At 69.0% G+C, this 461,373-nt stretch carries 387 protein-coding genes, 9 tRNA genes, 3 pseudogenes and 1 riboswitch (2 of these 400 only partly in view); of the genes and pseudogenes, 218 read left to right on the forward strand and 181 right to left on the reverse strand.

The genetic code is table 11. The annotated features are described in order from the left end of the window. The 4 genes in view from PG878_RS10705 to PG878_RS10720 are tightly spaced (at most 29 nt apart) and all read left to right on the forward strand, a layout consistent with a single transcriptional unit that may run on beyond the window. Positions 1-1,378: the 3' portion of a heme lyase CcmF/NrfE family subunit gene (locus PG878_RS10705; RefSeq protein ID WP_209029276.1), read on the forward strand. The gene continues 593 nt to the left of window position 1, outside the view; only the last 1,378 of its 1,971 coding nucleotides appear in the window; its start codon lies beyond the left edge, outside the window; its stop codon occupies positions 1,376-1,378. After that, positions 1,375-1,917 carry a DsbE family thiol:disulfide interchange protein gene (locus tag PG878_RS10710; protein ID WP_209029275.1) on the forward strand — a complete coding sequence of 181 codons (543 nt, stop codon included), beginning with the start codon at positions 1,375-1,377 and terminating at the stop codon, positions 1,915-1,917. Before PG878_RS10705 ends, PG878_RS10710 begins: the two co-directional genes overlap by 4 nt. After that, positions 1,914-2,390, forward strand: a complete 477-nt coding sequence (locus PG878_RS10715; RefSeq protein ID WP_209029274.1) for a cytochrome c-type biogenesis protein — start codon at positions 1,914-1,916, stop codon at positions 2,388-2,390. Before PG878_RS10710 ends, PG878_RS10715 begins: the two co-directional genes overlap by 4 nt. Positions 2,391-2,419: 29 nt before the next feature. Next, positions 2,420-3,037: a tetratricopeptide repeat protein gene (locus PG878_RS10720; protein ID WP_244672418.1), complete on the forward strand. Its 618-nt coding sequence runs from the start codon at positions 2,420-2,422 to the stop codon at positions 3,035-3,037. Between the two features lie 37 nt (positions 3,038-3,074). Here the strand turns inward: PG878_RS10720 and PG878_RS10725 are convergent, their stop codons facing one another. Continuing rightward, positions 3,075-3,434 (reverse strand): response regulator, encoded by a 360-nt coding sequence (locus PG878_RS10725; protein ID WP_209029272.1) that lies wholly within the window; start codon positions 3,432-3,434, stop codon positions 3,075-3,077. A 1,390-nt stretch (positions 3,435-4,824) separates the two neighbouring features. Here PG878_RS10725 and PG878_RS10730 point away from each other — a divergent pair. From PG878_RS10730 to PG878_RS10740, 3 genes are read left to right on the forward strand one after another with little or no spacing between them, the layout of a single operon-like run. Continuing rightward, on the forward strand, positions 4,825-5,163 hold the full coding sequence (locus PG878_RS10730) for a DUF3649 domain-containing protein (RefSeq protein ID WP_244672393.1): 339 nt from the start codon (positions 4,825-4,827) through the stop codon (positions 5,161-5,163). After that, the gene (locus PG878_RS10735; protein WP_209029271.1) at positions 5,160-6,776 is read left to right on the forward strand and encodes a PepSY-associated TM helix domain-containing protein; all 1,617 of its coding nucleotides are present in this window, start codon (positions 5,160-5,162) and stop codon (positions 6,774-6,776) included. Before PG878_RS10730 ends, PG878_RS10735 begins: the two co-directional genes overlap by 4 nt. Continuing rightward, entirely contained in the window at positions 6,773-7,105 is a 333-nt protein-coding gene (locus tag PG878_RS10740; protein WP_209029270.1) for a DUF3325 domain-containing protein, read from the forward strand. Before PG878_RS10735 ends, PG878_RS10740 begins: the two co-directional genes overlap by 4 nt. A 16-nt stretch (positions 7,106-7,121) precedes the next feature. On the opposite strand, the gene crcB is transcribed toward PG878_RS10740, so the two are convergent. Beyond that, positions 7,122-7,541 (reverse strand): fluoride efflux transporter CrcB, encoded by a 420-nt coding sequence (gene crcB / locus PG878_RS10745; RefSeq protein WP_209029269.1) that lies wholly within the window; start codon positions 7,539-7,541, stop codon positions 7,122-7,124. A gap of 110 nt (positions 7,542-7,651) precedes the next feature. Further along, positions 7,652-7,721, reverse strand: a riboswitch (Fluoride riboswitch). Between the two features lies 1 nt (position 7,722). Continuing rightward, the gene (locus PG878_RS10750) at positions 7,723-9,096 is read right to left on the reverse strand and encodes a replication-associated recombination protein A (RefSeq protein ID WP_209029268.1); all 1,374 of its coding nucleotides are present in this window, start codon (positions 9,094-9,096) and stop codon (positions 7,723-7,725) included. A gap of 104 nt (positions 9,097-9,200) precedes the next feature. Here PG878_RS10750 and dmeF point away from each other — a divergent pair, with 104 nt between their 5' ends. Next, positions 9,201-10,313 carry a CDF family Co(II)/Ni(II) efflux transporter DmeF gene (gene dmeF / locus PG878_RS10755; RefSeq protein ID WP_209029267.1) on the forward strand — a complete coding sequence of 371 codons (1,113 nt, stop codon included), beginning with the start codon at positions 9,201-9,203 and terminating at the stop codon, positions 10,311-10,313. A 45-nt stretch (positions 10,314-10,358) separates the two neighbouring features. Here the strand turns inward: dmeF and lolA are convergent, their stop codons facing one another. The 3 genes from lolA to PG878_RS10770 form a co-directional block, all read right to left on the reverse strand. Continuing rightward, positions 10,359-10,985: an outer membrane lipoprotein periplasmic chaperone LolA gene (lolA, locus tag PG878_RS10760; protein WP_209029266.1), complete on the reverse strand. Its 627-nt coding sequence runs from the start codon at positions 10,983-10,985 to the stop codon at positions 10,359-10,361. An 84-nt stretch (positions 10,986-11,069) separates the two neighbouring features. Further along, positions 11,070-12,974 (reverse strand): DUF3857 domain-containing transglutaminase family protein, encoded by a 1,905-nt coding sequence (locus PG878_RS10765; RefSeq protein ID WP_425611781.1) that lies wholly within the window; start codon positions 12,972-12,974, stop codon positions 11,070-11,072. 95 nt (positions 12,975-13,069) lie between these two features. Continuing rightward, positions 13,070-15,427 carry a DNA translocase FtsK gene (locus tag PG878_RS10770; protein WP_017909556.1) on the reverse strand — a complete coding sequence of 786 codons (2,358 nt, stop codon included), beginning with the start codon at positions 15,425-15,427 and terminating at the stop codon, positions 13,070-13,072. A gap of 286 nt (positions 15,428-15,713) precedes the next feature. Here PG878_RS10770 and trxB point away from each other — a divergent pair, with 286 nt between their 5' ends. The 4 genes from trxB (at position 15,714) to infA (ending at position 18,995) form a co-directional block, all read left to right on the forward strand. Next, the gene (trxB, locus tag PG878_RS10775; protein WP_010341722.1) at positions 15,714-16,682 is read left to right on the forward strand and encodes a thioredoxin-disulfide reductase; all 969 of its coding nucleotides are present in this window, start codon (positions 15,714-15,716) and stop codon (positions 16,680-16,682) included. A 117-nt stretch (positions 16,683-16,799) separates the two neighbouring features. Further along, positions 16,800-17,924, forward strand: coding sequence for a GNAT family N-acetyltransferase (locus PG878_RS10780; RefSeq protein ID WP_425611743.1), 1,125 nt, complete (start codon positions 16,800-16,802; stop codon positions 17,922-17,924). 22 nt (positions 17,925-17,946) lie between these two features. Further along, complete coding sequence (gene aat, locus PG878_RS10785) at positions 17,947-18,684, forward strand: leucyl/phenylalanyl-tRNA--protein transferase (protein WP_209029265.1); 738 nt, start codon at positions 17,947-17,949, stop codon at positions 18,682-18,684. 92 nt (positions 18,685-18,776) lie between these two features. Next, entirely contained in the window at positions 18,777-18,995 is a 219-nt protein-coding gene (gene infA / locus PG878_RS10790; RefSeq protein ID WP_004425677.1) for a translation initiation factor IF-1, read from the forward strand. Positions 18,996-19,130: 135 nt separating this feature from the next. Here the strand turns inward: infA and clpA are convergent, their stop codons facing one another. Together clpA and clpS are read right to left on the reverse strand one after the other, a co-directional pair. Further along, positions 19,131-21,413, reverse strand: coding sequence for an ATP-dependent Clp protease ATP-binding subunit ClpA (gene clpA, locus PG878_RS10795; protein WP_209029264.1), 2,283 nt, complete (start codon positions 21,411-21,413; stop codon positions 19,131-19,133). 123 nt (positions 21,414-21,536) lie between these two features. Then, a complete protein-coding gene (gene clpS / locus PG878_RS10800; protein ID WP_010341728.1) occupies positions 21,537-21,857 on the reverse strand; it encodes an ATP-dependent Clp protease adapter ClpS in 321 nt (106 codons plus the stop codon). Positions 21,858-21,933: 76 nt separating this feature from the next. On the opposite strand from clpS, the gene PG878_RS10805 reads away from it, so the two are divergent. The 6 genes from PG878_RS10805 (at position 21,934) to PG878_RS10830 (ending at position 26,415) form a co-directional block, all read left to right on the forward strand. After that, the gene (locus PG878_RS10805) at positions 21,934-22,437 is read left to right on the forward strand and encodes a hypothetical protein (protein WP_209029263.1); all 504 of its coding nucleotides are present in this window, start codon (positions 21,934-21,936) and stop codon (positions 22,435-22,437) included. Further along, positions 22,437-22,895: an NUDIX hydrolase gene (locus PG878_RS10810; RefSeq protein ID WP_209029262.1), complete on the forward strand. Its 459-nt coding sequence runs from the start codon at positions 22,437-22,439 to the stop codon at positions 22,893-22,895. The genes PG878_RS10805 and PG878_RS10810 overlap by 1 nt, the downstream gene beginning before the upstream one ends. Continuing rightward, positions 22,892-24,034: a tRNA 2-thiouridine(34) synthase MnmA gene (mnmA, locus tag PG878_RS10815; RefSeq protein ID WP_209029261.1), complete on the forward strand. Its 1,143-nt coding sequence runs from the start codon at positions 22,892-22,894 to the stop codon at positions 24,032-24,034. Before PG878_RS10810 ends, mnmA begins: the two co-directional genes overlap by 4 nt. Further along, positions 24,031-24,645 carry a high frequency lysogenization protein HflD gene (hflD, locus tag PG878_RS10820; RefSeq protein WP_209029260.1) on the forward strand — a complete coding sequence of 205 codons (615 nt, stop codon included), beginning with the start codon at positions 24,031-24,033 and terminating at the stop codon, positions 24,643-24,645. Before mnmA ends, hflD begins: the two co-directional genes overlap by 4 nt. Positions 24,646-24,794: 149 nt before the next feature. Beyond that, the gene (locus PG878_RS10825) at positions 24,795-25,985 is read left to right on the forward strand and encodes a methyl-accepting chemotaxis protein (RefSeq protein ID WP_010341735.1); all 1,191 of its coding nucleotides are present in this window, start codon (positions 24,795-24,797) and stop codon (positions 25,983-25,985) included. 130 nt (positions 25,986-26,115) lie between these two features. Next, entirely contained in the window at positions 26,116-26,415 is a 300-nt protein-coding gene (locus PG878_RS10830; RefSeq protein WP_209029259.1) for a hypothetical protein, read from the forward strand. A 740-nt stretch (positions 26,416-27,155) separates the two neighbouring features. On the opposite strand, the gene PG878_RS10835 is transcribed toward PG878_RS10830, so the two are convergent. The 3 genes from PG878_RS10835 to PG878_RS10845 form a co-directional block, all read right to left on the reverse strand. Further along, entirely contained in the window at positions 27,156-28,475 is a 1,320-nt protein-coding gene (locus PG878_RS10835; protein ID WP_010341738.1) for an ABC transporter ATP-binding protein, read from the reverse strand. Positions 28,476-28,491: 16 nt separating this feature from the next. Further along, entirely contained in the window at positions 28,492-30,249 is a 1,758-nt protein-coding gene (locus tag PG878_RS10840; protein ID WP_209029258.1) for an ABC transporter permease, read from the reverse strand. Between the two features lie 530 nt (positions 30,250-30,779). After that, positions 30,780-33,569 carry a sensor domain-containing protein gene (locus tag PG878_RS10845; protein WP_209029257.1) on the reverse strand — a complete coding sequence of 930 codons (2,790 nt, stop codon included), beginning with the start codon at positions 33,567-33,569 and terminating at the stop codon, positions 30,780-30,782. A 163-nt stretch (positions 33,570-33,732) separates the two neighbouring features. Between PG878_RS10845 and PG878_RS10850 the strand changes: the two genes are divergently transcribed. Together PG878_RS10850 and PG878_RS10855 are read left to right on the forward strand one after the other, a co-directional pair. Then, positions 33,733-35,835, forward strand: coding sequence for a PAS domain-containing sensor histidine kinase (locus PG878_RS10850; RefSeq protein ID WP_244672392.1), 2,103 nt, complete (start codon positions 33,733-33,735; stop codon positions 35,833-35,835). Positions 35,836-35,839: 4 nt separating this feature from the next. Beyond that, on the forward strand, positions 35,840-37,564 hold the full coding sequence (locus tag PG878_RS10855) for an EAL domain-containing protein (RefSeq protein WP_010341742.1): 1,725 nt from the start codon (positions 35,840-35,842) through the stop codon (positions 37,562-37,564). A gap of 160 nt (positions 37,565-37,724) precedes the next feature. On the opposite strand, the gene PG878_RS10860 is transcribed toward PG878_RS10855, so the two are convergent. The 4 genes from PG878_RS10860 to flgA all read right to left on the reverse strand — a co-directional run bounded on the left by PG878_RS10860 (position 37,725) and on the right by flgA (position 40,399). After that, positions 37,725-38,945, reverse strand: a complete 1,221-nt coding sequence (locus PG878_RS10860) for an ATP-binding protein (protein WP_209029256.1) — start codon at positions 38,943-38,945, stop codon at positions 37,725-37,727. An 84-nt stretch (positions 38,946-39,029) separates the two neighbouring features. Then, a complete protein-coding gene (locus PG878_RS10865; RefSeq protein ID WP_209029341.1) occupies positions 39,030-39,368 on the reverse strand; it encodes a flagellar protein FlgN in 339 nt (112 codons plus the stop codon). A gap of 2 nt (positions 39,369-39,370) precedes the next feature. Further along, positions 39,371-39,688: a flagellar biosynthesis anti-sigma factor FlgM gene (flgM, locus tag PG878_RS10870; protein ID WP_010341747.1), complete on the reverse strand. Its 318-nt coding sequence runs from the start codon at positions 39,686-39,688 to the stop codon at positions 39,371-39,373. A gap of 66 nt (positions 39,689-39,754) precedes the next feature. Then, complete coding sequence (gene flgA, locus PG878_RS10875) at positions 39,755-40,399, reverse strand: flagellar basal body P-ring formation chaperone FlgA (protein WP_209029339.1); 645 nt, start codon at positions 40,397-40,399, stop codon at positions 39,755-39,757. A 113-nt stretch (positions 40,400-40,512) separates the two neighbouring features. Between flgA and PG878_RS10880 the strand changes: the two genes are divergently transcribed. From PG878_RS10880 to PG878_RS11040, 33 genes and pseudogenes are all read left to right on the forward strand, one after another. After that, positions 40,513-41,463, forward strand: coding sequence for a chemotaxis protein (locus PG878_RS10880; RefSeq protein ID WP_209029255.1), 951 nt, complete (start codon positions 40,513-40,515; stop codon positions 41,461-41,463). A gap of 157 nt (positions 41,464-41,620) precedes the next feature. After that, entirely contained in the window at positions 41,621-42,019 is a 399-nt protein-coding gene (gene flgB / locus PG878_RS10885) for a flagellar basal body rod protein FlgB (RefSeq protein WP_019800421.1), read from the forward strand. A 2-nt stretch (positions 42,020-42,021) separates the two neighbouring features. Beyond that, positions 42,022-42,429, forward strand: coding sequence for a flagellar basal body rod protein FlgC (gene flgC, locus PG878_RS10890; RefSeq protein ID WP_019800422.1), 408 nt, complete (start codon positions 42,022-42,024; stop codon positions 42,427-42,429). A gap of 41 nt (positions 42,430-42,470) precedes the next feature. Then, positions 42,471-43,148: a flagellar hook capping FlgD N-terminal domain-containing protein gene (locus tag PG878_RS10895; RefSeq protein WP_209029254.1), complete on the forward strand. Its 678-nt coding sequence runs from the start codon at positions 42,471-42,473 to the stop codon at positions 43,146-43,148. 30 nt (positions 43,149-43,178) lie between these two features. After that, positions 43,179-44,402 (forward strand): flagellar hook protein FlgE, encoded by a 1,224-nt coding sequence (gene flgE, locus PG878_RS10900; protein WP_209029253.1) that lies wholly within the window; start codon positions 43,179-43,181, stop codon positions 44,400-44,402. Positions 44,403-44,551: 149 nt separating this feature from the next. Then, positions 44,552-45,307 (forward strand): flagellar basal body rod protein FlgF, encoded by a 756-nt coding sequence (locus PG878_RS10905; RefSeq protein WP_209029252.1) that lies wholly within the window; start codon positions 44,552-44,554, stop codon positions 45,305-45,307. Positions 45,308-45,409: 102 nt separating this feature from the next. Next, entirely contained in the window at positions 45,410-46,195 is a 786-nt protein-coding gene (flgG, locus tag PG878_RS10910; protein WP_209029251.1) for a flagellar basal-body rod protein FlgG, read from the forward strand. A gap of 23 nt (positions 46,196-46,218) precedes the next feature. Further along, the gene (gene flgH, locus PG878_RS10915; protein ID WP_010341760.1) at positions 46,219-46,920 is read left to right on the forward strand and encodes a flagellar basal body L-ring protein FlgH; all 702 of its coding nucleotides are present in this window, start codon (positions 46,219-46,221) and stop codon (positions 46,918-46,920) included. A gap of 8 nt (positions 46,921-46,928) precedes the next feature. Then, on the forward strand, positions 46,929-48,047 hold the full coding sequence (locus PG878_RS10920; protein ID WP_209029250.1) for a flagellar basal body P-ring protein FlgI: 1,119 nt from the start codon (positions 46,929-46,931) through the stop codon (positions 48,045-48,047). A 1-nt stretch (position 48,048) separates the two neighbouring features. Further along, on the forward strand, positions 48,049-49,257 hold the full coding sequence (gene flgJ / locus PG878_RS10925; protein ID WP_209029249.1) for a flagellar assembly peptidoglycan hydrolase FlgJ: 1,209 nt from the start codon (positions 48,049-48,051) through the stop codon (positions 49,255-49,257). Positions 49,258-49,268: 11 nt separating this feature from the next. Then, on the forward strand, positions 49,269-51,143 hold the full coding sequence (flgK, locus tag PG878_RS10930) for a flagellar hook-associated protein FlgK (protein WP_209029248.1): 1,875 nt from the start codon (positions 49,269-49,271) through the stop codon (positions 51,141-51,143). Then, the gene (gene flgL / locus PG878_RS10935) at positions 51,140-52,345 is read left to right on the forward strand and encodes a flagellar hook-associated protein FlgL (RefSeq protein WP_209029247.1); all 1,206 of its coding nucleotides are present in this window, start codon (positions 51,140-51,142) and stop codon (positions 52,343-52,345) included. Before flgK ends, flgL begins: the two co-directional genes overlap by 4 nt. A 334-nt stretch (positions 52,346-52,679) precedes the next feature. Continuing rightward, entirely contained in the window at positions 52,680-53,867 is a 1,188-nt protein-coding gene (locus PG878_RS10940; RefSeq protein WP_209029246.1) for a flagellin, read from the forward strand. Positions 53,868-54,700: 833 nt separating this feature from the next. After that, positions 54,701-55,888 (forward strand): flagellin, encoded by a 1,188-nt coding sequence (locus tag PG878_RS10945; protein WP_209029245.1) that lies wholly within the window; start codon positions 54,701-54,703, stop codon positions 55,886-55,888. Positions 55,889-56,084: 196 nt separating this feature from the next. Continuing rightward, complete coding sequence (fliD, locus tag PG878_RS10950) at positions 56,085-57,407, forward strand: flagellar filament capping protein FliD (RefSeq protein ID WP_209029244.1); 1,323 nt, start codon at positions 56,085-56,087, stop codon at positions 57,405-57,407. 151 nt (positions 57,408-57,558) lie between these two features. Next, entirely contained in the window at positions 57,559-57,978 is a 420-nt protein-coding gene (fliS, locus tag PG878_RS10955) for a flagellar export chaperone FliS (RefSeq protein WP_209029243.1), read from the forward strand. After that, positions 57,975-58,274: a hypothetical protein gene (locus tag PG878_RS10960; RefSeq protein ID WP_209029242.1), complete on the forward strand. Its 300-nt coding sequence runs from the start codon at positions 57,975-57,977 to the stop codon at positions 58,272-58,274. Before fliS ends, PG878_RS10960 begins: the two co-directional genes overlap by 4 nt. Next, positions 58,271-58,849: a PilZ domain-containing protein gene (locus PG878_RS10965; RefSeq protein WP_209029241.1), complete on the forward strand. Its 579-nt coding sequence runs from the start codon at positions 58,271-58,273 to the stop codon at positions 58,847-58,849. The genes PG878_RS10960 and PG878_RS10965 overlap by 4 nt, the downstream gene beginning before the upstream one ends. Positions 58,850-58,940: 91 nt before the next feature. Beyond that, complete coding sequence (locus PG878_RS10970) at positions 58,941-59,573, forward strand: response regulator (RefSeq protein WP_017908534.1); 633 nt, start codon at positions 58,941-58,943, stop codon at positions 59,571-59,573. A gap of 267 nt (positions 59,574-59,840) precedes the next feature. Beyond that, a complete protein-coding gene (rpoN, locus tag PG878_RS10975; protein ID WP_209029240.1) occupies positions 59,841-61,244 on the forward strand; it encodes an RNA polymerase factor sigma-54 in 1,404 nt (467 codons plus the stop codon). Positions 61,245-61,259: 15 nt separating this feature from the next. Continuing rightward, the gene (locus PG878_RS10980; RefSeq protein ID WP_010341669.1) at positions 61,260-61,643 is read left to right on the forward strand and encodes a response regulator; all 384 of its coding nucleotides are present in this window, start codon (positions 61,260-61,262) and stop codon (positions 61,641-61,643) included. Then, positions 61,640-63,127 carry a sigma-54 dependent transcriptional regulator gene (locus PG878_RS10985; protein WP_209029239.1) on the forward strand — a complete coding sequence of 496 codons (1,488 nt, stop codon included), beginning with the start codon at positions 61,640-61,642 and terminating at the stop codon, positions 63,125-63,127. Before PG878_RS10980 ends, PG878_RS10985 begins: the two co-directional genes overlap by 4 nt. A gap of 277 nt (positions 63,128-63,404) precedes the next feature. Next, positions 63,405-64,583: a DegT/DnrJ/EryC1/StrS family aminotransferase gene (locus PG878_RS10990; RefSeq protein WP_209029238.1), complete on the forward strand. Its 1,179-nt coding sequence runs from the start codon at positions 63,405-63,407 to the stop codon at positions 64,581-64,583. Continuing rightward, positions 64,580-64,804 (forward strand): acyl carrier protein, encoded by a 225-nt coding sequence (locus tag PG878_RS10995; protein WP_019801391.1) that lies wholly within the window; start codon positions 64,580-64,582, stop codon positions 64,802-64,804. The genes PG878_RS10990 and PG878_RS10995 overlap by 4 nt, the downstream gene beginning before the upstream one ends. 1 nt (position 64,805) lies before the next feature. After that, positions 64,806-65,846 carry a ketoacyl-ACP synthase III gene (locus tag PG878_RS11000; protein WP_209029237.1) on the forward strand — a complete coding sequence of 347 codons (1,041 nt, stop codon included), beginning with the start codon at positions 64,806-64,808 and terminating at the stop codon, positions 65,844-65,846. Next, positions 65,843-66,616, forward strand: coding sequence for an SDR family NAD(P)-dependent oxidoreductase (locus tag PG878_RS11005; protein WP_209029236.1), 774 nt, complete (start codon positions 65,843-65,845; stop codon positions 66,614-66,616). The genes PG878_RS11000 and PG878_RS11005 overlap by 4 nt, the downstream gene beginning before the upstream one ends. Continuing rightward, positions 66,613-67,365 (forward strand): SDR family NAD(P)-dependent oxidoreductase, encoded by a 753-nt coding sequence (locus tag PG878_RS11010; RefSeq protein WP_209029235.1) that lies wholly within the window; start codon positions 66,613-66,615, stop codon positions 67,363-67,365. The genes PG878_RS11005 and PG878_RS11010 overlap by 4 nt, the downstream gene beginning before the upstream one ends. Then, positions 67,365-68,006 carry an acetyltransferase gene (locus PG878_RS11015; RefSeq protein WP_209029234.1) on the forward strand — a complete coding sequence of 214 codons (642 nt, stop codon included), beginning with the start codon at positions 67,365-67,367 and terminating at the stop codon, positions 68,004-68,006. The genes PG878_RS11010 and PG878_RS11015 overlap by 1 nt, the downstream gene beginning before the upstream one ends. Positions 68,007-68,020: 14 nt before the next feature. Next, a complete protein-coding gene (locus PG878_RS11020) occupies positions 68,021-69,166 on the forward strand; it encodes an aromatic ring-hydroxylating oxygenase subunit alpha (RefSeq protein WP_209029233.1) in 1,146 nt (381 codons plus the stop codon). After that, entirely contained in the window at positions 69,156-69,779 is a 624-nt protein-coding gene (locus tag PG878_RS11025) for a UDP-3-O-(3-hydroxymyristoyl)glucosamine N-acyltransferase (protein WP_209029232.1), read from the forward strand. The genes PG878_RS11020 and PG878_RS11025 overlap by 11 nt, the downstream gene beginning before the upstream one ends. 18 nt (positions 69,780-69,797) lie before the next feature. Continuing rightward, on the forward strand, positions 69,798-70,457 hold the full coding sequence (locus PG878_RS11030) for a class I SAM-dependent methyltransferase (RefSeq protein ID WP_209029231.1): 660 nt from the start codon (positions 69,798-69,800) through the stop codon (positions 70,455-70,457). Continuing rightward, positions 70,457-71,410 (forward strand): hypothetical protein, encoded by a 954-nt coding sequence (locus tag PG878_RS11035; protein WP_209029230.1) that lies wholly within the window; start codon positions 70,457-70,459, stop codon positions 71,408-71,410. The genes PG878_RS11030 and PG878_RS11035 overlap by 1 nt, the downstream gene beginning before the upstream one ends. Before the next feature lie 347 nt (positions 71,411-71,757). Then, positions 71,758-72,242 (forward strand): annotated as a pseudogene (locus PG878_RS11040) (glycosyltransferase family A protein); the annotation flags it as partial. A 725-nt stretch (positions 72,243-72,967) separates the two neighbouring features. Here the strand turns inward: PG878_RS11040 and PG878_RS11045 are convergent. Beyond that, a complete protein-coding gene (locus tag PG878_RS11045; protein WP_209029229.1) occupies positions 72,968-73,408 on the reverse strand; it encodes a hypothetical protein in 441 nt (146 codons plus the stop codon). Positions 73,409-73,589: 181 nt separating this feature from the next. On the opposite strand from PG878_RS11045, the gene PG878_RS11050 reads away from it, so the two are divergent. The 55 genes and pseudogenes from PG878_RS11050 to PG878_RS11320 all read left to right on the forward strand — a co-directional run bounded on the left by PG878_RS11050 (position 73,590) and on the right by PG878_RS11320 (position 152,569). Then, positions 73,590-77,084, forward strand: coding sequence for a glycosyltransferase (locus PG878_RS11050; protein WP_209029228.1), 3,495 nt, complete (start codon positions 73,590-73,592; stop codon positions 77,082-77,084). 258 nt (positions 77,085-77,342) lie between these two features. Continuing rightward, entirely contained in the window at positions 77,343-77,705 is a 363-nt protein-coding gene (gene fliE / locus PG878_RS11055; RefSeq protein ID WP_010341655.1) for a flagellar hook-basal body complex protein FliE, read from the forward strand. 12 nt (positions 77,706-77,717) lie between these two features. Continuing rightward, a complete protein-coding gene (fliF, locus tag PG878_RS11060; protein WP_209029227.1) occupies positions 77,718-79,439 on the forward strand; it encodes a flagellar basal-body MS-ring/collar protein FliF in 1,722 nt (573 codons plus the stop codon). 10 nt (positions 79,440-79,449) lie between these two features. Beyond that, complete coding sequence (gene fliG / locus PG878_RS11065) at positions 79,450-80,439, forward strand: flagellar motor switch protein FliG (protein WP_209029226.1); 990 nt, start codon at positions 79,450-79,452, stop codon at positions 80,437-80,439. Then, positions 80,436-81,059, forward strand: coding sequence for a FliH/SctL family protein (locus tag PG878_RS11070; RefSeq protein ID WP_209029225.1), 624 nt, complete (start codon positions 80,436-80,438; stop codon positions 81,057-81,059). The genes fliG and PG878_RS11070 overlap by 4 nt, the downstream gene beginning before the upstream one ends. Next, the gene (locus tag PG878_RS11075) at positions 81,056-82,432 is read left to right on the forward strand and encodes a FliI/YscN family ATPase (RefSeq protein ID WP_209029224.1); all 1,377 of its coding nucleotides are present in this window, start codon (positions 81,056-81,058) and stop codon (positions 82,430-82,432) included. The genes PG878_RS11070 and PG878_RS11075 overlap by 4 nt, the downstream gene beginning before the upstream one ends. A gap of 3 nt (positions 82,433-82,435) precedes the next feature. Further along, entirely contained in the window at positions 82,436-82,897 is a 462-nt protein-coding gene (gene fliJ / locus PG878_RS11080) for a flagellar export protein FliJ (protein ID WP_010341649.1), read from the forward strand. Further along, positions 82,894-84,204 (forward strand): flagellar hook-length control protein FliK, encoded by a 1,311-nt coding sequence (locus PG878_RS11085; RefSeq protein ID WP_209029223.1) that lies wholly within the window; start codon positions 82,894-82,896, stop codon positions 84,202-84,204. Before fliJ ends, PG878_RS11085 begins: the two co-directional genes overlap by 4 nt. Before the next feature lie 248 nt (positions 84,205-84,452). Further along, the gene (locus PG878_RS11090) at positions 84,453-84,971 is read left to right on the forward strand and encodes a flagellar basal body-associated FliL family protein (RefSeq protein ID WP_019800353.1); all 519 of its coding nucleotides are present in this window, start codon (positions 84,453-84,455) and stop codon (positions 84,969-84,971) included. Between the two features lie 12 nt (positions 84,972-84,983). Next, positions 84,984-85,991 (forward strand): flagellar motor switch protein FliM, encoded by a 1,008-nt coding sequence (gene fliM, locus PG878_RS11095; protein WP_019796142.1) that lies wholly within the window; start codon positions 84,984-84,986, stop codon positions 85,989-85,991. Continuing rightward, positions 85,988-86,326, forward strand: a complete 339-nt coding sequence (gene fliN / locus PG878_RS11100; protein ID WP_209029222.1) for a flagellar motor switch protein FliN — start codon at positions 85,988-85,990, stop codon at positions 86,324-86,326. Before fliM ends, fliN begins: the two co-directional genes overlap by 4 nt. Further along, a complete protein-coding gene (gene fliO, locus PG878_RS11105; RefSeq protein ID WP_209029221.1) occupies positions 86,323-86,739 on the forward strand; it encodes a flagellar biosynthetic protein FliO in 417 nt (138 codons plus the stop codon). The genes fliN and fliO overlap by 4 nt, the downstream gene beginning before the upstream one ends. A gap of 2 nt (positions 86,740-86,741) precedes the next feature. After that, the gene (gene fliP, locus PG878_RS11110; RefSeq protein ID WP_209029220.1) at positions 86,742-87,572 is read left to right on the forward strand and encodes a flagellar type III secretion system pore protein FliP; all 831 of its coding nucleotides are present in this window, start codon (positions 86,742-86,744) and stop codon (positions 87,570-87,572) included. Between the two features lie 3 nt (positions 87,573-87,575). Continuing rightward, the gene (locus PG878_RS11115) at positions 87,576-87,845 is read left to right on the forward strand and encodes a flagellar biosynthetic protein FliQ (RefSeq protein ID WP_010343869.1); all 270 of its coding nucleotides are present in this window, start codon (positions 87,576-87,578) and stop codon (positions 87,843-87,845) included. Between the two features lie 5 nt (positions 87,846-87,850). Further along, positions 87,851-88,378 carry a hypothetical protein gene (locus PG878_RS11120; protein ID WP_209029219.1) on the forward strand — a complete coding sequence of 176 codons (528 nt, stop codon included), beginning with the start codon at positions 87,851-87,853 and terminating at the stop codon, positions 88,376-88,378. After that, complete coding sequence (gene fliR / locus PG878_RS11125; RefSeq protein WP_209029218.1) at positions 88,378-89,169, forward strand: flagellar biosynthetic protein FliR; 792 nt, start codon at positions 88,378-88,380, stop codon at positions 89,167-89,169. Before PG878_RS11120 ends, fliR begins: the two co-directional genes overlap by 1 nt. Positions 89,170-89,392: 223 nt before the next feature. Then, positions 89,393-92,314 carry a ligand-binding sensor domain-containing diguanylate cyclase gene (locus tag PG878_RS11130; protein WP_244672391.1) on the forward strand — a complete coding sequence of 974 codons (2,922 nt, stop codon included), beginning with the start codon at positions 89,393-89,395 and terminating at the stop codon, positions 92,312-92,314. Positions 92,315-92,414: 100 nt separating this feature from the next. Continuing rightward, positions 92,415-93,545: a flagellar biosynthesis protein FlhB gene (gene flhB, locus PG878_RS11135; protein ID WP_019800058.1), complete on the forward strand. Its 1,131-nt coding sequence runs from the start codon at positions 92,415-92,417 to the stop codon at positions 93,543-93,545. A gap of 17 nt (positions 93,546-93,562) precedes the next feature. Next, positions 93,563-95,623: a flagellar biosynthesis protein FlhA gene (gene flhA, locus PG878_RS11140; RefSeq protein ID WP_209029335.1), complete on the forward strand. Its 2,061-nt coding sequence runs from the start codon at positions 93,563-93,565 to the stop codon at positions 95,621-95,623. Positions 95,624-95,793: 170 nt separating this feature from the next. Then, the gene (flhF, locus tag PG878_RS11145; protein WP_209029217.1) at positions 95,794-97,419 is read left to right on the forward strand and encodes a flagellar biosynthesis GTPase FlhF; all 1,626 of its coding nucleotides are present in this window, start codon (positions 95,794-95,796) and stop codon (positions 97,417-97,419) included. Continuing rightward, a complete protein-coding gene (locus tag PG878_RS11150; protein WP_209029216.1) occupies positions 97,406-98,290 on the forward strand; it encodes a MinD/ParA family ATP-binding protein in 885 nt (294 codons plus the stop codon). The genes flhF and PG878_RS11150 overlap by 14 nt, the downstream gene beginning before the upstream one ends. Next, positions 98,287-99,036 carry an RNA polymerase sigma factor FliA gene (locus tag PG878_RS11155; RefSeq protein ID WP_017908923.1) on the forward strand — a complete coding sequence of 250 codons (750 nt, stop codon included), beginning with the start codon at positions 98,287-98,289 and terminating at the stop codon, positions 99,034-99,036. Before PG878_RS11150 ends, PG878_RS11155 begins: the two co-directional genes overlap by 4 nt. Before the next feature lie 19 nt (positions 99,037-99,055). Further along, entirely contained in the window at positions 99,056-99,448 is a 393-nt protein-coding gene (gene cheY, locus PG878_RS11160; protein ID WP_010341542.1) for a chemotaxis response regulator CheY, read from the forward strand. Then, on the forward strand, positions 99,449-100,060 hold the full coding sequence (locus tag PG878_RS11165; RefSeq protein WP_152239305.1) for a protein phosphatase CheZ: 612 nt from the start codon (positions 99,449-99,451) through the stop codon (positions 100,058-100,060). Between the two features lie 4 nt (positions 100,061-100,064). Then, on the forward strand, positions 100,065-101,822 hold the full coding sequence (locus tag PG878_RS11170) for a chemotaxis protein CheA (RefSeq protein WP_209029215.1): 1,758 nt from the start codon (positions 100,065-100,067) through the stop codon (positions 101,820-101,822). Positions 101,823-102,154: 332 nt separating this feature from the next. After that, the gene (locus PG878_RS11175) at positions 102,155-102,895 is read left to right on the forward strand and encodes a flagellar motor protein (RefSeq protein WP_160958704.1); all 741 of its coding nucleotides are present in this window, start codon (positions 102,155-102,157) and stop codon (positions 102,893-102,895) included. Between the two features lie 7 nt (positions 102,896-102,902). Next, positions 102,903-103,850 (forward strand): flagellar motor protein MotD, encoded by a 948-nt coding sequence (gene motD, locus PG878_RS11180; RefSeq protein ID WP_209029214.1) that lies wholly within the window; start codon positions 102,903-102,905, stop codon positions 103,848-103,850. Next, positions 103,850-104,632, forward strand: a complete 783-nt coding sequence (locus PG878_RS11185) for a ParA family protein (protein ID WP_209029213.1) — start codon at positions 103,850-103,852, stop codon at positions 104,630-104,632. Before motD ends, PG878_RS11185 begins: the two co-directional genes overlap by 1 nt. Further along, a complete protein-coding gene (locus tag PG878_RS11190; RefSeq protein WP_209029212.1) occupies positions 104,629-106,107 on the forward strand; it encodes a chemotaxis protein CheW in 1,479 nt (492 codons plus the stop codon). The genes PG878_RS11185 and PG878_RS11190 overlap by 4 nt, the downstream gene beginning before the upstream one ends. 108 nt (positions 106,108-106,215) lie before the next feature. Continuing rightward, positions 106,216-106,524 carry an STAS domain-containing protein gene (locus PG878_RS11195; RefSeq protein ID WP_160967807.1) on the forward strand — a complete coding sequence of 103 codons (309 nt, stop codon included), beginning with the start codon at positions 106,216-106,218 and terminating at the stop codon, positions 106,522-106,524. After that, on the forward strand, positions 106,521-106,886 hold the full coding sequence (locus PG878_RS11200) for a response regulator (RefSeq protein ID WP_010341778.1): 366 nt from the start codon (positions 106,521-106,523) through the stop codon (positions 106,884-106,886). Before PG878_RS11195 ends, PG878_RS11200 begins: the two co-directional genes overlap by 4 nt. 31 nt (positions 106,887-106,917) lie before the next feature. Further along, positions 106,918-108,921, forward strand: a complete 2,004-nt coding sequence (locus tag PG878_RS11205) for a chemotaxis protein CheA (RefSeq protein WP_209029211.1) — start codon at positions 106,918-106,920, stop codon at positions 108,919-108,921. 462 nt (positions 108,922-109,383) lie between these two features. Then, positions 109,384-111,639 carry a methyl-accepting chemotaxis protein gene (locus tag PG878_RS11210; protein ID WP_209029210.1) on the forward strand — a complete coding sequence of 752 codons (2,256 nt, stop codon included), beginning with the start codon at positions 109,384-109,386 and terminating at the stop codon, positions 111,637-111,639. Positions 111,640-112,220: 581 nt separating this feature from the next. Beyond that, entirely contained in the window at positions 112,221-114,386 is a 2,166-nt protein-coding gene (locus PG878_RS11215; RefSeq protein ID WP_209029209.1) for a methyl-accepting chemotaxis protein, read from the forward strand. Positions 114,387-115,036: 650 nt separating this feature from the next. Beyond that, a complete protein-coding gene (locus PG878_RS11220; RefSeq protein WP_209029208.1) occupies positions 115,037-115,300 on the forward strand; it encodes a hypothetical protein in 264 nt (87 codons plus the stop codon). Position 115,301: 1 nt separating this feature from the next. Next, entirely contained in the window at positions 115,302-117,563 is a 2,262-nt protein-coding gene (locus PG878_RS11225; protein WP_209029207.1) for a methyl-accepting chemotaxis protein, read from the forward strand. A 463-nt stretch (positions 117,564-118,026) separates the two neighbouring features. Then, entirely contained in the window at positions 118,027-120,270 is a 2,244-nt protein-coding gene (locus tag PG878_RS11230; RefSeq protein WP_209029206.1) for a methyl-accepting chemotaxis protein, read from the forward strand. A gap of 344 nt (positions 120,271-120,614) precedes the next feature. Further along, positions 120,615-123,248: a methyl-accepting chemotaxis protein gene (locus PG878_RS11235; RefSeq protein ID WP_209029205.1), complete on the forward strand. Its 2,634-nt coding sequence runs from the start codon at positions 120,615-120,617 to the stop codon at positions 123,246-123,248. 229 nt (positions 123,249-123,477) lie between these two features. Further along, positions 123,478-124,239, forward strand: a complete 762-nt coding sequence (locus PG878_RS11240) for a transporter (protein ID WP_209029204.1) — start codon at positions 123,478-123,480, stop codon at positions 124,237-124,239. 13 nt (positions 124,240-124,252) lie between these two features. After that, positions 124,253-126,622: a methyl-accepting chemotaxis protein gene (locus tag PG878_RS11245; protein ID WP_209029203.1), complete on the forward strand. Its 2,370-nt coding sequence runs from the start codon at positions 124,253-124,255 to the stop codon at positions 126,620-126,622. Positions 126,623-126,870: 248 nt separating this feature from the next. Then, positions 126,871-129,111 (forward strand): annotated as a pseudogene (locus tag PG878_RS11250) (methyl-accepting chemotaxis protein). Positions 129,112-129,460: 349 nt separating this feature from the next. After that, positions 129,461-131,700: pseudogene (locus PG878_RS11255) on the forward strand (methyl-accepting chemotaxis protein). Between the two features lie 625 nt (positions 131,701-132,325). Next, the gene (locus tag PG878_RS11260; RefSeq protein WP_209029201.1) at positions 132,326-134,824 is read left to right on the forward strand and encodes a methyl-accepting chemotaxis protein; all 2,499 of its coding nucleotides are present in this window, start codon (positions 132,326-132,328) and stop codon (positions 134,822-134,824) included. A gap of 321 nt (positions 134,825-135,145) precedes the next feature. Next, entirely contained in the window at positions 135,146-135,601 is a 456-nt protein-coding gene (locus tag PG878_RS11265) for a hypothetical protein (RefSeq protein WP_244672390.1), read from the forward strand. Beyond that, positions 135,598-137,805: a methyl-accepting chemotaxis protein gene (locus PG878_RS11270; protein ID WP_209029200.1), complete on the forward strand. Its 2,208-nt coding sequence runs from the start codon at positions 135,598-135,600 to the stop codon at positions 137,803-137,805. The genes PG878_RS11265 and PG878_RS11270 overlap by 4 nt, the downstream gene beginning before the upstream one ends. A 60-nt stretch (positions 137,806-137,865) precedes the next feature. Beyond that, the gene (locus PG878_RS11275; protein ID WP_209029199.1) at positions 137,866-138,648 is read left to right on the forward strand and encodes a flagellar brake protein; all 783 of its coding nucleotides are present in this window, start codon (positions 137,866-137,868) and stop codon (positions 138,646-138,648) included. Between the two features lie 122 nt (positions 138,649-138,770). Next, positions 138,771-139,265: a chemotaxis protein CheW gene (locus tag PG878_RS11280; protein ID WP_209029198.1), complete on the forward strand. Its 495-nt coding sequence runs from the start codon at positions 138,771-138,773 to the stop codon at positions 139,263-139,265. Positions 139,266-139,440: 175 nt separating this feature from the next. Beyond that, positions 139,441-139,821 carry a hypothetical protein gene (locus PG878_RS11285; protein WP_244667628.1) on the forward strand — a complete coding sequence of 127 codons (381 nt, stop codon included), beginning with the start codon at positions 139,441-139,443 and terminating at the stop codon, positions 139,819-139,821. A gap of 100 nt (positions 139,822-139,921) precedes the next feature. Beyond that, positions 139,922-142,303 carry a methyl-accepting chemotaxis protein gene (locus tag PG878_RS11290; RefSeq protein ID WP_209029197.1) on the forward strand — a complete coding sequence of 794 codons (2,382 nt, stop codon included), beginning with the start codon at positions 139,922-139,924 and terminating at the stop codon, positions 142,301-142,303. Between the two features lie 165 nt (positions 142,304-142,468). Next, positions 142,469-144,694, forward strand: a complete 2,226-nt coding sequence (locus PG878_RS11295) for a methyl-accepting chemotaxis protein (RefSeq protein ID WP_209029196.1) — start codon at positions 142,469-142,471, stop codon at positions 144,692-144,694. A 417-nt stretch (positions 144,695-145,111) separates the two neighbouring features. Beyond that, the gene (locus PG878_RS11300) at positions 145,112-147,334 is read left to right on the forward strand and encodes a methyl-accepting chemotaxis protein (RefSeq protein ID WP_209029195.1); all 2,223 of its coding nucleotides are present in this window, start codon (positions 145,112-145,114) and stop codon (positions 147,332-147,334) included. Between the two features lie 97 nt (positions 147,335-147,431). Then, a complete protein-coding gene (locus PG878_RS11305) occupies positions 147,432-148,298 on the forward strand; it encodes a CheR family methyltransferase (protein ID WP_017917563.1) in 867 nt (288 codons plus the stop codon). Further along, complete coding sequence (cheD, locus tag PG878_RS11310) at positions 148,295-148,897, forward strand: chemoreceptor glutamine deamidase CheD (RefSeq protein ID WP_425611744.1); 603 nt, start codon at positions 148,295-148,297, stop codon at positions 148,895-148,897. Before PG878_RS11305 ends, cheD begins: the two co-directional genes overlap by 4 nt. Further along, positions 148,894-149,967, forward strand: coding sequence for a protein-glutamate methylesterase/protein-glutamine glutaminase (locus tag PG878_RS11315; RefSeq protein ID WP_041500147.1), 1,074 nt, complete (start codon positions 148,894-148,896; stop codon positions 149,965-149,967). The genes cheD and PG878_RS11315 overlap by 4 nt, the downstream gene beginning before the upstream one ends. A gap of 4 nt (positions 149,968-149,971) precedes the next feature. Then, positions 149,972-152,569: a bifunctional diguanylate cyclase/phosphodiesterase gene (locus PG878_RS11320; protein ID WP_209029194.1), complete on the forward strand. Its 2,598-nt coding sequence runs from the start codon at positions 149,972-149,974 to the stop codon at positions 152,567-152,569. Positions 152,570-152,703: 134 nt separating this feature from the next. Here the strand turns inward: PG878_RS11320 and acnB are convergent, their stop codons facing one another. The 8 genes from acnB to PG878_RS11360 all read right to left on the reverse strand — a co-directional run bounded on the left by acnB (position 152,704) and on the right by PG878_RS11360 (position 161,635). Continuing rightward, positions 152,704-155,295, reverse strand: coding sequence for a bifunctional aconitate hydratase 2/2-methylisocitrate dehydratase (gene acnB / locus PG878_RS11325; RefSeq protein WP_209029193.1), 2,592 nt, complete (start codon positions 155,293-155,295; stop codon positions 152,704-152,706). Positions 155,296-155,347: 52 nt separating this feature from the next. Continuing rightward, complete coding sequence (locus PG878_RS11330) at positions 155,348-155,755, reverse strand: type II toxin-antitoxin system VapC family toxin (RefSeq protein WP_010343321.1); 408 nt, start codon at positions 155,753-155,755, stop codon at positions 155,348-155,350. Then, a complete protein-coding gene (locus PG878_RS11335; RefSeq protein WP_010343322.1) occupies positions 155,752-156,015 on the reverse strand; it encodes an AbrB/MazE/SpoVT family DNA-binding domain-containing protein in 264 nt (87 codons plus the stop codon). The genes PG878_RS11330 and PG878_RS11335 overlap by 4 nt, the downstream gene beginning before the upstream one ends. A 216-nt stretch (positions 156,016-156,231) precedes the next feature. Then, positions 156,232-157,671 (reverse strand): OprO/OprP family phosphate-selective porin, encoded by a 1,440-nt coding sequence (locus tag PG878_RS11340; protein WP_209029192.1) that lies wholly within the window; start codon positions 157,669-157,671, stop codon positions 156,232-156,234. Between the two features lie 115 nt (positions 157,672-157,786). Next, complete coding sequence (locus PG878_RS11345) at positions 157,787-158,563, reverse strand: ABC transporter permease (protein ID WP_209029191.1); 777 nt, start codon at positions 158,561-158,563, stop codon at positions 157,787-157,789. Next, positions 158,547-159,380 carry an ABC transporter ATP-binding protein gene (locus tag PG878_RS11350; protein ID WP_209029190.1) on the reverse strand — a complete coding sequence of 278 codons (834 nt, stop codon included), beginning with the start codon at positions 159,378-159,380 and terminating at the stop codon, positions 158,547-158,549. The genes PG878_RS11345 and PG878_RS11350 overlap by 17 nt, the downstream gene beginning before the upstream one ends. A gap of 11 nt (positions 159,381-159,391) precedes the next feature. Beyond that, positions 159,392-160,444: an ABC transporter substrate-binding protein gene (locus PG878_RS11355; RefSeq protein WP_209029189.1), complete on the reverse strand. Its 1,053-nt coding sequence runs from the start codon at positions 160,442-160,444 to the stop codon at positions 159,392-159,394. Positions 160,445-160,528: 84 nt separating this feature from the next. Continuing rightward, entirely contained in the window at positions 160,529-161,635 is a 1,107-nt protein-coding gene (locus tag PG878_RS11360) for a 4-oxalomesaconate tautomerase (protein ID WP_209029188.1), read from the reverse strand. Positions 161,636-161,739: 104 nt separating this feature from the next. Between PG878_RS11360 and PG878_RS11365 the strand changes: the two genes are divergently transcribed. The 4 genes from PG878_RS11365 to PG878_RS11380 all read left to right on the forward strand — a co-directional run bounded on the left by PG878_RS11365 (position 161,740) and on the right by PG878_RS11380 (position 169,218). Next, positions 161,740-162,642 (forward strand): LysR family transcriptional regulator, encoded by a 903-nt coding sequence (locus PG878_RS11365; protein ID WP_209029187.1) that lies wholly within the window; start codon positions 161,740-161,742, stop codon positions 162,640-162,642. A 169-nt stretch (positions 162,643-162,811) separates the two neighbouring features. Continuing rightward, a complete protein-coding gene (gene acnA, locus PG878_RS11370; RefSeq protein ID WP_209029186.1) occupies positions 162,812-165,571 on the forward strand; it encodes an aconitate hydratase AcnA in 2,760 nt (919 codons plus the stop codon). A gap of 939 nt (positions 165,572-166,510) precedes the next feature. Beyond that, positions 166,511-168,196, forward strand: coding sequence for a fatty acyl-CoA ligase RpfB (rpfB, locus tag PG878_RS11375; protein ID WP_209029185.1), 1,686 nt, complete (start codon positions 166,511-166,513; stop codon positions 168,194-168,196). A 149-nt stretch (positions 168,197-168,345) separates the two neighbouring features. Continuing rightward, entirely contained in the window at positions 168,346-169,218 is an 873-nt protein-coding gene (locus PG878_RS11380; protein ID WP_209029184.1) for a crotonase/enoyl-CoA hydratase family protein, read from the forward strand. A gap of 51 nt (positions 169,219-169,269) precedes the next feature. On the opposite strand, the gene PG878_RS11385 is transcribed toward PG878_RS11380, so the two are convergent. The 21 genes from PG878_RS11385 to PG878_RS11485 all read right to left on the reverse strand — a co-directional run bounded on the left by PG878_RS11385 (position 169,270) and on the right by PG878_RS11485 (position 201,893). After that, complete coding sequence (locus PG878_RS11385; RefSeq protein WP_209029183.1) at positions 169,270-171,450, reverse strand: ATP-binding protein; 2,181 nt, start codon at positions 171,448-171,450, stop codon at positions 169,270-169,272. 1 nt (position 171,451) lies between these two features. After that, entirely contained in the window at positions 171,452-172,588 is a 1,137-nt protein-coding gene (gene rpfG / locus PG878_RS11390; protein WP_209029182.1) for a cyclic di-GMP phosphodiesterase response regulator RpfG, read from the reverse strand. 146 nt (positions 172,589-172,734) lie between these two features. Then, complete coding sequence (gene lysS, locus PG878_RS11395) at positions 172,735-174,252, reverse strand: lysine--tRNA ligase (RefSeq protein WP_043091939.1); 1,518 nt, start codon at positions 174,250-174,252, stop codon at positions 172,735-172,737. A 95-nt stretch (positions 174,253-174,347) separates the two neighbouring features. Further along, positions 174,348-175,473, reverse strand: a protein-coding gene (gene prfB / locus PG878_RS11400; protein ID WP_160958641.1) for a peptide chain release factor 2 whose coding sequence is annotated in 2 segments (ribosomal slippage) — positions 174,348-175,397 and positions 175,399-175,473 — 1,125 coding nt in all. Because the reading frame shifts where the segments join, the coding sequence is not laid out codon by codon here. 68 nt (positions 175,474-175,541) lie between these two features. Continuing rightward, entirely contained in the window at positions 175,542-176,438 is an 897-nt protein-coding gene (locus tag PG878_RS11405) for a LytTR family DNA-binding domain-containing protein (RefSeq protein ID WP_209029181.1), read from the reverse strand. Positions 176,439-176,547: 109 nt separating this feature from the next. Next, positions 176,548-183,699 carry a Tle-like phospholipase domain-containing protein gene (locus PG878_RS11410; protein ID WP_280515082.1) on the reverse strand — a complete coding sequence of 2,384 codons (7,152 nt, stop codon included), beginning with the start codon at positions 183,697-183,699 and terminating at the stop codon, positions 176,548-176,550. A 28-nt stretch (positions 183,700-183,727) separates the two neighbouring features. After that, entirely contained in the window at positions 183,728-184,252 is a 525-nt protein-coding gene (locus PG878_RS11415) for a hypothetical protein (protein ID WP_244672389.1), read from the reverse strand. A 209-nt stretch (positions 184,253-184,461) separates the two neighbouring features. Then, on the reverse strand, positions 184,462-185,883 hold the full coding sequence (locus tag PG878_RS11420; protein ID WP_209029179.1) for an HlyD family type I secretion periplasmic adaptor subunit: 1,422 nt from the start codon (positions 185,881-185,883) through the stop codon (positions 184,462-184,464). Further along, the gene (locus PG878_RS11425; protein WP_425510424.1) at positions 185,880-188,042 is read right to left on the reverse strand and encodes a type I secretion system permease/ATPase; all 2,163 of its coding nucleotides are present in this window, start codon (positions 188,040-188,042) and stop codon (positions 185,880-185,882) included. Before PG878_RS11425 ends, PG878_RS11420 begins: the two co-directional genes overlap by 4 nt. 319 nt (positions 188,043-188,361) lie before the next feature. After that, positions 188,362-190,095, reverse strand: coding sequence for a single-stranded-DNA-specific exonuclease RecJ (recJ, locus tag PG878_RS11430; protein WP_209029178.1), 1,734 nt, complete (start codon positions 190,093-190,095; stop codon positions 188,362-188,364). Next, entirely contained in the window at positions 190,092-191,012 is a 921-nt protein-coding gene (locus tag PG878_RS11435; RefSeq protein WP_209029177.1) for a phosphoglycerate mutase, read from the reverse strand. The genes recJ and PG878_RS11435 overlap by 4 nt, the downstream gene beginning before the upstream one ends. A gap of 4 nt (positions 191,013-191,016) precedes the next feature. Continuing rightward, a complete protein-coding gene (gene greA, locus PG878_RS11440) occupies positions 191,017-191,481 on the reverse strand; it encodes a transcription elongation factor GreA (protein ID WP_026143501.1) in 465 nt (154 codons plus the stop codon). An 8-nt stretch (positions 191,482-191,489) separates the two neighbouring features. Continuing rightward, entirely contained in the window at positions 191,490-194,732 is a 3,243-nt protein-coding gene (gene carB / locus PG878_RS11445; protein WP_209029176.1) for a carbamoyl-phosphate synthase large subunit, read from the reverse strand. A gap of 9 nt (positions 194,733-194,741) precedes the next feature. Beyond that, on the reverse strand, positions 194,742-195,185 hold the full coding sequence (locus tag PG878_RS11450; protein ID WP_043091930.1) for a DUF6973 domain-containing protein: 444 nt from the start codon (positions 195,183-195,185) through the stop codon (positions 194,742-194,744). After that, a complete protein-coding gene (carA, locus tag PG878_RS11455; protein ID WP_209029175.1) occupies positions 195,185-196,309 on the reverse strand; it encodes a glutamine-hydrolyzing carbamoyl-phosphate synthase small subunit in 1,125 nt (374 codons plus the stop codon). Before carA ends, PG878_RS11450 begins: the two co-directional genes overlap by 1 nt. Before the next feature lie 162 nt (positions 196,310-196,471). Continuing rightward, on the reverse strand, positions 196,472-197,188 hold the full coding sequence (dapB, locus tag PG878_RS11460; protein WP_209029174.1) for a 4-hydroxy-tetrahydrodipicolinate reductase: 717 nt from the start codon (positions 197,186-197,188) through the stop codon (positions 196,472-196,474). Between the two features lie 327 nt (positions 197,189-197,515). Then, entirely contained in the window at positions 197,516-198,229 is a 714-nt protein-coding gene (locus PG878_RS11465) for an MOSC domain-containing protein (RefSeq protein WP_209029173.1), read from the reverse strand. A gap of 20 nt (positions 198,230-198,249) precedes the next feature. Then, positions 198,250-199,458 (reverse strand): aminotransferase-like domain-containing protein, encoded by a 1,209-nt coding sequence (locus PG878_RS11470; RefSeq protein WP_209029172.1) that lies wholly within the window; start codon positions 199,456-199,458, stop codon positions 198,250-198,252. A 71-nt stretch (positions 199,459-199,529) separates the two neighbouring features. After that, positions 199,530-199,784 (reverse strand): DUF6587 family protein, encoded by a 255-nt coding sequence (locus tag PG878_RS11475; protein WP_209029171.1) that lies wholly within the window; start codon positions 199,782-199,784, stop codon positions 199,530-199,532. A gap of 1 nt (position 199,785) precedes the next feature. After that, the gene (gene feoB / locus PG878_RS11480; protein WP_209029170.1) at positions 199,786-201,645 is read right to left on the reverse strand and encodes a ferrous iron transport protein B; all 1,860 of its coding nucleotides are present in this window, start codon (positions 201,643-201,645) and stop codon (positions 199,786-199,788) included. Continuing rightward, on the reverse strand, positions 201,642-201,893 hold the full coding sequence (locus PG878_RS11485) for a FeoA family protein (protein ID WP_209029169.1): 252 nt from the start codon (positions 201,891-201,893) through the stop codon (positions 201,642-201,644). The genes feoB and PG878_RS11485 overlap by 4 nt, the downstream gene beginning before the upstream one ends. Before the next feature lie 125 nt (positions 201,894-202,018). Here PG878_RS11485 and PG878_RS11490 point away from each other — a divergent pair, with 125 nt between their 5' ends. The 6 genes from PG878_RS11490 (at position 202,019) to PG878_RS11515 (ending at position 206,263) form a co-directional block, all read left to right on the forward strand. Beyond that, positions 202,019-202,807: an enoyl-CoA hydratase-related protein gene (locus PG878_RS11490; protein WP_209029168.1), complete on the forward strand. Its 789-nt coding sequence runs from the start codon at positions 202,019-202,021 to the stop codon at positions 202,805-202,807. After that, positions 202,804-203,208, forward strand: coding sequence for a VOC family protein (locus tag PG878_RS11495; RefSeq protein WP_209029167.1), 405 nt, complete (start codon positions 202,804-202,806; stop codon positions 203,206-203,208). The genes PG878_RS11490 and PG878_RS11495 overlap by 4 nt, the downstream gene beginning before the upstream one ends. A 166-nt stretch (positions 203,209-203,374) precedes the next feature. After that, on the forward strand, positions 203,375-204,271 hold the full coding sequence (locus tag PG878_RS11500; protein WP_209029166.1) for a hydroxymethylglutaryl-CoA lyase: 897 nt from the start codon (positions 203,375-203,377) through the stop codon (positions 204,269-204,271). A 111-nt stretch (positions 204,272-204,382) separates the two neighbouring features. Next, complete coding sequence (locus PG878_RS11505; protein ID WP_209029165.1) at positions 204,383-205,153, forward strand: SDR family oxidoreductase; 771 nt, start codon at positions 204,383-204,385, stop codon at positions 205,151-205,153. Positions 205,154-205,269: 116 nt separating this feature from the next. Continuing rightward, positions 205,270-205,836 carry an elongation factor P-like protein YeiP gene (gene yeiP / locus PG878_RS11510; protein WP_010343353.1) on the forward strand — a complete coding sequence of 189 codons (567 nt, stop codon included), beginning with the start codon at positions 205,270-205,272 and terminating at the stop codon, positions 205,834-205,836. A gap of 4 nt (positions 205,837-205,840) precedes the next feature. Continuing rightward, a complete protein-coding gene (locus PG878_RS11515) occupies positions 205,841-206,263 on the forward strand; it encodes a hypothetical protein (RefSeq protein WP_209029164.1) in 423 nt (140 codons plus the stop codon). Between the two features lie 510 nt (positions 206,264-206,773). Here PG878_RS11515 and PG878_RS11520 read toward each other — a convergent pair. The 3 genes from PG878_RS11520 to PG878_RS11530 form a co-directional block, all read right to left on the reverse strand. After that, positions 206,774-208,693 carry an Lnb N-terminal periplasmic domain-containing protein gene (locus PG878_RS11520; RefSeq protein WP_209029163.1) on the reverse strand — a complete coding sequence of 640 codons (1,920 nt, stop codon included), beginning with the start codon at positions 208,691-208,693 and terminating at the stop codon, positions 206,774-206,776. After that, positions 208,690-209,007 (reverse strand): DUF2388 domain-containing protein, encoded by a 318-nt coding sequence (locus PG878_RS11525; protein WP_209029162.1) that lies wholly within the window; start codon positions 209,005-209,007, stop codon positions 208,690-208,692. The genes PG878_RS11520 and PG878_RS11525 overlap by 4 nt, the downstream gene beginning before the upstream one ends. A gap of 116 nt (positions 209,008-209,123) precedes the next feature. Beyond that, positions 209,124-210,512, reverse strand: coding sequence for an FAD-binding oxidoreductase (locus PG878_RS11530; RefSeq protein WP_209029161.1), 1,389 nt, complete (start codon positions 210,510-210,512; stop codon positions 209,124-209,126). 258 nt (positions 210,513-210,770) lie between these two features. Between PG878_RS11530 and serA the strand changes: the two genes are divergently transcribed. Beyond that, positions 210,771-212,012: a phosphoglycerate dehydrogenase gene (serA, locus tag PG878_RS11535; RefSeq protein ID WP_010341823.1), complete on the forward strand. Its 1,242-nt coding sequence runs from the start codon at positions 210,771-210,773 to the stop codon at positions 212,010-212,012. 489 nt (positions 212,013-212,501) lie between these two features. On the opposite strand, the gene PG878_RS11540 is transcribed toward serA, so the two are convergent. After that, positions 212,502-213,050, reverse strand: a complete 549-nt coding sequence (locus PG878_RS11540) for an NUDIX hydrolase (protein ID WP_209029160.1) — start codon at positions 213,048-213,050, stop codon at positions 212,502-212,504. 169 nt (positions 213,051-213,219) lie between these two features. Between PG878_RS11540 and PG878_RS11545 the strand changes: the two genes are divergently transcribed. From PG878_RS11545 to PG878_RS11575, 7 genes are all read left to right on the forward strand, one after another. Beyond that, the gene (locus tag PG878_RS11545; RefSeq protein WP_209029159.1) at positions 213,220-214,692 is read left to right on the forward strand and encodes an amino acid permease; all 1,473 of its coding nucleotides are present in this window, start codon (positions 213,220-213,222) and stop codon (positions 214,690-214,692) included. An 84-nt stretch (positions 214,693-214,776) separates the two neighbouring features. Continuing rightward, complete coding sequence (locus PG878_RS11550; protein ID WP_209029158.1) at positions 214,777-216,210, forward strand: amino acid permease; 1,434 nt, start codon at positions 214,777-214,779, stop codon at positions 216,208-216,210. A gap of 587 nt (positions 216,211-216,797) precedes the next feature. Further along, the gene (locus PG878_RS11555) at positions 216,798-217,439 is read left to right on the forward strand and encodes a methylthioribulose 1-phosphate dehydratase (RefSeq protein WP_017912143.1); all 642 of its coding nucleotides are present in this window, start codon (positions 216,798-216,800) and stop codon (positions 217,437-217,439) included. Positions 217,440-217,533: 94 nt separating this feature from the next. Beyond that, the gene (locus PG878_RS11560; RefSeq protein WP_209029157.1) at positions 217,534-218,100 is read left to right on the forward strand and encodes a 1,2-dihydroxy-3-keto-5-methylthiopentene dioxygenase; all 567 of its coding nucleotides are present in this window, start codon (positions 217,534-217,536) and stop codon (positions 218,098-218,100) included. Between the two features lie 3 nt (positions 218,101-218,103). After that, on the forward strand, positions 218,104-218,802 hold the full coding sequence (mtnC, locus tag PG878_RS11565) for an acireductone synthase (protein ID WP_209029156.1): 699 nt from the start codon (positions 218,104-218,106) through the stop codon (positions 218,800-218,802). Between the two features lie 8 nt (positions 218,803-218,810). Next, entirely contained in the window at positions 218,811-219,929 is a 1,119-nt protein-coding gene (locus PG878_RS11570) for a C13 family peptidase (RefSeq protein WP_209029155.1), read from the forward strand. 518 nt (positions 219,930-220,447) lie between these two features. Next, entirely contained in the window at positions 220,448-220,903 is a 456-nt protein-coding gene (locus PG878_RS11575) for an STY0301 family protein (RefSeq protein WP_244672386.1), read from the forward strand. 240 nt (positions 220,904-221,143) lie between these two features. Here the strand turns inward: PG878_RS11575 and PG878_RS11580 are convergent, their stop codons facing one another. The 21 genes from PG878_RS11580 to PG878_RS11680 all read right to left on the reverse strand — a co-directional run bounded on the left by PG878_RS11580 (position 221,144) and on the right by PG878_RS11680 (position 240,421). Further along, positions 221,144-222,730, reverse strand: coding sequence for a calcineurin-like phosphoesterase C-terminal domain-containing protein (locus PG878_RS11580; protein WP_209029154.1), 1,587 nt, complete (start codon positions 222,728-222,730; stop codon positions 221,144-221,146). A gap of 275 nt (positions 222,731-223,005) precedes the next feature. Next, positions 223,006-223,851 (reverse strand): sulfotransferase family protein, encoded by an 846-nt coding sequence (locus PG878_RS11585; RefSeq protein ID WP_311185949.1) that lies wholly within the window; start codon positions 223,849-223,851, stop codon positions 223,006-223,008. After that, on the reverse strand, positions 223,848-224,552 hold the full coding sequence (locus tag PG878_RS11590; protein WP_209029152.1) for an SDR family NAD(P)-dependent oxidoreductase: 705 nt from the start codon (positions 224,550-224,552) through the stop codon (positions 223,848-223,850). The genes PG878_RS11585 and PG878_RS11590 overlap by 4 nt, the downstream gene beginning before the upstream one ends. Next, the gene (locus PG878_RS11595) at positions 224,549-225,304 is read right to left on the reverse strand and encodes a hypothetical protein (protein WP_209029151.1); all 756 of its coding nucleotides are present in this window, start codon (positions 225,302-225,304) and stop codon (positions 224,549-224,551) included. Before PG878_RS11595 ends, PG878_RS11590 begins: the two co-directional genes overlap by 4 nt. A gap of 5 nt (positions 225,305-225,309) precedes the next feature. Then, positions 225,310-226,656 (reverse strand): coproporphyrinogen-III oxidase family protein, encoded by a 1,347-nt coding sequence (locus PG878_RS11600; protein ID WP_209029150.1) that lies wholly within the window; start codon positions 226,654-226,656, stop codon positions 225,310-225,312. Next, on the reverse strand, positions 226,653-226,934 hold the full coding sequence (locus PG878_RS11605; RefSeq protein WP_209029149.1) for an acyl carrier protein: 282 nt from the start codon (positions 226,932-226,934) through the stop codon (positions 226,653-226,655). The genes PG878_RS11600 and PG878_RS11605 overlap by 4 nt, the downstream gene beginning before the upstream one ends. After that, positions 226,927-228,276, reverse strand: coding sequence for an AMP-binding protein (locus PG878_RS11610; RefSeq protein WP_209029148.1), 1,350 nt, complete (start codon positions 228,274-228,276; stop codon positions 226,927-226,929). Before PG878_RS11610 ends, PG878_RS11605 begins: the two co-directional genes overlap by 8 nt. After that, the gene (locus PG878_RS11615; protein ID WP_209029147.1) at positions 228,273-228,824 is read right to left on the reverse strand and encodes a hypothetical protein; all 552 of its coding nucleotides are present in this window, start codon (positions 228,822-228,824) and stop codon (positions 228,273-228,275) included. The genes PG878_RS11610 and PG878_RS11615 overlap by 4 nt, the downstream gene beginning before the upstream one ends. A gap of 200 nt (positions 228,825-229,024) precedes the next feature. Continuing rightward, positions 229,025-230,305 (reverse strand): hypothetical protein, encoded by a 1,281-nt coding sequence (locus tag PG878_RS11620; RefSeq protein WP_209029146.1) that lies wholly within the window; start codon positions 230,303-230,305, stop codon positions 229,025-229,027. Between the two features lie 9 nt (positions 230,306-230,314). Further along, positions 230,315-231,190, reverse strand: coding sequence for a nucleotidyltransferase family protein (locus PG878_RS11625; RefSeq protein WP_244672385.1), 876 nt, complete (start codon positions 231,188-231,190; stop codon positions 230,315-230,317). A gap of 2 nt (positions 231,191-231,192) precedes the next feature. Further along, positions 231,193-231,969 (reverse strand): ABC transporter permease, encoded by a 777-nt coding sequence (locus PG878_RS11630; protein ID WP_209029145.1) that lies wholly within the window; start codon positions 231,967-231,969, stop codon positions 231,193-231,195. Between the two features lie 60 nt (positions 231,970-232,029). Next, on the reverse strand, positions 232,030-232,704 hold the full coding sequence (locus PG878_RS11635; protein ID WP_209029144.1) for a GrpB family protein: 675 nt from the start codon (positions 232,702-232,704) through the stop codon (positions 232,030-232,032). Positions 232,705-232,966: 262 nt separating this feature from the next. Next, positions 232,967-233,590 carry a bifunctional phosphoribosyl-AMP cyclohydrolase/phosphoribosyl-ATP diphosphatase HisIE gene (gene hisIE, locus PG878_RS11640; protein ID WP_209029143.1) on the reverse strand — a complete coding sequence of 208 codons (624 nt, stop codon included), beginning with the start codon at positions 233,588-233,590 and terminating at the stop codon, positions 232,967-232,969. Next, entirely contained in the window at positions 233,580-234,356 is a 777-nt protein-coding gene (gene hisF / locus PG878_RS11645; protein ID WP_209029142.1) for an imidazole glycerol phosphate synthase subunit HisF, read from the reverse strand. Before hisF ends, hisIE begins: the two co-directional genes overlap by 11 nt. Then, positions 234,350-235,084, reverse strand: coding sequence for a 1-(5-phosphoribosyl)-5-[(5-phosphoribosylamino)methylideneamino]imidazole-4-carboxamide isomerase (gene hisA, locus PG878_RS11650; protein WP_209029141.1), 735 nt, complete (start codon positions 235,082-235,084; stop codon positions 234,350-234,352). The genes hisF and hisA overlap by 7 nt, the downstream gene beginning before the upstream one ends. Next, positions 235,081-235,683, reverse strand: coding sequence for an imidazole glycerol phosphate synthase subunit HisH (hisH, locus tag PG878_RS11655; protein WP_209029140.1), 603 nt, complete (start codon positions 235,681-235,683; stop codon positions 235,081-235,083). Before hisH ends, hisA begins: the two co-directional genes overlap by 4 nt. A gap of 28 nt (positions 235,684-235,711) precedes the next feature. Continuing rightward, positions 235,712-236,785: a bifunctional histidinol-phosphatase/imidazoleglycerol-phosphate dehydratase HisB gene (gene hisB / locus PG878_RS11660; RefSeq protein ID WP_209029139.1), complete on the reverse strand. Its 1,074-nt coding sequence runs from the start codon at positions 236,783-236,785 to the stop codon at positions 235,712-235,714. Next, a complete protein-coding gene (gene hisC, locus PG878_RS11665) occupies positions 236,782-237,882 on the reverse strand; it encodes a histidinol-phosphate transaminase (protein WP_209029138.1) in 1,101 nt (366 codons plus the stop codon). Before hisC ends, hisB begins: the two co-directional genes overlap by 4 nt. After that, positions 237,879-239,174: a histidinol dehydrogenase gene (gene hisD, locus PG878_RS11670; protein WP_209029137.1), complete on the reverse strand. Its 1,296-nt coding sequence runs from the start codon at positions 239,172-239,174 to the stop codon at positions 237,879-237,881. The genes hisC and hisD overlap by 4 nt, the downstream gene beginning before the upstream one ends. Next, entirely contained in the window at positions 239,171-240,085 is a 915-nt protein-coding gene (gene hisG, locus PG878_RS11675; protein ID WP_010340765.1) for an ATP phosphoribosyltransferase, read from the reverse strand. The genes hisD and hisG overlap by 4 nt, the downstream gene beginning before the upstream one ends. Positions 240,086-240,094: 9 nt before the next feature. After that, the gene (locus PG878_RS11680; protein WP_209029136.1) at positions 240,095-240,421 is read right to left on the reverse strand and encodes a YerC/YecD family TrpR-related protein; all 327 of its coding nucleotides are present in this window, start codon (positions 240,419-240,421) and stop codon (positions 240,095-240,097) included. 190 nt (positions 240,422-240,611) lie between these two features. On the opposite strand from PG878_RS11680, the gene PG878_RS11685 reads away from it, so the two are divergent. After that, positions 240,612-241,862, forward strand: coding sequence for a hypothetical protein (locus PG878_RS11685; protein ID WP_244672384.1), 1,251 nt, complete (start codon positions 240,612-240,614; stop codon positions 241,860-241,862). A gap of 119 nt (positions 241,863-241,981) precedes the next feature. Here the strand turns inward: PG878_RS11685 and hisS are convergent, their stop codons facing one another. Further along, entirely contained in the window at positions 241,982-243,382 is a 1,401-nt protein-coding gene (gene hisS / locus PG878_RS11690; protein ID WP_209029135.1) for a histidine--tRNA ligase, read from the reverse strand. 111 nt (positions 243,383-243,493) lie between these two features. Between hisS and PG878_RS11695 the strand changes: the two genes are divergently transcribed. Together PG878_RS11695 and PG878_RS11700 are read left to right on the forward strand one after the other, a co-directional pair. Next, positions 243,494-244,249 (forward strand): Crp/Fnr family transcriptional regulator, encoded by a 756-nt coding sequence (locus PG878_RS11695; RefSeq protein ID WP_209029134.1) that lies wholly within the window; start codon positions 243,494-243,496, stop codon positions 244,247-244,249. A 301-nt stretch (positions 244,250-244,550) separates the two neighbouring features. Then, on the forward strand, positions 244,551-244,865 hold the full coding sequence (locus PG878_RS11700; RefSeq protein WP_209029133.1) for a hypothetical protein: 315 nt from the start codon (positions 244,551-244,553) through the stop codon (positions 244,863-244,865). A gap of 29 nt (positions 244,866-244,894) precedes the next feature. Here the strand turns inward: PG878_RS11700 and thrC are convergent, their stop codons facing one another. The 4 genes from thrC to PG878_RS11720 form a co-directional block, all read right to left on the reverse strand. Next, positions 244,895-246,196 carry a threonine synthase gene (gene thrC / locus PG878_RS11705; RefSeq protein WP_209029132.1) on the reverse strand — a complete coding sequence of 434 codons (1,302 nt, stop codon included), beginning with the start codon at positions 246,194-246,196 and terminating at the stop codon, positions 244,895-244,897. A gap of 947 nt (positions 246,197-247,143) precedes the next feature. Beyond that, entirely contained in the window at positions 247,144-248,103 is a 960-nt protein-coding gene (locus PG878_RS11710; protein ID WP_209029131.1) for a homoserine kinase, read from the reverse strand. Positions 248,104-248,108: 5 nt separating this feature from the next. After that, positions 248,109-250,634 (reverse strand): bifunctional aspartate kinase/homoserine dehydrogenase I, encoded by a 2,526-nt coding sequence (gene thrA / locus PG878_RS11715; protein WP_209029130.1) that lies wholly within the window; start codon positions 250,632-250,634, stop codon positions 248,109-248,111. A gap of 462 nt (positions 250,635-251,096) precedes the next feature. Continuing rightward, positions 251,097-251,444 carry a hypothetical protein gene (locus PG878_RS11720; RefSeq protein ID WP_244663556.1) on the reverse strand — a complete coding sequence of 116 codons (348 nt, stop codon included), beginning with the start codon at positions 251,442-251,444 and terminating at the stop codon, positions 251,097-251,099. Positions 251,445-251,798: 354 nt separating this feature from the next. Between PG878_RS11720 and PG878_RS11725 the strand changes: the two genes are divergently transcribed. From PG878_RS11725 to PG878_RS11765, 9 genes are all read left to right on the forward strand, one after another. After that, positions 251,799-251,875, forward strand: a tRNA-Arg gene (locus PG878_RS11725). Between the two features lie 233 nt (positions 251,876-252,108). Further along, the gene (gene amaB / locus PG878_RS11730) at positions 252,109-253,641 is read left to right on the forward strand and encodes an L-piperidine-6-carboxylate dehydrogenase (protein WP_209029129.1); all 1,533 of its coding nucleotides are present in this window, start codon (positions 252,109-252,111) and stop codon (positions 253,639-253,641) included. Between the two features lie 66 nt (positions 253,642-253,707). Beyond that, the gene (locus PG878_RS11735) at positions 253,708-253,989 is read left to right on the forward strand and encodes a DUF4190 domain-containing protein (RefSeq protein ID WP_209029128.1); all 282 of its coding nucleotides are present in this window, start codon (positions 253,708-253,710) and stop codon (positions 253,987-253,989) included. After that, the gene (locus PG878_RS11740) at positions 253,986-254,759 is read left to right on the forward strand and encodes a class I SAM-dependent methyltransferase (RefSeq protein WP_209029127.1); all 774 of its coding nucleotides are present in this window, start codon (positions 253,986-253,988) and stop codon (positions 254,757-254,759) included. Before PG878_RS11735 ends, PG878_RS11740 begins: the two co-directional genes overlap by 4 nt. An 8-nt stretch (positions 254,760-254,767) precedes the next feature. Next, positions 254,768-255,823: a quinone-dependent dihydroorotate dehydrogenase gene (locus tag PG878_RS11745; protein WP_209029126.1), complete on the forward strand. Its 1,056-nt coding sequence runs from the start codon at positions 254,768-254,770 to the stop codon at positions 255,821-255,823. Continuing rightward, positions 255,820-256,863 (forward strand): UDP-N-acetylmuramate dehydrogenase, encoded by a 1,044-nt coding sequence (gene murB, locus PG878_RS11750; protein WP_209029125.1) that lies wholly within the window; start codon positions 255,820-255,822, stop codon positions 256,861-256,863. Before PG878_RS11745 ends, murB begins: the two co-directional genes overlap by 4 nt. A 32-nt stretch (positions 256,864-256,895) precedes the next feature. Next, entirely contained in the window at positions 256,896-257,765 is an 870-nt protein-coding gene (locus tag PG878_RS11755) for a DMT family transporter (RefSeq protein WP_209029323.1), read from the forward strand. Positions 257,766-257,794: 29 nt separating this feature from the next. Next, positions 257,795-258,532 (forward strand): aspartate/glutamate racemase family protein, encoded by a 738-nt coding sequence (locus tag PG878_RS11760; protein ID WP_425510427.1) that lies wholly within the window; start codon positions 257,795-257,797, stop codon positions 258,530-258,532. 2 nt (positions 258,533-258,534) lie between these two features. Further along, positions 258,535-259,707: a TPM domain-containing protein gene (locus PG878_RS11765; RefSeq protein ID WP_209029123.1), complete on the forward strand. Its 1,173-nt coding sequence runs from the start codon at positions 258,535-258,537 to the stop codon at positions 259,705-259,707. A gap of 4 nt (positions 259,708-259,711) precedes the next feature. Here the strand turns inward: PG878_RS11765 and PG878_RS11770 are convergent, their stop codons facing one another. The 5 genes from PG878_RS11770 to ispG all read right to left on the reverse strand — a co-directional run bounded on the left by PG878_RS11770 (position 259,712) and on the right by ispG (position 266,796). Continuing rightward, positions 259,712-261,271, reverse strand: a complete 1,560-nt coding sequence (locus PG878_RS11770) for a J domain-containing protein (RefSeq protein WP_209029122.1) — start codon at positions 261,269-261,271, stop codon at positions 259,712-259,714. Continuing rightward, complete coding sequence (locus tag PG878_RS11775) at positions 261,268-262,959, reverse strand: molecular chaperone HscC (protein WP_209029121.1); 1,692 nt, start codon at positions 262,957-262,959, stop codon at positions 261,268-261,270. The genes PG878_RS11770 and PG878_RS11775 overlap by 4 nt, the downstream gene beginning before the upstream one ends. 38 nt (positions 262,960-262,997) lie before the next feature. Continuing rightward, positions 262,998-264,692 (reverse strand): hypothetical protein, encoded by a 1,695-nt coding sequence (locus tag PG878_RS11780; RefSeq protein WP_209029120.1) that lies wholly within the window; start codon positions 264,690-264,692, stop codon positions 262,998-263,000. 147 nt (positions 264,693-264,839) lie between these two features. Then, positions 264,840-265,550 (reverse strand): phosphatase PAP2 family protein, encoded by a 711-nt coding sequence (locus PG878_RS11785; RefSeq protein WP_209029119.1) that lies wholly within the window; start codon positions 265,548-265,550, stop codon positions 264,840-264,842. After that, positions 265,531-266,796 carry a flavodoxin-dependent (E)-4-hydroxy-3-methylbut-2-enyl-diphosphate synthase gene (gene ispG / locus PG878_RS11790; protein WP_209029118.1) on the reverse strand — a complete coding sequence of 422 codons (1,266 nt, stop codon included), beginning with the start codon at positions 266,794-266,796 and terminating at the stop codon, positions 265,531-265,533. The genes PG878_RS11785 and ispG overlap by 20 nt, the downstream gene beginning before the upstream one ends. 124 nt (positions 266,797-266,920) lie before the next feature. On the opposite strand from ispG, the gene PG878_RS11795 reads away from it, so the two are divergent. The 3 genes from PG878_RS11795 to PG878_RS11805 all read left to right on the forward strand — a co-directional run bounded on the left by PG878_RS11795 (position 266,921) and on the right by PG878_RS11805 (position 270,585). Next, positions 266,921-268,144, forward strand: coding sequence for an ATP-binding protein (locus tag PG878_RS11795; RefSeq protein WP_209029117.1), 1,224 nt, complete (start codon positions 266,921-266,923; stop codon positions 268,142-268,144). After that, a complete protein-coding gene (locus PG878_RS11800; protein ID WP_209029116.1) occupies positions 268,141-268,707 on the forward strand; it encodes a response regulator transcription factor in 567 nt (188 codons plus the stop codon). The genes PG878_RS11795 and PG878_RS11800 overlap by 4 nt, the downstream gene beginning before the upstream one ends. Positions 268,708-268,791: 84 nt before the next feature. Next, entirely contained in the window at positions 268,792-270,585 is a 1,794-nt protein-coding gene (locus PG878_RS11805; protein WP_209029115.1) for a putative bifunctional diguanylate cyclase/phosphodiesterase, read from the forward strand. A 28-nt stretch (positions 270,586-270,613) separates the two neighbouring features. Here the strand turns inward: PG878_RS11805 and PG878_RS11810 are convergent, their stop codons facing one another. Then, positions 270,614-272,176 (reverse strand): sodium/sugar symporter, encoded by a 1,563-nt coding sequence (locus PG878_RS11810; protein WP_010340044.1) that lies wholly within the window; start codon positions 272,174-272,176, stop codon positions 270,614-270,616. 96 nt (positions 272,177-272,272) lie between these two features. Next, positions 272,273-274,891, reverse strand: coding sequence for a glycoside hydrolase family 3 protein (locus tag PG878_RS11815; RefSeq protein ID WP_209029114.1), 2,619 nt, complete (start codon positions 274,889-274,891; stop codon positions 272,273-272,275). Positions 274,892-275,283: 392 nt separating this feature from the next. Here PG878_RS11815 and PG878_RS11820 point away from each other — a divergent pair, with 392 nt between their 5' ends. Next, positions 275,284-277,248, forward strand: coding sequence for a PhoX family protein (locus PG878_RS11820; protein ID WP_209029113.1), 1,965 nt, complete (start codon positions 275,284-275,286; stop codon positions 277,246-277,248). A gap of 69 nt (positions 277,249-277,317) precedes the next feature. On the opposite strand, the gene pgi is transcribed toward PG878_RS11820, so the two are convergent. The 6 genes from pgi to pcnB all read right to left on the reverse strand — a co-directional run bounded on the left by pgi (position 277,318) and on the right by pcnB (position 282,996). Next, on the reverse strand, positions 277,318-278,832 hold the full coding sequence (gene pgi / locus PG878_RS11825; RefSeq protein WP_209029112.1) for a glucose-6-phosphate isomerase: 1,515 nt from the start codon (positions 278,830-278,832) through the stop codon (positions 277,318-277,320). After that, entirely contained in the window at positions 278,829-279,209 is a 381-nt protein-coding gene (gene panD, locus PG878_RS11830; protein WP_019798646.1) for an aspartate 1-decarboxylase, read from the reverse strand. Before panD ends, pgi begins: the two co-directional genes overlap by 4 nt. A 176-nt stretch (positions 279,210-279,385) precedes the next feature. Beyond that, complete coding sequence (panC, locus tag PG878_RS11835) at positions 279,386-280,225, reverse strand: pantoate--beta-alanine ligase (RefSeq protein WP_209029111.1); 840 nt, start codon at positions 280,223-280,225, stop codon at positions 279,386-279,388. Next, positions 280,222-281,040, reverse strand: a complete 819-nt coding sequence (gene panB, locus PG878_RS11840; RefSeq protein WP_209029110.1) for a 3-methyl-2-oxobutanoate hydroxymethyltransferase — start codon at positions 281,038-281,040, stop codon at positions 280,222-280,224. The genes panC and panB overlap by 4 nt, the downstream gene beginning before the upstream one ends. Before the next feature lie 31 nt (positions 281,041-281,071). Continuing rightward, a complete protein-coding gene (gene folK, locus PG878_RS11845; RefSeq protein ID WP_209029109.1) occupies positions 281,072-281,581 on the reverse strand; it encodes a 2-amino-4-hydroxy-6-hydroxymethyldihydropteridine diphosphokinase in 510 nt (169 codons plus the stop codon). Beyond that, the gene (gene pcnB / locus PG878_RS11850; protein ID WP_209029322.1) at positions 281,578-282,996 is read right to left on the reverse strand and encodes a polynucleotide adenylyltransferase PcnB; all 1,419 of its coding nucleotides are present in this window, start codon (positions 282,994-282,996) and stop codon (positions 281,578-281,580) included. The genes folK and pcnB overlap by 4 nt, the downstream gene beginning before the upstream one ends. Before the next feature lie 30 nt (positions 282,997-283,026). On the opposite strand from pcnB, the gene PG878_RS11855 reads away from it, so the two are divergent. Continuing rightward, a tRNA-Glu gene (locus PG878_RS11855) sits at positions 283,027-283,101 on the forward strand. Between the two features lie 244 nt (positions 283,102-283,345). Here the strand turns inward: PG878_RS11855 and folE2 are convergent. Then, positions 283,346-284,293 (reverse strand): GTP cyclohydrolase FolE2, encoded by a 948-nt coding sequence (gene folE2, locus PG878_RS11860; protein ID WP_209029108.1) that lies wholly within the window; start codon positions 284,291-284,293, stop codon positions 283,346-283,348. 216 nt (positions 284,294-284,509) lie between these two features. On the opposite strand from folE2, the gene PG878_RS11865 reads away from it, so the two are divergent. After that, positions 284,510-286,288 (forward strand): S53 family peptidase, encoded by a 1,779-nt coding sequence (locus PG878_RS11865; protein ID WP_244672382.1) that lies wholly within the window; start codon positions 284,510-284,512, stop codon positions 286,286-286,288. 68 nt (positions 286,289-286,356) lie between these two features. Here PG878_RS11865 and PG878_RS11870 read toward each other — a convergent pair whose 3' ends face one another. The 8 genes from PG878_RS11870 to PG878_RS11905 all read right to left on the reverse strand — a co-directional run bounded on the left by PG878_RS11870 (position 286,357) and on the right by PG878_RS11905 (position 302,040). Further along, entirely contained in the window at positions 286,357-287,784 is a 1,428-nt protein-coding gene (locus PG878_RS11870; RefSeq protein WP_209029107.1) for a sugar porter family MFS transporter, read from the reverse strand. Between the two features lie 91 nt (positions 287,785-287,875). Beyond that, entirely contained in the window at positions 287,876-289,216 is a 1,341-nt protein-coding gene (gene xylA / locus PG878_RS11875) for a xylose isomerase (protein WP_209029106.1), read from the reverse strand. Between the two features lie 34 nt (positions 289,217-289,250). Then, a complete protein-coding gene (gene xylB, locus PG878_RS11880) occupies positions 289,251-290,744 on the reverse strand; it encodes a xylulokinase (RefSeq protein ID WP_209029105.1) in 1,494 nt (497 codons plus the stop codon). A gap of 460 nt (positions 290,745-291,204) precedes the next feature. Beyond that, entirely contained in the window at positions 291,205-294,087 is a 2,883-nt protein-coding gene (locus PG878_RS11885; protein WP_209029104.1) for a TIM-barrel domain-containing protein, read from the reverse strand. Between the two features lie 52 nt (positions 294,088-294,139). Further along, entirely contained in the window at positions 294,140-295,825 is a 1,686-nt protein-coding gene (locus PG878_RS11890; RefSeq protein WP_209029103.1) for a DUF5597 domain-containing protein, read from the reverse strand. A 17-nt stretch (positions 295,826-295,842) separates the two neighbouring features. Beyond that, positions 295,843-297,777: a sialate O-acetylesterase gene (locus tag PG878_RS11895; RefSeq protein ID WP_209029102.1), complete on the reverse strand. Its 1,935-nt coding sequence runs from the start codon at positions 297,775-297,777 to the stop codon at positions 295,843-295,845. An 85-nt stretch (positions 297,778-297,862) separates the two neighbouring features. Beyond that, entirely contained in the window at positions 297,863-300,697 is a 2,835-nt protein-coding gene (locus tag PG878_RS11900; RefSeq protein WP_244672404.1) for a TonB-dependent receptor, read from the reverse strand. Between the two features lie 380 nt (positions 300,698-301,077). After that, positions 301,078-302,040, reverse strand: coding sequence for a LysR substrate-binding domain-containing protein (locus tag PG878_RS11905; protein WP_209029101.1), 963 nt, complete (start codon positions 302,038-302,040; stop codon positions 301,078-301,080). Between the two features lie 280 nt (positions 302,041-302,320). On the opposite strand from PG878_RS11905, the gene PG878_RS11910 reads away from it, so the two are divergent. From PG878_RS11910 to fdxA, 5 genes are all read left to right on the forward strand, one after another. Continuing rightward, positions 302,321-302,941, forward strand: a complete 621-nt coding sequence (locus PG878_RS11910) for a 2-dehydro-3-deoxy-6-phosphogalactonate aldolase (protein WP_041500105.1) — start codon at positions 302,321-302,323, stop codon at positions 302,939-302,941. Continuing rightward, positions 302,938-304,089, forward strand: a complete 1,152-nt coding sequence (gene dgoD / locus PG878_RS11915; protein ID WP_209029100.1) for a galactonate dehydratase — start codon at positions 302,938-302,940, stop codon at positions 304,087-304,089. The genes PG878_RS11910 and dgoD overlap by 4 nt, the downstream gene beginning before the upstream one ends. A 4-nt stretch (positions 304,090-304,093) precedes the next feature. Next, entirely contained in the window at positions 304,094-305,017 is a 924-nt protein-coding gene (locus tag PG878_RS11920) for an SMP-30/gluconolactonase/LRE family protein (protein WP_209029099.1), read from the forward strand. Then, positions 305,014-305,913 (forward strand): 2-dehydro-3-deoxygalactonokinase, encoded by a 900-nt coding sequence (locus PG878_RS11925; protein WP_209029098.1) that lies wholly within the window; start codon positions 305,014-305,016, stop codon positions 305,911-305,913. Before PG878_RS11920 ends, PG878_RS11925 begins: the two co-directional genes overlap by 4 nt. A 97-nt stretch (positions 305,914-306,010) precedes the next feature. Further along, positions 306,011-306,334, forward strand: a complete 324-nt coding sequence (fdxA, locus tag PG878_RS11930) for a ferredoxin FdxA (protein ID WP_017909525.1) — start codon at positions 306,011-306,013, stop codon at positions 306,332-306,334. 755 nt (positions 306,335-307,089) lie between these two features. Here fdxA and PG878_RS11935 read toward each other — a convergent pair. Further along, a complete protein-coding gene (locus PG878_RS11935) occupies positions 307,090-307,614 on the reverse strand; it encodes a hypothetical protein (RefSeq protein WP_209029097.1) in 525 nt (174 codons plus the stop codon). A 17-nt stretch (positions 307,615-307,631) separates the two neighbouring features. Continuing rightward, positions 307,632-308,540 carry a 4-hydroxy-tetrahydrodipicolinate synthase gene (dapA, locus tag PG878_RS11940; protein WP_209029096.1) on the reverse strand — a complete coding sequence of 303 codons (909 nt, stop codon included), beginning with the start codon at positions 308,538-308,540 and terminating at the stop codon, positions 307,632-307,634. 166 nt (positions 308,541-308,706) lie between these two features. On the opposite strand from dapA, the gene PG878_RS11945 reads away from it, so the two are divergent. From PG878_RS11945 to PG878_RS11990, 10 genes are all read left to right on the forward strand, one after another. Then, positions 308,707-309,282 carry a glycine cleavage system transcriptional repressor gene (locus tag PG878_RS11945; protein ID WP_087943489.1) on the forward strand — a complete coding sequence of 192 codons (576 nt, stop codon included), beginning with the start codon at positions 308,707-308,709 and terminating at the stop codon, positions 309,280-309,282. A 65-nt stretch (positions 309,283-309,347) separates the two neighbouring features. Next, positions 309,348-309,827 (forward strand): peroxiredoxin, encoded by a 480-nt coding sequence (locus PG878_RS11950; protein ID WP_209029095.1) that lies wholly within the window; start codon positions 309,348-309,350, stop codon positions 309,825-309,827. 82 nt (positions 309,828-309,909) lie between these two features. Next, the gene (locus PG878_RS11955; protein ID WP_209029094.1) at positions 309,910-311,310 is read left to right on the forward strand and encodes a PhoH family protein; all 1,401 of its coding nucleotides are present in this window, start codon (positions 309,910-309,912) and stop codon (positions 311,308-311,310) included. Further along, entirely contained in the window at positions 311,307-311,801 is a 495-nt protein-coding gene (locus tag PG878_RS11960) for a hypothetical protein (protein WP_311185951.1), read from the forward strand. The genes PG878_RS11955 and PG878_RS11960 overlap by 4 nt, the downstream gene beginning before the upstream one ends. A gap of 84 nt (positions 311,802-311,885) precedes the next feature. Next, the gene (locus PG878_RS11965) at positions 311,886-312,554 is read left to right on the forward strand and encodes a YoaK family protein (protein WP_209029093.1); all 669 of its coding nucleotides are present in this window, start codon (positions 311,886-311,888) and stop codon (positions 312,552-312,554) included. 47 nt (positions 312,555-312,601) lie between these two features. Next, positions 312,602-313,411, forward strand: coding sequence for a bifunctional hydroxymethylpyrimidine kinase/phosphomethylpyrimidine kinase (thiD, locus tag PG878_RS11970; RefSeq protein WP_209029092.1), 810 nt, complete (start codon positions 312,602-312,604; stop codon positions 313,409-313,411). Then, complete coding sequence (locus tag PG878_RS11975; RefSeq protein WP_209029091.1) at positions 313,408-314,277, forward strand: alpha/beta hydrolase family protein; 870 nt, start codon at positions 313,408-313,410, stop codon at positions 314,275-314,277. Before thiD ends, PG878_RS11975 begins: the two co-directional genes overlap by 4 nt. 62 nt (positions 314,278-314,339) lie before the next feature. Continuing rightward, positions 314,340-314,416 (forward strand) — tRNA-Arg (locus tag PG878_RS11980). A 5-nt stretch (positions 314,417-314,421) separates the two neighbouring features. Continuing rightward, positions 314,422-314,547: a hypothetical protein gene (locus PG878_RS11985; protein ID WP_311185952.1), complete on the forward strand. Its 126-nt coding sequence runs from the start codon at positions 314,422-314,424 to the stop codon at positions 314,545-314,547. Between the two features lie 41 nt (positions 314,548-314,588). Continuing rightward, positions 314,589-314,665 (forward strand) — tRNA-Arg (locus tag PG878_RS11990). Between the two features lie 131 nt (positions 314,666-314,796). On the opposite strand, the gene PG878_RS11995 is transcribed toward PG878_RS11990, so the two are convergent. The 3 genes from PG878_RS11995 to PG878_RS12005 form a co-directional block, all read right to left on the reverse strand. Beyond that, complete coding sequence (locus tag PG878_RS11995) at positions 314,797-315,591, reverse strand: SDR family NAD(P)-dependent oxidoreductase (protein ID WP_209029090.1); 795 nt, start codon at positions 315,589-315,591, stop codon at positions 314,797-314,799. Between the two features lie 361 nt (positions 315,592-315,952). Continuing rightward, on the reverse strand, positions 315,953-316,942 hold the full coding sequence (locus PG878_RS12000) for a DedA family protein/thiosulfate sulfurtransferase GlpE (protein WP_209029089.1): 990 nt from the start codon (positions 316,940-316,942) through the stop codon (positions 315,953-315,955). Positions 316,943-317,082: 140 nt separating this feature from the next. Further along, on the reverse strand, positions 317,083-318,018 hold the full coding sequence (locus PG878_RS12005; RefSeq protein WP_209029088.1) for a LysR substrate-binding domain-containing protein: 936 nt from the start codon (positions 318,016-318,018) through the stop codon (positions 317,083-317,085). A 149-nt stretch (positions 318,019-318,167) separates the two neighbouring features. Here PG878_RS12005 and PG878_RS12010 point away from each other — a divergent pair, with 149 nt between their 5' ends. The 5 genes from PG878_RS12010 to PG878_RS12030 all read left to right on the forward strand — a co-directional run bounded on the left by PG878_RS12010 (position 318,168) and on the right by PG878_RS12030 (position 323,683). After that, positions 318,168-318,869: a pirin family protein gene (locus tag PG878_RS12010; protein ID WP_209029087.1), complete on the forward strand. Its 702-nt coding sequence runs from the start codon at positions 318,168-318,170 to the stop codon at positions 318,867-318,869. A 197-nt stretch (positions 318,870-319,066) separates the two neighbouring features. Beyond that, positions 319,067-321,199 carry a glycogen debranching protein GlgX gene (glgX, locus tag PG878_RS12015; protein WP_209029086.1) on the forward strand — a complete coding sequence of 711 codons (2,133 nt, stop codon included), beginning with the start codon at positions 319,067-319,069 and terminating at the stop codon, positions 321,197-321,199. A gap of 342 nt (positions 321,200-321,541) precedes the next feature. Beyond that, a complete protein-coding gene (locus PG878_RS12020; RefSeq protein WP_209029318.1) occupies positions 321,542-322,093 on the forward strand; it encodes a CPBP family intramembrane glutamic endopeptidase in 552 nt (183 codons plus the stop codon). Positions 322,094-322,379: 286 nt separating this feature from the next. Then, a complete protein-coding gene (locus tag PG878_RS12025) occupies positions 322,380-322,550 on the forward strand; it encodes a CsbD family protein (RefSeq protein WP_082143334.1) in 171 nt (56 codons plus the stop codon). Positions 322,551-323,020: 470 nt separating this feature from the next. Next, positions 323,021-323,683 (forward strand): hypothetical protein, encoded by a 663-nt coding sequence (locus PG878_RS12030; RefSeq protein ID WP_244672381.1) that lies wholly within the window; start codon positions 323,021-323,023, stop codon positions 323,681-323,683. Between the two features lie 766 nt (positions 323,684-324,449). Here the strand turns inward: PG878_RS12030 and PG878_RS12035 are convergent. The 14 genes from PG878_RS12035 to rlmE form a co-directional block, all read right to left on the reverse strand. Beyond that, positions 324,450-324,542 (reverse strand) — tRNA-Ser (locus PG878_RS12035). A gap of 81 nt (positions 324,543-324,623) precedes the next feature. Then, the gene (csrA, locus tag PG878_RS12040; RefSeq protein WP_010341308.1) at positions 324,624-324,836 is read right to left on the reverse strand and encodes a carbon storage regulator CsrA; all 213 of its coding nucleotides are present in this window, start codon (positions 324,834-324,836) and stop codon (positions 324,624-324,626) included. A gap of 136 nt (positions 324,837-324,972) precedes the next feature. Then, complete coding sequence (gene alaS, locus PG878_RS12045) at positions 324,973-327,624, reverse strand: alanine--tRNA ligase (RefSeq protein WP_209029085.1); 2,652 nt, start codon at positions 327,622-327,624, stop codon at positions 324,973-324,975. Positions 327,625-327,730: 106 nt separating this feature from the next. Next, positions 327,731-328,225 (reverse strand): recombination regulator RecX, encoded by a 495-nt coding sequence (recX, locus tag PG878_RS12050; protein WP_209029084.1) that lies wholly within the window; start codon positions 328,223-328,225, stop codon positions 327,731-327,733. 117 nt (positions 328,226-328,342) lie between these two features. Further along, entirely contained in the window at positions 328,343-329,380 is a 1,038-nt protein-coding gene (gene recA, locus PG878_RS12055) for a recombinase RecA (protein ID WP_048489003.1), read from the reverse strand. A 196-nt stretch (positions 329,381-329,576) separates the two neighbouring features. Further along, entirely contained in the window at positions 329,577-330,212 is a 636-nt protein-coding gene (gene lexA / locus PG878_RS12060; protein WP_017910626.1) for a transcriptional repressor LexA, read from the reverse strand. Positions 330,213-330,509: 297 nt separating this feature from the next. Beyond that, on the reverse strand, positions 330,510-332,186 hold the full coding sequence (gene ubiB / locus PG878_RS12065; RefSeq protein WP_209029316.1) for a 2-polyprenylphenol 6-hydroxylase: 1,677 nt from the start codon (positions 332,184-332,186) through the stop codon (positions 330,510-330,512). Between the two features lie 34 nt (positions 332,187-332,220). Continuing rightward, a complete protein-coding gene (locus PG878_RS12070; RefSeq protein WP_209029083.1) occupies positions 332,221-332,715 on the reverse strand; it encodes a CinA family protein in 495 nt (164 codons plus the stop codon). Between the two features lie 163 nt (positions 332,716-332,878). Further along, positions 332,879-334,204 carry a ribosome rescue GTPase HflX gene (gene hflX / locus PG878_RS12075; RefSeq protein WP_209029082.1) on the reverse strand — a complete coding sequence of 442 codons (1,326 nt, stop codon included), beginning with the start codon at positions 334,202-334,204 and terminating at the stop codon, positions 332,879-332,881. 26 nt (positions 334,205-334,230) lie between these two features. Next, positions 334,231-334,506 carry an RNA chaperone Hfq gene (hfq, locus tag PG878_RS12080; RefSeq protein ID WP_010341316.1) on the reverse strand — a complete coding sequence of 92 codons (276 nt, stop codon included), beginning with the start codon at positions 334,504-334,506 and terminating at the stop codon, positions 334,231-334,233. 119 nt (positions 334,507-334,625) lie between these two features. Beyond that, positions 334,626-335,576 (reverse strand): tRNA (adenosine(37)-N6)-dimethylallyltransferase MiaA, encoded by a 951-nt coding sequence (miaA, locus tag PG878_RS12085; protein ID WP_209029081.1) that lies wholly within the window; start codon positions 335,574-335,576, stop codon positions 334,626-334,628. Beyond that, positions 335,576-336,478, reverse strand: coding sequence for a dihydropteroate synthase (folP, locus tag PG878_RS12090; RefSeq protein WP_209029080.1), 903 nt, complete (start codon positions 336,476-336,478; stop codon positions 335,576-335,578). The genes miaA and folP overlap by 1 nt, the downstream gene beginning before the upstream one ends. A gap of 270 nt (positions 336,479-336,748) precedes the next feature. After that, entirely contained in the window at positions 336,749-338,683 is a 1,935-nt protein-coding gene (gene ftsH, locus PG878_RS12095; protein WP_209029079.1) for an ATP-dependent zinc metalloprotease FtsH, read from the reverse strand. Between the two features lie 71 nt (positions 338,684-338,754). Then, positions 338,755-339,387 carry a 23S rRNA (uridine(2552)-2'-O)-methyltransferase RlmE gene (gene rlmE, locus PG878_RS12100; RefSeq protein ID WP_017910618.1) on the reverse strand — a complete coding sequence of 211 codons (633 nt, stop codon included), beginning with the start codon at positions 339,385-339,387 and terminating at the stop codon, positions 338,755-338,757. Between the two features lie 66 nt (positions 339,388-339,453). Between rlmE and yhbY the strand changes: the two genes are divergently transcribed. Further along, positions 339,454-339,759: a ribosome assembly RNA-binding protein YhbY gene (gene yhbY, locus PG878_RS12105; protein ID WP_010341321.1), complete on the forward strand. Its 306-nt coding sequence runs from the start codon at positions 339,454-339,456 to the stop codon at positions 339,757-339,759. Between the two features lie 19 nt (positions 339,760-339,778). After that, positions 339,779-340,153 (forward strand): Mth938-like domain-containing protein, encoded by a 375-nt coding sequence (locus PG878_RS12110; protein WP_209029078.1) that lies wholly within the window; start codon positions 339,779-339,781, stop codon positions 340,151-340,153. A gap of 298 nt (positions 340,154-340,451) precedes the next feature. Here the strand turns inward: PG878_RS12110 and PG878_RS12115 are convergent, their stop codons facing one another. From PG878_RS12115 to surE, 4 genes are read right to left on the reverse strand one after another with little or no spacing between them, the layout of a single operon-like run. Then, positions 340,452-341,270 carry a peptidoglycan DD-metalloendopeptidase family protein gene (locus PG878_RS12115; RefSeq protein WP_425611745.1) on the reverse strand — a complete coding sequence of 273 codons (819 nt, stop codon included), beginning with the start codon at positions 341,268-341,270 and terminating at the stop codon, positions 340,452-340,454. After that, entirely contained in the window at positions 341,249-341,863 is a 615-nt protein-coding gene (locus PG878_RS12120; protein ID WP_209029076.1) for a YqaA family protein, read from the reverse strand. Before PG878_RS12120 ends, PG878_RS12115 begins: the two co-directional genes overlap by 22 nt. A gap of 19 nt (positions 341,864-341,882) precedes the next feature. Next, a complete protein-coding gene (locus tag PG878_RS12125) occupies positions 341,883-342,560 on the reverse strand; it encodes a protein-L-isoaspartate(D-aspartate) O-methyltransferase (protein ID WP_010341528.1) in 678 nt (225 codons plus the stop codon). Then, positions 342,557-343,336 carry a 5'/3'-nucleotidase SurE gene (gene surE, locus PG878_RS12130; RefSeq protein ID WP_209029075.1) on the reverse strand — a complete coding sequence of 260 codons (780 nt, stop codon included), beginning with the start codon at positions 343,334-343,336 and terminating at the stop codon, positions 342,557-342,559. Before surE ends, PG878_RS12125 begins: the two co-directional genes overlap by 4 nt. 205 nt (positions 343,337-343,541) lie before the next feature. On the opposite strand from surE, the gene PG878_RS12135 reads away from it, so the two are divergent. The 5 genes from PG878_RS12135 (at position 343,542) to PG878_RS12155 (ending at position 349,573) form a co-directional block, all read left to right on the forward strand. Further along, positions 343,542-344,075, forward strand: coding sequence for a Smr/MutS family protein (locus PG878_RS12135; protein ID WP_209029074.1), 534 nt, complete (start codon positions 343,542-343,544; stop codon positions 344,073-344,075). 349 nt (positions 344,076-344,424) lie between these two features. After that, entirely contained in the window at positions 344,425-345,492 is a 1,068-nt protein-coding gene (locus PG878_RS12140; RefSeq protein ID WP_209029073.1) for a VirK/YbjX family protein, read from the forward strand. A 48-nt stretch (positions 345,493-345,540) separates the two neighbouring features. Beyond that, positions 345,541-346,089, forward strand: a complete 549-nt coding sequence (locus tag PG878_RS12145; RefSeq protein WP_209029071.1) for an RNA polymerase sigma factor — start codon at positions 345,541-345,543, stop codon at positions 346,087-346,089. Then, on the forward strand, positions 346,089-347,057 hold the full coding sequence (locus PG878_RS12150) for a FecR family protein (RefSeq protein ID WP_209029070.1): 969 nt from the start codon (positions 346,089-346,091) through the stop codon (positions 347,055-347,057). The genes PG878_RS12145 and PG878_RS12150 overlap by 1 nt, the downstream gene beginning before the upstream one ends. 146 nt (positions 347,058-347,203) lie before the next feature. Further along, a complete protein-coding gene (locus PG878_RS12155) occupies positions 347,204-349,573 on the forward strand; it encodes a TonB-dependent siderophore receptor (protein WP_209029069.1) in 2,370 nt (789 codons plus the stop codon). A 25-nt stretch (positions 349,574-349,598) separates the two neighbouring features. Here the strand turns inward: PG878_RS12155 and truD are convergent, their stop codons facing one another. From truD to PG878_RS12200, 9 genes are all read right to left on the reverse strand, one after another. Next, positions 349,599-350,600 carry a tRNA pseudouridine(13) synthase TruD gene (truD, locus tag PG878_RS12160; RefSeq protein ID WP_244672399.1) on the reverse strand — a complete coding sequence of 334 codons (1,002 nt, stop codon included), beginning with the start codon at positions 350,598-350,600 and terminating at the stop codon, positions 349,599-349,601. Positions 350,601-350,644: 44 nt separating this feature from the next. Continuing rightward, positions 350,645-351,136 carry a 2-C-methyl-D-erythritol 2,4-cyclodiphosphate synthase gene (gene ispF / locus PG878_RS12165; RefSeq protein WP_425611746.1) on the reverse strand — a complete coding sequence of 164 codons (492 nt, stop codon included), beginning with the start codon at positions 351,134-351,136 and terminating at the stop codon, positions 350,645-350,647. Between the two features lie 81 nt (positions 351,137-351,217). Next, the gene (ispD, locus tag PG878_RS12170; protein WP_425510432.1) at positions 351,218-351,919 is read right to left on the reverse strand and encodes a 2-C-methyl-D-erythritol 4-phosphate cytidylyltransferase; all 702 of its coding nucleotides are present in this window, start codon (positions 351,917-351,919) and stop codon (positions 351,218-351,220) included. Beyond that, the gene (gene ftsB, locus PG878_RS12175) at positions 351,919-352,275 is read right to left on the reverse strand and encodes a cell division protein FtsB (RefSeq protein WP_209029065.1); all 357 of its coding nucleotides are present in this window, start codon (positions 352,273-352,275) and stop codon (positions 351,919-351,921) included. The genes ispD and ftsB overlap by 1 nt, the downstream gene beginning before the upstream one ends. A 3-nt stretch (positions 352,276-352,278) precedes the next feature. Then, on the reverse strand, positions 352,279-353,571 hold the full coding sequence (gene eno, locus PG878_RS12180; protein ID WP_209029064.1) for a phosphopyruvate hydratase: 1,293 nt from the start codon (positions 353,569-353,571) through the stop codon (positions 352,279-352,281). Positions 353,572-353,659: 88 nt separating this feature from the next. Next, complete coding sequence (locus PG878_RS12185) at positions 353,660-354,007, reverse strand: hypothetical protein (protein WP_244672380.1); 348 nt, start codon at positions 354,005-354,007, stop codon at positions 353,660-353,662. Between the two features lie 85 nt (positions 354,008-354,092). Beyond that, entirely contained in the window at positions 354,093-354,923 is an 831-nt protein-coding gene (kdsA, locus tag PG878_RS12190) for a 3-deoxy-8-phosphooctulonate synthase (protein WP_209029063.1), read from the reverse strand. Between the two features lie 311 nt (positions 354,924-355,234). Beyond that, positions 355,235-356,899 (reverse strand): CTP synthase, encoded by a 1,665-nt coding sequence (gene pyrG, locus PG878_RS12195; RefSeq protein ID WP_019799956.1) that lies wholly within the window; start codon positions 356,897-356,899, stop codon positions 355,235-355,237. 138 nt (positions 356,900-357,037) lie between these two features. After that, entirely contained in the window at positions 357,038-357,292 is a 255-nt protein-coding gene (locus tag PG878_RS12200) for a hypothetical protein (RefSeq protein ID WP_209029061.1), read from the reverse strand. A 165-nt stretch (positions 357,293-357,457) separates the two neighbouring features. Between PG878_RS12200 and parE the strand changes: the two genes are divergently transcribed. After that, positions 357,458-359,347 (forward strand): DNA topoisomerase IV subunit B, encoded by a 1,890-nt coding sequence (parE, locus tag PG878_RS12205; protein WP_209029059.1) that lies wholly within the window; start codon positions 357,458-357,460, stop codon positions 359,345-359,347. Between the two features lie 180 nt (positions 359,348-359,527). On the opposite strand, the gene PG878_RS12210 is transcribed toward parE, so the two are convergent. Next, positions 359,528-360,340, reverse strand: a complete 813-nt coding sequence (locus PG878_RS12210; protein WP_244672379.1) for a CDP-diacylglycerol diphosphatase — start codon at positions 360,338-360,340, stop codon at positions 359,528-359,530. 207 nt (positions 360,341-360,547) lie between these two features. On the opposite strand from PG878_RS12210, the gene PG878_RS12215 reads away from it, so the two are divergent. Then, positions 360,548-361,999, forward strand: a complete 1,452-nt coding sequence (locus tag PG878_RS12215; protein WP_244672398.1) for a S10 family peptidase — start codon at positions 360,548-360,550, stop codon at positions 361,997-361,999. Positions 362,000-362,221: 222 nt separating this feature from the next. On the opposite strand, the gene PG878_RS12220 is transcribed toward PG878_RS12215, so the two are convergent. Further along, a complete protein-coding gene (locus PG878_RS12220) occupies positions 362,222-363,343 on the reverse strand; it encodes an inorganic phosphate transporter (protein WP_209029057.1) in 1,122 nt (373 codons plus the stop codon). Between the two features lie 85 nt (positions 363,344-363,428). Then, entirely contained in the window at positions 363,429-364,055 is a 627-nt protein-coding gene (locus PG878_RS12225) for a DUF47 domain-containing protein (protein WP_010343421.1), read from the reverse strand. Between the two features lie 259 nt (positions 364,056-364,314). On the opposite strand from PG878_RS12225, the gene PG878_RS12230 reads away from it, so the two are divergent. Together PG878_RS12230 and PG878_RS12235 are read left to right on the forward strand one after the other, a co-directional pair. Continuing rightward, positions 364,315-365,658, forward strand: a complete 1,344-nt coding sequence (locus tag PG878_RS12230) for a hemolysin family protein (protein WP_209029055.1) — start codon at positions 364,315-364,317, stop codon at positions 365,656-365,658. After that, complete coding sequence (locus PG878_RS12235; protein WP_209029054.1) at positions 365,642-366,304, forward strand: exopolysaccharide biosynthesis protein; 663 nt, start codon at positions 365,642-365,644, stop codon at positions 366,302-366,304. Before PG878_RS12230 ends, PG878_RS12235 begins: the two co-directional genes overlap by 17 nt. A gap of 33 nt (positions 366,305-366,337) precedes the next feature. Here the strand turns inward: PG878_RS12235 and PG878_RS12240 are convergent, their stop codons facing one another. Next, positions 366,338-366,526, reverse strand: a complete 189-nt coding sequence (locus tag PG878_RS12240; protein WP_209029052.1) for a hypothetical protein — start codon at positions 366,524-366,526, stop codon at positions 366,338-366,340. Positions 366,527-366,724: 198 nt separating this feature from the next. After that, positions 366,725-367,723, reverse strand: a complete 999-nt coding sequence (locus PG878_RS12245) for an LLM class flavin-dependent oxidoreductase (protein ID WP_209029051.1) — start codon at positions 367,721-367,723, stop codon at positions 366,725-366,727. A gap of 471 nt (positions 367,724-368,194) precedes the next feature. Between PG878_RS12245 and PG878_RS12250 the strand changes: the two genes are divergently transcribed. Then, positions 368,195-369,001 carry a glucose 1-dehydrogenase gene (locus PG878_RS12250; protein WP_311185953.1) on the forward strand — a complete coding sequence of 269 codons (807 nt, stop codon included), beginning with the start codon at positions 368,195-368,197 and terminating at the stop codon, positions 368,999-369,001. A 127-nt stretch (positions 369,002-369,128) separates the two neighbouring features. On the opposite strand, the gene PG878_RS12255 is transcribed toward PG878_RS12250, so the two are convergent. Both PG878_RS12255 and PG878_RS12260 read right to left on the reverse strand, forming a co-directional pair. Beyond that, the gene (locus PG878_RS12255) at positions 369,129-369,866 is read right to left on the reverse strand and encodes a sulfurtransferase (RefSeq protein ID WP_209230134.1); all 738 of its coding nucleotides are present in this window, start codon (positions 369,864-369,866) and stop codon (positions 369,129-369,131) included. Positions 369,867-369,931: 65 nt separating this feature from the next. Then, positions 369,932-370,297, reverse strand: coding sequence for a DUF6164 family protein (locus PG878_RS12260; RefSeq protein ID WP_209032660.1), 366 nt, complete (start codon positions 370,295-370,297; stop codon positions 369,932-369,934). A gap of 67 nt (positions 370,298-370,364) precedes the next feature. Here PG878_RS12260 and PG878_RS12265 point away from each other — a divergent pair, with 67 nt between their 5' ends. The 3 genes from PG878_RS12265 to PG878_RS12275 all read left to right on the forward strand — a co-directional run bounded on the left by PG878_RS12265 (position 370,365) and on the right by PG878_RS12275 (position 373,680). Continuing rightward, positions 370,365-370,808, forward strand: coding sequence for an FKBP-type peptidyl-prolyl cis-trans isomerase (locus PG878_RS12265; RefSeq protein ID WP_209230133.1), 444 nt, complete (start codon positions 370,365-370,367; stop codon positions 370,806-370,808). Between the two features lie 13 nt (positions 370,809-370,821). Then, positions 370,822-372,081, forward strand: coding sequence for a TIGR03862 family flavoprotein (locus PG878_RS12270; protein WP_311186051.1), 1,260 nt, complete (start codon positions 370,822-370,824; stop codon positions 372,079-372,081). A 141-nt stretch (positions 372,082-372,222) separates the two neighbouring features. After that, complete coding sequence (locus tag PG878_RS12275; protein ID WP_311185954.1) at positions 372,223-373,680, forward strand: serine hydrolase domain-containing protein; 1,458 nt, start codon at positions 372,223-372,225, stop codon at positions 373,678-373,680. A gap of 31 nt (positions 373,681-373,711) precedes the next feature. Here the strand turns inward: PG878_RS12275 and PG878_RS12280 are convergent, their stop codons facing one another. From PG878_RS12280 to PG878_RS12295, 4 genes are all read right to left on the reverse strand, one after another. Continuing rightward, complete coding sequence (locus PG878_RS12280) at positions 373,712-375,898, reverse strand: diguanylate cyclase domain-containing protein (RefSeq protein ID WP_311185955.1); 2,187 nt, start codon at positions 375,896-375,898, stop codon at positions 373,712-373,714. A 178-nt stretch (positions 375,899-376,076) separates the two neighbouring features. Then, positions 376,077-376,565 (reverse strand): GNAT family N-acetyltransferase, encoded by a 489-nt coding sequence (locus PG878_RS12285; protein ID WP_209032663.1) that lies wholly within the window; start codon positions 376,563-376,565, stop codon positions 376,077-376,079. Then, the gene (locus tag PG878_RS12290) at positions 376,562-378,184 is read right to left on the reverse strand and encodes an FMN-binding glutamate synthase family protein (RefSeq protein WP_311185956.1); all 1,623 of its coding nucleotides are present in this window, start codon (positions 378,182-378,184) and stop codon (positions 376,562-376,564) included. The genes PG878_RS12285 and PG878_RS12290 overlap by 4 nt, the downstream gene beginning before the upstream one ends. A gap of 147 nt (positions 378,185-378,331) precedes the next feature. Beyond that, positions 378,332-379,621 carry a nucleotide sugar dehydrogenase gene (locus PG878_RS12295; protein ID WP_311185957.1) on the reverse strand — a complete coding sequence of 430 codons (1,290 nt, stop codon included), beginning with the start codon at positions 379,619-379,621 and terminating at the stop codon, positions 378,332-378,334. 365 nt (positions 379,622-379,986) lie between these two features. On the opposite strand from PG878_RS12295, the gene PG878_RS12300 reads away from it, so the two are divergent. Both PG878_RS12300 and PG878_RS12305 read left to right on the forward strand, forming a co-directional pair. Further along, a complete protein-coding gene (locus PG878_RS12300) occupies positions 379,987-380,310 on the forward strand; it encodes a hypothetical protein (protein WP_017911090.1) in 324 nt (107 codons plus the stop codon). Positions 380,311-380,325: 15 nt separating this feature from the next. Further along, positions 380,326-380,502, forward strand: a complete 177-nt coding sequence (locus PG878_RS12305; RefSeq protein WP_209032652.1) for a hypothetical protein — start codon at positions 380,326-380,328, stop codon at positions 380,500-380,502. Between the two features lie 78 nt (positions 380,503-380,580). Here PG878_RS12305 and PG878_RS12310 read toward each other — a convergent pair whose 3' ends face one another. Then, the gene (locus PG878_RS12310) at positions 380,581-381,561 is read right to left on the reverse strand and encodes a LacI family DNA-binding transcriptional regulator (RefSeq protein ID WP_209032653.1); all 981 of its coding nucleotides are present in this window, start codon (positions 381,559-381,561) and stop codon (positions 380,581-380,583) included. 162 nt (positions 381,562-381,723) lie between these two features. Between PG878_RS12310 and ptsP the strand changes: the two genes are divergently transcribed. From ptsP to PG878_RS12380, 14 genes are all read left to right on the forward strand, one after another. Continuing rightward, positions 381,724-384,237: a phosphoenolpyruvate--protein phosphotransferase gene (gene ptsP, locus PG878_RS12315; RefSeq protein WP_311185958.1), complete on the forward strand. Its 2,514-nt coding sequence runs from the start codon at positions 381,724-381,726 to the stop codon at positions 384,235-384,237. Beyond that, the gene (pfkB, locus tag PG878_RS12320; protein ID WP_311185959.1) at positions 384,234-385,187 is read left to right on the forward strand and encodes a 1-phosphofructokinase; all 954 of its coding nucleotides are present in this window, start codon (positions 384,234-384,236) and stop codon (positions 385,185-385,187) included. The genes ptsP and pfkB overlap by 4 nt, the downstream gene beginning before the upstream one ends. A 55-nt stretch (positions 385,188-385,242) precedes the next feature. Continuing rightward, positions 385,243-386,967 carry a PTS fructose transporter subunit IIC gene (locus PG878_RS12325; RefSeq protein ID WP_311185960.1) on the forward strand — a complete coding sequence of 575 codons (1,725 nt, stop codon included), beginning with the start codon at positions 385,243-385,245 and terminating at the stop codon, positions 386,965-386,967. A 91-nt stretch (positions 386,968-387,058) separates the two neighbouring features. Continuing rightward, positions 387,059-388,327 carry a carbohydrate porin gene (locus tag PG878_RS12330; RefSeq protein ID WP_209032648.1) on the forward strand — a complete coding sequence of 423 codons (1,269 nt, stop codon included), beginning with the start codon at positions 387,059-387,061 and terminating at the stop codon, positions 388,325-388,327. 589 nt (positions 388,328-388,916) lie between these two features. Then, on the forward strand, positions 388,917-389,624 hold the full coding sequence (locus PG878_RS12335; RefSeq protein WP_019802458.1) for a response regulator: 708 nt from the start codon (positions 388,917-388,919) through the stop codon (positions 389,622-389,624). Next, positions 389,621-391,042 (forward strand): sensor histidine kinase, encoded by a 1,422-nt coding sequence (locus PG878_RS12340; RefSeq protein WP_311185961.1) that lies wholly within the window; start codon positions 389,621-389,623, stop codon positions 391,040-391,042. Before PG878_RS12335 ends, PG878_RS12340 begins: the two co-directional genes overlap by 4 nt. Further along, positions 391,039-392,475, forward strand: coding sequence for an efflux transporter outer membrane subunit (locus PG878_RS12345; protein WP_311185962.1), 1,437 nt, complete (start codon positions 391,039-391,041; stop codon positions 392,473-392,475). The genes PG878_RS12340 and PG878_RS12345 overlap by 4 nt, the downstream gene beginning before the upstream one ends. Then, entirely contained in the window at positions 392,475-393,608 is a 1,134-nt protein-coding gene (locus tag PG878_RS12350; protein ID WP_209230123.1) for an ABC transporter permease, read from the forward strand. The genes PG878_RS12345 and PG878_RS12350 overlap by 1 nt, the downstream gene beginning before the upstream one ends. Next, positions 393,605-394,369, forward strand: coding sequence for an ABC transporter ATP-binding protein (locus tag PG878_RS12355; protein ID WP_311185963.1), 765 nt, complete (start codon positions 393,605-393,607; stop codon positions 394,367-394,369). The genes PG878_RS12350 and PG878_RS12355 overlap by 4 nt, the downstream gene beginning before the upstream one ends. Continuing rightward, positions 394,366-395,268 carry an HlyD family secretion protein gene (locus tag PG878_RS12360; protein ID WP_311185964.1) on the forward strand — a complete coding sequence of 301 codons (903 nt, stop codon included), beginning with the start codon at positions 394,366-394,368 and terminating at the stop codon, positions 395,266-395,268. The genes PG878_RS12355 and PG878_RS12360 overlap by 4 nt, the downstream gene beginning before the upstream one ends. A gap of 92 nt (positions 395,269-395,360) precedes the next feature. Beyond that, on the forward strand, positions 395,361-396,188 hold the full coding sequence (locus PG878_RS12365) for an alpha/beta hydrolase (RefSeq protein WP_209230120.1): 828 nt from the start codon (positions 395,361-395,363) through the stop codon (positions 396,186-396,188). Further along, positions 396,188-396,550, forward strand: a complete 363-nt coding sequence (locus PG878_RS12370) for an EamA family transporter (RefSeq protein ID WP_209032670.1) — start codon at positions 396,188-396,190, stop codon at positions 396,548-396,550. The genes PG878_RS12365 and PG878_RS12370 overlap by 1 nt, the downstream gene beginning before the upstream one ends. Next, complete coding sequence (locus tag PG878_RS12375; RefSeq protein WP_152181106.1) at positions 396,547-396,945, forward strand: DMT family transporter; 399 nt, start codon at positions 396,547-396,549, stop codon at positions 396,943-396,945. Before PG878_RS12370 ends, PG878_RS12375 begins: the two co-directional genes overlap by 4 nt. After that, complete coding sequence (locus tag PG878_RS12380; protein WP_311185965.1) at positions 396,935-398,188, forward strand: DegT/DnrJ/EryC1/StrS family aminotransferase; 1,254 nt, start codon at positions 396,935-396,937, stop codon at positions 398,186-398,188. The genes PG878_RS12375 and PG878_RS12380 overlap by 11 nt, the downstream gene beginning before the upstream one ends. A 175-nt stretch (positions 398,189-398,363) precedes the next feature. Here the strand turns inward: PG878_RS12380 and PG878_RS12385 are convergent, their stop codons facing one another. Both PG878_RS12385 and PG878_RS12390 read right to left on the reverse strand, forming a co-directional pair. Next, entirely contained in the window at positions 398,364-399,242 is an 879-nt protein-coding gene (locus tag PG878_RS12385) for an arginase family protein (protein WP_209032526.1), read from the reverse strand. 1 nt (position 399,243) lies between these two features. Next, positions 399,244-400,311: a GNAT family N-acetyltransferase gene (locus PG878_RS12390; protein ID WP_209032527.1), complete on the reverse strand. Its 1,068-nt coding sequence runs from the start codon at positions 400,309-400,311 to the stop codon at positions 399,244-399,246. Positions 400,312-400,423: 112 nt separating this feature from the next. Between PG878_RS12390 and PG878_RS12395 the strand changes: the two genes are divergently transcribed. Together PG878_RS12395 and PG878_RS12400 are read left to right on the forward strand one after the other, a co-directional pair. Continuing rightward, the gene (locus PG878_RS12395; RefSeq protein WP_160947413.1) at positions 400,424-400,696 is read left to right on the forward strand and encodes an acyl carrier protein; all 273 of its coding nucleotides are present in this window, start codon (positions 400,424-400,426) and stop codon (positions 400,694-400,696) included. Between the two features lie 6 nt (positions 400,697-400,702). Further along, positions 400,703-401,941, forward strand: coding sequence for a beta-ketoacyl-[acyl-carrier-protein] synthase family protein (locus PG878_RS12400; RefSeq protein ID WP_209032528.1), 1,239 nt, complete (start codon positions 400,703-400,705; stop codon positions 401,939-401,941). Between the two features lie 65 nt (positions 401,942-402,006). Here the strand turns inward: PG878_RS12400 and PG878_RS12405 are convergent, their stop codons facing one another. The 8 genes from PG878_RS12405 to PG878_RS12440 form a co-directional block, all read right to left on the reverse strand. Further along, complete coding sequence (locus PG878_RS12405; protein ID WP_198526533.1) at positions 402,007-403,362, reverse strand: aspartate aminotransferase family protein; 1,356 nt, start codon at positions 403,360-403,362, stop codon at positions 402,007-402,009. A 122-nt stretch (positions 403,363-403,484) separates the two neighbouring features. Next, complete coding sequence (locus PG878_RS12410; protein ID WP_026143941.1) at positions 403,485-404,177, reverse strand: MtnX-like HAD-IB family phosphatase; 693 nt, start codon at positions 404,175-404,177, stop codon at positions 403,485-403,487. 414 nt (positions 404,178-404,591) lie between these two features. Beyond that, a complete protein-coding gene (locus PG878_RS12415; protein WP_311185966.1) occupies positions 404,592-405,047 on the reverse strand; it encodes a hypothetical protein in 456 nt (151 codons plus the stop codon). Between the two features lie 181 nt (positions 405,048-405,228). Beyond that, the gene (locus PG878_RS12420; RefSeq protein ID WP_209032530.1) at positions 405,229-405,642 is read right to left on the reverse strand and encodes a hypothetical protein; all 414 of its coding nucleotides are present in this window, start codon (positions 405,640-405,642) and stop codon (positions 405,229-405,231) included. A gap of 158 nt (positions 405,643-405,800) precedes the next feature. Beyond that, positions 405,801-406,109, reverse strand: coding sequence for a hypothetical protein (locus tag PG878_RS12425; protein WP_209032531.1), 309 nt, complete (start codon positions 406,107-406,109; stop codon positions 405,801-405,803). Between the two features lie 125 nt (positions 406,110-406,234). Beyond that, a tRNA-Leu gene (locus tag PG878_RS12430) sits at positions 406,235-406,321 on the reverse strand. 190 nt (positions 406,322-406,511) lie between these two features. Beyond that, positions 406,512-407,918 (reverse strand): oxygen-independent coproporphyrinogen III oxidase, encoded by a 1,407-nt coding sequence (gene hemN, locus PG878_RS12435; RefSeq protein ID WP_209032532.1) that lies wholly within the window; start codon positions 407,916-407,918, stop codon positions 406,512-406,514. A gap of 44 nt (positions 407,919-407,962) precedes the next feature. Further along, on the reverse strand, positions 407,963-408,406 hold the full coding sequence (locus PG878_RS12440) for a group III truncated hemoglobin (protein ID WP_244672749.1): 444 nt from the start codon (positions 408,404-408,406) through the stop codon (positions 407,963-407,965). Between the two features lie 227 nt (positions 408,407-408,633). On the opposite strand from PG878_RS12440, the gene PG878_RS12445 reads away from it, so the two are divergent. The 3 genes from PG878_RS12445 to PG878_RS12455 all read left to right on the forward strand — a co-directional run bounded on the left by PG878_RS12445 (position 408,634) and on the right by PG878_RS12455 (position 411,330). Continuing rightward, positions 408,634-408,939 carry a hypothetical protein gene (locus tag PG878_RS12445; RefSeq protein WP_209032606.1) on the forward strand — a complete coding sequence of 102 codons (306 nt, stop codon included), beginning with the start codon at positions 408,634-408,636 and terminating at the stop codon, positions 408,937-408,939. An 11-nt stretch (positions 408,940-408,950) separates the two neighbouring features. After that, the gene (locus PG878_RS12450) at positions 408,951-410,072 is read left to right on the forward strand and encodes a 4Fe-4S dicluster domain-containing protein (protein WP_244672750.1); all 1,122 of its coding nucleotides are present in this window, start codon (positions 408,951-408,953) and stop codon (positions 410,070-410,072) included. Positions 410,073-410,313: 241 nt separating this feature from the next. Continuing rightward, on the forward strand, positions 410,314-411,330 hold the full coding sequence (locus PG878_RS12455) for a DUF2268 domain-containing putative Zn-dependent protease (protein ID WP_209032534.1): 1,017 nt from the start codon (positions 410,314-410,316) through the stop codon (positions 411,328-411,330). A 133-nt stretch (positions 411,331-411,463) separates the two neighbouring features. Here PG878_RS12455 and PG878_RS12460 read toward each other — a convergent pair whose 3' ends face one another. The 3 genes from PG878_RS12460 to PG878_RS12470 form a co-directional block, all read right to left on the reverse strand. Continuing rightward, positions 411,464-411,778: a putative quinol monooxygenase gene (locus PG878_RS12460; RefSeq protein WP_209032535.1), complete on the reverse strand. Its 315-nt coding sequence runs from the start codon at positions 411,776-411,778 to the stop codon at positions 411,464-411,466. 69 nt (positions 411,779-411,847) lie between these two features. Beyond that, entirely contained in the window at positions 411,848-412,648 is an 801-nt protein-coding gene (locus PG878_RS12465; RefSeq protein WP_209032536.1) for an alpha/beta fold hydrolase, read from the reverse strand. Then, on the reverse strand, positions 412,645-413,007 hold the full coding sequence (locus tag PG878_RS12470; RefSeq protein ID WP_209032537.1) for a nuclear transport factor 2 family protein: 363 nt from the start codon (positions 413,005-413,007) through the stop codon (positions 412,645-412,647). The genes PG878_RS12465 and PG878_RS12470 overlap by 4 nt, the downstream gene beginning before the upstream one ends. 105 nt (positions 413,008-413,112) lie before the next feature. On the opposite strand from PG878_RS12470, the gene PG878_RS12475 reads away from it, so the two are divergent. Beyond that, the gene (locus PG878_RS12475; RefSeq protein WP_209032538.1) at positions 413,113-413,907 is read left to right on the forward strand and encodes a helix-turn-helix domain-containing protein; all 795 of its coding nucleotides are present in this window, start codon (positions 413,113-413,115) and stop codon (positions 413,905-413,907) included. Positions 413,908-414,045: 138 nt separating this feature from the next. Here PG878_RS12475 and PG878_RS12480 read toward each other — a convergent pair. The 3 genes from PG878_RS12480 to PG878_RS12490 form a co-directional block, all read right to left on the reverse strand. Next, positions 414,046-414,121: transfer RNA gene (locus PG878_RS12480), tRNA-Gly, on the reverse strand. A 434-nt stretch (positions 414,122-414,555) separates the two neighbouring features. Continuing rightward, positions 414,556-415,029, reverse strand: a complete 474-nt coding sequence (locus PG878_RS12485; RefSeq protein WP_244672751.1) for a DUF4087 domain-containing protein — start codon at positions 415,027-415,029, stop codon at positions 414,556-414,558. A 20-nt stretch (positions 415,030-415,049) separates the two neighbouring features. Further along, a complete protein-coding gene (locus tag PG878_RS12490; RefSeq protein ID WP_244672752.1) occupies positions 415,050-415,508 on the reverse strand; it encodes a hypothetical protein in 459 nt (152 codons plus the stop codon). A gap of 251 nt (positions 415,509-415,759) precedes the next feature. Between PG878_RS12490 and PG878_RS12495 the strand changes: the two genes are divergently transcribed. The 6 genes from PG878_RS12495 to PG878_RS12520 all read left to right on the forward strand — a co-directional run bounded on the left by PG878_RS12495 (position 415,760) and on the right by PG878_RS12520 (position 425,766). Next, complete coding sequence (locus tag PG878_RS12495; RefSeq protein WP_209032539.1) at positions 415,760-416,332, forward strand: RNA polymerase sigma factor; 573 nt, start codon at positions 415,760-415,762, stop codon at positions 416,330-416,332. Next, positions 416,313-417,374: a FecR family protein gene (locus tag PG878_RS12500; RefSeq protein ID WP_209032540.1), complete on the forward strand. Its 1,062-nt coding sequence runs from the start codon at positions 416,313-416,315 to the stop codon at positions 417,372-417,374. Before PG878_RS12495 ends, PG878_RS12500 begins: the two co-directional genes overlap by 20 nt. 67 nt (positions 417,375-417,441) lie before the next feature. Then, positions 417,442-420,465, forward strand: coding sequence for a TonB-dependent receptor (locus PG878_RS12505; RefSeq protein WP_244672753.1), 3,024 nt, complete (start codon positions 417,442-417,444; stop codon positions 420,463-420,465). A 128-nt stretch (positions 420,466-420,593) separates the two neighbouring features. Beyond that, positions 420,594-422,264 (forward strand): tetratricopeptide repeat protein, encoded by a 1,671-nt coding sequence (locus PG878_RS12510; RefSeq protein ID WP_209032541.1) that lies wholly within the window; start codon positions 420,594-420,596, stop codon positions 422,262-422,264. Positions 422,265-422,363: 99 nt separating this feature from the next. After that, positions 422,364-423,572: a DUF3142 domain-containing protein gene (locus tag PG878_RS12515; protein ID WP_209032542.1), complete on the forward strand. Its 1,209-nt coding sequence runs from the start codon at positions 422,364-422,366 to the stop codon at positions 423,570-423,572. Beyond that, a complete protein-coding gene (locus PG878_RS12520; protein WP_209032543.1) occupies positions 423,559-425,766 on the forward strand; it encodes a hypothetical protein in 2,208 nt (735 codons plus the stop codon). The genes PG878_RS12515 and PG878_RS12520 overlap by 14 nt, the downstream gene beginning before the upstream one ends. A 351-nt stretch (positions 425,767-426,117) precedes the next feature. On the opposite strand, the gene PG878_RS12525 is transcribed toward PG878_RS12520, so the two are convergent. Together PG878_RS12525 and PG878_RS12530 are read right to left on the reverse strand one after the other, a co-directional pair. Then, entirely contained in the window at positions 426,118-426,426 is a 309-nt protein-coding gene (locus PG878_RS12525; RefSeq protein ID WP_209032544.1) for a hypothetical protein, read from the reverse strand. A 9-nt stretch (positions 426,427-426,435) separates the two neighbouring features. Further along, a complete protein-coding gene (locus PG878_RS12530; protein ID WP_244672754.1) occupies positions 426,436-426,984 on the reverse strand; it encodes an STY0301 family protein in 549 nt (182 codons plus the stop codon). 104 nt (positions 426,985-427,088) lie between these two features. Here PG878_RS12530 and PG878_RS12535 point away from each other — a divergent pair, with 104 nt between their 5' ends. The 4 genes from PG878_RS12535 (at position 427,089) to PG878_RS12550 (ending at position 430,920) form a co-directional block, all read left to right on the forward strand. Next, positions 427,089-427,484 (forward strand): DUF2628 domain-containing protein, encoded by a 396-nt coding sequence (locus PG878_RS12535; protein WP_209032545.1) that lies wholly within the window; start codon positions 427,089-427,091, stop codon positions 427,482-427,484. Positions 427,485-427,640: 156 nt separating this feature from the next. Further along, entirely contained in the window at positions 427,641-429,803 is a 2,163-nt protein-coding gene (locus PG878_RS12540; protein WP_209032546.1) for a TonB-dependent siderophore receptor, read from the forward strand. Between the two features lie 42 nt (positions 429,804-429,845). Next, a complete protein-coding gene (locus PG878_RS12545) occupies positions 429,846-430,133 on the forward strand; it encodes a hypothetical protein (protein WP_311185967.1) in 288 nt (95 codons plus the stop codon). Positions 430,134-430,236: 103 nt separating this feature from the next. Next, positions 430,237-430,920, forward strand: a complete 684-nt coding sequence (locus tag PG878_RS12550) for a S1 family peptidase (protein ID WP_209032547.1) — start codon at positions 430,237-430,239, stop codon at positions 430,918-430,920. A gap of 391 nt (positions 430,921-431,311) precedes the next feature. Here the strand turns inward: PG878_RS12550 and PG878_RS12555 are convergent. Then, positions 431,312-431,385: transfer RNA gene (locus tag PG878_RS12555), tRNA-Cys, on the reverse strand. Positions 431,386-431,772: 387 nt separating this feature from the next. Between PG878_RS12555 and PG878_RS12560 the strand changes: the two genes are divergently transcribed. Continuing rightward, positions 431,773-432,957: a hypothetical protein gene (locus tag PG878_RS12560; RefSeq protein WP_209032548.1), complete on the forward strand. Its 1,185-nt coding sequence runs from the start codon at positions 431,773-431,775 to the stop codon at positions 432,955-432,957. Positions 432,958-433,282: 325 nt separating this feature from the next. Here the strand turns inward: PG878_RS12560 and PG878_RS12565 are convergent. The 6 genes from PG878_RS12565 to kdsB all read right to left on the reverse strand — a co-directional run bounded on the left by PG878_RS12565 (position 433,283) and on the right by kdsB (position 438,581). Beyond that, positions 433,283-433,358: transfer RNA gene (locus PG878_RS12565), tRNA-Gly, on the reverse strand. Between the two features lie 36 nt (positions 433,359-433,394). Beyond that, complete coding sequence (gene pgsA, locus PG878_RS12570) at positions 433,395-434,030, reverse strand: CDP-diacylglycerol--glycerol-3-phosphate 3-phosphatidyltransferase (RefSeq protein WP_209032549.1); 636 nt, start codon at positions 434,028-434,030, stop codon at positions 433,395-433,397. Positions 434,031-434,039: 9 nt separating this feature from the next. Continuing rightward, the gene (gene uvrC / locus PG878_RS12575) at positions 434,040-435,899 is read right to left on the reverse strand and encodes an excinuclease ABC subunit UvrC (RefSeq protein WP_017910970.1); all 1,860 of its coding nucleotides are present in this window, start codon (positions 435,897-435,899) and stop codon (positions 434,040-434,042) included. Next, positions 435,896-437,317 carry a hypothetical protein gene (locus PG878_RS12580; RefSeq protein WP_209032550.1) on the reverse strand — a complete coding sequence of 474 codons (1,422 nt, stop codon included), beginning with the start codon at positions 437,315-437,317 and terminating at the stop codon, positions 435,896-435,898. Before PG878_RS12580 ends, uvrC begins: the two co-directional genes overlap by 4 nt. Then, positions 437,314-437,802: a low molecular weight protein-tyrosine-phosphatase gene (locus PG878_RS12585; RefSeq protein ID WP_209032551.1), complete on the reverse strand. Its 489-nt coding sequence runs from the start codon at positions 437,800-437,802 to the stop codon at positions 437,314-437,316. The genes PG878_RS12580 and PG878_RS12585 overlap by 4 nt, the downstream gene beginning before the upstream one ends. Next, on the reverse strand, positions 437,799-438,581 hold the full coding sequence (gene kdsB / locus PG878_RS12590) for a 3-deoxy-manno-octulosonate cytidylyltransferase (RefSeq protein WP_209032552.1): 783 nt from the start codon (positions 438,579-438,581) through the stop codon (positions 437,799-437,801). The genes PG878_RS12585 and kdsB overlap by 4 nt, the downstream gene beginning before the upstream one ends. A gap of 214 nt (positions 438,582-438,795) precedes the next feature. On the opposite strand from kdsB, the gene PG878_RS12595 reads away from it, so the two are divergent. Further along, positions 438,796-440,997, forward strand: a complete 2,202-nt coding sequence (locus tag PG878_RS12595) for a TonB-dependent siderophore receptor (RefSeq protein WP_244672755.1) — start codon at positions 438,796-438,798, stop codon at positions 440,995-440,997. A gap of 242 nt (positions 440,998-441,239) precedes the next feature. Here the strand turns inward: PG878_RS12595 and lpxK are convergent, their stop codons facing one another. From lpxK to PG878_RS12620, 5 genes are read right to left on the reverse strand one after another with little or no spacing between them, the layout of a single operon-like run. Next, positions 441,240-442,274, reverse strand: coding sequence for a tetraacyldisaccharide 4'-kinase (lpxK, locus tag PG878_RS12600; protein WP_209032553.1), 1,035 nt, complete (start codon positions 442,272-442,274; stop codon positions 441,240-441,242). Beyond that, the gene (gene msbA, locus PG878_RS12605; RefSeq protein WP_209032554.1) at positions 442,271-444,043 is read right to left on the reverse strand and encodes a lipid A export permease/ATP-binding protein MsbA; all 1,773 of its coding nucleotides are present in this window, start codon (positions 444,041-444,043) and stop codon (positions 442,271-442,273) included. Before msbA ends, lpxK begins: the two co-directional genes overlap by 4 nt. Beyond that, positions 444,040-444,477, reverse strand: a complete 438-nt coding sequence (locus tag PG878_RS12610; RefSeq protein ID WP_209032555.1) for an ExbD/TolR family protein — start codon at positions 444,475-444,477, stop codon at positions 444,040-444,042. Before PG878_RS12610 ends, msbA begins: the two co-directional genes overlap by 4 nt. 4 nt (positions 444,478-444,481) lie before the next feature. Further along, positions 444,482-445,141, reverse strand: a complete 660-nt coding sequence (locus PG878_RS12615) for a MotA/TolQ/ExbB proton channel family protein (RefSeq protein ID WP_209032556.1) — start codon at positions 445,139-445,141, stop codon at positions 444,482-444,484. Beyond that, complete coding sequence (locus tag PG878_RS12620; RefSeq protein WP_209032557.1) at positions 445,035-447,581, reverse strand: DNA internalization-related competence protein ComEC/Rec2; 2,547 nt, start codon at positions 447,579-447,581, stop codon at positions 445,035-445,037. The genes PG878_RS12615 and PG878_RS12620 overlap by 107 nt, the downstream gene beginning before the upstream one ends. A gap of 257 nt (positions 447,582-447,838) precedes the next feature. Here PG878_RS12620 and PG878_RS12625 point away from each other — a divergent pair, with 257 nt between their 5' ends. After that, on the forward strand, positions 447,839-448,903 hold the full coding sequence (locus PG878_RS12625) for an SDR family oxidoreductase (RefSeq protein ID WP_209032558.1): 1,065 nt from the start codon (positions 447,839-447,841) through the stop codon (positions 448,901-448,903). Positions 448,904-449,564: 661 nt separating this feature from the next. On the opposite strand, the gene lolD is transcribed toward PG878_RS12625, so the two are convergent. From lolD to PG878_RS12670, 9 genes are all read right to left on the reverse strand, one after another. Continuing rightward, the gene (gene lolD / locus PG878_RS12630; protein WP_425510434.1) at positions 449,565-450,272 is read right to left on the reverse strand and encodes a lipoprotein-releasing ABC transporter ATP-binding protein LolD; all 708 of its coding nucleotides are present in this window, start codon (positions 450,270-450,272) and stop codon (positions 449,565-449,567) included. Between the two features lie 37 nt (positions 450,273-450,309). Next, a complete protein-coding gene (locus PG878_RS12635) occupies positions 450,310-451,554 on the reverse strand; it encodes a lipoprotein-releasing ABC transporter permease subunit (RefSeq protein WP_160965081.1) in 1,245 nt (414 codons plus the stop codon). Positions 451,555-451,577: 23 nt separating this feature from the next. After that, positions 451,578-452,030, reverse strand: coding sequence for a hypothetical protein (locus tag PG878_RS12640; RefSeq protein ID WP_209032560.1), 453 nt, complete (start codon positions 452,028-452,030; stop codon positions 451,578-451,580). Further along, complete coding sequence (locus PG878_RS12645) at positions 451,981-452,229, reverse strand: FAD assembly factor SdhE (protein ID WP_017912578.1); 249 nt, start codon at positions 452,227-452,229, stop codon at positions 451,981-451,983. The genes PG878_RS12640 and PG878_RS12645 overlap by 50 nt, the downstream gene beginning before the upstream one ends. Before the next feature lie 127 nt (positions 452,230-452,356). Beyond that, positions 452,357-453,139 carry a succinate dehydrogenase iron-sulfur subunit gene (locus PG878_RS12650; RefSeq protein ID WP_010342653.1) on the reverse strand — a complete coding sequence of 261 codons (783 nt, stop codon included), beginning with the start codon at positions 453,137-453,139 and terminating at the stop codon, positions 452,357-452,359. Between the two features lie 111 nt (positions 453,140-453,250). Further along, on the reverse strand, positions 453,251-455,041 hold the full coding sequence (gene sdhA, locus PG878_RS12655; RefSeq protein WP_010342654.1) for a succinate dehydrogenase flavoprotein subunit: 1,791 nt from the start codon (positions 455,039-455,041) through the stop codon (positions 453,251-453,253). A gap of 33 nt (positions 455,042-455,074) precedes the next feature. Beyond that, entirely contained in the window at positions 455,075-455,461 is a 387-nt protein-coding gene (gene sdhD / locus PG878_RS12660) for a succinate dehydrogenase, hydrophobic membrane anchor protein (RefSeq protein ID WP_010342655.1), read from the reverse strand. Further along, positions 455,458-455,850, reverse strand: a complete 393-nt coding sequence (gene sdhC, locus PG878_RS12665; protein WP_209032561.1) for a succinate dehydrogenase, cytochrome b556 subunit — start codon at positions 455,848-455,850, stop codon at positions 455,458-455,460. Before sdhC ends, sdhD begins: the two co-directional genes overlap by 4 nt. A gap of 60 nt (positions 455,851-455,910) precedes the next feature. Then, positions 455,911-456,219, reverse strand: a complete 309-nt coding sequence (locus PG878_RS12670; protein WP_311163249.1) for a DUF1674 domain-containing protein — start codon at positions 456,217-456,219, stop codon at positions 455,911-455,913. Here PG878_RS12670 and ygfZ point away from each other — a divergent pair. Beyond that, complete coding sequence (gene ygfZ / locus PG878_RS12675) at positions 456,121-456,993, forward strand: CAF17-like 4Fe-4S cluster assembly/insertion protein YgfZ (protein WP_209032562.1); 873 nt, start codon at positions 456,121-456,123, stop codon at positions 456,991-456,993. The two genes, PG878_RS12670 and ygfZ, sit on opposite strands and share 99 nt — an antisense overlap. Positions 456,994-457,023: 30 nt before the next feature. Here ygfZ and PG878_RS12680 read toward each other — a convergent pair whose 3' ends face one another. Continuing rightward, a complete protein-coding gene (locus PG878_RS12680) occupies positions 457,024-458,136 on the reverse strand; it encodes an ABC transporter ATP-binding protein (RefSeq protein ID WP_209032563.1) in 1,113 nt (370 codons plus the stop codon). Positions 458,137-458,560: 424 nt separating this feature from the next. Here PG878_RS12680 and zwf point away from each other — a divergent pair, with 424 nt between their 5' ends. The 3 genes in view from zwf to pgl are tightly spaced (each overlapping or abutting the next) and all read left to right on the forward strand, a layout consistent with a single transcriptional unit that may run on beyond the window. Then, positions 458,561-459,997 (forward strand): glucose-6-phosphate dehydrogenase, encoded by a 1,437-nt coding sequence (zwf, locus tag PG878_RS12685; protein WP_209032613.1) that lies wholly within the window; start codon positions 458,561-458,563, stop codon positions 459,995-459,997. Beyond that, complete coding sequence (glk, locus tag PG878_RS12690) at positions 459,994-461,001, forward strand: glucokinase (protein ID WP_209032564.1); 1,008 nt, start codon at positions 459,994-459,996, stop codon at positions 460,999-461,001. Before zwf ends, glk begins: the two co-directional genes overlap by 4 nt. After that, a protein-coding gene (pgl, locus tag PG878_RS12695; protein WP_010342663.1) for a 6-phosphogluconolactonase crosses the window boundary here: on the forward strand, positions 460,998-461,373 show its 5' portion. The gene runs 344 nt beyond the window's last position; the window shows 376 of its 720 coding nt (coding positions 1-376); it begins with the start codon at positions 460,998-461,000; its stop codon lies beyond the right edge, outside the window. Before glk ends, pgl begins: the two co-directional genes overlap by 4 nt.

A 461,373-nucleotide genomic window follows, 5' to 3' on the forward strand; every position in this document is an offset into this window, starting at 1 on the left:
ACAGCAGCAGGCCTGGGTGCGCTGGGCGCGGCCGTGGACCAACGTCGCCTGGGGCTTCCTCAGCGCCGGCATCGTCGCAGGCAGCTGGTGGGCCTACGCCGAGCTGGGCTGGGGCGGCTGGTGGTTCTGGGACCCGGTGGAGAACGCCAGCTTCATGCCGTGGCTGGTCGGCGCCGCACTGATCCACACCCAGGCGGTCACCGAGAAGCGCGGCGCGCTCGGCGCCTGGACCCTGCTGTTGTCGATCCTGGCGTTCTCGCTGTCGTTGCTGGGTACTTTTCTGGTGCGCTCGGGCGTGCTGACCTCGGTGCACGCCTTCGCCGCCGACCCGCGCCGCGGCCTGTACATCCTCGGCTTCCTGGTGCTGGTGGTCGGCGGTTCGCTGCTGCTGTACGCGCTGCGCGCGCCGCGCCTGGCCGCGGGCAAGCCGTTCGCCGCGCTGTCGCGGGAGACCGCGATCCTGGTCGGCAACCTGATGCTCAGCGTGTCCGCGGCGATGGTGCTGCTGGGCACGCTGTTCCCGCTGCTCGGCGATGCGCTGCGGCTGGGCAAGCTCTCGGTCGGGCCGCCCTACTTTGGCCTGCTGTTCCCGCTGCTGATGCTGCCGGTGGTGCTGCTGTTGCCGTTCGGCCCCTACCTGCGCTGGGGCCGCACCGACCCCGGCGCGCTGCGCGCGGTGGCCGCGCGTGCCGGGTTGGCCGCATTGGCCTGCGCGTTGCTGGCGTGGTTGCTGAGCGCGGGCACGCTGCGCGCGGTGGCCGGTGTCGCGGCCGCGGCCTGGGTCGGCGTCGGTACCGCGCTATATGCACTCACCCGCTGGCGCAGCGCCCCGCGCGGCCGCCGCTTCCCCGCCGAACTGGCCGGCATGCTGCTCGCGCATGCCGGGGTCGCGGTGTTCGTGGCCGGCGTGCTGCTGTCGGAAAGCCTGTCGGTGGAACGCGACGTGCGCCTGGATCCCGGCCAGAGCGCGCAGGTCGGCGCGCACCGCTTCCGCTTCGACGGCGTGCAGTTGATCGACGGCCCCAACTGGAAGGCCGAGCAAGGCACGGTGAGCGTGCTACGCGACGGCGCCGTCGTGGCGGTGCTGCATCCGCAGAAGCGTCTGTACAGCAGCGAGCGAATCCAGACCGAGGCGGCGATCGACGCCGGCGTGCTGCGTGACCTGTACGTCGCCCTGGGCGAACCGGTCGACGACCAGCACATCGAATACGGCTGGACCCTGCGCCTGTACGACAAGCCCTTCATCCGCTGGATCTGGGCCGGCGGCCTGCTGATGATGCTCGGCGGCTTCGTCAGCGCCGGTGCGCGCCGCTTGCGGGCGCAGCCCGCTGCGGCGAGCGCCCCCGCGCCGGCCGCGCTCGCCGGAGCCGCGCCATGAGCCGGCTGCTGCCGCTGGGCGCGTTCGTGCTGCTGGCCGCGCTGTTCGGGTTCGGCCTGTGGTGGAGCCGCAGCCACGACCCGCGCGCGGTGCCCTCGCCGCTGCTGGGCAAGCCGGTGCCCGCATTCGCGTTGCCGCACCTGGACCGCCCGGACCTGCGCAGCGGCAGCCAGGAACTGCGCGGCCGCCCCTATCTGCTCAACGTGTTCGGCAGCTGGTGCATGGCCTGCAGCGAGGAGCATCCGCTGCTGATGGCGCAGGCCCGGCAACTGGGCGTGACCCTGGTCGGCTACGCCTACCGCGACGATCCGCACGACACCGCCGCCTGGCTGGCGCAGCGCGGCAATCCGTATGCGCTGGTGCTGGTGGACGCCGATGGCCAGCGGGCGATCGACTTGGGCGTGTACGGCGCGCCGGAAACCTTCCTCATCGACGCCGACGGCGTGGTCCGCTACAAGCACGTCGGCGTGCTGACGCCGCAGGTGCTCGCCGACGAACTGCGCCCGGCGATTGCGGCGCTCGGCGGAGCGCGGCGATGAGCGCGACCGTCGCACAGACGTGCCGACGTACGCCGTGGTGGCGACTGCTGGTGCTGCTGTGGCTGCTGGGCGGTGCATTGCCGGCGTTTGCCCAGGCGGTGGACCCTCTGCCGTTCAAGGATCGCGCACAGGAACAGCGCTTCCAGCAACTGACCGCGCAGTTGCGCTGCCTGGTCTGCCAGAACGAGAACCTGGCCGATTCCGACGCGACCCTGGCGCGCGACCTGCGCCACCAGGTGTTCGCGCAACTGCAGGCCGGGCGTAGCGATGCGCAGATCAAGCAGTACATGGTCGATCGCTACTCGGCCTTCGTGCTGTACGACCCGCCGCTGGCGCCGGGCACCTGGCTGCTGTGGTTCGGGCCGGCGCTGTTGCTGCTGGGCGGCGCCGGCTTGGTCGTGGCGACGCTGCGGCAACGCCGCCGCGCAATCGGCGCCGCAACGGCGGAACCGGACGCGGAGGACGCCTGGTGACGCCCGGCTTTGTCCTGGCCGCCGCCGCGATGCTGGGCATTGCTCTGTTCGCGGTGCTGCGCCCGTTGCTCATGCACCGGAGCGGCGCGCGCGCGCAGCACGGTGTCGCGCTGCTGCTGGCGCTGCTCCTGCCGTCGCTCGGTGCCGGCCTCTACTGGCACATCGGCACACCGACGGCCCTGGCCGGTGTGCCGCTGCAGCCGCTGCCGCCGTCCGCCGCGGAACCGAACGACCGAGCGCTGCAGGACGTGTTGCAGCAGGCCTGGGACGCACAGCAGGCCAAGCACCCGCAGGATGCGCAGCGCGCCTACGCGCAGGCCCTGCGCCTGGACCCGGACAACGTCGAGGCATTGCTCGGTTGGGTGGAGACCGACATGGCACAGCACGCGGATCTGGCCGTCGGCCGCGCCGCCCGCGCCATGCTCGACCGGGTCCTGGCGCAGCAACCGGACAACCAGCGGGCGCTGTGGATGCGCGGGATCGCCGCCTTCCAGCAACAGCGCTACGCCGAGGCCGCCAGCGACTGGCGCCACTTGTCGACCCTGCTGCCCGCGGCCTCGCCGCTGCGCGGGGCGGTGACGCAGAAGATCGCCGCCGCCGAAGCGATGCTCGCCGCACCAAGCGCAGCGACCGCCACGCCACGCTGACGTTCCCTGCCGATCGCGCCAGCGCTCCGCGGTCCACTCAGAGCACGGACGCGAGCTTCCCCTTCAGCGTGTCCGCATTGAACGGCTTGACGATGTAACCGCTGACCCCGGCTTCGCGGATCGCGATCACGTTGTCGCTGCGCGACTCGGCGACCACCATCAGGAACGGCGTGTCTTTCAGCGTCGCGTCGCTCCGCACCGTCCGCAGCAACTCCAGGCCGGTCATCGGCTCCATGTTCAAGTCGGAAATGACCAGGCCGATCTTCTCTGCCCGCATCGCGGCCAGCGCCGCCTCGCCGTCGGCCGCTTCGACGACGTCGTCATGGCCGAGTTGGCCCAACAGCATGCGGATGACGCGCCGCATCGTGCGGTAGTCGTCGACGACCAGAATCTTCATGGCGTTCCCCTCCAGGCCCGTGACGTTGGCGGTGGTGCAGGACTGCGGCGGTCCCCGCTACCATTGAGAAACCGGGACAAGGCGGCAAAGAAAACGGGCCTTTTAGCCCGTTTTTCTTGGTCGCAGATTCCTTGTCGCAGATGTCGACGCTACGCTTAGCTCAAGCCCCTTCGGAGCCGCAGGCTTTCCTGGCGTACTTGTAGTCGACCAACACCCAAGTGCCTCCGTTCGAGCCAGAAACGAACTTGTAGCTCCACGACTGAGAGACGCCACCAGTGCAGTTCGAGACGGAATATGTGTCTCCGGGCTGTCCGGGCGGTAGCGGGCCCGGCGGGGCATCCCCAGGCGACTGCGGGCGTACACGACCGTCCGTTGTACGGGTGTATGTGACGGTAACGTCCTGCAGCTTATCGAACTCCCCGATCAGATGCCCGTTTACATACTGAGCATGCTGCCGAAGCCAAGCCACAACCGCCTGCTGCTCAGGAGACTTGTCGGCATAGGTTGCCGTGGTCGTGATGATGAATGGCGACGAGGGGGCAGCGCCGGCGAAAAGGGGGGCAACGAGAAGCTGAGCCGCGAATACAACTTTCAGCAGGTTCCTTGCGAGGTTCATGGTGATCTTCCATGGCTGATAGGCGCTTACACCAAAACGCTATTCCCATCCCTAACCAGCCACAAGACCGGGTGACATTTGTCTACCAGACAAGCCGTTCAGCTAGGCAAGAGCGAGGTCTCAGCCATGGAGATCGACGGCGATAGCATTAGCCGATGCTTCCGGACGACTTCCAGTGGGACCCCGAAAATCAGTGGCGCCAGCACTGGTTGAGGTGTGGCAGGGTGATCGTCGCTGGGGTGAGCACGACTGCATTTGGTGGGATATGGATTGGCAGCGTCAATCGGCACGAGGAGCGCTCAGCACACTACGCCTACGTCTACTTCGGAAAGCGGGAGGTGGCCCCCGCGGATTGGCGAGCGATGGGCGTGCGCATGCGCGGTCCGAATACGCCATGAGATCCTGACGGGCAGCCGCCGGCGGCCGCCTGAGAGGCCGGCCAGTCGGGCTGAGAAGCGGATGTAGCGCCGGCTAAGGGGATAGGCTCCCAGCCCACTAGGGCTGCACGGCTCGTTTTACTAATCGGAGGCTTCTCATTGATGGGTCTTCAAGGGGGCTTCAAACTGGCCTGCAGGACTTTGCAGACCATGTGTCCCGGCTTCGCAAACCATGTGTCCGCTTACACCGGGCGCAACCTGCAGGCGCCGCAGTGCCGACCCACCTGCACATTGCGCCGAAAATAGGAATGCGTATCATTAACTAACCGGTAGCTGTCGCTGCCATTCCGCTCCGCCTAGCCCTGTCGCCAAGCCGGTGCCTCTCCCGACGGGCCCCATGCATCCAGTTCCGCCAGCGCCGCCGCGCCTCTCCACTCCGCCCACCGCCGCCTCGCGCACCTTGCCGCCCTGGCTGGGCGTGCTGGCGCGCACCCTGGCCGCGATCGTCGGCGGCTACGCGCTGGCCGCGGCCACCGCCGCGCTGCTGCCGTTGCTATGGCCGTCGCTGCGCGCGCAGGCGGTGCTGAGCGGCATGATGCTGGGCATCCTGGTCTGCGCCTGCACCGCGCTGTGGGCGTTCGCCGCGCGCAGCGCCGGGCGCGCCTGGCTGGGCATCGCCGCGCTGCTGGCGCCGATGGCGCTGGCCATCGCCTGGCTGCAGCAGCACACGCCATGAAGCAGGGATTCCGCCAATCGATGGCCTGGCTGCACACCTGGAGCGGCCTGCTGGTGTCCTGGGTACTGCTGCTGATCTTCATGGCCGGCACCGCCAGCTATTTCCGCAACGAGATCAGCCGCTGGATGCGTCCGGAACTGCCGGCCGCACAGCCGAGCACCGATGTGGTCGCCGCCCGTGCGGTGGCGCTGTTGCAGCGCGAAGCGCCGCAGTCGCCGCAGTGGTTCGTGTCGCTGGCCAACCCGCGCGCGCCGTTCACCGACCTGTTCTGGCGCAATCCGCCGCCGGCCGACGGCACCCGCCCAAGCCGCAAGGAGATGTTCGGCAGCGCCCTGCTCGACCCGGTCAGCGGCGAGGCCAGCCAGACCCGCGAGACCCGCGGCGGCGACTTCTTCTACCGCCTGCACTTCGATCTGCACTACATGCCGGCGCTGTGGGCACGCTACATCGTCGGCTTCTGCGCGATGTTCATGCTGGTGGCGATCATCAGCGGCGTGATCACCCACAAGAAGATCTTCAAGGACTTCTTCACCTTCCGCCCGGCCAAGGGCCAGCGTTCGTGGCTGGACTTCCACAACGCCAGCGCGGTGCTCGCCCTGCCCTACCACGCGATGATCACCTACACCGGGCTGGTCACGCTGATGCTGATGTACCTGCCGTGGGGCATCAAAACCGCCTACCCGGACGCCGAGCAGGCCTTCTATGCCGAGGCCTTCCAGGAGCCGCAGAACCTGCGCGAGGCCAGCGGCACGCCCGGGCACATGCTGCCGATCGCGCAACTGCTGGACGTGGCGCGCCGCGAATGGGGCGCGCAGGTGCCGATCGCCGGCTTCACCGTGTACAACGCAGGCGACGCCGCCGCGGCCATCCAGATCCGCCAGGGCGACGGCCAGCGGCTGGGCTACACCACGCCCTCGCTGCTGCTGGACGCGGCCAGCGGGCAGATCCTCGGCCGCAGCGGCGAACTCGGCGCCGCTGCGGAAACCCGCAGCACCCTGTACGGCCTGCACTTGGCGCACTTCGCCGGGCCCTGGCTGCGCTGGCTGTTCTTCGGTTGCGGCCTGCTCGGCTGCCTGATGGTGGCCAGCGGCGCGATCCTGTGGGCGGTCAAGGAGCGGCCCAAGCACGCCAAGGCCGGCCGCATCGGCCTGGGTCTGCGCCTGGTCGACGCGCTCAACATCGGCACCGTGGCCGGGCTGCCGATCGCCTTCGCCGCGTATTTCTGGGGCAACCGGCTGCTGCCGCTGCACCTGGAGGCGCGCCCGGAGCGCGAAGCGGCGGTGTTCTTCCTGGCCTGGGCCGCAGCCCTGGTTGCGGCCCAGGTGTGGCCGAAGCGTGCGATGTGGGCCTGGCAGCTGTATGCGGGCGCGGCTTTGTTCGGCTTGCTGCCGTTGCTCAATGCCCTCACCACCGATGCGCACCTGGGCGTGAGCCTGCTGGCCGGCGACTGGGCGCTGGCCGGATTCGACCTGGTCTGTTTGTTCCTCGGCGTGGCCCTGGCACTGGCCGCGCGCCGCATGCAGCGCTGGCAACCGCCGCTGTCGGCGGCCGAACGCCGCGCCCGCGAACGCGGCGGATCGGCCAAGCCGGTGCTGGCCACGGAGGGCGCATGACCGTCCTCGGCCTGTGCCTGGCCTTCTCCGGCTTCGTCGCGCTGTGCCTGGGCATGGAAAAGCACCAGCTCGACCTATACGGCGCGCGCCGTGCCGCTGCGCCGCGCCTGCGGCAGCTGCAGACCGCCGGCTGGCTGCTGCTGGGCGCGGCGTTCGCCTGCTGTGTGGCCGCGCGCGGCTGGGGCATCGGCCCGGTGCTGTGGGTGGGCTCGCTCAGCGCCAGCGCGGCGCTGCTGACCCTGGGCCTGCTGCCGTACCGGCCGCGGCTGATCGTGCCGCTGGCGCTGCTGGCGCCGCCGTTGGGCGTGGGCGCCGCGTTGTTGGGATAAGCGCGCGCCCGGCCGTTCAGCGGTCGGCGGTCATCGTCGGCGCCCGCAGTTCGGCCGCGGTGCGCGCGCCAGCGAACACCAGCACCAGCCCCGCCGCCAGGGTGATCGCCAGGTACAGCGGCACCATGCCGAGGCGGCCGTTGCGCACGAACACCATGCTTTCCATCATCAGCGAGGAGAACGTGGTCAGCCCGCCGACCAGGCCGACGATCAGCAGCGCCCGCCAGTACGGCGCGCTGGCGCCGCGGCCCTCGATCCACACCAGCAGGAAGCCCCCGACGAAGGCGCCGGCCAGGTTCACCGCCAGCGTGCCCCACGGGAAGCCGGCGCCGTAGCGCTGCAGCAGCGCACTGCCCACCGCGAAACGCAGGCCGGAGCCGACCGCGCCGCCGGCCATCGCCAGCAGCAGTTGCTGCCACCACAGGGTCAGGTTCATGCGCGCCTCCGCGAGACGAACGTCGGAGCGGCAGCAGAAAAACGAGAAGGAACGGGCATCGGATTCTCCACAAGGACGATGCCGGGGCGCACGCCTGCCACCCCGGCGGGGGTTGGGCAGGCATCATCAGCGCGCAGTGCTGCGGGCGGTTCGAGGAGGAATGCCATCTCCTGTGTGCCGATTATGAAGCCGATCGCCCGGCCTTGTCAGCCCGCGCCTGCTCGCGCGCGGCGCGCAGGCGGTCGAGCTTGTCCTTGAGCTTGATCTCCAGGCCACGCTCCACCGGCCGGTAGTACACGCGCTCGCCCATCGCATCGGGGAAGCCGGTCTGGTCCAGGGCGATGCCGCCCTCGGCGTCGTGGTCGTACTGGTAGTCGGCGCCGTAGCCCAGGGTCTTCATCAGCTTGGTCGGCGCGTTGCGCAGGTGCAGCGGCACCTCCTGCGTGCCGGTCTCGCGCACCTCGGCCTTGGCCTGGTTGAACGCGGCATAGCCGGCGTTGGACTTGGCGGTGCTGGCCAGGTACAGCACCAGTTGCGCGAAGGCCAGTTCGCCTTCGGGGCTGCCCAGGCGCTCGTAGATGTCCCAGGCTTCCAGCGCCATCGACTGCGCGCGCGGATCGGCCAGGCCGATGTCTTCGATCGCCATGCGGGTCAGCCGCCGCGCCAGGTAGGACGGATCGCAGCCGCCGTCGAGCATGCGCGTGAGCCAGTACAGCGCCGCGTCCGGATTGGAGCTGCGCACCGACTTGTGCAGCGCCGAGATCTGGTCGTAGAACTGCTCGCCGCCCTTGTCGAAGCGGCGGGTACGGTCGGCCAGCACCTGCTGCAGGGTCTGCGCGGTGATCTCGCCGCCCTCGTCCTGGGCCAACTCGGCGGCGATCTCCAGCAGGGTCAGCGCGCGCCGCACGTCGCCGTCGGCGGCCCCGGCGATTTCCAGCAGCGCCGCATCGGAGACCTGCAACGGCTCGGCGCCGAGTCCGCGTTCGGGATCGTGCAGGGCCCGCTGCAGCGCCTCGGCGATGTCCTGCGGCGACACCGCCTCCAGCACGTGCACGCGGCAGCGCGACAGCAGCGCCGAATTCAGCTCGAACGAGGGATTCTCGGTGGTGGCGCCGACGAACAGGATGGTGCCGCGCTCGATGTGCGGCAGGAACGCGTCCTGCTGCGCCTTGTTGAAGCGATGCACCTCGTCGACGAACAGCACGGTGCGGCGCCCGTCGGCGAAACGCTGCGCGGCCTCGGCCAGCACCAGCCGCACCTCCGGCAGGCCGGACAGCACCGCCGAGATGGCCTTGAACTCGGCTTCGGCGTACTGCGCCAGCAGCAGCGCCAGGGTGGTCTTGCCGCAGCCCGGCGGTCCCCACAGGATCATCGAGTGCACCCGCCCGGACGCGACCGCGCGGCGCAGCGCACTGGTCGGCGCCAGCAGGCGCTTCTGCCCGACCATCTCGTCCAGCGTGCGCGGGCGCATGCGCTCGGCCAGCGGGCGCATGGCCTCGCGGTCGACGCTCAGCAGGTCGGGGGCATCGGAAGCGAAGGGTCTGCGTTTGGCCATGCGCCCATTCTATCGCCGCGGCCCGTGTACGCCTTGCCGCACGCCTGCGCGCCACCGACGCCAGGGCTAGAATCGTGGCGCCTCCCCTGCCCGGCCGCCCCGCCATGAGCCACCACGACACCCTGGACGCGTTCACCCATCCGCACGACTTCCTCGGCACGCGCCACGAGCGCAATGCGCGCCGCACCTGGTCGGTGGTGGCGCTGACCGCTGCGATGATGCTGGTGGAGATCGTCGCCGGCTGGTGGACCGGCTCGATGGCGCTGCTGGCCGACGGCCTGCACATGGCCACCCATGCCGGCGCGCTGTCGCTGGCCGGCTTCGCCTACTGGTTCGCGCGCCGGCACCGGCACAACCCGCGCTTCACCTTCGGCACCGGCAAGGTCGGCGACCTGGCGGGCTTTTCCAGCGCGCTGATCCTGGCGCTGATCGCCCTGGGCATCGGCGTGGAGTCGGCACTGCGCCTGGCGCAGCCGGTGCACATCGCCTACGACGAGGCCCTGTGGATCGCGGCGCTGGGCCTGCTGGTGAACCTGCTGAGCGCCTGGATGCTCGGCGCCGATCACCACCACGATCATGGGCATGGACATCGCCATGGGCACGGGCATCATCACGACCACGCCCATGCCGCGCATCGGCATGACGACCATGCGCACGCGCACCACGATGGGCATGACCACGATCACGCGCATGGTCACGGCCATCACCACGCTCACGATCACCACGCGCACCACGGGCATGCCCACGCCCACGCTGCACCCGCGCATGCGACCGGCCACGACCGCCACGCGCACGCCGACCACAACCTGCGCTCGGCCTACATGCACGTGCTGGCCGACGCGCTCACCTCGGTGATGGCGATCGTCGCCCTGCTGCTGGCCAAGTACCTGGGCTGGACCTGGACCGATGCGTTGATGGGCATCGTCGGCGCCATCGTCATCGCACGCTGGTCGCTGGCGCTGCTGCGCGACACCGGCGCGGTGCTGCTCGACGCCTCGGCGCCGGCGGCGCTGCAGGCGCAGATCCGCGACCGCCTGGAGCAGGACGACGAGCGCATCGCCGACCTGCACGTGTGGCGGGTCGGCCCCGGCCAGCACGCGGCGATCGTATCGTTGGTGACGCACAAACCGCGGCCGGCGGCGTTCTACCACGCGCGCCTGCAGGGCGTGGCCACGCTGGGCCACGTCAGCATCGAAGTGCAGACCTGCCCGGAGTGACCGGGCAAACCGCCGCGCACCGACAACGTGCGCGGCGGCACCGGCTCAGCGGTCGCCGACCACGTCCACGTCCTTGTCCGGGACGTAGCGGAAGGTGCCGCTGGCGAAGGCCGGGTTGCGCTTCCAGTCGCTGAAGCTGATCTCGGTGCGCTGGCCGACCGGGTCGACCACCTCCATGCGCGCCAGCCCATTGCGGTCGAAGCCGAGCTTGGCCATCTGGAAGCTGGCCTCGGTGTCCACCTTCGGGGTCATGGTCAGCCACTGCAGCCCGTCGCGGGCCACCGCCTCCTCGCTGACGTCGTACTGGCGGTCGAGCTTGCCCGGGTCGATCAGCGCGGTCAGCGGGCTGTTCTGTTCCTCGCTGCCCTGCGCGCGCACCGTGGCCTGCTTCAGGTCCGGGTCGTACACCCAGACCTTGCTGCCGTCGGCGACGATCAGCTGGGTATAGGGCTTGCGGTACTCCCAGCGGAACAGGCGCGGCGCCGACAGCGCGACGCGGCCGCTGGAGCTTTCCTTGAGCGTGCCCTTGCCGTCGTAGACCTTCTGCGCGAACTGGCCGTCCAGGCCCTTCAGCCCGCGGGTGAAGGCGGCGAGGTCCTCGCGGGCGCCGGCGAAGGCGGAGCCGGCCAGCAGCGCGGTGGCGAGGACGGTGTAGCGGAGTGTGCGAAGCATGCGGATGGATTTCCGGATGGAGTGTGGGAAGTGTGACGCGGCGCGCCTGAATAGGCGATCAGAGGGCGGCCGGCCGTGGCGCCGCTACGGCCCGGTCTGCATCCGGCCCAGGTCGCCGTACAGGATCTGCCCGCGGAAGCCGCGCCGCACCTGCTGGTACAGCTCGCGGAACGCGGCGTAGTCCTGCGGCTGGCACAGCGCCGCCGGGCCGTGGATCGCGCGCCGGTGCAGCGTATGCGTGGCGGTCACGGTCTGCCCGTCGCGCACCCAGGTGGCGGCGTACTCGCCGGCGGCGTTGCGGAAATGGGTGTCGGCCGGGATCGCGATGATCGGCACGCTGTCCGGGAAGGTCAGCCGGTAGGTCTCGCTGCGCGCGTTGTCGTTGCAGTAGAACGGGGTCAGATTGCGCTCGGCCGAGGCGGTGCTGTAGACGCCGCGCACCGAGTCGGCACCGGGCATCAGCGGCAGGCTCATGCCGCCGACCACGCCGAAGTCGACGTAGTCGTGGGCGCGGAAGCGGTAGGCGTAGCCGAACGGCCGGCTCAGGTCCTGCGGCGCGCCCTGCAGCAGCAGCTCGCCGCTGCCGTCGAAGCCGGAGGCGGCGACGATCGACTCCTCGATGCGGGTGCGGTTCTGCGCGTTGAGCTGCACGAACATTGTGCGCAGGCCGACCTCGCCGACGTCGCCGCTGTCCAGGCGGGTGATGCCGCTGACGCTGCCATCGGCGGCGAAACGGTAGTCGGTCTCGGCCAGGTAGCGGTTGACCTTGGCGTCGTCCGGCGGCGTGCGCGCCACGGTGCCGTCGGCGGTGTGCAGCACCGGCACGCCCAGGTCGCCGGCCGGCAGCTGGCCGAAGCGCGCGTACGGGCTGGTCGAGTCCACGTACAGCTTGAACTCGGGCAGGTAGGTGATGGCGTGGTTGAACCGGCCCAGCACCGGCACGTCCGGCAGGGTCGGCCCGCCCTGCGCACCGAGCAGCACCGGCGTGCTGGCGATGCCCTTGGCCGCCAGCAACGCTTCCAGCACCACGGTGTGGTCCTTGCAGTCGCCGTAGTGGTTGTCGAGGATGCTGTCGGCGCTGTTGGGCTGCAGCCCGCCGTTGCCCAGGTACACCGCCACGTAGCGGATGTTGCGCGCCACCCACGCGTACAGCGCCGCGGCCTGCGCGCGGCGGTCCGTGATGCCGGCGGTGATCTGCTCGGCGCGGGCGCGCACCTTGGGCGTGACCTGTGCGGCGGCGGCGCTGCTGTGCTGGTAGGCCTGGGCCATCTGCGACCAGCGGCGGAAGCTGCTGGCCATGATGGTCGGGCTGAACTCCCAGGTCGCCGCCGACCAGTTCTGGCTCTTCATCGGCTCGCGGCGGCTGTAGCGCCATTCCCAGCGGGCCTGCTCGCCGTCGATCGTCGGCGTCTCGCTGCCCTGCACGCCTCGCGTGTACAGGTGCATCTGCAGGCGCCGCGGCGCCACCAGGGTCACCGTGGCGTCGTCGTACTGGGAGAACACGCTGAAGGTCTCCCACAGGCTGAAGTAGCCGGGGAAGTACGGCACGTTCTGGGTGCGCCGCACCCGGTACACCAGGCGCGCGCCGGGCATCAGGTTGGGGAACACCACCACCTTGACCTTGCGGTCGGCATACATCGCCGCTGCCGCGCTGGAATAGCTTTCCTGGGTGTAGATCTTGTCGGCCGGCACGTCGTGGCGCAGCCCGTCCGGGGTCAGCGTGTAGGCGGCCAGCACCTCCAGCGTCTCCAGCTTCTCGCTGTAGCCCAGCCGCACCTGGCTGAACTGGTCGACGCCGGCCTTGGTCTTGAGCAGCAGTTCGTACTCGTCGGTCTCCACGCTGGTGGCGTCCTCGCGCACCTCGTAGTCGGCGCGGTAGCGCACGTAGCTGTAGTTGTTGCTGACCACCCGTGCGGCGGCGGTGGCCGCGGCCTGGTCGGTGTCAGCATGCGCGGCCGGCGCCGGTTGCGCGGCGGCGACCCCGGCCAGCGCCAGCAGCGCCACGCCAAGCAGCCAGCGCGCGGCGCGCAGCGGCGCCGGCCCGGACAGCAGCCGGCGATGGCCGGCGAACGGCGCGGTGGGCCTCACTTCGGCGGCGGCGGCGCCAGCACGCTGCGGTCGCCGTTGTGTTCGGGCGGGCTGACCACGCCGGCGGCTTCCATCGCCTCGATCAGCCGCGCGGCGCGGTTGTAGCCGATCTTCAGCCGCCGCTGCACGCCGGAGATCGAGGCGCGGCGGGTCTCGGTGACGATGCGCAGGGCCTCGTCGTACAGCGGATCGGATTCGTCGCCGCCACCGCCACCGGCCTCGGGCAGGCCGGTGGCGCCGATCACGGTGCCGTCGCCCATGGTCTGCACTTCGTCCAGCACGCCCTCGATGTAGTCGGCCGGGCCGCTGGCCTTGAGGTGCTCGACCACCCGGTGCACTTCCTCGTCGCTGACGAAGGCGCCGTGCACGCGGTCCGGCATCGCCGTGCCCGGCGGCAGGTACAGCATGTCGCCGTGGCCGAGCAGGGTCTCGGCGCCGGACTGGTCGAGGATGGTGCGCGAGTCGATCTTGGAGCTGACCTGGAAGGCGATGCGGGTCGGGATATTGGCCTTGATCAGGCCGGTGATCACGTCCACCGACGGGCGCTGGGTGGCCAGGATCAGGTGGATGCCGGCGGCGCGGGCCTTCTGCGCCAGGCGCGCGATCAGCTCTTCGACCTTCTTGCCGACGATCATCATCATGTCGGCGAATTCGTCGATGAAGATGACGATGAACGGCAGCGTGTCCAACGGCCGCGGCGCTTCGGCCAGGTCCGGGTTGGGCTTGAACAGCGGGTCCATCAGCGGCTGCCCGGCGTCCTGCGCGTCCTTGACCTTCTTGTTGAAGCCGGCCAGGTTGCGCACGCCGACCGCGCTCATCAGCTTGTAGCGGCGCTCCATCTCCGCCACGCACCAGCGCAGGCCGTTGGCGGCCTCCTTCATGTCGGTGACCACCGGCGCCAGCAGATGCGGGATGCCCTGGTAGACGCTCAGTTCGAGCATCTTCGGGTCGATCATCAGCATCCGCAGGTCCTTGGCCGAGGCCTTGTACAGCAGGCTCAGCACCATTGCGTTGACCGCCACCGACTTGCCCGAGCCGGTGGTGCCGGCGACCAGCAGGTGCGGCATGCGCGCCAGGTCGGCCACGGTCGGGCGCCCGGCGATGTCCTTGCCCAGGGCCAGGGTCAGCGGGCTGGCCGACTTGTCGTATTCCTTGGAGCGCAGCAGCTCGCTGAGATAGATCATCTCGCGGCTGACGTTGGGGATCTCCAGGCCGATCACCGACTTGCCCGGGATCACGTCGACCACGCGCACCGACTTCACCGACAGGCCGCGGGCGATGTCCTTGTCCAGCGAGCTGATCTGGCTGACCTTGATGCCCGGCGCCGGCTCGATCTCGAAGCGGGTGATGACCGGACCGGGATAGGCGCCGACCACCTGCGCTTCGATGCGGAAATCCTTGAGCTTGAACTCGATCTGCCGCGACAGGGTTTCCAGGGTCTCCTCGGAATAGCCCTTGGCCTGCGGCTTGGGATCGTCCAGCAACGCCAGCGGCGGCACCCCGGACGGGTCGCTGCCGGTGCCGTGGAACAGCGGGATCTGCTGCTCGCGCTTGGCGCGCTCGCTCTTCTCCACCACCGGCGCCGGCGGCGGCTCGATCTTGACCGGCTCGCGCTTGGCGCGCTGCACCGCGTCGACCTTGCGCACTTCCTCGCGTTCCTCGCGCATGGCGCGGGTCTGCTGCCACTCGTTGGCCTGCTGGGTGCCGCGCCGGGCCAGCGCCGGCAGGGTCATCACCGCCTTGCCGATGCGCTCCATCACCGCGAACCAGGACAGCCCGGTGGCCAGGGTCACCGACACCAGCAGCAGCACCAGCACGAACAGGTTGGCGCCGAGCGCGCCGAACCCGGCGCCGAGCGAGTTGCCGACCAGCTTGCCTAGGATGCCGCCGGCCCCGGCCACGTCGCCGGCGAACAGGCGCAGGTGCAGCAGCCCGGTGGCGGCGATCAGGAAGCCGACGATGCCGACCAGGCGCAGCGCCGGGCCGAGGTCCGCCTCGCCATCGCCGTCCTGATCCATGCCGAACAGCGCGATCCAGGAGATCGCGCCGATCACCACCGGCAGCAGGAAGGCCACGTAGCCGAACAGTTGCAGCAGCACGTCGGCGATCCAGGCGCCGAACTTGCCGCCCATGTTGTGCACCGGCGCGACCACGCTGCCGGTATGCGACCAGCCCGGATCGGTCGCCGAGTACGTGGCCAGGCTGGCCAGCAGGTACAGCAGCAGCGGCGCGATCGCGATCAGCGCCAGATCGCGCCACAGCTTCTGCCGGCGTGGGTTGGGCGCGGCGCCCTGCTTGCGTGCCGCCGCATTGGCGCCCTGGGATTTGCCGCGTTCCGGAACCTGCTTCGCCACGCTATGACCAGACCTTAGAAATGCATCGTTAGTGATTGATAATAAACGACTCGCCCTTGCATTTCAGCAGTCGGTACCTGAATCGTGCGGACTTGCGCAGACCGATGCTGGCAGCCCCGATCGCGGCGGGCAACGACGCGCGAAACCCGCTGTCTGTCGCAGCGGGCCGCAGCGTTTCCGCCACGCGGCTTGATTCGTTCCAGGCCGGCCGCCACTCTATGCGCCTTCGCCGGAACCCGCGCAATGCCGCGTTTCCGCCGCCATTTCACCCTGTTCGCGAGTATACATGAGCCCCTCTGCCGCCAATTCCGCCAAGCATTCCCGCCTGCTGATCCTGGGTTCCGGCCCGGCCGGCTGGACCGCCGCGGTCTACGCCGCGCGCGCCAACCTCAAGCCGGTGGTGATCACCGGCCTGCAGCAGGGCGGCCAGCTGATGACCACCACCGAGGTCGACAACTGGCCGGGCGACCCGCACGGCCTGATGGGCCCGGACCTGATGGCGCGCATGCAGGCGCATGCCGAGCGCTTCGAGACCGAGGTGATCTTCGATCACATCCACACCGCCGACCTGTCGCAGCGCCCGTTCCGGCTCAGCGGCGACAGCGGCGACTACACCTGCGACGCGCTGATCATCGCCACCGGCGCCACCGCCAAGTACCTGGGCATCCCCTCGGAAGAGGCGTTCAAGGGCCGCGGCGTGTCCGCCTGCGCCACCTGCGACGGCTTCTTCTACAAGGACCAGGACGTGGTCGTGGTCGGCGGCGGCAACACCGCCGTGGAAGAGGCGCTGTACCTGTCCAACATCGCCCGCAAGGTCTACCTGGTGCATCGCCGCGACACCCTGCGCGCGGAAAAGATCATGCAGGACAAGCTGTTCGCCAAGGTCGCCGCCGGCAAGATCGAGACCGTCTGGCACCACCAGGTGGACGAGGTGCTGGGCAACGAGGCCGGCGTCACCGGCGTGCGGGTCAAGTCGGTGCAGGACGGCAGCACCCGCGACCTGGAGGCGCACGGCTTCTTCGTCGCCATCGGCCACCACCCGAACACCCAGTTGTTCGACGGCCAGCTGGCGATGCACAACGGCTACCTGGAGATCCGCTCCGGCCTGGGCGGCGCTGCCACCGAGACCTCGGTGCCGGGCGTGTTCGCCGCCGGCGACGTCGCCGACCAGCACTACCGCCAGGCGATCACCTCGGCCGGCTTCGGCTGCATGGCCGCGCTGGATGCCGAGCGGTATCTGGACAAGGGTGCCTGAGTCCGCGCACGCGCTGAGCTGCCGGTGTTTACCCGGCAGCGGCCGTGCGCCTTTGTTGCGCGCGGCGGGCGATGTCGGCGACCGCCGCGCCGCCCTCCGCCGCGCGCCGTCCTGACGATGAGCCGGATCCGCTGGCTGCGCCAGCTCGACACCATCGCTGCCGCCGACTGGGACGCCCTGCACGACGGCCGCAATCCTTTCGTCGCCCACGCCTTCCTGGCCGGCCTGGAGCAGCACGGCTGCCTGCGCCCGGACTGGGGCTGGAGCCCGCTGCATCTCACCGTGTGGGACGGCGAGACGCTGGTCGCCGCGGCGCCCGGGTACGTCAAAAGCAACTCGCACGGCGAATTCGTGTTCGACCATGCCTGGGCGCATGCCTATGCGCGCTACGGCCAGGACTACTTTCCCAAATGGCTGTGTGCGGTGCCCTACTCGCCGGTGACCGGACCGCGGCTGCTGGCGCGCGACCTGGCAGCGCAGCAGGAACTGCTCGCGGCCGTGCAGGCGCTGACCGAGCGCACCGGCCTGTCCTCGGCCCACGTCAATTTCCACCGTGCCGACGAGGACGCCGCGTTCGGCGCCGACTGGCTGGAACGCAACGACGTGCAGTACCAGTGGCACAACGACGCCGGCTGGACCGGGTTCGACGACTACCTGGGCGCGATGGACCACAAGCATCGCAAGAACATCCGCCAGGAGCGGGCCAAGGTGCAGCGCGCCGGCATCGGCTTCCGCGTGCTGCACGGCGACGAGGCCAGCGCCGCCGACCTGCAGGCGATGTACGGGTTCTACCTGCGCACCTTCGACGACTACGGCAACTCGCCGGCGTTGACCCTGGATTTCTTCTCGCATCTTGCGCGAACGATGCCGCGCAACCTGCTGATCTTCCTCGCGATGCATGAGGACACGCCGGTGGCCGGGGCATTCTGCCTGCGCGGCGGCGACACGCTGTATGGCCGCTACTGGGGCGGCGATGCCCTGCCCGGCCTGCACTTCGAGACCTGCTACTACCAGGGCATCGAGTACTGCCTGCGCGAGGGCCTGACCCGTTTCGAGCCGGGCGCGCAGGGCCAGCACAAGATCGCCCGCGGCTTCCTGCCGCGGCTGGTGCGTAGCCGCCACTGGATCGCGGACCCGGGCTTCCGCGTGCCGCTGGCCGAGTGGTGCGCGCAGGAACGCGCCGAGGTGCGGCAGCACGCGGCGGCACTGCAGCGCCACTCGCCGTTCCGCCACGACGCCTGAGGCATCGGCTACGCTGCCGGCGATGCGTCGTCTCCCTGCCCTGCTCGCGGCCGATCCCGCCGCCCCGTTCCCGCCGCCGTCCAGTGCTCTGCGCGAGCCGGACGGCCTGCTCGCGATCGGCGGCGACCTGTCGCCGACCCGCCTGCTCGCCGCCTATGCGCAGGGCATCTTCCCCTGGTACTCCGACGGCGAGCCGATCCTGTGGTGGAGCCCTGACCCGCGCACCGTGTTCCGCAGCGACGGCGTGCGGCTGTCCTCGCGCTTCCGCCGCAGCCTGCGGCGCTCGCCGTGGACGGTGCGCGCCGACACCGCCTTCGCCGCCGTCATCGACGCCTGCGCGCAACTCCCGCGCCGCGGCCAGGACGGCACCTGGATCACCGCGCCGATGCGCGCCGCCTACCTGGCCCTGCACCAGGCCGGCCACGCGCATTCGGTGGAAGTGTTCGATGGCAGCGACCTGGTCGGCGGCATCTATGGGGTGGCGCGCGGCCGCATGTTCTTCGGCGAGAGCATGTTCAGCGCCCGCAGCGGCGGCTCCAAGGTGGCGCTGGCCGCACTGGCGCGGTGCCTGCACGGCTGGGGCTGGCCGCTGATCGACGCGCAGGTGGAGAACGACCACCTGTTGAGCCTGGGCGCCGAGCGCTGGCCACGCCCGCGCTTCCTGGAGGCCATCGCCCCGCTGGTGGCGGCGCCTGCCGAGATCGGGCCGTGGACGTCCCAGTTCGGCACCCTGGCGGCCGTGGAACTGGCCCAGGGCTGAGCGGGATTAACGCAAACTTTGCATGGCGCGGCGCAGGCGAGTAAAATCCTCGCTCTTCAGGCCTTTGGCCGCTCCGAATCGCACAGGATTACATGTCGAAAGACGACTCCATCGAATTCGAAGGCACCGTCAGCGAGACGTTGCCCAATACCACGTTCCGGGTCAAGCTGGAAAACGGGCACGAAATCATCGCCCACATCTCCGGTCGCATGCGCAAGAACTACATCCGCATCCTGACCGGCGACCGGGTGAAGGTCGAAATGACCCCGTACGACCTGACCAAGGGTCGCATCACCTACCGCATGAAGTAATCCGCCACGGGCGGACATGAAGAAGGCGGCCACTGGCCGCCTTTCGCGTCTGCAACGATGGAACGACGGTGACCTCGCCAGGCGGCTGCAGCCTCTGCAGCCGCCTTTCGTCGTGCCTGTGGCCCTGGCCCGGCCTCAGTCTACCGTGGCCGGCAGCAGGCGCTCCGGCTCGGCCTGGGTCTCCACCACCAGTTCGCCGTCGCGCACGTCGATGGTGACGCGGCCGCCGTTGACCAGCTTGCCGAACAGCAGCTCGTCGGCCAGCGGGCGCTTGACCTTGTCCTGGATCACCCGCGCCATCGGCCGCGCCCCCATCAGCGGGTCGAAGCCGTGCTGGGCCAGCCAGTCGCGCGCGGTCGGGGTCGCCGACAGCAACACGTGCTTCTCCTGCAGCAGCATCTCCAGCTCGATCACGAACTTGTCGACCACGCGCAGGATGTGGCTGAAGGCCAGCGGCTGGAACTGCACCACCGCATCCAGGCGGTTGCGAAACTCCGGGGTGAAGCTGCGGCGGATGATCTCCATCGCATCGGTGGAGTGGTCCTGCTGGGTGAAGCCGATCGAGCGTCGCGAAGCCTGGGTGGCGCCGGCGTTGGTGGTCATCACCAGGATCACGTTCTTGAAGTTCGCCTCGCGCCCGTTGGTGTCGGTGAGCACGCCGCGGTCCATGACCTGCAACAGGATGTTGAAGATGTCCGGATGCGCCTTCTCCACCTCGTCCAGCAGCAGCACGCAGTGCGGCGTCTTGACGATCTTCTCGGTCAACAGGCCGCCCTGGTCGAAGCCGACGTAGCCCGGGGGCGCACCGATCAGGCGGCTGATCGAATGCGGTTCCATGTACTCGGACATGTCGAAGCGCACCAGCTCGATGCCCAACTGCAGCGCCAACTGCTTGGTGACCTCGGTCTTGCCCACGCCGGTGGGACCGGCGAACAGGAAGTTGCCGATCGGTTTCTCCGGATTGCCCAGGCCCGAGCGCGCCAGCTTGATCGACGAGGACAGGGTCTCGATCGCCGGATCCTGGCCGAAGATCACCATCTTCAGGTTGCGCTCCAGGTGCTGCAGCACGTCCTTGTCGGTGGCGCTGACCTGCTTGGCCGGGATCCGCGCCATCTTGGCGACGATGGTCTCGATCTCCTCGATGTCGATCAGTTCCTTGCGCTGGCCTTCCGGCAGCAGCCGCTGGCGCGCGCCGGCCTCGTCGATCACGTCGATCGCCTTGTCCGGCAGCAGCCGGTCGCCGATGTGCTTGACCGACAGGTCCACCGCCGCCTGCAGCGCGTCGTCGGCGTAGGTCACGCCGTGGTGCGCCTCGTACTTGGGCTTGAGGCCCTGCAGGATCTCGAAGGTCTCGCCCACGGTCGGTTCGACGATGTCGATCTTCTGGAAGCGCCGCGCCAGGGCGCGGTCCTTCTCGAAGATGCCGCGGTATTCCTGGAACGTGGTCGAGCCGATGCAGCGCAGCTCGCCCGAGGACAGCGCCGGCTTGATCAGGTTGGACGCGTCCATGGTGCCGCCGGAGGCGGAACCGGCGCCGATGATGGTGTGGATCTCGTCGATGAACAGCACCGCGTTGGGCACCTTCTTCAGCGAGGTCAGCACGCCCTTCAGACGCTTCTCGAAGTCGCCGCGGTACTTGGTGCCGGCGACCAGCGCGCCCAGGTCGAGCGAGAAGATCACCGCGTCGGCCAGCACCTCGGGCACGCTGCCCTCGACGATGCGCTTGGCCAGGCCCTCGGCGATGGCGGTCTTGCCAACGCCGGCCTCGCCCACGTACAGCGGGTTGTTCTTGCGGCGGCGGCACAACACCTGGATGGTGCGCTCGATCTCGTCGGCGCGGCCGACCAGCGGGTCGATGCGACCGTTGCGGGCCTGTTCGTTCAGGTTGGTGGCGTACTCGGCCAGAGCATCGCCCTTCGGCTCGCCCTCGCCCGCCTCGCCCTTGGGTTCGCCGTCGCTCGGCGCGGCCTGCTCGCCGTCCTCGCCCATCTTGGCGATGCCATGGGACAGGTAATTGACGATGTCCAGGCGGGTGATGTCCTGCTGATTCAGGAAATACACCGCATGCGAGTCCTTCTCGCCGAAGATCGCCACCAGCACGTTGGCGCCGCTGACCTCCTTCTTGCCGGAGGACTGCACGTGGTAGACCGCCCGCTGCAGCACCCGCTGGAAGCCCAGGGTGGGCTGGGTGTCGCGGCCGTCGTCCTCGGCCAGGCGGGCCACCGAGGCTTCGATCGCCTGTTCCAGGTCGCTGCGCAGACGGTCGACGTCGGCGCCGCAGGCCTTGAGCACGGCCTGGGCGGAGGGATTGTCGAGCAACGCCAACAGCAGGTGCTCCACCGTCATGAACTCATGACGGGCTTCCCGGGCGCGCTTGTAGCACTGGCCGATGGTCTGCTCGAGATCTTTGCTGAACATGGTGTACTCCGACGTCTGTTGCCGACAATATGTGGCTTGAGTTGCGAATTTCCACAACCCTATCGGATCAGTGTGTTCACACCGCGTTAGTCCGGGCAAACCGGTGACCGACGCCTCCCACTATCAGGCTTTTTCCATCGTGCACAACAGGGGGTGCTGGTTCATCCGCGAGAACTCGTTCACCTGAGCCACCTTGGATTCAGCCACCTCGCGGGTATAGACCCCGCAGACCCCGCGGCCGCGGGTATGCACGTGCAGCATCACCTGGGTGGCGCGCTCCAGGTCCAGGGAGAAGAACTGCTGCAGCACGGTCACCACGAAGTCCATCGGGGTGTAGTCGTCATTCAGCAGCAGCACCTGATACATGGGCGGGCGGGCGACTTCCGGCTTGCCGGTCTCCACCATGACGCCATGATCGTGCTCGGGGGAATTCTTGCGGGGCATCCGCCCATTATATACGGGGGCCGCCGGCCAGGATTGGACGATCGCCGGCCCTGCCCGCACAATTCCCCTCCTTTCGATGGCGCTCCGCATGCATTCGACGATGTTCCCCAAGCTTCCGCTGCTCGCCGCGCTGCTCGTCGCCGCCCTGCCGGCCGCCGCCGAGCCGCCGGATACGGCGCTGGGCAAGCGGCTGCAGGCGCTGGGCTACGACGCGCAGGCCGACGAGGACGGCGACTACCAGGTGCTGTTCGGCCTGCGCGACAACGGCCGCGAGCGCAAGCAGCTCACCTACGTGCGCTCGCCGGTGGAGACCTTCGGCAGCTACCGCATCCGCGAGGTTTGGTCGCCGGCCTACCAGGCGCAGGGCGACAGCCTGCCCGCCAAGGTCGCCAACCGGCTGCTGGAAGACGCGCAGTCGGACATCCTCGGCGGCTGGGTGCGCCAGGGCGGCACCGCGGTGTTCGTGGTCAAGCTGCCCGCCGATGCCGACGATACGGCGCTGCGCGAGGCGCTGGAGGCCGCCGCGCGCGGCGCCGACGCGATGGACGCCGAGCTCAACGGCGGCAAGGACCTGTTCTGATGACCGCGGTCGCCGAGCCCTGGCAGCCGGATGTGACCGTGGCCACGGTGGTGGTGCGCGACGGCCGGCTGCTGCAGGTCGAGGAAGCCATCGCCGGTGCGCTGGTGCTGAACCAGCCCGCCGGTCACCTGGAACCGGACGAGAGCCTGATCGAGGCCGCAGTGCGCGAGACGCTGGAGGAAACCGGCTGGCAGGTGCAGCCGACCGCCTTCATCGGCGCCTACCAGTGGAAGGCCGACAACGGCCGCCACTACCTGCGCTTCGCCTTCGCCGCCGACCCGGTCGCGCACGATGCGCAGCGGCCGCTGGACACCGGCATCGTGCGCGCGCTGTGGATGACCCCGGCCGAACTGGAGGCCGCCGCGCCGCGCTGGCGCAGCCCGCTGGTGTGGCAGGTGGTGGCCGACTACCTGGCCGGGCGCCGCTACCCGCTGGACCTGTTGCGGCAGGTGGCATGAGCGGCGCAGCGGTCATGGTCGGGGTTTCCGGCGGCGTGGATTCGTCGGTGGCGGCCTGGCAACTGGTCCAGCAGGGTGCGGCGGTGTCCGGCCTGTTCATGCAGAACTGGGCCGACGACGGCAGTGGTGACTGCCGCGCCGACGACGACCGCCGCGACGCGGTGGCGGTGTGCGGGCGGCTCGGCATCCCGTTCCATTTCCGCGATTTCTCGCAGGAGTACTGGCAAGGGGTATTCGCGCACTTCCTAGCCGAGTACGCCGCCGGGCGCACGCCCAACCCGGACGTGCTGTGCAACCGCGAGGTCAAGTTCAAGCATTTCCTCGACGCGGCGCGGGAACTGGGCGCCGAGCGCATCGCCACCGGCCACTACGCACGGGTGGACTGCGTCGGCGGCCGCTGGCGGCTGCTGCGCGGGCTGGACCGCAACAAGGACCAGAGCTACTTCCTGCACCAACTGGGCCAGGCGCAACTGGCCGCGACCCTTTTCCCCGTCGGCGAACTGCCCAAGGAGCAGGTGCGCCGCATCGCCCGCGAGGCCGGCCTGCCGACCCACGCCAAGAAGGATTCCACCGGCATCTGCTTCATCGGCGAACGCGATTTCCGCGAGTTCTTGGGCCGCTACCTGCCGGCCCGGCGCGGCGAGATCCGCGACCCGCACGAGCAGGTCGTGGCCGAGCACCCGGGGGTGTTCTACTTCACCCTGGGCCAGCGCGAGGGCCTGAACATCGGCGGCGTGCGCGGGCGTGCCGCGGCACCGTGGTACGTGGTCGGCAAGGACGTCGCCCGCAACGTGCTGTACGTCGACCAGGACCGCGACAGTCCCTACCTGATGGCCAACTGGCTGCAATCCGAGACCGCCCACTGGATCGCCGGCGCGCCGCCGGCGCGACGCTTCGACTGCACCGCGCAGACCCGCTACCGCCAGGCCGACGAGCCGTGCACGGTCGAGGTCGGCGACGACGGCACCCTCTCGGTCCGTTTCGCACGCCCGCAGCGCGCCGTCACCCCCGGGCAGTCGCTGGTGCTGTACCAGGGCGAGCAATGCCTGGGCGGCGCCGTGATCGCCGCCACCGATGCCCCGCTGGAGCGCCGCCTGGCGCAGCAGGCTCCCGCCGTACACGAGGACTCCATTCGATGACCGATTCCATGGACGCGCGCATGCTGGCGCTGGCGGGCCTGGCCCAGGCCCTGCAGCAGGTGCGGCGCATCGCCGAGACCGGCCAGTCGGAGGCGTCGCTGGTGCGCACCCTGCTCGACAGCGTGTTCCGCATCGACGCGCCCAGCCCCGAAGCGGTCTACGGCCGCCGCGCCGACCTGGCGCCGGGCCTGCGCCTGCTGCACAACTACTTCCGCAACCAGGGCCAGGACGAGGTGCTGCCGCGGTTGGCGATGGCGGTGATCCAGCTGGAGCGACGCTTCGCCGGCGATGCCGAGACCGACGCCAAGGTCGATGCCGGCCTGGCCCGGATCGCGCCGCTGCTGGAGCGCCATGGCGACAGCACCCACCCGGAGGTGATCACCGCACTGGGCCAGCTCTATGCCGACACCATCAGCCATCTGCGCCCACGGGTGATGGTGCAAGGCAATCCGCATTACCTGGGCCAGGCCGGGGTGGTGGCGGAGATTCGCGCCCTGCTGCTGGCGGCGGTCCGCGCGGCGGTACTGTGGCGGCAGATGGGCGGCAGCCTGTGGGACTTCCTGCTGGCCAAGCGGCGCATGCGCGAGACCGTGGATCGCGCGCTGCGCTGAGCCGCAGAGGCGGAGGGCGCTGGTCGCCGCGCCCGTTCTGCGACGCCGATCCTACGAAAGGGCGCAGGTTTCGACGATCCGGCGATGACGCTGCTAAAGACCCGGGGGGGGCGGCCGATACAGCAATCGTGAATCTGCCGAGAACGTCCATGTACTCACGCCTCCTGATCCGTCTGGCCGCCCCGCTCGCCCTGACGCTGCTGTTCCCCATCGCCGCCGGTTTCGACTGGCCGGCCCCGGTCCGTTGGGCCATCCTCACCACCATGACGCTGAGCTGGCTCGGCTTCGCCGGCTGGACCGCGTACAGCCAGAGCCGGCGCTCGCCCGAGCAGGCCAAGGTCATGCGCGAGCAGGACCACCTGCTGACCGAGCTGCGCAGCTTCGTCGGCAACGAGATCGAGGGCTCCCGCTCCGAGATCGAACGTGCCCGCGAACTGATCCGCCAGGCGGTCAGCGGCCTGGGTGGCAGCTTCGAGGCGATGAACCGCAAGTCGCGGCAGCAGAGCGTGGCCCTGGCCCGCATCGTCGACCGCGCCGGCGAAGACGGCGGCGCCGGGGTGGACGTGGCCCGCTTCGCCCAGCATGCCAGCCAGCGCATGGAGCAGCTGGTGGAGGCGCTGGAACAGGTCAGCGGCCAGAGCAGCACCACGGTGCACTACATCGACGACATGTCCCAGCACCTGGACGGCATCTTCGCCCTGCTGGAGGACGTCAAGTCGATCGCCGACCAGACCAACCTGCTGGCGCTGAACGCGGCGATCGAAGCGGCGCGCGCCGGCGAGGCGGGCCGCGGCTTCGCGGTGGTGGCCGACGAGGTGCGCAACCTGTCCGAGCGCTCGACCACCTTCAACGAGCAGATCCGCAAGCTGGCGCACAGCTCCAAGGACGCCATCGCCAAGGTCCGCGAGACGGTCTCGAACATGGCCTCGCGCGACATGGACCGCTCCCGCGAGGCGCGGGCCGAGGCCGCGGCGATGCTGGACAACGTGGCCGCGATCAACCACTCGCTGGGCGACGGCATGCGCGAGATCTCCGAGTGCGGCCGCGCCATCGACAGCAGCGTCGCCGAAGCGGTGCGTGCCCTGCAGTTCGAGGACATCGCGACCCAGGCCCTGGGCGGCGTGCACACCCACCTGGACCGCCTGACCGCGATCAACCGCGAGGCCGTGGCGCTGCAGGAACTGCTGCATCGCAATGGCGGCGTGTTCGACCACGAACTGCTCGATGCCCTGCAGCGGGTCGGCAACCGCCTGCGCGACATGCGCGTGGAGTGGGAGCGTCCGCCGCACAAGCCGGTGGCGCAGCAGAGCATGGGTGCCGGCACGGTCGAGCTATTCTAAGTCCGCCTTGTCGCGCTCCGCGCCATGAACCGACGAGTCCCCGGCCCCTGCCGGGGCTTGTCGTCTCTGCCCTTCCCGTCCGGCCCCGTCGATGTCGATGCACCTCCAGTCCCTGTCCCGAGTTGCGGCCATGTCCTGCGATGAAAGCAGCAGTGCGCACGTGCCTGCGTCCGAGCCGGTAGCCGATCCCGGCATCCGGCCGGCGGCCGCACCGCGCCAGCCCGGCCACGCCCTGCGACGGCTGGAGACGCTGGCCCAGGCCGAACTGCGGCAATTGCTGATCGCGCGTGCGCCGGTACCGCAGGACGCACGCATCGCCGACCCGGTCTGGGCCGGCCTGGCCTGGGACATGGGCCTGAACGGCAGCGCGGTCGCTGCCGCCGGCACACCGGCGCCACTGGTGCACTTCCCGCTCTACGACGGCGACTGAGTCGATCGCGGCGGCGGCGATTGCGGGCGGCGCGCGGAACCTGATGCGGGCATCGCGTTCAAGGCACTGCCGAGAGCTACGCCCCGCCGCATCGCACTCGATTTTGCCTGGCGCACAAGGCCGAGCGGCCCATTCGCACTCTGCGGTTGTAGGAGCGGCTCAGCCGCGACGGGCGGTTTCGGTAATGTTTCGTCGCGGCTGAAGCCGCTCCTACGAGGCGATGGCTAATCTCGCTAAACCACAGCAAAAGGCAGCGATGCGCAATGCCGTTCGGTCGCGAAAAGCGCGTGACACGTGCTTGGCCGGCTGCATGCAGTCGGGACTGAAGTCCCTCCCACAAGTACTCCGATCAGATCGCGACATCGTTGCTGCAAAGACGGATTCGGCGAAAAGCGGATTCGGTGCAAGACGCGCCACATCAGCCGACCGACGTCGCATCCAGGCGCGCGTTTGAACCCGCCTCCCAATGTCCCGCGCCCGGTCGCGGGGAAGCGTCGCTGTGGGAGCGACTTCAATCGCGACGCATGACGTCATCAGACAACGCTGATGCGCCTGCTGTCGAGACTGAAGTCCTCCCACAACCAGCCTTGCAGGGGGGCTGGCGCTTTGTAACGTCATGCCATCCCTACGCGGCGCAGGCTGCGGCAGATGTCCGCTCGCGCCTGACGCAGCTCCTGCGATGCTTGGCGTCCGGTCGCGGCTGAAGCCGCTCCTACGCGACGCCGTACACCGCCCGCTGGTTAGCTCGGATTCTCCAGCGAGAACAGGTCCGCCTGCTTGTCGTAGGCGAAGTACTCAGCGTAGCGCGCCCAACTGGTGACCGCCTGCACCGTTTCCGCCGCGTAGGCCTCGGACATGTGGTCTTCCAGCTCGTCGCGGAAGCGGCGCGCCGGCGCGTGATGCGCCGGGCGTTCGTCGAGGACGCGGCGGATGTGCGCGGCCAGCGGCACGTAGGTGGCCAGGTGCTGGGCGAACAACTGCTTGCGCGCGTCGGTGCCCAGTTCGGCGAAGCGCTGCCCGGCCGGGGTCAGTTGCAGGTCGCCCTGCTCGAACACGGCGAAGCGCAGCAGTTGCAGGGTTTCGGCGATCGGGAACAGTTCGTCCACTTCCAGCTGCAGGCCGGCCGCCAGCGGCGGCAGGTCGGCGCGGCCATGGTAGGGTTCGGCCGCCACCGCCTCGATCAGGCCGGCCAGTAGGTTGCTCGACACGCGCGGCAACACCATGGCGATGCCGCTGCCCGGGAACACGCCCTCGCGGGTCTGCGGCCGCTGCGGGCTGGCGGTCATGCGCGCGTAGATGTCGTCGACCAGGGCGCGGAACGCCGGCGCCAGGCGGTTACGCGGCTGCGGCAGGGTCACCTCGATCTCGCCGATCACCCGCCCCGGGTTGGCGCCGAAGATCACGATGCGGTCGCACATCAGCACCGCCTCCTCGATGTTGTGGGTGACCATCAGGATCGATTCGATCGGCATGCGCCCTTCCGACCAAAGATCCAGCAGGTCGGTACGCAGGGTCTCGGCGGTCAGCACGTCCAGCGCCGAGAACGGCTCGTCCATCAGCAGCAGCTTCGGCCGCACCACCAGCGCCCGCGCCAGGCCCACGCGCTGGCGCATGCCGCCGGACAGTTCCTTCGGGTAGGCGCCCTCGTAGCCGTCCAGGCCGATCAGGTCGATCGCCGCCAGGGCGCGCCGGCGCCGTTCGTCGGCGGCCACGCCGCGCGCCTCCAGGCCCACTTCCACGTTCTGCAGCACGGTCAGCCACGGGAACAGGGCGAAGCTCTGGAACACCATGGCGATGTCGTCGGCGACCTGGCCGGGCGCGGCGTCGCGGAAGGCGATGCTGCCGGCGCTGGGCTGCAGCAGCCCGGCGATGGCACGCAGCAGGGTCGACTTGCCCGAGCCGGAGCGGCCGAGCAGGCCCACGATCTGCCCCGAGTGCAGGGTCAGGTCGACATCCTCCAGCACCACCAGCGGCGTCGCCCCACCCTTGTCGTAGGTCTTGCGCACGCCCTGCACGCGGACCAGCGGGGCGCGCTCGGGCACGCTTGCGGAATAGCTCATGGTCGGTCTCCAGGAATCAGTCGAAACGCAGGCGGCGTTCGGCGAACACGTACAGCCGTCGCCAGACCGCGCGGTTGAAGAGGGTCACGAACAGCGACATCACCGCCACCCCGAGCAGCACCCGCGGGCCGTCGCCGGCGGCGGTGGCGCGGGCGATGTAGGCGCCCAGGCCGTAGGCCTGCACCTGGGTGTGGCCCCAACTGGCCAGTTCGGCCACGATGCTGGCGTTCCAGGAGCCGCCCGACGCGGTCAGCGCGCCGGTGATGTAGTACGGGAAGATGCCGGGCAGGATCACCCGCCGCCACCAGGTCCACGAGCGCAGGTGGTAGATGGTCGCGGCTTCGCGCAGATCGGTGGGGAACGCGCTGGCGCCGGCGATCACGTTGAACAGGATGTACCACTGGGTGCCGAGGATCATCAGCGGCGACAGCCAGATGTTGGGATCGGCGCCGGTGCTGACGATGGCCAGCACCGCGAACGGGAACAGCACGTTGGCCGGGAACGCGGCCAGGAACTGCGCCAGCGGCTGCACCCGCTGCGCCACCTTCGGCCGCAGCCCGATCCACACCCCGATCGGCACCCACACCACGCTGGCCAGGGCGATCAGCACCACCACCCGCAGCAGCGTGGCCAGGCCGCCGCCGAAGGCCTCGGCCAGGTCGTGCAGGCCCAGGTGGCGGCGGCCGTAGTCGTAGGCGAACCAGGCCGCGGCCGCGCCGGCCAGCGCCAGCGCCGCGCTCCACAGCCGGTCGCCCCACACCCCGCTGCGGCCGGTTGCCGGCGGCGCGGCCAGCAGTTGCGGCTGGTGACGCGGCGTCCAGCGCACCAGCATGGCGCGCTGCCAGACCCAGGCCAGCGGCGCGACCAGGCGCTTGGCCAGGCGCGTGCGCCGCAGCAGGTCGTACAGCCACGACTGCGGCTTGTCCTGCGAGGCGGTGAGTTCGGCGCGGAACTTGTCCGACCAGGCCACGATCGGGCGGAACAGCAACTGGTCGTACAGCGCGATCAGCACCGCCATCGCCACCACCGCCCAGCCGACCGCGGCGAAGTTGCGCTGCGCGATCGCCAGCGCCAGGTACGAGCCGATACCGGGCAGCTCCAGGGTGTGGTCGCCGACGCTGATCGCCTCGGAAGCGACCACGAAGAACCAGCCGCCGGACATGGACATCATCATGTTCCAGATCAGCGAGGGCGTGGCATACGGCGCCTCCAGCCGCCAGAAGCGCTGCCAGGCGCTGAGCCCGAAACCGCGCGACACCTCGTCCAGGTCGCGCGGCACGTTGCGCAGCGACTGGTAGAACGAGAACGCCATGTTCCAGGCCTGGCTGGTGAAGATGGCGAAGATCGAGGCCAGCTCGGCGCCGATCTGGCGCCCGGGGAACAGGCCCAGGAAGAAGGTCACGGTGAAGGTGAGGAAGCCCAGCACCGGCACCGACTGCAGGATGTCCAGGGCCGGCACGATCACCCGCTCGGCGCGGCGGCTCTTGGCGGCCAGGGTCGCCACCACGAAGGTGAACACCAGCGAGGCGGCCATCGCCGCGAACATCCGCAAGGTGGTGCGCAGGCCGTATTCGGGCAACTGCCACAGGTCCAGCGACACCGCATCGGTGCCGGCCGGCGGCAACGGCGCGCGCATGTCGGCGGCGCCGTGCAGCAACAGCGCGCCCAGGCCCAGCAGCAGCGCGAACACCGCCAGGTCGTGCAGGTTGGGCAGCACGCCGGGGCGTGCGGCGAGCTGTCCGGGCGCGGTGCGGTCGCGAGCGAATGGCAGCATGGGAAGATCCGGCAGGAGCGGCAGCGGGCGCCGCAGGAAAAAGGACGCTGGCGCGGGTCGCGGAGCGGACCGCCCAGTGTGACCGGGGAAGATGTACGTCGTGCGTCAGCCGCTGCCGGCTGCGCGGGCGTCGCCAGGCAAGGCGGCGCAGGCAGGACGCCGCCACCGCGCGCGGCTGCGCAGCGACGTCGGGTGGATCGGGAACGATGGCAATGGCAGGCGCATGGGCGGCTCCGACGACGGGCAACGCCAGGGGCTACGCTCGGAGTCCTCGCGGATCGGGCTTGCGCACTCTCGGAATCAGGGCCAGCACCGCGCGGGGCTGGCGAACGATCCCGTCCTGAGCGGACGGGACCCATCTGGGACGACCCAGACCGTGGCGGTCCTGTCAGCTCTGTCGCTGCAGCGTCGGTCTAGGATGACTGTCCAAGGAAGGTGGCCTCTGGCCGGGAAACGATGGGCGCGCGCAGTATAGCCAGCCGCTGCGCCGCCGCAAGTCGGCACGGCGCACGCCGCGCCGCGCCGCGCATTCACTGCGCAGCCAGCACCAGCCGCGGATGCGTGGCCGGCGCCACCTGCTGGCGCGCGCGCAACCAGGCGGCCAGCTCACGCGGCGGCAACGGCCGCGCGTGCAGATAGCCCTGGATCTCGTCGCAGCCCTGTTCGCGCAGCAGTGCCTCTTCCTGCACCGTCTCCACGCCCTCGGCCACCACCTGCATGCCGAGTGCGTGGCCGAGCTGCACGATCGCCTGGGTGACCTTGGCGGTGCCGCTGTCGTGCAGCATGTCCTGCACGAAACTGCGGTCGATCTTCAGGCGCTGCACCGGGAAGCGGTTGAGATAATGCAGGTTGGAGAAGCCGGTGCCGAAATCGTCGACCGCCAGCAGCACGCCTTCCTGTTCGAACAGTTCGAAGCAACGGCGCAGCGACTCGCTGTCGCGGATCAGCGCCGATTCGGTCAGTTCCAGTTCCAGCCGCTTCGGCGACCAGCCGTTGCGCTGGCACAGCTCGATCACCCGCTCGGCGAAGCCGCGGTCGCGCAACTGCATCGCCGAGACGTTCACCGAGACCCGGTCGAAGCTCAGCCCCGCCGCGTCCCAGGCCGCGGCCTGGCGGCACGCCTCGCCGATCACCCAGTCGCCCAGGCGCACGATCTCGCCGCATTCCTCGGCGATGGGAATGAACTCGGCCGGGTTGCAGTGGCCGTGGCCGGGGCGGTGCCAGCGCAGCAGCGCTTCCACCGCCGGCGCGCGCTCGCCCGCCGCATGCACCAGCGGCTGGTACACCAGCGAGAATTCCTCGCGGTCCAGCGCGCCGTGCAGCGCATGCTCGATCTCCAGGCGCCGCTGCGCGCGCAGCAGCACGTCCTGGCTGTAGTAGTGGCAGGTGTTGCGGCCGGATTCCTTGGCCGCGTACATCGCCGCATCGGCCGCACGCAGCAGGCCATCGAAGTCCTGGCGCCCCTCCTCCATCAGCGCGATGCCGATGCTGGCGCCGATCTTGATCACGTTCTCGCCGCTGTGCAGCGGCTCGGCCAGCGCCGCGATCAGCTTGCGCGCCACATGCCCGGCGTCGCCCGGCTCGGCCAGGTCGCGCAGCACCACCACGAACTCGTCGCCGCTGAAACGGCCGAACAGATCGCTGGTGCGCAGTTGCTGGTGCATGCGGGTGGCCGCCAGCTTCAGCAGCGCGTCGCCGGTGGCATGGCCGAAGGAATCGTTGATGCTCTTGAAGCCGTCCAGGTCGACGAACAGCATCGCCAGCGTGGTGCCGCGCTCCACCGCCTCGTGCATCGCCTTCTCGGCCTGCTCGCGCAGCAGTTGCCGGTTCGGCAGGCCGGTCAGCAGGTCGTAGTGGGCCAGCAGCTCGATGCGCTCGCTGGCCTCGCGCTCGCGGGTGATGTCGCGGAACAGCACCACGAACCGCGGCGGCAGGCCGTCGCGCTCGTCCAACTCGATCAGCACCTGCACCCAGATGCGCTGCCCCGAGGGGCGGTGGAAGCACAGGTCCAGTTGCTCCGGCAGGCCGCCCTCGGCGATGCGCACCAGCGCCGACTCGAACGCATCGCGCGAGTCCTGGGTATACAGCGCCAGCGCGTGGTCCAGATCGATGGCCTCCTTGCGCAGGCCATGGATGCGGTAGCACTCCTCGGTCCACTGCATGCGCCGGGTGCCGACCTCGATCTCGCAGCCGCCGATCTTGCCCAGCGCCGAGACCCGGTTGAGCAGCTCGGTGCGCCAGCGGATCAGCGCGTCGGTCTGGCGCTGTTCGGTGATGTTCTGCACCTGGCCGAGCACGCGCTGGATGCGGCCGTCTGCCTCCACCTGCGGCTGCGCCCACACCCGCAGGTGCAACGGTGACTCGCCGCCGCGCACCAGCTCGACCTCGAAGTTGGCCGGCTTGGCCTCGCGGGCCATGCGCCGCCACACCGAGATCAGCTGCGCCATCGAATCGCGGCTGAGCAGGCGCAGCCAGCCGCGGCTGCTCGGCGCCTGCTGTTCGTCCAGGCCGGTGACGCGCAGGAACTCGCGCGAGCACCACACCCGGTCGCGCAGCGGGTCCCAGGACCAACTGCCCATGCGGGTCATGCGCTGCGCCTCGCGCAGCAGGGTCTGCTGGTCGCGCAGGCGCTGCTCGAGCAGTTTCTGCTCGTGGATGTCGGTGTGCGTACCGATCATGCGCAGCGGGCTGCCGTCGGCGGTGCGCGCCACGATCCGGCCGCGGTCCAGGATCCAGTGCCATTGCCCGTCCTGCCGGCGCAGGCGGAACTCGCACATGTAGGTTTCGGTGCGGCCCTCGAAATGCGCGCGGATCGCCTGGCGCAGGCGCTCCTGGTCGTCGCCGTGGACCAGCGGCAGCAATGCGTTCAGGCCGTCGGCCGGGGCATCGCCCGCGTAGCCGAGCATCCGCTTCCAGCGCTCGGAGCGGAAGATGGTGTCGCTGGGGATGTCCCAGTCCCACAGGCCGTGCTCGGCGCTGTCCAGGGCGATCTCCCAGCGGGTGGCGCCGTCGCTGCCGACCGGTTCGGGCACGCTGAGGGTATAGGCCAGCAGGCCGCCGCTGTCGTCGCGGACCGCGCGCAGCCAGCCATCCAGGCGTCGCCCGGCGGTGCCGGGCAAGGCGCAGGCCAGCATGGTCTCGCCGCCGAGCAGGCGCTCGCGGGCCGCACGCAACAGCTCGGCGTACGCCTCCACGGTGCGCGGCAACTCCAGTGCCTGCGCTGCCCGGTTCGCCGCCAGCGGCCTGCCATCGGCGTCCAACAGGACGAGCGCCGAGGTGAGCGGGTGCTGCAGCAAGCTTGCGATGACGCCTTGATCCACGCCGAGATACTCCGTTTCGCCGCCCTGAAGGCCAGCGGTCGAAGGTGATAACGGCATCCGGTGGCATTAATTGAGCGCCGGCAGCGCCCGGCGATGGGCCGCGGCGGCCGTCAGCGGCTAAGATGTCCGCCGGACACGGACCACCGCAGCAGGCTGCCGGGGCATGCAACCACAACGCGACAGTTCCCTGCCCCCCCAGGCGACCTCCGGCATGCGCCTGGCGCAGCGCCTGGACCGCGGCATCTGGCGGGTGGTGCTGCTGTATGTCCTGCTGGGACTGGCGCTGTCGATCGGTAGCGACCTGGTTCTGGCGCATTTCGTAGACGATCCCCGCACGTTGATCGTCCTGCAGCTGGCCAACGACGCCCTGTTCCTGGCCCTGACCGCGGTCGCCCTGTACTACCTGCTGCGCCCGCTGGTGCGCGCCGCGGTGCAGGCGCACACCCGGCTGGCGCTGTCGGAGGCCGGCTACCGGCAGATGTTCCACGCCAATCCCAGCCCGATGCTGGTCTACGACCTGGAAAGCCTGCGCATCCTCGACGTGAATCCCACCGCGGTCGCCTTCTTTGGCTGGTCGCACGACGAGTTCGTCGGCCTGGAGCTGGCGCGGCTGTGGCCGCCCAGCGCCAGCGCCCGCCTGGCCGAGGTGATCGAGACGATCCGCCAGACCCCGTCCAAGACCTGCGTGGTGGCCGAGCCGCTGCGCCTGCGCGACGGCAGCCAGTGCATGGCCGAGGCGCGCAGCACCAGCCTGGACTACCACGGCCGGCAGGCGCGGCTGGTGGTCATCAGTGACCGCAGCGCCGAATACGACGCGCAGCGCCGCCGCGACCAGGCCCTGCAGCATCTGCAGGAGGCACAGTCGATCGCGCGGTTGGGCTCGTGGCAACTGGACCGGACCAGCGGCCTGGGCAGCTATTCCGAGCAGGTCTACCGGATGCTCGGCCGGCGCGTGCCGGAACAGCCGCGCCAGCACCGCCTGGAAGAACTGCTGGTCCCGCCCGACGTGGCCTCGCAGGCACGCATCCAGCGGGTGATCGAGGACCTGTGCGGCAGCGCGCCGCTGCAGTTGGACATGCTGCTGCCGGTGCTGGCCGCCGATGGTCAGGCGCGCATGCTGCACCTGCGCGCCGAATCGTCCAGCGACGACGAAGGCGGCGCCTGCGTGCACGGCACCCTGCAGGACGTGACCGAGCACGAGCGCTCGCGGCGCCTGCTGCACGAGCGCGAGGAGCAGTTCCGCGAACTGGTGCGGGTGCTGCCGGACGGGGTGGCGATCCTGCACCAGGAACACGTGCTGTACGCCAACGCCGCCTGCGCCGGACAGTTCGGCTTCGAGGGCGAGAACCTGCTCGGCGAGCCGCTGCAGGGCCTGGTCGACAGCGCCGACCTGGCGCTGGTGCGGCAGCGGATGGGCGCGGCCGGGGCCAAGGGCGAACGCGGCGCCACCGCGCGCATGTGCCGTCGCGACGGCTCGCTGTTCCATGCCGGGCTGTCGTTCGGCAACGTCCGCTACAGCGGCCGCGACTGCAAGCTGATGATCGTGCGCGACCTCAGCGAACCGGAGCGCATGCGCGACGCGCTGGCGCAGAGCAACCGCGAACTGCAGGCGATGGCCCGGCGCCTGTTCTCGCTGCAGGAAGACGAGCGCCGGGCGATCTCGCGCGACCTGCACGACGACATCGGCCAGGCGATCACCGCAATGAAGCTGTCCGCGCACGCGGCGCTGGACGAGACCGACGCCGAGCGCCGCCGCGAGGACCTGAGCGAGATCGTGCAGCTGGCCGACAGCAGCATCACCAAGCTGCGCAACCTCTCCACCCTGCTGCGGCCGCCGCAACTGGACGCGCTGGGCCTGGAGGCGGCGCTGCGCTGGCAGGCCGGCATGCTGTTCCGCGCCTCGCCGGTGCACCTGCACCTGGACATCGCCGCCCTGCCCGAGCGCCCCAGCGGCGAGGTCGAACAGGCCTGTTTCCGCATCGCCCAGGAGAGCCTGACCAACGTGCTGCGCCATGCCAGCGCCGGCGAGGTGCGGATGACCCTCGGCGACGAGGAACGCCAGCGCCTGCGCCTGGAAGTGGTCGACGATGGCGACGGCTTCGATCCGGCCGGGCCGCGCGGCCTGGGCCTGATCGTGATGCGCGAGCGCGCGCAGAGCGCCGGCGGTACCCTGCAGATCGACACCGCCCCCGGCGCCGGCACCCGGGTGACGCTGTGCCTGCCCTACACCACCGCGGCACCACCGTCGCCCCCGCCTGGAACCTGAGCCGATGTGGAATCCCGCCAGCGCCGTACCCGTGGACGACGAACTGCCGTCGCGCCTGGGTGCGGGTCATCCCGCCCTGACCGGCATGATCGCCGAGGCGCTGGCCGGCGGGCCGGGGGTGATGTTGCTGCACATCGACATCGACCACTTCGCCTCGATCAACGAGAACATGAGCCCGGAGGTCGGCGACCAGGCGCTGGCGCTGCTGGCGCACCGGCTGCAGGCGCATCTGCGCGGCCGCGGCCTGCTGTGGCGCCACGGCAGCGACGAACTGGTGATGGCGGTACCGCGCACCGCCGACGTGCCGCCGCCGGAAGCCTTCGCCGAGGAGATCCGGCAGCAGATCGAACTGCCGCTGTCGGTGCTGCCGTACACCCTGTTCATGACCGGCAAGATCGGCGTGAGCCTGTGCCCGGAGCATTCCACGCGGCTGTCGACCCTGCTCGACTTCGCCGAGGACGCGGTCTACCAGGCCGCCCGCGAAGGCGGCAACCTGGTGCGCCTGTACGCCGCCGACGGCCCGCCCAGCGCGCACAGCGAGAGCATCATCTCGCGGCAGATCGTCGACGCCATTCCCAACGGCGAACTGCGCCTGCGCTACCAGCCGATGGTCAGCGCCCGCGACGGCCGCGTGGTCGGCATGGAATCGCTGCTGCGCTGGCAGTCGCCGACCCTGGGCATCCTGGTGCCGGAGCGTTTCATGCGCACTGCCGAGCGCCTGGGCGTGATCGTGCAGATCGGCACCTGGGTGATGGAAGGCGCGCTGCGCCAGGCGCGGCTGTGGCGCGACCAGGGCTTCGACGACTTCACCATCGCGGTCAACGTCTCCACCCTGCAGCTGCTGCGCCCGACCTTCTTCAACGAGGTGATGTCGGCGCTGCAGGCGGCCGGGGTGCCGCCGCAGATGGTGGTGCTGGAGATCAACGAGAGCGCGCTGACCAACAATGTCAACTTCGTCCACGAGACCCTGGCCAACCTGTGCCGCGAAGGCATCAGCCTGAGCCTGGACAACTTCGGCACCGGCGATTCCAGCCTCAGCGCGCTGGTGCGCTACCCGGTGGACAAGCTGAAGATCGACCGCAGCTTCATCAAGAGCGCGCCGGCCGGCAACCGCGAGGCGGCGATCGCCCGCGCGATCATCGCCATGGGCCACCAGCTGGGCATGGTGGTGATCGCCAACGGCGTGGAATCGCAGGCGCAGCTCGGCTTCCTGCGCCGCAACGACTGCGACATCTTCCAGGGCTACCTGTTCGGCGAACCGATGTCCGCCGAAGCGGCGGGCATGGCCCTGCGCCGGCGCTACCTGCGCCCGGAATCGTTCACCGAGACCCGCCCGGACCGCACCCTGCTGCTGCTCGACGACGAGGAGAACGTGCTGCGCTCGCTGGTGCGCCTGTTCCGCCGCGACGGCTACCGCATCCTCGCCGCCGGCAACGTCCGCGACGCCTTCGACCTGCTCGCCACCAACGACGTGCAGGTGATCCTGTCCGACCAGCGCATGTCCGACATGAGCGGCACAGAGTTCCTGGGCCGGGTGAAGATGCTCTACCCCGACACCATCCGCCTGGTCCTGTCCGGCTACACCGACCTGGCCACCGTCACCGACGCGATCAACCGCGGCGCGATCTACCGCTTCCTGACCAAGCCCTGGAACGACGACGAACTGCGCGAACACATCCGCCAGGCCTTCCGCACGCACGACGAACAGCGGCGGGATGCGGGGCCCTGAGAGGCCGGGAATCGGGAACGGGGAATCGGGAATGGGAAAAGCCGCATCGCGGCTTTTCTTTTTTCAGGTCAGGTCAATGTGCGACATCGGCGGCACGGAAAGCCAACAGCGGCAGCGCTCCCGCTTTTCCGATTCCCCATTCCCGATTCCCCATTCCCAGCTACTTAGGCTGCCTCACCGGAATCACGATCCGGAACGTGGACCCCTCGCCGACGACGCTGCTCACGTCGATGCGGCCGTGGTGCTTGTTGATGATGCCGTAGGAGATCGACAGGCCCAGGCCGGTGCCGCTGCCGACCGGCTTGGTGGTGAAGAACGGGTCGAAGATGCGCTGCAGCAGGTCCGCCGGAATGCCGGCGCCGGAGTCCTTGAACTCGATCCACACCTCTTCGCCGTCCTGGCCGGTGCTGACCACGATGGTGCCGCGCTCGCCGATCGCCTGGCCGGCGTTGAGCAGCAGGTTCATGTACACCTGGTTGAGCTCGGACGGCAGGCACTCCACCAGCGGCAGGTTGCCGTAGTGACGCTCCAGGGTGACCTTGTACTTGAGCTCGTTCCAGATGATGTTGATCGTCGATTCCAGGCCCGAGTGCAGGTCCACCAGCTTCCACGACTCCTCCCGGCCGGAATAGGAGAAGTCCTTGAGGTCGCGGACGATGCGGGTCACCCGCTCGATGCCTTCGCGCGACTCGGCCATCAGTTGCGGCAGGTCGCGGCTGATGAAGTCGATGTCGAAGCGGTTGCGGATGTCGTCGATTTCCGGGATCAGCGCCTTCGGATCCGGCGCGCGCAGGGCGCGCTCGTAGGCCTCGATCAGGGTGAACAGGCTGCGCAGGTATTCCTGCAGGCTGCCCAGGTTGGAATGGACGTAGCCGATCGGGTTGTTGATCTCGTGGGCGACGCCCGCGGCAAGCTGGCCGATCGAGGCCATCTTCTCCGACTGCAGCAGTTTTTCCTGGGCGCCGTTGAGGCGCAGGTAGGCCTGGCGCAGTTCGGCGTGGCGCTGCTGCAGTTCCTGTTCGTAGTCCTGCTGGCCTTCGATGCCCTGGATCAGCATCAGGTAATGGCCGCCGTCCGCGTCGGCATGGAAGTACAGATGCGCCAGCACCACGTGCTGTTCGGTCGGCAGGCTGCCGCTCCAGCGGCCGCTGCTGCGCGCCTGCGACAGCGCATCGCCCGGCAGCCACTGCGCCAGATGCGCGGCCAGGCCGCCGGTGTCGGCGCCGGACAGATGGCGGCGTGCGGCGCTGTTGGTCAGCAGCAACTGGCCGTCGGCGCGGAACAGCACCACACCTTCGTACAACAATTCGCTGAGGGCGAGCAGGCTCGCGCGCGCGGGCAGGACCAGCGGGGCGTTGGGATTGATTTCGGCGAAATTCACGACAGGCCGTGGGCGATCGATGGATGCCCAATATACGCCGTTGCCGTCGGCGGATGCGCGCCCCGCACTGGGACGCGCTGCGACTTACGCGATCGCCAGGGGACGCTGGGCGAGCGACGTGCTGGACTGGCCGTTGGCGTCGTAGGACGAGGCGCTCTCGCTGCGGCCGAGGTGGCGCAGCGCCCAGTTGACCTCGCGCCGACGCCGCGACAGCAGCGCGCCGTTGGCGCGGTTAGCGTCGGCCAGTTCGCGCAGCCGCAGTTCGGCTTCGGCACCGGCGGGCACGTCGGCCTCCAGTGCGCGCAGTGCCGCCAGCTTGGCGCTGGTCGCCTGCATCAGGCCTTCCACGTTGTGATCCAACAACGCCTGGCGCTCGCCGGCGAGCGCGTCGCTGAGCTGCTGCAGGGGGTTGGTCACGGACATGTTCATGCGCTGAGTTGCCGATCCATGTCGATCATGCGGCTGGCGATCGCGTCGGGATTGATCTTGTAGCTGCCGTTCTGCAGCGACGAGCGCACGGCCTCGACGCGGCTGCTGTCCACCGCCGGAGCGGCCGAGAGCTGGCGTTGCAGGGTCTGCAGGCCGGAGGCCTCGCCGGTCAGGCGCAGGCTGTCGGTCGCTGCGGCCGCACCGACCGCACGGTCCTTGCCTTCCTCGGACGCGCCGGAGGCGGCCTTGGTCGAGACGGACGAGGTGCGAAGGGTGGCCGGGCTCGGCAAATTCCCTTCAATTTTCTGTGTCATGGCGGAAATCCTGTTACGGGTTCGGTGTAGGTAACGGCACAGCGTCGGAGAACTTTAGCCGGATTCTTAGCGCGTCACTAAAACGTCGCCGTTTTGTGACACAGTTCCCTGAACGATGCGTTTGGACGACAGGTTTTCGACGGTCACCCGCTCGTTTTCGCCCGCATCGCCCAGTGCACGGCCGGACATGCGCACTTCCAGGCCACCGCTGCGTGCCACCAGCGCCACATTGTCGCCGCGCCGGACCAGCCGCGGCGCGACCAGGTCGGTGGCGGACAACAAGGTGCCGGCCGGCAGAGTTCGCCGCACCACCTTGCCGATCGCCGCCTCCGGCTCGGTCATCGCGGCGCCGACGATGCGCGCCGCGTCGCGCTTCTCGGGGACGATATCGGCCGCGCCGATGGTTTCTCCAGCGGACAGACCGCGCGCCAGTACCAATACGTGCTGCATGCGCCGTACCTTGACCGGCACGAACAACCGCCAGCCGGTGTCGCGCGGGCAACTCACTTCCACGGTCGTGGTCCCGGTCGGCTGGGCCTGCAGCGGCACCGGGCACAGCGGCACCCGGACCGACGGGTCCAGGGTCGCCTCGGCATCGGCGTCGGCCCCGGCCAGGGACAGCGCCGCGGCACGGATCGAATCCACCGACTGGAAGTCCGCGGCCCAGGCCGGCGTCGCCGCCAGCAGGACCAGCAATAGGATCGGGCGCATGGCCGTCTCTCTCGGAAAGGTCGCCGACACCATGCAAAGGCCGTGCCGCAAACCGCAGCCCCGATCCGCAGCACGCCCTCAAGTTCCACCGCGAAGGCGCCGATATGAACGCCATGAGTCATGACCTTCTCAACCGAATCGACCAGCGCACCCGCTTGGCGGGCCACAACCGGCTTGCCCTGCTGCTGTTCCGGCTGGGCGGTCGTCAGCTTTTTGGCGTGAACGTCTTCAAGGTGCAGGAAGTGCTGCGCCGGCCTGAGCTGTTCCAGGTGCCGGGGCTGCCGCTGCAATTCTCCGGCGTCGCCGACGTGCGCGGGCGCTCGGTGCCGGTGCTCGACCTGGGCCTGGCCATCGGCCACCCGGAGCGCGAGCCGAACGCGGACACCGCACCGGGCTATCTGGTGGTGACCGAGTTCAACCGCTCGGTGCAGGGCTTCCTGGTCAGCGGCGTGGAGCGCATCGTCAACATCGCGGTGGAAGACATCCATCCGCCGCCGGAACTGGGCGCCGAGTCCAGCTACCTGACCGCGGTGACCCGTTTCCAGGGCGAACTGATCCAGGTGATCGACGTGGAAAGCGTGCTGGCCGACATCGCTCAGACCCGAGTCGAGGCCAACCTGGATCCGTCGCTGGCGCTCACCGGCCCGCAGCTGCAGGTGCTGGTGGTCGACGACTCGCGGGTGGCGCGGCAGCAGATCCGCAGCGTGCTGGACCAGCTCGGCGTCGCCGCGACCCTGCTCTCGGACGGTCGCCAGGCGCTGGACCATCTCTTGCAGATCCACGCCGCCGGCGAGAATCCGGCCGAGCGCTACGCCATGGTGATCTCGGATATCGAGATGCCGGCGATGGACGGCTACACGCTGACGACGGAAATCCGCCGCCATGCCGGCCTGGCCGGCCTGTACGTGCTGTTGCACACCTCGCTGTCGGGCGTGTTCAACAACGCCATGGTCGAGCGCGTGGGCGCCAACGCCTTCGTCGCCAAGTACAGCCCCAACGAGCTGGCCGAGTACGTGCTGGCCCGGTTGCGGGTGGTCGCGGCGGCAGCGCAAGCGGCCGCCTGACCCGGGCGCCGCGCCTGGCCGCGCGGCCTGCCTGACGTTCTAATAGAGAGAGAGCGGGCGCTGCCCGCCTCCCGAGTCCCCTGATCTCACGGGCCTTGCGCCCGGCTTTGGCACGCGCCTTGCCTGTGGTTTCGGCAACGAACCGCGGGATCGTGCCATGTCCAATCCGATCACAGGCTATTTCGGCGTCCACGGCGACGCCCTGCCGCTGCGCGAGCAGCGCATGAAGCTGATCGCCAGCAACCTCAGCAATGTCGACACGCCCGGGTACAAGGCCCAGGACCTGGACTTCGATGCCGCGATGCGTGCGGCGCAGGGCCAGCGCGAGGGCACCCAGCTCGCGGTGGACGACAGCCGCCATATCGCCGTCGGCGGCGATGGCCTGAACCCGTTCCAGGTCACCCGTGCCGCCAGCCAGCCGAGCATGGACGGCAACACCGTCGATCCGGACGCCGAGCGTGCCGCCTACGGCCGCGCCGCGCTGGAGTACCGCGCCTCGCTGAGCTTCATCGAGTCCAAGGTGCGCACCATGCTCACCGCGATCACGGGCCAATAAGCATGAGCAACCTGCCGATCTTCGACGTCGCCGGCTCCGCGCTGCAGGCGCAGTCGGTGCGCATGAGCACCATCGCCAGCAACCTGTCCAATGCCGATTCGGTGGCCGGTTCGGCGGAGGCGGCCTACAAGCCGATCGAGCCGATCTTCCAGGCGGTGCGCAACCCGCACGACAGCAGCCTGACCTCGGTCAACGTCAAGGAAATCGCGACGACCAACGCACCGCCGATCAAGCGCTACGAACCCGGCCATCCGCTCGCCGATTCCGACGGCTACATCTATTCGCCCGATGTGGATCCGGTGTCGCAGATGGTCAACCTGATCTCCGCCTCGCGCAATTACCAGGCCGGCGTGGAGGTCCTCAACACCGCCAAGGAACTGGCGCTGGCCACTCTGACCATGGGCCGCTGATCCGCCCTCCCTCCGCCGCGTCACGTTCCAGGACCGCTTCCATGACCAGCGTCACCAGCTCCACCGACACCACCTATTCCAGTCTGGGCCTGAGCGCCTCGAGCAACACCAGCACCACCAGCGGCAAGGCGCTGCAGCAGGCCGACTTCCTCAAGCTGATGACCGAGCAGCTGCAGCACCAGGATCCGCTCAAGCCGATGGACAACAGCCAGATGGTCGCGCAGATGGCGCAGCTGTCCACCGTGCAGGGCATCGGCGACCTCAACAAGACCGTCACCGCGCTGTCCTCGTCGATGAGCACCGACCAGGTGCTGCGCGGCGCCAACCTGATCGGGCACAAGGTGCTGGTGCCGTCGGCCTCGCTGCCGCTGGCCGCCGAGGGCAGCACCGGCGGCCTGGTCGCGGCCAAGGCCGCGGGCGTGGTCGACGTCACCGTCAGCGATGCCAACGGCCAGCCGATCAAGAAGATCAGCCTGACCGCCGACAAGGCCGGCCAGCTCGACTTCGCCTGGGACGGCACCGACGCCAGCGGCAAGCGCATGCCGGCCGGCAGCTACAGCATCACCGCTGGGCAGACCGATGCCCAGGGCAACCAGTTGTCCCTGTCCACCTACGTCCAGGCGCCGGTCGAGAGCGCCATCATCGGATCGGACGGCATCTATCTCGACCTGACCGGGCTCGGCACCACGCCGCTGACCAACGTCCTCCGCGTCAGCTAGCCCCGCGCCGACCATCCACAGGAGTCCACCATGGGTTTCAACACATCGCTGTCCGGCCTCAGGGCGGCCAATACCGACCTCAACGTCACCGCCAACAACATCGCCAACGCCAACACCACCGGCTTCAAGGGCTCGCGCGCCGAGTTCGCCGACCAGTTCACGCTCAACGGCTACGGCCTGGCGCGCAACGCGGTAGGTTCCGGCGTGCGCGTCAGCAACGTCGCCCAGCAGTTCTCGCAGGGCACCATCGATCCGACCGGGCGCAGCCTGGACCTGGCCATCTCCGGCTCCGGCTTCTTCACCCTGTCCAACAACGGCGCACGCGTGTATTCGCGCGCCGGCAACTTCCAGACCGACGCCAACGGCTACGTGGTCAATCCGCAGGGCGCGCGGCTGCAGGTGTTCCCGCCGGCGAGCAACGGCAACGGCTTCGCCGCCGGCACCCTGACCGACCTGCAGCTGCTGACCACCGACAGCCCGCCCAAGCAGACCAGCACGGTCAACCTGACCTTCACCCTGCCCGGCAACACCCAGCCGCCGACGGTGGCCACGTTCGATCCGAACGACGCCAACAGCTACAACAACTCCAGCGGCGGCACCACGGTCTACGACTCGCTGGGCGTGGCCCACGTGCAGACCTCGTACTTCGTCAAGACCTCCACACCCAACCAGTGGACCGTCTACAACTACGTGGACGGCGTCGCCGCCGGCGGCGCCAGCACGCTGCAGTTCTCCAACAGCGGCGCGCTGGTCAGCCCGGCCGACGGCAAGATCGCGCTGGGCACCTTCACCCCCGCCACCGGCGCCGGTACCTTGTCGCTGAACCTGAATGTGTTCGGCTCGACCCAGTACGGCGAAACCTTCGCCCTGCGCGGCGCGACCCAGGACGGCTACGCCAGCGGCAAGCTCAACTCGATCAGCATCGACGAAAAGGGCATCGTCTACGCGCGCTACTCCAACAACGCCGACAAGGCGCTGGGCCAGATCGCGGTGACCAACTTCGTCAATCCGCAGGGCCTGAGTTCGCTCGGCGACAACGCCTGGGCGGAAAGCTCGGCCTCGGGCATCGCCCGCACCGGTTCGCCGGCGACCTCGGACTTCGGCAGCGTGCAGTCCGGCGCACTGGAATCGTCCACCGTCGACCTGACCGAGCAGTTGGTCAACATGATCGTCGCGCAGCGCAACTTCCAGGCGAACTCGCAGGTGATCTCGACCCAGGATCAGGTCACGCAGACGATCATCAATATGCGTTAAGGCTGGGATTGGTGATTCGGGATTGGTGATTCGTCACCGCTGGCGCCCCGTCGACCGGGCGCCAGCTTGAGCCACCACTTCCGATCGTCTGCGGCACTGCCGCTTCTTCGAATCCCGAATCCCTCCTCCCGAATCACGGCCCTACACCCATGGACAAAGCCCTCTACGTCGCCATGACCGGCGCCCGCGCATCGCTGCAGGCGCAGGCCACCGTGTCGCACAATCTGGCCAACGTCGAGACCTCCGGGTTCAAGGAGGCGCTGGCCAACACCGAGGCGTATCGGATTCCTGGCGCCGGTTATCCGTCGCGGATCGATGCGCTGCACATCGACCAGGGCTTCAACCGCGACGTCGGCGCGCAGCACCAGACCGGCAATCCGCTGGATCTGTCGCTGGATGCCGACCGCTGGCTGGCGGTGCAGTCTTCCGACGGCAAGGAGGCGTACACGCGCGGCGGCGAATTGGCGCTGACCCCGAACGGTCAGCTGGTCACCGCCAGCGGCCATGCGGTGCTCGACGACCAGGGCAATCCGGTCTCGATTCCGCCGCACCAGTCGCTGGAGATCGGCAACGACGGCACGGTGTCGATCGTGCCGCTGGGCGAAGCGCCCACCGCGATGAGCACCGTCGCCACCCTGAAGGTGGTGCAGGCGCCGGCGGACCAGCTCGCCCGCCGCCCCGACGGCCTCATGCGCAACGTCAGCGACGATCCGGCCAAGGCCTTTGTCCCCGCTACCGGCAATTCGCTGCGGACCGGCGTGCTCGAAGGCAGCAATGTCGATGCCGCCGGCGCGCTGGTGCAGATGATCCAGTTGCAGCGCCAGTTCGAAATGCAGGTCAAGGTCATCAAGAACGGCGACGAGAACGCGCAGTCGGCCAACACGCTGCTGCGTCTGAACGGCTAAGACGGGCCTCGGCGCCAGCGGCGCCGGTTTGGCACGGCACATGCATCACTCCCTGCGCCCCCGGCGCGTCGTGCCGGGGCCACCATCAGAGGAACTCGGGTCATGAATCAGGCTTTGTGGGTCGCCAAGACCGGACTGGATGCGCAGCAGACGCGCATGTCGGTCGTCTCCAACAACCTGGCCAACACCAACACCACCGGTTTCAAGCGCGACCGCGCCAACTTCGAGGACCTGCTGTACCAGCAGGTGCGGCAGCCCGGCGGCGCCAGCTCCTCGCAGACGCAGTTGCCCTCGGGCCTGCAGATCGGTACCGGCGTGCGCGTGGTCGCCACCGCCAAGGACTTCGAGCAGGGCAGCCAGCAGCAAACCGACCGCGCCCTGGACGTGATGGTCAACGGCCGCGGCTTCTTCGAAGTGCAGATGCCGGACGGCAGCTCGGCCTATACCCGCGACGGCAGCTTCCAGATCAATGCGCAGGGCGAGCTGGTCACCAACAGCGGCTACCCGATCCAGCCGGGCATCCAGATCCCGGAAGGCGCGCAGTCGGTGACCATCGGCTCCGACGGCACGGTGAGCGTGCAGGTCGCCGGCACCGCCGCGGCGCTACAGGTCGGCTCGCTGACCCTGACCGACTTCATCAATCCCTCCGGCCTGCAGGCCCAGGGCCAGAACCTGTACGTGGAAACCACCGCCTCCGGCCCGGCGACCAACGGCACGCCCGGCCTCAATGGCCTCGGCAAGATCGCGCAGGGCGCGCTGGAAGGCAGCAACGTCAATGTGGTGGAAGAGCTGGTGAGCATGATCGAGACCCAGCGCGCCTACGAGATGAACGCCAAGGCCATCTCCACCACCGACTCGATGCTCGGCTATCTGAACAACAACGTCTGATCCCCTCGCCTCCGGAATCCGCCATGTCGCGCCTGTCCTCTCTCTCCTTCTCCGCCGCGCTGCTGCTGCCGGTCCTGCTCGGCGGTTGCGCCGGCCTGGGCGTGGCTGCCGGCGACGTGCGTCCGTACGCGCCGATGGCGCCGATCACGCCGGTGATGGCGCCGCAGGCCCAGCCCACCGCCGGCGCGATCTACGCCGCCGGCCCCGGCCTGCAGCTGTATTCGGACCGCCGCGCCCGCGACGTCGGCGACCTGCTGACCATCACCCTGGTCGAAAGCACCAACGCCAGCAGCACCGCCAACACCAGCATCAGCAAGAAGGACGCGGTGACCATGGCCACGCCGACCCTGCTCGGCGCGCCGCTGACCGTCAACGGCACCAACATCCTCAACAACGCCACCAGCGGCGACCGCAGCTTCGCCGGCAAGGGCAACACCGCGCAGAGCAACACCATGCAGGGCAGCATCACCGTGACCGTGATGCAGCGCCTGCCCAACGGCAACCTGGTGATCCAGGGCCAGAAGAACCTGCGTCTGAACCAGGGCGACGAACTGGTGCAGGTGCAGGGCGTGGTCCGCGCCGCCGACATCGCCCCGGACAACACCATTCCCTCCAGCAAGGTGGCCGAGGCGCGCATCGCCTACGGCGGCCGCGGCGCGGTCGCGCAGTCCAACGCGATGGGCTGGCTGAGCCGCTTCTTCAACTCGCGCATCTCGCCGTACTGAGGCCCGCCATGACTCTCCTGTCCCTGCCCTGCCGCCTGCTCGCCGCCGTCGCCCTGTGCGCGGGCCTGGCCGCGCCGGCCGCGGCCGAACGCATCAAGGACCTGGCCCAGGTCGGCGGCGTGCGCAACAACGCGCTGGTCGGCTACGGCCTGGTGGTCGGCCTGGACGGCAGCGGCGACCGCACCAGCCAGGCGCCCTTCACCGTGCAGAGCCTGAAGAACATGCTCGGCGAGCTGGGCGTCAACGTGCCGTCCAACGTCAACCCGCAGCTGAAGAACGTGGCCGCGGTGGCGATCAGCGCGCAGTTGCCGGCGTTCGCCAAGCCGGGCCAGACCATCGACATCACCGTCTCCTCGATCGGCAACGCGATCTCGCTGCGCGGCGGCACCTTGCTGATGGCGCCGCTGAAGGGCGCCGACGGCCAGGTCTACGCGGTCGCCCAGGGCAACCTGGTGGTCGGCGGCTTCGGCGCGCAGGGCAAGGACGGTTCGCGGATCTCGGTGAACGTGCCCAGCGTCGGCCTCATTCCCAACGGCGCGACCGTGGAACGCGCGCTGCCGGACGTGTTCGGCAACACCGGCGAGATCACCCTGAACCTGCACCAGCCCGATTTCACCACCGTCTCGCGGATGGTCTCGGCGCTGGAGAGCACCTTCGGCCCCGGCAGCGCGCATGCGGTGGACGGGTCCACCGTGGCGGTGCGTTCGCCCACCGACCAGAGCGCACGCATCGGCCTGCTGGCACGCATCGAGAACGTCGAGCTGTCGCCGGGCGCGGCGCCGGCCAAGGTGGTGGTCAATGCCCGCACCGGCACGGTGGTGATCGGCTCGCAGGTGCGGGTCAGCCCGGCGGCGATCTCGCACGGCTCGCTGACGGTCACCATCAGCGAAGGCACCCAGGTCAGCCAGCCGAATGCGCTGAGCGGCGGCCAGACCGTGGCCACGCCCAAGTCCACCATCACCGCCACCAACGAAGGCAGCCGCATGTTCAAGTTCGAGGGCGGCACCTCGCTGGATCAGATCGTGCGGGCGGTCAACGAGGTCGGCGCCGCGCCTGGCGACCTGATCGCGATTCTGGAAGCGCTCAAGCAGGCCGGTGCCCTGAGCGCGGAGCTGGAGGTGATCTGACATGCGTATCTCGGCCGCTCCCTTCGACCTGCACGCCTCTACCCAGAACGATCCGGCCAAGATCGACAAGGTCTCGCGCCAGCTCGAAGGGCAGTTCGCCAACATGCTGGTCAAGAGCATGCGCCAGGCCAGCTTCGGCAATTCGCTGTTCCCGGGCGAGAACCAGACCTTCCGCGACATGTACGACCAGCAGCTGGCCAAGGGCCTGACCGACGGCAAGGGGCTGGGCCTGCGGGCGATGATCGCCAAGCAGCTCGGCGGCGGGCAGACGACCGAGACCGGCACGCCGAACACCGCGCTGGACGCCGCCAAGGCGGCCAAGGCCTACTCGCTGGTGTCCGGCCAATCGAGCAATGGCCCGATGCCGCTGCAGGGCGAGGCCGCGCTGGCCAGCGGCGCCGCGGCCGGCGCCGGCGTCGGCCCGTGGAGCGGCACCGACGCGGCCGCCTCCCCGCAGCAGCAGGTGCTGGACATGATCGCCGGCCGCGAGAGCAGCGCCATGCACCAGGCCATCGGCAGCAGCCCGGCCGATGGGAGCGCCGGCCTGTCCTGGGCCGGTGCCGACGACCGCTGGTCGAACGTGCAGGCGTCCGCCGACAGCAGCAATGCCATCGATCCCAGCGCCGCCGCGGCCGCCAACGCCGCCGCGGCCAGCCTCGGCGAGCGCACCCCGGAAGGCTTCGTCGCCAAGATCTGGAACCATGCGCAGAAGGCCGCGCAGGAACTGGGCGTGGATGCGCGCGCGCTGGTCGCGCAGGCCGCGCTGGAAACCGGCTGGGGCCGCCGCGGCATCTCCCGCGGCGACGGCGCCAGTTCCAACAACCTGTTCGGGATCAAGGCCACCGGCTGGGACGGCGATCGCGTGACCACCGGCACCCACGAGTACGTGGACGGGGTCAAGCAATCGCAGACCGCCGATTTCCGCGCCTATTCCTCGCCGGCGGAGAGCTTCGCCGACTACGTGCGCCTGCTGAAGACCAATCCGCGCTACCAGCAGGCGCTGAAGGCCGGCACCGACATCCGCGGCTTCGCCCAGGGCCTGCAGCGCGCCGGCTACGCCACCGATCCGGCCTACGCGGCCAAGATCGCCGCCATCGCCGGCGGCCCGACCATCGGCCGCGCGGTCGCCGCGATCGGCAGCGCCGCCGCCGGCGGCATCGAGCGCGTGCTGGCCAGCACCGTCGATTCGTCCGGCCTCGTGCGCCGTTGAGGTAGCCGCCCATGTCCATCCTCTCCACCGGTACCGGCGCCCTGCTCGCCTTCCAGCGGGCTCTGTCCACGGTCAGCCACAACGTCGCCAACATCAACACCGACGGCTACAGCCGGCAGCGGACGACGTTCGCGACCACGGTTCCCAGCCAGTACGGCAGCGAGTTCATCGGCAACGGCACCCAGATCACCGACGTCTCCCGCGTCGCCGACCAACTGGCGATCTCGCGCCTGTTCGACAGCACCGGCGAAGTCGCGCGGCTGAAGCAGCTCTCCAGCATGTCCAGCCGGGTCGACGGCCTGTTCTCGGACAAGGCCACCAGCATCGCCGGGCAGTGGTCGAATTTCTTCGACGCCACCAGCGGCCTGTCCTCCAACGCCTCGGCCAGCGCCAACCGGCAGAACCTGCTGGACGCCGGCACGTCGCTGGTGACCCGCTTCAAGCAGCTCAACGGCCAGCTCGACTCGCTCGGCAGCGAGGTCAACAATGGCCTGCTGGCCGGCACCGCCGAGGCCAACCGCCTCGCCACCGAGATCGCCAAGCTCAACGGCCAGATCGGCTCCAACGCCAACGCCGCCGCGCCGGACCTGCTCGACCGCCGCGACCAGATGATCAGCCAGCTGATCGGCTACACCGGCGGCAGCGTCATCCAGCAGGATGGCGGGATGATGAACGTCTACACCTCCGGCGGCCAGGCGATGGTGGTCGGCACCAATGCCTCGACCCTGGTCACCAGTCCCGATCCGTACCAGCCGGAAAAACTGCAGATCGCGCTGAAGACGCCCGGCGGTTCGACGCCGCTCGACAGCAAGGCGCTGGGCGGGCAGATCGGCGGCTTCCTGGAGTTCCGCAGCACCGTCCTGGATCCGACCAAGGCCGAACTCGGCCGCATCGCCACCGGCCTGGCCAGCAGCTACAACGCGCAGCACCACGCCGGCATGGACCTGTACGGGCAGATGGGCGGCGACTTCTTCAACCTGCCGCCGCCGACCGTGGACGGCAACAGCGCCAACACCGGCACGGCCGCCTTCACCGCCAACGTCAGCGACCTGAGCAAGCTCGACGGGCAGAACCTGCTGCTGACCTACAACGGCACCAGTTGGAACGCCAGCCGCGCCGACACCGGCGCCAGCGTCGCCATGACCGGTTCCGGCACCAGCGCCGACCCGTTCGTGGTCAACGGCGTGACCCTGCAGGTGTCCGGCACCGCCGCCAGCGGCGACAAGTTCCTGCTGCAGCCCACCGCCAACGCCATCAACAAGCTGTCCGTGGCCATCACCGACCCGTCGCGCATCGCCGCGGCGACGCCGATCCAGGCCAGCGCCACGCTGAGCAACCTGGGCACCGGCAAGGTCAGCAATGTCGCCGCGACCGACGCCAGCAACGCCAACCTGCTGACGCCGGCGAACATCGCCTTCATCGATTCCACCCACTACTCGATCAACGGCGGCGCGCCGCAGACCTACACCGCCGGGCAGACCATCAGCGCCAACGGCTGGAGCCTGACCATGGACGGCGTCCCGTCCGCCGGCGACAGCTTCGCGGTGGGGCCGACCGGGGTCGGCTCGAGCAACAACGGCAACGCCCTGCTGATGTCCAACCTGGACGATTCCAAGGCGTTCAACGGCGGCACCATCACCCTCAACGGCGCGGTGGCCGGCCTGACCACCACGGTCGGCTCGGCGGCGCGCCAGGCCAAGTACGCGGCCGACGCGCAGGACGTGATCCAGAGCAGCGCCCAGGACGCGCGTGACTCGCTTTCCGGCGTCAACCTCGACGAGGAAGCGGCGGACATGCTGCGGCTGCAGCAGGCCTACCAGGCGGCCTCGCGCCTGATCTCCACCGCCGACACCCTCTTCCAGTCCATCCTGAGCGCGGTCCGATGAGCAATCGCATCTCCAGCGGCATGATCTTCAATCAGTCGCTCAACACCATGCTCGGCAAGCAGGCGACGATCTCGCACCTGCAGCAGCAGCTCTCCACCGGCCAGCGCATCGTCAGCGCGGCCGACGACCCGGTCGCGGCGGGCACCGCGGTCAGCCTGGATCGCACGGTGGCGGCGCTGGCACGCTTCGGCGACAACGCCACCAACGTGCAGAACCGGCTCAACCTGCAGGAGAACTCGCTGTCGCAGGCCGGCGACCTGATGGCCCGGGTCAAGGATCTGACGGTGGAAGCCAATAGTTCGGCGCTGACCACCCCCGACCGCAAGGCCATCGCCGCGGAACTGAAGACCCTGCACGACAGCCTGCTCAGCCTGTCCAACGGCACCGACGGCTCCGGCCGCTACCTGTTCGGCGGCACCGCCGACGATGCGGCCCCCTTCGCCGTGGTGTCCGGCAACGTGGTCTACAGCGGCAACCAGACCCAGCGCAGCGTGGAGGTGGCCCCGGACACCAAGGTCTCCGACACCCTGCCCGGCAGCGAAATCTTCATGCGCGTGCCCACCGGCGACGGCACAGTGGACGCGCACGCGGCCGCCGGCAACACCGGTACCGGCCTGTTGCTGGACTTCAGCCGCGACGGCTCCGGCAGTGCCTGGAACGGCGGCAGCTACAGCGTCGTGTTCACCGCCGCCACCACCTACGAGGTGCGCGACAGCGGCGGCGCGGTGGTCAACACCGGCACCTATACCGCTGGCGAAAGCATCGGCCTGCCCGGCCTGAAGATGCGCGTGGACGGCGCCCCCGCCGCCGGCGACAGCTTCCAGATCGGCGCCTCGACCACCAAGGACGTGTTCTCCACCATCAGCAACCTGGTCAACCTGCTCAACACCGATCCCATCACCCCCACCGCCAAGGCCGCGCTGCAGAACGGACTGCAATCGTCGATGCGCGACATCACCCAGGCCTCGTCGAAGATGATCGACGCGCGCGCCGCCGGCGGCGCCCAGCTCGCGGCGATCGACAACGCCACCGACCTGCGTGCCGCCAACGACGTGACCCTGAAGACCACCCTGTCCTCGCTGCGCGACCTCGACTACGCCCAGGCGATTTCCCAGTACCAACTGGAACAGTCGGCGCTGAAAGCGGCACAGACCATCTTCACCCAGATGCAGAAGATGTCGCTGTTCGACCGGCTCGGCTAAACAGGCGATATACCGGATATACCAAAAGGCCCGGAGCGCGGCGACGCCTCCGGGCCTTTTCCGTTATACAAAAGACCGCCATTGCCGCTGGACAAGTAGACAACGCGCAGGCAGCCCTAAAGTTTGCCGAAGTGCGGCCGAGAAAGGCTCTCCGCGGTGTTCCTGGTGTTTTGCGGATCGCCGGAACGGCAAATTTTCTGCAGTAAACCGCTAAAGGTTGCGCGCCTGTCGCCGTTACTTATATCACCAGCCGCACTGGCCAAATTGATGGCCCCCTGCGGAGACTCCAGGCACCAACCGGTTGCCGGACAAATCGCTTAGAGGAGATATCAAAATGGCACAGGTCATCAATACCAACGTAATGTCGCTGAACGCTCAGCGCAACCTCAACACCACCAGCACCAGCCTGGCCACGACGATCCAGCGCCTGTCCTCGGGTCTGCGCATCAACAGCGCCAAGGACGATGCCGCCGGCCTGGCGATCTCCGAGCGCTTCACCACCCAGATCCGTGGTCTGGACGTGGCTTCGCGCAACGCCAACGACGGCATTTCGCTGGCGCAGACCGCCGAAGGCGCGATGGTCGAAATCGGCAACAACCTGCAGCGTATCCGCGAACTGGCGGTGCAGTCGGCCAATGCCACCAACTCCAGCACCGACCGCGGCGCGCTGAACTCGGAAGTCAAGCAGCTGGCCTCGGAAATCGACCGCGTCTCCAGCCAGACCAACTTCAACGGCACCAAGCTGCTGGACGGTTCGTTCTCCGGCGCGCTGTTCCAGGTCGGCGCCGACGCTGGCCAGACCATCGGCATCAACACCATCGTCAACGCCAGCGCCGCTTCGCTGGGCAAGGCCGGCTTCGCCGCCACCCAGACCGGCTCGGCCGCCCTGGCCTCCGGTACCGCCACCGCCAGCGGCAGCTTCTCCGGCATGGTCGTCAATGGCGTCAGCATCGCCTCGGTCTCGGTGGCCAACGGCGATGCCGGCGCGGACGTGGCCAAGAAGATCGCCTCGGCGATCAACGACAAGCTGGCGCAGACCGGCGTGTACGCCTCGATCGACCCGACCACCAGCGCGCTGAAGCTGGAATCGGTCAAGGGCGGCCAGGACTTCTCGTTCACCGCGGGCTCGGCCACCGGCGCCACCGGCATCACCTTCAGCAACGCCGGCATCGCCGCCAGCGCCGCTGCCACCGCCGGCACCACCAACTACCTGGCGGACGTGGACATCTCCACCTTCCAGGGCGCGCAGAAGGCGATGAGCATCATCGACAACGCGCTGACGGCGGTGAACTCCTCGCGTGCCGACATGGGTGCGATCCAGAACCGCTTCACCTCCACCATCGCCAACCTGAGCTCCACCTCGGAGAACCTGTCGGCCTCGCGCAGCCGCATCCGCGATACCGACTACGCCAAGGAAACCGCCGAGCTGACCCGTACGCAGATCCTGCAGCAGGCCGGCACCGCGATGCTGGCCCAGGCCAAGCAGGCCCCGCAGAGCGTGCTGAGCCTGCTCCAGGGCTAAGCGTCGCCAGCCGTCGCACCACCGAGGCCCCTCCGCAAGGAGGGGCCTTTTTTTGTTCCCTCTTCCCGCCACGGGCCGTCGCATCTCGGAGGAAGAGCCATCTTCGCGCGTCGCCACTGCTCGACGCCGAAGGCGAGCGCCGCCCTGCCTGGCAGGGCGGCGGCCAGCTGACGGCGTGGCCATGCCATTCGCGGTGATTCCGGTGCATGCGACCGTATGAGGGATCGACGGGAAACGGCCACGGCCACGGCCAACGACCGCCGGCGCTGTCGCGCGACTCCTGACCAATGGACTGGATTGGCGGTCAGCAGTTGGCGATGACCGTGGCCGCACTCCAGGATCGCCTGTAAAGCGTCGTCGACGCAGTGCACGGCCTGGAAGCGCGCCGGCATGCCCATATCGCCAGGCGACCGACGCTCCTTCTACTTCAGCGCCAACGACAGCCGGAACGCGATCAGACAGGTAGAGGGAGAGATGGCCAAGCAGTCGCGCCGCGATGCGCTGCGTACCGGCAGGTGAAGCGTTCGCGTCGTCGACGCGACACACGCTCGAGCGCATCGAGCGCATCGCCCTCGGCGCGATCCGTGCCGCCCTTTCCCCGACTTGGGCAAGACGCCTAAAGTTTGACGAAGCGCGGCCGAAACAAGCCTTTCGCCGCGTTTTTGCTGTCACGCAAATCGCCGAAACGCCAAATTTTCGGCAGTAAATCACTAAAGGTTGCGCACCGACTGCCGTTACTTATACCAGCAGCGGCACTGGCCAATTGATGGCCCCCTGCGGAGGCTCCAGGCACCAACGGGTTGCCGGACAAATCGCTTTGAGGAGATATCAAAATGGCACAGGTAATCAATACCAACGTAATGTCGCTGAACGCTCAGCGGAACCTCAACACCACCAGCGCCAGCCTGGCGACGACGATCCAGCGTCTGTCCTCGGGCCTGCGCATCAACAGCGCCAAGGACGACGCCGCCGGCCTGGCGATCTCCGAGCGCTTCACCACCCAGATCCGTGGTCTGGACGTGGCCTCGCGCAACGCCAACGACGGCATCTCGCTGGCGCAGACCGCCGAAGGTGCGATGGTCGAAATCGGCAACAACCTGCAGCGTATCCGCGAACTGGCGGTGCAGTCGGCCAATGCCACCAACTCCAGCACCGACCGCGGCGCGCTGAACTCGGAAGTCAAGCAGCTGGCCTCGGAAATCGACCGCGTCTCCAGCCAGACCAACTTCAACGGCACCAAGCTGCTGGACGGCTCCTTCTCCGGCGCCCTGTTCCAGGTCGGCGCCGATGCCGGCCAGACCATCGGCATCAACAGCATCGTCAACGCCAGCGCCGCCTCGCTGGGCAAGGCCGGCTTCGCCGCCACCCAGACCGGCTCGGCCGCCCTGGCCTCCGGTACCGCCACCGCCAGCGGCAGCTTCTCCGGCATGGTCGTCAACGGCGTCACCATCGCCTCGGTCTCGGTGGCCAACGGCGATGCCGGCGCGGACGTGGCCAAGAAGATCGCCTCGGCGATCAACGACAAGCTGGCGCAGACCGGTGTGTACGCCTCGATCGACCCGACCACCAGCGCGTTGAAGCTGGAATCGGTCAAGGGCGGCCAGGACTTCTCGTTCACCGCGGGTTCGGCCACCGGCGCCACCGGCATCACCTTCAGCAACGCCGGCATCGCCGCCAGCGCCGCTGCCACCGCCGGCACCACCAACTACCTGGCGGACGTGGACATCTCCACCTTCCAGGGTGCGCAGAAGGCGTTGAGCATCATCGACAACGCGCTGACCTCGGTGAACTCCTCGCGCGCCGACATGGGCGCGATCCAGAACCGCTTCACCTCCACCATCGCCAACCTGAGCTCCACCTCGGAGAACCTGTCGGCCTCGCGCAGCCGCATCCGCGACACCGACTACGCCAAGGAAACCGCCGAGCTGACCCGCACGCAGATCCTGCAGCAGGCCGGCACCGCGATGCTGGCCCAGGCCAAGCAGGCCCCGCAGAGCGTGCTGAGCCTGCTCCAGGGCTAGGCGCAACCGCACCGCAAGCACCGCCGGACCCCTCCGCAAGGAGGGGTCTTTTTTTTGACGCGCGGAGCGGCACAGGATTTGCATCGCATTGCGGGCCGCAACGACGCGCGGGTGGCGCTCAAGAAGCGTCCCCACGCGCCGATACTCCCCTCAGCCGCTGGCGCGTCGCGCGCCCGCCACCTCAAGGAACGCGATCATGTCCACCACGTCGATCGGCTCAGGCCTGGACATCCCCACCTTCGTCGCCAAACTGGTGGCGAAGGAACGCCAGCCGCAGGAAGACCGGATCAACCGCGACGGCACCGCATCCAGCGCGCAGCTGTCGTCCTTGAGCACGATCAAGAGCGCGCTGTCCAACCTGCAGACGGCGATGAGCACGGTGTCCGACAGCGCCGACAGCGGTGCCTACAAATCGAGCGTCGACGATGGCGCCGGCTACACCGCCACCGTGACCTCCAGCGCCAGCGCCGGCAGGTACGGCATCGAGGTGGTGAAGCTGGCGCAGTCGCAGAAGCTGACCTCGTCGGGCTACGCCAGCGGCGCCGTGGTCGGCAGCGGCACCCTGACCATCGCCTACGGCAGCACCACGCTCAACGTCAACATCGATACGGGCAGCAAGCTCAGCGACGTGGCCGCGCTCATCAACAAGGCCGCCAACGGCGCCGGCGTCACCGCCAGCGTGGTCAGCGCCGACGATGGCGACCATCTGGTGCTGAACGCGGTGGACTCCGGCACGAAGGGCGCCCTGACCATTACCGCCTCCGGCGGCGACGGCGGCCTGGCCAACCTCACCTACCCGGCCGGCAGCAGCGGCGGCCTGACCCAGACCATCGCCGCCGCCGACGCGGTGGTGAAGGTGGACGGCTTCACGCGCACCTCCAGCAGCAACACCATCGCCGACCTGGTGCCCGGCGTGGCGCTGAACCTGACCAAGGCCATCCCCGGCAGCACCTTCAACCTGAACATCACCAACGACAACACCCCGCTGAAGGCCAACCTGACCGCCCTGGTCAGCGCCTACAACTCCGCCAACAGCGTGCTCAAGTCGTCCAGCGCCTACGACGCCACCAATAAGAAAGCCTCGCCGATGACCGGCGATGCGATGGTGCGCGGCCTGCAGCAGTCGCTGCGCCGGCTGGTCAGCGACAACGTGAGCGGCCTGATGGCCATGGGTGTGACGATCGACAAGGACGGGGTGATGAGCTTCGACAGCGCCAAGTTCGATACTGCGGCAGCCAGCGATCCCTCCGCGGCCAAGACCCTGCTGGGCAACAATGGCAGCTTCGGCACCGGCATGAGCACGCTGTTGAAGAGCAACCTGGACAGCACCGACGGCACCCTGACCCAGCGCACCAACTCGCTCAACAAGCACATCTCCGACCTGACCGACCAGCTCAGCGATCTGGACGCACGCATGCAGACGCTGAGCGACCAGTACACCGCCCGCTTCACCGCGATGGAAACGCTGGTGACGCAGATGCAGGGCGTGAGCGACAGCCTGACCAAGCAGTTCAGCTGACGCGCGCGCGGCCGCGCGGCTCAAGTCGAGACGCGTCGCGGCCGATATGAAGAGTATCGACAGTCATTACGGATTGGCCGCAGCAACCGCCACAGCGTCGCCGCTCACCGGCACGGCGCGGAGGCCAGCCGATCCACCCGAGGAGTTTTCCATGTACGGTTCCAGCCGCCAGTACGCTGAGCAATATCGCAAGATGGGCATTTCCACCAGCGTCACCGATGCCGATCCGCACAAGCTGGTCGCCATGCTGTTCGCCGGCGCCTGCCAGCGCATCCGCCAGGCCCAGGCCTGCCTCGCGCAGGGCGACCAGGCGCGCAAGGGCAAGGCGATCGGCGAGGCCTGCGCGATCGTCGGCCATCTCAACGGTTCGCTCGACCACGAGGCCGGCGGCGAGATCGCCGGCAACCTGTCGGCGCTGTACGACTACGTGATGCACCGGCTGACCGAAGCCAACCTGCACAACGACGATGCCGCGCTGAACGAAGCACTGGAACTGCTCAGCGAGATCGACGCGGCCTGGGCCGCCATTCCCGCGCAGCAGCGCGAACTGGCCACGGCGAACGCATCGTGAGCATCCAGCTCGCCGACCTGCACAACGACCTGCACGAACTGCGCGAGATCCTGCGCGGCGAGGATTACGCGCTGGCCCAGGCCATGGTCACCGACCACGCGCGGCGCCTGCAGGCGTATCTGCAGCAGGACGGCGCCGACCGCTCGCGCGAGGCGCTGAAGCCTCTGCTCGCCTTGCAGCAGGCGGTGACCGCGCAGATGCGCATGGAACGCGACCATGCCGCGGCCTGGCTGCGCGCCAGCCGCCAGTCCAGCCATGCCGCGCGGCTCTATTCGCAGGCCGGACTGCTGGGATGAACGCCGGCCCGGAGGGCGCGGCGCAGCATCCGGCCGACGCCGAACTGTTCCACGACACGCTCAGCTGCGAGTTGGCGCTGCCGGCGGATTTCCGTCTCGGCAACGGTGCCGGCCGGCTGGCCGCGGGCGAGGCGCTGTTGCGCAGCCTGGCGCAGATCGAGGATCTGCGCGGCGAGGACGGCAGCGACGACCGCAGCGAGTCCACCGCGCAGACCCAGCGCATGGAGGCCAAGCTCGACCTGATGCTGGTGCTGCTGGGCCGGCTGGCTCGCCAGCACGAGGATGCCCTGCCGCTGCGGCCGCTGTGCTGGTCGCGCCGGGGCGTGCGGCTGGAGCTGGGCGCGCGCTCGGGCGCCACGGCCGGTGCCGCCGGCCTGCTGCGCCTGCAGCCCTCGGACTGGCTCCCTGACCACCTGGAATTGCCGGTACGGGTGCTGGCCGAGGCCACCACCGCAGGCGTCGTGCAACTTTGGCTACGGTTCGAGACACAGCCGCCGGGCCTGCAAGAGGCCCTGGAACGCCACCTGTTCCGGCTCCACCGCCGACAGATCGCCGACAGCCGGCGCGCGCGCTGAGCCGGCATACCGCCCCCCGGACCGCCACGGCGAGGTTGGCGGCGGCGGGCGGCTCGGCTAAGGTGCGGCTCTGAATAGAAGGACCTGCACCGTGCGAGTCATCATCGTCGACGATCACACCCTGGTACGCGCCGGCCTGAGCCGGCTGCTGCAGACGTTTGCGGACGTCGACGTGGTCGCCGAGGCCAGCAACGCCCAGCAGGCGGTGGACCTGGCCACCCTGCACCGTCCCGACCTGGTGCTGATGGACCTGTCCCTGCCGGGGCGCAGCGGCCTGGACGCGCTCACCGACGTGCTGCACAGCTCGCCCAAGACCCGGGTGGTGATGATGTCGATGCACGACGATCCGGTGCATGTGCGCGATGCGCTGGACCGCGGCGCCACCGGCTTCGTGGTCAAGGACGCCGCCCCGCTGGAGCTGGAGCTGGCGTTGCGCGCGGCCAGCGCCAACCAGGTGTTCCTGAGCCCGCAGATCTCCTCCAAGATGATCGCGCCGATGCTTGGCCGCGAGCGCCCGGTGGGCATTGCCGCCCTGTCGCCGCGGCAGCGCGAGATCCTGCGCCAGATCGGCCGGGGCCAAAGCAACAAGGAAATCGCCTCGGACCTGGGCATCAGCGTCAAGACCGTCGAGACCCATCGCGCGCGGATGATGGAATCGCTGGGCTGCCGCCGCGCCAACGATCTGGTCCTGCTGGCCGCACGCCACCAGGGCGAGCTGAGCTGAACTGGGGACGGCATCCCGACACGGAAGATTGGCATAGCGCTTGCCTTAACCGGTCAGCAGGCGTGACGATCCCGCCGAACCCCGCCGTATCAGTCATTGCGCCGTCGACTGTCCGGCGCCTGCCGCGCGTATGTCGGGAAATTCCTGACACCCTGTCGGGAATTTGACTACTCTGCTCAGGAACCCCCCGATTCTGTTACCGTCGGGCGACAAGCACTATGCGTTCCACGGGCGCCAGAGGGTTGGCGCCGAACCGAGGAAGTCCGCATGAAGCCGACCGTTTCCGCCCAACTGGGCCAGCAACTGCATCTGACGCCGCAACTGCTGCAGTCGATCCGACTGCTGCAGCTCGACGGCATGCAACTGGAACTGGAAATCCGCCGCGCACTGGAGACCAATCCATTGCTCGAGTTGGAAGAGGCCGAGGGCGTGATCGAGCCGGTGGTCAAGCACGAGGATGCGGCGCTGGAAACCGCGGCATTCGACGAACTTCCCGAATCCTCGATGTGGGACATCCCGGCCGCCGGCTGGAACGACGGCGAAGACGACCGCATGCAGCGCATCGCCGCGGGCGAGTCGACCGATCCGCACCTGCGCGTGCTGCAGCGGCTGGCCCTGGAACTGCCTGCAGCGGAACTGGCGGCGGCCGCGTTCTGGCTGGAACACTGCGACGATGCCGGCTACCTGGACGGCGCGCTGGACACCCTGCAGCAACTGGCCAGCGCCCGCCTGGGCCTGTCGGTGGCGCAGGCTGAGACGGTCCGCCAGCGCCTGCTGCACGGCGACCCGGGCGGCCTTGGCGCCTGCGACCTGCGCGAATGCCTGCAGGCGCAGCTGAGCGACCTGCCCGGCCGCGTGCCCGGCCGCCACCTGGCCGCGCGCATCCTCGCCGGCGACCTCGACCTGCTCGCCAGCCACGACTACGCCCTGCTCGGACGCCAGCTCGACGCCGAGACCGACGACGTGCGCGAAGCCGTGCGGCTGATCCTGTCGCTGCAGCCGCGGCCCGGCGACAGCCTGCAGCCGCAGGACCTGGGCCATGTGCTGCCGGACGTGGTTGCCTGGCACGCCGACGGCACCTGGCGTGTCGCGCTGAACCCGGCCACCACCCACCGCGTCACCGTCAACCCGATGCACGAGCGCGCCCTGGCCGAGGCCGGCGACGCCGCGCAACCGCTGCGCGAGATGCTGCAGGAAGCGCGCTGGCTGACCCGCGGCCTGTCGATGCGCTACGAGACCCTGCTGCGCACCACCCGCGCCATCGTCGAGCGCCAGTCGGCGTTCCTGGTCAAGGGCGAGGAAGCGATGGCGCCGCTGACCCTGAAGGAAGTGGCCGAGGCGATCGGCATGCACGAGTCGACCATCTCGCGCATCACCACCGGCAAGTACCTGCAGACCCCGCGCGGCACCTTCGAGCTGAAGCACTTCTTCGCCGTACGCCTGGAAGGCGCCGCGGTATCCGGCCAGGCGGTGCGCGCCATGGTCCGGCGCCTGATCGAATCCGAGCCGGCCGGGCGGCCGCTGGCCGACGAGGCCATCGCCGGGCTGCTGTCGCGACAGGGCGTAAACGTGGCACGGCGCACAGTCGCCAAGTATCGTGAACAATTGGACATCGCTCCCGCACGCGAACGCCGCCGCGGCAGCAAAACGCTGCTGGCCCGTGCGGGCTAAGGAAAAACGACGCTTATGAACAAACTGTCCGTGCTTCTGGTCGACGACCACGAAGGTTTCATCAACGCCGCCATGCGCCACTTCCGCAAGCTCGACTGGATGGAAGTGATCGGCAGCGCCGCCAATGGCCTGGAAGCCATCGAGCGCTCCGAGTCGCTGCGCCCGCAGGTGGTGCTGATGGACCTGGCCATGCCCGAGATGGGCGGCCTGCAGGCCACCCGCCTGATCAAGACCCAGGACCAGGCGCCCTACATCGTGATCGCCAGCCATTTCGACGACGCCGAACACCGCGAGCACGCCATGCGCGCCGGTGCCGACAACTTCGTCAGCAAGCTGTCCTACATCCAGGAGGTGATGCCGATCCTGGAGGGACTTCGCACGGAAGGAGTGCCGGCATGAGCGAATCGCGGATCCTGGTGATCGACGACGACGCGGTGCGCGCCGAGCGGACCGTGAGCCTGCTCGAATTCATGGACCTCAACCCGCGTTGGGTGACCGACGTGGCCGACGTCCAGCCCGGCCGGCATCGGCAGACCGAATGGATGGCGATCCTGGTCGGCGGACTCGACGACCAGGACCAGGCCGATGCCTTCTTCGGCTGGGTGGCGCGCAGTTCGCTGCCGCCGCCGGTGCTGCTGCTCAATGGCGATGCGCAGGCCTTCGCGCAGCGCCATGGCCTGCACGAAGCCAACGTCTGGCAGCTGGAAGCGCCACTGCGCCACGCCCAACTGGAAACCCTGCTGCGCCGCGCCAGCCTCAAGCGGCTGGACGCCGAGCACCAGGCCGGTGCCGCGCAGGACAACGGTCCGACCGGCACCAGCGCGGCGGTGACCCGCCTGCGCCGGCTGATCGATCAGGTCGCCGCCTTCGACACCACCGTGCTGGTGCTGGGCGAGTCCGGCACCGGCAAGGAAGTGGTGGCGCGCGCGATCCACCAGCAATCGCCGCGCCGCGATGGCCCGTTCGTGGCCATCAACTGCGGCGCGATCCCGCCGGACCTGCTGGAAAGCGAACTGTTCGGCCACGAGAAGGGTTCGTTCACCGGCGCGCTGAGCGCGCGCAAGGGCCGTTTCGAGATGGCCGAGGGCGGCACCCTGCTGCTCGACGAAATCGGCGACATGAGCCTGCCGATGCAGGTCAAGCTGCTGCGGGTGCTGCAGGAACGCAGCTTCGAGCGGGTCGGCGGCAACGTCACCATCCGCTGCAACGTGCGGGTGATCGCCGCCACCCACCGCAACCTGGAAGAACGCATCGCCGGCAACCAGTTCCGCGAGGACCTGTTCTACCGGCTCAATGTGTTCCCGATCGAGATGCCGGCGCTGCGCGAACGCAGCGACGACCTGCCGGCGCTGGTGCACACCATCGCCGCGCAGCTGGCGCGGACCGGGCGCGGCGAAGTGCGCTTCTCCGAAGAGGCCCTGCAGGCGCTGCGCAGCTACGAGTGGCCGGGCAACGTGCGCGAGCTGACCAATCTTGTCGAACGCCTGGCGGTGCTGCATCCGGGCGGCCTGGTACGGGTGCAGGACCTGCCGGCGCGCTATCGCGGCGACTTCGCTTCGTCCATCGACGTGTCGGCCCCACCAGCGCCGATTGCAACGGATCCGCGGCGGGTGCCCAACGTGGTGGATCTGCACGCCGGCAGCAAGCCCGGCGGCGCCGACGCCGATGCGGCGGCCCCGGCGGCGGCGACGCTGCCGGAAAGCGGCCTGGACCTGCGCGGGCACATGGCCAACATCGAGCTGGCGCTGATCAACGAGGCACTGGAACGCACCCAGGGCGTGGTCGCGCATGCGGCGCAGTTGCTGGGCCTGCGGCGCACCACCCTGGTCGAGAAGCTGCGCAAGTACGGCATCGACCGCGACCAGACCGAACTGGCGAGCTGAGCCGGCGCCCGGCGCCGGGTGCGACGGCACCCGGCGCGCCCGTTGTGCCGTCGGACGCCGTCTCCATCCTCCTGCCCGTCCTCGCGACCGGCCCCGCGCTGGGGCTGCTGCGCGCTGCGCGCTCGCGGCGATCACGCCACGTCTGGTCTGCATTGCATCCCGGTCGAACGCGCCGACAGTGGACAGGCACCTTTGGCATGTGGCTTGCTTCACGTTTCCACAGCACCGGGCGGGGCGTTCCGCACCGGGGACTTCCACCCGTCGCCAGGCAGGTCCCATGTCCATCCCCGTCACCAGTCCGCTGCTGCCGCCCCTGGAGGCGTTCGTCCCCTACCTGGAGCAGATCTGGCGCAGCCGCATCCTGACCAACGGCGGCGACATGCACCGTGCGCTGGAGAAGGCGCTGGCCGAGTACCTGGGGGTGAACCACCTGGCCCTGCTGACCAACGGCACCCTGGCGCTGCTGACCGCGCTGCAGGCGCTGCGCATCACCGGCGAGGTCATCACCACCCCGTACTCGTTCGTGGCCACTGCGCACTCGCTGCTGTGGCGCGGCATCAAGCCGGTGTTCGTGGACATCGATCCGCAGACCCTGAACCTGGATCCGCTGAAGATCGAGGCGGCGATCACCCCGCACACCACCGCGATCATGCCGGTGCACTGCTACGGCACGCCCTGCGACACCGCCGCGATCGAGCGCATCGCCGACACCTACAACCTCAAGGTCATCTACGACGCCGCACACGCCTTCGGGGTCAAGGACGAAGGCGGCTCGATCCTGCGCCATGGCGACCTCAGCGTCCTGAGCTTCCACGCCACCAAGGTGTTCAACACCTTCGAGGGCGGCGCCATCGTGTGCCCCGACGCCAAGACCTACCAGCGCATCAGCCGCCTGAAGAACTTCGGCTTCGTCGACGAGACCACGGTGGTGGCGACCGGCATCAACGGCAAGATGAGCGAGATCAACGCCGCCTTCGGGCTGCTGCAACTGCAGCACATCGATGCCGCGCTGGCGCAGCGCGGGGCGATCGACGCGCAGTACCGGCAACGCCTGGCGCAGGTGCCGGGGATCCGCTGCCTGGCGCCGCGGGAACCGGCACTGTCCAACTACGCCTCGTTCCCGATCCTGGTCGAGGACGCCTTCCCGCTGGCCCGCGACGACCTGCACCGGTTGCTGCGCAGCCACGACATCCTGGTGCGCCGCTATTTCTACCCGCTGATCAGCGATTTCCCGATGTACCGCGGCCTGCCCTCGTCCGCGCCGGCCGGCCTGCCGGTGGCCCGGCAGATGGCCGACCGCGTGCTGTGCCTGCCGATCTTTCCCGGACTGGCGGCCGAGCAGGTGGACGCCATCGTCGACCTGATCGCCGCGGCGGGCGGCGTCATGCCCGCGTCCGATTCCCGTCGCACCCTCGCCCCTCCCTCCTTCGCCCAACCCGTGGAACCCGCAGCATGAGCCAAGAGACGTTTATCGAGAATTTCCTGTCGGCCACGGATTTCCAGAATCCGGTCGAGGTGACCATGGACACCGTGTTGCGCGAACTGCCCGAGTGGGATTCGCTGGCCGCGCTGGGCGTGATCGTGATGTTCGACATGGAGTACGGCAAGACCATCACCGGCGAGCACCTGGCCGCGGTGGTGACCCTCGGCGATCTGTACAAACTGACCGGGGCGTAACATGCCGACCTCCACGTTGCACAACGTGCGCTTCGCCGGCATGGCGACCTGCGTGCCAAGGCGCATCGTCTCCAACCTCACCGATTGCCGGCCGCAGATCCGCTCCGAGCGCGAGCGGTTGGTGCGCAACATCGGCATCGAGACGCGGCGCATGGCGCAGGAGTGGCAGTGCTTTTCGGACCTGGCGTTCGACGCGGCGCAGGTATTGATCGAACGGCTGCAGTGGAAGCGCGAGGAAATCGATGCGCTGATCGTGGTCACCCAGTCGCCAGACTATCCGATCCCGGCCACCGCGATCATCCTGCAGGACCGGCTCGGCCTCTCCCACGCCACGGTCGCCTTCGACGTCAACCTGGGCTGCTCGGCCTATCCGTTCGGCATCAACCTGCTGGGTTCGATGATCGCCGCCGGCGGGGTCAAGAAGGGCCTTTTGCTGGTCGGCGACCGCAGCGCCAACCTGGAGGACCCGATCTTCTCCGACTCCGGCACCGCCACCGCACTTGAATTCTGCGGCGATGCCGCGCCGATGCATTTCGACCTGAACAGCGACGGCAGCGGCTACAAGGCGATCATCCTGCCGGTGGGCGGCCAGCGCGAGCCGGTCGACATCCAGCACCTGATCCCGTACCGCGCCGACGAGAACGACCACTGGCACCGCGGCGTGGACCTGCAGTTGGACGGCGTGGCGGTGCTGAGCTTCTCCACCCAGCGGGTGCCGCCGGCGGTGCAGAAGCTGCTCGACTACAGCGGCGTGTCCAAGGACGAGATCGACTACTTCGTGTTCCACCAGGCCAACCGGATGATCAACGAGACCATCCGCAAGAAGCTCGGCCTGCCGGCGGAGAAAGTGCCCTCGACCTTGCGCGATTTCGGCAACACCAGCGGCGCCTCGCTGCCGCTGACCATGACCGCGCGCATCAACAAGGAACTGGAATCGGGCCGCAAGCGCGTGCTGCTGTGCGGCTTCGGCATCGGACTGTCGTGGGGGACCTGCCTGATCGATATCGAGGGCGCGGTGTTTCCGGAGTTGATCGAGTCGTGAGTACCGACATCGATCCGAACGACCCGTTCACGCTTCAGGGCAAACGCATCCTGGTCACCGGTGCTTCGTCCGGCATCGGACGGCAGATCGCGCTGAGCTGCGCGGAGATGGGCGCGCAACTGGTCATCAGCGGTCGCAACGAGGCCCGCCTGGTCGAGACCTTCGCCGCACTGCAAGGCGAAGGGCACGCGCAGGTCATCGCGAACCTGGACCAGCAGGAAGACATCGACCGCTTGGTGGCCTCGGTCGGCGGCCTGGATGGCGTCGCGCACGCGGCCGGAATCGCCCGGCTGGCACCGTTTCGGCTGATGAACCGAGCGCACCTGGACGAAACCTTCGCCAGCAATGTTTATGCGCCACTGCTACTGACGCGCGGCCTGCTGGCGAAGAAACGCATCAATGCCAACGGCTCGATCCTATTCATCTCGGCGATAGGCTCGCACGTCGGTCCTGTCGCTACCGCCGCCTACTCTGCCAGCAAGGCGGCGCTGCTTGGCGCAATGCGCACCCTGGCGCTGGAGGTGGCCAAGCAGGGTATCCGCGCCAACTGCATTGCGCCCGGCTATGTGCGCACGCCGATGCTCGACGGGCTCAACCAGAGTGGCGGCAACATCGACGAGCACGCGAAGCTAACGCCGCTTGGACTGGGTGAGCCAGAAGACGTGGCTTATGCGGCGGTGTTCTACCTGTCCGACGCGAGTCGCTGGGTGACCCGCAACTACTTCGTCGTGGACGGCGGTCTGACCGTACCTATGGACGTCTACGCATGAGCAATCCCACCCGCAAAGCCTTTTCCCTAGAGGGCAAGACCATCCTGGTCACCGGCGCGTCATCCGGCCTTGGCCAGGAAATCGCACTGACCTGCGCACTGCGCGGCGCGCGCTTGGTCATCAGCGGTCGCGATCCCGAACGCCTCCAGCAAACGCATTCGCAACTAGCCGGCGATGGGCATGTGCAGGTGCAAGCCGATCTGACTTTTGCGGAGGACCGGGAGCGCTTGGTGCAAGCCAGCCAACGCATCGACGGTGTGGTGCACTGCTTCGGCGGGCAGATGCTGTCGCCGATCCGCCAGTTGAAGGAAGAGCTGATGACGCGCATCTACGAGGTTCATTTCCTTGCCCCGGTGATGCTGACCCAACGTCTGCTGCAGGCCAATGCCATCGCCACGCAGGGCTCCATCGTATTCATGCTGTCCACCTCTGCACATATTGGCACCCGGGGCGTGGGGCCATACTCAGCAATGAAGTCCGGCCTGCTGGGCATCATCCGCTGCTTGGCGCTGGAACAGGCGAGGCACCGCATGCGAGTCAACGGGATTTCGCCATCGGTCGTACCCACCCCGCGCCTTTGGGGCGAGGACAACGAATATAACGAACCACTGAAGCAGCAACGCGCGCGCCATCCATTGGGTTTGGGCACACCGCAAGATGTCGCCAACGCTGCGGTCTATTTACTGTCCGACGCCAGCCGTTGGGTCACCGGCACCAGTCTGGTCATGGACGGCGGAGCGGTACTCTGATGGACCGTGCACTCATCATCGGCGCCAGCGGCTGGGGCCGCGAAGTCCTGGAGCAAATGCGTGGCGATGTCGGGCATGGCAAAGATTGGCTGATCGGCGGGTTCCTGGACAGCCGCGCCGATATCCTAGACAGCTACGGTGTCGACACACCGATCATCGGCGATCCGATGAGCTATGTGCCACAGCCTGACGATGTATTCGTCTGTGCGATGGGCGACCCCTACGACCGCCACCGCTACGCGCTGCCGATCCTCGAGAAAGGCGGGCGCTTCATTCCCATCCTTACCGACGTCCGCCTGAGTCGGCGGGTGCGTTTTGGCCAGGGCTGCTTCTTCGGCCTGCTGGTCCAGTCCGGGCCGGACGTGCGCATCGGTGATTTCGTCACCATCCACGCCCAGAGCATGCTCGGGCACGACGTCAGTATCGGCGACTACGTGCACGTTGGAGCAATGACGTTCATGGGCGGCGGTGTCCAGATTGGCAAATTCGTCACCGTACATCCGCGCGCCACCTTGATGCCCGGCGTCAAGATCGGTGACGGTGCGGTCATCGGGGCCGGCGCGGTGGTCATGAAGGACGTACCAGCCGGCGCCAGCGTGTTCGGCAATCCTGCCCGCATCGTGTTTCAGAAAGATATTTGACAAGGCGGTGACCCATGCGCTCGCGAATGCACCCCAAGTACTACCTGTCACCGGAGATTTTCGCCCGTGAGCAGGAAAAGATCTTTCGTAAGGTTTGGCTTTTCGCCGGTCTGAAGACCCTGCTGACGGAAAATAACAACTTCATCACCCGCAAGATCGCCGGCATCCCGGTCGTCATCCAGAATTTCAACGGCCAGTTGCGCGCGTTCGAGAACGTGTGCCTGCACCGCAGCGCGCCGCTCCAGACCGCGCCGATCGGACGACGTCCACTGGTGTGTCCCTACCACGCTTGGAGCTACGACCAGGACGGCGCGATCAAGAACATCCCCGAATGTCGTGCCCTGTATCGCATAAGCCGGGCCGAACAGCAGAAGCTCCGGCTGCGGGAGTTCGCCCTGCACGCCATCGGTAACGTGCTGTTCGTCAACCTGGACAGTGACCCGATGCCGATCGAGGAACAGTTTCCCGCGCACTTCATCTCCATGTTGGAAAGCAGCTCCAACCTGTACGACGGCGAGGTGATGGTGACCACCTGGCACTGCAAGTTCAACTGGAAGCTTGCGTACGAGAACCTGCGCGACGCCAATCACCCGCGTTTTGTCCATCCCAAGAGCCTCGCCCGGGAAATCGATTTCACCCCCTACGTCGACACTGAACTGGCGGCGGAAAGCCTCCGCCCCTTGGCCGACACCAGCCCAACCGGGCTACGCGCGGAGATGCGCCGCTTCAGCTCGGCCGGCGCTGACGCGCAGATCATCGATCCCAAGCCCCTGCCGTTCCATGACATGGTCGAGCGCTGGGGCGAACAGAACGCCTATTTCAACTGGCTGGCGTTTCCCAACATGCATATCGCCTGCCCCAACGGCGGCTATTCCTTCACCCTGGAACATCACATTCCCGTGGCCCCGGACAGAACCGATCTGGAAATCTATTGGTTCACAACGCGCAAGAAAAGCCCTTACGCCTTTTCCAGCTGGAACTTGCTCTCGCACATGCATGGCAGCCGGCTGGTGACAGGCGAGGACGTGGAAATCATGGAACATGTGCAATCCGCGCTGCACATGGACGCACCGATGCCGACCCAAGGGGTTTACGAGTTCACCAACCGCTTGGTGGAACGCTGGTATGCAACTCTGATGGAGACAGAACATGGCCTCTAGATGCGTCATCGGAGCCGGCATCTGCCTGGAACTGGTCTTCAATGCCTGGAGGGAGGCCGAGCCGCAGGCCGACGTGCGCAGGATCGAGGTTTCGCTATGCCCCGACTTCAGCTTCGACCTGCAGGCACTGGATGGCCTGGATCCGGCTGCGGACAGGCTGTTCATCGCCTACGACGAAAGCTTCGGCAATTTCAAGCGCATGGAGCTGATGCAGCTGGCGATGGCGCGCGGCTTTAGTCTGGAACCTTTCGTCAGCACTTCGGCCGTGGTCGGTGCCGATGCCGTGATCGGCCGCAACTGCTTCATCGGCGACGGCGTGGTGGTCGGCGCGGGCAGCCGTATCGACTACAACACCGTGCTGCATAGCGGGGTCAAGGTCGGCGCTGGCGCGCATCTACGCCCCTCATGTTGGTGCGACGTCGGGGTAAGCATCGGCCACGGCACGGAGATCGGCGCGCACGCCATCCTTCGTATGGGAGCGGTGGTCGGCCCCAGCGTCCGGATCGGCCGCCACTGCGAACTGGGCTGGCCACGCCTGTATGACCGGGATGTACCCAGCCGCACGGTGTACGACACCCGCTATGACGAGCCGATCCATGTCTATGGTCATTAATTCCAAGGAAGCCGCACGATGAAAGACTACGCGCTAAAAAGCGGAGAGAGATATCCCACCCTCGACCAGAACCTGATCGGCAACGATCACTTGTGGCGATATCGCTACGCGGCCTCGCGCTTGCCCAACGATCATCCCCGGCTTTTCGGCGCGGACGTGTTCTGCGGTTCCGGATACGGAGCGGCACTGGTGGCGCGCGAAACCCACGCGTCGATCCTTGCAATCGACGGATCGGAGGAAAGCATCGCCCTGGCAAGCCGCAAAATCCCGGCTCCAAGTATCATTTGGGCCGCCAAGTTGTTTCCCTTCGACCTGCCCGAAGGCTGCTTCGACTTCGTCATGAGCATGGAGTCACTAGAACACGTCAAGGATCATGAAGCTCTTTTCTGGGTGCTGAGCAAGTCGCTGAAACGCGGCGGACAACTGTTCATTTCCTGTCCCAATGAGAGCGTCATGCCCTACGGCGGCTACAAATGGCATTACCGCCATTTTTTGCCGGAAGAAGTTCGTGCGCTTGCACGCGAAAACGGGCTTGAAGAAGTCGCCGCATTCGCCACGCTGTGTTGCGGACTTAAGGACGGAAAGACCGTGATCTCCTATCACCACCAGATCCGTAGCGACCAAGGTCTGAATATCGAGGCCGGCGATACCATGTTCTTTGAATTCAGGAAGCCATGATGCGAATTTATGCAGCCGGCTGGGCCTTGCAGAACCCAGCGCTCAACTTCTTCAAGCGGTTCCTAGCCCTGAATGCGATTCAACTCTCGGGCATCGTGTATCCGCGCAAAATCCCCGATGATCTGGACGGCATTCCCGTGCTGGACTTCGAAGCTGCCAGGAGCGAGCTGCGCGCGGGAGATATCGTGCTGGATTGCCTTCGTCCCGACGTAGAGCACCCGCGCCTGGGCATTGTGATCAGTGAATTCTTCGCAACGCTCGGTATCCAGATCGTGGGAGTACCAGCCTTCATTTCCGGTCTAATCGAACAGGACCGGGACGATCTCCTGCGCTTCCCGGTTGCCGGCGTCACTTCGACCCATTTGCGCGGCCTGCGCGATGAACCGATACCGCAGTTCATTGAAGACGGCTTCGCGGATCTGCGTTCTCATCAGGTTGCCACCAGGCTCGATGCAATCACCAGAAGCAACGATTGGGACCAGATGCTGGTCTTCGATCAGGACCAGACATCGGAAGACGAGTTGCATGCCGTCATGGCCGAGCTGCATGGTTACGGCGTACTCCAACGCGTCCATGTACTGGACACGCCGCTGCCCTTCCTGGAGGCGCTGCTGGCCCTGAAGATCCACGCACCCGAAAGCGAGGTCGTAGTGGAACTGGCCGCTGCTGCGGCACAGGCACTGGGGCCGCAACTGGAATTCTATCGGCGTAGCCTGGGCTGCCTTCAGGTCGCCGAGGCCTCGGATGGAGTCACCTATTTGTCCGGTTCAGCGGACGCGATCGCCAGCGTGCTGCGCCCAGGGCAGATGAGTGCGCGTGCGGTCTTCTTCATGCGGCGTTCGATCCTGGACATGGGTACGATACGGCGCGCGAGCGGTGCCCAGCCGTATCGCATCATGCTGCGCCAGCCGGACACCAGCCCCAGCAATTTGATCGCGGCGCTGCTGAACTGAAGGCCGAGAAATGCGGCACTGCTAAATAACTTCGGCGAAGGCACACTGAAGGCACTCAAGCCCCTTAACGCATGAGGCAAACAGCTTCGCACGCGCGGGAGCTATCTCTGCTGGCGTCTGAAAGCTCGTGCGACTCCATTTACCTGATGCCATGGAAGCGGCTCACCCCGCACGGCTTGCGCGCGCTGCTCTGGCGGCCCAAGAAAGCGAGCCGGTCGGCACATATATTGCGCAGGCGGGTAAAAGGTCGCATCGGTTTTTCCGGCCTTGGTCCAACAGTGCTGTATCTCCTTCCTTCTTCGAGACGGACGACCTCCATGAGTGGCAACACCTTGGTCAGCATCGTCATGCCTGCCTACAAGCTCCGCTATTTCGAGCAGACGCTCGACAGCGTGCTGGCCCAGACCTATCCGGCGCTGGAACTGGTCATCTGCGACGACAACCGGACCGAAGCCATCGCCGAGGTGGTGGAACGCCGCGCGGCATCGCCCTGGCCTAGGGCGAATACATCCTGCTGGAGATCGGCGACGAGCTGATGACGCTGGCCGGCAAGGTGATCAACTGGGTCGGCGACCTGGCGCTGTACGCCAAGCTGTTGCACCGCGGCTACTTGGCGCTGCTGGCGACGCCGCCGACCCTGTTCCGGGTGTCGGAGGAGCAGTACGGCCAGGCCGGCCGCGATCAGCCCGGCATCGGCGACCAGGGCCACGCCAACTTCAACCAGGGCGTGCGCACGATAGGCCGGTACCGCGGCGATGGCGACGTGCGCCAGGTCACGGTGAGGCCGCTGGCCGGCGGCCCAGGCGCGCCGGTGGACGTGTTGCAGGCGATCCAGGACGCCTACGCGCGCGCCTGCGTGCAAGCTGCTTTGCGCGACTGGCAGGCGCGGCGCACGCTGACGCCGGCGCAACGCGACCTGCTCAACATGCCTGTACTATCCAATCGGCGTCGTGCTCAACAAGGCTATATATAGCACCACCGCTTCCCCAGCCGCATGTCAACAAGGAGAACTGCCAAATAAAAAATTAAGATACCAAATCACATTCAAGATAAACCGCCATCGTATACATAAGCACTTAGTGAGGTGGTCTCAATGGAAATTTCCGGAAAAGGAAGTATCGCCCCCATTGGGGCTAAGTTCGCGAACATCGGAGTTTCAGCGAATGTAGTCACGCAAGTCGTATCACCTACTGACAACCAATATGGTCTTGTCGTTCGCACTTGCAGTTTAAGCGGCGCATCATCCGTCATAGGCCTGGCTGTCTATGCAGATATGTCGGCACCCTCGGGATATGGAGATGGAACCAAGAGAGTGATATTTCTAGGTGTCGCACCTCCATCGGACCACTTCCCTTATCAAGTTTATATCCCACCAGGAAATGGGATATGGCTAGTCACAAACGGAAACGGAAGTATAAATATCACTTATGATCTGCTAGACCGCCTGCCTACGGGCTTGTAGCTCATCCTGGCGTGCCGCCCTAAAGAGCGGCACGCTTTTTTCATCGACCGGATGCCGCCTTTGAGAGCGCATCAGCGGGACGCTCTTTACTCTCCTCAATCGACGTACCATTGCATGGCAAAAACATAAGCGGAACGTGAAACAAGTGTACCGCTCCCCATATCGATATTGGCCTGGACGTACTGACCAGAGGTGTTGAGCAAAAAATGCACGGACTGAGGCGGATTACTCACACCGCCGAATTGGCTCCCCATTGAAATATTCATGCCAAGACCCTGATTGCTCACGCAAACAACAGCCTGAGTTGCATCCAATTTAACCGAGGTATTGGTGCAAGGCACCGCCCAGACATGGTCGTTAGGAGCGGTAACGAGCACCTTCACATTTGCGCCGTTATTCAGTGCCGCACGGAGGGTCTGCAGAGAGCCAGACACGACATTGCCATTAGCGTCGGTTGCATAGACGAGTGTCGATGCCTGCGAACTGAATGAAAGCACCCCCAACACCACGACCGCGAAAATTTTCCTGAAAATCATTTTTCACCCCATTCGATATAGTGAAAGAATTCACACGTCCCAGTTGGTCATACATGGCCAGAAGTATCATGCTCGTGGACCAGAAGCCACCACACCTGCTGGCATGGCTATTGCATCCCAGAGATGCCCTTTTTTGGATGACGATGTCTCGATGATTGATCCCGCCTTAGTCAGCATCGTCATGCCTGCCTACAAGCTCCGCTACTTCGAGCAGGCGCTCGACAGCGTGCTGGCCCAGACCTATCCGGCGCTGGAACTGGTCATCTGCGACGACAACCCCACCGAGGCGATCGCCGAGGTGGTGGAACGCCGCGCCGCCGCTGCCCCGTTCCCGATCCGCTACCAGCGCAATCCCGAGCGTTACGGCGAACTCGGCAGCACCGCGCGCGCCATCGCCCTGGCCCAGGGCGAGTACGTCAAGTTCCTGCACGACGACGACGTGCTGGCGCCGGACTGCGTGGCCGCGCTGGTCGCGGCGATGCAGTCGGCGCCGGACGTGCTGCTGGCCTCCTCGCGCCGGCAGCGCATCGACAGCCATGGCACGCCGCTGGAGGACATTCACGCCACCGCCTTCCCGTTCGCCGGCGACGTGCTGCTGGACGGGCCGGAGCTGCTGTCGTTCCTGGCCGACCACACCATCAACTTCCTCGGCGAGCCCAGTTGCGTGCTGTGCCGGCGCAGCGACCTGCTGGAGATCGGCGACGAGCTGATGACGCTGGCCGGCAAGGTCATCAACTGGGTCGGCGACCTGGCGCTGTACGCCAAGCTGCTGCACCGCGGCCATTTGGCGCTGCTGGCGAAGCCGCTGACCCGCTTCCGCGTGTCGGAAGAGCAGTACAGTCAGGCCGGCCGCGACCAGCCCGGTATCGGCGACCAGGGCCACGCCAACTTCCGCCAGGGCGTGCGCGCGATGGGTTGGTACCGCGGCGATGGCGACGTCCGCCAGGTCACGGTGACGCCGCTGGGCGGCGGCCCCGGCACGCGGGTGGACCTGCTGCAGGCGATCCAGGACGCCTACGCGCGGGTCTGCGTGCAAGCCGCGCTGCGCGACTGGCAGGCGCGGCGGACGGTGACGCCGGCGCAACACGCGCTGCTCGACGCGCGCCTGGACGCCCTCGGTGGAGCGCCACAACTGGCCGTGCTGGTCGACGCGCGCGGCGCCGACCGCGCCGCACTGGCGGCGACCTTGGACAGCCTGCTGCTGGAGGGCGCGCCGTTCGTGCAGGTGCAGGCGCTGGTACTCGGCGATGCCCCCATCGCAACCTGGCCGGACCCGCGGGTGCGGATGCTGCCAGCGCTGCCGGCAGAGGCCGATGCCGCGGCGCTGTCCGCCGCGCTGGACGCCTCTCCGGCCAGCGACTGGTGCCTGCGCGTGGTCGCGGGCACCCGTTTCTACGCCGGCGGCCTGCTGCGGCTGTTGCTGGAACTGGCGCAGCAGCCGCAATGCAACGCGTTGTATACGGACGAATGGCTCGCCGTGGACGCGGACACCCTGGCACCGCTGCTGCGTCCCGACCCGGACCTGGACCTGTTGCTGGGCAATCCGCTGGCCATGGCTGGCCACTGGGTGTTCCGCCGCGCCGCGGTGCAGGCGCTGGGCGGCTTCGATCCGGCCTACGACGGCGCCAGCGAGCTGGACCTGATCCTGCGCCTGTTCCTGCGCGACGGGGGCGACGGCATCGTGCACCTGCCCGAGCCGCTGCTGGTCGCCACGCCGGCCAGCGCCGAGGCCGGCGGCCCGGCGCGCCAGCGCGCGATCGCCGCGCACCTGCAGGTCCGCGGCTATCCGCAGGCCACGGTCGAACCGCTGCCGGGCGGCCTGTTCCGCATCGACTACGGCCATGCCGCGCAGCCATCGGTCTCGATCGTGCTGTTGGCGCAGGACAACCTGCCGGCATTGCAGCGCGCGGTGGTCAGCCTGCTCGAGCAGACCGCCTACCCGGCCTACGAACTGCTGCTGGTGGACAACGCCAGCCAGGCGCCGGAGATCACCGCGTGGATGCAGGCGGTGGCCGAACTGGGCAACGGCCGCATCCGCGTGTTCGCGCTGGAACAGCGGGTCTCCCAGGCCGAGGCGCACAACCTCGCCGCCACCCAGGCGCAAGGCGAGTACCTGCTGTTCCTCGACGCAGAAAGCGCCGCGGTGCAGGACGGCTGGCTGCACGCGCTGATGAACCACGCGCAGCGGCCGGAGGTCGGCATCGTCGGCGCCAAGGGCGTGTCCGCCGACGGCCGGATCACCCATGCCGGCCTGCTGCCGGGCCTGCTGGCCGGCGCCGGCCACGCCTTTGCCGGCGAAGCGATGGCGCAGCCCGGCTACATGGGCCGCTTGCAGGTGGCGCACCGCTACAGCGCGGTGTCGGCGCATTGCCTGCTGGTGCGGCGGGCGCTGTTCGAACATTTGTCCGGCTTCGATGCGGCCGGCTTTGCCGCCGGCGGTGCCGACGTGGACATTTGCCTGCGCGCTGCCACGGCCGGCGCCTGGACCGTGTGGACGCCGCAGGCGCTGCTGCTGCAGCCGGCCCCGGCCACCCGCAGCGAGGCGGCCGACGACGCTCTGCTGCAACGCTGGTTGCCGGCGCTGGCGCAGGATCCGGCCTATTCGCCTAGCCTGGGCCTGGACCAGCCCGGCGGCTTCCAGCTGACCGAATCCGAATTCTCCTGGCAGCCGCTGGCGTGGAAGCCGCTGCCGCGGGTGCTCGCCCACCCGGGCGATACCTTTGGCAGCGGCCAGTACCGGGTGATCCAGCCATTCCAGGCGCTGGCCGAGGCGGGGCAGATCGACGGCCTGTACTACGCGCGCCTGCTCGATCCGGTGGAACTGCAGCGCATCGGCGCCGACGCGGTGGTGCTGCAGCGCCGGGTCGGCGATGCGGAACTGGCGCGGATGGAGCGCATGCGCCGGTTCGGCAATGCCTTCATGGTCTACGAACTGGACGACTACCTGCCCAATCTGCCGCTGAAGAGCGCGCATCGCGAGCAGATGCCCAAGGACGTGCTGCGTTCGCTGCGGCGTGCCGCCACGCTGGTGGACCGGGTCACCGTCTCCACGCCGGACCTGGCCGAGGCGCTGGCCGGCCTGCACGGCGACATCCGCGTGGTGCGCAACCGGCTGGAGCCGCGGCTGTGGGGCGCGCTGCCGGCACCGGCGGCGTGTGGCGCGGCCAAGCCGCGGGTCGGCTGGGCCGGCGGGCTCAGCCACACCGGCGACCTGGAACTGATCGCCGACGTGGTGCAGGCGCTGGCCGGCGAGGTGCACTGGGTGTTCATGGGGCTGTGCCCGGAGCGGCTGCGCCGGCACGTGCACGAGGTGCACGCCGGCGTGGACTTCGCCCGCTATCCGCAGGCGCTGGCCGCGCTGGGCCTGGACCTGGCGCTGGCGCCGCTGGAGGACAACCTGTTCAACCGCTGCAAGAGCAACCTGCGCCTGCTCGAGTACGGCGCCTGCGGCTATCCGGTGGTGGCCAGCGACCTGCCGCCCTACCGCGACGGCGGGCTGCCGGTGACACTGGTCAAGAACCGCTTCCGCGACTGGGTCAATGCGATCCGCGCGCACCTGGCCGATGCCGATGCACGGACCGCGGCCGGCACCGCGCTGCGCGCGGCGGTGCAGCGCGACTGGATGTTGCAGGGCGCCAACCTGCAGGCGTGGCGGGCCGCCTGGCTGCCGGACTGAGGCCGCCCTTCCCGCCCGAGCCGAGGTCGCTGCGCTGGCGCCAGCTCGCGACCGTGACGACGCGCACAGCGTCAACCCGCCGACACGTCGCCGGCGCTTGCCCCGCGTCGGCGCAGCGGCCGGCGCCGGGAACCCGTCACCGGCCATCCGACGCCCCCGCCCGCGCCCGTTTGGGCGCCGCGCGGCGCCTGCCGGCCGTTTCGGCACACCGCTTGCATTGCATACGGGCAAGCCGTTCCCCGGCAGGGACTTCACCGTATGAGCGACTCCATCAGCTCCATCCTTTCGCAGATCCGCAGCTACCAGGGCCAGGTCGGCCAGGCGGCGCAGACGCGGGTGGGCGATGTCGGCCGCAGCAATGCGATCGAAGGCCTGGGCGGCAGCCAGGGCGTGCAGGGTCCGAGCTTCACCGAGACCCTGCGCAACGCCATCGGCGGCGTGAACGAGGCCCAGCAGAAGTCCGGCGACCTCGCCAAGGCCTTCGAACTGGGCGACCCCAGCGCCGATCTGGCCAAGGTGATGCTGGCCGCACAACAGTCCCAGGTGGCGTTTCGCGCTACCGTGGAAGTCCGCAACCGACTCGTCCAGGCGTATCAGGACGTGATGAACATGCCGCTGTAAGGGTAGAAGACGATGGCGCTTGCGATCAGCAAAGAGACGTTCAGCAGCGAAAAGGCCGGCGCGTGGTTCGACCGCCTGCAGAGCCTGCAGCTCACCCGCCGCATCGGCCTGATGGCGATGATCGCGGTGGCGGTGGCGGCCGGCCTGTTCGTGTTCTTCTGGTCGCAGAAGCCGGCCTATACCCCGCTCTACACCGGTCTGGACGAGAAGGGCACGGCCGAGGCCACCGACCTGCTGCGCACCGCGCAGATCCCGTTCAAGCTCGACCAGGCCACCGGCGCCATCACCGTGCCGGAGGACAAGCTGTACGACGCGCGGCTGAAGCTGGCCGGCTCCGGCCTGACCGACAACGGCAACATGGGCTTCGAGGTGATGGAAAAGGATCCCGGCTTCGGGGTCAGCCAGTTCGTGGAGAACGCGCGCTACCAGCACGCCCTGGAAACCGAACTGGCGCGCACCATCGCCAGCCTGCGCCCGGTGCGCGAGGCGCGGGTGCACCTGGCCATCCCCAAGCCGAGCGCGTTCACCCGCCAGCGCGAGGCCGCCAGTGCCTCGGTGGTGCTGGAACTGCGCGGCGGCACCACCCTGGAACGCAACCAGGTCGATGCGATCGTCAACATGGTCGCCTCCAGCATCCCGGACCTGGCGCCGGACCGCGTCACCGTGGTCGACCAGAGCGGGCGCATGCTGACCATCGCCGACCCCAACAGCGACGCCGCGCTCAATGCCGCCCAGTTCGACCAGGTGCGGCGCCAGGAAAGCGCCTACAACCAGCGCATCCGCGAACTGCTGGAGCCGATGACCGGCCCGGGCCGGGTCAACCCGGAAGTGAACGTGGACATGGACTTCTCGGTGGTCGAGGAAGCGCGCGAGCTGTACAACGGCGACCCGCCGAAGCTGCGCAGCGAGCAGGTCAGCGACAGCAGCACCAGCACCAGCGGTCCGCAGGGCGCGCCCGGCGCGACCAGCAACTCGCCGGGCAGCGCGCCGGGCCAGCCGGGCGCCACCGGCGCCCCGCCCGCCGCGGGCACCACCGGCACCCAGCAGGCCGCCGCCGCGACCCCGACCGAAAGCGCCAAGAGCGCCACCCGCAACTACGAGCTGGACCGCACCCTGCAGCACACCCGGCAGCCGGCCGGGCGCATCAAGCGCGTCTCGGTGGCGGTGCTGGTGGACCACGTGATGCGGCCCGGCGCCAAGGGCAAGATGACCGAGCAGGCGCTCAGCGCCGCCGAACTGACCCGCATCGAAGGCCTGGTCAAGCAGGCGGTGGGTTTCAATGCCGAACGCGGCGACACCGTCTCGGTGATGAACGCCCCGTTCGTCCGCCAGGCCCCGGAAGCGGCCGACAAGCCCGGCTGGTGGGAAGATCCGCGAGTGATGAACGTCGCGCGCCTGGTGCTGGGTGCGGCGGTGGTGCTGGCGCTGCTGTTCGGCGTGCTGCGCCCGGCGCTGCGCCAGATCGCCGGTCCCGCGCCGGCCGCGGCGGTGGGCCACGACCGCGAGGGCGGCGAGCCGCGCGACGCCAAGCTGTCGATGCTCGACGACGACAACCCGCTGCTGCCGTCGCTGGGCGAGGACACCGCCAGCCTCAGCGGCGGCACTGGCGGCAACCCCGCCATCGCCCTGCCCGACGCCTACGAAGAACGGTTGCGTCAGGCCCGCGAAGCGGTCAAACAGGATTCCAAGCGCGTGGCGCAGGTCGTGAAGGGATGGGTCGCCAGTGAAGCCTGATGCGAATGCAATGAATGGCACCCAGCGCGCCGCCGTGCTGCTGCTGTCGCTCGGCGAGGCCGACGCGGCCGAGGTGCTCAAGCACATGGACCCCAAGGAGGTGCAGAAGATCGGCATCGCCATGGCGACGCTGAGCGGCATCTCGCGCGACCAGGTCGAGAAGGTCATGGAGGAATTCAACGCCGAGCTGGGCAGCAAGACCTCGCTGGGCGTGGGCGCCGACGACTACATCCGCAACGTACTGGTGCAGGCGCTGGGCGCCGACAAGGCCGGCAGCCTGATCGACCGCATCCTGCTGGGCCGCAACACCACCGGCCTGGACACCCTGAAGTGGATGGACCCGCGCTCCATCGCCGACCTGGTGCGCAACGAGCATCCGCAGATCATCGCCATCGTGATGGCGCACCTGGACAGCGACCAGGCCGCCGAGGCGCTGAAGCTGCTGCCCGAGCGCACCCGCGCCGACGTGCTGATGCGCATCGCCACGCTCGACGGCATCCCGCCGCACGCGCTCAACGAGCTCAACGAGATCATGGAGCGGCAGTTCTCCGGCAACCAGAACCTGAAGTCGTCCAACGTGGGCGGGGTCAAGGTCGCCGCCAACATCCTCAACTTCCTGGACGGCGGCTCGGACCAGGGCGTGCTGACGGCGATCAGCAAGATCGACGCCGACCTCGGCAGCCGCATCCAGGACCTGATGTTCGTGTTCGACAACCTGGTGGAGCTGGACGACCGCGGCCTGCAGACCATGCTGCGCGAAGTCAGCGGCGACCGTCTCGGCCTGGCCCTGCGCGGCGCGGACATCAAGGTGCGCGACAAGATCACCAAGAACATGTCCCAGCGCGCCGCCGAGATCCTGCTGGAAGACATGGAAGCGCGCGGCCCGGTGCGCCTGGCCGACGTGGAGGCCGCGCAGAAGGAGATCCTGGCGATCGTGCGACGCCTGGCCGATGAGGGCGTGATCAGCCTCGGCGGCAGCGGTGCGGAGGCCATGGTATGAACGGCAACGTGGTGCGCTGGCTGGCGCCGGAACTCGATGCCCCGCCCCCGATGGCGGCGCAGCCGTACGAGGATGTGCTGCCGGGCGAGCCGGTGCTGCGTCCGCCGAGCCTGGAGGAGATCCAGGCGATCGAGGCCGCGGCCCAGCACGAAGGCTTCGAACGCGGCCACGCCGAGGGCCTGGCCCAGGGCCAGGCCGAGATCCGCCGCCTGACCGCGCAGATCGAAGGCATCCTGGACAACTTCTCCCGCCCGCTGGCGCGGCTGGAGAACGAAGTGGTCGGCGCGCTCGGCGAACTGGCCGTGCGCATCGCCGGCAGCCTGGTCGGCCGCGCCTACCAGGCCGACCCGGTGCTGCTGTCGGAGCTGGTCGCCGAGGCGCTGGATGCGGTCGGCGGCGCGCGCCGCGACGTCGAGGTGCGCCTGCACCCGGACGACATCACCGCGCTGACCCCGCTGCTGACGCTGATGGACCAGGGCATCCGGCTGGTGCCGGACCTGAGCCTGAGCCGCGGCGACCTGCGCGTGCACGCCGAATCGGTGCGCATCGATGGCACCCTCGAGGCGCGCCTGCGCGCGGCGCTGGAGACGGTGATGCGCAAGTCCGGAGCGGGCCTGTGAGCGCCCTGTCCGGCACCCACCCCGGCGACTGGCTGGATGCGCGCAACCTGCGCCTGGCCGGCCGCCTGGGCAAGCTCGACCTGGACGCGGCCGCCGGCCGCGGCCTGATCCGCGAGGGCATCCTGCGCCGCGCGGTCGGCCTGACCCTGGAAGCGGTCGGCTGCGAGGCGCCGATGGGCGCCACCTGCAAGGTCGAGGTCGACGGCGGCTGGGTCGACGCCGAAGTGGTCGGCTTCTCCGGCGACCGCACTTCGCTGATGCCCAGCGCCGAAACCCACGGCCTGCTGCCCAACGCGCGGGTGGTGCCGCTGCACCGCCGCGGCGGTGTCGAAGTCGGCGAAGGCCTGCTCGGCCGGGTCATCGATTCGGACGGCGTGCCGCTGGACGGCAAGGGCCCGATCCGCGCCGAAGGTTCGGTGGGCATGGCCGGCGTGTCGATCAACCCGCTGGCGCGCGAACCGATCACCACGCCGCTGGACGTGGGCGTGCGCGCGATCAACGCGCTGCTGCCGATCGGCCGCGGCCAGCGCGTGGGCCTGTTCGCCGGCTCCGGCGTCGGCAAGTCCACCCTGCTGGGCATGATGACCCGCTACACCGCCGCCGACGTGATCGTGGTCGGGCTGATCGGCGAACGCGGCCGCGAAGTGCGCGATTTCGTCGAGACCACCCTGGGCGAGGAAGGCCTGCGCCGCGCCGTGGTCGTTGCCGCCCCGGCCGACCGCCCGCCGCTGGCGCGCCTGCACGGCGCCTACCGCGCCACCGCCATCGCCGAGTGGTTCCGCGACCAGGGCCTGAACGTGCTGCTGCTGATGGACTCGCTGACCCGCTTCGCCCAGGCCCAGCGCGAGATCGGCCTGTCGGTGGGCGAGCCGCCGACCACCCGCGGCTATCCGCCGTCGGTGTTCGCCAAGCTGCCGGCGCTGGTCGAACGCGCCGGCAACGGCGCCAAGGGCCGCGGCTCGATCACCGCCTTCTACACCGTGCTGACCGAAGGCGACGATCCGCAGGACCCGATCGCCGACGCCGCGCGCGCCATCCTCGACGGCCACATCCTGCTGTCGCGGCGTGTCGCCGACAGCGGCCTGTACCCGGCCATCGACGTCGAGTCCTCGGTCAGCCGCGTGGTCCAGGACATCGCCGACGAGCCGTGGCGCCTGCGCATCCGCTCGCTGAAGCGGCTGGTGTCGGCGTACTCGGCCAACCGCGACCTGATCACCATCGGCGCCTACCAGCGCGGCAACGATCCGGCCGTGGACGAAGCGCTGGAGCGCTGGCCGGAGATCATGGAATTCCTCGGACAGGACGTCGCCAAAGCCGCAGATCTGCCCCACAGCCAGGCCGCCCTCAAGCGCCTGGTCGACCGCGAGAACTAAGCCATGATGCAATCGCAACGTCTCGATCCCCTGCTCCGCCGCGCCCAGCAGCACGAAGACGAGGTCGCGCGCGATCTCGCCGAGCGCCAGCGCGCCCTGGCCACCCACGAGTCGCGGCTGGAAGAGCTGCGCCGCTACGCCGAGGAGTACGCCAACAGCCAGATGGCCGCGACCAGCCTGGCGCAACTGGCCAACCGCCGCGCCTTCCTGGACCGGCTGGAGAGCGCGGTGCAGCAGCAATGCCAGACCGTGGACCGCAACCGCGAGAAGGTGGAGATGGAACGCAGCCGGCTGCTGCTGGCCAGCCGCGACAAGCAGGTGCTGGAACAGCTCGCGGCCAGTTACCGCGCGCAGGAACGCAAGGTCGACGACCGCCGCAGCCAGCGCGAGATGGACGACCTGGGCGCGCGCCGCGCGCGCCTGGCGGCCACCGCCGACGAACACGATGACGGAGACGGACGATGAACAACGCGCTTTCCGCACTGGGCGGCAACGGCCGCGCCAGCCAGATCGGCGGCGGTAACGACACGCAGGGCACCGACCGCACCGGCGGCAAGGACTTCGCCAAGCTGCTCGGGGGCGGCGGCTCGGCGCGCACCACCGCGCCCAAGCCCGCTGCCCGCGAGACGGCCAAGCCGGCGCAGGGTGCCGACAAGGGCCAGGCGGACAAGCGCCCGGCCGCGGCGGACGACGCCGCCGGCGATCCCGCGCGGACCGCGCAGGCGGGCGACAAGGTCGCCCAGGACAACGAGAAGAGCAGCACCGAGACCAAGGCCACGGGCAAGGACAAGGCCAAGGCCGAGGACACGCGCGACGACGCCAAGCCAGACGACAGCGCCTGGCCGCCGGCCGGGCTGGCCGGCATCGGCCTGGGCCTGCTGCCGGCGATCGGCGCGGCGGTCCTGCCGGCCGCCACCGCGACCCCGCTGGGTGCGGCGGCCGGACTGGCGGTCGGCGTCGCCGGCGCCGTGGCCAACGGCGTGGGCGCCCTGCTCGGCGGCGACGCCGCGGCACAGACCGCGGCCGGCGCCACCGATCCCAATGCCGCCACTGCCGGTGGCGCTGCCGCGACGGCCGGCACCGCGCCCGCGTCCGCCGCCGGCGGCTTCGGCGCCATGCTGCTGGCGCAGGCCGGGTCGGCCGACAAGGCCGGTGGCGCCGACACCGCGGCCCCGCTGGCGGCGCTGGCCGCCATCGCCGCCGCAGCGGGTGGCAAGACCGGCGAGAGCGGCGACGCCGCGCCCGCCGCCGACCCCAGCGCCATCGTGCCGACCGCGGCGGCGGCGCCGCTGCACGCCGCGACGCGGCTGACCGATCCGCAGCCGTTCACCGGCTCGCCGACGCCGACCCCGAACCTGCACGGCAACCAGTTCGACGAGGAACTGGGCGCGCGCATCAGTTGGCTCGCCGACCAAAAGATCGGCCATGCCCACATCAAGCTGAATCCGGCCGAGCTGGGCCCGGTCGAGGTGCGCCTGCACATGACCGGCGACCAGGTCAACGCCAGCTTCAGCAGCGCCCAGGCCGACGTGCGCCAGGCCCTGGAGAACAGCCTGCCGCGCCTGCGCGACATGCTCGGCCAGCACGGCTTCCAGCTCGGCCAGGCCGATGTCGGCCAGCAGCAGCCGCAGCAACAGCAGGCCAATCCGCAGGGCACGTCGCAGGGCGGCAGCAGCCTCGGCGGCAGCGAGTTGGGCGACGACCTGTCCGGCAGCGTCGGGATTCCGTCGGTGGTCCTGCGCCAGCGCGGCCTGCTCGACGCCTACGCCTGATCCTGGCGGCGCGGCCGCCGCCCGGGCTGGGGCGATGTTTACCGTGTAGGGGGCTGCGGCTCCGGCGTGTCTCGGGGGAGCGCGTCGGGGCCGCAACGCTTCCCCTGCCGGAACCCCTTGTCCCGCAACGGTTTCGCCCGCGCCAGCCTGGCGCGCGGCGCCACCGTCAAACACCCGGCGCGCCAGGCGCCCGGTTTCGGCACGGCGATTGCATCCTCAAGGGCAGACCCCCTTCAGGAGCCCGCTCTGTGTCAGCCGCCGACAAATCCAAGAAAGACGCCAAGGACGCCCCGGAAGGCGGCAAGTCGAAGAAGAAGCTGCTGATCATCGTCGTTGCGGCGGTGCTGGTGCTGGGCGGCGGCGGTGCCGGTGCGTTCTTCTTCCTGAAGAAGCCCGAGGGCGGCCATGCCAAGGCCGAGGCGAAGACCGCCGAGATTCCCAAGCCGGCGCAGTACTTCCCGATGGAACCGGCGTTCGTGGTCAACCTCAACGGCGGCGCGGAAGACGGCCCGCACTATCTGCAGCTCGAAGTGCAGCTGATGACCCGCGACCCGGAAGAGCTGAAGCTGATCACCGAGAACGCCCCGGCGATCCGCGCCAACCTGCTGATGCTGTTCTCGCAGGTGCAGGCGACCGATATCGCCAACATCGACGGCCGCAAGAAGCTGCAGGCCGAGGCGCTGGCCACCGCGCAGAAGCTGATGACCGCCGAGACCGGCAAGAAGTGCGTGGAAGAACTGCTGTTCACCAGCTTCGTCACCCAGTAAGGCGCCGCCGCGATGACCGACCTGCTCTCCCAAGACGAGATCGATGCCCTGCTGCATGGCGTCGACGCCGGCGTGGTGGATACCGAGCCGGCGCCGGCCGAGCCGGGCGAGGCGCGCAACTACGACTTCTCCAGCCAGGACCGGATCATCCGTGGGCGCATGCCGACCCTGGAGATGGTCAACGAGCGCTTCGCCCGCCTGTGGCGGATCGGCCTGTTCAACCTGATCCGGCGCTCGGCCGACCTGTCGGTGCGCGGCATCGACCTGATCAAGTTCAACGACTACATGCACTCGCTGTACGTGCCGAGCAACCTGAACCTGATCAAGTTCAAGCCGCTGCGCGGCACCGGCCTGATCGTGTTCGAGCCGACCCTGGTGTTCACCGTGGTCGACAACTTCTTCGGCGGCGACGGCCGCTACCCCACCCGCATCGAGGGCCGCGAGTTCACCCCGACCGAGATGCGGGTGATCCAGCTGATGCTCAAGCAGACCTTCGCCGATCTGGCCGAAGCCTGGGCGCCGGTGATGGAGGTGGAGTTCGAGTACCTCAATTCCGAGGTCAACCCGCACTTCGCCAACATCGTCACCCCGCGCGAGTACGTGGTGGTCAGCCGTTTCCACGTGGAGCTGGAAGGCGGCGGCGGCGAGATCCATGTGACCCTGCCGTACTCGATGCTGGAGCCGATCCGCGAACTGCTCGACGCCGGCATCCAGAGCGACCGGGTGGACCGCGACGAGAGCTGGAACATCATGCTGCGCGAGCAGCTGTTCGGCTCGGAGGTGACCATTTCCAGCGTGCTGGCGCAGAAGCAGATGAGCCTGCGCGAGCTGACCCGGCTGAAGATCGGCGACGTGCTGCCGATCGACCTGCCCAAGCAGGTGCCGCTGTGCGTGGAGAACATCCCGGTGTTCACCGGCGAGTTCGGCATCTCGCACGGCCAGAACGCGGTGAAGATCACCGCCACCCATCCCCCCGGCGCGCTGCGCCGCCGCCCCGCTCTCCAGGAAGACCTGCCATGACCCAGACCGATCCCTCCCAGCCGGCGCCGGCCCAGTTCGACAGCCTGCAGCCGGACGCCATGGCCGAGTCCAACGACCTGAACCTGGACGTGATCCTGGACGTGCCGGTGACCCTGTCGCTGGAAGTGGGCCGCAGCCGCATCCCGATCCGCAACCTGCTGCAGCTCAACCAGGGCTCGGTGGTGGAACTGGAGCGCGGCGCCGGCGAACCGCTGGACGTGTACGTCAACGGCACCCTGATCGCGCATGGCGAGGTGGTGACCATCAACGACCGCTTCGGCGTGCGCCTGACCGATGTGGTCAGCCCCAGCGAGCGCATCCGGAGACTGCGGTGAGCCTGCTGCTCGCCGTCGCCGCGCAGACCGCCAAGCACGGCTCGGGCGTCGGCAGCGCGGCGCCGTCGGCGCCCAGCCTGGTCGGCGCGGTGTTCGCGCTGCTGCTGGTGCTGGGCCTGATCCTGGGCATGGCCTGGGTGCTCAAGCGCCTGCCCGGCAGCGGCTTCCGCCCGGCGCAGGGGCTGCGCGTGGTCGCCAGCCTGGCGGTGGGCGCCAAGGAGCGGGTGGTGGTGGTCGAGGTCAACGGCGAACAGCTGCTGCTCGGCGTCTCGCCCGGCGGGGTACGCACCTTGCATCAGTTGCCGGAGCCGCTGCCGCAGGCGCCCGCGCCGACCCTGCCCTCGATCAAGCCGTTCAAGCAGCTTCCCGATTTCGCCCAGCTTCTGGCGCAGAAGCTGCGCAAGGACAAATGACCATGCCGTTTTTCTGGAACCGCAACGCCCGCCGCCTGCGCCTGCTGCTGATCCTGCTGACGCTGAGCCTGCTGCCCGCGTTCGCCTGGGCGCAGGCCAAACCGGCGCCGGCCACCACGCCGACCGCGCAGAACCCGCAGAACGCCGCGCCCACCCTGCCCTCGCTGCCGGAGGTCAATGTCGGCAAGATCGGCGCGCAGCCGGTAAGCCTGCCGTTGCAGACGCTGCTGTTGATGACGGCCATCACCCTGCTGCCGTCGCTGCTACTGGTGCTGACCGCCTTCACCCGCATCACCATCGTGCTCGGCCTGCTGCGGCAGGCGCTGGGCACTGGCCAGACGCCGTCCAATCAGGTGCTGATGGGCCTGGCGCTGTTCCTGACCGCGCTGGTGATGATGCCGGTGTGGGAGAAGGCCTGGGGCCAGGGCATGAGCCCGTATCTCAACGGCCAGATCGATTTCCAGACCGCGTGGACGCTGACCACGCAGCCGCTGCGCGCATTCATGCTGGCGCAGGTGCGCGAGACCGACCTGATGACCTTCGCCGGCATGGCCGGCAACGGCACCTACAGCGGCCCGGACGCGGTGCCGTTCCAGGTGCTGGTGGCCTCGTTCGTGACCAGCGAGCTGAAGACGGCGTTCGAGATCGGTTTTCTGATCTTCATCCCGTTCGTGATCATCGATCTGGTCGTCGCCAGCGTGCTGATGTCGATGGGCATGATGATGATGTCGCCGATGCTGATCTCGGCGCCGTTCAAGATCCTGCTGTTCGTGCTGGTCGATGGCTGGGTGCTGACGGTCGGCACGCTGGCCGCCAGTTTCAACGGGGTCTGAGCCATGAGTCCGGAGCTGGCGTTGACCGAGTTGCGTGGCGGGCTGATCACGGTGTTGTGGGTGGCGGGGCCGTTGTTGCTGGCGATGTTGGCGGTGGGTGTGGTGATCGGTGTGTTCCAGGCGGCGACGCAGCTCAATGAGCCGACCATTGCGTTCATCGCGAAGGTGGTGGCGTTGACGGCGATGTTGTTTGCGACGGGGAGCATGTTGCTGGCGCATCTGGTGGAGTACACGACGATGCTGTTTCAGCGTATTCCGCATTTGATTGGGTAGCGGGGATGGCTGCTCTGAGCCACCTTCTCGCGAGGGGATCGCTTTTGCATGGGAAACAGCAAAAGCTTTCCTCTGGCGGCGAGCCGTTTGAACAGCAAAGGCTTTCGCCTGGCGGCGAGTTACTTTTCTTTGCTTGTGCAAAGAAAAGTAACCAAAAGAAAGCACACCCCGCCTTCGCGCCCGCTACGCGGGTCCGCTCCGCTGACGGGATTTTCGGACGGGGCATCCTGCCCCGGCCGAAAACGGCGCACATCCCTGTGCGCCGCCCCCCTGCGGGGGGTTTTGCCCGCCAGCTCCGCCGCTGCGGAGGGGACCCGGTGGATCAAGAGCAAAACAACAGCAAAAACAACGGCAACGGCAACGGCAACGGCAAAAGCGATAGCTGCGGCCATGAGGGCGTTGTCTTGGGTGCCGGTCGTGCGGTGCACGTTGTTGTTCGCGGACTCGCTGGTCCGTCTTCGGCTGCAAGCCGCTCGCGTTGCGCGATTGGTGCTGGCCCTTCCTTCGTGATGTCTGCCGGGGTCTCGGGCTGATGGATGCCGCCACGCAAATGGTCGTCGATGGGTCGCGGGCGTTCGCGATGATCGGGGCGGTGCTGTGGACGATGCTGCGGATCGGGGCGATGTTGACGGTGATGCCGATGGTGGGGAGCAAGGCAGTGCCGGGGCGGGTGCGGGTGATCCTGGCCGGGACGCTGGCCATCGCGCTGGCGCCGATCCTGCCGCCGGTGCCGGATTGGGATGGGTTCAATGCCGCGGTGGTGCTCAGCGTGGCGCGGGAGTTGGCGGTGGGGGCCAGCATGGGCTTCATGCTGCGGATGATCTTCGAGGCCGGGGCGATGGCCGGGGAACTGGTCTCGCAGAGCACCGGCCTGGGCTTCGCGCAGATGGCCGATCCGCTGCGCGGGGTCAACTCGCCGGTGATCGGCCAGTGGTTCTACCTGGCCTTCGGCATGATGTTCTTCACCGCCAACGGGCATCTGGCGGTGGTGTCGCTGCTGGTGGAAAGCTACAAGGCGCTGCCGATCGGCACCGCCCTGCCCGATGCGCAGGCCATGGCCTCGGTCGCGCCGAACTTCTTCATGAGCATCATGCGCGGCGCGGTGACCCTGGCGCTGCCGGTGATGGTGGCGATGATGGCGGTGAACCTGGCCTTCGGCGCGCTGGCCAAGGCGGCGCCGTCGCTGAACCCGATCCAGCTCGGCCTGCCGGTGGCGGTGGTGCTGGGCCTGGCGCTGCTGGCGGTGCTGGTCGGCGAGATGGGGCCGCCGGTGCAGCGCCTGTTCGATGCCGCCTTCAACGCCGCGCGCGCACTGACCGCATAGCCGGGACTCAAGCTGCGCCACAACGCGGCCGATACCGGCAGCAGGCTATCGTTGGCGCGCCAGGATGGGCGGCGGCACCGCCGACCGTCCCGGATACCGCCGATCGCCGCGGTCCGTCCCTTCGTCCATCGCCCACCGCACGCCATGCCCTATCGCTCGCCAGCGTCCGCCCGTGCCTGCCATCGCCGTGTCCCACGGCGGTGCGGCGGCGGCTGAGCGTCGTATGCGCACGGTCACGGATCGACCCCTGTGGTGGCCGCTCTGGCTGTTGCTGTCCACCCTGATCTGCATCGGGTCCACGCAGGCCCAGGTGATCCCGTTGCGGCACTACGCACAGGACCAGGGGCTGCTCGGCCTGGCCGGTACCTGCCTGCTGCAGCGGCGCGACGGCAGCCTGCTGGTCTGCAGCGAAAGCGGGCTGTACGCCTTCGACGGCGACCAGTTCCAGCAAGTGACGCTGCAGGGCCGCGGTGGCCATTACATCTCCGATGCCGCCGAGGATGCCGAGCGGCGGCTGTGGGTGGCCACCTTCGATGCGATCTACGTGGACGACGGCGCGCCGGCGCGGTGGATCCCACTGGAACAAAACAGCCTGCCGTCGCATCGAAAGCTCAATCGCCCGCGCCTGGCCACCCCGGCCTGGGGCACGGTGGTGCTGGACGACCGCCGCCTCCTGCGCGCGGTGCGCAAGGCCGATGCCAGCGGCTGGGAGCTGCGGCCCCTGTTCGATGCGGCGACGCTGGCGCAGCAACCGGAACTGGCCGACATCCACGACCAGTTCGTCGTCGACGACACGCTGTGGCTGGGCTGCGCCAGGGCCTTGTGCCGGATCGATGCCGACGGCCGCGCCACCCGCTACGACCAGGCCCACGGCCTTCCGCCCGACTTCTGGCGCAACGCGGTCCGCGACCGCGCCGGCAGCCTGTGGGTCGTCGGCAGCAGCAAGGTGATGCGGCTGCCGGCCGGCGCGACGCGCTTCCAGGAGCAGACGCCCCCCGGGCTGGACGGACCGGCCCTGGTGACCTGGCGCACGCCGATCCTGCTGGACCCGCAGGGCCGCGTGCTGGTGCGCACCAACCACGGCCTGGCGCGCTGGGAAGACGGGCGCTGGCGCACCTTCGACCGTCGCAACGGCCTGCCCGAGGGCAACCTCGTCGCCATGCGCTTCGACCAGGCCGGCGACCTGTGGCTGAGCATGGACGGCGAAGGCGTGCTGCGCTGGAACGGCTATGGCTGGATCGAGAACTGGGATGTGTCGCAGGGCATCAGCCGGGCGCCGACCTGGAGCATCCAGCGTACCCAGCACGGCGAGCTGTTGATCGGCAACGAGGGCGGCGTCGACCGGCTGCGCGAGGACGGCCGCTTCCAGCGCTGGGCCAACGACAACGGCACGCAGATGATCGGCCTGCGCCGCGCCGCGGACGGCACGCTGTGGAGCATCGGTTCGATCGGCATGCTGCGTCACTACGACGCGCAGGGCCGGCTGCTGCGGGCGTATCCGGCGCTGCGCAGCGTCGGCCGTCAGCGGATGGTCATCGCCAAGCAACTGTTCGTGGACGCGACCGACCGCGTCTGGATCCTCACCGACGACGGCGTGTACCTGCTGGCGCAGGCGACGGCGGACGCAGTCCCGCAACGGCTGTCGACGCTGCCCGGCGGCGAGTATTCGGATATCCAGCAGCGCCACGACGGCAGCCTGCTGGTGACCGGCGCCGCCGGGCTGTTCCGCCTGCGCGGCGACACCTGGACCCCGATCAGGCTGGTCGCCGACAGCGCGCCGGCGCAGCCGGCCCTCAGCAAGCTCCTGATCCTGGACGACGGCCAGGCCTGGGCCACCCTGTACGGCCCCGGTGCCTGGCAAGGGCGACTCGACGGCGACACCCTGCACCTGGCGCCGGCCGACGCGGAGTTGAGCGGCCTGTACATCTACAACCTGCGCCGCACCCGCAACGGCTGGATCTGGATCAGCCACAACCAGGGCGTGGACGTCTATGACGGACGCGCCTGGTCGCGGCTGACCCAGGCGCAGGGCCTGCTCTGGAACGACATGTCCGAGTCGGCCTTCCTGGAGGACCACGACGGGTCGGTGTGGCTGGGCAGCAGCCGTGGCGTCACTCACCTGCTGGATCCGACGCGGCTGTTCCCGGCACGGGCGCCGCGGCTGGTGCTCAAGGAGTTCAGCCGCGGCGGCGTGCCCGTCGGCGCCGGCACGCGCCTGCGCTGGAGCGAGGATCCCCTGCATATCGCGGTCGGCTCGCCGGACCTGTACGACGAACGCAACCGCATCAGCTTCCGTTATCGCTTCGAGGGCGCGCATACGCGCTGGCTGCACACGCCCAACTTCGAATTCGAGCAACCGCCGCTGGCGCCGGGCCACTACGTGCTGGAGGTGCAACTGCTGGACGCCTACCGGCGCAGCGCCTCGGCGCCGCTGCGGGTGGCGTTTTCGGTGGCGCCGGTGTGGTGGCGCAGCCAGCCGATGCTGGTGCTGTACCTGCTGCTGGGCGGCGGCCTGGTGGTGGCGCTGCTGCTGTGGCGCGAACGCCGCCTGCACCAGCGCCAGCGCGAACTGGCCGACCTGGTGGCGCGGCGCACCGAGGAACTGGAGCACGACAAGCGCGAACTGGAGATCGCCCGCGCCGCGCTGGCGGTGAAGGCCTCGCACGACGCTCTCACCGGCCTGCTCAACCGCGCCGGCATCCTCGAGGCGCTGGCCGCGCAGATGCGCCGCAGCGACGCCGAACAGACGTCGCTGGCCGTGGCGATGATCGACCTCGACCACTTCAAGCGGATCAACGACGAGCATGGCCATCTGGTCGGCGACGCGGTGCTGATCGAGGTGGCGCGGCGCCTGGGCGCCAACCTGCGCGACGCCGACCTGGTCGGGCGCTACGGCGGCGAGGAACTGCTGGCGGTGCTGCCCGGGTTGCCGACGAGCTGCGGCGACCGGCTGCAAACCCTGCGCACCATCATCGCCGGGCAGCCGCTGCGCATCGGCGAGCGGCAGTTGGCGATCACCGCCTCGATCGGCGTGGCCTGGTACCGGCCCGGCGAACCCCTGCAGCAGTTGCTGGCGCGCGCCGACGCCGCCCTCTACCAGGCCAAGCGCCTGGGCCGCGACCGGGTGGAGCTGCAGCCGGCCTAGCTGACGCGGAACGACGCGCCACGGCGCCGCCCGGCCTCGCTCCCGGGACCGGCACGGTCCTTGCAGTGTGCAGGGTCGATCCTGGCCGAGCGCACCCCCGATGTCCGAGAGCGAAGAAGGCGCAGAGCGCACAGAACAGCCAACAGACAAACGTCTGCGCGAAGCCCGCGAACAAGGCAACATCCCGCATTCGCGCGAACTGGCCACGGCCGCGGTGTTCAGCGCCGGCGTGTTCGCCCTGATGGGCCTGTCCACCTCCATGACCGCCGGGGCGGTGGCCTGGCTGAAACAGGCGCTGCGCCCGGACCTGTCGATGCGCGAGCATCCGGAGGCGATGTTCGGCCACTTTGGCGACTTGCTGCTGAACCTGCTCTGGGTGGTGCTGCCGCTGGTCGGCATCTGCCTGGCGGCCAGCTTCGCCGCGCCGGTGCTGATGGGCACCCTGCGCTTCTCCGGCCAGGCGCTGATCCCCAAGTTCGACCGGCTCAACCCGATGAACGGGCTGAGCCGCATGTACGGCGCCGAGACCATCGTCGAACTGCTGAAGTCGATCCTGCGCATGGGCTTCGTCGGCGGCGCCGCGATGCTGTGCCTGTGGGGCAGCACCGACTTCCTGCGCGGCCTGCTGCTGCAGCCGCTGGAACAGGCCATCGGCCACGGCCTGGGCTTCACCCTGCGGCTGCTGCTGTACACCGCCGGCGCGCTGGCGCTGCTGGCCGCGATCGATGCGCCCTATCAGAAGTGGAATTACATCCGCAAATTGAAGATGACCCGGGAAGAAGTGCGCCGGGAAATGAAGGAAAGCGACGGCAGCCCTGAGGTCAAGGGCCGCATCCGCCAGATGCAGATGCAGATGTCGCAGCGGCGGATGATGGAAGCCGTGCCCAAGGCCGACGTGGTGGTGGTCAACCCCACTCACTACGCGGTGGCGCTGAAGTACGAGAGCGGGCGCATGCGCGCCCCCACCGTGGTCGCCAAGGGCGTGGACGAGATCGCCTTCCGCATCCGCGAGGTCGGCGAGCAGCATCGCGTGGCGGTGATCTCGGCCCCGCCTTTGGCACGCGCCTTGTATAGGGAAGGCCAACTCGGCAAGGAAATTCCCGTGAGACTGTATTCCGCAGTGGCGCAGGTCCTCTCGTACGTCTACCAGCTGCGCGCCTGGCGCAGCGGGCCGATGCCGCCGTTGCCGCCGTTGGAAGTGGATGAATTCGCCCCGGGGAGCCAGCCATGAGCCAGCCTGCCGCGCAGATGAACACGCGCAAAGTGATGGACATGATCAAGCACGGGCTCGGCGCCCCGGTGATCGTGTTGCTGATGCTGGCGATGGTGGTGGTGCCGCTGGCCGCCCCGGTGCTGGACGCCCTGTTCACCTTCAACATCGCCATCTCGCTGATGGTGCTGCTGGCGGTGGTGTACGTGAAGCGGCCGCTGGAGTTCAGCATCTTCCCGATCGTGCTGCTGATGACCACGATGCTGCGCCTGGCGCTGAACGTGGCCTCCACCCGCGTGATCCTGATCAACGGCCAGGACGGCCACGGCGCCGCCGGCAAGGTGATCGAGGCCTTCGGCGAATTCGTGATCGGCGGCAACTATGCGGTCGGCATCGTGGTGTTCGCGATCCTGACCATCATCAACTTCGTGGTCATCACCAAGGGCGCCGGGCGCGTGTCGGAAGTGACCGCACGCTTCATCCTCGACGCCATGCCGGGCAAGCAGATGGCGATCGACGCCGACCTCAACGCCGGCCTGCTGACCCGCGAGGAGGCCAAGGCCCGCCGCGAGGAAGTGCGCGAGGAAGCGGACTTCTACGGCTCGATGGACGGCGCCAGCAAGTTCATCCGCGGCGACGCCATCGCCGGCATCCTGATCCTGTTCATCAACCTGATCGGCGGCATGGCGGTCGGCGTGCTGCAGCACGGCATGCCGGTGGGACAGGCGGCCTCGACCTACACCTTGCTGTCGATCGGCGATGGCCTGGTCGCGCAGCTGCCGGCGCTGCTGGTGTCCTCGGCGGTGGCGATGCTGGTCACCCGCGCCTCGCGCTCGCAGGACATGGGCGCCTCGATGATGGGCCAGGTGTTCGGCCAGCATAAGGCGCTGGCGGTGGCCGCGGCGATCCTGGGCCTGGTCGGCCTGATCCCGGGCATGCCCAACGTCGCTTTCTTGACGCTGGCGCTGATCCTGGGCCTGCTGGCCTGGAAGATGTGGAAACGCAGCCTGCAGCCGGCCCCGGCCGCCGCCGAGGCGGCGCCGCAGGCCGCGGCCGCTGCGCAGGCCAACGCCGAACTGGGCTGGGACGAACTGCGCCCGATCGACCCGCTGGGCCTGGAAGTGGGCTACCGGCTGATCCCGCTGGTGGACAAGACCCAGGGCGGCGAACTGATGGCGCGGATCAAGGGCGTGCGCCGCAAGCTGACCCAGGACATCGGCTTCCTGGTGCCGCCGGTGCACATCCGCGACAACCTGGAACTGCCGGCCAACGCCTACCGCCTGCTGGTGCACGGCGTGCCGGTGGCCACCGCCGACATCCACCCGGACCGCGAGTTGGCGCTGGACCCGGGCGGCGCGCTCGGCAAGATCGACGGCATTCCCGGCAAGGACCCGGCGTTCGGCCTGGATGCGATCTGGATCCAGCCGCACCTGCGCGCCCAGGCCGAGACCATGGGCTATACCGTGGTCGACCCGGCCACGGTGATCGCCACCCATCTCTCGCACCTGATCCGCGAGCACGCCCCGGAACTGCTCGGCCACGAGGAAGTGCAGCAGCTGCTGGCGACCCTGGCCAAGAGCGCGCCCAAGCTGGTCGAGGACCTCACCCCCAAGGCGCTGCCGCTGTCGGTGGTGGTGCGGGTGCTGCAGAACCTGCTCATCGAGAAGATCCCGGTGCGGCAACTGCGCAAGATCGTCGAGGCCCTGGTCGAGCACGCCCCGCAGAGTCAGGAACCCGGCGCGCTCACCGCCGCCGTGCGCAACGCCCTGGGCCGGTTCATCGTGCAGGAGATCGCCGGCATGGCCCCGGAACTGCCGGTGTTCACCCTGGCCCCGCAATTGGAACGCGTCTTGCAGGACTCTACCCAGGGCAACGGCGCGGCGCTGGAACCCGGACTGGCCGAACGCTTGCACCAGAGTCTGGCGGACTGCGTGAGCAAGCAGGAGGCGCGCAACGAACCGGCGGTGGTGCTGGTGCCGGCGCAGGTCCGCGCCGCCCTTGCCCGCCTGGTCCGCCACAGCGTCCCCGCGCTGTCGGTCCTGTCCTACAGCGAAGTGCCGGAGGACAAGCGGCTGAAGTTGGTGGGCACGATCAGCTGAAGTGCTGGGAATGGTGAATAGGGAATGGGGAATCGCAATAGCGTTCCCACAGCGGAGAGAGCAATGAGCAAGACCACGACAACCAAGACACGGCACCGCGGCCCAGGGGGCAGCGGCGCAGGCAGCGATTCCATTCCCCATTCCCGATTCACTATTCCCGGCGTCCACCCATGAAGATCAAACGCTTTGTCGCCCCCGACATGCGCACCGCCTTCCGGATGGTGCGCGACGAGCACGGGCCGGATGCGGTGATCCTGTCCAACCGGCGTACCGACGAGGGCATCGAGATCGTGGCCGCCAGCAACTACGACGAGGCCCTGGTGCAGCGGGCGCTGGATGCGGTGCGCCCGGACGAGGCGCCGCGCGCCGCCGCGGCGAGCCAGACACCGGCCGCGGCTGCCCCGCGTGCCGCACGCGGCGACGCCGCCGCCAGTCCGGCGATGGCGATGATGGCCGCGATCAGCGAGCGCCGCGGCGGTGCCGCGCCGGCCGCCCCGGCCGCTCCCGCGGCACGGCCGCTGACCCAGCCGGCGGCGCTGGCCGCCTCGGCCATGCCCGCCGCGGCCGCCCCGGCTGCCGCCGCACGCCAGGCCGCCCCGGCCAAGGCCGCAGCGCCGGTCACCGGCCGCGCCGAGTTCAGCATCCCCGAGGACGTGTTCCGCAACGCCCCGATCAGCGTGCCCATGCCCAGCCCGTTCGCCGCCGCCACGCCGGCACCGGCCGCCGAGGCCGCGCCGGCCTGGCGCGACGACGTGCCCGCGGTGGCGCTGACCCCGGTGGCGAGCCCGGCCCCGGCCGCGCCCGTCGCGACCGCCGATGCCCCGGCCGCTGCCGGAATCCCGGCGGCCGCGGCGCTGGCGGCGGTGCCGACCTTCCCCGCCCCGCAGAACGACGAACAATTGACGCAGCTGCGCGACGAACTGGCGCTGATGCGGCAGATGATCGAGCGCGAGATGAACCGCCTCACCGACGAGCGCCTGCGCGGCTCGCCGGTCCGCGCCCAGGCGCTGGAGCTGATGGACGACTACGGCTTCGACAGCGGCATCACCCGCGACGTGGTCATGCAGATCCCCGCCGACCTGGAGCTGCACCGTGGCCGCGGGCTGATGCTGGGCCTGCTGTCCAAGCGCCTGCCGATCGCCGCGCTGGACCCGCTCGAGGAAGGCGGCGTGATCGCCCTGATCGGCCCGACCGGCGCCGGCAAGACCACCACCATCGCCAAGCTGGCCTCGCGCTTCCTGGAGCGCCATGCCGCCCGCGACGTGGCCCTGGTCACCACCGACACCATCCGCGTCGGCGGCCGCGAACAGCTGCACAGCTACGGCCGCCAGCTCGGCATCGCCGTGCACGAGGCCGACAGCGACGCCGCGCTGCAGCAGCTGCTGGAGCGCCTGGCCGACTACAAGCTGGTGCTGATCGACACCGCCGGCATGGGCCAGCGCGACCGCGCCCTGGCCGCCCAGTTGCACTGGCTGCGCGCCTCGCGTGTGGTCCGGTCCTTGCTGGTACTCCCCGCCAACGCCCATTTCTCCGACCTGGACGAGGTGGTGCGCCGGTTCGCCGGCGCCGACCCACAGGGGGTCATCATGACCAAGTTGGACGAGACCGGGCGGTTCGGCAGTGCCTTGTCGGTGGTCGTGGACCACCGCCTCCCCATCACCTGGGTGACCGATGGACAGCGCGTGCCGGACGACCTGCACCGCGCCAACGCCGCCAGCCTGGTATTGCGCCTTGAAGATTTGCGGCGCGCTGCCGATAAGCCCTGTACTCCGGAGCAGACCCATGCCGTCGCGTGACTACGTCAATCTGACCAATGCCTTCCCCCTGTCGGCGACGCGCAGCGAACCGCTGGGTCCGGTGCGCACCATCGCCGTGACCGGCGGCAAGGGCGGCGTGGGCAAGACCAACATCTCGGTCAACCTGTCCATGGCGCTGGCCGACATGGGCAAGCGCACCCTGCTGCTGGACGCCGACCTGGGCCTGGCCAACGTCGACGTGCTGCTGGGGCTGACCCCCAAGTTCACCGTGGCCGACCTGGTCGCCGGGCGCTGCACCCTGGAAGAGGTGCTGATCGACATGCCCAACGGGCTGATGGTGGTGCCCGCCGCCTCCGGCCGCCGCTACATGGCCGAGCTGCCGCCGGCCCAGCACGTGGGCCTGGTCAACGTGTTCTCCGAGCTGCAGCGCGAGCTGGACATCATGATCGTCGACACCGCCGCCGGCATCACCGACAGCGTGCTGACCTTCTGCCAGGCCGCGCAGGACGCGGTGGTGGTGGTCTGCGACGAGCCGGCCTCGATCACCGACGCCTACGCCCTGATCAAGGTCCTCTCGCGCGAGCGCGGCGTGGACCGGGTGCAGATCGTCGCCAACATGGTCCGCGACCTCAACGAAGGCCGCCTGCTGTACGACAAGCTCAGCCGGGTCTGCGAGAAGTTCCTCGGCGACGTGTCGCTGAACTACCTGGGCTGCGTGCCGCAGGACGACTGGCTGCGCCTGTCGGTGCAGCGCCAGCAGCCGGTGGTCAAGGCCTACCCGTCCAGCCCGTCGGCGCAGGCGATCAGCGAGATCGCCCGGCGCACCGCACGCTGGCAGGCGCCGACCGCCCCGCGCGGCAACGTCGAGTTCTTCGTCGAACGCATCATCCAGCGCGGGGTGGCCGCATGAACGCCGCCGCCCACTACCGCGCCGTCCAGCGCAACAGCGCCAACGACTACATCGCCCAGCACTCGGACCTGGTCCGGCGCATCGCCCACCACCTGGCGGCGCGGCTGCCGGCCAGCGTCGAGATCGACGACCTGATCCAGGCCGGCATGATCGGCCTGATCGAGGCCTCGCGCAGCTACGACGCCGAACAGGGCGCCTCGTTCGAGACCTACGCCTCGATCCGCATCCGCGGCGCGATGATCGACGAGATCCGCCGCGGCGACTGGGTGCCGCGCTCGGTGCACCGCCGCGCCCGCGACGCCGCCTCGGCGATCCGCAAGATCGAACAGAGCACCGGCCGCGCCGCCGCCGCCAACGAAGTGGCCGCGGCGATGGACATGCCGCTTCCCGAATACCTGCGTTTGATGGAAGATGCCGCCCGCGGCCAGGTGCTGAGCCTGGAGTCGCGCATCGAGGACCATGGCGAGCTGGATACCATCGCCAAGGGCGGACCCAATCCGCAGCAGATGCTCGAGCGCAGCGAATTCGGCCGCGAGCTGGGCAAGGCCATCGCGCAGTTGCCCGAACGCGAGCAGTTGGTGCTGTCGCTGTACTACGAGCAGGAATTGAACCTCAAGGAAATCGGCGCGGTGCTCGGGGTCAGCGAGTCGCGCGTGTGTCAGATCCATGGCCAGGCCACGGTACGGTTGCGCGGACGCCTGAAGGCGTTCGAGGTCGCCGATGCCGGTCTGGAAGACGAAGAATAGGAACCCTTAGGAGTCAGTGGTGAACAAGAACATGCGGATTTTGATCGTGGACGATTTCTCGACGATGCGACGCATCGTCAAGAATCTGCTCGGCGATCTGGGCTTCACCAACACCGCCGAGGCCGAAGACGGCAACAGCGCCCTGGCCGCGCTGCGCTCGGCGCCGTTCGAGTTCGTGGTCACCGACTGGAACATGCCGGGCATGACCGGCATCGATCTGCTGCGCAACATCCGCGCCGACGACAAGCTCAAGCACCTGCCGGTGCTGATGGTCACCGCCGAGGCCAAGCGCGAGCAGATCATCGAGGCCGCGCAGTGCGGCGTGAACGGCTACATCATCAAGCCGTTCACCGCGCAGACGCTGCAGGAGAAGCTGGGCAAGATCTTCGAACGCCTGGGAGCGACCGCCTAAATGGAAGCCACCGCCGAACGTACCGCCCTGATCGAACGCCTGCAAGGCGCGCTGGACGCGCTGGAAAACGGCGACGAGGCCGGCTGGCGCAGGGAGATCGACACCCTCGCCGCCTGGCGCACGCGGCCGATGATGCAGGGCCTGAGCCGGCTCGCGCGCGATCTGGGGCAGGCGCTCGGCGAACTGCCGGTGGTGCCCAGCGAGGCCGGCGAGCTGGACGACGCCTGCTCGCGCCTGGACCACGTGGTGGAGATGACCGAACAGGCCAGCCACCGCACCCTGGACCTGGCCGAGGAATGCCGTGCGCTGGCCGACCAGCTCGCCGCCGGCGGCCTCAGCGGCGACCAGGGCGAGATCCTCGACAAGATCCGCCACAACCTCACCGAAATGGCCCTGGCGCAGAGCTTCCAGGACCTGACCGGGCAGATCATCCGCCGCGTCGCCGGCATCGTGCGCCGCGTGCACGAGGGCTTCGGCGCGCTGGGTCTGCCGCCGAAGGAAGAAAACAAGAAGGCCGACGGCAGCCTGGCCGGCCCGGCCCTGCCCGGCCTGGACCGCCACGGCGTGTCGCAGCACGACGCCGACGACCTGCTGTCCGGATTGGGACTGTAATGCCATGAGCGCCGTACCCGACGACATCGCTGCCGACTTCATCATCGAGGCCCAGGAAATCCTGGACCGGCTCGGCGAGCAGTTGGTGTCGCTGGAGCAGGCGCCCGAGGACAGCGGCCAGCTCAACGCCGTGTTCCGCGGCTTCCACACGCTCAAGGGCGGCGCCGGCTTCCTGGCGATCAACGCCATGGTCGAGCTGTGCCACGCCGCGGAGGAAACCCTGGGCATGGCCCGCGCCGGCCAGGCCACCCTGCAGGCGCGGCACTTCGACGCCGCGCAGCAGTCGCTGGACTACCTGCAGTCGATGCTCGACGCCTTCGGCAGCGGCCAGGAGCCGCCGCGCGCGCCGCCCGAGCTGATCGCGCAGTTCGACGCCCACGGCGACGCGGCGCCGGCAGCGGCCAAGAGCGCCGCGCCGGCGCCCGCCGCGGCACCCGCCGCCGTCCCGGCCACCGCCGCGGCCGCGGGGGACCTGATCAGCGACGACGAATTCGAGGCGCTGCTGGACCAGTTGCACGGCGATGCGCCGCCGACGGCCACGCCGCAGGCGCTGCAGCCGGCGCCGCGCGCGCCCAGCGCCGCGCCCAAGGCCGCGGCCGCCCCGGCCAAGGCCGCCGAACCCGAACACACCGTGCGCGTGGACACCAAGCGCCTGGACGCGATCGTCAACCTGATCGGCGAACTGGTGCTCTCGCGCAACCGCCTCAAGACCCTGCGCGTGCGTCTGCGCGACGAGGAACTGGACCGCGCGGTCAGCAGCCTGGACATCGCCACCGCGCGCCTGCAGTCGGCGGTGATGCGCACGCGCATGCAGCCGGTGGGCAAGGTGTTCTCGCGCTTCCCCAAGGTGGCGCGCGACGTCGCCCGCTCGCTCAACAAGGAAGTGGAGCTGGAACTGATCGGCGCCGACACCGAGCTGGACCGCAACCTGGTCGAGGCGCTGGCCGATCCGCTGGTGCACCTGGTGCGCAACGCGATCGACCACGGCATCGAGGCGCCGGCGCTGCGCGAGGCCACCGGCAAGCCGCGTGGCGGCCACGTGCGCCTGTCGGCGCAGCAGGAAGGCGACTACGTCAGCATCGAGGTGCAGGACGACGGCGCCGGCATCGACCCGGAGCGGCTGCGCGCCAAGGCCCGCGAGAAGGGCCTGATCGACCCCGAGGCCGCCGCCCGCCTGACCACCGAGGAATGCCTGCACCTGGTGTTCCTGCCGGGCTTCTCGACCAAGTCCGAGGTCACCGACATCTCCGGGCGCGGCGTCGGCATGGACGTGGTGCAGTCGCGCATCCGCGAACTCAGCGGGCAGATCCAGATCCAGTCGGAACTGGGCCGCGGCAGCCGCTTCCTGATCCGCGTGCCGCTGACCCTGGCGATCCTGCCGACCCTGCTGGTGCAGGCCGGCGACACCGTCTATGCGCTGCCGCTGGCGCGCGTGGTGGAAGTGCTGCACGCCCCGCGCCGCTCGCTGGGCTGGTTCGACGGCCGCGCCGTGCTCGACCGGCAATCGCACACCCTGCCGCTGGTGGACCTGCGCCAGTGGCTCAACATCGACGCCCCGCAACTGCCGCTGCTCACCGTGGTGGTGCTGCAGGCCGGCGAATCGCGCATGGGCCTGGTCGTGGACCAGGTCCGCGGCCGCGAGGAAGTGGTGATCAAGCCGCTGCCGCGCTCCCTGCGCGGCCTGCCCGGCTACGCCGGCGCCACCCTCATCGGCGACGGCCGCCTCGCGCTGATCCTGGATGTGGATGGCCTGAAGGCCTGAGAAGCCGGGATTGGGGAATGGGGATTGGGGAATCGTAAGAGCGGCTTCCCTGGCGCATCCTTGTCCTCCGTAGGAGCGGCTTCAGCCGCGACGCGGTGAGGCCGGGATTTGGGATTGGAGATAGCACGCGCAGAGCGCTGCTCCCTGCCGATACGATCCGAACGATTGTGCATAGGCAATGCGCCAAGGTACGCGCGTCGCGGCTGAAGCCGCTCCTACCACACAGCGACCAACCCTCCGCGCTCGCGCTTTTGCGATTCCCCATTCCCTGTTCCCCATTCCCAGCACCCAAGCCCCATCAAGTCCCCCGCCCCCTGGCCGATACCTCCTGCATGGACAAGCTCAGTCTCATCGGCCTGCTGTTGGCGATTCTCTCGCTCATCGGCGGCAGCATCCTCAAGGGCGCCGGCATTTCGGCGCTGTGGTCGCCGGCTGCGTTCGTGATCGTGATCGTCGGCACCGTCGCCGCGATCCTGGTGCACACCCCGCCGTCCGTGTTCCGCCGTGCGTTCCAGATCGCTAAGTGGCTGCTGTGGCCGCCGCCGAGCGACCGCCAGGCGCTGCTCAAGCAGATCGTGGAATGGAGCAACATCGCCCGCCGCCAGGGCCTGCTCGGCCTGGAGAACCAGGTGCCGCAGCAGCAGGATCCGTTCGTGCGCAAGGGCCTGCAGATGCTGGTGGACGGCGTGGAGCCGGAAGCCATCCGGCACATGCTGGAGATCGACCTGGAAGGCCAGGAACACTGCGACCTGGCCGCGGCCAAGGTGTTCGAGGGCATGGGCATCTACGCGCCGACCCTCGGCATCATCGGCGCGGTGCTGGGCCTGATCGCGGTGATGAAGAACCTGGCCGACCCGAGCAAGCTCGGCCACGGCATCGCCGCCGCGTTCACCGCCACCATCTACGGCATCGCCTCGGCCAACCTGCTGTTCCTGCCGATGGCCGCCAAGCTCAAGAGCGTCATCAAGCACAGCTGCGGCGAGCGCGAAATGATCATCGAAGGGTTGATCGCCATCGCCCAGGGCGAGAACCCGCGCAACATCGAATCGAAACTGGCCGGATTCTTGCATTGAGTTGCCAATGGCCCGCAAGCACTCCCACGACGAGCACGCCAACCACGAGGCATGGGCCATCCCCTATGCCGACCTGATGACGTTGCTGCTCGCCTTCTTCGTGGTGATGTACGCGTTGTCCACGATCAACGAAGCCAAGTACCGGGTCATGGCCGACGCCATGAGCGCCGCATTCGGCGGCACCCCGACGACCCTGCGCCCGGTGCAGGTCGGCGACCACGCGCTGCAGGGCCAGGGCGGCGACCGGCCGACCCCGATCAAGTCCAGCCCGGCGCTGACCCTGCCCGATCCCAACCGCCTGCCCTCCGGCACCGCGCAGCGCGGCGACGACCTGCGCGACGCGCAGCAGCTGCGCCGCGCGCAACGCCAGCTCGACAGCATCGCCGACCGCCTCGGCGCCGCGCTGGCGCCGCTGATCCAGAAGAAGCTGATCACCGTGCGCCGCGCCGGGTTGTGGATCGAAGTGGAGATCAACAGCGACATCCTGTTCGGCTCCGGCTCGGCCGCGCTCGACCAGAGCGCACGCGCCACCCTGGCGGAACTGGCGCAAGTGCTGTCCGGCGTGCCCAATGGGGTACGCGTGGAGGGCTATACCGACAACACCCCGATCGCCACCCTGCAGTTCCCGTCGAACTGGGAACTGTCGGCGGCGCGCGCGGCCAGCGTGGTTCATCTGTTCGCCGACCAGGGCCTGCAACCCTCGCGGCTGTCGATGATCGGCTACGGCCAGTTCCGCCCGCGTGCCAGCAACGACACCCCGGCCGGCCGCAACGCCAACCGCCGCGTCGTGCTGGTGATCCTGGCCGATTCCGGCGACAGCGGCGATCCGACGCCGTCGGCCTCCGACCGTCTCAGCGCCGGCGCCGCGCCGGCCACCCCGACACCCCCCGCCGCGGCGGCCCCCGGCAACGCCGGCGGCCCCCGCGCAGTACCTGCCATTGAAGGAGTCAACTGATGCGCATCTGGGCGATCGCCAACCAGAAAGGTGGCGTGGGCAAGACCACCACCACGCTGGCCCTGGGCCGTGGGCTGGCCATGCTCGGGCACCGCGTGCTGATGCTCGATCTCGATCCGCACGCCTCGCTGACCCGGGCCTTCGACGTGCCGCAGGAACCGCAGCCGCCGGGCGTGCTGGATCTGTTCGGGACGCCGCCGGGCGAACTCGCCGCGCTGGCCCGCGACACCGCGGTCGAGCGCCTGAGCTTCGTCTGCGGACAGACCGCGCTGGCCACGCTGGAACGCCGCAGCGCCAACCAGCCCGGCCTGGGCCTGGCGCTGCAGCAGGCCATGGCCCGCCACGCCGGCCAGCACGACTACATCCTGCTCGACTGCCCGCCGACCCTGGGCCTGCTGATGATCAACGCGCTGGCCGCGGCCGACCGCGTGATCATCCCGACCCAGGCCGAGCCGCTGGCCCTGCACGGCCTGGCCAGCATGGTCCGCACCGTGGACATGGTCGAGCGCTCGCGGCGCCGCCCCCTGCCCGCCTCGATCCTGCCGACCCTGTTCGACAAGCGCACCCGCGCCGGCAACGAGACCCTGCGGCAGATGCAGGACAGCTACGGCGAGCGCGTGTGGGAAGACGCCATCCCGGTCGACACCAAGATCTGCAACGTCAAGGCGCTGACGGTGGCCGGCGTGCCGGGCGACTACCCGGGCCGCGGCCTGGCCGCCTACCGCCGCGCGCTGGAATGGCTGGTGGCCAGCGATGCGACGCCGATGGAGCAAGCCGCATGAGCACTCCCGGCATCATCGACGATTATCTGGAAGGCCTGCTCCACGACGTGATCGCCGAGGAGCAGAAGGCCGTGCCGCCGAGCCCCGCGCCGGTCGCCGTGGCCGACGTGCAAGCGGAAACCGAGACGCCGGCGCCCGCCCCGGCCGCAGCCGGCCCGACTCCCGAGCAGATCGCGGCCGCGGTCCTGGCCGAAGCCGATGCCGATCCGGCTTTGGCCGGCATCATGTCGCAGCAAGCGCTTGCACCTGCCCCGGCCGGTCCGACGCCCGAAGAGATCGCTGCCGCGGTCCTGGCCGAAGCCGATTCGGACCCGGCCCTGGCCGGCATCATGTCGCAGCAGGCGCTCGCACCTGCCTCGGCTGGTCCGACGCCCGAACAGATCGCCGCCGCGGTCCTGGCCGAGGCCGATTCCGATCCGGCCCTGGCCGGCATCATGTCGCAGCAGGCGCTGGCACCCGCCCCTGCCGGACCGACGCCCGAAGAGATCGCCGCCGCCGTCCTGGCCGAAGCCGATTCCGATCCGGCTCTCGCCGGCATCATGTCGCAGCAGGCGCTCGCACCTGCCTCGGCTGGTCCGACGCCCGAACAGATCGCCGCCGCGGTCCTGGCCGAAGCCGATTCCGATCCGGCCCTGGCCGGCATCATGTCGCAGCAGGCGCTCGCGCCCGCTCCGGCTGGTCCGACGCCCGAACAGATCGCCGCCGCGGTCTTGGCCGAAGCCGATTCCGATCCGGCCCTGGCCGGCATCATGTCGCAGGACGCGCCCGCGCCTGTCGCGTTGACCCCGGCCCAGCAGGCCGAGCGCCAGGCCGACCTGGACGTGGTCGCGGCGATGGAGCGGCAGCGTGCCGCGGTGCCGCGCGACCTGGCAGCCGAAGACGATGCCGCCGCCGCCCGCGCGGTCAAGCGCCCGCCGATGGCGGTGCCGCCGGAACGCCGCGCCGAGGCCAGCCGCGCGCAGGCCGCCGGTGCCAAGCTGCCGCCGAACCTGCAGGCGTTCATGGCACCAGCCGTGCCGCACGGCTCGGCCATCGCCCCCGAACGCCTGGCCGAGCGCCGCACCCGCTGGCTGCGCCTGCGCTGCGGCGAGCAGGCCTACGCGCTGGAGCTGCTGAAGGTGCAGGAAGTGGTGTTGCCGGTGCCGCTGCTGGCCCTGCGCGGCACCCCGCCGGCGATGCTCGGCATCATGAACCTGCGTGGCCAGGTGGTGCCGGTGCTCGACCTTGGCGTGCACCTGGGCGCGGCCCCGATCGAGATGGACATGCTCACGCGCGTCGTGGTGCTGGAGGAGAACGGCGAGACCCTGGGCCTGCGCGTGTCGGCGGTGGAGGACGTGGCCAGCCTCAGCGACCAGCAGATCGAGCCGCCCGACAACGCCCGCATCTGCCGCATTTCCAACCATCTGTTCCGCGGCGTGGCGCGGCTGGCGCAACAGCCGATGATCCTGCTCGACGCCGAGCAACTGCTGCACTGACCCGTGCGGCGGGCGGCAACTGGGAACGGTGCCGCACTTTCCAACCGTCGCTAAAGCTTTTCAGGCCACGGCCGTTATCTGCCATAGAACCATTGGTGCGGAGCAATGATGAGCACAGTCCCTCTTGGCGAGGATCTCGGCATCGAGACCAGCGCCGACCTGAAACAACGCCTGACCGCGTTCCTTGCGGCGGACGACGTGCTGCGGCTGGACGCCGGTGAAGTCCGCCGCATCCATACCGCGTCCGTCCAGGTGCTGTGCGCATTCGTCGATGCCCGTCGCAAGGACGGCAAGCGCACCGAATTCGAGGCCTGCAACGCGACCTTTCGCGACGCGGCCCGCCTGCTAGGGGTCAGCGAATCGCTGGGCCTTCCTGCAACCCCTGACAATCTGAAATCTGTGGAGAACGCGGCATGAGCGCACGTATCTTGGTAGTGGACGATTCGGCGTCGATGCGCCAGATGGTCTCCTTTGCCCTTACCTCGGCCGGCTTCGCCGTCGAAGAAGCCGAAGACGGCGCGGTCGCGCTGGGCCGCGCCAAGGGCCAGCGCTTCAACGCGGTGGTCACCGACGTCAACATGCCGAACATGGACGGCATCACCCTGATCCGCGAGTTGCGGCAGCTGCCGGACTACAAGTTCACCCCGATGCTGATGCTGACCACCGAGTCGGCGGCGGAGAAGAAATCCGAGGGCAAGGCCGCCGGTGCCACCGGCTGGCTGGTCAAGCCGTTCAATCCCGAACAGCTGATCGCCACCGTCCAGAAAGTCCTGGGCTGATCCCTCTCCACCTTTTCCGGATTCCCGCCCCATGAGCATGGACCTGCAGCGTTTCCACGCCACCTTCTTCGAGGAAAGCCGCGAAGGGCTGGACGCGATGGAAGCCGGATTGCTGTCGTTGGAAGAAGGCAATCGCGACCCCGAGACCATCAACTCGGTGTTCCGCGCCGCGCACTCGATCAAGGGCGGCGCCGCCACCTTCGGCTTCGAGGCGATGGCCGGCCTCACCCACGTGCTGGAAACGCTGCTCGACGAGCTGCGCGCCGGCAAGCGCGAAGTCGAAGCGCACGCGATCGACGCCATCCTCGGCTCGGTGGACGTGCTGCGCGCCCTGCTGCGCGAAGCCGAGCACGGCGTCCCGGCCGATCCGGCCGCGGTCAAGGCCGTGCACGAGCGCCTGCAGCACGCATTGAACGGCGGCCCCGCCGCGCCGGCGGCCGCCACCCCGGCGGCGAACCAGCCGGCCGAACCGGAAGCCTGGCAGATCGGCTTCACCCCGGCCCCGTCGCTGTTCATGAGCGGCAACGACCCGCTGCGCATCATCCGCGAACTCGAACACCTCGGCCCGCTGCAGGTCGCCTGCCGCAACACGCGCCTGCCCGGCTTCGCCGAACTCGACCCGCTCGAGGCCTACCTGGCCTGGGACCTGGGCCTGGTCGGCAAGATCCCGCGCAGCGCGATCGAAGACACCTTCGCCTGGGTCATCGACGACTGCGAACTGGAGATCCGCCCGGTGCCGCCGCCGAGCCTGGCCACCGCGCCGGCGCCGGTGCTGACCGCGCCGCCGACCGCCGCCACCGCGGCGCCGGCCGCCGCCGTGGCCGCCAACGCGCCGGCCGGCAATGCCGCCGCCGCCCACGAAGCCGAAAGCTCGATCCGCGTCAGCGTCGACAAGGTCGACGCGCTGATCAACCTGGTCGGCGAACTGGTCATCACCCAGGCCATGCTCAAACAGGTCTCCACCGGCCTGGACCAGGCCGTAGCCGAACGCCTGTTCGCCGGCCTGGATCTGCTCGAACGCAACACCCGCGACCTGCAGGAAGCGGTGATCGGCGTGCGCATGCTGCCGGTGGACGCGGTGTTCCGCCGCTTCCCGCGCCTGGTCCGCGACCTGTCCACCCGCCTCGGCAAGCAGGTGCGCCTGCGCACGATCGGCGAGGGCACCGAGCTGGACAAGGGCCTGATCGAGAAGATCGCCGATCCGCTGGTGCACCTGGTGCGCAACTCGATCGACCACGGCCTGGAACTGCCGGAGGCGCGCCGCGCCGCCGGCAAGGACGAGACCGGCACCATCACCCTGGCCGCGTCGCACCAGGGCGGCCACATCGTCATCGAAGTCAGCGACGACGGCGCCGGCCTCAACCGCAACCGCATCCTGGCCAAGGCCGCCGAACGCGGCATCGCCGTGCCGGACAACCCGAGCGATGCGCAGGTCTGGGACCTGATCTTCGCCCCGGGCTTCTCCACCGCCGATGCGGTCACCGACCTGTCCGGCCGTGGCGTCGGCATGGACGTGGTCCGCCGCAACATCCAGGGCCTGGGCGGCGAAGTGCAGTTGGAAAGCGAATCCGGCCGCGGCACCCGCGTGCTGATCCGCCTGCCGCTGACCCTGGCCATCCTCGACGGCATGACCGTGGCGGTCGCCGGCGAGACCCTGATCCTGCCGCTGGCCTACGTCATCGAAGCGCTGCAGCCGAAGGCCGACGACATCCGCACCATGGCCGGCGAAGGCCGCGTGCTGCGGGTCCGCGGCGAATACCTGCCGATCCTCTCGCTCAGCGACTCCTACGGCTTCGGCCGCATCGAGCAGAGCGAGGAACCGCTGGTGGTGGTGGTCGAGGCCGACGGGCAGAAGCTGGCGCTGGAAGTGGACGAGTTGATCGGCCAGCAGCAGGTGGTGGTCAAGAACATCGAGAACAACTACCGGCGCATCAGCGGCATCTCCGGTGCCACCATCCTCGGCGACGGCCGCGTCGCCCTGATCGTGGACATCGGCGGCCTGGTCCGCTCGCTGCGGGTGCAGCAGGCGGCCTGACCGCCCCACCCTCCCGCGTCACGCGACACACCAGCCCCGGCAGCGATGCCGGGGCTTTTTTGTTGCGCGTGCGGCGTCGCATGCCGATGCCGCGCAGCGGATCGCGCCGCACGGAGCAGGCCTGCGGCCACGCCAAGAGAAACATATTAAAGAAGTCGGCGCCCCTGCCGATAGACAATCTAGTTCACATTTTTTGTCTACATTCGGCAGACTGGCGGCACCTGGGGAGGTGAACGCCGGCCCTTCAGCGGGATCGATCGGTGCTGCTGCCGATCGCTGAAACAAAGATCGAGAGCGGGAAGGAAAACGGATACGGATTGGCGTCGGCGGAGCCCGCGCTTCGTGGGCATTCAGCGATGGATCGGAAGATCGCCGCACCGCCCAACACCATCAGTCGCTTCCCCCTATCGCATCGGAGTGCGCTACAGCCGCTGCATCCATTCGCAAAAAGGGGGTTCAACCATGACGTCTTTCCTGCAACGCTACAATGTCGGCCGCCGCCTCGGCGGCGCGTTCGGCCTGTTGATCGCGCTGTCCTGCCTGCTGGTTGCGGCAGGACTCCTGTGCATGGCACGGGCGCGCCACGAACTGGACAGCATCGTCAAGGTCAATGTCGAGAAGACCCGCATCGGCAATGAAATGCTCGATGCCAGCTCCAGCATCATGATCGCCCTGGCCACCCTGACCATGGTGACCAATGAAGACCTCAACCTGAAAGCGCTGGAGCAGATCCAACAACAGCGGCAACGCTACATCGACCTGACCAAACAGTTGAACGCGTTTCCCCCGACCACCGCACGTGGAACCGCGTTGCGCAAGGCCATGGACGAGGCACGACGTGTCTCCCGTGACGCGAACGACCAGGTGATGGCCCTGGCCAAGGACAATCGCAACACCGAAGCGCAAGCCTTGCTTAACGAAAAGGCCAGGCCCATCAGCCTGGCCTGGCAAGCCGGGATCCGCAATTATGTTGCGCTCCAGGGAGAACTGATGCGGACGGCCCACGCCAATGCGACCCAGGCGATGGACAATGGCCGCAACATGCTCATTGCCGGCGGTCTCGCGGTGCTGTTGGTCAGCAGCCTGCTGGCCTGGACCATCACCCGCAGCCTCACCGGACCGCTCGGCCGCGCCACCCGCGCCGCCGAAGCCATCGCCGACGGCCGCCTGGACAACGACGTCGCCACCGACGCGCACGACGAACCCGGCCGATTGCTGCTGGCGATGGAGCGCATGCAGAGCCAGTTGCAGCGCTTCTCGGGCGAGACGGCGCAGATGATCGAACTGCACGCGGACAAGGACATCAGCCACCGCATGCCGCAGGACTTCCCCGGCGTCTACGGCGAGCTGAGCAAGGGCATCAACACCATGATGTTCGAACACCTGGATGCCATCGTCGACGCCATCGGTGTGCTCAACGAGTACGCCAACGGCGACCTGCGCCGCGATGCGCGCCGCCTGCCCGGCAGCCGCGCGGTGCTGCACGAATCGATGGACGCGGCCAAGGCCAGCCTGCTGGCGATCAATACCGAGATCAAGCGCCTGGCCGCCGCGGCCGCGGCCGGCGACTTCAGCACCCGCGGCGATGCCGAGCGTTTCCAGCACGACTTCCGGCGGATGGTGCAGGACCTCAACGCGATGATGGAGGTCAGCGACCGCAACCTGGGCAAGCTGTCGGCGCTGCTGCAGGCCATCGCCGCCGGCGACCTCACCGCACGGATGGAGGGCAACTTCCAAGGCGTGTTCGCCACCATGCGCGACGACGCCAACGCCACGGCCGACCAGTTGACCGGCATCGTCGGCCGCATCCAGACCGCGGCGGTCAGCATCAACGCTGCGGCCACCGAGATCGCCGCGGGCAACGACGACCTGTCGCGCCGTACCGAGCAGCAGGCCGCCAGCCTGGAAGAGACCGCCGCTTCCATGGAAGAACTGACCTCCACGGTCAAGCAGAACGCCGAACACGCCCGCCAGGCCAACCAGCTCGCCAGCGGCGCGGCGGCGGTCGCCTCGAAGGGCGGCAGCGTGGTCGGTCAGGTGGTCACCACCATGAACGGCATCGAGGCCTCGTCGAAGAAGATCGCCGACATCATCGGCGTGATCGACGGCATCGCCTTCCAGACCAACATCCTCGCGCTCAACGCCGCGGTGGAAGCCGCCCGTGCCGGCGAACAGGGCCGTGGGTTCGCCGTGGTCGCCAGCGAGGTGCGCACGCTGGCGCAGCGTTCGGCCAACGCCGCCAAGGAGATCAAGGACCTGATCGACGACTCGGTCGGGCGCGTCGCCGAAGGCTCGGCCCTGGTCGACCAGGCCGGCAAGACCATGACCGAGATCGTGACCTCGGTGCGACGCGTCACCGACATCATGGGCGAGATCGCCGCCGCCTCGCAGGAGCAATCCGCCGGCATCGAGCAGGTCAACCAGACCGTCACCCAGATGGACGAGGCAACCCAGCAGAACGCCGCCCTGGTGGAAGAGGCCACCGCCGCCGCACGTTCGATGGAAGACCAGGCCGTGCAACTGAGCCAGGCGGTGGCGCTGTTCAGGCTGGATGCGTCGGCCACAGTCTCTCCGGCACATACGCACGACAGGCCCACCGGTGCTGTGGGAAAGCGCAGCGTGCGCCCGTTGGCGGCAGTGGCGAAGGCACTGCCGGCGCGGCTTGCAGTGCAGCCAACCGCGGCGATTGCGCAGGACAATGACTGGAAGGAGTTCTGAGCCGAGCCCTGCGCCCAACTCCGGCCCGGCTGGACGGCCGCGTCGCGCCGATCATGGACATCGGCGGAATGGCCGCTCGCTGCGGGTGCAGCAGGCGGCCTGATTACAGCATCCCTCGCGTCGCGCCACACACCAGCCCCGGCAGCGATGCCGGGGCTTTTTGTTTGCGGTGTGTCCGGCCGATCCGCATCTTCGCGCCCGCAAGGCCAGCACGCGCTGCATACGCGATGCCTCCGCGCGACCACTCGCCCGAGATGCGAGACGCAAAAAGCGCCGCTAAAGAATGCAGCAACGCTGCCGATAGCAATGTAGCGCACACTTTTTGTCTACGTGTGCGCCTGGTGACACCTGGGGAGGTGGAACCGGCACTCCAGGGGGATCGATCGGAGCAGATGCCGATCGCTGAAGCCATGCTGCAGGAAAGGGGAAAACGCATCGTGTGTAGTGCTGGCGCCGTTTGAGCGCGTGTTCCGCACGCCCTCCGTTCGATTCGCGCATTCCATCACAGATGAAACCAGCACCACGACCGGTGTCCCCTCGTACGAACACGCAATGACTTGTCCATTCTCAGGGGGTTCAACATGACGTCGTTCTTGCAACGCTACAACGTGGGCCGCCGCCTCAGCGGCGGTTTCGGTCTGCTCATCGTGCTGTCCTGCCTGCTGGTCGCCGCCGGCCTGGTCTCCATCGCGCAAGCGCGCAGCGAGTTGCGGCACATCGTCGAGGTCAACGTCGAGAAAATCCGGATCAGCAACAGCATGCTCGACGCCAACACCCGCATCCTGCTCGCGTTGAGCGCGTTGAGCATGGTGTCCGACGAGGCGCTCAACCGGAAGGAGCTGGCCGAAATCCAGCAGGCGCGTCAGCGCTACACCGACTTGCGCAAGGAACTCGAGGGGTTCCCACCGTCCAGCGAAAGCGTCAAGAAGTTGCGTCTGGACATCGATACGCAGCGTGCCGCTGCTGGCAAGCTCAACGACCAAGTGATCGCATTGGGCAACGCCAACCGTAATGCCGAAGCGCAGGCGCTGCTGAACGAGAAGGCCAGGCCGGTGACGGCCGCCCTGCAGGCCAAGATCCGCGAGAACGTGGCCTTGCAGGAACGGGAGACGGCAGCCGCCTATGCCAACGCCAATCACGCCATGGCACAGGGCCGCAACATGCTGGTCGCCGGTGGCGTGGCCGTCCTGCTGGTCAGTGGCCTGCTGGCCTGGACCATCACCCGCAGCCTGACCGGCCCGCTGGGCCGCGCCACCCGCGCCGCCGAGGCCATCGCCGACGGCCGCCTGGACAACGACGTGAGTACCACCGCGCGCGACGAGCCCGGCCGCCTGCTGGGCGCGATGGATCGGATGCAGACCCAGTTGCGGCGCTTCTCCAGCGAAACCGCGTTGATGATCGAGCTGCATGCCGACAAGGACATCAGCCACCGCATGCCGCAGGACTTCCCCGGCGTGTACGGCGAGCTGAGCAAGGGCATCAACACCATGATGTTCGAGCACCTGGACGCCATCGTCGATGCCATCGGCGTGCTCAACGAATACGCCAACGGCGACCTGCGCCGCGATGCCCGGCGCCTGCCCGGCAGTCGCGCGGTGCTGCACGAATCGATGGATGCGGCCAAGGCCAGCCTGCTGGCGATCAACACCGAGATCAAGCGCCTGGCCGCCGCGGCCGCGGCCGGCGACTTCAGCACCCGCGGCGATGCCGAACGTTTCCAGCACGACTTCCGACGGATGGTGCAGGACCTCAACGCGATGATGGAGGTCAGCGACGTCAACCTGGGCAAGTTGTCGGCGCTGCTGCAAGCCATCGCCGCCGGCGACCTGACCGCACGCATGGAGGGCGACTTCCAGGGTGTGTTCGCCACCATGCGCGACGACGCCAACGCCACCACCGATCAACTGACCGGGATCGTCGGCCGCATCCAGACCGCGGCGGTCAGCATCAATGCCGCCGCCAGCGAGATCGCCACGGGCAACGACGACCTGTCGCGCCGCACCGAGCAGCAGGCCGCCAGCCTGGAAGAGACCGCCGCCTCGATGGAGGAGCTGACCTCCACGGTCAAGCAGAACGCCGAGCACGCACGCCAGGCCAACCAGCTCGCCAGCGGCGCGGCCGCGGTGGCCTCGCAAGGCGGCGACGTGGTCGGTCAGGTGGTCACCACCATGAACGGCATCGAGGCCTCGTCGAAGAAGATCGCCGACATCATCGGCGTGATCGACGGCATCGCCTTCCAGACCAACATCCTGGCGCTCAACGCCGCGGTGGAAGCCGCCCGTGCCGGCGAACAGGGCCGCGGGTTCGCCGTCGTCGCCAGCGAGGTCCGTACGTTGGCACAGCGTTCGGCCAACGCTGCCAAGGAGATCAAGGGCCTGATCGACGACTCGGTCGCGCGTGTCGCCGAAGGCTCGGCTCTGGTCGACCAGGCCGGCAAGACCATGCATGAGATCGTGACCTCGGTGCAGCGCGTCACCGACATCATGGGCGAGATCTCCGCCGCCTCGCAGGAGCAGTCCGCCGGCATCGAGCAGGTCAACCAGACCATCACCCAGATGGACGAAACCACCCAACAGAATGCCGCGCTGGTGGAGGAGGCCACCGCCGCCGCACGTTCGATGGAAGAGCAGGCAACGCAGTTGCAGGAGGCCGTGGCGGTGTTCAAGTTGGACGCGTTGCCCACGATCGCGTCGATCGCCATCGTGCCGGCAAGTCGCCCTGCCCTACGCAACGTGCGCTCCGCGTAGTCGCGCACGTCGGCACCGGCGCCGGTCGGTCCGTTGCGCTTGCCCAGGCTGGCAGGCGTTCTGCGCGCTCATGCCAGCCACACCAGCGAGCGGCCGCATCCGTGCGACCGCTCGACGTGCACGCCGCCGGTGCGGCGTGGCACGCGTGCCACCGTCATTACTCCCCTAGAACGGCATGCGGCACCGAATGCTGGAAACGCGCAGCGCCGGCGTCCTGCACTGCCCGTGCCAGGGCGAACACGCTGTCGTGCACCGCGTCGACCCTCACCCTGCGTGGCACGCTGCACTCCACGCGTGCCAGGCGCCGCGCTGGCGCCTGAGCGACCAGGCGCCATGCCGCGCTAAAGAATCCCGTGCTGCCGTCGATACAAGGTTGAGCGCACGCTTTTTGTCTACATCGGTGCGTGCCGGCACGGCCTGGGGAGGTCCGCCGGCGCTTCAGGGGGATCGACCGGCGTACATCGCCGGTCGCTGAAGTCGAACGACGGGGGAAGGACACAGCCCTGACAGCGGACTTTTCGCGCATGCCCGTGGCACGCGCGCAGGCCGGACTTGCGGTTTTTTGCCACACGTTTCGTCAGGTCGTCCCACCCCGGATTCCCGGCGCATCGCAACACGCGTCGTTCCTTCCTTCGTACACGGAGCCCATCATGCATGCGATCTCGCCACATCAGGACGCATCCACCGATACGACTCATGGACGCGATAGGCGATTCCAGGTGCGGATCGGGCATGCCAACGCCATGGCCACCGTCGCGATCGCCGTGCTTCCGCACGTCCTGCCCGCCACGTCGTCGGTCGTCACGCCATGCGACCGCCACCGTCGCCAGCGCAAGCCGCCCGCGTTTGCCCGCGTCAACCGCCGGCGCCGCATCCCTGCGCGTCGACCTGCCTTTCCGTTCCTTGGAGATTGAGATGACCCGCTTTCTGCAACGCTACAACGTCGGTGTCCGCCTGTCGGCGGCCTTCGGCGTGCTGATTCTTCTTTCGGTGATCCTGGTGATCATCGGGCTGTCCGGCATGGCCGAGGCGCGCAAGCACCTGGACATGATCGTGCTGGACCGCATGGCGAAGATCGAATACAGCAACCAGATGCTCGACGCCAATTCCTCGGTCCTGGTCGCGCTGAGCACTTACACCACCTCCACCAACGCGGCGATGCGGCAAGAGGCGCTTGAGACCTTCAATCGGCAACGTGAACGTTACGCCGCGGCCCGCGCCAAGATGGACAAGCTGTCCAGCACCGCCGCCGGCCGCGCGATCCGCGCCGACATGGACGCCAAGCGCGCCGCCGCCAAGACCATCAACGACGCCATCGTGGCGCTGGGACAGAAAGGCGACACCACCCAGGCGGTGGAGATGCTGAACCGGCAAGCGCTACCCGCGACCCTGGCATGGCAGGGCAAGATCCGCGAGTTCGCCGATCGGCAGAAGTCGCAGGCTGCCACGAGCTACCAGGCAGCGCTGGAGGCGATGCACCGTGGCCGCATGCTGCTGATGAGCGGTACCGTGCTTGCCCTGGTGCTCAGCGCGTTGCTGGCGCTGACCATCACCCGCAGCCTGACCACGCCGCTGCGCCTGGCCACGCGGACCGCCGAGGCGATCGCCAATGGCCGCATGGACAATGCCGTGCGCACCGAGGCCCGCGACGAAACCGGCCGCCTGTTGCACGCCATGGGACGCATGCAGCAACAGTTGCAGGCGGTGCTCGCCGCGCAGGCGGAAATGGCGCAGCGCCACGACGCCGGCCAGATCAGCTACCGCATGGACGAAAGCACCTTCCCCGGCGACTACGGGCGCATGGTCCGCGACAGCAACGCGCTGGCAGCGGCGCACATCGCGGTGACCGAGCGCCTGGCGCAGATCATGGGCCGCTATGCCATCGGCGACCTGTCAGAGGACATGGACCGCCTGCCGGGCGAAAAAGCGCGGCTGACCGAGACGATGGACACGGTCAAGCACAACCTGACCGCGATGAACAGCGAGATCAAGCACCTGGCTGGTGCCGCTGCAGCGGGTGACTTCAGCGTGCGCGGCGACGCCGCGCGCTTCCAGTACGACTTCCGGCTGATGGTCGACAGCCTCAACCAACTGATGGCCACTGCCGACGGCAACCTGCAGGCGCTTTCGTCCCTGCTGCGATCCATCGCCGCCGGCGACCTCACCGCACGCATGCACGGCGACTTCCAGGGCGTGTTCGCGCAGATGCGCGACGACGCCAACGCCACCACCGAGCAGTTGGCCGCCATCGTCGCGCGCATCCAGACCGCCGCGGTCAGCATCAACGCCGCCGCCAGCGAGATCGCCACCGGCAACGACGACCTGTCGCGTCGCACCGAGCAGCAGGCCGCCAGCCTGGAAGAGACCGCCGCCTCGATGGAGGAACTGACCTCCACGGTCAAGCAGAACGCCGAACACGCGCGGCAGGCCAATCAGCTCGCCACCGGTGCCGCCTCGGTCGCCTCGCAAGGCGGCGACGTGGTCGGCCAGGTGGTCGAGACCATGAGCGGCATCGAGGCGTCCTCGCGCAAGATCGCCGACATCATCTCGGTGATCGACGGCATCGCCTTCCAGACCAACATCCTGGCCTTGAACGCCGCGGTCGAAGCCGCGCGTGCCGGCGAACAGGGCCGCGGTTTCGCCGTGGTCGCCAGCGAAGTGCGGACGCTCGCCCAGCGCTCGTCGCATGCGGCCAAGGAGATCAAGGACCTGATCGACGACTCGGTCGACCGCGTCGCGCAGGGCTCGGCCCTGGTCGACCAGGCCGGCAAGACCATGCACGAGATCGTCGCCTCGGTGCAGCGCGTCACCGACATCATGGGCGAGATCTCCGCCGCCTCGCAGGAGCAGTCCGCCGGCATCGAGCAGGTCAACCAGACCGTGATGCAGATGGACGAAGCCACCCAGCAGAACGCCGCCCTTGTGGAGGAAGCCACCGCCGCCGCCCGTTCGATGGAGGATCAGGCCGGCCAGCTGAGCCAGGCCGTGGCCCTGTTCAAGATCGACCAGCAGGCGCCGGCGGCGGCCCACCGCGCGGCCGCCCCGAAGCCGGCGGTCGTCGCCAGCGCCGGCGCGCGGCCGGTCAGGACGCCGGCCCCGCGCGCGGCCGCCCACCGGCCGGCGGCCACGGGCAACGCCGCTGTTGCGGCCGGCGCTGCCGATTGGCAGGAGTTCTGATCGCGCTCCACCGACGCGTTCAGACACCCGCATGACATCGAGCCCGGGAGCGCCAGCTCCCGGGCTTTTTTCGATCGGCGCCGCAATGCGGCGTGGGAATCAGCGGCATCAGCCGGCCCAAAGCGTGAACCGCATCCACGCCCCGTGAAGCAAGCGTGAAAACAAGCTAAATACGCGCCCCGGGGACTTAAAGAACGCAGGTGCCACGCCGATACGGAGATTGCGCAGACAAATTGTCTACAAATTCGAACAAATTTTGCAGCAATCCGCTAAAGCAAGTCGCCTGCAATTGGAGCATCCGTTTCAATCTACAAGATCTATTGAATTTAGTAAAACTATCGATTGCATGATTTTCGATTCACAGCCGAAATAGATAAGGCAGCGCCCGACGCCTCCGCGGACATCGACTCAGGCAAGGGGTACGCCATCCCAACGTTTCACCCTTTCCACCAGGACTACGACGATGACGCTCAAGAATCTCAGTCTTTCCGCCAGGCTCGCGCTCAGCTTTACCGTCATCGTGTTGATCACGTTGATCATCGGCTCGATCAGCCTGAGCAGCCTGTCCTCGCTCAACACGGCCGCCGACATGAACGACCACACCTACAAGGTGCTGGCCACCGGCGACAGGATGGGGCTCGACGCCTTGAACGTCGAAACCGGCGCACGCGGCTACATGCTCTCTGGCGACAAGCAACACTTGCAGCCGTTCATCAATGGCCAAGCCAGTTTCGACAAGAACTTCGCCGAAGCAAAGCAGCTGACCGCGGACAATCCGCGGCAGCAGGCGCGGCTGGAGAAGCTGCATGCCGCGTTCGACGATCTGGTCGGCGTGGAAAAGCAGGTGACCGGCCTACGCGAGCAGTCCAACGATCCGGCGGAACTCGCCTCCGTGTTCCGCGAAGCGCGCGATCGCAAGGCCATGCAATCCATCCGCGGGCTGCTCGGCGAGTTCCACAACGAGGAAAGCGGGCTGCTGGCCAAGCGCAGCGAAACCCTGACCACCGTACGCGCGCAGAACAAGTGGGCCGTGCTGCTGGGCAACCTGCTGGTGATCGTGGCCGCGATCGGCATGGCGATCGTGATCCGCCGCCAGTTGCTCAAGCGCCTGGGCACTGCGATCGACGTGGCCGACGCCATCGCCCGCGGCAAGCTCGACAATGCGATCGACCTGCGCAGCAAGGACGAGGCCGGCGTGCTGCTGACGAGCATGGACAAGATGCAGAGCCAGTTGCAGTCGGTGCTTGCCGCGCAGGCCGAGATGGCGCAGCGCCACGATGCCGGCCAGATCAGCTACCGCATGGACGAAGCCATCTTCCCCGGCGACTACGGCCGCATGGTCCGCGACAGCAACGCCCTGGCCGCCTCGCACATCGCGGTGAAGCTGCGCCTGGCGCAGATCATGGGCCGCTACGCGATCGGCGACCTGTCCGAGGACATGGACCGGCTGCCCGGCGAAAAGGCCGTGCTCACCGAGACCATGGACAAGGTCAAGCTCAACCTGACCGCGATGAACAGCGAGATCAAGCACCTGGCCGGTGCCGCGGCGGCCGGCGACTTCAGCGTGCGCGGCGACGCCGAGCGCTTCCAGTACGACTTCCGCATGATGGTCGACAGCCTCAACCAGTTGATGGCCACCGCCGATGGCAACCTGCAGGCGCTGTCGTCCCTGCTGCAGTCCATCGCCGCCGGCGACCTCACCGCGCGCATGCATGGCGACTTCCAGGGCGTGTTCGCGACCATGCGCGACGACGCCAACGCCACCGCCGAGCAACTGGCCGCCATCGTCGCGCGCATCCAGACCGCGGCGGTCAGCATCAACGGTGCCGCCAGCGAGATTGCCGCCGGCAACGACGACCTGTCGCGCCGCACCGAGCAGCAAGCCGCCAGCCTGGAGGAAACCGCCGCCTCGATGGAGGAACTGACCTCCACCGTGAAGCAGAACGCCGAGCACGCCCGCCAGGCCAACCAACTGGCTGCCGGCGCCGCCTCGGTCGCCTCGCAGGGCGGCGATGTGGTCGGCCAGGTCGTCGAGACCATGAGCGGCATCCAAGCCTCCTCGAAGAAGATCGGCGACATCATCTCGGTCATCGACGGCATTGCGTTCCAGACCAACATCCTGGCGCTCAACGCCGCCGTCGAGGCGGCGCGTGCCGGCGACCAGGGCCGCGGCTTCGCCGTGGTGGCCAGCGAAGTGCGGACCCTGGCGCAGCGCTCGGCCGGCGCCGCCAAGGAGATCAAGACCCTGATCGACGACTCGGTCGGCCGCGTCGCGCAGGGCTCGGCGCTGGTCGACCAGGCCGGCAAGACCATGCAGGAGATCGTCGCCTCGGTGCAGCGCGTGACCGACATCATGGGCGAGATCTCCGCGGCCTCGCAGGAGCAATCGGCCGGTATCGAGCAGGTCAACCAGACCGTCACCCAGATGGACGAGACCACCCAGCAGAACGCCGCGCTGGTCGAAGAGGCCACCGCCGCCGCGCGCTCGATGGAAGAACAGGCCGGCCAGCTGAGCCAGGCCGTGGCCGTGTTCAAGATCGAGGCGAGCAGCAGCCACGCCACCCCGCCAGCGGTCGCCAGCGCACCGGCGCGCGCGATCGCCCGGCCGGCGGCCAAGCCGGTGACCAAGCCCGCCCCGCGCCCGGTGCGGCCATCGGCCCGTCCGGTCGCCGTCGCCGCCGGCGACGACACCTGGCAGGAGTTCTGAGCGCGCATCCCCTGCCGCCCGTCTGACGCCAACGGCCCCGGGAGCGATCGGCTCCCGGGGCTTTTTTATTGCCGCCATGCGCCGCCTTCGCGTCGCCCCACACTGCATCGTGCAGCAGCGCCCGCGCCGCCGCACGGCATGACGACACGTCCTGGCCGGTACCGGCAGCCACTCCGATGCCGACCCGACGGGCGAGGCTCACCACAAGCACCGGCTACATTTCTGGGACGCTGTGCCGATAACAGCACTATCGCGCATGCTCTCTGCCTGGCTTGTCCGACAGCAGGACGCTTTCTCGAGCCAGGACGCGCGATCTCTCCATTCCTCCCATCGAGACGAACGCGATGCCCACGACGTCCTCCACACGCCCGAGCAGTGTCGCCACCCGCCTGATGCTGGGCGTGGCCGCGATCGCCCTGCTGTGCTTCGGCATTACCGCCGCCATCATCTACGCCCGCAGCAGTTCCGCCCTGCTCGCCTCCGCCAAGGTCGGCATGACCGACACCGCGCGCCTGGAATCGGAGCGCATCGGCAACACCATCGGCACCTCCGCCGTCTCCAACCAGGCGCTGGCCAATGCGCTGCTCGCCCAGCGCGGCCAGGACAAGGCGCGCGAGCTGTTCAGCGACAGCCTGCGCCGCGAGCTGCAGCAGCACCCCGACTGGACCGGCATCGGCACGCTGTGGGAACCGCAGGCGCTGGACGGCAAGGACGCGGACTACGCCAACAGCGCCGGCCACGACGCCAGCGGCCGCTACATGGTGTACTGGTCCTGGCAGAACGGAAAACTCGTGCGCGATCCGCTGCGCGACTACGACGTGGCCGGCGCCGGCGACTGGTATCTGAATCCGCGCAAGCTGCTGCGGCCGACCGTCGCCGAACCCTACGATTACGAGATCGCCGGGCAGAAGGTGCTGATGACCACGGTCAGCACGCCGATCCTGGAAGACGGCAAGTTCCTCGGCGTGGTCACCACCGATTTCGGGCTGGCCGCGCTGCAGCAGCGCGTGGCCAAGCTGCGCCCGCTCGGTGCCGGCCACGTGCGCCTGCTCTCGCCCGGCGGCGCGATCATCGCCGATCGCGATGCCGCGCTGGTCGGCAAGACGCTGCAGGATCCGGCCACCCGCGCCTTGCTGGCCGACATCGCCCAGGGCAAGACCGTCAGCCGCGACAGCGTGGATCCGCAGACCGGCGCCACCGATGTGGAAGTGTACGTGCCGCTGCAGATCGGCCAGGCCCAGGAGCGCTTTGCGCTGGGCGTGGCGGTGCCGAAGGCGGTGCTGATGGCGCCCGCGCACAACCTGCTGTGGACCATCGCCGCCGTCGGCCTGTGCGCCGCGCTGCTGCTCAGCGGCGGGCTCTACCTGCTGCTGCGGCGGCTGGTGGTCAAGCCGTTGGCCAGTGCGGTGGAAGTGTCCAGTGCGGTCGCCGCCGGCCGCCTGGACAGCCGCATCCAGTACCCGCGCAACGACGAGCTGGGGCAGTTGCTGGGTTCGTTGCAGCGCATGCAGCAGCAGCTGCGCGCGGTGCTCGACGCGCAGAAGGAAATGGCCCAGCGCCACGATGCCGGCGAGATCAGCTACCGCATGGACGAGCGCGCCTTCCCCGGCGACTACGGGCGCATGGTCCACGACAGCAATGCGCTGGCCGCCTCGCACATCGCGGTCAAGATGCGCCTGGCGCAGATCATGGGCCGCTATGCCATCGGCGACCTGTCCGAGGACATGGATCGGCTGCCTGGCGAAAAGGCCGTGCTCACCGAAACCATGGACACGGTCAAGCGCAACCTGACCGCGATGAACTCGGAGATCAAGCATCTGGCGGGCGCCGCCGCGGCGGGCGATTTCAGCGTGCGTGGCGATGCCGAGCGCTTCCAGTACGACTTTCGGGTGATGGTCGAGAGCCTGAATCAATTGATGGCCACGGCAGATGGCAACCTGCATGCGCTGTCCACACTGTTGCAGGCGATCGCCGCCGGCGACCTGACCGCGCGCATGCACGGCCAGTTCCAGGGCGTGTTCGCGACCATGCGCGACGACGCCAATGCCACCGCCGAGCAGCTGGCCGCGATCGTCACGCGGATCCAGACCGCCGCGATGAGCATCAACGGCGCCGCGGCCGAGATCGCCGCCGGCAACGACGACCTGGCGCGCCGCACCGAGCAGCAGGCGGCCAGCCTGGAAGAGACCGCCGCCTCGATGGAAGAGCTGACCTCCACCGTCAAGCAGAACGCCGAGCACGCGCGCCAGGCCAACCAGTTGGCCGCCGGCGCCGCCGCGGTGGCCTCGCAGGGCGGCGCACTGGCCAGTCAGGTCTCGGACAAGATGAGCGGCATCGAGGCCTCGTCCCGGAAGATCGCCGACATCATCGGCGTCATCGACGGCATCGCCTTCCAGACCAACATCCTGGCGCTGAATGCCGCAGTGGAAGCGGCGCGCGCCGGCGAACAGGGCCGCGGCTTCGCCGTGGTCGCCAGCGAAGTGCGCACGCTCGCCCAGCGTTCGTCGAATGCGGCCAAGGAGATCAAGACCTTGATCGACGATTCGGTCGAACGCGTCGCCGAGGGTTCGGCGCTGGTCGAACAGGCCGGCACCACCATGCAGGACATCGTCGCCTCGGTGCAGCGCGTCACCGACATCATGGGCGAGATCGCCGCCGCCTCGCAGGAGCAGTCGGCCGGCATCGAACAGGTCAACCAGACCATCACCCAGATGGACGAAGCGACCCAGCAGAACGCCGCGCTGGTCGAGGAAGCCACCGCGGCCGCCCGCTCGATGGAAGACCAGGCCGGCCACCTCAACCAGGCCGTGGCGCTGTTCAAGCTGGAGACCGGCGCCAAGGCGGGGACGGTCGCGCCGGCGCCCGCACGCCGGCCTGCCGCGGCCGCGGCGACGCCACGGCGGCCCGCTGCGGCCCCGTTGCGCGCCGTCCCGCACGCGACCGCGCCGCCGGACGACGCGCAGTGGCAGGAATTCTGAGCCGCCCCGCCGCCCCTGTTCCGCGCGAGGCGCCCGAGCGCCTCGTGCCCTTCCCCGCCCCCTGGCGTCGGCTACCACAGAGCGCTTAGCACGTCACGTTCGTAAAGAAACGGTCTTCAGGGTCGATATAGAAAGCGGAACTGCCACGCCATGGGCACCGCACGCGCCTCGGCGCCGGACGCACTGCGCCCGGATCCCCGGTTCCGATCGAACCGCCACGGGAGGCGCCATGAAGCCAGTCGTTCTTGCCAGCTGTCTGACCCTGCTCGGCCTTGCCGGCGGGGTCCACGCCGAAGCCGAGCCGATCGCCACCGATCGCCCGGACTTCGTGGAATCCAGCCTCACCGTCGGCGACCGGCGCCTGCAGGTGGAAACCAGCGTGGCCTGGGAACGCGACGGCGCTGTCGATGGCTACGCCACGCCCACCCTGTTCCGCTACGGCATCGGCCCGACCTGGGAACTACGCCTGGAGACCGACGGCTGGCAGACCATCGACGTCCCCGTCGGCGACGACGTCTCCGGCTTCTCCGACATCTCGCTCGGGCTCAAGCACCACCTGGCCGGCGAGATCGGCGGCGCCTCGCTGGCCTGGCTGCTGCACGTGGACCTGCCCAGCGGCGCGCGCGACGTGCGCGGCAGCGGTGCACGCCCCTCGTTCCGCCTGGTGGCCGAATGGGAGCTCAGCGACAGCGTGTCGCTGGGCATGATGCCCGGGGTAATCCGCGACGAAGGCGACGGCGGACATCGCTATACCGCCGGCATCTTCGGCGTGGTGCTGGGCAAGGCCTGGAACGACCGCACCCGCTCGTTCGTGGAGCTGGCCCTGCCGCAGATCGCCCATGCCGACGACGGCGGCACCATCGCCCTGCTCGACGTCGGTTCGGCCTGGCTGCTCAGCCAGGACGTGCAACTGGACGTGGTGTACAGCCGCGGCCTCAACGACCGTTCGCCGGACCACGCGCTGGGCGCGGGCCTGTCCTTCCGTTTCTGATCGGGCCACACCGATGAAAATCATGCATATGCTCGGGATCCTGGTGCTGGTGGCGGTGCTCGCCCTGCTCGCGCTGGGCGGGGTCGGCTACACCGCCCAGCAAGGGCTGCTGCGCTCGGTCGCGGCGCAGGTGACGTCCTCGGACGCGCTGCGCAACCACATGCAGGCCGACATGATGCACGACGCCCTGCGCGGCGACGTCACCGCCGCGTTGCTGGCGGCGGCGCGGCAGGATGCGGACGGGGTCAAGGCGGCGCGCGCCTCGCTGGGCGAACACGCCGGCGAATTCCGCAAGGCGCTGGACGATAACCAGAAGCTTCCGCTGGACGGCACCCTGCGCGCGCAACTGGATGCGGCGGGGCCGGCACTGCAGCGCTACATCGCCGCCGCCGACAAGGTGGTGACGCTGGCAGAAACCCATGGCGACAGCGGCGCCGCCTATGCCGATTTCACTGCACAGTTCACGCGGCTGGAAACCGAGATGGACGCGATCAGCGACCGCATCCTGGCGCTGAACGCGCAGAGCCGCACAGCCGCCGAACAGCAGAGCCAGCGCGCCACCTGGCAGCAGGCCGGCGCGGTGCTGGTCGCCGTGCTGTGCCTGGCCGCCGCCGCGGCCTGGATCCTGCGCTCGGTCGCGCAGTTGCTCGGCGGCGAGCCGCGGGTGGCGATGGACGCCGCCCAGCACATCGCCGAAGGCCGCCTGGACCAGCCGATCCCAGTCGCGGCCAGGCACGGGCGCAGCCTGATGGCGGCGCTGGCGCGGATGCAGCGCGAGCTGCGCGAGCGCATCGAACGCGAACGCAGCGTCGCCGCGGAGAACCTGCGCATCCGCACCGCGCTGGACAATGCCTCCACCGGCATGTACATCGCCGATCCCGACCTGACCATCATCTACGCCAATACCGCGCTGCAGACCCTGCTGCAGACCCACGCCGAGGACATCCGCGCCTGCGCGCCGGCGTTCGACCGTTCCGCGCCGCTGCTGGGCCAGTCGGTGGCGCTGCTGGAAGTCGGCAATTCGCAGGACGCGGAAATCTACCAGCGGCTGGACCGGCAAGGCGCGGCGCAGCGCGAGGTGCGCTACCGCGAGGTCTGCATCGCCCAGGAGATCTCCGCCATCCGCAATGCCGAAGGCGTGCACCTGGGCTTCGTCTGCGAATGGCGCGACCGCACCGCCGAGACCCGCGTCGAAGCGGAAGTGGCCGCGGTGGTGCGCAGCGCCGCCGCCGGCGACCTGTCGCAGCGCATCGACCGCACCGGCAAGCAGGGCTTCTTCCTGATGCTGGCGCAGCAACTCAACGGCCTGCTCGACGCCAACGCGATCAGCATCGCCGAGGTCTCGCGGCTGCTCAGCGCGCTGGCCGACGGCGATCTCGGTGCGCGCATGCACGGCGAGTTCCACGGCATCTTCGCCACCATGCGCGACGACGCCAACGGCACCGCCGAGCGCCTGGCCGATATCGTCGGCCGCATCCAGCGCGCCGCCGGCGACATCCACAGCGCCGCCACCGAAATCGCCCAGGGCAACAGCGACCTGTCGCAGCGTACCGAACAACAGGCCGCCAGCCTGGAAGAGACCGCCGCGTCGATGGAAGAGCTGACCGCCACGGTCAAGCAGAACGCCGAGCATGCGCGCCAGGCCAACCAACTCGCCGCCGGCGCCGCCGCGGTCGCCTCGCAAGGCGGCGCGGTGGTCGGCCAGGTGGTGGACACCATGAGCGGCATTGAGACCTCCTCGAAGAAGATCGCCGACATCATCTCGGTCATCGACGGCATCGCCTTCCAGACCAACATCCTGGCGCTCAACGCCGCGGTCGAGGCTGCCCGTGCCGGCGAACAGGGCCGCGGCTTCGCCGTAGTCGCCAGCGAAGTGCGCACCCTCGCCCAGCGCTCGGCCAATGCCGCCAAGGAGATCAAGGGGCTGATCGACGACTCGGTCGGCCGCGTCGCCACTGGCGCCGAGCTGGTGCAGCGTGCCGGCCAGACCATGCAGGAGATCGTGGCCTCGGTGGGCCGCGTCACCGACATCATGGGCGAGATCTCCGCCGCCTCGCAGGAGCAGTCGGCCGGCATCGAGCAGGTCAACCGCACGGTGACGCAGATGGACGAGAGCACCCAGCAGAACGCCGCCCTGGTCGAGGAGGCCACCGCGGCAGCACGGTCGATGGAAGACCAGGCGGCGCAACTGAGCGACGCGGTGGCGGTGTTCCGGTTGGAACAGCACGCCACGCGTGCCACCCCTGCCCCGGCCGTCGTCGCCGCGGTGATGGCCGGCCAGTCGGCAGCCGCTGCAACGTCGCATGCCGCGCAGGCGTCCCAGCCGAACGCGCAGGCCATCGCCGACGCGATCGGCACCGACTGGCAGCCGCTGACCGCTTGAGGAACCACGTAGGGAAATGAATCAGACAGCGTCGGGAATCGTCTTACGACCAACGACGTATCGAGGATTGCGCCGTCACGCCGATATCACATCTGGGCGACGGCGGAACGCGCTGCACAGCTAGGCACTGGGTTTCCTTTCTTCACCTTCTGACCGCCACGCCCACTCCTCCGGTCGCGCACACGCCGCCGGAGCCGTCGGGACAAGCACCTGGACGTCCCAGGAACACCGTCAACGAAGAGGTCGACATGAATGCCTTTCTGCAACGCTACAACGTCGGACGCCGCCTCGCTGGCGCGTTCGGTCTATTGATCCTGCTCTCCTGCATGCTGGTCGTGGCCGGCATGGTCTCCATGTCGCGCGCCTAGACCGAACTGGACCAGATCGTCAAGAAGAACGTCGAGAAGACCCGCATCAGCAACGACATGCTCGACGCCAACAACAAGATTCTTGGCGCGCTGGGTACGCTGGCGATGGTGACCAGCGACGAACTCAACCAGCAGGCTGTGGCAGAGATCAAGAAGCAGCGTCAGCGTTACACCGAATTGCGTGCCGAGCTGGACAAGTTCCCGCCCTCCGCGAAAGGCAAGGTGGTGCGTGCAAAGATCGACGCGGCACGGGCGACCGCGCGCGCACTGAACGACCAGGTCATCGCGCTCTCTCTCGCCAATCGCAACGACGAAGCGCAGGCCTTCCTGATCAACCGCTCACGTCCTGCCACCCTGACCTGGAACGGCTACATCCGCGACAACGTGGACCTGCAGAACGAGCAGTTGCAGACCGCGTACGCCAACGCGACGCAGGCGATCGCCGACGGCCGCCACATGCTGATCGCCGGCGGCGTGATGGTGCTGCTGGTCAGCGGCCTGCTGGGGTGGGCCATCACTCGCAGCCTGACCCTGCCGCTGCACCGTGCCACCCGTGCCGCCGAAGCCATCGCGAGCGGGCGCCTGGACAACGACGTCGCCACCGACACGCGCGACGAACCGGGCCGGCTGCTGAATGCGATGCACACCATGCAGACGCAATTGCGCAACCTGATGCGCGCGCAGGATGAAATGGCGCGCCGCCACGAACTCGGCGAGATCAGCTACCGCATGGACGAGAGCGCGTTCACGGGCGACTACGCGCGCATGGTCCACGACGCGAACAAGATGGTCGGCGATCACATCGCCGTGAAAATGCAGACCGTGCATCTGATCGAACGCTACGCGATCGGCGACCTTTCCCAGGACATGCCGCAACTGCCCGGCGAGAAGGCCACGATCACCACGGCGATGGCCGCGGTGAAGGGCAATCTGATGCGCATGAGTGGCGAGATCAACCAGCTCGCCGCCGCCGCCCTGGCCGGCGATTTCGCCGCACGCGGTGACACCGTCTACTTCCAGTACGATTTCCGCGCCATCGTCGAGAGTCTCAACCAACTGATGGCCACTGCCGACGGCAACCTGCAGGCGCTGTCGCAGATGCTGCGATCCATCGCCGCCGGCGACCTCACCGCGCGCATGCACGGCGACTACCACGGCGTGTTTGCCAGGATGCGCGACGACGCCAACACCACCGTCGAGCAGTTGGCGGCGATCGTCGGCCGCATCCAGACCGCCGCGGTCAGCATCAACGCCGCGGCCACCGAGATCGCCGCCGGCAACGACGACCTGTCGCGCCGCACCGAGCAGCAGGCCGCCAGCCTGGAGGAGACCGCCGCGTCGATGGAAGAACTGACCTCCACCGTCAAGCAGAACGCCGAACACGCCCGCCAGGCCAATCAGTTGGCGGTGGGTGCTGCCTCGGTGGCTTCGCAAGGCGGCAGCGTGGTCGGACAGGTCGTCGAGACCATGAGCGGGATCGAGGCCTCGTCGAAGAAGATCGCCGACATCATCAGCGTCATCGACGGCATCGCGTTCCAGACCAACATCCTGGCGTTGAACGCGGCGGTGGAAGCCGCGCGAGCCGGCGACCAGGGCCGCGGTTTCGCGGTGGTGGCCAGCGAAGTTCGCACCCTGGCGCAACGCTCGGCGGGTGCTGCAAAGGAAATCAAGGGCCTGATCGACGACTCGGTCACCCGCGTGGCAAAAGGTTCGGTCCTGGTCGACCAGGCCGGCCGCACCATGAGCGAGATCGTGGCGTCGGTGCAGCGCGTCACCGACATCATGGGCGAGATCTCGGCCGCCTCGCAGGAGCAGTCGACCGGCATCGAACAGGTCAACCACACCGTGGTGCAGATGGACGAGACCACCCAGCAGAACGCGGCACTCGTGGAAGAGGCCACGGCGGCGGCGCGGGCGATGGAAGAACAGGCTGGTGCGCTCACCAGCACCGTGGCGCTGTTCAAGATCGACAGCGTCGGCGAAGCGGCCGGGGGCGTGCGCCCGGCGCCTGCACGCGGACCGTCCGTTGCGGCCAAAGCGCAGCGTGTGGCGGCGCGTTCGCACAAGCCGACCGCCAAGCGCGCCGCGGTCGCGGTCGGCGGCGACTGGCAGGAGTTCTGAGGCGCACGGTCGCCATGCCGCCGGCATGGCGACCGACTGCGGCGGCACCGCCACGCCTGCGCGGTGCACGCCAGGCCCGCCAACACAGACGAGCGAGACGCAGGGCGAAGACTGGTCTATTACACGCCAGCGCATGTCGGAACCGCGTCGGATTTTGCCCTTGCCGACCAACAGCAGTCTGACCGCAGACAGCTTCCTAACCGCCTGCCAACACGTCCGTGAGAATTGCTCAATTTCTCACCGCCATGTCGATATCGAGGGTGCGACACGGCATTGCCAGGTCGTGTCGCAATCGCTGATCGCCAGCGCTTACGGCCCGGTTCCCCCTCTGTCCCCCGAAAGGTCGGCTATGAACGCACTTCTGCAACGCTACAACGTCGGTCGGCGCCTGGGCATGGCGTTCGGCATCCTCATCCTGCTGTCCGCCGTGCTGGTCGCCATGGGCTTGCTGACCATGACCAGGGCGCATCGCGAACTGGACAGCATCGTCAACGGCAACATGGAAAAGGTGCGCCTCTCCAACGAGATGCTGGATGCCAACACCAACGTGCAGATCGGGCTGCTGTCCATCACCATCGTCGACGGCGATGCGGCCAACCAGAAGATGCTGAACATCGTGCAGACCAACCGGGCGCGCTACAAGGCTGCGCACGATGCGCTGTCGGCGATGCCGGCGAACCCGGCCGAACGCCAGGCCATGGCCGCGATCGAGAGCGCACTCGCCCAGTCGGTGCAGCTCAACAATCAGGTGCTGGCGCTGGGCGAGAAGAATCAAAACGTCCAGGCGCAGACATTGCTGCTGGGCGATGCCGCCGTGGCGATGGACAAGCAGCAGGCGGCGATCCGCGCCAATGCCGATCTGCAGCGGCGCTTGAGCCAGGAAGCTTATGCGGCGTCCTCGGCGGCGATGGCGCGTGGCCGCATCGTTCTGATCTCCGGCGGCCTCGCCGTCCTGCTGGTCAGCGGCCTGCTGGGCTGGACGATCACCCGTAGCCTGACCGGGCCGCTGGGCCGCGCCACCCGCGCCGCCGAGGCCATCGCCGACGGACGCCTGGACAACGACGTGAGCACCGACGCGCGCGACGAACCCGGCCGCCTGCTGGTCGCGATGGGCCGCATGCAGACCCAGTTGCAACGCTTCTCCCGCGAAACCGCGTTGATGATCGAGCTGCACGCCGACAAGGACATCAGCCACCGCATGCCGCAGGACTTCCCGGGCGTGTACGGCGAGTTGAGCAAGGGCATCAACACCATGATGTTCGAGCACCTGGATGCCATCGTCGATGCCATCGGCGTGCTCAACGAATACGCCAACGGCGACCTGCGCCGCGACGCGCGCCGCCTGCCCGGCAGTCGCGCCGTGCTGCACGAGTCGATGGACGCGGCCAAGGCCAGCCTGCTGGCGATCAACACCGAGATCAAGCGCCTGGCCGCCGCGGCCGCGGCCGGCGACTTCAGCGCCCGCGGCGATGCCGCGCACTTCCAGCACGACTTCCGGCTGATGGTGCAGGACCTCAACGCGATGATGGAGGTGAGCGATCGCAACCTGGGCAAGCTGTCGGCACTGTTGCAGTCCATCGCCGCAGGCGACCTGACCGCACGCATGGACGGCGAGTTCCACGGCGTGTTCGCCACCATGCGCGACGACGCCAACGCCACCGCCGACCAGTTGACCGGCATCGTCGGCCGCATCCAGACCGCGGCGGTCAGCATCAATGCCGCCGCCACCGAGATCGCCGCCGGCAACGACGACCTGTCGCGCCGTACCGAGCAGCAGGCCGCCAGCCTGGAGGAGACCGCGGCCTCGATGGAGGAGCTGACCTCCACCGTGAAGCAGAACGCCGAGCACGCCCGCCAGGCCAATCAGTTGGCGGTGGGCGCTGCCTCGGTGGCCTCGCAGGGCGGCGACGTGGTCGGACAGGTCGTCGAGACCATGAGCGGCATCCAGGCCTCCTCGAAGCGGATCGCCGACATCATCTCGGTGATCGACGGCATCGCCTTCCAGACCAACATCCTGGCGCTCAACGCGGCGGTGGAAGCTGCCCGTGCCGGCGAACAGGGCCGCGGCTTCGCCGTGGTCGCCAGCGAAGTGCGCACCCTCGCCCAGCGCTCGGCCAACGCCGCCAAGGAGATCAAGACGCTGATCGACGAGTCGGTCGGCCGTGTCGCCACCGGGTCGGCCCTGGTCGACCAGGCCGGCCGCACCATGAGCGAGATCGTCGCCTCGGTGCAGCGCGTCACCGACATCATGGGCGAGATCTCGGCGGCGTCGCAGGAGCAATCCGCCGGCATCGAGCAGGTCAACCAGACCGTCACCCAGATGGACGAGACCACCCAGCAGAACGCCGCCCTGGTCGAAGAAGCCACCGCCGCCGCCCGCTCGATGGAAGAGCAGGCCGGCCAGCTCAGCGATGCGGTCGCGCTGTTCAAGATCGACAGTGTCGCCAGCATCGCGCGACCGGCCGCGGGACGCGCGGCGCCGGCCAAGCCGGCGGCGCGGGTCGCGGGCAAGGCCGGCGCGCGCCGCAACCGGCGGCACGCCGTACCGTGGCCGCCGCCAGCAATGGCGACGCCTGGCAGGAGTTCTGAGGCCAAGGCACATAGGGCATGGCCGCCACGCCCCGGCACGCGGCACATCCTGTCATTGCTTCCGATGCCGGCTGCGCGGACACGTGCAGCCGGCGATCGTGTGTCCGCGCGTCCGGGCACACCACCGCGAAACTGCCGCGCGCGGCGTCCGCGTCGTCACGGCGAACGCCAGGTGCTGTCAGCCGGGTGCGACACCAGCGGCGCCCACGCGCAGCGCCCTTCGGACGACGTGACTCAACTGGGGCGTACCGGCACCTGCAGGCCGCGGCCATTCCGGCGGCATCCTCATTGGGTGTGCGATCCCCGGAACGTGCGGTGGTACGCAAATCGCGCCGATTCCGGTGTCGGGCTGCATCCGCGTGCGACCGGGCAGCGTAAGTGCTCCCATCCGACCATCACACCGATCCCACAACCCTGATGCCCGTCTAACCAGAACGGATCACAGATTCAATTTTTGTCTAACGCCGCCGCTAAAGAAATGCCCGAGTCGGACGAGCGCGCGCGATCCCGTCGCACGCGTCATCCTGCCTAGGCGACGTTCCCGGCTGCCACGTTCCCGCATTCCCCTGGCATGCGCTCCCCTGGAGCGCATGCCTTCTTTCGCTCTTCCTCCGAGACCCGCGCAATGACGTCGCACTCCGCGAACCACGCCGCTCCGCCCGCCTCCGAACGCCGCTCCCGTTTGCGGGTCTGGCACGACCTTCCCATCGCGCGCAAGCTCAGCCTGATCGGGGTCCTGGCCCTGATCGGCCTGGCCATTCCGCTGCTGCTGTACACCCGCACGCTCAACGACGGCGTGGAGGTCAGCCGCGCCGAGTTGCGCAGCTATGCGCCGCTACGGCAGATGCTGACGCTGCTGGCGGCCCTGCAGGAAGAACAGGTCGGCACCGCCGCCGAGGCGGCGCAGGCGCGCGTCACCGCGGACCGGGCGCTGGGCGAACTGCAACGGACCGTGCCGGCCCTGCCCGGCTTCGACCGCAGCACGGCGGCGCTGGCGCAGCTGCAGCAGACCTTGCAGACCAGGCGCACCGACTTCGCGGCGGTCGCAGACCACGCCGACGACGCCCTGGACGCCCTGCGCGACGACAGCCAACTGGTCTACACGCCCTACGTGGAGAGCTACCACCTGGTGGTCAGCAGCCTGATCTACGCCCCGGTGACCAGCCAGACCCTGACCCGACTGGACGCGATGCATGATCCGTCCCAAGCGGGCACGGAGACCCCGGTCCTGCGCGCCCAGATCGGTGAGTTGGCGCGCGATCAGGCGCGCCTGCGGCATGAACTGAAGAAGGCCCTTGGCCTGCTCGAGCAGCAGGATCCGGCGCTGACGCAGGCGGTGACCAGCGAAGCCGCCGTCGCCGACCGTGCCCTGCCGCAACTGGCGCAGGCCCTGGACAGCGGCGGCGCCGACGCCGACCAGCGCTGGAACGCGGCCCTGCACGGCTGGGACGAAGCCCTGCACGGGCTGAGCGCCACCGCCTTGCAGGCCCTGCAACGCCAGTCGCAACGGCACCTGGACGCGTCGCTGCAGGCGATGTGGTCCGCGGCGTCCGGACTCGGCGTGTTGACCCTGCTGATCGCGGCGATCTGTGCGCACACGCTGCTCACGCTGACCCGCAATGTACGTCGCGCTGCCAGCGTCGCCGCCGACATCGCCGAAGGCCGCCTCGACGCGCGGATCGTGGTGCCCAGCCGCGACGAAAGCGGCCGGCTGCTGGCCGACATGCAGCGCATGCAGCAACAGCTACGCGAGGTGCTGGCCGCCCAGACCGAGATGGCGCGGCGCCACGACGTGGGCCAGACCAGCTACCGCATGGACGAAAGCAGCTTCCCCGGCGACTACGGGCGCATGGTCCGCGACAGCAACGCGCTGGCCGCCGCGCACATCGCCGTGACCGAGCGCCTGGCGCAGATCATGGGCCGCTATGCCATCGGCGACCTGTCCGAGGACATGGATCGGCTGCCTGGCGAAAAGGCCCGCCTCACCGAGACGATGGATACGGTCAAGCACAACCTGACCGCGATGAACCGCGAGATCAAGCACCTGGCCGGCGCCGCGGCGGCCGGCGACTTCAGCGTGCGTGGTGACGCCGAGCGCTTCCAGTACGACTTCCGGCTGATGGTCGACAGCCTCAACCAGCTGATGGCCACCGCCGACGGCAACCTGCAGGCGCTGTCCGCCCTGCTGCAGTCGATCGCCGCCGGCGACCTCACCGCGCGCATGCACGGCGACTTCCAGGGCGTGTTCGCCACCATGCGCGACGACGCCAATGCCACCACCGCACAACTGGCGGCCATCGTCGCGCGCATCCAGACCGCCGCGGTCAGCATCAACGGCGCCGCCGCCGAAATCGCCACCGGCAACGACGACCTCTCGCGCCGCACCGAGCAGCAGGCCGCCAGCCTGGAGGAAACCGCTGCGTCGATGGAGGAACTGACCTCCACCGTCAAGCAGAACGCCGAGCGCGCGCGCGACGCCAACCGCCTCGCCGCCGGCGCGGCCGCGGTGGCGTCGCAGGGCGGCGCTGTGGTCGGCCAGGTGGTGCAGACCATGAGCGGCATCGAGACCTCCTCGAAGAAGATCGCCGACATCATCTCGGTCATCGACGGCATCGCCTTCCAGACCAACATCCTGGCGCTCAACGCCGCGGTGGAAGCCGCCCGTGCCGGCGAACAGGGCCGCGGTTTCGCCGTGGTCGCCAGCGAAGTGCGCACCCTCGCCCAGCGCTCGGCCAACGCCGCCAAGGAGATCAAGACGCTGATCGACGAGTCGGTCGGCCGTGTCGCCGAAGGCTCGGCCCTGGTCGAGCGCGCCGGCACCACCATGCAGGAGATCGTGACCTCGGTGCAGCACGTCACCGACATCATGAGCGAGATCGCCGCGGCCTCGCAGGAGCAATCGTCGGGCATCGAGCAGGTCAACCGCACCGTCACCCAGATGGACGAGAGCACCCAGCAGAACGCCGCCCTGGTCGAGGAAGCCACCGCCGCCGCCCGCTCGATGGAGGATCAGGCCGGGCTACTGCGCCAGGCGGTGGCGGTGTTCAAGGTGGAAGCGGCGACATCGCCGCTGCGCCCGTCGGCGGTGCCGGCCGCGCGCAGGCCGGCACACGCCTTCGCCTGAGTGCAGGCGCGCGGTAGCGCAACCAGAAGCGGGCATCTGTCGCGCCCGGGCCCCGGCGCCCTATACCGAGGCCTCACCCTACACACCATTCGGCCGCGGCCATTCCGCGGCCGAATGCGTTTCCGGCACTGCACATCGCGTTTTTTCGCAAGACGCGCACATCAGCATCGTTACCACCACGTGAATTGTGATGAATGACGCCTTAAGGAACCGTAGACGCTGTCGATAACGTGAGCAGCCGGTGAGTACCGGCGTCGCGCGGGCCGATTTCCCATGCAGGCACCCTCCGCCACGACGCACCGTTCGCGACGTTTCGCCCGCATGCCATGGGGACTGTTGCTGCTGGTGCTCTGGAGCATCTGGGCCGCCAGCCACTTGGTTGCGCTCGCCACTCCGCCACCGGCCGACAGTGCCGAGGCCATCCGCGCACGCCTGCTGGCGTTCGCCCCCGCGTCCATCGCCACCGGCCAGGCCGTGGCGTTTCGCCTGCGCGTGGCCGGCTGCGCCTGCGCCGCACCTGCGGCCCTCGCACTGCCTGGCATCCACAGCGTCGACCTGCGCGACCGTCCGGCGCCGCTGGCGCTGCCGTATGCGCTGATCGTGTTCGATGCGCACGCGCGCCTGATCTATGCCGGTCCGGCGCACCTGGCCGGATGCGGCACGTCCATCGCCGCCGCTGCGCTGATCCCACGCTTGCTGGCCGCCGGCGACACGTCGCCGCTGATCTCTCCCGCCCAATGTGGCTGTCCCACCGACTCCAAGGAACCCCTTGCATGAGCGCCTCGCCTACCCAAGGCCATTTTCTCGTCGGCAACGAGCGCTACGTCTACCTGCAGAAACTGGCGGCGCAGGCCGACCGGCTGTTCGTGACGGTGTCCGTCCTGGCCACGCTCGCCAGCCTGGTCGCCGCCTGGCATGAGGCCGCGTGGACACCATGGCTGGCGGTCAGCCTGCCGACCCTGGCCGTCGTTGCCCTGCAGGTGAAGCTGTACCCGGGCAGCCTGTTGAGCCGCTGCACCGTGGCGCTGGGCCTGATGGTGCAGGCCGCCGTGCTGATCCAGCAGTCCGGCGGCATGGTCGAGGTGCACTTCGGCGTGATCCTGCTGATCGCGCTACTGCTGTACTACCGCGACTGGCGGCCGATCGTGGTCGCCGCCGCGGCCATCGCCGTGCATCACGTGCTGTTCTTCTGGCTGCAGCACCGCGGCCTGCCGGTGCTGGCGTTCACCGCCGACGCGGGCATCGGCATCCTGGTCATCCATGCGCTGTACGTGGCCGTGGAAACCGCGATCCTGGTGCCGATGGCGGTGCAGATGCGCCGGCAGCTGCTGGACGTGGGCCACGATCCGCACGACCTGGCGCAGGCCGCGCGTGCGATGGCCCAGCAGCAGCCGCTGTCGGCGGCGATCCGCGCGCTGGACCTGCCGGAAGGATCCATTGCCCACACCCTGGTGGCGGCCAACGCGCAGTTGCTGCGCAGCCGCGAGCAGGACAGCGAGGCGCAGCGCGAGGCCCTGCGCATCCGCACTGCGCTGGACGACGTCACCACCAACGTGATGATCGCCGACGCCGAGCGCCGCATCGTCTACGTCAACCGGCCGCTGCTGCAGATGCTGAGCGACGTGCAGGACGACCTGCGCCGCGACCTGCCGCAGTTCGATGCCAGCGACCTGCTGGGCAAGACCATCGACGTGTTCCATCGCCATCCCGAGCACCAGGCGCGCATGCTCGCCGAGCTGAAGGGCACCCACCGCGCGCAGATCCGCGTCGGCGGCCACACCATGCGGCTGATCGTCAATCCGGTCACCGACGCTGCCGGCAACCGCCTGGGCTTCGTGGTGGAATGGGCCGACCGCACCGAGGAAGTGGCGGTGGAAGAGGAGATCGCCGGCATCGTGCGCGGTGCGGTCGCCGGCGACCTCGGCGGGCGCATCCGCCTGGACGACAAGCACGGCTTCCTGCTGCAGCTGGGCGAACAGATCAACGCCATGCTCGCCGCCGGCGCCTCCGGCCTGGGTCACATCCAGCAGATGCTGCGCGCGCTGGCCCAGGGCGACCTGTCGCGGCGCATCGATGCCGACCTGCAGGGCGTGTACGCGAACATGAAGGACGACGCCAACGCCACCGCCGAGCAACTGTCGGCGATCGTGCGGCAGATCCAGGGCGCCTCGGACGCGATCAACACCGCCGCCGGCGAGATCGCCGCCGGCAACGACGACCTGTCGCGCCGCACCGAGCAGCAGGCCGCCAGTCTGGAGGAAACCGCCGCCTCGATGGAGGAACTGACCTCCACCGTCAAGCAGAACGCCGAGCATGCGCACCAGGCCGACCAGTTGGCGGTCGGCGCGGCGGCCGTCGCCTCGCAAGGCGGCAGCGTGGTCGGCCAGGTGGTCACCACCATGAGCGGCATCGAAGCCTCCTCGAAGAAGATCGCCGACATCATCTCGGTGATCGACGGCATCGCCTTCCAGACCAATATCCTGGCACTCAACGCCGCGGTGGAAGCCGCCCGTGCCGGCGAACAGGGCCGCGGCTTCGCGGTGGTCGCCAGCGAGGTGCGCGTGCTGGCGCAGCGCTCGGCCAGCGCCGCCAAGGAGATCAAGGACCTGATCGACGACTCGGTGACCCGCGTGGCCGAAGGCTCGGCCCTGGTCGATCAGGCCGGCCGCACCATGCAGGAGATCGTCAGCTCGGTGCAGCGCGTCACCGACATCATGCGCGACATCGCCTCGGCCTCGCAGGAACAATCGGCCGGCATCGAGCAGGTCAACCAGACCATCGTGCAGATGGACGAGGCGACCCAGCAGAACGCCGCGCTGGTCGAGGAAGCCAGCGCCAGCGCCCGCTCGATGGAACAGGAGGCCGGCGCACTGGCGCGCGCCGTGGCATCCTTCACCCTGGAGCAGCGCCCGCCGCTGGGCGCCGTCGCCACCGCCGGCAACGTGCGTCCGGTCTACAAAAACGCCGTGCTCAGCCGATAGCATGCGTGGGGCGGCCCGACCCGGTGCCGCCCCACCCACCTCCAGTACCCACTCTCCACCATGGCCGAAGGCACTCCCAGCGACTCCCCTGTCCCGACTTCGCCGGAAGAAGAAGTGGAGGACGACCGTTTCCTGCTGACCAAGCCGCGACAGATCCGCCAGTTGCTGCAGTCGCTGATCCAGCAGCGTTCGCAGGTCAGCGCGCACGTGGGCGGTCGCGACCAGGCCTTCTCGACCGCGTTGCTGGACCTGGACGAGGACAGCCTGCTGCTGGACCTGAGCGTCAACGAGGCCTCCAACCGCGCCGCCGAGCAGGCCGAGTACCTGCTGTGCTTCGCCCAGTTGGACAAGGTGCGGGTGCGTTTCCGCATCGAAAGCCCGCAGCGCACCGACGACAACGGCCAACCGGGCCTGCGCGCCGCGCTGCCGGAATCGCTCTACTACCTGCAGCGGCGCGAGCATTTCCGCCTGGAGACCCCGATCACCGATTCGCCGTTGTGCGTGCTGCGCATCGACGACGATGCCGGCCAGGTCGACCTGAAGCTGCGCGTGGTCGACATCAGCGGCGGTGGTCTGGCGGTGGCGCTGGTACAGGGCCAGCCGATGCCGCAGCTGCAACAGAGCTACCCGAACTGCGTGCTGCAGCTGCCCGATGCCGACGCCATCCGGCTGACCCTGCAGGTCTGCAACATGTATGTCTCCAAGCTCGCCAACGGCCAGGACACCCTGCGCGTGGGCATGCGCTTCCAGGACCTGCCGCGCGGTGCCGACGCGGCGATCCAGCGCTACGTGTTCCGCATCGAGCGCCAGCGCAGCGCCCGCAAGAGCGGCGTACTTTCCTGAACGCCGCCGGCGGCCAGCCGATCCAGGTCTAAAGTTCGCCGTGGTCGCGCCGATCTAGCATCAGAGTCGCGCTTTCCCACCCACGCCACCACCCGCAATCCCGTGCGCACCAGGAGCACACGATGAACGACAAGACCACCTCCAACTCCGACGCCACCGGCGGCGAATTCCTCAGCTTCACCCTCGGCGAAGAACACTACGGCGTGGATATCCTCAAGGTGCAGGAAATCCGCGGCTACGATTCGGTCACCCGGGTCCCGGACGCCCCCGAGTACATCAAGGGCGTGATCAACCTGCGCGGCACCATCGTGCCGGTGATCGACCTGCGCCTGAAGCTGCGCCTGAAGGAAGCCCGCTACGACGCCTTCACCGTGATGATCGTGCTCAACGTCGAGAACCGCGTGGTCGGCATCGTGGTCGACAGCGTCTCCGACGTGATCCCGCTGAACCAGGAGCAGATCCGCCCGACCCCCGAGTTCGGCGCCGCAGTCGACACCCGCTTCATCTCGGGCATCGGCACCCAGGACGACAAGATGTTGATTCTGCTGGACATCGAGACCCTGCTCGACAGCGCCGAGTTCGGCCAGCAGCACGCCCACGTCGACGAAGCCGCCTGACGCGGCCTGTGCCGCCGGGCTGTAGACGAAACCCGCCGACCGGCGGGTTTTTTATTGAAATGCGAACTGTTTATCACTTGTGAGAATCAAGTTAACCGGTTTCAGGCCGATAGCTGAAGAGTGGCCGCTATCACACAGCCCTCACTTCATCCCCCCGCCCTCTAGGAGTCGTTCCATGAAACCGAGCTTTCCCATGCTGCTGGTCCTGCTGCTCGCCGCCAGCCCCAGCACCTTCGCCCAGTCCCAGCAGATGATCCCGCCGGAGATGGCGACCCGGTTCGTCGGCAAGGACGGCATGGTCTGCGGCAAGGTCGAGAAAGCCAAGTACGCGCAGAATTCCGAGGGCGAGCCGACCTTCCTGTACATGGGCGGCATGTTCCCGCGCCACACCTTCTCGGCCCGCATCGCCGGTGCCGACCGCAGCAAGTTCGGCTTCCCGCCGGAAACCCTGGAAGGCAAGGACGTGTGCGTGATCGGCAAGATCGAGCGGGACAGCTCGCGCGCCGAAATCCAGGTCAGCGCGCCGTCCAGCCTGAAGCTGGCCACCATCAAGTAAGTCCCCGCGCCGCCGTGCTGGACCCGTGCATGCGGTCCGGCGCGGCGGCGTTTGCCGTTCTTGCCCTTGTCGCCCCCTCCGAATTACGGGAAACGCGCTCATGCAGTGGATTAAAGATCTCAAGGTGATGCCCAAACTGATGCTGGCGTTCGGCGTCGTGCTGGCGTTGATGCTCATCCAGGGCGTGGCCGCCTACCGCGGTCTTAACTCGCTCGACGGCGTGACCAAGAATGTGTCGTCGCAGGTGGTGCCGAGCGTGCGCACCGGCGGCGAAATGCGCGGCATCCTCGGCGAGTACCGCAACGCGGCCTACCAGAGCCTGATCCGCAGCAGCGATGCGCTGAAGAAGGAATCGGCCGCGCGCAAGATTGCACTGAAGAAGCAGATGGACCAGATCCTGGCCAAGTATCCGCCCCGGATCGGCAGCCCGCAGGAAAAAACGCTCTATGACCGTTTGGTCGCGGACTGGAAGAAGGCCAGCGCCTCGTACCAGTCCGTCGACGAAATGCTGCAGCTGGACCTGCACGACGACGCCATCGACACCTTCACCGGCGAGACCCGCACCCTGCACAACAAGGTGATGGACGACGTCATCGCCCTGATCGCCGAGAACGACCGCCAGGCCAAGGCCGCGGCCGATGCCGCCAGCAGCACCTATAGCAAGGCCTCCGCGACGCTGTTGATCTGCCTGCTGATCGGCCTCGGCGCGGCGGTCGGCCTGGCCTTCCTGTTCGGACGGATGCTGGCCAACAGCGTGCGCGACGCGGTCAAGGTGGCCAGCGACGTCGCCGCCGGCAAGCTGGACGGACATATCGACGCCAACGGCAAGGACGAAATCGGCGAACTGATGCAGGCGCTCAAGCGCATGCAGCAGGACCTGCGCGGGCGCATCGAACGCGACGCCGCGGTCGCCTCGGAGAACCTGCGCATCCGCACCGCGCTGGACAACTCCTCGATCGGCATGTTCATCGTCGACCTGGACTACAACATCGTCTACGCCAACCCCTCGATGCAGGGCCTGACCGACAAGTACGCCGAGCAGATCCACTCGGTGGCGCCGGCCTTCGATTCGAGCCTGCCGCTGGTCGGCTCGCCGGTCACCGTGCTGGAGTACGGCAACCAGCACGATCCCAAGACCCTGTCGGAGCTGGAAAAGAAGGGGGTGATGGAGCGCGAGATGGCCTACGTCGACGCGCGCATCGCCCAGACCATCACCGCGATCCGCGACCAGCACGGCACCCACATCGGTTTCGTCTGCGAATCGCGCGACCGCACCCTGGAAGCGCAGGTCGAGCAGGAAGTGGCCAAGATCGTGCGCGAGGCCGCCGCCGGCGACCTGAGCGGGCGCGTCGGCCTGGACGGCAAGCACGGCTTCTTCCTGCAGCTGGCGCAGCAGCTCAACGGCCTGCTGCAGGCCAACGGCGACAGCATCGGCGAGGTGTCGAAGTTGCTGACCGCGCTGTCGCAGGGCGACCTCACCGCGCGCATGCACGGCGAGTTCCAGGGCGTGTTCGCGACCATGCGCGACGACGCCAATGCCACCGCCGAGCAGCTGGCGGCCATCGTCGGCCGCATCCAGCAGGCGGCGAACGCGATCAATGCCGCGGCCGGCGAGATCGCCGCCGGCAACGACGACCTGTCGCGCCGTACCGAGCAGCAGGCCGCCAACCTCGAAGAGACCGCCGCCTCGATGGAGGAACTGACCTCCACCGTGCGCCAGAACGCCGAGCACGCGCGCCAGGCCAACCAGCTGGCCGCGGGTGCGGCCTCGGTGGCCTCGCAGGGCGGCGACGTGGTCGGCCGGGTGGTCGAGACCATGAGCGGGATCGAAGCGTCCTCGAAGAAGATCGGCGACATCATCTCGGTCATCGACGGTATCGCCTTCCAGACCAACATCCTGGCGCTCAACGCCGCGGTGGAAGCCGCCCGTGCCGGCGAACAGGGCCGCGGCTTCGCCGTGGTCGCCAGCGAAGTGCGCACCCTCGCCCAGCGCTCGGCCAACGCCGCCAAGGAGATCAAGGGCCTGATCGACGCGTCGGTCGGCCAGGTGGCCAACGGCTCGACCCTGGTGCGTCAGGCCGGCCAGACCATGACCGAGATCGTCGCCTCGGTGCAGCGCGTCACCGACATCATGGGCGAGATCGCCGCCGCCTCGCAGGAGCAGTCGGCCGGCATCGAGCAGGTCAACCAGACCGTCACCCAGATGGACGAGACCACCCAGCAGAACGCGGCCCTGGTCGAAGAAGCCACCGCCGCCGCCCGCTCGATGGAAGAACAGGCCGGCCAGCTGACCGAAGCCGTGTCGATCTTCCGTGTCGAGCAGTCGGCCCAGGCCGTGGTCACGCATGCCCCGCACGCGGTGGCCGCGCCGAAGCCGGCACCGGTGGCGAAGAAGCCGGCGGCTGTCGCTCCCGCCAAACCCGCCGTGCGCGCCCGCAAGGCCGAACCGGCGCTGGCCGATTCGGACTGGCAGGAATTCTGAGACCGGCCCAGCCTGTCGCAGCGTTTCCCATCCCCGGCCTTCGCGCCGGGGATTTTTTTTGGCAGCGTGGACGCGAGGATTGTCTACACCGCACCGCACGGCGCACTCAATTTCTTCCCTGCCGCGGCCGTTAAAGGCTAGTGAACACCTCCAAGGACCACGTCCATGCCGTCTCGCTCACTGCTCACCCGTCTCTCGGATCTGCCGCTGCGCCGCAAGTTCCTGTGGCAGACCGTGTTGCTGGGTGCCGGCATCGTCCTGCTGGCGGTGATCGCTGCGCGGATGCAGTACCTGGACATCCGCAACACCCGCGAACAGGCGCTGAAGGGCCAGATCGAACTGGCGCTGGGCGTGGTACGCGCCTATGCCGCGGAAGTGGACAAGGGCAGCATGCCGCTGGAGGACGCGCAGCGCACCGCCCTGCGCACGCTGGAGTCGATGCGCGCCCGTGACGGCGTGGATTACTTCTACGTGCACGACATGCACCCGACCATGCTGATGCATCCCACCCGCAAGGATCTGATCGGCAAGGACATCGGCCAGGTGCTCAGCGCCGACGGCAAGCCGATCTTCCGCGAATTCGTGAAGGTGGCCGGAGCCGGCGGCGGCTACGTCGACTATCTGTGGCCCAAGCCCGGCAACGACACGCCGGTGGAGAAAGTGTCCTACAACGCCCCGTTCGCGCCCTGGCACTGGGTGATCGGCACCGGCGTGTACATGGACGACGTGCAGGCACAGGCGCTGATCTTCACCGGGGTGATGACCCTGGCCGGCGGCATCCTGGTGCTGCTCACCTTCGGCATCAACTGGCTGATCGGCAGCTCGGTGCTGCGCCCGGTGGCGCGCAGCCTGGAAGCGATCCGCGCGGTGTCGCGTGGCGACCTCAGCGTGCGCATCGACAATCCCGGCCGCGACGAGACCGGCCAGATGCTGGGCGCCACCGGCGAGATGATCCGGATGCTGGAGCGCTTCTCCAACGAGACCGCACAGATGGCGGTGCTGCACGCCGACAAGGACATGTCCCACCGCATGCCGGAGGATTTCCCCGGCGTGTACGGCGACCTTGCCGCGAGCATCAACCGCATGATGTTCGAGCACCTGGACGCCATCGTCGACGCCATCGCCGTCCTCAACGAATACGCCAACGGCGACCTGCGTCGTGACGCGCGCCGCCTGCCCGGCAGCCGCGCGGTGCTGCACGAATCGATGGATGCGGCCAAGGCCAGCCTGCTGGCGATCAACACCGAGATCAAGCGCCTGGCCGCCGCGGCCGCGGCCGGCGACTTCAGCGTGCGCGGCGACGCAGCGCGCTTCCAGCACGACTTCCGGCTGATGGTGCAGGACCTCAACGCGATGATGGAGGTCAGCGACCGCAACCTGGGCAAGCTGTCGGCGCTGCTGCAGGCCATCGCCGCCGGCGACCTGAGCGCGCGCATGCACGGCGACTTCCACGGCGTGTTCGCGCGGATGCGCGAGGATGCCAACACCACCGCCGACCAGCTTGCCGACATCGTCGGTCGCATCCAGGCCGCGGCGCGCAGCATCCACGGCGCCACCACCGAACTGGCCACCGGCAACGAGGACCTGTCGCGCCGCACCGAACAACAGGCCGCCAACCTCGAAGAGACCGCCGCATCGATGGAGGAGCTGACCTCCACGGTCAAGCAGAACGCCGAGCACGCGCGGCAGGCCAATCAACTGGCGGTCGGTGCGGCCTCGGTGGCCTCGCAAGGCGGCGACGTGGTCGGCCGGGTGGTCGAGACCATGAGCGGCATCGAAGCCTCGTCGAAGAAGATCGCCGACATCATCAGCGTCATCGACGGCATCGCCTTCCAGACCAACATCCTGGCGCTCAACGCCGCCGTGGAAGCGGCACGCGCCGGCGAACAGGGCCGCGGCTTCGCCGTGGTCGCCACCGAAGTGCGGACGCTGGCGCAGCGCTCGGCCAACGCCGCCAAGGAAATCAAGACGCTGATCGACGACTCGGTCGGTCGCGTCAGCGAGGGCTCGGTCCTGGTCGACCAGGCCGGCCGCACGATGAGCGAGATCGTGACCTCGGTCCAGCGCGTGACCGACATCATCGGCGAGATCGCCGCGGCCTCGCGCGAGCAGTCGATGGGCATCGAGCAGGTCAGCAGCACCGTGGCGCAGATGGACCAGGCGATCCAGCAGAACGTCGCCGTGGTCGAGGAAGCCGGCGCCTCGGCACGGGCGCTGGAAGAGCAAGGCCGCCGGCTCGGCGAGGCGGCGGCGGTGTTCCGGCTGGACGCGGCACCAGCCGGTGCCGACGGCGGCGCCGGCACCGCGCCCCCGGCAACGGCACGTACCGCCGCGCGACAGGCGCCGCTGCGACTGGTGCGCACGGCCGGCCCGACCGTCGAGGCCGATTGAGCGCCGATACCGCTGCGATAGGAACAATCACGTAACGCATCACGATTCGCGTGCCGGCGCGGTTCAAGCAATCGCCGCGCGAGTCGATATCAGGATCACGCTTCGTGATCCGCGCATGACACCGCCGGGTCACGACTGCGACCGTTCCAGGGAGCACGTGATGCCTAGCCTTCGCCGTCCACCATCGTCCAGCCTCCCGTGGCGATGCCGCGTCGCCGCATGCAGGCGCAGGCCTGGCACAGCGCATCTGCCAGCCGCTTCGCACCGCGGTCAGGCACTGCGGAGCCACTTGCGCACGGGCCTGGGTGGACGCGGCCACCTTCGCCCACGGTCACAGCCCGCGCCTCGCCTCGTCCTCGCCGGCTGACCCACCGGTTGCCTCGTCCTTTTCAATCCGCCGCTGCACATGGAATGCCCATGAACGTCCTCGCGCACCTGAAAATCCGCGACAAGCTGATCGTCGCCTTCGCCATGACCACGCTGCTGACCTTGGTGCTGGGGGCCCTCACCTACTCGCGCACCAATCTTTCCATCGCCGAGTTCAGGCGCATCCAGCACGACTGGGTCCCGGCGACCCAGGCCCTGGCCGAGGTACGCGCGCAGCTCGGCGAATTCCGCACCTACGAACTGGCGCAGTTGGCGCGGGCGGACGATCCCCAGGCCCAGGCCGACTATTTCAAGCGCATGCAGAAGGTGCGCACCGAGGTGGCGAAGAACCAGCAGGTCATCGCGGCGATGATGCGCGACCCCAAGCAGGTGCAGATGTACGCCGGCGTACAGGACACGCTGAAGGCCTATCTGCAGGCCAACACCGAGATGGGCACCGCCTTGCGCGCCGGCGACCTGGCCGGCGCGAAGAAGATCTCCGACACCCAGTCGCGGACGCTGCGCCGCACCCTGTTCGAACGCATCGTGGCGCTGACCGAGTACAACGTCGCCGAACTGAATCGGGAAATGGACCGCGCCGACAGCCAGCTGTCCAACACCAAGACCCTGATCCTGGCGCTGCTGGGACTGGCCGTGCTGTTCGCCGGCGTCACCGCCTGGCTGATCGCGCGCGGCATGGCGCGCCAACTGCACGCGGCCAAGCGCCTGTCGCAGGCGGTGGCACGTGGCGAACTGGACAGCGCCACCTATCCGCACGGCAAGGACGAGATCGGCGAGCTGATGGACGACATGCTGATCATGCGCTCGCGTATCCACGCGGTGATCCGCGCGCAGGACGAGATGGAGCGCCAGCACGCGAGCGGCACCATCAGCTATCGCATGGACGAGACCGCATTCCCGGGCGAGTACGGACGGATGGTCAAGGGCACCAACGAACTGGTGGCCTCGCACATCGCGGTGAAGATGCGCCTGCTGGACATCATCAAGCGCTACGCGATCGGCGACCTGTCCGAGGACATGGACCGTCTGCCCGGCGAAAAGGCCGTGCTTACCGACACCATGGACATGGTCAAGCAGAACCTGACCGCGATGAGCGAGCAGATCAAGCAGCTGGCGGAGGCGGCGGCGGCCGGTGCGTTCGGCACGCGCGGCGACCCGGAGCGGTTCCAGTACGGCTTCCGGACGATGGTGCAGGACCTCAACGCGATGATGGCGGTCAGCGACCGCAACCTGGGCGAGCTGTCGACGCTGCTGCAGGCCATCGCCGCCGGCGACCTCACCGCGCGCATGCACGGCGAGTACCACGGCGTGTTCGCCACGCTGCGCGACGACGCCAACGCCACCGCCGCGCAGTTGGCGGCCATCGTCGGCCGCATCCAGGCCGCCGCCGCCAACATCAATGTCGCCTCCACCGAGATCGCCAGCGGCAACGGCGACCTGTCGCGCCGCACCGAGCAGCAGGCCGCCAGCCTGGAGCGCACCGCCGCCTCGATGGAGGAACTGACCTCCACCGTGAAGCAGAATGCCGAGTACGCGCGCCAGGCCAACCAGCTCGCCGCCGGCGCGGCCGCCGTCGCCTCGCAGGGCGGCGACGTGGTCGGCCAGGTCGTCACCACCATGAACGGCATCGAGGCCTCGTCGAAGAAGATCGCCGACATCATCGGCGTGATCGATGGCATCGCGTTCCAGACCAACATCCTGGCGCTGAATGCCGCGGTGGAAGCGGCCCGCGCCGGCGAACAGGGCCGCGGCTTCGCCGTGGTCGCCACCGAAGTGCGCACCCTCGCCCAGCGCTCGGCCAACGCCGCCAAGGAGATCAAGGGCCTGATCGACGAATCGGTCGGCCGCGTCGCCGAAGGCTCGGCCCTGGTCGACCAGGCCGGCCGCACCATGCAGGAGATCGTGACCTCGGTGCAGCGCGTCACCGACATCATGAGCGAGATCGCCGCCGCCTCGCAGGAGCAGTCCGCCGGCATCGAGCAGGTCAACCAGACCGTGGTGCAGATGGACGAGAGCACCCAGCAGAACGCCGCACTGGTCGAGGAAGCCACCGCCGCGGCGCGCTCGATGGAGGACCAGGCCGGCCAGCTGGGCGCGGCCATCGCCGCCTTCAAGCTGGACACCTACCACGGCGTCGCCGCCAATGCGCCGACCACCCCGACCCCAGTCCGCGCCGGAACCCGGGCGACGGCGCGGCCGCGCCCGGCCATCGCGGCGGTCGCGGCCAGCGAGGCCCAATGGCAGGAGTTCTGAGCAGGCAAGCCACCGCCGGCGGTCGCCCCTGACCGCCGGCTGTCAATTTCGGCCGCCCCCGGCCGATAACCCGATTGACCGACCATCGCTGCGCACCATGGCCATCCAGACTCCCGCTTCGCCCTCCTCCGGTTCCGACAATCGCGATTTCGACTTCAGCGACCGCGATTTCAAGCGGGTCTGCGACCTCATCTACCAGAAGGCCGGCATCGCCCTGGCCCCGGCCAAGCGCGACATGGTCTACGGCCGGCTGTCGCGGCGCCTGCGCGTGCTGGGGCTGCGCTCGTTCCGCGACTACCTGGACTGGCTGGAGCGCGACGGCGGCGACGAATGGGAGGCGTTCACCAACGCGCTGACCACCAACCTGACCTCGTTCTTCCGCGAGCCGCACCATTTCGAGCGGCTGCGCGAGGAGCTGCAGAAGCATTCCGGCGCCGCGCCGCTGAAGATCTGGTCCTGCGCCTCGTCCACCGGCGAGGAGCCCTACTCGCTGGCGATCACCGCCTGCGAGGCGTTCGGCACGCTGACCCCGCCGGTGCGGATCCTGGCCACCGATGTCGACACCCAGGTGCTGGCCACCGCCTCGCGCGGTGTGTACGCGCTGGAGCGCGTCGCCAGCCTCGACCCCGCCCTCAAGCGCAAGTACTTCCAGCGCGGCAGCGGCGCCAACGAAGGCCAGTGCCGGGTGCTGCCGGCGCTGCGCGACCTGCTCGAGTTCCGCCAGCTCAACCTGCTGGAGCCGCGCTACGACGTGGCCGGCCCGTACCTGGCGCTGTTCTGCCGCAACGTGATGATCTATTTCGACAAGCCGACCCAGCGCGGCATCCTGTCGCGGCTGATTCCGCACCTGGACGACGACGGCATGCTCTACACCGGCCATTCGGAAAACTATCTGCATGCGGCCGACCTGATCCAGCCCTGTGGCCGCACGCTGTACCGCCGGGCGCAAAAGGATCGCGCATGAGCCCCGCCGCCATGGCTACAGACCAGGTGATGCGCTATCACGATACGCGCTTCCAGACGACGGCGGCCAAGCTGCTGCCGACCCAGTACCTGGTGGTGGACGACGACACCGCGCTGACCACGATCCTGGGGTCGTGCGTGGCCGCCTGCATCCGCGACCCGCTGCTGAAGATCGGCGGCATGAACCACTTCATGCTGCCCGACGGCCAGAGCGGCGACGGCGCGCCGGCGCGCTACGGCAGCTACGCGATGGAAGTGCTGATCAACGACCTGCTCAAGCGCGGCGCCGCCCGCAACCGCCTGGAAGCCAAGGTGTTCGGCGGCGGCAACGTGCTCAAGGGGTTCACCAACAACCCGGTCGGCACGCGCAATGCCGACTTCGTGCTGAACTACCTCAAGGCCGAGCAGATCCCGGTGGTGGCCGAGGACCTGCGCGGCATCCATCCGCGCAAGATCTGGTTCTTCCCCGGCACCGGCCGCGTGGTCGTGCAGCGCCTGCCGCATGCGCACGAGGAGGCCGAAATCGCCGCGGCCGAGTCGGCGGTGCGCGCCCGTCTCACCAAAGCCCCCGTCACCGGCGCCGTGGAGTTGTTCGAATGAGCCTGGAAGCCCCTTGCCGCGTGCTGATCGTCGACGACTCCGCAGTCGTGCGGCAGATCCTCACCGAGATCCTGTCCGGCGCCCCCGGCATCGAAGTGGTCGGCTCGGCTGCCGATCCGCTGCTGGCGCGCGAGAAGATCAAGCGCCTGAATCCGGACGTGATCACCCTGGACGTGGAAATGCCGCGCATGGACGGCCTGGCGTTCCTGGAAAACCTGATGCGGCTGCGGCCCACGCCGGTGGTGATGATCTCCTCGCTCACCGAGCGCGGCGCCGACACCACGCTGCAGGCGCTGTCGCTGGGCGCGGTCGATTTCGTCTCCAAGCCCAAGCTCGACGTGGCCCGCGGGCTGGAGGGCTACGCCGAAGAGATCGTCACCAAGGTCAAGAACGCGGCCAAGGCCAAGGTCCGCGCGCTGGACCGGCCGGCCGCGCCGAAACCGGCCGGCGCCACCGCCACGCCCGCCGCGGTGTCCTCGCTGAAGTTCCGCACCACCGACCGGCTGATCGCGATCGGCGCGTCCGCCGGCGGCACCGAGGCGCTGCGCGTGGTGCTGGAAGGCATGCCGGCCGACGCCCCGGCGGTGGTGATGACCCAGCACCTGCCGGCCGGCTTCAGTACCGCCTTCGCCGACCGCCTCAACCGGCACTCGGCGATGGCCGTGCGCGAGGCCACCGAGGGCGAAGCGATCCTGCCCGGCCACGCCTACCTGCCGCCGGGCGGCAAGCACCTGCAGGTGATCCGCGATGGCGCGCGCTGGCGCTGCAAGATCGACGACGGCCCGCCGGTCAACCGGCACAAGCCGGCGGTGGATGTGCTGTTCCAGTCGGTGGCGCGCAATGCCGGCGCCAACGCCATCGGCGCGATCCTGACCGGCATGGGCGACGACGGCGCGCGCGGCCTGCTGGAAATGCTGCAGGCCGGCGCCAGCACCCTGGTCCAGGACGAGGCCACCAGTGTGGTCTGGGGCATGCCCGGCACCGCCTTCCGCATGGGCGCGGCGCAGGAAGTGTTGCCGCTGGACAAGATCGCCGAGCGCCTGATCGCGCTGTCCGTGCAGGCCCGCTGAGACCATGCCGGGCCGCCGCCTCGTCACATCGAGCGTGCCCAGCGACCCCAGCGTGGAGGCGGCGCGGGTCGCCTCGGCCCGATCCGAACTGGATCTGCTGCTGTGCCTGCAATACGCGCCCGAAGGCGTGCTGATCGTCGATCCGCAGGGGCGCGTGGTCGCCTTCAACCACACCGCCGAAGCGCTGTGGAACCGTCCCCGCACGCAGGTGCTGGGACGGCCGCTGGGCGAACTGGCCGATGCCGAGGTGCGCGACGACTTCCTTGCGCATTGCCTGCACGACAGCGGCAGCGGCAGCTACGAACTGCTGACGCACGACTACGAGGGCGCGGCGCGCTGGCTGGCGGTGAGCGCAGCGCGAGCCCCGCAGCACTACAGCCAACTGCAGGTGCTGTTCGTCCGCGACATCAGCGCCCAGCGCGCGCGCGATGCGAGGATGCGGCTGCTGTCGCTGGCGCTGGACTCCAGCGACGCCGCCATCATCGTCTGCGATCCGCAGTTGAACATCCTCTACGTCAACGCGGGCTTCAGCCAGCTGTTCGGCTATGCCGAGAGCGAAGTGCTGGGACATCTGCCCAGCAGCGTACTGACCGGTCCCAGCACCGACATGCAGACCGTGCAGCACACCCGCGAGCGCGTGCGCGCCGGTGTCGGCCACCAGGCCGACATCCTGGCCTACCGCAAGGACGGCACCCCGCTGTGGGCCACCCTGGTCGCCACGCCCATCGCCGGCGAGGACGGCAGCCAACAGCACTACATCCTCTCGTTCACCGACATCACCCAGAGCAAGATGCACGAGGTGCTGCACAAGAACGTGCTGGAGGCGCTGGTCCGCGAACAGCCGCTGATCGAGGTCGCCACGCTGATCTGCAAGGAGGTCGAGCGCATCGCGCCAGAGCTGATGGCCGCGATCGTGAGTGTCGACGGCAGCGGCTGCCTGCAGCCGCTGGCGGCGCCGAGCATGCCGGCGCGGTTCGGCGAGACCATGAGCAACATGCACGCCGGGCCGCGCGCCGGCGCCCTCGCCACCTCGATCTGGCGCGGCAAGCAGGTGCTGGTGCTCGACCCGCGCACCGACCCGCTGTTCGCCAACTACATGGGGCTGGTGGAGCATGTGCAGTTGGGCACCTGCGTGGCCACCCCGATCAAGTCCAGCAGCGGCCGCGTCCTCGGCAGCTTCGCGCTGTGCTACCGGCAGGTGCGCGAGCCATTGGCCTGGCACCTGCGCCTGATCGAACTGTGCGTGCATCTGTGCGCGCTGGCGCTGGAACGCGAGCAGACCAGGGCACGCGTCCACCAACTCGCCTTCTACGATTCGCTCACCGGCCTGCCCAACCGGGTGATGTTCAGCGCCCGTGCCGAGCAGGCGCTGGCCGCCGCCGAGCACCAGGGCACACCGGTCGCGATCCTGTTCGTGGACATCGACCGCTTCAAGCGCGTCAACGAAACCCAGGGCCATGCCGCCGGCGACGGCCTGTTGCGCGACATCGCCCGGCGCATCTGCGACACCCTGGGCGTGACCGACCTGGTCGGCCGCCAGGCCGGCGACGAATTCGTGCTGATGCTGCCGCACTGCAGCGCCGAGCACGCCGCCGGCGTCGCCGAACGCCTGCTGCTGGCGCTGGCCGAACCGGTGGTGGTGGGCCAGATGACCCTGCATCCCAGCGCCAGCATCGGCGTGGCGATGTTCCCCGAGGACGGCACCGACATCGAGACCCTGCTGCGCCATGCCGATCTGGCCATGTTCCGGGCCAAGCACGAGGGCGGTCACAGCGTGTGCTATTTCAGTTCCGACATGAACCGCATGGCGCAGGAACGCGTGGCGATGGAGACCGCGCTGCGCGAGGCCCTGCATCGCGACAGGCTGCAACTGCACTACCAGCCGCAACTAGAGAGCCAGGCGCCGCATGCGCTGTACGGCGTGGAAGCGCTGCTGCGCTGGGACCATCCCAACCTCGGTGCGATCTCGCCGGCGCGGTTCGTGCCGATGGCCGAGGAATGCGGACTGATCGACGAACTCGGGCACTGGGTGCTGCGCGAGGCCTGCCGGCAGATGGCCGACTGGCGCCTGCGCGGCGTACCGGTGCCACGCGTGGCGGTGAACCTGTCGGCCAACAATTTCGCCGATCCGCAGCTGCCGGCACGGGTGGAGGGCCTGCTCGCCGCCTCCGGCCTGCAACCGGCCGACCTGGCCCTGGAGATGACCGAGAGCGTCATGCTCTCCAACCCCAACGCGGTGCTGGCCAACCTGCGCCAGTTGCAGGCTAGCGGCGTGCTGCTGTCGCTGGACGACTTCGGCACCGGCTACTCCAGCCTCAGCCATCTGCACCAGTTGCCGGTCAACGAGCTGAAGCTGGACATGAGCTTCGTCAGCGACCTGGCGCACTGCCAGACCTCGCGGACCCTGACCACCTCGGTGCTGCGCATCGGCGAGACCCTGGGCCTGCATACCGTCGCCGAGGGCGTGGAAACCGAAGCGCAACGCGCGTTCCTGGCGCGGCTGGGCTGCCGCGTGCTGCAAGGCTTCCTGTTCGCGCCGGCGCTGCCGGCCGCGGCGCTGGAACACTGGCTGCACGGGCGTGCGTCCGCGCCGCCGGCCTAGGCGCAAGCGAGCAGCGAACCCACCGTCCTGCGCATCGCAGGTACCACCCACGAAAAAGCCCGGCAATGCCGGGCTTCTTCGTTGCGACGGTGCCGCATGCGCGGCACCGTCGCGTCAGCGCATCGCCAGGGCGATCAGGCCGCGACCGTGGCGGCCACGTCCTGGTAGTCCTGGATCTGATCGAAGTTCATGTAGCGATAGATCTGCTCGCCACTGGTCTTGATCACGCCCACGTCGGCCATGTACTCCTCCTTGGTCGGGATCCGGCCCAGGCGCGAGCAGATCGCCGCCAGTTCCGCCGAGCCCAGGTACACGTTGGTGTTGCGGCCCAGGCGGTTGGGGAAGTTGCGGGTGGAGGTCGAGAACACCGTGGCGCCCTCGCGCGCCTGCGCCTGGTTGCCCATGCACAGCGAGCAGCCCGGCATTTCCATGCGCGCGCCGGCGGCGCCGAAGGTGCCGTAGTGGCCTTCCTTGGTCAGCTCCGAGGCGTCCATCTTGGTCGGCGGCGCGACCCACAGGCGGGTCGGGATGTCGCGCTTGCCTTCCAGCAGCTTGGCCGCGGCGCGGAAGTGGCCGATGTTGGTCATGCACGAACCGATGAACACTTCGTCGATCGCCGCGCCGGCCACGTCGGACAGGGTCTTCACGTCGTCCGGATCGTTCGGGCAGGCCACGATCGGCTCGTGGATGTCGGCCAGGTCGATCTCGATCACCGCCGCGTACTCGGCGTCGGCATCGGGCTCGAGCAGTTGCGGGTCGGCCAGCCACTCCTCCATCTTCTTGATCCGCCGCGCCAGCGAACGCGCGTCGGCATAGCCTTCGGCGATCATCCACTTCAGCAGGGTGATGTTGCTGGTCAGGTACTCGACGATCGGTTCCTTGTTCAGGCGCACCGTGCAGCCGGCGGCCGAACGCTCGGCGGACGCGTCGGACAGTTCGAACGCCTGCTCCACCTTCAGTTCCGGCAGGCCTTCGATTTCCAGGATGCGGCCGGAGAAGATGTTCTTCTTGCCCTGCTTGGCCACGGTCAGCAGGCCCTGCTTGATCGCGTACAGCGGGATCGCGTTGACCAGATCGCGCAGGGTCACGCCCGGCTGCATCTGCCCCTTGAAGCGCACCAGCACGCTCTCGGGCATATCCAGCGGCATGACGCCGGTGGCGGCGGCGAAGGCCACCAGGCCGGAACCGGCCGGGAACGAGATGCCGATCGGGAAGCGGGTGTGCGAGTCGCCGCCGGTGCCGACGGTATCGGGCAGCAGCATGCGGTTGAGCCAGCTGTGGATCACGCCGTCGCCCGGACGCAGCGACACGCCGCCGCGGGTGGAGATGAACTCCGGCAGGGTGTGGTGGGTCTTGACGTCCACCGGCTTCGGGTACGCCGCGGTGTGGCAGAACGACTGCATCACCAGGTCGGCGGAGAAGCCCAGGCAGGCCAGGTCCTTCAGTTCGTCGCGGGTCATCGGGCCGGTGGTGTCCTGCGAGCCCACCGAGGTCATCTTCGGCTCGCAGTAGGTGCCCGGGCGCATGCCCTGGCCTTCCGGCAGGCCGCAGGCGCGGCCGACCATCTTCTGCGCCAGCGAGAAGCCCTTGCCGGTGTCCGGCGGGTCCATCGGCAGGCGGAACAGGGTCGAGGCCGGCAGGCCCAGGAACTCGCGCGCCTTGGCGGTGAGGCCGCGGCCGACGATCAGCGGGATGCGGCCACCGGCGCGCACCTCGTCGAACAGCACGTCCGACTTCATCGCGAACTCGGCGATCACCTGCCCGTTCTTCAGCGCCTTGCCCTCGTACGGACGCAGCTCGACCACGTCGCCGTGCTCCATCTGCGACACGTCCAGCTCGATCGGCAGGGCGCCGGCATCTTCCATGGTGTTGTAGAAGATCGGGGCGATCTTCGAGCCCAGGCACACGCCGCCGAAGCGCTTGTTGGGGATGTACGGGATGTCCTCGCCGGTCCACCACAGCACCGAATTGGTCGCCGACTTGCGCGAGGAACCGGTGCCGACCACGTCGCCCACGTAGGCGACCAGATGGCCCTTGGCCTTGAGGTCGGCGATGGCCTGGATCGGGCCGCGCTTGCCGTCCTCTTCCGGCTCGAACGGGGCGCCGTCGCGCTTGTTCTTGAGCATCGCCAGCGCGTGCAGCGGGATGTCCGGGCGCGTGGTGGCGTCCGGCGCCGGCGACAGGTCGTCGGTGTTGGTCTCGCCCGGCACCTTGAACACGGTGATGGTCAGGCTCTGCGGCACTTCCGGCTTGCTGGTGAACCACTCGGCCTCGGCCCAGCTCTGCAGCACCGCCTTGGCGTGCGCGTTGCCGGCCTCGGCCTTCTCCTGCACGTCGTGGAAGGCGTCGAAGATCAGCAGGGTGTGCTTGAGGCCTTCGGCGGCGACCGCGCCCAGCTCGGCGTTGTCCAGCAGCTCGACCAGCGGATGGATGTTGTAGCCGCCGAGCATGGTGCCCAGCAGTTCGGTGGCGTGGGTGGGCGAGATCAGCGGAGTCTTCTCGCTGCCGAAGGCGACCGCGGCCAGGTACGAAGCCTTGACCTTGGCGGCATCGTCGACGCCGGCGGGTACGCGGTGGCTCAGCAGTTCGACCAGGAACTGCTCCTCGCCGGCCGGCGGATTCTTGAGCAGTTCGATGACCTGCGCGGTCTGCTGCGCGCTCAGCGGCAGCGGCGGGATTCCGAGCGCGGCGCGCTCTGCAACGTGGTGGCGGTAGGCTTCCAACATGCGGGTTCTCCGGGAAAAAACGGTGGGGATGAGCGGTAGCGGTTGCGCGGCGTCAGCCGGCGGGCTTGGGCACGATGATCTTCAGGCCCTTGAAGTAATCGCGGAAAAAACCGTCGTCGCGGGTGATCAGGCCATCGCATTGCAGCAGCGCATGCGCACCGATCAGGAAATCGGCCACCACCCGCTCGCGCTTGCCGCCGCGGGCGCGGAAGCGGCGCTGCATCTCGCCGGCGCGCAAGGCCGACTTGGCCTCCAGCGCGCTGAAGCGGATGCTCATGTCCTCCAGCACCGACAAGGCCTCGGCGCCGTCGCGCAGCGCGCTGCACACCTCGGCCAGGACGATGTCGCAGACCACCACCGGGCCGGTGCTCAGGCACTGGCGCAGGCAGGCTTCGGCGGCGTCGGCCTGCGGGCCATCGGCCAGCAGGTCCACCAGCACGGAGGAGTCGATGGCGATCATGCGCCAGCGTCGGGTTCGGGTTCGAACGGATCGCCCGGGGCGCGGCCGCGGATCGCGCGCATCGCCTCGTCGGTGCTGGCGAAGCCGTCGAGCTTGAAGCGGCCGCGGGCGCGCGAGATGGCATCGTCCACGCTCTTGCGCAGGATGATGCGGCCGCCGTCCAATTCCACTTTCAGGATGGTGCCCTTGCTCAGGCCCAGGGCATCGCGCACGGCCTTGGGCAGGGTGATCTGACCGCGTTCGGCGACAGTGGCTTCCATCGGTGTAGGCCCGGTTCGGTATGCACGGATTATACATACTTCGGCCGTCATACCGCCAGCGGCGGATGCCCTGCCGCGCAGGCCGCACAGCGCCCAGTCAGGCGCCGGCGTGCGTTCCCGCGTCCGAACGATGCTGCGACGCCTGTGGACCGTATGCGTTCGGTGCGGGCCGGGGGACCATGCGCATGCGCGGCCGCCCGGCCCTCAGTCAGTCGCTCAGAACGCCACCTGCAGGCGGGTATTGAACGTCGTGCCCTGGTCCCTGCCCTGCACCGCGCCGCTGCGGTTGTCGGTCTGCCAGCGGATCACGTCGAGCATCAGCCGGCTGACATCGTTGAGGTACCAGTTGGTCCCGAGCGTCCAGGCCTGGCCGCGGCCGCCGCCCGGCAACTCGGCGTAGTCCACGTCCTCGTAGCGCAGCTTGAGTTCCCAGGCGCCGGCGCCGCCGGCGGTGACCGGGTCGGCGACCTTGACCCGACCCCAGGTTCCGGTCTTGCTGGCGTACGCGGGCCGCGCGCCGGCCAGGAACCAGCCGGCCGACACGGCCCAGGCCTGGTGATCGAGATCGTAGCCGCCGGCCGCACCGCGCCCGCGCAGGTTGCGCGTGCCCCACTCGCCGCTAGCCCAGGCCGGGCCGAAGAGCCCCGCCAGTTCCGCGCCGTAGGCATCGCTGCGCTCCGCACCCAGCAGCGTTCCCGGCGCGATCCGGACCTGGTCGTTGAAGTGCCCGGCGATCGCCGAACTGCGCAGCACGCCGCTGGCACCGGCGGCGATCTCCTCGTGGAAGGCCCAGGCGCCCAGGTGCACGGTCGCGGCCTTGCCGACCAGCGGATTCCAGTGCGCGCGCGCCGCCCAGGTCAGGCTGTCGTTGTCGTCACCGGCGTTGTTGAGGTCGTTGCCCGCCACCGACAGGCTGGCGTGCCAGTCGCGTCCGTAGACGCGCTCGGTCAGGCCGACGCCGAACAGGCCGCGCTGCGGCAGGATCAGCGTGCCGACCACGTTGCGGTCCTGGAACGGGGTGTTGGAGGTGCTGCTGGCGCCGTCGATGCCGCGATCGTTCAGGCGATTGCCCACGCTCAATTCGGCCGGCAGGCCGAACAGGCGATGGTCGACGCTGGCGTATACCGATTTCCAGGCGACGGCGTTGTCGGCAAAGTCGCCCTCCACCACCCAGCCGAGCGCGCCGTAGCGGCCTTCGGCACCCAGCCGCACCGAGCGGATCTCGGTGCCGGACAGGTTGCGCTGGCTGGCGGCGGAGCCATCGGTGCTGGACGCATCGACGAACAGGCGGCCGCGCGGGCGGAACACGACATTGCCGTCGGCGCTGGCGAATTCCGGCGCGCCCTTCGACCACGACACCTTTGGCGCCCTGGCCTGGGCCGATTCGAGCGCGGCGACGCGGCCTTCCAGCGCCGGCGCGGCGGTTGCCGGCGCAGCGGCGGCTGGCGCTGGCGTCGGCACGACTGGAGCCTGCAGTGCGTCGAGCCGCGCCTGCAATTGCTGGATCTGCTGCGCCTGTTGCCGCACCAGTGCGGTCAGTTCGGCCTGGCTGAGTGTCGCTGGCGGGGTGGACATGGTCTGCGCGGCGGCGTCGCCCAGCAGCAGGCCGAGCGCGAGCGTCAGCGCTGCGCGGGGCAGCACGGGATGTGAATGCATTCGGGGTCTCTCCGGCCAGCCGGGCGCCTGGCCCGGCGCTGGCCCGTTGCAATGGTGCGAAGAAGGAAGCGTCCTCAGCGCGCCGCCGGCCAGACCGGCGGCGTGCCTGCGCCGGTCAGCTGGTCGCCTGGTTCTGCGCGTTCGGGCGCCAGGTGATCAGGCGGTTCTCGATCACGTCCAGCAGTGCATCGATGAGCAGCACGAAGGCGGCCAGGATGATGATGCCGGCGAACACGCCCACCGCATTGAAGTTGCCCTCGGCCTGCGCGATCAGGTAGCCCAGGCCGGCAGAAGCGCCGAGGTATTCGCCGATGATCGCGCCGACCACGGCAAAGCCGACCGAGGTGCGCAGCGACGACAGGATCCAGCTTGCCGCGGCCGGGAAGTACACATGGCGCAGCAGGTCGCGCCGGTTGGCGCCGAGGATGCGTGCATTCGCCAGCACCACCGGATTGACCTCGCGCACGCCCTGCATGGCATTGAAGAACGTGGTGAAGAACACCAGGGTCACCGCCAGCGCCACCTTCGACCACAGGCCCAGGCCCAGCCACAGCACGAAGATCGGCGCCAGCACCACGCGCGGGATCGCATTGAAGCCCTTGATGAAGGGATCCAGGATCCGCGCCGAGCGCCGGCTCAGGCCCAGCCACACGCCGCCGGCCACGCCAAGGGCGGTGCCGATGACGTAGCCGAGCGCGGTCTCGGTCAGGGTGATGTAGACGTGCTGGTAGAACCCGGTGTCCGACAGCCAGGTCCAGGCCTGTTGCACGATCGCGGTCGGCGCCGGGAAGAAGAACGGATCGATCAGGCCAAGGGCGATGCCACCTTCCCAGCCGCCGAACACGATCACGATCAGCGCGAGCTGGATGAGTTTGTCAGTCTTGGCGTGCATAGCTCTTCTCCACTTCGCCGCGCAGGCAGGCCCAGATGTCGCGGTACAGGTCGGTAAAATGCGTGTCGAGCTTGATCTCGGCGACGTTGCGCGGTCGCGGCAGGTCCACGTCGAAACTGCGCACCACGCGGCTGGCGGGGCCGGACGACAGCACCACCACGCGGTCGCCCAGCGCGATCGCCTCCTCCAGGTCGTGGGTGATCAGGATCACCGAGCGGCGCTGCTCCTGCCACAGTCGCAGCAGTTCGTTCTGCATCAGGTGGCGGGTATGGATGTCCAGCGCCGAGAACGGTTCGTCCATCAGGATCACCTTCGGCTCCACGATCAGCGCCTGCGCCATCTGCACGCGCTTGCGCTGGCCGCCGGAGAGCTGGTGCGGGTAGCGGTGCTCGAAGCCGGCCAGGCCGACCTTGGCCAGCCACGCATTGGCGCGCTGCTTGCGCTCGGCCTCGGCCACACCGCGGAAGCGCAGGCCCAGTTCCACGTTCTGGAAGGCGGTCTTCCACGGCAGCAGCGCATCCTGCTGGAACAGGTAGCCGACCGCTTCCTGCACGCCGGCCACAGGATGGCCGTCGATGACCACCTGGCCCACGGACGGCGACAGCAGGCCGGCCACCGAGTTGAGGATGGTGCTCTTGCCGCAGCCGGTGGGGCCGACGATGGCGAGGAATTCGCCATCGGCGACCTGGATGTCCACGTCGCGCACGGCGGTGAAGTCGCCGAAGGACATGGTGACGTTGTTGATCGCGACCATCGTCTGCGCCGGATCAAGGTGCGGCGCGCCGTTGAGGCGCTGTACGGTGGCGTTGCGTGCCATGGTTCCTCCGCTCACGGTTGGGCCGCCTTCCCCGCACCGCTGGCGCGGTCGACGAAAGCGTTGGTGTAGGTCTTGGACAGATCGATGTCCGCGCGCGCCACGTCCTTGTTGAACTCGCGCAGCACGGTCAACGGCGTTTCCAGGTCGGCGGCGACGAAGCGGCCGTCGCGGGTGAAGATGGCACGCGCGTTCTCCACCGCCCGCGCATAGGTGGCGCGGTCGCCGGAAACGTAGGCGTCGGGCAAGGCCGCGACGATCTCCTCGGCGGAGTGGTCGGCGATGAAGCGCAGCGCCATCTGCTCGGCGCGCACGATCTTCTCCGCATCCTGCGGCCGCTGCTCCAGGAAGCTGCGGTTGGCGTACATCACCGAGGTCGGGTACAGCCCGCCGTAGACCTGGCGCGCACCGGCATCGCTGCGCGCATCGATCAGGATCCTGCCGATCCTGCGCTCGCTGATCAGGGTCGCCGCCGGGTCGTAGTTGACCAGCAGGTCGATCTTGCCCTGCTCCAGCGCCGCCACCGCGGCCGCACCGGAGCCGACGCCGATCAGCGACACCGCGCTCTCGGCGATGCCGTTGCGCGAGAGGTAATGGCGCACGAAGAAGTCGGACGAGGACCCCGGTGCGGTGATGCCGACCTTCAGGCCCTTGATGGTCTGCGGCTTGGCCGGATCGAAGGCGGTGTCGTTGCGCCCGGCCAGCACCAGCCCGGAGTTGCGCGAGAGCAGCACGAAGGCGACCACGTCCTTGCGCTTGGACTGCATCTGGATGGTGTGGTCATAGAAGCCCACCGCCACGTCGGTGGAGTTGGCCACCAGCGCCTGCAGCACCTTGGAGCCGCCCTGGGCGAAGTTCTCGGTCTTGACCTTGACCCCGACCTGGTCGAAGTAACCGTTGGCGTCGGCGATGAAGAACGGCAGGTTGTTGAGATTGTAGGACCCGACGCTGATGCGCACGGGCGTGGCGTCGGCGGTCGCCGCATCGCCGCCGCCCTTGCCGCAGGCGGTGAGGAGCAGCAGGCCGGCCGCGGCGAGCGCCGCGGTGAAGAACGTTCTGGACAACATCGATCCCTCCCAGGATTGAAGCGTGTGCGTTGTCGGTCGCGGATGCCTTGCGTGCATGCAGGCGCCCGGCCGGTTCAGGTCATGTCATGCCGCGGAGATCCATTGGCGGGCCTCGGTGGACACGGGCGAGGTCGCGAAGACCCGCCCTTCGAACAGCCGGCGGGCGGTACGCACCACGCTGGCGACGATCGGCGCATCGGCCACGGTGCGGCTCAATCCCACCTCCAGGGCGCCGCTCGGATGTTCCAGGACGACGTGGCGCGGCAGCGCCGCATCGCCGACGAAGGCATTCGCCAGGGTGCCCGGCGTGGCCGCGGCGGTGGCAATGCCGACCGCGCCAGTGATGGCCAGCGCGGTGTGGCACTGCTGCGGCATGAAATAGCGCACCTGCAGGTCGCCACCGTGCTGCGGCGCCGACAGCAACACCGGCTTGGGAATCACCTTGCTGCCGGCATCGGCGATGCCCATGCGCGCGCCGGCCTCGATCCGCAGCGCCTCCAACCGCGCCAGCAGCGCGGCATCGGCATTCAGCTCGGCAGGCGAGGCATCGCCGCGCACGCCGAGATCGGCGGCGCGCAGCAACATCATCGGCATGGCGCAATCCACCAGACTCGTCACGACGCCGTCGATGGTGTCCTGCGCCTGCCCGCTCGGCAACAACTTGCCGGTGCGCGCACCGGCCGCGTCCAGGAACGACAGCCAGATCGGCGCCGCCGCGCCGGGCGCCCCGGCGATGCGCGTGTCGCCACGGTACACCACCCGGCCATGCGGCGTTTCCACCGTGGCCACGATCAGCTTGCCGGTGTTGACGTTGTGGATGCGCACCTGCGTGCGCGGATGCTGCGCCTGCACCAGACCGCGCTCGATCGCGTACGGCGCCACCGCCGCCAGCATGTTGCCGCAGTTGGGCGAGGTGTCCACCACCTGCTGCTCGACCCGCACCTGCGCGAACAGATAGTCCACGTCGGCGTCGGCGCGGCTGGAGCGGTCGACGATGGCGACCTTGCTGGTCAGCGCGTTGCCGCCGCCGATGCCGTCGATCTGCAGCGGATGACCAGCGCCCATCACCTCCAGCAGCAGGCGGTCGCGCCGGGCCGGATCGGCCGGCAGGTCCGGCGCGAAGAAGAACGGCCCCTTGGAGGTGCCGCCGCGCATGAGCACGCAGGGGATGCCGAGCAGATCGTTGGACATGGTGTAGATTGATGCGCCATGAAGATGAATATCTTCGTCTGATTCGATACTGGCATGACCCCGATTGATCTGTGAATTGCTAATTTTTCTATGATTGATTACCCATGAGCATCAATTGCGAAATCCTCGACCTGCGCGCGTTCCTGCTGGTGGCCGAGACGCGCAGCTTCCATCGCGCGGCCGAGGCGCTGCACATGTCGCAACCGGCGCTGAGCCGGCGCATCCAGAAGCTCGAGCAGGCCGTGGGATCGCCGCTGTTGGAGCGCACCACCCGCAGCGTCGCCACCACCGCGATCGGCGAGAACCTGCTGCCACTGGTGCGGCGCATGATCGAGGAGTTCGACGGCTCGCTGTTCTCGGTGCGCGGCCACGACGATGCGCGCGGCGCCACCGTCACCATCGCCTGCCTGCCGACCGCGGCGTTTTATTTCCTGCCCAGCGTGATGGCGCGCTTCCGCGAGGCGCACCCACACGTGCGCTTCCGCATCCTCGACATCCCGGCCACCGAGGGCCTGCAGGCGGTGGAGCGCGGCGAGGTCGAATTCGGCATCAACTTCATGGGCGCCAACGATCCCAACCTGGATTTCGACGTGCTCGCCGAAGATCCCTTCGTGCTGGCCTGCCGCCGCGACCATCCATTGGCCAAGAAACGCCGGATCGAATGGGCCGACCTCGCCCAGTACCAGTTGATCACCGTGCATCGCACCAGCGGCAACCGCACCCTGCTCGACGGCGCGCTGGCGCGCGAAAACCTGAAGCTGAGCTGGCACTACGAAGTGACCCACCTGTCCACCTCGCTGGGCATGGTCGAGGCCGGCATCGGCGTGTCGGTGCTGCCGAAAATGGCCACGCCCGACGGCGAGCACCCAATCCTGGTGACCCGGCCGATCGGCAATCCGGTGGTCTCGCGCACCATCGGCATCGTGCGCCGGCGCAGCGCGCTGCTCTCGCCCAGCGCCGAACGTTTCCTGCAGATGCTGATGAGCCAATGGCGCGGCAAACCGTGACACGGGCGCTACATCTGAACGTGTAAGCTTCCGCCCGACGCCTTGGGCCGCCGCGCCTTCCGGCCGCGCCGCCACGCGACGCAGCGCCGGCGACGCAACGGCCCGGCACACGCAAGCAGGCTCGCGACACGGGCCAGTGCAAGCCACCCGCAATCAGGAGTTCCCCCGCATGAACGACTCGTTCTCCACCCGCAGCCAGCTGCACGTCGGCGGCAAGACCTACGGTTACTTCAGCCTGCCCAAGCTCGGCCAGCGCTTCGACATCTCGCGCCTGCCCTACTCGCTGAAGATCCTGCTGGAGAATCTACTGCGCCACGAAGATGGCGGTGCGACCGTCGGCAAGGAGCACATCGAAGCGGTGGCGCAATGGCAGCCGACCGCCGAACCGGACACCGAGATCGCGTTCATGCCGGCGCGCGTGGTGCTGCAGGACTTCACCGGCGTGCCCTGCGTGGTCGACCTGGCGGCGATGCGCGATGCGGTGGTCAAGCTCGGCGGACGTCCGGAGCAGATCAACCCGCTGATCCCCTCGGAACTGGTGATCGACCACTCGGTGCAGGTGGACGTGTTCGGCAAGCCCGACGCGCTGGACCTCAACGGCAAGATCGAATTCCAGCGCAACAAGGAACGCTACGGCTTCCTGCGCTGGGGCCAGAAGGCCTTCGACAACTTCAAGGTGGTGCCGCCGAACACCGGCATCGTGCACCAGGTCAACCTGGAGCACCTGGCGCGGGTGGTGATGACCGGCGAGCGCGACGGCGAGGCGCTGGCCTACCCGGACACCGTGTTCGGCACCGACAGCCACACCACCATGATCAACGGCATCGGCGTGCTCGGCTGGGGCGTGGGCGGCATCGAGGCGGAAGCGGCGATGCTCGGCCAGCCCTCGTCGATGCTGATCCCGCAGGTGGTCGGCTTCAAGCTCACCGGCAAACTGCCCGAAGGCGCCACCGCCACCGACCTGGTGCTGACGGTGACGCAGATGCTGCGCAAGCACGGCGTGGTCGGCAAGTTCGTCGAGTTCTTCGGCGACGGCCTGCAGCACCTGCCGCTGGCCGACCGCGCCACCATCGGCAACATGGCGCCGGAATACGGCGCCACCTGCGGCATCTTCCCGATCGACGCCGAATCGCTGACCTATCTGCGCCTGTCCGGGCGCAGCGAGGAGCAGATCGCGCTGGTCGAGGCCTACGCCAAGGCGCAGGGCCTGTGGCACGACGCCGACAGCGCGCATGCCAGCTACAGCGCGACGCTGGAACTGGACATGGGCGAGGTCAAGCCGTCGCTGGCCGGCCCCAAGCGCCCGCAGGACCGCGTGCTGCTGGAAGACATGCAGCGCAACTTCCGCGACAGCCTGGTGCCGTTCGCCGACGCGCGCAGCAAGCGCCACGGCGATGCGAAACAGGAAGACCGGCTCAAGAACGAAGGCGGCGGCGGCACCGCGGTCGGTGCCCAGGCGGCGCAGGCGCAGCAGGCCGAGGCCAGCGGCGCCGGCTGGCGCCTGCGCGACGGCGCGGTGGTGATCGCGGCGATCACCTCCTGCACCAACACCTCGAACCCCGCGGTGATGCTCGGCGCCGGCCTGCTCGCGCGCAATGCCGTGGCCAAGGGCCTGAAGGCGCAGCCGTGGGTCAAGACCTCGCTCGGGCCGGGCTCGCTGGTGGTCACCGACTACCTGAAGAAGGCCGGGGTGATGGACGACCTGGAACGGCTCGGCTTCTACGTGGTCGGCTATGGCTGCACCACCTGCATCGGCAACTCCGGCCCGCTGCCCGAGGACGTCTCCGCGGCGATCGCCCAGGACGACCTGGTGGTGGCCTCGGTGCTGTCGGGCAACCGCAACTTCGAAGGCCGCGTGCATCCGGAGGTGAAGATGAACTACCTGGCCTCGCCGCCGCTGGTGGTCGCCTACGCCATCGCCGGCACCACCGACATCGACCTGACCCGCGACCCGCTCGGCACCGGCAGCGACGGCCAGCCGGTGTACCTGCGCGACATCTGGCCGAGCAACAAGGAAATCGGCGACACCATCGCCGCCACGGTCGGCCCGGAGATGTTCAAGCAGAACTACGCCGACGTGTTCAAGGGCGACAGCCGCTGGAACACCATCGCCTCGCCCGATGGCGAACTGTACGCCTGGGACGGCGCCTCCACCTACATCAAGAACCCGCCGTACTTCGACGGCATGACCATGCAGGTCGGCCGCATCGAGGACGTGCACGGCGCGCGCGTGCTGGGCCTGTTCGGCGACTCGATCACCACCGACCACATTTCCCCGGCCGGCAACATCAAGAAGGACTCGCCGGCGGGCCGCTTCCTGCAGGAACGCGGCGTGCAACCGGCCGACTTCAACAGCTACGGCAGCCGCCGCGGCAACGACGACGTGATGGTCCGCGGCACCTTCGCCAACATCCGCATCAAGAACCTCATGTTCGGCGGCGAGGAAGGCGGCAACACCCTGTATTACCCGGCTGGTGGCGGCCAGCCGGAAAAGCTGGCGATCTACGACGCGGCGATGAAGTACAAGGCCGACGGCGTGCCGCTGGTGGTGATCGGCGGCAAGGAGTACGGCACCGGCTCTTCGCGCGACTGGGCGGCCAAGGGCACCAACCTGCTCGGCGTCAAAGCGGTGATCGCCGAGAGCTTCGAACGCATCCACCGCTCCAACCTGGTCGGCATGGGCGTACTGCCGCTGCAGTTCCTCGACGGCCAGAACGCGCAGAGTCTGGGCCTGGACGGCTCGGAAGTCTTCGAGATCACCGGCCTGCAGGACGGCGCCAGCAAGCGCGCCAAGGTCGTCGCCAGCAAGGCCGACGGCAGTGCGCAATCCTTCGAGGTGGCGGTGATGCTGCTGACCCCGAAGGAAGTGGAGTATTTCCGCCACGGCGGCCTGCTGCAATACGTGCTGCGTCAGTTGGCTGCACGCTGACCGACCCTGCGCTTTCCGACAGCGGAAACCCGGCCCCCGCGCCAGCGCGGGGGCGCTGCGCCGGCACGCGAACCCGTGGTTCGCAAGCGCGCCGGCTCGCCCACCACGGCGGCCTGCTGCAGTACGTGCTGCGTCAGTTGGCCGCGCGCTGACCGACCCTGCGCTTTCCGACAGCGGAAACCCGGCCCCCGCGCCAGCGCGGGGGCGCTGCGCCGGCACGCGAACCTGTGGTTCGCAAGCGCGCCGGCTCGCCCACCACGGCGGCCTGCTGCAGTACGTGCTGCGTCAGTGGGCTGCACGCCGACCGACCCTGCGCTTTCCGACAGCGGAAACCCGGCCCCCGCGCCAGCGCGGGGGCGCCTTAAGGGCTTGAATCGGCGATTCGCGCGTTCGCATGCCCGCTCGGTGGGTGCACCCTCAGTGGCTGAGCACTGACAGGCCTCTGACTCTGCGCGAACCAGCGGTTGCATACGCTCGAAAGCAGAGGCTTTCGCCTGGCGGCGAGTTACTTTTCTTTGCTTGTGCAAAGAAAAGTAACCAAAAGAAAGCACACCCTGCCTCGCGCCCTCCGCGCTGCGCGCTCCGGGTCCGCGTCCATCACGGGGATCCGCGGAAGGGGCATCCTGCCCCTGCCGCGGACGGCGCACATCCATGTGCGCCGCCCTTCGGGTTTTTCCCCGCGATGGCCGCCGCTTCGGAAGGGAACCCGGTACGGCAACAGCAACAGCAAGTGCAACGGCAAAAGCAGCGTTGCTGGCGTCCAGGCGATCATCACTCTTGGGCATTCCTCGCAGAACTGTCACCAAAAAGCACCCGTCCACCAGGCATTCGGCACTCTCCCCTGTTCGCCTTTTCCCTACGGAACGGTATGCTGCCGTTGCCGGTTCTGACGGATACTGTCCGTTGTGAGCCAATCAACACGTTTCCTGGAGGGGGAATATGAGTCTGGATCGTCCGTGGTTGCAGAGTTATCCGGCCGGCGTTGGCGCCGACATCGATGTCGAGGAATACCGCTCCGTCGCCGCCGTCTTCGAAAGCTCCGTGGCCAAGTTCGGCGACCGCCCCGCCTACAGCAACTTCGGCAAGACCCTGACCTACCGCGAGGCCGGCGAACTGGCCCGGCAATTCGCCGGCTACCTGCTGGGCGAACTGCAGCTCAAGAAGGGCGACCGCGTCGCCCTGATGATGCCCAACTGCCTGCAATACCCCATCGCCACCTTCGGCGTGCTGCTGGCCGGCATGACCGTGGTCAACGTCAACCCGCTGTACACCCCGCGCGAGCTGCGCCACCAGTTGATCGACTCCGGTGCCAGCGCCCTGGTGGTGATCGACAACTTCGGCACCACGGTGCAGGACGTGCTCGCCGACACCCCGGTCAAGCAGGTCATCACCACCGGCCTGGGCGACATGCTCGGCTTCCCCAAGGGCCCGCTGGTCAACTTCGTCCTGAAGTACGTCAAGAAGCTGGTGCCGGACTACGACATTCCCAATGCGATCCGCTTCCGCGATGCGTTGACCCTCGGTCGCCTGCACACGCTGCCGCCGATCGACATCGCGCCGGACGACATCGCCTTCCTGCAGTACACCGGCGGCACCACCGGCGTGGCCAAGGGCGCCATGCTGACCCACCGCAACCTGGTCGCCAACATGCTGCAGGCCGGCGCCTGGATCTCGGCGACCGGCAAGCTGGAGGAAGGCAAGGAAGTCATCATCACCGCGCTGCCGCTGTACCACATCTTCGCGCTGACCGCGAACGGGCTGGTCTTCATGAAGCTCGGCGGGCTCAACCACCTGATCAGCAACCCGCGCGACATGCCGGGCTTCGTCAAGGAACTGCAGAAGACCCGCTTCACCGCCTTCACCGGCGTCAACACCCTGTTCAATGGCCTGCTCAACACCCCCGGCTTCGACAAGGTGGATTTCTCCTCGCTGAAGTTCACCCTCGGCGGCGGCATGGCAGTGCAACGCGCGGTGGCCGAACGCTGGAAGCAGGTCACCGGGGTCACCCTGGTCGAGGCCTACGGCCTGACCGAGACCTCGCCGGCGGCCTGCATCAATCCGCTGACCCTGACCGAATACAACGGCGCGATCGGCCTGCCGATCCCCTCCACCGACGCCTGCGTCAAGGACGACCAGGGCCAGATTCTCGCCCATGGCGAGGTCGGCGAACTGTGCATCCGCGGGCCGCAGGTGATGAAGGGCTACTGGCGCCGGCCGGAGGAAACCGCCAGCGCCATCGACGCCGACGGCTGGCTGCACACCGGCGACATGGCGCGGATGGATCCGCAGGGCTTCTTCTATATCGTCGACCGCAAGAAGGACATGATCCTGGTGTCCGGTTTCAACGTGTATCCGAACGAGGTCGAGGACGTCATCGCGATGATGCCCGGCGTGCTGGAAGTGGCCGCGGTCGGTGTGCCGGACGAGAAATCCGGCGAGGCGGTCAAGGTGGTGATCGTGAAGAAGGACCCCAACCTGACCGCCGACGAGGTCAAGGCCCACGCCCGCGCCAACCTCACCGGCTACAAGCATCCGCGCATCGTCGAATTCCGCAAGGAGCTGCCCAAGACCAACGTCGGCAAGATCCTGCGGCGCGAACTGCGCGACGCGCCGCCGCCGCAATAAGCAGGTCCGACGGGCGCCCACGCGGCGCCCATGCAGGCTCTGGCGGGGCGGGTTCCGACCGCGGCACCCGGGTGTAGCATCCGCCGGGTGGAAACGCACTCGCCCGCTGCGCCACGCCATCTCCGCGGGCGTCTTTCCGAGAGCCCGCCATGAGCACGATCGACCCGCTGCCCCGTACCCGCGCCTACTCCAGCATCCGCATCGATGCCGACGGCGACGACGATAGCCACTGGCTGTACATGCATGCAGGCGGCGCCGCGAAGCAGCGACCCTGCTTCCATCCCACCTTGATGCGCGAGATGCACGGCTACCTCGCCGCGATCAGCCAGCCCGGCACCCCGGCATCGGCGCGGCTGGGCAGCCTGGTGCTGGCCTCCGATGGCAGCGCGTTCAACCTGGGCGGGGACCTGGAACTGTTCGGCCATTACATCCGCCGCCGCGATCGTGCCGGCCTGATGGCCTACGCGACGAGCTGCATCGATGGCGTCCACCGCTTCCACACGGGGCTCGGCGGCAATTTCCGCACCATCGCCCTGCTGCAGGGCGACGCGCTCGGCGGCGGCCTGGAGATGGCGCTGTCGTGTCACCTGATCGTGGCCGAGGAAGACGTCGGCATGGGCCTGCCGGAAATCATGTTCGGCCTGTTTCCCGGCATGGGCGCGTATTCGTTCCTCAGCCGTCGCATCGCGCCGCATGCCGCGGAGAAGCTGATCCTGGGAGGCCACGTCTTCAGCAGCCAGGAGATGCACGCCATGGGCATCGTCGACGTGCTGGTCCCCAAGGGCCAGGGCAAGGAAGCGGTGCGCGACCTGATCCAGCAACAACGACGGGCGCCGCTGGCGCATCTGGCGATGAACGCGATGCGCAACGTGGTGCAGCCGGTCAGCCGCGAGGAACTGCTGACGGTGACCGAAATCTGGGTGGACGCCGCGCTGGCCCTGGGCGAGAAGTCGCTGCGGACGATGGATCGGCTGGTGCGGGCCCAGGTCCGGCGCGCGCAAGCCGGCGTCGTCGCCGCCTGAGCGGCATGCCGCCGGCTGCGAGGGATGACCCGGCCCCGCGCCGGGCTTTCCTCAGCGCAGTTCGCCGTCCTGCACGGCGCTGTGCCGGGCGCGCAATTCCAGGGCTTCGCGGCCCTCGGTCAGGCTGGCGTTGAGCGCCATCAAGCGCTGCCGCCACTCGCTGCGCACCTGCCATTCCGGCATCTGCATCAGCTCGCCGCCGAGGCTGGCGAGCCGTATCAGGCCGAGGTTGCTGGCGACGCCCTTGATCGCATGCGCGTGTTCGCGCAGGCGCTCCCAATGCTCGGCTTCGCCGGCGATCTGCATGCCGCCGAGGCAGCCCTCGGCATCGTTGAGACATTGCGAGATGAACTCGCGCTCGAAGCCATCGCCCATGCCGAGCCCGGCGAGTTCGTCCAGGACCGACGCATCCAGCACCCCTTCGCTCGACACCGGTATCTGCCGCACGGTCGTGTCGTTGCCGACACGCAAGCGCCCTTCCATCGCGATGTCCGAGAGCGTGTCCAGCAGGCGGTTGGCCACCACCGGCTTGGCCAGGAAGGTCCTGGCGCCGGCCTGCTCGCAGCGCTGGATCGATTCGGGGGTGACATCGGCGCTGAGCACCACCACCGGCGTGCGCGGTCCGCCGGCCTGCATCACCCGCAACTGCCGCAGCATGTCCAGGCCGCTCATGCCGGGCATGTGCAGGTCGACGATCACCGCGTCGAATTCGGTCTCGGCCAGCGCGTCCAGCACCGCCTCCGCGCCGTCGACGCAGATGGCGCGATGGCCGGCCTTCTGCAGCATGCGCTGCAGCACCATGCGGTTGGCGGCGTGATCGTCGGCGACCAGGATGCGCATGCCGCGCACCCGCGCGCGGTGGCGCAGGAACGGATCGGAGAAGGCGATGACGTTGCCGCTGGTATCGAACTCCTCGGCCGCGGCCGGTACGCTGGTCTGCTGCGCACCGAGGTCCGCCGACGCCGGCACCGCCGCGGCCACGAACGGCAGTTCGAACCAGAAATGGCTGCCGCGCGGCGCGTTCTCCTGGTAGCCGATGCTGCCTCCCATCGCCTCGACCAGGCCCTTGGCGATCGTGGTGCCGAGGCCGCTGCCTTCGTAGCGGCGCGACAGGCCGACGTCGGCCTGCTCGAACGCCTCGAACAGGCGCGGCCGCATGTCCGGCGTCACCCCGATGCCGGTATCGACGATGTCGAAACTCAGGCGCGTCGGCTGCCCCTGCTCGTTCTTGTGCAGGCGTACGCGGATGTCGACCCGGCCGGTCTCGGTGAACTTGATGGCATTGCCGGCCAGGTTCAGCAGTACCTGGCGCAGATGGCCCGGGTCGCCGGAGAGGTAGTCCGGCACGTCCGGGGCGACATCCACCTGGTAGGTCAGCAGCTTGGCGCGCGCCTGCGGCTGCAGGATCAGGCTGATCCCTTCCAGGGTTTCGCGCAGCGAGAAATCGCGCTTGTCGAGCCGCAGCTTGCCGGCCTCGATCGCGGAAATGTCCAGCACTTCCTCGACCAGCGACAGCAGGCTGCGCGCGGACGCCTGGATGGTGTTGACGCACTCGCGCTGCTCGGCGTCTAGGCGCGTGGTCGCCAGCACCTCGGTCATGCCGGACAGGCCGTTCAACGGGGTGCGGAACTCGTGGCTCATGTTGGCCAGGAAACGGCTCTTGGCCTCGCTGGCGCGGCGCGCCTCGGCGGTGGTGCTGGTCAGTTGCCGCAACAGTCCCGACAGGTACAGCGGGATGGCGGCCAGGCCGACCAGCAGGCCGATGCCCAGGCCACGATTGGCGATCCAGTAGTCGCTGGTCATCAGCGTGATGCTGAAACTGGCCACCGCCATCGCCACGGCCAGATACAGATAGCGGTTGCCGTAACGCAGGCCGTTGCCGATGGTGACCCACATGATGACCACGTAGATGCAGGCCATCGGTTCGCCGATCGCGCTCATCGCCATCGACATCAGCCCGTAGTCGGCCACCATGCCGATGATCCGGCGCACGTCCGAGCGCTGCGGCCGGAGCACGATCCAGGTCATCAGGGCCAGGGCCACCGCCTGCGAGATCAGGGTCAGGCCGATGACGTAGGCGCGCTGCCGCGGGGCGATGTCCCAGCCCTGCGAGAACGCCAGTTCGTAGGCCAGGATCAGCGCGACCATGCAGATGCGGACGAACGCCTGGCCGTGCTCGGTGTCCTTGCGCTCCGCGAACCGTTGCCGCACCCAGCTGATCGCCGAGATCATGTCAGACTCCCGGTCTCGCCGAGGCGGTGGAGAACTTTTCGCAGATCACCTGCAGCTGCTCGCGGCCGCGGAACAGCGCGTCCACGCAGCGCGGGTCGAACAGGCGGCCGCGCTGGGCGTAGAGATAGGCCAGGGTCGCATCCATGGTCCAGGCTTCCTTGTAGGGCCGCGGCGAGATCAGCGCGTCGAACACGTCGGCGACCGCCACGATCCGCGCTTCCAGCGGAATCGCTTCGCCGACCAGGCCGTCCGGGTAGCCGCTGCCGTCGTAGCGCTCATGGTGGCGCAGCGCGATCAGCGCGCCGACCTGGATGAAGCGGTTCTGGCTGCCGCTGAGCAGTTCGTAGCCGATGCGCGGGTGCATGCGCATCACCGCCATCTCGTCCTCGCTGAGCTTGCCCGGCTTGAGCAGCACCGCGTCGGGAATGGCGATCTTGCCCATGTCGTGCAGGCTCGCCGCCATCTCGATGACCCGCACCTCGTCCTCGGACAGGCCCAGTTGCTCGGCGATCAGCCCGGCCACGTGCGCCATCCGCTCCAGGTAGGCGCTGGTGCCGACGTCGCGGTACTCGATGGCCCGGGCCAGCCGCGACAGGGTCTCGCGCTCGCGTTCCTCGACCTCGCGCATGCTGGCCAGCAGGCGCTGCTCCAGCGACATCGCGCGCTGCTTGATGTTCTCGCTCTGCAACCGCAGCTGCAGCAGGTTGTGGCAGCGCGCGCGCAGCTCGCGCGGGCGGATCGGCTTGACCAGGAAGTCGATCACCCCCGCTTCCAGCGCGGCCTGGCGGATTGGCTCGTCGCCGACCACGGTGATCAGGATGATGGGGATGTCGCGGTGCTTGGGCAGCCGGCGCAGGCGCCGCGCGAACTCCAGCCCGTCCATGCCCGGCATGCGGTAGTCGAGCAACAGCAGATCGACCTTGCCCGCTTCGCACCAGGCCAGCGCGGCCTGCGAGTCGCCGAAGTCGCGTACGGTCAGTTCCGGGGCGATGTCCTCGATGACATGCCGCAGCATCGTGCGCGCGGAGGTCTGATCGTCGACGATGACGATGTTCAAACGATTGTCGCTTCCGTCCGCCCAGTGGAGACGGTCCCCGTTCGAGGACGCGCCGGAGAGGCTCATGCTGGCATCATGCATCTGCAATCCTCCGCCCGTCGCATCTGCGCGGGCTGCTGAGACGACAACGGGAACGCACCGGCGCGGGTTCACCCGGCGCGTCCACCTCACTTCCTTTTGCGTGCAACGCCTAGTGCAAGAACCGCACCACCTCGTCCGCGGCTAGGTTAAGCCTCCGGACGCATATACGGAAACAGCAGCACGTCACGGATCGAGCTGCTGCCGGTGAGCAACATTACCAGCCGGTCGATGCCGATGCCCAGGCCGCCGGTCGGCGGCAGCCCCACTTCCAGCGCCCGGATGTAGTCGGCGTCGAAATGCATGGCCTCGTCGTCGCCCCCCTCCTTCGCCGCCACCTGGGCCTGGAACCGCGCCGCCTGGTCTTCCGGGTCGTTGAGCTCGGAGAAGCCGTTGGCGATTTCCTTGCCGTTGATGAACAGCTCGAAGCGGTCGGTGTAGCCCGGCTCGGTGTCGCTGGAGCGGGCCAGCGGCGACACCTCGACCGGGTGGTCGGTGATGAAGGTGGGCTGGATCAGGGTGTGCTCGACCGTGGCCTCGAAGATCTCCAGCAGCAGCTTGCCCCAGCCGTAGGACGGCTTGGTGCGGATCTTCAGCCGCTCGCAGTGGCGCAGCAGGGCCTCGCGGTCGGTGCAGTCGGCGGCACTGATCTCCGGGTTGTGGTGGCGCACCGCCTCGTCCATGCGCCAGCGGCGGAACGCCGGCGCCAGGTCGATGTCGGCGCCGTCCCAGTGGACCTGGGTGGTGCCCAGCACCTCGCGGGCGACGTCGCGGATGACGTTCTCGGTCAGGTCCATCACCTCGTGGTACGTGGCGTAGGCCTCGTACAGCTCCATCATGGTGAATTCCGGATTGTGCCGGGTACTGACGCCTTCGTTGCGGAAATTGCGGTTGATTTCGTAGACCCGTTCCAGGCCGCCGACCACCAGGCGCTTCAGGTACAGTTCCGGGGCCACCCGCAGGTACAGGTCCAGGTCCAGCGCGTTGTGGTGGGTGGTGAACGGCTTGGCCGTGGCGCCGCCGGGGATGTAGTGCATCATCGGCGTCTCCACTTCCAGGAAGCGGCGCGCGTCCAGCCAGGCGCGCATGGCGCGGATGATCTTGGAGCGCTTGACGAACACCTCGCGCGCCTCCGGCGACACGATCAGGTCGACGTAGCGCTGGCGGTAGCGCTGCTCCACGTCGGACAGGCCGTGCCACTTGTCCGGCAGCGGCCGCAGCGCCTTGGTCAGCAGGCGCAGGCCGGTGGCCTTGACCGACAGCTCGCCGGTCTTGGTGCGGGTCAGCCCGCCTTCCACGCCGATGATGTCGCCGATGTCCCAGCCCTTGAAGGCGTCGTAGGCCTCGCCCAGGGCGTTGGCCTGCAGGAACAGCTGGATGCGCCCGGACTCGTCCTGCAGTTGCACGAAGCTGGCCTTGCCCATCACCCGCTTGGCCAGCAGGCGCCCGGCCAGGCGCAGGCTGCGGCCCTGGGCCTCCAGCGCCTCGGCGGTCCAGCGCTCGGTGTCGGCGAACTCGGCCTGCAGATCGCCGGCGAAGTCGCTGCGGCGGAAATCGTTCGGATAGGCCACGCCCTGCGCGCGCAGCGCGGCGAGTTTGGCGCGCCGTTCGGCGATGAGGCTGTTCTCGTCGACGGGAAGGGACGGCGCGGGGGTCTGCTCGGTCATGGGATGGGGGATGCGTGAGGAAGGGAAAGAATGCACCAGCCGACGCGGCCGTGTGCCGCCGCACGGCCTCCGTCGCCAGGACGGAGGCCGCCGGTTCAGGCGTCGCTGCGTTTGGAGCCGGCTTCCAGGCCGGACTTGAGGCTGGCCTCGACGAACTCGTCCAGGTCGCCGTCGAGCACCTTCTGGGTGTCCGAGCGCTCCACACCGGTGCGCAGGTCCTTGATCCGGCTCTGGTCGAGCACGTAGTTGCGGATCTGGCTGCCCCAGCCGATGTCGGACTTGGTCGCCTCCACCGCATCGCGCTCGGCGTTGCGCTTCTGGATCTCCAGCTCGTACAGCTTGGCGGCCAGCATCTTCATCGCGTTGTCGCGGTTCTGGTGCTGGCTGCGCCCGGTCTGGCAGGCCACCACGATGCCGGTGGGCACGTGGGTGATGCGCACCGCCGACTCGGTCTTGTTGACGTGCTGGCCGCCGGCGCCGGAGGACCGGTACACGTCGGTCTTCAGATCGGCCGGATTGATGTCGATGTCGATGTTGTCGTCCACTTCCGGCGACACGAACACCGAGGTGAAGCTGGTATGGCGGCGGTTGTCCGAATCGAACGGCGACTTGCGCACCAGCCGGTGCACGCCGGTCTCGGTCTTCAGCCAGCCATAGGCGAAGTCGCCTTCCACGCGCAGCGTGGCCGACTTGATCCCGGCCACTTCGCCGCCGGAGACTTCCATCAGCTCGGTCTTCCAGCCGCGCGATTCGCACCAGCGCAGGTACATGCGCAGCAGGATCTCGGCCCAGTCCTGGGCCTCGGTACCGCCGGCGCCGGCCTGGATGTCGACGAAGGCGTTGCTGGCATCCATCTGCCCGGAGAACATGCGCTGGAATTCCAGCTTCTCCACCTGCGCCTGGAAACGGTCGACATCGGCCAGCACCGCCTGCGCGGTGGCCTCGTCGTTCTCGCTTTCGGCCAGTTCCAGGAATTCCAGCGATTCGTTCAGGCCATCGAGCACGCTGGCGATGCCGCCGACGGTCTTCTCCAGGCTGGCGCGTTCGCGGCCCAGGCCCTGGGCGCGCTCGGGGTCGTTCCAGACATCGGGGCTTTCCAGCTCACGGGTGACTTCCTCTAGACGCTCCTTCTTGGCGTCGTAGTCAAAGAAACCCCCGTAGCGACAGCACCCGATCGGACAGATCGGCGATGCGGTGGCGAATCGGATTGAGTTCGATCATTGCGGCGTTTCCAGCAGACAAGAGCGCGATTCTAGCAATTCCGGCCGCCGCGCCACAGCGCCGCCGGCCTACTCGACGGTGGCCGCCTCGCCCTCCCCGGCCGCCACCCGCAGCGCGGCACGGTAGCGGCGGCTGCATGGGACCTGGCTGCCGTCGCGCAGGTGCACGCGCGCCTCGCCAGCCTCCAGCGGCTCGATCGAGACCACGCTGGCCAGGTTGACGATGTAGCTGCGGTGGATGCGCACGAAGCGCGCCGGGTCCAGCCGCGCCTCGATCGCGGCCATGGTGCTGCGCAGCGGGTAGTCGTGGCCGCGCACGCGCAGGTTGACGTAGTTGCCGGCCGCCTGCAGCCATTCGATGTCGGCCGCGGCGACCAGGAAGTCGCGGCCCAGCTTGCGCACCAGGAAGCGCTCCGGCCGCTCCAGCGAGCCCACCGGCGGGCCGGCGTCGGGCGCGCCGAGCAGCGCCGCTTCGCCCTGCCAGCGCCGCAGCAGGAACCGGTACATCTCCACGCACAGCGCGATCGAGGCCAGGCTGCGCACGTCCTTCAGATACTCGTAGGCCAGGCCCTGCGGCCACGGCCCGAAGTCGTACTGCTGGCCCTGCAGGCGGTAGACCAGGCTGCGCAGGGCCACCATCCCCACCACGTGCAGCACCGACAGCGCCACGCTGCCCAGCAGGTAGCCCGGCAGCCGGCGCCGCCAGGTATCCCAGTGCAGCGGGTAGCGCCGGGTCAGCAGCACGACCAGCGGCACGATCAGCAGAAACATCAGTTGGCTGGACCACTCCCACACCACCGGCTCCCATGAGGCGAAATGCAGCCCGGTGTTGCGGATGTCGATCAACACCGTAACGCTGTTGGCGATGGCGTTGACCAGGGTGAGCGCGACCCAGAAGCCGATTTCGAAGCTGCGGCGCCAGGGTTGGAAACGGGAATAGGCGCTGGCGCCGGACGGATCGGACATGGACAAAGTGTAGCGCGCAGACCCAGCAGGCCACATCTCCCACAAAAGAAAGGCGGGCGCTTGGCGCCCGCCTGAACAGCAAAATACACAGCACACAACAGAAAGCCGGCTACATCTCTATGTGACTCACGTGCGTTGCGTGGGCATGTGCGCTAGCGAGCAACGCAGAGCGCAAAGGGAACACCGCCGAATCCGCAAACGTCGCATCAGCGGAATGGGGGTTTGTCGCACCTGAAAACCCGCTCATCGCTTCGACAAGTGTCCGAATTTCACGGAAGTTGTCGATGTGGCTGATGGCGCCCACCCGCGCACCGCCATCGAATCGATGATAAAGCAAAGAATTAGAACGCCGTCCACTGACACCGGTACGCCTTGATTGCATGCTCTCCACATCATCGAATTCCGCCTCGTGGATTGCATTATTGTTTGCAGTCACAGCGTTCGCAGCGAACCTCTCGTTCGACGGCGTGGAATCGGATGGCGATAGAAGCCCCTCGAATTCGGACGCCGTGATCCTGTCGTCATAGCCGATACTCAGACCGGCCACTCCGGTTCCATCGCCCTTGAACTGATTGACTATACGAACCTGCCCTTCCTTGCCGTCGACACGAATGATCAAATCGTCATCCTGGCGATTGAAAATAAGATCATCGCGCGAAATATGGAAGTAATCAAAACGGACTTCGTCTTCCCCGCCACCAGAATTATCGATCACATCGCTTCCATGCAAACCATACTCAAAGATGTAACTATCATCTCCGGCCCCACCCACCAACTTATTATTACCCACACCAGCAAAAAGCATATTTGAGTAAGAATTTCCAACCAACTCCTGATCACTATTACTGGTGGATGCCTGAGTTGCGGAACTTCCCTCCTTCAGAACGATTCTTTCGACAAATTCAGTGCGGAGATAAGAATAGTTTTCGGAAATCTCGATGGTGTCAAAACCGCCGCCCGACAGTTCGACAATCTCTTCGTCACCAGTACGTAGCACGTAGACATCATCGCCATTTCCACCGACGAGGCGATCGTAGTATCCACCCTTACCATCCAGGCGATCGTTTCCTTCGAGCCCACGCAACTCTTCGGCAGCCGATGTCCCCTCCAATACGTCCGACTCCGAACTTCCCTGAATCAAATTACGGACATTCAACCGAACGCTATGAGTCGCGGCCCCCCCGGCACTATCGGTTGCCACAACATAGAACAAGGGCACTGTCGAACCGCCCACAGGCGCCACACCCGAGATGGAACCGGTGACACTGTCGATCGACAGCCAGTCCGGGAGGCCCCAACCGCTAGACTGAAGGGAATATGTCAGCGTATCGCTGGGATCGTCCGTAAACATCCCCTCGGGCAGTTCATAGCGCGCTTCCTCACCTCGAATCGCATTGATGGTCGCCTGGACTTGCGAATCGGCAACAGGCGGCTTGTTGAAGTAGGGCAATTGCGCAAGGTCACCTCGGTGGGTGCTCTGATCGTAATCGAAATAGAATTCGCCGACCGTGTTGCCGAAGGACTGCGCGCCAGTTCCGTCATCCTTCCAGTAGTCCTTCACCGTCACCGCATCGCCGGAGGACCCGATGGTGATGAGCAGATCGTTCCCGGCGCGCGACCAGAGTACATCCTCCGGGCGAACATCCGCCGAGAACTGAAGAACATCGGCACCGTTGTTGTTTTGAGATTCCGCGCGAATGACATCCTGCCCGTCGCCCAGCGAGTACATGATGCGCTCGTCGCCAGCTCCAGTCACGATTTCGTCCGCCCCTCGCCCACCGGTCAGGATGGCGCTCCTGGCAGACGACTGCAAAAGGTCATCGCCATCGCCGCCCTCAAGCCGATTCGAGACCCAACTCGTCGCATAGAGGTGGTCGTTGCCGTCGCCTCCGATCAACGCAGCACCCTCGACACTTGCGTAGAGGATATTGTCCTCCTCATTGCCTCGCAGCGTCGCGTTATAGCCTTCGACGAGGCGGTAGATCTCGATATTTGCGCCGGACGGAACATCGAAATCACCATAGACCAGCCTGGTATCCTGCCCACCACCGACCTCCTCGACGATGATATCGTTTTCGCCGGCGATGTAGGTATCGTCGCCAGCGCCCCCGATCAGAGTATTCGCTGCAGAAGACATCCTGCCATTCAGGACATTATTCAAACGATTGCCAATCGCGGTACTTTCCACCGAACCATCCGTCAATTCGATGTTCTCCAACTGCAGCTTGTCTGCGATGGAATATGAAAAACTAGCGCGCACCGTATCGATCGACTTGTACATCGAAGATTCGACAATGATGTCCCCCTCGCTATCGACGACGTAAGTATCGTCGCTTTCCCGACCGATCAGCGTATCGTCGCCAGCACCGCCATCCAGTAGATACTTCTTTCCCGAATAGCTACCGGCAGCACTGTCTTGCTCAATGCGAATCTCATTATTCAATTCGTTGCCGATCACCTGGCTCGGAACAGCGGTATACCAGAAGGACGCCGCCTTGACGACTGCATTCTCGATATTCGACGTCAAACGGACGATATAATAATTCGTGTAGAGGGTATCGACACCACCTCCAGCCTCCTCTTCGATCTCGCTCAAATCAGCGACCGGAGGCTGCCAGGAGCTGGTATAATTATGATACATATAATATGCATCATTTCCCTTGCCGCCGATGAACCGATCGACCTGGGAATCGCGTGTTATGTTGAATGTGTCGTCGCCATCTTCCCCGTAGAGGACGTCCCGTCCTTGACCATCGAAGAGGGAATCGTTGCCGATGCCGCCATACAGCGTGTCGTCGCCGTCATCGCCGCTGATGAGATCGTCCCCAGCGCCACCGGAAAGCACGTCATTGCCGGCACCACCGTATATCGAGTCCGGACCGAATCCACCGGAATAGGTATCAGCGCCGCTCGTCCCCCACCACGAGACACGATTGAAGTCCAGTGCCGTCAGCGTCTTCCCATCGCCCAGTTCGATCACGTGCCGTGGGGCGCCCGCAGCCAGGAATCCCTCCAGTCTCACGATTGCGCCAGGCCCGTTATCCGAGTAAGCGGCAATCAGCAGGTCGCTACCCGAAATCTGGTAATTCATGGCCGATTGAGAGTCGAACCGCGATAGCACGATCCGATCACTGCCCGCATTGGGCGCGCCCAGTTGGGCAATCGTATCCAAGCCGCTGAACGACCCAACGAAATAGGTGTCGTTACCGGTACCACCGACCAGGGTGTCGTTGCCCGCTCCGTCGTACAGGACGTCGTCGCCCGCCCCTCCGTCCAACAGGTCGTCGCCGGCGCCGCCATAGAGCGTGTCGTTGCCGGCCAAGCCATAGATGCGGTCGGCCGACTCGGTTCCCTCGATGGTATCGGCGCCCTCGGTCCCCTTCGTCGCGCGGCCCTGCAGCGCGCCATTGGCGAAGCTGGAGGCGGAATAACTGTACCCGTCCGACGTACGGATCACACCTTGATTGCCGGCGATGAAATACCCCATCAGGCTGACGGCATCTGTATCGTCCGCCATGCGAACGGTGAGGTCGTCCCCGTTACGCGTAAAGATGAGCTCATCGGACGTGATGTCTTCCCTGAAGACGATCTGATCCTTTGCGCCGGCAGTCAGGCGAATCACATCGTGCCCGAAGCCGCGATCGAAGAAGTAGCTGTTGTTGCCGCCACCGCCTGCCATCACATCGTCGCCCGCCTCGCCGATCAGGACGTCGTCGCCACCGCCACCGGAAAGCGTATCGTTTCCTGCGCCACCGAACAGCACGTCGTTGCCGTCCTCGCCATCCAGCACGTCGTCGCCTTCCTGACCATACAGGGAGTCCGCGCCGGCACCTCCGAGCAAGGTGTCGTTCCCAATGGCGCCGGTCAATTGGTCGTCGCCGTTGCCACCGCTGAGGTAGTCGTTGCCTTCGTTTCCGAACAGAAGATCGTTGCCGTCGCCTCCGTCCAACGCGTCGTCGCCGGCACCTCCGTTCAGCTCATCGTTCTGTTGGCCTCCGCGGAGGATATCGTCGCCGTCGCCACCCGAGAGATAGTCGATACCGCTTCCGCCATCGAGCGTATCGTTGCCGCTACCACCTTGAAGGGAATCGTCCCCTTCTCCACCACTCAGGACATCGTCGCCAGCCTGTCCGAAAAGAATGTCGGCGCCTGCGTCGCCATACAGCGCGTCGTTGCCGTCGCCGCCCTGCAATTCGTCATTGCCCTCACCGCCCTGCAGATAGTCGGTGCCCGCCTCGCCATAGAGACGATCATCGCCGGCACCGCCGTACAACATGTCGTCGCCGGCACCGCCCTGCAGCTCATCCTTTCCGTCTCCGCCGAACATGCGGTCATCGCCTTCACCGCCGCCAAGCACATCGTCGCCGGCTCCACCATAGATGAGATCGTTGCCGCCATTGCCCTGGACAATGTCGTCGCCCTCTCCGGCATCGATCACATCGTCGCCCTGCGCCCACAGCGGCAGACCGGCATAGTCGCCGGTGATGATGTCGTTGCCAGCTCCGCCCTTCAATGTATCGGCGCCACCGAATCCCCAGATGAGATCGTCACCGTCGCCGCCGTCGATGAAGTCGTTGCCATGCAATGCGACATCGACGAACTGATCGTCGCCAGACAGTTCATCCGCTCCGGTACCACCGTAGATGATGTCGTTGCCGCCACCACCTTCGATCTTGTCGTTACCCGCCCCACCATCCAGATAGTCGTTCTCCTGGCCGGCGACTTCCTGCGCGTCCGGATTGCCGAAACCTTTCAGGATGTCGTCGCCGTCGCCTCCGAACAGTTGGTCGCTGCCGCCATATCCGTACAGGCGGTCGTTGCCTTCTTCGCCGTTCAGAACGTCGTTGCCATTGGGATTCGCGCCACTTGCTGAAGGGCCAAGCAGCGCGTCCGCGCTTCGGCCGTCGCCGATAATGAAATCATCGTCCTTGCCGCCACTGAGGATGTCGTTGCCATCGCCACCTTCAATGGTGTCCTTGCCAGCGCCGCCAGTGACCACGTCGTCGCCTTCGCCAGCGAAGACATGATCATCGCCAGCCCCTGCATCGATGATGTCATCGCCTCCAGGCGATGTATTCGCGTCGACGTCCACCCACCCTGGCGCATTGACGACGATCTTGCCATCGGCGCCGCGATAGATGAACCAATTCTTGCCACTTGCGATGACAGACTGACCTGCAGCAGCCCACTGCTCCTTGAAGCGATCCAGTTCGGTCTTCCCGTCGGCATCGCGCCGCTGGTCGTCGAGCGCTCTCAAGCTCATTTGACGCGCGCCGTCAAAGATGTAGTCGTTGCCGTCGCCACCGACCAGGCGATCGTCGCCTGCGCCGCCTGCGATCAGGTCATCGCCATCTCCGCCATCGAGATAGTCGTCGCCGATACCACCACTCAGTCCGTCGTTGCCGCCCAGAGCGGCGACGGTATCGTCGCCGCCGTTGAGGGCAGGATCGCCAAAGGCGTCCGCCTCGTCGGTGATCGACGCGAGGTCGACCACTGCAATCTCACCGGCGAGGGTAATACCCAACTGGCCATTCGACCACTTGTCCACATAGATCGTACCGCCAGTGGCGATGTTCTTGACGACTAGGCCACCGAACGGCTCCGGAATCCACTTCAAGACCAACTTCCCACTGCCGTCCAACCAGGCCGAGTCGGAGATGCGCTCGCCCGCTACCACCTTTACATCGTCCATGTAAATGAAGCCATCGCCGCCACTGTCGTAGATGCGATCGACGGTGGCCAGCACGGAATCTTTACTGTAGAACCGGTAGATATCCATGCCGGCGCCACCATAGAGCTGATCGTTGCCCGATCCGCCGTTGATATCGTCGTCGCTACCCCCGCCCAGCACCAAGTCGTCCCCGCCGCCGGTGGCAATGATGTTGCTGTTGTGCAACGCAACGACTACGTCCGAACGCGTGTCGCTCTCCGAGGCGACGTAGTGCATGGGGCCGCCGTCCTGAATGCCCCAACGGGCGTGTGCCAAAGTGCTCGCACCGACAGGCATGCCTTGTGTTCTCAAGGCGACATATTGACTCAGCGACTGGATTCCAACCTCTCTTTGTTTACCAAGTGCCTCAGCATCGAAGGCCAGATAGCCATCTGCACGGGTCAGGACTCCCGTAATCTCGCTTAAAAAACCAGATTGTGGCGTTCTGCCATCGGCCTGTTGATAAATCCCGGCCAATACAACATCCACCATAGCAGCGGCCAGGTTTATTTTCTTAGACTGACCGTTCTCATCTATCGAGAAGAAGCCGTCACCGCCACGCAACTCCGTACCTTTTATCTTTGACAAATCAATCGCCAGTGCATCAAGCGCGCCCTCCTCTGCGAGCTGGCGCTGAACCAATAATTCCAGCAACGTACTTTTAATGAGGCTCGTCGGGGCGACATCTTGGTATACGCCTTGAAATAATCTTGGCAACAACTCCTTATAATTCTGAACAATCTCAAGAAACTGCTGAGAATTCATAAGACCGACCATAAGGGTCATCGAATGCAGATCAACTGCTTTATTAAAGTCAGCCAACATACTCCCACCCCAACCGAACATACTCTCAGCTTGAGGATCAATGGAAATCGGCTTTCCGTCGTTGACCTTGGCGAGACCGCCCGTTATGTAACTGAGCACCTCGCCATCCACTACGATTTGCTTGACATTCTTGTTGCGCCCATCCAAGTCGCCATGATCCATGTAATCATTGAACTCTTTTGGCAAATCATAGCCATCTGACTTCAACCTGACTCGATATTCCTCCATCCTCGGATATGAGCTCCCCTCCTCATATATCTGCAGCGTAGACGCTTCAAATGGAGCCTGATCAAAAACCGTCGCTTTCTTATCAAAATAAACAGCCATTAGGGAGGCGAGCCCTCCACCAAGCGAGTGCCCCGTAAAGCTGACCTTTGATTTGTCCACACCTGGCATTTTCAGAACGTCAAGATAAAATGCCGCAGCCTCATATACCTGAGCAGAATAAATTCCAGCTCCCGCTGGAATATTTCCGGTCGCCCAGTCAGACAGTTCCGCTCCCTCTTCTTTAGTAGTGCCGGCATAGGCGATGACTACTTCGCCAGTTTCTTCATTTTGATAGGCGCGCGCCATGAAACCCGAATCCAAAACCCTCTCAGGCATATCAAGCTGATGCCATTTTTCTGGAATCTGCAACGTATTCAGAGGACTCCTAACAGAAGCTTTCGCGCCATAAACATTTGCCGAAAGTCGCGCATAATCAAGCTGCAAATCTGTAAAATTCATAACAACATCCTTATTTAATTAATTAAAATTACTTGCAAACTGCACGATCATGTGTGTTATAGAACTCTGAGATCAACTCAGGAGGACCCTCACTTGGCTGTTTTGTTGCAAAAGCCACATCTTTCCAGGATAGATAGGTAACAGGCTTATCCGCATGACGAAGCCCCCAGTTACCTGTTCCTGACAGATTGACGCCCATCCTTGCGATGGGCGCTTCGCGTTGATCTATCTCTTGCATAGCGCCCTTGCGCCAACGATAGACACTTAGTAAATAGGTCCCTACAGGTTTTTCAGCACAAAACGCTTCCAAATTCCCACTCATGACGACAATCAGATATGCGTCGCCATCAATAATATCGAAGGAGAGCATTTCTGGAACCCCGCTTTTCCCGCTCTTGGCAGACCAATGCACGTCAAGAGGCAAATAATTTATTTCCTGATAAACAGGGGGGCCATCATTGGCATTAGGGAAACCACTTTTCAAAGCAGTAGAATAACGATCAACATCAATACGCCGACCGTCGCTCAGCCACACCTGTTCCTTCCATCGCATTTCCTGTTTGTTACTGCATGCCACAACGCTGGAGCAGGCGAGGAGAATCAGGAAAATTGGCAATCTGTGGCACTTCATACTGCCTCACTCAGAAAGAATTCATATCCACGTCAGCACCAGCAGCACCGGAGCGTTCAATTCGTCAGGCCCGAACCGCCATGCATCTCTGCTCTAGACGCTCAAGCGCAATACGCAAAACACAGCGCGCACTACCGCTCCTTCAACGCCTCATCGGTATGTTGCTGGAGTGGACTGAGCAGATAGTCGATAATGCGCCGCCTGCCCGTCTTGATCTCCGCGCTCAAGCTCATCCCCGGGGTCAGGCGAACCGGGACGCCCTCGATATTCAACGTCGCGCTATCCAGCTTGACGTGCGCCGGGAAGACCAGGCCGAGCTTATCGTCCTGCACGGCATCGTGGGAGACGGATAGAACACGGCCGGTCAAATGGCCGTATCGGGTGTAGGGGAAGCTTTCCACCTTGACCGTCACCGCCTGCGACGGGCGCACGAAGCCGACGTCCTTGTTCAACACACTCACCTCGACCTCCAACCCTTCCTTGGCCGGCACCACGACCAGCAAGGGCTGGGCGGGCGTCACGACCCCGCCTACGGTGTGGACAGCCAATTGCTGGACCGTGCCGTCCACGGGCGCGTGCAATGCCATCAGCCTGTTGCGCTGCTCGGTCTTGGCGACATCCTGGGTCAACTGCGCCACCTGCTCGTTGGCCTGGCGCAGCGCATCGAGCGCGTTCTGACGCGTCTCCGTCACCAGCATCCGCAACTCGCCCTGCGCGGCGCTGAGCGAGGAGCGGATCTCCTGGAGACGATTACGCTGGGTCGCCAGTTGGCTCTCGGCCGCGATGCGCTCCTGCTCGCGCAGCAGGTATTCGTGCCGCCCCACGTACTTGCCCTCGACCAGACGCGCGTAGTCCTGCGCACGCGCCGCGGAAATGCGCGCGGATTCGGCCAACGGACCAATGGCGTCCTGCGTCGTTCGCAGTTCCGCTTCACGCTGGGCGATGCTGGCCTCCAAATTGCGGCGATGCGCCTGAAAAGCGTCGTACTGACTGACCACCAACTGCTGCTCGGTCGCAACGCGCTCCGGGTTCAGACCATTCGCAGCGTCGAGCACCGGAAGTCGGCTCTCGGCGATTGCGCGTACCAGCGCCGCCTGTCTCAAAGCCGCCAGACGCGCGTTGACCAACGCATCGCCGGCCTGGGTGAAGTCGGCACCGGTGGCGGTGGCATCCAGTTCGACCAGCAATTGGCCGCGCTTCACTGCCTGCCCATCACGCACCATGATCCGGCGTACCACCGCTGTCTCAGCCGCTTGCACTACCTTGGTCCGCGAGTCGACCACCGTCTTGCCGGGCGCGACGGCAACGATGTCCACCTTCCCCAGGCACGCCCATAGCAACGCAGCACAGAAAAACGCGATCAGGATGCGCATCGTCCACCGGGCGGTGGGAGAGACGGGCGTCTCGGTCAGTTCCAGATGCGCGGGGAGAAAAGCGCGCTCGTCCGCGCTGCGGGTGGGCGTATCGAACTGCGCGCGAACGGACCATGCGGAACGCAGCACCGTCCAATACCGGCGCAGGAAATCCTGCCATCCCTGGAGCTTATGTCTCATGGCGCCGCCTGCTGCAGCCGGTGCAGCCGCGCATAGTGGCCATTCGGCACATCGACCAATTGGCCGTGCGAGCCGCTCTCGACGATGCGTCCCTTTTCCACGACCACGATGCGATCGGCGTGGCGCACGGTCGACAGGCGATGCGCGATGATCAAAACCGTGCGGTCCTTGCAGATCGCGCGCATGTTCTGCATCACTGCATGTTCCGACTCGTAATCCAGCGCGCTGGTCGCCTCGTCGAAGATCAAGATGCGTGGGTTACCGATCAGGGCACGGGCAATCGCAATGCGCTGGCGCTGCCCACCGGACAGGCCGGTGCCATGTTCGCCCACCTTGGTGTCGTAGCCTTCCGGAAGCGACACGATGAAATCGTGGGCTCCCGCAAGCTTGGCAGCCTGGATGACGCGCTCCAACGGCATCCCGGGATCGGACAATGCGATGTTGTCGCGCACACTGCGGTTGAACAGGAAGTTTTCCTGGAGCACGACCCCCAACTGCCGCCGCAGCCATGCCGGATCGGCCAATGCCAGATCCTGGCCGTCGATCAATACCCGGCCCTGCTCCGGCGTGTAGAGCCGCTGTACCAGCTTGGTCAAGGTGCTCTTGCCCGATCCGGATCGGCCGACAATGCCGATCACTTCGCCTGGACGGATCTCCAAGTCGATCGCGTTGAGCACCTCCGGCGCGTCCGGTCGATAGCGGAACGTCACGCGCTCGAACGTGACCTGGCCGCGTATCGGGGGAAGCGCAAGCCTGCTGCCGGGCACTTCGGTGCGCGAATTTAGAATATCGCCCAGTCGCTCGACCGAGATGCCGACCTGCTGAAAGTCCTGCCACAGCTGCGCCAGGCGAATGATCGGCGCGGTGACCTGGCCGGACAGCATGTTGAAGGCGATCAATTGACCGATGGAAAGCTTGCCCTCGATGACCAGTTTGGCGCCCCAGAACAGCACGGCGACCGCGGTTGCCTTCTGCACCAGTTGCACGCCCTGTTGGCCTAGCGTCGCCACGCGCGTCACCCCGAAGCCGGCGCTGACATAGCCAGCGAGCTGGTTGTCCCAGGTCCGCGTGACCCGAGGGTCCACCGCCATCGCCTTGACTGTCCCGATCCCGCTTACTGTCTCCACCAGGAACGACTGATTGTCCGCGCCGCGAGCGAACTTCTCGTTGAGGCGCGACCGTAACAAGGGGGTGATCAGCGTCGAAATCAAGGCGTACAACGGCAGCGACAGCACCACGATCAAGGTCAGCCAGCCGCTGTACCAGAACATCACCGCCAAAAACACGACAGTGAAGAGTAGGTCCAGCACGGACGTCAGTGCTTGCCCGGTCAGGAAGTTGCGGATGTTTTCCAGCTCCCGTATGCGCGCGATGGTGTCGCCCACCCTCCTGGACTCGAAGTACGCCAGCGGCAGCGCCAGTACATGACGGAACAGTCGCGCCCCCAGTTCCACATCGATCTTGCTGGTGGTATGGGCGAAGACGTAGGTGCGTAGCCCTGTCAGCAGCACCTCGAACAGCGCCATCGAAATCAGGCCGACGGCGATGACATCGAGAGTGGTCAAGCCATGATGGACAAGCACCTTGTCCATCACTACCTGGTAGAACAACGGCGTCACCAACGCGAACAGCTGAATGAAGAAAGAGACGACGAACACCTCCAGCATCAGCTTGCGATACTTGACGACCGCAGGAATGAACCAGCTGAAGTCGAATTTGGCCAGTCCACCCAGTACCGACGCACGCGAAGCCACCTGGAGTAGGCGGCCGGCGTAACGAGCGCCGAACTCTTCGATCGAGAGCGAAGCTGGGCGCTTCTTCTCAATGTCGTGAATCAGGATCTGCTCGGACCCGACCTTGGCGACGATGAAGGCGTCCCCGCCCGGCGCAAGCGCGAGTGCCGGGAGCGCGGCCATGGCGATGCGCGATACGGGTTGCGAAGTGACTTTTGCCTTGAGCCCTAGCTGCTTGGCAGCCAACAGCAGTGTCGTGTCATCGAATGGCTCGCCGGAACGCCCAAAGGCATGGGCAATCTGCGCCGCATCTGCGGCGATGCCGTGAAACTGAGCGAGCAGTACCAGGCCGTGCAACGCCAGTTGCGGGCAGCCCTCTCCTGGGCCGGCGCTCTCTTCCAACGAGAGCGGCACCATCTTCGACATGAGCGATCCTTGCTGCAACTAAACAAAGGCTTAATGACGACATAGAATCCACACTTTATGGCTCGCCGTCAATCTCGATTCACATCCCATTTATTTGCCATGGCTCCCCAATAAATTTCTTGACAATTTCGTTTTTCATAAATATGAATTAATTCAGCGATCTTCGGAGTCGCTGATCGGCGCCGTTTCCTTGCGTTCTGTCAGGCGCCGCGTGCCGCCATCTCCCGATGGGAGAAGGAACAGCCAAAGCCCCTCTCCCGCCGGGAGAGGGGTTGGGGTGAGGGTCCGGCACCGCCAGTCGCGTCAGACCGCCAGACGCTCAGCCATCCAACGGCAAACAGTGCTCCACCACCAGTTGCACCGCATCGCCGCCGCGGTAGTCGTCGGCGACTAGGCGATAGGCGATGTGCACACGGCGGCCGGGTTCGCGGCCGTGCCAGCCGTTGAAGTGGATCGCGTTCAAGGGTGCGGCGCGGCCATGACAGCGCAGGCTCAGCTTGAGATGGCGCTCCTTCAGCACGCGCCACTGCAGCACCTCGAATTCGCCATCGAACAGCGGCTCTGGGAAGCCCTGCCCCCATGGCCCGCCCTGGCGCAACGCCTCGGCGTGGCGGTGGTCGAGTTCGTGCGGATCCAGTGCGCCATCGCTGAGCAGTTCGGCCTGCAGCAGTTCCGCATCCAGGCTGGCCAGCGCATGCGCGCGGAACACCTCTTCGAACTCGGCCAGCGCGTCCTGCGGCAGGCTCAGGCCCGCGGCCATGGCATGGCCGCCGAACTTCTCCATCAGGCCCGGCCGCTGCGCCTCCACCGCCGCCATCGCGTCGCGGATGTGGAAGCCCGGAATCGAACGCGCCGAGCCGCGCAACTGGGTGCTGCCCGGTTCGGCCGGGGCGAAGGCGATCACCGGCCGGTGCAGGCGGTCCTTCATCTTCGAGGCGACCAGGCCGATCACGCCGGGATGCCACTGCGCATCGAACAGGCACACCGCCACCGGCGGCTGCTCGGGTGCGGCCAGCAACGCCCGCGCCACCACCGCCTCGGCCTCGTCGGTCATCTGCTGCTGCACCGCACGGCGCTCGGCGTTGATCTCTTCCAACGTCGCGGCGATCGCGCGCGCCTGCTGCGGGTCCTCGCACAACAGCAGTTCGATGCCCAGGGCCATGTCCTCGAGCCGGCCGGCGGCGTTGAGCCGCGGGGCAAGCGCAAAGCCGATGTCGCTGGCGCTGAGCCGTGCCGGGTCGCGGCCGCTGGCTTCGATCAATGCGCGCAGGCCGAGGCAGCCCTCGCCGCGCTGCAGGCGGCGCAGGCCGGCCGAGACCAGCGCGCGGTTGTTCGGATCCAGCGGCACCAGGTCGGCGACGGTGCCGACCGCGACCAGATCCAGCAGCACGCCCAGGTCCGGCGGCGCGGCGGCGAACGCGCCGTGCGCGCGCAGGTGCCGGCGCAGCGCCAGCAGCACGTAGAAGATCACCCCGACACCGGCCAGCATCTTGCTCGGGAAGGCGTCGCCCGCGAGGTTCGGATCGACGATGGCATCGGCCGGCGGCAAGGCCGGACCCGGCAGGTGGTGGTCGGTGACCAGGACCTTCCAGCCCAGCGCCTTGGCCGCGGCGACGCCGGCATGGCAGGCGATACCGTGGTCCACCGTCACCAGCAGGTCCGGCTGCAACGGCGCCAGTTCCGCCACCAGCGCCGGCGACAGTCCGTAGCCATGGACCATGCGGTTGGGCACCGCGTGCAGCACCTGCGCGGCACCGAGCAGGCGCAGCCCGCGCACCGCCACCGCGCAGGCAGTGGCGCCGTCGCAATCGAAATCGCCGACCACCAGGATGCGCTTGCCCGCCGCGATCGCCTCCGCCAGCAGCGCCACGGCGGCATCGATGCCGCTCAGCGCATCCGGCGGCAGCAGCTGCGCCAGCTTGGGCTGCGCCAGGCCGCTGTCGTGCGCGCCGCGCGCGGCGTAGATGCGCCGCAGCAGCGGCAAGGTGGCCTCATGCCACGGGCCGGCCGCGGCCGCCGCGGGCCGCCGCACGATGCGCGCGCTGGAACTCATGCGTCCAGGCGCGACAGCGGCCGCCGCCACAGGCGCCAGCGTTGCGCGGGGGCGATGCGGAAACAGGTGCCGTCCTCGAAATCCAGTTGCAGCTGCTGCAACTCGCCATCGTGCAGCGCCTGCAGCAATGGCTGCACCACCTCGCCGACGAACTGCTCGGGCGCGCGCAACTGGCGCAGGTCGACCAGGGCATCGACCCGGGGTGCCTGCGCGTCGGCGACGCCGGCGGCCTGGGCGAGCGCGCGCAACAGCGGATCGCGGCTGCGCACCTGCGCATGCGCTGTGCCGACCGTGGCCGGCAGGCGGCCACCGCCCCAGAACCACAGCGAATTGATCGCCGGCTGGCCGCGGGCGACGCGTTCGCGATTCCACGGATGCTGATGCAGCACGATCTGCGCCTCGGTCAGCAGCGCACGCCAGCGGCGCGCGTCCTCGCCCTGCGGCAGGTGGTCGAACAGATCCGCCCCGAGCACCTGCGCCGGCGCCGCGAACACCGGCAGCACGCTGTCGGCCGGCAGCCGCAGATACCAGCGGGTCGGATCGGGCGCGTCCAGGGTCAGCCCGCTCTCGGCGAACAGGGCCTGCACCGCCGGCAGCAGCGCGTCCAGGTCCACCGCGTCGAGCGGCAGCATGTCGCCATGCGCCATCAGCCGCGCGCCCTGCATGTCCGGCACCACATAGGCGGGATCGGCGCGCAGCCACAGGCCGTCGGCGGCATCGCCGGCGTCCAGTTGCCGGGTCAACGCCGCGGCGGGCAACGAGGCTTCCGCCAGCACGAAATGGCGGCGCAACTGCGCCTCGCCGCCCGGCACGGCCTGCGTGCGGTCGGCGCGGCCGAACGCGCGCGCCACCTCGCCGGCCAGCACGGCGCCGGCCAGGCGCACCCGCTCCGGCAACAGCAAGGTGGCGACCGCCATCGGATCAGCCGACGTAGGCGACGCTGACGATCTCGTACTCGCGGCGTCCGGCCGGGGCGTCGATGCTGACGCTGTCGCCTTCCATCTTGCCGATCAGCGCACGCGCCAGCGGCGAGGAGATCGCGATCAGGCCCAGCTTGATGTCCGCTTCCAGGTCGCCGACCAACTGGTAGCGCTTCTCTTCGTCGGTCTCGACGTCGGCCAGGGTCACGGTGGCGCCGAACACCACCTTGCTGCCGACCGCCAGCTTGCTGACGTCGATGACCTCGGCGTGCGACAGCTCGCTCTCCAGCTGCTTGATGCGGCCTTCGATGAAGCCCTGCTGCTCGCGCGCGGCGTGGTACTCGGCGTTCTCCTTGAGGTCGCCGTGCGCGCGCGCCTCGGCGATCGCAGTGATGACCTCGGGACGCTTGACCGACTTCAGGTGATCCAGTTCCTCGCGCAACCGCTGCGCGCCTTGCATGGTGATCGGGGCTCTCACGCTTCCAGCTCCTTGTGCAGTTCCTGCAGCGCCCAGACCGGACCGGTGCCGCGGAATTCCAGTGAATGCACCAGCGCACGCGCGCCGGCGACCGTGGTCGAATAGGTGACGCGATGCTGCAGGGCTTCGCGGCGGATCGAGAACGAGTCGGAGATCGCCGCCCGGCCCTCGGTGGTGTTGACGATATACACGATTTCGCCGTTCTTGATCAGATCGACGATGTGCGGGCGACCCTCGGCGACCTTGTTCACCTGCTCGCACTGCAGGCCGTGCTGCTGCAGCCAGGCGCAGGTGCCGCGGGTGGCGACCAGGGTGTAGCCGCGTTCGACCAGCGCCTGCGCCACCGGCAGCACGCGCTGCTTGTCCGGGTCGCGCACCGACACGAAGGCCTTGCCCAGCGGCGGCGCCTTGATGCCGCCGGCTTCCTGCGCACGCGCGAACGCCGCGCCGAAGCTGCGGCCCACGCCCATCACCTCGCCGGTGGAACGCATCTCCGGGCCGAGGATCGGATCGACGCCCTGGAACTTGGCGAACGGGAAGATCGCCTCCTTCACCGAGTAGTAGTCGGGCACGATCTCCTTCAGCGCGCCCTGCTCGGCCAGGGTCTTGCCGGCCATGCAGCGCGCGGCGATCTTGGCCAGCGGCACGCCGATCGCCTTGGACACAAACGGCACGGTGCGCGAGGCGCGCGGGTTCACTTCCAGCAGGTAGACGATGTCGTCGCCGGCATCGTTCACCTGCACCGCGAACTGGGTGTTCATCAGCCCGACCACGTTCAGCGCCTTGGCCAGCTCGACCACCTGGCGGCGCAGTTCGGTCTGGGTGGCCGGCGACAGCGAGTACGGCGGCAGCGAGCAGGACGAATCGCCCGAATGCACGCCGGCTTCCTCGATGTGCTCCATCACGCCGCCGATCAGCACCTGGCCGTCCTGGTCGGCGATGATGTCCACGTCCACTTCCACCGCGTTGTCGAGGAAGCGATCCAGCAGCACCGGCGAATCGTTGGAGACCTTGACCGCATCGCGCACGTAGCGCGCCAGGTCGGATTCGCCGTAGACGATCTCCATAGCGCGGCCGCCGAGCACGTAGCTCGGGCGCACCACCAGCGGATAACCGATCTCGCGCGCCAGCACCAGCGCTTCCTCGGCGTTGCGGGCGATGCGGTTCGGCGGCTGCTTCAGGCCCAGCTTGTCGACCAGCTGCTGGAAGCGCTCGCGGTCCTCGGCCAGGTCGATCGAGTCCGGCGAGGTGCCGATCACCGGCACGCCGTTGGCTTCCAGCGCGCGCGCCAGCTTCAGCGGGGTCTGCCCGCCGTACTGCACGATCACGCCCTTGGGCTGCTCCAGCTCGACGATCTCCAGCACGTCTTCCAGGGTCAGCGGTTCGAAGTACAGGCGATCGGAGGTGTCGTAATCGGTGGACACGGTCTCCGGATTGCAGTTGACCATGATGGTCTCGTAGCCGTCCTCGCGCAGCGCCAGCGCCGCGTGCACGCAGCAGTAGTCGAACTCGATGCCCTGGCCGATGCGGTTGGGACCGCCGCCAAGGATCATGATCTTGTCGCGGTCGCTGGGCGCGGCCTCGCACTCGTCCTCGTAGGTCGAGTACAGGTAGGCGGTGCTGGTGGCGAACTCCGCCGCGCACGAGTCCACCCGCTTGTACACCGGACGCACCTTGTGCGCGCGGCGCAGCGCGCGCACCGCGGCCTCGTTGGTGCCGCACAGCTCGGCCAGGCGCGCATCGGAGAAGCCGGCGCGCTTGAGCGTACGTAGGCGCTTGGCGTCCAGCGCGCCGAGGCCGTCGACGGCCAGCTGCGCTTCCTGCGCGATCAGGTCTTCCATCTGGTCCAGGAACCAGGGGTCGATAAACGACAGCGCATGCACCTGCTCCACGCTCATGCCGGCGCGGAAGGCGTCGGCGACGTAGAACAGCCGCTCCGGACCGGGCGCCTTCAGCTCGCGCTTGAGCGTGGCCAGGTCGTCTTCGCTGGTGAGATCCAGGCCGGTCGGATCGAGACCGATCTTGCCGGTCTCCAGGCCGCGTAGCGCCTTCTGCAGCGATTCGGAGAAGGTGCGGCCCATCGCCATCACCTCGCCCACCGACTTCATCTGCGTGGTCAGGCGCGCGTCGGCCTGCGGGAACTTCTCGAAGGCGAAGCGCGGGATCTTGGTGACCACGTAGTCGATCGACGGCTCGAACGAGGCCGGGGTCAGCCCGCCTGTGATCTCGTTCTTCAGTTCGTCCAGGGTGTAGCCCACCGCCAGCTTGGCCGCGACCTTGGCGATCGGGAAGCCGGTGGCCTTGGAGGCCAGCGCCGAGGAGCGCGACACGCGCGGGTTCATCTCGATCACCACCACGCGGCCGGTCTGCGCGTTGATGCCGAACTGCACGTTGGAACCGCCGGTGTCCACGCCGATCTTGCGCAGCACCGCGATCGAGGCGTCGCGCAGGCGCTGGTATTCCTTGTCGGTCAGGGTCTGCGCCGGGGCCACGGTGATGGAGTCGCCGGTGTGCACGCCCATCGGGTCCAGGTTCTCGATCGAGCAGACGATGATGCAGTTGTCCGCGGTGTCGCGGACCACTTCCATCTCGAACTCCTTCCAGCCCAGCACCGACTCCTCGACCAGCACTTCGCTGGTCGGCGACAGCTCAAGGCCGCGGCCGACGATCTCGATCAGCTCTTCGCGGTTGTAGGCGATGCCGCCGCCGCTGCCGCCGAGGGTGAAGCTGGGACGGATGATGGTCGGGTAGCCGACCGTGGCCTGGATCTCCAGCGCCTCTTCCAGGGTGTGCGCCACTGCCGCCTTCGGGCACTCCAGGCCGATCTCGCCCATCGCCACACGGAACAGCTCGCGGTCCTCGGCCATGCGGATGGCCTCGCGCTTGGCGCCGATCAGCTCGACGCCGTACTTCTCCAGCACGCCGTGGTCGGCCAGGTCCAGCGCGCAGTTCAGCGCAGTCTGCCCGCCCATGGTCGGCAGCAGCGCGTCGGGCTTTTCCTTGGCGATGATCTTCTCGACCGTCTGCCAGTTGATCGGCTCGATGTACACGGCGTCGGCCATGTTCGGGTCGGTCATGATCGTGGCCGGGTTGCTGTTGACCAGCACCACGCGGTAGCCCTCGTCGCGCAGCGCCTTGCACGCCTGCGCGCCGGAGTAGTCGAACTCGCAGGCCTGGCCGATGACGATCGGGCCGGCGCCGATGATGAGGATGGTTTGGAGGTCGGTGCGCTTGGGCATGGGGGATTCTCAGTAGAGGCGGTCCTGCCACGCCGCAGGGGCGCGCCAGGTGATCTGATCGGGCGAACGCGCATCGATCGCGCCATGGTCGACCGCGGCGCGAACCTCGCGCTGCATCGCGGCCCAACTGCTGGCGGTGGCGCCGATGCGCGCGCCGATCCGGTTGTTGTGGGCGTCCATCGCCCGGCTGGCGTTGCCGTGGCCATCGCGCTCCATGACCGCCGTGACCCAGTCCACGCAGCGCGGCGACAGGGTGTAGGCGACCACGGCGCTGGCCAGGCTGTGGCGGTACGCATCGGCAGGACCGTCGCGCCCGCCCGGCAGGCCGGCGCTGAGCCATTGCGGATACACCGCGCCCAGCACGAAGGCCGGATACGCGGCCAGCACCAGCAACGCCGTGGCCGGCCACCGCCAGCGGCGGGTCGGCGACGGCATGGCCGGCGCGGCGGCCATCAGGCGGCGGCCGCCATCAGCGCGGTGAAGCGATCGAACAGCGGCGCCACGTCGCGCGGGCCCGGCGAGGCTTCCGGATGCCCCTGGAAGCTGAAGGCCGGCGCGTCGGTGAGCGCGATGCCCTGGTTGCTGCCGTCGAACAGCGAGCGATGGGTGACGCGCACGTTGGCGGGCAGCGTCGCCTCGTCCACCGCGAAGCCGTGGTTCTGCGAGGTGATCATCACCCGGCCGCTGTCCAGGTCCTGCACCGGATGGTTGGCGCCGTGGTGGCCGTGGCTCATCTTCAGGGTCTGCGCGCCGGCGGCCAGCGCCAGCAACTGGTGGCCCAGGCAGATGCCGAAGGTCGGGATCTTGCGCGCCAGCAGTTCCTTGATCGCGGCGATCGCGTAGTCGCACGGCGCCGGGTCGCCGGGGCCGTTGGACAGGAACACGCCGTGCGGGTTCATCGCCAGCACCTCGGCGACCGGCGTCTGCGCCGGCACCACGGTCACCTCGCAGCCGCGCTCGGCAAGCATGCGCAGGATGTTGAGCTTGACCCCGTAGTCGTAGGCGACGACCTTGAACCTGGGTTCGGCCGTGACGCAGGTGTTGCTGTCCAGGTCGAGCTGGCCGTCGCGCCAGGGATAGGCTTTGTCGGTGGAGACCACCTTGGCCAGATCCATGCCCTTCAGCCCCGGAAACTTGCGCGCCGCGTCCAGTGCGGTGTCGACATTGACATCGCCGGCCATCAGTGCGCCGTTCTGCGAGCCCTTCTCGCGCAGGATGCGGGTCAGCTTGCGGGTGTCGATGCCGGCGATGGCGACCACGCCGCGCTGGATCAGCCAGTCCGGCAGCGCCACCTGATTGCGCCAGTTGCTGGGGCGGCGCGGCACGTCGCGCACGATCAGGCCGGCCGACCAGACCTGGGCGGCCTCGTCGTCCTGGTCGGTGCAGCCGGTGTTGCCGATGTGCGGATAGGTCAGCGTGACCAGTTGGCGGGCGTAGGAAGGATCGGTGAGGATCTCCTGGTAGCCGGTCATGGCGGTGTTGAACACCACTTCGCCGACGGACAGGCCGACAGCGCCTACGGATTCGCCCTCGAACACGGTGCCGTCTTCAAGGACAAGGATTGCGGGTTGAGTCACGGGGTTCGCCTTGGGGAGAGAGGAACCCTGCCCCACCAACTTGCAGGCTGCAAGAAACCGCGAACTCGGCGCTTCTCCGGGTCCGTGGCGATGGGTAACAGGCGAGCGAGAATTGTACCGGCGCGGGGCGGTCCGCGCCAGCCGTTTATGTGAAAACCACGTTCAGCCGAGCAGATCGCGCAGCCGGTAGGCCCCGGGCGCACGCCCTGGCAGGCGCGTCGCCGCATGCAGGGCGCCGCGGGCGAAGATGTCGCGGTTGCTGGCGCGGTGCACCAGTTCCACCCGCTCGCCGAGCCCGGCGAACTGCACCAGATGCTCGCCGACGATGTCGCCAGCGCGCAGGCTGGCGTAGCGCGGGGTGGCGCCACCCTGCGCGGCCGCGTCGCCAAGGGTCAGCGCGGTGCCGGAAGGCGCGTCCTGCTTGTGCACGTGGTGCGATTCGACGATATCGCAGTCCCAGCCCGGCAACGCCGCGGCGGCGCGCTCGACCAGGTCGTGCAGCACCGCCACGCCCAGGCTGAAGTTCGAGGCCCAGATCAAGGGAATGCGCTCGGCGGCGGCGGCCAGCGCCTGCCGCTGCGCGTCTTCCAGCCCGGTGGTACCGGACACCAGCGCCGCGCCGCGCGCCGTACACAAGGCCAGCACCGGGTCGAAGCCCTGCGGCAGGCTGAAGTCGATCGCCACGTCGAACGCCGGCACGCCGCCCAGTTCGGCCGCGGCGAAATACGGCACGCCGTCGATCACCCGCTGCGCCGGCGCGCGCCGCACCACCGCGGCCACCACCTGCAGCGCCGGGTCCTGCGCGGCCAGCCGCAACAACGCCTGGCCCATCCGGCCCGACGCACCATGGATCAACACACGCAGCGGAGAAGTCGTCATCGGCACAAGGCTAGCGGTTTGCGCGTGGGTGCGACAGAGGTGCGTGCACCGGAATCAGCCGATCGCCCCACCTGTGGGAGGGGCTTCAGCCCCGACGCCGTATCGCCCGATCTCGCGCGACGCCTTGCTGCCGTTGCGCGGCGCTGCACCTGCTTCGCCTTGCACGCAGCATGATCGGCTCGGACGGCACCCTGCCTTGGATGCAACGCGGCCTCGTTCGTCGCGGCTGAAGCCGCTCCTACAGACGATCAACGACATTGCTGACCAGGCATTGTGGAGGGCCTCAGCCCCGACGCGAGGAGCGCACCGCGCCGCAGCAACCAAGCCCTACTCCGGCGCCTGCCCCAACAAGCGTTTGTCCCAGTCCTCCACCGCACGCTGCGCCAGGCGCCGCTCGAACAGGGTCCGCCAGTTCGGCACCAGCGGCAGCGCCAGCACGTCCTGCAATTGCGCCGTGTCGATCTCGCGCCGGTACAGCAGGCCGACCAGTCGCGCCAGCGGCCACTGCGGATGCGGGCGCTCCAGCAACTCCAGGCGATCGCCGGCGGCGACCTCGCCGGGCTGCAGCACGCGGTAGTACCAGCCGGTGCGGCCGCTATCCTGCACGCGCCGCGCCAACGCCGGCACGCCGAAGCGGTCGGACAGCTTCCAGCACGGCTGCCGCGACTGCGACACCTCGACCACGGCCGTGCCCAGGCGCAGCCGATCGCCCAGGCACAGATCGGCTTCAGTCACCCCGCTACTGCTGAGGTTCTCGCCGAACGCGCCCGGCGCGTCCAGCAAGGCATGCGCGCCCAATTCCTCGCGCCAGGCGCGGTAATGGTCGCGCGGGTAATGGTGCAAGGCCTTGTCGGGGCCGCCATGCACGCGACGGTCGCCCTGCTCGTCCAGTTCCAGCCCTTCCAGACCGATGCGCAGGCGCCCGGCCTGCGGCCGCTTGTCGATGGCGCTGCGGCTGCCGGGGCGGGTGAACGCCTGCGCGCGGCCGACCAGGACCGCATCGATGGTCCACGCCGCAACGGCGGAATCGGACGACGTCATCGACGGGCGCGACGCCGGACTCAGGCCATCGCGCGTCGGTGCGCGGCGACCTCGTCCTGCAACAGCGCGCCGAGGATGCGCACGCCGGTCTCGATGCGCTCGGCCGGCACGGTCACGAACGACAGCCGCAAGGTATTGCGCTGCGGCGCGACCGCGAAGAACGGCGCGCCCGGCACGAACGCCACGTTGCGCTCGATCGCCTTGCCCAGCAGCGCACCGCCGTCCATCCCCTCGGGCAGTTCGACCCAGATGAACATGCCGCCGGCCGGGCGATTCCAGCGCACCTGCGCCGGGAAATACTTGGTCAGCGCCGCGAGCATCTGCTCGCAGCGGCTGGCGTACAGCGTGCGGATGCCGGGGATGTGCGCATCCAGGAAGCCGTCCTGCACCGCCTCATGGACGATGCGCTGACTGAACGAGGGCGTGTGCAGGTCGGCCGCCTGCTTGGCCTGCACCAGCTTGGCATGCACCGCCTCCGGCGCAACCAGGTAGCCCAGGCGCAGGCCCGGCGCGAGCACCTTGGAGAACGAGCCCATGTAGATGGCGCCGTCCGGATTCATCGACAGCAGGCTTGGCAGCGTGTCGCCGCTGTAGCACAGCTCGCCGTAGGGGTCGTCCTCGACGATCGGCACGCCGGCAGCCGCCGCGCGCGCGACCAGCGCCTGGCGCCGGTGCAGCGGCAGGCGCCGTCCGGTCGGATTCTGGAAGTTCGGCAGCACGTACATGAAACGCGCGCCGGCCAGTTGCGCATCGTCCAGTGCGTCCACCACCACGCCGTCGTCGTCCGACTGCATCGCCGCGAACGCCGGCTGGAACAGCGAGAACGCCTGCAGCGCGCCGAGATAGCTGGGCGTTTCCACCAGCACCTTGCTGCCTTCGTCGATGAACACCTTGCCGAGCAGGTCCAGGCCCTGCTGCGACCCGGTGGTGATCAGCACCTGGCTGGGCCGGATGCTGGCGCCGTCGCGGCTCAGCCGCGCCGCCACCCATTCGCGCAGCGGCAGGTAGCCCTCGGTCGGACCGTACTGCAGCGCAGCTTGCGGCGCATCGCGCAGCACCTTGTCGCAGGCCTCGCGCATGCGCGCGACCGGGAAGGTGTCCGGCGACGGCAGGCCGCCGGCGAAGGAGATCACTTCCGGGCGTTCGGTGACCTTGAGGATTTCGCGGATCGCCGAACTGGTCAGCGCCTGCGCACGGCGGGAGAACTGGAATGGGCTGGTCATCGGCATAGAATAGTCGCCGCCCTGGCCGCGCGCATGTGCGGCGCACAAGCGCGCCGACCGGCAACGCGTGGCGCGGCTCAGTGCCGCCGCGGCGGCGTCGGTCCGCAGCTGTCGCACCCGCCGCAGGCGCCTGCACCGGCGCTGGGCGCAGGCGCGATGCGGCGACCGAGGGCCTGCAGCCAGGCCGCACGACCCGGCCTGAGCAGGCGCACGGCGATGACGCCGCGCAGCGTGCGCGCGGTGCCGGGGAACTGCTTCTTCAACACCACCCAGGCGCTGACCAGTACCGCCAGCGCGATCACCAGGTACTGCAGCAGCAGCGAGGCGCTCATCTCAGCCGGCTCCCAGCGCCACCGCGACCTGGTAGGTGACCAGCGAGGCCAGGTAGGCCAGCGCGAACAGGTAGAACGCGGCGAAGCTCATCTGCTTCCACGAGTTGGTCTCGCGCTTGATCGTGGCCAGGGTGGAAATGCACATCGGCGCGTAGATGTACCAGACCAGCAGCGACAGCGCGGTGGCCAGCGACCAGCCGTCGTGGATCAGCGGCGACAGCGCTTGCGCGGCGGCATCGTCGTCGGCCGCCGACAGCGCGTAGACCGTCGCCAGCGACGACACCGCCACCTCGCGCGCGGCCAGGCCGGGGATCAGCGCGATGCAGATCTGCCAGTTGAAGCCCAGCGGCGAGAACACCGTGGTCATGGCATGGCCGATGCGGCCGGCGAAGCTGTAGTCGATCGCCGGCAGGGTGGCGTCGGCCGGCGGCGCCGGGAACGACAGCAGGAACCACAGCAGGATGGTCAGCGCCAGGATGATGCCGCCGACACGCTTGAGGAAGATCGCCGCGCGCTCCCACAGGCCCAGCGCCAGATCGCGCAGGTGCGGCACGCGGTAGGACGGCAGTTCCAGCAGCAGCGGATGCTCGCCCTTGTCGCGGCGCCACTTCTTCATCGTCCACGACACCACCAGCGCACTGGCGATGGCAGCGAAGTACAGGCCGAACAGCACCAGCCCCTGCTGGTTGAACACGCCCCACACCTGCCGCTGCGGGATGAACGCGCCGATCAGCAGCGCGTACACCGGCAGGCGCGCCGAACAGGTCATCAGCGGCGCCACCAGGATGGTCGCCAGGCGATCGCGCGGGTCCTGGATGCTGCGCGTGGACATGATTCCCGGCACCGCACAGGCGAAACTGGACAGCAGCGGGATGAACGAGCGCCCGGACAGCCCGGCCGCGGCCATCATGCGATCGAGCAGGAACGCCGCACGCGGCAGGTAGCCGGATTCCTCCAGCGCCAGGATGAAGGCGAACAGGATCAGGATCTGCGGCAGGAACACCACCACCCCGCCGAGGCCGGCGATGATGCCGTCCACCAGCAGACTGTTCAGCGGCCCCTCCGGCAGGGTCCCGCCGATCCAGGCGCCCAGCGCCTTGGTGCCGCCGTCGATCAGGTCCATCAGTGGTGCCGCCCAGGCATACACCGCCTGGAAGATCAGGAACATCACCACCGCCAGGGTCAGCAGGCCGGCAACCGGATGCAGCAGCCAACGGTCCAGCGCGTCATCCACCCGCGAAGTACGGGTCGGCATCGACACCGCCGCCGCCAGGATCGCGCGCACCTGCTGGTGGTAGTCGCCCTGCCCCTCGCTCGGCGCCACCGCCGGCGGCAGCGCCGGCGCCAGTGCGTCGAGCCGCTCGACCAGGGCGCGCGCGCCGTTGCGGCGCACCGCCACGGTTTCGATCACCGGCACGCCCAGCGCCTGTTCCAGCGCCTGGCGGTCGATCTGGATGCCGCGGCGCTGCGCCGCGTCGACCATGTTCAAGGCCACCAGCATCGGCTTGCCCAGTTCGCGCAGCTCCAGCGCGAAGCGCAGGTGCAGGCGCAGGTTGGTGGCGTCGACCACGCACACCAGCACGTCCGGCGCCGGCTCGCCCGGGTAGAAGCCGCGGCACAGGTCGCGGGTGATCGCCTCGTCCAGGCTGGCCGGCTGCAGGCTGTAGGCGCCCGGCAGGTCCAGCACCGCGAACTCGCGCCCGGACGGTGCACGGAAGCGGCCTTCCTTGCGCTCGACGGTGACGCCGGCGTAGTTGGCGACCTTCTGCTTGCTGCCGGTCAGCTGATTGAACAGCGCGGTCTTGCCGCAGTTCGGGTTGCCGACCAGGGCCAGGCGCAGCGGCGCGGCCACCGCGCTCACGGGCGCACCTCGTCCAGCGCGCTGACCTGCACCCGCGCCGCCTCGCTGCGGCGCAGCGCGAAGCGCGTATAGCCCACCTGCACCAGCAACGGCTCGCCGCCGATCGGCCCGCTGGCGAGCATCTGCACCTGCTCGCCGGCGACGAAGCCCAGTTCGCGCAGGCGCCGGGCGATGGCGTCGTTGGGCTGGCGGTCGTGTACGGTTTCGACGAGGGCGGAGCTGCGCAGCGGCATGTCGGACAACGTCACAGAAACGTTCCGTCGATAAGAATGGTTATCAATTGTAGCACCGCCGCATTGCGTCATGGCGGCGTCTGCGCTGCCCGCTATCATGTCCGTATGGCTGCCGTTTCCCCTTCGCACGAGAACCACCGATGAGCGATGCGCTGCTGTTGGAACGCTCAGGCAAGGTCCTGACCTTGCGGCTGAACCGACCGGAGGTGCGCAACGCCTTCGATGCCGACCTGATCGCGCACCTGACCGTGGCGTTGCAGGAGATCGGTGCCGATCCGAAGGTCAAGGTGCTGGTCCTGGCCGGGGCCGGCGCGGCGTTCTCCGCGGGCGCGGACCTGCAGTGGATGCGCTCGATGGCCGCCGCCAGCGAGCAGGAGAACCTGGACGATGCGCTGGCCCTGGCGCGGCTGATGCGCACCCTGGACGAACTGCCCAAGCCGACCGTGGCGCGCGTGCACGGCGCGGCCTTCGGCGGCGCAGTCGGTCTGGTCGCCTGCTGCGACATCGCCATCGGCTCCACCGACGCGCGCTTCGCGCTCAGCGAGAGCCGGCTGGGCCTGCTGCCGGCGGTGATCTCGCCGTACGTGATCGCCGCGATCGGCGCGCGCCAGGCGCGGCGCTGGTTCGCCAGCGCCGAGGCGTTCGACGCGGCCACCGCGGCGCAGATCGGCCTGCTGCACCAGGCGGTAGCGCCGAGCGCCCTGGACGCGGCGGTGCAGCGCCAGGTGGACCTGCTGGGCCAGGCCGGGCCGCTCGCCGCCGCCGGGGCCAAGGCGCTGGTGCGCCGGGTCGCTGCCGGCGGCGACGCCACCAGCCTGGACCGCGACAACGCCGCGCTGATCGCACGGTTGCGGGTGTCGGCCGAGGGCCAGGAAGGACTGAACGCCTTCCTGGAAAAGCGCGACCCGAACTGGCTGGGATTCTGGTGAGTCCGCTCGACCACATCGGCCTGCGCTGCGTCGACCTGGAACGCAGCCTCGCTTTCTACCGCGCCGCGCTGGCCGCGCTCGGACTGGAGGTGGTGATGGAGGTGAGCGCCGAGGAAAGCGGCGGCCAGCGCCACGTCGGCTTCGGCCGCGATGGCAAGCCCAGCTTCTGGATCGCCGACGGCGGCCGCGACGCCGGCGACAACGGTGTGCACGTGGCCTTCGTCGCCGCCAGCCGCGCGCAGGTGGACGCGTTCCATCGCGCCGGCATGGCCGCGGGCGGCCGCGATCACGGCGCACCGGGCCTGCGCCCGCACTATCACCCCGACTACTACGGCGCGTTCCTGCTGGATCCGGACGGCCACAACATCGAAGCGGTCTGCCACCGCCCGGCGTCGGCCTGATCCGCGCCGCCGTGTCGTCCCCGCGCACGGCGCTGGCCATGCCGTCGCAGCGTCATCGTCTCTCTCCATCAGGAAGTCCCATGCGCCTCGCCGTTTCCCGTCTCATGTGCAGTGCCCGGCAGACGCCGCGGTGCACGCGCTCCCTCCCGATGCGGGAGCCTGCGCGATGAGCGACAGCGTCCGCATCGTCGAAGTCGGCCCGCGCGACGGCCTGCAGAACGAGAAGGCCTGGGTCGCCACCGCCGACAAGATCGAGCTGATCGCGCGCCTGGGCCGCACCGGCCTGCGCAGCATCGAGGCGACCAGCTTCGTCAGCCCGAAATGGGTGCCGCAGCTGGCCGATGCGGCCGAGGTCTACGCCGGCATCGCGCAGGTGCCGGGCGTGGACTACCCGGTGCTGGTGCCGAACCTGCAGGGCTACGAGCGCGCCGCCGCCGTCGGGGTGCGCGAGGTGGCGGTGTTCACCGCCGCCTCGGAGACGTTCAATCGCACCAATACCAATGCCGGCATCGACGAATCGCTGGCGCGCTTCGCGCCGGTGCTGGAGCGCGCGGCGGCGGACGGGGTCAAGGTGCGCGGCTACGTGTCCACCGTGCTCGGCTGTCCCTACCAGGGCGAGGTCCCCCTGGCCGATGTGGTGCGGGTGGCGCAGCGGCTGCACGCGATGGGCTGCTACGAGATCTCGCTGGGCGACACCATCGGCGTGGGCACGCCGGGCAAGGCGCGGGCGATGCTGCGCGCGGTCGCCGCGGCGGTGCCGATGGCGGCGCTGGCGGTGCATTTCCACGACACCTACGGCCAGGCCCTGGCCAACATCGCCGCCTGCCTGGAAGAAGGCGTGCGCGTGGTCGATGCCGCCGTCTCCGGCGCCGGCGGCTGCCCCTACGCCAGGGGCGCCAGCGGCAACGTGGCCAGCGAGGACGTGGTCTACCTGCTGCACGGCAATGGCGTGGCGACCGGCATCGACCTGCCGGCGCTGGCCGCGACCGGGCGCTGGCTGGCGCAGAAACTCGGCCGGCCGACCGGCAGCAAGGTTGGGCAAGCGCTGGCGGCCGAGGCCTGAGCCGCGGCAGAGCCGCGTGAGGCGGCAGCGCGTGCGCAGCGCGGCCCGTCGGATCTCGCCGCGACCGGGCGCCAACCTCTAAACTGGGCGTTTTCCTGGGAGGGAACATCCATGCAGCTTGCCGATCTGAAAGCGGTGGTCACCGGCGGCGTGTCCGGCCTCGGCCTGGCGGTGGCGCAACGCATCGTCGCCGAAGGCGGCAAGGTCGCGCTGTTCGATCTGAACGACGACAAGGGCGCGGCCGCGGTCGCCGTGCTGGGCGCGGAGCGGGCCCGCTACCTGCGCACCGACGTCAGCGACGAGGCCCAGGTGGCCGCGCAGCTCGCGGCGGCACGCGACTTCCTCGGCGGACTCAACGCCGCGGTCAACTGCGCCGGCATCCTCGGCGCCGGCCGCGTGCTCGGCAAGGAAGCGCCGATGCCGCTGGCCACCTTCCAGGGCACGGTGATGGTCAACCTGGTCGGCAGCTTCAACGTCGCCAAGGCCGCCGCCGACCTGATGCAGCACAACGCCCCGGGCGAGGACGGCGAGCGCGGCGCCATCGTCAACACCGCCAGCGTCGCCGCCTACGAGGGCCAGATCGGCCAGGCCGCCTACGCCGCGTCCAAGGGCGGCGTGGTGGCGATGACCCTGCCGATGGCGCGCGAACTGGCGCGCTTCGGCATCCGCGTCAACACAATCGCCCCGGGCATCTTCTGGACCCCGATGGTCGACGGCATGCCCGAAGCGGTGCAGCAGTCGCTGGCCGCGGCGATCCCGTATCCTTCGCGTCTCGGCCGCCCGGACGAATTCGCCGACACGGTGATGTTCCTGCTGCGCAACCGCTACCTCAACGGCGAGACCATTCGCCTGGACGGCGCGGTGCGGTTGGCGCCGAAGTAGCCGGGAATGGAGAATCGGGAATGGGGAATCGCAATAGCGCTTCCCTCCCGCTGATCCTTTCCGGGCGCTTGACGCCGTTCCGATTCCCTATTCCCCATTCCCGATTCCCAGCTCTCATGAAAGCCAACGAAATCAAGAAAGGCAACGTCGTCGAGTACAACAACGGCGTGTACCAGATCCGCGACATCGAGCGCAGCTCGCCGCAGGGCCGCGGCGGCAATGTGCGCTTCCGCTTCGTGATGTACAGCGTGCCGGGCGGCAACAAGCTCGATGCCAGCTTCGACGGCGACGACGACCTGCGCGAGGTCGAGCTGATGCGCCGCCAGGCCACCTTCTCCTACAAGGACGGCGAGGCCTTCGTGTTCCTCGACGACGAGGACTACACCCCCTACACCCTGGACGCCGATGCGATCGGCACCGACGCCGGCTACATCACCGATGGCCTCAGCGGCATCTACGTGCAGGTCATCGACGACCAGCCGGTGGCGATCCAGCTGCCGCAGAGCGTGACCCTGGAAGTGATCGAGACCCCGCCGGAACTCAAGGGCGGCACCGCCACCAAGCGGCCGAAGCCGGCCAAGCTCAATACCGGCATCGAGATCATGGTGCCGGAGTACATCGGCAACGGCGAGCGCGTGCTGGTCAACACCACCACCGGCGAATTCGCCGGACGCGCCGACTGAGCCCATGCGCGGGCGCCGTGTCAATCACGTCTCCCGCGCCGGGCACGCGCCGCGGTGCGCGTCCCTCGGCCTGCTGCTGGCCCTGCCGGCGCTGGCGCTCGCCGCGCCGGTGACGCCGGCCGCCGCAGCTGCGGCCAAGCCCGCATGCACGATTCCGGACGCGGTCGATCCCGAGCATCACACTGGCTTCTGCTCGATGCCCGCGCCGATCCGCGCGTTCGTCGCACGCCAGGACACCTGCAGCCATTTCGCCGGGGAGGAACCCTATGACGCTGCACGGCGTCGCGAACTGGAAAAGGCGATGGACACGTACTGCGACGGCAATGAACAGACCTGGGCGAAGTTGCGAGCGCAATACCGCCAGGATCCGCCGCGCGACGCCTGGCTGCGCCGCTACGGCGAGGATGTCGGCCTCGAACTGCCTTGATGGCGGCTTGCGGCTTGCGGCTGGCAAGGTGCTGCCTTCGCGGCTGCGGAAGTCAGCCTGAGGGTCGTCGGCATCTGCCGGTTTTCCGCCTTCGCTCGTCGCGGCTGAAGCCGCTCCTACAGCAACAGGCTGGAAGCGGCCCCGCACTTCTGTGGGAGGGACCTCAGTCCCGACGCATGGAGCGATCGGTCTTCCTTCACGCCGACACGGCTGCGCCTGGGACGAACAGATGCTTCTGCCGGTTTCCCGCCTTCGCTCGTCGCGGCTGAAGCCGCTCCTACAGCAACAGGTTGGACGCGGCGCCGCGTCTCTGTGGGAGGGACTTCAGTCCCGACGCAGGGAGCGATCGGTCTTCCTTCATGCAGACACGGCTGCGCCCGCGACGCACAGGTGCTGCGGACTCACGCCGCGAGCGTCGTAGGAGCGGCTTTAGCCGCGACCGCGACGTCGCCAACCGCATGCGAGATGCATCTTCCTCCACTGCCTCCCGCACCAACCTCGCATGCCCCGCTACGGCTTCGCACCACCCTCCTGTAACAGCGACGGCGAACGCAACTGCATGCCACCGCGTTCGCGATTGAGCTCACGCAGGCGTTCGCCCAGCGTCGCCAGGTTGGCATCGCTCTGCGCCAGGTCCGCCTGCAGCGGCGCCGGCAGCAAACCGCGCAGTCGCGTCTGCAGCGCGGCACCGTCCTCGCGCAACGCCGCGATCCGCGCTTGCCCCTGGACCTGCAGCCAGGCGCGCTCCTGCGCCTGCGGCAGGCCATAGCCCGGCTGCCCCTGCAGCAGGCTCGCCGGCTGGCTCAGCAGCCCCTGCTCGGCCAAGACGGCACGTACCGCGCGGGCGGCGTCGCGGGTGTCGGCACCCGCATCGCCCTCGCCCGCAGCGGCCACCGCGGATGCCAGCGGCTTGCCCAGATAGCGCCGCTTCAACGCATCGCGGCCGCGCTGTTCGGCGCGGCGGCGGGCGGCGTTCTCCAGCACCAGCAAGGCAGCACTGGTGCGCAGATCGCCGCGCTGCAGCCACGGCGCGCGCTGCGCGGCCGGCAGGTCCAGCCACGCGTCGGCAGTGCGTGCCGGCAGCGCCAACGAACGCCGCGCCACCGCGAACATCTCCGCGAAGTGCGCGCTCGCCGCCGGGAAGTAGTACCCCTCCCGCACCGCGGCGTCGGCATCGTCGAGCACCGACGCATCGGCGATGCCGGCCCGTATCAGGCGCCGGCGCAATCCGGTCGGGCTGATGCCGGACAGGTGCGCGGCCGCCAGCCGCGGCACGCCGTCGTGCAGCAAGGCGTAGGTCTCCACTGCGCAGTTGTTGCTGAGGAAGTAGTAGCGGCCGTCGTAGCTCCAGTGCAGTTGCGCGGCACGCTCCAGCAGCGCGGCGATCTCCTCGCGCGACAGCCGCAGCGGCAGCGACTGCAGGCCGCGCAGTTGCACCTGGGTGTAGTCGTCCACCACCTGGCGCAGCGGCAGCACGAACAGCCGCGACGGATAGGAACCGGTCAGCCCGCGCAGGCTGGAGATCTGCACGTCGTCGACGAAGGCGCGAAACGACAGGACCCGATGTTCGGCCAGGTCCAGCCGGCATGCCGGCCCCAGCGGCCGCCCCGGCGCGCAGATCACCAGGCGCAGCATGCTATGACCCCAGTGGCTCATCGGCTGCGCGTTGCCTTCGGCCAACAGGTAGTCCACCGCATAGACCCGCGTCGGATCGATCTGCAGCAGCGCGGCCTGCTCGGCCAGCGGATCCTGTACGAACGCCAGGCCCGGCGCGCAGTCGCGGGCCGGCGGCGTCCAGGCCAGGCGCTCGGCGAAATACGCCGCCAGCGCCGGCCGGCGGCAGGCGTAGTCCGGATCGAGCAGGAAGTGCTCGAGATTCACCGCCACGAACTCGGCCGGCGACTGCAATTCGTAGCGGTCCGGGCTGCGTTCGGTGAAGCGGTTGTGGCCGCGGCGCAGGCCCAGGCGCATCGGGCTGACCTGCCAGCCGGCCAGATCCAGCAGCCGCGGATCGGACGACAGCCGCCCTGCCGCAGCCCGGTCGTAGAAATGCGCCAGTTCGTGCAGCAGCGCGGCCAGTGCCGGCCGCCGCGCCGGGTCGGCGGCCGGATCGGTGTCGGCCCCTGCCGCCATCCAGTCTCGCAGCAGGCGCTTGTTCAACAGCAGGCGCGTGGCCTGCGCGCGCCCGTGCACCTGTGCGGGGAGGTCGTCGCGCCATTGCAGCGGCAACCCTGCCGGCAGCGCCGCGGCCCAGGCTGGGGGCAGCCGCGCTTGCGCCGCGCCCAGCACGGCCTGGCTGGCGGTGCGCTCGGCTGGGCTCAGCCCACTCTCATCTGCAGACAGCGGCGCAGCCGCTGCGGGCACCGCAGCGGCCAGCGCCAGCACCGCCAGCCACCGCGCGCCAAGGCGCCGTGGCCGGCAGGCGGTCACAGCGCCAGGATCGCCTGCGCCAGTTCCAGGTCGCTGGCCTGCTGCGCCTGCGGATTGCGCTCGCGCAGCACGCGCAGCGCCGCTTCCAGTTGCACGCCGCGGATGCGGCCTGCGCTGGCGACGAAGCCGGCCGCGTCGTCGCGCGCCTGCAGCACCACCTTGTCGTTGTTGGAACTGCTGTCCGAGGACGCCGAGCTGCCGGCCGAGCCGGCCGAGGCCGAACCGGCGGAGCTGCCGGCGAAGCTGGACGCCTGCGCGAACGCGGGCAGGATCAGGGCGAACAGCAGGGCGCAGCGCACGGTCACTCGGGTCATCGCAATCGTTCCAAACAGGATCATGAAAGGGGGGACGGCCAGCGCCGCGCCGCATAGCCTAGCGGCCCGCCGCGCGCAGCGCCTGAACGGGCCGCGCGGCAGTGCTGCGGCCGGGCTCAGGGGTCGAACAGCTTGCCCGGATTGAGCAGGCCGGACGGATCGAACACGCGCTTGACCGCACGCATCAGCGCGATCTCCTCGGCGCTGCGGGTGCTGTCCAGGTAGGGCTTCTTGACCAGGCCGATGCCGTGCTCGGCGGAGATGCTGCCGCCGTGCTCGGCCAGCACCTGCGCCAGCAGCTTGGTGACCTGCTCGCAGGCGGCGATGAAGTCGGCCGGCGCGGTGGCGTCGGGCTTGAGCACGTTGATGTGCAGGTTGCCGTCGCCGATGTGGCCGAACCACACCACCTCGAACTGCGGATAGGCCTCGCCGAGCAGCGCCTGGGTCCGCGCCAGGAACGCCGGCATCGCCGAGATCCGCACCGACACGTCGTTCTTGTACGGGGTATAGCGCGCCACCGCCTCGGTGATGCCTTCGCGCAGGCGCCACAGCTGCGCGGCCTGCGCCTCGCTCTGGCTGATCACCCCGTCCAGCACCCAGCCCTGCTCCATGCAGGCCTCGAACGCGGCCAGCGCCGCGGCCTCCTGGGCCTCGTTGCCGCTGGCGTATTCGGTGACCACGTAGTACGGATAGACGGTGTCGAACGGCGCCTGCGCGCCATGCGCCAGCACGTGCTGCAGCGCGCGGTCGGTGAAGAACTCGAACGCCTCCAGCTGCAGCCGGCTGCGAAACGCAGCGAACACCTGCATCAGCACCTCGAACGAGGGCAGCGCCAGCAGCATCACGTTGCTCGGCGGCGGCGGATCGGTGAGCCGCAGGGTGGCCTCGACCACGATACCGAGCGTGCCTTCGGAGCCGATCAGCAACTGGCGGAAATCGTAGCCGCTGGAATTCTTGATCAGCCCGCGGTTGAGCTCGAGCAGTTCGCCGCTACCGGTGACCACCTTCAGCCCGGCGATCCACTCGCGGGTATTGCCGTAGCGGATCACGCGGATGCCGCCGGCGTTGGTGGCGATGTTGCCGCCGATCGAGCAGGACCCGCGCGCGGCGAAGTCCACCGGGTACAGCAGACCGTGCTCGCGCGCGGCGTTGTGCACCGCTTCCAGCGGCATGCCGGCCTGCACGGTGAGGGTGCGGTCGACCGGATCGAAGGCCAACGCCTTGTTCATCCGCTCCAGGCTCAGTACCAGTTCGCCGTGCGCGGCCACCGCGCCGCCGGACAGGCCGGTGCGGCCGCCGGAGGGCACCACCGCCACCGCGTGGGCATTGGCCCAGCGCAGCACCGCCTGCACCTCCTCCACCGTCGCCGGCAGCGCGATCGCCAGCGGCGCCGGGGTCCAGCGCCGGGTCCAGTCGCGGCCGTAGTGCTCCAGGTCGGCAGGATCGGTCTTCAGGCGCAGGCCGGGAACGGCAAGGGCCAGGGCATCCAGGCGCGGGTCGGTCATAGGTGCAGAGGTCGAAGCGTAGACAATCGTTCAAGCGTGCCAGCGTTGCGCAATGCCGTCCAGTTGGACGAAGACGCTGCCGCTCTTGCGAATCCCAATCCCCACTCCCGAATCCCACGCCGGCCGCCATCAATCGATGCACATGAAACCATCCATCGGCGTTGCATCCGCGGCTTCCCGGCATCCTATTGCGGCGCACCAAAGCGCGGAGCCATCTGGCATAGTGACCGGCCCGTTGGCCATCGCTCCCTCGCCGCAATGTCGCCCAAGAAGACCTCGTTTCCGAAGCAGGATATCCGCGTGCTGCTGCTCGAAGGCATCAGCCAGACCGCCGTCGACGTGTTCCGCGCGGCCGGCTACTCGCAGATCGAACTGCACGCCAAGTCGCTGCCGGAAGAGGAGCTCAAGCAGCGCATCGCCGAGGCGCACATCGTCGGCATCCGCTCGCGCACCCAGCTCAGCGCCGAGGTGCTGGCCCACGCCAAGCGGCTGATCGCGGTCGGCTGCTTCTGCATCGGGACCAACCAGGTCGACCTGGATGCCGCCGAGCTGGCCGGCATCCCGGTATTCAATGCGCCCTACTCCAACACCCGCAGCGTCGCCGAGCTGGTGATCGCCGAGGCCATCCTGCTGTTGCGCGGCATTCCGCAGAAGAACGCCGAATGCCACCGCGGCGGCTGGTCGAAGTCGGCCGCCGGCAGCCACGAGACCCGCGGCAAGGTGCTGGGCATCGTCGGCTACGGCCACATCGGCACCCAGGTCGGCGTGCTCGCCGAGGCGCTGGGCATGCAGGTGATCTTCCACGACATCGAGACCAAGCTGTCGCTGGGCAACGCCCGCACCGCCACCGACCTGGACGACCTGCTGGCGCGCTCGGATGTGGTCACCCTGCACGTGCCGGAAACCGCGGCCACCCGCGACATGATCGGTGCGGCGCAACTGGCGCAGATGAAGCCGGGTGCGCACCTGATCAACGCCTCGCGCGGCACCGTCATCGACATCGACGCGCTGGACGCGGCGCTGCGCAGCGGCCACATCGGCGGCGCCGCGGTGGACGTGTTCCCGATCGAGCCCAAGGGCAACGGCGACCTGTTCGAATCGCCGCTGGTCGGGCACGACAACGTGATCCTGACCCCGCACGTGGGCGGCAGCACGCTGGAGGCGCAGGACAACATCGGCGTGGAAGTGGCGGCCAAGCTGGTGCGCTACAGCGACAACGGCAGCACCCTGTCGGCGGTGAACTTCCCCGAGGTCACCCTGCCCGAGCACGCCGAGAGCCTGCGCCTGCTGCACATCCACCGCAACGTGCCGGGCGTGCTGTCGCAGATCAACGAACTGTTCTCGCGCCACAACGTCAACATCGACGGCCAGTTCCTGCGCACCGACCCCAAGGTCGGCTACGTGGTGATCGACGTCGGCGCCAGCGAGGAGCAGGCGGCGGTGCTGAAGGAGGAACTGGCGCAGGTGGCTGGGACGTTGCGGACGCGTATTCTTTACTAGCTGGGATTGGGGATTTGCGGGTGCGCTGCGCGCCCGACCCTCACCCCAACCCCTCTCCCGATGGGAGAGGGGCTATGCCTTCCCTTCTCCCGACGGGAGAAGGTGCCCCGAAGGGGCGGATGAGGGTCCGGGCGAAGCCTTGTGCAGCCAAAACAACGCCTGCGCTGCGCCTCGGCCCTCACCCCAACCCCTCTCCCGATGGGAGAGGGGCTTTGGCCGTTCCTTCTCCCCTCGGGAGAAGGTGCCCCGAAGGGGCGGATGAGGGTACGGGCGAAGCCTCGTGCAGCCAAAACACTGCCTGCGCTGCGCGCCCGACCCTCACCCCAACCCCTCTCCCGAGGGGAGAGGGGCTATGCCTTCCCTTCTCCCCTCGGGAGAAGGTGCCCCGAAGGGGCGGATGAGGGTTCGGGCAAAGCCTCGTGTTGCCAGATTGGTGCAGCGCTTCGCGCCCGCACCCTCACCCCAACCCATCTCCTGGAGGGAGAGGGGCTAAGCAGTTCGCTGCAGCCACTTTTGCGCCATGCGCTTTAGCGACGGATCCAGGTCTGCTTCGTCCACCAGTTCCACGACGGGACGCCAGGCCAGGGCCAGCGATTCTTCGCTGACCGCGAACGCTTCGTCCGCGCCGGCGCGGACCACATACCGCGCATCGTAGTGCCAGTGCCCAGGCACGTCGCGCCGCTCAGGAATCCAGTGCCGGTCCAGGTCGAAGATCGCGCCATCCTCCAGTGCCAGGCCAGGCAGCCCTGATTCCTCCTCGGCCTCCTTCAACGCCACCCGCGCCAGATCGCGGTCGCCGTCGGCGTGGCCGCCCAGTTGCAGCCAGCGCTGCAGCTTGCGGTGATGGGTCAGCAAGGTGCGCGTGCCGTCGGCGCTGACCAGCCAGGCCGAGCCGGTGAAATGGCCGTCCAGGCGGGCGCGCACGAACGGATCGACGGCATCGTCGAGCAAGGCCAGGAACTGTGCGGCGACCTCGGCCTGCTCCGGGCACTGCCGGGCATGGGCCTGCAACTGCTGGCGTAGGGACGACTCCGGCATCGGCGTTCTCGCGTTCGGGGACCGCCATTATCGCCGCCGACGGTGCAGCGCGGCTTGTGGCGGCCGGCCGGCTTTGGCATGGTACGACGCTTGCGTCGCCCGCTTCGGGCCCGGCGCTTCGCCATTGCCGGGGCCACTTGCCCCGTACCGCCACCTGGGGATGCACCGAATGCTCAAGTCTCTGCTGAGGGTCAAGCCGATCGAACCGGCCGGTCACGTCGATGCCGGCGAACCGTTCGAAGGCAGTCTGGAGGGCGAAGCCACCCTCAAACGCACCCTCACCGCCAGACACCTGATCCTGCTCGGCATCGGCGCGGTGATCGGCGCCGGCATCTTCGTGCTCACCGGCCAGGCCGCGGCCAATCATGCCGGCCCGGCGGTGATGCTCTCGTTCGTGTTCGCCGGCCTGGCCTGCGCCTTCGCCGGCCTGTGCTACGCCGAGTTCGCGGCGATGCTGCCGGTCTCCGGCAGCGCCTACTCCTATTCCTACGCCACGCTCGGCGAAGGCGTGGCCTGGTTCATCGGCTGGTGCCTGGTGCTGGAGTACCTGTTCGCCGGCTCCAGCGTCGCGGTGGGCTGGTCGGCCTATCTGATCAGCTTCGTCACCGGCACCCTCGGCCTGCCCTTCCCGGCGGAACTGGCCAGCGCGCCGCTGACCTGGACCGGCCACGCGTTCGTGGCCTCGGGCAACATCGTCAACCTGCCGGCGGTGCTGATCGTGGCCGCGGTCAGCGCGCTGTGCTACGTCGGCGTCACCCAGTCGGCCTTCGTCAACGCCATCGTGGTGGCGATCAAGGTGCTGGTGATCTGCCTGTTCGTCGGCGTCGGCATCTTCTACATCAACCCGGACAACTGGCATCCGTTCATCCCGGAAAACACCGGCCCGGGCGAGTTCGGCTGGAGCGGCATCTTCCGCGCCGCCTCCATCGTGTTCTTCTCCTACATCGGCTTCGATGCGGTCTCCACCTCGGCCGGCGAGACCAAGGACCCGCAGAAGAACATGCCGATCGGCATCCTGGTGTCGCTGGCCATCTGCACCATCATCTACATCATCGTCTGCGCGGTGCTGACCGGCCTGCTGCCCTACACCCAGTTGGGCACCGCCAAGCCGGTGGCCACCGCGCTGGAGCATTACCCGCAACTGGCGTGGCTGAAGACCTTCGTCGAGATCGGCGCCATCGCCGGCCTGTCCTCGGTGGTGCTGGTGATGCTGATGGCGCAGCCGCGGATCTTCTACACCATGGCCCGCGACGGCCTGCTGCCGAAGCTGTTCGGCAAGGTCCACCGCCGCTTCCACACGCCCTACGTCGGCACCGTGGTGGTCGGCGTGCTGGCTGCGCTGCTCGCCGGGCTGATCCCGCTGGACGTACTGGGCGAACTGGTGTCGATGGGCACCCTGCTGGCCTTCGCCACGGTCTGCGTCGGCGTGATGGTGCTGCGCTTCACCCGTCCCGACCTGCCGCGCCCGTTCCGGGTGCCGCTGTTCTGGGCGGTGTGCCCGCTGGGCGCGCTGTTCTGCGTCGGCCTGTTCTTCCAGGCGTTCCAGGAACACTGGAAGGTGTTCGTCGGCTGGACCCTCATCGGCCTGTGCATCTACTTCTTCTACGGCATCCGCAACAGCCGCCTGGCCGCCAAGGCCTGATTCCCTCCCCGAAGACCGGCGTCCGCGCCGGTCTTCGCGTTCGTCCCCTCTTCCTCGCGCGCCGCGCCCGGCTGGAACCGCTCGATGCTCAAACAACTCTTGGCCACCAAACACCCCCACGCCAGCCACGAGGACGCCGGCGGGCTGGGCCTGCAACGCGCGCTCGGCCCCTGGGGCCTGACCGCGCTGGGCATCGGCGCGGTGATCGGCGGCGGCATCTTCGTCATCACCGGACAGGCCGCGGCCAACCATGCCGGGCCGGCGATCATGCTCTCGTTCGTGCTCGCCGCGGTGTGCTGCGCGTTCTGCGCGCTGGCCTACGCCGAGTTCGCGGCGATGGTGCCGGTCTCCGGCAGCGCCTACACCTACACCTACGCCACCTTCGGCGAACTGGCGGCCTGGTTCATCGGCTGGATGCTGGTGCTGGAATACGGCGTGTCGGCCTCGGCGGTGGCGGTGAGCTGGACCGGCTACTTCCTCAGCCTGCTCGACCACTTCGACATCCATCTGCCTGCGGCCCTGGTCAACGCGCCGCTGGACGGCAAACTGCAGCCCACCGGCGCGATCGCCAACCTGCCCGCGGCCGGCATCGTGCTGCTGCTGACCTGGCTGTGCTACGTCGGCATCCGCAAGTCCTCGGCAATGAACATGGCGATGGTGGTGCTGAAAAGCGGCCTGATCGTGCTGGTCATCGCCGCCGGCTGGAAGTATGTGGACCCGGCCAACTGGCATCCGTTCATCCCCGCCAACGAAGGCCCGGGCAAGTACGGCCTGGATGGCGTGCTGCGCGGCGCGGCGATGGTGTTCTTCGCCTACATCGGCTTCGAGGCGGTGTCGGTGGCCGCGCAGGAATCGCACCGGCCACAGCGCGACCTGCCGATCGGCATGATCCTGTCGCTGGTGATCTGCACCGTGCTGTACATCGCCATGGCCGCGGTGATGACCGGGCTGCTGCCGTACACGCAACTGGGCACCGACGAGCCGGTGGTGACCGCGGTGGCGGCGCATCCGCAACTGGCCTGGCTGCGCGTGGTGGTGGAGATCGGCGCGCTGATCGGCCTGTCCTCGGTGGTGCTGGTGATGATCATCGGCCAGCCGCGCATCTTCATGATCATCGCCCGCGACGGCCTGCTGCCGCCGGTGTTCACCAAGATCCACCCGACCTACCGCACCCCGCACGTCAACACGGTGATCACCGGCATCGGCATCGCCCTGCTGGCGGCGCTGTTCCCGCTGGACGTGCTGGGCGAACTGACCTCGATGGGCACATTGATCGCCTTCGCCGCGGTCTGCGCCGGCGTGCTGATCCTGCGCCGCACCCAGCCGGATTTGCCGCGCCCGTTCCGCATCCCGTTCGCCTGGCCGATCTGCATCGCCGGCGTGCTCAGTTGCCTGGCGCTGCTGTCGGCGATGACCGCGCACAACTGGATGCTGATGGCCGGCTGGACGGTGATCGGCCTGGCGATCTACTTCGGCTATGGCTACCGCCACAGCCGACTGCGCAGCAGCCAAGGCTGAGCGCCATAGCCCCTCGCCCTCCGGGAGAGGGGTTGGGGTGAGGGTACGGAGCGCGAAGCGCTGCACCCGTCGGGCAATACGAGGCTTCGCCCGTACCCGCATCCGCCCCTGCGGGGCACCTTCTCCCAACGGGAGAAGGGACAAGCTCAAGCCCCTCTTCCTCCGGGAGAGGGGTTGGGGTGAGGTACGGAGCAGCGAAGCGCTGCACCCGTCTGGCAACACGAGGCTTCGCCCGGACCCGCATCCGCCCCTGCGGGGCACCTTCTCCCAACGGGAGAAGGGACAAGCTCAAGCCCCTCTTCCTCCGGGAGAGGGGTTGGGGTGAGGTACTGAGCAGCGAAGCGCTGCACCCGTCTGGCAACACGAGGCTTCGCCCGGACTCTCATCCGCCCCTGCGGGGCACCTTCTCCCAACGGGAGAAGGAACAAGCTCAAGCCCCTCTCCCTCCGGGAGAGGGGTTGGGGTGAGGGTCCGACCGCTCGTCACCCATCTGGAGACAGGTGGGCGTGAGGCTACGGCATGAGCAGATGCGGCTGGGTCCAGCCACCTGTCATCCCAATCCAACCCCCAAGCCCTACACTACGCGCATGAACGCACTGCCCTACGATTCCGAGCGCCTGCGCACGCTGGCGCACCTGCTGATCGACAACATTCGCGAGCTCTCGCAGGCCGGCTGGACCCCGGCCACCAGCAGCAACTTCTCGCACCGGCTGGACGATCGCCATGCGGCGATCACCGTCTCCGGCCGCGACAAGGGCCGGCTGGTGGAGGACGACATCATGGTGGTGGACTTCGACGGTCAGGCCGTCGGCCGCCCGCTGCGCCCGTCCGCCGAGACCCTGCTGCACACCCAGTTGTACCGCCGCTTCCCCGAGGTCGGCTGCATCCTGCACACGCATTCGCCGGTGCAGACCATCGCTTCGCGCCTGTACGCGCCGCAGGGCCATATCCGCCTGGAAGGCTACGAACTGCTGAAGGCGCTGCACGGCAACCAGACCCACGAGACCGCGGTGGACCTGCCGGTGTTCGCCAACACCCAGGACATGACGGTGCTGGCGGCGCAGGTCGACGCCCTGCTCGACCGCACGCCGCTGTGGGGCTACCTGATCGACGGCCACGGCCTGTACGCCTGGGGTCGCGACATGGCCGAGGCGCGCCGCCACCTGGAGGCCTTCGAGTTCCTGCTGCACTGCGAGCTGGAGCTGCGCAAGCTGCGCGCCGCCGGCTGAGCTGCCGCGGCGCGACAGCGTTCCAGCGCCGCAACGGCCGCCGGCCGCGCACCTGCTACCCTTTTCGTCCCCCCTGCCGCTTTCGCCCGCCGCCATGAGCCGACTCCGTATCTTCGCCGACACCACTCCCGACGCGCCGCTGTTCGACAGCCGCGATGGCGACGCGATCGCCGCCGAACTGCGCAAGATCGGCGTCACCTTCGAGCGCTGGCAGGCCAACCAGCCGATCGAGGCCGGCGCCACGCCGGAGGCGGTCATGGCCGCCTACAAAGCCGACATCGACCGCCTGGTCGCCGCCAACGGCTTCAAGACCGTGGACGTGGTCAGCATCGCCCCCGACAACCCGCAGCGCGAGGAGATGCGCAAGAAGTTCCTCGACGAGCACTTCCACAAGGAAGACGAAGTGCGCTTCTTCGTCGCCGGCTCCGGCCTGTTCACCCTGCACGTGGACGGCAAGGTCTACGAGATCGAATGCGTGCAGAACGACCTGATCGCCGTGCCCGACGGCACCCACCATTGGTTCGACATGGGCCCGGAGCCGCGCTTCGTCGCGATCCGCTTCTTCACCGAGCCGGACGGCTGGGTCGGCCACTTCACCGGCACCGACATCGCCCAGCGCTTCCCGCGCTACGAGGCGAAGCTGCGCGGCGAGGCGCACTGAGCGATGATCGATCCGCGCGTCGTTCTCACCGACATCGAAGGCACCACCAGCAGCATCTCCTTCGTCAGGGATGTGCTGTTCCCCTACGCGCGCCGCGCCCTGCCCGGCTTCGTGCGCGAGCACGGCCAGCAGCCGCAGGTGCGGCAGTGGCTGGACGCGGTCGCCAGCGAATGCGGCGGCATCTGCACCGATGCGGTGATCGTGGAGACCCTGCAAGGCTGGATCGACCAGGACCGCAAGCACACCGCGCTGAAGGCGCTGCAGGGGATGATCTGGGAGGCCGGCTATCGCGATGCCGACTTCACCGCGCACATCTATCCCGATGCCGCACCGGCGCTGCGCCGCTGGCATGCCGACGGCCGCGCGCTGTACGTGTACTCGTCCGGCTCGGTACCGGCGCAGAAACTGTTCTTCGGCCACAGCGACGCCGGCGACCTGCGCGCGCTGTTCTCCGGCTGGTTCGATACCGAGATCGGCGGCAAGCGCGAGCAGCCCAGCTATGCGCGCATCGCCGAGGCGATCGGGGTGGCGCCGGCGCAGATCGTGTTCCTGTCCGATGTGGTCGCCGAACTGGATGCGGCCCGCGCCGCCGGCCTGGACACGGTGCTGATCGACCGCCGCGACGATTACCCGCAACCGCGCCAGGGCGAGGCCTGCAACGGCCACCGCCGGGCGGAGAGCTTCGCCGACCTGGGCTTCTGAGAAGACGCATGCGCAGGCCTGCCGCTGCCTTGAAGGCCGTCCTGGCGGCGTTGCAGCGCCCGCTCGCCTTGCTGCGACGCCGCTTGCTGCCGGCCGCGCTGCTGGCGCTGGCCCTGCCCGCCTGCCATTCCGATGCCGGCGCCATGCCGGCAGGCGCGGCCGACACCGCGCAGGACGAGGCGGCACAGGACGAGGCCGCGCAGGACCCGGTCGACCAGGCACAACTGCGTCAGGCGCTGGGAGCGCTGCAGGCGCAGCGGCCGGGTCTCCCCGACCTGTACGTGGTCGGCTTCGCCGGCGACGCCAGCGAGGACGTGTTCCGCAACGAAGTGCTGTACCTGCGGCAGATGTTCACGCAGCGCTTCGGCGCCGCTGGCCGCATCGCCACCCTGATCAACCACGGCGACAACCTCGGCGCGCACGCCTACGCGCCGCAGGCGTCCTACGACAACCTGGCCGACACGCTGGACCGCATCGGCAAGCTGATGGACCCGCGCGAGGATGCGCTGCTGCTGTTCCTGACCAGCCACGGCACCGACCAGCACGAGCTGTACCTGCAGTTCGGCCCAGGCGAGGATGCCGAGTACGACACCATCACCCCGCAGGAACTGCGCCGCCTGCTCGACGACGCCGGCATCCGCAACCGCATCATCGTGATTTCGGCCTGCTACTCCGGCGGCTTCGTGCCGGCGCTGAAGACCGCCGACACCCTGGTGATCACCGCCGCGCGCCGCGACCGGCCCTCGTTCGGCTGCGGCAACACCGCCAGCGCCACCTATTTCGGGCGTGCCTGGCTGATCGACGCACTGGCCCGCACCACCGACATGGTCGAAAGTTACCGCCTGGCCAGCGCCGAGATCAGCGCACGCGAACAGGCCGAAGGCGAAGCGCCGTCGTATCCGCAGCTGTATGTGGGTGCGCGCATCGGCACATGGCTGCAGCACTGGCGCGCGCAGCTGCCGAATGCGGCAGCACCGGCCTATCCGTATCCGGAACCCGATGCGGACGACGCAGCGAATGCGGCCGATGGCGAACCGGACCACGCGCCCGGGACCACGCAAGCCACTGCTCCCCGGACGCCCGCAAAACAGGCGCCACCGCCATCGACGGCCACTCCCACGCAGTGAGCCGCCCTGCTCCGTCGAGCAGCGCACGTACGGCTCGCCGGTGGCGGCTGCAACGCTCGGTGCCCGCCTGGGGCCTGGAGCAGGCGTCCGCAGCGAACCCATGGATGAGAGTGATTCGCGTTCGATCGCCGATCGCATGCGGCGGCTACACTGCGCCCCGCAGCAAGCCCGCCAGCCTTTCGCCAGCCAGCTGCGCACCGATCCGCCCGCCAGCCTTCGCTCGCCAGCCAGGGTCCTCTCGTTCCATCGGCCTCCTTCATGGAGGTTTTTTTGTTTCATGCCGATGCCACACCGGCAGTACGCCGGGCCGCGCCGCAGCGGCGGTCCATACCCGACTCGGCAGGTCGATGATCTGGCTGTTCTGAGCGATGACCGAGTCTGGAGCGTGTTATGAACGTGAGTTCATGCGGCGATCGTGGGCGAATGAAGCGACCACCTCTCTATCCAACTGACGTATCCGACGAACAATGGGCCTTCGCCGCGTCCTACTTGGTCAGCGATTTGCGTTCGGTCTTGCGATGCCGCAGGGCAAGCAAGGGCAGCCCTGCGCCGAGACGGTGAAGCCGACTTTCTTCGATCAAGGCTACACAGGCGAAGGCCCGGCCAAAGCGGCACAGATGGAAGCAACTTCTATGTCATTGAGCAAGCAAATTGCCGCGCTTCTCCTTTGCCTGGTTGGCTGGAGTAGTGCGCTCGCCGCACCTTCAGTCTGCCCCATTCGACAGAATCAGCCACTTCGCTCCATCGATGCATTCGATGGAGAACCACAGGATCTCGCAACGCTTGAACCCGACGTGGCAAAGGAACGATACGGCCATTGGGTTCTCGGCTACATCTACGATGAGGGCCGATTCGTCACCATGCGCTGCAGATACGCGGACAAGCAAACGCATGATGTAAAGCTGGCGAACCGTGTGGAGCAATGCAGCTATTCAATCGATGCAAGGAATGTCCTTCGCGTAACTTGCAAATGAACGTTGGTGCGGCGATCGGGCCGAGCACACGCGGACGCTGGGCGAAGTGGAACCGGCTGTTGTCGTTGGCGATGAAGCAGATGAGTCGGTCGGCGCTTGCATTGGCGAATGGGCCGGCGTTTGTCCGGTCCGGCGCGCCGTCCCAGCCCAGGACAGCGGAAGGAACCTAGATCGCGACCGAGCTGGCGTCACCAAGACGCGACGCCAGGACGCGACTCCAGCATCGCAAGCGCGACGCGTTCAGGGCGACGCGTCCTGCAACCGGTAGCTGGTGCTGGCGCGCTGCTCGCCACGCCAGCGATCGAAGGCGCGGACCTCGATCCGGTGTGCGCCGACGCTCAGGTCGGTGGGCAGGACGCCGCGCCACAGGTGTTCCGACGGCGTGGCTTCCGGCGAACGGTCGTAACCACGCAACGCGTCGGCGGCATCGTCGCGCGCGTTCTCCGCGAGCAGGTCCGGATCCGGCTGCCGGACGTGCCGCATCGGCTTCCAGGGGCCGCCATCGAGACTGTACTCCACACGCGTGTCGTCCTCGCCCATGAACACGTTCGCGTACACGCCCCAGGCCGGGTAGGCACCGCGGCGCAGCACCTTGGGCGCATGCAACTGCAGCTGCGGATCGCCGGCGGCGCGCGCGGCGTGATAGGCGAGCGCATAGTCGCCGCCGCGCTTCACGGTCAGCACGGCATAGCCATTGGGCGTGCCGTCGGACATCGTCGTCACCGGCACGCCGTCGGCGCCCTTGACGCCGGACCAATAGGCGCCACAGGCGGCGCCGACGTTGTACTCGTGCAACGGGCTCGCGCCCTGCCAGCCGTCGGCGGCGGTGTAGTACATGTGCCGCTGGGTGTGGCTGTGCGCGGTGAGCACCAGCACGTGCGGGAAGTCCTTCAGCAGCGCGAACAGCCGCGCACGGTCGGCATGGCGGAAGGACTCCTTGCCGGGGACCGCGTCGAACAGGTGGATATGCATTCCCAGCACCAGCAGCCGATCCTTGGGAACGCTCGCCAGGTAGGTCTGCAGGAACGCGAACTGATCCTCGCGCAGGCCGCCGATGTAATCGGGCTGCCGCTGCGGCTGATAGATCACGTCGTCGAGGAACACGAAGCTGGCGCCCCCATCCTCCGCCGCGTAGGTGTCCGGGCCGTAGATCGCGCGCCAGCTGGCCAACGATTCCAGGTCGTCGGCCGCGTCGAAATTCAGGTCGTGGTTGCCGGGCACGTGGAACCACGGCACGCCCAGCTTGACGGTTTCGGCGTTCAGCGCGGGAAACAGCGACAAGTCGTCGCTGACCAGGTCGCCCAGCGTGGTGCCCAGACGCGCCTGGGTCTTGCCGACCAGCGGGGCGACGATCGCACGGGCGTAGTAGCCGACGTCGGTCATCGAGGCGGTCTGGCTGTCGGCGAACACCAGCACCTCGGTGCTGTCGGCCTTGGGCTGCGCGCGCAGGGCGAAATCCCAGTGTTCGGTGGCGCCGGTCGTCGGCGCGATCCCTGGGTACTTGAGCTTGGGCGAGCCTGCCGGCGCGTAGTGGCGCCAATAGGCAGGCAGACCGTTGCCTGCGCTGGCGAAGGTGTAGCCATCGGGCTTGATCACGAAGACCGTGCGTCCCGGCTCCACTTGCAGGGAATAGCGCCCCTGCGCATCGGTGCGCACGATGTGCACGCCGTCGGAGACCTGCACGCCGGCGATCCCTGGCTCGCCATCGCCACGGCCAGCATGGCCATCGCGCTCCTGGTAGACGCTGCCGCTGATCGTCGCCGGCTGCGCCAGCACGGGAAGTGCGGCGGTCAACAGGCAGGTGAGCACGACGGCACGCAGCAACATGGTCAATCCCGGGGGCAAGCCAAACCGCCATTGTAGCCACTCATCACGGAACGACGGTGACCGCGACCGGACAGTCCAACGCACAGCCAGCGGGCCAGCGACGTCGTGCACAGCCGCCCCGAACGGGTGGGCGGACGCAGGCGATCACTCGAGCCGCGGTCCGGCCCACGCGTCACCTGGTCGCCTGCGCACCCGAGGTCCGCTCAGGCGTCCACCCGAGGACATGCTCCCCTGCCCTGACCCGCCATGTTGGCGATCATGTTCGCAGCGGCCAGTCAGGCAGCTCGCCACGCGTCAGGCCATGGCCTGTCCGCTGCCAGCGCGAAGCCGGCGTTGCGTTGCTGCGCGTGGTGGCGCAGACGTGTGCGCAGCGCAGCGGGGATCGCAACGTCCGCCTTGCCGGCGTGCAAGCGGGAGGCAGCGGGATTCAGCTTCCGGCGGAGATGATCGGGCAGGTCCCGCAGTTGCTTGGTTGCCATGCAACGCACCGCCTCGCGTGCCTGCCGGGCGTCGAAGCTCACCGGCGCTTCCCGGTCGATGCCCAGCCAGCCGCAAAGATCGCGAAACCCCGCCTGCGGCGACGCGTACAGGTCCTCGTAGGTCAGCACCCGCAACCGCTCCTTGGGAAAGAAGCTGCGCCAACGCGACAGCGGCGCGGTGACGTCCAGCAAGTTGAGGTAGTGCAGCCCGAACGGGAAGTACGTGTTCGCGAAACGCGCCTCGCTCGTGCGGAACACGGCCGCCTCGGGATCCGTGTCGGCTTCGTTGCCCGTCCGCAGATACAGCGCATACAGGCTGAGCAGCATGTCGGCCGGGCTTCGCAGCAGCAGCACGATCCGCGCGTCGGGATGCGCCCTGGCGATCCGTGCCGGCGCCTCCTGGCTGTAGAAATACCAGACCGACGCTTCGGCGCGATAGCGCTGATCGCCCGCAGCAGCGAACAGCCGCAGGTAGTCCGCGGGATCGGAGACGGTGTGCGGCTGTGCGGGCAGGTCCGCGGCGTAGAAGTGCGGCTCCTTCAGCACGGTCGCGTAGACGTCCGGATGCTGCTTGAGCGCGGCGAACAACGACGTGGTCCCGCACCTCGGCGCGCCGATGACGAACAGGTTGGGCGCCTTCACCACGGGAAAACCGCCTTGTCCTTGTAGAACTTGCCGGTCTCGCCGCCGCCATCGGCCAGCCACAGGATGGTCTCGGCCCCCTGCTCCGGCGAGCGCGGCGCGGCGATGCCGCCGAGCTTGGTCCTGACCCACCCCGGGGTCATGCAATTGACGCGGATGCCGCTGTCGGCGAGCTCCATGGCCAGCGCCTGGGTCAGCACATTCAATGCCGACTTCGAGCTGCGGTACGCCAGGTTGTTGCCTTCGATCTTGGTCGAACTGCCATGTCCGCTGGAGACATTGATGATCTGCGCCTGCGGCCGCGACTGCATCAGGGGCAGGACCAGCTGGATCAGCCGCCACGGGCCGAAGAAGTTGACGTCGAACGTCGCCCGCGCCTGCGCCTCGGCTTCCGTACTGGGCGTGTCGCGCACGCCGACGGAGACGCCGGCATTGTTCACGAGCACGTCGACATGCCCGTGGGCTCGCGCGATGACGTCGACCACCGCCGCCATCGATGCTTCGGAACAGACGTCCAGCTGGATCGGCGTCACCCCGCTCAGCTGGCGACGCGCGACCACCGCCATGCCATCGGCCAGATTCCGGCAGCCCATGTACACCTGCATGCCACGCTCGGCGAGTCCTTCGCACGTCGCCAGCCCGATCCCGCGATTGCCGCCGCTGATGAGGGCGACCCGATCGCCGCCGTGCGTCTGCGTCATTGCACACCCGCCCGGTATTCCGGAAAGCGATTGAACAGGAACGCCTCCTTGCGCGCGACGAAATCGCGCAACCGATCGTCGAAGTAGTCGCGTGCGTGCGGGCGCGCCCGCGCTTCGTGGGCCTGATCCGGCATGATCCGGTCGTGCTGTCGGACGCGCCTGGACAGCGCCGCATCCGCGCCCAGCCGTTCGAGGTAATCGGCGAGGTCGTCGTTGAGCGTCTCGGTGCGCAGGAACTCGACCGGATACTCATGCGCCTGCAGATGGCCCCTGTCGAGGTCCTGGTCGACGATGCCGGCGAACACGCGCTTCGGGTCCCGGCAAAAGAAGCGAATGAATTGCTCGGTATGCCATCCGATCGCACGTTCGGCCGGCAGCTTCGGCGTGTCGTAGCCGCTGGGCATGCCGCGATGCACATTGACGAAGAAACGATTGGCGATCGCGACGAACTCCCCGAAACCGACCTGGGGATACGCCGGGAACTCCTGCTGGATCCGCGCAGGATCGCAGTACTCCTGCGGGTGCGTCTTCCACCAGCCATAGTGGTACTGCGAGACGTAGCGGTCGAACGGCGAGCGCATGACCGAGAGGATCGGCTTGCCCCGGTCCGCGTCCGGGATCTCGTCGCAGGTGCCGTGCTTGCGCCCGGTTTCGACGGCCCGCGGGCCGTACGCCCGTCGCAGCATCTCGGTGATGAACGTTCCGCCCGTCTTGGGCATATGGATGAAAACGAAATCCGGCGTGATCAGCATCGTGGTCAGGCTCTCAGCGGCCCGGCCTTCCCGGTGAGCTTGCGGCGCAGTCCCGCGCCCAGATAACGGCCGCAATAGTCGCCGTAGAGGATGCCTTCGTCGGTCAGGCGCAGCCGCTCGTCCTCGAGCGTGACCAGGCCCTGGTGCTGGAGGTGCGCAAGGTCCTCGGCGAGCGTCGCGTCCAGTTGCACGCCGTGCCTGTCGCGATAGGCGCCGAGATCGATCGCGGTCGTCTTCAGCCCCATCACCAGATCGCGCAGCATCTGGTCGGCGCTGCTGATCTCCAGCACCCGCTGCGTCGGGATCGCACCGCGCTCGACGCGGTCCAGATAGGCATCGATCTCGGTGACATTCTGCCGGCTGCGTCCGCCGACGGTGCCGAACGCCGATGCGCCGAAGCCATACAGGTCCTCGCCCCGCCAGCGGCTGATGATGTGCCGTTGCGGATACTTCCCTTCGCGGGTGAAGGTGAAATAGGTCGACGGCAGATAGCCCGCCTCGCGCAGCCGCGAAAGACCCCAGCGCGCAAACGCCATTTCCTGGTCCGGACCGGGCAGCGTGAGCGTGCCCTGACGGACGTCGTTCATGTAGTGCGCGTTGGAGTACAACTCCATCTTGTAGACGGTGACCGCATGCACGCCGAGGGAGATGGCGCGGTTGATCGAATGCTGCCAGCTGCCCATCACCTCGCCTTCGAGCCCGGACAGCAGGTCCACATTGACCACGGCACCGGTCTTCAGGGCGCGCTCGATCGCCCGCGAGTTCTTCTCGTCGGTATCGTGCCGACCGGTCAGGGCGACCACGCGGTCGTCGAAGGACTGGATGCCGAAACTGATCCGGTTGACGCCCAGGTCAGCCAACCCATCGATCATGCGGTTGTTCAACGTGATCGGCTCGATCTCGAAGACGAACTCCGGCGCATCGAGCACGAAGCACTCCTCGATCTTGCGCTTGATGCGACGCAGTTGCTCGGGCTGGATCACGCTCGGCGTGCCGCCGCCGAAGTAGATCGACTTCACCGTGCGTCCGCGCAACCTGTGCGCATCGGCGACCAGTTCGATCTCGCGGCACAGCGCATCGACATAGCGCTCGCGTACCGCGTGCGAGGAGTCGGACAGGATCTCGATCTTGAAAAAGCAGTAACGACAGCGCTGCAGGCAGAACGGGATATGGAAGTACAGATGCAGCGGCTGTTCGGCCAGGAGATCGGCGTCGCCGGCCGACTTCCAGTAACGCTGGGGAGGCCACGCCACCACGAAGCCGTCGCGGTTGGGCAGTTCGTTGCGATAGTCCGGCGGCGGCGGCGGCGGACCACGCGTGTCGTCGACCAGCGCGATCGTGAGGTCGGTCATTGCGCCGCCTCGGCCGTGCGCGCCGGCAGGCGCATGAGCACGAGCGAGGCCACGCTGTCCAGCGACCTGAACGTGTCCGACTCCAGATCTTCGTCCAGGATGCGGATCGGGAAGCGGCGCTCCAGATGGTTGATGAACTCCGCCATGCTGATCGAATCCAGCGCAAGCCCGTCGTCCAGGAACGACGCCCCATCCGGGATCTGGTCGTAGCGCACGTTGAGATCCAGGTCCTCGGCGATCAGCCGCTTCAAGGTATCGACGATCTGAGGCTTATCCATGGCAGTAGTCCTTGATGATGGTCTTGCGGTCGGGCTTTCCGCTGCCCAGACACGGCAGATCCGAGACGAGCGTGTAGTGATCCGGCCTGGCGAAGGCCGGCAGCGTGATCGACGCATGCTGCTTGAGGACGTCGACGGTCAGCGTGGGGTTGGCAGGCTTGACCACGGCCGCGATCGCCTTGCCCGCCGTGGTGTCTTCGTCGAGCACGATCGCCACGGCCTGCGCCACGTCGGGCCACGCCATCATCGTGCTCTCCAGATCGGCCAGGATCAGCAGCTTGCCCGCGCGGTTCAGGCTGAGATCGGCGCGGCCGCGAATGCAGAAGCCGCCGCTGTCATCGAAGGCCGCGATGTCGCGCGTATCCCAGACAGTGGGAAACGCCATCAGTTCGCCTTGATGGGCCAGATGCGTGGCGGCGTGCGGATGGGTCACCAGGAGATTGCCCTGTCCGGCGCTGGTGTCCGCGATGCAGGCGGACACGCCATCGAGCAGACGCAACGCCCCGGGCGCATTGGGCGCGGAAATCGCGATCACGCCCAGTTCGGAACTTCCGTAGAGGTCGAAAACGCGATTGAAGACCTGTTGCGCCTGCGCGTGCAGCACGGGCGGCGTCGCGTCGCCGGCAAGCACCAGGCCGCGACAGCCGACGACCGGGGCGTTCCTGCGCTGCAGCAGCATGCGCAACAGGTGCGGCGTGGAAAAGACCCAGGTGGGCCTTGCAGCGCGCAGCCCATCGTTGAAGCCCAGCAGATTGGCCTTGGGCAGCAGATGGATCTGCGCGCCGGCCAGCAATGCCGGCAGCAGCGCCGCGCCGAGACCGTACATGTGATGCAGGGGAACGGTGATCAACACCCGATCGTCGGCGCCAAGTTGCAACCGGCGCAGCACCATGGCGCTGGTCGCCAGCAGATCGTCGTAGGCATGCCAGATCACCTTGGGCGCCCCCACCGTGCCCGAGGACAGCACCGCCAAGCCCGCGGGCCACTGCGCATGCCCTGCCGGGGGCGGGGCGATCTGCAGCGGCGGCGGCGCAGCGCCAGCTTCGATCGCCGCACCGACCTGCACATCGCACAGCGGCGGTGGCGCCGTGTTGCCTGCACACAGCAGCAGCGAATGCCCATCGACAATGGCGGCCAGCAGTTGCGACAGCATCTCCAGATCGTCGACGCCCAGCAGCGCCGCCCGCGTGTACCCGCGATTGGCCTTCCAGCGCGCGCGCCCGCTGCGCAGCAGGTCCTGCAGCGTCGCCCGCGCTCCATTCAGGTGCACCACGCTGCCGCTGGCGGCGAGCATGCCGCGCCAGTCGTGCGCAGGCGCGCTGGTGCGCGCGACCGGCGTCATCGTGCGCGCTCCAGCGATTCGTTGTTGAGGATTTCGCTGACCTCGACGCAGTCGATGCCGTTGAGTCTCATCGTGTAGCGCCGCGATAGCGCCCAGGTCGATTCCGTGCGCAGACTGCGAGGTGCAGGCACGGCGAGCGTCTCCAGGTCGGTCTTTTCGAGAAGACCGCGATCGTGCGGATCGAACAGCTTGCCGATTCCCATGCTGCCGTCGAGCAGCTTCTGCCGCTGCTGCGCGTCGACGCAGGACAGGCGGATCGACGATTCGGCGACCAGGAGGATGTTGCGTGGATCACGCACGTAAAGGCGGGAACGGCGGCACAGGATCTCGCCTTCGTTCGCCCGCGCTTCGATATGCTGATCGAGGACCTGGACCTCGACGGGCGATCCGGCGAGCGCCTCCAGAAAGAAGGTGGTGGAGCCGCGCAAGGCCAGATAAGCGTTGAGCCGTTGCGAAGGGACCGCGTCGGCGCACACTCCATCGGCATACGCGTCCGCAGGGGGCGCGTCCGGAGAGGCGGTCCAGGAGGCCAGCAGGTGCGAGGTCATATCCGTCCTTGAAACATGCTGCAGGCCGAAAACATACGGCTGTCAGATGCACAACCAATAATTGTGCATTTCCTTATGCTGTAAGGGCTGTGGCCCGAGTATATTCAGAAGAATTTGCGAAATTCAACGCACCTTTCATCCGCGGCACGAAAATGTAGACAAGTGATGGCGTCGATGCGGGGGCGGCAGTGCGCGGACTCTCACCGCGTTCGTGGTGCGAGCACCGTCTCGACCGATGCAGAAAATACCCATGCGGTGTCTCGGCACGGCTGCGCATTGGGATCGTAGCCGCCCACGTACAGCATCCCGGGTTCGAAGGGCGAGGCCGCGAAGCTGCGTGCGGCAAACAGCGGCGTGGACGGCGCCAGATCCGCGGATTCGATCCGCGCGAGCGTATGCCGTTGCCCGTCCGGATCGCGGATCAGATACCAGGCGTCGCGGGCCCAGCCGTCCGGCGGATGGACGTCGTCGCTGGCGCTGTCGCTGGCGCCAACGCCTGCGAGCAGCAACGTCTGTCCGCTGGCGGGATCGAGCACCGGCGTGAAATCGTCGTAGGCGACCACGCCGAAGGCGGGACGCGCCCCCCAATGCTCGCCCAGAAACTCGAGCACATCCAGTTCAAGAGTCTCCCTGAAGTCGTCCTGCGGATCGATCCGGACGATGCGGCAACGGTCGCCTTCCAGCGCCGCCAGCAACACCTGGCCCGGTCCCGAGGCACGCGGCACGCCCATGAGTCCGCGATATCCGCAACTCGGGACGATCAGCGGCTCGGCGATGGTGTGGACGCTCTCCCATCGCGGTGCAGGGCCGTCGATGCGCCGATAGATGTGCGGCCTGATGCTGACGTACAGGACCCCATCGCATTCGGTGAAGGCCATGGGCCGGCGCCGGTAGCCGCTTAGCTCGGGCTGTCGGTCCCAGCGGATCTTGCCTGGCGCGTCCGGATCGTAGCTGCCGCTGAAGATGCCGAGCGGCAAGGTGCCGACGAAGACGCGCTCCTGCCCGGTCACCGTATCGCGGTGGACGAAGAAGCTGCGCGCGGCAGTCAGGCCCGATCCGCTCCCCAGGTGCGTGCGCGCCCACGTCCCGGTGTCGTCGTCGAGGCAATCGATATACACGGCGCCCTTGTTGTTGGACGGCCCGGCGAGCAGCAGCGAGATGGGCGCATCGAGCGTTCGCCCGCGTTCGTCCTGGGTAAACGCCACCGACCTGAGCGTTGCCCGCCAGTAGTCGCGGTCATAGGCGTGCACCTGGCGCCATTCGCCGTCGGCCCGATCCAGCATGGCGACCTGGGCGCCGACCGGCGGGTCGCCTGGCAGGTAGCGGTGGTGGGAATAGGACAACAGGGAGAACAGCTTTCCTTGATGCGGCACCAGATGCAGCACTTCGGTGCCACCGAGCAGGTGGCCGTCGCTGTCGCGCACCCCGGCTTGGAAGACGCGCCGGAACGGTGCCGGCGTCGTGGCGATGGATGCGTGCATGCAGGCCTCTCAGGCGAAGAAGGCGTCCAGGGTCTCGATGGAGGCAGCTTGGCGGGCATGCGCGTAGAGAACACCCTTGAACGCCGCCTGCTGATCGCGCTCCACGCGCAACTGCTCAGGCGTCCATCGCCGAATGCGCGCCCCCATGCCCTGGATGTCGCGATCGGCATGGCGTTCCAGATACTCGAGCACGTTCGGCGTCGGCGCATAGCCGCGACTGAGGAATTGCGCGATGCGGAAGGTCATCCGGTAGCTCGCCTCCAGCACCCGGGGGTGAGCGATGATCCGGAGGGATTTTTCGCGCAGATCCTGAATGCCGCAGCGCAGAGGATCGAGCAGCATCTGCGCGGCGCAATCGTAATAGAACGCATTGACCGAGAAATCGCGCATCAGCGCGTCTTCGACCAGATCCGAACGCGCGACGAACGTGGTCGTCCACATGTCGCTGCCCTGGATATCCCGCCAACTGCGCAGGATGTTGAGATCGACCGCGCCCGACGCGGGGTCGCCCCAGCGCACCACGCCGAACCGGTCGTTGCGCATGCGCACGGCGGCGGCATCCGCATCGGGATAGGCGTCGCGGAGCAGGCGCAGCGCCTCGTCCACGCCGCAATCCAGCGCCAGGTCGATGTCCTTGCCGGGCAGGCCCACGAGCCAGTCGCGTGGCGCACCACCGACAACGAACACGCGCTTGCCGGCACGGCCCAACACGGCGATCAGGTCGCGCACGCGCACCTCGTATCGGGCGTCCCGATATACCGGTTGATCGAGTGCCGCTTCCACCAGGCCTGGCGCAAGCGCGGCATCGCCGATGTCCATGTCGCGAGCTCCCTGATCCTGGCGGCCGATCGTCACCGCTGCGTCCCGCGCATGCTTCATCGCCATGCTCAGGATCTGACGCCGACACCTCTGCCGAGCAACGTCAGCGCGACAGCGGCCAAGCCTATAATGAACATCAGCATGACCACAAGCGAGGTGCCGACGCTCGCCGCCGTATCCGCACCCAGCACACCGTAGCGGAACGCGCTGATCATGTGCATCAGCGGATTGATGCGCGCGATGCTCTGCCAGGGCTCGCCCAGCAGGCCGATCGGGTAGAACACACCGCCGAGATAGGACAACGGCGTCAGCACGTAGGTCGACACATGCGCAGTGTCGTAGAAGTTCTTCGCGTAGATCGCGACGATGACGCCGACCAGCGAAAAGATCGTGGCCGCCAGAAGCGCCGAAAGAAAGACGATGAACGGGTGCGCGACCTGCAACGCGGTCATCGGCAATGCGATCACCAATACCAGGCCGCCGACGAGCAGGCCGCGCACCACCGCCGCGGCCACATAGCCCAGCAGGATGGTCCAGTCGTGCATGGGCGATACCAGCAGTTCTTCGATCGCGCGATTGAAGCGGATGAAATAGAACGCGTTCGATGCGTTTGCGTAGCTGTTGGTGATGATGCACATCATCACCAGGCCCGGCGCGATGAAGTGCAGGTAGCTGACGCCGTCGACGGTTCCGATCCGGATTCCGATCAACTTGCCGAAGATCAGGACGTACAGCACCATCATCGTCAGCGGCGGAACCAGCGTCTGCACCCACATGCGGAACATGTGCGCGATTTCGCGCCGAACCAGGGCCTGCAGTGCGATCAGGCTGCGCGAGGCTTTCACGCCGCACCGGATCGCGTCGGCAGATCAAGCCGGGATGCCTCCAGGACGGATGCCGGCATGTCAGGTCCCCTGGCGCCACGCATTGGCGCGCGCGGTGATCCGCACGACCAGGACTTTCTTGAACACGCTGTATTCCAGCCAGGTCTGGCCGGGCACCGCCGCCAGCGCCTGCTTGAGCTCCAGATAGCGCTGCCGCTCTTGCGGAAACGTACGCAGGAAATCGCGGAAATTGCGGATGTCGGTGAATCGGGGATTGTCGGCGGCGCAGGTATGGACCACGAACGCGCGATCGCCGGCCTGCCCGATGCGCCAATGCCAGGAGAATCCTGCATCGATCGGGCTTTCGCCATATGCCTGATAGCCGAGTTCCGACAGTCTCCGGGACTGCCGTTCGGCCGACAGCGACGCGCCGCGCGCCATCGCGATGTCCAGGATGTTCTTGCTCGGCAAGTCCGGGATCGATGTGCTGCCGATATGCTCGACACCCAGCACATCCTCTCCGGCGAACGCCTCCAGCAGCCGCCCTTTCTCGTCTTCGAATGCTTGCGGCCAACTGGCGTCGTAGTGGCTCTGCATGTCCAGCGCCAACGCCGGCGGGCGCACCCGCGCGTAACGACGCACGAGGTGTTCGATCGTCTCTGCGCCCAACTCGCCGGGCGGCACCTGCTCCTTGAGTCGCCTGATGACGCGCGTCAGCTGCAAGGCACGCCCGAGATCCTCGGCGTTGCGGCTCATGGACCGATACCGGCGGACCGCGCAAGGCGCGCATTGCCCGCATCGAGGCGTGATGCATCCAGCCGACTCACCATTGCATCTCCATTGCACGTCAGTTGATCGCCGCGAACGCGATTCGTGGCCTGCACATCCGCGTTGGTGCTGCAATCTTGGCAGCGCATTCGCGCGTGTCCGCATGCTTATCAATGACATGCGGGTTGTCAAGCGACATCAGGCTGCGATGTGGACAAGATGGGCGACGCCTGACGCGGCGTCGCCTGGACTAACGGTGCCGCGCTTCCAGCACCGCCACCGCGTCGGCCAGGCCCAGGCCGCGCGCGCGCAGCAGCACGGTCAGGTGGTAGAGCAGGTCGGCGGATTCGCCGAGCAGTTCGTCGTCGCCTTGGGCGACGCCGGCCAGCGCGGTCTCCACGCCCTCCTCGCCCACCTTCTGCGCGATGCGCCGCGTGCCTTTCTCGAACAGCTGCGTGGTGTAGCTGCCGGGCGGCCGTTCGCGTTCGCGCTGCGCGACCAGGCGGTCGAGCGCGCCCAGGAACTGGCCCGGCGCCTGCGGGAAACAGCTGTCGCGGCCGAGGTGGCAGGTCGGCCCGCGCGGATGCGCCAGCACCAGCAAGGTGTCGCGATCGCAATCGGTGTCGATCGCCACCACGTCCAGGACATGGCCGGAGCTTTCGCCCTTGGTCCACAGCCGCTGCTTGCTGCGGCTGTAGAAGGTGACCTGGCCGCTGCGGCGCGTGGCCGCCAGCGCCTCCTGGTTCATGTAGCCCAGCATCAGCACGCGCAGGGTCGCCGCGTCCTGCACCACCACCGGCAGCAGGCCGTCGCCCTTGCCCCAGTCCAGCGCCGCGTCGGCGGCGTCTTCGCCGTGGGAATGTTCATGCGCCATCGCGCACCTCGATCTGTCGTTGGCGCAGGAAGCGCTTGAGTTCGGGAATGGGGATCGCGCCGCTGTGGAAGACGCTGGCGGCCAGCGCGCCGTCGACGTCGGCACGCTCGAACACGTCGGCGAAGTGCTGCATCTCGCCGGCGCCGCCGGAGGCCACCAGCGGCACCTTGCACAGGGCGCGCACTTCGTGCAGTTGGGCGATGTCGTAGCCGCGGCGCACGCCGTCGCTGTCCATGCAGTTGAGCACGATCTCGCCGGCCCCCAGGCGCTGCGCCTCCACCACCCAGTCCAGGGTGCGCACGCGCAGCGCCTGGGTCTTGCTGGGGTCGCCGGTGAAGCGGCGCACGCGCCACTGGCCGTCGTCCTCGCGGATCGAATCGATGCCGACCACCACGCACTGCACGCCGAAGGCCTCGGCCAGCTCGGCGATCAGCGCCGGGCGCTCCAGCGCCGGCGAATTGATCGAGATCTTGTCGGCGCCCGCGTGCAGCACCGCACGTGCGGTGGCGACATCGCGGATGCCGCCGGCCACGCAGAACGGGATGTCCAGCAACCGCGCCACTTTCTCGACCCAGGCATAGTCCACCGAGCGCCCTTCCGGACTGGCGCCGATGTCGTAGAACACCAGTTCGTCGGCGCCCTGGTCGCGGTAGCGCAACGCCAGTTCGGCGATATCGCCCATGTCCACGTGGTCGCGGAACTTGACGCCCTTGACCACGCGCCCTTCGCGCACGTCCAGGCACGGGATGATGCGCCGGCTCAGCATGCCAGCGCCTCGTCCAGGCGCAGCCGCCCTTCCAGCAAGGCCTTGCCGAGCACCGCGCCGGCGCAGCCGGCCTCGCGCGCGCCGCGCACGTCGGCGGCGTCGCGGATGCCGCCGGAAGCCTGCACCGCCAGCGTCGGCGCGAGCTGCCGCAGGTGTGCGTACAGCGCCAGGTTCGGTCCGGACAGCATGCCGTCGCGGGCGATGTCGGTACACAGCAGATGGACCAGCCCGGCCGTGGCGTACTCGGCGGCCAGCGCATCCAGGCTCAGCGACGAAGTCTCGGTCCAGCCGTGCACGGGCAGGCGCCAGACGCCGTGCGCGTCCTGGCGGCTGTCCAGTGCCACGGTGATGCGCTCGGGACCGAACTCGGCCAGCCATTCCAGCACCGATTCGCGATCGCGCACCGCCAGCGAGCCGATCACCACGCGGCTGGCGCCGGCCTCGAGCAGGCGCTGCACGTCGGCGCGCGAGCGCACGCCGCCGCCGGTCTGCACCTGCAGCCCGGTCTCGCTGCGGATCCGCTGCAGCAGCGGCGCCAGGGTGTAGCCGCCGGCACGGGCCGCATCCAGGTCGACCAGGTGCATCCACTGCGCGCCGGCATCGGCGAAGGCCTGCGCGCGGCGCAGCGGATCGTCGCCGTAGTGGGTCTCGCGGGCGTAGTCGCCCTGCGCCAGCCGCACCACGCGGCCGTCGCGGATGTCCAGCGCGGGATAGACGACGAAGCTCATGGGAAATCGGTCTCAAGGAAGTTGCGCAGGATGCGCGCGCCGGTGTCGGCCGAGCGCTCGGGATGGAATTGCGCGCCGCAGCGGCGACCATGCTGCACCACCGCGGTGAACAGACCGCCATGATCGCAGGCGGCGACGGTGTCGGCGGTGACCGGCGCAGCGTAGCCGTGCACGAAGTAGGCGCTGGCGCCGTCCGGCACGCCCGCCAGCAGCGACGACGGCCGCAGCGGCAACAGCCGGTTCCAGCCCATGTGCGGCACGCGGATGCCCAGCGCCGGCGGCATGCGCCGGACCACGCCGGTCAACAGGCCCAGGCAGTCGACATCGCCCTCCTCCGAGCGTTCGAACAGCAACTGCATGCCCAGGCAGATGCCGATCAGCGGCACCTGTAGCGCGCGCAATGGCTCGATCAGACCTTGCTCGCGCAGACGCGCCATGGCGTGCGGCGCGGCGCCGACACCCGGCAATATCACCCGGTCCGCGCCTTGCAGTCCGGCGGCATCGCGCACCAGCCTGGCTTCCACGCCGAGGCGTTCGAGCGCGTAACGCACCGAACCGAGGTTGGCGCCGCCGGCATCGATCAGGGCGACATCGCTCATCGCACGCTCCCTGAAAAACCTGCGCGCATCACAGTACCCCCTTGGTCGAGGGCAGCGCCGCACCCTCGCGCTTCAGCGCCTGGCGCAAGGCACGCGCCAGCGCCTTGAAGCAGGCCTCGACCTTGTGGTGGTCGTTGTCGCCGCGCACGCTCAGGTGCAGGTTCAGCCCGGCCGCGTCGCACAGCGAGCGGAAGAAGTGCGGCACCAGTTCAGTCGGCATGTCGCCGACCCGCTCGCGCTTGAACTCCCCTTCGAACACGAAATACGGACGCCCGCTGAAGTCCAGCGCGGCGCTGGCCAGGGTCTCGTCCATCGGCAGGGTGAAGCCGTAGCGGCCGATGCCGCGCTTGTCGCCCAATGCCTGGCGCAATGCCTGCCCCAGCGCCAGGCCGGTGTCTTCGATGGTGTGGTGTTCGTCGATGTGCAGGTCGCCCTCGGCGCGCACGTCCAGGGCGAAACCGCCGTGCTTGCCGATCTGCTCGAGCATGTGGTCGAAGAACGGCAGGCCGGTGGCGCAGTGCGGGTCGCGCGCCAGATCCAGGTCGAGTTCCACCGCAATGCGGGTTTCCTTGGTGTCGCGCTGCACCCGCGCACGCCTTGGCGCATCGGCCAGTTCATGGGCGATGCCGGCCCAGTCCCACTCGCCGCCGAACTGCGCGGTGCGCAACTGGAAGCCGCGGATGCGCAGGTTCTCGGCGAACTGGATGTCGGTGGCACGGTCGCCGACCATCGCCGAGCGCGCCCAGTCGATGCTGCGGTCCTGCAGGTACGGCAGCATCAGGCCGATGCCGGGCTTGCGCGTGGGCGCGTTGTCGGCCGGCCAGCTGCGGTCGACCAGCACCTCGCGGAACACGATGCCCTGGCTGGCGAAGATCTGCAGCATCAGGTCGTTGGGGCCGTCGAACGCGGCCTGCGGATAGGCCTCGCTGCCCAGGCCGTCCTGGTTGGTGACGATGACGAACTGGTAGCCGGCGTCGCGCAGCTTGAGCATCGCCGGGATCACGCCCTGCACGAAACGCAGCTTCTCGTAGGCGTCGATCTGGAAGTCGGCCGGCTCCTCGATCAAGGTGCCGTCGCGGTCCACGAACAGGATCGGGGTCATGCCGCCGCCCTCCACGCCTGCAAGGCGCCGAGCACGCGCTGGTTCTGCGCCGGCGTGCCCAGAGTGATGCGCAGCGCATCGCCCAGGCCCGGCGCGGCGCGCTGGTCGCGCACCACCACCCCGGCCGCCAGCAGCGCCTGGAACGCGCCCTCGGCGTCGTCGAAGCGCAGCAGCAGGAAATTGCCCTGCGACGGATACACCTGGCGCACGCCCGGCAACACCGCCAGCGCCGCCTGCATGCGCGTGCGTTCGGCGCGCACCTCCTGCACCCGTGCGGCGGTCTGCCGCAACGGTTCGGGCTGCAGCGCGGCCAGCGCCAGTTGCGTGCACGGCGCCGGAATCGGATACGGCGCCTGGCAGCGTCGCAGCACCGCGATCAGCGCCGGGTCGGCGATCACGCAGCCGATCCGTGCCGCCGCCAGCGCATGCGCCTTGGACAGCGTACGCAGCACCGCCAGGTTGGCATGGCGCGCAAGCAAGGTCGTGGCCGAGGCTTCGTCGGAGAACTCGCCATAGGCTTCGTCCACCACCAGCACCGCGCGTCCCTGCAGGCGCTCGGCGGCGCGGGTGATGTCGGCCAGCGCGATCGCCGCGCCGCCGGGATTGCCCGGCGAGCACAGGAACACCAGTTTGGCCATCTGGCTCAGCGCGGCGTCCACCACCGCGTCCACGTCGGTCAGCAGGCCGTCGGCGGTATCGCGCAGCGGCACCTCGACCACGCGCGCGTTCTGCAGCCGCGCGCAGACCGCGTACATGCCGAATACCGGCGGGGTGATGACGATGGCGTCGCGGCCCGGCTCGCACAGGGCGCGCAGCAGCAGGTCGATGGCCTCGTCGCTGCCGCGGCCAAGCAGCAGTTGTTCCGGGGCGCAGGCGTACAGCGCGGCCAACGCCGTGCGCAGCGCCGGAGGCTGCGGGTCGGGATAACGGCGATTGCCGGCGTCGCCATCGGCGGCGTTGGCCCAGGCCGATTCGTTGGCGTTGAGCCAGACCTCGCCCTGCAGCGCACTGCTGCGCGCGGATGAGTAACCGGCGAACTCACGCAGGTCCGGGCGGACCAGTGCCAGCACGGCGCGCGCGTCGGCGGCCGCGCTCATGCCGCCTTCTCCATGCGCAGCGCCACCGCATTGGCGTGCGCGTCCAGGCCCTCGGCACGCGCCATCAGCACCGCGCAGCCGCCGATCGTGGCGATGCCGGCGGCACTGGCGCTCTGCACACTGACGAAATTCTGGAAGCTGGCCACGCTCACGCCGCTGTAGGCGCGCGCCGCGCCGCTGGTCGGCAGCACGTGGTTGGTGCCGCTGCAGTAGTCGCCCAGCGCCTCGGGCGTGTAGTCGCCGAGGAACACCGAGCCGGCGGCCTCGACACGGTCCAGCCAGTCGCGCGGCGCACGCAGCGCCAGGATCAGGTGTTCCGGGGCGTAGCGGTTGCTGATGGCGAAGGCGTCGTCCAGCGTGTCGACGCGGATCAGCCGCGACGCGGCCAGCGCCTGCCGGGCGATCGCTGCGCGCGGCAGCGTCGCCAGCTGCCGCTCCAGTTCGTTCTCCACCGCCTCGATCAGCGCGGCACTGTCGGACAGCAGCAGCACCTGCGAATCCGGGCCGTGCTCGGCCTGCGACAACAGATCGGCGGCGACGAAGGCGGCATCGGCACCGGCGTCGGCGATCACCAGCACCTCGGACGGACCGGCCGGCATGTCGATCGCCGCCGCACCGGCCTGCGCCACCTGCTGCTTGGCCTCGGTGACGTAGCTGTTGCCGGGGCCGAACAGCTTGTCGCAGGACGGCACGGTCTCGGTGCCGAAGCCCATCGCCGCGATCGCCTGGGCGCCGCCGAGCTTGAATACGCGGTCCACCCCGCACAGCGTGGCCGCGACCAGCACCGCCGGATCGGCCGAGCCATCGGCGCGCGGCGGCGTGCACAGCACCACCTCGCGACAACCAGCCAGCGCCGCCGGCACGCACAGCATCAGCGCGGTCGACGGCAGCGGTGCGCTGCCGGCCGGCACGTACAGGCCGACCCGGCCGATCGGCCGCACCACGCGTTCGCAGACCACGCCCGGCGCGGTCTCGACCGCGTAGGGCTGCGCCATGCCCGCACGGTGGAAGGTGTCGATCCGCGTCGCCGCCTCGGCCATCGCCGCGCGCAGCGGCGCCGGCACCGCCGCTTCGGCGGCGGCGAACTCCTCGGCACTCACTTCGAGCGTCTCCAGCACCACGCCGTCGAAGCGCGCGGTAAGCTCGCGCAGCGCGACGTCGCCGCGGCTGCGCACCGCGTCCAGCACCTGCGCCACGGCGCTGCGGGTCTGGTCGGCGACGCGCTGCACCGGCCGGGTCAGCGCCTGGGTGCGCTCCTGCGCGTCGAGCGCGCTCCATTCCAATCGATTCATGCCAGCGACCGCTCCACCGTCAGGACCATCAACCCCTGCGCGCCTGCGCGCTCCAGTTCCTCCATGCGCTGCCAGGTGATCGCGCCGTGGCACATGGTCTGCAACTGCAGCGGGCCATCGGCATCGCCAGGCAGTTGCACCAGCGGTTCGGCATCGGGCAGCAGCCGCGCCAGGTCGGCGACGCGCTCGCGCGCGGCGCGGAACATCAGCAGCTTGCTGTCGCGTAGCTTGAGCACGCCGTCGAGCCGGCGCAGCAGCATCGCCGCCAGGCCGGCGCGGGCGTCGGCCGGTTCGCGGACCGGGCCGGCCAGCACCGCCTCGCTCTCCAGCAGCGTCTCCACCGGCTTGAGCTGATTGGCGGCCAGGGTCGCGCCGCTGGAGACCAGGTCGCAGATCAGGTCGGCGGTGCCCAGGCGCGGCGCGATCTCCACCGAACCGGACAGTTCCACCACCTGCGCGGCGATGCCGCGCGCGTCCAGCCAGTCGGCCAGCACCGCCGGGTAGCTGGTGGCGATGCGCAGCCCCTGCACCTGCTGCGGACCGCTCCACTCCCAGCTCTCCGGCACCGCCAGCATCAGCCGGCACTGGCCGAAGTTCAGTCCGCGCAGGGCGCGATAGGCCTCCGGCAAGCCGTTGCGGCGGCGCTCGCCGGCCTGCTCGTCGAGCTCGTTGCGGCCGACGATGCCGAAGTCGCACACGCCGTCGGCGATCAGGCCGGGAATGTCGTCGTCGCGCACCAGCAGCAGGTCCACCGGCAGGGATTCGCCGTAGCAGAACAGCTTGTCGCGGCTCTCGCGCCAGCTCAGCCCGCAGGCGGCCAGCACCGCGCGGGCCGGCTCGGCCAGGCGGCCACTCTTCTGGATCGCGATACGCAGCCGGTCGCGGGCCGGTGCTGCCAGGGAAGCACTCATCAGGACATCTCAGTGGGAATCGGAGGGGCGCGCCGTCTGCCGGCGCAGCGCCGCGGCATAGCCGCCGGCGCCGTATTCCAGGGTCCGTGCGACACGGCCGATGGTGGTGACGCTGACCTGGGTCAGATCGTGGATCTCGCGGTACGGCACGCCCTTGAGCAGCAGCGGCACCACCCGCCAGCGGTCGGCCATCGCCTCCAGCTCGGCCGGCGTGCACAGGTCCTGCAGGAACGCCGCCACTTCCTGCGGCTTGCCGAGCTGGGCCAGGGTGCGCGCCAACGCCTTGAACGAGGCGTCGTCATCGCGGTCTGCTGCAGGGGCGGGACGCTGTTTCATTGCGCTAATGTAATAGCACGCTATTACAAGGTCAAGCGTGTGCGGGCCGCAGGAACCTGACGTTCAGCCTGCGGACCATCCTGCTGCGCGTTCTGGCGCCCTGCTCGTTGCCGCGCCCCCCCACTCACGCTGCGCGCAGACGCGGTCCGCAGCGCATGGAAGGATCGCCCGGCGGCCGCTAGGATCGGCAATGACCGACGCCCCTCTGGAGTACCGCATGCGCCATGCGTGTTTTGCCGCTGTTGCCCTGTGCCTGGCGACGCCGGCAGTGGCGCAGCCGCCGCCGGCGCCTCCCGCTCAGGGAGCCGCAAGCGGCGACACCGCGGCCACTGTGGAGGAACTGCCGATCCGCTCCACCGCCCAGCTCGCGACCTACCTGCGCGCCCACGCCGGCCAGGCCACTCCCCTGGACGCCCTCACGCCCGGCGCGCGCGAGCGCTTTCTCGACGGCCTGGTGTTCGGCCGCGACGGCCTGGGCGGATTCGATACGCAGGATCTGCCGCAACTCACCCGCGAACAGGGCCGCGCATTGCTGGCCCTGTTCGGCGCCGAGCGCTACGCCGAGCGCTTGCCGCACTGGGCGACGCAGCCGCGCGCTTACGATCCCGCCGCCCCGATCGGCGACCTGGAGCGTCGCTACAACGTCTACAACCGGAATCTGGACGGCCTGCGCCGCACCGGACGCGATCCCTGGCCCGCAGTGCGCAGCGCCCTGTCCGAAGCATTCGATCCGGCGGCCCTCGCGCACTCGGACGCGACCGCGCTGGACCTGCTGTATCGGGCCGTCGTCGCGACCTACGCGCTGCGCCCCACCCCGGCGGGACTGGACACGCAACTGCAGGTGCTGGCGCAGTTGCGGCGTCGCGGCCAGGCCAGCGCGGCGCAGGTGGACGACGCCGGCAACGCGCTGCTGCTCGCGCATCGTGTGGAAGACGCACGCCGCCTGGTGGCCGATGGCGGCAGCGCCGACTGGCCGCATTGGCTGCGCTTCGAGGACCGCCTGGGCGCGCAGGCGCAGGGGCCGACACTGTGGTCACTGGACGCCGATGGCCGCACCCTGCGCCGGCAGCGCATCGATCTGCGGCCGACCCAACTCCTGGTGACCGCCGGCTGCCATTTCGCTGCCGACGCCGCGCGCGCGATTGCCGCCGATCCCGAACTGGGTCCAGCGTTCCGGCGCCATGCGCTGTGGCTGACCCTGCCGCCCGGCAGCGAGAACCTGGAGGCATTGCGCGCCTGGAACCAGGCCCAGCCGCAGACGCCGCTGCATCCGCTCTACGACGTGGAGGAATGGCCGCTGCTGCCGCGCGAATGGCGCATGCCGACGTTCTTCCTGGTGCGCGACGGCAAGGTCCTCGCGCAATTGCAGGGCTGGCCGGCGGACGACATCGCGCAACGCAGCGCACTGAAGGCGATGCTGCAGGGTGCGGGGCTGCTGTAGCCCCTACCCCGTTTAGGGATTAGCAGCGGCCGGCGTTACCGGCGAGGCCGGTCGCGGCTGAAGCCGCTCCTACGAAATCTTGCACAGCGCGGCGGCCGTCGCCGGCCGCCGCGACCGGCTCAGGCCATGACCTTGGCCTGCTCCAGTTCCACCTGCAGCGTGCTGGCCAGTTCGTCGCGGGCGACCTCGAACTGCTGCTCGCGCAGCAGGTCCTTGACCGCGACCACGCCGCGCGCCAGTTCGTCGTCGCCAGCCAGCACCACGAAGCGGATGCCGGCGCGGGCTGCGTACTGGAACTGCTTGCCGATCTTCTTCGGCTCCATCTGCACTTCGGTGTTGATGCCGCCGGCACGCAGGCGCCGCGCGATGTCCAGCGCGTCGTCCAGCTTGGCCTCGTCCATCAGCGCCACCATCGCCTGCACGCTGCTGGAGGCGATGCCGTCGATCAGGCCGGCCTCGCGCAGTTGCCAGAACAGCCGGGTCAGGCCGATGGAGATGCCCACGCCGGGCAGCCTGGACTTGCTGTAGTGGCTGGCCAGGTCCTCGTAGCGGCCGCCCGAGCAGATCGAGCCGATCTGCGGGTAGTCGGTCAGCAGGGTCTCGTAGACGGTGCCGGTGTAGTAGTCCAGGCCGCGGGCGATGGAGAAGTTCAGGCAGTACGCGGTCTCCGGCACGCCCAGCGCCTTGACCAGGGCCAGCACCTCGCGCAGTTCGGCCACGCCCTCGCGCAAGGTCGCACTGGAGGCCGCGTCGGCCTCCAGCGCCTGCAGCCGCGCCAGCGCATCGGCATGGCCGCTGGAGCGCACCGCGACGAAGTCGAGGATGCGCTGCACCTGCTCGGCGGGAATGCCGAAACCCTCGCCGGCCAGCGTCTCGCGCACGTAGTCGGCGCCGCGCTTGTCCAGCTTGTCGACCTCGCGCAGCACCGCGAGCTGGCGCTCGCCCTCGGCCACGCCCAGGCTTTCGAAGAAGCCGCGCATCAGCTTGCGGTTGTTCAACTGCACGGCGAAATCGCCGATGCCCAGCTCGGCGAACACCGCGTGGATCACCGCCAGCACCTCGGCGTCGTAGCGGATGCTCAGCGCATCCTTGCCGATCACGTCGATGTCGCACTGGTAGAACTCGCGGAAGCGGCCGCGCTGGGCGCGCTCGCCGCGGTACACGCGCTGCATCTGGTAGCGGCGGAACGGGAAGCTCAGTTCGTGCTCGTGCTCGGCCACATAGCGGGCCAGCGGCACGGTCAGGTCGAAGCGCAGCGCCAGCTCCGGCAGCCCGCCCTCGGCGCCCTCGGCCGCGGCATTGGCCAGCGCACCGGTGGATTGCACGAAGTACACCTGGCGCTCGGTCTCGCCGCCGGACTTGGTCAGCAGCACGTCGGACAGCTCGAACACCGGCGTCTCCACCGGCAGGAACCCGAACCGCTCGTAGTTGCGGCGGATGACGTCCAGCATGCGCTGGAACGCGATCTGCTCGCGTGGCAGCAATTCCATGATGCCGGGCGGCGTACGGGGCTTGATCACGTGCGGAACTCCTGCGATTCGGGGGCGAGCGGAACGCCAATTCTAGCCGCACCGGCCACGCCCGACCGCATCGGCGTATCATTCGTGGGTGCCGACGCCGCTGCCACGCCCATGAACAGGCCTCCTTCCGGATTCGCCCTGCCCTACGCCGAACCGGCCGCCGCGCGTGCGCCGCACGGCAGCGAATGCCTGCATTGCGCGGTCCGCCACCTGGCGATCTGCTCGGCGCTGGCCTGCGACGAGGTGCAGGCGCTGGAACGGGTCACGACCTCGCTGACCTACGCCGCCGGCGCCACCCTGGCGCGCACCGGCGAGGCGCGCCAGGCGGTCTACACGGTGACTGCCGGCGCGCTGCGCCTGGTCCGCACCCTCGCCGACGGCCGTCGCCAGGTGGCCGGTTTCGTGCTGCCTGGCGACTACGTGGGCCTGAGCGAATCGGCCCGGCATCGCCATGACATCGAAGCCATCGCCGACAGCCGGGTGTGCCGGGTGCCGGTGGCGCAGATGCAGCAGTTGCGCACTCAGTTCCCGCACCTGGAGCGTAAGCTGCTGCAGCGCGCCTGCCTGGAACTGGACGCGGCGCAGGACGCGGCGCTGGCGCTGGCGCGGCTGCAGCCGGCCGAGAAGCTGGCCGATTTCCTGCTCAAGCTCGCCGCCCGCGCCGCACGCCAGGGCGATGCCGGCAACAAGGTGGTGCTGCCGATGGGCCGCGGCGACATCGCCGACCATCTCGGCCTGACCATGGAGACGGTCAGCCGCACCTTCACCAAGCTGCGCCAGCAGGGCCTGATCGCCTTGCCGCAACTGCATGTGGTCGAGATCCGCGACTTCGCCGCGCTGCACCGGCTGGCGTCGGACGAAGACTGAGCGGACCGCTGCTGGCGATTTTTTCGCCAGGCCGCTGCAGGCACTGACGCCACGCGCCGCCCGGCCGGTTATCCACAGGATTCCCGGGCAACGCTCCACACCACGTGTGGACAACCGTGCAGCGTCCGCTGGCGGCCAACGGATCGCCTGTCTGCTGGCGCGTGCAGCGCTGCCACCACGCCCGCTCTGAACGCTTCAGCCGGCCTTCGCGGCAGCGGCGTCCTGCCGGCTTAGACTGCGTGCGCAATACACCTGCGGCGCCGCCGCGGTGCCGGTGGGGGGGACCACTCGGAGGGCCACTATGGCCGTCGCCATCGAGATGCAACACGCCTCGCGCGCCTGCGTGATGCTGGACCGCGAGCGCGAACTGGAGTTCTGGAAGGCGCATTTCGCGCACAGCCCCTTCCATCAGCCCGGTTACACGTTCCACGACTACGAGCCGGCGCTGAAGCTGGCCTACGATGCCTACCTCAAGTACCACGGCCAGCGCGTGGAGGACGTGGTCGCGCAATTGCGCGACGTGTTCCTGCGCGACCACCCGCGCTCGCGTCTTGACTGGCTGCAGGTGCGCAGCATCGTCCTGGCCGCCTGGCAGCGGCTGCAGCCGTCCGACTGAGCCGTCGGGCGCGCGCAGGCCCGCGTTGCTCAACCGGCCAGCAGCCGCCCGCGCAACGCCGCGTAGTCCGGCGCGATCGGCTCGGCCTGCGCCGGCCGCTGCAGCAGCGCCGCCAAGGCCGGCGGCACCGGCACCGGCTGCCCGATCAGCGGTTCCACCACCCCTTCGAACTTGGCCGGATGCGCAGTGGCCGCCACCGCCCAGTCGCCGGCATCGGCCTCGGCGCCCTCGGCGCGCAGTTGCTGCAGCACGTGCAGCGCTGTGGCGGTATGCGGGCAATGCACCTCGCCGTAGCGGCGGAAACGCTCGCCGATGGTCTGGCGGATCTGCGCGTCGTCCACCGAGTACGCCTGGAACTGGGTACGCAGCGTGGCGTCGTCGCCCTGGTACAGCCAGCGCAGGCGCTCGACGTTGCTCGGCGCGCCGACGTCCATCGCATTGGCCAGCGTCGCCACGCTGGGCTGCGGCGCGTAGTCGGCGCCGGCGAAGAAGTCGGGCAGCACGCGGTTGGCGTTGGTCGCCAGCACGATCCGACCCAGCGGCACGCCCAGCGCACGCGCCAGGATCGCGGCCAGCGCATTGCCCAGGTTGCCGGTGGGCACCACCAGGTTCAGCGGCTGCGCATGCGCGGCATGGTGCTGCAGCGCTGCGTGCGCGTAGTAGCTCATCTGCGGCAGCAGGCGCCCCAGGCTGATGCTGTTGGCCGAACTCAACGGCGCCTGCGCCTGCAGCTCGGCGTCGTTCAACGCCTGCTTGACCAGCGCCTGGCAGTCGTCGAAGGAGCCGCCCACGCGCAGCGCCTGGATGTTGTCGCCGAAGCAGCCGAGTTGATGCGCCTGCCGCGGCGACACGCGCCCGTCCGGATACAGCACCACCACGCGCAGCCCAGGCTGGCGATGGAACGCGGCCGCGACCGCGGCGCCGGTGTCGCCCGACGTGGCGACCAGGATGGTCAGCGGCGTCGTTGCGCCGCGCCGCAACCGGGTCAGGCAGGCGGCCAGGAAGCGGGCGCCGAAGTCTTTGAACGCGGCGGTCGGGCCATGGAACAGCTCCAGCGCATGGTCGCCGGGCGTGGCCAGCGGCTGCAGGGGCGCAGGGAAGTCGAAGGCTTCGGCGCAGATCGCCGGCAGCTCCGCGGCTAGGGCGTCGCCGTCGAAGAACGGCGCCAGCAGGTCCGCTGCGGTCTCGGCGAGGCTGGCGCCGGCACGCAGGTCGCGGGCGGCGGGCATGCGCTCGGGCACGTACAGGCCGCCATCGGGGGCGAGGCCAGCGGCGATGGCCTGGCTGAGCGAGACCGGGGGTGCGGCGTGACGGGTGGAAATGAAGTTCATGGTGGTTCCATTAACGGGGGGAATTCGATCGCACTGCCTGCTGTTGCTGTTGCTATTGCTGTTGCTCTTTTGCTTTACCCGGGGGACCCCTCGGCGCGGCAGCCGCGGCGGGCGAATACCCGAAGGGCGACGCGCAGGATGCGCGTCGTTTTTCGCCGGCACATGGGTGAGCCGGATAGAGGCGAAGCATAGCTTCGCCCCGGCGAACGGGCTGGCGCCGTGAGGCGCCTGCCCCGGGCTTGGCCGCGTAGCGGACAAGTGCCGTCGAAAAATGTCCGTCGTGGCTGCGGACCCGGAGCGCGTAGCGCGGAGGGCGCGCTGCGGGGTGTGCTTTCTTTTGGTTACTTTTCTTTGCACAAGCAAAGAAAAGTAACTCGCCGACAGGCGAAAGCCTTTGATGTTGCTGCTACTTTAAGACTCTTGTAGGAGCGGCTTCAGCCGCGACAGGTTCTACCTGTCATGTGGGTCGCGGCTGAAGCCGCTCCTACAGTTCTTCTTGTCCGACACTCAAGCAACAAGCAACAAGCAACAGCAAAGGCTTTCGCCCTTGCGGGCGAGTTACTTTTCTTTGCTCGCGCAAAGAAAAGGTAACCAAAAGAAAGCGCGCCCTGCCTCGCGCCCTCCGCGCTGCGCGCTCCGGGTCCGCGTCCATCGCGGGGATCCGCGGAAGGGGCATCCTGCCCCTGCCGCGGACGGCGTACATCCATGTACGCCGCCCTTCGGGTGTTTCCCCGCGATGGCCGCCGCTTCGGAAGGGAACCCGGTACGGCAACAGCAACAACAACAAGAGCAATAACCAGAGCAACAGCAACGGCAACGGCAACGGCAACGGCAACGGCAACGGCTACTGCGACAGCAAAAGCAAAATCGGTAACAGCAACAATATCGATAGCGGCAGCGGCAGTAGCGGCAGCAACAAAGGCGTCAACCGCAGCGCCAACACTCCGCTAAAGCAACGTCGCACCCGGACACTGCAACGGCGACACCCAATGCTGGCTGCCGAAGCCCGCGTCCGCGAAGGCCGCCTGCACCGCCGGCGCCGCCGCCTCCGCCTCGGCACGGCTGGCGAACCAGGCGAACACGCTCGGACCAGCGCCGGAAATGCCCGCGCCCATCGCCCCCGCCGCCAATGCCGCCGCCTTGGCCGCGTCGAAACCGACGATCAGCGGCGCGCGGCGCGGCTCGATCAGCACGTCGCACAAGCCGGCGCGTACCAGCGCCTCGTCGCCGGCATGGCAACCCGCCAACACCAACGCCAGGTTCGCGCTCTGCGCCACGAACTCGCCGAGCCGGTACTCCCCGGCCAATGCCGCGCGCGCATGGCGCGTCTCCAGCGTCGCGTCCGGATGCACCAGCAGGCTGTGCCAGCCGCTCGGCACCGGTACCGGCACCAGCCGTTCCAAGGTCGACAGCACCAGGCCGCCCAGCAGCATCGGGCCGAGGTTGTCGCCATGCCGACTGCCGCTGGCCACTGCCTCACCGTCCAGCGCGTAGCGATACAACTGCTCGCGTGACAGCGGTACGTCCAACAAGGCATTGGCCGCCACCAGCGCGGCCACGCACGAGGCGGCCGAGCCGCCCATGCCGGAGCTGAGCGGGATGCCCTTGTCGATCTCCAGTTCGAAGCCGAACGGCAGCGCCAACGCCTCGCGCAGCGACATCAGCGCGGCACCGGCGGTATTGCGCGCGGCCTCCAACGGCAAGGCCACGGTGGTGCCGCGGATCGCGGCGATGCGCACTTCGGGCGCGTCGATGCGGCGCACCGTCACCGTGTCGCCGACGCCCTCCACCGCGTAGCCCAGCAGGTCGAAGCCCACCGCCACGTTGGCCACCGAGGCCGGCGCGAACGCGCGGGCCTGCGTCGGCAGTGCAGCGGTGCCGACGACACCGCCCGGCAGCGTCTGCATCCGGCTCACAGGCGCGCGCCCTCGCCCGCCGCCACCCGCAGCAGGTCGGCGAAAACACCGGCCGCGGTCACTTCCGGGCCGGCGCCCGGTCCCTGCACCACCAGGGGATTGTTGCAGTAACGGCGCGTGGTGAACTGCACCACGTTGTCGGTCAGGCGCAGATTGGCGAAGGCATGGTCGGCCGGCAGTTCCACCAGGCCGACGCTGGGCGCATGGCCCGGCGCCAGCCGCGCCACGTAGCGCAGCACGCAGCCGCGCGCCTTGGCCGCCTGCAGGCGCTGCGCGAAGACGGCATCGACTTCGTGCAGGCGCGCCATGAAATCGTCCACGCTGGCCTGGCGCAGTGCCTCCGGCACCAGGCTTTCCACCGCCACGTCCTCCAGGCTCAGTTCGTGCCCGGCCTCGCGCGCCAGGATCACCAGCTTGCGCGCCACGTCGGTGCCGGACAGGTCGTCGCGCGGGTCAGGTTCGGTGTAGCCCATGCCGCGCGCCTCGGCCACCAGTTGCGCAAAGGGCACGCTGCCGTCGTACTTGTTGAACAGCCAGGCCAGGGTGCCGGAGAAGATGCCCTCGATCGCGGTGACGGCGTCGCCGGTATCGACCAGGTCGCGCAAGGTGGTGATCACCGGCAGGCCGGCACCGACCGTGGCCTCGTAGCGGAAGCGCGCGCCGCTGGCGGCAGCCGCGGCACGGATGGCGTGGAAGCGCGGCAGCGGCCCGGCGCCGGCCTGTTTGTTCGGGGTCACCACGTGGATGCCGGCGGCCAACCAGCCGGCATAGCGGTCGGCGACGTCGGCACTGCCGCTGCAGTCGATGATCACCGCATGCGGCAGGTGCGCCGACAGCAGGTGCGCGGTGAACGCGTCCAGATCGGTCGGCTGCTGCCCGGTGGCCAGCGCCTGCCGCCAGTCGCCGGCGAAGGCGCGCGGCTCCAGCCGCATCGTGCTGCGCGAGGCGACCGCGCGCAGGCGCAGGTCGAGGTTGGCCTTGGCCAGCAGTTGCGGCTGCGCGGCGCGCAACTGGTCCAGCAGCGCGGCACCGACATTGCCCGGCCCGATCACGCCGACCGAGAAGGTCTGCGGCGACAGCCAGAAGCCGGCATGCGCGGCGCGCAGCGCCTTGGTCGCATGGGCGCTGTCGATGGCCACCGAGATGTTGCGCTCGGACGAGCCCTGCGCGATCGCCAGGATGTTGACCTGGGCGCGGCCCAACGATTCGAACAGGCGCGCGGCCACGCCGGGCTGGCCGGCCATGCCGTCGCCGACCGCCGCCAGCACGCTGATGCCGGTGGTCAGCTGCACGCGCTGCACCTGGCCGACCACCAGTTCGTGCGCGAACGCGGAAAGCACCGCGTCGCGCGCGCGCTCGGCCTCGTTCTGCCGCACCACGCAGCAGATGGAATGTTCGGACGACCCCTGCGAGATCATTACCACCGACACCCGCGCGTTGCGCAGCGCGGCGAACACGCGTTCGGCGGTGCCGGGCACGCCGATCAGGCCGGTGCCTTCCAGATTCAGCACGGCCAGGTCCGGGCTCAGGGTCAGGCCCTTGATCGGGCCGCTGGTGGCGCTGCTGGCGGTGATGCGGGTGCCCGGGTGTTCGGGCTGGAAGGTATTGCGGATGATGATGGGCAGGCCGCGCTCGATCGCCGGCGACATGGTCTGCGGATGCACGACCTTGGCACCGAAATACGCCAGTTCGCAGGCTTCGTCGTAGCTGAGCGTCTCCAGTTGTACCGCCTCGGGCACCACCCGCGGATCGGCCGAGAGCACGCCGTCGACGTCGGTCCAGATGTGCAGTTCGGCCGCCTCGAACAAGGCGGCGAAGATCGCGCCGGAGTAGTCGCTGCCGTTGCGGCCGAGCGTGGTGATGCGGCCGGCGCGGTCGCGGGCGACGAAGCCGGTGACCACGATGCGCTGCTGCGGGTGCTGCGCGCGCCACTGCGCCAGGCGCTGCGCGCTGGCTTCCCAGTCCACGTCCACGCCCAGTTCGCCGCGGTCGACCACCAGCACCTCGCGCGCGTCCAGCACCGCGCAGTCCTCGCCCAGCGCCCGCAGGTGATCGCCCAGCAGTTGCGCCGAATACACCTCGCCCAGGCCCTGCACGCGGTCCAGCACTTCCCGCGGCAGCTCGCCGATCACGGCCAGCGCGGCGAGGATCTCGGCTAGATGCTCGAAGCGCGCGTCCAGCCATTCCACCGTGGCGCCGGCGTGCTCGCCGAGCAGCGCCACGGCGGCGGCGCGATGGCGAGCGCGGGTCTCGTGCCAGCGCTCGCGCCAGTCGCCGTGACCGCGCGCGGCCAGCTCGGCCAGGCCGATCAAGGCATCGGTGACGCCCTTCATCGCCGAGACGACGGTGACCTGGAGACGTTCCGGGCGCGCCAGCAGCAGTTGCGCGACATGGCGGTAGCGTTCGGCATCGGCCACCGAGGTGCCGCCGAACTTGTGCACGACGGTGGCGGTGGCGAGCGCAGGATCGACGGCGGAATCGGGCGAAGCGGCGACAGCGGAAGCGACGGCGGGGGACGACATGGGAGACCTCGGAGTGGAGGCCCCGCTCGCATCAGGCCGAGGGAGTCCCCCGCATCCTGATCCGGGTGCGGGGCCGTGGTGTTCGACGATCAGACGAAGACGACGGGCCGCACCGGGCGAATGGTGAGGGTGGTAATACCGGTGGTAATGCCCGCAGCGACCGCTGCCACGCGCCGAAGCGAACGCGGAAACGAGGAAGCGACGAGGGCGTGGACCAGAGGCATGGACGCAAGAGGACATCATGCGCCGGGGCGCTGTCAAGCGCCGCGTGTGCGACCGCAGCATCGACCAGCCGGCCGCACAGGACGGTTGCAAAAGTGACTATCGCGAAAGCCTGAAAAACCCGGTGTTGCGCCGGTTTGCGCAGCAGGCAAGCGTAGGAGAAGACCGATACGCCCCATAGCGAACGATCCGCACCGACCAAGCGCGCGACGCCCGTGGCGCCGCGCGCTTGCGCACGCCTTACTGCTGTTTCTGATCCGCCGGCGGCGTCTGCGGCGGCTGCTGCGGATCCGGGTTGGCCGGGTCCTGCGGCGTGGTCGGCGACGCGCCGTCCTGCCCCTGCATGGTGCCCTGGGCGGCGTCGGTGCCAGTGGTACCGGTCGCCGTGCCGCTGGCGTCGCCGCTGGTGCTGCCCGCCGGGGCGGTGCTGCCTGCCGGAGCGGTGCTGCCGCCTGCCGGGCTACCGTCGGCCGCGGCCGGCGGGTTGGCCGCATTCGGATCGGTGGCCGGCTGGTCGCCGTCGCGCTTGCACGCTGCCAGGGCAGCCAGCATCGAACCGACCAGGACCATCTTCATTGCTGTTTTCATCTGTGACTCCTGCTTCGCATAGGGGTGGGAATCGCTGCGGGCATGCCGGAAAAACCGGCGGTCACGCCAGCCCGAGGCGACCAGGACCGCCGATGCGCGGCGGCGATCGCCCCGCCGCAGGAACTGCGGTCGGGACGCTTGTAGCAGACGCGGCGGATGCGACTCCGTCCGTCATGTGTCGCCTCTGCAACGACGCGGGATCGCAGCGCGAATCGCCGCCAAGCGCAGTGGCCGACGTCCGCAGCCTACGCAGGGCGATGCTCAGTCCGCGTCGGTACAAGGTGTAGAGGACGTTATTGCAGGCCGGGGCGACAACGCGCGATTCAGCGTCGTAGAATCCCCCGGCAGGCCAATGGCCCCGTAGCTCAGCTGGATAGAGCGGTCCCCTCCTAAGGGACAGGTCGTGCGTTCGAATCGCGCCGGGGTCACCATTTCGTTCATGTCGCCCACAGCGGCCGTCGTGCGCCCTGCCGCATTCTCCTTACTCGTCGATGCAAGCCCCGCCGGGCGGAAGGCATGCCTGCGGCACGCTTTTTCGCGCTCGCCGCGCGCCCAGGCAGGCGACGGCGGCCGGCTGCGTCCGGTCTGCTAAAATTGCCGGCTGCGCGTCCCGCGTCCCCCGCCTGCGGTCGCCTTCACTGTCGCAACGAACCCAGGAGATTCCATGTCCGCTGACCTGCTCAAGGCGCTCGGCCTCGCCGCCACCAACTCCGGCACCTATCTCGGCAATGGCGAGTGGTCCAGCGCCACCGGCGCCGGCGTGCTGCAGCCGCTGAACCCGTCCAGCAACGCCGTCATCGCCGAGGTGCAGGCCACCACCGAGCAGGACTACGAGACCGTGATCGCCCGCGCCCAGGCCGCGTTCAAGGTCTGGCGCACCACCCCGGCGCCGCGCCGCGGCGAAGCGGTGCGGCTGTGCGGCGAGGCGCTGCGCAAGCACAAGGACGCGCTGGGCTCGCTGGTCGCGCTGGAAATGGGCAAGAGCAAGCCGGAAGGCGACGGCGAAGTGCAGGAGATGATCGACATCGCCGATTTCGCGGTCGGCCAGAGCCGCATGCTGTACGGCTACACGCTGCACTCGGAGCGCCCAGGGCACCGCATGTACGAGCAGTACCAGCCGCTGGGCCTGGTCGGCATCATCAGCGCGTTCAACTTCCCGGTCGCGGTGTGGAGCTGGAACGCGTTCCTGGCGGCGATCTGCGGCGACATCTGCATCTGGAAGCCGTCCAACAAGACCCCGCTGACCGCGATCGCGTCGATGAAGATCTGCAACGACGCGCTGCGCGATGCGGGCTTCCCGGACATCTTCTTCCTGATCAACGACGCCGGCGTGGCCCTGTCCGAGCGCCTGGTCGAGGACACCCGCATCCCGCTGATCAGCTTCACCGGCTCCACCCAGGTCGGCCGCGTCGTCGCCGAGAAGTGCGCGCGCCGCCTGGGCCGCTGCCTGCTGGAACTGGGCGGCAACAACGCCATCATCCTCGACGAGAGCGCCGACCTGAAGCTGGCGATCCCCGGCATCGTGTTCGGCGCGGTCGGCACCGCCGGCCAGCGCTGCACCACCACGCGCCGCCTGATCGTGCACGAATCGATCTACGACACCGTGCTGGCGACCCTGGTCAAGGCCTACAAGCAGGTCGAAGGCAAGATCGGCGACCCCACCGACCCGGCCAACCTGATGGGCCCGCTGAACAGCCGCGGCGCGGTCGAGCAGTTCCTGGACTCGATCGCCAAGGCCAAGGCCGCCGGCGGCACCGTCGAGACCGGCGGCACCGCGCTGGACCGTCCGGGCAACTTCGTGCTGCCGGCCATCGTCACCGGGCTGAAGAACAGCGATGAAGTCGTCCAGCACGAGACCTTCGCGCCGATCCTGTACGTGATGAAGTACAGCACCCTGGACGAGGCCATCGACATGCAGAACGGCGTGCCGCAGGGCCTGTCCTCGTCGATCTTCACCCAGAACCTGAAGGCGGCGGAGAAGTTCCTGTCGGCGGCCGGCAGCGACTGCGGCATCGCCAACGTCAACATCGGCACCTCCGGCGCCGAGATCGGTGGCGCCTTCGGCGGCGAGAAGGACACCGGCGGCGGCCGCGAATCCGGCTCGGACGCGTGGAAGGTGTACATGCGCCGGCAGACCAACACGATCAACTATTCCGACTCGCTGCCGCTGGCGCAGGGCATCAAGTTCGATCTGTGACGCGGTGAGCGCGGCGGCCGCGCCCCTGCGGCCGCCGCCCCTTTCCTTCTGCAAGGAGCGAGCGCGATGAGTCAGGTGCGCGAAACCAATTCCCTGGCGGTGGTCAGCCTGGTCGCCGGGATCCTCGGCTGGACCCTGATGCCGGTGCTGGGCAGCCTCGGCGCGATCATCACCGGGCACCTGGCGCGGGCGGAGATCCGCCGCCAGCCGCAACGCTTCCAGGGCGATGGCCTGGCGGTGGGCGGGCTGATCCTGGGCTGGACCGCGGTGGTGCTGGCGATCCTGGCGGTGCTGGCCTTCGTGCTGTTCTTCGGGGGGCTGGCGTGGTTCGCCAGCACCCAGTCGTGAGCCGGGACGCCGCCGCGCCGCGCGAGCGCTTCAGCGACCGCGTCGCCGACTACGTGCGCTACCGCCCCAGCTATCCGCCGGCGCTGCTCGACTGGGTGCATAGCGAACTCGGCGTGGCCCGCGATGCGCTGGTCGCCGACATCGGCGCCGGCACCGGGATCTCCACGCGCCTGTTCCTGCAGGCCGGACACCCGACCCTGGCAGTGGAACCGAACGCGGCGATGCGCGCGGCCGCCGAGGAATTGCTGCAGGATCAGCCGGGCTTCCGTGCCATCGACGGCAGCGCCGAGGCCACCACCCTGGCCGACGCCAGCGTCGATGTGATCAGCGCCGCGCAGGCCTTCCACTGGTTCGATCTGGAGGCGGTGCGCCGCGAATGGGCGCGGGTGCTGCGCCCCGGTGGCCTGGCGCTGGTGTACTGGAACTCGCGCCTGCTCGACGCCACGCCGTTCCTGGAAGGCTACGAGCAGTTGCTGCTGGAGTACGGCACCGACTACAGCGCGGTGGCCGAGCGCTACCACGACGATGCCACCATGCAGCGCTGGTTCGGCGCCGGCCTGCGCGGCACCGCGCAGTTCCCCAACGAGCAGCGCATGGACTTCGATGCGTTGCGCGGCCGCCTGCTGTCGTCCTCCTACGCGCCGCTGCCCGGCCACCCGCGGCACGCGCCGATGCTGGAAGCGCTGCGCGCGCTGTTCGACCGGCACCAGCGCGACGGCGTCATCGCGTTCCATTACCGCACCCGCGCCTTCGCCGGGACGCTGAACTGAGCCACGCCATGTATTCCCTCGCCCGACCGTTCCTGTTCGCCTTCGACGCCGAGCGCGCGCACGCCCTGGGCCTGCGCGCCATCGAGCTGGCCTACCGCACCGGCACCAATCCGCTGCTGGCGCGCACGATCGCGCCGATGCCCACGCGCGCCTTCGGCCTGGAGTTTCCCAATCCGGTCGGGCTGGCCGCGGGCCTGGACAAGAACGGCGAGCACATCGATGCGTTGCTGGCGCTGGGCTTCGGCTTCGTCGAGATCGGCACCGTCACCCCGCGCGCGCAGGCCGGCAATCCGCAGCCGCGCATGTTCCGGCTGCCGCGGCAGCGGGCGGTGATCAACCGCATGGGCTTCAACAACCTGGGCGTGGATGCGCTGGTGCGCAACGTCGAGCGCGCGCGGCGCCGGCGCGGCCTGCTCGGCATCAACATCGGCAAGAACAAGGACACCCCGAACGAGGACGCCGCGTCCGACTACCTGCACTGCCTGGAGAAGGTCTACGCGCTGTCCGACTACGTCACCGTCAACATCTCCTCGCCCAACACCGCCGGCCTGCGCGAACTGCAGGAGGAACAGGCGCTGCGGCACCTGATCGCGCGCCTGCGCGAGGCGCAGGAAGCGCTGGCGGCGCGCCACGGCAAGCGCGTGCCGATGCTGGTCAAGGTGGCGCCGGACCTGAGCGACAGCGACATCGATGCGGCCGCGCGGGTGCTGTCGGACCTGCAGGTGGACGGGGTGATCGCCACCAATACCACCGTCGCCCGTCCCGGCCTGGAGCACGAGCCGCTGGGTGGCGAAAGCGGCGGCCTGTCCGGCGCGCCGCTGCTGGGCCAGTCCACCCTGGTGCTGCGCCGGCTGCGCGCGCGCCTGCCCGAGAGCATCCCGCTGATCGGCGTCGGCGGCATCCTGTCCGGCGCCGACGCGGTGGCGAAGATGGCCGCTGGTGCGGCCCTGGTGCAGTGCTACAGCGGACTGGTGTTCCGCGGTCCGGAGCTGATCGGCGAGTGCGTGGAGGCGATGCGCCGGCGCCGCGAAGCGCCCAGCCGCGGGGACGTGGTCGCGCCATGAGCACCACGGCCTGGTCGCTCACCGCGCAGGCGCCGCTGCAGGCGCTCAACACCTTCCACGTCGCCGCACAGGCGCCGTGGCTGCTGCAGATCTTCGCGCCCGAGGCGCTGCCCGAGGCGCTGCTGGCGCCGGAGCTGGCCGGCGCCGCGCTGCTGCCGCTGGGCAGCGGCAGCAACATGCTGTTCGCCGGCGATGCGCCGGGCGTGGTGCTGTGCTTCGCCAACCGCAGCATCGACACCCTGGAGCACCGCGCCGACTACGCCATCGTCCGCGCCGGCGCCGGCGTGGGCTGGCACGAACTGGTGATGTGGTCGCTGGCGCAGGGCCTGTCCGGCCTGGAGAACCTGGCGCTGATCCCGGGCACGGTCGGCGCCGCGCCGATCCAGAACATCGGCGCCTACGGCGCGCAGATGGGCGAGTTCGTGCATGTGGTCGAGGCCTACGACCGTGCCGATGCGCGCTTCGTGCGGCTGGACGCGGCCGCCTGCGAGTTCGGCTACCGCGACAGCCTGTTCAAGCGCCAGCCCGACCGCTACCTGATCGCCGCGGTGGAGTTCAACCTGCCGCGGCTGCACGCGCTGCGCCTGGACTACGCCGGCATCGGCGAGGAACTGCAGGCGATGGGCATCGCCACGCCCGGCGCACCCGACGTGGCCCAGGCGGTGATCAACATCCGCCGGCGCAAGCTGCCCGAGCCGGACGTGCTCGGCAACGCCGGCAGCTTCTTCAAGAATCCGCTGCTGCCGCTGGAACAGGCGCTGGCGCTGCAGCACGAACACCCGGCGTTGCCGGTGTTTCCCGGCGACGACGACAGCCAGCGCAAGCTGTCGGCGGCGTGGCTGATTGAGGCCTGCGGCTGGAAGGGCTACCGCGACGGCGACGCCGGCGTGTCCGCCGCGCACGCGCTGGTGCTGGTCAACCACGGCCAGGCCAGCGGCGCCGAACTGCTGGCGCTGGCGCGGCGCATCACCGCCTCGGTGGGCGAGCGCTTCGGCGTCATCCTGGAGCCGGAACCGCGCATCGTCGGCGCGCAGTGGTAAGCGCGCCCACGCCGCTGCGCGCGGCGCTGCTGATGCTGGCCAGTACGATGGCCTTCGGGCTGATGGTGGTGGCGATCCGGTTGGCATCGGCACACCTGTCCACACTGCAGATCGCCTTCTTCCGCAACCTGTTCGGCCTGCTGTTCCTGCTGCCGATGCTGCTGCACCCGGGCCGGCCATGGCCGCGCACCGCGCAACTGCCGCGCTATTTGCTGCGCACCGCGATCGGCCTGGTGTCGATGCTGGCCGGGTTCTGGGCGATCGGCCACCTGCCGCTGTCGCAGGCGATCGCCCTGTCCTATTCCACCCCGCTGTTCGCGACCCTGGCCGCCGCGCTATGGCTGGGCGAGACGGTGCGCCTGCGGCGCTGGCTGGCGGTGCTGTGCGGCTTCGCCGGCGTGCTGCTGATCGTGCGCCCCGGCGCCGCCGCGTTCAGCCCCGGCACCCTGGTGGCGGTGCTGGCCGCGGTGATGAGCGCATTGGTCGCGATCCAGATCAAGCAGCTGGCGCGCGTGGACGCGGCCAACACGGTGGTGTTCTACACCTACGCGTTCTGGGTGCCGATGTCGCTGCTGCCGGCGCTGTTCGTATGGCGCTGGCCGCAGGGCATCGACTGGCTGTGGCTGCTGGCCACCGGCCTGTTCGGCACCCTCGGCCAGTTGCTGTGGACGCACGCGCTGCGCCTCGGCGAGGTCTCCGCGCTGACCCCGATCAGCTTCACCCAGCTGCCGCTGGTGGCGCTGTTCGGCTGGTGGCTGTTCGACGAGACCCCGGACGGCGGCACCGTGCTGGGCGCAGTGGTGATCCTCGGCGCCAACGCCTACATCGCCCATCGCGAGGCGGTGCTGGCGCGACGCGCGGCACGCGCCGGTGCCGGCACGCCACCGACGCTGGACGCCTGAGTGCCACGCGCGGTCGCCGCACGCGGCCGATGCCGCTACCATCCTCGCGCACTCGACACGGCGGCACGCGACCCAGGATGAAGACCATCGGCATGATCGGCGGCATGAGCTGGGAATCCACCCTGCCCTACTACCGGCACATCAACGAGACGGTGCGCGCACAACTGGGCGGACTGCATTCGGCCAAGCTCCTGCTGCACAGCGTGGACTTCCACGAGATCGCGCAGTACCAGCGCGACGGCGACTGGAATGCGGCCGGCGCCGCGCTGGCGGCGTCGGCGCGGGCATTGCAGGCCGGCGGCGCCGATTTCCTGGTGTTGTGCACCAACACCATGCACTGCGTCGCCGACGCGATCGCCGCCGCGGTCCGGCTGCCGCTGCTGCACATCGCCGATGCCACCGCCGATGCGCTGCAGGCCGCCGGCATCGTCCGCGTCGGCCTGCTCGGCACGCGCTTCACCATGGAGCAGGCGTTCTACCGCGAACGGCTGCAGCGGCGCGGCTTCGACGTGCTGATCCCGGATGCGCCGGCGCGCGAGGACGTGCACCGCATCATCTACGAGGAACTGTGCCAGGGCGTGGTCCAGGCATCGTCGCGGCTGCGCTACCGCGAGGTGATCGCGGGGCTGCAGGCGCAGGGCGCCGAGGCGGTGATCCTGGGTTGCACCGAGATCGGCTTGCTGGTCGGCCCCGCCGACGCGGCGGTGCCGCTGTTCGACACGACCGTACTGCACGCGCGGGCCGCGGCCCTGCACAGCCTGGCCTAGCGATGCGCGAGCAGTTCCCACACGTCATCGTCCCGCGCCGCAGCCGCTGCACGCTGCGCGCCTGGGCGCCGTTCCGGCTCGGCGCCCTGCTGCTCCTGGCCCTGCTGCTGTGGCCGGCGCTCGGCAGCGGCGCTGTCGCCATTCCGCCCTACACGCCGAACGTGGTCGATCCCGCCGGCACGCTCAGCGCGGACGACACCCAGCGGATCAACGCGGCGCTGCAGCGTCTGCGCGACCGTCAGCACATCTGGGGCGCGGTCTACATCGTGCCGTCGCTGCAGGACGAGCCGATCGAGCGCCTGGCCGAGCGCGCCTTCCGCACCTGGCGGCTCGGCCGGCAGGGCAGCGACAACGGCCTGCTGCTGGTGCTGGCGATGCAGGACCGGCGTTCGCGCTTCGAGGTCGGCTACGGCCTGGAGGGCGTGCTGCCCGACGTGGTCGCGCGACACGCGCTGGACGACTACCTGGCCCCGCGCCTGCGCCAGGGCGACACCGCCGACGCCATCGTGGCCGCCTTCGACTTCATGGGCCGCGCCGCTGCGCAGGATCCCGAAGCCGTCGCCGAACTGGCGCAACCGGCCGACGAGGGCATGCACTGGCGGCGCGGCGCCATCGCCTGGGCGGGCCTGCTGGTGCTGGTGTGGCTGCTGCTGCCGCTGCGCAGTGCCTGGACCGGCATCCTGCGCAGGCGCCTGTTGCGGCGGCACCCGCGCCTGGCGGGCAAGCCCGAGGAACTGGTGCAGGACACCGCACGTGGCGGCTTCTGGGCGTGGTTCATCCGCCTGTTCCTGAGCGCCAACCCCGGCATCTTCGTGGTACTGCTGTCGGCCAGGTCGATGACGATGACGGTGATCTTCCTGGCACTGGAGCTGCTGATCCTGCTGCTGACCCTGGCCATCGCCACACAGCGCTACCGCTCGCCGCAGCGCTACAGCCGCTTCCTGCAGGCGCTCACGCGGCGGCGCAATGCGCTGATCCGCAAGGGCCATATCGCCGAAACCGCGCCCGGCGTGTTCGCCTACACCGCCAGCTACTACGCCGCCCAGGCCGCCAAGGAACGCGCCGCGGCCGAGTCCGCAGGATCGTCCTCGTCCTCCTCGTCTTCGTCCTCCAGCAGCGACTCGTCCTCCGGCGGCGGCAGCTCGGGCGGCGGCGGCGCCAGTTCGAGCTGGTAACCGGTCAGGCCACCGCCTTCTTTCTGGCTCTCCACTGCGAGATCAGATCGCCAAGCCAGGCGATCGCGGTGCCACCGAGCGTGACCTGCGGGTAGAGGATCAACATGCCGACCCCCAAGAAGGCAGCCTTGAGCACAAAGAATCCAGCCCACACCCAGCCCCACCCCCATGCCAACTGAAGCCGGTATCCAGCACGGCGCATCCAGCGTACAACCGCGATCACCAACAGCGGAAAGGCGATGGCTGCGGCAGCCGGGGACTTGTCCGCTGCAATGCAGGCAATGGCGACCATGCCAAGCATCGGGATGAAGAAGCGCTGCAACAGCGGGTGTCTGACGCAGGCATCGGTTTCGTGTCTGGACTGCCAACGCAGCAGCGAAGCGAAGCAGTCCCAGGCAAGCCAGCCACCCACGATGAGCGCGGCGCCGTAGCCGCCGGCCTTCAGCATCGGCGAGATACCGGGCGCGGGATTACGATCGAGCATCGCCAACAAGAGGCACAGAAGCAGGAAGGCTGCTGCCGCGATCAGGCTACGCGCCACTCCGATCATGAAGGCAATCGGATTGAACATGTGCCGTTCGCCGGCCAGGTACCAGGTGTTGGCACGTTCCCGATGCAACGGCGGTGGTGGCTTGCGGCCATCCGGCACGTAGCCGATCAGTTCGAGCAGCCGCCGCATGCGGGTGGGCCGGCCCGGCCACAGCATCGCCGCGAACACTGCACCGTCAGACGCACTCGGGCCCAGCAACGCCAGCAACTTGCGTACATAGGGAACCGACGCATCCGGGTCGCCGCGCCGCCGCAGTGCCTCGCTCAACTCTCCATAGCCGGACGGTTGCAGTCGCCAACGCTGGTGCATCCGTGCGCAGGCATGCTGCACGAGGTAGGGATCGGGAGCGTCCAGTGCCTGCTCCCAATCGAAGAAATCGGCCAGCACCTCGTAGTGGTAGAGACTGAGCGTTTCCTCGTGTTCGAGCAGATGGCGCTGCAGGTCGGCACCGATCTGCGGTTTGTGGTCCAACGACCATAGCTCCGGTTGCGCGAGCAGCCAGGCGCGGAGCGCTGCCGGTTCCAGTCGTTGCGCTTGATGCAGGATGCGCACCTGCATCTGTGCCACGTCAACGGACGGGGGCTCCGTATCGGCAGGTTCGATTCTTGATGCGAGAGCCGGATGCCGGATGGACGGCGGCTCGGCGGCCTCAGGCACCGCGAAGCGTTCGGGCGCTTCCGAGACGTTGGCGGGCTGAAGCACGTCAGCATCCAGCTGCGTGGGCGCCGGCGCGGTTTCCTGCGCCAAAGAAGCGCGTGCAAACCCAACGTCCAGGTGATCCCGAGGTACATCCTGCTGGCTGTCCGGGCCGTGGAAGGCCGGCTCGGCCGGGCGAGGCGCGGCGGCAAATTGCCGCGCCCAGCCAAGCGCCGCCTGATAGGTCTCGTGGAGTTGCTGAAAGCCCGCCGGATCTTCGTCCGGACGGGTCACCTTCAGGCGCGCCGCGTAGGCCCGCTTGATGGCGCGCTCGTCGGCGTCCTCATCCAGCCCCAGCGCCGCCAATGCCCAGCTCATGCGCGCGCTTCCAGCTCGTCCAGTGCCTGAGCCAGTTCCTGGCGATGGCGTTCGATACGGACCGTCTCCTGGCTTTCGAGCACCTCGCGGAATTGGTCGAGCCAACGCTGCAACGTCTGGCGTTCGTCGATGTACTCCTCGTAGACACGTTCGATGCGTGCCAGCATCGCCAGGTTCTGCTGCTGGTCGCGCGGGTGCACCTTCAGTTCCGCCAGCGCCAGCAAGCGCCGGGCGATTTCGTCGCGGTCGAGCAGCCCTGGATTCTGTTCGAGGATCAATTCGTGCCGCTTGCCGGTGGCCTCCTCGACCACCTCGACCTGCAGCAATCCGTCCACGTCATAGGTGAAACGGGTCAGCACGCTCTGCTCGCTGCGCGGGCGTTTGGGATCCAGCGCCACCCGCACTTCGCCCAGCTTGATGTTGCGCTCCACCATGGGGTTCTCGCCCTGGTAGACGTCGATGACCACTTCGGTCTGCCGCTCGTGGATGGGATAGAAGGTGTCTTCGCGACTGACCGGCACCACGCTGTTGCGCGGGATGATCGGATGGAAATACCCGTTGCGCAGTTGCCCATCGCCGCCGCGGCGCGACACCTGCGTTCCCAGCGTATAAGGACAGACATCGGTCAACACCACCTCGCGCAGGCTCTCGTCGCGGCTCTTCAGACCGGCCGCCACCACCGCCCCCAGGGCGATCGCATGATCGGGATTGACGTGGCGCAGCGGCAGGCGGCCGAGCATGCGCGTGGCCAGGCGGCTGATCATCGGCATGCGCACCGCGCCGCCGACCAGCACGATGTCGTCCAGCTCCGACGGCCGCAACTTGGCATCGCGCAGCGCACGCTCGATCGGTGCGCGCATGCGCTGCAGCAGCGGCTCGGCCAGTTGGGCGAAGCGCGACTCGTCGATTTCCCAGCTGTACGCCTGCCCGGCGATGCTCAGGCTCAATGCGGCCTGCGCCTGGGTGCTCAGTTCGCGCTTGAGTTGCTCGACCCGTCGCCGCAACTGGGCGCTGTCGCTGGGCGCGAGCTTGGCCGGATCGAGCCGATGCTCGGTACAGAAACCGTCCACCAGCACCTGCAGGAAGTCTTCGCCACCGAGGAAGTTGTCGCCTGCGCTCGCATGCACTTCCACCACGCCGTCGAACATTTCCAACAGGGACACGTCGAACGTGCCGCCGCCGAGATCCAGCACCAGCACGCGGCCTTCTCCCCCGCGTTCCTGCAGCCCGTAGGCCAGCGCGGCGGCGGTCGGCTCGTTGATCAAGCGTTCGACGCGGATGCCGGCCAGTTCGCCGGCCACCCGGGTGGCCTTGCGTTGCGCGTCGGAGAAATAGGCAGGCACGCTGATGACCGCTTCCTCGACCTTTTCACCCAGCGCGGCCTCGGCGTCGGCGATCAGGGAGCGCAGGATCAGCGCGGACAGCTCTTCCGGACGGAAACTGCGCTGTCCCAACCTGGTCTCGCGCGGGCTGCCCATCCAGCGCTTGAACGCGGCCACGCTGTGGCCCGGATGGGTCACCAGGCGATCGCGGGCGGGCTGGCCGACCAGCAGGTTGCCATCGTCGTCGACGCTGACCACCGACGGGGTCAACAGGCCGCCGTGTGGATTGGCGAACAGGCGCCCACCGTCGGCGTCGTGGATGCCGATCAGCGAGTGGGTGGTGCCGAGGTCGATACCTACGATCATGTGCGGATCCTTGTGTCCCGTCCGTTGCAAAAAAATGGTTATCGCTGCCCTTGCATGGCCTGACGCTGCGTGTCCTGGATGAACGAAATCGCCCAGAGCAGCGAGGCGAACATGATGCCGGGCCAAGGGCCTGCCTGCACTGTCAGGACAACGAGCGCACCGGCCACGCCCAGAGCGGCGAGCCCAGGGACGACCGTCCTGCGGGATTCGGCATCCTCCAAGCGACCGATCATGCGCCAGGCCGCGACGTACGCGAGCACTACGCCGGTGATCGTGTCCCAGGCACCACTGCGTATCCAGGTCAGTACGACGGCGCTGGCCGCCGGCAGCGCCCAGAAGTGCGCAATGCGCTTGCTCCAGTTCGCAAGCGTGGTGCGCGCCTGCCAGCGGGCGGCCATCTGCGTCAGCACCACTGCACTGCAGATCGCCAGTGCTGTCGGGAGCGCGCCGAAAAACGCGGCGATGTCCACCGTGACCGCAGACGGCAGCAGCAGCACCGCGACGAGAGCGAGCACGGGTGCGACCACCAGCATGCGTGCCAGATCGACGACCAACTGCCAGCCATGCGGGCGACGCCGGTCGCCGAGTTGCTTCCAGAAGCGCATGTGGCGCGGCTCAATTGCCGCCGGCAAGCCCCCGGGGAACCATCGGTCGATGATGTCGCAGATGTGGTACATCCGCGTCGGCCGCGGCGGCAGCAAGGCAAACAGGAGGCAATGCCATCGCGATGCTGGCCCGACCACGTATGCCCTCAACCTGGCGGCCTGGCACGGCGTCGTTTTTTGCCCGTGCACCGCGTCCAGCTCGTATGCCAGCAGCGCCGCATCGCCATCAGGCGTCAGCTCGGCCAGCCGTCGCCGCGTGCGCTCCTTGATCCGCGCCGTTTCGGTGACGTTGTACAGCCACGCTCGGTCGTGGTGGTCGTGGTCGAGCTGCTTCCAAAGGAATGCCTTCGAGAGCGTGTCGATGGTCTCCAGGTGTAGCGAAGTGTGCTGCTCGTGCTGCTCGCGCAGCGCGCGCAGCACACGCACGCCGATCGCCGCGCGAATGTCGGAAAGCGCGGCGTCTCGCTTAGACAGCCAGTGGGACAGAAAGTCCGGCGACTGTTCAAGGGCGATTGCCAGCACGCGACCGGTCCAGAGCGCCTCGCGGAGGTCGTTGTCAGACTCATCGGAGAAGCAGTCGATCAAGACGTCGACGACCGCATCCGAGATCGTCAGGCCAGCACGTATCACTTCGGTGGCGATGGCCTGGCCGATGCGCGGACGCATTTCCAGGGACCACAGCTCCGGCAGCGCGCGCAACCAGGCGCCGAACGTCGCCGCGGGCAGGGTCTGCGCCGCCGCGACGATGCGTGCGGCCCGCTCCTGCGCATAGGCATCGTCCTGCCATTGCGCCAGTTCGGCCTCCAGCGCCAGGTCGTGCACGGCTTCGGCCCGCGGGCGAGGCCGCGGTCGCACCTGTGCCTCTTCGACCCACGGGGCGGCGGCCAGGCGCGGCGCCGTGCCGACGTCCGCGTCTTCGACCCTCGCGCCGTCGCGATCTGGCGATGTCGCCGTTTCGGCTTCCGCTTGCGCCCTCGCCAATGCCGCCTGGTAGGTCTCGTACAACTGCTGGAATGCGACCGGGTCGTCGTCGGGCCGGGTGGTCTTCAAGCGCAGCGCGTAGGCGCGCTTGATCGCGCGCGCGTCCGCGTCGGGCGGCAGTCCCAGCGCCTCGGCGGCCCAACTCATCGACGAGGCTCCGCCGCCGCATTGCTGCGCCGTCTGACGTCCATCCCCTGCTTGCCCCCTATCCCTGCAAGATCGCGTTATCGGCGAGCGCCGCCGGAACTTGAGCGCGCTGCGCTACGGTGCGTCGCCACCCATCGAAAGGTGCCGCTAGGACAGCGCGCGCCGCACGCGCCAGCGCGGCCGGCGCGCGCCGCGGAACAGCAGCAGGTACAGCCCCACCACCCACACCAGCGCCGCGCTCCAGCCGCCGAGGATGTCGGAGGGGTAATGCACGCCCAGGTACACCCGCGACACGCCAACCAGCAGGGTGAAGCTGCCGGCCAGCCACAGCACCGGCCAGCGCCAGCGGGTACGCCAGCTCAGCGCGATCAGCACCGCTGCCAGGGTCATCGAGCCCATCGCATGGCCACTGGGGAAACTGAAGGTGTGGTGCTCGGGCGCGATCGACTCCCACAGGCTGGGCCGGTCGCGCTGGAAGAACTGCTTGGCGCCCATGTTGAGCAGCGCCGAGCCGATGAAGGACAGCGCGGCGAACAGCGCCTCGCGCCAGCGGCGCAGGCCCAGCAGCGCCAGCACGATCAGCGTGTCCAGCGGGATCACCCCGTACTGGTAGCCGGCCTCGGTGATCACGGTGAAGAAGCGGTCCCAGCCGGGGCTGGTCAGACCGCGCATGCTCCACAGCAACGGCTCGTCGAAATACAGGTCTTCGAGTGCGTGCACGTCCTCGGCCAGGGCCACGAACACGCCCAGCGGCAGCAACACCCCGGCGAACAGCAGCACCACGCGCCAGGCGTTCAGCCGCAGCCAGCGGCGCAGCCCGGCCGCCTCGGCGGCGGACTCACCCGGTGCGGCGGACATAGGTGCGTTCGACGTACTCGTCGATCAGCGCCACGAACTCCTGGGCGATGTTCTCGCCGCGCAGCGTCACCTTCTTCTCGCCGTCGATGAACACCGGCGCGGCCGGCGCCTCGCCGGTGCCCGGCAGCGAGATGCCGATGTTGGCGTGGCGCGACTCGCCCGGCCCGTTGACCACGCAGCCCATCACCGCCAGGGTCATGCTCTCCGCGCCGGGATGGCTCACCTTCCACTCCGGCATCTTCGCGCGGACGTGGTTCTGCACCACCTTGGCCAGCTCCTGGAAGAACTCGGAGGTGGTGCGGCCGCAGCCCGGGCAGGCGGTGACCAGGGGGGTGAAGGCACGCTGGCCGGTGGTCTGCAGCAGTTCCTGGGCGACGATCACTTCCTGCGTGCGCGACTGCCCCGGCTCCGGGGTCAGCGAGATGCGGATGGTGTCGCCGATGCCTTCCTGCAGCAGCACCGCCAGCGCCGCGCTGGAGGCGACGATGCCCTTGCTGCCGATGCCGGCCTCGGTCAGGCCCAGGTGCAGGGCGAAGTCCGAGCGCTGCGCCAGGTCGCGGTACACCGCGATCAGTTCCTGCACGCCGCTGACCTTGCAACTGAGCACGATGCGGTCGCGGCCCAGGCCCAGCTCCACCGCGCGCTCGGCCGAGTCCAGCGCCGAGCGGATCAGCGCCTCGCGCAGCACCCGGCCGGCATCCCACGGCACCTCGCGCCGCGAGTTCTCGTCCATCAACTGCGCCGCCAGCGCCTGGTCCAGCGAACCCCAGTTGGCGCCGATGCGCACCGGCTTGTCGTACTTCAGCGCGAACTCGATCAGCTGCGCGAACTGGGTGTCCTTCTTCTTGCCGAAGCCGACGTTGCCGGGATTGATCCGGTACTTGGCCAGCGCCTCGGCACAGGCCGGCTCGGCGGCCAGCAACTGGTGGCCGTTGTAGTGGAAGTCGCCGATCAGCGGCACTTCGATGCCCATCATCCGCAGCTTGTCGACGATGCGCGGGATCGCCGCGGCCGACTCCGGATTGTTGACGGTCAGGCGCACCAGTTCCGAGCCGGCGCGCCACAGTTCGGCCACCTGCTTGACCGAGGAGGCGACGTCGGCGGTGTCGGTGTTGGTCATCGACTGCACCACCACCGGCTTGCCGCCGCCCATGGTGACGCCGCCGATGCGGACCGGCTGGGTGAGACGGCGCGCCCAGGGCGCGGCATCGGCGGGAGGCGTGGGGCGGCTGACGGCGTCGTACATGCGCCCATTTTAGCCTGTGCGGCGCGTCCTGCCGCACGCGCCGGCGCCGCCGATTCAGCGAGGCGGCGCCGCTGCGACGGTTTGTCGCAGGCAGGCCCCCGGCCCAGCGCATACGATGCGCAGCATGGATTCCACCGACGCCTCCTTCCTGCGCACCCTGTGCAGCCTGCGCTGGCTGGCCACCGCCGGCCAGGCCGCGACGATCCTGGTGGCGACCTGGCCGCTGCAGCTGCCGCTGCCGCAGGCGCCGCTGTGGGCCGGCGTGGCGGTGCTGGCGCTGTTCAACCTGTACGCGCAGCTGCGCCTGCGCCATGCCGACTCGGCCGCGCCGGCCACCGCCTTCGGCCACATCCTGGTCGACGTGACGGTATTGACCTGGATGGTCGGCTGGAGCGGCGGCATCGGCAACGCCTTCGGCTCGCTGTTCCTGGTGCTGATCGCGCTGGCGGTGCTGGCGCTGCCGCTGCGCTGGGCGCTGGCGGTGGCGCTGGCCTGCGTGGCCGGCTATGCCGTGAGCGCGCTGTTCGGCCTGCCGCTGCCGCACGGCCCCTACCAGGCGCTGGACCTGCAGCGCTGGGGCATGGCCGCCAATTTCCTGCTGTCCACGGTGGTGGTACTGGTGTTCTCCACGCGTCTGGCGATGGCCATGCGCGAACGCGAACGCGAGCTGGCGCTGCTGCGCGAGCGCTTCACCCGCAACGAGGGCATCGTCGCCCTGGCCACCCATGCCGCCTCGGTGGCGCACGAGCTGAACACCCCGCTGGCGACCATGACTCTGCTCACCGACGACATCGCCGAGCAGAGCACCCAGCCGGAGCTGCGCGAAGACCTGGACACGCTGCGCGAACTGCTGGTGCAGTGCCGCGAGCGGGTGCTGGCGCTGGCCGCCCCGGCGCAGCGCGCCGGCGGGCAGACGGTGTCGCTGGCGCAGGTGCTGCACCAGTGGCAACTGGTGCGGCCGACCGTGCGCCTGCGCCGCAACGACGACGCGCCGCTGCAGCTTCGCATGGAAAGCGCCATCGGTCATCTGCTGCAGGTCCTGCTGAACAATGCCGCCGACGCCGGCGAACGCGCCGGCCACCCGCAGGTGGACCTGAACGTGCGGGTCACCGGCAGCGAACTGGTCGGCGAGGTACGCGACTACGGCGGCGGCTTCGACGCCAACCAGGTCGGCCTGCCGGCCACCCTGTTCCGCAGCGGCAAGCCCGAGAGCATGGGCGTGGGCCTGGCGCTGTCGCATGCGACCATCGAACGCCTGGGCGGCGACCTGTGGACCGAGCCGGCGCCGGACCATGGCGCCCGGGTCGGCTTCCGCCTGCCGCTGCTCGCCCTGGAGACCTCCGCATGAACACCGAGACCCCGCTGGGCCTGCTGGTCGACGACGATCCGCTGTACCTGCGCACCCTGCAGCGCACCCTCGCCCGCCGCGGCCTGGAGACGCGCACCGCCGACAGCGCCGCCGCCGCGCTGGCGCTGGCCACCGAGGCGCCGCCGGACTACGCGCTGATCGACCTCAAGCTCGGCGACGAATCCGGCCTGGCGCTGATCCAGCCGCTGCGCGCGATCCGCGCCGACATGCAGATCCTGCTGGTCACCGGCTACGCCAGCATCGCCACCGCGGTGGAGGCGATCAAGCTCGGCGCCGACGACTACCTGCCCAAGCCGGCCACGGTGCCGATGATCCTGCGCGCGATCGGCCTGGAGGCCGAGGAGGACGAAGACGAGGACGGCAGCGACGTGCCCGACGCGATGACCCCGCTCAGCCGCCTGCAGTGGGAGCACATCCAGCAGGCCATGCACGAGACCGGCGGCAACGTGTCCGCGGCCGCACGCCTGCTCGGCATGCACCGCCGCTCGCTGCAGCGCAAGCTGGCCAAGCGGCCCAGCCCGCAGCGCGACCCGCCACGCTGAACGCGCGGCGCGGCGCGCCGCCGCGGTGGCCTGCCCCCTTCCGGCCAGCGCTCAAGTCCCCTGCTCCCGGGCCGATAACCCGGCATGCTGAAGTCTCCCCCACCCGCCTTGCTGGACGAGCCGCAACGGCTCAGTGCCCTGCGCCAGCTGTGCCTGCTGGACACGCCGGCCGACCAGGTCTTCGATCTGGTCACCCAACTGGCGTCCCGCTACCTGCGGGTGCCGATCGCGCTGGTCTCGCTGATCGACGAACAACGCCAGTGGTTCAAGTCCCGGGTCGGTCTGGGCGTACCGCAGACGCCGCGCAGCCAGGCGTTCTGCGCCTACGCGATCCACAGCCCGGAACTGATGGTGGTGCCCGACGCGCGCCAGGACCCGCGTTTTCGCGACAACCCGCTGGTCACCGGACCGCCGTTCATCCGCTTCTACGCCGGTGCGCCGCTGCTGATGGCCGATGGCGCCAGCCTCGGCACGCTGTGCGTGATCGACAGCGAGCCGCGCCACGAGTTCGACGAGGTCGCGCGCCGCACCCTGCAGGACCTGCGCGACCTGCTGATGGTACGCATCGACACCCTGCGCAACAGCGGCTTCGTCGACGCGCTGACCGGCCTGCCCAACCGCAGCCGCTTCAACGACGACCTGACCATGTGGCTGTCGCTGCAGACCGCCGACCAGCACGATACCGCGGTGGCGATCGACGTGTGCGGCATCGACTATTTCCGCGACATGGTCAAGGCGCTGGGCTGGGAGTATGCCGAGGGCTACCTGCTGGCCGCCCGCGACCGCCTGCGCAAGGCGCTGGGCAACCTGCCGCTGTACCGCATCGACACCACCACCTTCGTGTTCATCATGGAAGGCAGCGACACCGCGCATCTGGAGTACTGGTGCGAGCACGTCTGCGACGCCTTCGCCGCGGCGATCGACCACCAGGGCATTCCGCACGCGGCCAGTCCCTCGCTGGGCGCGGTGCGCCTGGACGGGGCGCTCAGCGCCAATCACACGGTGCGCTCGCTGACCACCGCGGTGGACATGGCGCGCCAGCGCGGCCAGCGCTGGAGCCTGTACGAGCGCAACCACGACGCCAACCAGCGCAACGCCTTCCGCATCCTGGCCGCCTTGCCCGAAGCACTGGAGGCGCGGGGCCAGCTGAGCCTGCACTACCAGCCGCGGGTGAGCCTGCGCAACGGCGACTGCGTCGGCGTGGAAGCGCTGCTGCGCTGGCAGCATCCCTTGCTGGGACAGGTGGCGCCGAACGACTTCATCCCGCTGGCGGAAAAGACCGCGCTGATGAGCCGGATCACCGCCTGGGTGCTGCGCACCGGCATCGCCCAGGCCGCGCTGTGGCAACAGCGCGGTTACACCTTCAGCGTCGCGCTGAACGTGTCGGCGGTTGACCTGGAACAGGCCGACTTCATCGCCCGGCTGCAGGCATTGCTGCAGCAGCATGCGCTGGCCCCGGGCGCGCTGGAGATCGAATTCACCGAGAGCGCGATGATCCGCGACCCGCAGCGGGTGGCCCAACAACTGCAGCAGATCAGCGCGCTCGGGGTGAAGATCGCCATCGACGACTTCGGCACCGGCTACAGCAACCTCGGTTACCTGAAGAACATCCCGGCCAGCGCGCTGAAGATCGACCAGTCGTTCATCCGCGCCCTGCCCGGCAGCCGCAGCGACGGCATGCTGGTGCCGTCGATGATCCATCTCGGCCACGACTTCGGCCAGCAGGTGGTGGCCGAGGGCATCGAGAGCGAAACCGTGTACCGGATGCTGCGCGAGTGGGGCTGCGACGAAGGCCAGGGCTACTGGATCGCGCGGCCGATGCCGGCCGAGGCGCTCGACGCCTGGCTGGCCGAGCCGTGGCATGGCGGCGACGCCTGAGCGCACCGCGCCACGGCCCGCCTTTGGCTCACCAGAACACCGCGTACAGCGCCACCAGGATCGCGATCACCACGGCGGCGCCGAGCTTGAAGCCCAACGTGGTGCCGTAGCGAACATCGTCGGTGCGGATCAGGTCGCGCGCCGGCGCCAGCGGAGTGAGCAACGACACCACCACCGCCGCCACCAACGAGAGCACGAACACCAGGCCGATGCGGTCCATGAACGGCAGTTCCGGCCACAGCTTCTTCAGCGCGAACGACAGCAGCACCGAGCCGATCGCCGCGGTCAGCGCCCCAGCCTCGTTGGCGCGTTTCCAGAACAGGCCGAGCATGAAGATCACCACCACGCCCGGGGTGAAGAAGCCGGTGAATTCCTGGATGAACTGGAAGCCCTGGTCGAAATTGCCCAGCAGCGGACGCGCGGTGAGGATGCCGATCAGCACCGAGGTCACCGCGGCCACGCGCCCGACCCGCACCAGTTGCGGCTGGTCGGCCTGCGGGCGGAACTTGGCGTAGAAGTCCAGGGTGAAGATCGTCGCCACCGAATTGATCTTGGACGCCAGCGAGGCCACGATCGCCGCCACCAGCGCGGCGAACACCAGGCCGAGGATGCCGCTGGGCAGCAGTTGCATCATGGTCGGATAGGCCTGGTCGGGCTTGGCCAGGTCCGGCGCCAGCACCACCGCGGCGATGCCCGGCACCACCACCACCACCGGCATCAGCAGCTTCAGGAACGCAGCGAACACCATGCCCTTCTGCGCCTCGCCGATGTTCTTGGCCGCCAGCGCGCGCTGGATGATGTACTGGTTGAAGCCCCAGTAGCTGATGTTCATCACCCACAGGCCGCCGAGCAGCACGCTCAGGCCCGGCAGATCCTTGTAGAAGGGATTGTCCTTGGACAGGATCATGTGGAAGTGCTCGGGGTGCGCGTTCCACAGGTGGCGGAAGCCGGCGAGCACGCCGGCGCCGTCGCCGATCTTCGACAGGGTCAGACCGGCAACCAGCAGGCCGCCGAGCACCAGCAGGGTGACCTGGACGATGTCGGTCAACGCCACCGCCTTCAACCCGCCATAGAGCTGGTAGACCAGCGCGAACACGCCGATCAGCGCCAGCGCCAGGGTCTGGTCCATGCCGGTGACCTGGCTCACCGCGATCGAACCCAGCCACAGGATCGAGGTCAGGTTGACGAACACGTACAGCAGCAGCCAGAACACCGCCATCAGCGTGCGGATCCACTTGCCGTAGCGCTGCTCCAGGAACTGCGGCATGGTGTAGATGCCGTTGCGCAGGAAGATCGGCAGGAAGAACTTGCCGACGATCAGCAGGGTCAGCGCCGCCATCCACTCATAGGAGGCGATCGCCAGGCCGATCGCATAGCCCGAACCGGCCATGCCGATGATCTGTTCGGCGGAAATGTTCGCCGCGATCAGCGACGCGCCGATCGCCCACCACGGCAGCGTCTTGCTGGCCAGGAAGTAATCCTCCGCGCTCTTGCGATGCCCGGCCTTTTCCCGCGACACCCATTGCGCGAGCAGGAAGATGCCCGCCAGGTAGACCACCACGATCGCCACATCCAACGTCGCCAACCCCACTGCCTTCTCCTACGGGCCGCAGCCCTGTCGCACCGTTGTCCATGACGCCGCCCGCGTGGGCGGCGCCGCTCGTTCAAGAAAACCGTTCGCTGCCGCTCACTGCAGCGGGCAGTCGACCACGCTCTGCGCGTCGTTGCTGCTGCCCAGCGCGATCCGCGACAGCGCCAGATCCAGCGCGCCATCGCTCTCGATCTCCGGCAGGCGCTCGAGCCGGGTCAGGTCGGCGCCGGCCGCCGCGAAGCATTTCAACGGCACGCCCAGCGTGCGCCACTCGCCCCTGGGCAGCGCGGCCAGCGCCTTGCCCAGGTCCACGCGTGCGCCGCAGTCGTGGCCGCAGGCCACGCCGATACGCACGGCTGCGCTGGGCGCCGCATCCACCTTCAGGGTCAGGATCAGCTGCACGTCGCCATTGCTCTCGCGCGAGACGTCCAGCGGCTTGGGCAACACCAGCGCCAAGCCCGACTTGCCGCTGCCGGACCAGACGAAGCGACGCGCATCCTCCTGCGCCTTGTTGTCGATCGCGGTGACCTTCAGCGATCCGTCGGCCAGCGCCGCCGGGAAGGTCGCCGCCGGCAGGTTGGCCTGGGCGCCGCCGAACAGGATCATGTTGATGCCCACCGCCGGCTTGCCGCGGTCCAGATACACCCCGCCCACCGCCTGCGCGCCGGACACGCCCGACACCTCGGACAGGCGGCTCAGATCGCCCTTGTCTTCGTAGGTGAGGCCGTAGCCGAAGGCGAACTGCGGGTTGTAGTTCTTCTGCCCGACATTGTTGGCGAACTGCACCGCGGTGCGCGGCCAGGAGAAGCTCAGCTTGCCGTGGAAGTCGGACTGCACGCTGCCGTCGGGCTTGCGCAGCAGCACGTCGGCGATGCCGGCGCCTTCCGAGCCCGGCAACCAGGCCGCGACGAAGGCGTCGGCGGCGTTGATCTCGCGGTTCACCCACAGCGGCCGCCCGCTCAGGAACACCGCCACCACCGGGATGCCCTGCGCCTTGAGCGACTTGATCAGTTCCAGGTCGCTGTCGTCGCCAGGCTTGTACAGCAGCGTGGCGATGTCGCCCTGGAATTCGGCGTAGGGATGCTCGCCGAACACCACCACCGCCACATCCGGCTTGGTGGTGAACTTGCCGTCCACCGCCAGCTCGGCGCTGCCGCCGGCGGCGCCGACCTGCTGCTGCAGGCCTTCCCAGATGGTGGTGCCGTTGGGGTAGTCGGCGCGCTTGGTGCCGGTGCCCTGCCAGTTCAGGGTCCAACCGCCGGCCTGCTTGCCCATGTCGTTGGCGCCGTCGCCGGCCACCAGCATCTTGAGCTGCGGCTTCAGCGGCAGCAGCTGCCCCTGGTTCTTCAGCAGCACCAGCGATTCGCGCACCGCCTGCCGCGCCACAGCGCGGTGCTCGGGCGCGCCGAGCAAGGCGAACTTGCCACCGAGCGGACGCTGCGACGGCTTGCCGGCCTCGAACAGGCCCAGGCGCAGCTTGACCCGCAGGATGCGCCGCACCGCATCGTCCAGCCGCGCCATCGGAATCTCGCCCGACTTCACTGCCTTCAGCGCGTTCTCGTAGACGCCCTTCCAACTGTCCGGGGCCATCAGCATGTCGACGCCGGCGTTGAACGCGGCCGGACAATCGTCCTTGCGGCAGCCCGGCACTTGGGCATGGCCGTTCCAGTCGCCGACCACGAAGCCGCCGAAATGCATCTGTCCCTTCAGCACGTCGGTCAGCATGACCGTGTTGCCGTGCATCTTGACCCCGTTGACGCTGTTGAACGAGGCCATCACCGTCTGCGCGCCGGCGGCGATCGCCGGCGGATAGCCGGCGCCGTGGATGTCGCGCAGTTGCTGCTCGCTGATCCGGGTATCGCCCTGGTCCTTGCCGTCGGTGGTGCCGCCGTCGCCGAGGAAGTGCTTGACCGAGGAGATCACGTGCGACCCGTCCAGGAAACCCGGCGTGCCGGGCACGCCCTGCAGCCCCTCGACCACCTTGCCGGCGAAGCTGGCCACCACCTCGGGCGACTCGGAATAGCCTTCGTAGGTACGGCCCCAGCGGTCGTCCTGCGGTACCGCCACGGTGGGGGCGAAGGTCCACTCCATGCCGGTGGTGCGCGTTTCGGCAGCGGTGATCTCGCCGATCTTGCGCATCAGCTCCGGGTCGCGGGTCGCACCCAGGCCGATGTTGTGCGGGAACAGCGTGGCGCCGACGATGTTGCTCTGCCCGTGCACCGCATCGATGCCGAAGATGATCGGGATCGCCGGGCCGGCGCCGTCGTTCTGCATCGACGCCGTGTAGTAGGCATCGGCCAGGGCCAGCCACTGCGCCGGGCTGGCATCGTACTTGCCGCCGGGATCGGAATTGCCGCCGGCCAGCACCGAGCCGATGTGGTACTTGCGCACGTCCTCCGGGGTCATGCTGCCGATGTCACCCTGCACGGTCTGCCCGACCTTCTGCTCCACCGACATCTGCGCCATCAGCTTGGTGATGCGCGCCTCCAGCGCCGGATCCTCCTTCAGCGGCCAGGCCGGCGACGGCCACCGGTCCGGATGGATCGGCGGCGGCGGCGCGACAGCCGGTGCGACCGGCCCGGAGCGACCCGGAACCGCGGCGGCCAACGCCAGCAGGCCAAGCGCAGCGGCCGCGGCCAGCGCCGTGCGAAGCGGCGCGCGCGCGCCAGCGGTCTGTGTGTGCAAGAGACTCCCTCCCAGGAACGGCGAACGCATGCCATGTCGCGGCCGGACCGCACACGCCGAGGTGCGGCCGGCGCCTACGCTTCCCGAATCGCCCCAAGCCTGTCAACCGCGGCGCGAGATATGCCTCGATGTCGCGCGGATATCGACTGACGCTATAGCGATGGAATACCGGGTTTGCTTGCCTGGGGTCGCGTCCGGGTCGTTGCCGACGCTCTCCGACGTCGTCCGCGGCCTCGGCGTTTGCTGCGTTGCAATATCAACCGGAGCAAGCACTGCGCAAGCCGGCGACGCATCCGAGGCGCCCACGCCGGCCTCGGCCGCTGGCAGATTTCAAACAAATGTCACCAACCGCGCCTAGGTTGGGCCGGGCCGGCACAGAGGGGGAGTGGCCGGTATCCCGTCCGTTCTGGAGAGTCCCCCCGATGTCGTATCTCCCCGATTCCGGTCGCCGCCGTGCCCTGCGCCTGCTGGCCGGTACCTCCCTGCTGCCGCTCGGCAGCCTTTCCGCCGCCGCCTTGGCGAGCGACACCGCGGCCGCGCGTCTGCCGCCCCAGCCCGGACCGCAGCCAGGCCGCCCACCAAGGCCGCGCGTGCGCGCGGTCAGCTTCGACGGCATGGCGGCGCCGTCGCTGGCCGAGCCGGCGGCGATGGCCACCACCAGCGTGCGCTCGCATGTCGATGTGATCCTGCATGACGGCAGCCGCCAGCGTTACGCCCTGGCCTACCGCCCGTTCTTCATGACCGGCGACCAGGTCCCCGACGGCGCCGGCGGCAGCGTGCTGGCCGGCGGCTACTACGACATCCACAACCGGCCGATCCTGGACCGCTCGGTCCCGGGTGCCGAGCGTCCGTTCTTCTCGGACTGTCCCGACGGCTCGTCGCTGCTGACCCTGCCGCACGCGCACGTGCCCGGCGTACGCGGCAACACGGTGTTCGCGGTGGTGCAGTTCGAGTACACCACGCGCGATCTGGCCGGCAACGGCACCTATCGCCAGCTGCCGGCGCCGATCGCGGTGCTGACGCTGGACCAGGACCCGCGCAGCGGCCACCTGCGCCTGGTCAAGTACCACAACGTCGACACCTCGGCGGTGCACGGCCTGTGGACCACCTGCGGCGCCAGCCTCTCGCCCTGGAACACGCATCTGTCCAGCGAGGAATACGAACCGGACGCGGCCAGCATCGCCGGCAATACCCAGTTCCAGCGCTTCAGCGAACACCTCTACGGCGATCCCACGCGCGCCAATCCATATCACTACGGGCACCTGCCGGAAGTGACCGTGCACGCCGACGGCAGCGGCAGTATCCGCAAGCACTACTGCCTTGGCCGCATTTCGCACGAACTGGTGCAGGTGATGCCGGACCGGCGCACCGTGCTGATGGGCGACGATGCCAGCAACGGCGGCCTGTTCCTGTTCGTCGCCGACCGCGAGTGCGACCTGTCCAGCGGCACCCTGTACGTGGCGAAGTGGCGGCAGCGCTCGGCCAGCGGCCCCGGCGCGGCGACGCTGGAGTGGATCCGCCTGGGCAGCGCCAGCAGCGACGAGATCGAAGCGATGGCCGACGTGCTGCGCATCGGCGACATCATGGACGTGGCCACGCGCGATCCGGGCGACCCCGGCTACACCCGCATTCCCTACAGCGGCGGCTTCAACTGGGTGCGGCTGCGCCCGGGCATGGAGCAGGCCGCCGCCTTCCTGGAAACCCACCGCTACGCCGCGCTGGTCGGCGGCAGCCTGGGCTTCACCAAGATGGAAGGCACCACGGTCGACACCCGCGACCGCATCGCCTATTCGGCGATGTCCTACATCCAGGGCAGCATGCTCGACGGCTCCGGCGACATCCGCGTGGAGGGCCCGACCGCCGGCGCGATCTATGCGCTGCCGCTGCGCGGCGGCCAGCGCGATCATCTCGGCCAGCCGATCCGCAGCGAGTGGGTACCGGTGTCGATGAGCGCGCCGCCCGCACTCACCGGCCGCGACCTGCCTGCGGCCGACGCGCTGGGCAATCTGGCCGACCCGGAGCGCATCGCCAATCCGGACAACATCAAGTTCTCGCAACGCCTGCGCACGCTGTTCATCGGCGAGGACAGCGCCATGCACGTGAACAACTTCCTGTGGGCCTACAACGTCGACACCGGCAAGCTGTCGCGCCTGCTGTCGGTGCCGGCCGGGGCCGAATCCACCGGCCTGCACGCGGTCGACGAGATCCATGGCTGGACCTACGTGATGAGCAACTTCCAGCATCCCGGCGACTGGGAAAGCCCGCTGCACGACAAGGTCAAGGCGCAGCTGGATCCACTGATCCGCGCCAACTACAAGGATCGCTACGGCGCCGCGGTGGGCTATCTCACCGGCGACCCGGTGGGATTGCGCCTGGACGAAGTCTGAGCGCAGCGTCCAGCATCGCAGACCGATCGCGCGAGCCGCCCAGGCTCGCGCGATCGGATGTTGACTCGCTCAGCCCTGCAACCGCGCCAGCACCGCGCGCGTCACCGGGTCGGCGATCTCGGTGGACTGGCCCTGCAGCACCGGCAGCAGCTGGCTGGCCAGTTGCTTGCCCAGTTCGACGCCGAACTGGTCGAAGGCGTTGATGCTCCACACTACCGACTGCACGTATACGCTGTGCTCGTACATGGCGATCAGCGCGCCCAGCGCCTGCGGGGTCAGCGCGTCGAGCAGGATCAGCGTGCTCGGGCGGCCGCCCGGGTAGTCGCGGGCCGGATCGTCGCTGCCCTGCCCGTTCGCCAGCGCCTCGGTCTGCGCCAGCAGGTTGGCCAGCAGCGCCTGGTGGTTGACGGTGTACGGGTCGTCGTTGCGGATGCAGCCGATGAAGTCGGCCGGCACGATGCTGGTGCCCTGGTGCAGCGCCTGGAAGAAGCTGTGCTGCACGTCGGTGCCGGCACCGCCCCACCACACCGGCACGGTGTCGGCCTCGACCGGACTGCCGTCCAGGCGCACGCGCTTGCCCAGGCTCTCCATCACCAGCTGCTGCAGGTAGGCAGGCAGCAGCGCCAGGCGCTGGTCGTAGGTCATCACCGCCTGCGTCGCGTAGCCGAGCAGGTTGCGGTTCCACAGCGTGGTCAGGCCATGCAGCACGGCCACGTTGCGCTCCAGCGGCTCGTTCAGGGCGTGGTCGTCGAACTGCGCGGCGCCTTCCAGCAATTGTTCGAAGGCATCGGCGCCGATCGCCAGCGCGATCGGGAAGCCCACCGCCGACCACAGCGAATAGCGTCCACCGACCCAGTCCCACATCGGCAGCACGCGGCCGGCGGCGATGTCGAAGGCCTTGGCGGCGCGCTCGGGGTTGGCGCTGACCGCGTACAGGCGCTCGCTGCCGCCCAGCCAGTCGCGCAGGATCTGGCCGTTGAGCAGGGTTTCCTGGGTGCCGAAGGTCTTGGAGATCAGCACACCGGCGGTGCGCGCCGGGTCCAGCGTGGCCAGGGTGCGCTGCATCGCCGCGCCGTCCACGTTGGAGACGAAGTGCACGCGGAAGCGCGCGCCGGTGACAGGGCGCAGCGCGTCGGCGACCAGGCGCGGGCCGAGATCGGAGCCGCCGATGCCGACGCTGACGATGTCGGTGACCTCGGTCTGCGCCAGGGCGTCGATCAGCGCGCGCATGCGCTGCTGCACCTCGCGCGCGCTGGCGTGGGCCTGGCCGGCCACCGGTGCGTCGGTGAGGTCGCCGCGCAGCGCCGTGTGCAGTGCGGCGCGGCCTTCGGTGACGTTGACCGTCTCGCCGCGGAACAGGCGCTGGAAGGCGCCGGCCAGGTCGTGTTCGGCGGCCAGCGCCAGCAGCGCGTCGAGCGCGGCGCGGTCGTACTTCTGCCGCGCGAAGTTGAAGTACAGCGGTCCGACCTGCAGCGCCAACGTCTCGGCACGGCCGGGTTCGGCCGCCAGCAGGTCGGGAAGGCGCGCCCCGCGCAGGCGCTGGGCGTGGGAATGCAGTGCGTCGAAACCGGTGGACTGTGTCATGCGGCCTGCTTTGGGATGCTGTGGTTGGTGTGGGTGATCTTGTTGTTGCCGTCCACGTAGACCAGGGTCGGCTGGAAGCGCGCGGCTTCCTCTTCGCTCATGCCGGCGAAGGCGGCGATGATGATCAGGTCGCCGACCTGCACGTGGCGCGCGGCGCCGCCGTTGAGCGAGATGATGCCGCTGCCCTCGTCGGCGCGGATCGCGTAGGTGCTGAACCGCGCGCCGTTGGTGACGTCCCAGATGTGCACCTGCTCGAACTCGCGGATGCCGGTCGCGTCCAGCAGCAGCCCGTCGATGGCGATCGAGCCTTCGTAGTTCAGCTCGGAATGGGTGACGGTGGCGCGGTGGATCTTGGTCTTCAACAGGCTCAGTTGCATGGCACGGGACTGCGGTCAGGAAAGACGCGCAGTTTAGCAGCCGAGGGGTGAAACGGCGGTGGCAGGCGGCGCCCGCCGTTAGCGTCGTAGGAGCGGCGTTAGCCGCGACCGGGCCTGACCGATGAAGGCCCGGTCGCGGCTAAAGCCGCTCCTACGACGGGATCAGGCGACCGCGCTCAGAATTCCAGGTTGTCGATCAGGCGAGTGCGGCCCAGGCGCGCGGCGATCAGCGCCACGCGCGGGCCGGTGGCGTCCTGCGGCTCGCTCAGGTCGGGCGTCCGCAACACGCTGTAATCGACCTCGAAGCCGGCCGCCTGCAGCTGCGCGGTCGCTTCCGCCTCCACCTCGGCGCGCGGGCGCCCGGCCAGGTGCGCCTCGCGCATCGCGCGCAGGGTGCGGTGGATCTGCGCCGCGCGCGGCCGCTCCTCGGCCGACAGGTACTGGTTGCGCGAGCTCATCGCCAGGCCGTCGGCCTCGCGCACGATGCTGCCGCCGAGGATCTCGATCGGGAACGCCAGGTCGGCGACCATCTGCCGGATCACCGCCAGCTGCTGGTAGTCCTTCTTGCCGAACGCCGCCAGGTCCGGCTGCACCTGGTTGAACAGGCGCGCGACCACGGTGCAGACGCCATCGAAGTGGCCGGGCCGGCAGGCGCCTTCCAGCACTTCGCTGACGCCCGGGGTGTGCATGCGCAGCGCCAGCTCCACGCCCAGCGGATACATGCTCTCCACCGTCGGCAGCCACAGCACGTCGCAACCGGCGCCTTCCAGGCCGCTGGTGTCGGCCTCGGGCGTGCGCGGGTAGCGGGTGAAATCCTCGTTCGGGCCGAACTGGGTCGGGTTGACGAACACGCTGGAGACCACGCGGTCGGCGTACTGTCGCGCCAGCATCACCAGCGAGAAATGGCCGGCGTGCAGGTTGCCCATGGTCGGCACGAAGGCCACGCGCAGGCCCTGCCGCTTCCAGCCGGAAACGATGGCGCGCAGTCGCGCCAGGTCGGTGACGGTCTCGATCATTTGGCGTAGGCGTGCTCGGCGTCGGGGAAGGTGCCGGCGCGGACCGCGTCGGCGTAGGCGCGGGCGGCGCCGGCGATGGAGCCGCCTTCGGCCAGGAAATCCTTGACGAAGCGCGGGCGGCGGTGGCCGCTGTCCAGGCCCAGGAAATCGTGCATCACCAGCACCTGGCCGTCGCACTCGGGGCCGGCGCCGATGCCGATGGTGGGGATCTCGATCTCGGCGGTGATGCGCGCGGCCAGTGGCGACGGCACGCATTCCAGCACCAGCAGTGCGGCCCCGGCCGCGGCGACCGCCTTGGCGTCGGCCAGCAATTTGGCCGCGGCGGCCTCTTCGCGGCCCTGGATCTTGTAGCCGCCGAAGGTCAGCACCGACTGCGGGGTCAGGCCCAGGTGCGCGCACACCGGGATGTCGCGTTCGCTGAGGAAGCGGATCACCTCCAGCTTGTGGCCGGCGCCCTCGAGCTTGACCATCTCCGCGCCGGCCTGCAGCAGCCGGGTCGACGCGTCCAGGGCGCGCTCGGGCGTGGCATCGGACTGGAACGGCAGGTCGGCCACCAGCAGCGCGCGCTGCAGCACCCGCGCCACCGCGGCGGTGTGGTAGACGATGTCGTCCACGCTCACCGGCAGGGTCGAGTCGTGTCCCTGCACCACCATGCCCAACGAATCGCCGATCAGGATCAGGTCCACCCCGTTGGCGTCGAAGGTGCGCGCGAAGCCGGCATCGTAGGCGGTCAGCATCACCAGCTTCTGCTGGCGGCGCTTGGCCTCGGCCAGAGCGGGAACGGTCCAGGGCTTGCTGTCGGCGTGGCTGCTCATAAGCTCATGTGCTGCGGTAATGAGCCGAGCATTATCTACCGATTGGCACGATCCCGCCGGTTTCGATGCGGTCGCGTGCGTCACGCACCGTTCCATGGCCCGGAATCGCCGCGTCCGCGGCGATCTCGGCCAGCGGCAGCAGCACGAACGCACGCTGGTGCAGGAACGGGTGCGGCACCTGCAGCCCCGGCAGATCGATCACCGCCTCGGCATACAGCAGCAGGTCCAGGTCCAGGGTGCGCGGCCCCCAGCGCTCGCCGGGCAGGCGCTGGCGGCCGTGGCGGTGTTCCAGGTCCAGCAGCGCCTGCAGCAGCTCCGGCGCCGGCAGCGTGGTGCTCACCAGCGCCGCGGCGTTGATGAAGTCCGGCTGGTCCTCGCGGCCCCAGGCCGGGCTGCGGTACAGCTGCGAGGCACGCAGCAGCCGGGTCTGCGGCAGCGTGTCGAGCGCGGCCAGGGCCGCGCGCAGGGTCGCCGCGGCGTCGCCAAGGTTGCCGCCCAGGCCGATGCAGGCCTGGACCGGCGCCGGTGTCGCGGCGCTCACTCGACGGGCGTGGCGGCGTCCGGGCGGCGGCGCCGGCGCCGGCGGCGCTTGGGGGTCTCTTCGCTGTCGGCCGGCGGCGCAAACGCCAGCTCGTCGCCGGCGTAGTCCACCTCCGGATCGAATCCGCGCGGCGGCGGCGCGTAGCCGGGCTGCTGCTGCAGTTCACGCCAGTAGGCGATGTCGGCCGCATGCTCGTCCGACGCGGACTGGCGCACGATCAGGAAATCGAACGCGGCGCGGAAGCGCGGATGCGACAGCGTGCGCACCACCCGCTTGCGCTGGCGCGAGGTGAAGCGCGACTGCAGCAGCCAGATCTCCTGCATCGGCAGCGAGAAGCGCCGCGGCAGCGCCACGGTGCTCAGCTGGTGCAGGGTCACCCGGTCGGCGGCGCGGCGTTGCGCCTCCTCCATCTGCATGCCCTGCTTCTGCAGGGTCATCAGCGCGCGGCAGTAGGCCGGCCACAACAGCAGCGCGAACAGGAACGCCGGCGACACCGGCTCGTCGTTGGCGACACGGTTGTCGGTGTTGCGCAGGCCCTCGATCAGCATCCGCCGCAGCGCGCCGCTGCGGTTGGAGCGCAGCGCCGCCGCGCTCTCCGGGAACAGCGCGGCGAGCAGGCCGTGCCGCTCCAGGCCCTCGAAGCTGGCCACGCCGTGGCCGGACAGGAACAGCTTGAGCACTTCCTCGAACAGCCGCGCCGGCGCGGCCTCGGCCAGCAGCCCGGCCAGGCGCGGGATCGGCTCGGCGGTGCCGGCCTCGATCTCGAAGCCGAGCTTGGCCGCCAGGCGCACCGCGCGCAGCATGCGCACCGGGTCCTCGCGGTAGCGCTGCTCGGGGTCGCCGATCAGCTTCATCAGCCGCGCCTGCACGTCCTCGAAGCCGCCGGTGTAGTCGCGCACCGAGAAGTCCTCGATGGCGTAATACAAGGCGTTGCAGGTGAAGTCGCGGCGCACCGCATCGTCCTCGATGCTGCCGTAGACGTTGTCGCGGACCAGGCGGCCGTTGTCCACCTCGCGGTCGCCGCTGCCGTCGTCGACATTGGCGCGGAAGGTGGCGACCTCGATGATCTCGCGGCCGTAGACCACGTGCGCCAGGCGGAAGCGGCGGCCGATCAGGCGGCAGTTGCGGAACAACTGCTTGACCTGCTCGGGGGTGGCGTCGGTGGCGACGTCGAAGTCCTTGGGCTGGACCTGGACCAGCAGGTCGCGGACCGCGCCGCCGACCAGGTACGCGCCGAAGCCGGCCTCGCGCAGCCGGTACAGCACGCGCAGGGCATTGGGGCTGATGTCCTTGCGCGAGATGGGGTGCTGATCGCGCGGGATCGCGCGCAGGGTGAATGGCGATGGAACTGGCGGATTGATGATGGCGCTTCCGTATCGGGTTGCGGGATTGCCGAAGGGCGGCGAGACCCATATACTAGCGCGCTGCAATCGACGCGACCAAACGCTCCCTTCGTCTAGTGGTTAGGACGTGGCCCTCTCAAGGCTAAAACAGGGGTTCGAGTCCCCTAGGGAGCGCCATCCTCGCCTCGCCTGCAGCGCGACACAGCAAAAACCCCGCCTTGGCGGGGTTTTTTGCGTTTCGGGGGCCGGCGACGCCTGGTCACCTGTGGCACAGGTGCACGGCGCCGGCCAGGCAGAGGTGGGCGTTGGCCAGTCCTCAAGAACGCCAAGGCCGGCGCGCTGGCCCGGCCACTGGGCGCGATCGGGTCGACGCAGCCGGGCGCGCAGACCACCGGCAGGCCGTCACCTGGCCGGCGTCGCCTCAGTGGGCGGGCTGCCCAGCCGCAATGGCGACCGGGGGCGACGCGGTTTCCGCCACCGCATCGTGCGCATGCAGGCTCTCCAGATGCCGCACCTGGACCTGCACCTCGGCGTAGCGCGCACCCAGCGCCTGTTGCAGGCGCCGCGCGGCGTCTTCCACGTACATCAGGTTCTCGCCATTGCGGCGCGCGAACGCCTGTTCGTCGGCACGCCGCACCGCCGCCTGGACCGGCGTGGCCAGAGCCTGCTCGGCCAGCGCGATCACGCCCTCCGCGTCGAAGCGCACCGCGCGCGCCGACACGCCGACCCGGACCGAGGCCACGCTGCGCTGGCTATGCGGGGTGGCATGGCTGCCGTGCCGGAGCAGCCAGTCCGCGACCGCCTCGCGCGGGACCGAGGCCTGGCCCGCGTGCTGCTGCACGAAAGCCTCGCTGAGCAGTTGCCGCGCCAGCGCCGCCGAGCATGGGCAGGTCGAGGAATACAGCACCTCCACGCCGAGCCCGAGCCGGACCACGCCGCCGCGCAGCTCGGCGTCGATCCGCAGCGGATACGCCCGCCAGCCGGCCAGCCCCGGGCTGCGCAGCGCCGGGCTGCGACGCAGCAGTTCCAGGCGCAGCGACACCCGCGCCGCGGTCGAGGCGCAGTCGGCATGGCTGTGCACCATCGCCCGCAGCAACTGCGACAGCCGCGACGGCGACAGCGGCTGCTGCGCGCTTTCGTCGAGAAGGCGGTACAGCCGCGACATATGAATGCCCTTGACCTGCGCCGACGGCAGGTCGACGGCGAGCGCGGCCTGCGCCGGCACGAGAGCGGGAATCGCGTCCTGGCCCGCCTCCAGGCAGATCGGCAGCGCGATGCCGTCCATGCCGACCCAGTTCAAGGGGGCGGCGATCTCCGAAGGTTGATCGGCGGCGACATCGGGCAACGGCGGGGGGAGTGGCAGGTTCATTGGATCGGCCGGCGGCAACGGAACGAAGGATGGGAGGCGGGAAGGATCCGCAATTGTTATAAAGTAACACAACAAACCATTGCGGCGTCGTGCGTCACCCACGGCGCACGCCCACGCCCCGGCCGTGCCGTAGACAACGGTCCAGCGGGCTGAACCATTCGACTTCCGTCCGTGTCCACCTGACGCCTTTCCCCTTCCCCCGCAGCGAGTGACGCCATGTCCCATCCAATGTTCCGTACCGCCCTGCTTACCGGCGCCCTGGTCGCCGTCCTCGCCACCGCCCACGCCGCGCCCGTGACAGGCTGGGTCGCCACCGATACCGCCAGCCAGGTCGCCGCGGGCCGCGCCCTCGCCCGCCCTGGGCAACCGCTGAGCCCGGCGCCGCTGGACGCCACCCTGGACATCAGCATCGTGCTGCGCCCTGCCGATCCGGTCGCACTCCAACAGGCCACCGCGGCGCTGACCGCCCAGGCCAGCGCCGATCCGGCACTGCAGGCACGGGCCAAGGCCGCGGCCCAACCGAACGCCGCCGCGCTACGCCGGGTCCAGGACTACCTGCTCGGCAAGGGCATCGGCGACGTGCGCGTGGCCGGCAACGGCACCCTGCTACAGGCCCGGGCCAGCGTCGCCGCGATCCAGGCCGCGTTCGACACCGCGATCCGCAGCTACAGCGAGAACGGCCACCGCTACTACGTCAACGACGGCGCCGCCAAGGTGCCGGCGGCATTGGCCGGCAGCGTGGCCGGCGTGCTCGGCCTGGACACCGTGCGCAGCGCAGCGGCGCCAAAGATCGTCACCCAGCAAGCCGCGCAGGCCCTCGCCTCGCCCCAGGCGACGGCGAAGGCCACGCCGGAGCTGGTCGCAGTGATGCATCGGGTGGAAGACCTGCCGGTGCTGTACGACGCCGCCAGCCTGCCGGCCGCCAGCAACACCACCGCGGCGATCATCGCGGTCGGCAACATGGGCGAGACCCTGCGGCATCTGGCCAGCTTCCAGGCGCAGCACAACCTGCACACGATGGTCCGCGTGGTGCAGACAGCCGATCCGGCCTCGCCCGGCTACCGGCCGAGCAACGATCCTTCGGCCGACATCGAGTGGGACATGGACACGCAATTGCTGCTCGGCACGTCCGGCGGCCTGAAGACACTGATCATCTACGACATTCCCGACTTTTCCTGGAAGAGCATCATCGACGGCATGCAGCGTGCAGCCGACGACAACCTGGCACGGGTGATCAGTGTGTCGATCTACGGATCGGAAGCCCGGGTGTATCGGGATACCCTGCAGGCGGCCAACACGGCGTTGAACCAGGCGGTGAGCAACGGCCAGAACTTCGTGTTCTGCAGCGGCGACGATGGGGTCTACCTGCCGCTGAGCGCCAATGCCAACGCGCCCTACTACCCGGACCTCGGCGCCCATCCAGAGCAGCGCGAAGTCGCCTTCCCCGCCTCGAGTCCGTATGTGATCGCAGTCGGCGCGACGGAACTGCGCACGCCGGCCGGCGCGCCCAGCACCTACGGCGAGGAGGTGGTCTGGAATGCGCACCGTGGCCACGGCATCACCCAGGGCGGACTCAGCAAGATCTACGCCGCGCCGAGCTGGCAGAAGAACGCGATCCCGAGCATGCTCGGCAACGGCTATCGTGCCGTGCCCGACGTCAGCTTCAACGGCTCCGGCGACAGCAGCGCCTACATCCTGCAGACCGGCGCGACCATCGGGACCGAGGTCAGCGGCTACGTCTACGGCACCAGCGCGGCGGCGCCGACCTTCGCTGGCCTGCTCGCCCGCGTGCTGCAGGCCAACGGCAACCGGGTCGGCTTCGTCGGTCCGGCCCTGTATGGATATGCCAGGACCGCAGGCAGCACCTACGACGTGCTGCTCGGCGACAACGGCCTGTATCGCGACGGCTACCGCGCCGGCCCAGGCTGGGACGCTGCCTCAGGCTGGGGCAGCGTGGACATGCTCGCCTTCAGCCGCTACCTGCAGACCCATTGAGCCGGACGCGGCGCGCACGACGCGCCGCCTTGCCGATGCCGGCGCGCCGCGTGCACGCCGGCATCGCCTCAGCCCTGCATCTGCTCCAGCTCCTTGCCCTTGGTCTCGTACACGTAGCGCAGCACGAAGAACACCGACAGGAACGCCGCCACGGTGTAGATGCCGTAGGCACCGGCCAGGCCGATGCTGCCGAGCAGGACCGGGAAGGTCACGGTGATGGCGAAGTTGGACATCCACTGCGCCGCACCGGCCACCGCCAGGCCGGAGCCGCGGATCTGGTTGGGGAACATCTCGCCCAGCATCACCCACATCACCGGGCCCCAGGACATGTTGAAGAAGACCACGTAGACGTTGGCGGCGATCAGCGCCAGCCGGCCCATGCCCGGCGACAGCGCCAGCTTGCCGGCCGCATCCAGCGAAGCGCTGGCGAAGGCGATGGTGACCAGCGCCAGCGACACCGCCATGCCGGCCGAGCCGATCCACAACAGCGGCTTGCGCCCGACCCGGTCGATCAACACCACGGTGATCAGGCAGGCACCGATGCTCAACGCACCGGACAGCACGTTGATCAACAACGCATCGCTCTCGGAGAAACCCACCGCCTGCCACAACACTGCGCCGTAGTAGAACACCACGTTGATGCCCACCAGTTGCTGGAAGGTGGCCAGGCCGATGCCGATCCACACGATCGGGCGGATCTTGCCGGTGACCTTGCTGACCAGGTCCGACAGCCGCGGCGTGTGCTGGTCGGCCGACAGCGAGGCGGAGATTTCGGTCAGCTTGGTCTGCGCCGTGGCGGCGCCGTACAGCCGGGTCAGCACCGCCAGCGCCTGCTCGCGGCGGCCCTGCACCACCAGGAAGCGCGGGCTCTCCGGAATCGCCAGCAACAGCAGCAGGAACACGGTGGACGGCAGCGCCTGCATCCAGAACATCCAGCGCCAGGCCGGCTGGCCCAGCCACAGCGCCTCGGTGGACGCGCCGGCGGCCTTGGCCAGCAGATAGTTGCTGAGGAAGGCACAGAACAGCCCGCCGATGATGGCGATCTGCTGCACCGTGGCCAGGCGCCCGCGGTAGCGCGCCGAGGCGACCTCGGCGATGTAGGCCGGCGACATCACGCTGGCCGCGCCCACCGCGAAACCGCCCATCATCCGCGCCAGCACGAACACCACCGAGTTGTGCGCCGCGCCGGCGCCCAGCGCCGACAGCAGGAACAGCGCCGCCGAGACGATCAGCACGGTGCGCCGGCCCCAGCGATCGGCCAGCGAACCGGCCAGGAACGCACCGATCGCGCAGCCCAGCAGCATCGAGGCGACCTCGAAGCCAGTGCCGGCGGAACTGGACTGGAAGGTCTGCTTGAGGCCATCGACGGTGCCGTTGATGACCCCGCTGTCGAAGCCGAACAGGAAGCCGCCGATGGTGGCGACGCAGCTGATCAGGATGATGAGGCGGGTGTTCTCGCCGGCGTCGGCGTGGCGATCGATCGGAACACTGGACATGGGTTCACCTGGTGGCGTGCAAGAGGAAGACGGCCGGCGCGCGGGAAGAAGCGTGCGCAGCGGCGGCACCGGGCCGCCGCCGCGCACCGGTTCAGCGCAGCAGGTACTGGTTGATCAGGTTCTCGTAGGCTTCCTGGCGGCCGCTGCGCTGGGTCGGCTCGCCGGCCTGCGCGGCGTGCGCGGCCAGGTCGGCCAGCGTGCTCTTGCCGGCGGCGAAGGCCGCACCGGCGCCGCTGTCGAAGCTGGCGTAGCGCTCGCGGCGCCACTGCTCCAACGGCGAGGCGGTGAGCAGCGCGTGGGCGACTTCCAGGCCACGCGCGAACGCGTCCATGCCGCCGATGTGGGCGATGAACAGGTCCTGCGGATCGGACGACTCGCGGCGCACCTTGGCGTCGAAGTTGAGTCCGCCCGGGGCCAGCCCGCCCTGCCGCAGCACCACCAGCATCGCGCCGACGGTGTCGTACAGGTCGACCGGGAACTGGTCGGTGTCCCAGCCGTTCTGCGGATTGCCGCGGTTGGCGTCGATGCTGCCGAGCAGGCCGGCGTCGCTGGCCACCTGCAGGTCGTGTTCGAAGCTGTGCCCGGACAGGGTGGCGTGGTTGGCCTCGATGTTGAGCTTGAAATCCTTGTCCAGGCCGTGCTGGCGCAGGAAGCCGACCACGGTGGCGCTATCGAAGTCGTACTGGTGCTTCATCGGTTCCATCGGCTTGGGCTCGATCAGGAAATTGCCCTTGAAGCCGATGCTGCGCCCGTAGTCGCGGGCCAGGGTCAGGAATCGCGCCAGGTGCTCCTGCTCGCGTCGCATCTGCGTGTTGTGCAGGCAGGCGTAGCCTTCGCGGCCGCCCCAGAACACGTAATTCTCGCCGCCCAGTTCCACGGTTGCCTCCAACGCGGCCTTGACCTGCACCGCCGCGCGCGCGACCACGTCGAAGTCCGGATTGGTCGCCGCACCGTTCATGTAGCGCGGATGCGAGAACAGGTTGGCGGTGCCCCACAGCAGCTTGACCCCGGTGTCGGCCTGCCGCTGCCTGGCGATGCCGACCATGTGCTTGAGGTTCTTCTCGTACTGGCCGACGTCCTCGGCGTCCGGCGCCAGATCCACGTCGTGGAAGCAGTAGTACGGCACGCCGAGCTTGGTGAAGAACTCGAACGCGGCATCGGCCTTGGCCTCGGCGCGGCCCAGCGCATCGCTGCCGGCGTCCCAGGGATAGGCGCGGGTGCCGGGGCCGAACGGATCGGCACCGTTGCCGCAGAAGCTGTGCCAGTAGGCCACGGCGAAACGCAGGTGCTCGGCCATGGTCTTGTCGCCGATGCGCTTGCCGGCATCGTAGACCTTGAACGCCAGCGGATTGTCCGAGGCCTTGCCTTCGAACGGGATGCGGCCGATGCCCGGGAAAAACTCCTTGGCGCCGGTGTAGACGGAAGTGCTCATCACGAAGTCCTGGTGCGTTGCGGGGGAAAGGAAATCACGCGGCGTACAGCGGGCCGATGGCCTGCAGATGCCGCTGGAAGGTCTGGTAATGCGCCTGGTACTGCGCGCCGCGCTGCGCATCCGGCTGCGCGGACCGCGTCGCGTCGTCCTGCTGATGCTGCAGCACCACCTCGGCCAGGCTGGCGCGCTCGCCCTGCGCCCAGCCGTCGGCCCACAGCGCCTGCAGCGCGGCGCCGAACGCCGCGCCCTCGGGTTGCGCCGGCACGTGCACCGGCAGCCCGAACAGGTCGGCGATGAGCTGGCGCCAGCCGGCACTGTTGCTGCCGCCACCGGTGAGGGAGATGGCATCGAACTGCAGGCCGGCGTCGACGAAGGCGTCGAAACCGTTGCGCAGGCTGTAGCTGGCGCCCTCCATCGCCGCGCGATAGAAATGCGCCGGCGTGCTGTTGTGCAGGTCCATGCCGGTCAGGCAGCCGCGCGCGGCCGGCAGGTTCGGGGTGCGTTCGCCGTTGAAGAACGGCAGCAGCACCAATCCGTCCGCACCGGGCGCGGTGGCGGCGAGCAAGGCTTCGCCCTGCCCGGTCTTGATGCCGAACAGGCGCGCGATGGTCTCGGTGGCCACCGTGCAGTTCATGGTGCAGATCAGCGGCAGCCAACCGCCGCTGGAAGAGCAGAACGCGGCCCAGCGTGCGTCCGGGTCCACCACCGGCCGCTCGGCATAGGCGAACAGCGTGCCGGAGGTGCCCAGGCTCATGCTCAGGCGCCCCGGCACCACGTTGCCGGTGCCGATCGCCGCCATCATGTTGTCGCCGCCGCCGGTGGCCACGCGCACCTCGCGCGGCAGGCCCAGCGTCTGCGCCGCGGCGGCGGACAGCAGGAAACTGGTCTCGGTCGGCACCAGCGGCGGCAGCGCCGCGGACAGGTCGCGCTGCGGATCGATCGCCTGCAGCAGCGGCCCCGACCATTGCCGGGTGCGCACGTCCAGCCAGCCGCTGCCGGAGGCGTCGCCGACTTCGGCGTAGCGCTCGCCGGTGAGCCAGAAATTGACGTAGTCGTGCGGCAGCAGCACCGTCGTCATCGCCGCGTAGGCCTCTGGGCGGTGCTTGCGCGTCCACGGCAGCTTGGAGGCGGTATAGCCGGCCAGGATCGGATTGCCGGCCAGTTCCACGCAACGCTGCGCGCCGCCGACCGCGTCCATGATCTCCTCGCATTCGCGCTGGGTGCTGGTGTCGCACCACAGCTTCACCGGCGCGGTGACCTGGCCTTGCGCGTCCAGCGGCACGAAGCCGTGCTGCTGCCCGGACACCGCGATGGCCCGCACCTGCGTCCGCTGTTCGGCGCTGAGTGCGGCGAAGCAGGCGACGATGCCGTCGATCCACCACTGCGCCTGCTGCTCGCGGGTGCCGTCGTCGCGGCTGATCAGTTCCAGCGCGTGGCCGTGGGTGGCCACCACCTGCCGGCTGTCGGCATCGTAGGCGAGCAGCTTGACGCTCTGCGTCCCCACGTCCAGACCGATGTACAGACTCATTGCCCTACCCGCCACATCGTGCACACACCCAGTTCCATCGTCGCTCCAGGAGAAAGGCCGGCGTGCGGGGAATACCCGCCGTGACGCAGAGTGTAGTGCGCACGGCACGCATCACGCAGCGGCGCATGATGACGCCGAGCGCCCCGCCCTGCCAGCACCGCAGTGGCGATGGCATACGCGCGCCGGGCGTGTGATCGGCCGCAGTCAGTTGCAGGACACCATAGGGCACGACAGGACGGCGATCGGGACAACGGATGTCACCGCATGCCACGAGCGCATGCCGCGACAGCCACACGTTGACGACTGGCGCACGCTCGGCGTCGCGCAGGAAGTGTCTACGCACGGCAGCGGTTTTGATGCATCGCAACAGGTGCGTGAGCGCATTCTGTTGCTGCCTCGCCCTCCCCTTGCCGGCGACGATGGCCCACACCGTATGCCGCGATGACGGATCGCGCCACAGTCATCCGGCGGCGGCTACACCGGCGCGCCCGCCGCCGTCGTGGCGCACATCGACGCCCTCACCCCGGTAGTCCACCGTGGCGTCGGGCTTGGACTCCAGCGCACCGACCTCCTCGCGCGTGCCATCGACGAAGCGCACATGGATGGTGCGCCGCGTCTGCATGCCCGGCCAGCGACCCTCGCGCGCGCCGATGCGCAACACGCCCCTGGCCTGGTCCCACTGCAGCGGAATGCGGCTGAACTCGCCCTTTTCGTAGCCGTAGCCGGTGCCGTCGTCTTCGTACAGCGAGAAGCGGCCGTCGGCGCCGGTGTAGACCACCACGGTCAGCGGTGCGTCCGGGATCTGGTCGACGTACTGCTGCACTTGGGTCATCGGCACGATGGCGCCGGCGCGCACGAACAGCGGCATGCGCTGCAGCGGCGCGGCGGCGTCGATGGTCTGGCCGCCGGCGTGGCGCGCGCCACTGCTGAAGTCGATCCAGTCGGTGCCCGCCGGCAGGTAGACCTTGCGCGAGGTCGCGCCGAAGCGGGTCACCGGCGCCACCAGGAACGCCGGCCCGAACAGGTATTCGTCGTCGATATCGGCGACCTTGGGGTCGTGCGGGAAGTCCATCGGCAGGCCACGCATCATCACCCCGTCGTGGTGGTAGGTGTCGCCGGCGAGCGTGTAGATGTACGGCAGCAGCGCGTAGCGCAGGCGGCTGTAGTACGCCATGCTGGCGTAGTACGGCGTGCCGTCCGGCGCGATGTTCCAGATCTCGCGGTACGGCAACTGGCCGTGCGAACGGAACAGCGGCACGAAGGCGCCGAACTGGAACCAGCGCGTGTTGAGTTCGCGCCACTCCTTCAGGTGCGCCGGGTCCTGGGTTTCGTAGCGCTTCTCCACGGCGAAGCCGCCGATGTCGAAGGTCCAGTTCGGCAGGCCCGACATCGACAGGTTGACGCCGGCGGAGATCTGCTCGCGCATGTCCTCCCAGCGCGAGGCGATGTCGCCGCTCCACACCGCCACGGCGTTGCGCTGGATGCCGGCGTAGCCCTTGCGCGAGAGGATGAACACGCGATTGCCATCGGCGGTGCGGTCGCCGGCATAGACGCCGTGGGTGTGCGGCAACGGATAGGCATTGAAGAACTCGGTGGACGGCCCCAGCGCGGTCGGGGTGGTGCGCGCCTTGCGCTCGGCGATGTCCAGGTTGGAGTGCACGTCGGGTTCGTCGGCATCCAGCCACCAGGCATCGATGCCCTTGCGGTTGAGCGTCTCGTCGATCTGCCGCCAGTAGATCGCCTGCGCATCGGCCGCATACGGGTCGTAGAAGGCGTTGGTGTAGCCCTTGCCGATCCAGTCCAGTTCGCCGACCTCGACGTTGCGCCGGTAGATGTGCCCGGCCGCGTCCAGTTCCTTGTAGTGGGCGGTGCTCGGGTAGAACTTCGGCCAGACCGAGATCATCAGCTGCGCGTGGCTGGCGTGCACCGCCTTGACCATGGCGTCCGGATCGGGAAAGCGTGCGCGGTCGAATTCGTGCGAGCCCCAGGCGTTCTCCGGCCAGTACGACCAGTCGAGCACGATGTTGTCGATCGGCAATTGCCGCCGGCGGTATTCGGCCAGCGCGCCGAGCAGTTCGTCCTGGGTCTTGTAGCGCTCGCGGCTCTGCCAGAAGCCGTAGGCCCACTTCGGCAGCAGCACGGCCTTGCCGGTCAGCGTGCGGTAACCGGCGATGACCTGGTCGGCGTTGTCGCCAGCGACGACGTAGTAGTCGATCATCTGCCCCGCTTCGGACCACAGCGACAGGTCGCCGGCTTCGGCTGCAGGCAACGGGTCGCGATGCAGCAGCGCGATGTAGCTGGGATCGATCAGGTCCCATTCGACCTTGAGGGTATGCCGCTGGCCGGGCTGCAGCTGCAGCGCGAACTCGTGGTGCCAGGGGTTCCAGTTCTGCCGCCAGCGGTCGACCAGCAGCTTGCCGTCGACCCACAGCCGGGCGTACTCGCTGGCATAGAGCGAGAAGGTGTGCGTGCCGCCGCGTTCGGCCTCGATCTGGCCTTCCCAGCGCACCTGCATGCGGCGCTTGTCGCCGGGCTTGGCCGCGGCAGGAAACCTGGCCAGATCCTTGATGTACTGGTAGTCGATGTCGGGCTCGCGGCGCTCCAGCACCGGCTTGCCGTCGATCGCGTAGTGCGCGGTGAGCGCGCCCGGCTTGCCTTGCGCGTCGTACAGACGCAACGTCGCCGGCAGCGGCTGCAGCCCGCGCGGATCGCCGAAGCGGGTGATCGCGTTGTTGTCCCAGAGGATGCCGTAATTGCGACTGGAGACCAGAAACGGCACCGCCATGTCGAGATTGCTCTGCAGCAGCTCGATGTCGTGGCCCTTCTGGTTCATCCAGCCCTGCTGGTGCTGCCCGAACCCGTAGAAGGCCTCGTCGGGCGGCGAGACGAAGCGCTGGCGCACGCTCAGATAGTGGCGGCCCTCGGCCTGCAACGGCGCGAAGCTGCGGCCGCCCGCCACTTCCGCCAGCAGCGGCGTGCCCTGCGCATCGGTGAAGCCGACATGGCCGTCCACGGTGGAGACCTGCGCGGTCATCCGCGCGGTCCTCAACTGCACGGTGTCGCCGTGTTGCTCCAGCGTAAAGCCGGTGTCGCCCTGCACCGGCACCCGCATCAGGCTGGGTGTGCGCTGGAACGCGCCGGTGGGATCGGCGCTGACCCGGACGATGCCGCGGTCGATCACCTGCAGGCGCACCGGCGCCGCGTCCTTGGCGCTGGGATGCACGGTGACGCCGTCGGCCTCGCGGGTCACCTGCTGCGCGGCGGCGGACGCGGCGACCGCGAGCAACGCCAGCGCCAACAGGCGTGGCAACGAAGGCGACAGGCAACGGTTGGCGTGGTGCATGTTCACTCCCTTGGAAGTCACGCGGCATGGCGCGTCTGGCGCCGCCGCATCGTCAATAAGTCGCCAGGGTGACGCGCAGCAATTGCGGCACGTCGGAGAAGTTGAGCCCGTAATCGGTCTGATCGCCGTTCCAGTTGCGCCGGAACCGCCACTGCTCGCCGTCGTACACGCCCTCCTCGACCCGGTCGTAGAGCATGTTGGCGGTCGCGGCGCTGGCTGGATGCAGGGTCACCCGCGCGTGCTGGGCGGTGATCAGGAAGGTGTCCGGGCCGAGTTCGGCGATCAGCGCCGCGCCGATCGGCGCGGGATTGCCGGGCGGCTCGCCCTGGAACCAGAACTGCGGCACGCCGTAGGTGACGGTGGCGCTCCAGCGCGCGTTGAGCGGCAGTTCCTGCACCGCCTGTCCCGGCGCCTCGGCAGTGCCGTGCAGCTTGCCGGCGGCCGCGGCGCGGGCGAATACGCGCATGCCCATGCCCACCGCGCGGTAGCCCAGCGCGAACGGCGCCAGCGTCTGCGCGTCCACGCGCTTGGCGCCGAGCGGATAGTTGGAGTAGCCGCTGTAGTCGATGCCGAAGGTCGACCAGCCGATGCCGTCGTGGCCCAGCGCCGGATACAGATAACGCGCGTACTCGGGGCGGTTGCCGGTCTCGGCGACGAACAGCGCGTTGTCGGGGCGCGCGTAACGCTGCAGCACCGTGGTGTACAGCGGGTACTCGGGCATGTAGATATCCGGCGCCAGTAGATCGACGTGCGGCGCCGCCGCCTTCCACACGTCCAGCACGTTGTCGGTCGGGCCGCCACTGGCGTACTGCCCGGGCTGGCCCGGATTGAACGGGCCGCGCAACGCCGCGTTGACGTAGATCGGCAAGGGATACGCGGCCTTGCCGGCCTCGGCGACGCGGTCGATGAAGTGCGCGATGTGCCAGGCGTGGAAGATCTCGTCGGCATCGGCGCCGAACACCTGCGCCCAGCTGCCCGGCGCCTTGCCGAGCCGCTGCAGCAACGCCTGCGGCACCGGGCCGTCGAACACGCGCTGCGCCATCGGCGAGAAGTCGCGCGCACTGCCGTAGGTGCCGGGCTCGTTCTCCGCCTGCACCATGATCACGGTGCGCTGCGGATCGGCCTGGCGCAGATGCCGCATGAAGGCAACGAAGGCGGCGCGATCGGCCTCCAGCGTGGCCGGCGCCAGCGGCGACAGCGAGCCGAGGCGTCGCCCATCACGGGTGACCACGCGCGGGAAGCGCGCATCGTCGGTCTTGACCCAGTGCGGCGCGTAGTTGGGGCCGTTGTTCTTCCAGGTGCCGAACCACAGCAGCACCAGCCGCACCCGCTGCGTGCGCGCCTGCGCCAGCAGGGTGTCGACGAAGGAAAAATCGAAGCGGCCCTCTTCCGGCTCCACCTGCTCCCAGGCGATCGGCACCTGCACGGTATTCGGTCCCAGGGCGCGGATCGCCGGCCAGACCTGCGCCAGCGCCGCCGGATAGTTGCTGGAGTTGTTGACCTGCGCCCCAAGGATCAGGAACGGTGCGCCGTCGACCAACAAGGCATGCCGACCGTCGGTACTCACCAGGCGCGGGATCGGTGCCTGGGTTGGCACCGATGTCGCGGCAGCAGGCGTGTACGCATCAACCGACGCTGCATCCGGCGCGGCCTGGCAGCCGCTCAGCAGCAGCGACAGCAGGACAGGCAGCCGCCATCCGGTGCGCAACGCGCGCGACTGCGATCCGGTGCTTCGCATGCGGCCGATGCCCTGCCTCACCAGCTGTCGGTGCGGAACGGGCCCACCGGCAACTGCTCGCGGTTGACCAGGTTGGCGTCCTCGGGGTTTTCGCTCCAGGCGTAGCGCAGCGCCTGCGGCTGCGGCACCGCGTCGCTGTGGACCACCACCTGGTCGCCCTCGATCCGCGCCTGCGCCGGATGGAAGCGGCGATCGGCGCCGGCCAGGGCGAAGCCGTGCACCGTAGTGCCGCCGCCGCGCACCGCCAGGGCGCTGCCCATCAGGTCGAACATCACCTGCGCCTGGCCATCGGCGAACGTGGCGCGCGCGAACACCGGCGCGCTGTAGACCAGGGTTTCGCCATAGGCCACGTGCCGTGCGACCAGCGCCAGGCGGTGCCCCACGTCCTGCTTGTTGGGGGGATGGATGTTGTCCGGCGTGCCGATGTCGATGGTCACCGCCTGCCCGGTGGCCGGCAGCGCCAGCGTCCTGGTCTGCGATTCGCGCAGCTGCGCCCACGGACTCAGGTCGCCCTGGTCGTTTCCGGCCTTCCAGTTGGCCAGCTGCACCCACAGGAACGGCAACTGCGGCTGTCCGCGCTCCTGCCGCCAGCGCCCGATCAGCGAGGCGAACTGCTCGCGGTAGCGCAGCGCGCCATACGGGTAGGCGTTGCTCTCGCCCTGGTACCAGATGACGCCCTTGACCGGGAACGGCTGCAAGGGGTGGATCATCGCGTTGTACAGCAGCGTCGGGACCTGGTTCTTGTCGTCGTTGGCGGCCAACGTGACCTGACCTGGGCGGAACTGCCAGTCGCCGGCCAGCGAGCGCGGCTGGCCGCCGTCGGGCTGCACGAAGAACGCCGCCGCATCGCCGGGAATGCCGCCGAAGCCGCCGGTATCCAGGATGCGGATCGCGACATGGTTGATCCCGGCACGCAGCGCTGCCGGCGGCACGCGGTAGCGGCGCGGCTCGGTATAGCGCCCTTCGGTGTGGCCGACCTCCACGCCGTTGACGTAGGTGGTGTCGGCATCGTCGGCCGGGCCGATGCCCACGACGGCGCCGGCCTTGGCTTCGGCCGCGCTCAGAGTGAACGTGGTGCGGTACCAGGCGACGCCGTCCATGCCGACGTAGCCGTGCTGCTCCCACAGCCCCGGCAGCGGTTGGCGGTCCCAGTCGCGGTCGTCCAGATCGGCGGCGGCCCAGCCTGCATCCGCATCCGCGGTGGTCGGCTGTGGCCAGCGCGCCAGGCGCTTGCGGGTCTCGCCCAGGTCCTGCGCGTCCTTGGCCTGCATCTGCGCGATGCGCGTGCGTACATGCGCCGCATCCACGCCGGGCGAGGCGACGTCCATCCAGGCCTCGATCGCGCTGCCGCCCCAGGTGCTGTCGATGATGCCGATCGGCACGCCGGTGCGCTGGCGCAGCTCGCGCGCGAAGAAATACGCCACTGCCGAGAATGCGCCGGCAGTGGCCGGCGTCGCCGTGACCCAACTGCCGCCGGGCAGCCGCGGCTGCGGCTGCGCCGCCCAGGCCTTGGGCACCTTGAAGTTGCGCAGCTGCGGATCCGTCGCCGCCGCCACTTCGCGTGCGCCGTCGCGCGCCTGCGCCAGCGGCCACTCCATGTTGGACTGGCCGCTGGCCAGCCACACGTCGCCGATCAACACATCGCCGATGCGGCGCTGGCTGCCGTCGCCCTGCACGTCCAGCACGTACGGGCCACCGGCCGCGCGCGCCGGCAACTGCAACTGCCAGCGGCCATCGCTGCCTGCGACCGCACTGGCGCTGGCGCCGTCCAGGCGCGCCTGGATGCGAGCACCCGGCGCGGCCCAGCCCCACACCGGGATCGGCGCATCGCGCTGCAGGACGGCGCCGTCGGCGAACAGCAACGGCAATTGCAGTTCCGCTGCGGCCGGCCATGACGCGAACGCCAGCGCCAGCAGCGCCAGGCGAACGGTGGGATGCAGCGGTCTTGCCATGAGCGGTTCCTGCGTCGGGAGGAAAAGCCGGCGGCAGCCACCCGCTTCGCCGCAGGCGGACCGCGCGCCGGAGATTGCTGTACGCCTACCAGTTGGCGCGCAGCACCAGCGAGTAGCGACGATCGTTGACGAACCAGCTGCGCGTGTACAGGTGATTGTCGACTTCGCCGCCGTCGTAGGACGTCGGCCCCATCAACACCTTGGTGAGCGAATTGGTGATGTTGTTGGCCTGCACGCCCAACTGCAGGTGCGGCGTGAACCGATAGAACACCGAACCGTCGAGCTGGCCATAGTCGTCCGACCAGGTCGGCAGTTTGGTCGACACGTCGCTGGCGGTCAGCAGGTAGCGCGAGCGCCAGTTGTAGGCCAGGCGCACCGACAGCGGGCCTTTCTCGTAGATGCCGGCGACGTTGTAGCTGCGCCGCGACAGGCCTTCCAGCGGCAGCGCCACGCCGGTCACGGTGGTCTTGGTGTAGGGATCGGTGGCCGTGTTCACGCCGCCGCTGCTGTCGACGAAGGTGAAGTTGGCATTGACGCCGAAGCCGCTCATCCAGCCCGGCAACGAATCGAAGAACTGCGTGTAGCCGTACTCGAAGCCGCGGATGCGGCCCTTGTCCATGTTGTACGGACGCGTCACCAGGAAGTCCTGGCCGCCGTAGTTCTCGGTGACGGTCTGGTTGGAGAAGTAGTCCTTGACGCTCTTGTAGAACAGCGTCACGTACATCATGTCGCTGCTGTCGAAGTACCACTCCAGCGCGGCGTCGTACTGGTCGGCCTTCATCGGCTTGAGGTTGGGATTGCCGGCGGTGCCGGTCCAGTCCTTCAGCGAGCCGTCGTCGTTGACGGTGGCCGTCAGCAGCAGATACGGCTGCAACTGGGTGTAGTCCGGCCGCGCCATCGCCTTGGACGCGGCCAGACGCAGCTGCAATGCATCGGAGAACTTGAAGCGCAGGTTCAGGCTCGGCAGCACGTCGGTGTAGCTGCCGCGTGCGTCGTTCGGGAAATACTGCCCGTAGTACTGGGCCTTGAGCGCGTCCGAGGCCGAGGTGGCGGACAGGTCCGGATACTGGCCGTAGCCCGAGGCCTCGGTCCTGGTCTGCACCACGCGCACGCCGATGTTGCCGTCCACCGGCACGCCCAGCGCGGTGTCGTTGCCGAAGTACATCACCATGTACGCGGCCTGGGTGCGTTCGAACTGGCGGTTGGTGTCCTGCAACTGGTACTGGTCCGGCGCCCAGCCATAACCGCGCAGTGCGACGATCTGCTCGATCAGCGCCGAGGTGCCGGCGTAGTCCTTGACCGCGCTGTTGCGCGGGAAGTACAGGTTGTTGGGCACGCGCACCTTGCCGCGCAGCAGGTTCGAAAAGGAATACAGCGACGAGGACGCGGTCATGTAGCTGGCCAGGTCGGCCAGGCCGGTGGCGGTGCCGGGGATGGTCGCCCAGTTGTCGCTGATCACGCCCCAGTTGTAGCCGGAATTCTTGTTGGTCTGGGTGCGGTCGGTGGCGCGGATGCCGGCACGGAAGGTGCGCAGCCACGGGTTGTCGTCGTAGCTGTATTCCAGGTCGAAGCGCGTGGCCAGCTCGCGGCCGCGGTTCTTGGCCAGGTGATCCATCGCCGCGCTCCAGAAATAATTGGAGGGGTCGGCGGTGTAGCTGGGGTCGGCCAGGGTCACCGCAGGGTACTTGCCGCTGAGGTCGAAGCTCAGGCCCGGCAGATAGATCGAACTGAACAGCGTGAAATCCAGGGTGTCGCTCTGCGACTGCACCAGTTGCATGTCGCCGCGCACGGTCAGCCGGTCGGTCAGGCGATGGGTGAAGCCGCCGGACAGATCGGAGGTGGTGGTGCTCTGCCGGGCGTAGCGGTTGTCGGTGTAGAAGCGCACGCCGTCGTTGCCGGTGACGTTGCCGCGCCAGGAACTGGACACCGGCGCGCCGCTGACGAAGCGGCCCTGGTCGTCGTAGGTGAAGGTGGTGCCGGGTGCCGGCGCGATCGCGTTGGTGTCGTCGTTGAAGAACGCCGCGCGCTCCTGCCAGTTCATGTCGTAGGACGAGCGCAGGTATTGCACGTAGAGGTCGGTAGCGTCGCTGGGCCGCCACTGGAAGGCGGCCGCCACGCCCTTGCGCTTGCGTTCGAACTCCAGTTGCCGCCAGTTGACGCCACCGGGCACGTAGACCTTGTCGAAGCTGGTGCCGGCCAGCAAGGCGGGATCGGTGCGGCGCACGAACGGTTCCACCTGGATCCCGTCGCTGCGCGTGGCCAGCTCCGAGTGCGCGACATCGAGCATGAAGCCCATCTCGCCCAGGCCGGTGTTCCAGCGATCGCTGAACAGGAACGAGCCCGAGGGCTTGTAGGTCTTGCTCAGGTCGCCGTAGTTGACGTCGGCGGTGAAGCCGATCACCCGCCCCGGCTGGTCGAACGGCATGCGCGTGCGCAGGTTGACGGTGCCGCCGAGGCCGCCTTCGATGATCTCCGCCGAGGGATTCTTGTACACGTCCACGCCGGCCATCAGTTCGGCCGGCACGTCCTCGAAACTGAGTCCGCGTCCGCTGGCGGCGCTGAAGCTGTCGCGGCCGTTGAGTTCGCCGCGCACCTGGGTCATGCCGCGGATCATCACCCCGCTGCCTTCGGCCGAGAAGTGGTCCGGGTCGTTGCGCGCCATGAAGTGATCGATGGTCACGCCGCTGACCCGCTGCAGGGTCTCGGTGACGCTGCGGTCCGGCAGTGCGCCGATGTCCTCGGCGCTGACCGCGTCGACGATCTGCTCGGCGTCGTGCTTGATCGACTGCGACTTGATCAGGCTCGCCCGCACGCCCTTGACCTCGATCGCGTCGAGCTGGACAGGATCGCTCTGCTTGGCGACAGGCTGTTTGGCGGCGGGTACAGCCTCCTGCGCCAACGCCTGCGCGCTGAGCAGCATGCCGATGCTCAGCGCGATGAGGGAATGCGGCAAAACGCGGGGACGGCGCGACGCTGCGGTCGGCCAGGCCGGACCACGGGGATGCTGCGATGCCATGCTGTTTCCCTCCCAGGAGACATGCACACAGACACGGGCGACGGCGCGCCAGGGCGCCGTCCTGCGAGTTGTGACGGCACCGGCCGAGGCCGTTGCCGTATCGGGTGGCGCCCCTGCACTGGGCAAGCGGGCCGCCACCGCGATCGGCCGAGACTAGAAATGCACTTCGCGTGACGCAAATGAAAATTTCACGCCCAGCTATGCGATTCCAGACTACCGGGATACCCACCACGGCATGTCTACGAAATCGTCCACTCGCGGCATGACGACGCCGGCGGGGACGTTCAGAGGCTCCCCGCGCGTTCTGGATACAGCCGCTTGGCCGCGTTGCGCAGCGCCAGCAACACGCGTTCGGCACCCGGCGGCAGCAGATAATCGCGGCGGCGCACGATGCCGAACGATTCCATGCGCACGCCCAGCGTGATCGGCAACACCGTCAGCAGCTTGGCCTGCACGTATGGCGCCACCGCCTCGGCCGGCAGCGCGGCCAGCAGATCGCTGCCGCGCAGCAGGCTGGTCATCACCGGCAGCGACGAGGTCTCGATGACGTTCTGCGGCGCCGGCACCGCATGCTCCAGGAACATCGCGTCCAGGCGCGCGCGCAACACGCTGTCGGCCGGCGGCAGCACCCAGCCGTAGCGGGCCAGGTCGGCATGGCGCAGGTCGGCGCGGGTGGACAGCGGGTGGCCGGCGCGGGCGATCACCGAATGCGGCTCGTCGGCCAGCGGCTCGAACTCCAGCGCCTCGGCGCCGTAGGGGCCGAGGATGCGCCCGATCACGATGTCGAGCTGGCCATCGAGCAGCTTGGCCACCAGCGGCCGGCTGTAGTCCATCTCCACCCGCACCAGGATGCCGGGGAACTCGCGCTTGACCTCGGCGATCGCCTGCGGCACCAGGTTGGTGCCCGGATTGACCACGGTGCCGATCGAGACCTGGCCCATGCGCCCTTCGCACAGCGCCGCGATCTCTTCCTGCGCACGGCCGATCTCCGACATCGCCGCGCGCGCGCGGCGGATCAGCACCTGCCCGTACCAGGTCGGCTCGACCCCGCGCGCGTGGCGCTCGAACAGCTTCACCCCCAGCAGGTCCTCCATCTCCGCCAGCAGCTTGGACGCCGCCGGCTGGGTCATGCTGGCCGCCTCGGCGGCGCGCAGCACCGAACGGTGCTCGTGCAACTGCAGCAGCAGCAACAGGTGCCGGGTCTTCAGGCGCGCGGCGTTGAACCAGGGATTGGCGGAAGCATTCATCGTGAGCAGGCGTCCTGGAAGGCGAAGCCGCCTATTCGGCGGCGGAATAGAATATGCCTAAAATTTCATTTGCAGAGCATAGCTCACACGCGCAGGCTACGGTCCATCGCGCCCCCGCCGGCGTCGCCGTTCGTCGGGCACCGGCCTGCCGCGGCGGATGCCGCCGGGTTGGCCAGCGCGCCGACGCACGGGCGCGGACCGTGGCCTCCCGCCTCCGGTCCCGCCGCGGCGTCGCGCTGGCCGGGCGCCTCCGTCACCGTCGTTTCCGCCAGGTATCCCGATGTCCGCCGCTTCCCCGTTTCGACTCCCGCTGATCGCGATCCTGCGCGGTCTCACCCCCGAAGACGCGCTGGCGCACGTCGGGGCGCTGGCCGATGCCGGCTACGACGCGATCGAGATCCCGCTCAACTCGCCGCGCTGGGCCGACAGCATCGGCCCGGCCGCGCAGGCGTTCGGGCAACGCTGCTGGATCGGCGGCGGCACCGTGCTGCAGATCGGCGACGTCGACGCCCTGGCCGATCTCGGCGCGCGCTTCATCGTCACCCCCAACACGCGCCCACCGGTGATCCGCCACGCGGTGGCGCGCGGCCTGCAGGTGGTGGCCGGCTTCGCCACCGCCACCGAGGCGTTCGACGCGCTGGATGCCGGCGCGCAGATGCTCAAGCTGTTCCCCGCCGCCACCTACGGCCCCGGCCACGTGCGCGCCCTGCGCGCGGTGCTGCCGGCGCAGGTGCCGCTGTTCGTGGTCGGCGGCGTCAACACCGAGACCCTGCACGACTACCTCGGCGCCGGCGCGATCGGCGCCGGCATCGGCGGCGAGCTGTACCGCCCCGGCCAATCGCTCGCACAGACCCAGGCGCACGCCGCCGCCTTCCGCCACGCCTATCTGGACCGCGCATGAAGATCGTCCGCCTCACCACCTACCACGCCGCGCCGCGCTGGCTGTTCCTGAAGATCGAGACCGACGAAGGCATCACCGGCTGGGGCGAGCCGGTCATCGAAGGCCGCGCGCGCAGCGTCGAGGCCGCGGTGCGCGAACTCGGCGAGAGCCTGATCGGCAAGGATCCGGCACGGATCAACGACATCTGGCAGATGCTCTACCGCGGCGGCTTCTACCGCGGCGGCCCGATCCTGATGAGCGCCATCGCCGGCATCGACCAGGCGCTGTGGGACATCAAGGGCAAGGCGCTGGGCGTGCCGGTGTACGAACTGCTCGGCGGCCGCGTGCGCGACCGCATGAAGACCTACCGCTGGGTCGGCGGCGACCGCCCCGCGGCGACCATCGCGCAGATCCAGGGCTACCGCGACCTCGGCTTCGACACCTTCAAGTTCAACGGCACCGAGGAAATGAAGCTGATCGACGGCCCGCGCGCAGTCGATGCGGCGGTGGCCAAGGTGGCGCAGATCCGCGAGGCGTTCGGCACCGCCATCGACTTCGGCATCGACTTCCACGGCCGCGTCGCCGCGCCGATGGCGCGCGTGCTGCTGCGCGAACTGGAACCGTTCAGGCCGCTGTTCGTCGAGGAGCCGGTGCTGCCCGAGCAGGCCGAGTACTACCCGCGGCTGGCCGCGTCCACGCCGATCCCGCTGGCGGCCGGCGAGCGCATGTTCTCGCGCTTCGACTTCAAGCCGGTGCTGCAGGCCGGCGGCCTGTCGCTGCTGCAGCCGGATCTCTCGCATGCCGGCGGCATCACCGAATGCCTGAAGATCGCCAGCATGGCCGAGGCCTACGAGGTCGGCCTGGCGCCGCACTGCCCGCTCGGCCCGGTGGCGCTGGCCGCCTGCCTGCAGGTGGACTTCGTCTCGCACAACGCGGTGCTGCAGGAACAGAGCATCGGCATCCACTACAACGAAGGCGCCGACCTGCTCGACTACGTGCTCAACAAGGACGACTTCGCCTGCGACAATGGCGGCAGCATCGCCGCATTGCCCAAACCGGGCCTCGGCGTGGAAATCGACGAGGAGCGCCTGCGCCATGCCAACGCCAACCCACCCGACTGGCACAACCCCATCTGGCGTCACGCCGACGGCAGCATCGCCGAGTGGTGAGCCGATGAACGTTTCCGCCCCGCCCCGCCACACCGCCACGCTGGCAGTGGACAGCCGCTGTGCGCATGGCGAAGGCATGCTGTGGTGCGAACGCCGCGGCGTGCTGTTCTGGGTCGACATCAGCGGCCGCCGCCTGTGGCGCCACGATCCGTCCAGCAACGTCAGCCGTCATTGGGACCTGCCCGATCGCCCCGGCTGCCTGGGCCTGTTCGACGACGGCCGCCTGCTGCTCGCGCTGGCCAAAGGCGTGTACGTTGCCGATCCGGACGCCGCGGCGGAGACCGACAGCGCGCTGCCGCTGCAGCACCTGGCGGACGTGGAGCCGGAACGCGACGACACCCGCAGCAACGACGGCCGCGCCGACCGCCATGGCAACTTCGTGTTCGGCACCATGAGCGAGCGCGAGGACCAGGCGCCGGTCGGCAGCTTCTACCAGTGGTCGGCGCGCCACGGCCTGCGCCGCCTGCCGCTGCCGGGCGTGGCCATCCCCAACGCGATCTGCTTCAGCGCCGACGGCCACACCCTGTACTACTGCGACTCGGTGCAGCCGCGCATCCTGTGCTGCGACTACGACCCGGACAGCGCGCACACCGCCAACAGTCGCGTGTTCGCCGAACTGGACCATGCCGGCGCCGAGCCGGACGGCGCCATCGTCGACGCCGAAGGCCACCTGTGGAACGCGCAATGGCGCGCCTGGCAGGTGGTGCGCTACCGCCCCGACGGCAGCGTCGAGCGCCGCGTCGCCCTGCCGGTCAAGCATCCCACCTGCCCCGCGCTCGGCGGCGCCGACGGCGGCACGTTGTACCTGAGCACCTCGCGGCAGGACCACAGCGAGGACGAACTGGCACGCACGCCGCAGGCCGGCGGCGTGTACGTGGCCGCGGTCGGCATCGCCGGCCTGCCCGAAGGACGCATCGCCAGCGCATGATCGTCGTCGATTGGGGGACCAGCAGCCTGCGCGGCTATCGGCTCGATGCCGATGGCGGCATTCTCGACCAGCGCCGCAGCGACCAGGGCATCGCCGCCTGCCAGGGCCGTTTTGCCGCGACCCTGGCCGCCCTGATCGACGGCTGGGACGGCGACGTCGTCCTGTGCGGGATGATCGGCAGCCGCAACGGCTGGATCGAACTGCCGTACGCGCCCTGCCCGGCCGACGCCGCCGCCCTGGCCGCGGCGATGCAGCCGCTGCAGGATCCGGCCCTGCCCGGCCGCACGCTGTGGTTCGTGCCCGGCGTGGCCAGCGACGCCGACGCCGTGCCGGACGTGATGCGCGGCGAGGAGACGCAGTTGATCGGCCTGCTCGCGTTGCTTGCGCAGGACCCGCCGACGGCCGATATCCACCACGTCTGCCTGCCCGGCACCCACAGCAAGTGGGTGACCTTGCAAGACGGGCGCATCGCCTCGGTGGCGACGATGATGACCGGGGAACTGTACGCGCTGCTGCGCACGCACAGCCTGCTGGCGCGGCTGATGGACGCCGACGACAGCGTCTTCGATGCGGCCGCGTTCGATGCCGGCGTGCAGCGCAGCGGCGACCCCGGCGGCTTGCTGCACCATCTGTTCGGCGTGCGCAGTCTGGGGCTGTTCGATCGCCTGAGCGCGGCCGCGGCGCCGTCCTATCTGTCGGGCCTGCTGATCGGCCACGAACTGCGCGCGCGCCCTACCTTGCCACCGGTGGTGCACCTGGTCGGCGGCAGCGGCCTGCTGGCGCGCTACGCGCATGCGCTAGGCGCACTCGGCAGCCGCGTGCGCACCCACCCCGAGGACCTGGCCGCGCGCGGCCTGTATCGGCTGGCGCAGCAGCACGGCGGCCTCGCCGGCTGAGGCGCGCGCGGCGACCGCGACCCTGCCGCCGCCGCGCGCGCGCGGCGGCGAGCGCGGCTTTGCATTAGAATCACCGGGTTAATCGCCGGATCGAGCCATGCCTTTCGTCGTCACCGAAAACTGCATCAAGTGCAAATACACCGACTGCGTGGAAGTGTGCCCCGTGGATTGCTTCCACGCCGGCCCGAACTTCCTGGTGATCGATCCGGACGAGTGCATCGACTGCACCCTGTGCGAGCCGGAATGCCCGGCCAACGCCATCTACCCCGAAGACGACGTGCCGGCCGGCCAGGAAGGTTTTGTCGCGCTCAACGCGGAACTGGCCAAGGCCTGGCCGGTGCTCACCACGCGCCAGGAACCGCTGCCCGACGCCGCCGAGTGGGACGGCAAGCCGAACAAACTGCCGCTGTTGCAGAAGTAATCCGCCGCGGATTCCGCCCGGGCGCCGTCCGCCGAACAGTCGATACAAGCGACGGCTTCAGGACGCCTCCACCAACTCACTTTGCCTCAGTACAACCGGACACGTGGTTACGACCTGGTAGAACGCTAGGCTTTGCCCGCACCCTCATCCGCCCCTGCGGGGCACCTTCTCCCGAGGGGAGAAGGAAGAAGCCGAAGCCCCTCTCCCCTCGGGAGAGGGGTTGGGGTGAGGGTCCGGAGCGCGCAGCGCCTTCGCCGATCTGGCAATGCGAGGCTTCGCCCGTACCCTCATCCGCCCCTGCGGGGCACCTTCTCCCGAAGGGAGAAGGAAGAAGCCGAAGCCCCTCTCCCACCGGGCGAGGGGTTGGGGTGAGGGTACGGAGCGCGCAGCGCCTTCGCCGATCTGCCAATGCGAGGCTTCGCCCGTACCCTCATCCGCCCCTGCGGGGCACCTTCTCCCGAGGGGAGAAGGAAGAAGCCGAAGCCCCTCTCCCCTCGGGAGAGGGGTTGGGGTGAGGGTACGGCGCGCAGCATCGCGCCGAAGCAAGGAACGGCGGTTCTTTTCCGCTTCTGGATCAGCCGCGAGGGAAATCCCGGCAAAACCCATCGTGGCTAAAGCCGCTCCTTGCATCTGCGAAAGGAACCGCGCAATAAAGAAACCGCGCAGTGTTCTCGCGGAACGAAAACGGGCGCACTACGGCGCCCGTTTTACGTTCTGCACCAGATCCGGCGCGCGGCGCCGGACCTACGCCGGACTTAGTGGCCCAGCTTGGCCTTCAACGCCGCGATCAGCTTGACCGGCGCTTCGCCGGTGGCCGGCAGGCCGCGCGGGTCCACCGCCGAGACGTACACGCCGGCATCCACCGCCACCACGCGCACCAGGAAGTTGCTGCCTTCGTAGGCCACGTCGTAGGAGCCCAGCAGCTGCGCGCGGCTGGCGATGGTCACGCCGTCGATGCCGCCCAACGCATCGCCGACCTGGCCGAACACCTGGTCGCGCGTCCCCGGCACCACGAAGCCGCTGTTCGACGCCGCCGGGGCCTGCCCGGCCGGGGCCGCAGGCCGCTGCGCCGAGGCCAGCGCCGGCACCTTCATCGCCGCCGAGGTGTCGGGCGAGGTCAGATCCGGCGGCACTTCCAGCGGGCGCATGTCGGGCGCCAGCGCGTAGTCGCCGCGCGGCTTGCCCTTGTGGAACCAGCTGCAACCGCTGGTGGCCGCGACCAGGGTGGTCGCCAGCACGGCGGCCGACAGCACGCGGACGTAGGGAACGGAAGCACGCATCAATCAATCTCCTGGAGTCAGGCCGCGAGCGTTTCGCGGCTGGATAGGTCTTCCAACGCGGCAGCGTCGGCGGCAAGTCGGTCGGCCGTGGCGTGGTGCGCCGCGGACAGCGGCAGCAGCGGCAGCCGCAGGCCCTGGCCGATCCCGGCGCGCTGCAGCAGCGCCTTGACCGGGATCGGGTTGGATTCGATGCCGCAGAACGCATGGAACGGCTGCAGCCGCGCGTCCCAGGCCTGCGCCGGCTCGGCCTTGCCCGCACGCGCCAAGTCGCACAGGCGCCGGTAGGCGCGCGGCAAGGCGTTGGAGGCCACCGAGATCAGTCCGTCGAAGCCGGCGAGCATCGCCTGCGCGGCGCTGCCGTCGTCGCCGCTGAACACGGCGAACTGGTCGCTGCGCAGGGCCGCCAGCGCGGCAATGCGCTGCGGGTCGCTCACCGCTTCCTTGATGCCGACGATGTTCGGGTGCTGGGCCAGTTGCGCCACGGTTTCCGGCAGCAGGTCGCAACCGGTGCGACCGGGCACGTTGTACAGCAGCACCGGCAGGCCGCCCTGCTCGGCGACCTGGGTGTAGTGCGCGATCAAGCCGGCCTGGGTCGGACGCACGTACGGCGGGGTCACCACCAGCGCGTACTGCGCGCCACCGGCGGCGGCGCGCTGGGTCAGCGCCACGGTCTTGGCGGTACCGGACAGGCCGGTGCCGGCCAGCACCGGCACGCGCCCGCCGATCGTCCGCACCGCCTCGCGCAGGATCCGATCGTATTCCTCGTCCAGCAGCGTCGCGGCCTCACCGGTCGATCCCGCCACCACCAGCCCCTGCACGCCGCCGTCGAGCTGGCGTTTGAGCAGCCGCTGCCAGGCGTCGAGGTCGAGGTCGCCATTGCCCTGGAAGGGCGTGGCCAGGGCGGTGATGATGCCGGAGAGGGACAAGATGCCGGGTGCTCGCTGGGAGAGAAGGGCCGCGCAGGCTGCGCGGACGGGTCGGCCCCGCACGCGGGGCAAGGTCGCCCCGCATGTTACTTGCGGCCCGAAAGCGCGGGCAAGTATGCTGCACACCATGCCGGGCGACCGCCCGGATGCCGTTCAGCCTTACGCAATGCCGGAAGCCCCTTTGACCGACACCACGCCCCGGCCCGCGCCGACCGAAAACCACCTCCTGATCAACGCCTACACGACGCATCCGGAGTCGCCCTTGTTGCCGGTGACGCGTCGCATCGCCGACAGCGGCTGCAATCTCGTCGATGCGCGCCTGGCCACGGTCGGCCGCGACGTGTCGGTGACCGCGCTGGCGACCGGCTCGTGGGACTCGGTCGCCAAGCTCGAAGCCATGCTCACCCGCCTCGACCGCGAGGAAGGCATGAAGCTGGTGTGGTACCGCACCGGCGCCAAGCAGGCGCAGTCCAACCTGCTGCCGTACATCGTCGAAGTCATCGCCGCCGACAAACCCGGCATCCTGTTCCAGTTGGCCGACTTCTTCGACCGCCAGGGCATCACCATCGAGAACCTGCAGAGCACGCGCTATCGCGCCATGCAGACCGGCGCGGAGATGTTCTCGGCGCAGGTGACGATCGGCGTGCCGGCGAACATGCACATCGCCGCCCTGCGCGACGACTTCCTCGAGTTCTGCGACCACCTCAACCTGGACGCGATCATGGATCCGATGAAGTTCTGAGTGCGCCGCGCTGGACACCGACGCAATCGAACGCGGATGATGGCGATGCACGCGGAGGACACCCCATGAAGGACGGCGACACCCTGGACCGCAGCACGCTGGCCTTGCCGCTGGCGCTGTCCGGCGGCGCAAGCGCCACGCTCGGCGACTACGCCGGCCGCTGGCTGGTGCTGTATTTCTATCCGAAGGACAGCACGCCCGGCTGCACCACCGAGGGCATCGAGTTCAACGCACTGCTGCCGCAGTTCGCACAGGCCGGCGCCACCGTGCTGGGCGTGTCGCGCGACTCGGTGAAGTCGCACGACAACTTCTGCGCCAAGCAGGGCTTCGGCTTTGCCCTGGTCAGCGACGCCGACGAAGCGCTGTGCCGCGCCTTCGACGTGATCAAGGAAAAGAACATGTACGGCCGCCAGGTGCTGGGCATCGAGCGCAGCACCTTCCTGCTCTCGCCGACCGGCCAACTGGTCCGCAGCTGGCGCAAGGTCAAGGTCCCCGGCCACGCCCAGGCCGTGCTAGACGCGCTGCAGGCCGCCGCCAAGCAGTGACCACTGCCGTTTCCCGCACCCCGCATCGCCCTGCCCCGCAGGCAGCGATGGTTCGTCCCTGCTCCTCTTCCAGGAATCCATGATGACCCGAGGCAAGCGCATCTACGTGCTGGATACCAACGTGCTGATGCACGATCCGACCGCGCTGTTCAAGTTCGAGGAGCACGACGTGTTCCTGCCGATGCAGGTGATCGAGGAACTGGACAATGCCAAGAAGGGCATGTCCGAAGTCAGCCGCAACGCGCGCCAGGTCAGCCGTTTCCTCAACGAGCTGATCGAGGGCGCCGGCGCCGAGCAGATCGAATCCGGCATTCCGCTCAGCCATCCGCAGGGCATCCAGCTCAAGAGCACCGGCGCCATCGGCCGGCTGTACTTCCAGATCCGCCCGGTCGAGCCGGGGCGCAGCTTCGGCAGCGTGGCCCCGGACAACAAGATCCTGGCCGCCGTGCTGGCGCTGCGCGAGGAACACCCGGAAACCCCGGTGATCCTGGTGTCCAAGGACATCAACCTGCGCATCAAGGCGGCGATCAGCGGCCTGGTCGCCGAGGACTACGAGAACGACCGCGCGCTCGACGATTTCAGCCTGCTCTACACCGGCGCGATCGAGCTGCCGGAGAACTTCTGGCAGAAGCACAACCAGGACCTGCGCAGTTGGAGCGACAAGGGCCGCACCTGCTACGAGATCGCCCTGGCCGCCGACGAGGACTGGTATCCGAACCAGTACCTGTACCTGCCCGGCGAGGACGAAGTGGAACTGCGCGTGGTCAAGGTCAATGCCGAGCGCAAGGCGACCCTGGCGCTGGTCGACGACTTCCGCAGCGGCCAGCACGCGGTGTGGGGCATCGCCGCGCGCAACCGCGAGCAGAACTTCGCGCTCAACGCGCTGATGGACCCGGAAATCGACTTCGTCACCCTGCTCGGCACCGCCGGCACCGGCAAGACCCTGCTGGCGCTGGCCGCAGGCCTGGCGCAGACCATGGACCAGCAGCGCTACCGCGAGATCATCATGACCCGCGCCACGGTCAGCGTCGGCGAGGACATCGGCTTCCTGCCCGGCACCGAGGAAGAGAAGATGACGCCGTGGATGGGCGCGCTCACCGACAACCTGGAAGTGCTCACCCACACCCAGGAAGGCGGCACCTGGGGCCGCCAGGCCACCAACGACCTGCTCGCCAGCCGCATCAAGATCCGCTCGATGAACTTCATGCGCGGGCGCACCTTCCTGTCGCGCTACCTGATCCTGGACGAAGCGCAGAACCTGACCCCGAAGCAGATGAAGACGCTGATCACCCGTGCCGGCCCCGGCACCAAGATCGTGTGCCTGGGCAACGTCGAACAGATCGACACGCCCTACCTGACCGAGACCACCTCCGGCCTGACCTACGCGGTGGACCGCTTCAAGGCCTGGCCGCACAGTGCGCACATCACCCTGCGCCGCGGCGAGCGCTCGCGCCTGGCCGACTACGCCTCGGAGGTGCTGTGAACGCGGCGGCCGGCACGCGCCTGGCCACGGCGACGCTGGCGATGGCGCTGCTCGGCGCCTGCGCAACCGCGCGCGGGCCGGCCACGGTGCCGACCGCGATCAAGGCCGGGCAGTCGTGGATCGTCACCCGCAACAGCACCGCCGCGCAGGTGCTCGACACCTGCGCGCGCGACAGCCCGGCGCGCCAGGACGGCGCGGTCACCGGCTACTGGATCCCGACCCCGGAACAGATCGCGGACCTGGAAGCGCACCTGGCGCAACTGCAGCCGCAGATCGCCGACCCCACCGCGTCCGATCGCCAGTACGTCGGCATCCTGTACCGCGGCAAGCAGGCGATCTACGTCAACGCCTTCGCGCCGGACGACGGCAGCGAGCGCGACCCCGCGGTCGATGCGGTCCGTGCCTGCGGCGGCGGCAGCCGCTTCTGGGGCGCGGTCTACGACCCGGCCAGCGCCCGCTTCTCCGAGGTCGCGGTCAACGGCGCACGCTGAGATGGCCACGGGCAGGCGCCAACCGCGGCACGCTGGGGCGGCAGCGTCGCGCGGCCGCCGCGCCGCGGCTGCTTCGCGCGCGGCATGAACCTGGAACTGCCACGCTGGGCCTGGGCCTTCGCCGGCGCGCTGGCCGCCGTCGCCGGCATGGTCAACGTGGTCGGCTATCTGGGCTTCGAGCATCAAGCGGTCACCCACCTCACCGGCACCACCACCCTGCTCGGCGCCGCACTGGCCGACGGCGACGCGCGCGCGATCGCGCAACTGATCGGCGTGGTGCTGGCCTTCCTCGGCGGATCGATGCTTGGCGGCTTCATCGTGCAGGACAGCCGCCTGCGCCTGGGCCGCCGCTACGGCGTGGCGCTGGCGCTGGAAGCGCTGCTGCTGCTGGCGGCGATGCAGGCCTTCAAGCAGCAGCAACTCGCCGGCGCGGTGCTCGCCGCGATCGCCTGCGGCCTGCAGAACGCCACCACCACCGTCTACAGCGGCGCGGTGGTGCGCACCACCCACCTCACCGGCATGTTCACCGACCTGGGCATCGGCCTCGGCCAGGCGCTGCGCGGGCTGCCGCTGCCGCGCCGGCGCATCCGCCTGAGCCTGCTGATCATCGGCGGCTTCCTGTGCGGCGGCGTACTCGGCGCCTGGGCCTACCGGCAGGTCGGCTTCGACGCACTGCTCGGCCCCGCCCTGCTGACCGGCACGGTCGGCACCCTGTACGCGCTGCAGGCGCACTACCGCCGCCGCGAACGCTGAAAGCGCGGCCGGGTGCATAAGCGACGCCAGCCCTGCACAATCGGCGCATGAGCGAACCCACCGTCGTCTCCGCGCTGAGCATCGCCGGCACCGATTCCGGCGGCGGCGCCGGCCTCCAGGCCGATCTCAAGACCTTCGCCGCGCATCGCGTGCACGGGCTGGCCGCGGCCGCCGCGCTGACCGCGCAGCACACCCGCGGCGTCACCGCGGTACATGTGCCGCCGCTGTCGTTCCTGCGCGCGCAGATCGATGCCTGCTTCGCCGACTTCGACATCGCCGCGGTCAAGCTCGGCATGCTCGCCAACGCCGAGGTGATCCACCTGGTCGCCGATGCGCTGGAAGAATATCGCCCGCCGTGGGTGGTGCTGGACCCGGTGATGGTGGCCACCAGCGGCGCCAAGCTGCTGCAGGACGACGCCCTGGACGCGCTGCGCGGCCGCCTGTTGCCGCTGGCGACACTGGTGACGCCGAACGTGCCCGAAGCGCAGTTGCTGCTCGGCCGCCCGATCGACAACGCCGACGACGCCGAGCGCGCGACTGCGGCACTGCTGGAGGCCGGCGCGCAGGCGGTGCTGCTCAAGGGCGGTCATCTGCCGGAGGGCCAGCGGGTGATCGACCGCTACGACGACGGCGTCAGCCGCAGCGAGTTCAGCCACGCACGACTGGCGCTGGACGCGCACGGCACCGGCTGCACCCTGGCCGCGGCGATCGCCGCACAACTGTGCCAGGGGCTGGCCTTGCCGGCCGCCTGCGAAGCGGCGATCGACTACGTGGCGCGCGCACTGCGCGGCAGCAACCGGCCCGGCCGCAGCGACGTGGCGGTGCTGGATCACTTCGGCGCGGCGCGCGGCCCATGAGCGCCGCCCCCAGCGGCGCGTCCGCGATCGCCGAGCACGCCCTGCCCGTCGCCGCGGCCGACGGCCATCGCTGGACCTTGCTGGCGCGCGTTCCCGACGCGCCGCGGCAGGCGCTGCTGTGGCTGCCGGCGCTGGGCGTGGCCGCGCGCCATTACCTGCCGTTCGCCGAAGCGCTGGCCGCGCACGGCGTCGCGGTGTTCCTGCACGAATGGCGCGGCAACGGCAGCAGCACGCTGCGGCCGTCGCGGCAATGCGACTGGGGCTACCGCGCCGTGCTGCAACTGGATCTGCCCGCCAGCCAGGCGGCGATCGCCGGAGCCGGCATCGCAGCGCCGCTGCTCGTCGGCGGCCACAGCCTCGGCGGACAGCTCGCCTGCTGCTACGCCAGCCTGCAGCCGCAGGCCTTCGCCGCGCTGTGGCTGGTCGCCAGCGGCACGCCGTACTGGCGCCGTTTCCCCGCGCCGCGCGGCTATCTGCTGCCATTGGCGTATCGCCTGCTGCCCTGGCTGGCGCAGCGGCAGGGTGTGCTGCATGGTCGCCGCCTGGGCTTCGGCGGCACCGAAGCGCGCGGCCTGATCGCCGATTGGGCGCGCGTGGGCCGCAGCGGCCGCTACGCCGCGGCCGGCCTGGCCACCGACCTGGAAGCGCGCCTGGCGCAACTGACGCTGCCGGTGCGCGGCGTGGTGCTGCAGGACGACTGGCTGGCGCCGGCATCCTCGCTGCGCGGTCTGCTGGACAAACTGGCCACGCCGGCAGCGCAGATCCACTGCCTGGACGCCGCGCAGCTGGGCACGGCCGCCGACCATTTCGCCTGGATGAAGCGGCCCACCGCGGTCGCCGCGGCGCTGCTGGGCGGAGCGTGGTGAAATTTTTCGGAAAGAGCATTGACGGGCCACATCGACTCCCGCATAATTCCGCTCCTGACGACGCGCCCGTAGCTCAGTTGGATAGAGTACCTGGCTACGAACCAGGCGGTCGGGAGTTCGAATCTCTCCGGGCGCACCAGTCAGATGAAAAACGACAAGCCACCGCTTGTCGTTTTTTTTTTGCCCTGCCGCCGCGATGCGAATCGCAACCAGGCCGTGCGCAGCGGCATCGTCGCCCGTTTGCGTCATGCGCACGACACGCAGGTGTAGACGAATCGCCGCAACTCGTGAATAATCCCGCGCCTGACGACGCGCCCGTAGCTCAGTTGGATAGAGTACCTGGCTACGAACCAGGCGGTCGGGAGTTCGAATCTCTCCGGGCGCACCAGTCAGATCAAAAACGACAAGCCAGTGCTTGTCGTTTTTTTTTGCCTGCGCGGCGGCGATTGCATGCCGCGCGCAGCGGCGAACGATGCGCGCGGCCGGCCTCGTCTGCGCGACCGACGAGGCCGCACCCGCTCAGGCGATGGTATCCACCACGCCGCCATCCACACGCAACGCCGCACCGGTAGTGGCGGACGCCTGCGGCGAGGCGACGTAGACGCAGAGATTGGCGACCTCCTCCACCGTGGCGGCACGACGGATGATCGAGCTGGCGCGATGCGCCTTGACGAAATCGGCGGCGACCTCGTCCAGCGGCTTGCCGGACTGTTGCACCTGGTCGGACAACATGGCGGCGACGCCTTCGGTCAGCGTCGGACCCGGCAGGATGGCATTCACGGTCACGCCGGTGCCGGCCATGCGCTTGGCCAACCCGCGCGACAGGGCGAGATCGGCGGTCTTGGTCACGCCGTAGTGAATCATCTCGACCGGGATATTGAGTCCGGACTCCGACGAGACGAACAGCACGCGCCCCCACCCCTTGTCCGCCATCCCTTGCAGATACGCACGAGACAGGCGCACGCCGGACAGCACGTTGACGGCCAGGAAGCGCTCCCACTCCGCATCGGGCGTCTCGAAGAAGTCCTGCATGCCGAAGATGCCGGCGTTGTTGACCAGGATATCGACCGCAGGAAGCGCGGCGACGATCGCCTCGCAGCCGGCTGCGGTCGCCACGTCGCCCACCACGGCGCGCACGCTGGCGACAGGGAGGTCGCGCTTGAGCGCCGCCACGGCGGCCTCGGTACGGGCCTCGTCGCGGCCATTCAGCGCCACCACGGCACCCGCCGCAGCCAGGCCCTTGGCGATCCCGAAACCGATGCCGGCAGTGGAACCGGTGACGAGGGCGGTTTTCCCGGATAGATCGATCTTCATGGCTATCTCCGTGCATGAGGTGAGGATGAGCATTCGCTTCGACACGCGCCGTGCGGGATCGGCGCCGATGCGTGTCTGCCGCACCGGTGGTGTCATCGGCCGAATCATGGACGCATCCGCCGGCAGGCAAGTGAACGCGCCCCAGGCGGTACCTCCGCTCGACGTCGCCACGCCAGCGCGATGCGGGCGACGCAGGCGGAAGCATCGAGCGCACGGGGGCGTGACGCGCGCCCTCGCCTGCCTACCTGCCCAACCGCACACCCGTGCCTGCAGACGATGCACTCGCCGGCATCGGCTGGGCGCATGCATCGCCTGTACATCGTGACGTCGTCGGGACGCATGACGTTCCGGCCGCGGCGACTCACGCCGCGATCGTGCCGCCCTTCGGCGCTGGCGCCACCGCAACCGCAGCGTCCAGCGCGATCAGCGGATGGCCCGCCGCACGCCACGCATCCAGCCCACCGCGCAGCGGCAGCACGTCCTCGAACGCGTGCTGGCGCAGACGCCTGGCCAGGATCGCGGCCGACACCTCGTTCGGGCAGGCGCAATAGATGACGATCCTGCGGTCGCGCGGCAAGCGCGCGACAAGCGCGTCGACCTGGCGATCGTCCACTTCCAGTGCGCCAGGGATCGCGTACGGCTCCAGCGTGCGATAGCCCGGAGCGCGAATGTCCAGAAGCAGCGGCGGCGTCTCGCTCTGCAGCAGCGCATGCAGTTCGTCGACATCGATGCGACGTGTCTCCATTGCCTTGCGCAGCGTATGCCGGCGCCAGGCGCGGTAGCCGACGTACAGCGCCAGCAGGCCGGCCAGCAGCAAACCCGCGCGCCTGCCGAGCAGGCTCAGCCAGTCCAGCAAGTCCTGCACCTGGTCGGCGAAGCACAGGCCCAGCAACAACCCGACGCCGGCCCACAAGGCCGCGCCCAGCGCGTCGTAGCGCAGGAAGGCCGTCGGACGCACGCGCATCGCGCCGGCCATCGGCACCGACACCATCGACAGGCCCGGCACGAACTTGGCCACCGCCAGCACGCGCACGCCCCAGCGCGCATAGAAGCGCTCGGTGCGCTTCATGCAGCTGTCGCGCGACAGCGACAGCCGGCACAACGACTGCAGGGTACGATTGCCGTAACGGCGCCCGGCACCGAACCACAGCAGATCGCCGAGCAAGCTGGCCGCGATCGACACCGACAAGGCACCGAGCAGCGCACTCCACATCGCCGCGCCGTCGAGCAGCGCATAGGTCGCCCCGACCAGGATCAACGTGGGCAGCGCCGGTACCGGCAGGCCCAGCGACAAGGCCAGGACATTGACGAAGACCAGCCCGAGTCCGTAGCGCGCAATCAGGTCCTGCATGGCGTGGCGGGCGGAAAGAAGAAGATGCCGCGCATTATCCTCCCGTCGCCCACCGCGCGCGCAGGCATCAGGGCATCACCGGCGGAACAGACCCATCCATCGTCGCCCTGCGGCACGCGTCGCCGGTGTCCCGACGTGCATCACACCCCATCGTCCAGCCGCGCCGCCATCTGCGCCAGCCATGCCGCGAACACGCCCGGCTGGCGCATGCGCGCGCGCCACCAGGCCAGCGCCGCGCCCTCCTCGCCGCTGCGCCAGGCCAACTGGAACACCTCGTCCGGTTTCGGCTCCTCCACCGCCTTGCGCACCAGCGTGCCACGCGCCAGCGCCGCGCGCGCATACGGCTCGGGCAGGAAGCCGAAGCCGAGCCCGGCCAGTTGCAGCCGGTACTTGCTGCGCATGTCCGGCACGGTCAGCGCGTCCTGGCCGAACAGCAGCCCGACCGTGCGCGGCAGCAGCCGCCGTGCCGAGTCCGCCACCGCGATCGCGCGGTGTGCGCTCAGCTGGCTGCGGCTGAGCGGTTCCGGCGCCTGCGCCAGCGGGTGCCCGGGCGCGACCGCGAACACGAACGGCAGCGTGCCGAGCGGCTCGGCCACGTAGCCGCCACCGCTGGGCCCTTCGCCGGCGGCCCCGACCAGCAGATCCACCCGCCGGTCCAGCAGCGCCTCCCAGGTGCCGGACAGCGATTCCTGCACCACCCGCAGCCGGGTCTGGTCGGCGACCGCGTAGAACGCCGCCATGTCCTGCGCCAGGCATTCCGGCGCGAACACCGCATCCAGGCCCAGCGCGAATTCGGTCTCCCAGCCCGATGCCACGCGGCGTACGCGCAGTTCCAGATCGCCAGCGGCACGCAGCAAGTGGCGGCCTTCGCGCAGCAGTTCGGCCCCCGCGGCGGTCGGCACCGCTTTCGGCCCGATTCGCTCGAACAGTTGCACACCCAGGTCCTCCTCCAGCTTGGCGACGGTGTAGGAGATGGTCGACGGCACCTTGTGCAGCGCCTTGCCGGCGGCCGAGAACGAGCCGCGACGATCGATGGCGTCGAGGATCTGCAGGGCATCGAGGCTGAGCTTGAGCATTCGAATTTTTCGATGATAGATGCCGAATCTATCCGTTTTTCAAACCCGGCGACAGCACCGATACTTGTTTCCAAGCCGAAGCGCACGCGAAATCAACCCGACCGGCGCTTTCGATCCACTTGCATATCAACGCCACCAAGGAGCCTCCCATGCTGCAGATCCGCCCCGCCAACACCCGTGGCCGCGCCGAACACGGCTGGCTGTCCTCGCGCCACACCTTTTCCTTCGGCCACTACCACGACCCGCGCCACATGGGCTTCGGGCCGCTGCGGGTGATCAACGAAGATCGCGTGCAGCCCGGCCAGGGCTTCGGCACCCACGCCCATCGCGACATGGAGATCCTGTCCTACGTGGTCGAGGGCGCGCTGGAGCACAAGGACAGCATGGGCAACGGTTCGGTGCTGCGCTACGGCGACGTGCAGCGCATGAGCGCCGGCTCCGGGGTCACCCACAGCGAATTCAACCACTCCGCCAGCGAGCCGGTGCACTTCCTGCAGATCTGGGTGATGCCCGAGCGCGCCGGGATCGATCCGGGCTACGAGGAAAAGCACTTCGCCCCGGACAGCAAGCGCGGCCAGTTGCGCCTGATCGCCGCCCCGCAGGGCGAGGACGGTGCGGTGCGCATCCACCAGGACGCGCGCATCTACGCCTCGATCCTCGACGGCGATGCGCGCCTGGACTACCCGCTGGCGGCCGGGCGCGGCGCCTATGTGCAGGTGGTGCGCGGCACGCTGCGCGTCAACGGCCAGACCCTGCAGGCCGGCGACGCAGTCCAGGCGGTCGACGAGGCGAACCTACAGTTCGCCGATGCCCAGGACAGCGAGTTCCTGCTGTTCGACCTGCCGCGCTGAGCGCTGCAGGCCAGTCGCGCCCGGGGCCATCGGACCGGGCCGACGCAGCGGCGCCACGGCGCCGCTGCGTCGGCCGCCCCTCGCTTTCCATCAGGCCCTCACACCACCCTCGGCATCCCGTAACGCGTCCTGCACGGTGTCCGCGGCAATGCTTCCGCTCTCCCTCCCCTACTGCCGGCGTGCCGGCCGAGAGCCCGATGCGCCATCCGACCAGTGCCGCCTATGCCACCCCTTCGCGCATCCGCGAGGGGCGTCCCTTTCCGCGCGGCGCCGTCTTCGATGGTCAGGGCACCAACTTCGCCTTGTTCTCGGCGCACGCCACCCGCGTGGAACTGTGCCTGTTCGACGAAGCCGGCACCGAGACGCGCCTGGACCTGCCCGAATACACCAACGAGATCTGGCACGGCTACCTGCCCGACGTGAAGCCGGGCCAGCGCTACGGCTATCGCGTACATGGCCCCTATGAACCCAGCGAAGGCCACCGTTTCAATCCCAACAAGCTGCTGCTCGACCCCTATGCGCGCGAGCTCGAGGGCGACCTGATCTGGGCCGACGAGTTGTACGGCTACACCGTCGGCCATGCCGATGGCGACCTGAGCTTCGACGAGCGCGACAGCGCGCCGTTCATGCCCAAGTGCGTGGTGGTCGAGGACACCTACGACTGGGGGGACGACCAGCGCCTGCTGACGCCGTGGAGCCAGACCCTGGTCTACGAGACCCACGTGCGCGGTTACACCATGCGCCACCCGCAGGTGCCGGAGGAACTGCGCGGCACCTGCGCCGGCCTGGCCCAGGAGCCGGTGCTGCGCTACATCAAGGAGCTGGGCGTCAGCGCGGTGGAACTGCTGCCGGTCCACGCCTACCTCGACGACCAGCATCTGCTCGACAAGGATCTGCGCAACTACTGGGGCTACAACACGCTCGGCTTCTTCGCGATCAAGTCGCGCTACCTGGCCAGCGGCCACCGCGACGAGTTCCGCGACATGGTCAAGGCCATGCATCGCCAGGGCCTGGAGGTCATCCTCGACGTCGTCTACAACCACACCGCCGAAGGCAGCGAACTGGGTCCCACCCTCTCCTTCCGTGGCATCGACAACGCCAGCTACTACCGCCTGGCCGAGGACAAGCGCTACTACATCAACGACACCGGCACCGGCAACACGCTCAACCTGAGCAACTCGCGGGTGATCCAGTTCGTCAACGACTCGCTGCGCTACTGGGCCGGCGAGATGCATGTGGACGGCTTCCGTTTCGACCTGGCCACCATCCTCGGCCGCGAACCCACCGGCTTCGACCAGCGAGGCGGTTTCCTCGACGCCTGCAACCAGGACCCGCTGCTGTCGCAGGTCAAGCTCATCGCCGAGCCCTGGGACTGCGGCCCGGGCGGCTACCAGGTCGGCCACTTCCCGCCGGGCTGGTCCGAGTGGAACGACAAGTTCCGCGACAACGCCCGCGCGTTCTGGAAGGGCGACGAGGGCAAGCTCGCCGAGTTCGCCACCCGCTTCACCGGCTCGGCCGACCTGTTCGACCGGCGCGGGCGCCGGCCATGGGCCTCGGTGAACTTCATCACTGCGCACGATGGCTTCACCCTGCACGACCTGGTCAGCTACAACGGCAAGCACAACGACGCCAATGGCGAGGACAACCGCGACGGCTCCGACCACGACAGCTCCTGCAACTATGGCGCCGAAGGCGAGACCGACGATGCCGGCATCCTGCAGTTGCGCGAGCGGCAGATGAAGAACCTGCTGGCGACCCTGCTGCTGTCGCAGGGCACGCCGATGCTGCTGGCCGGCGACGAGCGCGCACAGACCCAGGGCGGCAACAACAACACGTACTGCCAGGACAACGAGATCACCTGGATCGACTGGGAGCGCGACCCGACCGAGGGCCGCCTCACCGCCTTCGTCAAGGCGCTGAGCGCGCTGCGCCAGCGCTACCCGATCCTGACGCGTGGCCGCTTCCTCAACGGCCAGTACAACGAAGAGGCCGGCGTGCGCGACCTCACCTGGCTCAATCCGGGCGGCACCCAGATGGACGATGCGCACTGGACCGATGCCGGCGCACGCTCGGTCGGCCTCTTGCTGGAAGGCAAGGCGCAGACCTCCGGCGTCAAGGAACTGGCCAACGACCACACCCTGCTGATCGTCATCAACGCCTACCACGAGGGCGTGAGCTTCGTGCTGCCGTCCTCGGAAGAGGAAGTGCACTGGAAGCTAGTGCTGTCCACCGACGACACGCTGCAGGTCGACAGCATGCCGGCCGGCGCCAGCGAGTTCCTGGCGCCGCCGCGCAGCGTCAGCGTGTTCGAGTGCCAGACCGGCGCTTAGTCGCCACACGCCGCCTGGGATTGCGCGCGGACTGACGCGTCCGCGCCTGCATTGCGTCGCCAGCGCTGGTCGCTGGCGACGCGCACGATGCCGGCATCTGCACGTGCTCTACGGGGCGCCGCACTGCGTTGGTCTGCATGGCCTTTGGCACGGTGCTCGATGGTGCAGGCTCGCTAGGCTGAGTGCCCGCTTCCTTCCAGGCCCGGCATGCAGCACTCCGTCCAAGGCAACGATCACACCACGTCCGCCAGCTCCTTCATGCGCCACCCGCTGCTGCGCATCGCGCTCAGCGCCGCGATCCTCGCGTTGGCGTCCTATGCATGGCTCCCGTTTCCGTGGCGCATGCCTGTGGTCGGCCTGCTCGGTCTCTGCCTGGTGTGGATCGAAACGCGCTCCAGCCTCGCGTGCGGCGTGGCGCGCCCTCGCCTGGTGTCCGTGATCGGCTGGACGGTACTGCTGGTGTTGTTGACCATGGGCTTGATCACGCCGGTGCTGCAACCGCTGATCGACACCATCACCGGGCACAAGACCGACTACAGCGCCTACGGCGCGCTCAAGGGTAATGTGCAGGCCACCACCCACCTGATCGGCGCGGCATGGCTGAGCGCGGCACTCGGCGAAGAACTGGTGTTCCGCGCCTTCCTCATGCACCAGCTCGATGCGCTGCTGGGACGCCTGCGCGGCGGCCGCTGGATCGCCGCACTGGCAGGTGGCGTGGTATTCGGCCTGATGCATGCCGCGCAAGGCGCGTCCGGCATCCTGCTGACCGGCGTGGTCGGCATGATGTTCGGGTATGCCTATCTGCGCTCCAGGCGCAATCTGTGGGCGATGATCCTCGCGCATGGCCTGATCGACACCTGGGGCGTGACCACCCTGTATCTGGGCTGGTACTGAGCGCGCAGCGCGGTCGAGGGTCGTCACTCGGTGCACTCATGCGGAGCATGCCGTCGCCGCCGGCAGGCAGATGAAAGGACATGTCGCCGTGCTCGTGCTTCCTCTGTAAAAGCGCCAGGCGCGCCACCCAAACGAGGCGCGCGATCGCTGCTACAGGCGTCGGCACACAACCCGTCCGCTACCTAAATGATCGAGCGCACGCCCGCTCAATTTTCACTTGCGCGCCACCGGCCTGCGCGCAGTTTGGCGATGCCCACTTCAGGGCATCCCTACTGCGGAGTCAACGATGGACAAGAATCGCACCGAAGGCGCCAAGAACCAGATCAAGGGCACCATCAAGGAAGTCGCCGGCAAGGTCACCGGCAACAAGGTGAAGGAAGTCGAAGGCAAGATGCAGAAGAACGCCGGCAAGGTACAGAGCGAAGTGGGCAAGGCGCGCGACCACGCGCGCGGTTGAGCCAGGTTCTCGTGCTCCCCTGCCGCCAATGGCCGGGGAGTTTTTGCGAGCGACCTGCCCCCGTCGACTCGCTGTCCGATTCGCCTGATGCGCAGATCCACGGGATGCACACAGGCCTCCGCAATGACCAACGGGTGGACTGGCGTAGCGCGACGCAGTGCAGCGTTCAACACGCTGCCACGGCACCAGTCCGCGACAGCAAGGCGATCGAACACGGTACGTCCCGGAGTGGTTTGCCGAGACAGCGCTGGTAGAAGCATCACGAACGCGATCCGGGTCCACATTGCGCAGCGCATCGGGTCGCGACCCGCAAACAGTCCACCACACGCCTGATCAGATCGACGCGAAACTGTTGCGAAGGCACCAGCCTGACGTCGTTTGGTGCATACCAGTCGGGAAGCGATGGCGCCGCTCCATGCATCCCACCATACTGACGCTCACGTTGCACCTGCATCGGGACAAACTCACCGATGCGCAATGCACTGCGTGATTTGACAACCCGCGGATGTGCACAGCCTTCCGACCACGAACACACCCGTGACATTTCCGCCCCAATCAAAGCATCGATGCACATGATTGCCTCCCCCAGAAGAGCAGCGCTCTTGCTTTTCCTGCTGCTTCCTGCCGCCCAGGCCGATATGACTGCTGTGGCAGCGACTCAAACAGCACCTGTCGAAATAACCGAAAGCGACTTTACCGTGGCAATCAACACACACGCTTTCGCCCTGGGTGAAAGCTGGAGCGAACAGACGAGGAAGCAGGCAGGCACACAGATCAGCGAGAGTTTTGCAGGAGACGTGCCCGCCGGGGAGACCAGCTACAAGTACTACCAGCATCGATATGCCGGGTTTGACATCTATACGGCAAACCTCCCCTGGCAAAAAGAACAACGCGACGTCGACAGCTACGTCATTGCGCAGATCACCATCAACGCACCCGCGATCAAAACGGCCAGAGGCGTCGCGATCGGCGACACGCAGAATGTGCTGATCACCACCTATGGCCAAGGCACGACGGATGACAGCGATGGCCAGCACTGGCGCTACTATGAGACGAAGAACAAGCGTCTCTCTTTTCAGCTTGAGCATGGAAGAATCATCCACATCATGATGACGCTCGACACGAACAGCTGAAATCAGCGCGTCAGTTCGCCGCTGAGAACGCGCCATGAAGCAGGACTGCAGCCCAAAACATGGCCGCCGTCATCGCGCGCGCCCAACGTGAACTCGAAAAGCAACGCGGTCGCGCGACTTGGCTCACGACCATCGTCGACAACGGCACACCTCGGAGATTCGGTCGATCGACACCGGCAGATTGGCCTGCGCTTCCGGGCGCGTTAGCTGCGTTGCCTGGGACAGGACCGAGCCTGCGCGATTGATGACATGGCGCGGCAAGATGAACCGCATGCATGTGGACACTGCAGCCGACTGAACGCGATAAAGCGTGGGTCTGTGCGACACAGCGATCGCCTTCGCCATCATCCACGCTGGCCAACAGCGAACACCCGCCGAGAGCTTGCACAGAGCGACAGGCGCTTCGCTTCGTCATGCCAAGGCGATAAGGATGGTGCGCCCGATTACAGACTCCAACCACACCATCTACTCGAACTCGTGGAGGGCTCGTCGGCGCTCACGCGCCACGACACCGACGCGCAGAGGCGAACATGACGTGGCTGCAACAGCACGGCGCCATTGCACGTCACTTCAGTGCTGCGCTGAAGACAGTGCGCTCGAACTGTGTCTACAGGTCAACAGGAACGCGCAAACGAACGTGGTAGCGGCCGGTCTCGCCGCGGGTGAGGGAGTGCGCAACTCGCATGGAAGTGTCCAAGCGAGCGTCCAAGGTGGCGAAAAAGAAAAACGCCCACAAATCGTTGATTTGCGGGCGTTTCCTTGACACTGGCGGAGTGAGAGGGATTCGAACCCTCGATAGAGCTTTTGACCCTATACTCCCTTAGCAGGGGAGCCCCTTCAGCCACTCGGGCATCACTCCGGATTTCTGCGCTGCGGATATTCCGCGACCGGGCGCGAAGAATACCGGGTTGTGGGGTCCCAGGTAAACCCTTTCGACGCATCAATCGGCAGATTGATCGCCGTGACCGCCGCCGTGGGAGTTCGGCTCGTCGCCGCGCTGGATGCGCTGGTAGATCTCTTCGCGATGCACCGCCACGTCCTTCGGCGCGGTGATGCCGATACGCACTTGATTGCCCTTGACCCCAAGCACCGTCACGGTGACCGAATCGCCGATCATCAAGGTTTCGCCTACCCGGCGAGTCAGGATCAACATTTTTAGAATTCTCCAGGGAACCGGTGGGTCTCACCGGCACGGCGCCCGCACTGCGGGACGCCCGAAATGAAAGGTGAAAAGAGGGGTGATGTTACGGGAAGCCGCGCCTTGCCAGCAAGGCGCGCGGCTATGGTGTTCAGGGGAGATGTTGCTTGACCCAGGCGGGGACGCCGGCGAGCGCAGGGGCAAGGGCGGGCCCGTCCTCGCCACCACCCTGGGCGAGGTCCGGGCGGCCGCCGCCCTTGCCCGAGATCTGACCGGCGATGTGGCTCAACAGTTCCCCGGCCTTGACCCGTCCCATTGGGCTGCCGTTCACGCCGGCGACCAGGGCGACCTTGCCCTCGCTGGCGCCTGCCAGCACGATCACGCTGTCGCCCAGTTGCTGCTTCAGGCGGTCCATCGCCTCGCGCAGGGCCTTGGCATCGAAGCCTTCCAGCCGCACGGCAAGCACCTTCACACCGACCACGTCGACCGCCGATCCGGCCAGATCGGCGGTGGCACCGGAGGCCAGCTTGGCCTTCAGCGCCTCCAGTTCCCGCTCCATGCGCTTGTAGCGGTCGCCGAGCTGGCGAATCTTGTCGACCACGTCGTGGCTGTTGCCGCCGACCAGGTCGGCCGCCTCGCGCAACCGGGCCTCCTCGGCCGCCACATAGTCCAGCGCGCCCTGCCCGGTCACCGCCTCGATGCGGCGCACGCCGGCGGAGACGCCGCCTTCGCTGGTGATCTTGAACAGGCCGATGTCGCCGGTCCGCCCGACATGCGTGCCGCCGCACAGTTCGGTGGAGTAGTCGCCCATCTTCAGCACGCGCACACGCTCGCCGTATTTCTCGCCGAACAGCGCCATCGCGCCGAAATCCAGCGCTTCCTGCATGCCCATCTGGTGCACTTCGGCCGCGTTGTTGGCGCGGACCTGCTGGTTGACCTTGCGCTCGATCAGCGCCAGTTCCTCGGCCCCGATCGGCTGGAAGTGCGAGAAGTCGAAGCGCAGGCGGTCGGGCGCCACCAGCGAGCCCTTCTGCTGTACATGGGTGCCCAGCACTTCGCGCAGGGCGGCGTGCAGCAGGTGCGTCGCCGAGTGGTTGAGGATGGTGGCGCTGCGGCGCTCGGCATCGACCTGGCCGGCGAGCACGTCGCCGAGCTTCAGGCTGCCTTCTTCCAGGGTGCCGACGTGGCCATGGAACTGGCCGGCGAACTTCTGCGTGTCGGTGACCGTCAGCCGGGTGCCGGCGGCGGTCAATGTGCCGAGATCGCCGACCTGACCACCGGATTCGGCATAGAACGGGGTCTTGTCGGTCAGCACGATCACCGCATCGCCGGCCTGGGCCGACTGCACCGGGCGACCGTCCTTGAGCAGGGCGACCACGCGCAGGCCATCGGCCTGCAGGCTGTCGTAGCCCAGGAACACGGTCGGGGCGAGGGTCGCCACCAGGTCCGCCGGCAGTTGCACGCCGCCGCCGAACTTGCCGGCTTCGCGCGCCCGCCGGCGCTGCTCGTCCATCGCCGTCTCGAAGCCCTGCTCGTCCACGCGCAGGTCGCGCTCGCGGGCGATGTCCTGGGTCAGGTCCAGCGGGAAGCCGTAAGTGTCGTACAGGCGGAAGGCGTCTTCGCCGGCGATCACCCCGCCCTGCGCCTTGGCGGCCACATCCTCGAAGATCTTCATGCCGGCATCGAGGGTTTCGGCGAAGCGCTCTTCCTCGGCCTGCAGGGCACGCAACACGGTGTCCTGGGTGGCGGTCAGTTCCGGATAAGCCTCGCCCATCAGTTCCACCAGGGTCGGCACCAGCTTGCTGAAGAACGGCTGACGTACGCCGAGCATCCAGCCATGGCGCAGGGCGCGGCGGATGATCCGGCGCAGCACGTAGCCGCGCCCTTCATTGGACGGCAGCACGCCGTCGACGATCAGGAACGCGCAGGCACGGATGTGGTCGGCGATCACGCGCAGCGACTTGTTCTCCAGGTCGGCGGTTCCGGTCAGCTCGGACGCCTTGCGGATCAGCGTCTGGAACAGGTCGATCTCGTAGTTCGTGTGCACGTGCTGCAGGATCGCCGCCAGGCGCTCCAGGCCCATGCCGGTATCGACGCAGGGCGCCGGCAGCGGCACCAGGGTGCCGTCGGGCTGGCGATCGAACTGCATGAACACCAGATTCCAGATCTCGATGAAGCGGTCGCCATCCTCGTCGGGCGAGCCCGGCGGACCACCGGCGATGTGCGCGCCGTGGTCGTAGAAGATCTCGGTGCACGGGCCGCAGGGACCGGTGTCGGCCATCTGCCAGAAGTTGTCCGAGGCGTAGGGCGCGCCCTTGTTGTCGCCGATGCGCACGATGCGCTCGGCAGGCACGCCAATCATGTCGCGCCACAGGCCGTAGGCCTCGTCGTCGGTGTGGTAGACGGTGACCAGCAGGCGCTCGGCGGGCAGCTTCCAGACCTGGGTCAGCAGTTCCCAGGCCCAGGCAATGGCCTCCTTCTTGAAGTAGTCGCCGAACGACCAGTTGCCCAGCATCTCGAAGAAGGTGTGATGGCGCGCGGTATAGCCCACCGAATCGAGGTCGTTGTGCTTGCCACCGGCACGCAGGCAGCGCTGCACGTCCGCCGCGCGCACGTAGCTGCGCTTCTCGGCGCCCAGGAACACGTCCTTGAACTGCACCATGCCGGAATTGGTGAACAGCAGCGTCGGGTCGTTGCCGGGCACCAGCGGCGCGGACGGCACGATGGTGTGGCCCTTCCCCTTGAAGAAGTCGAGGAAGTCGCTGCGAATCTGGGAGGTGGAGAATTTGGCGGGTGCGTTCATGGGCTGGCTATAGACGAGCGGACGGGCTTCCTGGGACTCCCTCGTAGATGAGGGCGCCACGGAAACCGGACAAGACAACTCGCCAAGGGTAGCAGGCCCGGCCCGCTCAGTCCTCCGCAGCGTCGCGCACCGCGGCGCGGATGCTGTCGCCATCGAAACCGCGCCGCGCCAGCAGATCGGCGGCCTTGCGTCGCTGCGGCAGGTCCATCGCCCCGGCAGTACCGAAACGGCGCCGGACCAGATCGCGGGCGTTTTCGGTCCAGTCGCCTTCGAAGGCGCCCATCGCGGCAGCGATGGCCTCGCTGTCCAGGCCGTGGGTACCAAGTTCGGCACGGATGTGCAGCGGGCCATACCCTGCCCCGGCGCGGCTGCGCACCAGCAGTTCGGCGAAGCGGCCATCGTCCTGCCAGCCCTCGCCGCTCAGGCGCTCCACCGCTTCCGCAGCGGCCTCGGCCTCCACGCCCCGCGCACGCAGCTTGCGGGTCAGCTCCTTGCGCGAATGCTCGCGCCGTACCAGCAGGCCCAGCGCCTTCTGCAGCGGCGTCTGCTCCGGTTGCCGGCGACGCCGACGCGGTGCTTCTTGTGCCTGTTCGTCGCTCATCGGCGATGCCACCCCGATTCAAAATGCGCCGTCCCTGGCGCGCGCCCTCCTGGCTTGCTCAAGACTGCCGAGGGAGACGAGCGGCACTGACTCCACCGCTCCCCCGGCAGAAAACCATTACGCGTCGTCGTCTTCCGCCTCGGCCTCGCTCGGGGCGATTTCCGTGGGCTGGAACTTCTCGCGCAGCTCGCTTTCCAGCTTGGCCGCAACCTGCGGGTTGTCGCGCAGGTAACCGCGGGCGTTGTCCTTGCCCTGGCCGATGCGCTCGCTGCCGTAGCTGTACCAGGCACCGGCCTTCTCGACCAGCTTGGCTTCCACGCCCATGTCGATCAGTTCGCCCTCGCGGCTGATGCCTTCGCCGTAGAGGATTTCGGTGATGACCTGCTTGAACGGCGGCGCCAGCTTGTTCTTGACGACCTTGATCTTGGTCTGGTTGCCGATGATCTCGTCGCCCTTCTTGATCGCGCCGATGCGGCGGATGTCCAGGCGCACCGAGGCGTAGAACTTCAGCGCGTTGCCACCGGTGGTGGTTTCCGGACTCTGGCCCGGCATCATCACGCCGATCTTCATACGCAACTGGTTGATGAAGACCACCAGGGTGTTGGAACGCTTGATGTTGCCGGTGAGCTTGCGCAGCGCCTGGCTCATCAGACGGGCCTGCAGGCCCGGCAACTGATCGCCCATCTCGCCTTCGATTTCGGCCTTGGGGGTCAGCGCGGCGACCGAGTCGACCACCACGATGTCCACCGAGCCCGAGCGCACCAGCATGTCGGCGATTTCCAGCGCCTGCTCGCCGGTGTCCGGCTGCGACAGCAGCAGTTCGTCGACGTTGACGCCCAGCTTGGCGGCGTAGATCGGGTCCAGCGCATGCTCGGCATCGATGAACGCGGCGGTGCCGCCGTTCTTCTGGCACTGGGCGATGGCCTGCAGGGTCAGGGTGGTCTTGCCCGAGGATTCCGGACCGTAGATCTCGACCACGCGGCCCTTCGGCAGGCCGCCGATGCCCAGCGCGATGTCCAGCATCAGCGAGCCGGTCGGGATCACTTCCACCGCTTCGATGACGCGATCGCCCATCCGCATGACCGAGCCCTTGCCGAACTGCTTCTCGATCTGGCTCAGGGCGGCAGCAAGCGCGCGCTTCTTGTTCTCGTCCATTGTGGTGTCCTTGGAAGGTGAGGAGGATTTGCGGAGTGAGGTCAATGTAAGGGCCTGGTATCGCACGGACTGAGACAGTGCGTGGCGAGATGAAAATAATTCGTCCGGACCGGGCGACGGCAGCGGCGAATGGCGATATCCGGGGTCGGAAAAGTCCGGCCGGCACTGTAGTGAATGCCCTGCTCCACGCGCGGCATCAGCGGTTGGGGCGCAGCAGGCCGCAGTACAGGCCTTCGATGGCGAACTCCTGGTCCGGCAGCACCTCGATCGGCGCATAGTCCGGGTTGCGCGGCAGCAGGCGGATGCGGTCCTTGCCGATCTTCAGCAGCTTGACCGTGATCTCCTCGTCGATGCGCGCCACCACGATCTGCCCGGAACGGGCATCGCGGGTGCGGTGCACGCCGATCAGGTCGCCATCGAAGATGCCTTCGTCGCGCATGGAGTCGCCCTGCACCTTCAGCAGGTAGTCCGGGGCCGGCGAGAAGAACACCCGGTCCAGTACCACGAAGTCGTCGGAACCGATGTCCGCACCGATCGGCAGGCCGGCGGCGACGCGCCCGAGCACCGGCAGGCGCAGCACGTCGGCACTGTCCACCTGCGGCGCGGGGGCCGGCGCGGCGGCCCCACCGAGCAGGCGGATGCCCCGGGCCTGCCCGGGCACGCGGCGGATCGCCCCGGCCTGTTCCAGAGCCTCCAGGTGGTACTGGGCCGCGCGCACGCCTTTGAAGCCGAAGGCACGGGCGATCTCCGTCTGCGACGGCGGGACGCCGTCGTGTTCGATGCGCTCGGCGATCAGGTCGAGGATCGCCTGCTGGGTTTCGGTCAGGTCCATGGTTAGTAGTAATACTACTAAATCGCCCGGCAAGCAACTGGAGCGGCACAGCTGTCGCGCCGGATGCCTTACGCGACCGGCATGCTGCCGGCAAATCAACCGGCTTCACGGGGATGACTCGGTTCGGGCTGCGGCATCCGCCGATTGCGACCAAGGGGTTTCCAAGACCGTTCGGGGGCGTGCCCTGCGTGCGATTGAGGGCATATCGCGCCGGGGCTGAAGCCCCTCCCACACGAGGGCATGCGCCATGGCGACTTCTGCGGCCGCGCGTAAGCGCGACTGCCATCGCCGCCGCGCTCAGCGCCCGCTGCGCCAGATCGAGAACAGGATCCACACCCCCGACAGCGCCGCGCCGACGAAGCCGCAGACGCCGATCGCCAGCAGCCAGCGGCTGGAAATGCCGCCGACGCTGTTCATCACGATCGACGAGCCGATGATCAGCGCGGCGGTGACGATGCCCATGGTCAGGCGGTTGGCGGCGCGGTTGACCTGGTCGCCGAAGCCCTTCAGCGAGCCGGTCTCCACGTTCAATTGCAGGCGCCCGCGCCGCGCCGCCTGCAGCAGCCGGCGCGTGTCGCGCGGCAGGTCGCCGAGCAGTTCCAGCGCGCCCAGCACGGTGCGGCGGCCGCGCCGAGCCATGGCCCGCGGCGCGAACCGCTGCAGCATCACCCGCTCCAGGTACGGGGCGGCGGCGCCGGCCATGTCGAAGTCCGGATCGAGCTGGCGCCCGACGCCTTCCAGGGTCAGGAAGGTCTTGATCATCAGCGCCAGGTCGGCCGGCAAGGCCAGCGCGTGCTGGCGCAGCAGCGCGGTGACGTCGCCGAGCATGGCGCCGACCCGCAGGTCCTTCAGCGGCACGCCGCGGTACTGGTCGACGAAGGCGGCGATCTCCAGGTGCAGGCGCGCCTCGTCGACCTCGACCTCGCCGTCGGTCCACTCCAGCAGGATGTCGGCGACCGCCTCGGCGTCCTGCGTGACCAGCCCGTGCAGCAGCTGCACCACCTGGTAGCGGCGCTGTTCGGAAATGCGCCCGACCATGCCGAAGTCGATCACCGCGATACGCTCGCCGGGCAGGTAGAAGATGTTGCCCGGGTGCGGATCGGCGTGGAAACAGCCGTCCTCCAGCACCATCTTCAGCACGATGTCGGCCCCGGTGCGCGCCAGTTGGCGCCGGTCCAGGCCAGCGGCGTCGACCGCCGCCAGGTCGCGGCCACCGATGCCGTCGACGAAGTCCTGCACGTTCAAGGTCTCGCAGGTCCACTGCCAGTGCACCCGCGGGATCACGATCTCGTCGTGCCCCTGGAAGTTGGCGGCGATGCGCTCGGCGTTGCGGCATTCGCCGGCGAAATCCAGTTCGCGGCGCAGCGACAGGGTGAATTGCTGCACCACCGCGGCCGGGTGGTAGCGCTTGAGGTCCGGCGCACGCGCCTCGACGATCTCGGCCAGTCGCGCCAGCAGCCGCAGGTCGGCTTCGATCACCTCGCGGATGCCGGGGCGGCGCACCTTGATCACGACCGCGGTGCCGTCGTGCAGCCAGGCACGGTGGGTCTGCGCCAGCGAGGCGGCGGCCAATGGAGTTTCCTCGACCTCGGCGAAGATCGCCGTCGGCGCCTCGCCGAGCGCCTCGATCAGCTGCGGCAGGATCTGCGGGTAGTCCAGCGCCGGTGCGGCGTTCTGCAGTTCGCCCAGTTCGTCGATCCACTCCGGCGGCAGCAGATCCACGCGCGTGGCCAGCACCTGGCCGAGCTTGACGAAGGTCGGGCCGAGGTCCTGCAAGGCGCGCCGCACCCGCTGCGGCGCCGACATGCGCAGCAGTTCCTCGGCGTTGTGCCAGTGCAACAGGCGCCCGGCGCGTTCCAGCACGTCGGCCATGCCGATGCGCCGGACCACGTCGCCGAACCCGTAGCGGATCAGCACCGAGGCGATTTCCTGCAGGCGTCCCAGGTCGCGGACGGTGCTCAGCGCCTCCCACATCGCGCTCATCCTCGGGGCAGGCGCGCGGCCACGATCACAGCAGCGCGTCCAGGCCGCGCAGTGCCGCGGCCACGGTCTGCCGGCGCACCGCGTCGCGGTCGCCCGGGAAGTGGAACAACTGCGCGCTGGCGTAGCCGCCGCGACGCTTCCAGCCCAGCCAGACGCTGCCGACCGGCTTGTCCGCCGAGCCGCCGCCGGGGCCGGCGATGCCGGTCACCGCGACCGCGACGCTGGCGCCGGAATTGACCAGCGCGCCGGACACCATTTCGATCACCGTCTCGCGGCTGACCGCGCCGTGGTGCTCCAGCGTCTGCGGGCGCACACCCAGCAGCGCCTGCTTGGCCTCGTAGCTGTAGGCGACGATGCCGCAGTCGAACCAGGCCGAGGACCCGGCGACGTCGGTCATCACCTTGGCGATCCAGCCGCCGCTGCAGCTTTCGGCGGTGACCAGGCGCTCGCGCGCGGTACGCAAGCGATCGCTGAGCGCGGTGGCCTGTTGCAACAACTCCGAATCGGTGGGAAGCGTCATGGCACAGCTCGGGAAACCAGAGCGCTTTGTAGCCCAATTCGCCGTGGCTGTCGCGCCTGCGCGCGCAGCGCGATGGCCGGCCGTCAGCCAACCCGGCGCGGCGCATGTCCCGCCGCCACGCCGGTCCGCCAATCGGCATCGCCGCACGACGCCGACGCGCCGCTCAGCGCTGTTGCCACTCCTCCTGCTCGCGCGGCGGCAGCAGCGCACGGATCGGCGCCCCGTCGGCGGCGGCGGCCAGGCGCTCGGCCTCGGTGATCGGGATATCCACCTGCAGCAGCCAGCCGTCCTCGTCGGCCTGCTCGCTGCGGATCACCTGCAACTGGTGCAGTTGCGAGCGCAGGCGCCCGGCGCTCGGCGGCAGGCGCAGGCTGCCCTGCACGTGGCGCAGGCCCAGACGCTGGCCGAGCACCTGCTGCAGCAGGTCCAGGCCGCGGCCGTCGCGCGCGGAGATCCATACCCGCTCGCGGCGCGCTGTGTCCGGGACGCCGTCCTGCGCATCGTGACGCACCTCGGCGCCGTCGATGCGGTCGATCTTGTTGAACACCAGCAACTGCGGCAGTTCGCCGGCGCCGACCGCGTGCAGCACCTCGTCGACCTGGGCGATGCGCTCCTCGCGCAGCGGATCGGCGGCGTCGACCACGTGCAGCAGCAGGTCGGCCTCGCGCGCCTCGGACAGGGTCGAGCGGAACGCCGCGACCAGTTCGTGCGGCAGGTTGCGCACGAAGCCGACGGTATCGGCCAGCATGGCGTTGCCGCCGGGCAGCGCGATGCGCCGCACGGTCGGGTCCAGGGTCGCGAACAGCTGGTCGGCGGCGTAGGCCTCGGCGCCGGTCAGGGCGTTGAACAGGGTCGACTTGCCGGCGTTGGTGTAGCCCACCACCGCGATCCGCGGCAGCTCGCTGCGCACCCGCGCGCGACGCATCTGGGTGTGCTGCACCTCGACCTTCTCCAGCCGCTTCTGCAACTGCTCCACCCGCTTCTGCAGCAGGCGGCGGTCGGTTTCCAGCTGGGTTTCGCCGGGGCCGCGCAGGCCGATCGAACCGCCACGCTGGCGCTCCAGGTGGGTCCAGCCGCGCACCAGCCGCGTGGCCATGTGCCGCAACTGGGCCAATTCAACCTGCAGCTTGCCTTCGTGGCTGCGCGCGCGCTGGGCGAAGATGTCCAGGATCAGCCCGGTGCGGTCGATCACGCGCCGCTCCAGGTACTTCTCCAGGTTGCGCTCCTGGCCTGGGCTGAGCGCATGGTTGACCAGGACCAGATCGGCGCCGCTGGCGTCGGCGGCGGCCTTGACCTCCTCCAGCTTGCCGCTGCCGATGAAGGTCGACGGACTCGGCTTGTCGATGCGCGCGGTCACGGTGGCGGCGATGCTGGCGCCGGCCGAGCGCGCCAGGTCGGCGAACTCCTCCAGCACATCGCCTTCCAACGGACCGCCCGCGTAGGGCTGGATCAGCAGTGCGTGTTCGCCGCGGCGGGACCGATCAAACACCCGCGGCTCCGCTCGTTACCACCGGACTACTCGACTTCGTCATCACCCGCACTGCCACCTTCGTTCTGCTGCACATAACCGCCGCCCGGCCCCACGCGCACGTTGCGCGCCGGCACCACGGTGGAAATGGCGTGTTTGTAGACCATCTGGCTGACGGTATTGCGCAGCAGGACCACGAACTGATCGAACGACTCGATCGTGCCCTGCAGCTTGATGCCGTTGACCAGATACACCGACACAGGGACCCGTTCGCGACGCAACGCGTTGAGGAAAGGATCCTGCAAGGATTGCCCCTTGGACATGCTTGACTCCCAGATTATTGTTTTTATGGTCCGGGACGGCACTGCAGCTCCCCTGCCGTGGTCCGGAACGTCGATGGTACACAACCGCGGGCGCCAGCACAGCGCGGCCGGCCGCCGGATCAGTCGAGGAAGGCGTCCAGGGCCGCCTGCAGGCGCCCGGCGTCGTCCACGGGGTCGAACCAGCGCGCATCCTGCTCGCCGCGCAGCCAGGTGAACTGGCGCTTGGCCAGCTGCCGGGTGGCGGCGATGGCGCGGGCGCGGAAGTCCGCCGCATCGCCGATGCCGTCCAGGTACTCCCAGGCCTGGCGGTAGCCGACCGCACGCACCGCCGGCAGCGCCAGCGGCTGCGCCACCGCCTGCATCTGCGGCAACGCGCGCAAGGCGCGCACTTCGTCGAGGAAGCCCTGCCCCAGCATCGCATCGAAGCGGGCCTCGATGCGTCCATGCAGGACGGCGCGCTCGGCCGGCGCCAGGACCAGCTTCAGCACCCGCAGCGGCAGCCGCGGCGGCCCCGGATCCGCCTGCCAGGCACTGATCGGCCGCCCGCTGAGCCGGTACACCTCCAGCGCACGCTGGATGCGCTGCGCGTCGCCGGGGCGGATCCGCTGCGCCGCCAGCGGATCGATCCGCTGCAGTTCCGCGTGCAGGGCCGCCCAGCCGACGGCCTGCGCTTGCGCGGCCAGCGCCGCGCGCAGTTGCGGGTCGGCCGCCGGCATCGGCGCCAGCCCCTCCAGCAGCGCCTGGAAGTACAGGCCGGTACCGCCGGCCAGGATCGGCAGGCGGCCGCGGGCGACGATCGCATCCAGCGCCGCGCGCGCATCGGCGGCGAACTCGGCCGCCGAATACGTCTGCCAGGGATCGCGCAGGTCCAGCAGGTGGTGCGGCACCCGCGCGCGCTCGGCCGCATCGGGCTTGGCCGCACCGATGTCCAGGCCGCGGTAGACCAGCGCCGAATCGACGCTGACGATCTCGCCGCCGCAACGTTCGGCCAGGGCGATCGCCGCGGCGGTCTTGCCCGAGGCGGTCGGGCCCATCAACGCGATCGCGCGCGGGCGCCGGTCGGCCGGCATCAGTCCTCGTCCGGCCAGCGGATCGTCGGCGCTGCGGACGTGGCGGCGCGCGGCAACGGCACTGCCTGCAGGGCCTGCCAGACCTTCAGCGCGTCGACAGTGGCAGCGACGTCGTGTACGCGCAGCAGCGCGGCGCCGCGCTGCGCGGCCAGCAGGTGCGCGGCCACCGACCCGGCCACCCGCTGTTCCGGCGCCTCGCGCCCGGTCAGCTCGCCGATGCTGCGCTTGCGCGATAGTCCGGCCAGCACCGGCACGCCCAGCTCGACCAGCCGCGGCAACTGCGCCAGCAACTGCAGGTTGTCGGCGGTGCTCTTGCCGAAACCGAAGCCCGGATCGACCAGGATGCGCCGCTTGTCGATGCCGGCCATCTCGGCGGCGAAGATGCGCTCGGCCAGGAACCGGTGCACCTCGCCGACCACGTCGTCGTAGCCGGGCGCGCTACCGGCGGCATAGGCGTCGGCGGGCATGTGCATCAGCACCACCGGCACCCCGAGCTCCGCGGCGGCGTCCAGCGCGCCGGGCTGGCGCAGGGCCTGCACGTCGTTGATCATGCCGGCACCGGCGGCGACCGCGGCGCGCATCACCTCCGGCTTGAAGGTGTCCACGCTCAGCGGCAGCGCCGTCTGCGCGGCCAGCCGCTCGATCACCGGGATCACCCGCCGCAGTTCCTCTTCCACCGGCACCGGAGTCGCGCCCGGACGGGTCGATTCGCCGCCGATGTCCAGCAGGTCGGCGCCCTCCGCGGCCAGGCGCAGGCCGTGCGCCACCGCCGCGTCCACGCTGGCGTGCGCGCCGCCGTCGGAGAACGAATCCGGCGTGACGTTGACGATGCCCATCACCCGTGGGCGGTCGAGCAGCAGCCGGTGGGCGCCGCACTGCAGGCTGGGCGAGGTGTCGAACATCGGCGGGTCTCCTGATGGTGGCCGCGGCAGGCGGCGAAGCGGCTCGGCGAGCGCGGCGACGATGACGCGGGCGGGCGACAGCGCCGGGCCGGACGCTGTCGCGGTCCGCGGCACGCGCGCATCGGCCAGCACGTGCCGACAACGAAGCGCGCATTGTCGCCCACCCACGCCGCGGCGACGAGCCTGGCACCGCCAGACGCATCGCCACCGCCCACAAAAAAGCCAGGGATCGCTCCCTGGCTTTTCGGCACGCGCAGAGCTGGTCCGCGCTTACACCTGTTCGGCAGGCCCGGCGATCGGCGGCAGCGGCCGCGAATTGCCCTTGTCGTTGCTGCCGTCCTTGCCGGACTTGTTCCAGCCCATCGGCGGCGGCGGATCGCGGCCTTCCATGATCGCGTCGATCTGCGGCGCGTCGATGGTCTCGTACTGCAGCAGCAGGTGCGACATGGTGTGCAGCTTGTCGATGTTGTCGGTGAGGATCTTCTTGGCGCGGTTGTAGGCGTTGTCGAGGATCTCGCGGACTTCGTCGTCGATCTTGCGCGCGGTCTCGTCGGAAACGCTCTTGTGCTGCGTAACCGAGCGCCCGAGGAACACCTCGTCTTCCTCCTCGCCGTAGGCGATCGGCCCCAGCTCGTTGGACAGGCCCCACTTGGTGACCATGTTGCGCGCCATCTTGGTGGCGCGCTCGATGTCGTTGGAGGCGCCGGTGGTGACCTTGTCGGAACCGAAGATCAGTTCCTCGGCGACGCGGCCGCCATACAGGGTCGCCAGGCGGCTGTGCAGGCTCTCGCGGGTGGAACTGTAGCGATCGCCCTCGGGCAGGAACTGGGTGACGCCCAGGGCGCGGCCGCGCGGAATGATGGTGACCTTGTAGACCGGATCGTGGTCGGGCACCAGACGGCCGATGATGGCGTGCCCGGCTTCGTGATACGCGGTATTGGTCTTCTCTTCCTCGCTCATCGCCATCGAGCGGCGCTCGGCGCCCATCAGGATCTTGTCGCGGGCGCGGTCGAAGTGATCCATGCGCACTTCCTTGACCGACTCGCGCGCGGCGAACAGGGCCGCCTCGTTGCACAGGTTGGCCAGGTCCGCACCGGAGAAGCCCGGCGTGCCGCGCGCGATCACCATCGGCTCGATGTCGTCGGCCAGCGGCAGCTTGCGCATGTGCACCTTGAGGATCTGCTCGCGGCCGCGCACGTCCGGCAGGCCCACCACGACCTGGCGGTCGAAGCGGCCCGGGCGCAGCAGCGCCGGATCCAGCACGTCGGGCCGGTTGGTCGCGGCGATCACGATCACACCCTCGCCACCCTCGAAACCGTCCATCTCCACCAGCAACTGGTTGAGGGTCTGCTCGCGCTCGTCGTGGCCGCCGCCCAGGCCGGCGCCGCGGTGACGGCCCACCGCATCGATTTCGTCGATGAAGATGATGCACGGCGCGTGCTTCTTGGCCTGCTCGAACATGTCGCGCACGCGGCTGGCGCCGACGCCGACGAACATTTCCACGAAGTCCGAACCGGAGATGCTGAAGAACGGCACCTTGGCCTCGCCGGCGATCGCCTTGGCCAGCAGGGTCTTGCCGGTACCCGGCGGGCCGACCATCAGCACGCCGCGCGGGATCTTGCCGCCGAGCTTGGTGAACTTGGTCGGGTCGCGCAGGAAGTCGACCAGTTCGCCGACCTCTTCCTTGGCCTCGTCGCAGCCGGCAACGTCGGCGAAGGTGATCTTGATCTGGTCCTCGCCCTGCAGCTTGGCGCGCGACTTGCCGAAGGACATCGCGCCCTTGGCACCGCCGCCCCCGCCCTGCATCTGGCGCATGATGAACAGCCAGAAGCCGATGATCAGGATGACCGGCAGGAAGTTCAGCACCAGCGACCAGAAGCCCGGACCGTTGTCGGGCTTCTGCCGGGTGATGTCCACGTTCTTGCTGTACAGCACGTCGATCAGCTTGTCGTCGCTGGGGCCATAGACCATGCCCTCGCTGCTGTCGGCGCGCTTGAAGCGGATCGCGTTGACCGAGAGGTTGGTGGCGTCGGTGAAATCGACCGACTTCACCCGCCCGGCATCCACGTCCTTGAGGAACTGGGAGTAGGTCACGGTGTCGACGCCCGCACCGCCGGCCAGCCGTGGTGAGAAGCTGTTGAACACCACCATCAGCACGACGGCGACGACTACCCACAACAGCAGATTCTTGGTCAAGTCGTTCATCCTCATTGGCTCCGGTGTCCCTTCAACTCTGTCTCGATGCGTGGCATTGCGGATTCAGCCTTGCGTTCAGCTTACTTGATCTGGGCGCGCTTGCCCTGTCCGAGGGCGTAGACCTCCGGCGAGCGCTTGCGCGACGCGGCCGGCTTGCGGATGGTCACCTTCTCATAACGGCGGCGCATGTCGCGGATGTAGTCGTCGAACCCCACGCCCTGGAACAGCTTGATCAGGAACGCGCCGTTCGGCTTCAGGTGGCTGTCGGCGAACGCCATCGCCAATTCCGCCAGATGCATCATCCGCGGCTGGTCCACCGCGTCCATTCCGCTCTTATTGGGGGCCATATCCGACAGCACAAGGTCTACCGGGGTGTCGCCCAGCATGGCCTCGAACTGCGATAGCACCGCGTCTTCCCTGAAGTCACCGTGAAGGAACTCCACGCCGGCCAGCGGCGGCATCTCCAGGATGTCCAGGGCCAGCACCCGGCCGCGGTCGCCCATCGACTTGCGCACCTGCTGCGACCAGCCGCCCGGGGCGGCGCCGAGATCGACCACCACCATGTCCGGCTTGAGCAGCCTGTCGCGCTGCAGCAGTTCCTCCAGCTTGTAGGCCGCGCGCGAGCGCATGCCTTCGGCCTGGGCCTTCTTCACGAAGGGGTCGGCGAAATGTTCGCGGAGCCAGCGTTGGCTGCTTTTGCTGCGGGTGGCCATGGACGCGCGGTCGGAAGGGGCGGCCATGATACCCTGATCGCCCTTGCCAACCCTGCTCCCACCTGCATGTCGATCAGCCTGACCTCGGCCCAGAACCGCTTCCTGCGCGGCCTGGCCCACGACCTCAAACCCCTGCTGCAGATCGGCAGCAAGGGCGTCACCCCGGCCTTCCTGGCCGAACTGGACGAGGTGCTGGAGCGCCACGAACTGGTCAAGGTGAAGGTCGGCGGCGACGACCGCGAGGCCCGCGACGCCGCCATCGGCAGCCTGGTGGAGCAATCGCACAGCGTGCTGGTGCAGCGCATCGGCCATACCGCGATCCTGTATCGCCCGGCCAAGGAAGACCGGCAGATCGTGCTGCCTCGCGCCTGAGCGCGCCTCCGGTGACCCCATGCAACTGACCCAGGACCTGCCCGACTACGCCTACGCGCTGCGCATGGCCGACGGCCGCCAGGCCAAGGTGAACGACCGGCTGCTGACCCGCAGCTTCATCCTCGCCCCGGACACCCTGGTCGAGGACTGGCAGGCGCCGCTGGCCGGCGACCTGCAGCCGCAGCATCTGCAGCCGCTGCTGGACCTCAACCCCGCCCTGGTGATCCTCGGCACCGGCGAACGCCAGGTGTTTCCCGCCGCGGCGGTGATGGCGCTGTTCCTGACCCGCGGCATCGGCATCGAAGTGATGAACAACGCCGCCGCCGCGCGCACCTACAACGTGCTGGCCGCTGAAGGCCGGCGCGTGGCGGTCGGGTTCCTGCTCGAAGGCTGAGCCAGGTTTCGTTGGCCGGCGCAGCGACCTACGTGGTCGTTGACCTGCTGCGAACTCAACCGCAGCCTATGCGCGCCTCCGGCGCCAGGCGATCGCGGCCGGGAAGCCGCCTCATTCTCTATGGGCCTTGGCTGATCGCTGTGCGGCGTCCGCTGCGCGATTCGAGCACAGCGCGTCGGGGCTGAAGCCCCTCCCACAAAAACATGCGTGCCCCGTCGCGCCCCGGGTGCGCGGGCGGCGCCTGCAGCCTACTGGGCCGCGCCGGGCCGGGGATCCGCCCACTTAAGGATGCGACCGATTACTTCGGCGGCAGATACAGCAGCGGGTCGACCGGCTTGCCGTTGTAGCGGATCTCGAAGTGCAGCATGTCGCGCGCCGCGCCGCTGTGGCCCATCTCGGCGATCTGCTGGCCGGCCTTGACGTTCTGGCCCTCGTTGACCAGGCGCTTGCGGTTGTGGCCGTAGGCCGACAGCCACTGTTCGTTGTGCTTGACGATGATCAGTTCGCCATAGCCGACCAGGCCGGCGCCGGAATAGACCACCACCCCGTCGGCGGCGGCACGCACCGCCTCGCCGTTGCTGCCGGCGATGTCCACGCCCTGCTTGGTGGTCTCGCCACTGACGAACCGGCTGACCACCACGCCATCGGCCGGCCAGCGCCAGGAGAAGCCGCTGCTGACCGGTGTCGGCGCCGGCGCGACCGGAGGCCGCGCGACAGTGCCGGCACCGGACGACGGCGGCGGCACCACAGGGCCGGTGCCGGGCCGTGCGGCGACCGTGCCGCCAGGCGGGTACAGCCGCAGCGATTGCCCCGGGTAGATCGTGTACGGCGGCTGCAGGCCATTCCAGCCCGCCAGGTCCTGCGGGGTGATGTTGTTGGCGCGGGCGATCGCATACAGCGTGTCGCCGCGGCGCACGGTGGTGCTGACCCCGGGCTTGGGCACGGACACGCGCGGCGCCGAGGCGGCAGCGGTGCCGCGCACCGGCGCACCGCCCGGCGTGCGCACCACCGTGGCGCTGCTGCAGGCGCCGAGCGCCACCGCCACCAGCACCCCCAGGCCGCACCGCAGGCCGCTCCGCACCACCCGATCGACGCTCATCCGAACTTGGCTCTCCATATGACCCACACCACCAGCAGCGCCAGGATCGCCGAGGCGACCCAGCCGAGCGGCTCGATCCAGCGGCGCAACGCGGCTTCCGCGCGCGGCCCGCCTAGGCGGATCGCCCCGGCCACCAAATACACGCGCTTGCCGCGTCCCACCAGCATGCTCGCCAGGAACGGTAGCAGCGGCACTCCGACGATGCCTGAGGCCCAGGTGAATATCTTCAGCGGAATCGGGGTGAAACCGGCCAGCACCAGCAACCAGAACGCACGCCACGGCGACTCGGCGATGACCTCGCGCAACTGGTTCACCTGCGCATCGATCTTCTGCGTCCAGCCCAGCCATTCGATCAGCGGCTGCAGCGCGGCGAAGGCGAAATGCCCGAGCAGGTAGCCGATCACCGCGCCGACCAGGGAGCCGAGCAGGCTCAGCGTGGCGAACCACAGCGCGCGCCGCGGCTGCGCCAGCGACATCGGCGCCAGCATCACTTCCGGCGGCACCGGGAACACGATGGCCTCGGCGAAACTGAGCCCGGTCAGCAGCGCCGGCGCGCGGCGATGCCGCGACCAGCCGATGGCACGTTCGTACAACGGCCCGAAAATCTTCATCCAGCGAGGCTCCGAAAGGTCAATCCAGCATGCCCGACAGCAACGGGACGAAGGTCACCGGCGCCAGGACGTCTTGTTCGATCTGGCCGTCGGCCGCGCGGCGCAGGCGGATCAGCGATTGCGCGGACGGGCCGCCGACCGGCGCCACCAGGCAACCGCCCGGGGCCAGTTGTTCGACCAGCGCATCGACCAGCGCCGGTGCCGCGGCGGTGACCACGATGGCATCGAACGGGCCATGCTCGGGCCAGCCGATGCGGCCGTCGTCGTGCTTGCTGCGCACGTTCATGCCGAGCTGGCGGAAGCGCTTGCGCGCCTGCCGCAGCAGATCGCCGATGCGCTCGACGGTGTGCACCTCCAGGCCCAGCGCGGCCAGGATCGCCGCCTGGTAGCCGGAACCGGTGCCCACTTCCAGCACCTTCTTCGGCGCCGCTTCCAGCACCGTCTCGGTCATGCGCGCCACCACCCACGGTTGCGAGATGGTCTGGCCGTGGCCGATCGGCAGCGCGGTGTCCTCGTAGGCGCGCGAGGCCAGCGCCTCGTCGATGAACAGATGCCGCGGCACGGTGCGCACGGCGTTGAGCACGCTCTCGTCGCGGATGCCGGCCTCGCGCAGGCGCTCGACCAGGCGGTCGCGCACACGCTGCGAGGTCATGCCGATGCCGATGGCTTCCGGCTGCAGGCGCAACCGCGGGGTCATGCCGGGCGGTCCAGCGCGGCGGTCAGGCCGCCGACCCAGCTGGCGACCTTTTCCAACGCCTGATAGCGGGTCAGATCGACCTGGATCGGGGTGATCGAGATGAAGCCGGTACGCACCGCGTGGAAGTCGGTGCCGGGACCGGCGTCCTGCTCGCGTCCGGCCGGGCCGATCCAGTACACCGTGCCGCCGCGCGGGTCGGTCTGCGGCAGGCAGGGTTCGGAGCGATGGCGGTTGCCGAGCCGGGTGACCTCGAAGCCCTTGATCTCCTGCCACGGCAGGTCGGGCACGTTGACGTTGAGGATGGTGTCGGCCGGCAGCGGATCGGCCTTGAGCTGGGCCACGATCTCCACCGCGGCGCGTGCGGCGGTCTGGAAGTGCTTGGGGTCGTGGTTGTGGGTGACCAGCGACACCGCCACCGCGGGCAGGCCGAGGAAGCGGCCTTCCATCGCCGCCGAGACGGTGCCGGAATAGATCACGTCGTCGCCGAGATTGGCGGAATTGTTGATGCCGGAGACCACGATGTCCGGGTCGAACTCCAGCATGCCGGTGAGCGCCAGATGCACGCAGTCGGTCGGGGTGCCGGCGACGCTGCAGGTGTAATGGTCGATGCGCTTGAGCCGGATCGGCAGATCCAGGGTCAGCGAATTGCTGGCGCCGGACCGGTCGCGGTCGGGTGCGACCACCGTCACTTCGTGGCCGGCGCCGCGCAACTGCTCGGCCAGCATGCGGATGCCGGGGGCGTCGACGCCGTCGTCGTTGCTCACTAATACGCGCATGGTGCTCCTCGAAAACCGGGGCATGATACCGGATGCGTCCGGCCAGGTCGCTGACGGCGCGCCGACGATGGCGGTGGCGCCCTTCGCGCGGCAGCCAGCAGCGCCGCTGTCCTTGGCGATCCGCGTGACCGCGGTCCATGGCGCAGGCGCTGCCAGCCACACCCGCACTCACCTCAAACCACGCAGCACGCTCTAAGCTGTGCGCATGGCGCATTCCGACGACGAAGACCCCGCTGCCCTGTTCCGTGCGGCCATCGGCAAGGTGGCCCCGCTCAACGCGACGCCGCCGGCCAACCCCAAGCCGCGCCCCAAGCCGCGCGCACGCATGGCCGAACGCGACGACGCCGAGGCGCAGGGCGAGTTCCAGCAATTGCTCCGCCAGAGCGCGCCGCTGGAAGCCGGCGACGTGGCCAGCTACCGCCGCGAGCATCTGCCGGCGCGGGTGTTCCAGCGCCTGCGCAAGGGCCAGTTCTCGGCCCAGGACGAACTGGACCTGCACGGCGCCACCGCCGCCCAGGCCGAGACGCTGCTGCGCCAGTTCCTGGCCGAAGCGCACGCGCACGAGTTCGGCTGCGTGCGGATCGTGCACGGCAAGGGCCTGCAATCCGGCGGCGTGCCGCTGCTGAAGAACCTGGTGGACCGCCTGCTGCGCCAGCGCAACGACGTGCTGGCCTTCCATTCGGCGCCGACCGCGCAAGGCGGCACTGGCGCGATGCTGGTGCTGCTGGCGCGGCGTTGAGCCGCCGCAGCCGCGGCGCGGTGGCGCGGATCGATGGAAGATCAATGCACCACCGAGATCGCCGACCGGATCGTGTCCACACGCAAGCCGGCATCGCACACTGATCTGTGACAGTTGCGCAGGAGCGGCTCCAGTCGCGACCGGCGTGAACGAGAAAGCTTCTCGCGGCTGAGGCCGCTCCTACATCGGCGCATCGACGTGCCGTCGCGCGCACCTGCGACGTGCGCGCCAAAGGCCCGGTCAGGCCAGGACGCCATCCGCGCGGACGATCACCTCGCGTGCGCACGCATTTCAATTTTCGCCCGCTGAAACGTCTTGTCAGAGAGTACCGCCCCTCTGCGAGCCGAACGTGACCGACGCAACCACCGAATTCCTCCTGCAACCCACTGATCTGGTGGACGTTTCCGCGAGCGCCGCGGCGTTCGAATCGACATCGGCTCGCCTGGCCCGGCCGGTGCCTGCGCCCCGGCCGAGCGATAGCGCCGCCCCGTCCCGCTGGTGGCCGTTGTTCCTGGCGTCGTTCCAGGGGCGGACCGACTGGCACGGCAACCGCCTGCAGCGCGGGATCAAGGCGACCAAGTACCTGCTGCGCGCGTTGCGCATGCCGACCGAGCACGGCCGCTTCCTCGACGCACTGCGCCGCGATCCGCGGATGCGCGGCTATGCCGAACGCGATCCGCGCCTGCTCGAGCGCCACCTGCACCGCTTCGTCAACACCCGCTGGGGCAGCAAGGCGCGGCTGCGCCACCTCCGGCAGCACTATCGCCTGATGCTCGAGCGCCTGCCGGCCGGGTTGTTCGACGCCATCTACCGGCACGGCCACGCGGACCTGGGAACGCTGCCGCTGCACGATGGCAGCGCGCTGACGCTGTCCCTGCTGCCGCCGGCGCCGATGAGCTGCGAAGGCGAACTGTGGCTGCAGCTCAGCGACGCGGCGGGACGCCCGCTGTATCGCCTGGTGCTGACGGTGACCGGCGACGACGCCTCCCCGACCGTGCTGATCGGTTGCCTGCAGGGTCCCAGCGGCGGCGATGCCCGCGACGTGGTGCGGACGCTCACCAAGCAGATGCACGGGCTGCGGCCCAAGCAACTGATGCTGGCGCTGGCCTGCACCTTTGCCGAGCGCATCGGCGCGCATGCGATCCGCGCCGTCTGCAATGCCGCGCATCCGCTGCAGCGCAAGCGGCAGGTATTCCTGTCCGACTACGATGCGTTCTGGATCGAGCAAGGCGGTACGCCCATTGCCGATGGCTGGTTCGCGTTGCCACTGACCCCGGCGCGCAAGACCGCGGCCGATGTTCCCAGCCAGCATCGCGCGGCGTTTCGCCGCCGCGAGGCGTTGCGCGCGCATGCCGAGGGCCTGCTGGCCGCCGCGCTGCCGACGGCGTGCGCCGCCGCGCCGCGTGGCGGCCAGTGAGCCTGGCTATACTGCCGCGGCCGCTTCCCTGCAGGAGCACCAGCATTCGTGAGCCGGGCCGAGCACACCGAGGGCGCGCCGTCGCCGGAGCGGGCACATGCGCACCACGTCGACGCGTTGTTCAAGGAACATCACCGCGCCCTGCTCGCCTTCCTGCAGTGCAAGCTCGGCTCGATGGCGGACGCGCAGGACGTGGCCCAGGAGGCGTACATGCGCATCGTGACCCTTGAGCGTCCGGACGCGCTGACATCGCCGCGCGCCTACCTGTTCCATGTCGCCTCCAACCTGGCGGTGGACCGGCTGCGCATGCGCAAGGTCCGCGAAAATGCGGCGGTGGATCTGCCGGAACACGACCTGCCGCTCCCGCCGATTCCGGAGCGGCACGCCACGGCCAGCGAGCAACTGCGCGCGCTGACCCGGGCGCTGCAGGAACTTCCGGCCAAGACCAGCCGCGCTTTCGTGCTGCACGTGATCGAAGGCAAGGACTTCGGCATGATCGCCAAGGCGATGAACGTGAGCGAACGGATGGTCCGCTACCATGTGGCCAACGCGCTCGCGCATTGCCGCAAACGCTTCGACGAAGCGGAGATCCCGTGATGGACAGCGGCATCGACAAGCACATCCTCGACGACGCCGCGCGCTGGTGGACCCTGCTGCGCGAACCCGACAGCAACGAGGACACCGTTGCGCGCTGGCTGGACTGGACGGAGGCCGACCCGCGGCACCTGCAGGCGTTCGAACGGATCAATGCGCTCGGCGGCCAGTTGCGCGCGCTCGATCCCGCGGCGCGAGACGACCTGGTCCGCACCTTCGCGCCGCCGCGTTCGCGTTGGCGGCCGCTGCAGGTGGCGGCCTGCATCGGCGTGCTGGCGCTCGGCAGCGCCCTCGCGTGGCGGCAGCTGAACCCGCCGCCGGTCACCCAGGTCTACAGCAGCGCGATCAGCCGCCACCACGACATCGTGCTGGCGGACGGATCGAAGATCGCGCTCGGCGGCGCCTCGCGGCTGAGCACCCGCTTCAGCGCCGCACAGCGGCACGTGGACCTGATCGCCGGCGAGGCCTTCTTCGAAGTGGCGCATCACGCCGGACGCCCGTTCGTGGTCGACGCCGGCGGAGTGTCGATCCTGGACGTGGGCACCGCCTTCGATGTCAGCCGCGACGGCGACCGCGTGGAGGTCGCGGTCACCGAAGGCCGGGTCCGCATCTACGGCGTTGGCCAGGTGCCGGCCGACGGCAGCGGCGGCCTGGAAGCGGTGGCCGGGCAACGCGTGTCCTACGACCCGGCCCGGCCCACGCTGCAGGTCGGCCAGATCGACGTGGCGCAGGCCACCGCCTGGCGCGATCACCGGCTGGAGTTCGTGGATACGCCGCTGGACACGGTGATCGCCAGGGTCAACCGCTACAGCGACCGCCCACTGCGCCTGGCCGACCCGGAGCTTGCGCGGCTGAGCTTCACCGGCAGCGTCGACACCCAGGCGACCGCGCAATGGATCGACGCCCTGCCGCAGGTGTTCCCGCTGCGGGTACGCCAGGGCAAGGACGAAATCGTGCTGAGCCGCCGTTAGGCAGCGCCTTCCGGGCCCTTGCCCACCCAGTTTCGCCGGGGCGGCGCGCGGCGGCTGGACGGACCGGACGCCGCGTCGGCGGAGCCGCGCATGGCATAATTCGCGCTTCCGCTGGGGGGCGAAGTGCAGTGCGTGGGCTGAGGCGAGTGATCATCTGCGGCAGCCTGGCGCTGCCGCTCGCAACCTGGAACCGAGCTCCCGCCGCGCCCCTCCCGTCCGACGCACGCCAGATCGCGTTCTCGATCCCGCCGCAGGCGCTGTCCACGGCGCTGTTCGCATTCGGCAAGCAGGCCAGGGTGCAGGTCCTCAGCGCCAGCCCGACCCTGTCCGGGTTGCGCAGCGACGGGCTGCAAGGCGTGTTCACCCCAGATGCGGCGCTGCAGCGCCTGCTGCAATCGAGTGGCCTCACGTACAGCATGCTGGATGCGAACACGGTGGCCGTCACCCCCGCCGCCACGGCGTCGGTGGATCCTGCGGATGCCGCCGACGACCAACGTGCCGGCTCGCCGCCCAAGCTGCTGGAACAGGTCGATGCCGCGGCGCTGACCGAGCACGCCATGGGCGACGTGCCTGCCTATGCCAGCGACGCGCTGCGTTATGCTGCCGATTCCATCGCCGTGCCGCAGTCGGTGAACGTGGTCGCCCCGCACCTGCTGGCATCGCAACAGGTGCGCACCGTCGCCGACGCGCTGCGCAACGTGGCCAGCGTGCAGCAGATCGAAAACCCGTTGCGCGCGCCGCTGTTCAAGATCCGCGGCATCTACACCGGCAACGGCATGACCGACGGGATGCCGAACAGCTTCGTCGGGCTCGGCGGCTATCCGCCGATGATCGGCGTGGAACGGGTCGAGGTGCTCAAGGGCCCGGAATCGATCCTCGGCGACAGCAATGGCGGCGACATGAGCGGACTGGTCAACGTCGTCACCAAGCAACCGCTGCGCACGCCCACACGTGAACTCAGCTACGTCCTCGGCGAACGCGGCGACGTGCAGGCCGGCCTCGATGCGACCGGGCCGATCGGCGCCACGCCGCTGAGCTACCGGCTGGTCGTCTCCGGCCAGCATGCGGATGCCACGGCGCAGGGCTACGGCCCGCGCAACGCCGCCTACCTGGCACCGTCCATCGCCTGGCAGGGAGACGACAACCGTCTGGTGTTCGGCGTGCAGCGCGTGACCGATCGCCAGCCGGCCGCCGACCATGCGCTGCTGCTCGGCAACCGCGTGTCGTCGATGACGCCCAGGACCTTGCGCCTGGGCAATCCGCAGGACCACACCGCCTACCGCACCCAGCGCGCCTACTACCTGTTCGATCAGCGACTCAGCGACCGCTGGCAACTGCGCAGCCGCGGCCAGTACGTGACCCAGGCGGTCGACGCGCGCAACTGGGGCATGTTGTCGCCGTCGCCGAACGGCATCGTGCGCGCTTATGCCGAGGCCTACCGCAATACGACGGCGTACTACACCATCCAGAACGATCTGGTCGGCAGCTTCGGCGACGGGCCGCTGCAGCAGACCGTGACCCTCGGTCTGGATTACACGCGCGCGCGCCTGGGCAGCAGCGATTACTTCATCCGGATGCACCGCAACCGCTACGACGTGTTCGGCGACGAGCGGCTGGGTCCGGTGCACTGGCCGCGTTCGCAGCGCGGCATCCGGCATTCCCCAGGCAGCCCCTGGTCGAGCCGCAGCGGCATCCTGCTGCAGGACCAGATCAGCATGGGCGAACGCTGGGACGTGCTGCTGGCGCTGCGCCGCTCGGCGTACGAGATTTCCAGCTACGACGCCAGGGGCAAACTGCGCCAGTTGCGCCGGCGCCGCTGGGTGCCCAACGTCGGCGTGGTCTACAAACTGACCCCGGAGGCATCGCTGTACGCCAGCACCATGAACGGCTTTGCGCCCAGCGCCGTGCTCGGCAAGAACGGCCGGCCGCTGCCGCCCGCGTTGTCGCGGCAGGTGGAGGTGGGTGCGAAGATCGATCTGTTCGAGCATCGGGCGCGGCTCAGCGCCGCCTACTACCAGATCACCGTCGACCGCAGTTTCGATCTGGTGCTGGCGCATCCTTCGTACTTCGCCAGGCCGATCGACAGCCAGCGCAACCGCGGGCTGGACCTCGACGTCGTCGGCACCCTCGCCCCCGGCCTGGAACTGAGCAGCAGCCTGGCGCTGGCCCGCATCGGCCGGCGCGACGGTACGCCGACCACCGGCGTGCCGCGCACCCGGTTCACCCTGTGGAGCAGCTATCAGTTCCAGGACAGCCGCTGGAGCGGCTGGGGCGTGGCCGGCGGCATCCTCGCGCGCGATCACACGCTCGGCCGCCGCTTGGCCGGCGGCTATTTCAAGATTCCCGGGCAGGCCGGCGTGGACGCAAATGTGTCCTATCACACCGAGACCTGGGGCGTGACCGTGGGCATGCGCAATGTCTTCGATCGGCGGCTGTACGCAGACGAGTTCGACGAGACGTTCGTGCCGTTGCCGGAAGGGCGCAGCCTGCTATTGACCGGCAGCTATCGCTTCTAGCGCCTCGCGGCCGGCGCGACCACGCTCAAGCCTCGGTGGACGCCTGCGGCGCCTCTTCGACCTGGCCGAGTTCGTGCAGCAACGCGGTGGCGTAGCTGCCAGGCGGCAGTGCGAAACGCAGCTCCAGTGCGTCGTCCTGCCCGTCCAGCCAGCGCCACTGCAGGTCGGCCGCGCGCAGGCGGGTGGCTCGCCGCTCCTGCTTCAGGCCCTCGCGCTCCAGCCCGTCGCGCAGGCGCAGCGCGACGGCCTCGTCCAGTGCCGCCAGTTCCAGCGCACGCGCCGCCTCGGCGCTACGCAACTCGCCGGCGCCCCACAGCGGCGCCGACGGATGGATGTCGAACCGCTGCAGGCGCTCGGCCAGCGCCTCCGACCACGGCTCCGGCCCGAACACGCTGCGGCTGCCGTCGAGCATCCACACTTCGCCGTCCAGCGCGCTGTCCCAGTTGCCGGCGGCCACGCGTGCGGCCAGCACCCGGTTGAACAATTCCGAACGGGCCGCCGACAGCAGCAGCGAGCGCTGCTCGCGCCGCACCCGGCGACCTCCGAACATCGCCAGCGCGGCGCCGACGTTGCCGCCGTCACGACCGAAACGCTGTTCGCCGAACCAGTTGGGAATCCCGCGCGCGGCGATCTGTGCCAGCCGCGTCTCGATCGCGCTGCGCTCGCCGTGCACCTCGCGCAATACCAGCACGAAGCCGTTGCCGGCCAGCGCGCCGCGCGGCAGCTTGCGGTTGTGCCAATGCGCCTCCAGCACCTGCAGGTCCGCGTCCTGCAGGCTCTCCAGGGACGGCGCCACGCGCTTGGGCAGATGCACCGAGAAACGCTGTGTGGTGACCGCATGCCGGTCCTTCATGCCGGCATAGCCGATCGCCAGTTCCGCCACCCCGGCCCACTGCGCCAGGCGGCGCGCGGCGAAGGCGGTGTTCATGCCGCGCTTGCGCACCGTCAGCAGCAGGTGCTCGCCTTCGCCGCTGGGCGCGAACGCGGGTACTTCGTCGACCTGGAAATCCTCGGCGCTGCAGCGCATGCGCGCCTGCAGCGGCGCGGCGCCGAACGCGCGCGGCAGCTCGCTCACAACGCCACCAGCAAGGCCACCGCCTGCGCCGCGATGCCCTCGCCGCGACCAGTGAAGCCCAGTTTCTCGCTGGTGGTGGCCTTGACGCTGACGCAGTCCAGTTCGACCTGCAGCAGCGCCGCCAGGCGTTCGCGCATCGCGTGCGCATGCGGACCGACCTTGGGCCGCTCGCAGATCACGGTGACGTCGGCATTGCCCACGCGCCAGCCGCGCGCGTGCAGCAGGCCCACGCAGTGATCGAGAAACTGCGCGCTGTCGGCGCCCTTCCAGCGCGGATCGGACGGCGGGAAATGCTGGCCGATGTCGCCCAGCGCCAGCGCGCCGAGCAAGGCATCGCACAGCGCGTGGATCACCACGTCGCCGTCGCTGTGGGCGAGCACGCCGCGCTCGTGCGCCACGCGCACGCCGCCGAGCATGAGGTGATCGCCGTCGCCGAAGGCATGGACGTCGTAGCCCTGGCCGATGCGGATACGGGGAAGTTCAGACATTGACATGGAGACATCCCACGAAAAATGAAAAAGAACGGAGCACGTGCCGCGCCGCGGCGGCCGCATCCGACGGCAGGCGCATCACGACGGCCGCGTGCGCTGGAACAGTTCGAACTCGAACCGCGCCAGATCGGCCGGGGTGGTGACCTTGAAGTTGTCTTCGGCGCCTTCCACCAGCAGCGGCCGCAGCCCCAGCAACTCCATCGCCATGGCGTCGTCGGTGACCTCCACGCCGGCCGCGGCGGCCTGCTCCAGGGCGCGGCTCAGTTGCATGCGCCGGAACAGCTGCGGCGTCAGCGCGCGCCACAGACGCTCGCGCGGCTCGGTGCCGTCGATGCCGCCGTCGTCGCCGGCGCGCTTGAGCGTGTCGCGCACCGGCGCGGCGAGGATCGCGCCGACCGGATCGCCGCGCCCGGCCTCCAGCAGCCGGTCGAGGTCGGCCAGCGCCAGGTTCGGTCGCGCCGCATCGTGGACCAGCACGAAATCGTCCGCCTTCACCGACTCGGGGAGCGCGTGCAGCGCGGCCAGGACAGAGCCGGCGCGGCTACCGGCGCCCAGACAGGTCAGCACCGGCTTGCCGGCCAGTTCGGTCCAGCCCGGCCACTGCGCATCGTCGGCGCCCAGCGCCACCATCGCCCCGGCCACCGCCGGATGCGCCAGCAATGCCTCCAGCGCATGCGCCAGCAGGGGACGCCCGCCGGCCTCCAGATACTGCTTGGGGGTGGCGCTGCCGAAACGGGTGCCGCGGCCGGCCGCCGGGACCACGGCCCAGACCGTGGCCATCAGGGCTGCTCGCCCGGCGCGGGGGGCGTCGGCTGCTCGCCCGATGCGGCGCCAGCCGAGGCCGGAGGCACCGGCGCGTTCTCGACCACGCGGTAGAACTTTTCGCCCGGCTTGATCATGCCCAGTTCGCTACGCGCGCGCTCCTCGATCGCCGCCTCGCCGTCCTTGAGGTCCTTGACCTCGGCGGCGAGCGCGGCGTTGCGTTGCTGCAGTCCTTCATTGTCGCGTCGCTGGTGCTCGACCTGGCTTTCGAGCACCAGCACTTCGCCGGAATTGCCCGGACCGAGCCAGAAACGGTACTGCAGCCACGCCAGCAGTCCCGCCAGCACCAGCAGCAGCCAGCGCCAGTTGCGCACGGCCTATCGCTTGAGCGAGACGAACGCGTCGCGCCCCGCGTAACGCGCGGCGCTGCCCAGCGCTTCTTCGATGCGCAGCAACTGGTTGTACTTGGCCACGCGATCGCTGCGGCACAGCGAGCCGGTCTTGATCTGGGTGGCGGTGGTGGCCACGGCGATGTCGGCGATGGTGGTGTCCTCGGTCTCGCCGGAGCGGTGCGAGACGATGGCCGCGTAGCCGGCCTTGTCGGCCATGGCGATGGCTTCCAGGGTTTCGGTCAGGGTGCCGATCTGGTTGACCTTGATCAGGATCGCGTTGGCGGTGCCGGACTCGATGCCCTGCTTGAAGATCTTCGGGTTGGTCACGAACAGGTCGTCGCCGACCAGCTGCACCTTGCTGCCGATGCGCCCGGTGAGCAGCTTCCAGCCGGCCCAGTCGTCCTCGGCCAGGCCGTCCTCGATGCTGACGATCGGGTACTGCGCGGCCCAGTCGGCGAGGAAGTCGACGAACTGCTCGCTGGTCAGGCGCTTGCCCTCGCCCACCAGGTGGTACTTGCCGTTGTCGTAGAACTCGCTGGAGGCCACGTCCAGGCCCAGCAGCACGTCTTCGCCGGCGGTGTAGCCGGCCTTGCCGATGGCTTCGAGGATGGTGTCCAGCGCTTCGACGTTGCTGCGGAAGTCCGGGGCGAAGCCGCCTTCGTCGCCGACCGCGGTGGACAGGCCGTGGCCCTTCAGCACCGACTTCAACGCGTGGAAGATCTCGGTGCCGGCGCGCAGCGCCTCGGAGAACGAGGCGGCGCCGACCGGCAGCACCATGAATTCCTGGAAATCGACGTTGTTGTCGGCATGCGCGCCACCGTTGATGATGTTCATCATCGGCACCGGCAGCGCCAGGTTGGCGGTGTTGCCCGCGGCCAGCGACTGCCACAGCGGCTGCTTGCGCGAGGCGGCGATGGCGTGCGCATTGGCCAGCGAGACGCCGAGCAGCGCGTTGGCGCCGAGGCGGCCCTTGTTCTCGGTGCCGTCCAGGTCGATCAGGCGCCGGTCCAGGCCCTGCTGGTCGGCGGCGTCGAAGCCCTTCAGCGCGCTGGCGATGGTGGTGTTGACGTTCTCCACCGCCTTGCGCACGCCCTTGCCCAGGTAGCGGGTCTTGTCGCCGTCGCGCAGCTCGACCGCTTCCTTGGTGCCGGTGGATGCGCCCGAGGGCACCGCGGCACGACCGAACGAACCGTCCTCCAGGATGACATCGGCTTCCAGCGTGGGATTGCCGCGGCTGTCGAGGATTTCACGGGCGTGGATGCTGCGGATCGTACTCATGGGCGGGCCGGTTACCTGTAGGAAGAGGGGGCGGAAAACGAATGCCGGCTGATTATCCCCGGCCGCCGGTTGCTTGCCAAATGGGGCCTCAGCCGAGGCCCGTCGCGCCCAGCGGAATCCCGCCGAGGAACAGCAGGACCAAGACCAGCATCGCCAGCAGCAGGCCGGCGCCGATGCCGGCCAGGACGCGACCGCGTCGCCGCGCCCAGCCGAGCGCGGCGGCGATCACCGTGCCCAATGCGGCGATCGCCAGCGCCAGCAGGCCGCCGACGATCCAGGGCTGCATGGCCAGGATGCCGTGGTTGCCGTCGCCGGGCGCGCCGATCGCACGGGTGAACGCGAACAGCACAACGCCCAACGCCGTCCAGGCCAGCAGCGACAGCAGCAGCGCACACAGGCCCCAGGACCGGGCACGGATCTGGCTGCGCAGGGTCATCGCCCGCGTCACGCCGCGCCAGCAGACGCATGGCAGGACACGTCCGGCCGGGTGTTGCACGGATGCGGCGGCGGCAGCCGGGGCCTCACGCGAAGCGCGAGAACCCGTGCTTCTTGGTGACCGCGTCCAGTTCCATCAGCGTTTCCAGCAGCGCTTCCATCTGGTCCAGCGGCCAGGCGTTGGGGCCATCGGACAGCGCCTTGGACGGATCCGGGTGGGTTTCGGCGAACACGCCGGCCACGCCCACCGCCACCGCCGCGCGCGCCAGCACCGGCACGAATTCGCGCTGGCCGCCGGAGCTGCCGCCCTGCCCGCCCGGCAACTGCACCGAATGGGTGGCGTCGAACACCACCGGGCAGCCGGTCTCGCGCATCACGCTCAGCGAGCGCATGTCGCTGACCAGATTGTTGTAGCCGAAGCTGGCGCCGCGCTCGCAGACCATGATCTGCGCGTTGCCGGTGGACTTGGCCTTCTCCACCACCGGCTTCATGTCCCACGGCGACAGGAACTGGCCCTTCTTGATGTTGACCGGCTTGCCGGCGGCGCACACGTTCTTGATGAAGTCGGTCTGCCGCACCAGGAACGCCGGCGTCTGCAGCACGTCCACCACCGCCGCCACCTCGTGCATCGGCGTGTACTCGTGCACGTCGGTCAGCACCGGCACGCCGATCTGCGTCTTCACCGCCTCCAGCACCTTCAGCCCTTCTTCCAGGCCGGGGCCACGGAAGCTGGTGCCGGAGGTGCGGTTGGCCTTGTCGAAGCTGGACTTGAAGATGAAGTTGATGCCCAGCCGGTCGGTGATCTCCTTGAGCCTGCCGGCGACGTCGAGTTGCAACTGCATCGACTCGATCACGCAGGGGCCGGCGATCAGGAACAGCGGCTGGTCCAGGCCGACGTCGAAGCCACACAGTTTCATTGGATCACCTATCGGTTGAGCCGCGTCCCGTTCGGGCACGAGATGTTGGCGAGGTTACTCCCCTCTCCCACCGGGAGAGGGGTCAGGGGTGAGGGTCCGGGCGAAGCCTCATGGAATCAAGCCCCTCTCCCGTCGGGAGAGGAGTCGGGGGGTGAGGGTCCGAGCCAAGCCTCATGGAATCAAGCCCCTCTCCCTCCGGGAGAGGGGTTGGGGTGAGGGTCCGGCGAAGCCTAGGGAATTCAACTTCGCGAGGCTTCGCCCCGTACCCTCATCCGGCGCTTCGCGCCACCTTCTCCCACAGGGAGAAGGAACTACGCGCGCGCTTCCTTCAGCAGCTTGCCGCCCGCCTTGCGCTCGCGCGCAGCGCGCACGAAGCCGATGAACAACGGATGGCCATCGCGCGGCGTGGACAGAAACTCCGGGTGCGCCTGGCAGGCCAGGAACCACGGATGCGTCTCGCGCGGCAGTTCCACCATCTCCACCAGGGTGTCGTCCATCGACTTGGCGGCAATCACCAGGCCGGCGTCCTCGAGCTGGGTGCGATAGCGGTTGTTGAACTCGTAGCGGTGACGATGGCGTTCGGCCACCACGTCCTTGCCGTACAGCTCGCGCGCCAGCGTGCCCGGCTTGAGCCGCTGCTCCTGCAGGCCCAGGCGCATGGTGCCGCCGAGGTCGGACTTCTCGTCGCGCTTCTCGACATCGCCGCTGGCGGTGCGCCACTCGGTGATCAGGCCGATCACCGGATACGGCGACTGCCGGTCGTTCTCGGTGCTGTTGGCCGCATCCAGCCCGGCGACGTGCCGCGCATAGTCGACCACCGCGGCCTGCATGCCGTAGCAGATGCCGAAGTACGGCACGCCGTGCTGGCGCGCGTAGCGCGAGGTCAGCACCTTGCCTTCGAAGCCGCGGTCGCCGAAGCCGCCCGGCACCAGGATGCCGTCCACGTCGGCCAGCGCCGCCATGTCGCTGCCTTCCAGGTCCTGCGCTTCCAGCCACTTCAGGTTGACCTTGGTGCGCTGGCGCAGGCCGCCGTGCTTGAGCGCCTCGCCGACCGACTTGTACGCATCCTGGTGGTCGACGTACTTGCCGACCACGGCGATGGTGACCTCGTCGAGCGGATGCTTGATCGCGTCGACCACCGCCTCCCACTCCGACAGGTTGGCCGCGCCGACCTTGTCGCGCAGCTTGAACTGCTCGATCACGATCTCGTCCAGACCCTGCCGGTGCAGTTCCAGCGGCATGCCGTAGAGCACGTCGATGTCGGCGGCGCTGATCACCGCGCGCTCGGAAACATTGGTGAACAGCGCGATCTTGCGCCGCTCCGAATCCGGGATCGCCTGTTCCGAGCGGCACAGCAGCACGTCCGGCTGGATGCCGATCGAGCGCAGTTCCTTGACCGAATGCTGGGTCGGCTTGGTCTTCAGTTCGCCGGCCGCGGCGATGTACGGCACCAGGGTCAGGTGCATGAACATGGCCTTCTCGGCGCCGCGTTCGGTGCGCACCTGGCGGATCGCTTCCAGGAACGGCAGCGATTCGATATCGCCGACGGTGCCGCCGATCTCGACCAGGGCCACGTCGTAGCCGGCGGTGGCTTCATCCACGCAACGACGGATCTCGTCGGTGATGTGCGGAATCACCTGCACGGTGGCGCCGAGGTAGTCGCCGCGGCGCTCCTTGCGGATCACGTTCTCGTAGATGCGCCCGGTGGTGACCGAATTCTTGCGCGACAGGCGCGTGCGCACGAAGCGCTCGTAATGCCCCAGGTCCAGATCGGTCTCGGCGCCGTCGTCGGTGACGTACACCTCGCCGTGCTGGAACGGGCTCATCGTGCCCGGGTCGACGTTGATGTAGGGGTCCAGCTTCATCATCGTGACCGACAGGCCACGTGCTTCGAGAATGGACGCAAGCGAAGCGGCCGCGATGCCCTTGCCAAGCGAGGACACTACGCCGCCGGTAACGAAGATCAGGGGGGTCATGGCTCAAAGGCCTCCCGGAAAGCCATAGTTTAACGGGTGAAGCGGATTTGCCCAAGCGCTTTCGCGCAACAGCCGCCCCACAAAAAAAGCGACGCCCCGGGCGACCGGGGCGTCGTGTGCAGGAAACCGTGCGCAGGCTCAGGGCTTGCGCGCTTCCTCTTCCTCTTCCTTCTTCGGCGCGGCCGCATCCTTGCCGGCCTTGTGCTCGGCGGCCGCGGCGGCGCGGCGCTTGGCCTTGGCGTCGGCCTCGGCCTTTTCCTTGGCGACCTGCGCGTCGTAGGCGGCGGCACCGGAGGCGGCCGGATCGGCGCTCTGCGCCTGGGCCATCGCGACCGGCACGGCCACCGCGGCGGCGACCAGGGCGGCCAGGGTCAACAGCTTGCGAACGTTCATGGCGGACTCCTTTGGGACGTGCGACGAAGATGTGGGCGACGTCGCGGTTTTTCCAGAGCCAGCGTAGCGCGCCGCCGCCGCACCTGCCCTGAACACCGGCGACGTGCAAAAAACCGCCGCAGACCGCACACTTCCGGATCTGCTTCGCGCCACCTGCTGAGACGCATGAATACCCGCTACAACGCCGCCGACATCGAAGTTCTCTCTGGCCTGGACCCGGTCAAGCGCCGGCCCGGCATGTACACCGACACCGCACGGCCGAATCATCTGGCACAGGAAGTCATCGACAACGCCGTGGACGAGGCGCTTGCCGGCCACGCCCGGCACATCGAGGTGACGCTGTACAAGGACGGCAGCTGCGAGGTGTCCGACGACGGCCGCGGCATGCCGGTGGACATCCACCCGGAAGAGAAAATCTCCGGCGTCGAACTGATCCTCACCCGGCTGCACGCCGGCGGCAAGTTCAGCGACCGCAACTACACCTTCAGCGGCGGCCTGCACGGCGTCGGCGTCAGCGTGGTCAATGCGCTGTCCAATCGGGTGGAACTGTTCATCAAGCGCGAAGGCAACGAGTACCGCATGGCCTTCGCCGACGGCCACGCCGCCTCCAAGCTGGAGATCGTCGGCAGCGTCGGCAAGAAGAACACCGGCACGCGCCTGCGCTTCTGGCCGGACCCGAAGTATTTCGACACGCCGAAGTTCGCGGTGCGTGCGCTGCGCCACCTGCTGCGCGCCAAGGCGGTGCTGTGCCCCGGGCTGACCGTCAAGCTGCACGACGAGGCCACCGGCGAGCAGGACACCTGGTACTTCGAGGACGGCCTGCGCGACTACCTGCGCGGCGAACTGGCCGACCGCGAGCTGCTGCCGGCCGAACTGTTCGTCGGCAGCCTGAAGAAGGACCGCGAGATCGTCGACTGGGCGGTGGCCTGGGTGGTGGAAGGCGAACTGGTGCAGGAGAGCTACGTCAACCTGATCCCCACCGCGCAGCACGGCACCCACGTCAACGGCCTGCGCAGCGGCCTCACCGACGCGCTGCGCGAGTTCTGCGATTTCCGCAATCTGCTGCCGCGCGGCGTGAAGCTGGCGCCGGAAGACGTGTGGGACCGCGTGGCGTTCGTGCTGTCGCTCAAGATGACCGACCCGCAGTTCAGCGGCCAGACCAAGGAACGCCTGTCCTCGCGCCAGGCCGCCGGTTTCATCGAAGGCGCCGCGCACGATGCCTTCAGCCTGTGGCTGAACCAGAACGTGGAGACCGGCACGCGCATCGCGCAGATCGCCATCGACCGCGCCAGCGCGCGGCTGAAGACCGAGAAGCAGATCGTGCGCAAGAAGGTCACCCAGGGCCCGGCGCTGCCGGGCAAACTGGCCGACTGCATCAGCCAGGATCTGTCGCGCACCGAACTGTTCCTGGTCGAGGGCGACTCGGCGGGCGGCAGCGCCAAGCAGGCCCGCGACAAGGATTTCCAGGCGATCCTGCCGCTGCGCGGCAAGATCCTCAACACCTGGGAAGTGGCCTCCGGCAGCGTGCTGGCCTCGGAGGAAGTGCACAACCTGGCGATCGCGATCGGCTGCGACCCGGGCAAGGAAGAGATCGACGGACTGCGCTACGGCAAGGTGGTGATCCTGGCCGACGCCGACTCCGACGGCCTGCACATCGCCACCCTGCTGACCGCGCTGTTCCTGCGCCACTTCCCCGCCCTGGTGCGCGCCGGCCACGTGTTCGTGGCGATGCCGCCGCTGTTCCGCGTGGACGTGGGCAAGCAGGTGTTCTACGCGCTGGACGAGGAAGAGAAGCGCTCGCTGCTGGACAAGATCGAGCGCGAGAAGATCAAGGGCCAGGTCAGCGTCACCCGCTTCAAGGGCCTGGGCGAGATGAATCCGCAGCAGTTGCGCGAATCCACCATCCACCCCGACACCCGGCGCCTGGTGCAGCTGACCGTGGACGACGGCGAGCAGACCCGCTCGCTGATGGACATGCTGCTGGCCAAGAAGCGCGCCGGCGATCGCAAGCAGTGGCTGGAGACCAAGGGCGATCTGGCGTCGCTGGAGGTCTGAGGCGACGCAAGCGCTGCTGCTTGCCGCCGTCGTAGGAGCGGCTTCAGCCGCGACCTGGCGTTGTCGGGAAAGCACTGTCGCGGCTAAAGCCGCTCCTACGACAGGCGGCGGCGGAGGCTCGGTTTTCGCACCAGCACGCCTGTTAGTCAGGCAACCGGCGATCGACCGCCACCCTGGGGCTTAGCCGCGCGCAGGCGCCGCCGGGACCACGCCGGTGCAGTCGTGATCCTGCAGTTCTTCCGCACCGACCCCATCGCCGGGAAGCGCGGTAGCGGCCAGCAGCACGAAGCCGGGGCGGCCATCGAACTCCGCGCCGACCACCGCCAGGGTCTGGTGCGCCATGTGCTGGTGCGGCGGCAGCGCGCGCGCCAGCAGGGTCAGCGGATTCGCATCCAGCGCCTCGCCCTGCAGGCGCATGGCCCGATAGGCGTGCCCCTGGAGCGGCTGCGGCAACGGCGCCCAGGTCGGGCCGATCGACGCCTGCATCGCCTGCAACTGGTCGCGCACCTGCGGCGCCAGGCAATCGATATGGATATGCAACTGGTCCTGCGAACGCGCCGAGGGCGGATTGATCGTCAGGCTGGTCAGTTCGCGCGGCAGCGGCCGCTTCAACAACCGCTCGACCCAGGTGCGCGCCTGCCAGGCCAGGCCCAGCCAGTTCGGCGCGCTGGCGGCGCGCGCGCGCGGATCCTCGATCCCGCTCACCGGCACCGTCGGGATCAGCAGGTACTGGTAGTCGCCGCGCAGGTCCTTCATCAAGGCATAGCGTTCGCCCGGCCCGGGATGCACGTCGCTACACGGCGCCGGATCGGCGCCGACCCGCGCCTGCGGCAGGCAACGCGTGCTCACCAATCGCCACAGGCGGTGCCGATCGTGCGCATGCGCATCGTGCGCCGCCGGCGAGTCGGCCACCGGCGGCGGCGCACTGGCGCAACCGGCCAGCAGCACCGCCAGGGACAGGCACAACGGCAGTTGGAAACGAACTGGAGGCATGCGTGACGGATCGGAGTACGGGACGAGCCGCAGATTGTAGCCAGCGCCGATGACCGGCATGGCGCAGCGCGCGGCCGACGACCATGGCTTTGTGCACATCCGCCGCGCCGGCGCCGCGGCCTAGCATGCCGGCTCCCTCCCTGCGAGCGACCGCCCGTGCCGACCTTCCCCTCCGTCCTGCTGGCCGTCCTGCTGGCGGCGACGCCGATGACCGCGGCACTGGCCGCCGATGCCGACGCGGCGAACGCCGACAAGGCCGACAAGCCCGCCGCCGCCGAACCGGCGCCACTGCCGGCCGACGCGCAGACCAGCCAATCCACCCAGCTCGACGGCCGCACCCTGCGCTACACGGTCAAGGTCGGCACGCTGCCGGTGAAGGACAAGCAGGGCAAGGTCATCGCCGACGTGGTCTATACCGCCTACACAATGGACGGCAAGGACCGCCCGGTCACCTTCGCGCTCAACGGCGGCCCCGGCGCGGCCTCGGTGTACCTCAACCTGGGCGCGATCGGGCCGAAGGTGGTGGCGTTCGGCAGCGAGGGCGACAGCGCCTCGGCGCCGGCGCAGCTGCGCGACAACCCCGGCACCTGGCTGGACTTCACCGACCTGGTGTTCATCGACCCGGTCGGCACCGGCTTCAGCCGCTCGCGCATCCCCGACGAGCAGGCCAAGAAGCAGTTCTACAACCCGCAGGCCGACATCGAATACCTCTCGCGCACCATCTACGACTGGCTGCTGAAGAACCAGCGCCTGCAGTCGCGCAAATACCTGGTCGGCGAAAGCTACGGCGGCTTCCGCGGCCCGCGCATCACCCACTATCTGCAGACCAAGCTCGGCGTGGCGATGAACGGCGTGGTCCTGGTCTCGCCGTACCTGAATCCGACCCTGGACGACAACGGCGACGTCTCGCCGCTGCCGTGGATGCTGACCCTGCCGTCGATCGCCGCCGCGCGCCTGGAACGCGAGGGCAAGCTGACCCCGGAGGCGATGCGCCAGGTGATCGACTACACCCGCGGCGACTACGTGACCGCACTGCTGCGCGGGCGTTCCGATCCGGCCGGCACCACCCGCATGATCCAGCAGGTGACCGCGATGACCGGCCTGGACCCGGCCTTCGTGCGCCGCGCCGGCGGCCGCCTGGAGACCCAGGCGTACCTGCGCGAGGTGTTCCGCGACAAGGGCGAACTGGGCAGCCGCTACGACTCCAACGTCACCGCCTTCGATCCGTTCCCCAACGCCCCCGAGCAGCGCGCCAACGACCCGCTGCTGGACAGCATCATCGCGCCCACCACCACCGCGATGGTCGATTTCGTGACCCGCGTGGTCGGCTGGAAGGTCGACGCCCGCTACGAAGCGCTGAACTACGACGTGAACCGGCTGTGGGACTGGGACGACGAACTGCGCAAGGGCTCGGTGACGCAGCTGCGCCAGGCGGTGGCGATCGACCCGAAACTGCGCGTGCTGATCGTGCACGGCTGGAACGACCTGTCGTGCCCGTTCATGGGCTCGGTGCTGACCGTGGACCAGATGCCGGTGATGGGCAACGACCCGACCCGCGTGCAGGTCAAGAACTACCCCGGCGGCCACATGTTCTACAACCGCGCCGACAGCCAGCGCGCGTTGCGGCAGGATGTTTTGGCGATGTATCGGGCTAATTGATGGGAATGGGGAATTGGGAATGGGGAATCGCAAGAGCGGTTCCCCAGTCGTCAAGACCGTTCCTCGACCTGCGTGGTTCGAGGATGCTGTGCGATAGAGCTATGCGACTGCCCTAGGCGGTCCTCGTTGCGGCACCAGCAAAGTGGACGCCCCCGGCACCAATTCGCGGGGAAGCCACGCTTTTACGATTCCCGTTTCCCCAGTCCCGATTCCCGGCTTCCCTCACACCCACCCGAACAGCGCAAACGCGCGGAAAATCAGATACGCCACGCCGGCGGCGGCGGGGATCGTCAGGATCCACGCCCAGACGATGCGTTCGATGACGCCGAAGCGCAGCGAGCGCGGGTTCTTGGCGAAGCCCACGCCCATGATCGCGGTGGAGATGCTGTGGGTGGTGGACACCGGCATGCCGAAGTGCGCGGCCAGGGTCAGGATCGTCGCCGAGCTGGTCTCCGCGGCGAAGCCGTGGATCGGATGCAGCTTGACCATCTTGTGGCCAAGGGTCTTGATGATCTTCCAGCCGCCGGAGGCGGTGCCGGCGGCCATCACCACCGCGCAGGTCAGCACGATCCAGGTGGCGATGCCCTGCCCCTGATGCGCGTCAGGATGCAGGAACGCCAGCCACGACGGCAGCGCGTCCAGCGCGCCGGTGCTCTGCGCGCCGATCAGGGTCATGGCGATGATGCCCATGGTCTTCTGCGCGTCGTTGTGGCCGTGCGCGTAGCCCATGTACGCGGCCGAGGCGATCTGCGCCTTGCCGAAGAAGGCGTTGACCCAGCGCGGCCGCGCCAGCCGCCCGAGCGGGCCGCCGAGCTTGGCCAGGCCGGCGATCGCCGCCCACAGCAGCAGCATCACCGCGATGCCGAGCAGGAAGCCGGCGATCGGCGAGGTGACCATCGGCACGAACACCTTCCACAGCAGGCCCTTGTTCTTGGCCCAGTCGCCCACGGTCTGCGACCAGATCAGCGCATCCCAGTCGTTGTGCGCCGCGGCCAGGCCGGCGCCGCACAGGCCGCCGATCAGCGCGTGCGAGGACGAGGACGGCAGGCCCTTCCACCAGGTGATCAGGTTCCAGACGATGCCGCCCAGCAGTGCGCACAGCACCACCTGCGGGGTCACCGCGACCACGTCGGTGTTGAGCAGGCCGGAGGCGATGGTCATCGCCACCGCGGTGCCGGTCAGCGCGCCGACCAGGTTCATCGCCGCGGCCAGCATCACCGCCCAGCCGGGGCTGAGCACCTTGGTGGCGACCACCGTGGCGATCGAGTTGGCGGTGTCGTGGAAGCCGTTGATGAATTCGAACACCAGCGCCGCCAGGATCACGATCAGGACCAGGCTCAGCATCGGCGCGCCTCCACGCACGCGGCGGCGGCGGCCGGCGCGCGCAGGGCGCCACGGCCGCGCAGGCAGCAACTTCGCAGCGCGTCCATCAGGAGTTCTTCAGCACGATCTGGTAGACCACCACGCCGGCCTCGCGGCAACGGTCGATGGCCTTCTCCAGGATTTCGAAGAACTCCTTGAGCAGGAACATCTGCAGGTTGTCCAGGCGGCCGGAGTAGATGTCGCGGTACAGCTCCAGCATCAGCCGGTCGGCCTCGTTCTCCAGCGAGCGCAGCTTGTCGTTGAGCGCGCTCATCCGGTCCAGGTGCATGTTGCGCAGGTCGTGGACCATTTCCACCACCACCGCCGCGGCCTGCTCCAGCATCGCCGCGCGCGGGGCGAAATCGATGTGCTCCAGGTGCTGGATCGCCAGCGAGTAGCGGTCGGCGAACTTCTCCACCTGCTTGGGGATCTTGTACAGCGCCGAGCCCAGCGCCTCGATGTCCTCGCGCTCGATCGGGGTCATGAAGCTGTCCACCAGCGCCTGGCCGATCTTGTCCGAGGCCGCGCGCTCGCGCAGGCGCGCCAGCTTGAAGGCGTCCAGCGCCGGCTGCCGGTCGGACTCGCGCATCATCGCGTGCAGGGCCTTGGTGCTGTCGTAGGCGGCCTGTGCCGCCTCGTCGAGCAGGGTGTAGAACTGCTTGCCGGAACCGAAGATGGTCTGCAACGAAAACATGCAACGCGCTTCCCGCCGTCGCGGGAAGGACGGCACTGGGGCGGAATTATGACTGTTTGCTGACACCTGCGGGTAGTCGCGGCCGCTGGGCAGGCCCGGGCCATGTCGGCGCGGCGTGGACGCGGGTCCCGCCCGGGTTTGCTACCATCGCTGCCGCGCCCTTCGCGGGCGCACCCTATGGACGACCACCCCAGCCCCCCTCCCCCGCGCCGCAACGGCGCCCATGTCCCCGCTTTCCTTGGCGCCAAGGAGCGCGCGCATGCTTGAACTGTTGATCGTTGCAGCCCTCATCCTGCTCAACGGTTTCTTTGCGATGTCCGAGATGTCGCTGATGACCTCGCGCAAGAGCCGGCTGAAGCAGATGTCCCAGTCCAGCACGCGCGCGGCCAAGGCCCTGGCGCTGGCCGAGAACCCCGAGCACTTCCTCTCCACTGTGCAGATCGGCATCACCGCCATCGGCATCCTGACCGGTGTCTTCGGCGGCCAAGCCATGGGCGTGGCGATCGCAGCCAAGCTGCAGGCGCTGTTTCCGGCGCTGGCGGCCAACTTCACCCTGTTCGGCGAGCCGCAGCCGTGGTCGGCGCTGATCGGCAAGACGCTGGCGATCGTGTTGATCACCTTCCTGACGCTGATCTTCGGCGAACTGGTGCCCAAACGCCTGGCCCTGACCCGCTCGGAGGTCATCGCCAGCTTCGTCGCCATTCCCATGGGCTGGCTGGCCAAGGCCGCCGCGCCGTTCGTGTGGGTGCTGTCGCGCTCGACCCGGCTGGTGCTGCGCCTGCTCGGCCTTGGCAAGGAGGAGTCGGCCTCGGTGACCGAAGAGGAGATCCGCATGCTGGTGGCCGAGAGCCACGAGGCCGGCGTGATCGACGCGCACGAGCGCGACATGATGAACCGGGTCATGCGCCTGGGCGACCGCACCGCCGACAGCCTGATGACCCCGCGCAACCGCATCGCCTGGCTCGACGCCAACGCCGAGCCGCAGCGCAACCTGCAGGTGATGCGCGAACACGAGTTCTCGCGCTACCCGGTCTACCGCGGCAGCGACCAGGACATCGCCGGCGTGCTGGAGGTGAAATCGCTGGTCACGCGCATGGACGGCGACGCCACCCAACTGTTCCAGAGCCTGCGCGACACCCTGTTCGTGTCCGAGTCCACTCACGCGATGAAACTGCTGGAGATCTTCCGCGAGGAGCAGCAGTCGATGGCGCTGGTGGTGGACGAGTACGGCGAGATCCAGGGCCTGGTGACGATCAGCGACCTGATGGGCGCGGTGGTCGGGCGTCTGCAGTCGGCCGACACCGCCGACGAGGACGCGCTGGTGGTGACCCGCGCCGACGGCTCGCTGCTGATCGACGGCTCGCTGGCGATCGAGGAACTGCGCGAACTGCTGGGTGGCGCCGAGCTGCCCAGCGCCGAGGAAGGCGACTACAACACGCTGGCCGGCCTGTGCATCTACTACTTCGGGCGCATCCCGCACGCCGGCGAGTTCTTCGATTGGGCCGGCTGGCGCATCGAGATCGTCGACCTGGACGGCGCGCGCGTGGACAAGCTGCTGCTGCGCAAACTGCAGGACGAGAACAGCGATGACATCACCGGGTGACGCACCCGGCGGTGCGCCGCACGCGCGCGACCACGGCTACAGCGCCGAGGGCATCCGCACCCTGCTCGACACCTTCGTCCTGGGCGACCCGAACGAACACCTGCGGCTGCGTCTGATCCTCGCCGACCTGCAGCAGAGTGCGTTCGGCGTGTTCCTGTTCGTGGCGATCCTGCCCGCGTTCCTGCCGGTGCCGGGTCTGGCCGGCGGCATCAGCGGGCCGCTGGTGACGCTGATCGGCCTGCAGATGCTGATCGGTCTGCGCAAGCCGTGGCTGCCGCGCTTCATCGGCGAGCGCGGACCGCGCCGCCGCACCATGCAGCGCTTCGTCGGCCGCATCGCGCCATGGCTGCGGCGCCTGGACCGGCTGCTCAAGCCGCGCCTGCCGGCCTTGGTCGACACCCTACCGGCGCGTGCGTTCAGCGGCCTGCTGTTGGTCGTCCTGGGGATCCTGCTGTCGCTGCCGATCCCGTTCACCAACTACGCCTTCGGCGCGATGCTGCTGCTGTTCGCGCTGGCGCTGCTGGAACGCGACGGTGGGCTGATGCTGCTGTCGTGGCTGGGAAGCATCGCGGTGGCGCTGACCCTGGGATTGGCTTCTGACCAGGTGGTCGACCTGGGTCGGGAGTGGATGCAGAAGCTGCGCTGACGCGTCGTGGCGGCAACGCACGCCGCTGCGCGCTCACTTCACCAGGTACAGCCCCGTCTCGTTGGCGAACACGTTGCGCATGTGCGTCTGGCGCGGCGAGGCGTGCTGGGTCGACCGCTCCGTCGCCTGGCCGCGTACGCGCTCCAGGCACTTGCTCAGCTGTTGCAGTGCTGCCTCCAGTCCACATTCGTGCACCGGCGCCACCGGATGTTGTGCGTTCATTGCCGATCCCCTGTTCGCGTCGTTGTACGGCCATGTCCTGGGCCGAACGCCACGCTGATACGTGACGCGACACGATCACATACCGGGCAAAATCAAGACATCGTGAAAGCAGCGCGTGCTGTGATGCCCATCAACAGGAGTGTGGTGTTTCTCGTCGAAGTGCGTCTGCGCTCGTAGACACCCGCGCAACTGCACGCATCAGGCGGCCGCTGCGACCTGCGTCCATGCTTCTGCTGCCAATTGGAACGAGCGCAAGCGCGCCGCGTGATCGTGGATGTTCGCGGTCAACAGCAACTCGTCCGGGCGATGCCGCGCGACGAAGTCCGACAGGCCCTGCGCGACCGTGTCGGGATCGCCGAGCACGGTGCAGGCCAGTGCCCGTTCCACTCCCAGCTTCTCGTGCGGCGCCCAGAATGCTTCGATGTCGTCGATCGGCGGCGGAATCAGCCCGGGGCGGCCGCGTCGCAGGTTGACGAAGCTCTGCTGCTGGGTGGTGAACAGGCGCCGCGCCTCTTCGGTGGACGCGGCGGCCACCACGTTCAAGGCCAGTACCGCATACGGCGCCTGCAGGCGCGCCGAAGCGCGGAACTCGCGGCGATACACCGCCAGCGCCTCGTCCATCGCGTCCGGGGCGAAATGCGAGGCGAAGGCGAACGGCAGGCCCATCGCCGCAGCCAGGCGCGCGCTGAACAGGCTGGAGCCGAGCAGCCACACCGGCACCTCGATGCCGGCGCCGGGCACGGCGCGCACCAGTTGCCCGTCCACCGCCGGCTCGAAATAGCGCAGCAATTCGGCGACGTCGTGCGGGAACTGGTCGGCGCTGTCGAAGTAGCGGCGCAACGCGCGCGCCGTGGCCTGGTCGGTGCCGGGCGCACGGCCCAGGCCCAGGTCGATACGTCCGGGATACAGCGACGCCAGGGTGCCGAACTGCTCGGCCACCTGCAGCGGCGCGTGGTTGGGCAGCATGATGCCGCCGGCGCCGACGCGGATGCGCTTGGTGCCGCCGGCCACATGCCCGATCAGCACCGCGGTGGCGGCGCTGGCGATGCCGGGCATGTTGTGGTGCTCGGCCAGCCAGTAGCGGTGATAGCCCCAGCGCTCGGCGTGCTGGGCCAGGTCCAGCATGTTGGCGAAGGCGCCGGCGGCGTCGCTGCCTTCGCAGACCGGCGCGAGGTCGAGGATGGAGATCGGCATCATGGTGAGGCGGGTTCCTGCAGGCGATGCGAACGACGTGGGGACGCCGGTCGCCGATTGCAGCGCCCGCGGCCGGAACGCTGATTTGCGCTGGGTGTGGTGGGTGGGTGTGGGGCGGGGATGCTTGGCTGGCCGTCGGACCCTCACCCCAACCCCTCTCCCGGCGGGAGAGGGGCTTTGGCCTCTCCCTTCTCCCACCGGGAGAAGGTGCCCCGCAGGGGCGGATGAGGGTGCGGGCGAACTCTCGCATGGCCAGATCCACGAGCGCTGCGCGCGCCGGACCCTCACCCCAACCCCTCTCCCGGCGGGAGAGGGGCTTTGGCTCTTCCTTCTCCCCTCGGGAGAAGGTGCCCCGCAGGGGCGGATGAGGGTACGGGCGAAGCCTCGCAGTGGCAGCTCCGCGCGAGCGCCACTACCACATCGGTTGCACAGCGCGCTGGCTAGGCTGATACCCCTACTCGCCCGGCCGCCCCCATGTCGCTGATCCCGCCGCCCGCCCCCGTCCCCTCTCTGCCCCTGCGCGACCGTGTGGTGCTGGTCACCGGCGGCGCCCAAGGCATCGGCCGCGGCGTGGTGCAGGCGGTGCTGGGGGCTGGCGGCCAGGTCGTGTTCGGCGATCTCGACGCCGACGCCGGACGGGCCTGCGTGACCGAACTGGATGCCGGCGAGCGCCTGCTGTTCCGACGCGTCGACGTGGCCGCCGAGGCCAGCGTGCGCCGCTTCATCGATGCCGCGCTGGCCCGGTTCGGTCGCATCGATGGGCTGGTCAACAACGCCGGCATCGCCGATCCACACACCGGACCGCTGGAACGGCTGTCGCTGCGCGAGTGGAACCGGCGGCTCGGGGCGAGCCTGGGCGGCGCGTTCCTGTGCAGCAAGCACGCCCTGCCGGCGTTGCGCGACAGCCACGACGGCGGCGCCATCGTCAACATCGCCTCCACCCGCGCGCAGCAGTCCGAACCGGACACCGAGGCCTACGCTGCGTCGAAGGGAGGGCTGGTGGCGTTCACCCACGCTCTGGCGATCAGCGCCGGGCCGGCGGTGCGGGTCAACTGCATCAGCCCCGGCTGGATCGCGACCGATGCCTGGCGCAAGCCGAATGCGCGGCGCACGCCCAAGCTGTCGCGACAGGACCATGCGCAGCATCCGGCCGGTCGTGTCGGCACGCCGCAGGACATCGGCGCACTGGCGGTCTATCTGCTGTCGGCCCAGGCCGGCTTCATCACCGGACAGGACTTCGTGGTCGACGGCGGAATGACGCGCAAGATGCAGTACGCCTGAGGGCGTTGGGATTCGGGATTCGGGATTGGTTAAAGCGGCTGCTGCCTCATCTGATGGGGCGACTGCACCATCTGGCAGCAGCCCGCCTTTGCCAATCCCCAATCCCGACTCCCCACTCCCGCGGCGATCAGCCGCCCACCAGCGGCCGCAACTGCGGATCCAGCGCCACGCGTTCGTCGAAGACGAAGCAGCGGCCGTCGTAGCCCTCGCCGCCCACTTCCTCGAAGTAGCCGAGGATGCCGCCGTCCAGTTGCAGCACGTTGTCCATGCCGTCGGCGCGCATCCACAGTGCGGCCTTTTCGCAGCGGATGCCGCCGGTGCAGAAGCTGACCACGGTGGCGTCGGCCAGGGCCGCGCGGTGCGGGGCCAACGCCTCCGGCAGGTCGGTGAACTTGACGATCGGCAGGGTCAGCGCGCCGGCGAAGGTGCCGTAGACCACTTCCTGCGCATTGCGCGTGTCCAGCAGCACCACGCGCCGGCCTGCGTCGTCGTGGCCCTGGCGCAGCCAGCGCTGCAGCGTGGCCGGGGCCACCGTTGGCGCGCGTTCGGCCTCCAGCGGCGACGCCGCATCGCGGCGGAAGCTGATGATCTCCGGCTTGACCTTGACCTTCAGCCGCGCGAACGGCTGCTGTGCGCTGGGGCTGGACTTGACGCGCAGGTCGGCGAAGCGCGAATCGTCTCGCAGCTGTGCGTAGAAGCCGTCGATCGCCGCCGGCGCGCCGGCCAGGAACAGGTTGATGCCCTCGCCCGCCACCAGGATGGTGCCGCGCAGGTCGCCATCCTGCGCCCAGGCATGCAACTGCGCGGCGAGCGCGTCGGGGTCGGCGATGGCGACGAAGTGGTAGGCGGCGGTGTTGGCGATCATCGGCGCATTTTAGAGCCTGTGGCGCATCGCCGCTGCGGGGCAGCGGCCGTCGTCGCGCGCCGCCGCTACCCGCGCAGCAGCAGGAACGGCAGCAGCACCAGCGAGGCCACCAGCAGCATGCCCAGCAGCGTCGCCAGCACGAACAGCGGGCGCCGCCGCAGCAGGCTGACGAAGGTCTCGGCACTGCCGTCGCGCAGCGCCGCGGCGCGCTCGGCGCGGGCGCGTTGGCCACGTTCGGCCTGGTACTCGGCCAGCAGCGCCTTGGCGCGCGCCTGCTCGGCATCCTCGCGCAGCCAGATGCCGCCGGCGGAGATGCCGAAGGTGCCGGCGCGGGTTTCGTAGTAACCGATGCCGGCGGCATCGAGCAGCGCACACACATCGGCGCGTTCGTCGTCGGGCACGTGGCGCAGGTTGAGCAGCAGTTTGGCCATGCGCCGCATGATAGCCGCTGCGGCGATGCGCTACCCTTGCACGCCCTGCCCGCCGTGGACGTCCCGCATGCGCCGAATCCTGCTGCTGTTGAGCCTGTCGTTGCCGGCATGCCTGCTGGGCGGCTGCACGCCGCCGGGGCCGCCGCCCGGCGGCAGCATCGCCACGTTCCAGGCCACCGACGAGCGCGTCGGCGACGGCGCCGAGGCGCGCCCCGGCAGCCGGGTCACCGTGCACTACACCGGCTGGCTGTACGACGAGCACGCCAAGGACAAGCGTGGCGAGAAATTCGACGCCTCCGCCGACCACGGCCAGCCCTTCAGCTTCGTGCTGGGCGGTGGCCAGGTGATCCGCGGCTGGGACGAGGGCGTGGCCGGCATGCGCGTGGGCGGCAAGCGCCTGCTGATGCTGCCGTCGGACTACGGCTACGGCGACAGCGGCGCCGGCGGAGTGATCCCGCCGGGCGCCTCGCTGGTGTTCGAGGTCGAACTGCTCGATGTCCAGCCGCGTTGAGCCGACTGCGCCGATGCCCGCCAGCAAGCACGCCGCGCCGGTGCGCGGCCGCCTCATCATCGTCGGCGGCGGCCCGGCCGGACTGATCGCCGCCGAGACCGCGCGCGCCGCTGGCGCCGAGGTCGACGTGTACGAGGCAAAGGGCTCGGTGGGACGCAAGTTCCTGATCGCCGGCAAGGGCGGCCTCAACCTGACCCACTCCGATCCGTTCGAGCGCTTCGTCGCCCGCTATCGCGAACGTGCGACCGCGGTCGGCGACTGGCTGGCCGACTTCGATGCCGACGCGCTGCGCGCCTGGGCGCAGGCGCAGGGCGTGGAGACCTATGTGGGCAGCTCCGGCCGGGTGTTCCCGCTGGACCGCAAGGCTGCACCGCTGCTGCGCGGCTGGGTGCGGCGGCTGAAGGACGCCGGCGTGCGCTTCCACGTGCAGCAGCGCTGGCTGGGCTGGGCCGCGGACGGCGCACTGCGCTTCGCCGGCGCCGATGGCGAACAGCGCGTGCAGGCCGATGCCTGCGTGCTGGCACTGGGCGGCGGCAGTTGGCCGCAGCTCGGCTCCGACGGCGCCTGGCAGGACACGCTGCGCGCGCGCGGCGTGGAGGTGGCGCCGCTGCAGCCGGCCAACTGCGGTTTCGACGTGGACTGGAGTGCGCATTTCCGCGAACGCCATGCCGGCGCGCCGCTGAAGCCGGTGGTCGCGCACTGGCACGATGCGCACGGCCAGGCGCAGTCGCTGCAAGGCGAATGCGTGGTCGGCGAGCACGGCATCGAAGGCAGCCTGATCTACGCGCTGGCCGCGGACCTGCGCGAAACCATCGCCGCACACGGCCCGACCACGCTGTGGCTGGACCTGGCGCCGGGGCGCGACCTGCCGCGGCTGCAGGCCGAACTGGGCAAGCCACGCGGCGGCCGCAGCTTCGGCGAACATCTGCGCCGCCAGGCCGGCATCGACGGGGTCAAGGCGGCGTTGCTGTTCGAGATCCTCGGCAAGCAGGCCGGCCAGGATCCGGCGCTGGCCGCGGCCACGCTCAAGCGCCTGCCGCTGACCCTGCTGCGCCCGCGCCCGCTGGCCGAGGCGATCAGCAGCGCTGGTGGCGTGCGCCTGGAGGCGCTGGATGCGCAACTGATGCTGCGGGCGCTGCCCGGCACCTTCTGCGCCGGCGAAATGCTCGACTGGGAAGCGCCGACGGGCGGCTACCTGCTCACGGCCTGCTTCGCCAGCGGCGTGCGCGCCGGGCGCGGCGCGGTGGCCTGGCTGCAGCGCGCCACGCGCTGAGCGGCGTCGGCACGGCGACTGGCCGGAACGGCCAGTGACCTTCGGGCCTGTCCTCGCCGCGGCCGCAGCACGTATTTCTGCACGGACGTGGCGACCGCGGCTGTCTCGCGGTTCCAGCTCACCTGCCGCCCGGAGCGACGCATGCGTCCATCGATCCTGTTCCTCGCACTCGGCCTCGCCGGCAGCGCCGTGGGCGCGAGCGCCTCCTCCAGCGTCCGCCAGAAGATGCGCCAGGTCGAGCATGGCCTGTTGCCGGCCGTGGTCACCCAGGACCAGGCGGGCGCGCAGCTGTCGCTGCTCGACCAGATGGACGCGCTGCACGTCCCGGGCGTGGCGATCGCGGTGATCCACCGCGGCCGCGTCGCCTGGGCCAGGGGCTATGGCGTCATCGCCACAGGCGGGGCCGCGGTCGATGCCAGGACCCTGTTCCAGGCCGGCTCGGTGAGCAAGCCGGTGGCGGCGATGGCGGCCTTGTCCCTGGTCCAGGACGGACGCCTGGCGCTGGACGCCCCGGTCAATGCGCGCCTGACCTCATGGACGCTGCCCGATTCCGCCGACAGCCACGACCATCCGGTGACCCTGCGCCACCTGCTGTCGCACACCGCCGGCACCAGCGTGCACGGTTTCGATGGCTACGCCCGCGGCGCCGCCGTCCCCACCCTGCAGCAGGTGCTCGACGGCCAGGCACCCGCGAACTCGGCGCCGGTGCGGGTGGAGGCGCCGGTCGGGGTGCGCTACCGCTATTCCGGCGGCGGCTACACGGTCATGCAGCAACTGCTGATCGACGCCGGCGGGCAGGATTTTCCGACGCTGCTGCAGCAGCGCGTGCTGGCGCCGCTGCGCATGCGCGCCAGCAGTTTCCGCCAACCGCTGCCCGCACGCGATCTGGCGCACGCGGCGCAACCGCACGATGCCAATGGCGCGCCGGTGGCGGGCGGCCCGCACACCTACCCGGAACTGGCCGCCGCCGGCCTGTGGACCAACGCGCAGGATCTGGCGCGTTATGCGATCGAACTGTGCGATGCGCAGGCCGGTCGCGGCCGCGTGCTGTCCGCCGCCAGCGCCCGCGCCATGATGACCCCGGTGCAGGACGGCTACGGCCTGGGCCTGAACATCGGCGGCGCCAGCGCCCGCAAGTATGTCTATCACGACGGTTCCAACGCCGGCTACAAGGCCACGCTGGTGGTGTATCCGCAGGGATGCGACGGCGCCGTGGTCCTGAGCAATGGCGACCAGGGCTACCAGTTGGGGCTGGAGATCGTGCGCGCCGTCGCCGCGGCCTATGCCTGGCCGGATTTCCAGCCGATCCGGCGCAGCGCCGTCGCCGTGGACATCGCTGCGCAACGGCGCTTCGTGGGCACGTTCGCCATTCCCGAGCTGGGCACGTTCCGGATCGGCGAAGCGCAGGGCAGTCTGCTGGTGGAACTGCGCAAGGACCAGGCCTACCCGCTGATTCCCGCGTCGGATCACGCGTTCTTCCTGAGCGCGCAGGACATCGTCATCCGCTTCGATACGCCCGGCGATGCCGACCAGGGCACGCTCGACGCCGATGGCGGGCACTATCCGTTCCGGCGCGTGGCCGCGGACGCCGCCCCGTAGCCAGCGCCGGCATCGCACCGACGGACCGCGCTCAGAGCGTTGCGATCTGCACCCGCGCCTGCGGATCGCGCTTGGCCACATACATGGCCTCGTCGGCGCGCTGGGTGAGCAGCACCGGATCGAAACCGGGGCCGGCCTGCACCGCGATGCCGATGCTCGGCTGCAACGGCAGGTGCCGGCCACTGACCTCGCAGCCGTCCATGCACGCGTCCATGATCCGCGCCGCGGCCGCCAGCACTTCGCGTCTGGCGTCGGCCAGCCCTTCCAGCAGCACCACGAATTCGTCGCCGCCCAACCGCGCGATGCTGTCCTGCCCGCGCACGCAACGCTGCAGCAGCCGCGCGAAGTGCACCAGCAACGCATCGCCGACGTGATGGCCGAAACGATCGTTGACGCTCTTGAAGTCGTTCAGATCCAGGAACATCACCGCCACCTGGCCCTGGCTGCGTCGCTCGCTCATGCGTCGCCGCAGCGTCTGGTTCCAGGCCATCCGGTTCGGCAGCCCGGTCAACTCGTCGCGCAGCGCGCGTTCTTCCAGCAGCCGCGCCAACCGGGTCTGCCCGGTGATGTCGCTGATCATCAGGTGCAGGCCGACCCGCTGCGGCGCCAGCGCCACGTCCGGGATCAGGCTGAAATGCATGATCCGCAGGGCATCGGCGGCATCGCACAGTTCGGCATCGAACTGCGCCGGCTCGCCCTGCAGCGCCGCCGGCAGATGCGGTTGCAGCAAGGCCAGTTGCTGCGGGTCCAGCACCTCGTGCAGGGGACGGCCGACGATGTGCTCCGGCGCCAGCGCGAACCACTCCGCATACGGCCGGTTGACGAACTGGTAGCGCAAGTCGCGGTCGAGGTAGGCGATCAGCGCCGGGGCGTTGTCGGCGATGGTGCGCAGCTGCGCTTCGCTGTCGCGCAGGCGGTGTTCGGCCAGATGCTGCTCGGTGATGTCCTGGACATGGGTGACCAGATGCAACGGACGGCCCTGCTCGTCGCGCACCAGCGAAACCGCCAGGCGTGCACGTACAGTATGGCCGTCGCGGTGGCGGTAGCGCTTTTCGATGCGGAAGTCGCTGCACTGCCCGCTGCGCAACGCCACCGCCCGTTGCATGTCCTCGGCGAGATCATCCGGATGGGTCAGATCCTGGAAACGTAATTCCAGCAACTCCGCGCGGCTGTAGCCAAGCATCGCGCACAAGGCGTCGTTGACATCCAGCCAGCGCCCTTCCAACGACACCAGCGCCATGCCATGCGCGGCCGCCGAGAACGCGCCGGAGAAACGCTGCCCGGCCAGCAGCGCGGCCTGCGTCGCCGCCCGTTCGGCGCTGACATCGCGTATCACGCAGACCGCGCCCAGGCTGCGGACACCGCCGCCTTCCAGCCGTTCCGCATTGCACAGCACGCTGCGCGGCGCCTGCCCCTTGGCGGCGATCACGATCTCCGCATCGCGCACCGATTCGCCGCGCCAGGCGCGGAACAGCGGCACCTCATCGCGGGACAGCGGGCGCTTGCCGCTGGCGTCGAACAGATCGAAATACTGCGACCACTGCTCGGGCGGCAAGGCGCGCGGATCGGCCCCGTGCCAGTGACGCGCCACCTGGTTGAATTCGCCCAGGGTGCCGTCGGCCAGGCACGACACCACGCCATCGGGCATGGTTTCCAGCAACAGGCTCAGGGTCTTGGCCTGGTCGTGGGCGATGCGCGCGTCGCGGCGCGCTTCCAGCTGCGCGGTGACCTGCCTGGCCAGCCGCTGCAGCCCCTCGCGCTGGCGCGCGTCCAGCTGCCGCGGGCGGACGTCGATCACGCACAGGGTCCCGTAGCTGTGGCCCTGGTCGCCGATCAGCGGCATGCCGGCATAGAACCGCAGGTGCGGCGCCCCGCACACCAGCGGGTTGCCGGCGAAACGCGGATCCAGCGTGGCGTCCGGCACCTCCAGCAACTGCGGTTCCAGCAAGGCATAGGTGCAGAACGCCATCTCGCGCGGATACCCGGTGGTGCCGGGGGGCAGGCCGCAACTGGCCTTGAGCCATTGCCGGCGTTCGTCGATCAGCGAGACCAGTGCGATCGGCGCCTCGCATAGCTGGCTGGTCAGCCAGATCAGGTCGTCGAAGGCCGGCTCCTGCGGGGTATCCAGCATCCCCAGTTCGCTCAACGCCTGCAATCGCTCCGCTTCGTCGGCGGGCAGCGGCGCAGGAACGACGTCGGGGGCCGATGACTGGTTCATGCGCGGTACGCGGAGGAGGTACCGGCACGATAGCCGGCGGCGGGGTCGATGGCGAGTATGCGTCGACATGCTGCGGCGCAAAAAAGAAGGCTGACGATCGCCGCGCCTGCCGGTGTAGGGGACTGCAATTGCAGCGACGGAAGGAAACCACCACACCCTGCCCGCCCGGCTGCCTCGATTACCCGGTCGCCTTGATCTTCTCCATGAACACGCAATCCAGGACCATCCCGCTGGGATGGGGATAGCCCCCCTCGCGTACCACCACATAGCCCTGCGCGCGGTAGAACGCCACCGCGTTCAGCGCAGCGGCCACATGGATGCGCGGACATGCCGCAAGGCGCTGCTCCAATGCCTGCAGCAGGCGCCGCCCGAGGCCGCTGCCGCGCAACGATGGGTCCACGAACAGGCCGTCGATTTCCGCGCCGGCTTCGTCGACGACGCCGAAGCCGAGCACGCTGCCGTCGCCGTCCTCGGCGACGATCGCCCCACCCTCGGCGACCAGGTCGCGGTACGAAGCCGGCGCCGGTGCTTCGCACCAGCGCGCGATCACCTCCGGCGCATAGTGGCTGCTGCAGACCTCGCGCACGCAGCGCGTACGCAGCGCCCACAGCACCGGGATGTCCTCGACCACCGCCGGCCGCAGCTGCGCCGACGCCGCCGCGCTCATTGCGACTTGCTGTCGCGCAGGCGCCGGATCCGCTCCGGCGGCTGGAACGAATCGCTGCGCGCGTCGCCCCAGTAGTCGTGGAAGACCGCATGGTCGGGCACCGTGCGCAGCAGTTCGCCCGGCTCCAGGTAGCGGTACAGCGAGGCCAGCGAGCGGATCTCCACCTGCGAGATGCGGCGCAGGATGTGTTCCGGCCCCAGTTGCGAAGGATGCGTCAGCCCGGCGGCACTGAGCAGTTCGCGCAGCGCCTTGAGCGTGTTGGCGTGGTAGTGCGCGACCCGGGTGGCCTTGTCGGTGGGGTCCAGGTGCTGCCAGCGGCGCCGGTCCTGGGTGGCGATACCGGTGGGGCAACGGTCGCTGTGGCAGCTCAGCGACTGGATGCAGCCCAGCGCGAACATGAAGCCGCGCCCGGCGTTGCACCAGTCCGCGCCCAGCGCCAGGGTGCGCGCGATGTCGAAGGCGCTGGTGATCTTGCCGGCGGCGCCGAGCTTGATGCGCTCGCGGATGTCCAGCCCGACCAGGGTGTTGTGGACCAGCAGCAGGGCTTCGTGCATCGGCACGCCGACGTGGTCGATGAACTCGGCCGGCGCCGCGCCGGTCCCGCCCTCGGCGCCGTCGACGACGATGAAATCCGGATACAGCTCGCTTTCCTGCATCGCCTTGGCGATGGCGAACCACTCCCAGGGGTGGCCGATCGCCAGCTTGAAGCCGGTGGGCTTGCCGCCGGACAGCTCGCGCAGCCGTGCCACGAACTGCAGCAGTTCCAGCGGCGTGGAGAACGCAGAATGCCGCGACGGCGACACGCAGTCGCGGCCCATGGCGACGCCGCGGGTGGCGGCGATCTCGGCGCTGACCTTGGCCGCCGGCAGCACCCCGCCGTGGCCCGGCTTGGCCCCCTGCGAGAGCTTGATCTCGATCATCTTGACCTGCTCCAGCGTGGCGTTGGCGACGAAGCGCTGCGGGTCGAAGCGCCCCTCCTCGTCGCGGCAGCCGAAGTAGCCCGAGCCGATCTCCCACACCAGGTCGCCGCCGCACTCGCGGTGGTAGGGCGAGATCGAGCCCTCGCCGGTGTCGTGGTAGAAACCGCCCTGGCGCGCGCCGGCGTTGAGCGCGCGGATGGCGTTGGCCGACAGCGCGCCGAAGCTCATCGCCGAGATGTTGAACACGCTGGCCGCGTACGGCTGCGCGCAGTCCGCGCCGATGGTGACGCGGAAGTCGTGGTCGGCGATCGCGCTGGTGGCCAGCGAATGGTTGATCCACTCGTAGTCCGGCGCGTAGGTGCTGCGCTGGGTGCCGAACGGCACCACGTCCATCACGTTCTTGGCACGCTGGTAGACCAGAGCGCGCTGCTGCCGCGAGAACGGCGCCTCCTCGATGTCGCTCTGCAGGAAGTACTGGCGCATCTCCGGGCCGACCGATTCCAGGCCGTAGCGGAAGTGCGCCAGGATCGGATAGTTGCGGCGCAGGGTGCTGCGGGTCTGCAGCAGGTCCACGGTACCCAGCCCCGCCAGCACGGCGAAGGCCGCCACGCCCCAGCCCCACAACGGCCAGATCGCGCACAGGGCGATGGACAGCGCCAGCAGCAGGCAGCTGGCGAGATAGGCTAGGTAGCGGTGCATCGCGGTCCTCGCAGGCGTCGGAAGCCGGCGAGTGTAGAGGGTGTGGCGGTCATGGCGTTGCGACCGCCGCCGGGTCCGCTCCGCGCAGGTACAGCTTGCGGGTGCCACGCGCGCCGGCGATTGGGCCGGCGCGCGCCGCGCCCCGTCTTACAGGCGGTCGTCCACCGCCGCGCGCGGCCACACCGACTTGACGTCGTAGACCACCAGGTCGGGCGTGCCGAGCGCGCGGATCTGCGCCGCGTCCAGGTCGCGGTAGGTCGCGTGCGCCACGGCCAGCACCACCGCGTCGTAGCGGCCGGGCACCGGCTCGGGCAGCAGGTCGACGCCGTGCGCCTGCGCCGCCTGCGGGTCGGCCCAGGGATCGCAGGCGTCGACGCGGGCGCCGGTCGCGGCCAGCGCCTGGACCAGTTCCAGCGCGCGGCTGTTGCGCAGGTCCGGGCAGTTCTCCTTGAAGGTGACGCCGAGCACCAGCACGGACGCATCGGCCATCGCCACGCCCTTGCCGGCCAGCAGCGCCTGCACCCGCGCGGCGACGTGCGCGCCGACCCGGTTGTTGACCTGGCGCGCGGTGTGGATCAGGTCAGGGTGGTAGCCCACGCTCTCGGACTTGTGCAGCAGGTAGTAAGGATCCACGCCGATGCAGTGGCCGCCGACCAGGCCCGGCCGGAACGGCAGGAAGTTCCACTTGGTGCCGGCGGCGTCCAGCACGTCCTGGGTGTCGATGCCGAGCCGGTCGAAGATCAACGCCAGCTCGTTGACCAGGGCGATGTTGACGTCGCGCTGGATGTTCTCCACCACCTTGGCCGCCTCGGCCACGCGGATCGACGGCGCGCGCCAGGTGCCGGCGGCGATGATGCCGGCGTACAGCGCGTCCACTGCGTCGGCGGCGGCAGGGTTGGAGCCGGAGGTGATCTTGCGGATGTCGGCCAGGCGCCGCTGGCGGTCGCCGGGGTTGACCCGCTCCGGGCTGTAGCCGCAATGGAAGTCGACGTCGCAGCGCAATCCCGAGCCCTGCTCCAGCAACGGCAAGCACACTTCTTCGGTGGTACCCGGGTAGACGGTGGACTCGTAGATCACCAGGTCGCCGCGCTTGAGCACGCCGGCCAGCAGCTCGCTGGCCTGGCGCAGCGGCTGCAGGTCGGGCTGCTCGTGCGCGTCGATCGGAGTCGGCACGGTGACGATGTAGACGTTGCGGTCGCGCAGCGCGGCGGCATCGTCGCTGAAGCGCAGGTGCACGCCGGCGCGCAGTTCCTCGGCCTCCAGTTCCAGGGTCTGGTCGTGCCCGGCACGCAGTTGCGCCACCCGCTGCGCATCGATGTCGTAGCCGAGCGTGTCGTGGCGGGCACCGAACGCCACCGCCAGCGGCAGGCCGACATAGCCGAGGCCGATCACGGCGATGCGCGGCGGCGCGGAATCGAACACGGGGGCAACGGGCATGCCAGTCCTTTACGGGCGCCGGCAGCGGCGGCCGTCGGCGCGTGATGGGGGAAATCGGGGCGCCCGCGGGCGCGGACGCCAGGCATGGTAAGCCGCGGCGGCGGCGCGGACCAAGTCGCTCGGCGGAACACCGGGTCGCGCATGCGTGCCTCGCCTTCACACGCCGCGTTGGCCGCCTTCACAACGCGGCATGTGAAAGTCGGCGTGCAACATCACGCTTTGTGGCAGCGTGAGCGCGCGTCTTGTCATCCACACCACATGAGCACCACCTCACCTTTACGTACCGCGGCCTAGGGTGATGGAGCGGTGGCTGCCAGGGGGGCACCCTCCGCCTCCCTCTTTCCTCTCACTCAAGGAGAACTCGCGTGAGTCACGCTCCGAGCCTGCTCGTGGATGTCGAAGCCGAATTGGCGCATTGGAAAGCGCTGCACGCGGCGGGCAAATTGGGGTCGCAGTCGTTCAGCGAGCATGCGCGCCTGATCAAGATGGCCTGCGACGTGTTCCTGCAGTTGCCGCGCGAATCCAACGACGTGCGGCTGCAGCGCCTGCGTCAGCGCTACGACGCCGAACACCCCTGGCCGCGCATCGCCTGGAGCGATGCCGAAACCCTGGTCGTCGCCTGCTGGGCGCGCCTCGACGGATCCGAGCAGCACGACCGCCATCCGGATCCGGCGCCCACCCCCGCCTGATCCAGGAGGTCTGCCATGTCCCTGCCCGCCAACCGCGACAACGCCCACGATTCCCAGCAACGCAGCCACACGCCGGACAAGATCCACAACGACGACGCACAGTGGAAGGATCGCGACCAACCCGACAGCGACCCCAAGCGCGACCACGCCGATCCCGAGCACGACTACCCGCGACCGGACGGCAGCGAGTAAGTAGAACACCACTCCCGCTGCGGCAGCGCACCGTCGCCGCAGCGGCACCCCTCTCGCACCCTCACGCCCCCGCGGCGGTCAGCGCAGGCTCGACCCGCGCACGATGCAGCGGCCGCTGAGCACCACCTTGCGGGTCGGCTGCGTCGGCGCGTTCATCCGCTCCAGCAGCAACGACATCGCGGTGCGGCCCATCTCTTCCACCGGCTGTTCGATCACGGTGATGCCGGGTTCGACCAGGTCGGTCCAGCTTTCGTTGTCGAAGCCGGCCAGGGCCAGGTCCTGCGGAATGCGCAGGCCGGCGCCGCGTGCGGCCTTCATCGCGCCCATCAGCAGCAGGCTGTTGCTGGCCACCAGCGCATCCGGCCGCGACGCCTGCGCCAGCCAGTCCTGGACCTCGGCGATCGCCGCTTCGGCGCTCGGCGCCACCTCGCGGTAGTCGGCCGCCAGGCCGTGTCCGCGCATCGCCTCCAGATAGCCGTCGCGACGCTCGGCGGCGGTGCTGCTGGTCCTGCCGAACAGGCCGCCGATCCGGCGCACGCCCTGGCCGACCAGGTGATCGACCAGGGCCGCCATCGCCGCCGCATTGTCCAGCACCACGCTGTCGTGCGTGCCGCGCTTGCCGGCCCGGTCCAGCAGCACCACCGGATGGTCGAAGGTCAACTTGCCCAGTTGGCTCTGGGTGGTGCGGGTGGGCGCGAAGATAAGCCCGCTGACCCGCTCTTCCTGCATCAGTTGCAGGTACAGCGCCTCGCGCTGCGGATCCTCGTCGGTATTGCACAGGATCACGCGCATGCCGGCGCGGTAGGCCACATCCTCGACCGCGCGGATCGCCGCGGTGAAGAACGGATTGCGGATGTCGGCGACGATCAGGCCGACGACCCCCGAGTGCTGCGAGCGCAGCCGCCGCGCCATCAGGTTGGGGCGGTAGCCGGTTTCGCGCACCGCCGCTTCCACCCGCGCGCGCACCTCCTCGCTGACCGGGCCGTGGCCCAGTGCGCGCGACACAGTGGAGGTCGAAACGCCGGCCACCCGCGCCACGTCGTGGATGCTGACGCTCACTGGCAACGTTCCCGCTTGTTTTCCATATCGACCCCCTGTCTTTGTGGCGCCTCCGGATAGTAGCACCCGGCTTTTCCGAAAGAATTGTGCACTGCACATTGACGATCGACTGGGAACGTTCCCACACTGCGCCCACTCGTCGCCCACCCTCAAGGACTCCGCGTGTCCCAGACGCCCTCCTCCTCCCTGGTTTCCAGCGACCTGGTCCGGGTCGATGCCCAGGCCCACGACAAGGCCGACGCGATCGCCCAGGCGGCACAGTTGCTGGTCGCCGCCGGCTGCGTGCCGCCGGCCTACGAGGCCAGCATGCTGCGCCGCGAAGCACTGGCCAACACCTTCCTCGGCCATGGCGTGGCGATCCCGCACTGCACCGGCGAGGACCGCCACCTGGTGCGCCGTGACGGCATCGCCGTCCTGCAACTGCGCGACGGCGTGGAGTGGAACCCGGGCCAGACCACGCGCCTGGTGGTCGCCATCGCCGCCCAGTCCGACACCCACATCGCCGTGCTGCGGCGGCTGACCCGCCTGATCCAGGACCCGCCCCGGCTGGAGGCGCTGTTCGCCAGCGACGACCCGCAGGCGATCGTCGCCGCGCTGAGCGAGGATGCGGCCCCGGCCGCGCCCGCCACCCCGGCCAGCGACCTGGCCGAACGCTTTGACTGGACCGTGCGCTACCCCACCGGGCTGCACGCGCGCCCGGCCACGCGCTGGGTGGAAACCGCACGCGGCTTCGCCGCCCGCATCCAGGTGCGCGCCGGCGACCAGGTCGGCGATGCCAAGAACCTGGTGTCGCTGCTGCAGTTGGGCCTGCATGCCGGCGACACGGTGACCATTTCCGCCGAGGGCCAGGACGCCGCCGCGGCGCTGGCGCGGCTGCGCAACGTGATCGACGCGCTGACCGCGCAGGAGCAGGCCGATGCCGAGGCCGCCGCGCAACGCCGCGCCGCGCCGGTCGCCGGCTGGACCCCGCCGCAGGCGCAGCCGGCCATCGTCGGCATCGGCGCCAGCCCCGGCCTGGCGATCGGCGTGGTGCACAAGCTGGCCGGTCACGACGTCACCGTCGCAGACACCCCGGTGCCGCTGAGCGACGGCGGCGCCCTGCTGCACGACGCCCTGCAGCGCACCCGCGCGCAACTGCAGGCCATCGAGGACGATACCCGGCGCCGCCTCGGCGCCGGCGACGCGGCGATCTTCCGCGCCCAGGCCGAACTGCTCAACGACACCGACCTGATCACCCTGGCCTGCCAGTTGATGGTCGAGGGCCACGGCGTCGCCTGGTCCTGGCAGCAGTCGGTCGAGCGCCTGGCCAACAAGCTCTCGGCGCTGGGCAATGCGGTGCTGGCCGGACGCGCCAGCGACCTGCGCGACGTCGGCCGCCGGGTGCTGGCGCAACTGGATCCGAGCCTGGCCGGCGGCAGCCTGGCGCAGTTGCCGGCCGCCCCGTGCATCCTGCTCGCCCACGACCTGTCGCCGTCGGACACCGCCAACCTCGACACCACGCGCGTGCTCGGCCTGGCCACCGCCGTGGGCGGGCCGACCTCGCACACCGCGATCCTCTCGCGCACCCTCGGCCTGCCGGCGCTGGTCGCCGGCGGCGCCGACCTGCTGGACCTGGAGGACGGCGCCACCGTCATCGTCGACGGGACCAGTGGCCGCCTGTACCTGGCGCCGTCGGAGGCCGACCTGGCCTCGGCCCGCGCCTACATCGACGAACAGCAGCATCTGCGCGCGCGCGAGGCCGAGCAGCGCAACCAGCCGGCGCAGACCGAGGACGGCCATCGCCTGGAGATCGGCGCCAACGTCAACCTGCCCGAGCAGGTGGCCGCGGCGCTGGTGCAGGGCGCCGAGAGCGTGGGCCTGATGCGCACCGAATTCCTGTTCCTGGAGCGCGGCAGCGCCCCCAGCGAGGACGAGCAGTACGCCACCTACACCGCGATGGCGCAGGCGCTGGACGGCCGCGCGCTGATCGTGCGCGCGCTGGACATCGGCGGCGACAAGCAGGTCGCGCACCTGAACCTGCCGCGCGAGGACAACCCGTTCCTGGGCGTGCGCGGCGCGCGCCTGCTGCTGCGCCGCGCCGACCTGCTGCAACCGCAGCTGCGCGCGCTGTACCGCGCGGCCAAGGATGGCGCGCGCCTGGCGATCATGTTCCCGATGATCACCTCGGCGGCGGAACTGCTGACGCTGCGCGCCGAATGCGAGCGCCTGCGTGCGGAACTGCAGGCGCCGGAGGTGCCGCTGGGCATCATGATCGAAGTGCCGGCCGCGGCGATCCAGGCCGATGCGCTGGCGAAACATGCGGACTTCTTCTCGATCGGCACCAACGACCTGACCCAGTACACCCTGGCCATCGACCGCCAGAACCCAGACCTGGCCGCCGAGGCCGACAGCCTGCATCCGGCGGTGCTGCGACTGATCCGCACCACCGTCGAGGGCGCGGCGCGCCACGGCCGCTGGGTCGGCGTGTGCGGCGGCCTGGCCGGCGATGCGTTCGGCGCGGCGCTGCTGGCCGGGCTGGGCGTGCACGAGCTGTCGATGACCCCCAACGACATCCCCGCGGTGAAGGCGCGCCTGCGCGGCAGCCGCCTGGACGCGCTGCAGGCACTGGCGCAGCGCGCGCTGGAGTGCGAGAGCGCGGCGGACGTACGCGCGCTCGACGGCGGAGCCGGCGCATGAGCGTCGACGCCGTCACCGTCACCCTGAATCCGGCGATCGACCTGACCGTGGCGATCGACCGGCTGCAACCGGGCCAGGTGCATCGCGCGCGCAGCGCCCACGCCATCGCCGGCGGCAAGGGCATCAACGTCGCCGCCTGCCTGGCCGATGCCGGCCTGCGCTGCGCCGCGCTCGGCGCACTCGGCGAGGACAACGCGCAGACGTTCGAGGCGCTGTTCGCCGAACGCGGCATCGACGACCGTTGCCTGCGCGTGCCCGGCGACACCCGCACCAACCTCAAGCTGGTCGCTGCCGACAGCGGCGCCACCACCGACATCAACCTGCCCGGCCTGGCCCTGGACCAGGCGCAGCTCGACAGCGTCGGTGCGCGCCTGGCCGAGCTGCTGCGCCCCGGCCTGCCGGTGGTGCTCTGCGGCAGCCTGCCGGCCGGCCTGGCCGAGGACACCTGGCGGCATCTGCAGGCGCAGGCCGCCGCGGCCGGTGCGCGGGTGCTGCTGGACACCAGCGGCGCGCCGCTGCACGCCGCCCTGGACGCGCCGCGCGCGCAGTTGCCGTTCGCGATCAAGCCCAACCGCCACGAACTGGAGGAGTGGGCCGGCGCGCCACTGGCCAGCACCGCCGACCTGCTCGGCGCCGCACGTGCCTTGCTGGCGCGCGGCATCGGCCTGGTGGCGGTGTCGCTGGGCAGCGACGGCGCGCTGTTCGTGCGCGGCGAGCAGGCGCTGCTGGCGCAGCCGCCGCAGGTGACCGGCGGCAGCAGCGTCGGCGCCGGCGACGCGATGGTCGCCGGTCTGGTCGCGGCCTTGCGCGCCGACGCCGACCTGGCGACCTGCGCGCGCCAGGCCACCGCCTTCGCCGTGGCCACGCTGGGCAGCGGCGTCGCCCGCCGCCTGCCGCGCGAGCGCCTGGCCGAGCTGGCCGCCGCGGTCCGCGTGGAGACCCTGGCATGACTTCCGTCGCGTCGCTGCTGTGCGCCGCGCCCTCTTGCGCTCATCGGGAGCCCGCATGAATCCGATCCTCGTGGTGATCGCCGCCGGCGATCGCAGTACCGAAGCCGTCCTCGCTGCCGAGGCGCTGCGCCATGCCGCCACGCTGCGGGGCGCCGTCCTGCAGGCCGAGGTGCGCACGCCGCAGGGCGTGATCGCGCCGCTGGACCTGGCCGCCGCACCCGCCGCTGCGCCGCTGCTGCTGGTCGGCGACGGCGACGCCGATGCCACCCGCTTCGCCGGCCGCCGCGTGCAGCGCAGCGCGCTGGACGCGGTGCTGGCCGACGCCGGTGCGGTGCTGGCGCCGCTGCTCGCCGCCGCTGCGTCCGACGCCGCGGCAGACGCACCTGTCGCCAGCGACGGCAGTGGCAAGCGCATCGTCGCCATCACCTCCTGCCCCACCGGCATCGCCCACACCTTCATGGCCGCCGAGGGCCTGCAGCAGGCGGCCAAGGCGCTGGGCCATCAGATCCGGGTGGAAACCCAAGGCTCTGTGGGCGCGCAGGACGCGCTCAGCGCCGAGGAGATCGCCGCCGCCGACCTGGTGCTGATCGCCGCCGACCGCGAGGTCGACCTGGGCCGCTTCGGCGGCAAGCGCCTGTTCAAGAGCGGCACCAAGCCGGCGATCAACGACGGCCCGGGCCTGATCCGCAAGGCCCTGGCCGAGGCCAGCATTCACGCCGCCGGCAATGGCGGCAGCGCCCCGACCAAGGCCCAGGGCGGCCGCTCCGCAGGCCCGTACAAGCACCTGATGACCGGCGTGTCGTTCATGCTGCCCTTCGTCACCGCCGGCGGCCTGCTGATCGCGCTGGCCTTCGCGCTCGGCGGCATCTACGCCTTCGACGACGCGCACAAGGGCACCCTGGCCTGGTCGTTGTTCCAGATCGGCGCCAAGGCCGGCTTCACCCTGATGGTGCCCGCCCTGGCCGGCTACATCGCCTACTCCATCGCCGACCGCCCCGGCATCGCCCCCGGCATGATCGGCGGCATGGTCGCGGCCAACCTCGGCGCCGGCTTCATCGGCGGCATCCTCGCCGGCTTCATCGCCGGCTACGGCGTGGCCGCGCTGAACCGGGCGATCAAGCTGCCGCGCACCCTCGAGGGCCTGAAGCCGGTGCTGATCCTGCCGGTGCTGGGCACCCTGCTGGTCGGCCTGGCCATGCTCTACGTGGTCGGCCAGCCGGTGGCCGAGCTGCTGGCCTGGCTCACCGAATGGCTGCGCGGCATGCAGGGCAGCAGTGCGGTGCTGCTGGGCCTGCTGCTGGGCGCGATGATGGCCTTCGACATGGGCGGGCCGGTCAACAAGGCCGCCTACGCCTTTTCCACCGGCCTGATCGCCAGTCAGGTGTACACGCCGATGGCCGCGGCGATGGTCGCCGGCATGACCCCGCCGCTGGGCATCGCCCTGGCCACCTGGGTGTTCCGCAGCCGCTTCACCCAGGACGAGCGCGGCAGCAGCGCCGCCACCGGCGTGCTCGGCCTGGCGTTCGTCACCGAAGGCGCGATCCCGTACGCCGCGCGCGACCCGCTGCGCACCATTCCCGCGCTGATGCTCGGCTCGGCCCTGGCCGGCGCCATCTCGATGGCCGCCGGCGCCGAACTGAAGGTGCCGCACGGCGGTGTGTTCGTGCTGCCGATCCCCAACGCGGTCACTCACCTGGGCATGTACCTGGTGGCGCTGCTCGCCGGCACCGTGGTCACCGCGGTGGCGCTGCGGGTGTTGAAGAAGCCGGTTCTCGCCTGATCCCGTCCATGCGCCGGCGCGTCGCCACGCGATGCCCCTCCCCCGTCGCCGCTGGCGGCGCGCCGGCCTTTCCCTGCTGAGGAGTTCCGCCATGTCCCGTCCCCTCGTCTCGTCCCTGCCCCTGGCCACCCTGGCACTGGCGCTCGCCGCACCGCTGGCCCACGCCCAGGACGCCAGCGACGCATTCAAGCTCAAGCTCGCCTACACCGGCGAAGGCGCCGTGTCGCTGGACGGCGGCAAGCATGAGGGCAGCGCCTACGCCGGACAGTTGATGTTCGGCACCGACGTGGACCTGCAACGGCTGATGGGCTGGAACGGCGCCACGCTGAAGGTCTACGGCATCAATCGCCACGGCACCAACCTGGCCAACGGCAACATCGGCAACAGCACCTCGGTGCAGGAAATCTACGGCGGCCAGGGCACGCGCCTGGCCAACTTCACCATCGACCAGAAGCTGTTCGACGATCGCCTGGAACTGGAGGCCGGCCGCAGCGTGGCCAACATCCACTTCCTGGGTTCGGAGCTGTGCGGCTACTTCCAGGGCAACTCGGCCTGCGGCAACCCGACCTTCGTGTTCCGCACCAGCAACTTCACCTACTGGCCGGTGTCCAGTTGGGCCGCGCACGCCAAGGCCTGGGTGACCCCGAACGTCTATGTCCACGTCGGCGCCTACGAGGTCAACCCGATCCAGGCCGAACGCGGCCAGCACGGCCTGAACTGGAGCACCAACGACAGCACCGGGGTGATCGTGCCGTACGCGATCGGCTACAGCACCCAGGCCAGCGGCGCGCGCCTTCCGGCGATGTACGAGCTCGGCGGCTGGCAGGACAATTCCGACTACCGCGATCCGCTCAACGACCGCAACGGCAACCCGGCGCGGCTGAGCGGGCTGGACTACGCCACCCGCAGCGGCCGCTCCGGCGCGTTCTTCCGCTTCGAACAGCAGGTCACCCGCCCCGACCCGGACAGCAACCGCGGCCTGGTGCTGTTCGGCTCGGTGCTCAAGGGCACCTCCGGGCAGTTGATCGAAGACCATTTCCTGGAACTGGGCCTGGTCCAGCGCGGCACCTTCGCCAGCCGCCCGCAGGACAACATCGCCTTCGTCGTCACCCAGCAGCACTACAGCGACGACGCCCTGGAAGACCTGCGCCTGGCCCGCGCCGCGGCCGGCGGCAGCGGCACCCCGCACCGTTCCCAGACCATGATGGAACTGAGCTACGGCATCCAGGTCACCCCGCAACTGCGCATCGCCCCGAACCTGCACTACATCGTGCACCCGGACCAGTTCAACGAGCCGGCGCGTACCCGCGACCTGCCCAATGCCCTGGTTGCCGGTTTGCGGCTGGACTGGGCGCTCTGAGGGGCCGGGATTCGGGATTCGGGATCGCAAAGGCGGCCGATTGCAACCTGAAGGGTTGCGGGCGGGCGTGGCGCGCGGTGTGGCGCTGACGGCAACGGCAGCAGATCGCCCCAGCCAGCGCATGATGCCGGCATGATTCACGCTCGATAGCGGCACGTTGAACGCACGAGGCCCCGGCATGCCGGGGCCTCGTGCGTTTTCTTCCCTTCGATTCCGATCGCAGTGGCGCTGCGCCGATCCGTCGGCACCTGCGGGAGCGAAACGTGGCCGGCGAATCGAGATCCGTTCGATTCCGTGCGAGCCGTCTCCCTGGCGCGGGAGCGGTGACGTTGCCGACGCATGCATGATGCCGCCGCCCGAGAGGCGTGAGGATCGGCGGATGCCGTGGCCGGCTATAGGATTTTTCCTACCCGGCGGCGTCAGGACCGGCGAGCGCGCGAAAGATGTCATGGATGACAATCGTCATCACCGCATCGCAGAATCTGGATACAGACTCCACCGAACCTACATCGACGTATGTGAACGTAGCGACTTCGCCGCCGCCGATTACGACGGTTTTCCCACATCCCCGTTGCAAGCATTTCGCGTCATGCGCATCCTGGTCGCCGAAGACGATACGTCCATTGCCGTTGCATTACGCGACTCGCTCGCCGAGTGCGGCCACGTGGTAGACCATGTCGGCGACGGCGCCGCCGCCGAACGCGCACTCGGTAGCGAAAGCTATCAATTACTGGTGCTGGACCTGGGCCTGCCGCGCCGCGATGGGCTGCAGGTGCTGCAACGCCTGCGCGCCCGCCGCGACGAGATCCCGGTGCTGGTGGTGACCGCCCGCGACGCGGTGGAAGACCGTATCCGCGCGCTCGACGAGGGCGCCGACGACTACCTGATCAAACCCTTCGAACTGTCCGAGTTCCTCGCCCGTACCCGCGCGCTCCTGCGCCGCAGCAGCAGCGGCGGCGTGCCGGAACTGGTGCTGGGGCAACTGCGCATCAACCTGGCCGGGCGCCGGGTGTGGCTGCAGGACCAGCCGCTGGACCTGACCGCGCGCGAGTTCGCGCTGCTGGAAACCCTGTTGCTGCGCAGCGGGCGCGTGGTCAGCCGCAGCCAGCTGACCGAGGCGCTGTGCGATTGGCAGCACGAAATCACCGACAACGGCCTGGACATCTCCATGCACCGCCTGCGGCGCAAGCTGCATGGCGCCGGCGTCGGCATCCGCACCATCCGCGGCCTGGGCTATCTGCTGGAGGAGTCGCACGCCGCCTCACCGGCCGCCGACCACGCACAGACCTCGCAGTGAGCGCGACCACCGCCGCGCCTGCGCCGGCCTACCGCCATCCCAGCCTGCGCCAGCGATTGCTGGCGTTCCTGCTGATCCCGACCGTACTGCTGATGCTGGTGGTGTCGACGCTGTTCTACCTGCTGATGCTCAAGTACACCAATCACGTCCACGACATGGACCTGAAGGAGGACACGCAGGGCCTGGCGAACGCCGTCAACGACCCCGGCGAGCGCATGCCGCTGACCCTGCAGGCGCGGCAACTGCTGGAGTACAGCAGCGACGGCCGGGTGTTCTTCAAGCTCGACAGCCGCCGCCACGGGGTGATCAGCGGCAGTACCCAGCCGATTCCCAAGCACCCGGATCCGGCCGAGATCGGCCGGGTGATGCTGTACGACGACCGCATGGACAATGGCGTGCCGGTGCGCGTGGCCAGTCTGCTGCTGCCCTCGGCGCTGGAGCCGGGCGACTGGCTCACCGTGTCGGTGGCCGAGACCCTGGACGACCGCCACCGCCGCGCCCGCGAGATCCTGGTGCTGATGCTGCCGACCGAACTGCTGCTCACCTGCTCCCTGCTGGTGCTGGTCTGGCACGGCGTGCGCGTCGGCCTGCGCATGCTGGAGCCGGCGGTGCGCCGGCTCGACGACAGCCAGCGCGACCTCAGCCCGGTGTCCGGTCCGGACATCCCGGTGGAGATCCTGCCGCTGACCCAGGCCATCGACGGCCTGCTCGGCCGGCTCAAGCACATGATGGCGCTGCAGGAACGCTTTCTGGCCGACGCCGCCCACCAATTGCGCACGCCGCTGGCCGGGCTGAGCATGCACGTGCAGCGCGCCCAGGCCGGCCAGCGCCCGGAAGACACCGCGCAGGCGCTGCAGCACATCCGCCAGTTGACCGACCGCGCCACCCGCACCTCCACCCAGTTGCTGGCGCTGACCCGCACCCAGGCGCCGCGCGAAAGCATCCGCGAGCTGCTGCCGCTGGACCTGGCGCAATGGCTGCCGCAGGCCCTGTCCGACCGCATCCCCGACGCGCTGCACGCCGGCGTGGACCTGGGCTACGACGCCGGCGACGACGACGCGCCCGCCTGGGTGGCCGCCGACACCTATGCGCTGCGCGAACTGCTCGACAACCTTCTGGACAATGCGTTCCGGCATGCCGCCGGCCGCATGGTCACGGTCAGCCTGCGCCGCGATCCGCTGTACGTGCGGCTGGCCGTGGACGATGCCGGCAGCGGCATCGACGAGGCCCTGCTGCCGCGCCTGGGCGAGCGTTTCTTCCGCGCGCCGGACGCGCCCGAAGGCGGCACCGGCCTGGGCCTGGCCATCGTCGCCAACATCGCCGCCCGCCACCACGCGACGCTGCGCTACCGGCGCTCGGCGCTGGGCGGCCTGCGCGCGGAACTGGACCTGCCGGCCGGCGCGGAGCCGCGCGCATGAGCCGCAACCGTTTTCGCCGCGCCGGCGCACTGGCGCTGGCCAGCGCGCTGGCGCTGGGCGGTTGCGCCAGCAAGCCCATCCCCGATCTGCGCCAGCCATCGCTGCCCGCACACTGGAGCAGCGCGACGCCGCAGGCGGCCGCGCCGCGTCCGCCGGGCAGCGCCTGGTGGCAGGATTTCCACGATCCGCAGCTCGATGCGCTGGTCGCGCAGGCGCTGCAGGACGATCTCGAGGTCGGCCAGGCGCTGGCACGGCTGCGCGCGGCGCGGCGGCTGGACGCGGTCGCCGACGCGACCCTGCGGCCGCAGTTGCGTGCGCGCACCGAGGATCCGATCGACCCCGACGCCAGCGCCTCGTTCCTGGTCGTGGGCGTCGATTCGGAGTGGGAGCTGCCGCTGTTCGGTCGCGGCGAAGCCACCAACCGCGTGGCCCGCGGCGACCTGCAGAGCGCCCAGGCCAACCTGGCGCAGGTGCGCGCGGCGACGATCTCCGACGTGACCCACAACTGGATCGACCTGCGCCACGCGCAGCAGGCCGAACGCCTGCTGCAGGACATCGCCAGCGCGCGCCAGCGCCAGGCCAGCCTGCAGCAGACCCTGGTCGACCTGCATCTGGCCGCGCCGGCCACCGCCGCGCAGGCGCAGGCCGCGGCGCTGCAGGCGCAGAGCGCGGTGAACGAACCGCGCGATGCCGCGGCGGCGGCCGCGCGGCGCCTGGCCGTGCTGCTGGGCCGCGACGCGCCCGACCCGGCATGGAGCACGGCCGCGGCCAGCAGCGCGCCGGGCCAACTGCAGATCGCCGCGGTCGACAGCGTGCCGGCCAACCTGCTGCGGCGACGCCCGGACATCGCCGCGCACGAGGCCGAGGTGATCAGCGCCGCCGGCGCCCTGGGCATCGCCCGCGCCGACCGCTACGGCAGCATCGGCCTGGGCGGCGCGATCCGCTGGTCGACCAGCCTGCTGAGCCACCGCCGCACCGCCACCCACGGTATCGCCTCGTTCGGCCCGGTGATCGACATCCCGCTGTTCGACTGGGGCATCCGCCAGGCCCGGGCCAAGGCGCGCGGCGATCTGCTGGAAGCGGCCACCCTGGCCTACCGGCAGACCGTGCTGTCGGCGGTCAACGAGGTCGAGGACGCCCTGACCGCGCTGGAACAGCAGCGGCGCAACGTCGAGACCCAGCAGCAGGTGCTGCAGGCGCAGCAGCAGGTCGCCGAGGCGGCGCAGCAGCGCCGGCGGCTCGGCCTGGGCAGCGATCTGGACGTGGCCACGCAGCAGGCCGCACGCGACCAGGCAGACCTGGAACTGCTCGAAGCGCAGCGCCAGCGCGATCTGGCCTACGTCGCCCTGCACACCGCGCTGGGCAGCGCCACCGCGCCGATTCCCGGCACCGGCACCGGTAACGGCAACGCGCGCGAAGGCGCGCAGCCCTGATGGTCGCGCTGGCCCGCCAGACCCTGCGCTACGAGTGGCGCCGCTTCCTGCCGGTAGTGGTGTCGGTGGGCTTCGCCAGCCTGTTGCTGCTGCTGCAGACCGCGCTGGTGCTGGGCATCTTCGGCAGCGCCAGCGTCTACGTCTCCGGCTCCGACGCCGACCTGTGGCTGGGCTATCCCGGCACGCAGAGCGTGGACCAGGGCCGCGCCATCGACCCGGACGCGGCCGCGCCGCTGTACCTGGACCCGCGGGTGGCGCAGATCGAGCCGTTCATCTGGTTCGACGGCGACTGGCGCGGCCCCGGCGACACCGGCGCGGTGTCGGTCTACATCTCCGGCATCGACACCCGCGACGGCGGGCTGATGTTCTCGCGCCTGCTCAGCCCGGCGCTGCGTGCGGCGCTGCGCGAGCCGGACACCGTGGTGGTGGACCGCGCGGAACTGGACAAGCTCGGCGTCGGCGTGGGCAGCAGCGCGCGCATCAACGGCCACCGCGTGCGGGTGATCGGGGTCGGCCGTGGCCTACGCGCGCTGGGCGGGGTCAACGTGCTGGCCTCGCTGGACACCGCGCGCGCGCTCAACACCGACGCCGCGCATCCGGACTGGCCGACCTACATGGTGGCCAGGCTGCGCCCCGGCGCCGACCCGCAGGCGGTGGCGCAGGCGATCGACGGCACGGTCGCGCGGCCGCGCGTGGAAGCCTGGAGCGCCGACGATTTCGCCCGGCGCAGCATCCTGTTCTGGATGTTCGACACCGGCGCCGGCTCGGGCGTGCTGTTCCTGGGCGGCATCGTGCTGCTGGTCGGCGTGGCCATCACCAGCCAGACATTGCTCGGCACGGTGCTCGGCGCGGCACGCGAGTACGCCACGCTCAACGCGCTGGGCGTGAGCATGCGCAACCTGCGCTGGGTGGTGCTGGAACAGGCCGCCTGGGTCGGCGCGCTGGGCCTGATCGGCGCCAGCGCGCTGGGCGCGGCGCTGGTCGCGCTGGCCCGCGCGCACGACGTGCCGGTGGCGTTCAACGCCAGCGGCTGGGGCCTGTGCGTGTGCGCGGTGATGCTGCTGACTGTGGTCTCGGCCCTGGCTGCGCTGCGCGGGCTGCGCCGCGCCGATCCGGCGTTGCTGCTGCGATGAGCCGGATCGTCGCCACCGCCGCGCTGCACCCGGCCGCCGCCACCCTGCGCGGCAGCGGGCTGTGCAAGAGCTTCGTCTCCGGCAGCCTGCGCACGCCGGTGCTGCGCGACGTGGAACTGCAGGTGTGGCCGGGCGAACTGACCCTGATCTCCGGCCCGTCCGGCTGCGGCAAGAGCACCCTGCTGTCGATCCTCAGCGGCCTGCAGCGCGCCGACGCCGGCCAGGTGCTGGCGCTGGGCGAGGAGCTGGGCGCGCTCGGCGCCACCGCACTGGAGCAGTTCCGGCTGCGCCACACCGGCTTCATCTTCCAGGGCTTCAACCTGTTCCCGGCGCTGTGCGCGCTGGACCAAGTGCGGCTGCCGCTGCAGTACATGGGCCTGGCGCCGGCCGAGGTGCGCAGCCGTGCCGAAGAGGCGCTGGCCGAGGTCGGCATCGCCCACCGCCAGCACCTGCGCCCGGCCGAGCTGTCCGGCGGCGAGAAGCAGCGCGTGGCGATCGCCCGCGCGCTGGCCAAGCACCCGGCGCTGCTGTTCGCCGACGAACCCACCAGCGCGCTGGACGCCGGCAACGGCCAGATCGTGATCGACCTGCTGCACCGCATCGCGCGCCGCCACAACACCATGGTGCTGTGCGTGAGCCACGACCCGCGCCTGATCCGCCACGCCGACCGCGTGCTGTCGATGGAAGACGGCCGCATCCTCGACGACCGCCGCGTGAACGCGCCGCCCTCGCCCCTGCCCTCACGGAATCCCGCACCATGAAAGCGTTCGCCGCCGCGCCCCTGCTGAGCCTGCTGCTGGCCGCATGCGCGCCATCGGACCGCACGCCGGCGCCGGCGGCCGCCGCCGCCCCCCCGGCCTACCTGGCGGTGGCGCGCGGCCGCATCGATGTGGAGGGCGGCGTGCTCAAGCTCGGCCTGCCGGTCGCCGCGACCCTGCACGAGGTACCGGTGCACGAGGGCGACGCGGTGCAGAAAGGCGCCGTGCTGGTCGCCGGCGACGACCGCGCCGCCGCGGTCGACCTGGACATCGCCCGCACCCGCGCCCAGGCCGCGGCCACCCACCTGAAACAACTGCAGCAGCGCCTGCAGAGCGCCCAGCAGAAGCAACGGCGGCTGGCCGAGGCCGCGCGCCTGGGCGCCAGCGACGGACAGAGCGCCGACGACGCCAGCGACGCGGTGCAGAGCCTGGTCGACGCGCTGGACACCGCGCGCAGCGACGCGGCGCTGGCCGACGCGCAGGTGCGCGCGGCCGAACTGCAGCGTGCGCAGTACCGGCTGCAGGCGCCGGTGGCCGGGCGCGTGCTGCAGCTGTCGGCGGCGGTCGGCGCGCGCACCGAGGCCAACGCGCCGCTGCTGACCCTGCTGCCGGACGCGCCGCGCCTGGTCCGCGCCGAATTGAACGAAAGCTATGCCGGCAGCGTCACCCCGGGCATGTCCGCCGAAGTGATCAGCGACGACGGCCGCCAGACCGTGCTCGGCGAGGCGGTGGTGCGCTGGCTGGCGCCGGCCTACGGCCCCACCCAACTGCACGACGACGCCACGCCCGCCGGCAACGACCGCAGCGTGGCCTGCGTGCTGGCCTTCACCCAGCCCTCGACCCTGCGCCTGGGCCAGCGCGTGCTGGTCCGCTTCCGCAACCCGGCCACGACCAAGCGCTGACCGTGCGCGCCTTCGCCGCGGCGAAAGGCTGCTGAAACGCGCAGCGGCGACCCTGCACGGATTGCCGAGACTGCGCAGCCGCGCCCATTCACATGATCCAATCTGCCGAGTTCCACTTCGAAGGCGGCCGCAACGCCGTGCTGCTGATCCACGGCCTCACCGGCACGCCCAGCGAGATGCGCCTGCTCGGCAAGAGCCTGAACCGCGAAGGCTTCAGCGTCTACGGCGTGCAGCTGGCCGGCCATTGCGGCGACGAGGACGACCTGCTCGCCACCAACTGGCGCGACTGGTACGCCAGCGTCGAGGCCGCCGCCGCGCGCGTGCGCCCGCAGGTCGACCGCCTGTTCGTGGCCGGGCTGTCGATGGGCGCGGTGCTGGCGCTGCGCCTGGCGCAGCAGCGTCCGGAGTGGGTGGACGGGGTCGGCGTGCTCGGCGCCACCTTCCGCTACGACGGCTGGAACATCCCCAAGCGTGCGCGCCTGGCGTTCCTGCTGCCCTGGTTCAAGCGGCTGGGCATCGGCAAGCGCCGCATGTTCCTGGAAGAGCCGCCGTATGGCCTGCGCGACGAGCGCATCCGCGCCCAGGTCAGCAGCGCCATGCTCGGCGGCGACAGCAGCGCCGCCGGCCTGCCCGGCAATCCCTGGCACGCGCTGGCCGAGATGTACCTGCTCGCGCGCGACGTGCGCCGCAACCTGCCCAAGGTCGTCGCGCCGTGCCTGGTCGCGCACGCGGCCGAGGACGACATCGCCGACCTGCGCAACGCGCGGCTGGTGATCGCCAACGTCTCCGGGCCGACGGAACTGCTGCTGCTGCACGACAGCTACCACATGATCACCCTGGACCGCGAACGCCGCGTGCTCGGCGCGCGCCTGGCGCAGTTCTTCGCCGCTCTGTCCGCGCCGCAGCGGGCCGCCGCCTGATGGCGATGACCGGCTCGGTGGTGGCGATCTGGCTGGCGACGGTGGCGTTGGACACCGCCGGCCAGTTGGCTTTCAAGTACGTGGCCAGTCACCCGCAGGGCAGCGGCATGGCGCGCTGGCAGCACATGGCCCGGCAGCCGCAGCTGTGGTTCGGCGTGGCCTGCTACGTGTTCGAGTTCCTCGCCTGGACCGCGTTCCTGTCGCTGGTGCCGCTGGGCCGCGGCGTGCTGCTGGGTTCGATCAACATCGTGGCGATCATGCTGGCCGGGCGCTGGCTGTTCGGCGAACGCCTCGGGCGCATGCAGGTGGCCGGCATCTGCCTGGTCAGCGCCGGCGTGGCCGTGGTGGGGCTGGGCTCATGAGCCGGCCGCCGCTGCATCGCTACGCGGTGGGCTTCGCCCTGCTGCTGAGCTTCGACACCCTGGCCCAGATCGGCTTCAAGCTGGCCGGCACCCACGCGTTCCCGCCACAGGCCGAATTGGCCTGGGTGCTGCGCCTGCTCGGCAGCCCCTGGCTGTACGCCGCATTGCTGGGCTACGTCGGCGCGTTCTTCACCTGGATGAAGTTGCTCGAGCACGCGCCGATCGGCCCGGCCTTCGCCGCCTCGCACCTGGAGGTGGTCAGCGTGATGCTGCTGTCGGCCTGGTGGTTCAACGAACACATCGGCCTGCTGCAGGCGCTGGGCGCGGCGCTGATCGTCGGCGGCATCGTCTGCCTGGCGATCGGCGAACGCGCGGATCCCGCCGATGCGCATTGAGGTGCCGCCGACCGCCGGCCTGCCGCTGCAGTGGCGCGACCTGTGGCCCGGCCGCCCGCGCACGCGCCTGGCCAGCGCGCTCGGCCTGCCGCAGGCGCTGCTGACCTGCTCCGGCACCGCCGCGCTGATCGTGGCCCTGCGCACCCTAACCTTGGCCAGCCGGCGCCGGCAGGTCGTCGTGTCGGCCTATACCTGCCCGTTGGTGGCGCTGGCGGTGGCGCACTGCGGCCTGCAAATGGTGCTGTGCGATCTGCTGCCCGGCTCGCTGGAGCTGGACCCGGTGCAACTGGCGCAACGCTGCGGCAGCGACACCCTGGCGATCATCGCCACCCACCTCGGCGGGCGCCTGACCGACCTGGCGCCGCTGCGCCGCGCCGCCGAAGGCTGCGGCGCCTTGCTGATCGAGGACGCGGCGCAGGCGCTGGGCGGCGTGCATGCCGACGGCCGCCCCGCAGGCCTGGGCGGCGACATCGGTTTCTGCAGCCTGGCCGCCGGCAAGGGGCTCACGCTGTACGAAGGCGGCCTGCTGATGTCGCGGCATGCGCCACTGCAGCGCAGCCTGGCCGACACCGCCGCGCGCCTGGGCCAGCGCGACTGGCGCTGGGAACTGCGCCGCAGCCTGGAACTGCTCGGTTACGCGGCGCTGTACCGGCCGCAACCGCTGCGCTGGGCGTATGGCGCACCGGTCCGGCGCGCGCTGCGCCGCGGCGATCGCGTGGGTGCCGCGGGCGACCGCTTCGGCACCGCGATCGCCCAGCATGCCGTCGGCGCCTGGCGCGAAGGCGTCGGCGTGCGCGCCAGCGCCCGCTGGCCGGCATTTCTTGCCCAGATCCGCGAACAGGGCCGGCGCCGCAGCGCCCGCCTGGCCAGCATCCCCGGCCTGAGCGTGATCGCCGACACGCCTGGCGCCCAGGGCAGCTGGCCGATCCTGATGGTGCTGCTGCCCGATGCGGCCGCCCGCGAATCGGTGCTGGACGCGCTATGGCCACGCGGACTCGGCGTGGCGGTGCCGTTCGTGCATGCCCTGCCCGACTACGACTACCTGGACGGCATCGTCGAGCGCACGCCGATGCCCAACGCCAGCGACTTCGCCGCACGCTGCCTGAGCATCAGCAACAGTCCCTGGCTGGACGAGGCGCGCTTCGAGACCATCGTGGCCACGCTGCAGGCGGCCTGCGCCGGCGCGGCGGGGCCGGCACCGCTGGATGTCGATCTGGTGCACGCCGCCGCACCGAGCGCTTGATCAAGCGACGGGCGGCTTCGCCAGCGTCGCGGTGAAAATGCGCCTCGCGTAACGACGGGAAGAATCCTGTAGGAGCGGGGGGGGGAGGGGGGGGGGGGGGGGGGCGCGCGCCCCACCCCCGCCCCCCCCCCCCCCCACCCAAACCCCCCCGCTCCTACAGACAGACACGGCCGCGCTAACCGACGCCGGCCGTGTCCAGCGCCGCCAGCAGCCGCAGGTTCAACGCGTGCTGCTGCGCCTGCCACGCCGACAGATCCGCCGGCGACGGCTCGGGCTGCGCATCCAGCGCCGCCAGCTTGCGCTTCCACCATTGCGGGTAATGGGCCAGCGAGACTTCGCCGGTGATGTCGCTGCCGCATACCTGTCCACGCAAGGCCTCGATCGCCTGCAGCAACTGCGGCACGCGCAGTTGGCCCTGGTCCCAATTGGTGCGCACGTCCTGTGGATCCAGCACGTCCTTGTCCAGCGACAGATAGGTCGGCATCGGCGTGCGCCGCAGGTGCTCGACGAAGGCGTCGCTCAACTCGCTCACGCTGGCAAAGCCACGCACCGCCTTGCCCAGGCCCAGCCGCCGCGCCCAGCCCACGTCCACGCCGCTGCACCAGTAGCGCAGCTTGCCGCGGTACAGCGGCAGCAGATGGTTTTCCCAGGCATGGCCGGGGCCGACGTCGCCGGAGGTGATGCCGGCCACTTCCACCTGCGCCACCTGCGGCAGCGCGGCGATGCGGCGCACCCACGAGCCGCAGTGCACGCCGAACGGGAAGCGCATGTTGTCCGGATGGTTGTCGAACACCACCACCCGCAATGGCGCCAGCGCGCGCTGCGCCAGGCGCACGATCAGCGGCAGGCTCAGATGATGGAAATCGCCGCTGCCCAGCAGCACGGTGCCGTACCGCGCCGGCAGCGCCTGCTCCAGCGCCGCACCGAAGCGGCGCAGCCGCGCCATCGAGCAGGCGAAGCGCAGGCCGTCGCACCAGTCGCGCAGCGGCAGGCGCACGGCGCCGGGTACCGCGCCCAGGGAATCGTCGAGATCGAGCAGGACCGGGGTGCGCATCTCAGTCCTCCTCGGCGGCATCGGCGGCCGGCCCGACGTCGTCGGATTCGAACAGCGGCCGCAATCGGCGCAGCACGGCGCGCAGCAGTGGATTGCGCAGGTAGACCGCATGCCAGGTGTAGGTGAAGCTGGCGCCGAGTTGGGCCTTCACTTCCGGATCGGTCCAGCCGGCGACATAGGCGGTCAGGCCGTGGCGGCAGGCATAGTCGAGGTTCTCGATCCAGCTCAGCGCGTACAGGTTGTGGTCGCGCGCGTCCGGATAGTGCAGGCCGATGTACTTGTCCAGCAGCCGGCCTTCGTGCACGTAGCACAGGTTCCAGCCGATGATGCGGCCCTGGTGCCGGTACACGAACACCTGCCCGCCCGACTCGGCGTCGGTCAGCAGCGCATCGAAGAACGGCGCGGTGAGCAGGTCGAAATGGATCTCGCTCTGCGCATACACCTCCTGGTACAGCGCATAGCAGTGCGCGCGCAGCGCCGCATCGGCGAAGGCCGGGCCGGTCGGCAGCACCTCGATCTCCAGATCGGCGCGCGAGCGCAGCTTGCGGCGGATGTTGCGCCGACGCCCGCGCGAGAGCCGCGCCAGGTACTCGTCGGTGGAGGCGAAGTCGATCGGCACCCAAGCCAGCGCCTGCCCGCGCAGCAGCACGTAGCCATTGCGCTCGCAGGCGTCCAGGAACGCCTGCGCCCAGGCGTTGTCGGCGTCGTCGAGCAACGGCGAACGCTGCGGCACGTCCTTGACGATCATCAGCGCGCGGCGCCGGCCCAGTTGCGTGCGCCACTGCCGCGGCAACTGCGCCGGGTCGGCCGCGCGCGGCAGCCAGGCATATTCGCTGACGGTGCTGCCGACGAAACTGGTGCGCGGCCGTAGCAGGCGCTGCCACAGCCGCTGCAGCGGCAGCCGCGCCACCTTCGCGCGCAACGCGGGTTCGGCGGTGGTGAGCAGGTCGAAATCGGCCTCGAAGGCCGGCACCCCGTGCTCCAGGGGCTGGATCAGGAAACCGGCTGGCGGGTGCTGCAGGAACTGCCGCTGTAAGGCCTGTGGCTCGAGTTGGTTGACGAAAGGCATCTGCAAGATTGATCGTCTAGCGTGGAGAATGGATGCTGCGGCCCAGGCCGCAGCGTGCGATCCACCGGCGGCGGGCGCCGCGCGGTGGCCCTTCATTTCGCGGAGCACTGCCATGACCCCGTCCATCGAGTCGCAAATCCACAGCATCGTCGCCAAGCATGGCGAGATCGACCCGGCGCGCCTGACCCCCGATGCCAAGCTGCAGGACCTGGGCGTGGATTCGCTCGAGGCCATCGAAATCCTGTTCGACATCGAAGAACACTTCGACATCACCTTCCCGCAGCGCGACCCGAACCTGGACGACGGTTCGCTCGGCAAGCTGGTGCAGGCGGTCGAGGACGCCCTGGCGGCCAAGGCGGCCAGCGCGGCGCAACCGGCGCACTGACGCGCCATGGGCGCCTCTCCGCACGCGCGGCGCGTCGTCATCACCGGCATGGGCGCGGTCAGCGCGCTCGGCCTGGGCGCCGAAGCCCTTTGGAGCGCGATGCGCGCGGGCCGCAGCGGCATCGCCGCCCTGCCCTCGCCCGATCCGCTCAGCACGTTGAAGATGCGCGTGGCTGCGACCCTGTCCGGGTTCGCACCCGACGCCACGCAGACCGGCGGCATCGCCCCCGGCCAGCTCGACCGCATGACCCAGATGGCGCTGGTCGCCGCCCGCGAGGCGATCGCCCAGTCCGGCCTGCCGCACGGCGATGCCGCGCTCGGCGCGCGCTGCGCGGTGGTGGTCGGCACCGGCGTCGGCGCCGAACTCAGCCGCGACGAACAATCGCGCCGGCTGTACCGCGACCAGGCCGAACGCCTGCATCCGCTGACCATCGTGCGCAGCATGGCCAATGCCCCGGCCAGCCAGATCAGCATCGCCTTCGGCCTGCGTGGCCCGGCCTTCGCCGTCTCCAGCGCCTGCGCCTCGGCCAACCACGCCTTCGCGCAAGCTGCGCTGATGGTCCGCCATGGTCTGGCCGACGTGGCCATCGCCGGCGGCAGCGAAGCCTGCCTGAGCCTGCCGCTGATCCGCGCCTGGGAAGCGATGCGGGTGGTCAGCGACGACACCTGCCGGCCGTTCTGCGCGCAGCGCAGCGGCCTGGTGCTGGGCGAAGGCGCCGGAATGTTCGTGCTGGAAAGCGCCGAGCACGCCGCCGCCCGCGGCGCGCGGCCGCTGGCGGAACTGGCGGGGTTCGGCATGAGTTCCGATGCTGGCGACATCGTCGCGCCCAGCATCGACGGTGCCGCCACGGCGATGCGCCTGGCGCTGCAGGACGCCGGCCTGGCGCCGCAACAGATCGACTACATCAACGCCCACGGCACCGGCACGCAGGCCAACGACCGCTGCGAGACCCAGGCGCTGCGGCAGGTGTTCGGCGCACACGCCGAGGCGTTGGCGGTCAGTTCGACCAAGGCGGTGCATGGCCATGCGCTCGGCGCGGCCGGCGCGCTGGAACTGGTGGCGGCGATCGGCGCGCTGCGCGAGCAGGTGGTCCCGCCCACGGCCAACTTCCTCGATGCCGACCCGGAATGCGATCTGGACTACGTGCCCAACCAGGCGCGCGCCCGCGACGTGCAGGCGGTGCTGAGCAATTCCTTCGCCTTCGGCGGATTGAATGCGGTGATCGCGCTGCGCGCGGCGGGCTGAAACGCCCGCCGCCGCAAACGACGGCGGGAGGCAACGCGAACCGCGCGCGTCGTCTCCCGCCCGGCTCATGCGACCTGCTTGGCGCGGGTCAGCAACTGGTCCAGCAGGGACAGGCCCAGGTCGATCTCTTCGTGGCTGATGTGCAGCGACGGCGCCAGCGTGATCACGTTCTTGTAGTAGCCGCCCACGTCCAGGATCAGGCCGATGCGCTTGCCGTTGTGGCGCAGCTCGCCTTCCAGGCCCATGTCGACCATGGTGTCGAGCAGCTTGCGGTTCGGCGTGAAGCCGTCCGCCTGGCAGATTTCCGCGCGCAGGGCCAGGCCCAGGCCGTCGACGTCGCCGATTTCCGGGTGACGCTTCTGCAGGTCGCGCAGGCCGTCCAGGAAGTGCGCGCCCTTGGCCATCACCATCGACTCGTAGTCGGTTTCGGCCAGCATGCGCATGGTCTCCAGGCCGACCGCGGTGCCCAGCGGGTTGGAGGCGAAGGTGGAGTGAGTCGAACCCGGCGGGAACACGGTCGGGTTGATCAGCTCCTCGCGCGCCCAGATGCCGGCCAGCGGATTGAGGCCGTTGGTCAGCGCCTTGCCGAACACCAGCACGTCCGGGGTCACGCCGAAATGCTCGATCGCCCACAGCTTGCCGGTGCGGAAGAAGCCCATCTGGATTTCGTCCACCACCATCAGGATGCCGTACTTGTCCAGCACCCGCTTCAGGCCGGTGAAGAAGTTCGGCGGCGGGATCACGTAGCCGCCGGTGCCCTGGATCGGCTCGACGTAGAACGCCGCGTACTCGCACTGCCCGGCCTTGGGATCCCACACGCCGTTGTACTCGGTCTCGAACAGGCGCTCGAACTTGGCCACGCACTGCTCGCCGTACTCTTCCTTGGACATGCCCTTGGGGCCGCGGAAGTGGTACGGGAATTCGATGAACTGGGCGCGGTCGAAATGACCGAAGCGACGGCGGTAGCGGTACGACGAGGTGATCGCCGAGGCGCCGAGGGTACGGCCGTGGTAGCCGCCTTCGAAGGCGAACACCAGGCTCTTGCCGGCGCTGGCGTTGCGCACCAGCTTCAGCGAGTCTTCCACCGACTGCGCGCCGCCGACGTTGAAGTGCACGCGGCCCTTGCGGCCCCACTTGCGCTCGGCGTCGACCGCGATGGTCTTGGCCAGCTCGATCTTGGTCGGGTGCAGGTACTGGCTGGCGACCTGCGGCAGCGTCTCGATCTGGCGGGTCAGCGCCTGGTTCAGGCGCGGATTGGCGTAGCCGAAGTTGACCGCCGAATACCACATCTGCAGATCCAGGTACGGCACCTCTTCGGTGTCGTACAGGTAGCTGCCGTCGCAGCGGCCGAAGATGCGCGGCGGCTCGCTGTAGTGCACGGTGTCGCCGTACGAGCAGTACTGGGATTCATCGGCCAGCATCTGCGCATCGCTCAGCGCGCGCTGGTGGTCGGCACCGGTGCGCAGCAGCGCCTCCGGATCGGGCGCGGCATCGCCATGCAGCGGTGCGAGCGAGGAAAGCGAAACATTCCGGTTCATCGGGATCAGGCTCGTTGGGTGACGGGAAGCGGGAAGGACACGGTGGTGGTCGCCGGCACCGCCAGGTCGGGCAGCAGGGCGATGGCGTCGTCGAAACCGGTAATCGCGCAATGGGCGATCCCGTTGGCGCGGCAGTGGCGCAGCAGACCGTCCTTGGCGAACACCAGGTCGGCCTTGCCGGCCAGGCAGAAATCGGAGCGGCCGTCGCCGATCAGCAAGGTGGCGCGCTCGGGTGGCTGTTGCGCCATGACCGCGCACTTGCAGGTGCCGCTGGGGCAATCCGGCCGCGCATGCGGCGAGGCCATGCGCCATTCGCCCGCGTCGGTACGCAGCAAGCGGTTGGCGATGATCGGCAGATGGTGCAGGCCGTGGCGGGCCAGGATCCGCGCGATGCCGTAGTCCAGGCCGTCGCTGACGATGCTCAGCGGGATGCCCAGGCGCTCGGCCAGCGCCACGAAGCGCACGAAGGCCGGATCGATCCGCACCGCATCCAGCACCCGGTGCAGCGCATCGACGTCGCCGTCGAGCAGCGCGACCTGCTTGCTCATGCACTCGCGGGCCCCGATCCGACCGGCGACCCAGTCGTCCTCCAGCTCCTGCCAACCGGGGCGCCCGAGATGCTCGAGCAGGCTGTCGGTCACGTCCTGCAGGGACACGGTACCGTCAAAATCGCAAAGGATGTTCCATTGGGCGCGCAAGGTGGCTCTCCGGCTGATGGGGGCAGAGCCTAGGCACGCTGTCTTTCGCACTCCTTTCGGCGGGGTGAAAGAAAGCGGAGCGTTCACATTGGGCGTGGTAGATCGGCGTGGCGCCTTCTACTAGCCTTTAGACTGAGATGCGTAGCACAGAGACGCCGCGGGCCGATCGTGGCGCACTGGCGATTGGGATGCGACAGCTCGACATGGTCGAAGCCCTGGCGCCGGCCAAGCGGCCCCTTCTCAAAACGCGGGTACGGTGTGCTTGGACCGCCAGGCAGCACGATCTGTTTGGTCGCAGAGTGGCCGACGCTTCCGCGCCGAATCGAGCGCACCATGGCCCAAGATGCCAAAGGGAAACCGCGGGCGCGGCAGCTGGCGAATGGACTGGACCCACCGGCGCTGACTCACCAAATCTCACGACTCCCACATTTCCTTCCTTATCACCCTCCACACTCCGCCCTTCTTTCTTAGGAAGACATCTGCGTTCTTTCCCGTAGGAGGAAACGATATTTCAACAAAAGCCGCGTCATCATCGAAATAAATTTTATCGATATTAATAAATGGCCGACCCTGGCTAAATCCCGGCGTGGCTAGATACACAACCCTTACCCCACGCGCTTCGTCCGAGCACAACTTTTCACTGGTAGTGATCTGACTCGCAAGAAATGGCGTATTAGGCGACCCGAAATGTGTCGCGCCATATTCAGCAATCTCGGAGTCACCCTTGATCGCGAGCAATATCTCAACACTCTGAGGACTGCACTGCGCAATTTTTCCGGCGCGAGCATCCTTCAGATAAACAAAGCTCATGAGCACCAGCAATGCAGCAAAAACGCCGACACTCAGGCCAGCACGAGATCGGTGTTGCATAGACGGAATCTCCGAATTGTCAGCACTGACAGAAAGATCTACCAGTCCGCGCAGATGGTCATCGCGACTCCAGATCAAGTCTGCAACTGGTGGAAATAATGGGCAAGACATCTGCAATCACATGCAATTCAATCCAGCCATACCAGACGCAGATGCCGCAAAGAAGAAGAGCTTTTCTACGTTACCACCTATTCCTGCCATCAGCCGAATGCTCGAATAATACCCCGCTTGATGGCATCTCCACATCAGGAAAAGCTGTCAACCTGGCTCCTGGCTGATCAAAAATCACCACTCCATACGGAGTTTTGCATTTTTCATTTGTTATTTTTGAAAATTCAAGAAATATGCATCCATCTTCCGCGTCATATTTCCAACTACCATCACCATCAATATCACCCATCACCATAGAATCTGAACAGGCCACCGCTGCCGGGAACGCCCTTACTTCGAATTTCATATCATGACCCAGCCGCATCTTCCTAATTTCAGCATTGGCTTTCCTGGTAATCCAGAGCCCATAGTATGCATCTTCAGAGCGAGACCTCCCGCAACCAGAGATCAGGAACGCGGCAATGACAAGAAATAAATATTTCACTAACTCACACTCACATTGAGCAAGATCAAAAATCCAATAAAGCGCAAAGATCTCCCCAGAAGTTAAACTTGACGAACTCGATTTCCCACCACAACTTCTACAACCCGTTAGTAGCGAATAAGTTGCCTGCCATATCTAGGAAATTTCCAACCGATCGCTCATGAGTTGATATCACGCCGACGGCGTTTTGTTCTGATTTCTTCCAACACATCATGGAGCCGACCGGCATCCAGCATGTCACCCGTCAACTCTTCCTCTGCCAGGCATACCACGGGAATGTCGGGCTCTGTTGCGGCCAGGGCTGAACCAGACTCGTAATAGCTGAAGACGTCCTGAAAGTACCAGGTATCGCCCACCACATCTTCATCCGAAAGATTCACCCCAAGACAAATGTAAGCCCTTATGACGGGCAAGCGCATTTCCGGGTCCAGGTAGGTGACTCGATAGTAGATTTCATCGACCTGCATGCAACCACCTCGTCGGCAGGCAAAGAATTCTTCGTCAACGCCAGCACAAGTCATAGGATGCACAAAAACCGCACAGCGGCCGGCCGATCGGAGCCGTACGAAGCGCTGAAACTGCTACGCATCCATGGTGCCCGGAGCCGGAATCGAACCGGCATGGGGTTGCCCCCGGCGGATTTTAAGTCCGATGCGTCTACCAGTTTCGCCATCCGGGCCTGGTGGCGCGTAGCGTGCCTGATCGCGCGGCGCTTGTGAACCGCAGGGCGCTGCCGATCCGGCAGACGCGCCGAACCGATACGCCATATTGCCGGCATCGGCAGGCCGGAGCACTACCGCCGAAAAGCCCCCGGCACCGCCGCCACGGCGGCACCGGGGATGCCAACGGCAAGGGAATCCGCGCGGTGCTCAGATCGCGCGCGAATAGCGCGCCGGCTGGTCGGGCTGGCGCAGGTAGCGGTCGAAGCACATGGCGATCAGGCGCAGCAGCGGGCGGCCACGGGCGGTGGCCTGGACGACGCCGTCGCGATAGTCGGCCAGGCCGTCCGCGCACAGCGGCGCCAGCGCGCGCAGTTCCTCGCGGAAATAGCTGGCGACATCGATGCCGTGGCAACGCGCCACTGCCACCACGTCCACCCGCCCCTGGCACATCAGCTGCTGGATCAGTTCGGCGCGCAGGGCGTCGTCGGTGCTGAGGTGCAGGCCGCGCAGCACCGGGCTGTCGCCGGCGTCCACCGCCGCTTCCCAGGCCGGCAGGTCGCGCTGGTTCTGGCTGTAGCTGGCGCCGATGCGGCTGATCGCGCTGACGCCCAGGCCCAGCAGGTCGGTGTCGGCGTGGGTGGTGTAGCCCATGAAGTTGCGGTGCAGGCTGCCTTGCCGCTGCGCGCGAGCCAGGTCTTCCTGCGGCAGCGCGAAATGGTCCATGCCGATGTACTGGTAGCCCGCTGCAGAGAGCCTGCTCACCGCCAGGCCGAGCAGCGCCAGCTTCTGCTCGGCGTCTGGCAGGTCGGCGTCGGCGATGCGCCGCTGCGCCTTGAACAGCTGGGGCATGTGCGCGTAGCCGTAGACCGCCAGGCGGTCCGGGCGCGCGGCGATCACCGTCTCCAGGGTCTGCTCGAAGCCGGCCTGGGTCTGCCGCGGCAGGCCGTAGATCAGGTCGACGTTGACCGAGCGCATGCCGTGCACGCGGCAGGCGCGCAGGATGTCCAGGGTTTCGTGCACGCCCTGGCGGCGATTGATCGCCTGCTGCACCAACGGATCGAAATCCTGGATGCCCAGGCTGGCGCGGTTGAAGCCCAACTCGGCCAGCGCAGCGATGTCCTGCGGCGTCACCGTGCGCGGATCCAGTTCGATCGACATCTCGCGGTCCGGCGCCTGGCTGAAGCGGAACAGGCCGCGCAGGCCCTGCACCAGTTCGCCCAGCAGCTCCGGCGCGAGGAAGTTGGGGGTGCCGCCGCCCAGGTGCAGTTGCACCACCTCGCGCTCGCCGTCGAAACACGCGGCCATCATCGCCGCCTCGCGCAGCAACCGCTGCACATAGGCACGGCCGCGCTGCGGGTCGCGGGTGATGACCCGGTGGCAGCCGCAGTAGAAACAGGGACTGCGGCAGAACGGCACGTGCACGTACAGCGACAGCGGCCGCCGCGGGTCGCTGGCCTGGACCGCGGCGAACAACTGCGCCGGGCCGAAGCCGGTCTGGAAATGCGGCGCGGTCGGGTACGAGGTGTAGCGCGGGCCGGGACGATCGTAGCGGCGCAGCAGGTCGGCGTCGAAGGTCCAGGCGGCGGAGGGATCGGGCGCGGTGAGGATGTCCATGGACCGAGCATGCGCGGCGCCCGGCGCGGCCGCCTTGACCTGGATCAATCCGCGCGCGCGGCCGGCGGCAGCGGCGACACCGGCTCGAACGGCCGCCAGCTCATCTGGTGGCGGCGCCAGAAGGTCTCGGCGATGCGCTGGGCGATGTCGTCGGCCAGCAGCCGCATCGGCGCATTGGTCAGCTCGGCGGTGGTGGCGCGGAACAGGCCCAGCCAGCGCTGGAACAGCAGGGCGCTGAGTTCGCGCATGGCCATGTGCCGCGGCATCGGCGCGCCACGGAAGCGGCGCGTGCCGCGCAGCATCGCCGACCAGAAATCGCACAGCTGCCGCTGGTGCGCGTCCCAGTCCTCGATGTGTGCGGCGAACACCGTCGACAGATCGGCATCGGCGCGCACGCGGCGGTAGAACGCCTCCACCAGCGCCTGCACCTCCGCTTCGCTGCACAGGTCCGCCCCCGGCAAGGGCATGCCTTCGATCTCGTCCTGCATGTCCCGCTCCAGCTCGTTCGACCTGCTCAGTCTCCACGCGGCGGCAGCGGCGGCCTTGATCAGGATCAATGCCCGCCCTGCCCGCGCTGCCTAGTCTGCGACTGCGGCATGCGCCGACGCCGGTGTCGACGGGGGATCGGCGGCCAGGCGGCTGGCAGGCGCGGCGACGTGTGGCGCCGCTGCCTTGGCGCATGCCGCATCCTCCTTTCGCGATGGAATCCGCCGTCATGGTCTCTCCCGACGATCCGCTGCTCGACCCGCTCGATCCCGACGCGCCGCGCCCGCTGGTGCAGCGACTGGGGGTGATCCTGTGGCCGAGCTTCCTGGTCGCCGGCGCCATGAGCGTGCTGTTCTTCGCCCTGGTCGATCCGCTGGCGCTGCGCGACATCACCTTCCCCGGCCGCCAGCTGAGTCGCGAGCTGGGCTATACGGTGGGCTTCTTCATGTTCTGGCTGGCGACGCTGGCCTCGAGCCTGCTGACCGGCTTCCTGTTGCGTCCGGCGCCGCATGGCGACGACGCGCCGCTGCCCTGAGCCGACTGCCGATGCCGCGCCCTATTCCCCTGCGCCTGGTCACTGCGCCCGTCACCGCGGCCGGTCCTGCGCCGCCACATCGCTACACGCAGGTGCGCCGCATCGTGCTTTGGCTGCTGTTTGCCGGTTTCTACGTACTGCCGTGGCTGCGCTGGCAGGGCCGCCAGGCGCTGCTGCTGGACCTGCCGGCGCGGCGCTTCGACCTGTTCGGCTGGACCCTGTGGCCGCACGACGTCGGCTGGCTGCTGCTGGCGCTGGGGACTGCCGCGGCAGCCCTGGCGGTGCTCACCACCGTGGCCGGGCGCCTGTGGTGCGGCGTCGTCTGTCCGCAGACGGTGTGGAGCCATGCCTTCGCCGGGATCGAGCGCCGCTTCGCCGGCTGGCCCGCCGCGGCGCGCCACGTGGTGTGGACGACCGTGGCGCTGTGGACCGGGGTCAGCTTCGTCGGCTATTTCGTGCCGATCGCCGATCTGGTCGCGCGCCTGCATCCATTCGCCTGGAGCGGCTGGGAAACGTTCTGGGTGTTGTTCTACGCACTGGCCACCTGGGGCAATGCCGGCTTCCTGCGCAGCCAGGTCTGTCGCTACCTGTGTCCCTACGCGCGCCTGCAGCCGCTGCTGTGCGACCGCGACACGCCGCTGATCGGCTACGACGCGATGCGCGGCGAACCGCGCGGCGCCCGCGCCTGCGGCCACGGCAGCATCGCCCAGCGCGGGCGGCGCCTGCTCGACCCCGTCACCGCCCGCGACTATGCCTGGCGCGCCAGCATCGCCCAGCTCGCCGGCCAGGGCGGCAGCCGCGGCGAGGCGCTGGCCGCGTATGCCGGCACCCTGCCCAAGTTCAGCGCCGAGCAGCTCGGCGACTGCGTGGCCTGCGATGCCTGCGTGCAGGCCTGCCCGGCCGGCATCGATCCGCGCAACGGCGCGCACTACGCCTGCACCGCCTGCGGTGCCTGCGTCGACGCCTGCGACCGCAGCATGGATCGCCATGCGTTCGCCCGCGGCCTGCTGCGCCGGGCCGGCGCCAATGCCATCGACCGCCAGCCGCGGCGCTGGTGGCGGCGGCCGCGGCTGCTGGGCGGCGCCGCCGCGCTGTCGACCGCGGTGATCGCGTGGTGGTGGCTGGCGGCGTGAGCCGATCCGGGCCGGCGCCAGCCGCTCTTGCGACATCGGACGTGCATCCTCCCTCCCTCCCTTCTCCCTTGGCCATGCGAACCCGCGCGTGCACAGCGGGAAGCGCTCAGGTTTTGAGCGCAACCGCGCTACGCTTGAAACCGCGATCGGGATTCCATCGCCCGCGTTTGCGGACGCGATGGGCGCGACGCATGCCCCGCGAAACGGGACTTTCCCTCCACCGGATCCGACAGGAGCGAATATGGGACACGCCAGGAATGGGCGCAGGCTGCTCACCTGCGTCTGCCTCAGCATCGGCCTTTCGACCACCGCTGTTTCGGCGAGCGCGGCGCCAGCGGCCCCCTATGTCGATCTCGCCACGCCCTTCGAACAGGCCGCGCTCGAGACGGCGGGCCAACCGGACGCTGCACGGATCGCGGCGGTCCGCTCGCGCATCGATGCGATGCTGCCTGGGCTCTATCCAGAAGGTGCCGGCACAGACAAGCGGATCGGCGCCGCATTGCATCGGCTTTCCGTCGATCGCGAGGACTACGACCGCGCCATCGCCGATTTCCCGGCCGCCCTGAACGGTGCGATCGCGCGATTCAAGCGTGCATTTCCCGATTTCGCGTCACCGCTGCCGATCTATCTCTATCACTCGCTTGGGCAGCGTGACGGCGGCTCGGACTACCTGCAGCCCGGCAAGCGGCACGTGATGCTCTTCGGTGCCGACCTGATCGCGAAGTACCACGCCGACGACTCGCTCGAACCGTTCCTGATCCACGAGCTCTTCCATCTGCAACACGCCCGCCACTTCGCCGATTGCGACCAACTCTGGTGCACGCTGTGGCAGGAAGGATTGGCTGTCGATGCGACCGCCACCCTGGTGCCGCAGGCGACGGATCATCAATTGCTGCTCGACCTCCCCGCGCCCATTCGCGCAGCGACCGATCGTCGCTGGTCGGCTGCCCTGTGCTTCGTTGCAGCGCACTTCGACGAGACCGACAGCGCGGCGACGGCGAGCGCCCTGCAGATGGGCGGTCACCCCCCGGATGGGCTGCCGGATCGCTTCGGCTACTACCTGGGTCTGCGGCTTGCCCAGGCGACGGGCCTGGACATCACCCGGCTTTCGCGCCTCGACAACAAGGCCGCGCGCCCGGTCGCCCGGGCGGCGCTGACGAAGCTGATGACGGACGCAGCGGTCACCTGCGCAGCGCCTTCGGCCGGTCCCGCGACGATGCGCCAGCAAATGGACGGTGCGCCAGGCGATGGACACTGAGGCGCCGATGCCCTTGCGCGCAACAGCGCAGCGGTCGTCGCGACCTCGGCCAGGTTCGCGTCGTCACCACCGCGCTGCTCGCGCAACGCCGAGTCCAGCCTCCTCGCAACGTACGTAGTCATTCGCGCCGACCTCAATCGGCGCGCAACACCGTCCAGATGGCGATCTGCCTCGGCGCAACCAGCAGATCGTCCAACGCAGCGTGCCACTCCCGCCGGTAGTGCCGATGCAGTTGCACGTTGAGCACATCGCCGCGATCGCTCCAGGTTTCGTGAAGCTGGAAGACATTCGGGCGCTCGGGATCGACGTGCAGCGCCGCACGCACGAAGGTCTGCTCGTGACGCATCGCGTCGAGCACCGGGTCGAGCAGCGCGCGAAAGCGGCCGACCTGATCCCGCTTGACGTGGAAGGTGATGACGTAGGTTTCGGGAGGTGTCCTCGCACTCATGCCAGCGTCTCCGCTATCTGCACTTCGGCGACACGATCGGCGCCGTCGCGTTCGCCCGCGACCCGCAGCTCATGCGCAGGACCTCACCCGCCGCACGATGTCGTCGGCAAGCCGCGCCGCATGCGTCACCATCACGCCGTGCGCCACGCCTTCGTAGACGATCAGTTCGGCGCCCGGGATGATCGCCGCATAGACACGACCACTGGCATCGAGCGGCGCGGACACGTCGCGGTCGCCATGCAGGATGGTGACCGGCAGCGTGAGCACGGCGGCCTCCGCCGAGAGATCGCTCAGCGCGATGGTGCGTTGGAACGCGACCACGGCGCGGCGCGAGCAGTCCAGCACCATGGCCGCCATCCACGCGTTGACGCGGCGCGATGCACCTGGCGCGAAGGGCGCGATATTGGCGTCGATCCAGCCCGACAGGTCGGACGCGAGCTGCCCGCACAGGTCATCCACCATCGCCGGCGTGATCCCGCTGTCGCCGACGACCCGCGGACCGGTCGCCCCGACGAGGATCAATCGCGCGATCCGGGTACGCCCATGGCGCGCCAGATAGCGGATCGCCTCGCCGCCCGCCCCCGAATGCGCCACCAGGGTGACGCCCTCCAGGTCGAGCGTCTCCAGCACGGCGGCCAGGTCGTCGGCGAGCGCGTCGTAGCCGTAGTCGGCACGGTCGGTCGATCGTCCGTGGCCATTGCGGTCGTACGCGATGGTGCGCAGGCCTGCGGCGTTGAGGTGGAGCATGGTGTCGCTCCAGATCCGGCCGTCCATCGCCCAGCCCGCCAGCAGGACCACAGGCGGGCCCTCGCCCCAGTCGCGCACGAACAGCGCATGACCGTGATCACGCGCGATGAATGCCGGCGTCATGCGAGGTCCTTGTCGAGAAAGCCGATGACTTCGGCGATGCGCCCGTCCGCTGCGAGTCGTGCGATATCGGTCCCGGCGGCGATCGGCGCGCCGTGTTCGGGCGACAGCGTCCAGGAGAAGCGCACGAAGGGACCGTGTGCATCGGGCGCGCCGCGCAGCGTGAATCGGTGGCCGGGAACCTGTGCGCGGGCAGCCGCGATCATCGCGGCGATGCCGTCATGGCCTGCGCCCGTCATCATCGGGTCGGCGTAGCGGGCATCGGGGGTCCAGCCGTCCGCCAAGCGACGTTCGCGCGAGGCCGCATCGGCATCGTTCCATAGCGCAAGATAGGCACGTGCCAGCAGGTCCGGGTCGTTCATCGCCATCTCCTCGTCGTTGATGGACCGAGCATGCCGATGCCGATCCGACGATGCGATTACCTCCCAGGTAATGGCACCACCGCCGCAGGTCGCTAGGATGAGGACATGACGACACACGCGATCACCGTGGGCGACGTGCTGCGCGACTGGCGGGCCAGGCGCCGGCTCAGCCAACTCGATCTGGCCTGCGCGGCAGAGGTGTCCACGCGCCATCTGAGCTTCGTCGAGAGCGGGCGGGCGGTGCCCAGCCGCGAGCTGCTGCTGCGCCTGGCCGAACCGCTGGCGATGCCGCTCAGGGAACGGAACCGGCTGCTGCACGCGGCGGGATATGCGCCCGTGCATGGCGAGCGCGCCCTCGACGCGCCCGACATGGCGGCCGCGCTGGCGGCGGTCGACGCGGTGCTACGCGCTCACGCCCCGTTTCCTGCCCTGGCGCTCGACCGTCACTGGAACCTGGTGCGCGCCAACGACGCAGCGGGCGCGATGCTGGTCGGCATCGATCCGGCGCTGCTGGCGGCACCCGTCAACGTGCTGCGCGCGACCCTGCATCCCAATGGCCTGGCGCCGCGCATCGCCAACCTCGCCGAATGGCGGCACCATCTGCTGGCCCGGCTTCGCCTGGAGATCGACCAGTCGGCCGATCCCGAACTCGAAAGGCTGCATGCCGAACTCGACGGTTTCCCCTGTCCGGCCAGCGATCGCCCGCACTGCGCTGCCGCACGCGTCGCCGTGCCGCTTTCGATCCGCAACGGAGCAAGCGGAGGCATCCTGTCGTTTCTCTCCACCACCACCGTCTTCGGCACCGCGACCGACGTGACCCTGGCGGAGCTGACCCTGGAATGCTTCTACCCCGCCGACGATGCGACCAGGCAGGCGCTCCTCGCCGGCTCGCTTGCGTGAGCGATGGCGTAGCGCGCAGCGCCGGCAGCGAGGCCGGGCTGGGATTCTTCGGAAAAGACCGATCGCGGAAACGAAAAAAGGAGCCGCAGCTCCTTTTTCGGGGTTTCACTCGCCTCGCAAGAGGCAGGTGACGCAATCTGGAGCGGGAAACGAGACTCGAACTCGCGACCTCAACCTTGGCAAGGTTGCGCTCTACCAACTGAGCTATTCCCGCTTGGGATCCGCGCATTCTACACGCCTCGCAGGAGGTGCGCTAGCCCTTCGTTGCAAAAAAATGTCCGCCGCCGGCTGGCGGCGTGCCAGGTCGCGATGCGGCCTTTCTCCTTCGCGATTCGGCGGCGTCGGGGTCGGGCCGGCAGCGGCCCCGTGCGCGCCGGGTCGGGCGGCCGCCGGCCGACGCGACACGCAACCGCGGCCGTCCGATCCTGAACGCAGCGAACGGTGACCGTGGCGGCGTTCGGCTTGGCACTGCCGCTTCGCTGAATCGGAACCCCACCGACGGAAATGGGAGCGGCGCCGTCCCGACGCGACCGGCAAGACGCGCCCGTGGCGTTGGAACCGCCGGCCAGCCTGCATCGCGTGACGCATTCTCGGCGGCAACGCGTCCCCGATGGCATCGCGCCGGCAACCCGCCACGGAACCGATGCGCTACTTCAGCGGATTCTCCGGCTCCCTGCCCCGCAGCGCCTTGTCCTGCCGGCAGGTCTGCAAGGGCTGCACCGTGGCCGCCACGATCGTGGTGACCTCCCGGGTGTCGTCACGCGCGCGTACCTTGAGGCAGGCGCAGCCGTAGCCGGCGCTGCCTGTGCCGGTCGCCACCCAGCGCGCCTGCGGAAACGTCGGCCACGTGCCCTCGGCCTGGTGCCCGCCCTGCTGGCCGACCGTCCATTCGCCGTCCTTGTCCACGAGCGTGGCGTTGCCTGGCGTGGGATTGTCGAACCAGCCGCAGCGGGTGACGGTCTGCGCAGGCGGCGCCGCCTGTGCAACAGCGCACAGGCTCAGCGTGGCAACCAGGGCCGCGCCGATGACGCGCATGCACTGCAGGACGGGGCGCGATGGGGTCATGAGCTCAGGCACGAATGGCGAGGCCGGCATCATCGCAAAAACGACCTGCGCCGGCATGCCGGGAACGCCGCAGCGCGTCAGCGCCCGTTCCCCTGCTCCTGGTAGTCCGTCAGATAGTGCTCCGGATTGCTCTGCGCCGACAGATCCGCGTCGTAGCGCACCGAGGTCGGCTTCGGCGTGCCCGGCACGTACAACTCGCCCGCGGCCTCGCTGACGATCAGCAGCACGTACGGGCGGCCGTCGAGCTGCACGGTGTAGCGCGTGTCCCTGTCGGTGCTGCGCGTACTGGCGAGCAGGATCCTGCCGTCGATGGCGCTGTCCGCGTCGATGACCTGGATCAGCGCCTGCTGGCGCTCGCGCGGGCCGTAGCGCAGCGTCGACACTTTCACGCCATCGGCCGAGGCGTAGGCCTTGACCTGCTTGGCCACCTCCGGCCGCGTCGGCGCGGCGGATGCGCTGGTGGTGGCACCGGCCAGCGGCAGCGCGCACAGCAGGAGGGCGAAGGTGTGGTGACGCAAGCGGGACAGCAGGTGCATTGGCCGGGTCCTTGGTGGGAAACTAGATGGAGTGACCGGGCCGATCGCCTCGGCCCGTGCTGGAATAGACGAAGCAGACCGCCGCTTCCCCCATGGCAGCGGATCGAGGAGTAGCACAGTGACAGGACGCACCCTGCTTTGCCGCTGCGGCGGTTCCCCGGCAGTCCCGCCGCCCCTTCCGCGCAGCGCCGCGCACGCCCAGCGCCTGCGCCGCCACGCGCGTGCGCGGCGGGCCTGCATGGAGCGATGCCATGGCGAATGAATTGGACCGCTGGTTCGCCCAGCACATCCTCGCCCACGAGTCGGCGCTCATCGCCTACCTGATGCGCTGCTGGCCGCATCCGCAGGAGATCCACGATCTGCGCCAGGAGGTCTACACGCGTGTCTACGAAGCGGCGCGGCGCGCCGTGCCGGACACGCCACAGGCGTTCCTGTTCGCCACCGCGCGCAACCTGATGGCCGACCGGGTGCGGCGCAGCCGCATCGTCTCCATCGAGGCGGTGGGGAATCCGGACGACCTGAACGTCCTGGTGGACGAACGCTCGCCGGAACGCTGGCTCGGCGGCCGCCAGGTGCTGGCGCGGCTGGCCCACGCCCTGGACCGGCTGCCGGACCGTTGCCGCGAGGTGATCTGGCTGCGGCGGGTGGAGGAACTGTCGCAGAAGGAGGTGGCGGTGCGCCTGGAGATCAGCGAGAAGACCGTCGAGAAACACATGGCCAAGGGCGTGCGCCTGCTCGCCGATCATTTCCATGGTGCGGCGGTGACCGCTGCGCCGATGCCCGTCGTGCTGCAGGAACCGCAAGATGGAAAGCTGGGCGATTGAAGCGCTGGCCGCGCAGTGGCTGACGCGGCGCGAAAGCGGCAACTGGCGCGCCGCGGACCAGGCCGAACTCGACGCATGGCTGGACGCGTCCACCGCGCACCGGGTCGCATTCCTGCGCCTGGACGTGGCCTGGAACGCGGCCGCGCGCCTGCGTGCGCTGGGCGCCGGCGTTCCCGCCGGGCATCCGGCGCCGCGCGGCCTGACCACGGGCCTGACGGTGACGCCGGGGCCGTCGCTTCCGCCACCGCTGTCGGCATCGGCTACGCCGCGCGCGGGCGCTGCGCGACAGCGCGCCGCCTCCCGTCGCCGCGGGTGGCTGCTGGCCGCGCTCGGGGCCGTGGCCAGCGTCGCGGTCGCCGCCGGGCTGTATCTTCGGCTGTCGCCCGGCGTGCCGATGGCCCAGGCCTACCGCACCGAGATCGGCGAACTGCGCACCGTCACCCTCGCCGATGGTTCACAGGCCACGCTGAGCAGCGATAGCCTGCTCGAGGCCAGCATCGGGCCGCAGGCGCGCCGGGTGGTGCTGCAGCGAGGCGAGGCCTTCTTCGCGGTCCGCAAGGATCCGACGCGACCGTTCGTGGTGCAGAGCGGCGTGCGTCGCGTGGTCGCGGTCGGCACCCGCTTCGACGTGCGCCAGGACCACGATGCGCTGCGCGTGGTGGTGACCGAAGGCATGGTGCGCATGGAGGAGACCGACGCCATCGACCGCACCCAGGCGGTGCTGCTGCCGGCCGGCAGCATCGCCACCGTGGACGCGCAGGGCGCGCGCGTGCAACGCAGCAGCATCGCCGAGGCGGAGCGGCAACTGGACTGGCGCCAGGGCTACCTCAGTTTCGATGACGTGGCGTTGCCGCAGGCGGTGGCCGAGATCAACCGCTTCAACCGGCGGCCGCTGGTGCTGGCCGATCCGGCGCTGCAGGCGCTGCGGATCAGCGGCAGCATCCGCTGGAACGATCTGGAGGGCTTCGCGCGGCTGCTGGAACGCGAGTATCCGGTCCGCATGGAAGCGCATGCGGAAGCGGTGATCCTGCATCGCCGTTAGCCGCCGCAGCCGCGCCGTACTGCGCCGCGCCGCCCGCCCCGTTCCGTCGCACCACCAGGAGATGGAGATGTCGCATCGCTCGATCCAGCGGAGACTGACGTGGGGCGCGCTGCTCGCCACGGCAGCCGCCGCCGCGATCGCACAGCCGGGCGGCTTCGACATCCCGGCCGGGCCGTTGGCGCCGGCGCTGAACACGCTGGCGCGGCAGGCGGGCCTGCAACTGCTGTATCGGCCCGACCTGGTCCGTAACCTGTCCACCGCCGGCGTGCGCGACATCGCCGATCCGCTGCAGGCACTGGACGCGCTGCTGCAGGGCACCGGCCTGCAGGCGCAGCGCGAGGGTAGCGATCTGGTGCTGCGGCGCAGGGCCGCGGTCGCCGCACCGGCGGCGGCACCGGCACCTGCCGTGGCGCAACTCGCCACGCTGCAGGTGACCGGCTCGCGCATCCCGCGCGCGCAACTGGAGGGGCCGGCGCCGGTGACGGCGATCGACGCCGAGCAGATCCGCGCCAACGGCTTCCAGCGCCTGCCGGACGTGCTGCGCGCGCTGACCCAGAACGGCGGCGAGACCCAGAGCCAGCAATCGGCCAGCGGCGCCGACTATACGCCGGGCGCCGAACAGGTGAGCCTGCGCGGGCTTGGCCCGAACCATACCCTGGTACTGATCAACGGCCGCCGCGTGGCCGACTTTCCACTGCCGTTCAACGGCCGCAGCAACTTCGTCGACGTGGCGAGCATCCCGCTGGCCATGGTCGAGCGCATCGAGGTGCTGAGCGGCAGCGCCTCGGCGATCTACGGCTCCGACGCGATCGCCGGGGTGATCAACATCCTGCTCAAGCGCGACGCCGACGGCACCACCGTGGACGCACGCGTCGGCCAGAGCAGCCGCGGCGACGCACGCACGCTGCAGGCCAGCCTCACCCACGGCTTCTCCGGCGAGGCGCTGTCCGGCCTGGTCAGCGTCGAGGCGAATCTGCAACAGCCGCTGTGGGCGTATCAGCGCGCCCGCCAGGATTCCAGCAGCGACGCCCCCACCGCGCGCGCGGCGGCGCCGCGACGCGCGTTCCTGCGCACCGATGCCGACGACGTGTATCTCGATCCGGGCGCGGCGACCTGCGCGCCGCTGGCCTCGCTCAACGATCACGACACCGGGTACAGCGCGCGCGACGGCGATGGCCGCGACGGCCTGCCCGGCCACTACTGCGGCAGCCGTCGCGCCATCGGCTACGGCACCGTGCTGCACCGCCGGCGCAGCCTCGATGCCTATGCCACGCTGCGCCGCGCGCTGGGCGAGCGTGCCGCGTGGTTCGCCGACGTGCAGCTCGGCCTGCAGGACATCGCCCTGATGCGCGGTGTCCCGACCTGGGCCTACATGCGCCCGGATGGCAACGAGGAAGGCTATTTCTACAACCGCCGCACCGCACAGGTGGAATACTGGAGCCGGCAGTTCGCGCCGGAGGAGATGGGCGGCCTGGACGTGGGCATGGTCCACAACCGGCAGCAGCGGCTCAGCGTGGCCACCGGCGTCGAGGGCGCGCTCGGCGCGGGCGATTGGTCCTACGAGGCGACACTGAGCCACTCCCAGGCGCGCCTGCGCACCACCTGGCCGCAGATCGTCGCCGCGCGTGCCAATGCCCTGTTCCTCGGCGAGCAGGTCGGCGTGGACCCGGGTTCGGGCTATCCGATGTTCGATGCCGACCCCGCGCGGCTGTACACCGCGCTGACGCCGGCCGAGTACGCCGCGATCGCCGCACGCACCACCTACCGACCGCAAACGCGGGTGGACGCGGCCACGCTGACCTTGCGCCAGCCGGCACTGGTCGGCCTGCGCGGCGGCGATGCCGGCCTCGCCCTCACCGCCGAAGTCGGCGCACAGGCTTACGCCCTGCACCCCGACCCGCTGGCGACGCAGTCCTACTACTACAGCTGGCGCGACGCCGACGGCGCCGGCCAGCGTCGGCGCTGGGCGCTGGCCGCGGAACTGCGCCTGCCGCTGCTGGAGCCGCTGACCGTGGACAGCGCGGTGCGCTACGACCGCTATGCCTATTCCGGCCAACAGATCGGCCGTTTCACCTGGAGCAATGGCCTGGAGTGGCGACCGAGCGACCGCCTGCTGCTGCGCGCTTCGCAAGGCCTGGCGTTCCGCGCGCCCGACCTGCATTACCTGTACGCCGGCGAGGGCATCGACGAAAGCGTGGGCACGGACTATCTCCGTTGTGCCCGCGAAGACGCCGCCGTGGCCGCGGCCGATTGCCGTTTCGACAACGAGCCGCTGCTGCGCCGGCGCCGCGGCAACCTGGACCTGAAACCGGAGACCAGCCGCTCCTGGACGGCCGGGCTGGTGTGGTCGCCGCGGCAGGAGCTGGACCTGAGCCTGGACTACTTCGCCATCGATCTGCGCGACCAGGTGCAGGACCTGTCCGCCGACCGCGCGCTGCGCGACGAAGCCGACTGCCGCCTCGGCCGCCGCCCGCTCGCCTCGCCCGCCTGCCAGCAGAGCATCGCCCGCGTGGTCCGCAGCGCCGACGGCCGGCTCTACGCCGTCGCGCTGGCGCCGATGAACCTGGCGCGCACCACCACCAGCGGCATCGATGCGCTGCTGCACGGGCAACGCGAGACGCGCGTCGGGACGTTCGACGTGTCGCTGGCCTACACCTGGGTCCGCCAGTACCGCACCCAGCTCTACGCCGGCGAGCCGATGCAGGACGCATTCGCGGCGAACAGCGGGATCGACATGCCGCGCGCCAAGGCCAACGCCAGCCTGCGCTGGTCGCGCCAGGCCTGGTCGGCGACCCTGCATGCGCAACGGCTGGGGCGCCTGCCCAGTTGGGAATCGGCCTTCGGCCGCTACGATCCCGGCAGCGGGCGATCGGCCTGGATCGGCGCCAGCTACCGCTTCAACGCCACCGTGGAATGCCGGCTCGACGCGCGCAGCACGCTCTCGCTGGCCGCGACCAACCTGCTGGATGCGATGCCGCCGCGCGATCGCAGCGCCACCGTGTACCCGTTCTACGACGTGTCCTGGTTCGACACCGTCGGCCGCCAGCTGTTCGTGCAGTACAACCGGCGTTTCGGGGCGGCGGCGCCGTAGGGGCGCGAGGCGCGCACGGTAGGGAAAGCTGCGACTGGCTCGTCTATCTACCGCAACGTCCCCCGCGGGAGACGCTGCCGCGCGCTGCTGCCGGCTCCCGCACCGCCCTGTTCCGGAGCCTCCGCTGCATGCAGACCCTGATCCAACGCGGCATGGCCGCCCTTCACCAGGACGACGTCGAGGGCCTGTACACGCTGTGGTCCGGCACCACCGTGCTCACCCATCTGCAGGCGGCCGACCTCGATCTGCTGATGCAGCGCTGCGATGCGCGGATCCAGGCCGCGCCGGGCGAGGCGGCGCCGTGGCGGCTGAAGTGCCTGATCTACCTGGACCGCAGCGAGCACTTCAGCGGCGACCGCGAGCAGGCCCTGCGCACCGTCGCCGCCTGGGCCGAGCGCGCGATCGGCCTGGCCCCGCTCGACGCCGAGGCGCATCGCCTGCTCGGCAGCGCACACTACTGGCTGGACGAACCCGCCGCCGCGATCGGCGCCTACCGCACCGCGCATGCGCTGCGGCCACAGGTGGATCTGCAGGTCCGCCTGTTCGAGATGGAATCGCTGCCCACCAGGCAGTCGCCGCAACTGTTGCAACTGGATTTCCGCGACACTCACGCCTGCCACTACTACGGCGCCGGCGTGTCCATCGGCAAATGGAAACACCCGCAGATGGATTCGGCCGACGCCGGCTATATCGACGCCGTGCAGTTCGCGCTCTACGAGCACGGCACCACGCTGTTCCGGCAGGCGCTGGAGCTGGGCGATGCGGCGACCTGCAACACCGACACCCACAGCTTCGCGATGTGCTGCAACAACCTCGGCCTGCTGTACCTGGACCGCGGGCTGTACGCGCAGGCGCAGGCCATCCTCGAGGAAGGCCTGCGCCACAGCCAGTTCCAGTTCCTGTACCAGAACCTGCGCACGGCCTATCGCCAGCAGGGCATGCACGCCGAGGCGGCGGAACTGGCGCTGACCCTGATGCTGGACTACGACCTGGACACACCGCTGTTCCTGGATTGCGCGCAGGCGGCGTGCAGTCATCTCAACCGCGTCGGCCGCCATGCCGACGTGCTGGAAATCGCCGATGCGGCGCAGGACGCGTTCGAGGCGCTGCCCGACGACGCCCAGGCCGATCCGGACCTGCTGCGCCTGTACGCGCTGGTGCAGGCGCACCACCGCCTCACCGCCGCGCGGGCGCTGGGCCGACTGCAGCCGCAGCACGTCGACACCGATCTGTCGCGGGCGGCCGCGCAGGCGAATCCGCACGACCTGGACACCTTGTTCGTGCATGCCAGCGCGCTCGGCGAGGCGCGCGCGTACCCGGCCGCGGTCGACGCCTACGGCGCCTTGATCGCCCAGGCCACGCAGCAGCAGGACGCGCAGGCACTCAAGCGCGCGCGGCACGGGCGCGGCTACCTGCTGCTGTACTATCTGCCGGACGCCAAGGCCGCGCTGCAGGACTTCCTCGCCGTGCAGCGCGACGGCACGGACGACTTCTACACGCACTACTACCAGGCCAACTGCCATTACGTGCTCAAGGACTACCGCAGCGCACTGCCGGCCTGCGACGCGGCGCGCGCCCTGCTCGACGACGGCGTGTTGCAGGCCGACCCCGGCTCGGCGGCGCAGCTGTACATGATGGAAGCCAATTGCCACATGAACCTCGGCGCCTATCCCGCATCCGTCGCCGCCTTCGAGCGTTCGCTGGCGCTGCACGAGCGCGCGGACGTGCGCGAGAGCTACGACCTGGCCCGGCAACTGGCGGCCAAGCCGAAGAAGCGGCTGTTCGGGCTGTTCTCGTGATCGCCGGCGCATGAGCCGCGCTTCCCACACTGCCCGCGCGACGGTGCAGTGGCCGCGCTGCGGCCGCGTGCGTCCGCGCGTGTCCTGACTCGGCCCGCCGTGTCGCTGCGCCACGCGCTCCTCGGGCTGAGCCTGCTGCTCGGCGGCTGCGCGGCGTCAGCGCCGGCACCGGCGCCGCTGGAACAGCAGGTCTACGTGTGGCAACGGCAATGGAGCGGCGCGCATGCGGCGGCGCTGGCACAGACCCGCACGGACTTCGCGGCGCTGCGCGTGCTGGCGCTGCAGGCGCATCCGCGCGCGGGCTGGAGCCGCGCCGCGGTGGAGTTGCGGCAGCTCGCCGCCGATGGCCGCCCGGTGATCGCGGTGGTGCGGCTGGACGGGCAATTGCCGGCGCTGGACGCGGCGCGGATCGACACCGAGGTCCTGCAGCTGGTGCACCGCTGGCGCGCTGCCGGCGTGGCGCTGCGCGGCGTGGAGATCGACCATGATTGCGCCACCGCGCGCCTGCCCGCCTACGCCGCGCTGCTGCGGCAGTTGCGCGGCGCGCTGCCGGCCGAGCTGGCGCTGAGCATCACCGCCCTGCCCGCCTGGCTGGACAGCCCGGCGCTGGCGCCGCTGTTGCGCACGGTCGACAGTTCGGTGCTGCAGGTGCATGCGGTGGACGCGCCCACGGCCGGCCTGTTCGATCCGGTGCAGGCACGGCGCTGGGCCGACCGCTACGCCAAGCGCAGCGCCAGGCCGTTCTGGCTGGCCCTGCCGGCCTACGGCGTGGCCCTGGTCGACAACGCCGATGCCGATGCCGACATCAGGCCGCTGATCGAAAGCGAAGCGCCACTGGCGGCACCCGGCACACGCCACGAACTGCGCGTGTCGCCACAGCAGTTGGCCGCCTTCGTCGAGGCGCTGCGCGCACACCGCCCGCCGCACCTGGCCGGCATCGTCTGGTTCCGCCTGCCGCTGCCGGGCGATCGCCGCGCCTGGCCACTGGCGACGCTGCAGGCGGTGGTGCACACGCATCCCTTGCAGGCGGCAGTGCAGGTGCAGGCCAGCGGTGCAGGCCCGGTCTACGACCTGACTCTGGCGAACAACGGCAACGCCGGGGCCGCGCCACCACAGCGTGTGGTCCTGCGCGGCAGCGCCTGCGAGGCCGGCGACGCCCTCGGCGAGTATCGTCTGCGACTGACGGCGCAAGCACCGCGCTTCGACCGTACCACCACTCCCTCGCCCCTGGCAGCCGGCGAACGCCGCGCGCTCGGCTGGGTCCGCTGCCGCAGCTTGCACACAGGTGCCATCGATGTCCTGCCGTGATTCCCGGCGCGCGGTCGCGCTCGCCACCGCGCTGATCCTGCTGCCGCTGGGCGGCGCCCGCGCCTGCGGCCCGGAGTTCCCCTATCGCCTGCTCGACGACCGCGCCGGCGCGCTGGCGCAGTTGCCGGAAGGCAGCTTCGCCCGCGAGGTGCAGCGCCTGGGCGCACCGATCGACGGCCTCGGCCGCGCCAGCGCGGCGACCCTGCCGCGCTACTGGGACGCCGGCGCGCAGTTCCCGCAGCAGCGCGATGCCGTCGAACGCACGCAACTGGGCGCTGCGCGGTTCGCCCGGATCGAACAACTGCGCGCGCTGGACGACGCGCAACGCGTCGCGCGCGAAGGCGCCGAGCTGCCGCCGGAACTGCGCCTGTACACCGCCGGCGCGGTCGCATTCGCGCAGGGGCATTATCCGCAGGCAACGGACTATTTCCGCCAGGTGCTGGCCCTGCCCGAAGCGCAGCGCCGATCGCGCAGCACCTGGGCCGCCTACTCGCTGGGACGCAGCCTGGCGCTGGCCGCCGACGGCGCGCTGGACGGCGATGCCGCGGCGCAGCGGCAGGCGTACCGGCAGCAGGCGCGGCAGGCCTTCCAGCAGACCCGTGCGCTGCGCCTGGCCGGGCTCGACGACCCGCTGGAGCTGGGCATCGCCAGCCTCGGCGAGGAGGCGCGCCTGCTGCTCGCCAGCGGCGACTGGAACGGCGCGATCGGCCTGTACGCGGTGCAGGCGGCGCAGGGCTCGGACACCGGAATGAGTTCGCTCAAGCAGGTGGCCGCCGACCTCGCCCGCCGCAGCGATGCCGAACTGGCACCGCTGCTGCAGCAGCAGGCGGTGCGACGGCTGTTGATCGCCAAGCTGCTCAGCGACACCACCGCGTTCGATCCCGAGACCGGCAGCGCCCTGTCCTCGGCGCGCTTCCTGCGCCTGCTCGAAGCGACGCAGCGCGAACCGGTGGAAGATGCCGACCGGCTGGCGGCGTTGGCTTATCGCCACGGCGATTATCCTGACACCGCGCGCCTGCTCGCGCATGCCGGCGACAGTGGCCTGGCCTGGTGGCTGCGCGCCAAGATGGCGCTGCGCGATGGCGACGCCGCACGCGCCGCCCAGGCCTATGCGCAGGCATCCCGGCGCTTCCCGCCGAACGAGGACTGGGGCACGCGCCGCAACGGCGGCTGGAGCAACGAGACGGTCAAACCGCAGTGCCGCATCGCCGGCGAAGCGGCGATCCTGGCGCTGCAACGCGGCAGCTACGTCGAAGCGTTCGCACAGCTGTACCGCAGCGGCGATCTCTACTGGGAAGACGCCGCCGCAGTCGCCGAGCGCGTGCTCACCGTGCAGGAACTGCAGGACTACGTGGATCGCCACGTTCCCGCTGCGCAGCCGACCGCCGCGGACGCGGCACCGGAGTACTGGGAGCGGACACCGGCGCTGAAACTGCGCGAACTGCTGGCGCGCCGACTGATGCGCGACGGCCGCTACGACGAGGCGCGGCCCTATTTCGCCCAGGCCGAACTGCGCGAGGCGGCACGCCGTTATCGCGATGCACGGCAGCAGGCCGCATCGGCGTGGACCGGCATCGGCCGCGCCGAGGGCCACTACCGGGCCGCCCTGATCGCACGCCATCAGGGCATGGAACTGCTGGGCTACGAGCTGGGGCCGGACAACCGGGTCTACGCCGGCAACTACGCCGAAGCGGCTCCGCATGCGCAGCTGCGCCCAGGCGGCCTGATCGCCGCCGCCGAAGCGCAGCGCTGGACCGCCACCGCCGCCCAGCCCTACCGCCGCTACCACTACCGCTGGATCGCCGCCGCCCTGGCCGATCGTGCGGCGGACGACCTGCCCGCACGCAGCCAGGCCTACGCCGCGGTGCTGTGCCAGGCCACCGACTGGCTGATCACCCTCGACCCGGCGCAGGCGCGCCGCTCCTACCAGCGTTATGTCGCGCACGGCGCCCTCAACCCGGTGCCCGGCAAGGCCTATGTGTTCGGCGTGGGCGCCTGCGAGACGCCGGATTTCGAAGGCGCGCGGCGGCGCCTGTGGATCGAGCGCGGCCAGGCCGTGCGCCAGTTCGTGCACACGCATCGCTTCGCGCTGGGTGCGGCCGGGCTGGCGCTGCTGACCGCAGCGACCTTGCTCGTGCGTCGGCGCGTGCGGCGCAAGTCGCGCGAAACGACAACGCAAACGCCGCAGGACTGAGTCAACCGCCGGGTCGGGCGATCGAGCGTCTGTCAGCAGCCGCCCGCCATCACCGACGAAACCGTCAGGCAAGCGCTATATCGCCCTGCCCAACCCCCAATCCCCAATCCCGACTCCCCACTCCCCAGGTAGGGATCGCCCTCCCTCGCTCGTCTCTTCACCAGGAGTTTCCCTTTCGGGCTGGAATCGCGTCGGCGCACGCGGCGCCGGCCGCTCTGCCGTCCTGGACGACCGCTCTTCCCGATGCAGCACCGCACCACGCGCGACAAGGACGTCACTGCCCGCGGCATGCGCCACGTGGCGTTCGCGTGCCTGCGTCTGTCGTGCGCCTCTACGGCCCGGAGACTGCGCTCAGTTCCAGCAAACCCAGGCCACGCAGGCCACCACCATCGCCCCCAGGCAACACAGGCGCCCGGTGCGGCGCCGGCTAAGCAACGCGTGCACGCCCTGCCACAGCAGCAGCGTGGCCAGCACGCACAGGCCGACCAGCCGCCCGTTGCCGCTGTCCTGGAAACTGGCGGAGGACAGCTGCGGATCGGTGCCGTCCACCCATGCGTACGGGCTGCCGGACACGAGATACAGCAGCAGCATGCCCAACACATAGCCGCCCCAGGACAGCAGTTGCGCGGCGATCGCCAGCGCCCTGTACGCAGGTGCCATCGCGCGGCCTCACTCGCACACGAACAGCGTGCCGGCAGTCGGATCGGCGCCAGTCGGGCGCAGTGGCTTCGCTTCGCAGCGCGCGACGTCGCCGATACGCCGAGAGACCTGCACCCTGCCGTCAGGCCCGTATCCACACACCAGATAGAGGCCATGCGGATCTGGCGCATCGAAGCGCCAGACCGACACGCCCGCATCGCCGGGACGGCGGCTGTCCTCGTTGCTGGGCACCAGTGCGGCCATCTCGCGCGGCGGCCCGGAGTAGACGCCGCTGGAGAACAGCCGCAGCGGCGGCGCGGCGGCGAGATCGACGCGGGCATCGGCCGGCACGTCGGGACTCTGCAACTGCGCCTCGGCGATGCGCAGGCGCCCGGGGCACTGCAGCGTCTCCCGGGCCGCGACGGGCGCGGCGAACAGGACCGCGATGAGCAGCGGCAGCGCGCAGCGCGCCGTGGCGGACATTGCCTTCGAAACCATCACGCGCTCCTTGTCGACGGCAGGATCGAGACCGGCGACGACGTCGGCCCTGCCAAGCCGCGCATACGGTGCCTCCACCATCGCCAAAGGTCAACGCGACGACACGATGCGCCGTCGGCGTCATCGCGCGCCTTTGCGCAAGCCCTCAATTCCCCCGCCCCATCCACCCGCAAAAGAGAACCCCGATGCACGGCACGACCCACGACTACAGCCAGTACAGCCCCAAATGGCAGTTCCGCTTCACTTTCTACGACACCTACGGCGAACCCAAGTCGGCGAGCTTCAAGGAAGCGATGAAGGCGCTGCCGTTCAAGGAGAAGCTGCGCCTCAACATGAACTGGTTCGCCTTCTTCTTCGGCTTCATCTACCTGTTCGTCATCGGGCTGTGGCGCAAGGCGCTGATGCTGCTCGCCATCTCGCTGTGCTGCGGCATCGTGCTGATGTTCCTTCCGGACGCGGCCACCCGGGCCTTCGGCATCGCCTACTCGATCCTGGTCGGCATGACCGCGAACTACGCCTACTATCTGGACAAGGTGAAGGGCAGCACCAGTTGGAACCCGTTCGAAGGCATCCGCTGGTAACCGCCCGCTCGCGCAACACCTAGCACACGCAGCGTCCGCCGTCGCAACGGCGGCGGACTCCCCCATTCCCCGCCACCCAGGCCCGTGCCCAGGCAGCCCTTCCCTCCGCCTGTGCGCCGCGTTCGGCGCACAGGCAACGCACGAAGGAGTCGCCTGATGTCGCCCATGTTCTCCCGCCCGGCGTTCGCGCGCCGCCCCCGCCGCGTCGCACCGCTGGCCGCCGCCATCGCCGTCCTCGTCACGGCCGGCCCGCACGCCGCGCATGCGCAAGACGCCACCACCCTGCCCACGGTACGGGTCAGCGAGCGCAGCGATCCCGGCACGCGCAGCAGCACCGCCACCAAGACCGACACCAGCCTGCTGGAAACCCCGCAATCGCTGTCGGTGATCGACGACGCGCGCATGCAGGCCCAGGGCGCGCAGACGCTGAAGGACGCGCTGAGCTACACCCCCGGCGTGATCCCCACGCGCTATGGCACGGACTCGCGCTACGACTGGATCTCGTTGCGCGGCTTCGACGCCTATGCGCCCGGCTTCTACCTGGATGGCATGCCGCTGCGCAACAACGGCAACTGGGGCATCTGGCCGATCGAACGCTATGGCGCCGAGCGCATCGAGGTGCTGCGCGGCCCGGCCTCGGTGCTGTACGGGCAGAGCGGCCCGGGCGGGCTGGTCAACGCGATCAGCAAGCGGCCGACCGCCGAACCGTTGCACGAGCTGCAGGTGCAGCTCGGCGATCACCAACGGCGGCAACTCGCCGGCGACCTGTCCGGGCCGCTCAGCGAGGACGGCACCGTGCTGTACCGCCTTACCGCCCTGGCGCGCGAGGCGGAACTGCCGGCCGGCGGCATGCGCGACGACCGCCGCTTCCTGGCCCCGGCGCTAACCTGGGCACCCAGCGCGGCCACCCGCCTCACCCTGCTCTCGCAACTCGGCCGCACCCGCGCCGGCGTGTACCTGCGCATGCGGCCGGCAGTCGGATCGCTGGTGCCGACCGAGATCGGTACTTATCTGCCCAGCCGTCTGTTCGAAAGCGACCCGACCTACAACCGCTTCGATCTGGACACGGCGATGCTCGCCGCGCTGTTCGAACACCGCGTCAACGACGTGCTCAGCCTGCGCCAAAACGCCCGCTACGGCCGCCTGAAGGTGGACTACCGCAGCGTGCAGGGACGCGGCTTCGTCATCGACGATCCCGCCGATCCGCTGGACCCGGCCAACTTCGCCCGACTGCGCCGCACCGCCTCGGACAGCAGGGAAACGGTGCACGCGCTGAACCTGGACAACCAGCTCGAGCTGCGCCTGCACGCCGGCGCCGTGCAGCACACGCTGCTGTTCGGCCTGGACTACCAGCGCACGCGCATCGATCAGGTCAGCCACAGCGGCGGCACCACCACGCCCCTGGACATCCGCCATCCGGTCTACGGCGACCCGGTGCGGATGCCCGCGCCGTGGTACGACGGCATCGCCACGGTGAGCCAGACCGGCGTGTACGTGCAGGACCAGGTGCGCTGGCGCGAGCGCTGGCTGCTCACCGTGGGCGCCCGCTACGACCGGGCCGACAGCACACTCGACAACCGCCTGGACGGCAGCCGCAGCGACATCGTCGAACGCAAGGCCAGCAAGCGCGCCGGCCTCACCTACGTGGCCGCGAACGGCTGGGCACCGTACCTGAGTTACAGCGAATCCTTCGTGCCGACCGCCACGCGCGACCCGCTGAGCGGCCGCGCGTTCCGTCCCGAAAGCGGGCGCCAGTACGAAGCCGGGCTGCGCTTCCAGCCGGACGGCGGCACGCAGACATACAGCGCCGCCGTGTTCGACCTGCGCCGGCGCAACTACCTGACCTACGACCCGGACTTCGTCCCGCGCCAGACCGGCGAGACGCTGGTGCGCGGTCTGGAACTGGAGGCGTCGCTGCATCCGCTGCCGCGCCTGCAGGTGATCGGCTCCTACAGCTACACGCCGACGGTGCGCGTCACCGCCAGCAGCAACCCGCGCGAGCTGGGCAAGCCGCTGTCGGCGGTGTCGCGCCACGCCGCCGCGCTATGGGCCGACTACCGCTTCGTCAGCGGCATCCGGATCGGCCTGGGCGCGCGCTACACCGGCGCCAACCGCGGCGACCTGGACGCCGCACGCGCCGAGGTGCCGGCATTCACCCTGTTCGACGCACTGCTCGGCTACGACCGCGACCGCTGGAACTTCGCCTTGAACGTGCGCAACCTCGCCGACAAGACCTACCTCAGCAACTGCGACGCCTACGACAACTGCTACTACGGCGAGCAGCGGCGCGTGACAGCCACGGCCACGTATCGCTGGTGAGGCGGGCGCGTGTGCGTGATGGCGATAGGAGCCGTCGCGCACATGTTTCCTTATGTCAAGGCGCGGACCATGTCGCCGTCGGATCCGGTGATGTCCGACCCAAGATGGATGTTCCATTGCGTCATGAACGCTTCGGAGCAGGAACTGCTGGATAAACATCGCGCCTCAGAAGCCGTCAAATGGCGTATCGAAGGCAGGCTAAGAATCCCAACTGTTTGGGCTCAGGCCTGCCACTTTGTCGGACGCAACCTCGCGGTTGACTGCGTCTCTCCCTTCCTACTGGCGACTGTTCTAGTTGACATGAATCACGGGCCTGGAATAGCCAACTAGGTGCGACTTGATGTAACGTTTCTGACTAGAATCAAAGCCTTCCGCTTCACTAGCGACGCCTAGCCAGGAAGCCCCCAATACGCAGACGAAAGGCCGCTTGCGCATGATCAACTCGAATGTTCTGCACTGTGTGCGTCAAGTTAAGATTGGCGACAATGTGGGAACGCTATTTACCATAGAAGTCCAGGGCCTTCAGTACTTGGTGACGGCTAATCACCTGCTTGAGAAATGGCAATCGGGTGATTACATTGGCATCTGGCAAGGCAAGGAATGGCGAGGCCTGCCTGTCGAGCTAGTTGGCACCCACGAAGCAGGAGATGTAGCGGTATTTGCTTCCTCCATGCAACTGTCCCAGCGCCTGCCCTTGGAGGCGAGCAGCAAAGGCCTGATATGGAGCCAGGACGTATTTTTCCTTGGCTTCCCATACGGATGGCGTGCAGAAGTGCCCCCCGAACTTAATGGAAAATACCCCCTTCCCTTCGTCAAAAAAGCAATTGTTTCCGCCATGGTCGTTGCAGATGGTTTCGAAACGATATTTCTAGACGGCCTCAACAACCCTGGATTCTCTGGCGGGCCTGTAGTTTTTATCCCACCAGGCTCAAATGATTTTCAGGTCTGCAGTGTCGTGACCAGCTTCCGATATGTGGCTGAGCCTGTATATGAGGGCGACTCGGAGCACTCATTGGTCTACAGGGCAAATACCGGAATCATCGAGTCAACCAACATCCGCATCATCTTGGAGTTGATCAAGAACAACCCTATCGGTCTAGCCCGGCCTTCAACTTAAATGCTCACATTGATCGCTGGAGATCACGACTTGGCAGATGCCGAACTGATCGTATGTGTCGCGGGCGAGACGAACAAAATCTCTCGCAACCTATGCTCGTAGCTGGGCGGGCGCATTACGTTCGACGCCGCCGCGTGCCGACCCGCCTGCGGCGCCGCAAACCATCAAGCCCATTCACGTCCGTCAGTACGTGACTCGGCGTGCCATCGGGGCGAGCGGCACGTCAGCGCGAACCGCGAGTCGGACACAGCTCGGTGGTGATGACCGAGCACTAAGTGCGCAATCGCCGCGGCACGAAGGTAACCCCAACGCGCTGAGGATTGCGGAACAGCCCAGGAAATTGCGGAACAGTATGGCTCCGCGAAAACGACCGTAAGTCGTTGAAACCAAATGGAGGCCTGGGTCGGAATTGAACCGGCGTACGCGGATTTGCAGTCCGCTGCATAACCACTCTGCCACCAGGCCGGTGGACTGACGTCTTGCCGCAACGCCTGTGGCGTCCGACAAAAACAAAGCCCCGCTGCCGGGGCCCTTGCGGCGGGAACTGGACGAGGCCTCGCGGCTCTCTTCCAACGCGTTGATTCAAAAGATGTTTTTGAATCAGCCCGGCGCACAACGGACTGCATTGTGTACCAAGCTCCCCGGCTTGGCAACCCTGCGCTGCGCGCATGCAACGTTTGCGGAGACCGCACTGCCGAGACCACGACGCCCACGCGACGTCGCCACCCGACTGGAATGCCGACCACAGCGCCACGCCGGTGGCAGTAGACAAGCGCGGCCTCGCGCGGATCGGCGCACGATCGGCACGCCGCCGCGCTCTAGCATGGCGCCACACCCAAACGAGAGATCGCCATGAACCGATGGACACGCTGGAGTGGGATCGCGCTGTGCCTGGCCGCGAGCGCCACCGCCGCCGCACAGACCTGTGCGCTGCAGACGCAGACTGTGAATCTGCCGCTGGCCTCCAAGGCCACGCCGACATTCGCCTACCAGGTGCGGGTGCAGCTCGGCAGCGACGCCGATGGTCGCAGCAGCGGCAGCCAGGTGCTGGAGGTGGATACCGGCTCCACCGGCGTGGTGGTGCCGTTGAGCGACGCATTGCGCAGCGCCTGGGATGCCTCCAACACGCCCGGCCACATCTTCTATTCGAGCGACAGCAAATATCACCCCGGCAAGTACGTGGACGTGCCGATGCGGCTCGGCGTCTCCGCCGACGGCAAGCGCGCCGCCGCGCGGGTGGACCGCATCACCGTGTTGGCCGCGCAGTGCACCTGCGATGTGGCCACCGTCGCCCAGCAGCCCAAGCCGCTGGCGCAGGTGCCGGCCACCTGCGCCGGCTACGACGGCAGCCCGGCGCTGAGCAGCAACACGCAGGTGCTGCGCAACTGCAGCACCATCTCCCCCAAGTTCGGCATGATGGGCGTGGGCTACGACCGCGGCGTCGACGCCGCGCGCAACCCGTTCCTCAACCTGGCGCAGATGCGCGCGCAGCGCATGAGCCCCGGCTACATCGTCAGCGCCAAGGGCATCACCCTGGGCGTCAGCAAGACGGCACTGCAGGGGTTCGCCCTGGTCCCGCTGCAACGCGGCGCCGCCACCGCCGATGCGCCGAGCGACTGGCAGGCGCCCACCGCCTGCGCCAGCTTCCCCGGCAGCGGCAGCGACTACCGCGTCTGCGGCAAACTGCTGCCCGATACCGGCGTGTCCTACATGATGCTCAACCCGGTGGTGCCGCCCGCCACGCCCGACAGCCTGCAACAGACTGTGGAGATGGCCGGGCTTCCCACGCGGGTGGTGTCGGACGCCACCCAGTTGCGGCTCGACGTCGTCGACGCGAAGGGACAACCGGTGTTCGGCTACGGCTTTGCGGTCGGCGACGGCAAGGCGGCGACGCCGGACAGCGTGCAGTGGCGCGGGCCGCTGAAAACGCCGCCAGCGCACATCAACAGCGGCCGCCACCTGCTCGCCGCAGGCGACTACGCCTACGACGCCGCCTGCGGGCATGCCGGCTTCCGTGCGGCCATCCCCGCGCCCTGAGCCTGCGCGAAACGGAGAGGCATCATCGGCCGCATCGCGATCGCGCCTGGACGACGCGATCGCTGCTGGCGCGCGACATGGTCGGTGCGCGATCGCGATGCACGCGTTCCGATGCAGCGCTCGCGGCATGGATCAACCCAGCCCGGATGGCTGCGCAATGCGATGGCGGCGGCCAAACTGACGCCGTGCATGTTGGCCATTGCGCTGCTGGCGGCCGCATGAAGCGAGGCGGAATTGCGCGATGGCTCAGCGGGGTGTGGCGCGTCTGCCACGCAGTGCAGCCGCCCAAACGAAAACAGGACCCGAAGGTCCTGTTTTCATGATCTGGAGCGGGAAACGAGACTCGAACTCGCGACCTCAACCTTGGCAAGGTTGCGCTCTACCAACTGAGCTATTCCCGCTTGAGGCCGCGAATTCTACCGGGTACGCGCAGGCTGTCAACCATTGCCTTCGATTTTTTTCGCGTTCTTTTCCGCCATCGCCGCGCGCTCGTCGTCGCGCAGGCTCGGCCAGGCCGCATGCAGGTACTGGATGCCCGACAACAGGGTCAGGATCGCCGCGATCGCCAGGGTCCAGTCGCCGACGTGGAAGACGAACAGGCCCATCCACACGCTCTCCGGCGGCGAGCCGTCGGGCATCACCGAGTACAGCAGGCACAGCAGCGCCACCATCTGCGCGGTGGTCTTGATCTTGCCGATCATCGCCACGCGCACCTTGGCGCGCTGGCCGATCTCGGCCATCCACTCGCGCAGCGCCGACACCGCGATCTCGCGGCCGACGATCACCGCCGCCCAGAACGCCATCCACGGCGTCGGGTGGCCCTGCACGATCAGGAACAGCGCCACCGCCACCATCAGCTTGTCGGCCACCGGATCCAGGAACGCGCCGAACGCGGAGTACTGGTGATAGCGCCGCGCCACCCAGCCATCCAGCCAGTCGGTGAAGGCGGCCAGGCCGAAGATCGCCGCCGAGGCGAAGTTGGTCCAGGTGTACGGCAGATAGAACACCAGCACCAGCACGGGGATCATCACGATCCGCAGCAGCGTGAGCCAGGTGGGGATGGTCAACTTCATTGCGCTGCTCTACTCGCCTGCCGGATCGGGTACCGGCAGCCCGTGCAGGTTAGCGTAGATTCGTGCAGCCAGTGCGTCATTGATCCCTTCCACCCGCGCGATCTCGGCCTCGCCGGCGGCCTTGAGCCCGGCCAGTCCGCCGAAGTGCTTGAGCAGGCTGGCGCGGCGCCGCGGGCCGATGCCGGGGATGTCCTCCAGCTTGCTGGTCATGCGCGCCTTCTGGCGGCGCCCGCGGTGGCCGGTGATGGCGAAGCGGTGCGCCTCGTCGCGCACCTGCTGGATGAACTGCAGCGCCGGCGAGGCCGCGCCCGGCCGCAGTTCGCGCCCGTCCGGCATCACCAGGGTCTCGTGGCCGGCACGGCGCTCGGCGCCCTTGGCCACGCCGATCAGCAGCACCCCGTCCACGCCCAGGTCGGCCAGCGCGCCGGTGGCCTGCGCCAGCTGGCCGGCGCCACCGTCGATCAGCAGCACGTCCGGCAGCACCACATCGCCCTTGCCCTCGCCTTCGGCGGCGCGGCGGAAACGGCGCTCGATCGCCTGGCGCATCGCCGCGTAGTCGTCGCCCGGCTCGATGCCGCTGATGTTGTAGCGCCGGTACTGGCTGCGCACCGGGCCGCTGGCGTCGAACACCACGCACGAGGCCACCGTGGCCTCGCCCATGGTGTGGCTGATGTCGAAGCATTCCACCCGCTTGACCGGCTCGGCCAGGCCGAGCATCTCGCGCAGCGCCTCGCTGCGCGCGTGCTGGGCGTTGCGGCTGGTCAGCTCGGTGACCAGGGTGGCCTGGGCATTGCGGCTGGCCAGCTCCAGGTAGCCGGCGCGCTCGCCGCGCACGTTCCACTTCAGCTGCACCTTGCGCTCGGCGGCCGAACTCAGCGCCGCCTCGATCAGTTCGGCGTCGGGAATCTCGCGGTCCAGCAGCACCTCGCGCGGCGGCGCGTGCTCGACGTAGTACTGCGACACGAATGCGCCCAGCACCTCGGCGGCGCTGTCCTCGCCATTGGTCTTGGGGAAGAACGCGCGGGTACCGAGGTTGCGCCCGTCGCGGAACGCCAGCAGCAGCACGCAGGCGTTGGCGCCCTGGGTGGCGCAGGCCAGCACGTCAAGGTCGGCGGCGCGGCCGTCCACATACTGGCGGCTCTGCATGCTGCGCAGCGAGCCGAGCAGGTCGCGCAGGCGCGCGGCGCGCTCGAACTCCAGGCGCTCGCTGGCGGCCTGCATGGCCTGCACCAGTTCCTCGCCGAGCTGGTCGCTGCGCCCTTCCAGGAACAGCGTGGAGCGGCGTACCGCCTCGGCGTACTCGTCGGCCGCCACCAGCGCCACGCACGGCGCGCTGCAGCGGCCGATCTGGTACTGCAGGCACGGCCGCGAACGGTTGCGGAACACGCTGTCCTCGCAGCTGCGCAGCTTGAACAGCTTGTGCATCAGGTTCAGCGTCTCGCGCACCGCGGTGACGCCGGGATACGGGCCGAAGTAGCGCCCGGGCACCGCGCGCGGACCGCGATGCAGGGTGATCCGCGGCCATTCCTCGCGGGTCAGCAGCACGTACGGATAGCTCTTGTCGTCGCGCAGCGACACGTTATAGCGCGGCGACAGCGATTTGATCAGTTGATTTTCCAGCAGCAGCGCCTCGCCCTCGCTGCGGGTGACGGTGACGTCCATGCGTGCCACCTGCGCCAGCATGGCCATGGTCCGCGCGTTCTTCGGCGAGCCGCTGAAATAGCTGGACACGCGCTTGCGCAGCGCGCCGGCCTTGCCGACGTAGAGCAAGGTGTCGTCCGCGGCGTACATGCGGTAGACGCCGGGCGCGGTACTGAGGTTGGCGGCAAAGGCCTTGCCGTCGAACGGGGGCAATGCGGGGGTACTCATTCGCCGATCGCGAGGTCGCGCAGTTCGCCGCTGGCGATGTCGTAGCGCAGCACCGCATGCGCATCGGTCTCGGCGATCCACACCGTGCCGGCGCTCACCGCCAGTCCAGCCGGGCCATGCAGGCGCCGCGGCAAAGCCGCGGTGGACAGTTCGCCGCCGCCCAGGCGCAGGCTGCGCAGGCTGCCGTTGCCGCTGTCGGCGATCCACAGCAGCGGCGCGTCCGGGCTCAGCGCGATCGCCTGCGGGAACTGCAGGCGGGCGCGGCTGCGCGGCCCGTCCTCGTCGCCGAAATCCCAGGGTCCCTGGCCGCCGAGCAAGGTCTGCACCAGGTCCCCCCGTAACTGCATCGAGCGCACCGCCGAGCCCAGCGCATCGCACACGTACAGCACCTGCTGCACCGCGGCCAGGCTGCACGGCTGCGCGAACGCGGCCAGGTGGCCGCTGCCGTCGCGCAGTTCCAGCGCGCCGGCGCCGGCGCGCCAGCGCAGGCTGCGGCTGCCCAGGTCGTAACTCCAGATGCGGTTGTCGCCGGCCATCGCCAGGTGCACCTGGTTGTCGGCGATCACCACGTCCTGCGGATGGTTCAGCGGCGCCAGCAGCGGTTGCTCCACCGGCCCTTCCACCGGCTCGCCGGCGCGGCCGTTGCCGCACAGCGTGTCGACCTGGCCGGTGAGCAGGTTGATCCGGCGCAGCGCATGGTTGCCGGTGTCGGCCACGTACAGCACGCCGCGCTCCAGCGCCAGCCCGCGCGGACGGTGGAACGCCGCCTCGCCGATCGCGCCGTCGATGAAGTCGGCGGTGCCGATGCCGAACTGGCGCAGCACGCGGCCATTGGTGCTGCATTCGAGAATGCGGTGATGACCGCTGTCGGCCACGTACAGCAGGTCGTCGGCCACCACCAGGCCGGTCGGGAATCGCAACGGCAGGCGCGGCTCCGGCTGGGTCTCGCGGGCGTCGCGCAGGTCCTCGTCCAGCGGCGGCGGCTGCCCGGCGCACAGCGCGTGCAGCGCCTTGTCCAGTTCGGCGCCGCCGATGCCGACCAGGCGCTCGCGCTCGACACCACCGGCGTCGATCAGGACCAGGGTCGGCCAGGCCTGGACATCGAAGCGCTGCCAGGCGGCCCAATCGGCATCGAGCAGGATCGGCGCGGACACGCCCTGGCTGCGCAGCAGCTTCAGCGCCCGCTGCGGCTCGCGCTCGCTGTCGAAGCGCGGCACCTGCACCACGATCACCTGCAGCCGTCCGGGATTGCGCGCCTGCCACTGGCCGAGTTCGGCCAGGCGCTGCGCGCACCACACCGAGGCGGCGTTGACGAAGGCCAGCACCAGCGCCCGGCCCTGCAGGTCGCGCAGGCGGATCGGCTCGGCGTTGAGCCAGGCGCCGGACGCGGGAAGTTCCAGGGCGGCGATGGAATTCATCGGTCGATTATGCCGGAGCCGAGGTCGGCGGACAGTCGTGCCACGCTGCCGGCGGCCGCTTCGTCTACCAGTTGCCAGACCTGCTCGAACTGCGCGCTGCCGCCGGTGTACGGATCCGGGATCTCGCTCCGGCCATGCACGCCGGCCCACGGCAGCCACAGCGCCACGCGCTCGCGCGCCGATGCCGGCGCGCGCTGCAGCACGTCGCGCAGGTTGGCCGCATCGGCGCACAGGAGCCAGTCGAATTCGGCAAAGTCGCGGTCGCGCAGCTGCCGCGCGCGCAGGCCGGCGATGTCCACGTCGTGCGCGGCCGCGCAGGCGATCGCACGCCGGTCCGGCGGCTCGCCGCGGTGCCAGTCGCCGGTGCCGGCCGAGTCGACCTCCACCACACCCGCCAGCGGCGAGCGCTGCAGATGGTGGCGCAGCGCGCCCTCGGCCATCGGCGAACGGCAGATGTTGCCCAGGCACACCAGCAACAGCTTCATGCCTGGCCGCCCTGCAGATAGGCCTCGGCGCGCGCCAGGTCCTCGGGCGTGTCCACGCCGGGCGGGAACGGCGCCGGCGACAGCGCCACCGCAATGCGGAAGCCGGCTTCCAGCACCCGCAACTGTTCCAGCGACTCGATCCGCTCCAGCGTGCCCGGCGGCATCGCCGCGAACCGGCGCAGGAAGCCGGCGCGGTAGGCGTAGATGCCGATATGCCGCAGCCACGGGCCGGGCAGCGGCAGCTGCGCCTGCGAGGCGGCGAAGGCGTCGCGGTGCCAGGGGATCGGCGCGCGGCTGAAGTACAGCGCATCGCCGTCGGCGCGGCGCACCAGCTTGACCACGTTGGGATCGAACAGGTGTTCGGCCGCGTCCACCGGCGTGCCCAGGGTCGCCATCTCGGCGCCGCTGTCGGCCAGGGTCCGGGCCACCGCGACGATACCGGCGACCGGCGCGAACGGTTCGTCGCCCTGCAGGTTGACCACCAGGGTCGCATCGTCCCAGCCGGCGATGTCGGCGCACTCGGCCAGGCGGTCGGTGCCGGAGGCGTGGTCGCTGGAGGTCGTGGCCACGTGCACGCCGTCCAGGTCGGCCACGGCGGCGGCGATGCGCGCATCGTCGGCGGCCACCCACACCTGCGCAGCGCCAGCGGCGAGCGCACGCCGGGCCACGTGGCGGATCAGCGGCTCGCCGCCGAGCGCCCGCAGGGGCTTGCCCGGCAACCGCGAGGCGACATAGCGGGCCGGGATGGCGACCACGAACGGCGGCACGGCGGCGCTCATGCCACCACCGCGCTGGCGGTGGCAACGCCGCTGGCGGCGGCAGACGGGTGCGGGAACGCGGCGAATCCGGCCATGAATTGATCTTTCTCCGTCAATTATTGAGAATAGTTCGCATTCGCCGTTCGACGACCGAACTGTCCCAGCACGTGTGCCGCTGCGACAGCCTCTGGCGCGACGACGGCGTTGCCTTCCGCCCATTCTATAGACCCCACCGATGAACCTCCCCGCCCGTTCGCTCCGATCCGCTGCGCCGCCCTCCTCCACCACCACGCGCCGCGCGCTGTGCCTGGCCATCGCCGCACTGCTGCTGCCGGCCGCGGCCGGCGCCGCCGAGGCCGGCGCCAGCGCGGCCGACGCCCTGGCCACCGGCGACCGGCAACCCACCGAGCTGGAGAAGCTGGATGTGGTCGCGCAGCGCAAGGACGGCTACACCCCGCCGCCCAGCGCCACCGGCACCGGCCTGGTGCTGAGTCCGCTGGAGACGCCGCAATCGATGAGCAGCATCGGCCGCGAGCAGATGGACGACTTCGGCCTGCGCAACGCTAACGACGTGCTGGCGCTGGCCACCGGCATCAACGTCGAGAAGATCGAGACCGATCGCACCTACTACAGCGCGCGCGGTTTCGACATCGTCAACTTCCAGGTCGACGGCCTCGGCCTGCCGTTCACCAACGGCGGTGCCGAAGGCGACCTGGACACCGCGATGTACGAGCGGGTGGAGGTGTTGCGCGGCGCCAACGGACTGCTGTCCTCGACCGGCAATCCGTCGGCGACGGTCAACTTCGTGCGCAAGCGCCCGACCCAGGAACTGCAGGGCAGCGTCGGCATCACCGCCGGCAGTTGGGACACGCGTCGTGTCGACGCCGACCTGTCCGGCAAGCTCGATCGCAGCGGCAGCGTGCGCGGGCGCATCGTTGCCGCCGGCCAGGATGGCGACAGCTACCTGGACCGCTACTCGCTGAAGAAGCGCAGCGTCTACGGCATCGTCGAGGCCGACCTGAGCGACAGCACCCTGCTCAGCGTGGGCGCCAGCTACCAGAAGAACGAGCCCCACGGCGGCATGTGGGGCGCCCTGCCCCTGTACTACAGCGACGGCAGCGCCACGGACTATGCGCGCTCGACCAGCACCTCGGCCGAATGGTCGTACTGGAACAGCACCGACAAGCGCGCATTCGTGGAACTGCAGCAAGCGCTGGGCGGCGGCTGGCAGCTCAAGGCCGCACTGAACTACCGCAAGCTGGAGTCGGACGGCAACCTGTTCTACGCCTACGGCACGCCGGACCGCGCCACCGGGCTGGGGCTGTACTCCTATCCCTCGCGTTACGTCAGCCACGAGACGCAGAAGTACGCCGACCTCTACGCAAGCGGCCCACTCGTCCTGGGCGGCCGCGAACACGAACTGGTGGCGGGCGTGAAGTGGGCCGGCATCGACGTCTCGCAGGTCTCCACCTACCCCGATTCCAGCGACACCAGCGCCTGGTTCGCACTGCCCAGCCTGGAGAGCTGGACCGGCGACATCGCGCTGCCGGCGTTCACCACCGCGCCGACCGGCGCCGCGTTCGACATGATCCGCCGCAGCGCCTACGCCACCGCGCGCTGGAACCTGAGCGATGAGCTGAAGCTGATCACCGGGGTCAACCACACCCGGATCGAGAGCCGCGGCCAGAACTACGGCGTGCAGCATGCCTACGACGAGAGCAAGACCACGCCGTTCGTCGGTGCGGTCTACAACTTCGATCCGGACTACGCGCTGTACGCCAGCTATGCGGAGATCTTCAACCCGCAGACCGAACTGGACCGCAACCTGCAGGTGCTGGACCCGATCACCGGCAGCAACGCCGAGCTCGGCATCAAGGGCCAGTGGTTGCAGCAGCGGGTCAATGCCTCCTTCGCCCTGTTCCGCGCCAAGCAGGACAACACCGCCGAAGCCGACACCTACGTGGGTACGCTGCAGACCTACAAGCCGGTGGACGCCACCTCCACCGGCTACGAGTTCGACGTCGCCGGCCGCATCGGCGAACACTGGCAGCTCAATGCCGGCTACACCCAGCTGAGCCTCAAGGACGACGCCGGCAACAACGTGCGCACCTACGTGCCGCGCCGCACCTTCAAGCTCGCCAGCACCTACACCGTGCCGCAGTGGGAAGCGCTGAAGCTGGGCGCGACGCTGACCTGGCAAAGCGACATCTCCCGCGACCAGCAGGCCGTGGACACCAGCGGCAATGAGATTTTCACCCGACAGGACAACTACGCGCTGCTCGGGCTGATGGCGCACTACGACTTCACCCCGCAGTTCAGCGCCACGCTCAACGTCTACAACGTCACCGACCGCAAGTACATCAACAGCCTGTACTGGGCGCAGGGCTACTACGGCGCCCCGCGCAACACCGCGCTGTCGCTGACATACAGGTTCTAATGCGGTTCGCCGACGCAACGCGGCGCTCAAGGCGTGGGCTGCGACCAGGGGCGCAGCAGGCCCGAGCGCTGCGCTGCCTGCGTACCGCCAAGCACCTCTCGGAAGCGTCTTGAGCGTCCTGTAGGAGCGGCTTCAGCCGCGATGGGCCTTACCGGTAACGCCCCATCGCGGCTGAAGCCGCTCCTACGGGGAGACGCTGGATCCGGCGCGATTGCGGCGGAAACAGCCGATGCGCGGCGCCGTTAGTCGCCTGATTCGCCGGCGCGGCCGCGCAGCTTGTCCAGCCGGTCCAGCAGGCCGATCCAGAACGCCGCCGGCAGCTCGGCGACCAGCGGCACGCTGAAGCACCAATCGTTGGCGAAGGCGGCGCACTTGACCGCGTCCTTCTCGGTCATCAGCACCGGTAACTCGCTGCCGAAGGCCAGGTCCGCGGCGCGGTACTGATGATGATCGGGAAAGGCATGCGGCACCACGCCGATGCCCTGCGCGCGCAGCATGTCGAAGAAGCGCTGCGGATGGGCGATGCCGGCCACGGCGTGCACGCGCTGGCCGGCGAAGCTGCGCAACGGCCGCGCACGGCCACCGCGCAACGGCTGCGCGCTGTCGATGCGCAGGCGCATCGCCCATTCGCCGAAGCCGGCTTCGAGCGCGCCGCTGTCGCTGGCCTGGCCCAGGTTGATGACCCGGAAATCGCATTCGTTGCCGCGCGCCACCGGCTCGCGCAGCGGCCCGGCCGGCAGCAGGCGGCCGTTGCCGTAGCGGCGCTGGCCGTCCACCACCTCGATCTCGATGTCGCGCTGCAGGCGGTAGTGCTGCAGGCCGTCGTCGCAGACCACGATGTCGCAGCCGGCCTGCAGCAGCGCACGCGCCGCGGCGACGCGGTCGCGATCCACCCGCACCGGCACGCCGGTCTTGCGCGCGATCAGTACCGGCTCGTCGCCGCCCTGCTCGGCCGAGGTACCCGGCTCGATCCAGCGCGGCTCCTGCGGCTGGCTGCGGCCGTAGCCGCGGCTGGCCACGCCCGGGCTCCAGCCGGCGTCGCGCAGGCGCTGCACCAGGGCGATGGTCAGCGGCGTCTTGCCGGTGCCGCCGGCGGTGAGGTTGCCGACCACCACCACCGGTGCGGCGATGCTGTGGCGCTTGCGCCAGCCGCGCCGGTACAGCGCGCGGCGCAGCGCGATCGCCGCCGCGTACAGCGGAGTCAGCACGCGCGCATGCAGCGGCGGCGACCCCGTACCGTACCAGTAGGCAGGGGTGAGCGGCCCGCGCTCGCTCATCCGAACTGCCTTTCGCGGAACTGCATGCTGTGCAGGTGCGCATAGACCCCACCCAGCGCCAGCAACTCGTGGTGGGTGCCGCGCTCGACGATGCGGCCGTGGTCCATCACCAGCACCTGGTCGGCGTGTTCGATGGTCGACAGCCGGTGCGCGATGACCAGCGTGGTGCGGTCGGGCATCAGCCGGTGCAAGGCGTCCTGCACCAGCCGCTCGGATTCGTTGTCCAGCGCCGCGGTGGCCTCGTCGAGGATCAGGATCGGCGCGTCCTTGAGCATCGCGCGGGCGATCGCCAGGCGCTGGCGCTGGCCGCCGGACAGGCGCCCGCCCTTGGCCCCGACCTGCGCCTGCACGCCGTCCGGCAGGTGCTCGACGAACTCCATCGCATTGGCGTCGGCGATCGCCTGCTGCAGTTGCGCCGGACCCGCGTCGCGCATCTCGCCGTAAGCGACGTTCTCGGCGATGCTGCCGTCGAACAGCATCACCTGCTGGCCGACCAGGGCGATCTGCCGGCGCAGATCCTCCAGCCGGTAGTCCTGCAGCGGATGGCCGTCGAGCAGGATCTGCCCGGACTGCGGATCGTAGAAGCGCGGAATCAGCTTGACCAGGCTCGACTTGCCGCTGCCGGAGCGGCCGACGATGGCGGTGACGGTGCCGGGTTCGGCGACGAAGCTGACCTCGGCCAGCGCCGGCCGCGCCTGCCCCGGATAGGCGGCGGTGACCTCGCGGAACTCGATCCGGCCCTGCGCGCGCTCGATGTGGCGGGTGCCGCTGTCCTGCTCTTCCGGCGCATCCAGCACCACGAACAGCCGCTGCGCCGACGCGACGCCCCGCTGCAGCATGTTCTGCACGTTGGTGAGGTTCTTCAGCGCCGGGATGATCGCCATCATCGCGGTCATCAGCGAGACGAATTCGCCGGCGGTCAGGCGCCCGGCCAGCGCCTCGTGGCCGGCGATCAGCAGCAGCGCGGCCAGGCCGATGGCGCCCAGCAACTGCACCGCGGCCGAGGAGATGCCGCGGGTGGATTCGACCTTCATCGCCAGGTGCAGGTTGGTGTCGGCCAGGTGCTGGTAGCGCTCCATCTCGCTGGCGCGCGCGCCGTACACCTTGACCTCCTGGTTGCCGGACAGGGCCTGTTCGGCGGACTGCATCAGTTCCGCGTTGCTCTCCTGGATGCGGTGACTGACCCGCCGGTAGCGCTTGGCCACGCGGTCCATCACCCAGGCCAGCGGCGGCGCCACCAGCAGGATGGTGACGGTCACGGTCCAGCTGTACCACAGCATCACCGCCAGCGCGCCGACGATCTGCAGGGTCTGCTGCACCATCACCTTCATCGCGTCGACCGCGGCCTGCGCCACCTGCTCGCTGTCCGAGCCCAGCCGCACCAGCATCGAGGCCACCGGCTCGGCGTCGAAGCGGCTGCCCGGCAGGCGCAGGTACTTGTCCAGCACGTTGACCCGGAAATCGCGGGAAATGCTTCGCGCCGCACGCCCCATCGACATGTCGGTGACGTAGCCGGCGATGCCGCGCAGCACGAACAGGCCGACGATCTGCAGCGGCAGCCACATCGCCAGTTCGCGGTTGCGCGCGATGAAGGTCTCGTCGGTGATCGGCTTCATCAGCGCCAGGAAGCCGGAGCCGGCCAGCGCTTCCAGCAGCGCGCCGACCGCGGCGATCAGCAGCAGGCCACGGTAGCCGCCGGCATAGGACAACAGGCGGCGATAGGTCCGCCAGGGGGAATCCTGGACGGGCACGTCGGTGGGTACATTCACTTGGAGCTTCCGTCCCTGTTGACTTCGGGGGCAGTGGCGATGGCGATGCGGCGGAACCCGAGCTGGCCCAGCGCGTCCTGTGCGGTGACCACCGCCTGGTACGGCGTGCGCGCGTCGGCGCGCAGCAGCACCGGCTGCTCGCGGTCGTCGCCGGCGACCTGGGCGATGCTGCGCTTGACCGACTCCACGTCGGTGCGCAGCACTTCCTGGTCGTTGATGAAGTAATGCCCGTCGGCGTTGATCAGCACGCTCAGCGCGTGCGCCGGCGGCGGCGCATTGCGGTCGCTGGCGTTGGGCAGCTGCAGTTGCAGCGTGGAACGGGCATCGAAGGTGGTGGTCACGACGAAGAAGATGATCAGCACCAGGATGACGTCGATCAACGGCACCAGGTCGATCTGCGGCTCGTCCTGGCCACGGTCGTCGCGGATCCGCACCGGCTCAGCCCTTGGCCGTCGCGGCGTTCGGCGCGGCGCCGCGGGCCGGCGCGGCGGCACGGCCGTGGCCGTCCAGCGCATCGGTCAGCGCGGTGGCTTCCTGCTCCATCTCGATCACGTAGCCGGCGATGCGGCCCTTGAAATGGCGATGGAAGATCAGCGCCGGCACCGCGATGATCATGCCGGTGGCGGTGCACACCAGCGCCTTGCCGATGCCGCCGGCGAGCTGGTTCACGTCGCCCAGGCCATGGTCGAGGATGCCGAGGAACATCTGGATCATGCCGACCACGGTGCCGAGCAGGCCCAGCAGCGGCCCGGCCGAGGCGATCGTGCCCAACGCGTTCAGGTAGCGCTCCATGCGGTGCACGACGTGCCGGCCGGTGTCCTCGATGCGCTCGCGCACGATCTCGCGCGGGCGGTTGCGCACGTCCAGGCCGGCGGCGAGCAACGCGCCCAGCGGCGAATTGCGCCGCAGCGATTCGATGTGGGTGGGGTCGAGCTTGCCGCGCGTGGCCCAGTTGCGCACTTCCTGGCCCAGTCCCGACGGCAACACCTCGCTACGGCGCAGGCTCCAGAACCGCTCCAGGACGATCGCCAGCGCGACCACGCCCAACAGCAGCAACGGCACCATCGGCCAGCCACCGGCCTTGACCAGTTCCCACACGTCGCAACCCTCCGGCACGCTCGGCCGTTCGTTCACTGGCCGATAGGATAGCAGCCGCCCGCGCCCGCTCCGCCGCATCCCACAGCCGCGCCCGCCAGGGCCGCCGCTCGCGCAGTTGCAGGCCGGCGCACCCCAGCCACACGCGCAGCGCACCACCCTGCGGGGTGCCGGCGACCTCGGCGCCGGCGGCCTGCCAGCGCGCCACCACGCCAGGATGCGGATGGCCGAAGCGGTTGCCGTAGGCCGCCGAGACCAGCACCAGGCGTGCGCCGGTGGCGGCGACGAAGGCCGGCTGCGAGGAATGCGCACTGCCATGATGCGGCGCCACCACCACCTCGGCGCGCAGCGCCTGCGGTGCCGCGCGCAGCAGTTTGCGCTCGACCACATCGCCGATGTCGCCGGCCAGCAACATCGCCCCATGCGCGGTCTCCACGCGCAGCACGCAACTGGACTCGTTGCGCAGATAGGGAAAGTGCCGCGCCGGGTGCAGGAACTGGAATCGCACCCCATCCCAGTCCCAGGCATCGCCGGCCACGCACGGCCGGTCCACCCGCAGGGGCGCACCGGCCGGGGCCTGGGTCAGGCCGATCGGCAGCGCCGCACGCACCGCGCCCAGGCCGCCGGCGTGATCGTTGTCGCCATGACTGATCACCGCGCGATCCAGCCGCGCCACGCCGAGTGCATGCAGCGCCGGCACCACCACCCGCTCGCCGGCGTCGTAGCCGTCCTCCACCGCCGGGCCGGTGTCGTACAGCAACTGGTGGCGGGAGGTGCGCACCAGCAACGACAGCCCCTGCCCCACGTCGAACATCACCAGATCGACCTCGCCCGGCCGTGGCCGCTCCAGCGGCGGGTGCAGCAACGGCAACCACAGCAGCGCTGCCAGCGGCTTGCCCGGCACCGCGCGCGGCAACAGCAGCCAGAACGCGCCGAGCAGGGCCAGCGGCAGCGCCCAGTCGCGCGCCTCCGGCAACCAGCGGAGTGCGAAGCGGCTCTCGCCCAGGGCCACGAACAGCGGCCAGGTCAGGTCGAAGCAGGCCGCTGCCAGGCGCCACAGCCAGGCACCGGCGCCGGCATGCAGTGCCTCCAGCGCAGTCCCGAGCAGGGCCAGCGGCACCACCACCAGGCTCCACCACGGGATCGCCAGCAGATTGGCCAGCGGCCCGACCAGCGAGGCCTGCCCGAACAGCATCGTGCTCACCGGCAGCAGGCCGACCGTGGCCACGCCCTGCGCGGTCAGGAAGCTGCGCAACGTCTCGCGCCAGCCGCGCCCGGCGTCGGGCATGCACCAGGCCAGCCAGGCGACGCCGAGGAAGCTCAGCCAGAAGCCGGCCGAGAGCACCGCCAGCGGGTCGCACAGCAGCATGGCGATCGCCGCCAGCGCCAGCGCGTCGACCACCCGCACCGGCCGCCGCCACAGCCGTGCTGCGACCACCACCGCGATCATCAGTGCGGTGCGCACGGTCGGCAGGGCCATGCCCGACACCAGGGTGTAGCCGCCGGCGCCGAGCAGCGCCAGCGCCGCCGCGGCCTGGCGGCGCGGCCAGTAGCGACCCAGTTGCGGCCACAGCCGCCACAGGCCGCCGCCGAGCAACGCGAAGGCGCCGGCAACCAGGCCGACATGGAAGCCGGAAATGGCGATGAGATGGGTCAGGCCGGCGGCGCGCAGGATGCGCCAGTCGCGATCGTCCAGCCGCCGCGTGTCGCCCAGCGCCAGCGCCTGCACGTAACGCGCCGAGGCCTGCGGCACGGCCGCGGCGATGCGTGCGGACATGCCGGCACGCCAGGCGTCGATGCCCTGCCCCGGCGTCAGTTGCGCTGCCGCACGCGGCGCCACCACGTAGCCACTGGCGCTGATCCGCTGCGCCAGCGCATAGGCCTCGGCATCGAAGCCGCCCGGATTGCTCAAGCCGCGCGGTGCACGCAGGCGCACCTGCAACTGCCAACGCGCGCCGGCGCGCAGGGCGCTGCGCGGTCCGGCCTGGTGCGTGCCGAAGTCGTCGTACCACGCCAGTTGCAGCAGGCGCCCGCGCAACGGCGCCGGCTGCGCCGCGTCGGCGTCCACGCGGAACAGGAAGCGGGTGCGGCGGGTCTCAGCCTGCGGCAGTTCCACCACCTGGCCGCGCACGTCGACCACGCGCTTTTCCCAGTCGGCCGGCAACTGTCTTGACAGCACCATGCCGGCGACCAGCGCCAGCCAGCCGGCCCCGATCGCGAACGCCCCCAACCAGCGCCAGCGCGGCGCCGCCACGTACAGCACCACCCCGGCGAGCAGGATCGCCGAGGCCAACGGCCAGGGCAGCAGGCGCGGCAGCCACAGCGCGGCCAGCACGCCGGCGGCGAGGCTGGCGGCGACCGCAACACCGAACGGCGCCGGTGCCGGCCAATGCGAGGCGCCAGCGGCGTCTAGACGCGGCACGGCCTCTGCAGACGGTTGCATGTGCTTGCCCCTCCTTGGCATGGGCGGATCGGACGCGACGACACGCGCGCGTGCCGGCATCCGCAGCGTGCAATGCCATCGCGATCGCCAGGCCAGCGTCGCATCGCGGCACGACCCAGGCCATCGGTCTACGCCGGAGCGGCACGTCAGAATTTGCCTAACCGAGCGCGCGCCGCGTCACAGTCCCGGCGCAATTCTCCGCAGCTTCATCGCCAGGCGCCTATGGTGCTGTGCCCAACGTCGTAAGGAGCGCGCGCATGCGCAAGGGCATCGCGCTGATCGTCGGAGTCACTGGCATCTCCGGCTACAACCTCGCCAACGTACTGGTCGCCGACGGCTGGACCGTCTATGGGCTGGCGCGCCGCCCGGTGCCGCAGGAAGGCGTGATTCCGGTGGCGGCCGACCTGCTCGACCGCGACGCCACCGTCGCGGCGCTGCGCGGGCTGCCGATCACCCACGTGTTCTTCTGCACCTGGACCCGGCGCGACACCGAGAAGGAGAACGTCGCCGCCAACGGCGCGATGCTGCGGCACCTGTGCGAAGGCCTGGACGGGGCAGCGCTGCAGCACATGGCGCTGGTCACCGGCACCAAGCATTACCTCGGCTCGTTCGAGCACTACGGCAGCGGCAAGGCGGAGACGCCGTTCCGCGAGAGCGAACCGCGGCAACCGGGCGAGAATTTCTACTACACCCTGGAAGACCTGTTGTTCGATGCCGCCGCGCGCCATGGCTTCGGCTGGAGCGTGCACCGCTCGCACACCATGATCGGCCAGGCCAACGGCAGCAATGCGATGAACATGGGCGTGACCCTGGCGGTGTATGCGACGCTGTGCAAGCACACCGGGCAGCCGTTCGTGTTTCCCGGCTCGCGCGCGCAGTGGGACAGCCTCACCGACCTCACCGATGCCGGCCTGCTCGGCCGCCAACTGGCCTGGGCCGCAACCAATCCGGCCGCGCGCAACCAGGCCTTCAACACGGTCAACGGCGACGTGTTCCGCTGGCGCTGGATGTGGGGCGAGATCGCCGCGTTCTTCGGCCTGCAACCGGCCCCGTATCCGGATGCGCCGATGCCGCTGCAAGCGCGCCTGCAGGACGCCGCGCCGGCCCTGTGGCGCGAGATCGCCGAGCAGCATGGGCTGGTGCAGGCGGACGTGAACCAGCTCGCGTCGTGGTGGCATACCGATGCCGATCTCGGTCGCGAGATCGAGTGCGTCAACGACATGACCAAGAGCCGCGATCTCGGCTTCCTCGGCTACTACGACAGCCGCGCCTCGTTCCTGGAGCTGTTCACGCGGCTGCGTGCGCAGCGGGTGATTCCCTGAGGCACGCGGCTGGATGGAGAGTCGCCGATGCAGTGGGGAAGCGGCAATCCGGAAGGTTGCCGCCTATGGGGCACGCGGCGCGCTCCAGGACGGTCGCCGTTGTAGGAAGTTGTCTGGACATGCGAGGCATTGCCGCGGCGACGCGTTTGCTGGGCATGCTGTACGAAGTTTTTCGGCGCCGACAGCAACCAACGCCGGCGACATGCCCGGCTTCTTTCGTCGCGGCTGAAGCCGCTCCTACATGGAGTGCATGTGTAGGAGCGGCTTTCAGCCGCGACGGGCTCTACCGGTGATGCTCCGTCGCGGCTGAAGCCGCTCCTACGGGGCGCTTGCGCTAAAAGTGCTTTCGCCTGTCCGAGGATCTCCGGCGTCGGCAAATGCTGAAGCCGCTGCGGCTCGCTGCGTCGTTCGTCGCGCCTGACCTCGCTCCACCGCTCGGCGAAGCGACGATGTGCACTGTGGGAGGAACTTCAGTCCCGACGCGCACTGCATCAGGGAGCGGGACACTGCTTTTCTCGTGACCGCGGGCGCTGCACAGCCAGCGAGGCTGTCACGCCTGACCCCGCACGCAACAGGCTTCAGCGGCGCACGCCCCTCAGACCGCGATCATGCAACCTCACCGTGCAATGCGGCGGCACATCGCGGCCGCCACCACGCGCGTTCAAACGTCCGCAGGCGCCAATTCGCGCAGCTTGCCCTGGTGCAGTTCCAGCACCCGATCCAGCCTGCGCGCCAGGCTGCGGTCGTGGGTGACCAGGACCAGGCTGGTGCGCTGCGCGCGGTTGAGTTCGAGCATCAGCGCGAACACGTTGGCCGCGGTCTTGTCGTCGAGGTTGCCGGTCGGCTCGTCGCCGAGCACGCAGGCCGGGCGATTGACCAGCGCACGCGCCACTGCGGCGCGCTGGCGCTCGCCGCCGGACAGCTCGCCCGGCTTGTGCTCCAGGCGATGGCCCAGGCCCACCGATTCCAGCAACGCCCGCGCGCGCGCATCGGCGTCCTGCATCGGCGCGCCGCCGAGCAGCACCGGCATCATCACGTTCTCCAGCGCGGTGAACTCGGGCAGCAGGTGATGGAACTGGTAGACGAAGCCCAGCGAGCGGTTGCGCAACTGCCCGCGCGCCGCATCGGTCAGCGCCGACATGCGCTGACCGGCCACGTAGACCTCGCCCGAGGTCGGCACGTCGAGGCCGCCGAGCAGGTGCAGCAAGGTGCTCTTGCCGGCACCGGAGGCGCCGACGATGGCCACGGTCTCGCCCGCGGCCACGCTCAGTTCCAGGCCGTCGAACACCGGCGTGCGCATCTTGCCTTCGGCGTAGGTCTTGGCCAGGCCTTCGGCGCGGATCGCCGCGTCCGCTTGTGGCTTCTGCATTCCCGATTCCCGATTCCCCATTCCCGATTCCCTGCCCTCATTCATAGCGCAGCGCCTCCGCCGGCTGCGTGCGCGCCGCGCGCCAGGCCGGGTACAGCGTGGCCAGGAAGCTCATCAGCAAGGCCACGATGGTGATCACCATGACGTCGTGCGGCTGCATGTCGGTGGGCAGGCCGGTGATGTAGTAGACGTCCTCGGGCAGCAGCTTGATGTTGAACACCGCCTCGATGCCGGCCAGGATCCGCTCCAGGTTGAGCGTCAGCACGATGCCGCCGATCACGCCGGCGACGGTGCCGATCACGCCGATCAGCGTGCCCTGCACCATGAACACCTGCATCACCCCGCCCGGACTCAGCCCCAGCGTGCGCAGGATGGCGATGTCGGCCTGCTTGTCGGTCACCAGCATCACCTGCGAGGACACCAGGTTGAACGCACCCATTGCGATGATCAGCGACAGCAGGATGCCCATCACCGTCTTTTCCATCTTCAGCGACTGGTAGAGGTTGGCGTTCTCGCGGGTCCAGTCGCTGACCATGTACGGGCCGTGCAGGTTCAGCGCCAGGTCGCGCGCCACGTTCCAGGCCTGGTCCATGTCGTACAGCCGCAGGCGCACGCCGGTGACGCCGTCGCCCATGCGCAGCACGCGCTGCAGGTCGGGCATGCTGGTCACCGCCAGGCCGCGGTCGATCTCGTTGTAGCCGGCCTCGAAGATGCCGCTGACGGTGAAGCGCTTGTAGCGCGGCACCATGCCCATCGGGCTGGCCTGCGGCTCGCCGAGCATCACCACGACCTTGTCGCCCACGCCCACGCCCAGCCACAGCGCCAGTTCCTGGCCGAGCAGGATGTTGTACGAACCCGGGGTCAGGCTGTCGACCGAGCCCTGCTTCATCTTCTGCGCCAGCACCGAGACCTTGGCCTCTTCCTTGGGCAGGATGCCGCGGACGATCGCCGGCTGGTTGCGCTGGCCGGTGAGCAATGCCTCTTCTTCGACGTAGGGTGCGGCGCCGGCGACGCGCTTGTCGCGCATGGCCACGTCCACCGCGTGCTGCCAGTCCTCCATCGGCGCGCCCTGCGCGCTGACCGTGGCGTGCGCGGCCATCTGCAGCAGGCGGTCGCGGATCTCCTTCTGGAAGCCGCTCATCACCGCCAGGGTGGTGATCAGCACGGTCACGCCCAGGGCGATGCCGAGGATCGAGGCCATGGAGATGAAGGAAATGAAGTTGTTGCGGCGCTTGGCGCGCAGATAGCGCAGGCCGATGGCCACGGGTAAGGGTTTGAACATGCGCAGCCACCATCCAGGGAGCGCTATGGTGCCATTTGCGGCGGCGCAGACGAAGCGGCATGGGCGGCAGCGGCCAGACGCAGTTCACGTCGTGCCGCCGCCGGCAGCGTGTCCGGCCACCACGCCAGGCGCTGCGTGCGCCCCTGCGCGTCGCGCCAGCGCACGAACGCCAGCGGCCCGCGCCAGGCCACCTGCAGTTCGCTCACCGCCATGCCGTCGACGCTGGGCGCACCGGCACCGGCGGGAACCAGCAGCGTGCGCGGCGCGCGCCTGGCCTCGCGGCGCAGCAGCCACGCCGCGTACAGCAGCGCCAGCACAGCCGCCGGCCAGGCCAGGCGCGGCGGCAGGTCGGAGCCGAGCAGCGACAGCGGCGCCAATACGCCGAGCAGGGTCAGCGCGGCCAGCAGCCAGCGCGAGGGGCGCCAGTCAAGCCGGCATGGCGCGGATGGAGGCGATGAGATCGGCGGCGCGTGCATCGGGACAGGCCTCGTAGCCCATGAACCAGCGCCACAACTTATCGTCCTCGCAATCGAGCAGGTATAGGAAAACCCCGCGCTCGTCCTCGGAAGCCTCCCCCCAGCGCCGGTCCAGGTAGCGGCCGAACAACTGGTCCAGTTCGCGCATGCCGCGCCGGCAGCGCCAGCGCAGCTTCTTCAGTTCGGTGCTCTCGTCCATCGCATGCGCCCTTGCCTGGGGGCGGCGCCGCACGGCAGCCGCCGAAAACGAACGCGGCACCGAACCCGAAAGCCGGTGCCGCGCGGTCGGCGGGCAGGCCCGCCGCTTGGAACGTGTGCCGCTGCGATCAGGCGCGGCGCGCCATCATCAGCTTCTTGATCTCGGCGATCGCCAACGCCGGGTTCAGGCCCTTGGGGCAGGTCCGCGCACAGTTCATGATGGTGTGGCAGCGGTACAGCTTGAACGGATCTTCCAGATCGTCCAGGCGCGCACCGGTGTCCTCGTCGCGCGAATCGATGATCCAGCGATAGGCCTGCAGCAGGATCGCCGGGCCCAGGTAGCGCTCGCCGTTCCACCAGTAGCTCGGGCAGCTGGTCGAGCAGCACGCGCACAGGATGCACTCGTACAGGCCGTCGAGCTTCTTGCGGTCTTCCGGCGACTGCAACCGCTCGCGATCCGGCGGCGGCGGGGTCTGGGTGCGGATCCACGGCTTGATCGAGGCGTACTGCGCGTAGAAGTGGGTCAGGTCCGGCACCAGATCCTTGACCACGCTCATGTGCGGCAGCGGGTAGATCGGCACTTCCTTTTTGCCGCAGTCGGCGATCGCCTTGGTGCAGGCCAGCGTGTTGGTGCCGTCGATGTTCATCGCGCACGACCCGCAGATGCCCTCGCGGCACGAGCGGCGGAAGGTCAGGGTCGGGTCGATCTCGTTCTTGATCTTGATCAGCGCGTCCAGAACCATCGGGCCGCACGCGTCCAGATCCACCTCGTAGGTGTCGGTCCGCGGGTTGCTGTCGTCGTCCGGATTCCACCGGTAGACCTTGAAGGTCCGCACATTCTTCGCGCCCTTGGCGGGAAAGTGCTTGCCCTTGCCGATCTTGGAATTCTTGGGGAGGGTGAACTCTGCCATGGCTTTAAAATCCGGGAATGGGGATTGGGGAATGGGGAATGGGAAGCGGGAGCGAAGAGCGCATGCGCTGTTCTCGATTCCCGATTCCCTACTCCCGTTTCCCGGCTGTGGTCAGTAAACGCGCGGCTTCGGCGGCACCACGTCCACGTCCTTGCTGAGCGTGTACATGTGCACCGGGCGGTAGTCGAAGCTGCACTGGCCCTTGTCGTCGACGGTGACCAGCGTGTGCTTCTGCCAGTTGACGTCGTCGCGGTCGGGGAAATCCTCGTGGGCGTGCGCGCCGCGGCTTTCCTTGCGCTGTTCGGCCGAGTTGATCGTCGCCACCGCGTTGAGCAGCAGGTTGTTCAGCTCGTAGGTCTCGATCAGGTCGGAATTCCACACCAGCGAACGGTCGGACACCTTGACGTCCTCGAAGCTGGCGAAGATGTCGGCCATCTTGTCCACGCCTTCCTTCAGCGTCTTGCTGGTGCGGAACACCGCCGCGTCGGACTGCATGGTGCGCTGCATCTTGTCGCGGATCACCGAGGTCGGGGTGCTGCCGTTGGCGTTGCGCAGCTTGTCGAGCAGGCCCAGCGCCTTGTCGCAGGCGTCGCCCGGCAGGCCCTTGTGCGGGGCGCCGGTCTTGATCGTCTCGGCGCAGCGGTTGGCCACCGCGCGGCCGAACACCACCAGGTCGAGCAGCGAGTTGGAGCCCAGGCGGTTGGCGCCGTGCACCGACACGCAGGCGGCCTCGCCGATGGCGTACAGGCCCGGCACCACGGCATCGGGATTGTCGCCGTCCTTGCGCACCACTTCGCCGTGGTAGTTGGTGGGGATGCCGCCCATGTTGTAGTGCACGGTCGGGATCACCGGGATCGGCTGCTTGTGCACGTCGACGCCGGCGAAGATGCGCGCGCTCTCGGCGATGCCGGGCAGCTTGTCGTCGATCACGCCCGGGCCGAGGTGGGTCAGGTCGAGCAGGATGTGGTCCTTGTGCTCGCCGACGCCGCGGCCTTCGCGGATCTCGATGGTCATCGAACGCGACACCACGTCGCGCGAGGCCAGGTCCTTGTAGTGCGGTGCGTAGCGCTCCATGAAGCGCTCGCCGCTGCTGTTGCGCAGGATGCCGCCTTCGCCGCGCACGCCTTCGGTGATCAGGCAGCCGGCGCCGTAGATGCCGGTCGGGTGGAACTGCACGAACTCCATGTCCTGCATCGGCAGGCCGGCGCGCATCACCAGGCCGCCGCCGTCGCCGGTGCAGGTGTGCGCGGAGGTGGCGCTGAAGTAGGCGCGGCCGTAGCCGCCGGTGGCCAGCACCACGCCGTGGGCGCGGAACAGGTGCAGCGAGCCTTCGGCCATGTCCAGGGCGAGCACGCCGCGGCAGGCGCCTTCCTCGTCGAAGATCAGGTCGAGCGCGAAGTACTCGATCATGAAGCGCGCGTTGTGCGCCAGCGACTGCTGGTACAGCGTGTGCAGCATGGCGTGGCCGGTACGGTCGGCGGCGGCGCAGGTGCGCTGCGCGGACGGGCCTTCGCCGTACTTGGTGGTCATGCCGCCGAACGGACGCTGGTAGATCTTGCCGTCCTCGGTGCGGCTGAACGGCACGCCGTAGTGCTCCAGCTCGATGATCGCGGGGATCGCCTCGCGGCACATGTACTCGATGGCGTCCTGGTCGCCCAGCCAGTCCGAACCCTTGATGGTGTCGTAGAAGTGGTAGCGCCAGTCGTCCTCGCCCATGTTGCCGAGCGCGGCGGAGATGCCGCCCTGCGCGGCCACGGTGTGCGAACGGGTCGGGAAGACCTTGGTCAGGCAGACCGTCTGCAGGCCCTTCTGGGCCAGGCCGAAGGTCGCGCGCAGGCCGGCGCCGCCGGCGCCGACCACGACCATGTCGTACTTGTGTTCGGTGATCTTGTAAGCGGACATCGAAATGTGGTTCCTAGAGGGGGCGCCGGTGGATCAGGCGATGCCCAGCGCGATGCGCGCCACGGCGAAGATGCTGACGATGGCGCCGAGCACGGCGACGAAGCGCACGATGGTCTGCGCGGCCAGGGCCAGCAGCGAGGTGTGCACGTAGTCTTCCAGCACCACCTGCATGCCGAGCTGGGCGTGCCAGAACGCGGCGATCAGGAAGCCGACCAGCAGGATCGCGTTCCACGGCTTGGCCACGGCCTCGGTGGCGGCGACGTAGTCCGAACCGAGCAGGCTCAGCACGAAGATCAGGAACCAGATCGACAGCGGCACCAGGGCGGTGGCGGTCAGGCGCTGCAGCACGAAGTGCTCGGTGCCGGTCTTGGCCGCGCCCAGGCCGCGGACGTTCTTCAACGGGGTGCGATAGCGGCTCATGCGGAGGCTCCCAGCAGCACGTAGGCCCACACGGCGGCGGTCAGCACGAAGCTGAGCACGACCGACAGCCAGCCGATGGTGACGAAGGCACGGACCGCGTAGCCCTGGCCGAAGTCCTGCAGGATGTGGCGCAGGCCGCCGAACAGGTGGAAAGCGAAGCACCAGGTCCAGCCGAACAGGAACACCTGGCCGTACCAGGCACCGGCCATGTCGCGGAAGCAGTTCCAGGAAGAGGGACCGAGCATCAGCGCCAGCAGGCCGGCGGCGATGATCAGGGCACCGATCGACAACACGATGCCGGTGGCTCGATTCAGGATCGAGGTCACCATCTGGATCTGCCAGCGATAGACCTGCAGATGCGGGGAAAGAGGACGTTCGCGCGTAGCCATTCGCTGGGCTCGTTGTCTCGGCTGGGCGGCGTGCTTAAGGCCGCGTTGGCTCAAAGCTGCTCAAAAATCGATGCAGCGTCCGTTTTTCTCCCAGTCGCCGTAGCGCGTCGGCTCGAGGCCGCCGCGCCCGCCGATCTCCCGCGGCGCAGGCTCGGTCTGCGGAGGGGTGTCCTCGGCGGGCCGCTGCGTTTCGGGATCGGACTCGGGTGTGGGGGTTGGTTGGCCTATCATGCGGGTCTCACAACTCGTCAATTTTAGTCCTCCCCTCTCGTGCCTGACAACCTGAATCTGGAATCCGGCGGTTTTTCCGCCTTGCCACACCTGCAATACGTCGCATTGCGCGGTCCGGATGCAGTGGCCTTCGCCCATGCGCAGTTCGCCAACGACGTGCAGGCGCTGGCGCCCGGGCAATGGCAATGGAACGCCTGGCTCACCGCCAAGGGCCGGGTGATCGCGGTGTTCGCGCTGCTGCGCCAGGCCGACGACGCCTTGCTGATGCTGCTGGCCGACGGCGGCGCCGAGGAACTGGCAACGGCACTTGGCCGCTTCGTGTTCCGGCGCAAGCTGCGCGTCACGCTCGAGGACACGCTGCTTGCTTTCGGTCGCCCGAGCCTACCCGAGCAGGCCCGCGGCGCGACGTCGGCGCGCGATGAGGCCGGCGTGATCGAACTGGACATGGGCGGCGACGGCCTGCCGCGCACGCTGCGCCTGGTGCCGGCGCCGGTAGCGGACGCGCCGGCAGCCGACCCGGTGCTGACAGAGGCCTGGCGCGCGACCGACCTGCGCCTGGGCCTGGCCCGGCTTGCGCCGAGCCAGCGCGAACAATGGACGCCGCAGCAACTGGGCCTGGACCGGCTGCACGCCTTCAGCGTCAAGAAGGGCTGCTACCCCGGCCAGGAAATCGTCGCCCGCACCCACTTCCTGGGCAAGGCCAAGCGCGCGGCGCAGTTGCTGGAACTGGATGCGACCGTCGCGATCGACGCACCGGTGCTGCGCGACGGCCAGCCGTTCGGCAGCGTGGTCAGCGTCGCCGGCACCCTGGCGCTGGCGGTGCTGCCGCTGGACGAGACGCCACCGACGGGGCTGGACGTCGACGGCCACCCTGCACGTTGGCAGCCACTGGTCGACGGCCTGGCGCGCTGAGCGCGCCGGCGCTTCGCGCTGTTGCTTTTGCTATTCCCGATTCCCGATTCCCGACTCCCGGCTCTCCAGACGCACCCCACTCTCGGCATCGAAGAAGTGCAGCGCATCGCCGCGCACCGCCACCCGCAGGCGCTCGCCCAGGCCCGGCAGCGCGCGCGGCGCCACCCGCATCACCAGCGGCTGCGCGCCGTGGCTGAGATTGACGAAGATCTCGTTGCCGACCGGCTCGATCACCTCGATGGTGGCCTCGAAGGCACCCTGTGCGTCGTCGCTGGGCTGCAGGTGCTCCGGACGCACGCCGATCGCCAGTTCCCGGCCCAGCCACTGCGGCGCGATCTGCGCACCCGGCAGCGGCACCCGTCCGCCGTCCTGCAACTGCAACTGCAGACCGCCCTCTTCCACCAGCCGTCCACGCAGCACGTTCATCGCCGGGCTGCCGAGGAAGCCGGCCACGAACAGGTTGGCCGGGCGGTCGTACAGCGCCATCGGCGTGTCGATCTGCTGGATCAGCCCGTCCTTGAGCACCACGATGCGCTGGCCCAGGGTCATCGCCTCGACCTGGTCGTGGGTGACGTAGATCATGGTGGTGCCGAGCTTGCGGTGCAGCTGCGCGATCTCGGTGCGCACCGAATGGCGCAGCTTGGCGTCCAGGTTGGACAGCGGCTCGTCGAGCAGGAACACCGCCGGCTCGCGCACCAGCGCCCGGCCCAGCGCCACGCGCTGGCGCTGGCCGCCGGACATGGCGCGCGGCAGCTTGTCCAGCATCGGGGTCAGGCCCAGGGTGTCGGCGGCGGCGGCCACGCGCTGGCGGATGACCTCCTTGCTCTCGCCGCGCAGCTTGAGCCCGAACGCCAGGTTCTCGGCCACGGTCATGTGCGGGTACAGCGCATAGCTCTGGAACACCATGGCGATGTCGCGGTCCTTCGGCGCCACCTCGTTGACCACGCGCTCGCCGATGCGCAGTTCGCCGCCGCTGATCTCTTCCAGGCCGGCGATCATCCGCAGCAGCGTGGACTTGCCGCAGCCCGAGGGCCCGACCAGCACCATCAGTTCGCCGTCGGCCACTTCGAAGCTGGCCCCGTGCACGGCGACCTGGCCGTTGTCGTAGACCTTGCGGATGTTGTCCAGTTGTACTTTCGCCATGTATCCGGTTTCCGGCAGGAGGAACGGGCTGCCGCCGGTCCCTCCCGAGGGCAGTGCATACGAATGCGGGTCGCATCATGCCCGCGCGCAGGCAACAATGGATCGCGATGCGGTATTCTGCCATGTAACCGTTTTCACGGGGCAACATCGAGCCTGGGAGGGCATGCAATGCGATTCGCCAGCCGCCGTCATCCTGCCGGATGACAGTCGACCTGCAGCATGAGGCATTGGAGAGGTATGCTCAGAGGTCTGGCAGTCGTATTCATCTCCTGGATCGTGCGTTCCCGCCTGGCGGCCCTCCCGCGTCACGCCCTCGCCCGAACCGGCCGGATACAGGCCGTCGCCGCCGTTCGCTTTCCCACGCCACGTCACTCCCAGCCCCCAGGTGATCGACACCATGTCACCCGAAACCGAAACCCGGTCGATGCACGATACCTTCCTGTTGTTCGGCGCCACCGGCGATCTGGCCCAGCGCTATCTGTTCCCCTCGCTGCTGCGCATGCTCGACGACGGCTTCCTGCCGGAAGACTTCCGCATCCGCGCGCTGGCGCTGTCGCCGCACGACACCGCCAAGTTCCACGAGATCCTCAAGCCACGCCTGCAGGCGGCGATGCCGCAGATCGGCGAATCGATCGTGCAGGCGCTGCTGGCGCGCATCGACTACCGCTCGGTGGACCTGCGCGATGCCGAATCGGTGGCCGCCGCGGTGCGCGACCTGACCGCGCGCCGCTGCGTGAGCTACCTGGCGATCCCGCCGGGGCTGTACATCAGCACCTGCCAGGGCCTGGCCCTGGGCGGAGCGCTCGCCGCACCGCACCGGCTGATGCTGGAGAAGCCGATCGGCCACGATTCGGACAGCGCCCGCGAGATCGTGCAGGCGATCGGCGCGCTGATCGACGAGGACCGCGTGTTCCGCCTGGACCACTACCTGGGCAAGGCCGCGGTGCAGAACCTGATCGCGCTGCGCTTCGGCAACACGCTGCTGGAAGCGGTGTGGAACCGCAACTACATCGAGTCGGTGGACATCCTGGTCGCCGAGAGCGAGGGCGTGGACGGCCGCGACGCCTACTACGCGCGTTCCGGCGCGCTGCGCGACATGGTGCAGAGCCATATCCTGCAGTTGCTGTGCCTGGTGGCGATGGAGCCGCCGGCCTCGCTGGAAGCCGACCGCATCCGCGACGAGAAGGTCAAGGTGCTGCGCGCGCTGCGTCCGCTGAGCGCCGAGCATGCCGCCCGCGACAGCGTGCGCGGGCGCTACACCGCCGGCACCATCAACGGTCAGCCGGCGCAGGCCTACCAGCCGCCGGAAGGCAGCGACGTGGAAACCTTCGCCGCGGTCACCGCCTACATCGACAACTGGCGCTGGGCCGGAGTGCCGTTCCGGCTGTGCACCGGCAAGCGCCTGGCCGAGCGCTCCACCCGCGTGGTGGTCACGCTCAAGCCGGTCACCCACTGGCTGTTCGAGCGCCCGGCCGCGCAGCAGGTGGCGCCGAACCGGCTGACCTTCCAACTGCAGCCGCAGGAGAACATCGAACTGGGGCTGATGAGCAGCCTGGCCGGCCCGGAATGGGGCGCGCTGGAACTGCAGCCGCTGGAACTGGAACTGTCGGTGCCCACCGGCCTGCACCGGCGCATCGCCTACGAGCGGCTGATGCTCGACGCGCTGAACGGCAACCATGCGCTGTTCGTCCGCGACGACGAGGTGCGCGCCGCCTGGGCCTGGATCGACAGCGTCAGCGCCGCCTGGGCGCAGGCGCAGCTGCCGCTGCTGCCCTACCCGGCCGGCAGTTGGGGGCCGGAGGAAGCGCAGGCCTACGTGTCCTGCGACCAGGCCGGCGCCGCGCCGAAGGTCGCGCAATGAGCGCGCCGCAGCGCCCGGTGCTGGTCGCCGACATCGGCGGCACCAATGCCCGTTTCGCCCTCGCCGATCTCGACGCCTCGGTGCCGCTGCTCGACGACAGCACCCAGACCTACTCGGTGGTGGAATTCCCGTCGCTGGGCGACGCCGCTCGCCACTACCTGGAACAGACCGGGGTGGACGCGCGCAGCGGCACCTTCGCGGTCGCCGGCCGCGTCGACGGCGACGAGGCGCGCATCACCAACCATCCGTGGGTGATCTCGCGGGCGCGCACCCGCGCCATGCTCGGCTTCGACGAACTGCACCTGATCAACGACTTCGCCGCGCAGGCGATGGCGATCAGCCTGCTGCGGCCGCAGGACGTGGTCCAGGTCGGCGGCGCCAGTTGGACGCCGTCGCCGGTCGAGGTGCCGCGCAACTACGGCGTGATCGGCCCCGGCACCGGCCTGGGCGTGGGCGGCCTGCTGATGCGCGGCGGGCGCTGCTTTCCGCTGGAGACCGAGGGCGGCCACGTCAGCTTCCCGCCGGGCACGCCGGAGGAGATCCGCATTCTGGAACTGCTGTCGCAGCAGTTCGGCCGCGTCTCCAACGAACGCCTGATCTGCGGCCCCGGCCTGGTCAACATCCACCGCGCGCTGAGCGAGATGGCCGGCGACGATCCGGGCCCGCTGCAGCCGGAGGACATCACCGCGCGCGCCGCGCAGGGCGACTACCGGGCGATGCGCACGGTGGACGTGTTCTGCGCCGTGTTCGGCGCCATCGCCGGCGACCTGGTGCTGATGCAGGGCGCCTGGGACGGCGTGTTCCTGACCGGCGGGCTGGTGCCGAAGATGCTCGACGCGATCCAGCATTCCGGGTTCCGCCAGCGCTTCGAGCACAAGGGCCGGTTTTCGTCGATCATGGCGCGGGTGCCGTCGCTGGCGGTGATCCACCCCCGTCCCGGCCTGCTCGGCGCCGCCGCCTACGCGGTGGACGCCGCGCGGCAATCCCCAGGAGCCATCGCATGAGCCCCACGCTGTCCGACCGCATCACGCTGATCCGCTACGACGATCCGGACGAATGGATCGACGCGGCGGCGGCCGAGATCGGCACCGCGCTGCGCGAGGAGATCCAACGCCGCGGCGGCGCGCGCCTGCTGCTGTCCGGCGGCACCACCCCGGCGCCGGTGTACCAGGCGCTGGCCGAGCTGCCGCTGGACTGGTCGAAGCTGGAGGTCGGCCTGGTCGACGAGCGCTGGCTGTCGCCGCAGGACAGCGACAGCAACGCCTACCTGGTTCGGCACAGCCTGCTGGACCGTGCCGAGGAGGCGCGCTTCGAACCGCTGGTACGGGTCGGCAAGCCGCTGCAGGAGAGCGTGCACGCCGCCAACCTGCACGCGC

Origin of the sequence: Xanthomonas hawaiiensis, assembly GCF_031834635.1 — a bacterium.
Lineage (GTDB): Bacteria > Pseudomonadota > Gammaproteobacteria > Xanthomonadales > Xanthomonadaceae > Xanthomonas_A > Xanthomonas_A sacchari.

What these genes read in the sequence shown, in the direction of transcription:
- PG878_RS10710 (WP_209029275.1), top strand. Translation starts at nt 1,375, where the DNA reads ATGAGCCGGCTGCTGCCGCTGGGCGCGTTCGTGCTGCTGGCCGCGCTG.
- PG878_RS10715 (WP_209029274.1), top strand. Translation starts at nt 1,914, where the DNA reads ATGAGCGCGACCGTCGCACAGACGTGCCGACGTACGCCGTGGTGGCGA.
- PG878_RS10720 (WP_244672418.1), top strand. Translation starts at nt 2,420, where the DNA reads ATGCTGGGCATTGCTCTGTTCGCGGTGCTGCGCCCGTTGCTCATGCAC.
- PG878_RS10725 (WP_209029272.1), bottom strand. Translation starts at nt 3,434, where the DNA reads ATGAAGATTCTGGTCGTCGACGACTACCGCACGATGCGGCGCGTCATC.
- PG878_RS10730 (WP_244672393.1), top strand. Translation starts at nt 4,825, where the DNA reads ATGCATCCAGTTCCGCCAGCGCCGCCGCGCCTCTCCACTCCGCCCACC.
- PG878_RS10735 (WP_209029271.1), top strand. Translation starts at nt 5,160, where the DNA reads ATGAAGCAGGGATTCCGCCAATCGATGGCCTGGCTGCACACCTGGAGC.
- PG878_RS10740 (WP_209029270.1), top strand. Translation starts at nt 6,773, where the DNA reads ATGACCGTCCTCGGCCTGTGCCTGGCCTTCTCCGGCTTCGTCGCGCTG.
- crcB (WP_209029269.1), bottom strand. Translation starts at nt 7,541, where the DNA reads ATGAACCTGACCCTGTGGTGGCAGCAACTGCTGCTGGCGATGGCCGGC.
- PG878_RS10750 (WP_209029268.1), bottom strand. Translation starts at nt 9,096, where the DNA reads ATGGCCAAACGCAGACCCTTCGCTTCCGATGCCCCCGACCTGCTGAGC.
- dmeF (WP_209029267.1), top strand. Translation starts at nt 9,201, where the DNA reads ATGAGCCACCACGACACCCTGGACGCGTTCACCCATCCGCACGACTTC.
- lolA (WP_209029266.1), bottom strand. Translation starts at nt 10,985, where the DNA reads ATGCTTCGCACACTCCGCTACACCGTCCTCGCCACCGCGCTGCTGGCC.
- trxB (WP_010341722.1), top strand. Translation starts at nt 15,714, where the DNA reads ATGAGCCCCTCTGCCGCCAATTCCGCCAAGCATTCCCGCCTGCTGATC.
- PG878_RS10780 (WP_425611743.1), top strand. Translation starts at nt 16,800, where the DNA reads ATGAGCCGGATCCGCTGGCTGCGCCAGCTCGACACCATCGCTGCCGCC.
- aat (WP_209029265.1), top strand. Translation starts at nt 17,947, where the DNA reads ATGCGTCGTCTCCCTGCCCTGCTCGCGGCCGATCCCGCCGCCCCGTTC.
- infA (WP_004425677.1), top strand. Translation starts at nt 18,777, where the DNA reads ATGTCGAAAGACGACTCCATCGAATTCGAAGGCACCGTCAGCGAGACG.
- clpA (WP_209029264.1), bottom strand. Translation starts at nt 21,413, where the DNA reads ATGTTCAGCAAAGATCTCGAGCAGACCATCGGCCAGTGCTACAAGCGC.
- clpS (WP_010341728.1), bottom strand. Translation starts at nt 21,857, where the DNA reads ATGCCCCGCAAGAATTCCCCCGAGCACGATCATGGCGTCATGGTGGAG.
- PG878_RS10805 (WP_209029263.1), top strand. Translation starts at nt 21,934, where the DNA reads ATGGCGCTCCGCATGCATTCGACGATGTTCCCCAAGCTTCCGCTGCTC.
- PG878_RS10810 (WP_209029262.1), top strand. Translation starts at nt 22,437, where the DNA reads ATGACCGCGGTCGCCGAGCCCTGGCAGCCGGATGTGACCGTGGCCACG.
- mnmA (WP_209029261.1), top strand. Translation starts at nt 22,892, where the DNA reads ATGAGCGGCGCAGCGGTCATGGTCGGGGTTTCCGGCGGCGTGGATTCG.
- hflD (WP_209029260.1), top strand. Translation starts at nt 24,031, where the DNA reads ATGACCGATTCCATGGACGCGCGCATGCTGGCGCTGGCGGGCCTGGCC.
- PG878_RS10825 (WP_010341735.1), top strand. Translation starts at nt 24,795, where the DNA reads ATGTACTCACGCCTCCTGATCCGTCTGGCCGCCCCGCTCGCCCTGACG.
- PG878_RS10830 (WP_209029259.1), top strand. Translation starts at nt 26,116, where the DNA reads ATGTCCTGCGATGAAAGCAGCAGTGCGCACGTGCCTGCGTCCGAGCCG.
- PG878_RS10835 (WP_010341738.1), bottom strand. Translation starts at nt 28,475, where the DNA reads ATGAGCTATTCCGCAAGCGTGCCCGAGCGCGCCCCGCTGGTCCGCGTG.
- PG878_RS10840 (WP_209029258.1), bottom strand. Translation starts at nt 30,249, where the DNA reads ATGCTGCCATTCGCTCGCGACCGCACCGCGCCCGGACAGCTCGCCGCA.
- PG878_RS10850 (WP_244672392.1), top strand. Translation starts at nt 33,733, where the DNA reads ATGCAACCACAACGCGACAGTTCCCTGCCCCCCCAGGCGACCTCCGGC.
- PG878_RS10855 (WP_010341742.1), top strand. Translation starts at nt 35,840, where the DNA reads ATGTGGAATCCCGCCAGCGCCGTACCCGTGGACGACGAACTGCCGTCG.
- PG878_RS10865 (WP_209029341.1), bottom strand. Translation starts at nt 39,368, where the DNA reads ATGTCCGTGACCAACCCCCTGCAGCAGCTCAGCGACGCGCTCGCCGGC.
- flgM (WP_010341747.1), bottom strand. Translation starts at nt 39,688, where the DNA reads ATGACACAGAAAATTGAAGGGAATTTGCCGAGCCCGGCCACCCTTCGC.
- flgA (WP_209029339.1), bottom strand. Translation starts at nt 40,399, where the DNA reads ATGCGCCCGATCCTATTGCTGGTCCTGCTGGCGGCGACGCCGGCCTGG.
- PG878_RS10880 (WP_209029255.1), top strand. Translation starts at nt 40,513, where the DNA reads ATGAGTCATGACCTTCTCAACCGAATCGACCAGCGCACCCGCTTGGCG.
- flgB (WP_019800421.1), top strand. Translation starts at nt 41,621, where the DNA reads ATGTCCAATCCGATCACAGGCTATTTCGGCGTCCACGGCGACGCCCTG.
- flgC (WP_019800422.1), top strand. Translation starts at nt 42,022, where the DNA reads ATGAGCAACCTGCCGATCTTCGACGTCGCCGGCTCCGCGCTGCAGGCG.
- PG878_RS10895 (WP_209029254.1), top strand. Translation starts at nt 42,471, where the DNA reads ATGACCAGCGTCACCAGCTCCACCGACACCACCTATTCCAGTCTGGGC.
- flgE (WP_209029253.1), top strand. Translation starts at nt 43,179, where the DNA reads ATGGGTTTCAACACATCGCTGTCCGGCCTCAGGGCGGCCAATACCGAC.
- PG878_RS10905 (WP_209029252.1), top strand. Translation starts at nt 44,552, where the DNA reads ATGGACAAAGCCCTCTACGTCGCCATGACCGGCGCCCGCGCATCGCTG.
- flgG (WP_209029251.1), top strand. Translation starts at nt 45,410, where the DNA reads ATGAATCAGGCTTTGTGGGTCGCCAAGACCGGACTGGATGCGCAGCAG.
- flgH (WP_010341760.1), top strand. Translation starts at nt 46,219, where the DNA reads ATGTCGCGCCTGTCCTCTCTCTCCTTCTCCGCCGCGCTGCTGCTGCCG.
- PG878_RS10920 (WP_209029250.1), top strand. Translation starts at nt 46,929, where the DNA reads ATGACTCTCCTGTCCCTGCCCTGCCGCCTGCTCGCCGCCGTCGCCCTG.
- flgJ (WP_209029249.1), top strand. Translation starts at nt 48,049, where the DNA reads ATGCGTATCTCGGCCGCTCCCTTCGACCTGCACGCCTCTACCCAGAAC.
- flgK (WP_209029248.1), top strand. Translation starts at nt 49,269, where the DNA reads ATGTCCATCCTCTCCACCGGTACCGGCGCCCTGCTCGCCTTCCAGCGG.
- flgL (WP_209029247.1), top strand. Translation starts at nt 51,140, where the DNA reads ATGAGCAATCGCATCTCCAGCGGCATGATCTTCAATCAGTCGCTCAAC.
- PG878_RS10940 (WP_209029246.1), top strand. Translation starts at nt 52,680, where the DNA reads ATGGCACAGGTCATCAATACCAACGTAATGTCGCTGAACGCTCAGCGC.
- PG878_RS10945 (WP_209029245.1), top strand. Translation starts at nt 54,701, where the DNA reads ATGGCACAGGTAATCAATACCAACGTAATGTCGCTGAACGCTCAGCGG.
- fliD (WP_209029244.1), top strand. Translation starts at nt 56,085, where the DNA reads ATGTCCACCACGTCGATCGGCTCAGGCCTGGACATCCCCACCTTCGTC.
- fliS (WP_209029243.1), top strand. Translation starts at nt 57,559, where the DNA reads ATGTACGGTTCCAGCCGCCAGTACGCTGAGCAATATCGCAAGATGGGC.
- PG878_RS10965 (WP_209029241.1), top strand. Translation starts at nt 58,271, where the DNA reads ATGAACGCCGGCCCGGAGGGCGCGGCGCAGCATCCGGCCGACGCCGAA.
- rpoN (WP_209029240.1), top strand. Translation starts at nt 59,841, where the DNA reads ATGAAGCCGACCGTTTCCGCCCAACTGGGCCAGCAACTGCATCTGACG.
- PG878_RS10980 (WP_010341669.1), top strand. Translation starts at nt 61,260, where the DNA reads ATGAACAAACTGTCCGTGCTTCTGGTCGACGACCACGAAGGTTTCATC.
- PG878_RS10985 (WP_209029239.1), top strand. Translation starts at nt 61,640, where the DNA reads ATGAGCGAATCGCGGATCCTGGTGATCGACGACGACGCGGTGCGCGCC.
- PG878_RS10990 (WP_209029238.1), top strand. Translation starts at nt 63,405, where the DNA reads ATGTCCATCCCCGTCACCAGTCCGCTGCTGCCGCCCCTGGAGGCGTTC.
- PG878_RS10995 (WP_019801391.1), top strand. Translation starts at nt 64,580, where the DNA reads ATGAGCCAAGAGACGTTTATCGAGAATTTCCTGTCGGCCACGGATTTC.
- PG878_RS11000 (WP_209029237.1), top strand. Translation starts at nt 64,806, where the DNA reads ATGCCGACCTCCACGTTGCACAACGTGCGCTTCGCCGGCATGGCGACC.
- PG878_RS11010 (WP_209029235.1), top strand. Translation starts at nt 66,613, where the DNA reads ATGAGCAATCCCACCCGCAAAGCCTTTTCCCTAGAGGGCAAGACCATC.
- PG878_RS11015 (WP_209029234.1), top strand. Translation starts at nt 67,365, where the DNA reads ATGGACCGTGCACTCATCATCGGCGCCAGCGGCTGGGGCCGCGAAGTC.
- PG878_RS11020 (WP_209029233.1), top strand. Translation starts at nt 68,021, where the DNA reads ATGCGCTCGCGAATGCACCCCAAGTACTACCTGTCACCGGAGATTTTC.
- PG878_RS11025 (WP_209029232.1), top strand. Translation starts at nt 69,156, where the DNA reads ATGGCCTCTAGATGCGTCATCGGAGCCGGCATCTGCCTGGAACTGGTC.
- PG878_RS11030 (WP_209029231.1), top strand. Translation starts at nt 69,798, where the DNA reads ATGAAAGACTACGCGCTAAAAAGCGGAGAGAGATATCCCACCCTCGAC.
- PG878_RS11035 (WP_209029230.1), top strand. Translation starts at nt 70,457, where the DNA reads ATGCGAATTTATGCAGCCGGCTGGGCCTTGCAGAACCCAGCGCTCAAC.
- PG878_RS11045 (WP_209029229.1), bottom strand. Translation starts at nt 73,408, where the DNA reads ATGATTTTCAGGAAAATTTTCGCGGTCGTGGTGTTGGGGGTGCTTTCA.
- PG878_RS11050 (WP_209029228.1), top strand. Translation starts at nt 73,590, where the DNA reads ATGCCTGCCTACAAGCTCCGCTACTTCGAGCAGGCGCTCGACAGCGTG.
- fliE (WP_010341655.1), top strand. Translation starts at nt 77,343, where the DNA reads ATGAGCGACTCCATCAGCTCCATCCTTTCGCAGATCCGCAGCTACCAG.
- fliF (WP_209029227.1), top strand. Translation starts at nt 77,718, where the DNA reads ATGGCGCTTGCGATCAGCAAAGAGACGTTCAGCAGCGAAAAGGCCGGC.
- fliG (WP_209029226.1), top strand. Translation starts at nt 79,450, where the DNA reads ATGAATGGCACCCAGCGCGCCGCCGTGCTGCTGCTGTCGCTCGGCGAG.
- PG878_RS11070 (WP_209029225.1), top strand. Translation starts at nt 80,436, where the DNA reads ATGAACGGCAACGTGGTGCGCTGGCTGGCGCCGGAACTCGATGCCCCG.
- fliJ (WP_010341649.1), top strand. Translation starts at nt 82,436, where the DNA reads ATGATGCAATCGCAACGTCTCGATCCCCTGCTCCGCCGCGCCCAGCAG.
- PG878_RS11085 (WP_209029223.1), top strand. Translation starts at nt 82,894, where the DNA reads ATGAACAACGCGCTTTCCGCACTGGGCGGCAACGGCCGCGCCAGCCAG.
- fliM (WP_019796142.1), top strand. Translation starts at nt 84,984, where the DNA reads ATGACCGACCTGCTCTCCCAAGACGAGATCGATGCCCTGCTGCATGGC.
- fliN (WP_209029222.1), top strand. Translation starts at nt 85,988, where the DNA reads ATGACCCAGACCGATCCCTCCCAGCCGGCGCCGGCCCAGTTCGACAGC.
- fliP (WP_209029220.1), top strand. Translation starts at nt 86,742, where the DNA reads ATGCCGTTTTTCTGGAACCGCAACGCCCGCCGCCTGCGCCTGCTGCTG.
- PG878_RS11115 (WP_010343869.1), top strand. Translation starts at nt 87,576, where the DNA reads ATGAGTCCGGAGCTGGCGTTGACCGAGTTGCGTGGCGGGCTGATCACG.
- PG878_RS11120 (WP_209029219.1), top strand. Translation starts at nt 87,851, where the DNA reads ATGGCTGCTCTGAGCCACCTTCTCGCGAGGGGATCGCTTTTGCATGGG.
- fliR (WP_209029218.1), top strand. Translation starts at nt 88,378, where the DNA reads ATGGATGCCGCCACGCAAATGGTCGTCGATGGGTCGCGGGCGTTCGCG.
- PG878_RS11130 (WP_244672391.1), top strand. Translation starts at nt 89,393, where the DNA reads ATGCGCACGGTCACGGATCGACCCCTGTGGTGGCCGCTCTGGCTGTTG.
- flhB (WP_019800058.1), top strand. Translation starts at nt 92,415, where the DNA reads ATGTCCGAGAGCGAAGAAGGCGCAGAGCGCACAGAACAGCCAACAGAC.
- flhA (WP_209029335.1), top strand. Translation starts at nt 93,563, where the DNA reads ATGAACACGCGCAAAGTGATGGACATGATCAAGCACGGGCTCGGCGCC.
- flhF (WP_209029217.1), top strand. Translation starts at nt 95,794, where the DNA reads ATGAAGATCAAACGCTTTGTCGCCCCCGACATGCGCACCGCCTTCCGG.
- PG878_RS11150 (WP_209029216.1), top strand. Translation starts at nt 97,406, where the DNA reads ATGCCGTCGCGTGACTACGTCAATCTGACCAATGCCTTCCCCCTGTCG.
- PG878_RS11155 (WP_017908923.1), top strand. Translation starts at nt 98,287, where the DNA reads ATGAACGCCGCCGCCCACTACCGCGCCGTCCAGCGCAACAGCGCCAAC.
- PG878_RS11165 (WP_152239305.1), top strand. Translation starts at nt 99,449, where the DNA reads ATGGAAGCCACCGCCGAACGTACCGCCCTGATCGAACGCCTGCAAGGC.
- PG878_RS11170 (WP_209029215.1), top strand. Translation starts at nt 100,065, where the DNA reads ATGAGCGCCGTACCCGACGACATCGCTGCCGACTTCATCATCGAGGCC.
- PG878_RS11175 (WP_160958704.1), top strand. Translation starts at nt 102,155, where the DNA reads ATGGACAAGCTCAGTCTCATCGGCCTGCTGTTGGCGATTCTCTCGCTC.
- motD (WP_209029214.1), top strand. Translation starts at nt 102,903, where the DNA reads ATGGCCCGCAAGCACTCCCACGACGAGCACGCCAACCACGAGGCATGG.
- PG878_RS11185 (WP_209029213.1), top strand. Translation starts at nt 103,850, where the DNA reads ATGCGCATCTGGGCGATCGCCAACCAGAAAGGTGGCGTGGGCAAGACC.
- PG878_RS11190 (WP_209029212.1), top strand. Translation starts at nt 104,629, where the DNA reads ATGAGCACTCCCGGCATCATCGACGATTATCTGGAAGGCCTGCTCCAC.
- PG878_RS11195 (WP_160967807.1), top strand. Translation starts at nt 106,216, where the DNA reads ATGAGCACAGTCCCTCTTGGCGAGGATCTCGGCATCGAGACCAGCGCC.
- PG878_RS11200 (WP_010341778.1), top strand. Translation starts at nt 106,521, where the DNA reads ATGAGCGCACGTATCTTGGTAGTGGACGATTCGGCGTCGATGCGCCAG.
- PG878_RS11205 (WP_209029211.1), top strand. Translation starts at nt 106,918, where the DNA reads ATGAGCATGGACCTGCAGCGTTTCCACGCCACCTTCTTCGAGGAAAGC.
- PG878_RS11210 (WP_209029210.1), top strand. Translation starts at nt 109,384, where the DNA reads ATGACGTCTTTCCTGCAACGCTACAATGTCGGCCGCCGCCTCGGCGGC.
- PG878_RS11215 (WP_209029209.1), top strand. Translation starts at nt 112,221, where the DNA reads ATGACGTCGTTCTTGCAACGCTACAACGTGGGCCGCCGCCTCAGCGGC.
- PG878_RS11220 (WP_209029208.1), top strand. Translation starts at nt 115,037, where the DNA reads ATGCATGCGATCTCGCCACATCAGGACGCATCCACCGATACGACTCAT.
- PG878_RS11225 (WP_209029207.1), top strand. Translation starts at nt 115,302, where the DNA reads ATGACCCGCTTTCTGCAACGCTACAACGTCGGTGTCCGCCTGTCGGCG.
- PG878_RS11230 (WP_209029206.1), top strand. Translation starts at nt 118,027, where the DNA reads ATGACGCTCAAGAATCTCAGTCTTTCCGCCAGGCTCGCGCTCAGCTTT.
- PG878_RS11235 (WP_209029205.1), top strand. Translation starts at nt 120,615, where the DNA reads ATGCCCACGACGTCCTCCACACGCCCGAGCAGTGTCGCCACCCGCCTG.
- PG878_RS11240 (WP_209029204.1), top strand. Translation starts at nt 123,478, where the DNA reads ATGAAGCCAGTCGTTCTTGCCAGCTGTCTGACCCTGCTCGGCCTTGCC.
- PG878_RS11245 (WP_209029203.1), top strand. Translation starts at nt 124,253, where the DNA reads ATGAAAATCATGCATATGCTCGGGATCCTGGTGCTGGTGGCGGTGCTC.
- PG878_RS11260 (WP_209029201.1), top strand. Translation starts at nt 132,326, where the DNA reads ATGACGTCGCACTCCGCGAACCACGCCGCTCCGCCCGCCTCCGAACGC.
- PG878_RS11265 (WP_244672390.1), top strand. Translation starts at nt 135,146, where the DNA reads ATGCCATGGGGACTGTTGCTGCTGGTGCTCTGGAGCATCTGGGCCGCC.
- PG878_RS11270 (WP_209029200.1), top strand. Translation starts at nt 135,598, where the DNA reads ATGAGCGCCTCGCCTACCCAAGGCCATTTTCTCGTCGGCAACGAGCGC.
- PG878_RS11275 (WP_209029199.1), top strand. Translation starts at nt 137,866, where the DNA reads ATGGCCGAAGGCACTCCCAGCGACTCCCCTGTCCCGACTTCGCCGGAA.
- PG878_RS11280 (WP_209029198.1), top strand. Translation starts at nt 138,771, where the DNA reads ATGAACGACAAGACCACCTCCAACTCCGACGCCACCGGCGGCGAATTC.
- PG878_RS11285 (WP_244667628.1), top strand. Translation starts at nt 139,441, where the DNA reads ATGAAACCGAGCTTTCCCATGCTGCTGGTCCTGCTGCTCGCCGCCAGC.
- PG878_RS11290 (WP_209029197.1), top strand. Translation starts at nt 139,922, where the DNA reads ATGCAGTGGATTAAAGATCTCAAGGTGATGCCCAAACTGATGCTGGCG.
- PG878_RS11295 (WP_209029196.1), top strand. Translation starts at nt 142,469, where the DNA reads ATGCCGTCTCGCTCACTGCTCACCCGTCTCTCGGATCTGCCGCTGCGC.
- PG878_RS11300 (WP_209029195.1), top strand. Translation starts at nt 145,112, where the DNA reads ATGAACGTCCTCGCGCACCTGAAAATCCGCGACAAGCTGATCGTCGCC.
- PG878_RS11305 (WP_017917563.1), top strand. Translation starts at nt 147,432, where the DNA reads ATGGCCATCCAGACTCCCGCTTCGCCCTCCTCCGGTTCCGACAATCGC.
- cheD (WP_425611744.1), top strand. Translation starts at nt 148,295, where the DNA reads ATGAGCCCCGCCGCCATGGCTACAGACCAGGTGATGCGCTATCACGAT.
- PG878_RS11315 (WP_041500147.1), top strand. Translation starts at nt 148,894, where the DNA reads ATGAGCCTGGAAGCCCCTTGCCGCGTGCTGATCGTCGACGACTCCGCA.
- PG878_RS11320 (WP_209029194.1), top strand. Translation starts at nt 149,972, where the DNA reads ATGCCGGGCCGCCGCCTCGTCACATCGAGCGTGCCCAGCGACCCCAGC.
- acnB (WP_209029193.1), bottom strand. Translation starts at nt 155,295, where the DNA reads ATGTTGGAAGCCTACCGCCACCACGTTGCAGAGCGCGCCGCGCTCGGA.
- PG878_RS11330 (WP_010343321.1), bottom strand. Translation starts at nt 155,755, where the DNA reads ATGATCGCCATCGACTCCTCCGTGCTGGTGGACCTGCTGGCCGATGGC.
- PG878_RS11335 (WP_010343322.1), bottom strand. Translation starts at nt 156,015, where the DNA reads ATGGAAGCCACTGTCGCCGAACGCGGTCAGATCACCCTGCCCAAGGCC.
- PG878_RS11340 (WP_209029192.1), bottom strand. Translation starts at nt 157,671, where the DNA reads ATGCATTCACATCCCGTGCTGCCCCGCGCAGCGCTGACGCTCGCGCTC.
- PG878_RS11345 (WP_209029191.1), bottom strand. Translation starts at nt 158,563, where the DNA reads ATGCACGCCAAGACTGACAAACTCATCCAGCTCGCGCTGATCGTGATC.
- PG878_RS11350 (WP_209029190.1), bottom strand. Translation starts at nt 159,380, where the DNA reads ATGGCACGCAACGCCACCGTACAGCGCCTCAACGGCGCGCCGCACCTT.
- PG878_RS11355 (WP_209029189.1), bottom strand. Translation starts at nt 160,444, where the DNA reads ATGTTGTCCAGAACGTTCTTCACCGCGGCGCTCGCCGCGGCCGGCCTG.
- PG878_RS11360 (WP_209029188.1), bottom strand. Translation starts at nt 161,635, where the DNA reads ATGTCCAACGATCTGCTCGGCATCCCCTGCGTGCTCATGCGCGGCGGC.
- PG878_RS11365 (WP_209029187.1), top strand. Translation starts at nt 161,740, where the DNA reads ATGAGCATCAATTGCGAAATCCTCGACCTGCGCGCGTTCCTGCTGGTG.
- acnA (WP_209029186.1), top strand. Translation starts at nt 162,812, where the DNA reads ATGAACGACTCGTTCTCCACCCGCAGCCAGCTGCACGTCGGCGGCAAG.
- rpfB (WP_209029185.1), top strand. Translation starts at nt 166,511, where the DNA reads ATGAGTCTGGATCGTCCGTGGTTGCAGAGTTATCCGGCCGGCGTTGGC.
- PG878_RS11380 (WP_209029184.1), top strand. Translation starts at nt 168,346, where the DNA reads ATGAGCACGATCGACCCGCTGCCCCGTACCCGCGCCTACTCCAGCATC.
- PG878_RS11385 (WP_209029183.1), bottom strand. Translation starts at nt 171,450, where the DNA reads ATGATCTCGGCGATCAGCTGGGTGCGGCAACGGTTCGCGGAGCGCAAG.
- rpfG (WP_209029182.1), bottom strand. Translation starts at nt 172,588, where the DNA reads ATGCATGATGCCAGCATGAGCCTCTCCGGCGCGTCCTCGAACGGGGAC.
- lysS (WP_043091939.1), bottom strand. Translation starts at nt 174,252, where the DNA reads ATGACCGAGCAGACCCCCGCGCCGTCCCTTCCCGTCGACGAGAACAGC.
- PG878_RS11405 (WP_209029181.1), bottom strand. Translation starts at nt 176,438, where the DNA reads ATGTCCGATCCGTCCGGCGCCAGCGCCTATTCCCGTTTCCAACCCTGG.
- PG878_RS11410 (WP_280515082.1), bottom strand. Translation starts at nt 183,699, where the DNA reads ATGAATTTTACAGATTTGCAGCTTGATTATGCGCGACTTTCGGCAAAT.
- PG878_RS11415 (WP_244672389.1), bottom strand. Translation starts at nt 184,252, where the DNA reads ATGCGATGGAAGGAACAGGTGTGGCTGAGCGACGGTCGGCGTATTGAT.
- PG878_RS11420 (WP_209029179.1), bottom strand. Translation starts at nt 185,883, where the DNA reads ATGAGACATAAGCTCCAGGGATGGCAGGATTTCCTGCGCCGGTATTGG.
- PG878_RS11425 (WP_425510424.1), bottom strand. Translation starts at nt 188,042, where the DNA reads ATGTCGAAGATGGTGCCGCTCTCGTTGGAAGAGAGCGCCGGCCCAGGA.
- recJ (WP_209029178.1), bottom strand. Translation starts at nt 190,095, where the DNA reads ATGAGTTCCAGCGCGCGCATCGTGCGGCGGCCCGCGGCGGCCGCGGCC.
- PG878_RS11435 (WP_209029177.1), bottom strand. Translation starts at nt 191,012, where the DNA reads ATGGCGGTCGCCACCTTGCTGTTGCCGGAGCGGGTGCGCCTGGCCGGC.
- carB (WP_209029176.1), bottom strand. Translation starts at nt 194,732, where the DNA reads ATGCCCAAGCGCACCGACCTCCAAACCATCCTCATCATCGGCGCCGGC.
- PG878_RS11450 (WP_043091930.1), bottom strand. Translation starts at nt 195,185, where the DNA reads ATGGCCGCCGCGCCGGCCATGCCGTCGCCGACCCGCCGCTGGCGGTGG.
- dapB (WP_209029174.1), bottom strand. Translation starts at nt 197,188, where the DNA reads ATGACGACTTCTCCGCTGCGTGTGTTGATCCATGGTGCGTCGGGCCGG.
- PG878_RS11465 (WP_209029173.1), bottom strand. Translation starts at nt 198,229, where the DNA reads ATGACGTCGTCCGATTCCGCCGTTGCGGCGTGGACCATCGATGCGGTC.
- PG878_RS11470 (WP_209029172.1), bottom strand. Translation starts at nt 199,458, where the DNA reads ATGCCGATGACCAGCCCATTCCAGTTCTCCCGCCGTGCGCAGGCGCTG.
- PG878_RS11475 (WP_209029171.1), bottom strand. Translation starts at nt 199,784, where the DNA reads ATGAGCGCCTCGCTGCTGCTGCAGTACCTGGTGATCGCGCTGGCGGTA.
- PG878_RS11490 (WP_209029168.1), top strand. Translation starts at nt 202,019, where the DNA reads ATGAGCGATGCGCTGCTGTTGGAACGCTCAGGCAAGGTCCTGACCTTG.
- PG878_RS11500 (WP_209029166.1), top strand. Translation starts at nt 203,375, where the DNA reads ATGAGCGACAGCGTCCGCATCGTCGAAGTCGGCCCGCGCGACGGCCTG.
- PG878_RS11505 (WP_209029165.1), top strand. Translation starts at nt 204,383, where the DNA reads ATGCAGCTTGCCGATCTGAAAGCGGTGGTCACCGGCGGCGTGTCCGGC.
- yeiP (WP_010343353.1), top strand. Translation starts at nt 205,270, where the DNA reads ATGAAAGCCAACGAAATCAAGAAAGGCAACGTCGTCGAGTACAACAAC.
- PG878_RS11515 (WP_209029164.1), top strand. Translation starts at nt 205,841, where the DNA reads ATGCGCGGGCGCCGTGTCAATCACGTCTCCCGCGCCGGGCACGCGCCG.
- PG878_RS11525 (WP_209029162.1), bottom strand. Translation starts at nt 209,007, where the DNA reads ATGACCCGAGTGACCGTGCGCTGCGCCCTGCTGTTCGCCCTGATCCTG.
- PG878_RS11530 (WP_209029161.1), bottom strand. Translation starts at nt 210,512, where the DNA reads ATGACCGACCCGCGCCTGGATGCCCTGGCCCTTGCCGTTCCCGGCCTG.
- serA (WP_010341823.1), top strand. Translation starts at nt 210,771, where the DNA reads ATGTCGCCCAAGAAGACCTCGTTTCCGAAGCAGGATATCCGCGTGCTG.
- PG878_RS11540 (WP_209029160.1), bottom strand. Translation starts at nt 213,050, where the DNA reads ATGCCGGAGTCGTCCCTACGCCAGCAGTTGCAGGCCCATGCCCGGCAG.
- PG878_RS11545 (WP_209029159.1), top strand. Translation starts at nt 213,220, where the DNA reads ATGCTCAAGTCTCTGCTGAGGGTCAAGCCGATCGAACCGGCCGGTCAC.
- PG878_RS11550 (WP_209029158.1), top strand. Translation starts at nt 214,777, where the DNA reads ATGCTCAAACAACTCTTGGCCACCAAACACCCCCACGCCAGCCACGAG.
- PG878_RS11555 (WP_017912143.1), top strand. Translation starts at nt 216,798, where the DNA reads ATGAACGCACTGCCCTACGATTCCGAGCGCCTGCGCACGCTGGCGCAC.
- PG878_RS11560 (WP_209029157.1), top strand. Translation starts at nt 217,534, where the DNA reads ATGAGCCGACTCCGTATCTTCGCCGACACCACTCCCGACGCGCCGCTG.
- mtnC (WP_209029156.1), top strand. Translation starts at nt 218,104, where the DNA reads ATGATCGATCCGCGCGTCGTTCTCACCGACATCGAAGGCACCACCAGC.
- PG878_RS11570 (WP_209029155.1), top strand. Translation starts at nt 218,811, where the DNA reads ATGCGCAGGCCTGCCGCTGCCTTGAAGGCCGTCCTGGCGGCGTTGCAG.
- PG878_RS11575 (WP_244672386.1), top strand. Translation starts at nt 220,448, where the DNA reads ATGCCGCAGGGCAAGCAAGGGCAGCCCTGCGCCGAGACGGTGAAGCCG.
- PG878_RS11580 (WP_209029154.1), bottom strand. Translation starts at nt 222,730, where the DNA reads ATGTTGCTGCGTGCCGTCGTGCTCACCTGCCTGTTGACCGCCGCACTT.
- PG878_RS11590 (WP_209029152.1), bottom strand. Translation starts at nt 224,552, where the DNA reads ATGACGCAGACGCACGGCGGCGATCGGGTCGCCCTCATCAGCGGCGGC.
- PG878_RS11595 (WP_209029151.1), bottom strand. Translation starts at nt 225,304, where the DNA reads ATGCTGATCACGCCGGATTTCGTTTTCATCCATATGCCCAAGACGGGC.
- PG878_RS11600 (WP_209029150.1), bottom strand. Translation starts at nt 226,656, where the DNA reads ATGACCGACCTCACGATCGCGCTGGTCGACGACACGCGTGGTCCGCCG.
- PG878_RS11605 (WP_209029149.1), bottom strand. Translation starts at nt 226,934, where the DNA reads ATGGATAAGCCTCAGATCGTCGATACCTTGAAGCGGCTGATCGCCGAG.
- PG878_RS11610 (WP_209029148.1), bottom strand. Translation starts at nt 228,276, where the DNA reads ATGACGCCGGTCGCGCGCACCAGCGCGCCTGCGCACGACTGGCGCGGC.
- PG878_RS11615 (WP_209029147.1), bottom strand. Translation starts at nt 228,824, where the DNA reads ATGACCTCGCACCTGCTGGCCTCCTGGACCGCCTCTCCGGACGCGCCC.
- PG878_RS11620 (WP_209029146.1), bottom strand. Translation starts at nt 230,305, where the DNA reads ATGCACGCATCCATCGCCACGACGCCGGCACCGTTCCGGCGCGTCTTC.
- PG878_RS11625 (WP_244672385.1), bottom strand. Translation starts at nt 231,190, where the DNA reads ATGGCGATGAAGCATGCGCGGGACGCAGCGGTGACGATCGGCCGCCAG.
- PG878_RS11635 (WP_209029144.1), bottom strand. Translation starts at nt 232,704, where the DNA reads ATGAGCCGCAACGCCGAGGATCTCGGGCGTGCCTTGCAGCTGACGCGC.
- hisIE (WP_209029143.1), bottom strand. Translation starts at nt 233,590, where the DNA reads ATGGCGCATGAACATTCCCACGGCGAAGACGCCGCCGACGCGGCGCTG.
- hisF (WP_209029142.1), bottom strand. Translation starts at nt 234,356, where the DNA reads ATGCTGAGCCGGCGCATCATCCCGTGCCTGGACGTGCGCGAAGGGCGC.
- hisA (WP_209029141.1), bottom strand. Translation starts at nt 235,084, where the DNA reads ATGAGCTTCGTCGTCTATCCCGCGCTGGACATCCGCGACGGCCGCGTG.
- hisH (WP_209029140.1), bottom strand. Translation starts at nt 235,683, where the DNA reads ATGAGCGATGTCGCCCTGATCGATGCCGGCGGCGCCAACCTCGGTTCG.
- hisB (WP_209029139.1), bottom strand. Translation starts at nt 236,785, where the DNA reads ATGACCCCGATCCTGTTCGTGGACCGCGACGGCACCTTGATCGAGGAG.
- hisC (WP_209029138.1), bottom strand. Translation starts at nt 237,882, where the DNA reads ATGAGCGCGGCCGCCGACGCGCGCGCCGTGCTGGCACTGGTCCGCCCG.
- hisD (WP_209029137.1), bottom strand. Translation starts at nt 239,174, where the DNA reads ATGAATCGATTGGAATGGAGCGCGCTCGACGCGCAGGAGCGCACCCAG.
- hisG (WP_010340765.1), bottom strand. Translation starts at nt 240,085, where the DNA reads ATGAGTGCTTCCCTGGCAGCACCGGCCCGCGACCGGCTGCGTATCGCG.
- PG878_RS11680 (WP_209029136.1), bottom strand. Translation starts at nt 240,421, where the DNA reads ATGAAACAGCGTCCCGCCCCTGCAGCAGACCGCGATGACGACGCCTCG.
- PG878_RS11685 (WP_244672384.1), top strand. Translation starts at nt 240,612, where the DNA reads ATGACCGACGCCCCTCTGGAGTACCGCATGCGCCATGCGTGTTTTGCC.
- PG878_RS11695 (WP_209029134.1), top strand. Translation starts at nt 243,494, where the DNA reads ATGAACAGGCCTCCTTCCGGATTCGCCCTGCCCTACGCCGAACCGGCC.
- PG878_RS11700 (WP_209029133.1), top strand. Translation starts at nt 244,551, where the DNA reads ATGGCCGTCGCCATCGAGATGCAACACGCCTCGCGCGCCTGCGTGATG.
- thrC (WP_209029132.1), bottom strand. Translation starts at nt 246,196, where the DNA reads ATGAACTTCATTTCCACCCGTCACGCCGCACCCCCGGTCTCGCTCAGC.
- PG878_RS11710 (WP_209029131.1), bottom strand. Translation starts at nt 248,103, where the DNA reads ATGCAGACGCTGCCGGGCGGTGTCGTCGGCACCGCTGCACTGCCGACG.
- thrA (WP_209029130.1), bottom strand. Translation starts at nt 250,634, where the DNA reads ATGTCGTCCCCCGCCGTCGCTTCCGCTGTCGCCGCTTCGCCCGATTCC.
- PG878_RS11720 (WP_244663556.1), bottom strand. Translation starts at nt 251,444, where the DNA reads ATGAAAACAGCAATGAAGATGGTCCTGGTCGGTTCGATGCTGGCTGCC.
- amaB (WP_209029129.1), top strand. Translation starts at nt 252,109, where the DNA reads ATGTCCGCTGACCTGCTCAAGGCGCTCGGCCTCGCCGCCACCAACTCC.
- PG878_RS11735 (WP_209029128.1), top strand. Translation starts at nt 253,708, where the DNA reads ATGAGTCAGGTGCGCGAAACCAATTCCCTGGCGGTGGTCAGCCTGGTC.
- PG878_RS11745 (WP_209029126.1), top strand. Translation starts at nt 254,768, where the DNA reads ATGTATTCCCTCGCCCGACCGTTCCTGTTCGCCTTCGACGCCGAGCGC.
- murB (WP_209029125.1), top strand. Translation starts at nt 255,820, where the DNA reads ATGAGCACCACGGCCTGGTCGCTCACCGCGCAGGCGCCGCTGCAGGCG.
- PG878_RS11755 (WP_209029323.1), top strand. Translation starts at nt 256,896, where the DNA reads ATGCTGGCCAGTACGATGGCCTTCGGGCTGATGGTGGTGGCGATCCGG.
- PG878_RS11760 (WP_425510427.1), top strand. Translation starts at nt 257,795, where the DNA reads ATGCCGCTACCATCCTCGCGCACTCGACACGGCGGCACGCGACCCAGG.
- PG878_RS11765 (WP_209029123.1), top strand. Translation starts at nt 258,535, where the DNA reads ATGCGCGAGCAGTTCCCACACGTCATCGTCCCGCGCCGCAGCCGCTGC.
- PG878_RS11770 (WP_209029122.1), bottom strand. Translation starts at nt 261,271, where the DNA reads ATGAGCTGGGCATTGGCGGCGCTGGGGCTGGATGAGGACGCCGACGAG.
- PG878_RS11775 (WP_209029121.1), bottom strand. Translation starts at nt 262,959, where the DNA reads ATGATCGTAGGTATCGACCTCGGCACCACCCACTCGCTGATCGGCATC.
- PG878_RS11780 (WP_209029120.1), bottom strand. Translation starts at nt 264,692, where the DNA reads ATGAGTTGGGCCGCCGAGGCGCTGGGACTGCCGCCCGACGCGGACGCG.
- PG878_RS11785 (WP_209029119.1), bottom strand. Translation starts at nt 265,550, where the DNA reads ATGTCCGCCGCACCGGGTGAGTCCGCCGCCGAGGCGGCCGGGCTGCGC.
- ispG (WP_209029118.1), bottom strand. Translation starts at nt 266,796, where the DNA reads ATGTACGACGCCGTCAGCCGCCCCACGCCTCCCGCCGATGCCGCGCCC.
- PG878_RS11795 (WP_209029117.1), top strand. Translation starts at nt 266,921, where the DNA reads ATGGATTCCACCGACGCCTCCTTCCTGCGCACCCTGTGCAGCCTGCGC.
- PG878_RS11800 (WP_209029116.1), top strand. Translation starts at nt 268,141, where the DNA reads ATGAACACCGAGACCCCGCTGGGCCTGCTGGTCGACGACGATCCGCTG.
- PG878_RS11805 (WP_209029115.1), top strand. Translation starts at nt 268,792, where the DNA reads ATGCTGAAGTCTCCCCCACCCGCCTTGCTGGACGAGCCGCAACGGCTC.
- PG878_RS11815 (WP_209029114.1), bottom strand. Translation starts at nt 274,891, where the DNA reads ATGCGTTCGCCGTTCCTGGGAGGGAGTCTCTTGCACACACAGACCGCT.
- PG878_RS11820 (WP_209029113.1), top strand. Translation starts at nt 275,284, where the DNA reads ATGTCGTATCTCCCCGATTCCGGTCGCCGCCGTGCCCTGCGCCTGCTG.
- pgi (WP_209029112.1), bottom strand. Translation starts at nt 278,832, where the DNA reads ATGACACAGTCCACCGGTTTCGACGCACTGCATTCCCACGCCCAGCGC.
- panD (WP_019798646.1), bottom strand. Translation starts at nt 279,209, where the DNA reads ATGCAACTGAGCCTGTTGAAGACCAAGATCCACCGCGCCACCGTCACC.
- panC (WP_209029111.1), bottom strand. Translation starts at nt 280,225, where the DNA reads ATGATCGAGACCGTCACCGACCTGGCGCGACTGCGCGCCATCGTTTCC.
- panB (WP_209029110.1), bottom strand. Translation starts at nt 281,040, where the DNA reads ATGAGCAGCCACGCCGACAGCAAGCCCTGGACCGTTCCCGCTCTGGCC.
- folE2 (WP_209029108.1), bottom strand. Translation starts at nt 284,293, where the DNA reads ATGAACCTGCCACTCCCCCCGCCGTTGCCCGATGTCGCCGCCGATCAA.
- PG878_RS11865 (WP_244672382.1), top strand. Translation starts at nt 284,510, where the DNA reads ATGTCCCATCCAATGTTCCGTACCGCCCTGCTTACCGGCGCCCTGGTC.
- PG878_RS11870 (WP_209029107.1), bottom strand. Translation starts at nt 287,784, where the DNA reads ATGTCCAGTGTTCCGATCGATCGCCACGCCGACGCCGGCGAGAACACC.
- xylA (WP_209029106.1), bottom strand. Translation starts at nt 289,216, where the DNA reads ATGAGCACTTCCGTCTACACCGGCGCCAAGGAGTTTTTCCCGGGCATC.
- xylB (WP_209029105.1), bottom strand. Translation starts at nt 290,744, where the DNA reads ATGAGTCTGTACATCGGTCTGGACGTGGGGACGCAGAGCGTCAAGCTG.
- PG878_RS11885 (WP_209029104.1), bottom strand. Translation starts at nt 294,087, where the DNA reads ATGCACCACGCCAACCGTTGCCTGTCGCCTTCGTTGCCACGCCTGTTG.
- PG878_RS11890 (WP_209029103.1), bottom strand. Translation starts at nt 295,825, where the DNA reads ATGCGAAGCACCGGATCGCAGTCGCGCGCGTTGCGCACCGGATGGCGG.
- PG878_RS11895 (WP_209029102.1), bottom strand. Translation starts at nt 297,777, where the DNA reads ATGGCAAGACCGCTGCATCCCACCGTTCGCCTGGCGCTGCTGGCGCTG.
- PG878_RS11900 (WP_244672404.1), bottom strand. Translation starts at nt 300,697, where the DNA reads ATGCTGCTCAGCGCGCAGGCGTTGGCGCAGGAGGCTGTACCCGCCGCC.
- PG878_RS11905 (WP_209029101.1), bottom strand. Translation starts at nt 302,040, where the DNA reads ATGAATGCTTCCGCCAATCCCTGGTTCAACGCCGCGCGCCTGAAGACC.
- PG878_RS11910 (WP_041500105.1), top strand. Translation starts at nt 302,321, where the DNA reads ATGTCCGCCGCTTCCCCGTTTCGACTCCCGCTGATCGCGATCCTGCGC.
- dgoD (WP_209029100.1), top strand. Translation starts at nt 302,938, where the DNA reads ATGAAGATCGTCCGCCTCACCACCTACCACGCCGCGCCGCGCTGGCTG.
- PG878_RS11920 (WP_209029099.1), top strand. Translation starts at nt 304,094, where the DNA reads ATGAACGTTTCCGCCCCGCCCCGCCACACCGCCACGCTGGCAGTGGAC.
- PG878_RS11925 (WP_209029098.1), top strand. Translation starts at nt 305,014, where the DNA reads ATGATCGTCGTCGATTGGGGGACCAGCAGCCTGCGCGGCTATCGGCTC.
- fdxA (WP_017909525.1), top strand. Translation starts at nt 306,011, where the DNA reads ATGCCTTTCGTCGTCACCGAAAACTGCATCAAGTGCAAATACACCGAC.
- PG878_RS11935 (WP_209029097.1), bottom strand. Translation starts at nt 307,614, where the DNA reads ATGCGTGCTTCCGTTCCCTACGTCCGCGTGCTGTCGGCCGCCGTGCTG.
- PG878_RS11945 (WP_087943489.1), top strand. Translation starts at nt 308,707, where the DNA reads ATGCCGGAAGCCCCTTTGACCGACACCACGCCCCGGCCCGCGCCGACC.
- PG878_RS11950 (WP_209029095.1), top strand. Translation starts at nt 309,348, where the DNA reads ATGAAGGACGGCGACACCCTGGACCGCAGCACGCTGGCCTTGCCGCTG.
- PG878_RS11955 (WP_209029094.1), top strand. Translation starts at nt 309,910, where the DNA reads ATGACCCGAGGCAAGCGCATCTACGTGCTGGATACCAACGTGCTGATG.
- PG878_RS11965 (WP_209029093.1), top strand. Translation starts at nt 311,886, where the DNA reads ATGAACCTGGAACTGCCACGCTGGGCCTGGGCCTTCGCCGGCGCGCTG.
- thiD (WP_209029092.1), top strand. Translation starts at nt 312,602, where the DNA reads ATGAGCGAACCCACCGTCGTCTCCGCGCTGAGCATCGCCGGCACCGAT.
- PG878_RS11975 (WP_209029091.1), top strand. Translation starts at nt 313,408, where the DNA reads ATGAGCGCCGCCCCCAGCGGCGCGTCCGCGATCGCCGAGCACGCCCTG.
- PG878_RS11985 (WP_311185952.1), top strand. Translation starts at nt 314,422, where the DNA reads ATGAAAAACGACAAGCCACCGCTTGTCGTTTTTTTTTTGCCCTGCCGC.
- PG878_RS11995 (WP_209029090.1), bottom strand. Translation starts at nt 315,591, where the DNA reads ATGAAGATCGATCTATCCGGGAAAACCGCCCTCGTCACCGGTTCCACT.
- PG878_RS12000 (WP_209029089.1), bottom strand. Translation starts at nt 316,942, where the DNA reads ATGCAGGACCTGATTGCGCGCTACGGACTCGGGCTGGTCTTCGTCAAT.
- PG878_RS12005 (WP_209029088.1), bottom strand. Translation starts at nt 318,018, where the DNA reads ATGCTCAAGCTCAGCCTCGATGCCCTGCAGATCCTCGACGCCATCGAT.
- PG878_RS12010 (WP_209029087.1), top strand. Translation starts at nt 318,168, where the DNA reads ATGCTGCAGATCCGCCCCGCCAACACCCGTGGCCGCGCCGAACACGGC.
- glgX (WP_209029086.1), top strand. Translation starts at nt 319,067, where the DNA reads ATGCGCCATCCGACCAGTGCCGCCTATGCCACCCCTTCGCGCATCCGC.
- PG878_RS12020 (WP_209029318.1), top strand. Translation starts at nt 321,542, where the DNA reads ATGCCTGTGGTCGGCCTGCTCGGTCTCTGCCTGGTGTGGATCGAAACG.
- PG878_RS12025 (WP_082143334.1), top strand. Translation starts at nt 322,380, where the DNA reads ATGGACAAGAATCGCACCGAAGGCGCCAAGAACCAGATCAAGGGCACC.
- PG878_RS12030 (WP_244672381.1), top strand. Translation starts at nt 323,021, where the DNA reads ATGCGCAATGCACTGCGTGATTTGACAACCCGCGGATGTGCACAGCCT.
- csrA (WP_010341308.1), bottom strand. Translation starts at nt 324,836, where the DNA reads ATGTTGATCCTGACTCGCCGGGTAGGCGAAACCTTGATGATCGGCGAT.
- alaS (WP_209029085.1), bottom strand. Translation starts at nt 327,624, where the DNA reads ATGAACGCACCCGCCAAATTCTCCACCTCCCAGATTCGCAGCGACTTC.
- recX (WP_209029084.1), bottom strand. Translation starts at nt 328,225, where the DNA reads ATGAGCGACGAACAGGCACAAGAAGCACCGCGTCGGCGTCGCCGGCAA.
- recA (WP_048489003.1), bottom strand. Translation starts at nt 329,380, where the DNA reads ATGGACGAGAACAAGAAGCGCGCGCTTGCTGCCGCCCTGAGCCAGATC.
- lexA (WP_017910626.1), bottom strand. Translation starts at nt 330,212, where the DNA reads ATGGACCTGACCGAAACCCAGCAGGCGATCCTCGACCTGATCGCCGAG.
- ubiB (WP_209029316.1), bottom strand. Translation starts at nt 332,186, where the DNA reads ATGTGGGAGGCGCTGAGCACCGTCCGCGACCTGGGACGCCTGCAGGAA.
- PG878_RS12070 (WP_209029083.1), bottom strand. Translation starts at nt 332,715, where the DNA reads ATGACGCTTCCCACCGATTCGGAGTTGTTGCAACAGGCCACCGCGCTC.
- hfq (WP_010341316.1), bottom strand. Translation starts at nt 334,506, where the DNA reads ATGTCCAAGGGGCAATCCTTGCAGGATCCTTTCCTCAACGCGTTGCGT.
- miaA (WP_209029081.1), bottom strand. Translation starts at nt 335,576, where the DNA reads ATGCCGGCCGACCGGCGCCCGCGCGCGATCGCGTTGATGGGCCCGACC.
- folP (WP_209029080.1), bottom strand. Translation starts at nt 336,478, where the DNA reads ATGTTCGACACCTCGCCCAGCCTGCAGTGCGGCGCCCACCGGCTGCTG.
- ftsH (WP_209029079.1), bottom strand. Translation starts at nt 338,683, where the DNA reads ATGAACGACTTGACCAAGAATCTGCTGTTGTGGGTAGTCGTCGCCGTC.
- rlmE (WP_017910618.1), bottom strand. Translation starts at nt 339,387, where the DNA reads ATGGCCACCCGCAGCAAAAGCAGCCAACGCTGGCTCCGCGAACATTTC.
- yhbY (WP_010341321.1), top strand. Translation starts at nt 339,454, where the DNA reads ATGTCGATCAGCCTGACCTCGGCCCAGAACCGCTTCCTGCGCGGCCTG.
- PG878_RS12110 (WP_209029078.1), top strand. Translation starts at nt 339,779, where the DNA reads ATGCAACTGACCCAGGACCTGCCCGACTACGCCTACGCGCTGCGCATG.
- PG878_RS12115 (WP_425611745.1), bottom strand. Translation starts at nt 341,270, where the DNA reads ATGGAGAGCCAAGTTCGGATGAGCGTCGATCGGGTGGTGCGGAGCGGC.
- PG878_RS12120 (WP_209029076.1), bottom strand. Translation starts at nt 341,863, where the DNA reads ATGAAGATTTTCGGGCCGTTGTACGAACGTGCCATCGGCTGGTCGCGG.
- PG878_RS12125 (WP_010341528.1), bottom strand. Translation starts at nt 342,560, where the DNA reads ATGACCCCGCGGTTGCGCCTGCAGCCGGAAGCCATCGGCATCGGCATG.
- surE (WP_209029075.1), bottom strand. Translation starts at nt 343,336, where the DNA reads ATGCGCGTATTAGTGAGCAACGACGACGGCGTCGACGCCCCCGGCATC.
- PG878_RS12135 (WP_209029074.1), top strand. Translation starts at nt 343,542, where the DNA reads ATGGCGCATTCCGACGACGAAGACCCCGCTGCCCTGTTCCGTGCGGCC.
- PG878_RS12150 (WP_209029070.1), top strand. Translation starts at nt 346,089, where the DNA reads ATGGACAGCGGCATCGACAAGCACATCCTCGACGACGCCGCGCGCTGG.
- truD (WP_244672399.1), bottom strand. Translation starts at nt 350,600, where the DNA reads ATGCGCTGCAGCGCCGAGGATTTCCAGGTCGACGAAGTACCCGCGTTC.
- ispF (WP_425611746.1), bottom strand. Translation starts at nt 351,136, where the DNA reads ATGTCTGAACTTCCCCGTATCCGCATCGGCCAGGGCTACGACGTCCAT.
- ispD (WP_425510432.1), bottom strand. Translation starts at nt 351,919, where the DNA reads ATGGCCACGGTCTGGGCCGTGGTCCCGGCGGCCGGCCGCGGCACCCGT.
- eno (WP_209029064.1), bottom strand. Translation starts at nt 353,571, where the DNA reads ATGAGTACGATCCGCAGCATCCACGCCCGTGAAATCCTCGACAGCCGC.
- PG878_RS12185 (WP_244672380.1), bottom strand. Translation starts at nt 354,007, where the DNA reads ATGACCCTGCGCAGCCAGATCCGTGCCCGGTCCTGGGGCCTGTGTGCG.
- kdsA (WP_209029063.1), bottom strand. Translation starts at nt 354,923, where the DNA reads ATGAAACTGTGTGGCTTCGACGTCGGCCTGGACCAGCCGCTGTTCCTG.
- pyrG (WP_019799956.1), bottom strand. Translation starts at nt 356,899, where the DNA reads ATGACCCCCCTGATCTTCGTTACCGGCGGCGTAGTGTCCTCGCTTGGC.
- PG878_RS12200 (WP_209029061.1), bottom strand. Translation starts at nt 357,292, where the DNA reads ATGAACGTTCGCAAGCTGTTGACCCTGGCCGCCCTGGTCGCCGCCGCG.
- parE (WP_209029059.1), top strand. Translation starts at nt 357,458, where the DNA reads ATGAATACCCGCTACAACGCCGCCGACATCGAAGTTCTCTCTGGCCTG.
- PG878_RS12210 (WP_244672379.1), bottom strand. Translation starts at nt 360,340, where the DNA reads ATGCCTCCAGTTCGTTTCCAACTGCCGTTGTGCCTGTCCCTGGCGGTG.
- PG878_RS12215 (WP_244672398.1), top strand. Translation starts at nt 360,548, where the DNA reads ATGACCGCGGCACTGGCCGCCGATGCCGACGCGGCGAACGCCGACAAG.
- PG878_RS12220 (WP_209029057.1), bottom strand. Translation starts at nt 363,343, where the DNA reads ATGCTGAGCCTGGTCCTGATCGTGATCCTGGCGGCGCTGGTGTTCGAA.
- PG878_RS12225 (WP_010343421.1), bottom strand. Translation starts at nt 364,055, where the DNA reads ATGTTTTCGTTGCAGACCATCTTCGGTTCCGGCAAGCAGTTCTACACC.
- PG878_RS12230 (WP_209029055.1), top strand. Translation starts at nt 364,315, where the DNA reads ATGCTTGAACTGTTGATCGTTGCAGCCCTCATCCTGCTCAACGGTTTC.
- PG878_RS12235 (WP_209029054.1), top strand. Translation starts at nt 365,642, where the DNA reads ATGACATCACCGGGTGACGCACCCGGCGGTGCGCCGCACGCGCGCGAC.
- PG878_RS12240 (WP_209029052.1), bottom strand. Translation starts at nt 366,526, where the DNA reads ATGAACGCACAACATCCGGTGGCGCCGGTGCACGAATGTGGACTGGAG.
- PG878_RS12245 (WP_209029051.1), bottom strand. Translation starts at nt 367,723, where the DNA reads ATGATGCCGATCTCCATCCTCGACCTCGCGCCGGTCTGCGAAGGCAGC.
- PG878_RS12250 (WP_311185953.1), top strand. Translation starts at nt 368,195, where the DNA reads ATGTCGCTGATCCCGCCGCCCGCCCCCGTCCCCTCTCTGCCCCTGCGC.
- PG878_RS12255 (WP_209230134.1), bottom strand. Translation starts at nt 369,866, where the DNA reads ATGATCGCCAACACCGCCGCCTACCACTTCGTCGCCATCGCCGACCCC.
- PG878_RS12260 (WP_209032660.1), bottom strand. Translation starts at nt 370,297, where the DNA reads ATGGCCAAACTGCTGCTCAACCTGCGCCACGTGCCCGACGACGAACGC.
- PG878_RS12265 (WP_209230133.1), top strand. Translation starts at nt 370,365, where the DNA reads ATGCGCCGAATCCTGCTGCTGTTGAGCCTGTCGTTGCCGGCATGCCTG.
- PG878_RS12270 (WP_311186051.1), top strand. Translation starts at nt 370,822, where the DNA reads ATGCCCGCCAGCAAGCACGCCGCGCCGGTGCGCGGCCGCCTCATCATC.
- PG878_RS12275 (WP_311185954.1), top strand. Translation starts at nt 372,223, where the DNA reads ATGCGTCCATCGATCCTGTTCCTCGCACTCGGCCTCGCCGGCAGCGCC.
- PG878_RS12280 (WP_311185955.1), bottom strand. Translation starts at nt 375,898, where the DNA reads ATGAACCAGTCATCGGCCCCCGACGTCGTTCCTGCGCCGCTGCCCGCC.
- PG878_RS12285 (WP_209032663.1), bottom strand. Translation starts at nt 376,565, where the DNA reads ATGAGCGCGGCGGCGTCGGCGCAGCTGCGGCCGGCGGTGGTCGAGGAC.
- PG878_RS12290 (WP_311185956.1), bottom strand. Translation starts at nt 378,184, where the DNA reads ATGCACCGCTACCTAGCCTATCTCGCCAGCTGCCTGCTGCTGGCGCTG.
- PG878_RS12295 (WP_311185957.1), bottom strand. Translation starts at nt 379,621, where the DNA reads ATGCCCGTTGCCCCCGTGTTCGATTCCGCGCCGCCGCGCATCGCCGTG.
- PG878_RS12305 (WP_209032652.1), top strand. Translation starts at nt 380,326, where the DNA reads ATGTCCCTGCCCGCCAACCGCGACAACGCCCACGATTCCCAGCAACGC.
- pfkB (WP_311185959.1), top strand. Translation starts at nt 384,234, where the DNA reads ATGAGCGTCGACGCCGTCACCGTCACCCTGAATCCGGCGATCGACCTG.
- PG878_RS12325 (WP_311185960.1), top strand. Translation starts at nt 385,243, where the DNA reads ATGAATCCGATCCTCGTGGTGATCGCCGCCGGCGATCGCAGTACCGAA.
- PG878_RS12330 (WP_209032648.1), top strand. Translation starts at nt 387,059, where the DNA reads ATGTCCCGTCCCCTCGTCTCGTCCCTGCCCCTGGCCACCCTGGCACTG.
- PG878_RS12335 (WP_019802458.1), top strand. Translation starts at nt 388,917, where the DNA reads ATGCGCATCCTGGTCGCCGAAGACGATACGTCCATTGCCGTTGCATTA.
- PG878_RS12345 (WP_311185962.1), top strand. Translation starts at nt 391,039, where the DNA reads ATGAGCCGCAACCGTTTTCGCCGCGCCGGCGCACTGGCGCTGGCCAGC.
- PG878_RS12350 (WP_209230123.1), top strand. Translation starts at nt 392,475, where the DNA reads ATGGTCGCGCTGGCCCGCCAGACCCTGCGCTACGAGTGGCGCCGCTTC.
- PG878_RS12355 (WP_311185963.1), top strand. Translation starts at nt 393,605, where the DNA reads ATGAGCCGGATCGTCGCCACCGCCGCGCTGCACCCGGCCGCCGCCACC.
- PG878_RS12360 (WP_311185964.1), top strand. Translation starts at nt 394,366, where the DNA reads ATGAAAGCGTTCGCCGCCGCGCCCCTGCTGAGCCTGCTGCTGGCCGCA.
- PG878_RS12365 (WP_209230120.1), top strand. Translation starts at nt 395,361, where the DNA reads ATGATCCAATCTGCCGAGTTCCACTTCGAAGGCGGCCGCAACGCCGTG.
- PG878_RS12370 (WP_209032670.1), top strand. Translation starts at nt 396,188, where the DNA reads ATGGCGATGACCGGCTCGGTGGTGGCGATCTGGCTGGCGACGGTGGCG.
- PG878_RS12375 (WP_152181106.1), top strand. Translation starts at nt 396,547, where the DNA reads ATGAGCCGGCCGCCGCTGCATCGCTACGCGGTGGGCTTCGCCCTGCTG.
- PG878_RS12380 (WP_311185965.1), top strand. Translation starts at nt 396,935, where the DNA reads ATGCGCATTGAGGTGCCGCCGACCGCCGGCCTGCCGCTGCAGTGGCGC.
- PG878_RS12385 (WP_209032526.1), bottom strand. Translation starts at nt 399,242, where the DNA reads ATGCGCACCCCGGTCCTGCTCGATCTCGACGATTCCCTGGGCGCGGTA.
- PG878_RS12390 (WP_209032527.1), bottom strand. Translation starts at nt 400,311, where the DNA reads ATGCCTTTCGTCAACCAACTCGAGCCACAGGCCTTACAGCGGCAGTTC.
- PG878_RS12395 (WP_160947413.1), top strand. Translation starts at nt 400,424, where the DNA reads ATGACCCCGTCCATCGAGTCGCAAATCCACAGCATCGTCGCCAAGCAT.
- PG878_RS12400 (WP_209032528.1), top strand. Translation starts at nt 400,703, where the DNA reads ATGGGCGCCTCTCCGCACGCGCGGCGCGTCGTCATCACCGGCATGGGC.
- PG878_RS12405 (WP_198526533.1), bottom strand. Translation starts at nt 403,362, where the DNA reads ATGCTGGCCGATGAATCCCAGTACTGCTCGTACGGCGACACCGTGCAC.
- PG878_RS12415 (WP_311185966.1), bottom strand. Translation starts at nt 405,047, where the DNA reads ATGCAACACCGATCTCGTGCTGGCCTGAGTGTCGGCGTTTTTGCTGCA.
- PG878_RS12425 (WP_209032531.1), bottom strand. Translation starts at nt 406,109, where the DNA reads ATGCAGGTCGATGAAATCTACTATCGAGTCACCTACCTGGACCCGGAA.
- hemN (WP_209032532.1), bottom strand. Translation starts at nt 407,918, where the DNA reads ATGGACATCCTCACCGCGCCCGATCCCTCCGCCGCCTGGACCTTCGAC.
- PG878_RS12440 (WP_244672749.1), bottom strand. Translation starts at nt 408,406, where the DNA reads ATGCAGGACGAGATCGAAGGCATGCCCTTGCCGGGGGCGGACCTGTGC.
- PG878_RS12445 (WP_209032606.1), top strand. Translation starts at nt 408,634, where the DNA reads ATGGTCTCTCCCGACGATCCGCTGCTCGACCCGCTCGATCCCGACGCG.
- PG878_RS12450 (WP_244672750.1), top strand. Translation starts at nt 408,951, where the DNA reads ATGCCGCGCCCTATTCCCCTGCGCCTGGTCACTGCGCCCGTCACCGCG.
- PG878_RS12455 (WP_209032534.1), top strand. Translation starts at nt 410,314, where the DNA reads ATGGGACACGCCAGGAATGGGCGCAGGCTGCTCACCTGCGTCTGCCTC.
- PG878_RS12460 (WP_209032535.1), bottom strand. Translation starts at nt 411,778, where the DNA reads ATGAGTGCGAGGACACCTCCCGAAACCTACGTCATCACCTTCCACGTC.
- PG878_RS12465 (WP_209032536.1), bottom strand. Translation starts at nt 412,648, where the DNA reads ATGACGCCGGCATTCATCGCGCGTGATCACGGTCATGCGCTGTTCGTG.
- PG878_RS12470 (WP_209032537.1), bottom strand. Translation starts at nt 413,007, where the DNA reads ATGAACGACCCGGACCTGCTGGCACGTGCCTATCTTGCGCTATGGAAC.
- PG878_RS12475 (WP_209032538.1), top strand. Translation starts at nt 413,113, where the DNA reads ATGACGACACACGCGATCACCGTGGGCGACGTGCTGCGCGACTGGCGG.
- PG878_RS12485 (WP_244672751.1), bottom strand. Translation starts at nt 415,029, where the DNA reads ATGCCGGCGCAGGTCGTTTTTGCGATGATGCCGGCCTCGCCATTCGTG.
- PG878_RS12490 (WP_244672752.1), bottom strand. Translation starts at nt 415,508, where the DNA reads ATGCACCTGCTGTCCCGCTTGCGTCACCACACCTTCGCCCTCCTGCTG.
- PG878_RS12495 (WP_209032539.1), top strand. Translation starts at nt 415,760, where the DNA reads ATGGCGAATGAATTGGACCGCTGGTTCGCCCAGCACATCCTCGCCCAC.
- PG878_RS12500 (WP_209032540.1), top strand. Translation starts at nt 416,313, where the DNA reads ATGGAAAGCTGGGCGATTGAAGCGCTGGCCGCGCAGTGGCTGACGCGG.
- PG878_RS12505 (WP_244672753.1), top strand. Translation starts at nt 417,442, where the DNA reads ATGTCGCATCGCTCGATCCAGCGGAGACTGACGTGGGGCGCGCTGCTC.
- PG878_RS12510 (WP_209032541.1), top strand. Translation starts at nt 420,594, where the DNA reads ATGCAGACCCTGATCCAACGCGGCATGGCCGCCCTTCACCAGGACGAC.
- PG878_RS12520 (WP_209032543.1), top strand. Translation starts at nt 423,559, where the DNA reads ATGTCCTGCCGTGATTCCCGGCGCGCGGTCGCGCTCGCCACCGCGCTG.
- PG878_RS12525 (WP_209032544.1), bottom strand. Translation starts at nt 426,426, where the DNA reads ATGGCACCTGCGTACAGGGCGCTGGCGATCGCCGCGCAACTGCTGTCC.
- PG878_RS12530 (WP_244672754.1), bottom strand. Translation starts at nt 426,984, where the DNA reads ATGGTGGAGGCACCGTATGCGCGGCTTGGCAGGGCCGACGTCGTCGCC.
- PG878_RS12535 (WP_209032545.1), top strand. Translation starts at nt 427,089, where the DNA reads ATGCACGGCACGACCCACGACTACAGCCAGTACAGCCCCAAATGGCAG.
- PG878_RS12540 (WP_209032546.1), top strand. Translation starts at nt 427,641, where the DNA reads ATGTCGCCCATGTTCTCCCGCCCGGCGTTCGCGCGCCGCCCCCGCCGC.
- PG878_RS12545 (WP_311185967.1), top strand. Translation starts at nt 429,846, where the DNA reads ATGTTTCCTTATGTCAAGGCGCGGACCATGTCGCCGTCGGATCCGGTG.
- PG878_RS12550 (WP_209032547.1), top strand. Translation starts at nt 430,237, where the DNA reads ATGATCAACTCGAATGTTCTGCACTGTGTGCGTCAAGTTAAGATTGGC.
- PG878_RS12560 (WP_209032548.1), top strand. Translation starts at nt 431,773, where the DNA reads ATGAACCGATGGACACGCTGGAGTGGGATCGCGCTGTGCCTGGCCGCG.
- pgsA (WP_209032549.1), bottom strand. Translation starts at nt 434,030, where the DNA reads ATGAAGTTGACCATCCCCACCTGGCTCACGCTGCTGCGGATCGTGATG.
- uvrC (WP_017910970.1), bottom strand. Translation starts at nt 435,899, where the DNA reads ATGAGTACCCCCGCATTGCCCCCGTTCGACGGCAAGGCCTTTGCCGCC.
- PG878_RS12580 (WP_209032550.1), bottom strand. Translation starts at nt 437,317, where the DNA reads ATGAATTCCATCGCCGCCCTGGAACTTCCCGCGTCCGGCGCCTGGCTC.
- PG878_RS12585 (WP_209032551.1), bottom strand. Translation starts at nt 437,802, where the DNA reads ATGAAGCTGTTGCTGGTGTGCCTGGGCAACATCTGCCGTTCGCCGATG.
- kdsB (WP_209032552.1), bottom strand. Translation starts at nt 438,581, where the DNA reads ATGAGCGCCGCCGTGCCGCCGTTCGTGGTCGCCATCCCGGCCCGCTAT.
- PG878_RS12595 (WP_244672755.1), top strand. Translation starts at nt 438,796, where the DNA reads ATGAACCTCCCCGCCCGTTCGCTCCGATCCGCTGCGCCGCCCTCCTCC.
- lpxK (WP_209032553.1), bottom strand. Translation starts at nt 442,274, where the DNA reads ATGAGCGAGCGCGGGCCGCTCACCCCTGCCTACTGGTACGGTACGGGG.
- PG878_RS12620 (WP_209032557.1), bottom strand. Translation starts at nt 447,581, where the DNA reads ATGCAACCGTCTGCAGAGGCCGTGCCGCGTCTAGACGCCGCTGGCGCC.
- PG878_RS12625 (WP_209032558.1), top strand. Translation starts at nt 447,839, where the DNA reads ATGCGCAAGGGCATCGCGCTGATCGTCGGAGTCACTGGCATCTCCGGC.
- lolD (WP_425510434.1), bottom strand. Translation starts at nt 450,272, where the DNA reads ATGCAGAAGCCACAAGCGGACGCGGCGATCCGCGCCGAAGGCCTGGCC.
- PG878_RS12635 (WP_160965081.1), bottom strand. Translation starts at nt 451,554, where the DNA reads ATGTTCAAACCCTTACCCGTGGCCATCGGCCTGCGCTATCTGCGCGCC.
- PG878_RS12640 (WP_209032560.1), bottom strand. Translation starts at nt 452,030, where the DNA reads ATGCACGCGCCGCCGATCTCATCGCCTCCATCCGCGCCATGCCGGCTT.
- PG878_RS12645 (WP_017912578.1), bottom strand. Translation starts at nt 452,229, where the DNA reads ATGGACGAGAGCACCGAACTGAAGAAGCTGCGCTGGCGCTGCCGGCGC.
- PG878_RS12650 (WP_010342653.1), bottom strand. Translation starts at nt 453,139, where the DNA reads ATGGCAGAGTTCACCCTCCCCAAGAATTCCAAGATCGGCAAGGGCAAG.
- sdhA (WP_010342654.1), bottom strand. Translation starts at nt 455,041, where the DNA reads ATGTCCGCTTACAAGATCACCGAACACAAGTACGACATGGTCGTGGTC.
- sdhD (WP_010342655.1), bottom strand. Translation starts at nt 455,461, where the DNA reads ATGAGCCGCTATCGCACCCCGTTGAAGAACGTCCGCGGCCTGGGCGCG.
- sdhC (WP_209032561.1), bottom strand. Translation starts at nt 455,850, where the DNA reads ATGGCTACGCGCGAACGTCCTCTTTCCCCGCATCTGCAGGTCTATCGC.
- PG878_RS12670 (WP_311163249.1), bottom strand. Translation starts at nt 456,219, where the DNA reads ATGGGCGAAGGCCACTGCATCCGGACCGCGCAATGCGACGTATTGCAG.
- PG878_RS12680 (WP_209032563.1), bottom strand. Translation starts at nt 458,136, where the DNA reads ATGGCGAAAGTACAACTGGACAACATCCGCAAGGTCTACGACAACGGC.
- zwf (WP_209032613.1), top strand. Translation starts at nt 458,561, where the DNA reads ATGCACGATACCTTCCTGTTGTTCGGCGCCACCGGCGATCTGGCCCAG.
- glk (WP_209032564.1), top strand. Translation starts at nt 459,994, where the DNA reads ATGAGCGCGCCGCAGCGCCCGGTGCTGGTCGCCGACATCGGCGGCACC.